We start from the raw sequence: 453,115 nt of genomic DNA on the forward strand, positions 1-453,115 counted from the left end.
CATTCCCGACGGGCCACACCAACAATAGTGATTTCTGGTGGTACTCGCCGTTCCCGCCGTAGTTTGTATAATGCTGGAACTAGTTTGCGCCAGGTAAGATCACCAGAAGCGCCAAAGATAACTATAATTTGGGGTTCGGGCATCCCTTGCTGTTGTAGGCCAACGCGCAAGGGATTTTCTAGCAGACTGACCATAACAATTTTTCGATCTTGGAGTTGAGATTTGGATGGGTAGAAATTAAGAGTAAAAAGGGAAAAGACTATAATTTGTTTTTACTTTTGCCCTTTTACTTTTTACTTCTTAGACCCTACACAGGTGACAATAGCTTGACTTTGTTTTCTAAAGAGTTCATCAAGGACTGGAAAGGTTGAACGAATTTATCAATACCTTCAATTAACAGTTCATCCATTACGGTATTGATATCGATGTTGATGTCTGGATCTTTCAAGCTTTCGATGAGTTGATAAGCTTCTTTTAGTTTGGTTTCCAAGCGATCGCCTACATCGCAGTGGTCAATACAAGCTGCTATTGTCGAGGGTGGTAAGGTGTTAACAGTATCGCGGCCAATTAACTCATCAACATACATAACGTCGCTGTAGTGCGGGTCTTTGGTGCTGGTACTAGCCCAAAGTAACCGTTGTACTTTTGCTCCTTTGGCTGCAAGGGCTTGCCAGCGACCTCCTAGCGGAGCAGCTTCGCTAACGCTTTCAATAATTTTTTTGTATTCTTGATAAGCTATCTTGGCATTAGCGATCGCTACTTTGCCTTTTACGGCTGTGAGTTTAGCTTCTAGGTTAATATCATCAACGCCACGCTGCAATTTTGCATCGATTTTTGCGTCAATGTTACTATCAATGCGACTGAGGAAAAAACTGGCGACAGAAGCAATTTTGCTAATGTCTTTACCCTCAGCTACACGTTTTTCTAAGCCCCGAATATATGCCCAAGCTGTATTGATATAGCTTTGTACAGAAAATAACAAAGTAATATTGACGTTGATCCCGTCGGCGATTACCTGTTCTACGGCTGGTAAACCTGATTCTGTACCGGGAATTTTAATCATGATATTTTCCCGGCCAATTTCTCGAAAATAACGGCGGGCTTCGTTAATGGTGGCTTGAGTATCATGAGCAATGGTTGGTGGTACTTCGATACTCACATAACCATCAACTCCATTCGAGGCTTCATATACAGGTCGCAGAATATCTGCCGCATTACGGATATCTGCGAAAACTAAAGATTCGTAAATTTTATAGGTTGGTAATTGAGCGCGAACACCTGCTTCTATGTCCGCATCATAAATTGCATTATTGGCGATTGCTTTTTCAAAAATCGCTGGGTTTGAGGTGATTCCGGAGATTCCTTGATTTGCTACAAGATTTTTCAATTCCCCTGATTGAATAATGTCCCGCGTCAAATTATCTATCCAGATACTTTGACCGTATTCTTGAATCTCCTGTAGATGATTGGTGGCCATCGCTGTAGTTCCCTCCGTTTAATGATGTCTCCAAGTGAACTTGGCAATCCATCCGAAATGATGGTGACTTTTGCATTTTGGCTTTGCCAATCACTTATCGCATCGACCAGCTGAAATAATCCCTGCTTCTGTTTTTAGTAGCGAGATTTTCTCTTCCTCATCCCAAGCAGACACTAGCAAATCACGACAAAAATAACTTCACAGTAAGAAACAGTTAAAAGTGAATGGTCAATGGTCAATAGTCAATGGTTATTAGTAAATAAAATTTATTTTTGACTTTTGACTTTTGACTTCTAATACTAGTGACCGTTTTGAATAAAAGACTCGACTTTTGCTACCGATTCTTTACTACCAATAATCAAAGGTGTACGTTGGTGTAGTTTTTTCGGCACTACGTCCAGAATGTCCATTAATCCTGTAGTTGCACGACCACCTGCTTGCTCAATCAAAAAAGCCAGAGGTGCAGATTCATACAGTAAGCGTAATTTGCCTTCTGGCTTTTGAATTGTACCTGGATAGAGAAATACACCGCCTTGAACTAAGATGCGATGGATATCACTCACCATCGCCCCGCTATAACGAGCAGAGTAACCCTCTGTACGATGTACATAGCGGACATATTCTCGAATCGACTCTTCCCACTGCCAGAAATTTCCTTCATTCACGCTATAAACTGAGCCGTGGTTAGGAATCCGAATATTTTCTTCGGTAAGGATAAACTCGCCCAAGCTGGGATCAAGAGTAAATGAATGCACCCCTCTACCTATACTATAAACCAGCATAGTGCTTGGCCCATATAGTATGTAGCCAGCAGCAATTTGCTTGCGTCCATTGGTCAGTAAATCGCTGGCTAAACCATCAGCGTCGTCTCCTTCTTGTTGGCGAATCGCAAAAATGGAACCCAAGCTGAGATTGGTATCGGTGTTAGAAGAACCATCTATTGGGTCATACAACAAGGTATAACGACCGACAGGGCAGTTTTCTGGGATGTAATAGGGGTCGTCCATTTCTTCGGAAGCTAGGCGACAAACTAAGCCGCTTTGCTTAAACACCGAGATAAACACATCGTTGGCGTAGACATCCATTTTTTTCACAGATTCACCTTGGACATTCACATCCCCGGTAAATCCGAGAACACCTTCCATTAAGCCTGCACGGCTGAGGTGACGGGCAATTAACTTACCTGCAAGGGCAATGCGATTCATCAGCGCACTCAAATCCTGAGCATCAGGGGAAAAACTTTGAAGTTGCTGAAGAACATGACGGGATAAGGTTGTACAATCACGATCTAAACTTTTATCTGTATGATCGTTGACTGGCAACTCTAGAGATTCTGGCGCTTTAGCCATTTTGGCGTTCTCCCTAGTGACTGGTTAATAGTTGGGTGGGTAAAGTCATGGGTAGCAACTCATAGCTGCTGCTTCTATCTTAGAAAGGTAATTTGATAACCTTGACCTGGCTTTAGACAAACTAAAGAAATGGCTCAATTTTGGGTGAATGTCTCAAGGTAGAAAAGTCTCGTTGGCAGTTGAAGTGCTTGCCCTGACTAAGACTAAACAAGGTAAATTTACTTAAAGCGGCTCAGTCATGTTAAACTACGTTACGCCAAGTTTTCTCTAGCTACCAACGTTGGCAATATCACTCCCAGACTTACCTGATCCGTAAAAAACCGACTGCTGCTGAGACTTGGTTTTTAGCTCACAACAGTCGGCTAAAGTTTTCTTTGACGGTTGAATAATTAAAGCAATTTGTAACTAAGCCAGCAGCATTCACATCTCAAACCCAAATATTTAGATTTGCTGACTTTTAGTTTTGCAATTGCTATTAGTCAAATTCTTGCATTACTGCAAATCAATTTGCTACTATTATTTTCCCTCAGTTTAGATTTCTTGTTTTTTCGCCCAACCATCTCGTCGTCCATCATCTCTTCGGTTATCTTCTCGCGGTTTTGCTTTGTTGACTCTGAGTTGCCGACCCATCCATTCGGCACCATCTAACTCAGTAATGGCTGCATCTTCTTGAGCGTCTTCTTCCATTTCAACAAAAGCAAAGCCTCGCATCCGTCCTGTTTCTCGATCAGTAGGCAAGACAACTCTTTTGACCTCGCCATAGTCTGCAAATACTGCTTTTAAATCTGCTTCAGTAGCGCGGTAGGAGAGATTTCCAACGTAAATAGTCATGTGGGATCACGTAATTGTCAACAAACAGCGTTTAGTTCAGCGAGAAAACAGAGATCAACAAACTACAAATTTTGTGTCGTGGCTTATGATTTATTTTCATTGATGGCGAACGTTGTGGCGCAGCAATCATAGTGCTAGCGTGACTTCAACTAAACTGTCCATGCGGCTGAACTTACGCTTACGCTCATAATGATAACTGATTGTGACATTTTTCAAAGTATGGGACATTACAATCCCAAATAACATAAAATAAGCCAAACTTATATTTTTTTTGGATAAAAATTGCTTGTGTTAAAATTAACCAATGTCTTTACCGATTTTGTTAGTTTTTCATAAGTAATAAAGGTTTTACTTTATACATACTGTTAACTAATCTTTACATTACTCTAAGAAAGCAAAAATTAACCTGCAACTTTCCTATAGCTACGAGTTAGAGTTGCAGGTGCAAAGTGGTGTATTTAATTGGAAAATAGCAGCAAATTTATTCAATAGAAATGGTTTGCGGCCCTGTAGCTTTGCCATTGTTGGCTTCGGTTGGAGATTGGGAGTAGCTAGTTACGCCTCTTTGTTGATCTAGCCAGCTTTTAACAGGATCATCTTTGAGGTTTAGTCTTAGTACACCAGAGAAGAAACCACCGAGAAAAGAGACTGGGTGCTGTGTTAATTCTTTAAATATTGGTGACAATTCGTCAAGAAACATTAAAATTCTCCTGGCAATGCCATAAAAAATTATTACTTCTTCATCAATCGTAACGCGGGATTCAAAGTCAAAAGTAAAAAGGCAAAAGTCAAAATAAATCTTTTACCTTTTTACTTTTGCCCTTCGGGTTTGCCATTTGACGACAGTTGCCTCAAGTCGGGAGACCCTTTCAGCAGTTCCTCCTGGGGGAAACCCCCAAGACCGGACTGCTTCACCACGGCACTGTCTCCTTTATGCCGGGAAACCCGTCCACCGCAATGGCTCACCTTTTGACTTACTCTTAGTTGGGTTGTTGATCTGGGAACATACACTTATCAGAATCACAACCACTGGGGCCTGCTTCCATTAACTCACCAGAGTCGTAGCGGCTGAGAACAGCACAGAAGTCATCGGTTTTGCGTCGCGCTAACACTTCTTGAGATAAACGCTCGTAAGTTGCTTTGTCTATAGGTTCAAATGGCAAGCGGGGGAATGATTGTAAATCGTCAAATCGTGCTAACAGGGCGGCGGAGATATAGCCTTCATCATTTTGGATGGCTTCGTAAATTCGTGTTCCCAAGGGTTCCACTTCATCAGCGCGAAGTTCTAGGGTAGCAGATGTGTTGTGGGTGACGTAATGGCGCTGCACTTGCATGACAAAATCAAATTGGGCTAAGACGGGGAATCGAGAAACATCAATTTGATCAGCACCGGGTAAATCAGCCCAAGGTACAGCAACAGGAATTTCTACTAGCCATTCACTGACACGAGGATCGAAGGGGTTGTTTAATAAGTTACCTTGTTCGTCCTTGTCTGATTGAGAGGGAATGACATTATAACCGTAGTCAATACAAGCTAAGGCTACGGGGTCATTTTTGCGGAAAGTGATGCGGCGAATAAATCTTTGGGCTTTGGGTGGGTGCCATCCAGAACTCGCGCCAGATAACAGAGATTTAGTACCGCTTGGTTGGACTGTAGTACAACGATTTGGACGTTTAAGGTGATGGCGATCGCAATAATCCCACACTGCCTTATGTACTACTTCTCTCCAAAAGCTGAGATATTTTTCCTCTTGGTGTTTAAATGCTAACCCTTGGGGAGTAGCTGGTCTACCTTCTGCCCACCAGCGCAACCAGTCCACACCAAAAGCATGAACAAAGAAATCAAATAAGCCAGTGAAAGAAACCCCAACAATTGGGTCTAATTCCCGACTATATTGATAGCGCGGTTCTAAAAATTTATGGTTGAGAAGTGTCGCTACAGATAAAGCTCCAGCAGTGAAAGCTTCCTCTTGTTCTTTGTAATTAAATGGGTCAATTTGATTGAGATGAATTTCAGACAAGTTGCAGTGGAAGTTGCTACCAATAATTTCCATTTTGTTAACCCAGAGGCTCTTTATCCTCTAGTTCTACGAGTTCTTGATTCCTCGTAGATCCGACTATATTTTCTACTAATATTTAGTAGCCGGAGACTCGTGGAGCCGTTATTAATAACGGGGGTATAACCCAGATTATATTCTTTTTAAACTACGTAAATTTCTGATTATTTATAGCTTAAAAAGTTTCACTCTCTAGTCTGTACAGTGTCTAAGGTTTTTTAATTCCTTTGATTACCTCGGTATTCCCAATCGCAGGGTTCACCGATTTTCCCCGGTGTTTAACGTGAGGCAAAATTACTTACCACACGGGTTTAAACCAAAGCGAGCTAAACGATGTTCTAACTCATCCGCATTAATATAAGGATATTTTTGTTGCAACCAGTCTTTAGCTGTTCCTTGGTTGTAAGCTTGCAAGAACTCTTTTTTCAATGCTTGGGTAGCAAGCAAATCAATGTTAGCTCTCGCAACAGCTTCACCAGCCCATTGAATTGCACCTTCGCCACTGTAATATTGTTTTTGAACAGCTGCGATCGATTCTTCTAATGTTGGTTTGCGGTGAAATACTCTTGTATGGTTCGCCATACGTAGAGAATCACGCTCAGGATCAATGCGCCAGTTACCGTTTTCATCTTGTTGCCAGAGATTATCTTTGGCATTTGCCCCTAGTTCATCGTCAGCAGTAAACTGACGCATACCAGCTGAACGCCTAATGTTTCCGGCAACAATTGTTACAGCAGCTTCATCGATTAATAGGCAACATTCTACAGAATTTAATTGTCTGCCTAAAGCTTTATTTAAAATGTCAGCACAACGTTGATACAATCCAGGCAATTTTACCGGATTGGCAACGCCGCCAAAACCGTTGAGGGTTTCTCCGGCTTGACGGACATCACTGATATCAACAAATACTTCTACTTCACTTGTAAATCTTTCATCTGTGGAGAGTTCCAACAAAGTTTGATAAGATGCAACCCAACCTTCGCGGCTATCACCAACATGAATGGTAACGCGGTTGCCTTCTATATCGGTTTGTGTAAATTCACGACGTAAGTTTTTTGGAGTGCTGCCGATTTCGCCTTGTACTGTAATATTGAGGCGATTGCGGATGGGAGGCAGTTGATTAATATACTGGGGTTCGATGATGGCTCCTGTACCGCAGCCCATCATAGCCAAATCCATCATTAAACCGAAGGCTTTCCAGTCTTGGAGATTGGTGGAGGTGCAGTTATACCCACCGGAAAAGTTCTTGGGTTTATTTATCCAATCTGTACCACCTACCCACAGCCAGCGGCCGCTAGGTAAAGCTTTGAGTTGGTGTTGGGTTTTTTCTAGGAGGGCAATTTCTTCTGGGTTGAGCTTACCTAATTCGATTAAGCCTTGGATGGTGCGATCGCACACTTCATCCCACGATTCTCTTAATCCTACTCCTGTGCGGCGGCTATAAGTCCTGAAAAATACAGGATTGGCTGCTGGCGCAGTTTCGGGAAACTTAACACCCTGACGTTTTCTTTCAAGCTCTCGAACCATAATCCAGTCTTGTTGGTTTTGAATAGATTACGACTATACGCCAAGTAGGTTGAGGATAAAAGATTGCAAAATTTCCCACTTTGCGCTAAGTCTGTAGCTGTACCAATTGCAACGAAACTACATAATGTCCCTTGCTCCTTGGCGAGGTGCGATCGCTCGCGCCCTACATCGCAACCGTAGTCTGATATACTCTCGTTACCTACAACTGGCGACAATCCGGGCAGATCATCGTCCTGCGAATCGGACTGTAGTCTTTCGTGACTTTCTCAACGATACCAATCAGCTAAAATTTATTACTGACACCCGTAGCAATAAAATTGACCAGGTAAAATCTCAACCTTGGGCGGAAGCTTGCTGGTATTTCCCCAACACCCGCGAACAGTTTCGCATTGCTGGCGGCTTAACTTTGGTAGATAGTAATGATGCTTCACTGCAATCAGCGAGACTCGCTACTTGGCAAGCACTCAGTGATGCAGCCCGGTTACAATTTGCTTGGCCGCATCCTGGTAAAACTAGAGACACAACACCAGAGGCGTTTACACCACCAGCCCCTGATCCTTTACAGCCAGTTGTCAATTTTTGCTTGCTATTACTTGATCCCGTGCAGGTTGATCATTTAGAGTTGCGCGGCGAACCACAAAATAGAACTATTTATCAGCTTGGTGAAAATCAAGAATGGCACCGAGAGGAAGTAAACCCTTAACCAATTTTTTCAGTTTGGATAAAAGTAATCTTTCTCCTGGGATACACAAAAAATAGATTATCCCAGTTATTTACTCACAAGGATTTTATCTCCCTTGTCTCCCTTGTCTCCCCTCCAGATGTTCATCAAAACTCCCCACTTCCCTCCGCCCATTTCACCAAAGCTTGAGTTAGTCCTTCTAAGGTATATTCTTCAGCTTCTACATCTACTCGACCAAATAAAGCTTGACAAGTTTTAGAAGTTTGGGGGCCGATGGAAGCAATACAAACATTCTGTAAATTGATAACAGTATGATTTGCAAATGTGCGATCGATAATTTGACAGAAAAACTGCACAGTTTTAGAACTGGCAAAGGTAATAATATTTACTTGATGATTTTGTAGTGCTAACTTTGCTGATTCAGGAATATTATCAGGACAGCAAGATTGATAAGCTGCAACTTCGATAACTTCTGCACCTTTGGCGGTTAATTCTTTAACTAAAATTTCTCGACCACCGGTTTCAACTCTGGGGAATAAAATCTTTTTACCTAGCAATGCTTCGGGAAAATTTTCTACTAAAGAATCGGCCACAAAGTTAGGTGGAATAAAATCTGGTTTGAGTGCTTGTTGTTTGAGAGATTGGGCTGTTTTTTCACCAACAACAGCAATTTTGACATTAGCTAAGGCGCGAGAATCTTTACCCAATGCTGTTAATCTGGCAAAAAAGTATTCCACTCCATTGGTAGAAGTGAGAATTAACCAGTCGAAGTCAGATAAACTAGCGATCGCATGATCTAAATCTGCCCAACTGGAAGGCGGGCCAATTTCTAAAGCTGGCATTTCAATGACTTTAGCACCAACCGCCTGGAGGCGATCGCTAAATTCGCTCGACTGTCCCACAGAACGAGTGACTAAGATAGTTTTTCCAGCGAGGGGGAGGTGGTTGGACATATTTGGCAGACTGGGAATAGTTGCTGTAGTGGAATCCTCAGAATTTATTTTCTCAGATTGTAAGTACTGCCGCAGCCTGACCACTTCACCAATCACAATTACCACTGGCGAGAGTGATAACCCAGTGATTTTTTCGAGGATATTGTTTAATTGACCAGTCCAAACTTGTTGATTCGGCGTTCCTGCCCAACGGATAATGGCAATGGGAGTGAGGCGCGATCGCTTACGCCGTAATAATTGATGTATGATTTCCGGCAAATGTTGTCCACCCATCAAGATGACAAGCGTCTCTAACCTTGACAGCGCCTCCCAGTCCAAAGTATCTGGTTCGTGGGCGGTAAACACAGCAAAACACCGACTCATAGCCGCATCTGTTAATGGAATTCCCGCAAACAACGGCGCGGCTAAAGCGGAGGAAATTCCCGGTATAACTTCAAATTCACAACCTGCTGCTTTTAAAGCTTCAATTTCGGAAGTACAGCGTCCAAAAATAAACGGATCGCCTGATTTTAGCCTGACAACTTGTTGACCAGCTTGACAGTGCTGCACCAATAATTTGTTAATTTCCCCTTGGGTTGTACTTGGTTTACCACCACGCTTACCCACATCTAACCTTAAACAACTTGCTGGTACACACTCCAGCAATTGCTCATCCACCAGAGCATCATAGACCAACACCTCAGCCACAGCCAAGAGATGATAAGCCTTAACTGTCAGGTACGCCACATCTCCTGGCCCTGCACCGACGAGGTAAACTTTACCTTGTTTTTTAGTCATGATCTGAGCTTAATGCGATCGCGCAACAAAATTTCATCACATCAGTTAAGAGAATCTTTTATCAATTAGTGAGCTTAGAATAAATTTATAAATCTTTAATACCTTGGCAAAGGCAAAATCCTGAACTAAAATATCTTGTTTTAGCCGCCTTAATTCCCAAATTTTATTATCTATAATTTGATTTTTCTTAAGAATATAGGTAACTATATTTGTATCAAGTAAATAAGCCAAATTATTATTTATCTTCTATATCTCAGGACTTACGCAAAAATTCTCAAAAAGCTTAATTTATCGAACCGCCAAGTCGCATTAGACGCGCAAGCGGCTTCCCGCAGGGTAGAACGCCAAGAAATCGTAGAGTCTGCGTAAGTCCTATATCTGTAGTATTCGCCCATAATAATTGGTTGACGTAGACTACATCGGAAATCTTTTCTACACAGTTTTTGCATCTAGATTGGGAAATTATACCGTCTGAGTTAATAGCGAGTCGAGTTGACCTTTGGTATCTAACTCATAAATGTCATCACAACCGCCGATATGTTGATTATTGATGAAAATCTGCGGGACTGTACGACGGCCATTTGAACGTTCTGCCATTTTGGCTCTAGCGGCTTCGTCACCGTCAATTTTATATTCGGTGAAGTTTACGCCTTTCCACCACAACAGCATTTTGGCACGGATGCAGTAAGGGCAGGTTTGCCAAGTGTATATTTCGACGTTAGCTTTAATTTTTTCGGGATGGCGACCGAGAAGCGGGTTGAGGAAGTCCAACATAAAGTGTGAAGTGTTGATGAGTTGAGGGATGAATTTATTGACATCTTACACCGAGGGGTTGGAGTTGCTGCACTTCGGCTGCGCTCAGTTACCGGCTGTGCGGGTTCAATTTTATTTGTCGGGGGTAGGTGATGAGATGAATTGCTGTTGTAGCTAATTTTTTTAGTCAACTTGTACGCAGTTTTTTTGACTTACTCTAGTTATATGCACACACCACAAAAGGGTGTTTATTATACCGACTGAATGATTGATAAATCATATTACAATTGATCAGTTTGTCTTAAAGTCTTGTGCAGCAATCTCTTGAGAGATTTCATCTGTTCAGTTAATCTTCCTATACTATCAGTACAAAAGAACTGTATTTTTGCCTTACTGGTATAGATTGACATCAATCAGCAGCAAAAATTAACAATTGTATGAGTCAATACTATTTTCCATAGGTATCGGCACTTTGGTAGACTTGAAAACTGAAATGGCTAGATGAAATAACGCAATAGAGAGCAGTTGAGAGGGGGACTCTGTGGAAAATACGCTTGGGTTAGAAATTATTGAGGTAGTAGAACAAGCCGCGATCGCATCTGCAAAGTGGATGGGTAAAGGCGAAAAGAATACAGCTGACCAAGTAGCAGTAGAAGCTATGCGGGAGCGTATGAACAAAATCTATATGCGCGGTCGCATTGTGATTGGGGAAGGGGAACGTGATGACGCTCCTATGCTGTATATCGGTGAAGAAGTTGGTATCTGTACCCGTGAAGATGCCAAAGAATTGTGTAATCCAGATGAATTAGTCGAAATTGACATCGCCGTAGACCCCTGCGAAGGTACAAACTTGGTAGCCTACGGACAGCCTGGATCAATGGCTGTGTTGGCAATTTCTGAAAAAGGTGGCTTGTTTGCTGCACCTGACTTCTACATGAAGAAACTCGCAGCACCTCCAGCCGCTAAAGGTAAGGTAGACATCAACAAGTCAGCCACCGAAAACCTCAAAATTCTCTCCGAGTGTCTAGATCGCTCAATTGATGAACTCGTAGTAGTCGTCATGAAGCGCGAACGCCACAACGACTTGATTAAAGAAATCCGCGATGCTGGCGCTAGAGTCCAACTCATTTCTGATGGTGACGTAGGCGCTGCAATATCTTGTGGTTTTGCGGGAACTAATATTCATGCACTCATGGGTATTGGTGCTGCACCTGAAGGTGTGATTTCTGCGGCGGCTATGCGGGCTATGGGTGGACATTTCCAAGGCCAATTGATCTACGATCCAGCTGTAGTCAAAACAGGTCTAATTGGGGAAAGCAAAGAAGCTAACATTGAGCGTTTGCAATCTATGAACATCACTGACCCCGATAAGGTCTACGATGCTCATGAACTCGCATCTGGTGAAAATGTTCTATTTGCTGCTTGCGGTATTACCTCTGGTAACTTGATGAACGGTGTCCGGTTCTTCCACGGTGGTGCGAGAACTCAAAGCTTGGTTATTTCTAGCCAGTCTAAGACAGCTAGATTCGTCGATACAATCCACATGTTCGACCAGCCTAAGACTCTGCAATTGCACTAGAAACTCAGGGAGTAGGGAGAGAGATTCATTAAGTCAAAAGTAAAAAGTAAAAAGTAAAAAATATTTTTGTTTTTTACTTTTGCCTTTTGACTTTTTACTTCCACTCCCCAATTGTTAATAACCCATTATTAATTGTTGATAAGAAATGAATATTGCAGTGGTGGGGTTAAGCCATAAAACAGCCCCAGTCGAAGTTAGAGAAAAGCTGAGTATTCCAGAACCACAAACTGAAAGTGCGATCGCTAATTTAACTAGTTATCCCCACATTGACGAAGTAGCCATACTCAGCACTTGCAACCGTCTGGAAATTTACATTGTCGCCAGCGAAACTGACCAAGGTGTGCGCGAAGTTACTCAATTTCTTTCAGAACACAGCAAATTACCTGTAGCTTCTTTAAGACAACACTTGTTTGTATTGCTGCACGAAGATGCTGTGATGCACATTATGCGCGTCGCCGCAGGTTTAGATAGTTTAGTCCTCGGCGAAGGTCAAATTCTGGCTCAGGTGAAGAATACTCATAAACTGGGGCAGCAATACAACGGTATAAAAACAATTTTGAATCGGTTATTTAAACAAGCAATTACAGCTGGTAAGCGAGTCCGCACCGAAACCAGTATTGGTACTGGTGCAGTTTCTATTAGTTCGGCAGCTGTGGAATTGGCACAAATCAAAGCAGATAATTTAGCAGCTTGTCGAGTGGCAATTCTCGGTGCTGGTAAAATGTCGCGGTTGCTGGTACAACATTTAGTTTCTAAAGGTGCGACACAAATTAGTATTGTGAATCGTTCCCGCGATCGCGCCCAAGAATTAGCACAGCAATTCTCAGAACACCCCATCCGCACCCATCTGCTTGGGGAAATGATGACTGTAATTGCCGAAAGTGATTTAGTATTTACAAGTACATCTGCAACCGAGCCAATACTTGACCGTGCCAAGTTAGAAGTAGTCTTAGAACCTGGCCGTCCTTTAATGTTATTTGATATTTCTGTGCCGCGTAACGTCCACTCAGATGTAAATGAATTGGCGCATGTCCAAGCGTTTAACGTCGATGATTTAAAAGCCGTCGTTGCACAGAACTACGAAAGCCGCCGCAAAATGGCGCAAGAAGCCGAAAAACTTTTAGATGAAGAAGTAGAAGCTTTTGATGTGTGGTGGCGCAGTTTAGAAACTGTAACTACTATTAGCTGTCTGCGAAATAAAATCGAAACTATCCGCGAGCAAGAATTGGAAAAAGCTTTGTCGCGCTTAGGTTCGGAATTTGGTGACAAACATCAAGAAGTCATTGAGGCTTTAACGCGAGGCATCGTTAACAAAATTTTACATGATCCAATGGTGCAATTACGAGCGCAGCAGGATGTAGAGGCCAGAAGGCGCTGTATGCAAACACTGCAAATGTTGTTTAACTTAGATGTTGAACAGCAGTTTGGTTAATAAATTGAGGGTGAAAGGGTATGGGGGTTTAGGGGTGAAGCATTGCTGAATGAAAACCTACGCCCTTGCACCCCCACACCCAGCCTCAATAGATAATTAATATTTGTACTGAAGTGTCATCCATTTGCGATCGCCACTTCAAACTCTTCTAATGCTTGCAGATTACCAACTTGCCAAGCACGTTCTACAAAAGTAGGAATGATTTGCTTGATTGGGATATCTTCAAACAAAGGACTGTAATCAGAAACTAAATAAATTCCATCACGCAATAGATAAATTTTCAGTGTGCCGTTATCATAAACCCAAAGTTCCGCCACGCCAACGGCTGCATAAGCATCAAGTTTAGTTTTAGAAGTAACATCCGATTGAATTGCTAAATCCGGTGGTGGGTCATCTGGTTCCAAGCGACGACGACCAATCATGCGCTGATAATTTTGGATGTAAAAGCAAGCGTCGGGTTCAACGCCGGCGACACCTTCCCTTTTGAAAGTAGTGGAACCAAAAGGTTCGTATCGTCTGCCTTGATATCTGAGTAAGGTTTTGACAAAATCAGAAATTAATTCTTTCGGCTTTTCATGTTCAGGTAAAGGAACCATAATTTCTAAAGTACTCTGGCTGTAAGCTACTCTGGAACGCCGCTTGTGTCCCAATTCCGCCAAAATCGCTTCAAACTCTGACCAACTGACATTAGGTATCGTCACTGTACTACCGGGCGCTAGTTGCATTTGACTAACAGGTTTTGCAACGCGAATAACAGTAGTCATAATTTCAACAAGGAAAATACTCTATTACTTTATCAATAAACTTGGGTGATGGTTTTGGTGAAGCGATCGCCAAGTCTGGCTGAAAAAACATCAACTAAAAATTTACCCAGCAAAATATCTGTGTTTGATTAAAATACAGTTTCCTAAAAAAACATTGTGTATCTACCCAAATTTGTATTTGCTATCTTGAATTGGTTTTTATTACGCTAGACTAGAACTCTATGTCAATTAATCATTGACATTGTTTAGGCGATCGCTACTCAATCTCGGTTAAATTTTAATTTCTAATCATTGCTATTTCAATTACTTATAAGAGAGGTCTGATCCTCGCTTGATAATCCATTAAGGCTCCTTGACTAATCACAATCCTACCATTTCTAGTGGTTGAGGGAATTTGCCCTTTTTGCAGAGCTACATACAAAGTACTCTGGTCTACGCCTAAAAATCTAGCCGCTTGTACAAGAGATGTACCTTGTTTAATTGTTCTGTTTCTGATTTTTCTAACTAACGAATGTTTCAGCATAGCGAAATGTAAAGAACAACTTAAGAAAACTCATTTTTTCTCTAAACAAATCGCAAAATTGACATTAATAAAAAAATTAACCAATAGGAGATTACTGCTGCATCTTAGGAGGACAGCATAACTAATTCGATTTCTTTCTAATTAGATCGTAATCGAATTGATTATAACAAAATTATGGGAAAAGAACAGTTTCAGACCCTACTACAGTTTTTTAAAGTGTTAGCTGACGAAAGTCGATTGAAAATAGTAGGTATTTTGGCACATCAAGAGTGTAGTGTGGAAGAATTAGCTGTACTCATGCAACTCAAAGAACCGACCGTATCTCACCATTTAGCGAAACTTAAAGAAGTAAATTTAGTGACCATGCGCCCTGATGGTAACAGCCGTTTGTATCAGTTAGATAGTGAAGCCTTAGAAAACATCAGTAAGGAAGTTTTTACGCCAGGAAGGATAGCATCTTTAATTGAAAATATAGATACTGAAGCTTGGGAAAACAAAGTTCTACACAGTTATTTAGACAGTAATTCCAACAGTTCAGATGGATTTCAGCGCCTTAAGGAAATTCCTGTAAGTCGTAAAAAACGCTTAGTCATTCTTAAATGGCTTTCTCAGAAGTTTGAGCCAGGAGTTGAATATCCTGAACCGATGGTGAATGAAATTCTCAGTCGTTATCATCCTGATTACATGACATTGCGGCGTGATTTAATTAGCCACAAATTCATTCAACGAGAAGACGAGAATTATTCACGTAATCTCCAAGATGGAAAATGATACAAGACTGACGCACAACACCTGTCAAACTCTCATTTCTCCGCTACCTAAGAAAAGTAGGTTGGGTGAAGCGATAGCGAAACCCAACAAAGTCTTGAAAATGTTGGGTTCCGTTCCTCCACCCAATCTACACAAATCTAATACCAATTCGCAATTCGCAATTCACAACTCGCAATTAAGAAATCTAGCTCCAGTAAGACTTTCCTGATTCTATGCAGCTTCATAAAAAATTGGTATTAACTCATTTGTCATCAACGGGTTAATTGTGCAGAAATTCTGCGGCTATTTGTTGTAGTGCTTGATGGTTAACTTTACCTTGGGCGTTACGGGGTAAATCTTCCAGGCAAATCCAATGTTTAGGAATTTTGAATTTACTGAGTTGATTTTTTAGTAAAGTTGCAATTTCTAAATGAGAAATATGAGTATTTTGAGGAATATATATAGCTGTTAAAGCTTGTCCCCAATGTTTATCGGGTACACCAATTACGCAAACATCAACAACTAATTGAGTTGCGCGGATAGCTGCTTCAATTTCGGACGGGTAAACATTTTCGCCACCTGTAATAATTTTTTCGCTGTTACGTCCAATAATATTTAGATAACCTTGATTATCTAAAAAGCCTAAATCATCTACTTGTAAATAATCTTGATTGTCCCAATGATGAGGATAATAACCAAGAGCTAAAGATTTGGCTTGAATAGTAATATTCCCAATTTGATTAGGTGGTAAAACTTCGCCTTTGGGATTGTGAATTGTTACCTGGGCATGAGGTAAAATTTGCCCACTGTTAATTTTACCTTGAAGAAAATCATCAGGTTTGAGGGTGGCAATTTGCGAAGCGGTTTCTGTCATGCCATAGGTTGGTGCTAATCTTATGTTATGAAATCGGGCTTTTTCTAATAATTCTTGCCAAGCTGGTGCGCCGCCTAACATAACAGTTTGAAATTGGGCTAACCATTGGGTTAATTCTGAATTTTGTAAAAGGCGTTGTAATTGAGTTGGTACTAAGGAAAGGAAATATTTTGCTGGTTGAATTGTAGGTATTTTTCCAGATTCTAAAGTTTTGAATGGCAGAATAGTGAGTTTACCGCTAGTTGTAAAAGAACGGATGAATTGCATTAACCCACTGACGTGATAAAGGGGTAATACACAACAAGAATTCACTTGTGTTAACTGAAAATATTCTCTAAATCCTTCTACAGATGCGGTGAGGGTTTGCCAAGTGTGGATGGCGAATTTGATATTACCTGATGAACCGCCTGTGGGAATCATGATTTGGGGGGAGTAGGGAGTTGGGAATGGGGAGTTGGGAGTGGTGGTTCGGCTTCGCTCACCAACCGGGAGTGAGGAGTGGGAATTAAAATTGATTCCTAAGATAATATCTGGTTGGACTAATTCAAATACTTGTTGCCATTCTTGGGTTCCCCAGTCGGGGTTACAGAGAAATACTGGACAATTGGCTGCACAAGCGGCGAGAAAGCTGGCTAGAAATTTGACTGGTTCGCGTTCAGCTAAGATAATTTTTGGTGGTGTGTGGCGTTGTTTTTCTGTGAGTTCTAAATATAGTTGTTTTGCTATTGCTGAAAATTGATGGTTGTTATCAGTAATTAACCAATCAGATGGAGGTAAATTTTGCAGATAAGTTAAAGGTTGTTCCATAAATTTTCAGGATTTGTTGCTGCTGCTTGGGCAAAAAAATGATCAACACCAAAACCAACGGCTCTATTTTTGCGAGATAATTCGGCTGCTAGGTTAAGTGCAGCTTGTCTACCAATGAAAGTCTCAAATACAGAGGAAAATACAGCATCAATTTCATGTTGTTGGCAAAACTGACGCAGCTTTGATGGCGAACCGAGAATTCCGGGTTTGAGGACAAAAATTCCTCGCCAACCTTGTTGATAACAACTGATGAGTTGTTGGAGTGTGGCGACAGATTCATCTAATGCGATCGCAGTTCGGTAAAATTTACTTAACTCCAACATCCCTGCCAATTCGTTCACAGGTAGGGGTTGTTCTAAAAATTCAATTTCTGCGGCTACTTCACCCTGAATTTTGTCACAAGTCTCTAACCATAATTTTGCTGCTTCATAACTGAGTCCGCCGTTAGCATCGAGGCGCAGTTTAGCTGAGGCGGGTAAGCTACGACATAGGTTATCAAAGATTGCGAGTTCTTGGGCGATCGCATCAACACCAATTTTCCATTTAAATGTACGATATCCTTCTTCCCACAGCTTTTGCCATTGTTGTAAAGCCACCTCACCCGCAGCAAGTAATCCACTACACCCGAATTTCTCACGTATGGGTAGCGGGTGTGGGGAGTGTGGGGAGTGTGGGGGGAAAGATTTCTTCACCATCCTCCCACCCTTCCCACTCCCCTGGATTTCTCTCTTGTGAGAAATCCAGGTACAACTCATGTTTTCCCCCACTCCCCATTCCCTACTCTCCATTCCCCCAAACGCTGACTCAAACCCAAATTGACAAGCGGGTAAATCATAAGGAATTGCAAAAATAGTTTCAGATGTAATTTCTTTAGGTAGTTGGCGACAAAAATTCAAAGCTTGTTCTAAAGTTTCCGAACCAAACCAACTAATAGGCGCAATTTCCCCCCAGCCAACATTCCCTGCTTCATTAACCAGACGCAGGATAATTCCCTCGCGGATATCCCAAACACCATGATGAGTGGTAAGCGGACGCGCAAATTTTCGCTGGTAAGGACGAAATTCAAAAAGTGCTGAGTGCTGAGTATTGAGGTACAAATTCATCTGCGTTCATCTGCGTCCATCTGCGGTTAATTATTCTTTTCGTACCTCTTGTAAATCATCACCCAATAAAAAATCCTGCACCCAAAAACAAACAACTCCAGAAATGTACAGCCACCGCGATAAATTTACAATTGCTAACTTTATCTGGATAGTTGTGATTTTCTTGGACGTGGCGACATAATTTGAAAGCAAATGGTAGACTCAACCAACTCAATAATGTCCAGACTGGGAAGATTCCCAAAATCACCAACAATAAAGACAAAGGATAGATACTGGCGGTAAACCAAACTAAAACCTTTGCACCGTTAGCTGTACCTAAACGCACAATTGGCGATCGCTTTCCTGCGGCTATGTCATCCTTAACTTGGTGAAAGTGTGAACAAAACAAAATTAAGCTAGTTACAATCCCAACAATCACCGAAGCTGCAAAACTAGCAACTGACCAAGTTTGAGTTTGGCTGTAATATACCGTTGGCACTAACAAAGGCCCAAAGGCAAAAAAGCAGAGAATTTCGCCTAATCCTTGGTATCCTAGCCGAAAGGGTGGCCCTTGGTACATATAACCCAAAGTACAAGCCACTAACACCATGATGATCACAGTTGGGTCTTGTTGCCAAGTAGCGATCGCGAGTATTCCTAACAACCCAATTACCAAACACAGATTTGCTAACCAAAATATGAGTGACTTCTTCCCCGTTAAATTCACTAGGGAATGATGTTTATTTTTATCGATTCCTGTTTCAGAATCAAACACATCATTACTCAAGTTCTCCCATGCCAGAATTAATATTGCTGCTACTAAAAAAATTAAAAATACTGTTGTATTCAAAATCTTCTTTTCGGCAAAAGCAATTGCTGTTCCTATCCATATAGGCATAATCGCCACACTGTACATTGGTGGTTTAATTGCCGCCATCCACAGCTTATTTTTGGAATGTGAAATCTGCTTGGTAGTCATTAGTTAATATTGATTGCTTATCAAAATAGAATCCAGCCTATAGGAATCCGGTTTGATTTCTGAATTTATTTGTGTAGGTAGGGAATAGGGAATGGGGAGTCGGGAGTAGGAAAGAAGCCTGATCTGAATGTACTGATTTTTTTCAGAAATCAAATATGAGTCCTAATATAGCCATATTAAATGATTTACAAACATTTCTCTACCTTGTCTACCCTCTCCTCCTTGTCTCCCTTGTCTCAGTTGTTCACACATCAAATAAGACTGCTATATCTTGAGGTATGAATTAATAATTTCAACCCTCTAGAAATCTCAAAACTAGTTGTCTAGAATTAATAACTGGCTTACATCCCCACCAATTAATTCTGCCTCCTAAATCCTGACTTCTGAATTCTTATTTAATTATTTTACTCAGTAATTAGCCCTGAATAGTCAGCACTTTTTTGAACTGATTAACCATATCCTTAGTAAAACTTATTCTTTAGTTACAGGCTGAAACTGAGCATAGATTGTCAGCGTTTGGTAATACCTAAAACAAAGCAAACTATACTCTGGTGAAATGTCGTCTGAATATGATACCTGTAGAAATAGACCATGATTAATTACACTTTAGGAAGATTACTTAAAAAAAATTTACTATTCCTAGATCCATGACAGTTTCACCATGTCGTAACAACTTCTTTGTAACGCACAAAGACATATACCAATTTCTGTTAGCGGTTCAAGAAAATTGCCTCACAAATAATTGTCAGCAAATTGTGAGTATTTCCCTAGAACTCGAATGGGTTGATCCTTTAGTTGTATTGGATAAACTAGCGCAAGCAAATGAAATAAATTTTTACTTTGAGAATAGAGGTAAAGGCGAAGCGATCGCCGCGATTGATGCTGTCACAAAATTACAAATTAATGGGCAAGACCGATTTAATCAAGCAGAATATTTTATCAAAAGTTGTCTAAAAAATATAATTCCTTTTGGAGATATTCACAAACCTTTAGCCGTCCCCCGTTTTTTTTGTTACTTTAGTTTTTTTAACCAAAATATTCAAACAGATTATCCTTTTCCTTCCGCGACGATATTTTTACCGCGCTGGCAAATAGCTGTAAAAAATCAGGACTGTATCTTAGTGGCTAACCTATTAATCACAGCCAACACCAATTTAGATAAAATCTGGCATGATTTATGGAGTAAAGTCGAACTAATTAATTCTTTAGAATATTTCTCACCTAAACTTGACTTTTTCTCAACCCACTTGAGTAAACAACCTGTAACACAAGGTACAGCATTTAAGCGTTCTGTTGTTTCGGCTTTAGAAAAAATCCAAGCTAGTCATCTCAGCAAAATTGTTTTAGCAGATGCTTTAGATGTCAGGGCCAATCATCAGTTTAATTTATATAAATCATTAGATAATCTCCGACAAATTCATCCTAATTGTTATGTTTTTTCCACCAGTAATGGTAAAGGGCAAAACTTTATCGGTGCAAGTCCAGAAAGATTAATTTGTATTCAAAATCAACAATTAATCACCGATGCTTTAGCGGGTTCTGCGCCACGGGGTAAAACACCAGCCGAAGACGCGGCGAATGCAAATCGCTTACTCAACAGTGAAAAAGAAAGACACGAACACTCATTAGTCATTGATTTTATAACTCAACGCTTATCACAGCTAGGATTATCCCCCCAAACATTACCGCCACGTCTGCGACAGCTATCTAACATCCAACATTTATGGACACCCATTAGCGCCACTGTTCCCCCTAACGTCCACCCCTTAAAAATTGTGGCTCAACTGCATCCGACACCAGCCGTTGCTGGCGCAGCGCGAGATGTGGCTTGTGCAGAAATTCGGCGTTACGAAAGCTTTGAGAGGGGTTTATATGCTGCACCTCTGGGTTGGATAGACTCGCAAGGTAACTGCGAATTTATTGTGGGGATTCGTTCGGCATTAATTGATGGCGATCGCGCTAGACTGTACGCAGGTGCCGGTATCGTCGCCGGTTCTGACCCCGATAAAGAATTTGCTGAAGTCCAACTCAAACTCCAGGCGTTATTGAAAGCGTTAGTTTAGTCATTGGTTATTGGTCATTGGTCATTAGTTCTTTGTCAGTACAAATGACCAATAGCTCTAAGTTGTGCGATCGCTTTGAAAACCTGTCATTGCGTTCGCGTAGCGTCTCGCAGAGAGGAGGAACGACGAAGCAATCGCCAAAACTACGAGATTATGCGATTACTTCGCTCCGTTATCACTGCGCTCGTAATGACAATTTCAGGAGGCTATAACGTCTGAAACCCTTGCAGCTACCACTTGTGTGTACACCGTAGTCTTTTTAAGGGGGTCGCCGTAGGCGGGGGGATCTAAATCTAGGATGAGTAAGGCTTTATCCGAAAAGTATTGACTCGACGATTAGATCCCCGACTTCTTAAAGAAGTCGGGGATCTGGAAAAACTCAAAAACGCTCAAATAACCACTCATCGCCAACAATCGCCTCTAACAGTTGCACTAAACGCGGGATAAAATAATTAGGGTCATTTAACCGTTGCTGCTCAATCCAAGTAACCAAAGCTTCCGGTTCAATACCTTGAGCAGTAGCCGCACCTGCTAAAATCTTAAAACTGCGCTGTTGCAACTCCTCTAACTGCGGATACTCATCACCGCGAACTTGACAGAAATACATTGCAACTGCACCTAACAAAGCTTCCATCTCATCGCTTTGGGGTATGCGATCATACATAGACCGGAGCGTATCTATGGTATCATTCAAAGGTACTTGCACTCGCAAACACAGCCACACAGCTTGAGCAAGGTAAACAAGCCCCTTGCTTTCCATAGATAAACCTAAGTTATTTAAAACAGTACACAAATCAATATAAGCGTGAACTTGGGCGAATAATTGCGCGGCTTGCAAGTTGAGTTCTAATTGTTCTGTTTTATTTTCCCTCTCTCTTTCACAATAAGCCATATTCACCAGTGACATAGCTTTACCTTGCACATCGTTGATGCTGTCTGCAATTTCCAAAGATTGCTGGTACAGTGCGTAAGCCCCTGTAACATCTCCCTGTTGGGCTTTTAATTGAGCCATGTTGTTTAGCGTCGCTGCTTTCCTTCCCACATCGTTGATGCTTTGTGTGATATCCAAAGATTGCTGATAAAGAGCGATCGCGGCTGTGACATCTCCCTGTTGCGCTTTTAATCCTGCCATGTTGTGTAGTGTAATGGCTTTGCCTTGAACATCGTTGATGTTTTCTTGGATATCCAAAGATTGCTGAAAAATGGCAAGCGCCCCTGTAATATCTCCATATTGCATTTTTAAATAAGCCATGTTGTTTAGCGCGATGGCTTTGCCTTGGACATCATTGATGCTTTCTTTAATATCCAAAGATTGTTGAAAAAGAGTAATAGCACTAGTGATATCTCCTTGTTGAGCTTTTAATATTGCCATACTGTTTATGGTTGTAGCTTTTCCGCGGAGATCGTTGATATTTTCTTGGATATCCAAAGATTTTTGAAAAAGAGCAATTGCATCTGTGACATCTCCCTGTTGGACTTTTAAAAGAGCCATTTCGTGGAGCGTAACGGCTTTACCTCGAACATCGTTGATGCTTTCTTTTATATCCAAAGATTGCTGGAAAAGAGCAATTGCATCTGTGACATCTCCCTGTTGGACTTTTAAACGAGCCATTTCGTGTAGTGTGGCGGCTTTCTCTCCCACATTGTTGATGCTTTCATTGATATCCAAAGATTGCTGATAAAGAGCGTAAGCCCCGGTAACATCTCCCTTTTGGGCTTTTAATCCTGCCATGTTGTGGAGCGTCACCGCTTTTCTTGTTAAATCATCTTCTGGACACAGTTCTAAAGCTTGTTCATAATGCGTCAGTGCTTCCTTGACAAAACCCAACATTCTTTCCGCCCTAGCAATAGTTCCTAAAATCCGGTAATCTTTACCCAATTGCAGAATTTCTTGGCATAATTCCCAACCTTCCATATATCGGCTACGATTCACGCAATTATTAGCAATGTTATCTCCCACACTCACAGCGATTTCTTTTTCCTGCGCCAATACAGCTAACCTAACTATTTCTCGTGCTTGTTCTTCACTGGGGTTATCCGGTTCTTCCCACCAACTGCGGTAAATTATCTGCGTCGCTGCTTTTTGCGTAGTTTGCCATTCTTCTTCAGTTAATAGTGGTTGCAGCAATGGTGCTAAAATCGTCGTCACTCGATATTCTGGCGTTTGCTTGGCATAAGTCGTCCCTGATTCTACTAGGCTGAGGCTAATTAACTTGGGGAGTGGAGAGTGGGGAGTGGGGAGTAGGGGCGAAAGGGAGTTAATAATTTCAATAGTCACCGGCAAACGAAACACACTCAACTGAGCGAGAAACTTTTTCTCCTCATCCTCCAAAGCATTTAACAGCGTTTCCGCCAAAATATTTTCTCGAAACTTAAGCTGTACACCCTCCAACTTTGTCAACAATTCTTCTTCTGCTACATCTGGTAACTGCACCACTTCCACCAACCACTTCAACAAGCGCGGATTTCCGTCAGCAATTTTGAGAAGGCGCTGTTTTTTCACTTGCAACCGCACATCCCCATCCAATTGCCAGTAAATTTTATTAATATCCGCCTCACCCATCGCTGCTAATTTTTCCAAATGCAGACGATGGGGAGGTAAAGTATTTTCTTCCAAATAACGACAGGTGACAATCAACCGACTTTGGGCTTGATTTTCAGACAACGCCGCACACAACGCCGCTAACACATCATAAGCAGCCGTCGTCATTCGCAAACTACTATCAGCCACATTCTCTTGGGGGATATTCTGCTCAAAATCATCCAAAACCAACAACACAGGCTTATCGTGTTCGTCTTCTATCGCTTCAAAAAAGTTCTGCAACCGCCCTTTAAACGAAATTCCCGGTTGATTTAACAAAGCTGGTACACCTGCAAACCGTTCATACTTACTCGCCAGTTTGTTAATTAACCCTACCTCATCCACCACCCCAATCAACACCACCCGTTCAAATTTCGGGCGTTGCGCTTGCACCCGCGTACACAACCGCGCCGCCAGGGAACTCTTACCCAAGCCTCCCATCCCCGCAATGAATACGCCGATATCATCGCTAGTTTGTTTTAACGCCCGCATTCCCCGTTGCAATGCTTTTCTTCGCCCGACAAATTCCCCATGACTAGCAACTTTAACGATGTTATTTTCATCCAGAAATTCACTTTCAGGCGGTGTAAACTTCAACTTCTCCCGCTTTTTAGTATTTAGCGGTGTGACTAATTCCCTAATAGCGCGACTATCCCGATAAATTCGTAATAAATGCCAATCACTGCATTCTTGAGCGATCATTTCTTGCTGTGCAGCTTTGACAGCATCTTCCACCGTCGCCCCAGTCGCCAAAGCGTGATAAAGTGCCTGAGCCGCAATAATACCAGTTCTATCAAACACCGGACGCGCCCAACCCAAAACTACACCCGCACCCGCTTTCACTAAAGCCTGCGCCATTGAAGGGACTGTTCCCTGGTTGGCAATTTGCCCAGTGTGACAGCCAGAGAGAAACACCACACGCGGAAAACGATTTTGAAAAGCTTTTGCTAAATCATCAACGGTAGTAAATTCTACTTTTCCTTCATCATCTTCTGTGATAAAGCAGGGAGTATAATCCTTAACTTTGCGACCTTTAGGCAAATAACGCCCTAAATCTGCCTCTGTATAAATTACCGCGTGTCCAGTCAAATGAAACACATCAAAATAATCTTTTGCTTCTGACTGAACTAAATTCCCCAATTCAATAACTGAGCCACTTTCCTCGACAATCAACGCCAAAGGCTGTTCTTTTGTGGCTTCGAGGATATTTTTTTCTTCTTGCTCAAATTGTAGCGGCGCAATACCAGGGTGTTCTGGTGATGTCGCCATAAACAACAGCCGCAACGGCCGATTTTGGACATCTAAAACACTAGTATTTCTTTGCTGCACAGTCCGCACAGGTACGGGTACATGATGTCTTTGCAGTAAAAATACTGTGCCATCATGTAACAATTCCCAAGGCAAGTGTGCCAAACCTAACGCCACTTTCTGCGTTTGGGGGTTTAAACTTTGTGCTTCACTGGTTTGAATTAAATCTAAATATATGCGCCCTTCATCTGTCTCATCTAACGCCCTCCGTAGCCATCCTTCCTTACCATCCAGCCAAGAATACAGTTCACGCCCAATATTCCGCAATTGTGCGGTGTCATCCTGCCTTTGAGCATAATATTTTTCTTCACACAGATTAATTAAACTGGCTAACTTATCAGCATCTAGACGGCGTGTACCGTAATTGCAGCGCAATTCAAAAGTTTGGTTTTGGCTAAGAGCAAAGGTGAAGGTGAAAGCCACGGTTACTTAAGTAGTGACTATAGTTACTGTTGCTATGATATCGCGCGATTTTGGAAAGTTGCAGCAGAATTATGGCGCAAGATAAGATCCCCGACTTCTTAAAGAAGTCGGGGATCTCAATCTGAATTTATGTCAAAATATGAAAATAAGACAAATTACAATAAAAATTTCCTCACTCTACATAATTCGGAAAAACTTTATGACTACTAATTTAAACAACAATGAAGTAAATAACTTATCCAAACTCAATTATTCTGTATTAATAGAAGCAAAAAACAATGGATATCAAGCAACAGTTTGGGGTTTACCAGATTGTCAGGTATTTGCAGCCACGCGGGAAGATGCACTAAATAATTTACATACACTGGTGAATAGTCGCTTAAAAAATGTCGAAATAGTTACTCAAGAAATAGAAACACCTTCAGAACATCCTTGGATGAAATTTGCAGGAATGTTTAAAGATGACCCACAATTTGATGATATGCTGGCAAATATCGAAGCATATCGACGCGAATTAGATGCAGAAATGGCAGAATATTACCGCCAATTGGATGCAGAACAAGGCAAAGAATAATGAGTTTGTGGATATTAGATACTGATTCTGTTTCGCTTTTCCAAAATGGACATCCTCTTGTTAGCCAGCGTGTGAGTCAAATTGCTCCTGACAATATAGCCGTGACAATTATTACTTTTGAAGAACAAATTCGCGGTAGATTTAATGTCATTAGGCAAACTGATGCTTTAGATAAATTAGTAATTGCATACTCGAAGCTACACGCAACATACAATTATTTTAATAGTATTAACTTACTTACCTTTACCCAAGAAGCTGCTAATTGTTACGCGCAATTTTTGCAGCAGAAAATTCGGATTGGTACACAAGATTTAAGAATTGCTGCAATTGTAATTGCGAATGATGCGATTTTAGTAACGCGAAATCAGCGTGATTTTTGCCGTGTCCCTGGGTTACGATTTGAAGATTGGACATTGGGAAATTAGTGCGATCGCACTAATTCATCAAGTTACACCGAATGCGATCGCTTCCTCTACATCTCCTAAGTCATCAAAAAAACCCCCAATGGGGGTTGATTTTTTAAGTTATTCGCGTGGAGTGAACAACTTGCTAATTAATACCTAAAGAAGATACAGTAATCCGAATAAAATAATCCAAATTACGTCTACAAAGTGCCAGTAGATTTCTGCGGCTTCAATACCGAAGTGTTTTTCATTACTATAGTGACCGGGAACGCGCGATCGCCACAACACTGCCACAATTGCTAAAACACCAATAGTAACGTGCAGTCCGTGGAACCCAGTCAACACGTAAAAAGCACTAGCAAATAAATTGGTGGTTAAACCAAATTCTAAGTGCATATATTCATATACCTGCCCCGCCAAGAAAATCGCCCCCATTGCGGCGGTGATAGCTAACCAAATTCGCGCCCCCCGCGCATCATTCTTCTTAATCGCCGTATCAGCATTGTGCATCACAAAACTGCTGGCAATTAGATTAACGGTGTTGACTCCAGGCAGCAATAATTCTAACTCTGGAGTACCCGCCGGCGGCCACACAGGTAAGGTGGAACGAAAAGCTAAATAGGCCCCGAACAAGCCCATAAAAATCATCCCTTCAGCCACCAAGAAGACAAACAAACCAAACAAGCGATGATCTGGATGCGCTTCGTGATGATCAACTGTGGCTGCACTGTGATGATGATTAAGTTCGGCTTTAGCTGGGTCAATAATTTGACTTTGCATGAATTTTTATAAAGTGTGAAGTATGAAGTATGAAAAATGCAGTTTGGCTGCTAGATCCCCGACTTCTCTAAGAAGTCGGGGATCTGACCACCACTAATCCCTAGTCCCAGAAACACGCTGTTCCAAGTCAGACTCAATGGTGGGATATGGCTCATCAGGATCAGCACGGAGTACTGAGTTGGGGCCAGCCGATAATAAAGGATTGGCATCGGATAATGGCACACCTTCGGCCGCTCTTTCTAAGCCGTAGTCGTAAGGCCCTGTAGCTAAGACTGGGTATCCCTCAAAATTTTCAATTGCTGGTGGGGAAGTTGTCATCCACTCTAGGGTAAGCGCCCGCCAAGGATTATTACCAGCCTTCTCGCCATACAACCAACTCCAAATCACATTAATAATGAATGGAAAGGTGGAAACAGCAAGTATATAAGCGCCATAAGTACAAATTTCATTCAGCAGCGTGAATTTGGGATCATACTGGGCGACGCGGCGGTTCATCCCCATCATCCCTAGCTTGTGCATTGGTAAGAAGGTCATATTCAGACCAACAATGGTCAGCGCAAAATGCACCTTACCCCAAAATTCGTTGACCATTCGTCCCGTCATCTTCGGGAACCAGTGATAAATAGCAGCAAAAATCCCCAACACGCTACCACCAAACAAGACATAGTGGAGGTGCGCCACGACAAAATAAGTATCGTGGACGTGAATATCAAAGGGTACAGCCGCCAACATTACACCACTGATACCACCAATTACGAAGGTGCCAACAAAACCAATGGCAAACAACATGGCGGAGTTGAGTTGGATTTTACCGCCCCACATGGTTGCTACCCAACTGAAAATTTTGATCCCTGTGGGTACAGCAATGATCATCGTCGTGATCATAAAGAACATCCGCAACCAACCGGGAATACCACTGGTAAACATGTGGTGCGCCCAAACTATCAGTCCCAAAAAGCTAATTGCTAGGGATGAATAGGCGATCGCTTTATAACCGAAAATTGGTTTACGAGAATGTACGGGAATAATCTCCGAAATTGCCCCAAAGAACGGCAAAATCATGATGTACACCGCCGGATGGGAGTAAAACCAGAACATGTGCTGGTAAACTACGGGATCACCGCCACCAGTCGGGTTAAAAAATGTTGTCCCAGCTAATAAGTCAAAGGCCAGCAAAATCAAACCGGCGGCTAAAACAGGAGTAGACATCAACACCAGTGCGGAAGTCGCAAACATCGCCCAACAAAACAAGGGCATTTGATGTACTCCCATTCCTGGAGTCCGCATCTTGATTAGGGTGACGAGAAAATTAATCGCTCCCAAAATCGACGACGTACCCAGCAACAGCACACTCATAATCCAAATCCCTTCACCCACCTGGCCTGTCACCAAGCTCAGAGGCGGGTAGGAAGTCCAACCAGCATCCGGCGCATCGCCTACAGCTAAACTCGCCACCAGCATTAAACCCCCAACAGGGATCATCCAAAAAGCCACAGCATTCAATCTAGGGAATGCCATATCCTTAGCCCCAATCATCAGGGGAATCAAATAATTGGCAAACCCCGCACCCGCCGGCACAATCCACAAGAAAATCATGATTGTGGCGTGCAGTGTAAATAAGCTGTTATATACTTCCGGGGTGACAAAATCGACTTCTGGCGTACGTAGTTCTGTCCGTACCAAGTCAGCTAAAACACCGCCAATGCAGTAAAAAATGAAGGAAGTGACTAGGTATTGAATCCCAATCACCTTATGATCTGTGCTGAAACTAAAGTAGTCTCGCCATTTTCGCTTCCCTGGCTCATCAATCAGCACCGGGATATTGGCAGTTTCTTGTATTTGGGCTTGTGTCATAGGAGTTAGTTGTTCAGTTATCAGTTATCAGTTGTCAGTTATCAGCCTGTTTACTGATCACTGTTGACTGTTGACTGACTAATGGTGAATTTGATGTAAAGTTTCTGGCTTAATTCCCATTTCTTTGATGTATGGGGCGAGAAATTCGTCGGGAGTCAGATTTGCCGGATTAACAGCAATGGCTTGATTCATGGTTTCATGACTTGCCACCAACTGCTCTTGCATCCATTTGTCAAAATTCTCTTGACTTTCTACAACCACTTGGGTTCGCATCGCGCCGTGGTAGGGGCCGCAAAGTTCTGCACAAATCAGGGCATAGTCGCCGACTGTTTTGGGTGTAAAGCGAATTTCGCTTTGTCTACCAGGGATCGCATCTTGTTTCACGCGGAACTCTGGTACCCAAAAGGCATGAATCACATCGTTAGCGGTCATATTGACCTGTACTTCCCGCCCAATGGGAACGTGCAACTCGCCTGTGGTCACTCCGGTGTCTGGGTAGGTAAAAATCCAGGCATATTGCATACCAGTGACATTGACAATTAAACTTGCTGGCTGACCTGCTTTGTCAGGACTAGCCCCCAAAGTTGGAGCCACACTACCAACACCAGGAGCATCAACCTTTTGGGGAATTTGATCCGCATTGCGGACGGCGGCGGTGGCTGGGTCTTGCATCGCCTCATCAGATTTTGCTTGATTGCGGTTGGCAGGAGCTTCCGTCAAAGTAGCAGCTATAGCGGCTCCTGGCATATTCATCGAACTTTGATTCATTGGCGCTTCGTGAACAGCGTGGGGATCGAAGCCACCGATGTCGTTATAAACTTCAAAGCTATAGACAGAAATACCGATGACGATAATGGCGGGGATCGCCGTCCAGAGGATTTCTAGTGGGACATTACCTTCCACTGGTGGCCCGTCTCCTTGATCACCAGGACGGCGACGATATTTAATTACAGAGTAGATTAAAGCACCTTCAACAAGCAAAAATATACCGACAGAAACGGTCATCATCGAGTTAAATAAACCATCAATTAAGATGGCTTCATCTGAAGCTGCTGTTGGCAACAGACCGTGATTTTGACCGTACCAAAGACTGGCTAACGTTAACCCGATGCCAATCAGTAATGTCCAGATGGAACTTGGAATTTTCACGGCTTACCTAGAATTAATTGACTACGTTTTTTTAAAGCTGCCCACTTACTAAGGTAGTCTAGGCTATTAAACAAAAAGCCAAATGGTCTGAAATTTTTATTAATTTTTTCAGCCACTTTCCTATTTCTGAGTAAAAGAGATTTATTAGATACTGACAAGGATAAATAGCTGTAACTGGAAAAATTTAAGAAAAACTTTAGGTTAGTAAAATTGTTTGTCAACTGTCTATTACCACATCTTAAAAAATACCTAAAGCTTCAGACTAAAACTATCTGGAGTGCTTCAAAGTAATAGGTGAAACTCCATCTCGAAACCAAGTTGTATACGCTAGGGTGGAGATGGGTTGGTACGGAAAAATTAAAAATTTTAAGAGAGCTACTACCAAGATCGGCAGAAGGAATCGTTCATGAACGAATTTGTCCTAAAACAACAAAATGATGCGGCAATTGAGCAGCAAAAGCCAAAAGAAATGATTCGTCGCTTGGTGTGGCGTATGGCTGTAGCCACGTTGATTTTAATGGCTATTGGCTCTGCCACCCGTGTAATGAATGCCGGACTTGCTTGCCCAGACTGGCCCCTATGCTACGGGGAACTGGTACCAGCCAAACAAATGAATCTCCAAGTGTTTTTGGAGTGGTTTCACCGATTGGATGCAAGCTTGATTGGTGTGAGCGCGATCGCACTTGCTGGTTTATCTTGGTGGCACCGTCGTTCTTTGCCTGTCTGGTTGCCTTGGGCTGCAAGCTTCGCCCTGTTTTTAATCGTGTTTCAAGGCATCTTAGGCGGACTCACAGTCACCGAATTGCTGCGGTTTGATATCGTTACCGCCCACTTGGGAACAGCACTTTTGTTTTTCACCACCCTACTAGTCGTCGGTACAGCCATAGCTCCATATCAGGGAACTGGCAATGTCGGTAAGTTGCCCTGGATTGGTTTAGCGGCGGCTATTTTGGTGTACGTGCAGAGTTTACTGGGTGCGGTTGTGGGTTCTCGTTGGGCGCTACACCAGTGTTTTGGTACGGCAGAACTCTGCTCTGTGATGTACAGCCATATTTTTGGTTTAGTCCCGCCAACCGTTGCCACCTTAGCCGTAGTGTTAATTTCCTGGCGTACACCAGCCCTCCATCCCGCCTTGCGGCGATTGGCAAATATGGCTGGTGGTTTGTTGGTTTTACAAATTTTGTTGGGAGTTGCTACTTTTCGTTTGCATTTGCAAGTCGAGCCTTTAACTGTCTCTCACCAAGCTGTAGGTGCGGCTTTGTTGGGTACTTTGGTGGGTTTTACAGTTCTAGCATTGCGTGACTGGGCTGCTAATCGTGAAATCAACAGTTTGTCTAACCCAGCTATTAGCTCAAATCCCTAAATTACCCTTTTGGGGATAAACTGATGCGATCGCTACGATGACTCTGGACTAATGGTGATAGGACATTAGCCATGAGTCATTTACCAATTCACTGCATCTCCAGTAACTAGCACTGGTGAAAGTCTACAGATACTTGGCTGTGCTTAAGTTTCTCAACCACTAGCAACTTTTGACGCTTCAAACAGAGAAACGGCAAGGTTAAAGATTCTCACCGAAGAGGCGGAGGGGAAGGGGGCAGGGGGCAGAGGGAGCAAGCCCTTTCCCTAAAGCGTGAAGCGTAGCGAAACTCATGTAAAAAGCCTTTCATCTGAGGCAAATTATAAGCTCCGTCTCACACTATCCCCCTTGCATCCTGCACCCCTGCACCCCTGCCTCTTTTGACCCAACTAAGCCAAGACTAGACACACATTGTTGACAATTAAGGAAACAGAACCAAGATGATTGAGACTAATGTCTCTCGCCACCACGAAACATTCCTCCAGGTAATTCAAAGCTATTACCAACTAACAAAACCTCGCATTATTCCCTTGCTGTTGATTACCACGGCTGGGAGTATGTGGGTAGCAGCTAAGGGACAAGTAGACCCGTTACTGTTGTTAGTCACTCTGACTGGTGGTACTCTGGCAGCAGCCAGCGCCCAGACCATTAACTGTATCTACGACAGAGATATTGATTATGAAATGGAACGGACGCGCCATCGTCCCATGCCTTCTGGCAGAGTCCAGCCAAGAGATGCACTGATTTTTGCAGCCGTTTTAGCTGTACTTTCGTTTACCCTACTAGCTGTGTTTGCTAATTTACTAGCAGCTTGTTTAGCATTCTCTGGCATTGTTTTTTATGTACTGATTTACACCCATTGGCTCAAGCGTCACAGCACTCAAAATATTGTGATTGGTGGGGCGGCTGGCGCAATTCCGGCTTTGGTAGGTTGGGCGGCTGTCACCAATACTTTAAGCTGGCCTGCATGGTTAATTTTTGGGATTGTCTTTTTGTGGACACCTCCCCATTTCTGGGCGCTGGCGTTGATGATTCGTGATGACTACGCCAAGGTAGGCATCCCAATGCTCCCGGTGATTGCAGGTGCAACAGCCACAGTCAAACAAATTTGGTATTATACCCTAACTACAGTCATCGCTACGTTGTTATTGTTTTATCCCCTGCACGCCAGTGGGATTATTTATGCAGCGATCGCAGCTGGTTTAGGCGGATTATTTATCCGCAAATCTTGGTGTTTATTGCAACAACCAGAAGACCGCACTGTAGCCAGAGAACTGTTTCTCTACTCCATCTCCTACATGATGCTGTTATGTTTAGCGATGGTGATTGATAGTCTACCCATTACTCATCATTTGGTAAGTACTGTCATTGCTCAGTTGCACTTATTGAATTAAGGCAGACCAAAATAAATGCGATCGCACTAAGAGAATGAGAGGTGCGATCGTATTTCTCAACATTAAAATACTACTAAACAATAATTTTGATTATTTCTATAACTCCACATCATCTTTTGTCAAGTATTGTTGTGCAGTATGTCTAATTCGATAAATGTTCACTTCAGTTTCAGAGATCCCGAAAAGAATTCGGTAGCGGAATCTTTTCGATTTTCCGTAGAGCAATTGGCGAATCTCCATTCCTAACTCCTCACTTTCAGGAGTGACAGGACAACGAGCCGGAAAGCGTTCAAGCGAATCAATTGCATCAAGCAGTCCGTCAAACCACTTGTCAGCCAAATCTGAATCTTGTTCTCGAATCCAAAGATAGGCATTTTCCGCATCAGCTAATGCCAATGGAGAGATGTCAACACGAAATTCCATGCTTTCTTCTTAAACCTTCTAGTGCTTCTTTAGCTGGAACTCCTTTTCCTTGCTCGATTTCCTGAATTCCTTGTCTGAGTGCAGCTACAGTTTCAGCATATTCTAAACGTTCCAAGAGCTTTTGATAGGCTTTAGCATCCTGGACAACAAGTTGAGCAGCACCATTAACAGTCAGCACGAGCGGTTTTTCGCTTTCTTCCATCTGCTGGATGTACTGTTTGGTGTTTCGCTGAAATTCCGAGAGCGAGTGAATGTTATTGAGGTCAATCATAGACTCAGCATGAAATTAACAGTTAATTTGATGATATAAAAATCAGACTAACATAAATAGTTGAGCGATCGCACTAGGAGAATAAGGGGTGCGATCGCATTTTTAGACGTGTAAATACCAATTCAAATAATGTGTCGCATTCTTTTTGTAAATTGGTATAAGCTAAAAAATTTGCATTAGATTAAATTATTTTGTCTAGAGATTTTTAAGATTTATATTTATTTTTTATTAGATTTCAGATTTTATATTTGCAGCATATTGTTGATTAATTTTATTTATTAGCTCCCTAATATTTTGTTCTTGGCTAATGCTAAATATATCAGCAATCAAATCCAAGGAACCATCTGAATTCTGAGACCAACCAATGTCATATTGACCTTCTAAAACTGCAACGATATCAGCACTAACTCTTTGACCATTCCCACCTCGAACATAAGCATCAGTTTGTACTTTAATTCCTAGTTCATGTAAAGATTGTTTCAGAATTTCGCTATCCGTTATTTTTGTACGTAAAGTACTAAAATGAGCAGATGGTCTTGGCTCTGTCAATGCTTGCCAGTCTTTCTCCAAACCAACAGCTTGGCAAATTGCTATAAAAGAATCTTTAGGGATATCCAATTTCTGCCAAAATCTCATCAGTATAGTAGGTGAAATGTCAGCAGCATAAAGCCAAGCTAAATCTATTTGCTCCCATCCTTTTGTTTGTCGAGCATTATCAACTGCTTTTAAGCCTAATTCGGAAACCTTAAGATTCTCTATTCTGGGTATAGATGAATTTAATAATGAAACTTTAAGTAACTTTTCTTTATCTTGCAGAATCTCCAATAATCTATTAATCTGCTGGTCTTTGAGATTAAGAAGATTTTTGATTTCATCATATTGCTTATTAATGTGCTGTTCTGTTTCAGATTCTTGGATATGTGATTCAACTCCTTGACTTGTAAAGAGTTCATGATTGGTAAACTGATATTTTGGTAACTTACTTAGTATTGATTTAGGCACAAACATATCAAATCCAGCAATATTTAATTGTTTCTCCTGATCTCCTATTAAACTTATAATTTCGGCTGTTGCACTTTCTTGATTACCGCGCACAAATTTTGACATTCCATGAGCATAAATTAGTAATGGCTGAAACTCAGCAAGTGGTTCTGCTACTGTCTCTATTAGAGATGCCATACGAACCCATTCCGTTTTCTCCTCTAGGTTCAATTTTTTCAGAGCTAATGCTAATTCCCTCGCTGCTTCACTGGGTTTTGTATATGCTAAAGCTGTCCATCTTTGAGCTTGAGCAAAATCCCTTGTATCGGGATCATGGCTCTCAAGTTGCTCTCGTACATAAGTCAGCAAAAAATCAGACAATTCATAAATTCGCTGTTCACCAAAGCGGTAATTATCTTGCAATTCTCTTAACAGTAACTTGCGTACTGCTTTATCCATTTCATAGAGTTCATAGCTGACTTCATCACAAAAACTAGAAAGTAACAAATCCGCCACAGCTAACCAAGGAATATTCAACAATTCACCATGAATATCACGCTGGAAATTTGCCCACAGGTGGTAAAGTAAATCTGGGGTGAGAGCTAATGGAAACGCAGCATGATAAGCCAAACAAAGGTGTGCTTCACCGAAACGTTGAGTAAAAGATTCAATTCGACGACTAGCAACTTCTGGCTTCATGCTTTCTACCCTAAAAAACTCCTGGTTAAATTGCTGACTTTCCCTACTTTAATTGTGCATGGCTTCCCCTTCCGCGCAACACATCGATCGCTCGATCAAATCCCTGACGACTAACCTCAAACATTGGTACTAAAAGTGCAATTTCTTCGGCTGTTGTACCAAACCAGCGTTCTGTTGACATAGGATTTAGCCACGCAATATAACGAACTCGCTGCTTGAGTTTGTCTAGAAACTTTTCGGTTAATTCCAAACGTTCCAAACTGAAACCGCCTCGTGCTGCTCCCCCATCACTAAAAATTAAAATCGCAGAATGCTCACGCAGTTGAGCCAGAAAATCTGTGACAGTTTGCGCTTGCTGGCGTGTATGGTCATGGTAAAGATAATTAGTAGGACAGTTATGAAAGTAGTAAATACTAGCTTTTCCCAAGCGTCCACCTCTTACGGCTGTTTCCGCCAAACGCTGAGATAAAGCATGAAAAGGAACCATTGATCCCCTGTGATCAATTAACAAAAATAGTTCAGTTTTATTAATCCGTCTGGGAACAAGCAAAGGTTCTAGTAATATTCCCAGTTGTCCAACTTGCTCAATAGTTGCTTCTATATCTAATTCTGTCGGTAAACCTTGGCGGATAAATCGGCGTAGATGTCGCCAGCTTTGTTTCATCTGTCGCCGTGTTACCGGAAAATATTCATCAGTTTGGGTAAAGCGATTTATAACAATGTCTTCAGAATTCTGAGCAGTAATTTGTACTGCTTCTGCCACTTGCATTTCATCTTCTACCTGCATCAGTTCTGATGAGGCGGATGTAGTATTCAGTAGCTCAGGTGGCTCATCTTTAGTTTCTACCTTTGGAACTTTGGAATCAGAAGCAACAGTAGTTTGATCTCTTGTCTTTTCATTAACAACAGCAGGCTTGAAATCATGTCGCTTTGTCATCACCTGCTCGAAATGATATTTAAACAGATGTTCTTCATCTGAAGATTTGACCCACAAAATACAACACATTTCTGCCAAGGCTTCTTCGTCAGCCGTTCCAAAGCCTGCTTGTAAAGCTTTCAAAACCAGATGGTACTCATCAATACCTAAAGGCAAGCCTGCTTCTCGTAGCCGTGTAAATAATTCCAGCAGTGGTAATTCTTCTTGGGGAGCTTTCATTATTCAAGCTCCTGAGTTCAATACCGATTGCTCACCGTAACGGCGATAATCATCCCAACTCTTGAGCAACACCCCAGGATATAAAAGCTCGGTTTTCAACTTAGTTAGAATTTCATCATCTGGATGATGGCTAAGAATTCTTACCCAATCCATCAGTTCGCTAGTGCTGACCTTTTTACCTACTTCACCTTTGTCTCGCCGCATCTCTTCTCGCAGTTCCAAAAAGCGGTCAATAATTGTGTCTAATACTTCTACTGTGGAAACAGGAAAGTGAGCTTTGACGATTTTTATTAACTGCTCACGCTCAGGAAATTTGACGTAGTGAAATAAACAACGCCGCAAGAAAGCATCGGGTAAATCTTTCTCATCATTACTGGTAATAAAAACAATTGGTGTTGCTTTCGCTTGAATTTGTTTAATTGGACTATTTTGTTTTACTTCTGTGACTTCAAATCTTTTCTCATCAAGCTCTAACAATAGGTCATTAGGAAAATCAATGTCAGCTTTATCGATTTCATCAATCAACAAGACAGTTTTTTGCTCGTTGTTAAATGCACGTCCTAAAGCTCCCCATTCTACGTAAGCATCAGCATCTTTAGCTTTGCTTGTAGCTTCTGCATCGATTTTGGCAGCAGCTAGTTGAGCATCCCGCAGCCTACCCACAGCATCATAGGTATACAGACCGTCTTTTGCTCGACTGGTAGATTTTATATACCAAGCTTCATAGGGTAAACCCAACTCGTAAGCTACAGCACGAGCTAATTTAGTTTTGCCACAACCCGGTTCTCCCTTTAATAATAAGGGTCGTTCAAGTGCGATCGCTAAATTTACAGCCTCTACTAATTTCGGACTGGGCAAGTAAGGGTACAGCAGTTGTCCCGTTTGCGGATCTTGCTCTCCTGGCTGCGGTTGTACCTCGCCAGTATATTTCATTCTCTTATTCAGTGCTTTAGCCATACACGCTCCCACTCATACCAATTACAATCACAGAGTTCACAAATATAGTCCAAAACTGCTTCTGGCTTGCCATCATCACTGTTATTCAAAATATCTAAGGCAATTTTGTCAATTTCAGCCGTCAATTTTTCAGGTAAAGGATGCTGCGACTTCTCCAACCAATAACTCAGTTCATTGTGAGAAAGTTTGGTGATTTTCGGCAATTTTAAAGGAGTGTGAGGTTTCCAGTTCAAGTCAATTGTCTCAGCCCAAGTAATACCCCAGCTATCCACACAGCCAGATAAATCCATTAAAAAGGCTAAAAGTCGATAGTTACGAACGTTTGCTTGAGAATTACAAGCAATAGATGTCAAGGGTTGCCAAAACTTACAAATAAATTCATTGAAATAATCTTCAGGTAATTGATCTAAATTTTGAAAAATCAGAATTACTGTTTGAGATTTCCACAAATTACCCACTTTTTGAGCTATTTCATCACAAGTAGCTAAACGGGCTGCACCTACCGCTTTTCCGAGTTCCCGCCATAAAGCATCAATGGAACTGCTGCGGGTTGCGACTAAAAGGTTTAGGCGATAAATAACACTTTCAGTCCTACCATTAGGCACAAGCCCCAACAATCTATTTAGCAGCCAGCGTTGACCATGTTCTGGTTCACCATGTATTAAACAAGCTCCTATCTGGTGTCTTTCTACAAATTCTCTAAATAGGTTTTCTTGTTTGGTGAATTCAGGCACAGCAAAGCCTTATGTAACTGATTACTATCTAGTCGATTTACACAGACTGGTTTGTAATTATCACTACCAGAATTATCTAAAACATCTGAATCATGAGAAGAAAAATCAGCAATTTTCTTCAAATCTAAATCCAACTTTCGACAAATTTCCTCGAAATTCAAATACTCTACAGCTTTACCATTGAGAAAATTACTAATGGTAGACCTGGCCATTCCTAAATCTTCAGCTAAGTCCTGCTGTCTTGCGTACCCATTCAACGCAAGGGCTTTTTTTACTTTTTGGATGTACTGTTTGCTGACTTTAAGCGATCGCCCCATCTACTATCTTGAACAAGAGTTTTAGAACTATCTCAGTTATTTATCCAACAAAATTCAGTCAAAAGTCAAACATCACTCAATCACACGTAACTCAGGCAGGCTGCACAAATTTCAGACGTAAATAGGTCTCGAACTCAGTCAGGGTAGGTGTTTCATAGATTTATAGAGTTCTCACAAGACCAATGGAAAACCTAGAAGACTTCAAAACTGTCCTCGAAATCATCGTTATTTTGATCACTTTTTCTCAAACTTTTCCACCCCTAGCCTTTGTGGCCGGAGGATTAGCTCTCTACTACGTTCTTAAAGGTAAAGAGGAAGATGAAACACCAGAAAATGAAACCAGGGAAGAAGAGGAGATGTAGCTAAAAATTGAGTAGCGAAGCCATCCTTTAACATTAGATGGCTTTCCCTGTTTGGGCTAATTTATGTGTGTATCTACACATTCTTTTAAAGCTAAAAATACTTAGAAAATAACCAGAGTATTAACCCAGTTCCCAGAACGCAAAAAACCCCAGCTAACCCAGCCAGGGGTTTTTTATATTTACCAGTCCACCATTCGGGTACTTTACCTGTGTAAGTGATGAGTTGGGCTGTATCTATAGTAGCGATCGCCAACACCAAAGCTGCATGTAATCCCCAAGCGATACCCAAACTGCCTTTATCTGCTATTCTCGCCATCACCAACATCATTCCCATCAGCCACAGTCCCGGTACTTGTGGTAAAGTTTCCTGCTGTTCCCAAACTAAGTGCAAGATAGCAAATATACAGCTAGAAATTGTGGCTGCTATCCATATTGGATAATTTCTTTCTAATTCCGTGAACAAAAACCCACGAAAAACTAATTCTTCTACGCCACCGACCAATAACCCTACTAATAAAATTGGTAGCAAGATAGATGGTAAAACTTTAATATTAGCCTGGGCAAATTCACACCAACCAAGCCCCGATTCCACAGCAAACATCACAGCGAGGCTGAATAATCCCAAGCCAAAACCTATCCCCATACCACCCACCAGGGAAAGATTTACTCCTAAGCCATACTCAGTAAAAGACCTACCAAACAACCAAATTACTCCCCAAAGTACCAGGGGAGCTAATAAGTAAAGTGTCACAATCAATGGTAACTTCTGCTCTGGTTGTAAAGGCTTTTTTGGTTGCCAACCCATAACAATAGCAGATATTACTGCCAATGGGAGCCAACATACTACCCAGATCATAAAAAATGCCATCAAAACAACGCCTATTGGTGCATTTTCTTGCAATGACAGTAAGGTGTTGCCTGATGGCTGAAAAAAATTTGCTAAAACAAATAAAAAAAACACGATAGACTTCTTAGGTTGTCTTCAAGACTCTAGTAAAATTTGTGGCTTGAGCAATATGTCTCATCGTATCGTTTTATTAGTACAGAATTCTTAAACAGAGTTATTTGCTCTCGTTGTAGGGATATTTTTTCTCAAAATTTCTCGAAAACTTCTCCCTACCACCCAAGAATTTACTCTTCTTCGTCTAAGTCTTCATCTACCTCATCTATGTCATCTGGGGAGATTTTTTTATCACTTTCACCCAGTTGAATCAGGTGAATATGTTTGTAACCTAGTCTAATTTCAAATTCATCTCCCGGTTTTAAACCCATTGCCTTGGTGTAAGTTGCACCAATGACAATTTGACCATTTTGATGAACGCTAACTCGATATGTCGGTTCGCGGCCACGGCCATCTTTAGGTGCTTCTGGACTTAGGGGAATTCCTCTAGCCGATAGTAAAGCGTCATAAAAATCAGTGAGATTGACGCGCACCTGGTTATTCTTAGTAACAGTGTAATAGCCACACTGCTTTGCTCTTTCTCTTCTAGGTAAATTAGAAAGTTCTTTTACTTTAGCAAGCAGTGCTTTTCCCGTTAATGGTGCAGTTGCAGTTTCTGTCATTACGCTCAAATTATCCTTACTCTCTCCAAACTGATAAACTATGTAGTCTGACGGCAGTATTTAACTCTTGAGCATCCGTAAAAAGATGCTCAAAATTTTAAGGGAAGGGTTAAATTGCTACTGATAGAGGAGCAACAAGCGCCTATATTATGCTTGCCTGCAACAGATTTAAGTCAGCGTTGTCACAGACATTTATTTTGGTGATTTTAGGACACTGTTAACCATGATTCGCCATTGAAAACGCAATAATTTTCTCTTTTGGCGCTACTGTAGCGGTGTAACTTTAAGCCACCTTTACAAATAAGGTTGTTTCTACTCCAAATAAGTAGTAGACCCAAGAAATTGCAGGTTTTCCACTTTCAGTACTTGCCTTTATTGCCCTTGAGTTGTAGGTTTTAACCTTTCTTCCTCTTAAGCTTAAGACAGCATAGTATTTGAATATGCTCTCCTAGACATACAACTTTTGCCTCAGATGTAGAGACACAAAATTTTCTGTCTCTAGGTTACGAAAAAACAAAGTAGTGGTAATCGCGCTTATACGACGCTTGAGACTAGTTTTGTTACTTCGTAATTTTATATTAAATACTAGCATGGACTAATAATAGCAAAATAATTGTTTATGTTTGAATTTAATTTACAGACAAACTTTTATTTCAATCATTTAACTTAACGAGGTAACAAGCAGTCAGGATTTTCATCCGGGTTTATTAGCTACCATGCGTATTACGGCATCACTTTTATAAAAATTCATCTAAATTTAGATCGGTAGTTTTGAGCAAGTGCCATTCTTTGATATTAGAGATAGAGAAGAAACAAAAATACAAAGCGGTTTCACCTGCGCGTTTATCCTCACAAGACAAACCACCTCTCAAGCATTTTGAGTGTCTGTCTATGGGAAGAATAAATATCTTGCACATCTGTCAAGTGCTTGATTACCGCCATCAGATGTTTATTATCAGCTTTCAAACTTCCATATCAGCCAAAATTAACCGTTGGGAATTAGTTTCCTAATTTCTCCAATAAGTAGATTTTAGCTATGAGCCTGATGGATATAAAGATGTATTAAGCAGATGAAGTGTAGGAAATGGGAATATTATCGTTATGTAGATAATTAACTTGAGTTGGTCTCCCGAAAAACTCTTTTATTTATAACTCCTAAACAGGTAAGCTGAACAATCAGCTGCGATCGCCTGTTTGCTACTAAAGCTCAGAGCTTAACATAAATCTCGGACATGGTGCTAATACAACTAAAATTTTAATGGTTATCCTGGAACTATAATTCAGTAGCTCTTTGCTCATCAGCCTTTTAACACTCGGCTTGGAATTAAGAGCAACAAGAGTATAACTCAATTTTCGCACCTACTAGCCTTGAGTTATGATTTTTCAAGCTGGTAAAGCAATTTTAAGACTTTGGTTGGTGGTAATGGAAGTTATTTTTAAGGTTATTCGACAGCAACAAAATTTTCTACCTGTGGTGCAAACTTACCCACTAGAGGTAGACCCTGGTAATACAATCCTTGACTGTCTAAATCGCATTAAATGGGAGCAAGACGGTACATTAGCATTTCGCAAAAATTGCCGCAATACTATATGTGGTAGTTGTGCAATGCGAATTAATGGGCGTTCGGCTTTAGCTTGTAAAGAAAACGTCGGAAGTGAAATAGCTAGATTACAGCAAATTCAATCTTTGACCAATACAGAAAATCCCAATTTAGAAATCACAGTTGCGCCCCTGGGTAACATGCCTGTGATTAAAGATTTAGTGGTAGATATGAGCAGTTTTTGGGATAATTTGGAAGCTATTGCTCCTTATGTTAGTACAGCAGCCAGACAAATTCCAGAACGAGAATTTTTACAAACACCCCAAGAGCGATCGCTTTTAGATCAAACTGGTAACTGTATTATGTGTGGTGCTTGTTATTCTGAATGCAACGCCCGCGAAGTGAATCCCGATTTTGTTGGCCCCCATGCTTTAGCTAAAGCCTATCGAATGGTTGCAGATTCTCGTGATAGTAATACAAAAAATCGCTTAGAAAATTACAACGAAGGTACTAAAGGAGTGTGGGGTTGCACTCGCTGTTTATATTGCGATTCCGTTTGTCCAATGGAAGTCGCCCCCCTCGAACAAATTACCAAAATTAAACAAGAAATTCTCTCTCATAAACCAACATCTGATACCCGTTCCCTTCGTCACCGCAAAGTTTTGGTGGAATTAGTCAAAGAAGGTGGCTGGATTGATGAACGCCAATTTGGTTTGCAAGTTGTGGGTAATTATTTCCGTGACTTAAGAGGATTATTAAGTCTCGCACCTCTGGGATTAAGAATGATCGCCAAAGGAAAATTCCCCTTGTCTTTTGAACCATCAGAAGGGACAGAACAAGTGCGATCGCTCATTGAAGCGGTACAGAAAATTAAGGGAGTAGGGAATGGGGAGTAGGGAGTGTGGGGAGAGAGGGGAGTGTGGGGAGTGTGGGGGGAAAGATTTCTTTACCATCCTCCCACCCTTCCCACCCCTCCCACACTTCCCACCCCTCATACCCCTAAACCCTATATCTAAAACCTTATTCCCCACTCCCAACTCCCAACTCCCAACTCCCTATTTTTATCGAGGATCTTGGGGTATATCCAAGGGTCGCCCAAAACGGTCATAAACTAAAATATCCCACTGCCCGTTATTACTCGACTCAAAGGCAATGCGACTACCATCAGCACTAATAGTCGGGTGACGAACTTCGGCTTGCAAATTATTAGTCAAATTGCGAGATTGACGGGTTTCGCGGTCATATAAAAAAATCGCCGATCGCCCTTGACGACTAGCCGCAAACACAACATAACGACCATCTTGGGACACGCTGGGGTGAGAGGCGATCGTATCTAAAGCATTTAAACCAGGTAAATCAATTAAATTGCGCGTCAGGGTATCAAACATATAAACATCTTGACTACCCCGGCGATCGCTAATAAAAACAATATATCTCCCAGAAGTTTGCGGATTTAACTCCGAAGCCAAACTATTCATACTCCGCCCCCCCGGATCAAACGGATAACTCACCAACCGGGGATAGCCAAAACAACCAGTTAGTAAACTACAGCAAGCAAATATAGGGATAAAAATAGTACGTTTGGTCATTAGTCAATAGTCATTTGTCCTTTGTGAATTTCCCCTCATCTCCCTGTCTCCCTTGTCTTCCTTGTCCCCCAAATCTCTCTTATCTCCTCAATTCGTCGGTGCATCCACCGTCGCCCCATTGGGAATATCTAATTCAATATTCGGACCACGGTCTAAAACTTCAATATCCCATTGACCACGGCTGGCTGTTTCAAACACAACATAGCGTCCATTAGGGCTAATCCCAGGACTTCGCACCCAGCCACGATAGGCAGGTGTGAGAATTTGCGACTGTTGTATGGCGCGATCGTAAAGGGCTACCACTGGTCTACCTTGGTCGCTCGTTAAATAAACAATATAACGCCCTGTATAGCTCAAGCTAGGGCTTTCACTAATCGTTTCTGGTCGATTTAAACCCGGAGTTCTCACAAATGTTTGCTGTTGCAAATCATATATGAGCAATTGGTGACTACCATTACGATTTGAAACAAACGCCAAGAACCGACCGTTACCACTTAACGTCGGTTGTTCTTCTGTATAACGGCTGTTTAACGAAGTCGGCCTCAGGGGAATCTCACTGGCACCACAAGATACAAGTAAGCTACTCAAGCCAAAAATCAGGCTCCAATGAATCGGTCTTTGGAGCCACACAATAGGCGTAAATTTTTTCACCTCTACTGTTATTTTTTACATCGCCTCTAGCTTACATCCATCCCACCAGTTTTAGACATCATCAAAATTAGTTGAATTATCCGATTCATCATCAGACTGGTCAATTGGCTTGTATGGAACGTAATCTGCGGGGATGACATCATCATCTACACTTTCGCGGCGTGAACTTGTCTCAGCAGATGGACGACGCTTTCTGGGTCTAGCCGGAACATCATCTTCCCGGCTTTCAGGACGCTGATTACCGTTACTTCCACGACGCGCAGGTTTTCTCCCTTCATCACTGGGACTTTCCCAATCATCTACCTGTCTTGTGGAAGCAGAACCCCAACTTCCTTCATCTTCATATCTCTCAGTGGAACGGCTATTGGAACGAGTAGAAGTCCGGCGACGATTTTTATCAGTTGTGTCTGTCCGTTCATTGCTCGGACGACGATTGGAGCGACGGGGTGGTTGCTCCTCATTGTAGTCATCACGGGATGAGCGTTCATCTCTGCTACCCCGAATTCTAGGACGTGCTGGAGGTTCTTCTTCCTCATAAGGTAGTGGTTCGTACTCGTCTTCTACCTCAGCTTCATAGTCTTTGCGCGACCTCCTATTATATGAATAGTTATCGCTGACTTCCCGTTCTCTATCCACAATTGGAGTGTTGCGCTTGGCTTGCTGAGTAGCAATGCTACGTAGGCGAATACTTTCCACCGCAAAAAACACCGTTGTTCCCACCAACAGCAATTGACCAAATTGCAAAATTGGGTCTAACCGCCATCCTTGGAAAATCAAAATAAAGCCGCAGAGTAAACCTACAGCCGCAAAAAAGATATCTTGATCTCGTGAAAGTTCTGGGCGTACAGTCCGCATAAAATACAGTGCTGCCCCAGCCACAGCCAGGAAAATTCCTAGAATACTGGCTGAGTTCGTTCCCACATTGACCTGAGCCAGAACACTGGCTGAGTTCAGCCCAAAATTTAGCATTGTTCTTTATCCCAATATCACAATCTATGTTAGCGAGTCAAAATTAAAATCACTACTTTAATTAATCACAATATAGTTGAGCTTCACGGCTTTTGGCTCAGAAGGTCTGAAGCTTTTTAATCATTGCCAGCCAAAAAAATTTGTATCTGTCAGCTAAGTATACCCTGTCCTCACAAGGAAGATTGCTAATGTGAATGCAATTAGGTAATTAGCTGACAGAATACTGGTCTTAGAGTCTAATTGACTCGACAAAAGATTAAGAACGTTGGATTTTATCTTTTTGGCTAATGAAAATTAGCCCAACAGTAGCAGGGATAACAACGATCGCAGTACCCCAAGCCAGACTCCAAAGAAAATTTGCTAAAGATGGTGTCATTGTTCTCAACCTTTTTTTACACACTTCATCATAATTCTAATAGTGTAGTACTTCCTTGAGAAGCCTTTTGGCATAAGCTTTAAAACCAGAAAATTCAGGCTAGGGGCTAGGGATGAATATTTATCGCTCCGTATTTCCTGCAACTAGACACAAATTATTTTCACAAAAATCTCTAAAAATCTTAATATTTAGCCAAAGTGGTGCTTTTGTATTGATTGTGACCAATTTTAGCGGAATGGTCAACGTCGCCAGATTTATCTGTGGAGTCAATCTAAAATCCAAAATTGGTTGACTGGCATTTGCCATAAAATATATCTATAAGCTTTACAAACCTTCAAACTTTCTTATTTACTTCTCGGAATTTTCTTCGTTCAAAAATAGTAGCGCAAACAGATGACTGGTGTTAACTTGACCATTTGGACTCTCGGCCCCCTGTTGGGACTGATGACATTTCTCTTTATTTTCCGCATTGTTCTGACTTGGTATCCCCAAGCCGACTTAAATAAGTTGCCCTTTAATCTCATAGCTTGGCCGACAGAGCCATTTTTAGTACCTTTACGTAAGCTAGTACCACCAATAGGCGGGGTGGACATTACCCCAATTATTTGGGTAGGGATTTTCAGCTTGCTGCGGGAAGTTCTCTTAGGTCAGCAAGGATTAATCACGATGATGTCTCATGCCAGCTAGGGGATAGGGGAGGATGCGATCGCTCAATTATGGATCATATTTGGGAAGGGCGATCGCAATCAAACACAAAAAATCTCAAAAGTCAGGCTGGCTCACAAGAACCTCCAAAAACCATTGCGAGAGTTTCGCTCCATAATCTCTATTTTGTCTGCACCAAAGTAGTTTTAGCCGTCGCCATCACGATTTATCTCACGCTCAATAATTTCTTTGACAAACTCTGGCAGTTCCTTTCTTATACTGATAGCTCTTTGCTTGAGTTTTTCATAAATCTCAATATCGTTACTTTCCCAAAGAAGGTCTATTCTTCTAACTGGACGCATTGCAATATGCTCATAGTTTTCTGGGTATGCCCAGTAGCATGACAAGCAAATCAACTTATCTTTGATGTTCTTCCAATTTTCACAATGTTCACATGACCAGGATTTAGCTCGGTTAGCAGAACCACAAAGCAACATAAAGTTTTCTGGATCTATATCTGGCTCACCATCAACTTCAAAAGGGACACGATGATCAATTTGTAACTCCCGTTCATCTACCACTTCAAGATAAATAAAACACTTACATCCGTATCTGCTGATCAGCACCTCTTTAATCTGCTTAGATAAACCTGTCCTTCCAGAAAGACGAGTGAATCTTGCCTTGCTAATATCTCCAAACCGATATGCAGCTATTTTTCTACCGTCACTTCCTGTAACGCGAAAAGTCTCCAACGGGATACCATTTTCTCTAACGTCCCTAGCAGCTCTTGGAGGATGGTTATAACCGTAGGTTTCTTTCAATTCCTCAGTTGTGATAAATCCGTGTTGCAAAATATGATCAATAACAGCCCTTGGTCTTTTCGCCTTTATTGAGCGGCAAAGTTTTAAGAAGTCATCTGGTAGCTGCTGCGAATTCTCCATGTTTTTCCAAGAGGCTTAGTTGCTTTGGTTTTTTGCCAATATAGCTGAAATCTTTGATTTGAGGATTCATCTTGCTTCTAGATAAACTGGGCGACAAGTACAATGATTCAACGGTGGTTTCTTTTTTGCCAAGCAGTGTAGACTGTGATGATCTTCCAACTTCGATTTCGATTCTTTCAAGACTTAAGCTCAGAGGAAGAACCTTGCCGAAAGTCTTATCACCTAGCTTACCGTCGTAACTAATAGCAAACACGGCTCCTTTTCGATTTAGCTGTTCAATAGCTAAGACAAAATCATCGAAATCTATTCCAGATAAATATCTTGAATCTCTTTTTCCACATACCCCTTGATACGGGGGATCAATATAGATGAAATCACTATCCTGAATTTGCTCTAATACTTCTCTATAATCAAAACTTGTAAACTTGCATCTGCCTTTTAGGAGACTGGATACACCTGCTATATTTTTTTTCATTGTCTCAGGTCGTGTTCCTTTTCGCCTTTTATCTGGGCTTTGGTTAAATAAACCCTCTGAATTATAACGGACTGAACCTTTAACACATCTTGCTAGCAAGTAAAGGAATAATTTCGGATCATTAGTCTTATTAAATTGTGTTCTGACTTCAAAATAATGAGCTATGGAATCGGTATGTTGCTCATTCCATAGTTCTGAATAAAAATCTGCTATTTCGTTTGGATTTTCTATTGCTAGTTCTAGTAGTTCAATTAGAGGCTTATTCAGATCATTGAGCCAAAAACTGTGGGCAATTCGATTTGCAGATGTAGCCACGCTAATTGCGCCAGTGCCAGCAAAAGGCTCTACCAATCTATTGATCTTTTTAGGAAGGAACGAGAGGATATGCTTTGCTAAATTCCTCTTGCTACCTTGATATTGAATGAAATGAGGTAGATTTGCCATCACAACACAATAACAAATAATCTTGAGGCAGAACATCAACTAAACTGAATGCGTGAATGGTAAAGGGACAGGTAGTGAACTGAAAATAAGATATTTCTCAGCCTTTTACGCCTTCCCTTTACCTTCTATTTCCTAATCTCCTAAAGTTTCATTTCTTGAATGAAATTGGTGTAAACATTGCCTTGTAAAAACTGTTGGTTTTCCATAATTCTTTGATGAAAACCAATAGTTGTTGGTAGTCCCGTAATAGCACACTCCCGCAGGGCGCGTTTCATCCTGGTAATAGCAGTGGCACGATCTGGCCCCCAAACGATAAGCTTACCAATTAAAGAATCGTAGTAGGGGGGAATTTGGTAATCGGTGTAAACGTGGGAATCAATTCGCACGCCAGGGCCACCGGGGGGAAGATAACCGCTAATGCGTCCTGGGGCGGGACGGAAGTCGTGGTCTGGGTCTTCAGCGTTGATGCGGCATTCTATGGCATGACCACGCAAAATTACTTGGTCTTGAGTTAGCCTGAGTCTTTCGCCTTGAGCCACCCGAATTTGTTCGGCTACTAAGTCCACACCAGTAATCATTTCGGTGACAGGATGCTCTACTTGAATGCGGGTGTTCATTTCCATAAAGTAGAAGTTACCCGACCGATCTAAGAGAAATTCAATCGTACCTGCTCCAGTAAAGTTAATAAACTGGGCAGCTTTGACCGCAGCTTGTCCCATTTTCTCGCGCAGGTCTGGATCAAGGGCCGGACTAGGGGCTTCTTCTAATAATTTTTGGTTGCGGCGTTGAATAGAACAATCCCGTTCACCCAAGTGAATCACATTGCCATAGTTATCTGCCAAAATTTGAAATTCAATATGGCGGGGACGTTCAATAAATTTTTCGATATAAACGCCGGAATTACCAAAGGCTGCACCAGCTTCACCTTGAGCAGCTAAAAACAGTTTGACAAATTCTTCTTCCGAACGTACTAAGCGCATCCCCCGTCCACCGCCGCCAGCCGTGGCTTTAATCATCACGGGATAGCCAATTTCTTTCGCCAGTGCTAATCCTTCTTGCTCTGACTCGACTAAACCATCACTCCCCGGTACTGTTGGCACTCCAGCTTTTTGCATGGTTTCTTTGGCTGTGGATTTATCTCCCATCAAGCGAATTGCTTCTGGAGTCGGGCCAATAAATGCAATATGATGATCTGCACAAATTTCGGCAAATTTGGCATTTTCTGACAAAAAACCATAGCCAGGATGAATGGCAGTGGCATTCCGGGTCAAGGCGGCAGCAATGATGTTGGGAATATTTAAATAACTTTTACTGCTGGCAGGCTCACCAATACAAACGGCTTCATCAGCCAGCTGCACATGGAGCGCATTCCGATCAACAGTGGAGTGAACCGCAACAGTCGCTATTCCCATTTCTTCACAGGCGCGGAGAATACGAAGGGCGATTTCTCCCCGATTAGCAATTAGTATTTTGTCAAACTTCATTTTGGAGTTTCGATATTAGTACCAGTAGATTGACATTTTCTCTTATCTGATTTGCAACAAAGCTTTGACTTGGTTACAAATGACAATGAGAGTTTTTTCAGCAGCATCCTGAGCAGTATATATACGCCCTTCGCAGTTTCACAAAGGTCAGGACTGCCAGGGAGTCTCTACGGGTCTTAACCAGATTAACAGCTTCACATCTGCTTGTCTGTGCCAGTTTCCCGAACGAGGCTGTGGTGAGTGCGGAACATCTTAAAGTAGCTATACCCCTTTTAATATCACTTGTGGCGCTATTACATTTCTGTTAGTCTGATATCCACCTTCGGGAAAGTTGCGAACATGTTCACTTAAATTTTTGGTAAATTTTGCAAAATTAGATATTACCTTACTATAATCACTTTGTTGTGCTATATTAGTTCTTCAGTGAACTCTCGCGGATGTGGCGGAATTGGTATACGCGCACGCTTGAGGTGCGTGTGGCTTTGCCTTGCGAGTTCGAGTCTCGCCATCCGCATTTTTGATGAAAAGGGAACAGGGAAGACTTCGACAACCTTCCTGTTTCCGCCCCGCAAGGGCTTGGTCAATGGTTACAAGTGAATGGTCAATAGTTAAGCAATGCCTAACTACTGATTATCAGCTTTGAACTATTGACTTTTTTTGTGCTTTTATAGAGATAGATGAACTTTTGTAAATAAAATTGACTGCTATTTTTACTCTGACGAACAATCCCGCGCTGCCAACAGCTTGGCACCGTCTAACTCCGATTTGGCAAGGAGACGAAGAAGTTATCCAAAAGAGTTTACCCCACACACAGTTAGCTCCTGCTTGGCAACTGCTGTTGTTGGGGGATGGTTCCCCGACTCGGCATTTAGAATTGCTGACGGGTGAACCAACAGAAGTAGATGTGATTGATATGTCATTGATTGGCACTGATTTAGATGATGCGCCTGATTTAATTCAAGCTGTGCCAGGGCCAAGACTGCGCCGCCAGGTGTGGTTGCGTACTGCATCGGGGCAGAGATTGGCTTATGCGACATCTTGGTGGGAAGCCAGCCATGTAGATGAGTATTTACAAAATCGTTCGTTGCCAATTTGGGCGAGTTTGGCACGTCTCCGCACAGAGTTATATCGGGATGTGCGCGGTATTTACTATGGCAACTCGGCGGCGTTGGAGTCTGGTTTTGATGTGCCTGGGCCGTTTTGGGGTCGTCACTACTTGTTTTGGCATCATGGACAACCGCTAACTTTAATTTATGAGGTGTTTTCGCCGTATTTAACCAAGTATTTGGGGCCGATGCAGTTGAGTGGGACGAATGGCAAAGTGTAGAATGCAGTGGCGATCGCTACAGTCAAATTCAACTCTGATTAGGTAATAAAATTTACCGGAACTAAGAAAAGTTAAATTTATCTAAAAATTATCTCTAGATGGCGGATTCATTTACCGCGTTCTAGCTAATATTAAGCGTCAAAATATCCCTAAATCGCCAAAAATTGAGTTTTGCTAATTTTGGTAAAAATAGTCATCAGTAATTATGATTTCAAAAATTAGCGCATTTCAGCTATATTTTTGAGCGTAAAATATAGAAGAATTTAGATGTATCAGTATTAAAAATTACAAATTACTGGCAACTTGCAGCTTTTTTGAGTTAGTTATATCCTCATAATGCTGAGAATAAAGTTGAAAACTTATATTGATTCGTAGTATGAATGCGTAAATTATTACAGAGTTCTCTAAGCTTGACTGACTCAAAAAACTTTTAGAGAAAAGTTGCCTGCGAAATAGAATAAATCATGTTAAAAAGATTAACTAACAACAAAATCACTACTTTTAAAGAAAAAATAGCTAAGGTTAATTACCAAAGTATCAACAAAAGTTCAGGGTAGAGAAAATTATGGAGAAACTGCCCAGAAGAAGGGTAAAAGCTTAAGTTTACTTGGTCAAGCAGGTAAAAAGTTCGCAAGTATGAGGTATTGGTTTCAATGGCGCTGCCTATTGTGTCTGTTCCCGTGAAGAAAAAACAGAAACCGTCTTTGGCAATGACGCTCTCGGCTACTGGTTTATTAATTATTGGTGGCGGAGTAGCCTATAGATTGTTCAGCCAGGGGCATTTTTCTGGAAATTTATTACTAGGTGCAAATATTATTCCGAATGATGCACTGTTTGCGGCTTCTGTGACTACAGATCCCAAGCAATGGCAGAAATTGCAGGAATTCGGCACAAAAGAATCGCAAGCACAACTCAATCAAACTTTAATTCAGTTGCGCGATCGCTTTCTGACGAATAATGGTTTTAATTTTGAGCAAGATATTCAACCTTGGGTAGACAAAGAAGTTACCTTTGCGATTTTAGCTCCCGAAACAAATCAGCCTGCTTCTAAGCCTGTAGCTACCGATAGCCTTACGCCTGACAGCCAGCAGTCAATGGTGATGGTTTTACCTGTGAAAAATTCAGACTTAGCGCAAAAAATTTTGGCACAACCCAAAGCCTTAAAAACAGGTAAATGGATTGACCGCACCTATCAAGGAGTCCCCATCAAACAAAGCGAAGGGGAATTTGGGACAAACCTTTCCGCCACATTGCTAGATCAACGCTTCCTGGTGATTACCGATAACCCGAAAGCCACGGAACGGGCAATTGATGCCTACAAAAATCAAACATCTCTAGCAACAGTTGGCAGTTTCGCTGAGAATTTCCCCAAAATTTCTGAGTCTAATTCTTTTGCTCAATTTTACGTCAACGTCCCCAATGCTGCCAAAATTGCGACTAAAGCTCCAAATCGACGTTTACCAGCCCAAGTTTTAGCACAACTGCAAAATAACCAAGGTTTAGCGGGAGCGATTAGTTTAGAGTCAGATGGCATACGTTTAAAGGGCGTTTCGTGGCTGAATCCTCAAAGCCAGCGTCTACTGTCGGTGGATAACTCAGCAGGTAATATGCAGCAGCGAATGCCAGCAGAAACCTTGATGATGTTATCTGGTAGTAATTTACAACGGCTGTGGGGAGACTATATTCTCACATCCCAAGGAAATCCGCTTTCACCCGTATCTCCAGAACAATTACGTAGTGGTGTGAAATCACTGACGAATCTCGATTTGGAACGAGATTTACTCAGTTGGATGAAAGGTGAATTTGCTGTCTCACTGATTCCAAATGTACCAAAAAATGGCACACCAGGAGATTTTAGAGCCGGATTGGTATTCATGGTCAAAGCCAGCGATCGCAAATTAGCTGAAGCATCTCTCCAAAAGCTAGATGACATCATTAAAACTCAATATCAATTTCAAATTCAACCAGGAACAGTTGCAGGTCAACCTGTTGTTAACTGGATTGGGCCTTTCGGCACTTTAACAGCCAGCCACGGTTGGTTAGATCAAGATACTGCTTTTATAGTTTTAGGCGCTCCCGTTACCGATAAAATTGTGCCTAAACCCAGCAGCACATTAGCCAGCAATCTTGCATATCAACAAACTGTGCCGACAGAGTTGAATCCCACGAATAGTGCATTTTTTATAGATGTCGAACGAATGGTAAATAACTTTACCCTCAATACCCTATTTCCCAAACAAAGAACTTTTTTAGAAGCGACTCGTTCCATTGGCGCAACAACCTCAGTGAGTGACAGCCGCAGTACTCGCTATGATATCTTTCTCTCTCTGAAAAAATCGATTAATTCAGCCACTGTACCTAATTCAGAGAATCATCCCAACATTAGTAGTTCAAAACCTTAAACCTTCTGCACCCCCAGAAAACTTTGAGACTATATTGCTCAAAGCTCTGAACAGGCTGGGTTGATACTCAGCACTTCGGAATATTGATTGTGTCAGCTGAATCAATAATCACCACATTAATTTATTGTATCTACCCTGAGTCTCTAATTAAACTCAAGTTAGGATCAAAATAGTTAGAATCGTAACTTTAAGCAATAACGGTGGAGAATACTGTATGAATCTGGTTGGACTCCAGAACTGGCTAGATAATGCCTCATTTGCGGTGTTATTCCTCACCATGTTGGTTTATTGGGGAGGTGCAGCTTTTCCAAATTTACCAGCACTGGGCGCTTTAGGAACAGCTGGAATGGCGATCGCTAATTTGTGTATCGCCACCCTTTTAGGCGCAAGATGGATAGAAGCAGGTTATTTTCCCCTGAGTAACTTGTATGAATCACTGTTTTTTTTGACTTGGGGAATTACAGCAGTTCATTTAATTGCGGAAAATGGTACCCGTAGCCGCTTAGTAGGGGTTTTTACAACGCCTGTAGCAATGGGGATCACTGCCTTTGCTGCCTTGACTCTACCATCCACAATGCAAGCAGCAGAACCATTAGTACCTGCATTAAAGTCTAACTGGCTGATGATGCACGTTAGCGTGATGATGTTGAGCTACTCTGCATTAATGGTAGGTTCAATATTGGCGATCGCTTTTCTGGTTGTAACACGCGGTCAAAAAATCGAGTTACAAGGCAGTTCTGTTGGTACTGGTGGCTACCGCAGTAATGGTTATCGCCTACACAAAGCCGGTGAATTAGTTACTCAACCAGCAACAAATGTCGCTGAAAATAACGGTTCTGCTCGTCGGTTTGAAACCAACACTAACAACGGTAACACCGCAGTTTTAAACTTGGTCACAACTGCACCATCAGAAGCTACAGCAACCGCCGCAGTTTTGTCGCCTCAGCGTCTCAGCCTTGCCGACACCCTAGATAATATTAGCTATCGCATCATTGGCTTAGGCTTTCCCCTACTGACAATTGGGATTATCGCTGGCGGAGTTTGGGCGAATGAAGCTTGGGGTTCTTACTGGAGTTGGGACCCGAAAGAAACTTGGGCTTTAATTACTTGGTTAGTTTTTGCAGCTTACCTCCACGCTAGAATTACCCGTGGTTGGCAAGGTCGTCGCCCCGCAATTTTAGCCGCTAGTGGCTTTGTTGTTGTTTGGATTTGTTATCTGGGTGTGAATCTTTTAGGTAAAGGTTTACATTCTTACGGTTGGTTTTTTTAATAGCTTTAGCCCCTCTTCATGAGTGGAGAGGGGTGAAATTATATTTGATATTTTGTGAATAGATTCTATGTTTTGAAACCGCAGATGCACGCAGCGAAAAGTTGAGCCAGTGCGTTGGGCGGGTTCCCCGACTCCCTCACTGGCGTTGCGTGGGCGGCTCTGCCGACTTGAGCAAACTTTTCAAGACAGATGCACGCGGATAAAATTATCAATTATCTGCGTTCGTCCGCGTGCATCTGCGGTTAATAATTCAAAATGGTATGGACTCCCTTACACGCCAAAATTCATCGCACTATCAAATCACGTCATTTATTTAAACATCAGGAACGGCTATTAGTCGCTGTTTCTGGTGGACAAGATTCTCTATGTTTAATTAAATTACTCTTAGATTTACAACCTAAATGGTCATGGTATATCAGTATTGCTCATTGCGATCATCGTTGGCGTGATGATTCACAAGCGAATGCGAATCATGTAGAAAATTTGGCGAAAAATTGGGGTGTGGATTTTTACTTAGAAACTGCTAAAGAACCTGTAAATAGTGAAGCGGCGGCGCGTGATTGGCGATATCAAGCTTTAAATGCGATCGCTCAAAAATATAATTATCAATATATAGTGACTGGACACATAGCCAGCGATCGCGCCGAAACTCTACTGTACAATTTAATGCGCGGTACTGGCGCTGATGGTTTACAAGCTTTAACTTGGCAACGTCATTTATCGGAAAAAGTTATTTTAATCCGTCCACTGTTGGAAATTACTCGGCAACAAACAGGGCAATTTTGCCAAGATTTTCAATTACCTATTTGGGAAGATTCTACCAACCAAGATATCAAATATTCACGCAACCGTATCCGCCAAGAATTAATTCCCTATTTACAAACCAACTTTAACCCCAAAGTCGAATCAGCATTAGCCCAAACAGCAGAACTTTTGCAAGCAGATGTCGAGTATTTAGAACAAGCAGCCCAGCAGTTGCGGGAAGCAGCCACTATGGGGAGTGGGGAGTGGGGAGTGGGGAGTGGGGATATTGTAAAACTTAATCGTCGCGTATTACAGAAAGCACCATTAGCTTTACAACGGCGGGTGATGCGACAGATATTATTAGAAATCTTACCCGACGCACCTAATTTTGACCATATTGCAAAATTAACAGCTTTAATTATCGCCCCGAACCGTTCCCAAACTGATCCCTTTCCTGGTGGTGCGATCGCTCAAGTCCAAGGCGATTGGATTATCATCAAAGAGACTTGATAAAGTCAAAAATATTTTTCATACTTCAGACTGCTCAAGACGCTATTAATTCCGGCTGAGATGTCATATTTTGCAAAGTTTGACGCATTTCACTAATGGTTTGTAGTTGATAATCACTTACTTCTTGGACTTGCGCCAATGAATCATTAATTCCTTGCAGTTTTTGGCGCAAACCATCCAAAGAATCTTGAATTGGTCGTAAGGCTTCTTGATATAAATTCACTCGCGCCCAAGATTCAGCCACTGCTGTTCGCAAAGATTGTAAATTAGCTTCGAGATTTTTGATTTCTTGTTGTTTTTGGGACAAGTCATGATTTTGATTATCAATCATCCCTTGGTCAAGCTCAATTGCAGACCGCATCTGCTCAATTTCTTGTTCCAGTTGTTGTAATACCTGGGATTGTTGTTGTCGCTGGCTATCAATTTGTAACAAAATTGGCGCAAAATCAATTGTGTTTTCTTCTTCGACGTTGGGGACTGGTTGTCCTTGGCGGCGGAGTAATACATTTTGATGTTGCTTCAGAGCCTTATCACGCTGCAATAAACTCCGGCGTTGACCTTCTAAAGTTTTATTGAGCATTTGATAATGGTCTTTTTCATCTGCCAGTTCCATTTCTAAATTGATATGATCCTGGTCAGAAGCTTGAGTTAGTTTATTTTCTAATTCAGCAATATCCGCTTGTTTATATTGCAGTTCTTGTTCTTGTTCTTGGACAAAGCTAGAGTCGATTTCTAATTTTTTTGCTAAATCTTGAACTATTTTTTGTAGTTCATCTAACGGCATTTTTTCTAATGCTTCTATATCAACTTTATTGCCAGAAATATCACCAGAACTAGCAGCTATATAATTAACTTTTTGATATAAATCTTCTTGCGATTGCAACTGCTCTTTGACTAGTCGAGCATATTCTTGCTTACTGGTAATGGTGGCTAAGTTAATTTTTAATTGAGCAGCTTGCTGTTCTAAAGAATTATGTGCTTGTTGCCATTCATTTTGGCGATCGCTGACAGTTTGCGCCAGACGCTCAACTTCTTCTTGCTGTTGGTTGGCTAATGTTTTTTGTTGCTCTAACTTTTCCCAATGGGGATTTAAAGTTGCTTGTTGCTGTTCAATTAATTCAAAAGCTAAATGCAGATGTTCTCTGACAGTTTCTGTCGGTGCAAATCGGCTAGATAAGCGATTCAATAAATCACTCATCACCCGACTTTGTTCTTCATCTAAAACATTACCTTGTTTGAACTCTGCTTGTCGTTCTTCTAAGCGGCTCTGTTCACCGCGTAGATGCTCCCAAGCACCTTCTAATTCTTGGCGGTTCCGCTCAATTTCCGCTTGTAACTTTTCAATTTCCTCACGGGATGAATCAACTTCTTGTTTCTGTTCCTCTAGGCGTTGACAATCATCCTCCATTTGTTGCAGCTGTTCTAAGCGTGCTTCCATTTCCATTTCTCGGCGATTCATTTCCTGCGCCTGAAATGTTAGCGACTGCTTCCACTGATCAATCTCATCTTCCTTGAGTTTAAATTTTTCTAGCTGCCGCGAAAAATTTTGCAATATATTGACCAATGGCCGTCCTGCTTCTTGAATCCTTTGCACCTGGCGATTCGGATTCAGTTCGACTAGCACTAATGCACCATCATTTAATTTGCTGGCTTCTTCTGCGGTAATCACCTCTTCCGACACAGTACTCCAATTCTGGTCGGTTCGCTGACAAGCTAGCAGTTTTAGTTCGGTTTTAGAACCACCACTAAGTAAGCCGCCCTTCTGCTTTTGTACTTCTGCTAAATACAGCACACCGTTCGTCCTCTTGCGTACTTAATGTCCGTGTTTTTAGATATACTTGAGATACTTATATAAGTTTGTCTTAATTTCACCGTGGTGTAGGAAAAAATATAGACAAGACTATCAATAGACGTGATCATTCACGTCGTCAGATTTCATCAAAGCGATTGAGTCGCGCCTTTATATTTTGTACTGGTGATAGTAATCATGACTTCCGTGTGATCACTAAGTTTATCAAGCAGTATTACGAAAATTTACGGTTTATAGCTAAATGTATCTCCTGATAGACATTAGTTATTGGAGAAATAAGATGGCGAATGTTGGTGAGTAATAATTTACTTTACTTATGAGAAATCTAAAAAAAATGCTGGGCAAACTTAAGTCAAGAATATAACAAGGAGTGGCGTGGCGCTAAATGCAGGGAAATTTAAATGAAATTGATATTCGTAGTATTTTGCAATTGATTGAGTTAGGCCAGCGAACTGGGCAACTTTTAGTGGAAGCTGGCTTTCACAGGCAAGATCATCTCAACCTAGATGAGACAATCAGACATCGCCATAGCAAAAATCACAGAAAACAATCATGGTTTGTCTTTTTTCTCAATGGTCAAATTATCTATTGTCAAGCGGGCGATAGTAACTTATCGCGGATTGACGATTATTTACGCCATTACCGAGTTGAGACAGGACTAGATCAAAAGCAACATACTTCACTAGCCACCCAAAATGTCCCAGAGTATGGATATTTATGGACGTTGTTAGAGCGAAATATCATCAGCCCCAAGATAGCTCATAGTATTATTCAGCGCCTCGTGCAAGAAACTCTGTTTGATTTGTTGAGTTTACACCAAGGTAGTTTTATTTTTCGTCAAGGGGCAGCCCTCGCACCGCAGCTCACAAGTTTAGAAATTGCGCCTTTAGTCGCTAGAATTACCAAACAAGTCCAGGAATGGAAGCGTCTATATCCGCAAATTCAATCACCGGAGCAATTACCAGTATTGGTTGATACAGTAGAATTACGCTCCTCGTTACCAGAAGCAACAGTGAATAAACTACAGCATTGGGCAGATGGCAAAACATCGCTGCGACAACTGGCGCGTTACCTGAATCGAGATTTATTGACAATTGCAAAGGCGATATATCCCTATGTGCAGCAAGGTTGGTTACAACTAGTAGATGCGGCGACAAATCATTTCCAAACCTTGATACCAGAGTTAGGAGAAGAAAACCATCGACCGCGGATAGTTTGCATTGATGATACAACGACGATTTGTGAGGCTGTGGAGTCAATTTTAAAGTTACATGGTTATGAAGCGATCGCCCTAACTCAGCCCTTAGAAGCACTGGGACTAGTATTTCAACTACGACCAGATTTAATTTTATGTGACATCGCTATGCCAGAACTTGATGGTTACGAGATTTGCAGTATGCTGCGTCATTCCACAGCATTTCGCTTAGTACCAATTATTATGCTCACCGGCAAAGATGGCTTTATCGATCGCGTCAGAGCCAGAATGGTGGGAGCGACAGATTATCTCACAAAACCATTTGATGATTCAGAATTACTTATGCTCATGGAGAAATATGTTAATTATAAGTCTTTTATGGGAACACCAAAGAAATAGAAGACTTGTTGATTCTATAAAAGATGGGGTAAAAAATGTTATCACAGAATCAACTAACCCCATGCCAAATTATTATCTAGTCAATTAGTGAAATAATAGCATAAATTTATACAAGTAATTTTAACGGGGAGTCAGGGAATGTTCCAAAAAGGAACGTCTACATCAGGAGGTAGATAAACATTTATGAGTACAGTTCTGATTGTGGAAGACAGTCTCGCACAGAGGGAAATGATTATTGACCTCCTGAAAGCCACTGGTTTAACAGTCACTTATGCCAGTGACGGAGTAGAAGCGTTGGAGGCCATTCAAACCGCTCCGCCAGACTTGGTGGTATTGGATATTGTCATGCCACGGATGAACGGCTACGAAGTGTGTCGGCGGTTAAAATCTGACCCAAAAACCCAAAATGTCCCTGTAGTTATGTGTTCTTCTAAAGGCGAAGAATTTGACCGCTACTGGGGAATGAAACAGGGAGCGGATGCGTATATCGCCAAACCGTTTCAACCAACAGAGTTGGTAGGAACAGTCAAACAACTCCTGCGAGGATAAGGATGAAAATTATATGGTGAGCAAACCGGACTTTTTAGGTGGCACTGGTCAAGACCACTTCCGCCCAGAATTACAAGTAGAAAGTCCTGAAGGTGAGTTACATTTACGTTTTTATATTCCCTCGCATCAGGAGTTTGCCCTACCAGCTACTGGTATTCGAGAAGTCTTAGAATTAAGCCCTGATAGAATTACGCCAATTCCTAATGCTTCTCCTTTACTTTTGGGTACTCTAAATTTACGAGGTCGAGTAATTTGGGTGGCAGATTTGGGTCAATTTCTGGGCGAAGGAACTGCGCTAAATACCGATAGAGCAGAAATTCCAGTAATTGCCATTGAGGAGCAGGAAACAATAGTCGGTTTAGCAGTCGAAGAAGTCGGCGGTATGGATTGGCTAGATGTACAAAATCTGATGCCACCAACAAATCTACCAGATACGATGGCTCCCTTTTTACGTGGCGAGTGGTCATTAGATGCTAAAAACAATCAGTGTCTAAGATTACTTGATCAAACGGCAATTGTGCGGAGTGCAAGGTGGGCAGGATGATATTGGGAGGGAGCAAATGGCAGCAACAATAGATGATTATCTAGAAACATATCAGCAGGCTTGTACAGCCTATGCGGAACAAGACTATGAATTCGCTGCTACCTTAGTTGATCAGGTAGTACAAAATGTACCAGATGACCCTAACTGCCATTTATTAAGGGGTCACGTCTACTATGTTTTGCAGCAGTATGATGTTGCTAAAACCGAATATCAAAAAGTATTAAAGTTGACTGATGATCCCGAAATCATTAGTTTTGCCAAAAATGGTCTAGAGAATATCAATCAATATTTACAACCACTGGAAGAACAAGCTATTCCGAGTGAGATTGATGAGTCAATTGAGTCAATCAGTCTGACTGGGATTACAGGTATTTCTGATACCTCAGAGATGGATACATCAGACTTACAAGACTTAGGCGCATTTGCTAATTTAGACAGCCAAAGTTTGAATTTCGATAGCTTGGCAGAACCTCAATCATCAAACCCGTTTGATATTCCCACAGACAGCATTGTTATGCACAAAACGGTGGAAGAGCCACCTGCTTTGATGGATGATCCTTTTGCTGTCAGTCTAGATGACCAGAGTGCTGAACTCAACCACAGAGCAGAAGAAGAAATGGCCTTAGACTTGCCAGCTTTTTGGCAAGAAGACATATCTGTCATCAGTTTAGATGACTCCAGCATTGCCAATAACCCCTTTGATAGTGGGATAAATGGCACTTCAGCCAGTTCACCTTTTGATAGCAACAGTATTGATTCTCCGTTTGTGCCAGATAATTCACTCACAAGTGATATTTTAGATACTTCTGAGGATGTTGTCTCCACAGAAAATTATTCTGAGCCAAGCATGGCAAGTTTAGACGCGAAGATGGGTATTCTGGATGAAACTTTACCAAAATCGCCAGAAGATATCCCGAATGTGGACATAAAAACCAATCAAGATAATGTCTTCGCCGCCCAACCAAGTAATTGGTTAGAAAAAATAGAATTTCCTGATAATTCTACAAATACCAACTCATCTGTTAACGACGATTTTTCTTTGCAAAACCCTCCTTTAAAAGCTGGCACAACTTTAGACACCAACTCGTTTGATGGTGATGATAATTTTGATTTTGAAGCCTTTGAATCGGCCTTTGGCTCAGATGAATTTAGAACCACTGGAGATACTAACAGTACGCTCAGTAGTGAAAATTCTAAAAGTAATATCGAGTTTTTAGATGACTTTGATGAGTTTGACGACCTTGGTAACATTCCAGGGTTTGACTTAGGAGACTCGGATATGAGCTTTGGGGATGTGGTACTGTCTGGGCCATTGGAAACCAACAGCAGTCCCCGTAGTAAATTGAATGAAACTATCCCGAATCAAGGCACTAGCGATCGCGATGAAGAACTATTCACCATTACTGGGTCGCAAGAAGCCGTCCCGATATTTACGCAAACTGATGTGTCAAAATTAGAGCCAGTAGCCAGTGTGGAGCAAGGCTGGTTAGCCCCCCTAGAAAATGCTTCTTTAGATATGAAGCCTTTTTTAGTAGCTGGGACTGTGGGAATTTTCTCAGCAATGGTGGTGGCCGTGGTCAGCTTTGGGGCGACTTCTTTTTCCCCACCCCAACAACGAGCATCCATTCGTAACACTGGCTGGGCAATGTCCTTGGCGGCTGGAATTTCGGGGTTTGCTACGGCTGCTTTTATGAGCAATCTCACCCTGAAGCAAATTCGCCGCACTACAAAGGATTTACAAAGTCAGTTTGATGCCGTCCGTCAAGGCAATCTTAATGTCCAAGCCACCGTATATTCCGAAGATGAATTAGGTTTATTGGCTACTGGCTTTAATGAAATGGCGCGGGTAATTTTCACAACTACCAATGAAGCCCAACGCAAAGCTGATGAACAAGAAGAAGCCAAAGAAAACCTCCAACGGCAAGTAATTCGGTTGCTGGACGATGTAGAAGGGGCAGCCAGGGGTGACTTGACAGTACAGGCGGAGGTGACAGCCGATGTACTCGGAGCCGTGGCTGATGCCTTTAACCTGACAATTCAAAACTTGCGCGATATCGTCCAACAGGTAAAAGTTGCCGCGCGGGAAGTAACCAAAGGTGCGACCAATTCTGAAACCTTTGCCCGTGCTTTATCCAGTGACGCTTTGCGCCAAGCCGAAGAGTTAGCTGTCACCTTAAATTCTGTGCAGGTGATGACCGACTCAATTCAACGGGTGGCAGAAGCAGCGCGAGAAGCTGAAGCCGTTGCCCGTGATGCTAGTAGCATCGCGCTCAAAGGTGGAGAAGCGGTAGAAAACACCGTAGCGGGGATTTTAGAGATTCGGGAAACTGTAGCAGAAACTACCCGAAAAGTGAAACGTTTAGCTGAATCTTCCCAAGAAATTTCTAAGATTGTGGCGTTAATTTCCCAAATTGCCTCCCGTACCAACTTACTGGCACTCAACGCCAGTATTGAGGCAGCCAGAGCGGGTGAGGCTGGAAGAGGATTTGCAATTGTGGCTGATGAAGTCCGCCAATTGGCAGATAAATCGGCAAAATCTTTGAAAGAAATTGAACAGATTGTGATGCAAATCCAAAGTGAAACCGGCTCAGTCATGACCGCGATGGAAGAAGGTACACAACAGGTAATTAAAGGCACAAAACTGGCAGAAGAAGCCAAGCGATCGCTCGAAAATATTATTCAAGTAGCAAATCGCATTGATATTCTTGTGCGCTCAATTACCAGCGACACCGTAGAACAAACAGAAACTTCCCGTGCTGTCGCTCAAGTTATGCAATCAGTAGAACTCACAGCCCAAGAAACCTCCCAAGAAGCACAACGAGTTTCGGGCGCACTCCAAAACCTAGTGGGTGTGTCCCGTGACTTAATCGCTTCCGTTGAGCGTTTCCGCGTGGACACCTTGGAATCAAAGTAAAAAGGCAAAAGTAAAAAGGCAAAAGTAAAAAGAAATATCTACTTTTGTGCTTTGTCTTTTACCTTTCAATTTGCCGTTGCCTTTTCTTTTACCTTTTAACTTTTACCTTTTAACTTGTGACTATGCTGCCGGAACAACAACAGCGGATTTTAGGTTACTTTATCGAAGAAGCACGAGACCACCTGAACACCATTGAACAGGGGTTGCTAAATCTGCAAAGTACCTTGAACGACCCGGAAATGATCAATGAAGTTTTTCGGGCAGCCCATTCTATTAAAGGCGGCGCGGCGATGCTGGGTTTAACCAGTATCCAACATACGGCTCACCGTCTGGAAGATTGTTTTAAAGTTCTCAAAGAACATCCGGTGCGGGTTGATGAAAAGTTAGAGTCTTTGTTTTTGGGTGTAGCGGATACTCTGAAGGCTTTATTAGAACATTTAAGCGGCCCCTACGGACTCTCCGAAGAAGCGGCCAATCATTTAATGTCGGAAGCTGAACCTGTATTTAAATGGCTAAATGAACATTTAGACTTGTTGGTACAAAAAGGTGATGCAGCCGAAGACAGTCATACCATCATCCAAGCAGCCCATATCGAAACTGTCAGTACTCTGACCGAGATTTTCCGGCGCGAGGATATTTCAACAGCGATAGAAGACACCCAAGTTTCCGCGCCAGTACTACCCGCACCGGAAAATACTTGGAGCGAATTCCAAAACCAGGTGCTGCAATCTCTCCGGCAAATGTTGCAACTGTTTAAGCAACAAGCAACATCAGAATCACGGCAAAATCTTCAGCAGTGCTGTAGCCAGTTAGAGAAACTCGGACAAAGATGGAATCTGCCTAACTGGTCTAGTTTATGTCAAGCGGCGGCTAATGCAATTTGTAATAGTGAAAATACTTATCTGACCTTAGCCAAAATTGTGATTACTGAGATTAAACAAGCTCAGGAATTAGTTCTCCAAGGTAGAGATTCTGAAATTAAGATTACTCAGCAGTTAGAAGCACTGCTGAGTTTTCCTGAACTGGAGTCTTTCTCTTTAGACTTTGATTTATTGGACAATGCAGCGCCAGCCGAAACCGAAACTCCAATTATCAGTACCACGACTGATGAGGAAGTTTCACTGATTGCCAGTGTCCAACCAACAGATAGTGTTATCAGCTTGACAGATTTAAATGAACAGCTGAATCAAAATCAAGCTGCACTTCATCCTCCTGATGAGAGTGGGGCTAATTTGCTGTTTAGTGAGGGCGAAGATGAATCTTTGACTGTGGCGCGAATTGATCATCACGGCCCAGAGGTGGGATTAGCAGAACTAAATACTTTGGCGGATTTATTTGAAGGAGAGACACCAGAATTAGATGAAACTTGGCAACAAGAAGAAATTCTGGAGATTAATCCCATCAGTGATTTAGAAATCGATATTACTGAAGATCCAACAGCAGATCATGATAGTGATTTAGCTGATTTTCTGTCTTTAGATCATAACTCTACGGACTCATCAACCAGTAATATTGACACTAGTGAAGACCTGGGATTGTTATTTGGCGATCATTTCTTAGAAAAAGAGCCTTCAGCATCAACTACAGCACCAGAAACTCAGACAGATTCTAGCAATGTTAGCAATCCAGATGTAGATGAATTATTAGCATTGACTGGAGATGAACCGCAACACCCCACTACGAGCGAAGTTACTCAACCAGCAAATACAACTCATCCAAATACTGAATTATCGGCAACCCAGCAAGACATTTTAGATGAATTATTCCTCGAAAGTGCAGAAATAAATACTGATCATCTAGAAATTCAGTTATCAAATTCCGAACCAGATGCTTTATCTTTAGATAGTTTATTTGCGGAAGGGGCAGAAAATACCCTCATACCCACAGCAGAATCAGGCATTGGGGATTTATTTGAAAGTCCGTCTGCAACAACAAATTTATCTCAGACAGAAGATGATTTGCATAATTTCTGGAATCCTACCACAGAAGTAGATACAACCTCAGAATTTGAAGATGGTTTAGAAGAAGATGTTGCCAAAGCGTTAGAAGAAAGTTTATTTGCGGCGGCGGCTTCTGGGGAGATTTTTGCTGATTTTTCCGATACGAGTTCGGCAAATATCGCTGATTATCGAGATGAGTTTGAGCTAACTTTTCTCCAGTCAGATTTAGATTTTGATGTTGACCAGGAGGATGATTTATTTGGAAATATCAAGCCGTCTGTTGCGAGCGATCGCTCTGGATCATCGTCAGAAATTCGCAACTTTGCCCAAGAACCAGAGGCGTTGGATGTCAAACCTGAATTTACAGAAAAAACACCAGAATCAGAGGTGGTTGATGCCCAAAGTTTTGGCGAATTAGAATTAAATCTTTTTGATGATCTAGAAACAACGGCAGAGAATGAAGCAATTACTTTAGATGATTTAGAAGTAAAAATTCATGGCACTTATATTCAGTTAGATAGTTCCGATAGTCCCAATTTTGATTTGTTTGGCGATATGAGCCTTGGGGAAACTGCTGAAGTGTCTGCCCAAGAAGCAGTGGTTAATCAAGATGCAGAATTGAATTTATTAGATGATTTATTAGCTACAGATATTAGTGAATTAGACCCAGACTTAGACAGATTACTAGCAGAAACAGAAATTATTGAATTTTCCCAACTGCCAAATTTTGACAATTTACTCGATGATTTATTCGTAACCGATAATAATCAACCAGAAACAACAGAACCAACAGTTAACGATAATTTTGATTTATTTGCAGGCGATGAAATGTCACCTGCAAATAATGCCGATGCAGGATTAAAATTAGAAGTTTATGAAAATATTAATGAAACAGTCGCTGTTGATGTATTAAGAGAAACAACAGAATCGCCAGAATTGTTATTAGAAATTATTGAAACTGTAGCAGATACACCAATAGTTGAAGCATTAGCAGCAGAAAGTATTGCAAATCCAGAAAATACAAATCAGGAATCAGCCACAGAAGATGAATTTGCAGATTTAGAAGCATTATTAGGTGAAGAATTACCGAGTCATGATGCAGCGATCGCCTCTGATGATTTTGCAGCTTTAGAAGCATTATTAGGGGGTAACAAGCAAACCCCTCAACCACCTGCGCCAGAAATTCATCACACTACTATTCAAGAATTTCCTGCCACAACTGGTCATCATTCTGCCAACGAAACACCGACACCGCCAAAATTAGAAGATGAATTTAGTGATTTAGAAAAACTCCTGGCGGAAGCAGATAACACCATAGCCCACACATCACCAACTAAATCCAACACTGGTAAAGCGCCCCGTCAAACAACGCGGCGGAATGCCAGATTTGAAGAAACAATGAAAGTGCCAGTCAAACAACTGGATGACATGAGTAATTTAGTTGGGGAATTGGTTGTGAATCGCAACACCTTAGAACAGGATCATGAACGGTTGCGACAGTCACTAGATAACTTGCTAATTCAAGTGCAGCAGTTGTCGGATGTGGGCGCGAGAATGCAAGAATTGTATGAGCGATCGCTCCTAGAAGCTTCTCTCCTAGCCAGCCGCAACAAACGAGAAACCCAGATCCAATCTTCAGAACATGATACTGACCGAGGTTTCAGCGAATTAGAAATGGATCGGTTTACGCCGTTCCACACATTGTCTCAGGAAATGATTGAATTGATTGTACGAGTGCGAGAGTCAGCGAGTGACATCGACTTTGTAACCGAAGAAACGGAACGAGTTGCTAGACAATTCCGCCAAGTCACAACGCAATTGCAAGAAGGTTTAACCCGCGCCCGCATGGTGCCATTTTCCCAGGCGGTTGACCGTTTGCGGCGTGGTGTCAGGGATAACGCCATTAAATGCGGTAAACAAATAGAGTTGGTGATTGAAGGTGGCGATACTTTAATTGACAAGATGATTTTAGATCATCTCACCGATCCCCTCACCCACATGTTAAATAATGCGATCGCGCATGGAATTGAAACTCCCGAAGAACGTCAAGCTGCGGGTAAACCACCAGTGGGCGAAATTACCATTCGCGCCTTCCACCAAGGAAACCAAACTGTAATTTCCGTGGGTGATGACGGTGCAGGTATCGACTCAGAAAAAGTCAAAGCTAAGGCTGTCAGAGTCGGGATGATTACTAAAGAACAAGCCAAAAGCATCTCGCGGATGGAAGTTTATGATTTGCTGTTCCAACCGGGCTTTAGTATCAAAGATAAAGCCGATGAAATTTCGGGACGTGGCGTAGGGATGGATGTGGTGCGTTCCGAGATTAGTGAAATTCGCGGGACAGTCAATACAGATTCCGCCATTGGTAAAGGTACAACATTCACAATTCGCCTACCACTGACATTAAGTATTTGTAAAGCCCTGTGTTGCGTATCCGATAAAGCGCGAATTGCCTTCCCGATGGACGGTGTGGAAGATACTTTAGATATCCCCGCTAAGAATATTCAACATAATGCTGATGGCCAAGCATTTATTTCTTGGCGGGATACAGTCTTACCCTTCCGTCCGTTAAAAGAACTGTTATCTTTTAATCGCCAGTTGAGTCGCGGTAATGTTTACGGCGGTACAAGGGATGATGATACAGTTTCGGTAGTGGTGGTGCGATCGGGCAATACGTTAATTGCTTTACAAATTGACTTGGTACTCAGCGAACAAGAAATTGTAATTAAGCAATTTGAAGGGCCAGCACCGAAACCCATCGGTGTAGCAGGTGCTACGGTTCTCGGTGATGGTCGAATTATGCCAATTGCTGACGTGTTGGAAATTATCGACATCTTCCAAGGAAGGATATCTAAAAATGCTGGTGGTACTTCTTGGCAGCAAAAAGTTCCGCCCACCGTTACAGAAACTCCGGCTGAGAAAATTGATCCGACTGTACTCATTGTTGATGACTCAATTACAGTTCGAGAATTGTTATCTTTGACCTTTAATAAAGCAGGCTATCGCGTTGAACAAGCCCGTGATGGTCAAGAAGCTTGGGATAAACTACGATCTGGACTACCTTGCGATATTGTATTTTGTGATATTGAAATGCCCCGTTGCGACGGACTGGAGTTACTATCACGCATTCAAAAAGAGTCCAGCTTGAATCACTTACCTATCGCTATGCTGACCTCACGCGGTGCTGACAAACACCGACAAATGGCAATTCAACTTGGTGCAAGTGGTTACTTCACTAAGCCTTATCTCGAAGAAGCTTTACTCGAAGCTGCTGTCAGGATGTTGAAGGGAGAGAAATTGGTGAGTAGTAACGGTTGAGGGTGCGGAGAAAGTTAATTTCTATTTTTACCACATCAGATTTATAATAACTCTCCAGACAAAAGTGCATCTTCAGAAATGTCAAAACCCGCAGATACCAGCACGAAAAAACTAATTAGCCTCGCACCAGACAATTGGGTACGATGGGTGACAGAGATACCTAACATCAAAGCCAAGGAAATTTTATCGGGAGAATTTCAATGGATAAGTAGAGAAAGTGATGTATTAATCCGTGCTACTAGTCCCGAATATGGAGAATTTATCGTATTAAATGAACTGCAATTGCGCTACAGTTCTAAAATGCCTCGACGAATACGTTCCTATGCAGCACTGGCAGAAGAAAAATATCAATTACCAACTTACCCAGTGCTAATTAATATCTTACAGACAAGTGATGTAGAAATAAGCACGAAATTTGAATCAAATGTTGCCGGACTAACAGCAACTCAAGATTACCACGTGATTAATTTATGGGAAGTTGATGTGAATATTCCTTTTCAACAAAGTTTACCATCATTGCTTCCATTTGTACCAATTCTTAAAGGAGGAGGAAATGAGTCTACAATTAGGGAAGCATTGCAAATCTTACGTCGAAATGAAGACTTAAATCAACTGGAGACGGTTCTAGCGTTTTTTGCTACCTTTGTATTAGAAAGTGCTTTAGTTAAAGACATCATGAGGTGGGATATGGGAGTTTTACGAGAGTCACCTTGGTATGAAGAAATATTAAAAGAAGGAGAAGCACGAGGAGAAGCACGAGGAGAAGTCCAGGGAATAATATTGAGTATAAGGACAAGTTTAGAGGCGAAATTTGGTAATGAAGGATTGAAATTAATGCCTCAAATTTCTCAAATTAATGATTTGGAAAAATTACAAGGGATTTTGCGAAGTGTGATTTTAGCGCATAATTTTGAAGAATTACAGCAAATTTTTTCATAATTTTTTGTGAATCAGTAGCTATTTTAAACAATAACAAGCTCTTATATTTTTGCATTCAGACAGGCATAATATCATCAAGTTTCATCTGTAAGTTGGGAAATATAAAAGATGAGATAGTCTCTCCTAAGCGATATTGCTGCTGTTCATACACACCATTAACTAAATGACAGATAGTGAAAGTGGGTTGTTTAGGATTACCAATAAATTGCAAACCATCTAATCCGCGAAAGTCTACAATTCAATATTCAGGAATGTTCAGCAAAGCATATTCTTCTACTTTTCTAGCATAATCATCTTGCCAATTTGTGCTGACCACTTCAGCGACAAGTTTAATTGTACTGTCGTTACAAATAATAAGTTCTTGTTGCAAGAGTGCTTCTTTACTCAGTTCTGCTTGATCTAAAACATTTTTACGAGATGTAGCTTTGTTCTGACTCTACTATTTCTATGCTTAAAGGGTGACAAGGCAACTATAAGCTATGCAGGACAAAACTTTGAGAGGATGGTGAAGACAAAAAATAGGGAGTACTGTTGTGACTCCCCTGAAAAAATATGTTTCCTGAATCTTACCAAAAAACCCTGCGTGGCCATCTGAATGAAAGCCAGTATATAACCATACAGCTTCTGTTATTATTGCTACAAGTTCATCGACAGGTAAAACTCTCCGTTTTAGCGAGTGTGTTTCCACAACCGATTCAATATGGCAGTCGCAAGCGAAACCTGCAACGCTTTTTAAACTTGCCTCAACTCAATGTCAAACTTTTATGGTTTCCCTTGATAAAATATTGGATAAGACAAGTACAAACGGGACGAAACTTAAATCGAGAGCAGCGTCGTCGTCGCCAGAGACTCAAACACCATAAATATGGATATTGGATAATTGCAATTGACAGAACTCAATGGAAGGGAAGAAATGTATGTATGGTGAGTTTAGTCTGGGGAACTCATGCGCTTCCTTTGTATTGGGAAGTATTAAAACAGGTAGGAAACAGTAATTTTCATGCTCAAAAACGGTTGCTAAAAACGGTGCTGACTCTATTTAAAAATTATCCGGTTTTAGTATTAGGAGACCGAGAATTTCACAGTCCTAAACTGGCTCAATGGCTGGATGACAGGGGTTTATTATTCGCTCTGAGGCAGAAAAAAGACCTGCATTTCCAAACAGCATTGAATCAAGAGTATCAAGTCCTGAAAAATCTGGGATTCAAACCAGGAATGTCTAAATTTTATCAGGGAGTGAGGTGCAATAAAGGGGATGGAATCGGACTATTTAATTTAGCTATCTATTGGAGACGAAAATATAATAATCTCCGAGCAAAAGAACCTTGGTATATCTTAACTAACCTCCCAACATTACAGCAAGCATTGGCAGTCTATCGTTGTCGTTGGGGCATTGAACAAATGTTCAAGGATTATAAAACAAGTGGCTATAACTTAGAAGACACCAAGGTTAATGACACCCGTTTTTTAGCCTTAGTCTTGTTGATTGCTCTGGCTTATTGTTTGGCGACCATGCAAGGGCAACAGATGCAAAAATTAGGCATAGATATCTATGCTGGTCGTATCCAATCACACAAAGACCTCACCCCACCCCAGAGTCACTTTAGCTTTGGACTCTACGGACAACGATGGCGTTATGGGATGGAATTATGGGCAGATTGGGTTCTCAGTCTGATTGCCCTCAAACCCCATAAACGACTCTATTTTCAGCGTGGTTTTTATGCCCTCTCCCTTATCCAGCAAACTTTATAGGTAGGTTGTCACCCTCTGAGATTTCTATGATGAAATTGCTTGCCAGGATTGTCAGATTTTTTGTAACTTTTTTGACCATAGTTTTGGTGTGTTACTGGAGTGTGCAGCCTGGGATTGTACCTGTAGCTTTAGCCAGCCACCACAAGCTGGAGAAATCTGATTACCATGTACAGAGAAGACATAATACAGCAGAATTTAGGAGTCAGAATCCAGTATTCAGAATAATGTCAAATCTCTATACCTAGCTTTGAGGCTTAAATTCTGCACTTTCGACTTACTTGAGTTTCCCCCTACATCAAATACTAAATCGTCAGGTAAGCGATCGCCAACTGGTCTTAACACTCCCCAACCACGCTTGAGAGCATGAATCACATCTGCTTGCTCTGCTATATCACCTTTGAGCTTTGTGTCCATCAACAAACACCTGAAATAAAATAAAACTCTGTAGCTTTCAGACCACAGAGTTTTATTTTACTTTTAATTTGGTGGCGGGAAGTGGATTTGAACCACTGACCTTCGGGTTATGAGCCCGACGAGCTACCAGGCTGCTCTATCCCGCGTCGCTCTTGACTTTTCTAGTATAACGCAAAGTCCAGAGTTTGGCAACTATAACAGCGATAATTCTCCCACAACTTCTAATCGCCTGTATTTGCCGAAGGTCATAAACCTTTCTGCGAGGGTTTCTGCGGCGCTGGGGCTAATCCAACCCATTTGTTGCAATAAGTGAATAGCGACAGCATGTTTGGCGCGTTTTGCCCCATCCATCACTTTAATTGCGAGTCCCATCCCTTCACCAAGTCTGCCAATACACTGTACGCCTTCGGCACCAGCTTTACTGACTACTTCTCCTGGTGCTAAACGCATCAGTTCTGTATCAAACTCGCCATCGCCAGCAACCAAGGTAGGGTGATGAATCATTGCCCGAACAATGCGCTCCATATCCAAATTACTACTTGCGGCTAGTAGGGCATATAAAGATGCCATTTGTCCTAGTTGCATAAGATAAGTTGGTGCGCCGCAGTCATCATGGGCGCTGATAAATTCCTCCGCAGGCATTCGCAGTAACTCAGCGATTTTCGTCAAAATTAACTGCTGTACGGGGTGCTTGCGGTCTAAATAGTTATTTACAGGCCAATGGCGTTGCTGGCAAACAGCTAACATTCCGGCGTGCTTACCAGAGCAATTATATTCCAGGGGACTGCGTTTACCTTCTGGAATTGGGCATTGAAGAGCAGTTGGATCAACATCAGCACGCCAAAGGATGTTAAATACTTGTCTGACTTGCTCTATTGTGCCTCTATGGGAACTGGCAATAATTGCTAAATCGCGATCGCTCAGATCGTAGCGTTCTAGGGTACCGGTTGTGGTGACAGCTAGTGCTTGAAAGGGTTTGAGTGCTGAACGGACAAATGTTGCCGTTTCTGCGTTACCCGCAACGGATAAAACCCGTCCCCTATCATCACATACAGCAGCTTGGACTACATGGCGTGATTCTATAATGCCTTCCCTGAGTAACCGGACTTCCAGTACTGTGGCTTGAGTTCGTTTTCCCATTGTCATGGGTTAAAATTTATCTCTTTTTATATTTGTCAATGGTCAATCATCAATGGTCAAAAGGCTAATTATAGACTTTATGACTATGGACTTTTGAACGCCAGTGAGCAAGTGGGCATCGCCACCCAACGCACTAGCTCCTCTTGACTGTGGACTATTTAAAACAAATGCCAAACTATAGTACCAATTAGGTACATTCCCGCCAAGCCAGCAAAGGTAAATTGTAACCGTTGCAGAATTGGCTTAATTTCGTAGGTGACAATTAAGCGATCGCGAGCCAAAACTTCTTGAGGTTTAATCCAGGTTTGACCATCATACCAGCCTGACTCTTCATAAAATACAGCCGTGCTGTAGAGGCGATCACGCACATAACGCCACCCTAAGTACATACGTAATAAGACAAAAATTACTCCCAGACTTGCCCCTGCGGCTGCACACAAGACAAAATGGGCAGCATATTTTTGTGGTGGAAAGCTGGCTGCGGCCACTGGCCCAGAAACCAGCCAAGACAAACCCCAAATCCAAGCAATGTTTGTGAGATATTCGCGCCAATTTAAAGTGCAATCACGAAACAGCCAGGAAGTTTTTAATTCTTCGTACTCATTTAGTGGTTGTTGGTCTGTAGGAACCGGACAATTGGACACCGAAGACCTCATCATATTGGCTTACCCCCACCCTCATCGGCATTTGGAACGGCGATACGTTCTGCATTGACCCAGAACGCTTCTAAATTATAAAACTCTCGTTCCTTGGGCATCATGATATGAACAATTACATCACCGTAATCTTGTAACACCCAACTGCCTTCCGCTTTACCTTCTGTGCGTAAAGGGCGACGTTGCCATTCAGTTTCAACTTTATCTTCTATTGCTTGTGCGATCGCCCTGACTTGCACCCTAGAGTAACCAGTCAACATCACAAAATAATCTGCTAGGTAAGATACATCGGCCACTCTCAGTACCAAAATATCTCCTGCTTTGCGATCTGACGCTGCGTCAGCAACAGTTATAGCTAATTGCCCACTCAAATCTTTCATTCCTCCATCTAGGCTTTTGAGTGGACTGTTTTTCTCCGACACAGACTGTAATGGGAGATTTCCTTGGATATAATCAGACATTAAACCTCAGGTGCTTGATCCCTTTTATTTTATAATTACTCACCAAGAACAATTGAACAACAACTGTTTTTTTGAATACTAACAAAAAAACACCTGTTAATGCAGTTAGTTCAAAATTAGCTGTTTGGGTTGTAACTAAAAATCAGACTAAATAGCTACAAGCTCTAGTCTGATCACTAATCAAGCAGTAAATTTTTACCAAGAATTGTAGCGAATTATTTCCCCATTAAAATCTTTAGGATATTCAATATTCTATCTTAAGGATGAATCGGTTATGATTCTGCCACATTTTTGATTGTCGATGGCCGCATCCAGATTTTACGCTTTGTCATTGGTCATTTGTCTCTAAACAGGACAAGGGAAAAATGACTAATGTCAAGCAGGCAATGTGCAGATTGAAGGCGTAGTAACATCAATTACGCACCCAATTTTTTTGGTAAGTCATCATTGACTTTTGACCATAGTCAGCCTGTATGAGTTACACCTCTTGTTTGGAAACTACTTTGGCTTCAATTACCTGACTATCAGAAGTTACTGATTCAAACAAAGCCTCATAGTGATTTAAGGCTTGGTCAAAAGCATACTGCTCCACAGCATACTGGCGACTGTTATAGCCCAGGGTTTTTACCTTTTCAGGGTGTTTGTAAAGTTCTAAAATAGATGCGGCCAAAGCTTGGGCATCTTCTGGCGGAACGATAACCCCACCACCACTTTGTCTGATTGCTCTGGCTGCGGTGCCATTTTCAGGAACAGAGGCGACTATAGCACGACCACTGGCCAGCAAAACTTGGATTTTGGAAGGCATATTGAAAGAAATCACATTCTTCTTCTGCACAACTAAACCAACATCAGCCGCCGCCAACATTTGTGGTAGTTCTGCACGCGGTTGAAATGGCAGTAACAACACATTATCTGCACCGCATTCTAAACAATACTGTTGTAATCTTTGTAAACCTTTAGCTTCACCCACAATTACAAAAGCAATATCTGTGATGTCTCGTAATTTTGCTGCCGCCTGAATTACTGTTTCTAAACCTTGAGTGAGCGCAATATTACCAGAATATTGAACAACAAACTTACCGTTGAGGTTGTGTGTATTACGGAAGGGATTATCTTCTTTAGATAAAGGACGAATAAAGTTGACATCCACCCAGTTAGGAATCTGCTCAATTTTATCTGCTTCTACACCCTTAGATAGTAAATTTTCAACAAACCCATCAGCAATGACGCTAATTTTTGTGGCTGAATGGTAAGCAAATTTTTCTAATGCAGCAAATACTTTGATCAGCAATTTATTTTTCAGTAGCCCAACATGAACTGCTGCTTCTGGGAGGATATCTTGAAGGTTCAGTACCACTGGGCAAGCGCGTAACCATCCGAGTAAAGCAGCAGGTACGCATACAGGTAGAGATGGTGACGTTGATAAAATCACATCTGGTCGCCATCCGAATAAAGCAGGTAAAAAACTTGTAACAACAAAACTAGCATCAAGCATTATCCGATCCAACAGATTCGGTTGTGGCCGAATCCAAACATAACTGCGTTGGATTTGAACGCCATTTTTGTACTCATTTAGGTAGAATTTGCCCCGATAACCCTCGTAAATTTGGCGTTCAGGATAATTTGGCATAGCGGTGACGACGCGCACTTCATGCCCTCGCTTGGCCAGTCCTTCTGCTAATTCCGTCATCAACGGGGCAATACCAATTGGTTCTGGATAGTAGTTGTAGGAGTAAATTAATATCCGCATAAGAAATCAGTCAGAGTCCCTGGCTTTTTGGATAACAATGATGTTGTGCTGCATTTTGTTGCACCTGACTTCAATTGTCTCCTTAGTCTCTTTTAATGTCAGTGGTTTGTCGTTGAAGATTGAGTAAAATTTATTGGGAGTTGCGGAGAGAATACTTAATAAATTTATGACGGGACTATTTACAGTAACAAGTAAGTATGCACTGACAAAACTTTGACTGTTTTTGCAATTAGCAGATAGTTAAAATATCAAGAATTAATGAATTTATTAGCCCTACTTCAGGTATAAAATCTATTTAGGTTGGGCATTTTAATTCAAACTCTCAGTGAACTCATAAGATAGTCGTAAACACCCAAATTAGCAGTATATAATTTTTAGTACAAGTTAAATATAATTCCTGATATGAGTAATTTATTGAGATACGTGTAACTATATTTATTGGGAAAATGGTAATTTAATTACTCAAGTGATTTTTTAAAAATGGCGGGGTATTGTCAGCAAGCTCACAAGGCTTATGCTGAGATTTGTAGAAAATAGCACCTTGTGAGCGAATGAGTAAATATTAATTTGAGTGATTGGAACCTCGATAAATTCGCTCTCTTTGCTCTGGAGAAAGATGTGGTATTGGGAAGCGTTCAGAGCCTGCTATTGTAAAGTCCTGAGTTTGTGTCACTTCATCTGCTTGAGAACGAATTCCGACATCACAATTGAGAAATGGATTGAGGGTGGTATCTTCTGTTTCTGACTCCGCAAGTTGAGTTTGAGGTAAGACATAGGCGTGTTTATGCGGGTCGTATGCTAAAACTTCTCCTGACTCAATGTGATAAATCCACGCATAAATTTTCAGTTGACCTTGGTACAGTTTGGAGTGAATGACGGGATATGTCCGTAAATTCTCAATTTGCGTGAGAACGTTTTCCGCAATCATTATTTCTAACAATTCTTCAAACTGGTAATGACCGTAGTGGTCTAAAACTAGCCTACGAGTCGCTTCTGCATATTTCAGCCAATCATAAACCAGTGGTAAATCTTCTCGCAGACTCTGTAATTTCAGGAGTCCTTTCATCGCACCGCAATGAGAGTGACCACAGATAATAATTTGCTGAATTCCTAAAGCTTGAACTGCATATTCAATAGTTGCACCTTCACCGCCATTAGTTGCGCCGTAAGGAGGAATAATATTACCTGCATTGCGGATAACGAATAATTCACCAACCTGAGCTTGTGTAATGAGATTTGGGTCAAGACGTGAATCGGAACAAGTGATAAACAGTACTCTGGGTTTTTGACCATGTGAGAGTTGCTCAAACAATTCTTGGTGCGTCGAAAAATAGCTAGATTTAAATTCACGCAGACCTTTAATTAATTTCTTCATTACCAAGTTCCAGAAATATTTGTAGGTGAGTTACTGAATCAAACAATATTCATTGAGGGTGAGATAATCTCAAATGCAGACTGATGAGCGTGAGAATTAGTAGGTTTTTGCCAACTTTAGGAGCATCAGCCTTGTTGTTGAGTTAGTGTTACTTTCACAAAACAGTAGCAGCTTGTAATTAAAAATGATTTTTGAGATTTGAGAAGTCAGAATTAGTGATAAACGACTTCTATATCATAGGATAATTTGGTGCTGTAATTATCAGGACTTATGCACAGAATAAGGAAAGTTGAACCACAGAGACGCAGAGAGAAGTTGCGTGCGCGGGTTCCCCGCGTTGAGCAAACTTCGGGAGTTCACAGAGGAATGAGAGTTTGATAGTTTTTTGCGTAAGTCCTAATTATTAAAAATTTGTCAATATTAACTGATCAATGTGTATGGCGATCGCTATAAATGCAACTATCTAAAAAACTGACTTTCAGAGAGTAATTATGAATGGTTGTTGATGCGATAGTTATTTTTGAATGATTTCTCCAGTATTCAAATTGATCACTAGAGATGATTTTGCTTTATCTAAATTTGCTTCTAAAGGAATAACCACTTTATTATCAATATGCTCTGGTTCGCCAAATAAACAGCGACATTGAAACTTGGTGGTCATAATTGGCAGAAAACCAATTTTTGTATTTACCTTACCATGATAATCACCACATTCTGTTACAGTATCAGGGGGAAAACAAGTCTGTTCATAAAGATAAAAGGTTTTAGAGTAGCCTGGGTATTGAATGATTTGCTTGAACTTAAAATCTACAATGTCCGAAACTGCCCAAATATATAGTATTAGTAAGAATATTCCAATTGATAATAATAAGTAAAGCGTTAGAAAAATCTTGGTTTTAAATATAGGTAAAGGCTGAGACTGGGTTAAAAATAAAATGCCTAATCCTACTGCGAGTAACCAAATTCCGAAAAAAATTAACCCTTGGGCAGATTGCCAACTGGGAATAAAAGGTATGTTGATGAGAGCGATCGCTAAAAATGGAGCTATCAAAATAAATATTAGCAGTGGATTTCGGCGCGTCATAGCTGGATTTTTCCGCCATCATAACCCATTCAAGCAAGCAGTAACTTGGTAGAGACGTAAAGATTGACAACATACCCTGTGTCAGTTTTAATCAAGCAAGTAGCTGGTACTGACAACAGAGCCAAAAATTTTTGGCTGTCTTCCCGGAAAGCAGAGAACTGAAGATGTATCTCATTACATAGCAAATTTACTATATGTAAGCTAAAAACTAAACTCTCATATTGTCTTCCTTAAATCTATCTTTCCTTCTCTCATTGCTGCTCTGGTGATCCTCCAGGGCAGTTTTAATTAGGTGCATCCACTTTCGGCAAATAGCCTTCCAAAAGTGGATGCTCCCTTTTAATTTGATTGGTAGACGGTTAAATCTCTAATGAGATTATCTGGCTTTTGTAAGTATGACTGCGATCGCCTCTTCTGGTTTAGCTTTATCCTGGTTCTGGATGCTAGAACTTCACTTTAGATTGAGAACTGATAAATTTTAAACTCCCCTAACGGGGAGTAGTAGGTTTATGATACAGTCTGTACTGCTTTCTTCAACTCCTTGAACATCAGCCGGAGACCGTAGGCAGCAGTTTGTGAGATGACTAAATTACCAAAACCTTTTTTAACCTCACGCTGTTTCACACTGGGGGCAATGTCACCAACTGCCATTGATGTAGTTAGACTCATCTGCATAGTTTGAAGTGTGAGGTTAAGTGTAGCTTCCATCTGTGGCTGCAACTCCTTTGAGACCATAGGAAGTAGGTTTAACTTCAGCGATCGCTGAAATTCTTTGAGTGCCTGTTGCTGAAGTCGAGCCACAGCTTTTGTTTTCCACAGTTCAGGATTATCCTGGAATTGAGCTTTACGCTGATCGTAAAATTCCCCCAATTTCTGGCCAAACTCATTTTTTGGTCTAGCTTGTTCAGGGGCGATAATGTCGAGTACCCAGAGGTAAAGCTGAGAACGACACAATTTAGAACCGGCTCCCGTGTTCATGGTTTCCTTATCACCCGAACTATTTTCATCTTTGGCCATACCCAGCCGACGCTTGAACCTGCCAAGAGAATCAAACTTTGTAACTGGGTAAATTTGGCTGATGAGTAAAGCTTGTGGTCTAACACCAATACCAAACATCGTCATAACTTGACGGTAGGGGATAAATTCACTACTGTTGAGAATTTCTAAAATCTCGTGTTGAATTTCTACTTCCCAGTCTCGTAGGTCACACACCATACCAGCTAATTTTCTGGTAAAAGTAGTAATTCCCACGCCATATTTTTTAGCAATGGATTTCTCATACAGTTTGTCATAGTAACTACTTCCTCGCTTGAGGGTACGCTCACGAAGAGCAAGCCAAGCCCAAAGGGGAAGCGCACCATCTGAAGCAGGTTGACTTTTACTAAGTGCAGCTTCAGGAAATTCCCTGGCTAACTGTTGCCTAGCACGGTTGATGACTGGTGATTGAATCTTATTTAAAGATTGCAGCTGCAACCACAAATGGCGCATTTGTGCCACTTTACCCGCTTCAAATTGCAGGAAAAAATCATCATCATCCCAGTGAAGTAATGCGTAGGCGGCAAGTGCTAGAGCATCAGCTTGGTCATTTTTATCTGGGAGTTTATTTTGTTTACGGTAGTGTGTTGCTTCCGCGTGACCGACCCACAAAACCTTAATCCCTTCAGCTTCACAAATGTGTGACCAAATCCAAGAGTAATGAACTCCAGTAGGTTCCATGACAACAGCATCGGGCTTTAGAGCTAATAATTTATTGACCCCATCAGCGTTAGCTTTAAATGTTAAAGGGTCATCATCTTTCGGACGTTTATTATCTCGAAAGTAGCTTCTAAAGTTTTTGGAAATTGATGTTAATTCCCAAGCAACTACGCTGTTTTTACACACGTCTAAACCAACTATTTTCATTTGTCAAGGTTCTGTTGTACGGGTATTTATTTGCAGCAAAAACTGTGCTAAAATGAGTCACGAATCACCCAAATTAGTGTTAACAATTCACTTTTAAACTCAACACAGTCGGAAATAATTAGCAGCAGTGGATTCATGAAGTTTTGAAACCTTTAAGGTCATTTCAATCTAAAAATCCGTGCTGCTGCTGTTATTTCCCTCTACTTAAAAAGTAGAGGCGGATGAGTTTGCGCGACTCGTCCGCGACTCCCCAATATTGGGGAGTTTCGGCTGTTAGTCAGACAGCCATCATCAGGCGGAATAATTACATATCATCATCGTCATCATCGTCATAAATATCGCTATCTTCGTAATCTTGTTCCGTCACAACTTCAGATTCGACTGTGACAGCAGTAAGTAAATTTCTGAATTGAGGCATAGAAGGTGCTTGAGGATTTAAACTTTGCGCTTTTAAAAACTCGGCGGTAGCATCCCATTCTTGGCGCAAGGTATTTAATTTGCTCTCTAACTGAGCGCATTCTCGATAAATTTTGTTTCTCTCATCGTAAATTTCATCAGCTTTTCTACCAACAATCTTTTTAGCTCTTTCTCTCAAATTACTAACAATTTCTTCGATAGATTCTTCATTGTCTAGCTCAACAGAAAAACCTATTCTTTCATTGCTATAACTTCCAATTGAAATTAGAAAGTGTGCATGAAGTGTTTTAATTTTCATTGTGTCCTCCGGTTTTTAGCGCGGTAATTACAACGTTGTTCTAATAGTCCTGTGGCATCTTCCCAGCTTTGAATGAGAGCGACTGCATCCTCACCGTGAAATGTTTGATGATCACCGTTCTGCCATGTCACTGCTGCAACACGGGTAGGCATATCCTCAAACTGAATTTGGCGAATTTGGGCAAGGTTAATCCAACCAGCAGCAGGCAATTTACAGCTAAACACTGATGGGGTATTGACTATGGTGTACATTTTGGTAATCTGACAATGGTACAAATTTTGCGATCGCAGTATTGCCCATAAGCGAGGGGAGGTGCGATCGCATTCAAATTTCACCTAGTTAAAAGGGATTATTGGCAGGCCCCAAATCCTGAGCTTCGGTTACAGGCGGTTGTATTACAGATTGGATGGTTTGTGATTTGTAGCTTTCGTATTCCTGTTTGAGTTGGCGGAACTCCTGTTTGAGTTGCCTCAGTTCTGCCTCTGCCTGCTCATGTGCTTGTTCGCGGATTTTGCGCTCGACCGTTTCCATAACACGCGAGATTGACTCATCTACGTCATCACCCTCGCTCAGTTCGGCGAACAGTGCTAATTTTTTGTTTTCGTAGTTACCCAGGTTGAGAACCCGTTCATAATTAATGCTTTTGATTTCCATCTTTAAAAAACCCTTAAAACACTTTTATCGTCAACAATTGCGGCAAGAATTTTGTTTTCTGGAGTATCTCGGTCATGAACATATATGTGAGATACTTCCGCACCCGTAACTAACAATTTCTTGGCCTGTACCTCAGCAGCTTGGCGAAGATATTCTAAACAAGACTCTTCATCACTTCCTGTTAAACGGTTGATTTCTTGGACAGCCAAACCTAATGCTAGGGTGTGCAACAGGTAATCACTTTTGTCCATTAAAAAGTAAGCTTTATCTTCGAGTGTGATTGTCATTCAAACACCACCTTTACTTGTGGATATAAACGCCGCAAAATGACGGCATATTCCTCGGCATCTGTGCGACTGCGATATGACTCAACCAGATGCCATTTCCCATGATCATCAAGACGGTAAACTTTCCACGGTGAAAGTGACCGCTTGTAAGTAGATGTTTGTGATACTTGCGGTTTTTTGCTTTGCATATATGGACGTGATGAAGTAACACGGCGCTAAACTTTGCGCCGTGAGGAAAACCTATATTTTTCGGGCGACACAGGTAATGTCGCTTGTGAAAACAACCAAGATTTGTAATTTAAGTATAGTGATTGTCGTCTAAATTACCTCCAACGAAAGGGCATGACTGTATCGGCGCAAGTGTGAAGTGCAGCGCCGGGTGTAGGGTGTAGGGTTACAAATCAGCGCGGGGTGCAATTGAGGGATTAGGTAATCTGCGCCGAGGTTTAACTTTGACAACGGGTGTTGTCTGGTGATGGCGCTTAAATTCACGTAGCATACTCCGCGCCAAACGTGGACGTGTGGCGAAAGCATCTGGTGTACAGAGTCGAGTAAGTTGGTTAACGTCTCAACTTGCTGTTGCAGTTGGCTGACTTGTTTTTCTAGCTGTCGAATGCGTTTTTTTCGAGTTACATATTTTTCCTTCATAAAAAAGTGCGATCGGTCGCCAAGGTTGCGCGTGTGTATAAAAAACTGCTATCCATAACTAACTACACAGTAGTCAGCAATTTCATGTCGTGCATCTGCGCGTAAGCCACTACCCCACGCCAAGCCTCTAGGGGATTTTCACCCAGGTCTTACTTCCACACCACCCCATGTCTCCATGTCGCCACTTTTAGCCTTGGTGTATATGGAATGCCCTACTAAGGTCGGTTACAGACTGCGGCCGCAGTACAGTTGCACGTCACCAGATTTTTTACAATCCGCGACTATATTGAGACAAATCTCAAGTGTTCACTTATCACTCAGCACTAGGGACTACTGGTAGCCTGAATCACCCTTCATCGGTTTTCAACGGCTATGACATCAAGTGTTACTTCCCGATTCTGCTGTGTCTGTCTTGGTGAGACACTTGTGAAACCAGCCAAAATAACTGTTTCTCCACCGAAGCAAATATCGGCTGGTCTTTTTTTATCGTTCAACATGAATGATACGTCCTGTCATGACTACTGTCAAGACGTTTCATTCATGAACTTTACGTCTATGATAGAAGATAACCAACAAGAACAGGAAAAGTCTCCCTTGAGGCTATTAAGAGAAGAAGCAGGACTAACACGTCCCCAAGTTAAGCAAATAATAGGCGTTTCAGAGAGGCGACAAGCTGACTGGGAATCTGGAAAAGCTATGCCAAGTGCTGAAAACATCGCGTCACTCTGCCGATTGTACAAAGTGTCTTTAAAGACTATGTTCAAATCGCTAGGGATTGATGTGTCTGGTATACCTAATGACGAATAGCTGACGAGAAACACGCCACAGTAACAGCTGTGGCGGCCATAAATACCTAACCCAATTATGACGAAATTGGATGAATAAGGAGCATCCTATTAGATGAACGTAAATAGCAAAGTATAACTAACTACTGGGTAATCTAAATTTGTACTTATCGTTTTCACTCAGAAAATGAAAAATCTTATCAGGCTATCAGTTGTTGTTGGATTTGCACTATTACAGAGCTGCACTCCCTCAGTGAAATCAAGTCCGATTGCATCAGAACCAGTTGTAAATTCTCCCAGTGGTTCAGACAAGTATGAAGTTCAGTGGAGTGGAACTAGTGGAAAGGAATTATTTGCTGGTTATTCGATTCTTTCGTTAGACCCACCAGGTACACCGATGAAAGTAGAAAGCATCAAAGGAAAACTACCCCACAAGGTCAACTTTTCGGCTCCTAAAAATGCCATAGTCTCAGCATCTGGTAACACATTTCCCCACACAGCAGTAGAAATCAAAATTTATAAAAATGGCTCAGAGTGCGGAAAGGTGGGGGCTGTTGGGAGTGGGGTAGGAGCAAACAAAGTTTGTCAATAATCCAAGCCCCACAAGTTAACCCAACTTAGTTATAGCTTGCGACCTGTGACACTGCGATCGCACTTTCTCAAATGAGGAGCGATCGCAGTTACTTATGACAAAAGACTAAAAGCCGCACCAGATGGGCGGCCGCTCTACTAATTGAATTATGCCAGTAAACACAAAATCAGAAAACGGACGGTGCAACACTGGTCAGTTAACACTTTTTGACTTAGAAAAATACACCAACTACGACCCGCGCCAGGAGCCACCAGACCCAGAGCATTACCAAACACCGGAAGCATACGAACATGCGTGGCAGCAGTGGGAAAAACAATATCCTGATTTGGTGAAGTATGTCGTTGCCATGTCTCCGTGTAAAAGTGTTGGGGGGCAAGAAACAGCCGACACATCATTACCCCCTAGCACCACCAATAACCGCGTAGCAATAACTACTAAAAAAAATGCCCCCCAACACGAGACGACACACTGGGTAGAAAAATACTGGGTAGAGCGTAGCAGCCGTAAATACTGGTATTGGCGCTATTGCTGGATGACAGGACGAAAAATTCACCGCCGTTACATTGGCTCTATCACTTCGCCCAAAGCACGCGATCGCAAACAGTCCATCGAGGCGGCGATCAATTTTGGACGATCGCCAAAAGAGATTGAGAATTTAATACACTCCTGGCGCAATCATCGGAGCTAAACATCGGAGCCATGAAAAATGCGATCGCCCAGCATACCAGGAGAGCGATCGCCAAAAAAATGAATATTCAGCTTGATTGTAGTGGATGAAAAATGCGATCGCAAAATAGTCAATAATTGGCGATCGCCAATTCTAAATCAGCCTCATCAACATCAATGTATTTTTCCAAACTGGATATTGTTCTATGGCCAGAAAATTTCTGAATCATACTTAAAGCCCAACCACGGCGAGCCATCTGAGTTAAGATAGTCCTCCGTGGCGAATGTGTAGAATAGCCACACTCAGTTAGTTTTGCCTTCTTCAGAGCGCGGCGAAACGCATCATCAAAGCTTTGTAGCTGCAAATGCTGCCCCTCACTACCCGAAAATAAGTAACCTGAGATATCAGGCTGGTTAATTTTCCAATAATTAATCAGCAACTCGCGTAAGTTTTTGTGAATTGGCACTTGTCGAGTTTGGTGAGTTTTAGTCTGTGACGCTCGGTAAGTCAGTCGTCTTAACGGTTTTCCATCAGGCGAATAAACATCACTAGTCATCAAGCTGCACACTTCCCCAGCACGGCCAGCCGTCCAGTATGCAACTCGTAGAATCATCTTATGATTTTCTCCCGGCATAGCCGCCAGAATAGATTCAAAATCCTTATCAGAAAAAATAGCAGCTTGTCCGTGCCGATTGACCTTCATCTACAAGTTTATATTTCCATTGATTGAAAATAGGTATATTCAAATATTTACCAACAGTAAATATTTCATCAATTGTATATATAGCAATACTTACAGGTAATCAGTAAATCTACATCTTTTACCTAAAAGATGTAGATTTACGATTTTTTATATTCTGGTTAGAACGGATTTATTTACTAATCAAAAATCCGTATGGCAGAACCAACACTACAAGAAGTATTCGGTGCAAACGCAATACAAGACGCAAATACAATCACCATTTACAAATCTGACTTACCAGGATTGACACCACAAGAAAACAACACGGCGGAAAGTTTGCTAACAGGAATAAATGTAAAAGCAAAGCAAGCACTAACACAAAGTAACTTTGATGAAAACTTAGACCAATCAGTTTTCATTGAAAGAGGATTCTCAAATTTTACATTTCGAGGCTCAAACCAGGATTCTTACCGAGTTGACGTTTTAACAATTAACCTTGCTAAACCTGACGACAGCGACGAAATCGACCCAGATAACTATTAATGGCAAGCTGGGAAATCAGAGTAGACATACCCTACTCATATAACGGTAGTCCCACCATACCTTACAGCTATTACCCGGTTGGTTGTTTTCGCGGTGGCTACGATTACTACCTCAATGGCGGCGATTTCATTCTGACTCATGCTGATGGTGAGACAAGACTAGGCGGCGGTTGGCTTGGTGGCTATGCAATACAAAGCTTTAACGTTGTTAATCTTGCCCCATGTTGTCCTGAAGGTTGGATGCGGTGCAAAAACGCCAATGGTACATACTGCTGTCTTCCCTGTGATGAAATTAAAAATTCAATTGCAAGCATCACAGCAAATTTAAGGAACGTTAAATAATGAGTGATTGCTGTTCTGAGATTAAGAGCGAATTGGCCGCTTTACGCGCGGAAGTTGCCAGAATAGCCAATTTAAAATCTAACCCTGTTGATGAATACGCTCGTAGATTAGCCAAGGAAGCACTAAAAACTGCATATCAAGCGGATTCTAGAGCGTATCAAGCATTAGCAGGAGTAGAGGATGTACGCGCCGAGATCAAAGAACTCAAAGCAATTTTGGTAGCTGTGGCGGCGGCGGCAGCATTAGCGGCGGCAGCAATGGCGGCGGCTGGTGCTGCTGCTAGTGCGGCGGCTGGTGCGGTAGCTAAAGCCAGCGAAGCTCTAGGTAAGATAGCTGGTTTACTTGATAAAATCAGTACCATTCTTGAGTTGATAGATTCGTTACTGTTTTTGAAGCATTTAGTCCAGCAAATTCAGCAGGGGCAATTATCACTCGAAGATACTGTTAATGCTTTGCAACTTGGCGTAAATGCCCTGCGTGGTCAAGTTGGTCGCGGTGGAACACCCGGACGAGATGGCAGACCAGGACGTGACGGACGAGACGGACAACCAGGACGACCGGGACGAGATGGACGTAACGGCGTTGACGGACGACTAGGACGTGACGGACAGCGTGGACTTCCTGGTAGTGACGGTAGACGCGGACTGCCCGGACGTGACGGACAGCGTGGACTTCCTGGTAGTAACGGTAGACCAGGACTACCCGGACATGATGGACAGCGCGGACTTCCTGGTAGTGACGGTAGACCAGGACTACCCGGACGTGATGGGCGGAATGGCGTTGATGGTCGTCCTGGTCGTGATGGTGTTAATGGACGTGACGGACGAAATGGCGTTGACGGTCGTAACGGCGTTGATGGTCGTCCTGGTCGTGATGGTGTTAACGGACGTGACGGACGGAATGGCGTTGATGGTCGTAACGGTCAAGACGGTCAAGTTACAACCATCACATTAGAACGAGTCAAAGTCGAAAACAAATTTGAATATATTTACCGTCCCGCACCAGCACCAATTGTCATTCACGGTCGAAATGGTCAAAATGGTTTAGCTGGTCGTCCTGGGCGGGACGGTCGAGACGGGCGAGACGGTCGTAACGGCGTTGATGCAGTCTTAAAACCTTACCCTATACCGCGAAACGGTGTTGATGGTCGTCCTGGGCGAGACGGGCGTAACGGTTTAGATGGTCGTCCCGGTTTACGAGGTTTACCCGGAACTAACGGACGTAACGGCACAGATGGCAGAAATGGGCTAAACGGTCGCAACGGTACAGATGGTAGAAATGGCGTTGACGGTAGAACCGGGTTAAACGGTCGCAACGGTACAGATGGCAGAAATGGGTTAAATGGTCGCAACGGCACAGATGGTAGAAACGGCGTTGACGGTAGAACTGGGTTAAACGGTCGTAACGGCGTTGACGGCAGAAATGGGCTAAATGGTCGTCACGGTACAGATGGCAGAAATGGCGTTGACGGTAGAAATGGGTTAAATGGTCGCAACGGCACAGATGGTAGAAACGGCGTTGACGGTAAAAACGGCTACGGGGTGAATGGGCGTGACGGTGTAGACGGTCGCAATGGTTTAAACGGGCGTGATGGTGTAGACGGAAAAGATGGTAAGCCAGGAGAGGATGCAGATGTGAAGTTTGTAAGTATTCAGGTTCCTACTTGCGTATGTGAACAACAGCCGGATGGCAGTTGGAAACCAAAACGAGTTAATACCACTGTGACAGCGATCGCAAATAAATCTGGAACTGCCAATAACTCAAAAACCATAATTTCGGAACATGAAGAGTTATGCAAAGCGAATGAAGAACTTTGTTTAGCGAAAAATAAAGAATTTGAAGCTTTTCTCTCAGTACCAGATCACTGGCCGACTCGTAGCGGCCAAAAACCACAATTAGCCATCCAGTATGCTGAAAATAAAGGTAACGGCAAGATTGGCAGAACAAGGTGGACATTATTATTACCACACTACCGCTACGGTCAAACGCATGATCCGAAATTCCCAGACTACGAAAAAGGTTCTTTTTTAGGTGTACAAGAATTAAATGATAATTCTAAAATTACTGTTTGGTGTAAGTCTAAACAAGAGTGTTTAAGAGTTATTGGTATTCTTAAGCAATACGTTGAGCCAAAATTTTTAGAAAATATCAACCCGCCAACAGTAACAGATTCAAATGCTAGTAGAAAAGAATCTTCCGTGACTCCAACATTAATGCAATTTTTCCCCAATGGTCAAAAAGATGATGCTCCAGAATGGTCTAAAAAGCTGAGGAAGAAATGAATAATGTTTTAGAATTTGATTCTGTTTTTATGATTAATGGCAGATTAGCAATTAAATTACAAACTCTTGCTAAACTGCTAAAATACTCTGATGTTTATCTATTACAGCTAGTTAAAAGCCTAGCAAAAAAAGGAATCAAGATAGGGTTTAAATGGAAACGTAATTGGTACATATTTTTACCAAAAACTCCTATCAACAAGCTGATTCAAAACAAGAATAATGTCAATATTAATGGTGGAGATAGTAGAGGTAGTGCAACTACGCCATCAGGAAACATAATCAATGACGATTGGAATAATGCTATTGATGAATTACCTAGTGGAATTACTGACACTTTACAAAAAACAAATTTTTCAATTAGCACGATTAATAATCAGCTTGTTATTTCAACTGGATTTATTAACTTACTTTCTTCGACCGTAGACCCAAAGAAAGTATCTCTACAGTTTCCCTTGTCTCAAGCCAGTTTCAAGGCTACGACTGACTATAAGTACGGCTATTACATTTATTACCGTGAGGATAGAATGTCTACTTTTGATCCAGGCGATGCAGGAACTTTAAAATCTACCCAATTACCAGCAGCTTTATTTGAAATCTGTAGAGCTTTAGACGCTGCTGAGAATACCCGCAATGGTGCTAACCCAGGGCTGACACCACGCCGAAATATCTCTACAACTGTTAGCTTTGACACTGGTACAATTGCCGTCGCTGCAACCATTCCAGTTACACCTAGTATTGGTGCTGGTGGATTAATCCAATTGACTGCTAGTGATTACCTTGGCGCACCTTACAGCGATTTTGCTAACGGCGGTGGTGATTTAGCTTCTGATACTTTGCCTGAAGCATTGTTAGAAATGGCTAATCTACTTGCAGCAGCAGAAAAAGCTGTTACACCTGCCGAGAACCAGCCAAATAATGTACAGGTGCAGTTTGATCTAGAAACTGGCTCTGCTACCATTAGCGCCAATATGCCTTTTACCACTGCGGCTGCAACTAATGGTGATGTTACTGTTCATGCCATTGATTATCTCTAATTCATGAATATCCACAATTTATTCATAGGTAGGTAATTAAATGGCTGGTAAATTAGGCCCTAGAGCTACAGTTTTATTCAAATCTGGCAGTGGTCAAGGTAAAGGCGCAAAGTCTCAATATGTTTATATGTTGAGGTCTGTTGCTGAAAAGTTAGGATTGAAAATCGTACCTGATGCTACCGTGACTCGTAAAGCACCAGCAAGCAGTAAAGGGAAAAAAGAAATTAAAGTTTCTGTCAGGGGTAGTTTTGGTGCAAAGCGGATTAAAGTACCTTTACCTGGCACTCAAAGTAATACTGCTACGAGAAAGGGTGTGAAAGTCAAGTATCTTTCTGTTCCCGTTCCGGCTGATGCCACAATTGCGGACATTAAAAAGTTTCTGCAAGGTGCTAGTAAGAAACCCCAAAGTTTTGTTAGTCCCAATGGACGCACTTATTCACTCTCTACTAAGTAGATGAATAATGAATTTCAACTAGTATTTAAAAATCAGTATAGATTTGATTTGAAAATAGTTGAGTCTGTACTGATTCCTTATTTGTTTGAAGGGCAAGAGCAACTAATAATCAATGTTGACGCTAACCCGTCAAGAAAATATAGAACTAGTGGAAGAGTTGAGCAAATCTTTATTGATTTAGGTTCTACGGTTGGTGTTGGTGAATTACTAAAACTTGGGTCACAGGTAGTCACATTCTCCAATAATTTAGGCAGGTTTAAACTGAAATTTTACCCAAATAGATATATTGGAAACACTACCTTGAGCATCAAAAGAAATACTACTTTTTCACTCAGTAATCAAGATTTATCATCGGTTGTTAATGCCATAAATACGGTACAAACCTCTGTTGATTACTTAAATGAATTAATCGGTGGTGATGATGCCAATTAACATTAATGATGATGAATTTCCTGCTGCCAATGATGACACTTTGAATTTAGTGCAAATAGTCAAAAGTCTTGTCTATTTGGTTAAGAGAATTACTGGTAAAAGTTCATGGAAATATGAGCCGGATTTAACCTTAGATGCTCTCAATTCAGCTTTCCTTGATGGCACTTTGAAGGGTGAGAAAGGGGACAAGGGCGACACTGGTGAGCAAGGCCCTCAAGGTATCCAGGGTGAGAAAGGGGACAAGGGTGATCCTGGTTCAAACGCTAACGTTACTCCTGGCGCGTGGCAAACGCCGACACTACAAAATAGTTGGCAACAAACAACCGAAACGCTGAAATATAGGTTACTAGCTGATGGACGGCTTGAGCTTAGAGGCTCGGTATCTCGTTCGTCGGCTCCATCTACCCCAAGCACCATATTTACTTTACCCGTCGGCTATCGCCCTGCTTATACCGTACGTGTGGAATGCCCAGTGCTAACCAACAATGCCAATACTGCGGCAAGAGTCGCTATCGATAGCAGTAGCGGCGCGGTATCTTTAGCAGGGCTTCACGCATCCACTCCGGCTTATACCAGTATTACTTTTATATCTTTGTGTTTTGCTTGTGCATTAGATTGATATGACTACAGAACGAATTGGGATGTTGGTAACTATTGTGACCGTAGTTACCCAAACAGGATTATATTTACTTAGTGGGGGTTTTTCTGCTGGTGGTAAGCTCACCAAAATCGAATCTGAGATGAGAATGATCCGCCAAGAACTCAAGGCTGCTAATCAGATGCAGGATTACCGCATTAATAAATTGGAAGAGCAAACACCAACTAAATAACCCTCTGGGGATTCAATCTACATCTCTGTTAGCTAGGGCGGGAAAGTAGGTAATGGTAGTTCTACGATACTTGGTAATTTTACTGACTTATATTGGTCTAGGACTGGGCTATTTACCTGGACTACGGATGAATCGTGCCACAATCGCCCTTGTGGGCGCGGCTTTTTTAATGGCACTGGGATTACTGGATTTATCTGCGGCGTGGAGTGCTATTGACTACAAAACCCTTGTCTTTTTGTTTGGGATGATGATTATTAGTGCTAATCTGGCGGCTTCTGGTTTTTTCCAGTTGGCTGTTGATTACACTATCCGTTATGTCCACAGTCCATTTGGGTTATTGATAGTCTTAACTTTTGGCAGTGGCTTTCTCTCAGCACTGTTTCTCAATGATACGATCGCCCTTATCCTCACGCCTTTGGTAGTTGGTATCACTCAGTTACTCAGTCTCAACCCTGTTCCCTATTTGTTGGCGTTGGCTGGTGCAACTAATCTGGGTTCTGTTGCTACCCTGAGTGGTAATCCACAGAATATTTTAATTGGTTCGTTTTCGGGGATTAGTTATCTAGACTTTGCCAAGGCTTTGACACCACTAGCTTTAATCGGTTTGGTAATTCAGGTAGGTTGGTTATGGTGGTTATATCCAGAGGTGCGATCGCTGCGTCCTTATCTAAAAGTCGAACTACCACGCTATCGCACCTTCAAGCCTTTGTTAGCCAAGAGTTTATTAATTACTACTGGGTTGTTGATAGCTTTTTTGCTGGGAATTCCCACGGCGGAAGCTACCTTGATAGCGGCTGGATTATTACTCGTCACACGCCGGATCAAACCAGCGCGAATTTTGCAAAAAGTTGACTGGGATTTGCTCTTGATGTTTTGTGGGTTGTTTATCCTGACTGAAGGTGTCCAAAAATTGGGGGCGCTGGAATGGTTTTCCCCTTTCGTTCATACTCCCTGGAGTATTTTGGGAGTCACGGTGTTGTTATCGAATTTAGTATCTAATGTCCCGGCGGTACTGTTACTACATCACCTCATTCCCCACCCTGACAAGCAAACTTGGCTACTACTAGCTGCGGCTTCCACACTGGCAGGAAATTTAACGCTGTTGGGTTCTGTTGCCAATTTGATTGTAGCGGAGGCAGTTGCTAAAAAAGGATATCGGCTGACATTTGGCGAACATTTGCGATTTGGGCTACCGCTAACTGTTGTAACTCTGGCGCTTACTTATTTTTGGATTTTTAAACTCAGAGTTTGGTGAATTTATTATGTATCCCAAACCCTTACACCCAGTTTCCACAGAAAATCTTTGTGCTTAAGTCTTAGACATTAGTTCAGTTTCTGTGGTCTGGTATAGTTTTTGAAATTAGGCGGTACTGCAATATTGGAAGCTAATTTAGCATCGTTTATAGGTACAGCCGCCGTCAATTTTAAGGGAATTTCCCCAGCCCAGACGGGTATTTGATAATCAACTTCATCATCAATTGGCCCTCCAGTCCGAATCTTGGCGCTGGCTTCTATTAGGGGCAAAGATAACACTATTGTTCTAGATAATTCTTGATGATTGGGCGATCGCACTTCCTGCCATCTTCCTAAAATGACATGTTCTGTAAATGCTTGCAAGGCTGCTAATTTCTGGGCTACATCCTCGATTAAAGTTGCTTTACCAAAAATAACCACTGAGCGATAATTCATGGAGTGGTGAAATGCCGATCGCGCTAATACCAACCCATCAATTAAAGTTACGGTGACGCAAACATCAATACCTTGTTGCAGCGATCGTAACATTCGACTAGCAGGTGAACCATGAATATACAATGTATCTTCAATCCGCCCATAGGCTGTAGGAATGACAACAGGTTGTCCATCATTAATAAAACCAACATGACAGACTAATCCTTCATCTAATATTTGATAAATTGTCTCACTTTCGTAGTTGGCTCTTTGGGGTACACGTTTAACTGTAGTTCTTTGGCTGGGCGTTTTTGGTTGAGGCATAACTGAAAGTTTCTACTCTATATCGTTAGAGTAATCAGGTAAGTGGAGTGATACAAGAGCCACTTTTCAATTAAATTACCAGTCCACGTATCTGTGATACTCCAATGGATTTTGTGATTAGTATTGATTCCCAAGCAGCTTTACCTTTACATCGCCAAGTTTATACAGAAATTCGTCAGGCGATTCTTACAGGGAGATTAACTCCAGGAGAAAAGCTACCTTCAACTCGTGTACTGGCTCAATTACTTGGTGTTTCTCGCGCCACCGTTACCCAAAGTTATGAAATGCTTCTGAGTGAAGGTTATCTAGAAACCAGTGTTGGTTCGGGAACTTTTGTCTGTCGTCAACTCCCTGATGATTTACTCAACACCACACCTATTCAAGCAAAATTACCAGCAAATCCGCGTACCATATCCTTGTCAACCTATGGTGAAAGGTTGAGTCAGGGTAAATTTCTACACATCCCCGAAGCAGATGTAGAGATTAGCTTTAGTTATGGACGACCCGCTTTTGATGAGTTTCCGATTAAGTTGTGGCGTAAGCTCTTATCTCGCCATTGTCAGTCTAGTAAGTCAGTGCTTGATTATACTTATAATTCACAGGGTTATCAACTTTTGCGGGAAGCGATCGCAGCTTATCTATCTCGCTCCAGAGCCGTGAAATGTAACTCTGAGCAAATCATAATTGTCGGTGGTTCACAACAGGGGATTGATTTAATTACTCGTATATTAATTAACCCTGGTGATTGCATAGCAGTGGAAGATCCAGGATATTTAAGTGCTAGACGAGCTTTTTTAGTCCAGGGAGCTAATTTATTTCCTGTAGCTGTAGATCAGTCAGGATTAATTGTCCATCATTTAACAACAGGTATAATTCCTAACATTAAACTTGTTTATGTCACCCCATCACATCAATTTCCCACAGGTGCGACACTATCTCTGACTCGCAGGTTAGAGTTACTAGCTTGGGCAAAAAAATCAGGGGTAATGATTATTGAAGATGACTATGATAGCGAGTATCGTTATGGTGAACGACCGATTCCCGCATTGCAAGGATTAGACCAAGGTAACTCAGTCATTTATGTGGGGACATTTTCTAAAGTTTTATTTCCGGCTTTACGTCTGGGTTACTTAGTTTTACCTCCAGATTTAGTACCAATATTTGCCCGTGGGAAATGGTTAGCAGATCGGCAATGCAGTTTATTAGAACAATACACCTTGACTGATTTTATTACCGAAGGACATTTAGAACGACATATTAGACGGATGCGATCGCTCTACGACGGACGCAGGCAAACTTTGGTACAGTCTTTATTTGACCATTTTGGTGACAAAATCAAAATACTAGGAGAAAATGCCGGAATGCACTTAATGGTCAAGTTCAATACCAAACTCAGTGATGATGAAATAGTTCAGCGTGCTGCTCTGGCTGGAGTGAATATAGGGGCAGCATCTCCTCAATATTTAAAAGATAGCCCTGGTAGTGAATTTATCTTTGGATATGCTGAACTCAGTCATCAGAAAATACAAGAGGGAGTACGTCGATTAGCTCAGGTGACTTTAATTGATTAAGCGGACATGATATCAGTCCGTTCAAAAACTACGGAGAGATTATTGGCTGGCATTTCGTAAATCTGTTTCAAGACAAGATGTTCGGTTTGAGCGGCGGCTATGACATCATCTAAGTTACGCACACCCCATTCTGGGTTTTGGGAACGTAAATATTCATCAAAAGCGGCATTACTTGGGGCTGTATGTTCTCCACCTTGTTTAAAAGGCCCATATAAATAAAGAATACCGCCCACAGGTAAAATACGACTCGCCCCTGCCATCAGTCCTAAACAGGCTGACCAAGGTGAAATGTGAATCATATTAATATTGACGATGGCGACAATGGGCGAATTATTTAGCAACTGGGTTGTTGTTTCTTGCTCTACCACCCACACAGGTTCCTTAGCATCAAGTTCCAGTGGTGGATAAATGTTTTGACATTCATAGTGTTCAGTCCAGGCAACTATACTAGCTCTGGCTTGGGGGCTGACATCTGTTGGTAGCCACATCACATTTCTCAGTTGCGATGTAAAATAAACTGCGTGTTCACCTGTACCACTGGCAATTTCCAAGACTGTTCCACTGTCAGGCAATACTTTTAAAAGGACTTCGAGAATTGGTTGGCGATTGCGCTCGGTAGCTGGGGCGGATTGTCGTGCGTCTTGTGTTGTCATGCTTGTGGTTTTATGAGTTGATTTCACGGTTATGATGGCAGTTACACTGTAAATTTTTGCTCTTAGTATGTTTTGAAGAATTTTTGCAGATAGCGATCGCTCTTTGTAATATCTTAGATATATATTGCTTAAAAATTGCCATTAGGGATGTGTGCGATCTCTTCATCATTCCTGATTAACTTTTGCAGATAGCGACACCAAGCAGTCTTTTAATATCCACGAAGGCATTAAGGTATGGTTCGTAATCACAATTTGGCGAAAGCAATATCTGATTGCGGATGGGGGACGTTCACTAATTTTCTATCTTATAAACTAGAACGCAAAGGCGGGAAACTAGTAGAAATTGATAGATGGTTCCCTAGTTCAAAACTCTGCCATGTTTGTTTTTATCAGATAGGTGAGATGCCACTAGATGTTAGAGAGTGGGATTGTCCTAATTGCAAAACTCACCATGATCGTGATGAAAACGCTAGTCACAACATACGAGCAGAAGGAATCAGAATGCTAAAGGCGGAAGGTTCAGCCGTCTCTGCTGTAGGAGGAGAAGTAAGACCAAAGCTTGGACGAAAGTCTAAACTAAGGCATTCTCCTGTGAGTACAGAAGCCCCACCTACCCTTCGGGAAGGCTAACGCCAACAGGCGAAGCCAAGGCGGGGTAGTTCACGAGAGATTGATAAAGTTCATCCAGTACCTCATAAGCTGCCAGAATATTCAGTCCACGCCAAACAGAAAAATCTACTAAATATACTTGATTTTGCTGCACAGCTTTGAGTTTCGACCATATAGGTTTTTGTTGTAGTTTCTGAATTACAGAGTTATCATCTTTGCGTAGAGGCGCAATAAATAAAATATCACTGTCAATTTTAGGTAAAAGTTCCTCGGAGATGGCTAAATCCAAGTCACCTGATTCTGCAAAAATTGGATTTAATATGCCAATATCGTCCAAAATTTTGCCAGCAAAAGATTGTTTCCGAGTGATCACTAATTTTCCAGCCGCCACATAAGCAAATGATATCCGCAGTTTCTGTTGGTTATGATTAATTATCTGCTTTAATTTGTTAATACTTTGGTTATATTTATCCATAAGTTCTGTAGCTGTCTGCGTTTTTTGCAGAATATTTGCTACATCTTGGATATGTTGTTGCCAATTGGCTTTAGTTTCTATCCAAGGTAAAACTACTGTAGGTGCAATTTTTGATGTATATTTATAAATTCTGTTAAAGAAGGGTTGAGACACGACTATAATTAAGTCAGGACGCAACAAAAGAAGTTTTTCTAAGTTAATTTGACCACTGGAACTGCGGATGATTTCTACTCCATCTGTTTTTCCTTGAAAGTAATCAAAGTCACTCTCGATTTCATTGGTAATCCAAGTTGCGATCGGCTTGATATCTAAAGCTAAAACAGCAGCAAAACTATTGAAATCTAAGGTGACAATTCGTTTTGGGTTGAAGGGAATACAACTTTCTCCCTTGACATGCTGAACTATTCGACATGGAACACTTTTTTGCAAAGAGTTGGAGTTACTGACTTTTGGAGTCAAACTTTGATTAACAACCCAAACAAATGTAAATATCAAAATTCCACACAAAAATAGAGCAATAAAGTGACGTGAAATCAATTTCATAAATTTGCGCTGGATACCACAAGATGAGTAAACATCTTCCGAAATAACTAGAATTCAGGAGTCAGAATTCAGAATTACAATCAGCATTGAGCAGAATTTGACTCAATTTCCCAACATACTGACTCCTGAATTTTGACAAATTCAATTATCAAAAAGTCCAAGAAATAGTTCCTTGAACTGTCAATGGCTCACCATAGGAGACTCGTAAACTATTGAAAGAATTTTCAAAATAGTTTACGTCAAAGAGGTTTCTGATATTGATAGCTGCACGGAATCCGTCTTTTTTGTAGAAGACAGCAGCATTAGTTGTTACATAGCTGGGGACTTCAAATGTATTCCCAGTATCACCCGCACGCTCGCCCACATAAAACAATCCTAAACCAAAGCCTAAACCCTGCAAATTGCCTCGTTGAATTTCATAGGTTGTCCATAAACTAGCAGCATGAGGAGTTGTCTGGAGTACGCGATTGCCAACAGGAATGCTATTATCTGCTGTCACACGGGCATCGTTGTAGGCATAACTAGCAAAGACATTCCATCCCGGTAAAATTTCCCCAGCAATGCTGAATTCTAGACCTTGGCTACGTTGTTCTCCAGTTTGAATCGAAAAGCCGACATTATCGGGATCATCAGTTAAAACATTCGATTGGGTAATGTCATAAAAAGCTAGGGTAGTTGAAAGCCGACTATTCAAATCAGCTTTGATCCCAACTTCATACTGTGTACCCCTTGTAGGTTCAAAATCACTACCATCAAAGGCTCTACCAATCGCTGGCTCAAAGGAACGACTGTAGTTGGCATACAGAGAAATCGGCTGGATTGGCTGATAGACAATGCCTACACGCGGACTCCACGCACTGACAGTTTGACTGGTTTCTGTATTAGCGAGAAAATCTTGGTCAGTTTGGGTGAAGACATCAAATCTGCCACTTACGAGTAGCTTTAAATTGTCTGCGATCGCTACTTGATCTTGTAAGACAATCCCAAGCTCATCAGTTACCGTCTTAGTATCTAGCTCAAATGTCACATCGCTACGCGCTTGACCGTAAACAGGATTAAAGATATCAATGGGTGCGCCTGATCTGCCTGTAAATTTTAAGGTATTATTCAGCCTGCCTAAATCCACACCAAATAGTAATTGATGCTTGATTGAACCTGTATCAAACTTACCAATTACATTCGTCGTCAATCTATAGTCACGATACCGATCATTGAAATCGTTGGATGTTCTCAGGAGTGTCCGATTATCAGCTAAAAGTCGAGTTCCGATATTGACCCCAGAAGCATCATAGTTAACGTATCCATATCGAAAAGTATTATTAATCGACCAATTCTCATTAAACTTATGCTCTAAGCGATATCCAATCCTGGCATTTGTCACATCCAGTTCGCCTTCATTTGTAATCAGGCTCCGGGATATATCACCATTAGGATTTGCCAAGATTGTTCCCCGCGCAGGTACGCCCAAATTGTAGTCTTCTTGCTCTAGATACTTGTAAGTTGCTTGAATACTCAGATTTGTATTCTCACCCAATGCGAGATTTAAAACAGGCGCAATTACTAAGTTTCTGGTTTGGCTGCGGTCAGTGAAAAACCCTTGATTGCGATAAGATGCGTTCAGCCGATATAGAGCCTTCTTATCTTCGTCCAATGGCCCAGACAAATCAATCTCACCACGATAAAAGTCAAAACTACCTACCGTTGCTTCGACAAAATAGTAAGGATCTGGTAAAGGCTGTTTTGAAACAAAGTTGACTGTTCCCCCTGGAGATGTTGTCCCGAATAAAACCGAGTTTGGCCCTTGCAAAACTTCGATTCTTTCAATTCCTGTCAGATCAGGCCCAATGTTAGCGCCTACACCATTTGTTGTACCTTCTCTAATGCCATCAAGATTAGGTTGGCTCAAGAATCCTCGCACTCGCAATCTTAACGAGTCAAAGTTAGAAGGTGCGGAGTTACGCACACTTGGAGCATTCAAAAGCGCAGTAGAAGTATCAGCCCGTTGATCCCGCAATACTTCTTGCGGAATAATCTGAATCGATTGGGGAATATCTCGCAGTGGTGTATCCGTCCGCGTCACCGTACTCGCTTCCGGCACACGATATCTATCTTGTTCTCCCGTTACTACCAACTCAATCGGTTCATCCGGCGGCGCTGATGGTGTTTCTGAAGGAGTTTCTGATGGTGTTTCACTGGCTGGCTGTTCTGGTGCTGGCCTTGTTTCGCTTGGTTGCATTGCTGTTGTTGTCGATGCTACAGCAAAAATCAAACCTGTATTATCATCAAACAACTCAACTGTCGGCGCGGCTTTCTCTCCCACCACAGTCACGCGCACAGTGTTGGTATCAATATTTGTAACTGTTATTTCTGTAATTTCTGTCAGAGGTTTATCGGAGCGAAATGTGAAAGTGTCTCCCGATGGTAAACGCAACTGAGCATTAGGAATATCTGCAATAAAATTATTCCCGCTACTACGATTGACAACTTGCAGTTGTTCTCCAGCAGTAGTCTCTAAAATGATCTCCACACCTTTATCTGTGGGAGTTGCTTTGACTCCTGTAATTGGTACAACTTGAGCCTGAGTGCTGGGTTCTGGATTTGTAGGGGTGGTTGGTGTTTGTACCAACATCCAGGCGCTAGTCCCAGGTAGTTTGATTTCGCTCAGTTGGGGAATATTGTTAGTTAATTTTTCATCTCTCAACTGTTCTCCCTTGAGAGCTAAGGGTTGGACTATTCCATCTTCTTCTACGTCCTCGGCTTTAACGGCAGTGCCAATCAAACAAACAATCGCACTTGTCAGCAAAAGGCTGCGAAATAATTGGTCTATTTTCATTGATGTCCCCATACCTAATAAAATCACCTGCTCGTTACCGAAGACGAACAGCAACTAGTGATAGTTATTGTCAACTAACTTAAGTGAGTTTAATCATAGTATGAAGTAATACAAAACACAAGATAGTAGAGAATTTATTTCAATTAGCAGTCTATTATCTGGTTACAAATCAGGACTTATGCTGATGTAGTATGCTTGCTTGATACACAGATTTAAACCATGACAATTGCTACAGTTACTGTCTCTAGAGAGTATTAATTAGTTGTCAACCCACCAAAAATCTTGGGATAAATATATATAGTGGACTAGCCAATGAATTTTACTAGGCATCTAATTGCTGAATCGTCAAGCTTTCAGTCTGCTACTCACAGGGATGTCTAAAATAGGTAAAAATGATGTTTTTCGGGTTTATTGATAATTAATTGATATAACAACCCTATTGCTAAAGCAATTAATTGTCGTTAAGTTGATAGATGTTAAGTGAAAGTAAATCTCAATAATATTGAGACTTATTTTTAGAAAAAGTCTTAGCGAATCATACTTTGAGTGCTGTTAGTGGTTGACTCAAGCAACAACTTAACCCTTGAGAGTTGTAACTAACATGGTGAATGTTTTCCTCTAACTCTGTTAAATTCTTAGGGTTAATTGCAGAGTTTCAGGCTTGGAGTATGTTCTGCACGAAAACCTTTGTTGGTAGCTGTTCTTAGGGGGTGCTAAATGGGACGATTCCCAGGTGGGGTTAACTTGAGTCGAGTATTCCAGAAAATGAGCTAACCCTGGCTAAAGCTTGTAGTTTGCTCAGAGTTGGATATCGCTGTGATTGATTGTGTTGTTGTAAAATTACCGCTCTGATATTCGGTCTAGGATTTTGAGCAGTAAATCTAGTTTTACTGCTGGTTCTCAATTGCTTATTTTTATCTGAGCAAATTTATAGCAGAAGGCAGGAGGCAGGAGGAAAAGTCTTACTATTCCTGGCATTCAAGCTTTCAAATTGTCCTCGCATATCTGACTACTGCTATATAAAGTCTAGATAAAAGTAAGTAGTGCGTTAAAGTGCATCTAGTCATCTAAAAATGAATCAATATTCTTCTAGCTTTCAACCAAGCGATGTCTTCTCTGCGACAAGCTACACTAACGATGAGTTTAGCCTCAGTAACTGTAGAACAGTTGTTGAACTGTTGGGTTGGAGAAGTTCTACCCAAGGAAATCAAGATATTTTCACTTTTTTACTAGATGGAGAAACAGAACAAGCGCGGCTAACTTATCAAGAGTTGGATAGACTTGCTAGACGAACGGCTGCACAGTTGCAAGCAATGGGTTTAGCGGGAGAACGTGCTTTACTGCTTTATCCGGCTGGACTAGATTTTTTAATTGCTTTTTTCGGTTGTTTATATGCGGGGGTTGTGGCTGTCACTGCTTATCCTCCGAGAAATCAGCGTAACACACCGAGAATCCAGGCGATCGCTCAAGATGCACAAGCCGCGATCGCACTGACAACAACAGATATACTCCCAACAGTGCAGTCTTTAATGAGCCAAAAGACTGATTTGGGATCGTTGCAATGGCTGACAACAGATAATATTACTCCAGGAATAGAAGACAACTGGCAACAACCTCATATTGATCAAGATAGTTTAGCGTTTCTGCAATATACCTCTGGCTCAACGGGAACACCCAAGGGTGTGATGATTAGTCATGGAAACTTGCTGCACAATGCTCAAACAACTCGTCAATTTATGGAGCATTCGCCAGCTAGTAAGTTTGTGACTTGGCTACCGATGTACCATGATATGGGTCTAATTGGTGGAATATTGCAACCTTTGTATGGTGGTTTCCCTTGCATTATTATGCCGCCTGCGGCTTTTCTTCAACGTCCCTATCGTTGGTTACAGGCAATTTCTCACTATCGCGGGACAACCAGTGGCGGCCCCAATTTTGCTTATGATTTATGTGTGCAGAAAATCACGCCTGAACAAAAAGCAACTCTTGACTTGAGTAGTTGGAATATAGCGTTTAATGGTGCGGAACCGATTCGCCACGATACATTAGAGCGATTTGCAGAAGCTTTTGCAGAGTGTGGCTTCCGTAAAGAAGCGTTTTATCCTTGTTATGGTATGGCGGAAACAACTTTGATGGTGGCTGGTGTACAGAAGGCTGCGCCACCAAAAATCAAAGCATTGCAGAAATCTGCATTAGCATCTCATCAAGTTGTAGAGTCATCAGTGGTTGGGGGAGATGACACATCTTACTTTGTTAGTTGCGGTCAAATTATTCCTGACCAGAAGGTAGTTATTGCCAATCCAGACACACTCAAGAGTTGTCAACCTGATGAAATTGGGGAAATTTGGGTAGCTGGATTGAGTGTTGGTCAAGGATATTGGCATCGTCCAGCAGAAACCACAGAAACATTCGGAGCTTATTTAGCAGATACAGACGAAGGGCCATTCCTGCGGACAGGAGATTTAGGCTTTTTGCAGGATGGAGAGTTATTTATTACAGGTAGAGCGAAGGATTTAATTATTATTCGTGGTCGCAACCTGTACCCCCAAGATATAGAATTAACTGCTGAACGCAGTCATTCATCCTTGCGTCCTGGTGCGAATGCCGCATTTACAGTTTTAGTTAACAACGAAGAAAAGCTAGTAGTTGTCCAAGAATTAGAGTTTCGCGCCAAGCCAAATTTAGAAACAGTAATTAATGCAATTCGTCAAGCGGTGACGGAAGAACATGAAGTACAAGTTTATGCAGTTGTTTTAATTAAACCAGGGACGATTTGCAAAACTTCCAGTGGTAAGATTCAACGCCGTGCAACTCGCGCACAGTTTGAGAGTGGTGAACTGAATATAGTTGCCAGCAATATTTTAAAAGCTAGTGATACTGTCCAAGAGTCAATTCAATTACAGCGTTCTCAACTGTTGACACTGGCTGTACAAGAACGTCAGACAGTTTTAGAACAATATTTGATTGCACAAATAGCCAATGTTTTAGCGATCGCACCAGATAATATTCCTCTCCAAGCACCATTAAGCACCCTCGGACTCGATTCTTTAAAAGTATTTGAATTGAAAAACCGGGTTGAGGTTGACTTAGAAGTAGAAATATCCATTGCAGACTTCTTTGAAGGGATGAGTCCGCGATCGCTGGCGACTAAAATCCTCACCCAAATAACAGCAGCAGCTTTTATTCCTGCTGTACCTCTAAACCCAATTCCACAAGCCGAAGTTTATCCTTTGTCTTTTGCACAACAAAGATTATGGTTCCTCGACCGATTGCAACCAGGGAACCCAGCTTACAATATTTCCTTAGCTGTAAATCTCCAAGGTGAGCTTGACATCATCTTGTTAGAGCAAAGTTTAAACGAAATTGTCCGACGACATGAAGCTCTCAGAACCACGTTGAATGTTGTCAACGGACAGCCAGTACAAATTATTACTCCTTCCCTCAAATTATTCTTATCAGTAATTGATGATCAAAAGAATATTGCATCCTCAGTCCAGCAATTCTTGACTGAGCAAAGCCAGCGACCTTTTGATTTGACCAAGGGGCCATTATTACGTGCTGAACTTTTGCGCCTTGCACCACAAGAGCATATTCTGTTGCTGGAAATGCACCACATCATCTCTGATGGTTGGTCTAGTGAAGTCTTTTTACAAGAGATTGCATCACTGTACAAAGCATTCTTAACTGGAACTGCTTCATCTTTACCAGAAATTTCTATCCAATACAAAGATTTTGCCCATTGGCAAAGACAATGGTTGCAAGGAGAAATTCTGCAAACTCAACTTTCTTATTGGAAGAAACAACTGCAAGATATACCAGCAGCATTACAATTACCCACTGACCGACCAAGACCGACGGTACAAACCTCAAATGGCGCTCAACAATCCCTCGAATTGTCTGAAGTACTGATCAATAGACTCAAGGCGATCGCGCATCAAAAGGGTGTAACCTTATTTATGTTGCTACTGGCAGCATTTCAAACTTTCCTCTACCGCTACACCGGACAAGATGATATTGCTGTCGGTTCACCAATTGCTAACCGTAATCGTAATGAAATTAAAGGGTTAATTGGCTTTTTTGTCAATACTTTGGTGCTACGTACAGACCTGAGTGGCGACCCAAATTTTGACGAGTTACTGAAGCGAGTTAAAAAGGTAGCTTTAGAAGCCTATACACACCAGGATTTACCCTTTGATCAATTAGTGGAAGCAGTGCAACCAGAACGCGACACCAGTCGCACACCCCTGTTTCAAGTCATGTTTAATATCCAAGATTACTCCCATTTACCAGAAATGCCTGGTTTGGCTGTAAACTTAGTCAAAATCGACACCAAAACAGCACAGTTTGATTTGAGTGTTTCTATTGATATTACACATCAAGCAGTGACGGCATTATTTGAGTACAATACTGACCTATTTGATGCTGCGACGATCGCGAAGATGCTGAGACACTTTGAGAATTTGCTCTCAGGTATTGCTGCTGAACCTCAAACTCGGCTATCTAATTTACCACTTTTGAGCGAGGCAGATCGTCAAGAGTTACTAGAATTTAGTACAAATCAATCCCCAAATTCCCATTCCCAATCTCAACAATCCATTCATCAACAATTTGCAGCCCAGGTAGAACGGACACCAGACGCAGTTGCAGTCATCTTTGAAAATCAGTCTCTAACTTACAGAGAGTTAAATCAGCGATCAAATCAATTAGCACATTACCTAAAAACCCTGGGACTTAGACCAGAAGTTTTAGTAGGAATCTGCATAGAACGCTCTTTAGAGATGGTGGTTGGACTGTTGGCGATTCTCAAAGCTGGAGGTGCTTATTTACCTCTCGATCCGGCTTATCCCCAAGAACGCCTTGCTTTGATGCTAAAAGATGCCCAGGTGTCAGTTTTACTTACTACGTCAACACAAGCTGAGAAACTCCCCGAACATCAAGCTCAAGTTATTTGCTTAGATACAGATTGGGAAGTTATTTCGCGTGAAAGCCAAGAAAACCCAATTCATCAAACACAACCGGAGAACATAGCTTATGTAATTTATACATCTGGTTCCACGGGAACACCCAAAGGGGTAATGATTCAGCATCATGCTTTAAGTAGTTATGTCAATACTGCATGTATAGAATTGGGGATAAAGTCGAGCGATCGCATTTTGCAGTTTACTTCCATTAGTTTTGATGTCGCTGCTGAAGAAATCTTTCCGTGTTTGCTGCAAGGTGCAACTCTAATACTGCGAACCGAGCAAATGTTGAATTCTATCGAGGAGTTCTTGAAACAATGTCAGAACTTTGGACTGACAATACTCGACTTACCCACAAGTTTCTGGCATCAGCTAACAGATGAACTGTCTAGAGGTAAATTAGTCCTACCCCCAACAGTGCGTTTAGTTCTCATTGGTGGTGAAAAAGCTGAATCCTCCCGGTGGAAAATTTGGCAGCAACAGGTAGGGGAAAAAGTGCGGCTGATCAACTGTTATGGCCCTACAGAAACAACCATTTCTGCAACAATGTGCGATTTATCAGCACTCAAAACTATAGGATCTGAATTGCCAATTGGCAAACCAATTCATGGCATTCAAGCCTATATACTAGATGCGGCGCTGCAATTGGTACCAGTTGGTGTTCCAGGAGAACTTTATCTTGGAGGTGTAGGTATAGCTAGAGGCTATCGCCACCGACCAGAATTAACAGCCGAAAAATTTATCCCCAATCCCTATAGTACAGAATCAGGAGCGCGTCTTTATCGCACAGGTGACTTAGTTCGCTACCGATTAGATGGCAGTATTGAGTTTTTAGGACGCATAGATAATCAAGTTAAAATTCGGGGTTTCCGAATTGAATTGGGTGAAATTGAAGCAGTATTGAACCAACACTCAGATGTGCAAGAGAGTGTGGTCATCGCCAGTCAAGATGTGTCAGGAAATCAGCGATTAATAGCTTATGTTGTGCCTGAAAACAGACATATCAACTTATTCAATGAACAAGACAAGCAGCAAGAAGACCAAATTGAAATTTGGCCCTCTGTAGGCGAATACCCAGTCTACGATGAATTTCTGTACTACGCTATGACAAACGACCAACGGAGAAATCATAGCTATAAAGTCGCCATCCAACAGTTAGTCAAAGATAAAGTAGTTGTTGAAGTAGGCACTGGTAAAGATGCGATATTGTCAAGATTTTGTGTAGAAGCAGGTGCCAAAAAAGTCTATGCAATTGAGATGGGTGATGAAGCTTATCACCAAGCAGAAGCTCAGATAAAAAAATTAGGCTTGTCAGAAAAAATAACTTTAATTTATGGGGATGCAACTCAAGTTAATTTGCCAGAACTAGCTGATGTATGTGTTTCCGAAATCATAGGAACAATAGCTAGTTCTGAAGGTGTGACAGTAATTCTGAATGATGCTAGAAGATTTTTAAAACAAGATGGCATCATGATACCTTGTAAAGGCATTACTAAAATTGCTCCTGTTTGTCTTCCTAATGAGTTGTTAGATAATCCCAGATTTACTGATGTCACAGCATACTATGCTAAACAAGTCTTTGAAGAAGTAGGATATCCATTTGATATCAGATTATGTCTGAAGAAATTTTCTCAGTCCAATATTATAGCCAATGTGGAAATTTTTGAAAATCTGGATTTTACCAAAGCTACTCCTCCAGAATACTGTCATGAAGTAAATTTCACTTTCAATAAAACTTCCCAATTAGATGGTTTTTTACTATGGTTAAATTTAGAGACTATTACAGGAGAAGTAATAGATGTTGTTGAGCATGAATATAGTTGGTTGCCAGTTTACTTTCCGGTATTTTATCCTGGTATTCAAATATCCGCAGGAGATACAATCCAAGCTATTTGTAAAACAACAATATCTGATAATCAACTAAATCCAGATTACGAAATTAAAGGATGCTTGATTCAGGGGAATGGCGAAAAAATTGAGTTTGAATACAAATCTTATCACCATCAAAGAGTATTCAAGCAAACACCTTTTTATGAGCAATTTTTTTCTCAATTGGAGAGTGATCAAAGTATTAAACCAGGAAACTTAGCCCAACGCCTAAGAGACTATTTAAAGGAACGCTTACCTGAATATATGGTTCCTTCTCACTTCATCCCGCTTCAGGCTTTACCCTTAAGTCCAAATGGTAAATTAGATCGTCGGGCTTTGCCAACACCGCAGGATGCAAATTCAGATTTAGCAGGTAATTATGTTGCCCCTCGCAACGAAATTGAAAAAGCGATCGCGGCTATTTGGCAAGAAGTCTTGCAAACTAAAACAGTCGGAATGAATGATAATTTCTTTGATTTAGGCGGTCATTCATTACTTGCCCTAAAAGTGCAAAGTAAACTGCAACAAATTATCCAGAAAAATATATTAGTTACTGACCTGTTCAAATATCCCAACATCAGTTCTTTGGCTCAATACTTGAGTCAGGATACCAGCCAAAAAGATACTTTTCAAGGAATCCGCAACAGAGCAGAAAAGCAAAAAGCAGCGATGAAACGGCAACGGCAAAGTCGCTAGTAATCCTCATGAATTTATTTCGCCAAAGCATGTAATTAACAAGGTAATTTAGGAGTGATGGATAGTACAGAATTACAAAATGTAATCGAAGCGATCGCAATTATTGGGATGTCGGGACGTTTCCCCGGTGCTAATGATATTCCAGAATTTTGGGAAAATTTATGCTCTGGTGTGGAATCAATTTCTACCTTTACTGATGCAGAATTAATTGCGGCGGGAATTGAGCCAGAATTAGTGAACCATCCCGATTATGTGAAAAGCCTGGGTGTATTAGCAAATATAGATTTATTTGATGCGGCATTTTTTGGTTTTAACCCCAAAGAAGCAGAAATTACAGATCCACAGCATCGGTTATTTTTAGAATGTGCCTGGGAAGCATTAGAAAATGCCGGCTATGACTCTCAACGTTGCGAAAGTCGCATCGGAGTTTATGCAGGTGCAAGTTCAAATAATTATTTATCTTTAGATTTAAATAACGAGCGCACAGGATTAGCGAGTCTTTTTCAAAGGGGAATTGGTAACGATAAAGATTTCCTCGCTACTCGTGTTTCCTATAAATTAAATCTTACAGGCCCCAGCCTTACAGTACAGACTGCTTGTTCTACTTCCTTAGTTGCAATTTCTCTCGCTTGCCAAAGCTTATTAAATTATCAATGCGATATGGCTTTAGCTGGGGGAGTTTCAATTAATATTCTCCAAAAAACCGGGTACTTGTATCAAGAAGGTGGTGTTTTATCGCCTGATGGTCACTGTCGCGCCTTTGATGCTCAAGCTAGAGGTACGATTATTGGCAATGGCGTGGGAATTGTGGTTTTAAAGCGGTTAACTGAAGCGATCGCCGATGGTGATCATATCTATGCTGTCATTAAAGGTAGTGCCATCAATAACGATGGTTCAGGTAAAATCAGTTACACAGCCCCCAGCGTCAACGGACAAGCTCAAGTTATTGCCGAAGCACTAAGTTTAGCAGATGTACCGCCGGAAACCATCAGCTATATTGAAACCCACGGAAGCGGAACTGTCTTAGGTGATCCGATTGAAATTACGGCATTAACCAGCGTCTTCCGTGAAAGTACTGATAAAAAGCAATTTTGTGCGATCGGTTCCCTCAAAACCAATATTGGTCATTTGGACGCAGCTGCTGGGGTGACAAGTTTAATCAAAACTGCTTTGGCGCTCAAACATCAACAAATACCGCCTAGCTTACATTTTGCCGAACCCAATCCCAATATTGATTTTGCCAACAGTCCTTTTTACGTCAATACCAAGCTGACAGATTGGCAAAATACTCATACCCCTCGCCGTGCTGGTGTGAGTTCTTTGGGTATCGGTGGTACCAACGCCCACGTCATTTTAGAAGCAGCACCAGTATGGGAAGAACAAGGAGCAGGGAGCAGGGAGCAGGGGAGAAAGTATCAATTGTTGGTTCTGTCTGCCAAAACAGCATCAGCACTAGAAAAGGCAACCACAAATTTAGCAGATTATCTGCAAGCACATCCTAATTTAAACTTGGCTGATGTGGCTTACACATTACAAGTTGGACGCAGAACTTTTGACTATCGGCGTGCTGTGGTGTGTCGAGATATTGTAGATGCGATCGCAGCCCTAGAAAACTCTCAAAAAGTACTGAGCAGTATCCCCGCAACACAACAACAGTCCATAGCTTTTATGTTCCCTGGTCTGGGTACTCAATATGTCAACATGGGTTGGGAACTTTATCAAGTTGAATCTATCTTTCGCCAGCAAGTTGATTACTGTTGCGAGTTTCTGCAACCGCTTTTGAATCAAGATTTACGCGATATTCTTTATCCAAATAGACATTCACCACAAACCCCAGAAAACCAAAAATTAAATCTAGAATCTCAAGGTTTAGATTTGCGGAAAATGTTGGGGCGAAATCAAGAACAACCCTCCTTACTCCATCAAACTGAACTAGCCCAACCAGCCGTTTTTGTCATTGAATATGCTTTAGCACAGCTATTGATATCCTGGGGAATTCGTCCCCAAACAATGATCGGTTACAGCATTGGTGAGTATGTAGCAGCCACTGTAGCAGGGGTTTTATCTCTAGAAGAAGGTTTAAAACTAATTGCTGCAAGAGCGCGGATAATTCAAAAATTACCAGGTGGAGCAATGCTCGCTGTTCCACTTTCAGAAGCAGAAATATCCCCCTTGCTAAATGATCAAATCTCCTTGTCTGCGGTTAACGGCAAATCTATGTGTGTAGTTGCAGGTGAAACTAACGCTGTAGAAGCTCTGGAACAACAGTTAACTGAACGAGGTTTAGCTTGTCGTCGCCTAGAAACTTCTCACGCTTTTCACTCTCCAATGATGGAGGGTGCGATTTCTGAGTTACGTGAGTTAGTCAAAAGCTTTCAACTCCAAGCACCAAAAATTCCTTACATATCTAACGTTACAGGAACTTGGATCACAGCAGCAGCAGCCACAAATCCCGATTATTGGGTTCAACACCTGTGTCAACCTGTGTTATTTGCTCCGGGTATCCAAGAACTGTGGAACCAAAATAATCCCATTTTATTAGAAGTAGGGCCAGGACAGACTTTAAATAGTTTCGCCCTTCAATGTCTCGAAACCAATCCCGAAGTCAATCAGATCATCTTACCCTCCCTGAGATATGCTTACGATCAAAAACCAGACTTAGTATTCTTGTTAAGAACAATAGGTAGGTTGTGGTCAGCCGGAGTAGAAATAGATTGGTCAGGATTTTATCGTGATGAGCGTCGTTATCGTCTTCCTTTACCAACCTATCCTTTTGAACGTCAACGCTACTGGTTAGAGCCACAAAAACCAACGAGTTCTTCAGATAAATCTTCAGCATTATCAACAGAAAAGTTGGATGTTACCGACTGGTTTAACATTCCTTCTTGGAAACGTTCGGCTTTGCTTGTATCGTTGGAACAAGCAAAATCAATCGATTCAAGTGATTATTGGTTAGTATTTGTTGATACTTGCGGTATTGGTAATCAAATTGTAGAACGCCTGAAAAATGAGCATCAAAATGTCATAACTGTCAAAATTGGCGAAGAATTTCGTCAAATTGGATATGGGGAATATACGATTAATCCCCAAAGCAAAAATGACTATGATACTTTAATCAAACAGCTCCACAATTTGGGTCAAATACCACAGAAAATTACTCATTTGTGGAACATTACATCATATAATAGTCAAATATCTGATCTAGAAAATTTTGCAGCTACTCAAGATATAAGTTTTTGGAGCTTGCTTTTTCTCATCCAAGCATTGGGAGAACAAAATCTTAGTCAATCTGTGGCAATTAATGTTGTTTCTAACAACATGCAACAGGTACTGGATGAAGAATATTTATGTCCACAAAAGGCAACAATTCTGGGGCTATGTAAAGTTATTCCTCAAGAATATGCCCACATATCCTGCCGCAGCATTGATATTACCATTCCCCAACTTGATACAAAGCAATGGCAACAGTTGATAGACAATCTTTGTAGAGAACTTCAGACAGTACCATCTGAGCAAGTCATTGCATATCGGGGAAATCAAAGATGGATACAGTGTTTTGAACCCTTACCCATCGCCAGCCAAACAAGCACTAAAAACAAATTCAGAAAAAAAGGAGTATATGTAATCACAGGTGGATTAGGCGGAATTGGCCTAGCGATCGCCGAATATTTAGCCAAGACTGTACAAGCAAAATTAGTCCTGATTGGACGTTCGGAATTACCAAATAAAGTCGAGTGGGAGGAATTGCTATCCAGCCAAGAGCAAGATGATTTACTCAAAACCAAAATCAAAAAACTCCAGCTGCTAGAAGAGTTAGGTGCAGAGGTTTTAGTGCTGAAAGCCGATGTTGCTAACCTAGAACAAATGCAGAGTGCGATTAATCACGTATGCGATCGCTTTGGCAAGATTCATGGCGTAATTCATGCAGCCGGAACTCCAGGTGCAGGTATCATTCAACTCAAAACACCTGAATTAGCAGCAAAAGTTTTTCAAACTAAACTCCAAGGCACAATAGTTTTAAATACTGTTTTGCAAAACATCAATTTAGATTTCCTGGTCTTATTTTCTTCTACTACTGCAATCACAGGCGGCTTAGGACAAGTAGATTATTGTGCAGCTAATTCCTTTCTAGATGGATTTGCCCACTACAATTTTTATCAACACCAAATACCGACAATCTCCATCAACTGGGATTGGTGGGAATGGGATAGTTGGCAAAAATCTTTGTTAGCATTTGCACCCAATATGCAAGCAGAAATTAAGCAAATACGACAAAAATATGGTATATCTTTTGCAGAGGGTATAGATGCCTTTGAGCGGATTTTATCTCAAAATTTACCTCAAGTAATTGTATCAACAAAAAATCTCCAAACTGTCATTGCAGAACATCAAGCTTTTGCTGTACCGCTTTTCTTAAAAAATTCCAAACAATCTCCTCAATCTCAAATAGCGCACCCAAGACCGATTTTAGAAACTGTTTATCTTGAACCCAGTAGTGCAGTTGAGCAAAAGATTGCTGAGATTTGGCAAGAATTATTAGGGATTGATCAAGTCGGCGTTAATGATAACTTTTTTGATTTGGGCGGACACTCCTTAATTGCAACACAAATAGTTTCTCAGTTGCGTCAAGATTTTCAAGTTGAACTATCATTACGCCATATTTTTGAAGCGCCAACGGTGGCAGAATTAGCTTTGCTGATTGAAGATATCCTGATTAAAGAATTGTCAGAACTGACCGAAGAAGAAGCCGAAAAGCTAGTTTCACATATTTATGTTTAGAGCGTAGAAGGAGGCTAAGATAAATTATGAAAATTCAAACAGTAGGCGTTGTTGGTGCAGGCGTGATGGGTATCGGGGTTGCACAAAACCTCGCACAAACAGGTCATGAAGTAATATTGATAGATATTTCTGAAGATATTCTTGATAAAGCTAAATACGAAATCAGAAATAATATCCGCTTACAAAGTTTTTTCCAGAAAAGCGACAATCGAAAAAACCCAGATAGTATTCTAGAGAAAATCGAGTTTTCTACTAGCTATAAACTTTTAGAAAATGCTGATTTTGTAGTTGAAAATGTCACCGAAAAATGGGATATTAAAAAAGGGATATATCCACAATTAGATGCTATCTGTCCACCACATTGTGTATTTGCTGCCAATACATCAGCAATCCCCATTACTCGCCTAGCTTCACTTACCAAACGCCCTGATCAAGTTCTGGGTATTCACTTTATGAATCCTGTACCAATGAAGCCAATGGTAGAGATGATTCGGGGATATCATACCTCTGAGACAACAATTGAAATAGCAAAACAAATGTTGACTCAGATGGGGAAAGAATGCGTCATTGTTAACGATTCACCGGGTTTTGTTTCTAACCGCGTGTTGATGTTAACAATTAACGAAGCTGTGTTTCTGTTGCAAGACCAAGTAGCGACAGCAGAAGATGTAGACAAAATTTTTAAAGGCTGTTTTGGTCACAAAATGGGGCCTTTAGAAACCGCAGATTTAATTGGACTAGATACCATTTTATTTTCTATCGAAGTTTTGTATGAAAACTTTAATGATAGCAAGTATCGACCATGCCCTTTACTGAAAAAAATGGTGGATGCAGGGTTATATGGCAGAAAAAATGGTCAAGGTTTTTACGTATATCAATAACTAGGAATTTCAAGACTTATGAAAGAAGTGCAAGCTAGAATTAAAACCTTCTTGTCAAAATTTTTCGGCAATCATGACTTACAACCAGACGAAGATATTTTCGCTCTCGGTTTTGTAAATTCGATGTTTGCAATGCAGCTGGTTTTATTTGTTGAGCAGGAATTTCAGATTGCGGTTGAGAACGAAGACTTAGAGTTTGAAAATTTCCGCACCATCAACTCTATCGCCAATTTAGTAGAACGCAAAACTGCTGTTCTCGCACAGTGAATTTATGATGAAACTAGAACTATCTGCTCAACAAAAAAACGCTCAAGCTGAATTTAGAGCTTTTGTTAACCAAGAAATTTGTCCTGATGCTGGTAAATGGGATAGACAAGAATTTACACCACCAGAATTAATTAAAAAAATTGCTCAACGCGGTTTTCTTGGTGCTATCTTACCCCAAGAATATGGCGGTCGGGCAATGGATATGATTACCTATGGCATTCTCAACGAAGAAATTGGGCGGGGATGTTCTTCTATTAGAAGTTTGTTGACAGTTCACAACATGGTAGCTCATGCTGTGTGTAAATGGGGTAATAAATCTCAAAAAGAATATTGGCTGCCAAAGTTGGCATCTGGAGAAATTATCGCGGCTTTTGCATTAAGCGAACCGAATGTTGGTAGCGATGCGAAAAGTGTAGAAACCAAAGCAACACTAGTTGGTGATACTTATGTTTTAAATGGACAGAAAAAATGGATTACCTACGGACAAATAGCAGATATCTATTTAGTTTTTGCTCAATGTGAAGGTAAACCGACGGCTTTTTTAGTAGAGAAAAATAGCCCAGGATTTACAGTTAAACCTATGTCTGGCATTTTAGGCGTGAGGGCTTCAATGTCAGCAGAATTATATTTTCATAACTGTCAAATTCCGCGAGAAAACTTAGTTGGGAGATTAGGTTTTGGGTTTGCTTATATTGCTGCTTCCGCTCTTGATTATGGTAGATATAGTGTGGCAGCAGGATGTGTTGGTATTGCTCAAGCTTGTTTAGAAGCTTGCATCAAATATACAAATGAACGCACACAGTTTGGCGTTTATCTCAAAGAACATCAATTAATTCGGCAAAAGATTACGCAGATGATAGCTAACACCAAAGCAGCGAGGTTGTTATGTTATCAAGCTGGTTATCTCAAAGATATTAACGACCCCAACTCTATTATTGAGACTTCTATTGCCAAGTATTTTGCATCTACAGTTGCTACCAAAATAGCTAATGATGCTGTGCAGCTTCATGGCGGGAATGGTTGTAGTAATGAGTACCCTGTGGAGAGGTATTTACGCGACTCGAAAATTATGGAAATTATTGAAGGTAGTACTCAAATTCAAGAAATTACAATTGCTGAATCTGGTTATCAAGATTATTTATTTGCAAACGTAGCTACTGGTTTAGATAAGCAATTAGCAGAGAGAAATTAATCTATGGTTAGTATTCAAGAGCTAAATTTAAATAGTAAACAAAAAGATAAAAAAGTAATTAAATGTGTCGTTTGGGATTTAGATAATACCCTATGGCACGGAGTTTTGCTAGAAGATCATCAAGTTTCTCTGCGAGAGAATATTATAAATTTGATGGAAACTTTAGATAAACGTGGTATATTACAATCTATAGCTAGTAAGAATGAACATCATACAGCAATCAACAAATTAACAGAATTTGGGTTACAAGATTATTTTTTATATCCCCAAATTAATTGGAATTCTAAAGCTGATTCAGTTAAACAAATTGCTAGTTTACTCAATATTGGGTTAGATGCGATCGCCTTTATTGATGACCAGTTATTTGAGTTAGAAGAAGTTAAGTTTTCCGTGCCAGAAGTTCTCTGTATCAATGCAGAGGAAATCAGCAATATTTTAGATATGCCTGTGATGAATCCCCGGTTTATTACGGAAGATTCACGCCTTAGAAGATTGATGTATTTGAGCGATATTGAACGACACAATGCGGAGAAAGAATTTGTCGGCACAGCAGATGAATTTTTAGCTACTCTCCAGATGAATTTTACCATTTCTACTGCTCAAGAAGCAGATTTACAGCGTGCAGAAGAATTAACACTCAGAACTAACCAATTGAATACAACTGGTTATACCTATTCCTACGATGAACTGAATCATTTTCGGAACAGCAAAAATCATAAATTGCTCATTGCTAGTCTGGAAGATAAATATGGTAGCTATGGAAAAATAGGCTTGGCTCTTATTGAATGCCAAACACAGATATGGACAATCAAGCTTTTGTTAATGTCTTGTCGGGTGATGTCGCGGGGAGTGGGGACAATCATGATGAATCATATTATGAGTCTGGCTCAAACTAATCATGTTCGTCTTTTAGCAGAGTTTGTCCCAAATGACCGGAATCGCATGATGTATATATCTTATAAATTTGCAGGTTTTAAAGAAATTGATCAAAGTGGCAATTCATTAATTTTAGAAAACGACTTAACTCGCATCCAACCTGTGCCTGCGTACGTAAATTTTCAAGTAATTGACTAATTTATTACTAAATAATATGGACAGTAAAAATCATGAAATTATTCAACGTCGTTCTCATCTCTCACCCGCGAAACAAGCCATTTTAGAAAAACGCTTACGGGGTGAGCGTCATGTTAGTAATCAAAAAACAACTATTCCTCGTTGTACCGAGCGAAGTTCAATTCCTTTGTCCGCACCCCAACAGCGATTGTGGGTTCTGCAACAATTGGAACCCCAAAGTTATGTTTATAACGAATTTGTATCTATAAAATTAACAGGTAATCTTAATCTTGCCATTTTAGAAAAAAGTTTTAATGAAATTATTAACCGTCATGAATCTCTGCGTACTTCTTTTACAACCATAGACGAGCAACCAGTTCAAGTAATTCATCCCTCTGTGACTATCAAGTTACCAGTGGTAAACTTGAGCCACTTACCGCCAGCATTACAGAATGCGGAAGTTGAGCGCCTAACTCATGAAATTGCTCAAGCACCTTTTAACCTAGCAGTTTGTCCCTTGCTGCGCGTTATGTTATTGCAAACGCAGGAACAGGAATATTTGCTTTTATTGACTATCCATCACATTATTTGTGATGGGTTGTCAATACAAGTGCTGAACCAAGAATTAGCCGTCATTTACAAAGCTTTTTCAGCAGAACAACCTTGCCCACTTTCAGAACTGCCAATTCAATATGCAGATTATTCTATCTGGCAGCTTCAACAGTTACAAGCTGAACGCGCAACAACCCAACTTTCATATTGGCAGCAACAACTAGCAAATGCTTCCACTACTTTATCTTTGCCCACAGACCATCCGCGGCCTCCAGTACAAACTTTCAACGGCACAACCAGAAACTTCCAACTATCATCAGATTTAAGCCAAGGTTTGCGGTCTTTAAGCAAGCAACAAGGAGTCACATTATTTATGACCTTGTTAGCAGCTTTTCAAGCACAATTGTACCGTTATACAAATCAAGAAGACATTTGCCTTGGTTCTCCAATTGCTAATCGCAACCATGCTGATATTGAAGGATTAATCGGTTTTTTTGTCAACACCTTAGTACTGCGTACTGATATTTCTGGAAACCCCAGCTTTAGGGAATTGCTCAAGAGAGTGCGCGATGTGTGTGTAGGAGCTTATGCTCATGCAGATTTACCTTTTGAGCAATTAGTAGGAGAGCTACAACCTGAGCGAAATCTTAGTCATACCCCACTTTTTCAAGTAACCTTTGCTTTTCAAGAAGATACTAAAAAAGATTTAGTATTACCTGGTCTGACTCTCCAATGGCTTCAGAACCATAATGGGACAGCAAAATTTGATTTATCTCTGTATGTGGTAGATTCCCGTCCAGAAATTTGGGGGTGGTGGGAGTACAACACAGATTTATTTGATGCTGCGACTATTGAAAGAATGGTAGGGCATTTTACTAATTTGCTCCAGGATATTATTACTTTTCCAGAGAAGCGTTTATCAGAGTTGTCATTATTAACAGAAATTGAACTTCAGACTCTTTTAGTTAAATGGAATCAGACAGCGACTGATTACGATTTGGATAAATGTATCCATGAATTATTTGAACAACAGGTAGCAAAAACACCAAATGCAGTAGCCGTAGAATTTGCAAATCAGCAATTAACTTACCAACAATTAAACACCAAAGCCAACCAATTAGCCCATTATCTGCGATCGCTAGGAGTAAAACCAGAGGTATTAGTGGGGATTTGTGTAGAGCGTTCTTTGAATATGATTATTGGACTACTCGCCATCCTGAAAGCGGGTGGTGCATATATCCCCCTAGATCCTAGCTATCCTCAAGAACGCTTGGCTGAGATGTTAAAAGATTCACAACCAGGCGTGTTGCTCACACAACAAGATTTATTAGCAAGTCTACCCAATCACAAAGTGCAAGTAATTTGCCTCGATAGTGACTGGGAACAAATTGCTCATGAAAGCACCGAAAATCCTGTAACCAACATCACAGTTGATCACCTTGCTTACGTCATCTACACCTCCGGTTCTACAGGTAAACCCAAGGGTGCAATGAATAGCCATCGAGGTGTTTGCAATCGCTTACTGTGGATGCAAGATACTTATCAATTAACATCAGCAGACGCGGTTTTACAGAAAACTCCCTTCAGTTTTGATGTGTCTGTATGGGAATTTTTCTGGACATTGATCACAGGTGCGCGTTTAGTAGTGGCTCAACCAGAAGGACATCGAGATCCCCACTACTTAGTTAACTTGATTATCCAGCAGCAAATCACCACTTTACATTTTGTGCCGTCAATGCTGCAAGTTTTTCTCGAAGTAGAAGATTTAGAAAAATGTCAATCTCTAGTCCGAGTGATTACCAGTGGTGAAGCATTACCAGCCCAACTGCAACAACGCTTTTTTAATCGACTGGATGTGCAACTGCATAATCTCTATGGCCCAACAGAAGCAGCTATAGATGTGACTTTTTGGCAGTGTCAAAAAGATAGTTTTACCAGCCAAAATACAGTTCCTATTGGTCAACCAATTGCCAATATTCAAATTTATATACTTGATCCGCATCTCAATCCGGTTCCTATCGGTGTGACAGGTGAAGTTTATCTTGGTGGTGTTGGAGTAGGTAGGGGTTACTTCAACCGTCCTGAATTGACAGCAGAAAAATTTCTCCCCAATCCTTTTAGTCAGCAAGGCGAACGTCTTTATAAAACAGGGGATTTAGCCCGCTGTTTGCCGAATGGAGAGATTGAATATATTGGACGCATTGACAACCAAGTCAAGATTCGTGGTTTCCGCATTGAATTGGGCGAAATTGAAGCCATCATCAGCCAATACCCGACGGTGCGTGAAACTGTAGTTGTAGTTAGTCAAGAATCAAAAATAATTGCCTATCTAGTGCCGCAAACACAGCAAACACTGGCAATTCCTGAGCTACGCAACTTTTTAGAATCAAAGCTCCCCAATTACATGGTGCCAGCAGCTTTTGTGATCTTAGAGGCACTACCATTAACACCCAATGGTAAGATTGACCGCAAGGCACTTCCAGCAACTGATATAGTGCGTCCAGAACTCGCAGAAACCTTTGTTGCACCACAAACAAGTATTGAAAAGCAATTAGCTGTCCTTTGGTCAGAAGTATTAGGTTTAGAAAATATAGGCATCAACGATAACTTTTTTGAACTAGGTGGAGATTCGATTCTGAGTCTGCAAGTAGTATCTAAAGCCAACCGTTTGGGTCTGCAATTAACTCCTAAACAGATGTTTCAGTACCAAACTATTGCTCAAATAGTAACAGTAATTGGTACAAAAGATAAAATTCTAGCTGAACAAGGAGTGTTAACAGGAACGCTAGAATTGATACCCATTCAGCATTGGTTTTTTGACCAAAAGCAACCAGAACCACACCATTGGAATCAAGCAGTATGCTTAGAAAGCAAACAAAAAATTGACCCTGTAATCTTAGAGAAAAACATCCAGTTTTTAGACAAACATCATGATGTTTTACGTTTACGTTTTAGACAGCAGGAGTTTAGTACTCAAGCACTGATTGTTAGTCCAGATCCGGCGATACCGTTGACATACTTTGATTTTGCAGCACTACCCGAAAATCAGCGATCGCCAGCAATAGCAGCAGCCACCGATCAACTGCAAGCTAGTCTAAATCTTTCACAGGGGCCATTATTCCGAGTTGCTTTGTTTAACTTGGGAGATAATCAACCTCAACGGTTGCTGTGGATTATTCACCACTTAGCCGTTGATGGTGTGTCTTGGCGAATTTTAATTGAAGATTTGCAAACAGTTTACCAGCAAATAATTCAAGGCAAAGTAATCAATCTGCCACCCAAAACAACTTCTTATCAACAATGGTCTAGCCATCTCCAAAAATATGCACAATCTTCAGCTTTACTAGAAGAAATAGACTTCTGGTTAACAACCCAACATCAATCGGTTACGCCTATACCAAGAGATTTTGGCGATGGAGACAATCTAGAAGCAACCACATCGACTGTATCAGTATCGCTGTCCGCAGCCGAAACCCAAAGTTTGCTGCACCAAGTACCAGCAGCTTATCGGACACAAATTAATGATGTATTGTTAACAGCACTTATACTAACTTTTAATCAGTGGACTGGAGAAAATTGTTTATTAATTGACTTGGAAGGACATGGACGAGAAGAAATTTTCGAGGATGTGGATTTATCGAGAACGGTGGGTTGGTTCACCACGATTTTTCCTGTACATTTAAATTTGGAAAATAGCCAAGATTTAGGCAAAGCTTTGCAGTCAATTAAAGAGCAACTAAGAGCCATTCCGAATCGAGGTATTGGCTATGGATTACTGCGTTATCTGAGTCAAAATCAAGAACTAGCCGCACAGTTTTCTGCCTCAAAGGCTGAAGTTATTTTTAACTATTTAGGACAGTTTGATCGCATTTTAGCCGAATCATCTTTATTTAGTTTCGCGCCAGAATCGGTTGGTGCTACTCACAGTGGGCGAAATCAACGAACTCACTTACTAGAAATTAATGCTGGGATTTATCAGGGACATCTGGAAATAAGTTGGTCTTACAGTAGCAAGTTGCATCGACAAACCACAATTGAGAAACTAGCAGAAAACTTGATTGAGGTAGTGCGATCGCTAATTGCTCACTGCGAGTCTGTTGATGCAGGTGGATTTACCCCTGCTGATTTCGCTGAGTTTCAGCAAAGCCAATGGAATCAAAGTGATCTTGATGCCATTACAGCAGCTATAGGAGATATTTGATATGGGTGTGAAAAATAAAAACATTGAAGATTTTTATCCCCTCTCGCCCATGCAGCAAGGTATTCTGTTCCACAGTCTTGCTACTCCTCAGTCTGGGGTCTATTTTGAACAATTTAGCTGGAATCTCCAAGGAAAGCTGAATGCTACCTTATTCCATCGTGCATGGCAATATGTTGTAGAACGACATGCAATTTTGAGAACCTGCTTTGTTTGGGAAGGCTTAAAAGAACCAGTACAAATTGTACATCGACAAGTAAATCTACCGTGGCAAGAGTATGATTGGCAGCATCTCTCTTCGGAAGCACAACAACAAGAATTAGAATTGTTTTTCCAAAGCGATCGCTCTTGTGGTTTTAATCTCAAGCAAGCACCATTGATGCGCTTCACACTAATTCAACTGTCGCCGACTGCCTATAACTTTACCTGGAGTCATCACCATCTGTTGTTAGATGGCTGGTCTTTAGCGACAGTTTTTCAAGAAGTCCTGTCTTGTTACAAGGCTTTTAGCCACGAGCGACAGGTGTACTTGGAAAATATTCGCCCTTATCGAGATTATATTGTCTGGCTACAGCAACAAAATTTATCTGAGGCTGAAACTTTTTGGCGACAGACGCTGCAAGGTTTTACCACTCCCACACAGCTATCAGTGAGTCCAGGAAATGGCTTACTGACTCCAACAGATAGCTATCACGAGGCAGAATTAAAGCTGTCTGTAGCTGCAACCGCCGCATTAAAATCTCTAGCAAAGCAATATCAGCTAACGCTGAATACTCTAGTACAAGGAGCTTGGGCTTTGCTATTGAGCCGTTATAGCGGTCAAGAAGACGTAGTGTTTGGGGCAGTAACTTCTGGTCGTCCTCCGACTTTAGCGCAAGCCGAGTCTATGGTAGGGCTATTTATCAACACAGTACCAATTCGAGTCCAAATATCTCCCGAAGGATTGCTTGTACCTTGGCTGTTAAAAAGCCAAGACCAACTAATTGAGGCAAGTCAATACGAGTATTGTCCGTTAGTCAAAGTCCAAGGATGGAGTGAAGTTCCTAAAGGTTTATCTTTATTCGAGAGTATAGTCATTTTTGAGAACTATGCTATGGATGCGTCTGTACGGCAAAGGGACATAAATTTAGATATCAAAGATGTTCATAGCTTTGAAAAGACTAATTATCCCATTGCCCTGACCGTGATTCCAGGTGACGAGTTGTGGCTCAAGATTACTAGCGGCGATCGCTTTGATGGTGACACGATTCACCGGATGCTAGGACATTTGCAGACTTTACTAGCAGGTATGGTCAACAATCCACAGCAAAGCCTAGGTGAGTTGTCGCTGTTAACAGAATTGGAACGACATCAGTTGCTAGTGGAGTGGAATAATACTCAAGTTCAGTATCCCCAACAGCAATGTCTTCATGAATTATTTCAAGCGCAAGTCGAGAAAACACCAGATGCAGTAGCAGTTGTATTTAAAGATGAGCAACTAACTTACCGCGAACTCAACACCAAAGCTAATCAATTAGCAAATTACTTACAAACTTTTGGCGTAAAACCAGAAGTATTAGTAGGGATTTATGTAGAGCGATCGCTATTGATGGTCATTGGGTTATTAGCCATCCTCAAAGCTGGTGGTGCATACATACCCCTAGACCCTAGCTATCCCCAAGAACGCTTGGCTTATATGCTAGAAGATGCTCAACCAAAGGTTTTATTAACCCAACAGAAATTAGTTACCACGCTACCAAATCAGTCAGCGCAGGTTATTTGTTTGGATAGTGATTGGGAATTAATTAGCGATCGCCACAGCGCAAATCCCATCACTCACATTACAGAAGATCATCTCGCCTACATCATCTATACTTCTGGTTCCACCGGAAAACCAAAGGGTGCAATGAACACCCATCGCGGCATCTGTAATCGCTTACTGTGGATGCAGGATGCTTATCAACTCACCGCCGCCGATCGAGTTTTACAGAAAACGCCCTTTAGTTTTGATGTCTCAGTTTGGGAATTTTTCTGGCCTTTGATTACTGGGGCGCGGTTAGTCATCGCTCAACCAGAAGGACATAAAGATCCCAACTATCTAGTTAACTTGATTATCCAGCAGCAAATTACAACCCTGCATTTTGTACCATCCATGCTGCAAGTTTTTCTCGAAGCAGCAGCAGTCGAAAAATGTCAGTCTTTGGTGCGGGTAATCGCCAGTGGAGAAGCATTACCAGTTGAACTGCAACAACGCTTTTTTCAGCGACTTGATGCCCAATTACATAATCTTTATGGCCCAACAGAAGCGGCTGTCGATGTCACCTTTTGGCAATGCCAAAATCATTTAAACAACCAAAAGACAGTACCTATTGGTCGCCCAATTGCCAATATTCAAATTTATCTCCTTGATAAATATCTTCATCCTGTGCCTGTGGGTGTACCAGGGGAAGTTTATATTGGCGGTGTAGGTGTTGGTCGGGGTTATTTAAACCGTCCTGAATTAACCGCCGAGAAATTTATTCCCAATCCCTTCACTACCACAGCCAGTCGTCTTTACAAAACAGGTGATTTAGCCCGTTATCTTCCTAACGGAGAAATAGAATATATTGGTCGGATTGACTATCAAGTGAAACTGCGGGGTTTCCGCATTGAACTAGGAGAAATAGAAGCAGCGATCGCTCAATATCCCGGAGTACGAGAAACTGTAGTGGTGGTTAATGCACAACGAATAGTTGCCTATCTAGTTCCGCAAGCAGCCCAAACATTAAGCATTTCAGAGCTACGTAGTTTTTTAGAATCAAAATTACCCAGCTACATGATTCCCGTGGCTTTTGTTTTATTAGAAGCATTGCCCCTGACTGCGAATGGTAAAGTTGACCGCCGAGCTTTACCTACACCTGATACAAACCGCCCCGAATTAGCTGATGCTTATCAACCACCGCAAACTGAAGTTGAACAAACTATTGCCCAAATTTGGCAAACGGTCTTGCAATTAGAAAATGTGGGGATTCATGATAATTTCTTTGAACTTGGTGGTCATTCATTGCTGTTGGTGCAAGTGCATAGCAAATTACGTGAATTATTTACTAAAAATTTAGCGGTTCTTGATTTATTTAGATATCCCACAATTAATTCTTTAGCTAATTATTTAACGCAGGTTGAGCCGGAAAAAATAACTGCTGAGATTTCAGAGGTTGTTATTGAGAAAGTTGCCGATGGCAAGGCTCAACAAAGAAAACGTTTACAAAAAATTAAGTCTATTCAAAATATTTAATACCAGTCATGTATGAAGAAGAATTTTAAGAAACGAACCGCAAAGGGCGCAAAGGACACGAAGGAAAGAGAGTTTTAGAGAGTTAGGAAAAGAGATTTTTAGAGAGTTATTGTGTGATTAATTTTTTTACTATTTAAAATTATGGGTATTAGTACATCATTAAATGGATCAGAAATAGCAATTATCGGCTTATCGGGGCGATTTCCGGGAGCCAAAGATATTGATGAGTTTTGGCAAAATCTTCAGCAAGGCAAGGAAACAATTGCATTTTTTACTGACGAAGAACTCTTGGCAGCCGGAATAAATTCATCTTTATTAAATGACCCTAATTATGTTAAAGCCCAAGCAATCTTGGAAGACGCAGAATATTTTGATGCCGAGTTTTTTGGTTTTAATCCTAGAGAAGCTACAATTACTGATCCTCAACACCGAGTATTTCTTGAATGTGCTTGGTCAGCCTTAGAAAATGCCGGATATGATTCTCAAAATTATCCAGGTGCGATTGGTGTTTATGCTGGTTCTGGAATGAACACCTACTTACTAAATATTTATTTAAATCAAAATCTTATTGGTGCTGTTGATCCACAGCAACTTATGTTAGCTGGGAATAAAGATTTTTTAACTACTCGTGTTTCTTACAAACTCAACTTAGAAGGGCCTAGTTACGCCGTCCAAACAGCTTGTTCAACTTCATTGGTAGCAGTTCACTTGGCTTGTCAAAGCTTACTCAATGGTGAGTGTGATATGGCTTTGGCTGGTGGTGTTGCCATCAATGCTGACAGAAAAGCAGGATATTTATATACAGAAGGAGGGATATTGTCTCCTGATGGGCATTGCCGTGCTTTTGATGCTGATGCTCAGGGATCTGTAGGTGGTGAGGGTGTGGGAATTGTGGTGTTGAAGCGATTGGAAGATGCGTTGAGCGATCGCGATACAATTCATGCCATTATCAAAGGTTCAGCAATTAATAATGATGGGGCGTTCAAAGTCAGCTACACAGCACCCCGCATCGATACCCAAGCTAAGGTGATTAAAACTGCCCAAATCGTCGCGGAAGTCGAAGCAGAAACTATCACCTACATTGAAACTCACGGTACAGCTACCGCTTTAGGCGACCCCATTGAAATCACCGCCCTCACCCAAGCTTTCCGCAGCAGCACCCAAAAAACAAATTTCTGTGCCATTGGTTCTGTCAAAACCAACGTTGGACATTTAGACACAGCCGCAGGTGTGACGGGGTTAATCAAAACTGTCCTCGCCCTGAAGCACAAACAAATACCCCCAAGTTTGCATTATTCTGCTCCGAACCCTGAAATTGACTTTGCCAATAGTCCTTTCTATGTCAATACCAAACTTGTAGAATGGCAAACCAATCATCTTCCCCGGCGTGCGGGAGTTAGTTCTTTTGGGTTGGGGGGAACTAATGCCCATGTAATTTTGGAAGAAGCGCCAGTGTGGGAAGGGGACAGGGAGCAGGGGAGAAAGTATCAATTGTTGCTTCTATCTACCAAAACAGCATCAGCACTAGAAAAAGCAACCACAAATTTAGCTGATTATTTGCAAGCACATCCTGATTTAAATCTGGCAGATGTGGCTTACACATTGCTCTTTGGACGCAGAACTTTTGACTATCGGCATGCGGTGGTGTGTCGAGATATTGCCGATGCACTCAAGGCGCTGCAAAATTCCCCGCCAGTCGCCCACAAAACTCAACCACGTCCAGTTGCTTTTATGTTTTCTGGGCTGGGAACTCATTACGTTGATATGGCTTTGGAACTTTACCAAACTGAGTCAACATTTCGCGGCTGTGTGGATGAATGTTGTGAACTGCTTCAGCCCCTGCTGGGTTTGGATTTGCGAGATGTTTTATATCCCAACCGAAATCATCAAAATGGTAAGCAGCAAACCCAAACAGGTCTAGATTTGCGGAAAATGCTGGGGCGGGGTGAGCCATCAACCGATGTCGCTACGCAAAAACTCAACCAAACTGTGTTGACGCAACCAGCCATGTTTGTAATTGAATATGCGTTGGCTCAGTTGTGGATATCTTGGGGAATTCGCCCGACGGCGATGATTGGTTACAGCATTGGTGAATATGTCGTCGCCACTTTGGCTGAGGTTTTGTCTTTAACAGATGCTTTAACCTTAGTCGCCAGAAGGGCGCAGATGATTGACGAGTTACCAGCAGGGGCAATGCTGGCTGTGCCGCTTTCCGAGGCTGAGATACAGCCATTGTTGAATGAGAAAATTTCCCTGTCGGCAATTAACGGCGAATCATTATGTGTGGTTGCAGGTTTCCCCGATGCCGTTGCAGAATTAGAACAAAAATTGAGCGATCGCGGTTTAATAGGTAAGCGGTTACAAACTTCCCATGCTTTTCATTCTGTAATGATGGAAGCGATCGCAGCAACTTTTCACAATTTAGTTAATCAATTTAGCCTCAAATCCCCCAAAATTCCTTATATTTCTAACGTCACCGGCACTTGGATTACTGCCGAACAAGCCACAGACCCAACCTACTGGGTACAGCACCTTTGTCAAACAGTGCGCTTTGCCGATGGAGTCCAACAATTATCACAAAAAGATCATCCGATTTTATTAGAGGTCGGCCCTGGTCAAGCATTAATTAGTTTTGCATCCCAATGTCTCGATAAATCCTTGATGTTTCCCAGCTTGCGTTATGCCTACGAGCAGCAGTCAGATGTCGCCTATTTATTAAATACATTGGGTCGTCTGTGGCAAGCTGGGGTTACTGTAGATTGGTCAAGTTTTTATACCGATGCGCCACAACAGAGGATTCCTTTACCAACCTATCCATTTGAACGTCAGCGTTACTGGGTTGATGCCCATCCAACAGCTAATTTGGTTTTGCGTTGCGCCCCTGGAGAAACACAAAACACAATAGAAGAATTAAGTCAAGAGGCTCAAACTGCACCAAAAACCAGTATCACTGGCTATGTCAGACCAAATTTAGATAATGATTATGTCGCCCCTAGAACGGAAGTAGAACAAATCATTGCCAATATCTGGCAAGAACTCCTGGGTATTGCTTCCGTAGGTGTAGAAGATAGCTTTTTTGAGTTGGGTGGAGATTCCGTACTAGGGATTCAAGTCAGCGCCAGAGCCAATAAAGCCGGGTTTCGACTCACACCCCAGCAATTATTTGAACATCAAACGATCGCCAAATTAGCACAGGTAATCACTAAAACCCAAGTTGTCCAAGCTGAACAAGGTGTAATTACAGGTTCAGTCCCCCTGACTCCGGCTCAACACCAGTTCTTTGCCTTGAATCAACCAGAAATTCATCACTGGAACCAAGCGGTGTTGTTAGAGGTAGTGAAACCTCTGAATTTAGATATTTTAGAGCAAACCTTAAAGCAACTATTAATACATCACGATGCCCTGCGTCTGCGGTTTACCCGTTCTGAGTCGGGATGGGAACAGGTCAACGCCGCACCTGAAGAATATGTCCCGTTGACATATATTGATTTGTCAGCTTTGTCATCCACCGCCCAACAATCAGCTTTAGAAGTAGCCGCCGCCCAAATTCAAGCCAGTTTGAATTTAACCACAGGGCCAATTGTCCGCTTTGCCTTGTTTGATATGGGTGTGCAGCAAAACAGCCGCTTATTAATTGTGATTCACCACTTGGGGACTGATCCTGGTTCTTGGCGCATTTTATTAGAGGATCTCCAGACTGGTTATCAGCAGTTGAGTCAAGGACAGCTTATTCAACTCCCCGAAAAGACAACTTCTTATCAGCAGTGGTCGTTGCGTCTCCAAAAATATGCAGCATCCGAACAGTTACAACAACAGCAACAACACTGGTTAAGTGGACGTTATCAGCAAGTTGCCACTTTACCCTTAGACTATCCTGACGGTATTAACACTGTAGCTTCCGAAGCGCAAGTTATCTCAGTTGCGTTGAATGAAAGCGAAACTCAACTGCTGCTTCAGGAAGTTCCGGGAGTGTATCGGATGAATACACAAGAAGTTTTGCTGACTGCACTGGTACAAGCTTTTAAACAATGGACAAAGCAAAACTTACTCCTAATTAATCTTGATGAAAATGGACGGGAAGTGAGTACAGGTGGAATTGATGATGTCGATATCTCCAGAACAGTGGGGTGGATTACGACTACTTACCCTGTGCTGTTAGATTTAGACAAAACAGTTACTCCTGGGGATGCACTCAAAGCCGTGAAAGAACAAGTGCGTCATGCTTCGAGTAATGGTATTGACTACGGAGTGTTACGCTACCTCAGCCCTGACCCGATAGTAATTGAAAAATTCCAGTCTCTTCCCCAAGCTGAGGTAATGTTTCTCTACCTTGGTCAACTGAGTAAAAGTTTGCCGCAAGATTCCTTATTTAAATGGACAGAAGAAGCACTCGGTTCAACAGCCAGTCCAAAAGCAATTCGCCCTTATCTCTTTCAAATTAATGCGGCAATTACTGAAGGCAAATTGCAACTATATTTCAACTACAGCCGGAATATTCATCGACCCCAGACAGTCGAAAAATTATCGCACAATTTTATTCAAGCCCTCAAATCTTTGATCAGCCATTGTCAGTCTCCTGAAGCTGGAGACTATACCCCCTCTGATTTTGCGGCTGCAAATATCAATCAAGAAAATTTAAGTAAATTGTTAGCTCAAATCAGTCAATAAGCAGGAGAATTTTCTCATGAAACCCAACAATATTGAAGATATTTACGAACTTTCTCCGATGCAACAGGGGATGCTGTTTCACAAGTTGGCTGCACCTGATTCGGTGGTGTATTTTGAGCAGAATTATTTTACTTTGCAAACGCCAATTAATATCCCAGTTTTCCAAAAAGCTTGGCAGCGAGTTGTAGACCGTCACCCAATTTTACGCACAGCATTTTATTGGGAAAATCTGGATAAACCATATCAAGTGGTGTATAAGCAAGTAGATTTGCCTTGGGAATTTCAAGATTGGCAACATTTATCATTAGAAGCACAACAAAAGCAGTTTGCAGATTTTTTAATAGCCGATGGCGATCGCGGTTTTGAATTAGGGCAAGCCCCTTTAATTCGCCTGACATTAATTCAGATGGCTAAAGACAATTATCAATTTGTGTTTAGCTTTCATCACATCTTAATGGAAGGCTGGTCTGTAAGCTGGTTATGGAAAGAATTTTATGAGTTTTATTATGCCTTTTGCCAAGGGCAAGATTTATATTTAGAACGCCCCCGCCCCTACAAAGAATATATTACTTGGTTACAACAACAAGACCAGAAAAAAGCCGAATCTTTTTGGCGGCACAAACTCCAAGGATTTACAGTTCCAACACCAATTCTGATTGGGAAAAATGCAGCTAATTTTGCTGACCAAGCCACAGATTATCACAGACAAGAATTGCAGTTGTCAGCAACTATAACAACTGACATCAAAGCTTTTGCTCGTAAGTATCAACTAACTTTAAATATCATCATTAAAGGCGCTTGGGCTTTACTTTTGAGCCGTTATAGTCAAGAGTCAGATGTAGTTTTTGGCTCCACATCTTCAGGTAGACCAACGGCGTTAGCTGATGCAGAGTCGATGATTGGGCTATTTATCAACACACTCCCACTACGAGTAGAAGTAGACCATAATGCTGTCCTCACCGCTTGGTTGAAACAACTGCAAACCGAAGAAGTGCAGATGCGGGAGTATGAATACAGCCCATTATCCAAAATTCAACAATGGAGTCAGATTTCCCCTGGTCTACCACTATTTGATAGTATTTTAGTTTTTGATAATGAATTAGTAGATTACAATCAAGCATCGATTGTTGAAGATATCGGAGTCATCGATTCTCAATCATTATTTGACTGGACAAACTACCCCCTAACTGTGAAGGTAGTACCAAATTCAGAATCATTAAATTTATATATTTCCTATAATAATCGTCAATTTGAAAGTTCTAGTATGAGCCGCATATTAGAGCATTTAAAAACTTTATTAGCGGGTTTTATTGCCAATCCCGAAGCAAAATTACGGGAACTACCAATGCTGACGGCACAAGAAAATGAGCAAATACTCCAAGCATGGAATAATACCGCAACTAATTACGCTTTAGATAAATGTATTCATCAATTATTTGAACAACAAGTAAATAAAACACCCGATGCAGTAGCCGTAGAATTTGCAAATCAGCAATTAACTTATCAACAGTTAAACGCCAAAGCCAACCAATTAGCTGATTATTTGCGATCGCTGGGAGTTAAGCCAGAGGTGTTAGTGGGAATTTGCGTGGAGCGTTCTTTGGATATGATCATTGGACTACTCGCTATCCTCAAAGCGGGTGGTGCATATATCCCCCTCGACCCCAACTATCCCTCTGAACGCATCGCCTATATCCTGGAAGACACACAAGCACCAGTCTTACTCACCCAATCATCACTCTTGGCAGTCATGCCCCCACACCAAGCCAAGGTAATCTGTTTAGATACTGATTGGGATGACATCAGCCCACACAGCCAGGAAAATCTGGTTACGGAAGTCACGACTGAGAACCTCGCTTATGTGATTTACACCTCTGGTTCCACAGGTAAACCCAAAGGTGTACAAATTCCCCACCTGGCCTTGAGTAACTTTTTGTACTCTATGCAGCAAGCCCCAGGTTTAACTGCTGAAGATACATTACTTGCAGTTACTACCTACTCCTTTGATATTGCCGCCTTAGAATTATTTTTACCCATAATTGTCGGCGCACGGTTGGTAATTGCCAGCCAAGAAATTATCTCTGATGGTGTGCAGTTAGCGGCAAAAATCACTGAGTGTCAAGCCACAGTTATGCAAGCCACACCAGCCACATGGCAATTACTGTTAGCCGCAGGTTGGGGTGGTAATCATCAATTAAAAATTCTCTGTGGTGGCGAAGCTTTACCAGAACAATTAGCCAATCAGTTACTAGAGAGGTGTCTGTGTTTGTGGAATATGTACGGCCCCACAGAAACCACAATTTGGTCAGCCGCTTGTCAAGTAAAAACCGTTGATCACACCGTACCCATTAGTTCGCCCATTGCCAATACCCAGCTTTATATCCTCGACCAAAATCACCAACTAATGCCCGTGGGTGTAGCCGGAGAGTTGTGCATTGGTGGTTTGGGACTGGCGAGGGGTTATTTCCAGCGTCCAGATTTAACCGCCGAAAAATTTATCCCCAATCCTTTTAGCGAAACAGCCGCACGCCTGTATAAAACCGGAGACTTGGCGCGATACTTACCCAATGGAGACATTGAATACCTGGGACGGATTGATTACCAAATCAAAATCCGTGGTTTTCGTATTGAATTGGGAGAAATTGCTGCTGTCATTAGCCAACACCCAGCAGTTAGAGAAACTGTGGTGACGGTTCATGGTTCCGCCGCCGATACTCAACGAATCGTTGCCTATATAGTCCCCCACATAGGGCAAACTTTTACATCTGCGGAACTGCGGGATTTGTTAGCTGCTAAGTTGCCTAACTACATGATGCCAGCAGCTTTTGTCACCTTAGAGGCACTACCATTAACACCCAATGGTAAAGTTGACCGCAAAGCACTCAAACTGCCGGAATTTACACCGGGATCAACGTCCAGTCTGACTCCAGCCACACCCATAGAAAATTTATTAGCCGGGATTTGGGCGGAAATCCTGGGTATAGATAAAGTCGGGATTGATCAGAATTTCTTTGAATTAGGCGGACATTCTTTAATCGCCACCCGTGTGATTTCCCAAATTCGTCAAGTCTTTCAAATCGAGTTACCTTTACGTTATTTATTTGAAAAACCCACCATCGCCGGGTTAGCGAAAGAAATTGAAAAAGCAATTCAGGCAGATTTCACAATTGCCACAACCAAGATTGAAAAGATGGCGCGATCGCCACAATTACCTTTATCATTTGCTCAACAAAGGCTGTGGTTTTTATCCCAACTAGAACCAAATAGCCCATTCTACAATATCCCGGCAGCAGTAAGGCTACAAGGACAGTTAAATGTGGCAGCTTTAGCCCAAAGTTTCAGCGAAATTGTCGCCCGTCATGAAGCACTGCGAACCAATTTCGTCACCACCGCCGGACAAGTTGTAGCTGCGATCGCACCAGAAAAGCCCCTCAGCTTATCTACCATCGATCTCAGCGACCTGGAAACCAATCAGCAAGCAGCCAAAATCCAACACCTCGCTGACTTAGAAGCACAACAACCCTTTGACATCAGCCGCGACCATCTCCTCAGAGTCAAACTCTTACGTCTGAGTGAACAAGAACATATTATTTTAGTGACAATGCACCACATTGTCTCTGACGCTTGGTCAATTGGCATATTGGTACAAGAATTAGCCGCCCTTTATCCAGCTTTTTGTGATGGACAACCCTCACCATTACCTGCCCTACCAATACAATATGTAGACTTTGCCGCGTGGCAAAGACAATGGTTACAAGGACAAGTCCTGGAAACCCAAATATCTTATTGGCGCAAGCAGTTAGCAAACGCCCCCACAGTTTTAGAATTACCCACCGATTATCCCAGACCAGCAATCCAGACCTTTCAGGGTGCAACCTACTCATTTGAATTATCTACAGAACTATCAACAGCCCTGCAAAAATTGAGCCAACAGCAGGGAAGTACGTTATTTATGACCTTGTTGGCAGGTTTCCAAATCCTGCTATGGCGTTACACCGGACAAAAAGATATTGTGGTTGGTTCGCCCATCGCTAACCGCAACCGAGCCGAAATAGAAGGGTTAATTGGCTTTTTTGTCAATACTTTAGTTCTGCGAACTAACTTAGCGGGAAATCCCAGCTTTGTAGAACTGCTCAAACAAGTGCGGGAAATGGCATTAGGCGCTTACGCACATCAGGATGTACCGTTTGAGTTGTTGGTTGAGCAATTGCAACCCCAGCGCGATTTGAGCCATACGCCACTGTTTCAGGTGATGTTTGTCTTGCAAAATGCGCCGATGTCTGCATTAAAGCTGCCTGGTTTGACTTTAACACCGGAAGACAGCAATAGCGATAGTGCCAAGTTTGATTTAACTCTTTATGTCACAGAAACCGATTCAGGGTTAGTTGCGAGTTTAGAATACAACACTGATTTATTTAAAGAAAGTACAATTTGCCGGATGGCAAGTCATTTGCAAACGTTGTTAGCAGGAATTGTGGCAAATCCACAGCAGCGTTTGTCAGAGTTACCATTGTTGAATGAATCTGAGCAGCATCAATTACTGCGGGAGTGGAATGATACCGCCGTTGCCTATCCACAACATCTATGTATTCATCAATTATTTGCACAACAGGTAAATAAAACACCAAATGCAGTAGCTGTAGAATTTGCAAATCAGCAATTAACTTACCAACAATTAAACACTAAAGCCAACCAATTAGCTGATTATTTGCGATCGCTAGGAGTAAAACCAGAAGTATTGGTGGGGATTTGTGTAGAGCGTTCTTTGGATATGATCATTGGGTTACTCGCCATCCTCAAAGCGGGTGGCGCATATATCCCCCTCGACCCCAACTATCCATCTGAACGCATCGCCTATATCCTAGAAGACACACAAGCACCAGTCTTACTCACTCAAGCATCACTCTTGGCAGCAATGCCCCCACACCAAGCCAAGGTAATCTGTTTAGATACTGACTGGCATCACATCAGCCAACACAACCAGGAAAATCTAGTCACGGAAGTCACGCCTGAGAACCTCGCCTACATTATCTATACCTCTGGTTCTACAGGCAAACCCAAAGGTGTGATGATTCAACATGCCAGCACCGTGGCAATGTTAGATTGGGCAGACAAAACCTTTAGCCGAGAAGCAAGGGCAGGAGTTTTAGCATCCACCTCTATTTGCTTTGACTTGTCGGTATTCGAGATGTTTGTGCCTTTGTGTTGTGGTGGCAAGGTGATTTTAATCGAGAATGCACTATATATCAGCAATCTCCCCGCAACCTGTGGTGTAACTTTAATTAATACTGTCCCCAGCGTGATTGCACAGTTACTGGAAACAGATAGTATTCCCGCCTCTGTGCAAACTGTGAATATTGCGGGAGAACCACTGCAAAATCAACTCGTGCAGAAACTTTACCAGCAAGCTGACATACAACAGGTATATAACTTGTATGGCCCTTCGGAAGATACCACTTATTCTACGTTTGCCCTCATACAGAAGGGCGCGAACAGCACACCACCAATTGGTAGACCAATTCACAACACCCAAGCTTATTTGTTAGATGAAAATTTACAACCAGTACCGATAGGTGTACCAGGGATGTTATACCTTGGTGGGGCTGGTTTAGCCCGTGGCTATCTCAATAAGGTAGAACTCACGGCGGATAAATTTATTCCCAACCCCTACGCTCATGTCCCAGGAGAACGATTATATAAAACTGGCGATTTAGCCCGCTATTTGCCGAACGGAGAAATTGAATACATTGGACGCATTGACAACCAAGTAAAAATTCGTGGTTTCCGCATTGAATTGGGCGAAATTGAAGCACTGACAATTCAGCATCCAGGCGTAGAAGCTGCTGTGGTTACGGCTGTGGATGCCCAACAAATAATCGCCTACGTAGTTTTCAACTCAGAACAACCGCCAACCATTGCGGAGTTACGCGGCTTTTTAGAGGCAAAGTTACCAAACTACATGATTCCCGCAGCTTTTGTGACTTTGGCAGCACTACCATTAACACCTAATGGTAAAGTCGATCGCAAAGCACTACCCGCACCAGACACAACCCATCCAGAATTAACAGCCGTTTATCAACCACCCCAAACTGAGTTAGAAAAAACCATTGCGGATGTTTGGCAAGCAGTGTTGAATATTGAGCGTGTAGGTATTCATGACAATTTCTTTGAACTGGGTGGTCATTCGCTGCTGTTAATTCAAGTTCACAGTCAATTACAAAAAATACTCCAGAAAGATTTTCTGTTGGTGGAAATGTTTCAATATCCAACTGTGAGTCGTTTGGCTAGATATTTTAGTCAGGAATCTACAATTGCCACGTCTACTATCCCAAATTCCCATCGTGCGGAACAGCGAACTGCTTCGACTCAGCGTCGTAAACAAGCCAGGAAAGAATATCGTGCTGCTACTAATCAAACAGGGGAGTGAGTTTGGGAGGAAGATTTGAGGTTTGGTGATTTTTTTAACGAACCGCAAAGGACGCAAAGGGCGCAAAGTTATAAGAGTTTGAGAGAGTTCTTGCGTAAGTTTTAATCAGGTTAGAAGTAACAGCATCAATATTAGTAATTAAAGGAAAATCCATGACATTAAGTGAAACAGAAATTTTATCTCGAAACAATCTTCCTCCCACAGATAAAATCGTACAAACTGATATTGCTGAGTATGTTAAACAAATATTTGCCCCGACTCACGGGAAATATCTAGAAAATCAACTCGATGAAATAGTTGATGATTTATCGGCGGATTTTTTAATGTCTGAAGATGCCAATACAAATGCTGAGATTGACTGGATTATTAGCAAATTTGGCAATAGTCAAATCCCTCTAGAACCTACTGATTTTGACAGTTATTTCCAATCTTTAAATGAAAATGTCGTTGCTCATTCTATACATACATCAGCGCCGCAGTTTATTGGTCACATGACTTCGGCGTTACCTTCCTTTGTGCGCCCTTTAGCAAAATTGATGACAGCGATGAATCAAAATGCTGTCAAAATCGAAACGGCTAAAGCTTTGAGTTTTTGTGAGCGGGAAGCTTTGGCAATGATGCACCATCAAATTTATCATTTATCTGATAATTTCTACAGCCAACATATTCAAAATAATCAAAGTACTTTGGGTATTTTGGTTTCTGGTGGGACAACAGCAAATATCACGGCTTTGTGGTGCGCTCGCAATAAATCTTTAGGCGCGACTCATGATTTTTTAGGTATAGAAAAAGAAGGGTTAACAGCAGCGTTAAATTATTATGTTTATGAAGGGGCGGTGGTCATTGGTTCGGAATTGATGCACTTCTCTTTTGATAAAGCTGCGGATTTAATGGGAATCAGTACTAAAAATTTGATTCGCGTCCCAGTTGATGCTAATAATCGCGTTAATATCTCAGCATTACGCCAAACTGTTGCAGAATGCCGCGCCAAAAATTTACATATTATCGCCATTGTTGGTATTGCTGGAACAACCGATTCTGGTAGTGTTGATTCGTTAACAGAAATTGCTGAAATTGCCCAAGAAAATCATGTACATTTCCATGTCGATGCTGCTTGGGGTGGCCCTGTGATTTTTTCGCGCAAATACCAACATAAACTAGCGGGAATTGAACAAGCTGATTCTGTGACAATTGATGGACATAAACAATTGTATTTGCCAATGGGTATTGGGATGGTATTTTTCCGTGACCCTTATTTAGCCTCAGCAATTGAAAAACAAGCCAGCTATACCATGCGTAAGGGGTCATTTGATTTAGGTAAACGGGCGTTAGAAGGTTCTCGTCCAGGGATGGCGTTATTTTTACATGCTGGTTTGCAGCTAATTGGGTTGAATGGTTATGAGTTTTTGATTGATGAAGGTATCCGCAAAACCCAATATATGGCGGCACGAATTGAGGAGTTACCGGAGTTTGAATTGTTGGCGCAACCTGATACAAATTTGTTAATTTATCGTTATATTCCTGAGCAATTTCGAGATGTAGTTAGTAATAAAAAAATAACTGAATCTGACAATCAAATCATCAATGATTTTAATGAAAGATTGCAGAAAAAGCAGCGTCAGATTGGACGGACTTTTATTTCCCGAACTACAAAAACAACTATTAGTTTAGATAAGGAAATACCAGTGATTGCGATGCGTGCGGTGATTGCGAATCCTTTAACTACTGAAGGAGATATTGACGCTGTTTTGCTTGATCAAATTCAGATTGCAGCAACAATGCCACTGACATATTGACTAAAGAAGGCAGGAGGCAGGGGGCAGGAGGAAGAAATATTAGGACTTACGCAAGAACTCTCTCAAACTCTTATAACTTCGTGTCCTTTGCGTCCTTTGCGGTTCGTTTATTAATAATTTTGCGTAAGTCATGAAGTGATGAGTGCTGATTTAAATAAAAGTTATTTACTCAGCACTCCTGAAACTTAGTCCAGAAATATTTACTGTCAGGTTTTGACTTATGGATATGGCTAATAATTTTATTGATAGCTTAAATAATCAAGATGCGATCGCTATTATTGGAATGGCGGGTCGGTTTCCTGGAGCTAATAAAGTTGATAGCTTTTGGCAAAACCTGAAAAATGGTGTAGAGTCAATTTCTAATTTCACGGATGAGGAGCTAATCGCGGCTGGGGTAGATACTAAATTGCTCAACAATCCCAATTATGTGAAAGCCAGCGCCATATTAGAAAATATCGATTTATTTGATGCGGCTTTTTTTGGTTTTTCTCCTAGAGAAGCAGAAGTTACAGACCCACAACACCGCATTTTTTTAGAGGCTGTTTGGGAAGCTTTAGAAAATGCGGGTTATAACTCTGAAATTTACCGCGATCGCATCGGTTTATTTGCTGGTGTTGCTGCTAGTGATTATCTACTTTCTAACTTATATAATAATCGCAGTTTTCTCGAATCAGCCGACAGTTATCAAGTTTTAATCGGCAATGATAAAGATTTTTTACCGACTTTAGTTTCCTATAAATTAAATTTGCGAGGGCCAAGTATTAATGTTCAAACAGCTTGTTCGACATCATTGGTCGCTGTGCATTTAGCTTGTCAAAGTTTACTCAATGGTGAAAGTGATATAGCTTTAGCTGGCGGTGTGACGATTGCAGCTAAACCCAAAACTGGATACGAATATCAACCAGGGGGAATTAAATCTCCTGATGGTCATTGTCGGGCTTTTGATATTAACGCCAACGGTACTGTTTTTGGCAATGGTGTGGGGGTTGTCGTCTTAAAACGCTTAGAAGATGCAATTAATGATGGTGATTTTATTCATGCAATTATTAAAGGTTCAGCAGTTAATAATGATGGTTCTTTAAAGGTAGGATATACCGCCCCTAGTGTTGATGGTCAACGAGAAGTGATTTTAGAGGCTTTAGCCTTGGCTGGGGTGGAAGTAGAAACTGTCAGTTATATCGAAACCCACGGTACAGGAACGGCTTTAGGCGACCCGATTGAAATTCAGGCGTTAACCCAAGCTTTCCGCCATAGTACAAATAAAACAGGTTTTTGTGCCATTGGTTCTGTCAAAACTAATATTGGTCATTTAGATACAGCCGCCGGTGTGACAGGATTAATCAAAACTGTTTTGGCTTTAAAACATCAGCAAATCCCTGCAAGTTTGCATTTTCAGCAGCCAAACCCCCAAATTGATTTCGCCAATAGCCCTTTTTACGTCAATCCCAAATTATCAGAGTGGACAACCAACGGCACACCCCGCAGGGCTGGTGTGAGTTCTTTTGGTATTGGTGGGACTAATGCCCATATCATTTTAGAAGAAGCTCCCGTAATTCCCGCTTCTAGTTCTTCCCGTCCTTGGCAATTATTACTGTTGTCTGCGAAAACCAGCACGGCTTTAGAAACAGCCACAGCCCAACTGCGCGATTATTTGACGCAAAATTCTGATGTTCCCCTGACTGATGTGGCTTATACTCTGCAAGTCGGTCGTCGGGCTTTTGATTATCGCCGCATCATGATTTGTCACGACCAAGCTGATGCAGTTAAATTGCTAGATAATCAAGATAATCAACGTATTTTTAATCACCACTATCAGCCGAGCCACTGTCCTGTCATCTTCATGTTTTCGGGACAAGGATCGCAGTATGCAAACATGGGTCGGGAATTGTATGAACTAGAGCCAGTATATAAAAAATACGTAGATACCTGCGCTGAAATTTTACAGCCCTATCTTGGTTTAGATATTCGCTCTCTGCTTTATCCTCATCCAGAGGCGACAGAAGCGGCTGCAAATCAACTACAACAAACATTCCTCACCCAAAGCGCCTTGTTTGTCACAGAGTACGCCTTGGCGCAGTTATTGATGTCTTGGGGCGTGCATCCAGAGGCGATGATTGGTCATAGTATAGGCGAATATGTCGCGGCAGCGATCGCTGGTGTATTTTCTTTAGAAGATGCTCTGGCAATTGTGGCAAAAAGAGGACAGTTAATGCAGCAACTCCCCCCAGGCAGTATGCTGGCAATTAAGTTACCCGCCAAAGATGTGCAGTCGCTCTTGGATACATCCGATTTGTATAGAGTATCTCTGCAAATTGCGGTGATTAACAGTCCATCTGCTTGTGTAGTGTCGGGAATCAGCAGTGTAATTACAGCCTTGGAACAACAATTAACTGTGCAAGCAGTTGAATGTCGGCGGTTGCACACATCTCACGCTTTCCATTCGCTGATGATGGAACCAATATTGCCAGCATTTCGGGAGACTTTCAAAACAGTTAAACTCAATCCACCAAAAATCAGCTTTATTTCTAATGTCACTGGTACTTGGATTACTCCAGCACAAGCCACAAACCCTGATTATTGGTGTCAACATTTACGGCAAACTGTCAGATTTTCTGAAGGAATATCACAACTAATTCAGCAGTTTGATGGTGTGTTTTTAGAAGTGGGGCCGGGGCGGACTTTAAGCACAATCACCACACAGCATTTAGGTAAAAATCCTCAGCAACAAGTATTAAGTTCTTTACGCCATATCAAAGACCAACAATCTGATATTTGCTTTTTATTACAAACATTAGGTCGGCTGTGGCTGGCGGGTATAGAAATTGATTGGTCAGGATTTTATCGTCACGAACAGCGTCATCGTCTGCCTTTACCAACTTATCCATTTGAAGGTAAAAGATACTGGATTAATCCCCAAGCTTCTTCTGTTACTGTCAATGATCATAAACCAGATATTGCTGACTGGTTTTACATTCCTTCTTGGCAACGTTCTTTACTAACTCATTCATCCACAGCCGTCGGAGAATCAACATGGTTATTGTTTGTAGATGATTTGGGAGTTGGTGAGCAAATACTTGATAAGTTAAACAATCAAGGTAAAACTGTCATTACTGTTCGCCAAGGTGATGAATTTAAGAAAATCAGTACAACTAGTTATCAAATTAATCCCTACTCAAACTCAAATTATGAACTGTTAATTCAAGAATTAATATCATCGGGACAACAACCAGAAAATATTGCTTACTGTTGGAGTTTAAGCCAGCTTGAAAATTCTCAACCTGACAAATATTTAGAGTGCAAGGGTTTACTATCTTTGATTCAAAGTATTAGTAATCTGAAAAACCGCCTACAAATCAAGGTGATAACCAATAACATTCTAGAGGTGAATGGAAATGAAAAACTAAATCCAGAAAAATCACCAATCTTAGGTTTATGTCAAGTAATACCCCAAGAGTACCCCAATATTACTTGTCAGTGTATTGATATTGTTTTAACTGGCGATCGCAGCGATAATCAGATTATTCAGCAACTATTAAATGAGTTAATTTCTGCATCTTTAGATAATGTCATTGCTTACCGCGATCGTCATCGTTGGGTACAAACATTTACACCAGTTCATTTAGATGCCATTGTTGCCGAAAATATTCCTTTCCGAAATCGGGGTAGTTACCTATTTGCGGGTGGTTTAGACAGTTTAGAATTTGTGCTGGCGAAACATTTAATAACAACTTGCCAAGCCAAACTGATATTTATTGAAAGTTCTCAATTTCCCAAACAAGAGAACTTCTCACAATGGCTAGAAACTCATCTGCCAGATGATACTATCAGCCAGAAAATTCAACATTTTATTGCTTTAGAAGAACTCGGTGCAGCAGTTTTATTGTTGCGTGCCGATAAAACTAATTATGAGCAAATGCAGCAAATACTTACAGAAAATGTTGAGCAAATTAATGGTGTGATTTATGCAACGGGAATTAAGCATGAACAAATATTTGGTTCTTTGGTAGAAATTACAGCTATAGAGTTAGAAAATCTCTTAAAATCACAACATAGTCAAATTACTGTCTTAGAAAAAGTATTACAGAACTACAATCTAGATTTTGGCTGTATCTTTTCTTCCTTGACTAGCATTTTAGGAGGATTTGGTTTATGTTTAGATGCCGCAGTTTATCAATTAATTGATAGTTGGGGCAATCAACATAATCGAAATAATTCTTATCAGTGGTATATTATTAACTGGGATAATATACAATTAAATCCAGCCCAAGAATCAACCATATCTGAGCAAGTTTCTGGAACAACATTAGCAATTACATCAACAGCAGCAATAGAAGTATTTCAGCGAGTCCTTGCTTGTCCACAAGGAACTCAGATGATTATTTCTCCAATTGATATTAATACCAGAAAAACTCAGACAATTAACCTTGATCCTTGGCAAGATACACAATCTACTCATCAATTAGATTCATCACCGCGCCACTCTAGACCTAGCCTGAATAACTCATATATTGCGCCTACAAATGAGTTAGAAAAGCAAATTACGGAAATTTGGCAAGCGGTACTAGGAATTGTAGAAATTGGGATTTACGACAACTTTTATGAGTTAGGAGGCGATTCGCTAATTGCAACTCAATTAGTTTCTCGTTTGCGGGCTAAATTCCCTGTGGATTTACCTTTGCGTGACCTGTTATTAGAAGCAATGACTCCAGTGAAGCAGGCAGAATTTATTGAACAGTTGATGTTAGAAAAAATTGCTGATTTATCGGAGGAAGAAGTAGCTTTACTCTTAAGTAATGTCTAAATATTATAGCAATCATATCTGAGTTGTTAAAAAGTATTTTTTTTAACGAACCGCAAAGGACGCAAAGGACACAAAGAAGGAGAGGAAGGAGAAGAAAAGGAATTTCACAAACGATTTAGAACTGCTATATATAGCGTATCTTTCTGGGGAAGCACAAACGAAGTATGACTTATACAAAAACTTCTGAAACTCTCATCTCTCTGTGTTCTCCGTGTCCTCTGTGGTTCGATTCTTATTATTCCGTAGGGAATTACTGGCAAGAATAATTAACCGCAGATAAACGCAGCAAAAAGTTGCGTGAGCGGATCTGGATCTGCCGATTTGAGCAAACTTTTCAAGACAGATGCACACAGATAAATTTGTAATTTAATAAACTAGGAAATTTTATAATTATGGATAAACAATACTCTAATTTATCACCAGCAAAAAAAGCTCTTTTAGAAAAATGGAAAGGGGGAAAACTTAAAGCGGATGTTATTCCTAAGCGCCAAAATATTTCAAATATACCCTTATCTTTTTCGCAACAAAGACTATGGTTTATTGATCAGCTTTATCATGGGAGTGATTTCTACAATATTCCTCTTGCTTTTCATATCCAAGGAAATTTAAATATTCCCTCCCTTGAGCAAAGTTTAAATGATATTCTTAAGCGTCATGAAGTGTGGCGGACAAATTTTAAGGTTGTAAATGGAGAACCAGTCCAAGAAATTAAGAACCAATTAAATTGGGAATTATCGATTATTAACTGTGAACATTTATCTCGTAAAAATTGGGAATCGGAAGTTAAATTATTGGCGGCGGAATTCGCCAGAAAGCCTTTTAACTTAGCGAAAGAATTGTTAGTTAGGGCGAATTTATTGCGCTTGAGTGCAGAATCACATATTTTGCTGGTGACTATGCACCATATTATTACCGATGGCTGGTCTTGTGGGGTATTTTTGCGGGAGTTATCCGCGCTGTATGGGGCTTTTTCGACAAATCAACCGCCAAGCTTACCAGAACTTCCAATACAGTATGCGGATTTTGCCATTTGGCAACGCGATCGCCTGCAAGGTGAATTACTCGCCAATCAATTACAATATTGGCAAGCACAACTCCAGGGTGAGTTACCTGTATTACAACTACCTACAGACCGTCCACGACCTCAAATTAGTAATTTTGCTGGGGCGAAGCAATATTTTAGATTATCAAAATCTCTGACAAATGCCCTCAAACAATTAAGTCAGCAAACAGATACAACTTTATTTATGAGTTTGTTGGCGGCGTTTAATATCCTTTTATACCGCTACACAAATCAAGCAGATATCTTAATTGGTTCGCCCATTGCTAACCGCAACCGTCCAGAATTAGAAGGAATGCTGGGTTTATTTGTCAATACTTTAGTATTGCGTAATAACCTCAGTGGAAATCCTAGTTTTCGGGAATTTTTACATCGAGTCCGAGAAGTAACTCTGGGTGCATACTCTCATCAAGATTTACCATTTGAGATGCTAGTAGAACAATTGCAACCAGAACGCGACTTAAGCCGAAATCCCCTTTATGAAGTCATGTTTGTGTTGCAAAATACGCCTAGCACTGTGGAGGAAGTAGCGGGGTTAACTTTGCAAACTTTAGAGTTTGATAGCGGGACATCTCAATTAGATATCTTTCTTTCTATGTCTGAATCTGAAACAGGATTAACAGGCTTTTTGGAATATAATACTGACATTTTTGATGCGTCAACCATTACAAAATTTATCAATCATTTTCAAACTTTATTAATAAATATCATTGCTAATCCAGAACAGCGCCTGAGCGAATTATCGCTGTTAACAACTTCAGAGCAAGAACAACTATTATATAAGTTTAATCAAACTCATACAGATTATTCCCAAACTGCATCTCTACATCAATTATTTGAGCAGCAAGTTGAACTCACACCAGATTCCATCGCCTTAATTAGCGAGTTTGAACAAATTACTTATCGTCAACTAAACCAAAGAGTTAATCAGCTTGGACATTTTTTACAAAAACAAGGTGTCACACCCGCAACTTTGGTAGCTCTATGTCTGGAACGCGATATAGATATGGTAGTGGGGATTTTAGCTATTCTCAAAGCTGGTGGTACATATATTCCCCTAGATCCGAGTTATCCAGTAGAGCGGTTAAATTTTATGCTCTCTGATTCCCAAGCAGAACTGTTAATTACCAAGCAAGCAATATTAGAAAAACTATCATTATCTGCGGCTAAAATTATTTGCTTAGATACTCATCAAGAAGAACTGGCGCGGGAAAGTACAGAAAATCCGATTCACATTTATTCCTCGGATGATATTGCTTATATTATCTATACTTCTGGTTCCACGGGTAAACCTAAAGGTGTTCTTGGCACTCATCGCGGTACAGTCAATGGCTTACACTGGTTATGGAAAACCTATCCTTTTAAGTCAGGAGAAGTTTGTTGTCAAAAAACAGCTATTAGTTTTGTTGATTCTGTCTGGGAAATTTTTGCGCCTTTACTACAAGGTATTCCCACAGTCATTATCAGCAATACAACTTTGTTAGATCCACAATTATTCATCGAATCTCTAGCACATCACAAAGTTAGTCGAATTATCCTTGTACCTTCATTACTCCGGTTAATTCTAGATAATTATAACCATCTGATTCATAAATTATCACATCTCAAATTCTGGATAACGAGTGGAGAAGCATTATCGATTAAATTGGTGCAGGGTTTCCGTGAATTAATGCCATTTGCCAAGTTAATTAACCTTTATGGTTCATCGGAAGTTTCGGCAAATGCAACTTACTACGATACTAGTTTATTACCAAATCAAGCCCAGAATGTACCTATCGGTCGTCCAATTAATAACACCAAAACTTATGTTTTAAATAGTGATTTGCAACCCACACCAATAGGAGTAGTGGGAGAACTGTATATTGGCGGTGATGGGTTGGCGAAGGGATATTTATATCGTCCAGATTTAAGCAAAGAAAAATTCATTGATCATCCTTGGATGGCTGGATATAAACTTTATAAAACAGGCGATTTAGTGAGATATTTATCCGATGGCAATTTGGAATATTTAGGCCGCCGTGATGAACAAATAAAAATCAGGGGTTTCCGAGTAGAATTAGGAGAAATAGCAAGTGCGATCGCACAACACCCAAATGTCCAAGAAGCGGTTGTGATTACGAGCAATGAGCATCCCGAAAATATCCGCTTGCTTGCCTATATTGTTACCGATAAGCCAGATATAATTCCCGAATTATCATCTTATTTGCAACATAAATTACCTAATTATATGTTGCCTTCAGCTTTTATTTTACTGGATGCTCTGCCACTTACACCTAATGGTAAAGTCAACAAAGCTGCCCTACCCCAAACTGATATTATCCAGCAAAATTCCCAGATATCAAAAATAGCTGCCCGAAATTTTAACGAATTAGCTTTAGTGAAAATTTGGGAAAATATCTTAAACACTCATCCTATCGGCATCAAAGATAACTTTTTTGAATTAGGCGGACATTCCTTTTTAGCTGTACGTGTGATGGCGCAAATTTATGATAAATTTGGACATAATCTTCCTTTATCAACTTTATTTGAAAACCCAACAATTGAAGAACTAGCTGAAATTGTTAATCAACCATTCCGAGAAACTTCTAATTCTCCTTTGGTAGCCATTAACTCGGCTGGTAATCAGCTACCTTTCTTCTGTATACATGGTGCTGGCGGTAATATTAGCCCCTATTTTAAATTATCAAGAATCTTGGGCGAGGATTATCCATTTTATGGATTAGAATATAAGCCAGACCCCGAACAACCTGATATAATTTCCGTAGAAAAACTAGCAACTCGCTACCTCAAAGAAATTCGCCAACTCCAACCAAATGGCCCCTATCTTTTAGGCGGACATTGTTACGGTGGAATGCTGGCTTTTGAAATAGCCCAGCAACTGCAAAAGCAAGGTCAAAAAGTAGGTTTGGTGGCAATTATCGATGCCATCTTACCAGAAACAAGCATTCAAACAACCCCTGATGATGATGCCAAGTTTTTGCTGCGTTTGGCGGAAGAAACAAAAATTTGGAATGGCATAAATTTATCGCTATCTTTTGAAGAAATGCGAGATTTATCACTCCATGAGCAATTTAATTTAATCAATCAAAAAGCCAACTTTATTTTTTCAGAAGCTGAGATTCAAGATTTTTTACATCATTATAAAGTTTTCAAAGCTAATGTCCAAGCGATGCGAAATTATGTACCGCAAGTTTATCCTGATGCCTTAACTATCTTACGAGCCGAAGAAGAAATTATTCATGATTTTGACAATCCTGAATGGACTACTAATGACCCCTTCTTAGGTTGGGATAAATATGGCAGTGCATCTACGCAAGTGATTGAAATTCCTGGCAATCATTTCTCAATTTTACTAGAACCTCATATTCATGAATTAGCCAAACAATTAAAAATTTGTATTGATGATGCTGTTTGTAATTTCACCATGTCAAAGGAGTAAAAGAGGCTGATGAAACTACCACCTGGGCCAAAAACTCCTGCTTGGTTGCTGGCTTTGCAATTCGAGGCTGATTTCTTTGGCTATATGGATACTATTTATCAACGTTATGGTGACATTGTGACTGTAATGTTTGATTCAATACCGACAATTTACGTGAGTAATCCTTCTGGAATCAAGGAGATTTTTACCCATACTAAAGAAGTTGTAGCGAAGGGAGAATTAAACCAAAATTTTGCTTTATTAACAGGAGAGCAAGGAGTTTTACAAATAGATGGATTACGTCATAAAAATCGACGCAAGCTGTTAATGTCGGCTTTTCATGGTGAACGGATGCAAGCCTGTGGGAAACGCATCTGCGAACTAACAGCAAGAATCATGAATCAACAAACAATTGGCAAACCTTTTCTGGCTTACTCAGCTTTAGAAGAAATTACTTTGGCGGTAGGTATAGAGGTAGTAATGGGATTGCGTGAAGGAGAACGCTATGAACAAGTAAAACATTTATTCGCTGCTGTGTTTAAACATGAACTCTCGCCACTGGTACAACTGCTGGCAAAACTACCCTTTTGGGGATGGAATTTAGGGAGGTGGAGTCCCCAAGGAAATTTGCTTTCCCTGCGAGAAGAAATGTTTCAAGTGTTGTCGGATGAAGTAAAAGCACGCCGCCAGCAAGCAGATTTATCGCGCACTGATATTCTCTCAGATTTGGTATTAGCTAGTGATGAGATGGGGGAAGCGATCGCAGATGAAGAAATCCGAGACTTATTAATTTCACCTATCGGCGCGGCGCAAGGTGCTTCAGCCACAGCGATCGCTTGGGCTTTGTACTGGATTCACCGTTTACCTGAAGTGTGCGATCGCCTGCGGGAAGAACTTACCAGCCTTGGCGAAAACCCAGATATCACCAGTATCTTAGCCTTACCTTATCTCAACGCTGTTTGTAACGAGGTTTTACGCATTTACCCCACTCAACTGTTTGCATTTCCCCGGATTGTAGAATCCCCACTAGAAATTATGGGCTATCAATTGAGTCCGGGAACTATATTAATTGCCAATATTTATTCTACACATCAGCGCGAAGATTTATACCCAGAACCAAAACAATTTAAACCAGAAAGATTTCTAGAAAAACAATTTTCTACCTACGAATTTTTACCCTTTGGTGGTGGTTCCCGTGTTTGTATTGGTGGTACATTTGCTTTATTTGAAATGAAATTAGTATTGGCAACAATTCTTACACGCTATCAATTAAAGCTCGTGAGTCAACAACCAGAAAAGCCAAAATTTGATGGTCTTCTTTGTTATCCTGCTAGTGGCGTAAAGATGATTGTATCTGCTCAAAATCAACATCAGCAACCGTCGGTATCTCTTGTTTCGGGTAGGTTTTAGACATGATGCAGAAAAGGGAGACAAGGGAGAAAGATGCTTGTAAATCATTTAATAGGACTTACGTAATAACTCTCTTCAACTCTTATCTCCTCTTCGCGCCCTTTGCGTCCTTTGCGGTTCGTTTTATCATACTTATTATTTATACAGTAATTGGGAAATCAAAAATATATTTTATATTGGAGTAATTAATCATGAATCAAAGTCATAAAGGCTCAATTGTCATCACAGGAACATCAACAGGTCTTGGTCGAGCCGCCGCACTTTTTCTAGACAAAAAAGGATATCAAGTTTTTGCCGGAGTCCGCACCGAAAAAGATGCGGAGTCACTCAAACAAGCTGCATCTGGTAATTTAATACCAATCATTTTAGACATCACCAAACCAGAACAAATTAAATCAGCTTTGGATTTTGTTTCATTAGCAGTTGGCGAACAAGGATTATTTGCTTTAATTAATAATGCTGTTGTCGCTGCTAATGGAGCAATTGAATGTACAACCATCGAAGATATTAGATTAAACTTTGAAGTCAATGTGATTGGTCAAATCGCCGTGACTCAAGCATTTTTACCAATGCTACGCAAAGCTAAGGGCAGAATCATCAATATTAGTGGTGTTTGTGGCAGAGTTGCTGTACCATATTTTGGGATTTTATCAGCAACAAAAGCCGCCTTGGAATCGCTGACAGATTGTTTAAGAATGGAGTTAAAATCTAGCGGCGTTGAAGTGCTTTCGATATTGCCAGCCGATGCCTTAATAACCCCAGAACAAGCAGATAAACAAGAACTAAATTATCAAAAAACATTGGCTAATATTTCACCAGAACATCAAGCTTTGTATGGCAAAAATCATAAAATTCATATAGACAATGTTATCAAGCATAATCGGGAAATCGGCTCACCCCTGGAGACTGTAACCGAGGTAATTTTAGAAGCTTTAGAAGCGAAAAAGCCAAAAAGACAATATTTCCCCACTAAATATCCTTGGTCATTAAGGCTATTTGCAATATACAAAAGACTGCTACCATATCAATATTTTCATGATCAAATCTACTTTAAGAGCTTCAACTATGATTAGCAACACAATAGATTGCCGTTTTTGTTCTTTAGTTTCTAAAGCTAATAAAGAAGATCCCATTGGTACAGCCATAACTTGCGACCATTGGCTAATTATGGAAGCTCCCCAACCTTGGCCGCAAGAAATTTATCAACAAAACCCCACTATCAAATCATTAATTAGTGCATATCAGGAGTTAGTTTTTAAATATAAAATTCAGTTGAAACCAGTATTAATCGCCCCTGACCGCGAGTATTCTGAACCTGGTTTAACTCGTATACTTTACTACTATCGTCCTGCACATTTGTTTTCTAAGTTTGAAAAACAGGAATTTATTGTTCCTGAAAATCAAGCTGCCGCTTTAGTAACAGCAATATTTCAGCAGTTAATACAAAAACCCAATAATTTATCAGATTTTCAAAAATATCAACAACAAACAAGTCATATTCGTGAATTAATGATTTGTACCCATGCTCAAGTAGACCTAGCTTGTGGGAGATTTGGTAATCCTTTATATCGGCAACTACGCAAACAATATGCTCCTATTAGCAACGGAAACTTAAGAGTCTGGCAATCATCTCATTTTGGTGGTCATCAGTTTGCGCCAACTCTTATTGATTTACCACAAGGATATTTCTGGGGACATCTGGAGTCATCTGTATTAGATTTACTAGTGGAACAAAATAATTCAGTTCTGGGTTTGCGTCCATACTACCGAGGATGGGCAGGTTTAAACCAACTTGAGCAAATTGCCGAACGTGAAATTTGGATGCAGTTTGGTTGGAGTTGGCTGAATTATTTAAAAGCAGGAAAAGTACTAGCAATGGAAAAAGTTGCGGAAGAATGTCAGCCTGACTGGGCAGAAGTTCAAATTGATTTTATAGATCCTCATACTCAAACAAAAGGTAGCTATCAAGTCAGAATAGAAACCTGCGGTGAAGTGATGAGTGCATGTAACTCAGCAACAGTCATGGAATTAGAACCAGTTAAGCAGTATCGCGTTAGTCAGTTGGTTAGGCTGGAGTAAATAAACATTTCACAAATCCAATATCAAATTACAAAATAAATCTAATGTTTCGATTTTTTATCTAATCATTGGATCTAAAAAATTCAAGACTTTGGCAATCTCATAATGATGAGTATTTCAGAGTTTTTGATAATAAAGTTCTGCAAGGATAATGTGAGGTAAATTATGTATCAAAATGAGAAAGAAGACACAACAATCTACAAAGTTGTAGTTAATCACGAAGAACAATATTCTATTTGGCCTTTAGAACGGGAAAATCCCCTTGGTTGGCAGGATGTTGGCAAAAATGGACTCAAACAAGAATGTTTAGATTACATCAAAGAAGTTTGGACTGATATGAGGCCTCTTAGTCTCAGACAAAAAATGCACGCTACTTCTAGCAATATTCAGTAACTATGAGAAGTTGCAATTTATCAATACTGTAGAAAAGTTGCACACAACATCTCTACAACAACCGATAAATTGCATTATCAACAATTTTAAAAAAAGGAGAATAGCGATGGAAAAACAAACAAGAATATGGTTCATTACTGGTTGCTCCAGTGGTTTTGGTCGAGCCTTGGCAGAAACAGTACTGGAGAAGGGTGAAATAGTGGTGCTAACAGCACGAAACCCACAGAAGTTAGAAGATTTAGCTGCAAGCTTTCCAGAACAGACATTGACATTGCAACTTGATGTCACAAAACCCGAACAAGTCAGAGAATCTGTCAAAAATGCGATCGCTCGCTTTGGCAGAATTGATATACTCGTCAACAACGCTGGGTGTGAAGTTGCTGGCATTCTAGAAGAAGTGAGTGATGATGCCATCAGACGGCAATTTGAGACGAATTTTTTTGGTGTTATAGATATGCTGCGAGTTGTCATACCTTATATGCGTCAGCAGCGTAGTGGACATATTCTCAATATGTCATCAGCAGCTTGTTTTATGGCTGGTGCAGGCGGGGGAATTTATATCAGCAGCAAGTTAGCTTTAGAAGGAATTTCTGGCTGTTTAGCGAATGAAGTTGCCCACTTGGGAATCAAAGTCACAATGGTTGAACCTGGCGCATTCAGCACAGACTTTTTCAACAAATCTCATGTCTTAGTTGAAACTAAAATCCCAGAATATCAACCAATCATTAAAGATATGAGCCAATGGATACAAGATGTCAAAGAGCAGAAAATTAAATTAATTGGTGATCCCAAAAAAGCTGCTCTAGCAATGATTAAAGTCGTTGATAGCGATGTCCCACCACTCAGATTAGCTTTGGGAAGCGATGCAGTAGAAGCCATTGATGGTGCATTGCAATTTATTAAAGAAGGATTGGACGCTTGGAAAGAAGTATCCACAAGTACCGATTTTGATGAAGTGGTAACAGATAAAATGCAAGTAGCTGCTGTTAATTAAAGGGTTTATAGCCTTTCCTAGTTTGCTAAAGAAGCAAATTTATCTGTTTTCATCAGCGTTAATCTGCGTCCATCTGCGGTTAATTATTCTTGCTTGTATTTCACTAGGCGTTGCTGGTGAACCCGCGCAGGCGGGTTTAGTTTGTATAGCCGCGACTTCAGTCGCTTGGCGCAAGATGTCAATCAAGAACCATCAACCACCCTACAAAAATTACGATTTAGCATGAGGATTATGATCAATAGACAAACATTCAACTCTTACATAACTTGTCCTAAACCTAATCCTCAAGCTCAATTCAGATTATTTTGCTTTCCTTATGCCGGTGGTAGCTCATTCATTTTTCGCACATGGTATGCAAGCTTACCTCAAAATGTGGAAGTTTGCCCCATAGAACTTCCCGGACGAGGAAAGCAGATGAAATTACCCGCATTTACGCAAATGGAAACTTTGGTGAAAGCGATCGCACCCATCTTACTACCATATTTAGACAAACCATTCGCTTTTTTCGGTCATAGTATGGGTGCATTGATCAGTGCTGCACTAGCTTGTCATCTTCGTCAAGAGTATGACAAACAGCCATCGCACCTATTTGTTTCTGCTAGTCGCGCTCCCCAAATCCCCCTATCAAAACCACCAATCCACACCCTAGCAGAACATGAGTTTAAACAAAAACTGCGTCGTCTGAATGGTACACCTGCTTCAGTATTAGAAAATGACGAATTAATGCAGCTATTAATCCCTATCCTACGAGCAGATTTTACACTTTCCGAAACTTATCTTTATACCCAACAGCCCCAAAAAACACCGCTAGAATGTCCAATTACCGCCTTTGGGGGATTAGAAGACCAAGAAGTGAGCATCCAGGAATTAGAAGCTTGGCGATCGCTTACCAAAAATTCCTTCCAACTAGAAATATTTCCTGGAGACCACTTTTTTATACACTCATTCCAATCACTTTTACTCGCAAATCTAGCCGCATATTTCAAAGCTTATGATTTAAGGTTTACCAATAACAATAAATCGACTTTAAATCATAGTAATATAAAAAGTCTATCTATAAAAACAGCACTATAAAACTATGGAAATCTGCAATAACTGATTAACCTTTCTCTCCCTTGTTTCAGTTATTCACATATCAGACTGCTATATCAAAATTCATATCTAACATAACCTTGATTGATTCATGATTTTAAACACTGATTTATGAGTCCTCAATCCTTACTCAAAAACTCATTTTCTATTTCCCAGCCACCCCATAATTATAATGTCAAATTTAATGTCAGAACAACCAACTAACACCAGCCTACGGAACTTTCTCATCATTTGGCTGGGTCAACTAGTTTCTGGTATTGGTAGCCAAATGACCGGCATTGCTTTAGAAATCTGGGCATGGGAAACCACCGGACAAGCAACTACTCTCGCCCTCGTAGGCTTTTTTGGCTTACTTCCTAGCATTATTATTACTCCCATTAGCGGTGTCCTTGTAGACCGTTATAACCGGAAATTATTAATGATGTTAGGTGATACTGTTGCCGTCCTCGCCACTATTACTCTCCTATTTTTATATATCAACAATTCCTTACAAATTTGGCATCTTTATATAGCAGCAGCTTTTGTAGGTACTTTTAGCCAATTTCAATATTTGGCTTACTCTGCATCAGTATCATTAATGATACCTAAACAACACTATACTCGTGCCAGCAGTCTTGAGTTTTTATCTCATCACAGTGCAATTATTATTGCGCCTGCTTTAGCAGGATATTTTTATAAAGTAATTGGTTTATTTGGCATTTGGCTAATTGATATTTCTACTTTTATTGTTGCCATTTCCAGTATTTTATTTATACCTATTCTCCAGCCTGCCCAAACAGCAGAAAAACAAGAAGATTTTTGGCAAAATTTAGGGTATGGCGTGCGTTATCTGACTGCCCACAAAAGCCTTCTATTACTATTAGTCATTAACTTATTATTTTTCTTTGCCCATGACCTAGGAGGTTCACTTTACATCCCCATGATTCTCGCCCGCACAGGTAATGATACTTTAGTGCTGGGTAACTTAATCACAGCCGCAGGATTTGGTGGTGTGTTGGGAGCCTTAATTGTGAATAAGTGGGGAGGTTTTAAAGACAAAATTAGAGGTATTTTACTGGGAATGATGGGTGTTGGTTTAACAAAAATAGTATTTGGTTTGGGTCGAACTTTGTGGGTGTGGATTCCTCCACAATTTTTGTGTTCTTTAAGTTTTACAGCCGGTGGAAGCGCCGATAACGCAATCTGGTTATCTAAAGTAGCTCCTAATGTGCAAGGAAGGGTTTTTGCTGCACGCTCTTTGCTTTTACAATTAGCTTCAGCTGTTGCCGTTTTGCTTGCTGGGCCTCTAGCAGATAAAGTGTTTATCCCTGCTTTTACTCAGGAAAGTAGCATAGCGGGTCTTTTAGGAGGAATATTTGGGGCTGGTACGGCTGGGGGACTGGCGATGCTATATGTAATTTGTGCGGTGTGTATGTTTCTGGTGGGGTTAGCTGGATTTAGTGTGCCATTGCTCCGAAATTTGGAAAAAATTCTACCCGACTATGAAGAAAAAGTATCTGCTGAATGAGGGTTGTAGTGGCTAAACATGATGATTAGGGATTGGCTACCTTGTCTTATTTGATATATGGATAGACGAGACAAGGTAGATAAGAGGGAGAGAGGTTTCCCTAGTAAAGTGTGGAGAATAAATAAAGTGTCTGTGGTTAATTTTTCAAAGTGTTAGAAAATAGTTGATTTTTAGCTATTACTGGTGAATGATATGGTTGCCAAAAGCGTAATATGGCTTCACCAACTGGCTGGGGGTAGAAGTAGTGAAAGAAATGATATCCTTTGGAATACTCCCAGAAATCATCTTCTGGTTTAAACATTTTTAACCATTTTTCTAATGTTGGGGAATTGACAATCGGATCATTCTGACTCCCACAAACCATCATTGGCATAGAAACGCCACCTGTAGGTAAGTCAATTAACTTAAAAAGAGAGTGGGATAAAGGTGTTTGCTCTAAATCTCGCTTTAATACGGTGATTAGTTTTTTGGTAGTATTATGTGGTTGTTCACCAAACAGATGACGAACGGTATTTGCTAATATCTGTTCACGACTGATAGGAAATAATTGTCGTTGCAGATAATAGTGGACATGCCAAGTATTTGCGGGTTGAGAGGCGACAGATAAAAGAACGAGCGATCGCACTTTTTCAGGATGTCGTCGCGCATAAGTTAGAGCGATCGCACCACCCGCACCATGACCTGCTAAATTTATTGGGTAAGCACATTCTGATAAAAATTCATCCAATAAATCTACAGCCTCATCTATAGAATTGCCTTCATCCTTACCCGAACGATATTCCCACTGAGCTACATTTACATATTGCGATATGTATTGTAATAAGGGTTGATCAAAACGCTGCAATACAGGACTAGAACTAATCCAGACAATATCAATATCATCATACATAAAAACTCTAGAACCTCAAAGATTTATGACATTCAATCATCAGGTAAGTAATTACAGAGAATTAATTACTTACGAGTCATGAGTAATGGGTAACAAGTAAATAGGACTGACGCTTGCGAGAACACTTAAAGGCGAACCCGCAGAGTAGGACACGAATTTATAAGAATTTGAGAGATTTCTTGCATAACTTGTTACTCATTACTCATTACTCATTACTCATTACTCATTCTGGCTTCTGACTTCTAAATTCTGATACTCACACTACAACCCAAAATCTCTTTTTAACTGAGATACCCAATCTTTTATCCGGTTATCTGTTAAATCGGATTGATTATCCTCATCAATGGCTAATCCGACAAACTTGCCATTTTTTAAAGCTTTAGAATCGTTAAAGTCATAACCATCAGTTGACCAATAGCCGACAGTTTTTCCCCCGCGTTGAGAAATCTTTTCTTCTAAGATTCCCATTGCATCCTGAAAATTATCAGCATATCCAATTTGGTCGCCAGTGCCAAAATAAGCAACTACTTTACCACTAAAATTTATGTCGTCTAGTTCGGGAAAAAAGCCTTCCCAATCACTTTGCAATTCACCAACATTCCAAGTAGGACAACCAATAATCAGATATTGATACTCGTCAAAATCAGCAGTATCCGCTTGAGAAATATCGTGCAGTTCTACCACACCATTACCAAATTCATCCCGAATGATTTCCGCCACAGATTCAGTCTTACCTGTTTGAGTACCGTAGAATAAGCCAATTTTTTGCGACATCTTCAACCCCAATATTGAGAAAACTTACTATTGATAATCAACAAATATCTAGCTCTTGGCGATGATATTTGCAGCAAAATAAACTATGTCTGTTGAAAACAACAGACAAAACGCAGTTTTGCATCTTAATTGGCTAAAGCTTCTGGGCTTTGGATGCAATATCTGATGTTAGCTATATAACTGCCAAACTTATTGAGATATATATTCAATAAGCTTTGAGCATATCTTATCAGATTTATTGAGATACTTTGTCAGTAGAACTAAAAAAAATTTTGTAAAAATGCAATATGAAATAATTATCATGAACGCCGCAGAGGAAGCAGCACCTCGACTTCTCCTGACGGAGACGCTGCGCGAACGCTCGGCGACCAGAAGTAGGGGGAATGGTTTTACCCTTTCACCCCTAAACCCAATCAATCGCCGCAGATCATCTTGGTGCGTAAGTCTTACATCAGAAAACTGTACGCGCTTCTAAGTGGGCTGTAATTTCTTTGCGGGTGCGCCAAACAGGACGCAATTCCTGACGAGCAAATAATGGTAGTTGATCGCCAATATGGGGTGAATTTGGTTGTGTAGCATTACCATAACTAGTAAGAGCTTTGGCTTTCACTGGCTGTGAAAACTCTACAGCCGCAACAAAAGAATCACCATTAAATGCTTGGAAGCGTCCATTATCAGCTGGGGCAAAATAGACTGTGCGGAAGATACCTTTTCCGCCATCACCACCATTAGCAGGTAAGTCTAAATTGCCAGACCGCAATCTAAAAACCTCACCCCAAGGGACATTTAGATTTCCATAAGTCTGTTCTATTTTTGTCGCTGCATCTACTAAAGCTTTGACTGCACTTTGTGAATTAGCCAAACCATCTGGTGTGGTGAGGGGAGATTTTTTATTCCAAGGAGTACTAAATACTGTATTCAAATCGAGATTATCCACCCAAGCGTTAAATAGTACAGCGCCTCGGCTATTGGCATTCGCCTGCCGATCCCATTTTGTCAATACTTCCGCAGCGCGGCGTGCTAGTGGATTTTCTTGTTTTTGGGCAGCAGGAATCAAATCATCGAGGATTCTTTCTGCTAGTTCCATTCGCGTTGAATGTTTGTAGGTAATCATTTCCTCAAAGGAAATACTGTCATCCTCCGCTAACATTTTGGCAGAACGTTGGGCGCGGAAATCCATTGGCCATTGTGGTGCCATATAAGGTGGATAATTTTGGGCTTTGATGGCGATGGGAAAAGTTGTAGTCCAAGGTGGGTCATTGGCATTTTGCAACCATCCACTAGGCGGGTCTATGACTCTGGGTAAGTCTCGATATGGGTGCATTTTCGTCCAGAGAGTTTTTGAGGTATCGCCAGGGATGATGTTTTGCCAGTATGCAAAGTCTCCTTGTTGGCGTACAGGAACCAGACCGTTGAATAGGTGCATAATATGGCCTTCACGGTCGGCATACATAACAGTAAACATGGGTATTTGCAAGCGTTGTAATGCTTTTTGAAATTGGGTGAAATTTTTGGAACTTGCCATATTCCACCACTGTTCTAAAATGCCGGGACTGTTTTGACCAACAACACGCAACGCGAGGGTTTTTCCTTCTTTGGCGCTAACTACAGGGCCATGAATAGAACTTTTGACTGTGAAAGTTTGCTCTTGGAAAGAACCGTCTTTTTGCTTGATTTTTAAAGGAAAGTTCGTTGTTTCAAAAGGGCGGACTTTGTTATCGAAAAGATAACCATCTTGTTGTAATTTCAGTTCGTAAACATCCCAACCATCATGGGTGTTGACGGTATGCGTCCAACCTAAATTATCGTTGAAGGCGATCGCTAAAACAGGAATACCGACCAATGTTGCCCCATAAGCATCCATTCCAGGGGCGGTAATTTGGGCTTCGTACCACAAAAATAAATCTCCCCAAGGTAGGTGGGGGTTGGCTAATAGCATTGCTTTATCACTGGCTGACCTTTTTGGTGCGATCGCCCAACCATTAGAACCAGGGGCAGGCTGTGTACGATGTATATTAGCTACCTGTCCCGGATCGACAACAAAAGTAAACAACATAACTCGCTGTAAATGTGCGAGTACATCTTGTGGCGTGACTGGTAGCACTACTTTGACTTCATTGTCAATTAAATTGGGATGCTTTTTAGCATAGTTATTAATGCCGTTGGCAAAAGCCTGGAGATAATTACGGAATGCTGGGCTTTGGGCTGTGTACCAAGCATCAGCACGTTTGGGTACACCCATTGTCAGAACCCATTGATCTGATTCGAGATAATCTTCTCCCCAATATTCTGCTGCTTTGCCTCGCGCTTGACCGTAGAGACGCAATAGTAAATTTCCGTGACTTTGCATCTGCGCCCACCCAAAAGCCTGGAAAGCATTTTGAGGATTATTCCCATAAATATGCGGTACGCCGTAAGTATCCCAAAGAATTTCTGTTGGTTTAGTTACAGAACTAATACTTTGACTACTGACTACTAAAGTTAAAACAAGACAGAGTAGAAAAGGTAAGAATCTGCGTGATATTTTTTGCCACTGAATAGGGGACAGTGGTTTTTTTTTAACAAAAGAGAACATTAGAGTTTGATTGTGCGTTAATTCGCCAAACTAATTGAGAGTATTTCTCAATTTCTCAATCACTTTAATACCTTTTGGACAAATGATCAATATCTATTCAAAAATATTCTCAATAAGATTATGCCCTCAGACTGGAAGTCTGGGGCTATACAAACAAAGCCTGCCTAAGCTATCGGCAACGGCAAAGCTGAACGCAGGTTATATGGGTGCAAGAGTTGTGACTCACCTATACCCCTAAATATTTTTGTCTTTTTTACCTTCATCTCCTAACATTCGCAGTAATTTTCGCGCCACTAAAACACTAACTACCCCAGCGCCAACTAATTCCACAGCCTGTACAACTTTTTTACCAATATCGTGAGGGTTTAAATGGTGATGAAATATTTCTTCATCTAGCCATTCTGTCGTCGCTTTAAAGTCATGAATTGGGGTTGGTAATAGTGTTAAATAAGTACCTTGACGGATTAAATGTGCGGGTTCACCTGTAACTTCAAAAACATTGAATAAATTTGCAGCAGCGTCATTAATTCCTAACTTTAATAGAGTGCCTCGGATATTCACTCTAGCTGGTTTGGGGTCTTCTCCTAAAGCGAGTGCTTTCAAATTATGAGCAATATTTGCGCCTTGTTGATAAGCGACTTGTGCTGTGGGTGGTAGGGAAATATCAACAACTGCTGCACAATCACCACCTGCAAAGACTTCTGGAAAATCGAGCAATTGCATCTTGGGAGTAACTAAGGGACGGTGATGATGATCACGATGTTCTTTGGGGATGGGTAAATCTTGAATTAGGGGATGGAGAGAAGTACCAGCAGTCCAAACTGTAGTATGTGTTTCTAATGTTTTAATTTCATCATTAGTTTTATATTCAAGTGTGTATGGATGAACAGCAGTAGCTTCTGCTTGGGTCAGAATTTCTATAGCTGTGCTACGTTTTTGTAATTCTTTTTCGGCAATTTGACGCAAGGGATCGTTAATATCTCCATCAAGGATGTTGTGACCATGATTGAGTATCATTACGCGAATTTCTTGAGAATTACCACCTAAAGCTTTATACCAATGTGGGAGAAAATCAGCTAAAGTTGCAGCCATTTCCACACCAGAAGCACCACCGCCAACTACAACTACTGTTAATAGTTTGTGGCGTTGTTCTACATCTTTTGTTTGAATAGCTGTTTGTAAACAATCACGTAAATGTTTATCAAGTGTGATCGCATCTGCTTGTGTCCAAAATGGAAAGGCATTTTCTTTAGCACCTGCAACGTGATGATAGCCAGTTACACTACCCAAAGCTAATACTAAGTTACTGTAATTGTAAGAGTTACCCGAAACTAATTTGACTTCTCGTTGATGCAAGTTTATTGACTGTACTGTATCCTGCACAAAGATAACTCCACTCCCTTTAAGCAATTCCGAAAAACGCGGTACTACTTGAATCGAATCCATTTCGCCATCAAAATATTCATAAAGCAATGGCTTAAAGCAAAATCGCTCATTTTTATCAATCAAAATTACAGAACGTGGATAATGCTCATGAGCTAAATGTAAGGCGGTAAATAATCCAGTAAACCCACCGCCGATAATTACTGTTTGATAAACTGGGCTGTTCATAACAATTCTATTTTTTACAGATTTACTGCACAAAGATGAGCAGAAGAAAATAAATGTTGATTCTTGACCGATCAAATAAATAAAAAGAAAGTAATCAAGACTGCACTCAAAGCAATGGCAAACATAATAGCGTATTCCACTCTGCGGCTAAAAAATCCAACAGCCGCAACGAGAGCGATCGCTAGTCCCAGAATGCCCACATATTGACCTTTTTGTAAATTCTTGGCTATAAGTGGATCTTGGTTTATGCCTGGTGGTGGAGTTTCTTGAATTGACCGTGGTGATGGTAATTCTTGTGCTAATAACTTCATAAATTTACTCCTAGAATACTCTAACTTTTTAAGATTTTTTATACTCGCCATAAGTAAAGCAATGGAAATAGAAATGCCCAAACAATATCAACAAAGTGCCAAAATAATGTGGTTGCACTTGCACCAAAATGACCTTTGTTATAATTACCCGGAATAAAGGAACGGACAAGCATAATTATCTGGAGAATCACACCAGTCATAACATGTAGACCGTGGAAACCAGTTAACACATAAAATGTTGAACCAACTAATCCCGTACTTAAGCCAAAATTGAGATTATGCCACTCAATAATTTGACCAATTACGAAATAAGTTCCCATAACGATTGTAATTAACCAAAGCCAGCGAAATTTATTCAACCTCCCTCGTTTCAGAGCATTTTCTGCTGGTTGAATTACAAAACTGCTAGAAAGTAAGACAATGGTATTAATAATCACAAATGTTGATACTTCTAGCCCCGAAACACCAGGAGGTAGCCAGTTTCTTGAGTGGGTTAATCGCAGAGCAATATAAGTCAAAATAAAACTCAAAAAAATTAAGCTTTCTGATAGCAGGAACACAGTAAACCCGAACATTCCTTTACCATGATGGTCTTCAGCCTTGCCGCCACCACTGGGTAAAAAACGCTGCAACCACTGTGGCAAATTTCTTCGCCACTTCTCAAAACGGATAGGACTTTCATCTATATGGATAACGCGACGGGTCATAATTTTTGATTAGTCATTGGTCATTTGTCCTTGGTCAACTTTCGACTTTATACTATGTAGATTCATGGTTTTCGGAATTTTCGATAACAGAGTATTTAGGATCTCCGTAGTCATAAGGTGGTCTTTTCACTACTGGAATCTCCTCAAAATTTTCTCGCGGTGGTGGTGAGGTGGTTGTCCATTCCAACCCTGTAGCGTGCCAAGGATTATTAACTGCTCTCGGCCCGTATAACCAAGAACCTATCATGTTGGCAATAAAAGGAAGTATGGACACTCCCAGCAAAAAACCCCCAAGACTAGCAATCACATTCCATCCTTGATACTGTGGGGCGTAGGAGGAAATACGGCGCACCATTCCTTGTAAACCGAGTGGGTGCATTGGAAAGAAGGTTAAGTTAGCACCGATAAATGTCAACAAAAAGTGCAATTTTCCCCAGCCTTCGGCATACATTCTGCCAGTTATCTTCGGAAACCAAAAGTAAATGGCTGCAAAAATAGCCATTGTGATGGTATTAAAAACAATGTAGTGGAAGTGTCCCACTACAAAATAAGTATTATTGACGTGAATATCAAAAGGTGTGGCGGCAAGCATCACACCAGTCACACCACCAAAAATAAACATAGCTGCACCTCCCATTGCAAACAACATTGGTGTTTCTAGGTGGAGCTTACTTTTCCAAACTGTAGCTATCCAACCGAAGGCCTTCACACCTGTGGGTATAGCAACCAACATTGATGTAACCATAAAAGTCATTCGCATCCAGCCAGGGGTAGCACTGGTGAACATGTGATGCACCCAAACAAAAATACTCACTAAAGCAATGCCTAAAGAAGCAAGGGCTAATGAGCGATAGCCAAATAAAGGATTACGCGAGAAAGCTGGTAATACTTCTGCAAAAATCCCAAAAGCTGGCAGTGCCATGATATAAACGGCTGGGTGGGAGTAAAACCAAAATAAGTGTTGATAAAGAATGGGGTCGCCATTTTCCAATGGTTTAAAGAAATTTGTGCCGAAAGCTAAGTCAAATAACAGTAATATCAATGCTCCTGTCAAAGAAGGTAAATTAATTAGCTGCAATATTTGTGCGCTCAAAACTGACCAGACAAACACAGGCATCCGAAAAAATGTCATCCCTGGCGCACGCATCCAAAAAATGGTAGTAACAAAATTGACTGCCCCCATAATGGAAGAGATACCAATTAGTAGTAAGCTAACAATCCAAAAGAATTCACCATTAAATGCTTGACCAGGCGGAAATTGCAAGCTAACTGGTGGATATGACCACCAACCGGCTTGGGCAGGGCCATTAGGTAACAAAAAGCTAGACAGTAAAAAAATCCCCGCTGGTGGAATCATCCAAAAAGAAATGGCATTGAGCAGGGGAAACGCCATATCCGGCGCTCCAATCATCAGCGGTACTAAGTAATTAGAAATACCTGCATTAAATGGGATAATCCACAGGAAAATCATGATTGTCCCGTGCATGGAAAACAAGCTGTTGTAGAGCGGACGGTCAACGACATTTAGTTCTGGGGTAAGTAGTTCGGCACGGATGAGCATTGCCAACAAACCGCCAATCAGGAAGAAAATGAAGGTCGTGACCATGTACTGCACACCGATAACTTTATGGTCGGTGCTAAAGCTGAAGTATTGTCGCCAGTTATCAACAGTCTGGTTGGTGGAATTTTCTGAATTAGCAACAGTAGACATACTTGCATCGGAATCATGTGTCATTGCTTACCATCCTTTTGTGAGCAACGGCGCTTTCTGCGGGGGTGACAGTGTGCCAGCTAGTTTTAAATAATGTCTTTGGCGGTTGGGTAGATTCAGCTACAGCCTGATTGTTAATAGTTATCGGTTGACTAGCTATTTGAGTAAGCCATTGGTTATATTGCTCAATTGGTTCTACGTATACATCTGCATCCATCAGTGCAAAGTAAGTCCCACTAAATTGAGAATCATTCAATGTGTATTTACCTGTGCGAATTGGTGTGACTACAAGGTCAATATTTCGTCCAGGAACTATATCTTGCTTTAAACGAAATTCAGGAATATAAAACCCGTGAATCACTTCCTGAGAGTGCATATTTAAACGAGTACGACGATTTACCACTAGATGTAATTCATTACTGGTGACATTATTGGGATAGAGAAATGACCAATGCCATTGTTTGACGAAAACTTCAATAGTTTCATCGGCGGGGTTAGGAACATCGCTGATTTCTGCTGCGGCTGCTACTTCTTCTAAAGATGGATGCAAATGTACAATTTGCTGTAAACCTAAAATATTTAATTGCTGATAAATATTAAATCCTTGAAATGCAATCCAAATTACTAATAATGTTGGAGTTGCTGTCCAGAGTATTTCTAGCCTCACATCTCCTCTGGAGGGATGTCCTTCAGTATAATCTTCCTTGGGGGCGCGGAAAAACAGGATTGAATATGTCATCATTCCCACCAAGCCAAGGAAAATAAATGCTCCGACTGAGACTAAAAAGCTAAATAAATTATCGACTTTTTGTGCTTCTGCTGTAGCTTCAGGTGGCATCCAAGCATAAGCTTGCTGTCCAAGCCAATGACTGAGTACAAGCAAAACTGCTATACAAAAAGCTATTAATAAATATTCCAAAAATCTAAACATAAAATTCGAGAATTTTTTGGTTAATTATTTAATTAATAAACTGGGATTTGCACCATTCTGGATTAAATTAGCCGCTGTTACATGAATCCCGAATTGTTCTCCTAGATGCGCTCCTAAAGTTCCGTGAACATATAAAAGACCTAATATTGCAATACCTGCTAATAAATAACTCCACTGCACTTGTCTAGAAGCGCCTTTGCGCCAACGATAACGTTGCAAACTTCTCCATATTGTCATAGCAACAATCATCCCCAACAATAAAACACCACCTAAACCATGCAAAAGCATTGTCCAACCAGGATTTAACCCCCAATCACTTTTATCATCAACTGATGGATTGGCCAGCAGAAGCTCGAAAAAACCAAATGCAACCGTGAAAAATGTCACAATAGCGGCTGCTATTAAGTTGTACCAGCCAACATCAAAAAAGCCAGAACGGATAGCAGTGAGACCTAAAAATTTAAATATTGGTTTCTCTATAGAAAAAAATGTTCCTGCTATGTCAAACAAAATACCAACGATGAATAAACCTAATGTTAAATGCACCAACTGTGGATGTATAGGAATTTCATAAGGTAGTCCGTTTGCACCTAGATGCAATCTTAAAGAGTCAATCAATGGCGAGTTCATCATCAAACTCCCTGCTTCATTGCTTCAACGACAGGCTCAACATGCAACCCGTATACCCAAAATAATTTGCTGCCTAGATATACTTGCAAAAAAACTAAACAAATTAAGAAGGTTGCAACACCAAGATAAGCAGGCGGTACTTTTAGCGGGTTGCGGTTACGAATTACAAAACGCCAAGCTGTAATGGCAACGACTAGTACTGCTAGTGACCAACCCATAATTGTATGAAAATTCAGTGTTGGTTGAACTGCTGTGTAGACTTGTGCTAAACCTGCTTCAAATTGTCCAAATATGACCGCTAAAAAAATGGCTACGGCAGCGACTAGCAAATTCCAGAAGCTAACTTCAAACAAACGTACGTTATGAATAAAATAACCTGCTACATCAAAAACAAATGATAGTAGTACCATCGCAATTACAAAATGTACGATGATGGGGTGTATGGGGTCTGGGTACGGGAGATTTTGGCTATTGAGAGGTAGAGCAAGCATAGTTGTTCCTAAATTTATTCATACAATATAGTTAATTTTTGCTTAAAATAATTTGTGTTAACCTATTAAAAATTTTAGCTTTTAAATAACTTTCATATTTGAGAAATTGAGATATATTCCTCAATAAATATTTTCTGAAAAATAAATTTTAATAAACTATCTTAGGGATGATATTTGATAAAAATATAAATATGGCTTGTATAACTGTTTTTTTTGTTAGTTGCATCTGTTATTAACTATATGCTTGCAAGATTTCAGAGAATCATGAAATAAACATGAATTTTCTCTAACTCTTTAGTTAGAGATATTTATTACTTCAACAGTTAGAAGCGATCGCCACAGCAAACATCTAGATTAATGCCAGAATCTGATGAGCATTTCTCACAGATTAACTATGTCATCAGCTCTAAATTTTAAGGAAACATCATGAGCTATTCTCCTTACCTGCTTAAAAGTCAAAAAGTACTTGTAACTAGTGCTAGGTAGGTCGTTGTGAATATTTATCGTCAGGATAAGGCAGGAGGCAAGAGGTTTTTAGCTTAGTTAATCTTGCGTAACATAGTTAGGTTTTTTCCCACCGACTTACTTAGTCGTTTGACAAACTTCTAGGCGTAAGAACAGGTTAACGCATAATTGCCACCAATTAGCTGTAGCGATCGCACTATGCCATTCCCAAACACCTAAGACTTTGACGCGCCAAACCGACTCAAAAAAGCCAAAAAACGGCAAATGTCCCATCGGTGCATCTTCTGTCCAAGTGAGGTTGTCATAACTCAGCCAAGCATCTTTTAACCGCCAGCCAACTCGGTTAGCAAAATCAATGCAAGTTTCCGACGCTGCAACTTTGGCACTACCCAGCATTAAAGATAACACCGGGTCTGATGCAGAACTCGCAATACTTTGATAAATGCGTTGCTGGACACTAAAACCGAAGTTTCCGTGACTGTATTTTACCCACAGGCGATCGATAGTCAGAAAATCAACACAATGTAAATTTTCTAAACTCTGCAAATCAAGGTGGCGTTGTTGTTCTCTTTCTGCCATTTTTAGTATCAGATTTGTGGTTTCTGCATCGGCTTCTAACCATCTACCAGCTTGTAATAAATCTCGCAATTGAGAGTAATCTATGCCTACAGATGAACTTAAATCATCTATCTCTTCAGTTGCTTGGGTAGAACTTTCAGTGGCAAATGAAGTCTTCTCTGGGAAAACTTCAATAATTCCTTGGGAACCAGATAACCAAAAGTATAATTTAACTTCACTGGATGCTAAATTTATTTGTAATTGGGTAATTAAACTAGCGGCTGTGAGTCCAGAAGATTGCTTATCTTGATTGAAGATATCTAATAAGGTCTTAGCAAAAATTTCACTCGCATTATCTGGTGCTGTACTAGCTATTAAACATTGTCCAGCATCTGTGCCTAGTTGTAATTCTTCTACCCAATCACGGATATTATTATTGGGAAAAGGACAATCTAAAATAATAATTTGTTGTGACTTACACAGGCGTAACTGTTTGCGTAACCAAGCACGATGAATCACGGTATCATCAGCTAATACTAATACTGCTTCACCTGTTGATGTTTCTTGAATTTGTCCACGTAGATATAAAAATATTGTGGCAGTTTCTTGGATTTGATATTCTTTGGGTGATTCCGAGAAAGATTCTGAAAGTAAGCACTTTTGAATGGCTTTGCGGACATCTGAATTTATATTATTACCACGTCCGTTCCAATAATTAATTTCAAAATTACCAGAATTGCTGAGTGTTTTGATGAAAGCTGAAGCACTTTTAATCTGAGACAATCCATCAATAATTAAACCTTGGCGGGGATGACGTGTAGCACCTTTATGATTGGGTTTTAGTCCTAAAATTACCTCACCCACACCTTCGACAATTCGCTTTGGTGTTTGCAAAGTATATTCGGAATGAATTTGATTTTCGCCTCTACCTTTTTTGAGTTGATTAATAACTCGCAATTGTTGATTAGCTTTATCTATATATGCTAGTGTTTGATGATAAACATAGCGGTACAATCCATCAGCTTCAATAATTCCTTGAGAATCGGCGGCTTCTCCGCGCAATCCGCGAATTAAATAGTAAGTAAAAACTCCGTGACCTAATTGGGGAAATTCCCAAGATTGTTGACCGCGATCGCAAGACAATAAAGCATAAAATCCCTTTCTTTTGGCTGCCCGTTGGCGGAGAATTTCTACTAATTCTTGTGTAGAATCCAGTAAAGGATTTTTTTCGCCCCTTGCGCCCACAAAGGTCAAATCACCACTATGACAAGCATCCAACCAAACTAACTGTTGTTGGGCGGCACTATTTTCTAATATTTGCAATAATTCTTGTAATTGCAAGCCAGTATTAATTAAATTATCTTGTTGAGTATCTTGCAAACACAAAACCACCTGTTTATGAGATGGTTCTAACATTCCATGACCAGAAAAATAAACTAATATTGTATCTATAGCTTGAGCCGCCGCCGCAATTTCTTTTAAACTATTGCGGACATTTTCTAATAAAGGTAAATGCTCACTATAATCACAATAAACTCGCAATTCTTTTTGCGGAAATCCCGCCGTTGCTGCACTTAAAGCTGTGCTTAAACCTTGGCAATCTTGTGCAGAATAACGTAAACAAGGTATGCGCTCATCTTGATATTGATTAACTCCCACTAACAACAGCCACAGTTTTGCTACACCAGTTTCTAGGTTGCGCGTAGAGTTACTAGCCCGAACACTTACTGGACACATCTATGAGAAGTTCCTCAACAAGAAAGCTAAGTGCATTGTATCTAGAGAAACCTATCATTGACAGGTAATGTGTTTGGCTGACTATGGGCAATATCTTCTAAACTCAACCTGGACGACTTTGAAAGCGGTTCCACTAAAGATAAACCCAAAATTCGCAAACCCCAACGCTCAAACCAAGGTACAGACATCCCCAAACGCATTTTAGTTAAGAAAAATTTCTCAAACGCCAGCTTCAGCCAACTTACCCAACGACCCCGTTTCGCTACAGCAATCCGGCGTTTTTCAGTTACAAAATCTGGTAGTACTGGTGCAGCCACAAAAACTATACCGCGATCGCCAAAATCTGCCATACAAATTGCTTCTAGGGTTGCTGTAACTGGAGAGGCTTGAATTACTCCCAATTCCCTCGCAATGTTATGCGCCACAGCCATTCCCATTGCTTCGGTCATTTGTCCGGTTTTAGGTACACCAATTGATATCGGTGTCTTTTCTTGTGAAGTTAACTGCACCACCACACCCAAACTATATATTGAAGGAAACTTTGGATGTTGGTATGTGGGTAAAGTGGGTAAAAATCCTTTGTTGTCAGTCAACCCTGGTATTGACTGTAAAAATTTTGCGCCGTGGAAAGGTGGGATGAGCATTGAGTATTGAAAAGGTAAAATCTGACCATCTGCTAAGGTAATCTTTTGCGGACTAATCTCGACAATAGCCGCATTTTCCAGACATTCAATATTTTGTTGCTGTAGCATTTGAGTCACATACTCAGCAGAATTTGTCATTCCCCCAATACCCAAATGACCTGCATAGGGTTCTGGTGTGACTACAGTAATGGGTACTTTGTGACGCAAACCCCTTCTTCGCAAAACATAATCTGCTAGTAAAGCAAACTCATACAAAGGCCCAAAACAGCTTGCTCCCGGTACTGCACCAACTACCAAAGGCCCCGGATTCTCAATAAATTTTCGCCATTCCTGCTGCGCTAATAAGGCGTGATGGGGATTACATACAGATTGGGTATAACCTTGTTCTGGGCCTAACCCCGGTACACTATCCAGTGCTAAGGATGCGCCTGTAGCAATCACAGCATAGTCGTAATCAATAATTTTTCCCGCAACATTTAGGGTTTGGTTATAGGGGTCAAGATTTGTAACTTTTCCTTCTAGCCATTCAATTCCCCGCCCTCGAAGCAAAGTTTTTATATCTAATTGCACATTTTCTAAGGGGGTTAAATCTAAGGCTACCCAAGGTAAGGAAGGAATAAAGGTAAATTTGGGGTTGTCAGAAATCAACGTAATGCGATCGCATTTGGGTAATAAATGCCGTAGTTCATAAGCTGTTGGTAAACCACCAATCCCTGCACCGATTACGACGACATGAACCATATTTAATACCCCATTTTGAACATCTAGCACAGGCGTAAAAGATAAATATTCACACTAGCTTACTGATCCTGTTCATCACACTTGAGTTTCCGTAGCTTATTTAACTAGCTAGGAATATAATTATATTATTTTTATAACTAAATGGATCACAGTATTGTGATATCACCCTGGACAGAAACAGATCCTCGCACCGAGGAAAAACCCTGGTGGTTGTAGATAGCAACTGACTTTAAAAGTGATTAGACATATAGATGGCATTTGATACATTTCTCATTGAAAATGCAATTTATTGTTGTTGTAGAGATTTTGTAGAAAAGTCTCTACAGGATTCATAGAGTGCAGCTTCTCATAGCAATTTTATGAGAATTATTTGCCATCTTTGTACATATAATCTTTCAAGGAAAAACAATGTGGAGAAGTGCAATTACAGCATATTTACATTATCTCAGTTTTATGACGGCATTTGGAGCATTAGTGCTTGAAAACCAGATATTAAAGAAAGATATTAATCTAACAGAAGCGTGGACAGTAGTTATGGCAGATGCCATTTATGGTTTATCTGCCATTACAATCGTTATTACAGGGATATTGAGAGTTATTTATTTTGGCAAAGGAACTGATTATTATCTCAACAGTTCTGTTTTTTATATCAAGGTTGGCATTTTTATTTTAGTTAGTTTGTTGTTTCTTTACCCCACCTTTTCATTTTTATCTTGGATTAAAAACCTGCGGGATAACAAACCACCTCATATTGAATTACCAAAATTACAGCGACTATCTTGGCTAATTAAAGGTGAATTAATTGGTCTTGCCTTCATTCCTTTGTTTGCGGCGCTTCTAGCACGAGGAATGAGACTTTTTTAACACTTGTTTCTTCTAACTCTATTCATCAAACAACTAACAAAAAAACACCCTCTTTTTGAGGGTGCAAAGATAATATGACTCACCAAGAAAAACTGATAACCCGAATTTCTCACGTATGGGTAGCGGGGTGTGGGGAGAGAGGGGAGTGTGGGGGGAAAGATTTCTTCACCATCCTCCCACACTTCCCACCCCTCCCACACCTCCCACACCTCCCACACCTCTGGATTTCTCACAAGAGAGAAATCCAGGATAACTAACTAGCAATTACAGGTGCGGCCAGTGCTATTGGTTGAGGTTCACCAGATGCTAAGTCTAGAGGGAAATTGTGAGCATTGCGCTCGTGCATGACTTCAATACCAAGGTTAGCTCTATTCAGGAGGTCTGCCCAAGTGTTAATTGTGCGTCCTTGGTGATCCAAAATCGAGTTATTAAAGTTAAAACCATTCAAGTTAAATGACATTGTGCTGATGCCTAAAGCTGCAAACCAAATGCCAATTACTGGCCAAGCCGCTAAAAAGAAGTGTAAGGAACGAGAATTATTAAAGCTGGCGTATTGGAAGATTAAGCGCCCAAAGTAACCGTGTGCAGCTACGATGTTGTAAGTTTCGCCTTCTTGACCAAATTTATAACCAATGTTGGCTGATTCTGCTTCAGATGTTTCCCGCACCAATGTGGAAGTTACTAAAGAACCGTGCATTGCAGAGAACAAAGCGCCACCAAATACGCCTGCAACACCAATCATGTGAAATGGGTGCATCAGAATGTTGTGTTCTGGTGAAAACACAATCATGAAGTTAAAAGTTCCCGAAATCCCTAGCATCATGCCATCAGAAAAACTACCCTGTCCAATGGGATAAATCAACAATAAGGCGGTTGCTGCTGCTACGGGAGCTGAAAAAGCTACAGGAATCCAAGGGCGCATTCCTAGGCGATAACTCAATTCCCACTGCCTACCCATATAGGCATAGATAGCTAGTAAGAAGTGCAGCACAATCATCTGATAAGGGCCGCCGTTATACAGCCATTCATCTAGAGAAGCCGCTTCCCAAATGGGGTATAAGTGCAGGCCAATAGCGGCTGAAGTAGGAACTACAGTAGCAGTAATAATGTTATTGCCATACAACAGTGAACCCGATACAGGTTCTCGGATACCATCGACATCAACTGGTGGTGCGGCGATAAATGCCAAGATAAAAACGATCGCAGCAGTTAAAGCTGTAGGAATCAAAATGACTCCAAACCAACCAACATACATTCGATTTTCAGTACTGGTGATCCAGTTAGCAAATTTTTCCCATAAGTTGGCGCTACCGCGCTGATTTATAAGCGTTGTCATTGTTCTATAGATGTGAATGGAATGGTGCAAAATTAACAAGGCTCGCTTGTTATTTATTTACTATATAACCTACTGGTAATATAGTCAACTAAAAATAAACGCAGTTTAGTCACTAAACTGCGCGGTATCAATGTTATGGAAAAGTGCTTGCTATCAACGGCTGCGTAATGCTTCTAGTTGTTTTAACTGCGCCGTTTGTTGTTCTAAACGAATCGAGAGGCGATCGCACACCAGTTCGCAGATTTCAAAAATTAAAGGGTCAACAATCTCATAGTAAATACTGACTCCTTGTGGTTGACGATGAACAATACCTGCTTGTGCCAAAATTTTTAAATGTTTAGACACATTGGCTTGTCCGAGTCCGGTAGCTTCGATAATTTCTGAGACGTTTTTGCTACCTGATTTTAAACTGCACAAAACTTGGAGCCTGCTAGTTTCGGACAGTACTTTAAAATAGTCTGCAATTGGCCCAAGAGCAGCAGGTGAATTTTCTAACATACTCATGACTAAATATATCTATTTACTATATTACTATATAGTATTGGTATTATGATTCTTGTTCGCAGAAATATAAAGTCGATCACGAATGTTAGGCGTGTATTCTGATACTTTGCTGGATTGAAAAGAATGGCGATTTTGGAACAGTACTAAAGCTGCAACTGCTAGTAAAAAATAGCCGAAGCTTTTTTGCAGTCTATGAGCAGGAACAAATTCTGCTAAATATGCACCAACAATTGTTCCAGCACTAGCAGCCACAATAAAAGATAACATCAACTGCCAATTGAAAGAAATATGTCCCCAATAGCTCAAAAAGCCAGCCATTGAATTAAACACAATAATCAAGAGTGATGTACCAATTGCTTTTTTCATCGGTACTTTTCCCAAAAGCACTAAAGCCGGAACAATTGCAAATCCACCACCAACACCAATCAAGCCAGTGAGTATTCCCACACCTAATCCTTCAGTCATTAACCACAACCAGCAATATTGACAGACTGGTGGAGGATACAAAGCTAACTGATCATCTGGAGTGGTTTTTTGAGAACTACGGCGAATCATGAATACTGCTGCCAATAACATCATGATGGCAAACAGCAACATTTGGAAAGTTTCGGTAACAAAGGGTAGCAAGGCTACTTTTGCCCCGATAAATGCTCCCAACATGGTGGCGGAACCGAAAATCAATGCTGTTTTCAACTGAATGTTTTTGGCTCGCCAGTGAGGAATTATACCCAACAAACTCACAGTCCCAACGATCGCCAAAGTCATAGCGATCGCAGATTTTGTGGGTATACCCATAACATAAACTAAAACTGGTAACGCCAACACCGAACCACCGCCACCAATCAAACCTAAACTCAACCCAATACAAGCAGCTAGTATATGTCCAATTATCCAGGTCATACGCTGCTCCGTTGATTATAAGGCAGTTTTGCTAGTAGCATTCCTAACGCGCAGGTATCTGTAATTCCCGCAAACATCAATCCGGCTCCGACAAAGCCACTCAGAATCAAGAACCAAGGAGAAACAAAAGCACCCAGCAATGTGCCTGTAACCACCAACGAACCTGCAACAATTTGCACTTGCCGCATTAAACTAATTGGGGCATTTTGGTTAATTTTGGTGGGATAACCTGCGGCTTTCCAAGCTGTCATCCCGCCGTTGAGATGGGTGACTTCTGTAAATCCCGCATCAAATAGTTTTTGCGCCGCCATTGTTGAACGATTTCCAGAACGACAGTAAAGAACTACTTGGGTGTCTTGGGTTTGCGGAACTTTGAGCGGATCAAATTTGGACAAGGACATTAGTGTTGCATTGGGAATATGTTCTCCGGCATATTCAGATGGTTCACGTACATCTATCAGGGTGACAGTTTGTTGTTTGAGTAATTGTTGGAGTGTTTGAGCATCAATGGTTTGTAATTTGTGTGTCTGAGAAGTGGTCATTACTGTTTACCTTTGAGGAATATTTTTAAACGCAGAGATATGGTGAAATCTGGAAATTTTTTGTCTCACGCAAAGGCGCAGAGGCAAGGCAGTGCGTTGGGCGGGTTCCCCGACTTGAAGCATCTGCCGCGTAGAGAAAAGCACGCAGAAATTCTGTGAATGGGATTTACATAGAAGTAGATTACAAAAATTTCTTCCCCCTACTCCCTACTCCCCATTCCCTACTCCCCTTATTAATTACGCCGCCACGTTACCGCAGCGTTGGTTGGCGGGTACGGCTTCCATGATTTTTTTCGGGTTGGGTAAATTTAGGTTTGCCATTAATTGGATAAATTCTTCGCGGTTACGTCCAGTAAACCGAGGGTTTAATTGTTTTTCTTCGCCAATGGTGGAAACTGTATGACCACGATAGTCATGACCAGGATAAACTAAGGTTTCGTCGGGCAATGTGAATAATTTTTGAGTGACAGCATCGTACATCATTCCGGCGTTGCCACTCTGAAAGTCTGTCCGTCCACAACCACGAATAAATAGTGAGTCTCCAGTGAGTAGGTGAGTACCATTCACAAAATAGGCATTATGGCTATCAGTATGGCCGAGGGTGGCGATCGCTTCTACTTTGACGCTGCCTAATTCTATAACTTCGCCATCTTTCATAAATCTATCAGCACATCCGGCTTGGGCATTTTCTGGCACAATTCCCAAACAACCTGTTATTTCCCGCAGTTTTGCTGTGCCAGTAATATGATCGGCGTGGATGTGGGTTTCTAAACAATATTTGAGCGTTAATCCTAATTCTTGCAGCAATTGGCGATCGCGCTCCACTTGTTCTAACACCGGATCAACCAAAATCGCCGTTTTTGTCTCTAAATCAGCAATCAAATAAGTATATGTACTTGTTTCTACGTCAAATAGTTGGCGGAATAACATTATGCCTAAACCTCAATAATTTATTTATTCATAATATTACTATATAGTAATATTGCTTGAGGTGTCTAGTATATTGATAAATATCACTTAAAATGCTTGTAATTCAAGAATGGCGGTGATTAACTGTTCTGGTTCGACTGGTTTAGAAATGTGGCGGTGGAAGCCAGCATGAATGGCTTGTTGAGCGTTGAGTTCTCCAGCATAAGCAGAAAGAGCGATCGCTTTAATATTTCCCCCCTGGTCTGGCGGTAAACTTCGCACTTGCTTGATTAACATATAGCCATCGACTTGGGGCATTCCGATATCACTTAACAAGATATCTGGTTGGAAATACTTCAGGGTTTGCAAGGCTTGTGTTGCAGAATTCGCCATTGCAACTTCTGCACCTTCCTGTTCCAGAACAAACGCCACAAACTCACAGTTATCAGCATCATCATCGACAACTAAAAGCTTGATGTCATTTAAGCTTAAGGCTGACTCTGGCTGCTGACTGGGTGGATGTAATTGCTGGTAAGTAGGGATGAGTGGTAGTTTTAGCGTAAAAGTTGCCCCTCGTCCTTCTCCGAAACTCTGAGCCTGAACTGTGCCACCATGTAACTCAACTAAATAATGCACAATGGCTAGTCCTAAACCTAAACCGCCAAACTTTCTGGTTGTTGCGCTATCAGCTTGACGGAAGTAATCAAACACATAAGGTAAAAATTCGGGAGAAATACCTTTGCCATTATCACTGACTGTAATTTGAGCAAATGATTCTAAGCGTTCTAGACGAATTTCTACCCGACCGCCTGACGAAGTAAACTTGAGGGCATTGGAGAGTAGATTCCACACAATTTGTTGTAAACGGTTAAAATCTCCAGCTACTTGCCCCACATTTGATGCCAAAATTGTCCGTACGGTAATTGACTTTGCTTGGGCTGCTAGTTGAACTATTTCGATTGCACCTTTAATTACTGTGGTCAAATCTACAGAAGCGACACTCAGACTGAGTTTGCCTTGTAAAATTTGAGAGATATCTAATAAATCTTCAATTAATTGGGCTTGGAGTTTGGCATTACGTTCAATAGTTTTAAGGGCTTCGGTGGTTTTTGCTGAGTCTAGATGTTGGGATTGTAGTAACCGCGACCAGCCAAGAATCGGATTGAGGGGTGTACGTAACTCATGAGATAGAACAGCCAAAAATTCATCTTTAATGCGGTTGGCGGTTTCTGCTTGTTCTCTAGCGGCTTGTTCTTGTTGCAGCAGCAGAATACGTTGTTGTTCTAGTTGTTTTTGGTCTTCAATATCTGTAGCTGTTCCAAACCATTTAATTACTTGACCCTGGTCATTCTTTAACGGGATTGCTTGATGTAAATGCCATCGATATGTCCCATCGGCTCGGCGCATTCTGCCTTCTGCTTGATAGTAACTGCCATTTTGTTGAGCAATTACCCAATTTTCAGTTAGTCTAGGTGCATCATCAGGATGAACCACTGCTTGCCAGCCTTCGGTGTTTGCTTGTGACAGTGTAAACCCAGTAAAATTACACCAACGTTGATTGACATCAATCAGTACGCCGTTTGCATCGGCTGTCCAAACTAATTGGGGGATAGATTCGGCTAAATATCGATAGCGTTCTTCACTGTCCAACAAGGCTGCTTCCGAGAATTTGCGTTCTGTAATATCCAAAGCAATTCCCGTCATCCGAATAGGCTGATGATTGTCATCGTAAAAAGTTTTGCCAATGGCGGTTAGCCATCGCTTTCCTTTGTTGGGATGAAAGATGCGAAATTCTACATTTAGGTCAGTGCGGTTTTCTAGAGCTTGACGGGCTGCTTGATCAGTGCGATCGCGGTCTGGTTCAATGATCGATGAAATCCAGTTTTCATAAGAAGCTGGTGTCAAGGTGGGATCAAGACCATAAAGTTGATAATATTCTGCCGACCAGGTAACTTGATTAGTGGTAATTTCCCAGTCCCACACACCAGCATTAGCAGCTTGTTGAGCAATTCTCAGTCGCTCTTCACTTTGATGGAGTGTTTTTTCAGTTTGTTGGCAGTAAGCCTTGCTGGGATGGTTTTCATCTGTGAACTGTACAGTTTGTTGTTCTGGCTGAATCAAACTACGAGCAAACTGTTCAATCACCTCCGAGCGCGAAGTTCCTTGCTTTTTTGCATGTTCATCTAATAATTGCCATGCTGTGGCGGTTAGCGTCACACTAAATCGCTGTTTAGTTTCACCATCACAATTATTCACAAATTTACCTGCGCTATTCCGCTTCATAAGGCTCTGTCCGTATATAGATTAGCCATATACATATACGGTTATTCCTATTCAAGCCTAATTTTTCTGCATCACAATCTCTCTCAAGGAAGATGATTTTGTATTTAATACTGCTCAGTTGATATTTAAGATAAGCTAATCATCATTTAAATTGCACCATGTTTATGGGAACAAAACCTCTCCCATGCCCCCTGCACCCTGCTCCCCTGCGGCCTCAATGTGCTTTCTTAGATGCTTAACAGCTTATCATCTGTTTGGGTGTAGATATTGGTCAAAGAATTTCATTAATTCATACCAAGCATCTTCGGCTGCGGGTTGATTATAATCTGAGCGTTCGTCACAGAAGAAACCATGCCCTGCGTAGGGATAAACCTTTAAGATGTAGTCTTTGCCCAATTCTTGAAATCGAGTGTTGATTTGCTGGATGCGATCGCTTGAAATAAAAGAATCTCGACCACCAAAAAATAAATAGACAGGTATAGTAATATCTTGCACTGCCTCAATCCATTCATCTAAAACCATACCGTAAAAAGGAGCTGCTGCTGTAATTTGCTTTGACAACTTGCAAGCGGTAAAAAAAGTCAATCCACCTCCCAAACAAAATCCAGTGACTCCAATTCGATTTGCATCAACATTTGGGAGAGACTTCAAATACATCAATGCAGCTAGAATGTCATTTTCCATTGCCTGGCCAAAATCTAACCGTCCCATCATAGCCATCGCCTGCTCTACCTGGTCATAACCAAATTTGTTATTAGGTAACTCACGGTAGTATAAATCTGGTACTAATACTTCATACCCTTGATTGGCAATTCGGACAGCGACATCTTGAATGTGTGGGGTGACTCCAAACGCCTCCATCAACAGCAAAATAGCGGGTTTATTTCCGGGTTGAGTTGGTGTGATTAACACAGCAGGCATTTGCCCAGCTGGCATAGAAATTAGCACTTCAGTTTTTGTAATTCTCATCTTCTTTTTTCACTAGAATCTACTGACAGCTTAAGAATTCAGCCATTCAAACTTATAGAAAAAAGTTGCGAGATTTTAGTAGAATCTTGTGGTTAATCTTGCAATAGTTGTTTGGGTGTGACACCAAATCTGCGTTTGAAACACCTCGTCAAATGGCTCTGGTCAGAAAAACCCGTTTGGACTGCAATCTCTGCAATACTCATTGCGCTGTTTTGTAATAGATACTTGGCTTGTTCAAGACGACATTGCAGAATGTATTGGTGGGGTGTAATACCCATAGATTGCTTAAAAAGCCTCAGAAAATAATAAGGGCTGAGTTGGATGATGGTACTTAATTCAATGAGTTTCAAATCCTGATGAAGATGCTCATGAATATAGTGTGTTACTTGTCGTAAGGCTGATTGAGATAAACCTTGCGAATAAGTAGAGAGCTTAGGCTTGGTAACACAGTAGTTGCGTAATAGATGAATTGCTAATGTTGTTTGCAGACTATCAATCAGCAAATCACCACCAAATTGACTTAATTCTACTTCCTGCTTTAAGGTGGTAAAAATGCCTTGAATTAAGACATCAGACTGACTCATACACTGAGGGATAAGTTCGATGTGATCTGGTGCTACTAAATCTTGACCAATTTGCTTGAGTAGAATAGGCTCAATTGCCAAAACCATAAATTCAACTGAGGTATTCCAGTTACAACGGTGGGGAATTTGGGCAGGAATGATTGCACAATCTCCCTGTTTGCGTGTTTCATGGTAAAGTCTTCCGTCTAACCACCGTTCTCCTGTAGAGCATAAAGGTAAATTGGTAGAAGTGGGTGCATAAGCAATCACATGGGCTGTGTGTTGATGTTCAGCAATTTCAAATTTAGGTTGTTGAAAAACCTCCAGATGTAAATTCCGCCAACCTGCACTTGATAACACCGAAGGTTGGGGCAGAAGCGAATCTGCTGCATTCGGTTGACGGTAATCTAGTTTGATGGCTTTTTCCAACATTTTGCTTGATATGAGGAGCTTACCCGCAGCAGACAGGCTAGAAGCCCATCCCACGAGAGTTTAATTTATGCACTACTTTAGTCTTGCCACACCACTAAGGCAAGGTTCTTGCACTCACAGTCCGTTGGAGATTAGCTAAAGCCCGATTGTAATTTAAAATTGCGGTGACTCGATTACCTTCGGCTCTGGTTAAGTCATTTTCTGCTTCGATGACTTCTGTTTGCGTACCAACACCAGCTTGATATCTAATTCTGGCGATGTTGAGTGCTTCTCTGGCTTGTTCTAAACCTACAGCAGAAGTCTGCACATTATCTAAATTAGAGCGTAGTTGAGCGTAGTATTGTTCAACATTAAAGCGAATTTGGTCACGCTGATTGGCAAATTGAGTTTCGGCGATCGCTATATTAGTTTTAGCCTGCGCCGCCCTAGCTCTGGCTGCGCCGCCATCAAATAAATTCATACTGGCTTGCAGTCCAATAGAATAACCATCAGTGACGCTGGCAGTATCATTAAAGCGATCGAGTAAGTTATAACTTGTGACTAAACTTACTTGCGGTCTGACTTGTGCTAGTGCTTGTCGTCGTTGTTGTTCGGAGATATTTCTTTGGGCTATTTGTTGGCGCAATTCTGGGCGATTTTGAAAAGCTTCAACAATAGTTTGTTCTAAGGTTGGTTGCCAAAGTCCTGCCAGTGCGACTGTATCTGCTGCGGTGATATCTACTGACTGGGGTAAACTGAGCAATGTCCCAAACTGACGGCGGGCAATTTGCTGGTCTGATAGGGAATTAGTTAAGTCTTGTTGAGCATTAGCCAAGTTTACCTGAGCTTGTAGTACATCAAATCTTGTGCCAACACCTGCTCTTTCTCTGGCTTGAGCATCTCGTAAACTGGCTTGAGCATTGGCTACCGCAGATTGATTAATTCTGACTTGTTCATCAGCTTGCTGCAAATTGTAATATTGAGTTTTGACATTTAGTTCAATTTCTCTAGATTGGTTTTCAACATCTAACTCATCTATGCGTAACTGTTCTTCGGCTTGTTTAATAATTGCTTGACGATTACCGGATGTGTAGAGGTCATAACTTAGTTGTGCTGTACCGTTAAACGAAGTACTTGGTTGAGAAGAATTGCTACTAAAGCCATTTCCACTGTTAGTCACACTCCCGTTGATATCAAGACTAGGAAACAAACTCGCTTGAGATTCTCGGAGTGCTGCACGACTGCGTTCTAACTCTAAAATTGTGACTTGTAAAGTTCGATTATTGCGTCTGGCTAATTCTAAAGCTTGTGTCAAACTCAGTGGCACAGTTTTTTGAATCTGTACCTCTTCTGGTTTAGTGGGAAATTGTAGAGGATTGGCACTAGGATTTAAGTTTGTGGTTGGAATTTGTGGTGTTGTCTGTGTTGGAGTTTGAGCATCAACAGTCTGCGGCACAGCAGAAATTAACAACGCGATCGCTACAAAAAAGCAGGTAGAATGCACAGAAGATAACATAGAGAGTAGGGAGTGGAGAGTGGTTAATAAAGTTTAAATTACGTAATTTTGTCTGACTATCACCTGAGAGAATGATATCCGCGTGCATCCGCGTTTATCTGCGGTTAATTATTTTGTAATTGCTCAACTCAACCAACAATTAAACCATCTTGGACGCGAATAGTTCTTTTCGTTTGCGCTGCAATATCTGGTTCATGAGTCACAATCACAATTGTGATACCTTGCTCATTTAATTCTGTGAGCAAATTCATCACTTCATAAGAAGTTTCTGTATCTAACGCACCTGTTGGTTCATCTGCTAAAACCAGTGCTGGTCGATTAACTAAAGCACGCGCGATCGCAACTCGTTGTTGTTGTCCTCCAGAAAGTTGACTCGGACGGTTGAGAATGCGTTCAGCTAATCCTACTCTGGTTAAAGCTGCTAAGGCTCTTTCCCGGCGTTTGTGTTTGGGTAAATTAGCATAAACCATCGGTAACATCACATTTTCTAGTGCTGTGGCTCTTGCTAATAAATTAAATTGTTGAAACACAAAACCTATCCTTTGATTGCGGATATAAGCTAATTCATCATCATCAAAGGTAGTTAAGTTTCTGCCTTCAAAAATATAGTTACCATTAGTAGGTCTATCTAAACAGCCCAAAATGTTCATGAGTGTAGATTTACCGGAACCTGATGCACCCATAATTGCGACATATTCCCCCTCTTCAATTGATAGGTGAATACCTTTGAGAATCGGAACACTCATTTCTCCGAGTTGGTATGTTTTTGTGATAGATTCCATCCAAATCATTGTGGTCATATTTTTAAGTGCTGAGTAGTGAGTAAAGATATTAGGCTTCTTGCATCAATCATATTATGACTAATAGACAAGGAAATTTTTATATTTCTTTGCGCCTCTGCGTCTTTGCGTAAGGCATAAAATTGAAAGTATGAAAAAACGAACCGCAAAGGACGCAAAGGTCACGAAGTTATAAGAGTTTTAGAGAGTTATTTGGTAAATTATCTTAATATTTTGAATAGAAGAGACAAGGAAGATGAAGGAGAAGTTTTTATTTTTCAAATTAATCACTTCGTAAAGCTGTAATCGGGTCTAATTTCGCAGCATTACGAGCTGGAATCACACCAGCAACTAAACCAACAAATAACGAAAGTCCAAAACCTACAACTACTGATGCCACAGAAATTACAAAGGGAAATTTAAAAATACTTGATGCGCCAAAAGCAATTAAAATACCACTGCCCATCCCAATACCACCACCAACAATCGAAATCACGATCGCCTCGGCTAAAAATTGATTGAGAATCGCTGAATTAGTTGCCCCCACCGCTTTGCGAATGCCAATTTCTCTTGTTCTTTCTACTACAGAAACTAGCATAATATTGGCAATTCCAATGCCACCAACCACCAGAGAAATTCCGGCGATCGCTACTACCATAATTGTAAATAAACCGACAACATTAGTAAACGTACTAACAATATCAGCTTGATTCGTAATCCGAAAATCATCTGGTTGGGGGGGATAAATTTCGTGACGCAAACGCAAAATATTAGTAACTTGAAATTGCGCCGCTTCTAACTTATCTTGATTACTAGATTTAATTAAAATTCCATTAACTGAAACACCAGTTAAAGCATTATTTCCTACTAATCTCCCCGACATACTAGTTAAGGGAATAAAAATTTGGTCATCTCTATCCATCGGCCCTTGAGCGCCTTTCGGTTCCATAATGCCAATTACTTCATAAGTTTCTCCTTGAATGCGAATTTGTTCACCAATGACTTGAGTACTATTGCCAAATAAAGTCCTTTTGACTGTCGGGCCAATCACCGCCACTTGCTTACTAGAATCAAGTTCTTCTTGGGTGAAAAATCGCCCCTCTTGCGGATGAGTATTGCGTGCGTCGGGATAATTTAAGTCTGTACCGTAGATTGTGGTAGAAGTATTTTCGCCACCATATACTACTTGAGCATTTCTTTGCAGATATGCCGAAACCAAATCGGCTGATGGGGCTTGTTGAGCGATCGCTTTGGCATCTTCCCAAGTTAAGGTACTGGTAGAACCCAAACCTTGACGGATATTTCCACTCCTGGCTGCACCCGCTAAAACTTGCAATACATCTGTCCCTAGTGCTTGGATTTGGTTTTCAACACTTTTCTGCACTCCTTGACCCACAGAAGTAATCGCAATCACAGATGCAATACCAATAACCACCCCTAGCATCGTCAGTCCTGTGCGTAATTTATTACTCCACAGCGTTTCTACAGCCATTGATATGATTTCAGTCAACGGCACTGTAGACTTACTAGGTCTTTTTTGAATTTTGGGAATTTTAGATAAACTCTGAAGCATACCAACCAATTTTAAATTTTGGATTTTGGATTTTAAATTAAAAGTCTTAATTCACATTTTCCACTTACATTAGTCCACGAATAGTCCGCGAAGGCGGACTTCGTTTTTATAGCCGCGAATTCCATTCGTCGGGGCTAGGTGTAAGATATGCACTGATTTATGTAGCTCAATAATTCACAAATATCTCTCCCTTGTCCCCCTTGTCCCCCTTGTCTCTCAACATTACTGACCAGAACGCCCACCACCACCAGAAGAACGACCACCACCACCACCAACACCAGGAAATACACCTCCCCGTGGCGTTGACTGCGGTCTTGAACCGGGCGGGAAACTCAGCAAGACTTTTTCATCACCTGTTAATCCAGATTTCACCTCTGTAAAGTTATTCACAGTCACGCCAGTTTCAATGCGGGTGAATACAGGTTGCTCATTCGCTCCTAAAACATACACGCCTGTAGCTCTTTCTCGGCGCACAACTGAGGCTGTGGGAACGACTAAAGCATTTTCTAGCTCACCAACTTGAAATTCTACATCAACATTCATCCCCGACCGCAGTAGGTTTTCTGGGTCAGAAAGAGATGCTTTCACCTGAAAACTAGTCACGTTCTGTTCGACGGTTGCTTGCGCCGCAATTTGACTGACTTTTCCCTCAAAAACTTTTCCTGGGTAAGCATCAGCTTTAATTGTTACTGGTTGACCAAGGCTGATTTTGGCAATGTTTGATTCTGATAAATTAGCAACAACTTCATTCACGGAAGCTAAAGCCAAAATCGATGAAGAAGTGGCGGAAGAAACAGCACTCCCGGAAGTGGTGGGAGTCACAAAAGCACCAGGATCAGCGAATTTTTGCGTTACCACCCCATCAAAGGGGGCGCGGATAATTGTGTCGTTGATTTGGGCTTGGATGTTTTGTAGTGAACCACGGGCGGAAATGACTTGGGCGCGGGCGACTTCAATATCTTCTGGGCGGTTTCCGGCTTTTAATAAAGCTAAAGCTTCTTCTCGCTGTTTCACAGTCGCTCTAGCTTGTTGAATATCTTCTGAACGTGAACCAGCTTGTTGTAAGGCTAATGCTTGTTGTGCTTCATTCACTTGGGCTTGGGCGCTATCACGGACTGACCGTTTTTGAATAACTGTTTGCAGAGAAATAGCCCCGGAGTTGTATAGCTGTTGATTGCGTCGTAAATCATCTTCGGCTTGGACTAAGCTGGCTTGGGTGCTTCTTAACCTTGCTTGGGCTTGGGCGATATCTTGGGGACGGTTCCCGGCTTCGACTTTTTGCAGATTTGCTTCGGCTTCGTCGAGTTGGGCTTGGGCTTGGGCGATATCTTGGGGACGATTCCCGGCTTGGGCTTTTTGCAGATTTGCTTCGGCTTGGGCTAACTGTCCTTGGGCTTGCACTAAACTACCCCGCAGGTTGGAATCATCCATATAAGCGAGAATTTGACCTTTTTTGACCGTATCACCTTCTTTAGCCAGCAGAGTTTTGAGTACACCTGAATTTTTGGGACTAAGGTTAATGGAGCGTTCTGGCTTGACTGTACCATTAGCCGAAACTGCGATCGCTAAATTTCGTCTTTCTACCGATTGTGTCAATATCTTTTGCCTAGCTTCTTGGCGTGGCACTACCGCCACTCGATAATAAACTCCATAGCCAATTCCACCCAACAGACCGAGCAATAGCAGCCACAGTAACCAATTATACTTTTTTCGCTGTTTCTGTTCTAAAGGTAGAGATGATGAATCTACAGGGTTTGATGTATCAAGTTTCATAACTGTGTCCGTTGTCCAAAAAGGCTACCAAGCTAGTTATCTAAGTCCCAACACCTAGATGCTCGGACTTTAAATTGCCTAATCTTATACCATCGCTATAGTGACTATATAAGCAGAAAATTTCAAGTTTGCATTTTATTATCAGCTAAAACGGACTGTTTTCTTCTATGACTAAAGTCACTAATAATTTTTCATTCGTATATGACTAAAGTCATTAAGTTTTACGATTTTAACATCAATAAGTTTTAATAAATTTTCATCTACTAACAGATAGATGAAATGATGGTCAAAATTTACGGAAATTAGAAGTCTAAACGATATATTTTTGATGCGCCTAATAATGTTTACCTGACTATGATTCAGTCAAAGAACCTAGCTGAATATCTTTAGCTTTTTTCCGTGATGAAAAATCAGATTAGGCAAAAATTTCTGACATCTTGGCACAGGATATGGGTTCTTGGTACAGTTGCCATAGCGATCGCCAGCACTACTAAATCTGTTGCTAGTTCTTCTGTAAATTGGCAAGTAGAAGAAAAACCAAATTTTGTATTAACTCAAATTCCCTCCCCAGTTAGGCCGACAATTCCTGAACCGCCGACAAAGCCAACTCCACCACCTGAAAACGAAGATTTACTGCAAACACCAACCCCTAGTCCGCCGATACCGCCACAAATCCCCGCAATTCCCCAGACGATAGTAATTAAGAAGTTTGAATTTCTCGACAATACTGCCTTTAGTAATGAAAAATTGGCGAAAGAAACTGAGGAATTTATCGGCAAACCTATTACTTTTACAGAACTAGTACAAGTAGAGGCAATTATTACCAAATTGTATACCGATGCTGGTTATATCAATTCTGGTGCAGTGATTCCAGCCGGACAGAAGTTTCCCAAAGACCAAGCTGTTGTCAAAGTTCAAATTGTAGAAGGTGGTTTAGAAGAAATTCAAGTAACAGGCACAAATCGGTTAAATCCAGGGTATATCAAAAGTCGGTTAGCGATCGCCACCCGTAGACCATTAAATCGCGATCGCTTGCTGCAAGCCATACAATTATTACAACTCGACCCTTTGATTAAAAATATTTCTGCGGAATTATCGGCGGGGACAACTCCAGAGTTAAGCCTCTTGAAAGTGAAAGTTCAAGAAGCAGACTCTTTTGCAGAAGAATTTTTTGTTGATAATAGTCGCTCACCTAGTGTAGGTAGCATTCGCCGGGGGTTGCGATTGAGTGAAGGGAATCTCCTCGGCTTGGGGGATAAACTTAGGGCAACTTACAGCAATAGTGATGGTAGTAATTCTTACGATATTAATTACACTATCCCCATTAATCCCCGGAATGGTACGCTGCAAGTAGGATATGGCGCAACCACCACTCAGATAATTCAACCACCTTTTGACCGTCTAGATATTTTAGGTGATTCACAATCTTTGGAACTAACCCTACGTCAGCCTTTATTGCAAACACCCAGACAAGAATTTGCATTAGGTTTGACTTTCTCCCAGCAAGAAAGTAAGACATCTTTGTTGGGATTAAACTTTCCCATTTCCCCTGGTGCTGATGATAATGGTAGAACTCGCATTTCTGCATTGCGATTCTTTCAAGAATGGACGAGTCGCAATTCGACAGAAGTATTTGCTCTCCGTTCACAATTCAATCTAGGGATAGGTGCGTTTAACTCCACAATTAATAGTGAGCCTCCAGATAGTCGGTTTTTCTACTGGCGGGGACAAGGACAGTACGTGCGACTTTTGGCTCCAGAGACATTGCTGGTGGTGCGCTCAGATTTACAATTGACGACACGCCCACTCGTACCTTTAGAGCAATTTACTATCGGCGGCTGGGGGAGTGTCCGGGGTTATCGGCAAGATTTGCTACTCAATGACAACGGCGCTTTTTTATCATCTGAAGTGCAATTGCCGATTTTACGAGTACCGGAAGTTAAGGGAATTTTACACCTCGTTCCCTTTGTGGATTTTGGCATTGGCTGGAATAGTTCTGCAAACTCTGAACTAAATTCTAATACTCTGTTGTCAACGGGTTTAGGGTTGCAGTGGCAAATGTCAGACTGGTTAAATATGCGCCTTGACTGGGGATTACCATTAATTGGTGTTGATGGAAGTAACAATTCATTACAAGAAAATGGACTGTCTTTTTCTATTAATGTTAAGTCGTTTTAATCAAGTTATTTTAATCACAAAAAACTTTGTTAAGAGACGTTATTAAGGTAAAGAAAAACAAGATTTGGAGATTAATCTCTATCAAAAGAAACAGAAGTGGGATGAGACTAAAGAATGATGGAGGAGATATAGATATTACTTACTGTACAGATGTACGATGCGTAAGTTTTCACTCTTGTGACTTGAGTTGTGGGAAAAATTCATTCTCATTGGCAGTGAATTTCTGGCTGATTCGATGTTTTTACTAGACAACTCAACTTTCAATCTCAGCATTAATTAGCCTTGTGTGAAATAGTTGAAATTTACCATTGCCTTCCCCACAAATAGTCCAGAGGTTGGAGAGTATGCAAGGACTGAGGCGATCGCTTTTTCTCATCACCTTACCCCTAGCCACATTCGGGTATCTTGCTTCTATCGACACCGCCAACGGGCAAATTATTCCTGATAATACTCTCGGTGCTGAAAAATCAATTGTCAACACGGTTGATGTTGGTATTCCTGTTGACCTAATTTATGGCGGAGCAACTCGCGGAAAAAACCTCTTCCACAGTTTTCGAGAATTTAATGTTGGTGAAGGAAGAGGATCTGCTTTTTACAATCCGACTGGAATTGAAAATATTCTTAGTCGGGTTACAGGGAAAAATCCTTCAAACATATTCGGTCTACTAGGTGTTGGGGGTAATGCCAATCTATTCTTAATCAATCCCAACGGTATTGTATTTGGGCCAAATGCTCGTTTGTTGATGGGCGGTTCATTTTTGGCAAGTACAGCCAACAGTCTAGTATTTGACAATGGGTTTGAGTTTAGCTCCACCAACCCACAAGCACCACCCATACTGACGGTTAATATCCCCATTGGCTTGCAGTTTCGGGATAATCCAGCAAGTATCACCAATCGATTTGTAGCCGATGCCGATAATGTAGAGCTTCAGGTAGCGTCAGGGAAAACTTTATCTCTTGTAGGTGGGGACATTAGTTTAGATAGAGGAAGATTAACAGCAGCAGGGGGACAAATTACTTTAGGAAGTTTAGCTGGTGCGGGAACAGTTGGATTGAATAGTGATGGTAGTTTGAGTTTTCCCGATGGTGTAGCGCGAGGAAATGTATCACTAACCAATGGCGCTCAAGTAGATGTGACTGCTGGAGGGGGAGGTAGTGTTAACATCTATGCTCAAAATTTAGATATTTTAGGTAAGAGTGCTATCTGTGCAGGGATTGGAGCAACCTCAACTTGTGGCAACCGAGCATCAGATATTGGATCTGTTGAGAACAAAGCGGGAGATGTTACGCTCAATGCCTTTGGAATATTAACTATACAGGGTAGTCAAGTAGAAAATAATGTCAATCCTAATGCGATTGGTAGTGCTGGTGATATTAAGATTAAGGCTAGCTCAATGAACATGAGGGATAGAGCAAGCCTAAGTTCCAGCACCTATGGAAAACAGGATACAACTGGACAACCGAGCCGTGCTGGCAGAGTCTTATTGGAGATTGGTGATGCACTGAGTCTAGAAAATAGCAGCTATATCTTCAACAATGTGGAATATGGAGGAGTAGGACAGGGTGGTGACGTTCAGATTAAAGCAGGGTCACTTTCTTTGCTCAATGGCTCCCAAATTCAAACCTTAGTTCGTGAAACCGAAAATAACCAACCACCAAGACGTGGAAACGCTGGCAAGGTGAATATTGATGTCCGTGATGCTGTCACAATTGCTGGTGTCGGCAAAGATAAAAAGCCCAGTGCAGTTTTCAGTAATGTAAATACAGGAGTCATAGGCAACAGTGGTGACATCCATATCATGGCGGGTTCACTGTCTCTTACTGAAGGCGGTCTACTGAGTTCCAGTAACTCTGGAACCGGAGATGCGGGAAAAATATCTGTGCAAGCCAAGGATTCCATTTCTCTAGCAGGTATTGGCACTGCTATCTCCAGCGAGGTCGGGTCACAAGCTCAGGGCAATGCTGGTGATATTACTATCATGGCTCGGTCAATGAGCATGAGGGATGGAGCGGAACTGAGTTCCAGTACTGGGGCAAAACAGGATACAACTGGACAACCGAGCCGTGCTGGCAGAGTCTTATTGGAGATTGGTGATGCACTGAGTCTAGAAAATAGCAGCTATATCTTCAACAATGTGGAATATGGAGGAGTAGGACAGGGTGGTGACGTTCAGATTAAAGCAGGGTCACTTTCTTTGCTCAATGGCTCCCAAATTCAAACCTTAGTTCGTGAAACCGAAAATAACCAACCACCAAGACGTGGAAACGCTGGCAAGGTGAATATTGATGTCCGTGATGCTGTCACAATTGCTGGTGTCGGCAAAGATAAAAAGCCCAGTGCAGTTTTCAGTGCTGTAAATACAGGAGTCATAGGCAACAGTGGTGACATCTATATCATGGCTCGGTCAATGAACATGAGGGATGGAGCGACACTGAGTTCTAGCACCTATGGAAAACAAGATACCACTGGACAACTGAGCCGTGCTGGCATAATTTCATTGCAGGTTGATGATGCGCTGACAATTTCTGGTACAAGTAACGATATAAATCGATATCCCAGTAGCATTAACAGCATTTTGGGTCAAGGAGCGATTGGTAAAGGTGGAGATATCAACATTCAAGCTGGGTCGCTCACTGTAAAGGATGGGGCGAGAATAGATAGCAGTACTGCTGGACAACAGGATACTTCGGGGCAACCAAGTCGTGCTGGAGATGTGAATATTAATGTCCAAGGCACTATCAATTTTTCTGGATATACTACTCAAATGCTTGATGGAAGTAAACAACAGTTCTACTCAGGAATTTCAAGCCAAGTATATTTAGGAGCAATAGGTAACGGCGGCAATATAACTATTCAAGCCGGATCGCTATCAATGAATGATTGTTGTAGCGTTATTTCTAATGCTACTTCTGGTCAAGGAAATGCAGGAAAAGTATCAGTGAAAGTTGATGACTTCATCCAACTCGCCGACCTTAGCAACATTAGAAGCAATGTAGAACCAGGAGGTATAGGAGTTGGGGGTGATATAGATATTCAAGCGCGATCGCTTACCTTAACAGATGGTTCTCAGATACTGGCTGCTGTTATGCGTCAAGGATCGGGTTCTTCTGCTGGAAGAGGAAAAGCTGGAAATATAAATATTAACGCTACCGATTTTGTCAATATTTCTGGTGTTAGTTCTACTCAATATCCTTTTGCTGATTCCTTGAATCCTTCTAAAATTTTGCTAACGGCAGGATATTCCAGTGGATTATTTGCCAGTGCCGAAAGAGGAACAACTGCAATAGATATCAAAGCTTCAGGAGATATAAAGATTACCACTGGTAACTTTCTTTTGACAAATGGTGCAGTAGTAAATACCTTAACGTCCAATACTGGTAATGGAGGAAAAATAACTATAAATGCCAAGACCTTGACAGCTACTGGTGGTGGACAACTCCTCACCACTACGCGTGGTAGTGGGCGTGCTGGCGACATCTCTTTAAAGATTTCTGACGGTATTACTCTTTCTGGTATTGACCCTAACTTTAATGAACGATTAACACGGGTTGAACAGACTATAAAAAATAGTTCACTTAACGAATTACCTAGAGACATAGTAAATAATCAGGGATCTGCAAGCGGGATATTTGCTAACACGAGTCCTGACTCTGTAGGAGACGCTGGCACAATATCCATTGATCCCAGAACATTAGTGATTCGTGATCGCGCAGGTATTGGGGTAAATAGTCAGGGAAAAGGAAAAGGCGGGAACATTGAGATCAATTCAGGTAATCTTACGCTGGATAATAATGCCTTTATCTCGGCGAACACAGCCAGCAATCAGGGTGGCGATATTTTCCTGACAATCGGAGACCTATTACTATTACGCCGAAACAGTAATATATCTACCAATGCCGGTACTGATCAAGCTGGTGGAGATGGAGGCAACATCAAAATTGACTCTGATTTCATTGCTGCCCTATCCTCAGAAAATAGTGATATCACCGCTGATGCTTTTACAGGCAGAGGGGGTAGAGTCGAGATTACAGCTAAGGGTATCTTCGGCATTAAACCCCGTAACTATCAAACCCAGCGTAGTGATATTACTGCAAGTTCAGAATTTGGCATAACAGGCACCGTGACACTTAACACCCCAAATGTTGATCCCAGTCATGGGTTAGTTGAATTACCCAAGAATGTTGTTGACCCCACCGAGCAAATTGCCCAAAATCCCTGTCAACGCGGTGTAGGCAGTAAATTTATCATCACTGGACGCGGTGGCTTACCACCTAGCCCCAATGAAGCAACTAGCAGCGATGCTGTGCGAGTTGATTTAGTAGAACCTGCACCTGGGAGAAGTGGGGGAGCAGGGGAGCAGAGGCGCATCACTTCTCCTTCCCTACGGGACGCTACGCGAACGGAGACGCTAACGCGAACGTCTACGCTCAGTGGCCAGGGGGCAGAGGAGAAAGGGAAGTCTTCAGTTGCTAAATCAATTGTGCCTGCTCAAGGATGGATATTCGATAAAAATGGTGAGGTGATGCTGACAGGTTATGACCCCACAGGCACAGGTTTGCAACGTCTCGTTAATTCAGATGTTTGTCCAGTACCTTGAATTAATTCGTAATTAAACGTGGTGTGCAATGTTCTTTCAGACCTAACCCCCAACCCCTTCCCTTGTGGGAAGGGGAGCAAGAGTCAAAGCCTCTCCCCGTCGCGGGGAGAGGTTTGGAGAGGGGTTAAGCCAAAGTCTGGAATTCACATATTTTTAACCCATAAAGAAAATATTGACAAGGAAGGCAGAGTATGGTTTTTAAACTGTCTAACCTAGTGCAGAGATTGCAGAATCTAGTTAAAAGACTATACACTAAACGATCGCCTACAGTAACTAAACCGCGATCGCTCCTCCTATTAATACTCTTACTTGTCCTCTCTTTCACCATTCCCCTGGTTGCTCACCAAGTCTCGGCATCAACTGTCATCGCTCAAACTCAGCAAAATCCCTTACAACTGGTAGAACAAGCCAAAAAACTCTACACTACCGGACAATTTGAGCAGGCGGCTTTGGTTTGGCAACAAACGGCTGAAGCCTTTGCTGCTCAAGGGGATAAGCTCAATCAGGCAATGGCTTTGAGTAATCTTTCCCTCACACAACAACAACTGGGTAAGTGGAAAGAAGCAGAACAGGCGATCGCAACTAGCCTTCAACTCCTCGAAACCCAGGAGCAAACACCAACGCAACGCCGCATCCAAGCGCAAACCTTGGATATTCAAGGAGAGCTAGAATTAGCAATGGGGCGATCGCAAGCAGCCCTGAAAATTTGGCAACAGGCAGCTGACATATATAAAGATATCGGCAATAAAGAGGGATTGCTCCAGAATCAAATTAACCAAGCTCAGGCCATGCAAGAATTAGGGCTTTATCGCCGAGCTTGTGAAACATTACTAGCAGCTTTAGAAATTGAGCATCAAGACCTTGTTATCTCAGAACAAAAACTACAAAACCTGAGCGCAAAACTTGCAACAACAGGAAAGTTGACATCTTTACAAGTCGTGGGATTACGTAGCCTTGGTGATGTTCTGCGAGTGATTGGTAATAGAAAAGATTCCGAACTGGTTTTAGCAGAAAGTGTAAAATTAGCACAACAATTGGGTGATACTCAAAACTTGGCTGCAAGCTACCTTAGTTTAGGTAATACATTTTTGACATTAGGTAATCAAAAAGCCCAAACAGAAAAAACTACCACGCCAATTACATTCACATCATCTCAAAACTGCATAGCACAAGCAAATAATACTGCTGTCGAACTATACCAACAAGCAGCAGGCTGCTATCACCAAGCTGAGTTATCCCCTGATGCAAACACTAGCACCAACGCACAACTCAATTTACTCAGCCTTTTAATCCAGACTCAACAATGGGCTGATATATCAACACTACTGCCTAAAATTCAACCCCAACTAAATAAATTGCCTATTAGCCACAAAGCTATATATGCTCAAATAAATTTGGCACAAAATCTCATCTGTCTGAAATCAGCCGTAAATCCACAAGTATCTCAATTATCATCCCCCCTACTTCAGCAATGCGGAGTAACCCAGAAAAAAACAACTAATACTGGGGATAATACCTTGCCACCTTCACTGATACCTGCATGGGAAGATGTGGCAAAAATTGTCACCACTGCACGCAACCATGCTCAAATTTTGCAAGACAAGCAAGCAGAAGCCTACGCTTTGGGTTATTTAGGCGGAGTTTACCAAGAAATTGGAGACATGACTAATGCTCAAAGGTTGACCGAACAAGCCTTGCGGTTAGCTTCTTCCTTCAATACGCCACATATTGCCTATCGTTGGCAATGGCAATTAGGACGACTGCGGCGAATTCAAAAGAACCAACAAGGTGCAGTTATTGCTTACACAGGAGCATTTGAAACTCTCAAGTCATTACGTAAAGACCTGACTGCTGTCATTAACCCAGAGGTGCAATACACTTTTCGAGACAGTGTAGCACCAGTTTATCGAGAACTTGTCGATTTACTGTTGCAAGGTAACAATTCTCAGCAAAAAAACCTCAAACAAGCTCGTGATGTAATTGAGGCTCTTCAATTAGCAGAATTGGATGATTACTTTCGAGATGCTTGCATTCAAGCTAAACCACAACAGATTGATCAAGTCGTAGATAAAGCTACTCCCAAAGCCGCAGTTTTGTATGCAATTACTTTACCAGAACGCTTAGAATTAATCTTGAAAGTGCCGGGTCAAGACAACTTAGAACACTACACCACAACAGTTACCCAAGAAGAATTAGAAAAAAACTTACAACAACTAATAGAACGTCTCAACGATAAAACCAGTTTTGCTTACGAAATTCAAGCATTATCTCAACAAACATACGATTGGTTAGTTCAACCAATACAACCTAAGTTAGCCAAGAATCAAGTAAAAACCTTAGTATTTGTCTTAGATGGAATGTTAAGAAATATTCCTATGGCAGTCTTATATGACCGCCCCAGTCAGGAATATTTAGTGCAGAAATATGCTCTAGTTCTCACTCCAGGGCTGCAACTCATTAATCCTCGCCCTCTAGCAAATGTCCCCTTAAAAGCCATAATAGCTGGTATAAGTAAAGAACTTAATTTTACTGACGAAAATGAGTATTTTCATAATCTTGAGTTCGTACCTAATGAATTAGGAGAAATTGAGAAGGAAATTCAAAATAATGAAAAATTGCTAGATCAAGATTTTAGGAAAAATATACTGCAACAGCATCTAGCAACTGCTAAGTTTACTATTGTTCACTTAGCAACTCATGGTGAATTTAACTCTGACCCGGAAAAGACTTTTATTGCTACCTGGGATCGGCTAATTAAAATCAAAGACTTGGATAGTTTACTGCGAGCAGGCAAAACAAATCAACCAATTTCTATCGAATTACTTGTTCTCAGTGCTTGTGAAACAGCTACAGGAGACAACCGCGCTACGCTAGGACTAGCTGGCGTTGCTGTGAGAGCCGGAGCGAGAAGTACGTTAGCAAGTTTGTGGTCAGTCAACGATGAATCTACATCTGAACTCATGGGTGAATTTTATCGTGAGTTAGTTCATGCGAATGGCAGAAAAAATATCAGTAAAGCTGAAGCTCTCCAGCAAGCTCAGTTAGCTCTGTTAAACAATCATAATCCGAATAAACAATGGGAACGTCCTTATTATTGGGCCCCCTTTGTTTTAGTGGGAAATTGGCTGTAAATAATTTAGGAATTACGCAAGTGTCATAATCAAACTAACTATAGGGTGCGTCAGACCTAATAATTTCGTACAAATGAGAGGATTTTTCACATCTGACGCACCCTACCCCTCTTAGTCTGATCCCAGTTGGGGATTTAAACACCAACTGGAACATTTCTGAATTTTGATTGTTTAACTTTGAGGAGTTACAGTACCAAAATTAGATTCTTGACCTAGCATTTCTAAACCAACGCCTTCAGCTTCTAACAAATCAACCCATTCTTGTTTTAAAGTTGGGTCTTGTGGATTTTGGCGACGGCGTTCAGCTAAATTTGTCAATGCGTCATACCAAATCCGATTATCTAAATAACTTTGGTAATCTTTAGTTATAGCGGAACGAAGGCTGACTCGTTTGATTGATCCCCCAACATCAAAACTCTTACCACTATTACAAACAAGCCGAAAATACCAATTGTAAACTTTATCCTGTTGCAGGGCATTTTGAGGTTTTGATGGCAAAGTAACACCAACAATTCCCGGCGTTGATTGTATTGTATATTGAGTTCTATCTAAGGTTTTTTGTGCTGCTTCATCCTGCAATACTAGCTCAACGTATTTGATATTTCTCGGATAGTTAGGAACATAAACCCAAAAGGTAGGATACTCAGAGACAGTTAATGCCCATGTTGCTGTTTTAGGAACCAAAGCAGTTAGTTCTTTTCTTTCTATACCGTCACAATTACCACGACTAGCAGCATCCGTTTGTCGATTTGGTCTACCCGTGCCAGAAAAATCAAGTTTTGGTTTGCGGGCTAAATTTGCTAAATGAAAGTTGGAATTGATATTTGAGTTAGTAGACTCTGCTAAAACTGATATGGGATAGCTAGTTAAGCCAGCCACTACCAAAGAGACAGAAAAAACAAGAGAAGATTTTTGAAAAATTGACTTTGTTCTATTCATAATTTCCTCTAAATACTATCAACTGTTACTAGAGGTGGTCTGCGAATACGCTAAAGCAATGGCTACACAAGCTGAAGTGAGAAACAAACCCAGAGTGGGGGGTATAAGCGGCAACCAGCCACCCTGAGTAAAAGCAAAAAAACATAGTCCGTATAAAATGGCGATCGCTATACCTACAACTAGAGTCCGCCTCAATGGCGATCGCCAATACTCAATTAATATCCCTACAACCAAAGCCCAGATCCAAACCCAGATGATTTCCCAAGCTTGCGGCCACCACCACAACAAAGGTCGTTGATCTAACACAGCACTAATAATTTGACTCACCATGTGTGCCTGAATGAACACCCCAGGTATTTTTTGTCCATAGGGAGTCTTATGAAAATCCCTAGAATTTGGGGCAGTAGTACCAATTAAAATAATGCGATCATTGACTAAACTTGGTAATCTGTCTTTTTGTGCATCTTCAAGGATATCTGTCAGGTTTATTTGCTGGGCAATTGATTCATCAGGTTTCAGTGATCTGTAATTGAGAAGAATTTGGTAGCCTAACTCTTCTTTTGTCGGTAACTGATACCCACCAGCATCTGAAACTAACTTGGGAAAAAAGATTTTACCAATTTGTAAGGTCTTATCTGGTGTTTGTTGGATTGGTGAAACATTTTTTGTTTCTAAGTAAAGAAGTGCAATCCGCAGACTAAATGATTGGTCTGTGTAACACTGATCGCTAGGTGTCATACCCAAGAATTGGCGACGGATAACCTCATCTGAATCTTCCGGGATATTACTAAAACCCAAACGTTGATTTTGCTCTGACGGAATTTCAGGAGGAGCTTTTGTTCCTTCTACACTGCACGTAACAATCAAACGCTTGTTATCCTGAAATTGTTTTGCTAGTTCTGGGAATTTTTGGTTGACACTAAAATCACGGAAAATATCTAAACCTATGACTCGCGGTTGATGCTGATTCAATTTTTGTAAGACTTCTTGAAGTGCTTGATCTGATAAAGATTCTCCTCCCTTCTGCATTTTTTTCTGATTTTGATAATCTAGATCATCGTCAGTAACTGTGACTACCAGTAAGCGCGGATCTGGTTGTTCAAGAGGGCGCGATCGCATCATCCGGTCAAATGCCATCAACTCTGATGACTGTAATAATCCCGAAGGTCGCACTACTCCCATCAGTAAGCCGACAATGATCACACTGGCTAAGAATGCAGTTTGAAATTTTGAAGAGCGCCGCAGTGGTCTCAACTTTCCGTTGACACTTGGTGGTTCTGCTTCTGCTGGTTTCTTTGATTCCTGCATATATCGCAGAACTGTTATGAATGCGCCTGCTGCTGCTGCTAGGGCTGAAATTAGGCTTGGTAAATCCATAGAACTCCTATGATCTGGAATTGCGACCAGTCAAAACGTGGATTAGAGTTCAAATCCGAGATAATTACTGCGCCAATATATTAAAGTGAATACTCCAGAAAAATATCGAATTGATAAACCTATACGGTGTAATGATTGCTTCAACTCAGTACGAGATTGTTGATTACTTTTAACTCAATGCTTGATACCTACCAAAAGGTTACCTTTTTAGTAACAAACAAGTACCAATTCGTAAATAAATTTTATAGTAAGAGCAATTTTTACAAATTTTGAATAATAATGAAATTTAGTCATATATAGCCCTCTTCCGTCAGTCTCTGAAAACTTTTGCCATTTCTGAATTCTAAAGCTTTTGTATAGCAAGCGATCGCCAGATTATTTCTTAATAACAAATACAAGACCTATTTTTTTCTAATAGGAAAGCCTATATTGACTGACTAATAAAGCTTTCAGAGATTGACTGTACGGAAAGTGACAGAAGAGGGGTAAAAACAGATGAGAGAACTAATTTTGAAGGTGCAAAAATGAGAAATATCTCTAGGTAAGAAATTTACACTCACCATCATTAAAAGCTGGAACTTATAATATCCAATATCCCGATCGCAATGATATGCACAGCTTTATTCCCCCAGAACGCTTTTTTCCTTACCTGACTTGGACTGAAATCCAAGATATGCCCAATAAAGAAAATGTGGTAATTATCCAGCCAGTCGGCGCAATTGAACAACATGGCCCCCATTTACCATTGATTGTAGATGCGGCGATTGGTGTTGGTGTTTTGGGGAAAGCCTTGGCTAAGTTAGATGTAAATATTCCTGCTTATGCCTTGCCGACTCTGTATTATGGGAAATCTAACGAACACTGGCACTTTCCTGGCACAATTACTCTGAGTTCGGAAACTCTGACAGCCACAATTATGGAAGTGGGAGAAAGTCTTTATCGGGCTGGGTTTAGAAAATTGGTGTTGATGAACTCCCACGGCGGACAACCCCAAATTATGCAAATGGCGGCGCGAGATTTACACGTTAAGTATGATGACTTTTTAGTATTTCCGTTGTTTACTTGGCGTGCGCCCAATATTACCAAAGAATTGCTCACACCCAAAGAAGCCAAACTTGGTATGCACGCCGGAGATGCGGAAACTAGCATTATGTTAGCAATATTACCAGAACAGGTAAAACTCGAAAAAGCTGTGGCTGAATACCCACCAGAACAGCCAAACAGTACTTTAATTAGTTGGGAAGGACAGTTACCAGTATCTTGGACGACGCGAGATATTAGTAAAAGTGGTGTAATTGGTGATCCAACAACCGCCAGCAAAGAAAAAGGCGATCGCATCTTGGAATCTGTATCTGACGGTTGGGTGCAAGTAATTAAAGATATTTATGCTTTTAGACTACCAGAAAGCATAATCTAGATTTGCTAGTCTAGAAATAGTAACTGCGCGTTAAAAAATATATTAATAGTCAAGACTATGGCAAGATTTGAAAGTAATAGCCATCATTCTTATAGTCAAGAAGATGTACAACGCATTCTTCAGTTAGCGATCGCTCGTCAGGCTGATAACCAAGAAAAAGAGTTTTCTTATGAATTACTCGTAGAAATTGCAGGTGAGTTAGATATATCACTAGAGTCTTTACAATTGGCAGAACAAGATTGGCGATCGCAACAAAATGAAATTCAACAGCGTCAAGCTTTCGATGCTTACCGTCTCGCAAAATTTAAAAAACGGTTAGGAAATTTTGCAATTGTCAATAGTTTTTTAATATTAGCTAATTATTTGATTATTTTGCCGAATATTCATTGGTCACTGGGTATTTTGCTATTTTGGGGTTTAACAGTTGGGCTAGATTTTTGGAATAACTTTTATGCCAGAGGTGAAGCCTATGAAATCGCTTTTCAAAAATGGTATCGCCAGCATCAGCTAAAACAAAATTTCAATACAGTGATGAAGACTGCCAATACACTGGTGAATAAATGGCTGAAGTCATTGCAGACTTAAAACATAGTTAAAATACACAACCTGCCTTCTCAAGCCGGAATTATTTCTCATCTGGAAATAGACTGGAGACTTTTTATGACCGTAGCAGCAATAGCCAAACCAGCAAAAGAATCACCTCTGTTGTTTGAGGGAGTCACTTGGAGAGAATTTAAAGCAGTTGAGCAGTTATTAGACCGTCCAGGATATCGGCTGTCTTTTCTAGATGGAGTTTTGGAGATTCGCAGAAGGCCAGGAGAACCACACGAAACTTTTAAAAAGAGAATTGCCGGATTGTTAGAACTATACCTACTCATGGCAGGATTTGACTTTACTCCCACTGGTTCGATGACTTTAGAAAATGAAGCGGGTGGAGTAAAACGAGAAGCAGATGAATCTTATAAACTTGCTCCTGGTCGAGTACGTCCTGATTTAGTAATTGAAGTGGTGTTTACGAGTGGCGGCATTAACAAATTGGAAGCATACAAGCGGCTGTTGATTTCTGAAGTGTGGTTTTGGGAAGATGGCGCTTTGGAAGTGTATCACCTGCGGCAAAACGGCGAAACACTAGACTATGAAAGAATATCCAGTAGTGAAGAAGTCAAAGGCATCGATTTGGATTTGTTGCAACGCTGCATTAATATGGTTAACCATGTTGATGCCATCAAAACTTTTCAACAGGCTTTGGCAAAATAACGGACTTTTGCTATATAGCAGTCGAAGGATAGGTGAAGACATTTCAAAAGTATGAATGTCAGGTTTAGTAAAACTTTTGCCTCCTGCCTTCTGCCTCCTGCCTTGAAAGTGCTGAGTAAATCAATTTTGGATTTTAAATTTTGGATTTTAGATTAGGAAACTCTTTCAATCTAAAATCGGCAATCCAAAATCTAAAATTCTTCTGCCTTCTGCCTTCTGCTATAAATACACACAGCGAAGCAAAGGTTGATGAATTCTTTTACAACGCTGCTGTGTCTCTACTGTGAGTTTACCGATATAGCCAGACGCGCAATAAAGACAGCAATTGTTCAATATCTACGGGTTTGGTGATGTAATCGGATGCGCCGGACTCGATGCACTTTTCGCGATCGCCTTGCATGGCTTTGGCGGTAAGAGCAATAATTGGCAAGGTGACGAATCGGTTATTTTGGCGAATTAGGCGTGTTGTCTCGTAACCATCCATTTCCGGCATCATCACATCCATTAACACCACATCAATATCTGATGTAGTTTCTAACATGGTGATGCCATCTCTGCCATTTTCTGCATACATCACCTGCATGTGATAGCGTTCTAGCATACTGGTTAAAGCGAAGATATTACGGACATCATCATCAACAATTAATACTTTCTTGTTTGCCAGTATGTAGTCACGAGAGTGCAGTTCTTCGAGAATTTGGCGTTTGGGTTCTGGTAAATTTGCTTGGACTCGGTGTAAAAATAATGTCGTTTCATCAAGGAGGCGTTCGGGCGATCGCACGTCTTTGACGATAATAGTCTCGGTAATGCGTCGTAGTTCGAGTTCTTGGGCTTTGGTTAATTCGATACCAGTGTAAATAATGATGGGTAATGATTCACCATTGGGCTGCTGTTTGATTTGTTGAAGCAGTTCAAACCCATTCATATCAGGTAGCCCTAAATCGAGAACCAGACAATCAAAGGGTTGGGCATTAATCGCCTCTAAAGCGGCGGCACCAGTGGCGACGGCAGTAGTGGCGACATCGCTATTACCAATTAACTCAACAATGCTATGGCGTTGGGTGTCGTCATCTTCTACTACTAGCAAACTCTTCACCCGCCGTTCGACAAAACCTTTGATTTTATTTAAAGCCTCGGAGATAGTTTCGCTGCTGGCTGGTTTTTGCAGATATGCTAATGCACCTAATTGCAAACTCCGGCGTTTTCCTTCTTCGACGGTCATGATATGAACCGGAATGTGACGGGTATTTGCGTCATGTTTTAACCTGTCGAGGACTGTCCAACCATCCATATCGGGTAGGCGAATATCGAGTAAAATCCCGGCGGGTTGGAATTGCTGCGCCAGGGCTAAACCATTACTACCACTTTGGGCGGCGATGACTTTAAAACCTTGCTGCTGCGCCATATCCAAGAGGATGCGAGCAAAATGAATGTCATCTTCGACAATTAATAATACGCGATCGCTATTTTGAATATCAATGCGATCGTCTTCTAGGAGTGCTGAGTGCTGAGTTGGGAGTTGGGAGTGGGGAGTTGGGAGTGGGGGGTTGGGAGTTGGGGGTTGGGGAGTGAGAACTAGTTGAGATGTGGGTTCTGGCAGAATGAAGGTGGAGTCGGAATCAAATTGGGGTAAGTAGAAGGTAAATGTACTACCTTGACTGACGTTACTTACCAAGGTGATTTCGCCATCAAATAAACGGGCGATTTCGCGGCTGATGGATAAGCCTAAACCTGTACCGCCGTATTTGCGGCTGGTGGTACCGTCGGCTTGTTGGAAGGCTTCAAAAATCACTTTTTGTTTTTCCGGGGCGATCCCAATTCCCGTATCTATCACGGAAAAGGCGACTACCATTGGGGCGCGGTTCAAGGCTTCTTGATTAATACTCCACCCCTGCTTGGCGACTTCAATGCGTAAGCGCACCTCTCCCCGTTCAGTGAATTTAAAGGCGTTGGAAAGCAGATTTTTCAGGACTTGTAACAAGCGTTTTGGGTCAGTATAAATGGCTTTGGGTAAATCAGCACCGGTTTCAATGGTGAAATTGAGTCCTTTATCTTGGGCGATTTGGCGAAAGGTGCGTTCTGTTTGATCTCGCAAATCGGTGACTAACATCTGCGACATATCAATTGACATCGTTCCCGACTCAATTTTTGCCAAATCCAAAATGTCATTAATTAACGCCAACAAGTCATTCCCCGCCGAGTAAATTGTGCGGCTGTATTCCACTTGTTTGTTGCTGAGGTTGCCATCGATGTTATCAGTTAACAACTTCGCTAAAATTAACAAACTATTTAACGGTGTCCGCAGTTCATGGGACATATTGGCGAGAAATTCAGATTTGTATTTGGATGACAGCGCCAATTGTTCGGCTTTTTCTTCCAAAGAAAGTCTCGCTTGTTCAATTTCCAGGTTTTTGCGTTCAACTTCTTTCTTTTGCAACGCCAGTAATTCGGCTTTTTCTTCGAGTTCGGCGTTGGTTTGTTGGAGTTCTTCTTGTTGTTTCTTGAGTAAATCTTCGGAAGTTTTGAGAGACTGGGCTTGTTGTTCGAGGCGTTTGTTGGTTTCTTTGAGTTCGTTTTGTTGAGTTTGCAGTTCTTCGGCTAAAGATTGCGATTGTTTGAGTAGTTCTTCGGTACGCATGGAAGCGGCAATAGTATTGAGAACGATCGCAATACTTTCGGTGAGTTGGTCGAAGAAGGTTAAATGAATTTCACTAAAGCGGCGGAAGGATGCGAGTTCAATCACGGCGGTGACTTGTCCTTCAAACAACACAGGTAAAACCACAGCGTTGAGTGGGGAGGCTTCACCCAAACCCGAACTAATCTTGACATAATCACTCGGTACTTCACTTAACAAAATTCGCTCTTTTTCTAAAGCGCATTGTCCGACCAAACCTTCACCCAAATGGAAACGATTGGCTAGATGTTTGCGTTCGCGGTAGGCGTAACTGCTGAGTAATTTCAGATATACCTGTTGTTGTTCGCCAGCATCCATTAAGTAAAATACGCCATGTTGTGCGCCTACCAGGGGTGCAAGTTCCGAGAGAATGAGTTTGGAGACGGTTTCTAAGTCGCGCTGACCTTGCAACATCCGGGTAAATTTGGCGAGGTTGGTCTTTAACCAGTCTTGTTCGGTGTTCTTTTGGGTAGTCTCGCGCAAGTTGGCAATCATCTGGTTGATGTTGTCTTTTAAGATTGCTACTTCTCCTAGTGCTTCTACGGAAATTGACCGGGTTAAATCGCCTTTTGTTACCGCCGTTGCCACTTCGGCGATCGCCCGTAGCTGAGTTGTCAGAGTTGCGGCTAGTTCATTTACGTTATCTGTTAGGTCTTTCCAGGTTCCCGCCGCCCCTGGAACCTTGGCTTGTCCGCCCAGTTTACCCTCAATTCCCACTTCCCGCGCTACGGTTGTTACCTGATTGGCAAAGGTCGCTAGGGTATCAATCATTTCATTGATGGTTTCTGCTAAGGTTTCAATTTCACCCTTCGCATCTAACATCAATTTCCGCTTCAAATCTCCATTCGCTACGGCGGTGACAACTCGCGCAATTCCTCGCACTTGGGCGGTTAAGTTCCCCGCCATCGAGTTTACATTGTCGGTGAGGTCTTTCCAGGTTCCCGCCACACCTTGCACCACAGCTTGACCACCTAATTTTCCTTCTGTACCCACCTCACGCGCTACCCGCGTTACTTCACTGGCGAAGGAACTGAGTTGATCCACCATCGTATTAATCGTGTTTTTCAAGTCGAGAATTTCACCCTTCACATCAACGGTGATTTTCTTCGACAAGTCACCATTCGCCACCGCCTTGGTTACTTCGGCGATGTTCCTTACCTGGGCGGTTAAGTTCCCCGCCATTGAGTTTACATTGTCGGTGAGGTCTTTCCACGTCCCACCAACGCCGCGGACATAAGCTTGGACACCAAGTTTTCCTTCTGTTCCCACCTCTCTTGCTACTCTAGTTACCTCACTGGCGAAGGAATTAAGTTGATCCACCATTGTATTAATCGTGTTTTTCAACTCCAGAATTTCACCCTTCACATCGACGGTGATTTTCTTGGATAAGTCGCCATTCGCCACCGCCGTTGCAACTTCCGCAATATTCCGTACTTGTCCGGTCAGATTTCCCGCCATCAAGTTCACGTTGTCGGTGAGGTCTTTCCAGGTTCCCGCTACACCCCGTACTTCTGCTTGGACACCGAGTTTCCCTTCTGTTCCCACTTCTCGCGCTACTCTTGTAACCTCCGACGCGAAGGAATTGAGTTGATCCACCATTGTATTAATCGTGTTTTTCAACTCCAGAATTTCACCTTTCACATCCACAGTGATTTTCTTGGACAAGTCGCCATTCGCCACCGCCGTTGTCACTTCCGCGATGTTTCTTACCTGGGCTGTCAAACTTCCCGCCATGAAGTTTACAGAGTCAGTCAAATCTTTCCACGTCCCCGCCACACCTTTAACATCGGCTTGGACACCTAACTTACCTTCGCTTCCTACCTCTCGCGCCACCCTGGTTACTTCCGATGCGAAGGAATTAAGTTGATCCACCATGATATTGATCGTGTTTTTCAACTCCAGAATTTCGCCTTTAACTTGGACAGTGATTTTTTTCGATAAATCCCCGTTGGCGATCGCAGTTGCAACTTCCGCTATACTACGTACTTGGTCGGTGAGGTTCCCCGCCATCATATTCACCGCACCTGTTAAGTCTTTCCAGGTTCCCGCCACGCCGCGCACTTCCGCTTGGACACCCAGTTTACCTTCTGTACCTACTTCCCGCGCTACTCTTGTTACTTCTGATGCAAAGGAACTGAGTTGATCCACCATTGTATTAATCGTGTTCTTCAACTCCAAAATTTCACCCTTCACATCCACGGTGATTTTCTTAGACAAGTCCCCATTCGCCACCGCCGTTGTCACATCCGCAATGTTTCTTACCTGGGCTGTCAAACTTCCCGCCATGAAATTTACGCTGTCGGTTAAATCCTTCCAAGTCCCCGCCACGCCACGCACTTCCGCTTGGACACCCAGCTTACCTTCACTTCCTACCTCTCGCGCCACCCTTGTTACTTCACTAGCAAAGGAATTGAGTTGATCCACCATTGTATTAATCGTGTTCTTCAACTCCAGAATTTCACCCTTCACATCCACAGTGATTTTCTTCGACAAGTCACCATTCGCCACCGCCGTTGTCACTTCCGCGATGTTTCTTACCTGGGCTGTCAAACTTCCCGCCATGAAATTCACAGAGTCAGTCAAATCCTTCCACGTCCCCGCCACACCTTTAACGTCGGCTTGGACACCGAGTTTTCCTTCACTTCCTACCTCTCGCGCCACCCTGGTTACTTCTGATGCAAAGGAACTGAGTTGATCCACCATGATATTGATCGTGTTCTTCAACTCTAGAATTTCGCCCTTCACATCCACAGTAATTTTCTTCGATAAATCACCATTAGCGATCGCTGTCGCCACTTCCGCAATATTACGTACCTGACCTGTCAGATTTCCTGCCATCAAATTCACATTATCAGTGAGGTCTTTCCAGGTTCCCGCCACACCCCGCACTTCGGCTTGGACACCGAGTTTACCTTCTGTTCCCACCTCTCTAGCCACCCGCGTTACTTCCGATGCGAAGGAATTGAGTTGATCCACCATTGTATTAATCGTGTTCTTCAACTCCAGAATTTCACCCTTCACATCGACGGTGATTTTCTTGGACAAGTCGCCATTCGCCACCGCCGTTGTCACTTCCGCGATGTTTCTTACCTGGGCTGTCAAACTTCCCGCCATGAAGTTTACCGAGTCAGTCAAATCTTTCCATGTCCCCGCCACACCTTTAACGTCGGCTTGGACACCTAACTTACCTTCGCTTCCTACCTCTCGCGCCACCCTGGTTACTTCTGACACAAAGGAACTGAGTTGATCCACCATGATATTGATCGTGTTCTTCAGTTCGAGAATTTCACCCTTCACATCTACAGTGATTTTCTTGGATAAATCACCATTAGCGATCGCTGTCGCAACTTCTGCAATGTTTCTTACCTGTCCCGTCAGATTTCCCGCCATTAAATTCACATTATCGGTGAGGTCTTTCCAAGTTCCCGCCACACCCCGCACTTCGGCTTGGACACCAAGTTTTCCTTCCGTCCCCACTTCCCGCGCTACTCTAGTTACTTCCGACGCGAAGGAGTTCAACTGATCCACCATTGTGTTGACGGTGTTTTTCAACTCTAGAATTTCGCCTTTGACATTGACGGTGATTTTTTTCGATAAATCACCGTTGGCGATCGCGGTGGCAACTTCCGCAATATTACGTACTTGCCCGGTAAGATTTCCTGCCATCAAATTCACGTTATCGGTGAGGTCTTTCCAAGTTCCCGCCACACCCCGCACTTCTGCTTGGACACCGAGTTTACCTTCTGTTCCGACTTCCCGCGCTACCCTGGTAACTTCACTGGCAAAGGAACCGAGTCGGTCTACCATTGTGTTAACTATATTGGCTGTTTGCAGAAACTCGCCTTTGAGGGGTTTACCATCTATTTCTGTGGCGATGGTTTGAGACAAATCCCCATTAGCTACCGCACGAATTACTCTTGTAGTCTCGGCTGTTGGTTGGACTAAATCTGTAATTAGAGTATTGACAGAATTCACACAATCTGACCAAGAACCCCGCACAGTTCCCAAAGAGGCGCGTTCTGTAATTTTTCCGTCTTTCCCAACCACATTCCCAATGCGCTGGAGTTCTAACGCCATCCGCTCATTTTGGTCAATAATGTCGTTGAGCGTGTCAGCAATTTTACCTGCTAAACCAGTATTTTCTACGGACATCCGAACCGAAAAGTCACCTTTTTTCACAGCAGTGAGTGTTTTCAGCAATTGTTTTAAATCAAGATTGTCGCTTTCTCTGGTTAACTGTTCGGTTGCCATTGCTATATCCTTGGGAAAATGCGGAGTATTGTTAGGGTAATGAGATTAATACTGAACACTACTGCTTAAGAGCGTCGCTATGCAGTTAAATTATTCAATAATCATTGCTAATCCAGACAGCTACTACAAAAAAATAGGTGTCTTAGATGAATAGGTTGAAGCTTGAGTACAAACGCTTGTTAGAAGATAATTTCTTTGCTGATTTTTAACTAAATTCATGCTGAAGGTAGTTAAAAATCATTTTTAAGATACCAGATTTATTATTAATAACTATCAATTATTTTAACTCTATAAGTTAGTTAACTTTAGGATGGCGGAGATATTATTTCTATCTAACGAAAGATAGAGGACAATCAGAGACAAATTTGTTATTCTCATATGCCTTTAACGCTGAGGAACGCAAGGTCAGCGCAAAGTAACGCAGAGTTAGGTTACGCTGACGTATTGATAAATTACAAAAGGTAAAATTTTTAAATCAGATATTTACAAACGAAGTTAATTACCTCAGCTAAACCTGATTGAGTTTTTAAATTAGTAAAAATAAAAGGTTTATCACCGCGCATTTTTTTCGCATCGCGTTCCATAATGCTTAAATCTGCACCTACAAATGGTGCAAGGTCAGTTTTATTAATCACTAATAAATCAGATTTGGTAATTCCTGGGCCGCCTTTGCGGGGAATTTTATCGCCAGCAGCCACATCAATAACATAGATAGTTAAATCGACTAATTCGGGGCTGAAAGTAGCGGCTAAATTATCACCGCCACTTTCTAAAAAGACTAAATCTAAATTATGAAAACGCTCTTCTAACTGTTCAATCGCAGCTAAATTCATTGAAGCATCTTCTCTAATCGCCGTGTGGGGACAACCACCAGTTTCTACACCCAAAATGCGATCGCTTGCTAAAGCCTGAGAACGCACCAAAAACTGTGCATCCTCCTGAGTATAAATATCATTCGTCACCACAGCAAGATGATAGCGATCGCGCAACGCTTTACATAAAGCATCCACTAACGCCGTCTTCCCCGAACCCACCGGGCCTGCAACACCTACTCGAAATGCGGTCATAAGTTAAAAGGCAAAAGTTAAAAGGCAAAAGTTAAAAAGATAAAATTTCATACTTCATACTTCATACTTCATACCTAACTTCTAAACAACCTTGTATATTGAGTTTCATGCTGCATACTCGCTAAAGATAAACCCCAGCTACAACAACTCAATTCATCATCCTCTAAAACGAGAACTTCTTGGACAGTTGCACTAATTAATGGTTGTAAATTTAGTAATAATTCTTGTCCGGCGGTTTGTCCGAGGGGAATCAGTTTAACTCCGGCGGTGATGAGATTAGTAGCCCAACTATGCAGATATGCGAGTAAAGCAGCATTCGGTTGAATTTGCCAATGAGCAACAGCAATCCCAAAAGCAACTGCATAATTGCAACGATTACCCACACTATTAATAGTCGGGAGTAACTCTGGCTGTAGTTTACCAAGTAATTGCACAAGCGATCGCCCCATCTGCCAACTAGAATTGCGTAATTCTTGCGTCTCTCTCGCCGCCGATAACCAGCGATTCCAATAACAGAGGGTTTCAATATTCCCAATCTTCGCAGATGCAGCCGCCCGTAACATCACCGCCGCCTCTAACCGAATTGCACCGTAACGTAACTCCGAGGTTAGCCAATGTTTGAGTGTATCTTGATTGGTAACGATGCCATGTTCTACCAAAGTTTCCAAACCCTCAGAATAACTGTAAGCGCCCACAGGTAAAGCGGGGCTGGCTAACTGCAAAATCCCCAAAAAATGACTATCAGTGAGGGTGATGGTGTCCATAAGCCCCTAATTCTGGCTGAAACGGTGCAATTTCTTCTTTAATTTCCAGTCCTAACTGTACCAACATCGTTTGTAAAACAGTATCTGGTGACAAACGCAAATAACTCGGCGTAATTTCCACAGGTACATGACGATTACCCAGATGGTATGCTGCTCGCATTAACAAAAGTGGTGATTCAGCAGATACAGTCAGCACAGGTTCGGGTTTCGCAACAATTCTCATTACACCACCATCATTTTCATCTTGTAGAATATCGCCATCCCGTAACACAGTCCCCCTGGGTAAACGCAAAAACACAACCTGACCATTTTCCATTTCAAACCGATGACGGCTGCGAGTCCGTTCTTCTGCCGTCAGTGCTAAAGTTAAACTCACCACAGCATTAGCATCTGGTGGTTTACGTTGAGTCAAAATCATTTTTGCACCTTTGCGCCTTTGCGCGAAACATTCAACATTCATTAATTTGATATTATTAACGAAGTGAGCGATCGCTAAAACTATGGCAAAGCGTAAAAAAAGCAATCTCCAGTGGATTAAAGAAACGCTTGATCTCCAACCCGACCACCACTGGGAATCTCCATCAGGCTATAAAATTTTCGTTGCTAACCGGGGGGCTGTGCGCTTCAACGTTCCCCAAAATTGGGTATTTGAACCCCAAGAAAAATCCTTCAAGTTCATGGATAGAAAACCACCCAAAGATGATTGCTGTTTAGAAGTATCTTTTAATCACCTACCGCCCCACGACTGGAGTTTGTTTCCCCTGAAAGCTACCTTAAAGAAAATCGTAGAAGAAGACAGCCGCGATGTCATTGAGAAAGGCGAAGTTATCACCCTCAAACGCCAAACCGCCAGAGTTGTGTGGACAGAACTTAAATTTATTGACACCCAAGCCGAACCAAGAGAAGCTTTTTCTCGAATTTGCATCGGTCTAGGCTCAAATATACAATGCTTAATTACCTTTGAATTTTGGGCAGACCAAGCCGAACAGTTAACACCCGTTTGGGATGAAGTGATGCGGAGTCTCACACTAGGACTATATATCCGCGACCCCAGAACAGGTTTAGCTTTTCCAGATTAGTGCTGAGTGCTGAGTAGTAATATACGCTTTTTAATTCAGCACTTTTTTGGTTACAGAAACGTAGACTAGAGAACTGACAGCAAGATTTTCTTTCCCCCACACCCACACTCCCCACACTTCCCACACTTCCCACACTTCCCACACTCCCCACACTCCCCACACCCCAATTTTTGTGACTGTATATGAAAACACTATATATATGGGTGGGGAGTAAGGTAAAGTTATGATGTATTTCACTTCGATTGACTAGTAAGTTCACGAATCCCGTCACAAGGCTGGATGTTAGCTGTTGCGTCGCTGGTGATTGTTTTGTGTCAAACAACAAAGGTAAAACTACGCCAAGCAATCTAGCGACAATTGGATCTAGGATTGATTTAACAAAGCTAAAAAACAAAGCTGTGGGTGTTGAGTTGGTAGTAGTGCCAAAAATCTACGAAAAACTCATACCTCATCACCATCACTAACTTCACAGGTCTAAAACAATGGAATTGACAATTGACAACGTAGAAACCGTTTTAGATGAAATGCGCCCTTATTTGATGTCTGATGGCGGTAACGTGGAACTGGTAGAACTTGATGGCCCTGTGGTCAGATTACGGTTACAAGGTGCTTGTGGTTCTTGTCCTAGCTCCACAATGACCCTGAGAATGGGTCTGGAACGCCGCCTCAAGGAAATGATTCCCGAAATTGCTGAAGTTGAACAAGTAATTTAGGGGCTGAGGGATCAGAAGTAAAAGGTCAAAAGTAAAAAGTCAAAAGTTAACGCTTTTTACTTTTGCCTTTAAACTTTTCACTTGATAATTCCCTAAGTCCTAATCCCTAATCCTTAATCATTACCGATTATGTCCCATCCGCTTTATGTTGCCTTTATTTGGCATCAGCATCAGCCGCTGTACAAGTCTCCTGACAGCGGCGTTTCGCTTTCATCTACCCAACAATACAAGCTACCTTGGGTACGCTTGCACGGCACTAAAGATTATTTAGATTTAATATTAATCCTGGAACAATATCCCAAGTTACACCAAACGGTGAATTTGGTACCTTCTTTGATATTGCAATTAGAAGATTACATTGCTGGTACAGCTTTTGACCCTTATTTAACAGCCAGCTTAACTCCGGCGGAACAACTAACCAGGGAACAGCACGAATTTATTGTGCAGCATTTCTTTGATGCTAATCACCATACATTAATTGATCCGCATCCTCGTTATGCCCAGTTGTATCAACAAAGGCAAGACAAAGGACAAGCTTGGTGTTTAGCAAATTGGGGTGTGCAGGATTACAGCGATTTGCTGGCTTGGCACAATTTAGCTTGGATAGATCCTTTGTTTTGGGATGACCCAGAAATTGCCGCTTGGTTAAAACAAGGGCGGAATTTTAGTTTAAGCGATCGCCAGCAAATTTACGCCAAACAACGCCAAATCTTAAGCCGCATTATTCCCCAACACCGGAAAATGCAGCAAACAGGGCAATTAGAAGTCACAACCACGCCCTACACTCACCCAATTATGCCTTTACTGGCTGATACTAACTCTGGTCGGGTAGCAGTGCCGAATATGACCTTACCAGAGCATCGTTTTCAATGGGCAGAAGACATCCCTCGCCACCTACGCAAAGCCTGGGATATGTATACAGACAGATTTGGTCAGGAACCTAGAGGTTTATGGCCTTCGGAACAATCTGTGAGTCCAGAAGTATTGCCGTATATTATTAAACAAGGTTTTAAGTGGATTTGCTCAGATGAAGCTGTCTTGGGTTGGACATTGCGACACTTCTTCCATCGAGATGGTGCAGGGAATGTCCAGCAACCAGAAGTGCTGTATCGCCCCTATCGCCTGACAACCCCAGCCGGTGATTTAGCGATTGTGTTCCGCGACCATAGATTATCTGATTTAATTGGCTTTACCTACGGTTCAATGCAGCCAAAACAAGCCGCCGCCAACTTAGTCGGACATCTGCAAGCGATCGCTAAAAAGCAGCGCGAAAACCCCAGCGAACAACCTTGGTTAGTCACCATTGCTTTAGATGGCGAAAATTGTTGGGAATTTTATCCCCAAGACGGCAAACTCTTCCTAGAAGCTTTGTATCAAAACCTCAGCAATGACCCCCAATTGCAACTTGTTACCGTCTCAGAATTTATCGAAAAATTCCCACCCACAGCCACTATTCCCCAAGAGCAATTACACAGTGGTTCGTGGGTAGATGGTAGCTTCACCACCTGGATTGGCGACCCGGCAAAAAATAAAGCTTGGGACTACCTCACCCAAGCCAGAGCCGTGTTAGCCAGCCATCCAGAAGCCACCGAAGAAACCAACCCAGCCGCCTGGGAAGCTTTGTATGCTGCTGAAGGTTCAGACTGGTTTTGGTGGTTTGGCGAAGGACATTCTTCCAATCAAGATGCCATTTTTGACGAATTATTTCGAGAGCATCTGGCTGGCATTTACAAAGCCTTAAACGAACCCGTACCAGCCTATCTCTCTCAAGCTGTAGAAGTGCATGAAATTCGCGCCAACCATCTTCCAGAAAGCTTTATTCACCCCGTCATTGACGGCCGTGGCGACGAACAAGATTGGGACAAAGCCGGCAGAATCGAAGTTGGTGGTGCAAGAGGCACAATGCACAACAGCAGCCTCATCCAACGACTTTGGTATGGGGTAGATCACCTCAACTTTTATATCAGGTTGGACTTCAAAAGTGGTGTCAAACCAGGACAAGAATTACCGCCAGAATTAAATTTGCTGTGGTTCTATCCTGATAAAACTATGCACAATAGCCCAATTCCCTTAAAAGATGTGCCGCCGCAAGCACCAGTCAATTATTTGTACCATCACCATTTGGAAATTAATTTACTCACACAATCAGTACAATTCCGCGAAGCCGCAGAAGATTATCAATGGCAACCCCGCTTTAGCCGCGCCCAAGTAGCTTTAGATACTTGTTTAGAATTATCAGTACCTTGGGCAGATTTGCAAGTTCCCCCCGATTATCCCCTGCGCTTGATTTTAGTTATGGCTGATAACGGGCGTTTTTCTGACTATTTACCAGAAAATGCTTTGATTCCGATTGAAGTACCGTAGGAAAATATGAGGTATGAAGGCTGAAGTATGAAACAATTGCTTCAGTCTTTATACTTTGCTGGGTGTATCTGTTATTAAAACGTTAGAGTCCCGAGCTTGACGCTTTGAGCAAAAAATTTTTATGTCCACAACAGTTGTACTGGATAAGCCGCAAATGCACAATCACGACTGACGATCACCAAATTATGGCGCATTGCTTGAGCAATTAGAATACGATCAAATGGATCACGGTGATGGAGTGGGAGTTTGAGGATTTGTATCGTGTCAGCAAAAGTGATCGGCAGGAGATTGATTCCAGCAGGCTCTAAACTAGCTTCAATTAATTCGTAATTTGCCTGAAGTGAGAGTTTACCGAGGTTAAGCTTGATCGCAATTTCCCATAATGTGGCGATGCTGAGATAAACGCGCTCTGCATGATCAATCTCTGCTTTGAGTGAGTCAGGCAAGTTAGGATCATCTTCTGAATACCAGATAAAAGCGTGAGTGTCCAACAGTAATGCCGTCATTCCATGTATTCCTTCAGATCATCCAAAGGCTCATCGAAGTCTTCTGGTAGGGGTAAGCTAAAAGTGCCTTTGAGGAAGCCAGCTTGACGTTTTGGGGAGACAGATTTGGTTTTGACGTGGTTTGCCAGGAGAAATTGAGTGTAGTGTAAGACTTCTTGCTGGAGAGATTCAGGTAGTTGTTTGAGGTGTTCAAGGATGGTGGTTTCGAGCATCAGACCGCCTTTATAGACACCTCTAATTTTAGCAAAGGGAACCGTGACTTACTGACTAGCACAGGTCTAAAAGTTTAGGGCGTTGCTGATTAGTGGGATGATTTTTGTCTCACGCAAAGGCGCGAAGACGCAAAGAATCAATATTTTGCTTTGTACAAAAGTCTCAATTCATCCCGCATTTATGCAACGCCAAGTTTAGCTATTCTACTGCATCCCTCAACTGTTTTTGTTGTTCCACTTGAGAGCATCAAGTGTTGGGCGATAGAAGACTTTGAAAAAGTTTTACAAACATGCAGTAATGATACTGGCAAAAAAATATTTTTAAAGTTACATTGAAAACAATGCAGAGTAGCTGTTTTAAAACCATGAATCGCTTTTCTGAAAACATTACCCCTTTTCCAGACGAGTACAGTTTACAAAGAAATCAACTGGCTCGATTGTGTGGTTCTACGCAGCTATTCCGCGATCGCTACATGATATTGCGAATTTTAGGTAGAGGTGGCTTTGGCATTACCTTTTTAGCCAGAAACGCCCGCTTACCAGGAAATCCTCTGTGTGTAATTAAACAACTTTGTCCAAAAACCACCAGTACCAAAAGTTGGGAAAAAGCTTGTCAGCGATTTGAACAAGAAGCCAAAACCTTAGCCCAACTTGGTAGTCATTCGCAAGTTCCTATGCTGTTAGACTACTTTGAAAAAAATGGTGAGTTTTATTTAGTGCAGGAATATGTGCGGGGTTGCACTTTAGCGCGAGAAGTCAGACGTAATGGAGTGAAAACTGAAGCCGAAGTTAAGCAGTTTTTACGAGACATTCTGCCGATATTGCAATATATCCATCAAAATCGGGTAATTCATCGAGATATTAAACCGCAAAACTTGTTGCGCTGTGAAGATGACCAAAGATTAGTGATGATTGATTTTGGCGCAGTTAAAGAAAAGTTAGTTGATATTTCTGAAGACTCTGGCTACAAAACTGCAACAACTAATTTTGTCGGGACTATGGGATTTGCACCGCCAGAACAGTTTGCGTTGCGGCCAGTTTACGCCAGTGATATCTATGCAGTGGGAGTCACTTGTCTTTATTTATTGACTGGTAAAGGGCCTTTAGACTTTGAACATGACACATCCACAGGGGAAATTAGCTGGCAAAAAGAAGTGAATATTAGTGATCACTTTGCCAAGATTTTAGGAAAAATGGTGAAGTTTTCCTTAGACGATCGCTTCAAGACTGTAGATGATGTGATTAAAGCATTAAATCTAGAGAAGAATTTACCTAATTTAAGCAACTGTTTAACCACAAAACCCCTGCGAACCTTCCAGCCTCAACCCGAACCAACACCACCCCAACAAACATATATTTCACCAACAGCTAAAACTGCGATCGCAATTCGAGAATGGAAAGCTAAACTCAACCATAAGCAATTGCACCGTCAGTTAAATTCTTACTTAACTTCAGTCTAAACATTAGAGTATTCCAAGTATCCCCCTTGTCCCCCTTGTCTCCCTTGTTCCAAAATAATGAATAAAAGCCCCTCATCTTACAAGTTTGCGTCTTTGAGTAGAGAGGAAGTAGAACCGATGCTGGGACTAACTTTAGCGGAAACAAGGGTTTATCAAGAAGCAAAAGCTGAGGGTAGAGAAGAACAGAAAGCTGAGATTTTGAAAGCGGCTGTACCTCTGTTACTAAAAACAGGAATGAGTATAAAACAAATTGCTCAACAACTGAAGGTTGATGTAGAATCTGTCCGGGTGGCTGCACAGGAGAGTCCATAGCCAGCGATCGCTCCTATAATGTAGCAGAAGCATATAATTAGCCTGCGTTCGGCTTTGCCGTTTTAGATAAGCTAGGCAGGCTTTGTTTTTAATTCACATTGTTTAAAAATATAATTAACTGCCGCAAATAACTTATCTAAATCTTGAATAACATACAAATCTTTATTCCGAGTAAACACATCAGCAGACAACTTACCAAATTGCCATACTTTGCCGTTAGTCACAATTCCAAAAATATCACTGACAAAATCATCATTAATTCTTTGGACTGCAATCATCTCAGCTAAACACTGTCCCCAACCTTCTTCAAATTTGTCTTGTTTAGCTTCCACTGCCAGAAAATATGGTTTATCAAATACAACTGTTCCTAGAGGATTTCGCTGGGTGACTGTATAATCTGGAACTCCTGATAAATCTTCGTCATAAGTCAATGTTTCATGGCTCCAAAGTGTTAATTTACTACGGTAAGGTTTCCAAACTTCTTTTAAAACTGGATAGATCAGATTTTCACAAATAGCATCTTCAGAATTATCTATAACTCCATCTATAAATAGTAAATCTAACTCTTCTTGGAAAGCTTGGGGAACAGAAAAATCTAATTCCGACATAAAATTAGACTGGATATATTTGATTTGAAATTTTTTGATGACTGTACTAATACTTTTATAATTACTAAATGCCATATTAATTGACCTTGTTAGCGTAAACATCCGCAACTAGGGAATAATTTAACATAGATAAAGTTTAGTAAATTTGAGTCATGTCTGAGTTCAAAGAAAACATCGCCTCTTTCGCCAGACAGTTTGTTCCCTCTTATCGATTCATCCGCACCCACGAATCTACACTCGGTAACAGTCATGAACTGCAAACAGAACTAAAGCCTCACTCAATTAAGGTTTTAAACTGGAATATTGCTAAAAATAACTTTGACAAAAGTTGGTTTAGAGATTTTTACCGCATTCTCAGACAGTACCAACCTGATTTAATCTTCTGCCAAGAAGTGCGTATGGGTGTAGGTGTTGAACAAATTATTGGGTTTAACAAATTGAGTTGGGCTTATGCACCGAATTTCATTGATACCCATCACCAAACTTATTCAGGGATTTTAACAGCAGCTAATATCAGTCCTCTCAGCAAAAAAGCTATAGTTACTAAACACTATGAACCTTTAGTTAACACTCCCAAGGTTTCATTAATTACAGAATATTCTTTGTCTCACCAGCAAACAACTTTATTAACTATTAATAGTCACTTAATTAATTTTGTTGATTTAAATAAATTTAAAACTCAACTACAAGAAATAGAGTTAGCCTTATCTACACATCGCGGGGCGATTATTTTTGCGGGTGATTTCAATACATGGAATCGTCAACGAGCCATACTTTTAGATAAAGCTGTAACTAAATTAGGGTTAAAGTCAGTAGAATTTGCACCCCATGAAAGTAAGAAGATTAAAAGGTTCCTTTTGTCACCCCCCCTAGATTATATTTTTTATCGAGGATTAACTGAAAAATTAGCCAGTGCTAAAGTTTTAGACGAAATCAATTCATCCGATCACAAGCCATTGCTGGCAGAATTTAGTTATGTCGATATGTAAGAAATAAAGATGCTTGTAGACATTAGCATCCTCACTTTTTTTAGTGCAGCTACCGTTGTCGTTCATGCTTTGGGAATTGCCCATGCTGCCCATGCAGTCATGACTGTGCGTTCTTCCCGTGGTGCGATCGCCTGGAGTATTTCGTTAGTGACATTTCCCTGGCTGGCTTTACCTTTATACTGGATTTTAGGCAGAACTAAATTTCATGGCTATGCTGAAGCCTTACGTTCAGTGTTTTCTGAACATCAAAAATTAGTTCGCCAAGCATATAGCGAAATAACTAAATTTCAAGTTACAGTTCCAGAGAAATTAAAATCACTAGAACCATTAGCAAAAACATTTACAGGTGTTGCTTTTACATCAGGAAATGCTGCCGAATTACTCATTGATGGACAGCAAACATATCCAGCAATGTTAAGTGCGATCGCCTCTGCGAAAAACTATATTTTGCTGCAATCTTACATCGTTGATGATGATGAATCAGGGCATGAGTTTCAAGCCGCTTTAATTGCGAAAGCACAGCAAGGCATTCGGGTTTATTTTCTCTACGATGAAATTGGTTCTAATAAATTACCTCGTACTTATATCAACTCTCTACGCCAAAACTTTATTCAAGTCAGTGCATTTCATACCACCAAAGGTAGAGGTAATCGTTTCCAGCTTAACTTTCGCAACCATCGGAAAATTTTAGTAGTTGATGGTGAAATTGCATTTACTGGTGGGCTAAATATTGGTAATGATTACGTCGGTAAAAATCGTCGTCTCAGTCCTTGGCGCGACACCCATCTAAAATTGCAAGGGCCGACTGTTCAAAGTCTGCAAAGTTCTTTTTTGCAAGATTGGTATTGGGCAAATCGCAAAGTAATCGATGTTAACTGGCAAGTGCAACCCAACTGGGAAGCTAACCAAACAGCATTAATTTTACCTACAGGCCCCGCAGATAAACACAAAGCTTGTCAACTTTTTTTCGTGAATGCTATCAACCAAGCCCAAACTCGTCTGTGGATAGCGACTCCCTATTTTGTTCCAGATGATTCAACTTTGACAGCTTTAAAATTAGCAGCAATGCGCGGTGTAGATGTTCGGATTATTTTACCAAACCGACCAGATCACTTATTTGTTTATCTTTGTTCCTTTTCTTATTACAACGAAATGAAACCCATAAATATCAAGTTTTATCGCTACAAACATGGGTTCATGCACCAAAAAATTATCCTCATTGACAATGATTTAGCAGGAGTAGGCACAGTCAACCTGGATAATCGCTCGTTTTTTCTCAACTTTGAAGTTATGAGTTTTATTATCAATACTCAATTTGTCAACAGCGTTGAGAAAATGCTAAAAACCGATTTAGCTGCTTCTGTCACCGTAGATTTTGCTGAATATGAGCAAAAACCTTTGTGGTTCAAGTTAGCTGTGAGAATCTCTCGGTTACTCACCCCTTTGTTGTAAACTCATTTCATAATCTCTCCGCGTCTTTGCGTTTCTGCGTGAGACACAGAATTTGCTAAACTCCAACTTCGGAGAGAACGAATAAACTGAAGTATTGGGAATTCTCGGAGGGGTTTCAGGGTGGCTTTTGATGAACGTGTAGTAATAGAACAAATTCATCCACAAGATATTTCTTGGCCATTCTGGCCGATTGTGCCACTTTACCCATACAGCAGGCGGCGGACAATTCGCAAAGAAATCATCAAAGACACTATCTGGACTTTTGACCAATTGCAAGGCATTTTTTACGTTGTTGTGCCGATTCGGATGACAGTTGTCAAGCTAGATGCGGGTGGTTTATTGGTTTATGCACCTGTCGCACCCACAAAAGAATGTCTGCAACTGATGAAGGAGTTAGTTGCAGAACATGGTGATGTGAAATATATTATCTTGCCAACTATTTCTGGTATTGAACATAAGGTTTTCGTCGGCCCCTTCGCTAGATGCTTTCCCAATGCACAGGTATTTGTCGCCCCAAATCAATGGAGTTTCCCGCTAAATCTGCCATTGAGTTGGTTGGGTTTACCAGGAAAACGTACTCAAGTATTACCAGAAGATAGCAGTCAAGCGCCTTTTGGTGATGAGTTTGACTATGCAATTTTGAAAACGATTGATTTAGGACTAGGTAAGTTTACAGAAGCGGCATTTCTGCACAAGCGATCGCACACTTTATTAGTCACAGACGCAGTAGTATCTATACCAGAAGAACCACCTGCGATCGTCCAACTCGACCCTTATCCCTTACTCTTCCACGCTAAAGAAAAAGGTTCTGATGTTGTTGCTGATAATCAAGCCAACCGCCGCAAAGGATGGCAACGCATCACCTTATTTGCTTTATACTTTCAGCCCAGTGTTTTAGATGTACCCGCCTGGGGCGAAGTCTTCCGCGATGCCCTCAAAGCCCCAGAACGTTCCCGCAAAGCTTATTTTGGTTTATTTCCCTTTAAATGGCAAAATAACTGGCAAAGGTCATTTCACGCCTTGCGCGGCGATGGGCGTTTGTTTGTCGCACCAGTTTTGCAAGCCCTCATCCTCAACCGCGCACCCAAAGAAACACTTGATTGGGCTGATAAAGTTGCTAGTTGGGATTTTCAGTGGATTATTCCCTGTCATTTTGATGCACCAATTAAAGTCCAACCACAGCAATTTCGCCAAGCATTTTCCTTTTTAGAAAAGCAACCAGTTGCAAGTGCAGGTTTGTTTAACAGTAGTAGTTATCCTTTACCAGAGGATGATTTTAAAATTCTCCGCGATATTGATGCAGGTTTAAATCAAACTGGTATTGTCCCGCCGGCGAAGGAGAAAATTTGAAGTGTGCTTGGTTATTGGGGACAAGGGAGACAAGGTAGAAACATTACTCCCTTGTCTAATCAAACTCAGCACTCCTATCTACCTTGTCTAATCAAACTCAATACTTTCCCATCAAAAACAAATGCGATTACGCCCACTTTTCTTCGCTTCTCTCACTTTATCGCTGGCACGCTGTAAAAAAGAGACAAGGTTATCTTCTGCTATGAGTTCGACAACCCCAAGACTGGTAGTGAGTTGGAATTGTTGACCATTGTAGGCTGTAATAATTTCTGCACTCAGGGCTAGGCGAATTCGTTCTGCTATCTGACATCCTGTATTCAGGTCAGTGTTAGACATGACAATACAAAATTCTTCTCCACCGTAGCGTGTCACCCAATCTCCAGCTCTGATATGAGTTTTAAATACTTGTGCGGCAGTTTTTAAAGCTTGATCACCTGTAGGAAAACCATAGGTGCGATTGACTGCACCAAAATGATCTAAATCTAAAAGTAAGATTGTGAGTTGTTGCTGATATTTATGAGATTTTTCGATTTCACGCGCCAGTAATCTATCGAGATAGCGGCGATTAAATACTTCTGTCAAACCATCGAGTTCAGCTTCGACGCGGTATTTATTGGCTAATCGACTGGCTTTCAGTACCATTTCACTAATCATCCGTTCTGCGGTGACACGAATGCGATGCTCAAAATCAGTTATGAGTTTATCTTGTCCCGAAGCATCGGCGATCGCATCAAATTCTTCAGAAGTGACAACTTGATTACGCCCTTTTTGCTTGGCTGCATATATACATTGATTAATTTCTTGCCATAATTGTTCAATTGAAGCATGTCCTAACATTGAAACCACACCAAAGGAAGCAGTGAGGCGCACAGAAGACATAGCATTGAGCTTAAATTCATGAGCTTCGATTTGAGTTCTGAGAAACTCTGCAAAGGCTTTTCCTTGCTCAATACTCCCACGCATACAAATAGCAAATTTATCGCCGCCTGTCCGCGCCACAATTCCTGCACCTAATGAGTACTTTTGCAGAATTTGTCCAATCTCTTGTAATATCTGATCTCCTGTAATGTGACCATAGCGATCGTTAATAAACTTAAAACGGTCAATATCTAAATAAATCAAAGATATTGGCTCAATATCTTCATTAGATGTTAAAAGATTGATTGCATAATCATTAAATTTACGAAAATTAGCAATTCCTGTTAATTTATCAAGATTAAATAAATGCTTTTGTTGATTGTGCCAAAAACTGCGCTGTAAGCGTAGACCAATTTGCTGATTAATTGCATCATATTGACAGGTTTCATCTTCTGCTTCTAACCAACTAAGCGTAGCCGATTCTTGCTCAATTGTATCTACTAATAATACTGTCGGTTTCCCAACAGTAGTATACAGATGTCTGGCTTTATCTAGGCTTTCAACAACGCTAAAATCGAGTACAATAATGTCAAACTCTTGCTCAAATAAGCTGGAAATATCAACCCTAATCCACTCAAAATTGAGGGGCATATTTGTTGGTTGAGGTAAATCTATTGAACTACACCAAGCAACTCGAATTGCTTTCGTTTGTTCATTCATTAATTTTAAACTTTAGTAACCGATAACAGTATATAGTTAACTTAAAGTTTAACAAGTAAATTCAGCTATGACTAAAACAAGTACTGGACTGTGAAAATATACGTAGACTGGGCATTGTCACCTCAAAGCAAATTAGCTGATTACTGCACTAAAAAATCAAGTTGTTTAAGCTGAAGTTACTAGCAATGAAGTTGCTGACTGTGGCTAAAGTGCTAAAAATTGAGTTGCCATTTAAGCCATCAATATCAAATTGAATCAAAGTACCTGACCCAGATTGTATGCCTTGAATATAACCATCAGCAATGGGATTAATACCTGTGTAATTCAAATGAGTCAAGAGAGTTTGTAAGATTAAAAAATCCTCAGTACTGCTGAAATCAGTAATAGTATCAATACCCTCACCCAGACTGGAAAATACAAATTTATCACTACCAGTACCACCAGTTAGGCGATCGCTACCCGCACCGCCAACCACTGTATCATTACCACCAACTAGAGTGTCATTACCATCTCGACCGTTGAGGGTATCATCATGATCGCCGCGAGACAGTTGATTATCCACTCCCGTACCATTAATTGGGCTATCAGTAATAGTTGTAGTAACAGTATTGCTAGTTCTCGGAATTGCATGAGCAGGGGAGATAATTTGCAGTATAAAGGTTTCATCTTCTTCGTTAATGAAATCATCTAGAATTGGAATATTAATAACTTTACTGGTCTCTTCTGGGTTGACAGTGATAGTGCCGATAGTATTTGTGTAGTCTGTATCTGCTGTAGTTGTAAGGTTAGCAGTGAAATATTGGACAGTGACAGCTTGATTACTGGTTTGAGAAAGACTAACAGTGTAGATGGTGTTTTGATTGCTGCTTTTACCTTCAACTATTGTTTGGTTGGCACTACTTAGCCCAACTGTTGGGACATCAATAATAGGTACACCAACATCTTTTAATATGGCAACATTAAGTGAAGAAATACTATAGCGAAATCCTCGATAAAATTTGACACCATTCATTAAATCTCTAATCAGCTTAACTCCTGGTCTATAACCATCATTTCCTACATGAGTGATGTTACCAAAGGTCAAGGGTACAGGAGAGCCATAAACACTAGTTGCTTGTTTTCCCACAAAGAAAAAATTGCTGCCATCAAAAACAACTTTTTCGTCGAATGTAGATTGATAATTACCTGAGAGTGTGCCATCAAAATTGTTTTTCCAGGCGTTGAAACCAAACACATGACCAAATTCATGGAGTAATAAAGAAACAGCATCTGTTTTATTAATCGGGACAGTAGCAGTTCGTGTTACTGGGTTGGAGTCAAACCATAATTCATTAACTAGATAATCAGGATTAAAGTTAAATTCAATGTCAGGCGTAGCACCATTAGGATCAACCCCTGTGCGAATTTCTGAGATTGCACCTGGTTCATATACTGACAAATTGCCATTTTTATGTACAAAAGATGAAGTTAAACTTCTACCTGTCGCTGTGGGTTCGGGATTAGAAAAATTAACAACAATTTCTAAGTCGGCATTACCTGTAATATATTTGTCCCAACTAGCCCCAGCCGCTAATATATGAGACTTGATGGCAGAGTAGTAGGCAGAAAATTTTCCTGATGGATCATTAAAGGTAATATTAAAATTGAGTACATCTGGATCTGATGTTTCGACAGCATTGGCGTAAGCTCCGTTAATATTGCCTAGGATTGCACTATCAATGACTTCAATTTGCCGCAGTTGAAGAAAATCACTGCTTTGCCACTGCGATCGCCTATGTTCTGCAAAAGCACTATCAAACAAGTTCCAGAAGCTATTTAAACTAGAAAAAGCAGACAGTTGATTTTGTGCCAACCCCAGGGCAGGATTGAATAAGTCACTCATAAACGCTCTTGGTTATATAGACTAAAAATTGATGATTAGACAGGTTTAATAAGAACTAGAAAAAATATCGATGATTAATTCAGTTATATTTGAAGATTTATAAAATAAGCAATAAATACAAATTTATAAGAAGAATTCAGAACTCAGGAGTCAGAATTCAGTATGAATTCTGTACGAGTGGGTGACGAATATTGGTTAAAACCTCGCCCGAAGTCATACTGTTTCACTTTAAGTTTGATACAAATAGACCGCAGGGGGCAGGGAGCAGGGGGCAAGGGGAAAGAATAAAAAAACCATGAATTTGTATCATTTTTTTCGTGAAATGGTATCAAGCGAAAAAAATTAAAATATTCTCGCCTTAAAACTCTACCCACAAGGGAATAGAGTATTCTGAATTCTGAATTCTGACTCCTTTTTATTAATGCACTGAATCTTGGGCTTCGTAGTATAATCTGGTCGCTATGCGAAACATTTCTTGACCTGTGTGCAGATAGCGATCATCATAATTCATGGGAAAGTATGCTAATTCTTCTATGCCATCGGCTACTTGATTGAGGCTGTAGTAGAGATGCGCCGCAGTTCTGGCTAAACTGGGGGGATTAGGCAACGAACGAAAAATAACTTGAGCTTGCTTAATCTCGTCTCGACAAATATCTAAATATTCTTGAAATGATTCTAATAATTGATCATCAAAAGGATCGGCGGCTAATTGCTCAATTTGCTCTTCTAGGGAATCAAGCACTTCACCAAGAACGCTGTTAACTGGTTGATAAATTAAACGTAGCCATTCTTCGACTTGTTCATCAGCATTTTTACCTGATTTTCGATTGGCTTGGTAATGTTTTTGCGCTGATGCTGCCCGTTGTTGGCGATTTTGAGATTCATCTTGCAATTTTTGGTCATAGTCAAGGCGACTTTGGGAATCGCCTAAGACTTCATAAGCAGCGTTGATGCGGATGATTTCATCTTTATCGGCTGTTTCTTGATTGCTGTCAGGATGAAATAATTTCACCAAGCGGCGATAAGCTTGTTTAATCTCCGCTTGGCTGGCATCACGATTAATTTTAAGAGTTTCGTAGTGGTTCTCAGTGTGTTTGGAGTTAACCATTAGTCTAAGTAATTGTTAGCTGACACTGGTAGTTATTTTTGCTTCCAGGTCTTGGAACAATGGTGTACTTAAATACCTTTCGCCAAAACTGGGCTGAATCATGACAATTAAGCGTCCGTTGTTTTCTGGGCGTTGGGCAACTTTAATTGCAGCGCATAAAGCCGCACCACTAGAAATTCCCGATAATAAACCTTCTTCTCTAGCTAACCTTCGTCCATAAGCGATCGCTTCTTCATCAGTAACAGTAATTACTTCATCAATAAACTTCATCTTTAAAACTTGCGGTACAAATCCCGCACCAATCCCTTGGATTTTGTGCGCCCCTGGCTGTCCGCCTGATAAGACTGGGCTATTGGCTGGTTCAACTGCGATCGCCTGAAAACTTGGTTTCCGTGCTTTTAGAACTTCTGCTACACCAGTAATCGTACCACCTGTACCCACTCCGGCAACAATCATATCCACCTGACCCTCGGTATCTTCCCAAATTTCTTCGGCGGTTGTTTCTCGATGGATTTTGGCATTCGCCGGATTGCGAAATTGCTGCAACATGTATGCGTGTGGCGTAGTATTCACTATTTCCTGGGCGCGGCGAATCGCACCACCCATACCTTCCAGCCCCGGAGTCAATTCTAATTCTGCGCCATAAGCGCGTAACATCGCCCGTCGTTCGCCACTCATGGTATCGGGCATTGTCAAAATTAATCGATAACCCTTAGCGGCTGCTACCATTGCTAGGGCGATTCCGGTATTCCCAGAAGTTGGTTCTACTAATACAGTCTTTCCAGGAGAAATCAATCCCTCGGCTTCGGCTGCATTAATCATGCTAATCCCAATGCGGTCTTTTACTGATGCTGATGGGTTCAAGCTTTCTAGCTTAACTACTATTTGTGCTAAACATTCCTCAGCCTGGGGAATGCGATTTAACTGTACTAAGGGCGTACGACCAATAATTTCTGTAATGTTACGGGCAATTCGCATAATATTCCTTTGTAATTAGTCAAGAGTCAAAAGTCCACAGTCAAGAGTAAACACATATCTTGCACTAGGCGACTAGAAGTCACGCCTACACAGGCAAAACCCGCCTATTGCGCTTGCGCTGCGCTTGGCGCACCACGCGGGTTAAAAACCTTGATTTTCGTTAGTCCGCGCAGGCGGACTTTGTTTGTTTAGCCGCGAATTCTATTCGTCGGGGCTAGATGCAAGATGTGAATAAAAACTATTGACCATTGACTAATAACTAAATGTAGTACATGATGTCTAGCTGTTTACGGGCATCTCTTTTTTCACAAAGATCCTGAAGTGTATAATTTTGTAAAACAGCATTTGCAGCTAAACAGGCTTCTTGCCAGACTTCATCGACAACGGCACTATCTACACTTTTGACATTAGAAGTTTCTTCGCTCACACGTACATCTAAACCCTCTAAGCATTCCAAAACTTCATATATCGTAATTTTCCAAGGTTCTTTCGACAATAGGTAGCCACCTTTAGAGCCGCGTTGACTCTTGATGATACCCCCACGTCTTAAGGTTGCCAGAAGTTGTTCTAAATAGCGATCGGGTATGTTTTGTTGAGCCGCGATTTGCCGAATTTGCATCGGTTCGCCGTTTTCGTAATGAGTTGCCATTTCTATGAGGGCAAGAATTGCGTATTCTGATTTACACGATAGTTCCACAGGCTGTCATTAAAGTTGAAGTATGAGGTATGAAGTATGAAATATATATCTTTCACACTTCTTTTAGTATACTCCGGTTCCTTGCTGGGGTTTTTGGATTAATGCGATTAACGTTGAAGAAGGTAGGAGGGAAGTTAAATAAATCCAATATGACGCAACATCAGCAACACGGTATCAGTCACAATGATTAGCTACAAGTCTCTGGGGATGTGAGGAATGTCAAATCTTTTCAAACACCAATCTCGTCAACTCAAAAAACGCCGCCCTTTTGGTTTAGTGTTGGTAATTGTGGCTTGGAGTCTGGTTATGGGTTGGCTATTTGCATCAGCAAGTAGTGTTTACAGTGCGACTCCTACTTCAGAAATCGGCACGGTTGATGTAGTTCCGGCTGCATACAAGCTAGGACAAGAACTATACATTGAGAATTGTGGTAAATGTCATATAGCCCTCCCTCCAGAAGTTTTACCTACCCAAACCTGGAAAAATCTTTTAGAAGACTCCCAACATTATGGTGTGCAACTCCAGCCATTAGTTGATCCGCCGCGAATTTTGGTGTGGCGATATCTGGCTAATTTCTCTCGCAGTCAACGAAATGATGAAGAAACACCCTATCGATTGAATAAATCGCGTCTATTTAAGGCTTTGCATCCCAAAGTTGATTTACCCCGTCCATTACAACTCAGTAGTTGTGTTAGCTGTCATCCCAGTGCCGAGGAATTTAATTTTCGTCGCCTGTCTGCCGAATGGGAAAATTCTAATTGAACAGGACTTACGTACCAATATTTTCTGTCAAAAATTGGTGTAAGGGTGTAAGGGTTTTAGATATTTATGGGGATTTCGCTGTTACCTGGTGCCTTTTAATAATTCATCAAAATGCTGCTTTAATTCCTCCAGGGACACACCCAAAATTTCCGATACAGCTAGGAATAAACTCTCATCCTGAGTCACTTGGTAGAAACTGGCAAGATTACCCAGAGAAATTTCTAAACCATGCTGATCATGAAACTCGACTGTTATCTGTAAATCTTGCAGATAATTGGCTTTTGCTGACTCAAGTTCGCCTAATGCTTCTGCAAGTCTACCAAGTTGAAAATAGCTGCTGGCACAAGAATAGCGATCGCCATATTCCAGATAAATATCTAAAGCCTGTTGATAACTGTGCCTTGCTTGTTCAAATTCTCCCAACTCTTGAGCAGCTCTTCCCAACTGATAATAGGGTCTAGCACAACTATAGCGATCGCCATATTCAATAAAAATAGCCAAAGCTTGTTGATAATAATCTTGTGCCTGACCAAATTCTCGCAGTTCTTGGGCAATCATTCCGAAGTGGTGGTAGGTACTGGCACAACCATAGCGATCGCCATATTCGATTTTGATCTCCAAAGCCTGTTGATAATAATCTCGTGCTTGTTCAAATTCCCGTAACTCTTGGGCAATTATTCCCAATTGATGGTAACTGCTGGCACAACTGTAGCGATCGTCATACTTAATAAAAATATCCAAAGCTTGTTGATAATAATCTCGTGCTTGTTCAAATTCTCGCAATTCTTGGGCAACTATTCCTAATTGGTGATCAGACACAGCCTGCCAAAGTTGTTTTTGTTTGTTGTCTTGACTCTCTAACGCATCATAAATTTCCAAAGTTTTTTCATAAGACTTTCTCGCTTGTTCATACTGCTTGGCTGCTAATTGACATCTACCTAGTCTGGCAATTGCAAATGCAATTTGATAACCAAATTCACCTTTGATAAAGGCTAAAGGATAATTTTCTAACTGCTGGCATACTATTTCGGCCAATTTCAAGTTATTTTGATGCTCACCAATTAAATCAAAATATCTTTTTAAACAAAAATATATGCTGATACTTTCTTGATTTTCTAAACAAATCTGCAACGCATTATAGAGATTTTCATATTCTTGTCTACAGAAGAATATTCCCCACTGTTGTTCTTGAGCATCTTTGGCATTCATCAGACTTTCATAGTAATCTGCCAAACTGCAATAGTAATTTTTAAAGCCCTGACGCAAAGCTGTACGAGTTTCTTCATCTAAAGTTACTAACTTTGTCTGCAAAAAATCGGAAAAAACAGCTTGAATCGTTAACAAGCGCGACTCTTCATTTATTGGTGCAACTAAACCCCAGTTAATTGCCTCTTGAATTGCATCACTAAAGTTATCCAAAGGATAATCATTGAATGGTTCAAAATTTTGTAATTGTTTGACATAATTAGGAATATTTGCGGTGTCAATAAACTTACTAAACTGAGCTAAACACAGCAGCAATGTTTGTGCTGCTGGTGATAAATTACTGTAAGCATGTTCTACACATTCCAAAACACCGTTAATATTATCTTCACTGCTCATAAAATTTTTGGTATATCTGCGGATAATTTCAACACATATCTTGCACCTAGCCCCGAAGAATTGAATTTATGAATACACTTACTAACTACCTCTTCATCGCAGGATACTGTTTTAACACCTGCTGTAAATATTGCCCAGTGTAAGACTTGGGATTTCTCGCCACATCTTCCGGCGTTCCAAAAGCGATGACTTCGCCACCTTTGTCACCACCTTCCGGCCCTAAATCTATCACCCAGTCAGCACAACGAATTACATCTAAATTGTGTTCAATTACTAAAATTGAATTACCTTTATCTACCAATCTTTGCAAAACATCCAATAATTTATGGACATCATAAAAAGATAATCCGGTTGTGGGTTCATCGATTAAATAAAGTGTCTTACCAGTGGCGCGGCGAGATAATTCTGTGGCTAATTTAACGCGCTGTGCTTCACCACCAGATAAGGTGGTTGCGGGTTGTCCCAGTTGAACATAACCCAAGCCAACATCAACTAATGTTTGTAACCTTGTAACTGCTTTGGGAATATTTTGGAAAAAGTCTAAACTTTCCTCAACTGTCATATTGAGAACATCAGAAATAGACTTATCTTTGTATTTGACTTGCAAAGTGTCGCGGTTGTATCTTGCACCTTTACAAACTTCGCACTGTACATATACATCAGGTAAGAAATTCATTTCAATGACGTTGACACCTTGTCCACTGCAAGCTTCGCAACGTCCACCTTTAACGTTAAAAGAAAATTGTCCGGGTTTATAACCTCTGGCTTTGGCTTCAACAGTTTGCGAAAACACATCTCGAATTACATCAAAAACCCCTGTGTAAGTTGCAGGGTTAGAACGAGGTGTGCGCCCGATGGGAGATTGGTCAATTACAATGGCTTTATCTACTGAGTTTAATCCTTGAATCTTTTCTAATTCTTTGGGTAATGGTACTTTCTTTGTTAGGTGATGTTGCAGCGATGGGTAAAGTAATTCGTTAATTAAAGTCGATTTACCTGAACCAGATACACCAGTTACGGCGACAAGTTTACCGAGAGGAATTTCAACATCGATATTTCTTAAATTGTTGCGATGGGCATTTTTAATAATTAAACTGCGTCCATTCCCTTCGCGGCGTTCTGCTGGTGTTTGAATGACTTTTCTACCAGATAAATATGCACCTGTTAAGGATTTTTCTGCTGTTAATAATGCTGGTAAATCACCTTGGGAAATAATATGTCCGCCATGAATTCCTGCACCAGGGCCAATATCAACTAAATAGTCAGCAGCCCGGATGGTTTCTTCATCATGCTCAACTACGATCAAGGTATTGCCTAAATCACGCAATCTAATTAAAGTTTTGAGCAATCTACTGTTATCTCGCTGATGCAAACCAATACTTGGTTCGTCTAAAACGTAGAGAACTCCTGTTAAGCCAGAACCGATTTGTGTAGCTAGGCGAATGCGTTGTGCTTCCCCACCAGAGAGAGTCATTGCGGGACGGTCGAGAGTGAGATAATCTAAGCCAACATCTAATAAAAATTGCAATCTAGCTTTGATTTCTCGCAATACTAAATCGGCAATTTGCATTTGCCGATCGCTTAATTTTAACTGTTCAACTCGCTCCCGACAATCTCTAATCGATACCCCTGTTAAATCTAGAATTCCATATTGTCCCAACTTCACCGCTAAGGCTTCCGGTTTTAAGCGTTTTCCACCGCAAACTTCACAAGGTTGGTCGATTAAATATTGTTCTAATTTTTGTTTAATTAACTCCGAACCACCTTCGTATTGCCGTTGTAATATTGGCAGAACACCTTTAAACTGAGTTTTTGCATTTTCTTTGCTATTTTCTTCGCCATTTAAAATAATTTGCTGTTGTTCTGCTGACAACTTACTCCAATTGGTTTGTAATTCAAAGCCGTGCGCCTGACCCAAACTATACAGCAATTCCAAATAATAAGAATTTTCCTTTTCTGACCAAGGAGCGATCGCAGCGTATACTGGTGCTTCAGCGTCAGGTATAACTAACTCCGCCGAAAATCTTCTTAAACTCCCGATACCATGACAGTGAGGACATGCGCCGTAGGGAGAGTTAAACGAAAACAACCGTGGCGATAACTCTTCCATCACCGCGCCGTGTTCAGGACAGGCGAAGTTTTCGGAAAATACCATTTCTTCTTCTTTGGCTTCTGGTTTCTCAGTAGCGGGACTGATCAAGATAGTTGCGATACCTTCAGATTGCTTTAAACACGTAGACAAAGAATCAACCAAACGCTCTTGGATGCCGTCTTTTTTCACCAAACGGTCAATAACAACTTCAATGGTGTGGGTAATATTTTTATCTAACTCAATCGAGTCTGACAGTTCCCGTACTTCACCATCAACCCGTACCCGCACAAACCCTTGGGAAGCCAAACTCGATAATAGCTTGCGGTGTGTGCCTTTTTTACCCCGCACCACAGGCGCAAGAATTTGAAACTTGGTGCGGTCTGGTAAGTCCATAATACGGTCTACCATCTCGTCGATAGTTTGGGGGGCAATACAGCGATCGCATATTGGACAATGGGGTTCACCAGCCCGACCAAACAATAGCCGCAAATAGTCGTAAATTTCTGTTACTGTCCCCACAGTCGAACGGGGGTTGTGAGAGGTTGATTTTTGGTCAATGGATATCGCCGGACTTAAACCTTCAATGGCTTCCACATCCGGTTTATTTAACTGTCCTAAAAATTGTCTGGCGTAAGCACTGAGAGATTCTACATAACGCCGTTGACCCTCAGCAAAAATCGTATCAAACGCCAGCGAAGATTTACCCGAACCTGATACACCAGTAAATACTATCAGGCGATCGCGCGGCAATTCCAAGTCAATATTCTTCAGATTATGCTGCCTCGCACCCCGAATCCTAATAGTATTTTGGCTATTCTGGTTAGTTTGGGGAAGATGTCCATTGAGAAGGGATGCGGCGGCTAACTTGTTATCTGACATATTGGCAGGCTGATAGTGGGAGGCAGTATGAAACAGTTCTTAATAATACTATTTTTACTCACCTAATACCAGAACAATAGTACTATTTTAAGTAGTGATTGCCCATATTACCCGGATTTCTCACCACACCTTTCAAAGCCTGTGCAGGGGAGCAGGGGAGCAGGGGGGCAGGGGAGAATGAAGGTACTCTCTCCCCTGCCCCTCCGCACCTCTGCCCCTCTGCCCCATCAAACGCCTGAAGCTTGTGAGAAATGCGGGATTACTACTACAGACATCCTCCCGTGTCTGCTAATTTAAAAGCATCACAATTAAACATCCTGCTGAGGGCGAAGCTATGGTAACGCAAATCCAACCGCAGACCCAACCAGAAGTTATCTACCCAGATAGTGACGGACAACCAGTGGCAAATAACACCATACAGTTTCGATGGATTGTTGAAATCAAGCAAAATATCGATTGGCTATTTGCTGCTGATCCTAACGTATTTGTGGCTGGAGACTTGTTTTGGTATCCCGTTGAAGGACGTAATAAGATTTTCAACGCTCCTGATGTTATGGTCGTTCTTGGTAGACCCAAAGGAGATAGATTATCTTACCTGCAATGGAAAGAAGGCGGGATTCCTCCCCAGGTAGTATTTGAAATCCTTTCACCTAGTAATACTCAAGTTGAAATGGACAAAAAATTACTTTTCTATGACCGTTATGGTGTAGAAGAGTATTACATTTATGATCCTGACAGCAATAGCTTACAGGGTTGGTTACGTGGTGAAGATGGATTAGATGTCATTCCCCAGATGGAAGACTGGGTGAGTCCTCGGTTAAAAATCCGCTTTGTACCATCTCCCGAAAGTTTACAACTTTATCGTCCTGATGGAGAGAGTTTTTTAAGCTATTCAGAAATTTCCCAACGCTTAGAACAAGAACACCAACGGGCTGAACAAGCAGAACAAGCAAGACGTAATGCTATTCCTCAACTGTTACAAATGGGTTTAAGTATAGAACAAGTCGCCCAAGCTTTGAGTTTATCTGTGGAAGAAGTGCAAAGGATGTCTTAAGGCATCGCTCACCAGTCGGGAAAGATAAATTGCAAATTAATTGACAATCACTAGAGCGATCGCGTTATTTATTGCAGCAATATCTGAATATCCGTCTTTCTGTCTCGGAAAAATTTGTCTATCTGCTAATTTCATGCTGTAGCTGACGTTTAAATCTGCGACAAATACTGATTTCAATTGTTATATTAAGTTTTATAACTATTAGTCGAAATTCTCTCCAGTGGTAGATGTCTTTATTAGAATTTAAACTGTGTCAAGTTATAAACAAGATCGGAATACTACACTACCGTTTCCGAGAAAATTGCGATTTACTGAACGTAGAAAGAAAGAGGTTCTGATTTAAACAGTTACTTTAATGTCCTATTGTACCTTGGTCAGAACAAGATTTTTCCGGTACGTGTGGTTGTCACGCTGTATATATTCATCAGAAAGGTGAATAACCTCAATAACATAGAGGCTAAACCATGAAGGTATTCGATAATACCACAAAGAAGATTTTTCTGGCAAGCTGGGTTTCACTCAATTCGGCAGAGGTTAGCAAAACCTATGTAACCCAGTTACACAGTCCCAGTTCTCACTCAGGCTTTGATATTTTCTTACCCCTGCGGCAGTGGTTAAACAATATAGAAGTCCGCGATCGCGAATTAGCTCATCGTTTGTGTCAACTGATCCCCGCTCAATGTCCTTTTGAACGCGATATCAAATTATTCGGCAAAACCATCCTACACATCCCACCAATGTGCAAACTCAACCCTTTATATGAGGAAGTCGTGAGTTTGCGTTTCCGCGCCTTGTGCTATCTAGCAGATGAATGCGGCGAGGATGTTTCCCAGTACTGTTAATACAAGTCAAGATTCAATGCTCAATAGTCCATAGTCGAAGTTAATTACTCTTGACTATGGACTATTGATTTTTGACTAATAACTATTTTTTCTGCCATTTACGGATTGCTTCTTGAGCATCTTCATAAACAGATGTTACCTCTGGAACTAAGGTGGCGGTGGTAATGGCGGACTGGAGATCACCTTCAGCAGCACGAGTTTTTGCTAGGTCTAAGATTTTCTCACTCCATTTATTGATTGATTTTTGTGCCAGATCAAACCCTGGCTGACCTTGGGGAACGCGCTTGGCTACTTCAATGGCACGATTGTATGTAGAGGCTTGTCCTGGCTTGATTAAGGCATTAGCCGCATCTAATAAAGTTTTGTTAGCGAGATATTGCTTGGCTTCTTGTCGCCACTGTTTAATTACTGCTTGGGCTTGGGGATAAAGTGAGCTTTCTTTGCTGATTAATTGTGCGGCAGCGATCGCATTAGTATATTGTCTTTGCTTGGCACGACCCTCGGCTAAATTGAGGATCATGTTACTCCAAATATTGATATTTTCTTGGGCTTGTTCGTAAAGCGGTTCACCTGGCAGAATTTTTCTTGCCGTGGCGATCGCTAAACTCAAATCACTGGCTTGAGTTTGTCTGAGAGACATTTTCGCCAAGTCTAATACAGCTTGATTGCGGTTCTTCGACTCAGAAAGGGAAGCTATTTGAGCAGCAGACTGATTTTTCGTGGGAATTACTCGTTCATGGGACTGTGCCGATAAAGCTTCTCGACCTGCCACAAACTTTTCTTGATTGCGGAGAAAAACCACTGTCACCACAGCTACTATTAACATCACACCACCGCCCCAAAAGAAAAATTGTTGCCACCATAAGGTGTTGGCTTTTTTCTCAGGTAAACGTGAGATGTAAGGTTGGGCAACATCGGGAATAAATCTCCCCGCACTTGTTTCTGAAGCAGGGATCGCTAATTGTGCTTGCTGGTTGCCATATTCTTCGTTGGCGATTAAGTCGGGTGATGTAGAAAGTTGTGGTTCTCCCAAAGTGAAGCTGGGAAACTTCAAATCTGGTAATCTGGCAGCAACAGCCGACTGTAAAACCGATGCTTCTCCCCAAATCCCAATATGCGGCGAATTTACGGGATTTTTGGTTGATGTTGGCGCTAAGGGGGGAGCAGCCAAAGCCACAGCAAAGTTTTCTTCTGAAAAAATGCTACCCTCAGCTTCAGTTGTCTCTAATTCATGGGGTGCGGCTTCAGTTGGTTCCAGTGTGCTGGGAACTTCTGTAACTGGATGATTCACCTCTGACTGTGGCAAGATGACAAACGGTTTAGCAGGTACTATCGCCACTGGATTTTGTGTCGGTCGCCAATAGTGTTGGCATAATTCTGGCGTGAACACATTTAAATAGCTATTTAAATCTGCCAAACTACTGCCATGACCAGAACGTAACGCAGCTAACAAAGCCGCAGTAAAAAATCCGTAACCTAGCTCACTACTTTCACGAGAAAATTGTTCTGGTTCGCAAGAAAGAATTGTCGCTAATTGTAATTCTTGCGCTATTTCAATGGTTTCTTGTCCAACGGTTGCATCTGCTTGCGTACTGGAAGCACGGTTAATATCAAGCAGCACCACGGCATTCAGTTCAGCTATATGGAGGCTTTGCAAGAGCGATCGCATTTCGATGGCGGTTTCCTGCATCAACTCAGGATTACCTTCCACCGGCATCAAGTAATCTTGGCTTGCATGGTTAACACCATAACCACTAAAGAAAAACCACAGATAATCCCCTGGTTGCCAACAAGCCGCAGCCAAATCTTCTATCAACAGCAAAATATTTTCTTTTGTGGGATAGGTAGACCTATCCCCAATTGGTGGCGAAGTATCTGTCATTAATAGACAGCGTTGGGGAGAAAAACCTGCTTCTTGAACCAAAAAATCTTTTAGCGCCTCGGCATCGGCTTGGGCGCAACGTAAAGGTTGAAAAAATTGATATTGATTGATGCCGATCGCGATCGCCCAGTGATTTGCCATCCCGCTATTTGTAGGTTGTGATTGACCGTGCCAATTTTAGATTTTGAATTTTGGATTTTGGATTGTTTTTTAGTTCAAATTTGAATGCTTGTCAGCTAAACAAATTGAAAAGACTCTCGATAGCGTAGCCATCATCAATTTAAAATCGCAAATCTAAAATCCAAAATTGGTTGACTTGCCTAAAATTGCGGTTGGCTTTGCCGAAAGAACAAAGCTAACCTATGTCTTATAGTCTCGGAATTTCTCATGAAATTTTAAAGACTATGTAATTTTTATTGCCTTTCATTTCAGTAAAAATTCTTAGACAATTCAATTACAGGCCATTAATTAGTAAGGAGCTTTCAGGTTATGACCAAGAATGTTGCTAACCAACAATCATCGATCATTTCCTTTTTATTTATTAGCCAAGTTATCAAACAAATCCGGATATTTCCATTAATATTTTTGCTCTTTTCTAGCCTACCTGTATGGATTGTGGCAGAAGTAATTTCACCACAGATGGTAAGAGCTTACACAGCTAGAGTTGATTTAATTATTGATAGATTACCAGATGAAAACTATGAAACTACACTGCGGAGAGCCGAAGCCACAGCCAGAGCCGCCGCACAACGCAGTTTTGACCAAGATATATTAGCTACGGATGTATCGATTATTGTCTCCGTACAGAGTTACGGTGCGATCGCACCAATTTTAGCTTTAGAAGTCAGCCGTCCCCAATGGCGTTCCCGTCCTGATGCTCAACTTTGGGCGACTTACTTTAAAACCGCGCGATCGCTATTATTTTTTGAACAAACCCCGACTAACCCTGTCAATATCCCTCCCATCACCACAGTTGCGCCAGCAACAACCACACCGTGACGAGAAAGTGCTGAGTAAAAATACTAGTACAGGTCGGCGTAAATAAACAGACCATAAGAAATTGCGAAAAGGCTTCTAGTATCGTTATTTTTTATTTTTACTTTTGCCTTTTTACTTTTGCCTTGTTGTACTAGCCCCTAGCCTCTAACCCCTAACCCCTTACTTGTAAATTACAGGTAGACCATTGCAGATGCAAAGAGATGGCTTAGAATAGAAAGGTTGTCAAAAATTGCGATATCCGCTACTATGGCTGTCCCTAAGAAGAAAACATCTAAATCTAAACGCGATAAACGTCGAGCTACTTGGAGACATAAAGCTGCTATTGAAGCTCAAAAAGCTTTATCTCTGGGCAAGTCTATTTTGACTGGACGTTCTACATTTGTCTATCCTACTGCTGAAGAAGAGGAAGAAGAATCATAGTTTCCGATTAGGAAAAATCCTAGCATCACCGAAGATTTGAGCGGTGACTTTTACCGCTCAGGCTTTCTGGTATTTGAGCAAAAGTTTTTCCGCAGTTGCTTCCACTCATTAATAGTTTATGCCTATTGTGCAGCAAGTAATCGGATACATAAAAAATCGGTAATGAATAATTCGGAAAATCCATTATCCATTACCTATTACCCATGACTGATGATCAGATAATCATAATCACACAGTAAATTATCTGGATATCCTAACGATGTAGGTGTTCAGCAAAATTAATATTTCTTCTCTGTCTGAGTCTAGTTGTTGATACTCAGGCACTCTGCCACAATCAAAATCAGGTTTAGTTCATCATCTCGAAATAGCCAAGTTTCAATTAACCTAATTTTGCTGAGAATATGTTAGGCAAGTTTTTTCAAAAGCCAGATAAAGAACAGGGTGAACGTGTCCCGCCTGGACAGCATCTCGCCAAAGGTTTCCCTGTGCTAACTTATGGCGCAACACCCAAAGTTAATATTGAAGAGTGGGAATTTCGCGTTTGGGGTGCGGCTAAACCTGCTGTTTTCACTTTGTCAGACTTTATGGCGCTACCACAACACGAATTTACAGCAGATTTCCACTGTGTTACCCGTTGGTCAAAGTTGGATGTCAAGTGGACTGGCATTAAGGTAACAGATTTTATGAATTTGATAGAGGTAGAGAAAGAAGCCGCACACATCATGGAACATTGCTATGGTGGCTACACTACTAATATCGCCATTGAAGATTTTGTCCGGGAAGAAAATTTCTTTGCTTTTCAACTGTTTGGAGAACCATTACCCGCAGAACATGGTGGCCCCTTGCGGTTAGTTGTTCCCCATCTCTACGCTTGGAAAAGTGCCAAGTGGATTAATGGTTTAGAATTTCTCAAGAAAGAAGAACTAGGTTTTTGGGAACGCAACGGTTATCATCGCCGGGGCGAACCTTGGGCAGAAGAACGTTATAGCAGTAGTTTTTGATTTGAGCAAAATCCTCAAAGAATATCCGATATTTTCTTGTGGGATGGGTGTCCTCACCCGTCCTATTCCAAGGGCGGGCAAGATGCCCACTCCACAAGATGAATAATTTATTTTTCACTTAATTAATCGCTTCAAAAAGCCCAATTTGTCTTGATATGGGGCGTAACGCCATTTTAAATCTAACCAGAAGGAGTTACGCAACACGCTTTTATGGTGAGAAAAGGTATCAAAACCCGCTTTACCATGATAGTTACCAATACCACTATCACCTACGCCACCGAAGGGTAAAGATGAAACACCAAGGTGCATTACTGTGTCATTCAGACAAACGCCACCAGAGGAAGTTTCTTGTAAAACTCGTTGTTGCAGATTTTTGTTTTGTGAGAATAGGTATAAAGCTAAGGGTTTTGGTTTGGAATTAATTAAGGCGATCGCTTCTGTAATATCTGTATATTCAATTACTGGTAAAATTGGCCCAAAAATTTCTTCCTGCATTACAGGGTCTGTCAAAGAGACTTGATCAATAATTGTTGGGGCAATATAGCGTTCTTCTAGTTTGCTTTCACCACCAGCAACAATTTCACCTTGATTGAGCAGTTTAATTAATCTTTCACAGTGTTTTTGACTGATAATTCTGGCATAATCAGCACTATTGTAGGGGTTTTCGCCATAAAATTCGGTGAGAGTTTTTTTCAAGCCATTGATTAAGTCTGGCTTAATTTTTTTATCAACTAAAAGATAATCTGGAGCAACACAAGTTTGTCCAGCATTAATAAATTTACCCCAAGTAATCCGTCTAATAGTATGCTCTAAATTAATATCAGCATCAACAATACAAGGACTTTTACCACCTAATTCTAAAGTCACTGGTGTGAGATGTTTTGCTGCGGCTTCCATAACAATTTTACCTACAGCCGTACCACCAGTAAAAAAGATATGGTCAAATTTTTCTGCAAGTAACTTTTGACTGGCTTCAACACCACCTTCTACTACTGTGATAAATTCTGGTGCAAAATATTTAGCCATCATTTTGGCTAACAAACTAGAGGTAGCAGGAGCAATTTCCGAAGGCTTGAGAATGGCGCAATTACCTGCGGCGATCGCACCGACTAAGGGGGCAATAATTAAATTAAAGGGATAATTCCAAGGGCCGATAATTAAAACAACTCCTAAAGGTTCAGCATAAATTTTAGCTGAATAAGAAAAAAACTCGATTGGCACTTCGGCTTTTTGGGGTTTAGCCCAGGAGTGCAAATGTTTAATGGCATAATCAATTTCTTTGGTAACACCAATTTCTGTTGCGTAAGATTCAAATTCTGGTTTCTGAAAGTCTGCTTTTAAAGCTTGTACAATATCAGTTTCGTTATCAATTATTGCTTGTTTGAGAGTTCTAAGTTTTTCTATCCGAAAAGCAATATTTTTGGTTTTACCAGTTTGAAAAAATTGACGTTGCTGAGTAATAAGTTCAGCAATGTTAGATAATTCAGCAGTAATCATGATGTTATCCTCTAATATTTTATCGAGAGGCTAAGATAACCGACTTCTTAAATAAATTGGGTATCTTGCTGTTCACAAATGATTTAGGACTGCTATGGATCATAATTGATCAATTTATTATTTATTCAAGATTTAAGTGGTAAACGAACAACAAATTCGCTGCCTTTACCTAATACAGAATTAACAGAAATCTGTCCTTGATGTGCCTCGACAATTCGGCGAGATAAGTACAGTCCTAAGCCACTACCGGAACTTTTGTGGCTACCTTGACGAAATCTTTGAAACAATGTTGTTTGTTCTTCAGGTGAAATACCCGAACCTGTATCGGCTACCACAATATCAATATAGTCACTACCAGAGATAGATGACGTGCTTCCAGAGGAGGAAATTTCTGGATTTTTATCTGCGGGGGAGAGGCGCACTGCTATATAGCCAGATTCAGTAAATTTAATTGCATTACCTATGAGGTTGGTTAACAAGCGGTGCAGTTCTAAGCGATCGCCCATAATTGTACTGTTAGTTAATTCCTCGGCATATTCCTGTTTAATAGTCAGTGCTTTAGCTGCGGCTAAAGGTGTGAGTTCACCAACTACTTCGGCAATTAATAGCTTTAAATCAACAGGTTGAAACGCCAGGGTTTTGCGTCCGGCTTCAAATCGATACACTTCTAATAAGGTATTGACCATCGAGAGCAAGTTGGCGTTACTACGCGCCATGATGGTGAGTACTTCTCGCATTTGTGCAGATAATTCACCCAAAGCACCTTGCTCAAATAACATTAACATCCGATCAGCCGCGACTAAGGGCGTACGCAAGTCATGGGTGAGTCGAGAAACAAAGTCTTCTCGTTGACGGGCAATTTCATCACGCTCATCCATACTATGCTTGAGTCGCAGGAGCGATCGCACTCTGGCGAGTAATTCATCTACAGTTACAGGTTTACGAATAAAATCATCAGCGCCCAAATCTAATCCACGCGCAACGTTGGGTGCATCGTGTGCTGTAATTAACAAAATTGGAATATATTGCTGCAAGTTCATCTCCCCACGAATGCGCCTGGTAACTTCATAACCATCCATTCCTGGCATCATTAAATCCAGCAATACCAAGTCACAAGGAGATGCTTCTAGTTGAGCTAAAGCGACAAAACCGTTTTCTGCGGTGCTAACTGTATAACTTTCTTCTTCTAGTATGGTTTTAATTAAAAAAACATTATCTGGTGAATCATCAACCACCAAAATTTTGTCAGGGCGCGGCGATAGTGAACTCATGTGTACGGCAGATTTTTGGTAGATGTGAGTTTTTGAGCAAAACTGCTATATTGCTACCACTTTTTACTGATTTGTTTTTTAGCTTACATTCCGCCATTTAAAGTGGCACAATCAGCAATTTTAGTTTAATTGTAGAAAATTACAAGTCTATTAAAACAATACTTCTAGCTTGAAGAATGGCGCTCGCTTCATTTAAAGCAAACCTCTACAAGCAGATATTTATTATCATTCTCAGATAATTAGCATCTATTTATAGAATCTAGGGTTGATAATTATAGTCGACCAAAAAATCAGTATTTTAATTCCTCCAAAGTAACGATAAAGCCTCTGATGCCGCTTCCATAACAGTGTATGGCGAAAAAATAGATTATTTTGTTTATATTTTTTAATAAAAATTATTTAATGGTAATAATTTTAGGATTCTCAGAAAGTTGCGTTCACAGTTTTCACCTTATTTTCGTGGTTTACATACTAAGTCTCTTATGCAGTAAGCTTTGTAGGGTCTTGATTAAATTTTGATTAATTTTAGTCAAATTTGTAAATAAATATAACTTTAAGTTACTAGAAAGTTTATGACCAAAATTCTAGGTGAATTAAAACAGCTATAAACAATGAATATCAAGCCTTGGATGCCTTGAAAGGCTTCTATAAATTCAACTCAAAACTTTACATTTCAGCGAGTAAATATCAAAAAAATATTACAGAATATTAAGTGAAACATCCAAGTAAAGTAAATTCATGTAGACTTATTTCAACAGGCATTAAAAAAATTTGTCTGTTCAATATTTAACTAAACATTGCACTCATAAAACAATGACCACAACCTTACAACAGCGTTCTAACGCTAACGTATGGGAGCGGTTCTGCAATTGGATCACCAGCACCGAAAACCGTATTTATGTCGGTTGGTTCGGTGTATTAATGATTCCTACATTGCTGGCTGCAACCACCTGCTTTGTAATCGCATTCATCGCTGCTCCTCCAGTAGACATCGATGGTATCCGTGAACCCGTTGCTGGTTCTTTGATCTACGGAAACAACATCATCTCTGGCGCAGTTGTTCCTTCTTCTAACGCGATCGGTTTGCACTTCTACCCAATTTGGGAAGCAGCTTCCTTAGATGAGTGGTTGTACAACGGTGGCCCTTACCAATTGGTAATTTTCCACTTCTTGATCGGATGTGCTTGTTACATGGGTCGTCAGTGGGAATTGTCTTACCGCTTAGGTATGCGTCCTTGGATCTGCGTAGCTTACTCTGCTCCTTTGGCTTCTGCTACCGCAGTATTCTTGATCTATCCAATCGGTCAAGGTTCCTTCTCTGATGGTATGCCTTTGGGTATTTCAGGAACATTCAACTTCATGATCGTGTTCCAAGCAGAACACAACATCCTGATGCACCCCTTCCACATGTTAGGTGTGGCTGGTGTATTCGGCGGTTCCTTGTTCTCTGCAATGCACGGTTCTTTGGTAACTTCTTCCTTGGTTCGTGAAACAACCGAAACCGAATCTCAAAACTACGGTTACAAATTCGGTCAAGAAGAAGAAACCTATAACATCGTTGCAGCACACGGTTACTTCGGTCGCTTAATCTTCCAATATGCGTCCTTCAACAACAGCCGTTCCTTGCACTTCTTCTTAGCTGCTTGGCCTGTAGTTGGTATCTGGTTTACTGCTTTAGGTATCAGCACAATGGCGTTCAACTTGAACGGTTTCAACTTCAACCAATCAGTGATTGACTCTCAAGGTCGCGTCATCAACACCTGGGCTGACATCATCAACCGCGCTAACTTGGGTATGGAAGTAATGCACGAGCGTAACGCTCACAACTTCCCCTTAGACTTAGCTGCTGGTGAAGTTACTCCCGTTGCTTTGAATGCTCCTGCAATCAACGGTTAATTTTCTAGAGATTGTCTCTAAATAATTAATAAAAACGCTCTCCTTTTTAGGGGGGCGTTTTTGTTTGCGTTGATTGGGATTATCTTAGCTTTCGGTTATCATAGCTACAACGTGAATATTGAAATCAATGGCTGAAACTGGCAGAATCAGGGTTGCAAAAGATAAAGCAGATTTAGTGAAAGCATTAACATCTTCTGGTGGTGGTACAGGGCCTTTTCAAACCTTTGCTGATGTGATTGTATTTGCAGCAGCCTTAGGTGCAAAGCATAAAAAGCGCGTACCATTAGGCGAAATTTCTAAACGCGAACCATCACCAATCAGATTGGAATATTTCGCTTCGGTGGGAAATGATGTGGTGATTAAATTATTGGGAATAACTGAAACTCAAGATATTAATATCTTATCCATTCATGAAGAAGAATATGCTACTCAACGCAACAGCATTTTTGAAGAGTATGCTAATGGTGGGTTAGAGATATTACAAAATGAGTTGCGTGGAGCAGTTGATTATTCAGAGAGGATTTTATTATTTCTCAGTTATGAAAGAATGAACGAAGATAAACAAGATGAGGAATTTGATTTAAGCAAATTCCTCTCTTGATTTTTCAACACTACTGAAAATTAATAATTCAACTCCATCCCAACTGCATTTTTACTACCTTGACTGCATCTATTATGGCAGTTGGTCTATTTTGAACTTCATAATCAGAATTACCAGATTTTCTAACTATATTATTTGCCCAAATACTATTTCTTCGTGACCAATCTAGTTTTGCTATTTCAGAAACTTTCTGTGTATCAAAATAATTTCTTTCTTTGTCATAAGTGCTATATAGCAATCTCCCTAATACTTCTAATCCAGCACTGACACCTAGTAAACAAGATTCTCTAAATGCACCGACTTGATGAAGTGTAAGCTTGTCTACAGGTGTTTCAGCAATAAATTTTGTATCATTACATTCTGAGAAAAATCTATTTAAGCACACAATTAAAGCTTCAGATGATTGCTTAACATCATATCCTTTAAGTTCATCAGTTGTATTTTCTGCAAATACACAACTTACAAATCTGGCTATAAAATTAGTTGTGTAAATCAACTTTTGTTTAGCATTTTTCCCAATTTTATTTGTTTTCTCCTGAAACATTTGCACTTCTTCTATTAAGTTTTTGGTAATACCAACTCTACCTTCAAATTCTCCAAAAGATAATAACAATGAATTATCTAGCTGTTTTGTTTGAGCCATATCTCTGAAGTCAGTTTGGCACTGGCGTAGGTCTCCTTCTAAAATTAGCGTAATTGCAACCTGATCATAACCAACTAAGTGGCTTTCATTACTAAAAATCAATTCTTGAATTGCCTTTTTACGATGCTGTCCATCAGTAATATCTAATTTAATATCACTAGGAATAACGACTATACAAAATCCTCTGCCTAAATTGTGTATTTTAATAAGTTGCTCATCAACATTGGCAGTAATTGTTCCTAAAACCCAAGGTTTATTGGCTTCAGCGCGTTCCACAATATAGTCTTTTATTTCCTGAGCATGACCTGCTACCAGTGGACGATTCTTCCCTGAGTCAGGATCATTTTTAGTAGAAGATTTTTCTTGAAGAAGAATTGGTAAGTGTTTAGCAGGTACATTTATTTGTAACATAGTTCGCTTTCCCTGGTGAAATATTAACCCTGGATAACATGACTCCAGATAATGTTCTGAAAAAAGCGGCGCAACTAGGCTACTAAAATTAGCTTTGATATCTGGTAAAACACTATTGTTACTATCTTCGTTGCTTTGAAGCATATAAATACCTATGTAAGTTAGTAGATACTAACTTACATAATAAGAGGCTTTGTAGTATTTTGCAGTAAGTAAATTTACTTTGTAATAAGCTGGTTTAATTTGACTAAGTAAGAATAGATGGAAGTCCTACTTCTTTTGGATCAACAAATTCACCATCAAAACCAATTGTTTTATTTTCTACAGTTCTAGTATTAGCTAAAGCCTTACGAAGTTCAGCACGTTCCATTGAATCTTCAATTCCACCCAAAATGTAAATTAATAACTTAGCCGCTAAATCTTTTCCAGAAACTTGCACTCGCTTTTTATTTGGGTCATACAAAACCCCATACCAAAGAGACTGAGGATATTCCATTCCAGTAAAGCCACCTTGTTGGTCAAATTTTTTCAATTTCTTGAAAATACTGGTTAGAGAAAATCCTTTTTTAAACACCAAAAATCCCAAAGCTTGTGCTATAGCAACTTGCGCTACAGGACGAAAAAGTATATTTGCTTCACCGCCACCTTTTTCAAAACTAAATCTTCGCAAAACTGGTGTATCTTCATGTTCTAAAATCTTGTAACTAGGTAAACTAGCCAAGTTATCAAATAGCTTTTTAAATTCCGCAATTCCCTGCTCAATTTCTTCGTCTTCTGGACGCATCGGAATCAAACCTTTTTCTAATGGTTTCCAGTGAGGGAATTTTTGACCTAAATATCGCTCAGACATATCTTGTAGGGCTTGCAATGTCGTCAAAACTGTAGAATTTGTGGCTACAGTTGCACTATTCCAATTAACGCGCGGGTTACGGTTGGGACGTTGTTCTAAAAGTGGATGAGTTACTGCAATTTTTCGCGCCACAATAGAAAAACCGTCGTCTTCATTTAACTGTGCTAACTGACCTCTAGTTAAAGGTGCAGCCATCAAGTTAACATGAACAAAAATCGACCTTACTCTTCTTCTAGCTTCGTTACGAGTTTCACCAGAATTAACTGCACAAATAAATTCAATACCAATTTTTTCTTTAGGTAAGCTTTGCAAATAAGCAGGATCTACTTGATACTGCTCGATTAAATCTGAGACAGTAATAAAACTATCATCAGCAGTTTTATCTTTTTTATATCGCTGGAGTTTGCCAGTTTTAATTAACTCAATTAAACCCTGAACTCCCATCAGCCGATGTTGACCATCTAGTGCATAAATTGTCACATTTTCTTCAGAAACATTGAGTAAGCCGACCTTACCATCTTTATCTAGAGGTGTAAAATCGGTAGTAGATTTTGTAGCGCGTTCTTCACTGTCCCACTCCGAGGCTTTTGAGTTATCAACCCAAGGCTGGTTAATTACTACAAGAACTGGGGGAAACTTATGATTTTTTCTCGCAGCCAAATATTGAACTAGAGGTGCTTGACGCGACCAGTCAATAGGACGCTGTTGAATTTCATCAATACTATCTGCATCGATTTCGATATTATCAGTCTCTGGATTATATTTTTTTTGCAGCAGAGGTAAACCAGAAGCAAAATGAACTCGACCAGCAAACCATTCCAAAGTCACGGAACCAATATAGGCTTCAATTCCGCCCATTTCCGTTTTCTGCACCAGAATTTGGTCTTTTTTCTCTAAGAATTTTTCTAAAAGTAAAGCTAGTACCTGTTTATCCTTGTTGTCTCTCTCCAGGTACTCTTTAGCAATCTCAGTGGTGAGGTTAGATGCAATGTCACTCATATTAATTTTTAAAAACTTAGTCTTGTAACCTAGCTATATTGTCCAAAAAGTTAGATACTAATAAATCAGTTTTTAAAAACTTTTTGGGAAGCCGCGCATTCCATACACTGGAGTAAAAAGCGGTAACGCCCAAATGTCCAGAGGTAGGAAGCAATGACTGAAGCACAACAACCAGAAAATAAAGGTCAGCAGAAAGGTACTGTAGCAGAATTAGTAGAGGATATCCAAGCTCTGACCATTGAAATTCAAGAATTGTATTGTTTGGATGCGATTCCTTGGGTTGTAGGTTATTCGGGTGGTAAAGACAGCACTGCTACTTTACAGTTGGTCTGGAATGCGATCGCTGGACTTCCACCAGAAAAACGGACTAAAACAATCTACGTCATTACTACAGACACATTGGTAGAAAACCCGATTGTTGCAGCTTGGGTGCGAAATTCTCTACAGCAAATGAAGTTAGAAGCTCAAGCGCAAGAATTACCATTTGAACCTCATTTATTACAGCCAGATTTTAAAGAAACATTTTGGGTGGGTCTGATTGGGAAAGGTTATCCAGCACCAAGAGGTAAATTCCGTTGGTGTACAGAACGGCTGAAAATCAATCCCTCGAATCGCTTTATCCGTGATGTAATTCGAGCTAGTGGAGAAGCAATTGTTGTGCTGGGTACTCGCAAAGCCGAAAGCACAAAACGCGCTAACAGAATGAAAAAATTAGAAGCTCTGCGGGTACGCGATCGCCTCAGTCCTAACATGAATTTGCCAAACTCCTTAGTTTACAGCCCTATTGAAGACTGGCAAAATGATGAAGTTTGGATTTATTTAATGCAGTGGGAAAATCCTTGGGGATATAGCAATAAAGACTTATTTGCTATGTATCGGGGTGCTTCTGCTGATAATGAATGTCCCTTAGTTGTGGATACTTCTACTCCCAGCTGTGGTAGCTCTCGTTTTGGTTGTTGGGTTTGTACCCTAGTCAGCCAGGATAAATCTCTCGCGGCTATGATTCAAAATGATGAAGAAAAAGAGTGGATGCAACCTCTACTTGATTTTCGTAAGGAATTAGATGCAGAAGAAACACGCGATCGCCGAGATTTCCGCCGCAGAAATGGAGATGTTCAACTGTATGAGCGCAATCTAGAAGGTGAACTATCTATTGAACCAATTCCTGGCCCTTATGTAAAAGAAGCACGAGAAGATTGGCTAAGACAGTTATTAACTGTTGAAAAACAAATCCGTCAAACAGCGCCAGAAAATATGCGCGACATTACATTGATTACTACAGAAGAACTCAGCGAAATTCGTCGCATCTGGCTAGAAGAAAGACATGAGTTTGACGATAGTTTACCCCGTATTTATTACGAAGTAACTGGGGAAGAATTCAAAGACCCGCGCCCTGGTGCTGACCAAAAACTATTAGGTAGTGATGAATGGGCTGTGTTAGAAGAAATCTGTGCTGATGACACTATGCACTTGGAACTCATGTCAAAACTTTTAAGCACAGAATGGCAATTTCGTAAGAAAACAAAGCGTGTCGGAATCTACGAAACTCTCGAAAAATGTTTTAATACTAGTTCTCGTTCTCCTGAAGAAGCAATTAGGAATGCTCATTTAAAACGTGATTTAAGAGAGGCTGTTAGTCAAGGAGATGTTGCAACAGTTAGAGAAAAAGTCAAGCAGTTAACTTTAGCTGATTTTGTCGCACCTAATGAACAACCAAGTACACCTGATACACAAAATACATCAAAATCTGCTGACAATGCAAAAACTTGGTCAAATATGAAATTTAAAAAGAAACAGACAAAGGCTTAAACTTGCTGGTCATCATTAGCATCTCCTAAGTACAGCCTGATAAACTCGTCTGCGGCGGCTGGATTAATTTTTCTGAGTGCATCACGAATCTCTAAAAGCTTATCAGCAACGGGGTCTGTCATTTCATTAATCCAACGGTGAATGTTTGGCCGTCCTGTTCCCATAGTGACTGCTAACTTGTTTTGGCTGATGCTGTATGTTTCCAACACCTGTTTAAGTGCTTTACCTGCTTTTCCCATGCCTTTGATTGTGTCAAAGGCTTCTAACAGAGTAAATGTTCTGTATATGTAACAAACGAGGTAAGATCATCTTGTTACGTTTAAGTAACACAACAACTTACCCATAAACAGGTAAATTCCAATGACTAAAAGCTTTCTAGCAGACACTTGTCAAACTACCACACCACTTGCTTCCAGCAACGACTCTACACAAACAACACCCGATAGAGAGTCTGTAAAAGTTGTAATTTATGGTTCTAAAAAAGGTGTTAACAACACAATTTTGACTTTATACAAACTGGGTTTCGCCCAAGTTAATGAGTGGAGTCCTTTATTACCTAGTTCTAACCCTGGCGAAGTTATGAGTATTTTAACAAGGCAGATTCTGACCAATTAAGTTAAAAAAGACGGGGCGAATAGAATTCGCCCGGAATAATTGATTCTGCGAATCCTTTTCGCCCAATATTCTATCTACAAAAACAAATGATATTTTTGGAACTCGTATTACAAAATTTTGGCCCTTATTCTGGCAGACAAGTAATTAATCTTGACCCAAGAAATGAGGATAATCCTCGCCCGATTCTTTTATTAGGCGGTATGAATGGCGGGGGAAAAACTACGCTGATGGATGCTATTCGGCTGGCATTATATGGACAACGCGCTCAATGTTCGACGCGCGGTAATTTGAGCTATAGTGATTTTTTAAATCAATGTGTTAATAGTAAAGCTACTCCTACTGATAAGACACGTATTGAGTTACTTTTTGAACATATTGAAGATGATCAGCCAGTAAAATATCGAATTGTGAGAACTTGGGAGAAAAATCCTAAAGATGGTAAAGATGCTTTGGGAATTTTAGGTGATGATGATACTTGGCCTGTAGATTATCTGATAAATATCTGGGATGACTATATAGAAAATTTATTACCTTTAGGAATTTCTAATTTATTTTTATTTGATGGTGAACAAGTTAAAGAACTAGCAGAACAAGAAACACCGCCGCCAATTGTTGTGGAAGCTATTCGCGGGTTATTAGGGCTGGAATTAGCTGACAAATTAGCCGTCGATTTAGATGTTTTAATCAACCGTAAGCGTAAAGAAATGGCTGATACTAAAGATTTAGCGGATATCGAAGATATTGAAAAAAGGTTATTACAACAGCAAGAAGATTATCAAGTAACAGAACAAGAGTTAGCTAATTTAAAAAATCGAGTTGAAGCATTAGAAACTATCCAGCGAGAAGCTTTTGATAAATTTGTATCTGATGGTGGTAAAATTGCCGCAGAACGCAGTCAGTTGGAAGAGAAAAAAAATGAGAAAACTGCTGCATTAGAAGCAATTCGACAGTCATTATGTGAATTGGCTGCGGATATTTTGCCTTTAGCGTTAATTCCTAATTTATTGAGTCAGGTACAAACACAAGGAGCAAGTGAATTTCGCAATCAACAGGTGCAACTTGCAAGAGATGTTTTAATTGAACGAGATAAACGCTTACTTGAATGGCTAAGTCAGTTAACTATTGCTGCTGACCAAGTTGATAAAATTCAAGCATTTTTAAACGATGATGTCGATAGTTTATATGCAAGTTCATTTCAAACGGAAGCGCCTTGGTTGTTAGCTGATGAGGAAAGTTTAAGCCAATTAGATAATGTGAGATATCATTTACAAAATGCGCGTAATACTGCAAAACAGCATTTAGTTAATCTGAGAAGTCTGGAAGAAGAAATTATTACCTTAGAAAGACAAGTACAAACAGCCGCAGAACCAGAAGCTTATAAAAAGCTGCGTGATGCTGTGGAAGAGTCACAAAAAGAAGTTGTACAAGCTAAGGCAAAGTATGAAACAACAAGGCAGAAGTTAGCAGCGTTAACGGATGCAATTGAAATCACCAAAAAAGAATTAAACGATTATACTGACAAAAGTATAAAGCATAAAAACAGAGAACATATCATTACTTCCGCTTCTAAAGTGCAAGAAACACTAAAGGTTTTTCGAGAAAAATTAACGCTGAGGAAGCTAAATAAATTAGAAGAAGAAGTGAAGAATTGTTTTCTCTATTTACTGCACAAATCAGATTTAGTATTTCGCATCGCTATTGATACGAAAACCTTTGCTTTATCGCTGTTTGATTTCGAGGGTAAACAAGTACCCAAACATCGCTTGTCGGCTGGGGAAAAACAACTACTGGCGATCGCATTCCTCTGGGGTTTAGCCAAAGTCTCAGGCTTACGTTTACCAGTAGCCATTGACACACCCCTTGGTAGACTCGACTCCTCCCATCGCCAAAACCTAGTAGAAAAATACTTCCCAGCCGCCAGCCATCAAGTAATTCTGCTTTCTACTGATACGGAAATTGGCCCAAAAGAAGTCGACACGCTGAGGAAAAATGAAGCAATCGCTCGTGAATATCTCCTCAAATACGACTCATCCACCCGCCAAACTACAGTCATGGAAAATCAATATTTTTGGTAGGCGATATCTTTGAGAAAATGGGTGTAAGCAATTTAGATAAGTTTGTCTATTTACATATAAATTTGACTATTTGATTCTTGGACAGCCACTTCTTTCAATATGGTCATTGGCCCTGTGTTTTTGAGGAGTTGCATTTCTTGTTCATTTCGTACTAGTAAAGCACCAGCAAATCCTAATGAGTTAACAGAAATTGATTGGAATTTTTCTTGCGATCGCGGTACGATTAACATCCATTCTTTAGTTGCTAGTAAGTTGTAAGCCGCAGATGGTGTTTGACTATCAACTATTTCTATCTCCACAGCACTTAACAAATTGTGATATACCTGCCAGATAGCTTCTGCTGAAGTTAACGGAGATTCCACCCAATTAGGATTTAAAATTGCAAAAGCGTTAACAAACGGTAGTTGCGATATTTTTCCTACACCATCTTTCAATTCTGCTGATGCTAGTAATGGTTCAATAGGTATCTGCACTCCAGTAGGAGCAAGTGGTAAAGGTACTATCTGCAAATGTTTGTGTCGCTGACTAGCGCCTGCGATTTTACCACTGTTGTAAAAAGCTAAACCATCAAAGTCAGCTAAACAAGCCAATAAAGCCGCAAAATCTTCTGGTGTGAGTAGGCTTTCTTGTTCTTCAAAAGCACGGGTAATGAGGAGTAGATGATAGTCAACAACGTTGAATTTGTTCAAAATACAAACATGAGTGTCGGAAATATCCGCCACAAATAAATCTTGTTCATAAGGAAGGAAAGGGTTGAAATCCTTACCAGCAGTAGTTTGTTTATCTTGCTGTTTTTTAGCCGCATCTTTGCGGGTTAGGTTCGATAAAATTCGGACTAAAAAGTTAACGCCGTCTTGCTCGACAAATTCAAATTCTGTCGGGATAGACAGCAACGCCCCGCATTTGAGAGCATGTAATGTACTTGCTTTGACACTCGTCCATAAAGTGCCAGTTTTTAGTAAAATTTCTCCCTTGAGCATTGATGAGTGCATGATTTAACATTCATCAGTCTAAATCAGGTTCAACGCCAAGCGATCGCAATTGTGCAATTAATCTTTCTGTCCAAACCACGTAACTTAAACGCAAATCTCTTTGTTCGTAAAGCTGCGAATCACCTACAACTGCAAACCAATCTGGTCGCTTGTACTACAGTGGATGACGCAAATCATAATAATAATTTACTGAGTACGGTAAACTACCATACAATGCTTAACAAATAGCCTTTACAATAAAAGACAAGAAATAAATTGAGGAGCCGTGCAGGATGCAAGTTTCATACGATTCTGATAAGCGCAAACTGCTATCATCTCTGTGTCATGGGGCAATTTTTTTTAGTACGACGTTGTTTTCGGTTGGTGTACCGATTGTTATTAACATCATCTCGGATGACCCAGTTGTTAAAAGTAACGCTAAGGAATCAATTAACTTTCACTTCAATGTTTGGTTTTGGGCAACTGTAATTGGTGTACCCATTGCCGTTTTATCTTGGCTGACTTTTGGTATAGGTGGAATTGTGTTCTTTCCTGTCGTGGCTTTTGGCTTTTTACTGCACTGGGGATTAACAATTTTTGCACTTCTACACTGTTTCAGCAATCCTGATGAACCTTTCCGCTATCCGTTTATTTTCCGAGTTTTCTAATTGTTATGGATGTAGATAAAGTTGGTTATAGAAAGGGATGAGTGAATCATCCCTTTTTTATTAAGTAAGTAGATGAGTGGAAAAATTTATCTCTGTTACCAAATTAAGCCCTCCTGCTATAGTCCTATTTCTCAGCATTCTCAAAATCCGTCAACGCACAAGCAAACTCCCTAAAAGCCGTTTTAATTAACACCTCTCTCATCGTTCTTTCTAAGGCAGAATTACGAATCATATCTGTTAACTCTAAGAATAGATATGAAACAATAAAACGATCTTGACGGTCAAATTGTTTGAGACAAGTCAAGATAAAATCATACAACTCAGTTTTGCGAGGCTTACTTTGTTCTTCCCAAATTTTGAATGCTAGTTGCACTGTTTTTAAGCGGATCTCACTCATATTGTAGGAAGTGTCTTTGTAGCGAATTGACACGCGTTGAGGCAGTTCCATAAGTTGTGGTGTAGGAAATTTATGTGAATTACTATTCAGGTATTTTTCTACTTATCCGGAGAAATGGACAATAACGAAAGAAATTCTCTAATATCCAGATAAATTATCAAGCGATAAAGATGTTTTTTCTGAGTAGAGAGGTTTTAGTAAAAGCTATTAATATCACTTTAAATAAGGATGATGATAGATACACAAAAAATAGTCTTATACAGCAATTATCAATCTAAATTTATGGTGAAGTGCTGAGTAGAAAGCCAGTAAATTCAGGGCTTTAAGTCATCAATACTGTCATCATCTATGTAACTACGGCTATGACATAGGAGAATTTACTTAGTTATAATGATGTATTCAATTTGTCTGATGAACTAAAATAACGTTATTATTGAATTTTTCAGCATATTGAATCTCAAATTATTGCTTGGATTGATTATTTTATTGAGAGAATTAATTTGATTAACATTGACAAAACCTAAAATATATGATTGGGTGAAAAATAAGGGTGAAGCTGATAACTAATAAGGAACTGCAAAAGATGTTGCAGTGAAGCTGAAGGAATATGAATTTAATGAAAATCCTAGATAATCAACCTAAATGGTGCATAATCTCCCTCAGTGTTTTTCTCACAAGCTTGATAGGTTGGTTAGACTACCAAATTCCACCAGAAATATTAATAGCAATTTTTTACTTAATTCCTATTGGCATTGCAACTTGGTTTGCTGATAATTGCAGTGGCGTATTAATTTCATTGATTAGTTCAGTGACGAATTTAGCAGTCAATCAAAAACCGAATTTTCACTATTTACATCCATTAGTACCTTATTGGAACACTGTTGTAGTTTTAGTGTTTTTCTTATTTACAAACTATCTTTTATCACAACAAAAACTCACCTTAAGAAATTTAGAAAAACTAGCGAGAACAGATGCTTTAACAGGGCTGCATAACAGATCATTTTTCTTAGAATTAGTGAATCTTGAAATTCATAAATCTTTAAGACATCAAGAACCAATAACTATTGCATATTTTGATGTTGATAACTTTAAACTTGTTAATGATCAGTTTGGTCATACTGTTGGCGATCGCCTGCTATGTTTAGTTGCAGAAAATGCGAAAAACAATCTACGTAAAATTGATGTTATCGCCAGACTTGGTGGTGATGAATTTGCAATTTTATTACCACGTACTGGTTATGAAGCGTCCGAAGTAGTGTTACAGAGATTACACAGAACTTTATTATCTATTATGCAGGCAGAAAATTGGCCTGTCACTTTGAGTATTGGCGCAATTACCTTTATTAAACCGCCAGCTTCAGTCACGGAAATGCTCGAAAGAGCCGATAATTTAATGTATGGGGCTAAAAAAAGGGGTAAAAACTTGCTGCATCACGAATTAGCAACTGATTGAGTAAATGAATAATCTTGAATAAGAAGTCAGAACAAGAGTGTGAGGCGAAGTAGGGGAGTGCGGGCGGGTTTATTTTGATGCTTTTACCTTTTGACTTTTTACTTTTGCCTTGTTTAAGACTACCCTTTGTTTATTCTGTTAAATAGGAGACACAAAATGGTCACAACAGTGAAAGAGTTTGATGCACAACAATGGGTCAAAACTCGCTCTTCCCTGGATGCCAATGAATCGACATTTTTAGTTTGGCAAGGCAAGATTTATAGTTTTATTCCTGGAGAGAAAAGAAAACTCTTATTTAAAATCTTGGGCGTGAGTGTAAGTAGATGTATTTCTACAGGAGAAGATAGTTGGGATTTTACTTCTCGTGAACTGACTTATTACTTGAATCCAGAAACAGAAGAGATTTTACCCAAATGGGAAAATCCTTGGACTGGTGAAACTGTGCCTGTGTTACACGTTGCGAATAATCCCGTGCAGGGACATTTTAAAGGTAAATTTCCAGCCCAAGTTGAAGGAGACACAGCAACTTTTGTCTTTGATATTTTTCCAACTTATTCAAATCCTTTGGCAGAAGATCCGAAATTTGCCGAATATAGTCCTTATGAAACTTATCAAGCCGCAGAATTATTTAAATTATCTGTTCCTACCGCAGATTTATTCAATTCAGAACTCAATTCTGTTTCTCAACTAAAGCTGAGTTGGGATAGGATTGGGCAATGGCTACCGTGGATGAAAATGGGCGATCGCTCTGGTAATCTCATCTATAGTGCTTTTGGTTCTAAAGTTGGCGGTTTAGCAGAATTACCCCAACTACTGCAAGATGAGATTAATCATCGCGTTCCCTTATATAAACAAGCTCCCAAAGCATTTGCTGATGGGGAAGATATGACTTCTTGGCTATACTTCCAAAAGCATTTTGATGCTTACTTAGCCGGCGAAACCTTCCCCTTACCAGTCGCAGAAGAGTTGTAATGAGGTATTGATATAGCTAAATTCTTCCTCTAGCTTCTTCATTCAGAAGCTTTGTCAAAAGAAAACGCTTATGTGGTCTATTCCGCATTCAAAGCCTTGCGGAACACCACCTTATCTTCCCCTGCCTTGTAGAAATCCCGAATACGCGCCTCCTCCTCGAAACCACACTTTTTGTAGAAAGCCCGCGCTCGTTCATAGCTGGGAAGCCCCGAAGTCTCGACCAACAGAATCCTCTGACCACTTGCCCGTAAGGTATTTTCCACATACTCCACCAACGCTTTTCCTCGCCCTTGCCTCTGGTAGTTGGGATGCACAACAATCATTAACAAGTCCCATGTCCCATCTGTAAACGGGGCAGGTGCGTAGTAGGCGACCCCGCACGGTTTCCCATCCTCCTCATCGGTGAGCCACACATGACCCTCGCCGATGCTGCCACTGAAGTAACTTGCCAGCACTTTGCTCAGTTCTTCGGTTTCGTTTGCGGCGAATAGCTCTGCTGCTACAGCGATCGCGATTAATGCGGCTGAATCATCTGGCGTACTAGGTCGAATCATCGGGAACTCCAGTGCTGTTTGTTCATCAGAATTAAAACTTTCGCATATTGTTCTTTACAGGGTCAAATCCTCTAGAAAAGCGGGTGCTGTCATCATAATAAGCACCACTTAAATCTGCACCATACAGCTTAGTAAAGTTGAGTTTCGCACCCCGGAGATTTGCTTCTTTTAATTTGACACCGCATAAATTAGCTCTCGTCAAATTCGCCTGAGCTAAATTAGCTTGACTCAAGTCTGCTCCCCAGAGTTTAGCTTTGGCTAGGTTCGCTTGGCTCAAGTCTGCTCCCCACAAATTAATTCCTGGTAAGTAAGCCGAAATTAACCTAGCTCGACTTAAATTTGCAGCCGGAAAATATCTTTCCCCTGCATCGTAACTGCGCTTGAGTTGTTCAGCATCCATGAGTAGTGTTGACCTTTTTCAGTAATAGAGACGTAATTTGTTCCCATTCCTGGTTTAGCTCGCCAACAAACTCTGGCTGACTGCTGCGATGATACCAATAACGCGCATTATGCAAATCACCTTCTTGACGATGTAAGTAAGCGTGAACCCAAGCACTATCAACATCATGAGCATTTTGGACTATTTCGTGAGCTTGGTTCCAATCGCCTTTTTTGTCATACCACAGAGCTTGTAGTGCTTTTGGTAGGGTTTGCGGACATGAGACCTGTTTATCGATCAATCGCAGGAATTCCTGAGTATTCACGATCGCCACTCCACAATTATCAAACCTATTTCTAAGATACTTGGCGATCGCCCTTCATTACAATTATTGTTGCAAACTGGAAAATACAGCTAAGGTAAAGCAATTCTTCAGGAGGTAAATATGGACTTTAGTAGTTATAAATCTATTAGCGAAGTTCTCAAAACATTTCAGATTATCTACACAGAAGCTAATTTTGTTCTAGCAACAGAGTTTAATATTCCTCAATATTTCCGAGAAGACTTAGCAATTGTTATGCGCGAAGGTGTCGTGGATAATTCTGAGTTTGCTATTTGTGAGAACCTGATTTATCCAGTTTTGAAAGAAGTTTGGAAGCAGTATAACAGTAAGTTTACTTTATGGAGTCATCAATCACTGAACTATGATGAGCAATTATCAGGTTTTCCTGAATATATTTTGGCTAAACGTTCGCCTTTAGGGAAAATAGTTTTTGATAAACCATACTTTATTTTAGTAGAAGCTAAACAAGATAACTTTGAAGCAGGTTGGGCGCAATGTTTAGCTGAAATGATTGCGGCTCAAAGACTAAATCAAGAATTATCGGTAGTTATCTATGGGATTGTTTCTAATGGTGCAGTCTGGCAATTTGGTAAACTAGAAGCACAAAATTTTACTAGAAATATTACACCCTTCACTATTTATGAATTAGACAATTTATTTGCCACTGTCAACTATATTTTTCAACAATGCCAATTACAACTATAGTAATCCTAAATCATTTGTGAAATTCTCCTTCTTTTCCTCCTTCTCTTTCTTTGTGTCCTACCCTTCGGGAAGCCGCTATCGCGTCTATGCGCCCTTTGCGGTTCGTTTAAAATAATATGTTTTCACAACTCAGATAGGATTGCTGTAGATAATTTGCTAACATCTCAGCCTAATCTTTCAACTTGACTCCGCATCAATTTCTGCACACTAACTAAAGCTCGATTTAACTCAAAATTACGTCTTTGCGGATTTTGTAAATATGCCTGTTGTTCTTCCTCAATCATTTCTACATCTTGCACTACTAAACCTTCAAGTAGTTTTTTGGCGGCATTAAATAAACTATCTTTAATAAATCGGCGAAACCACACAGGTAATTTATGCAAGCGCCAAAAGGCATTGAGTGAGGTGAAGTGAATTAAATAAGCTTTAGTTTGAGTTTCACTTACAGGACACAATAAACAATAAATTTTAAAATCTTTGCCTAACGTAGATTGCCAATGGGGATAGATATAACTGACATCCAATGGTTCTGGATGAAGTTTTCGCAATGCGGGAAAAAATAATTGAGAAATTGACCAAATCTTATCGATTTTATAATAACTTTGGGCAGTATAATGAGCATCTACACGGTGATTATCTTCGTCGATATTTTGTAAAGATGCTGCCGCCCAAGCTTGTAAATCTTGATGTAAATGTCCATGATACATATCCATCAAGTTTTCAATTAAATAAGAATAATGGGCTTGACAGTTAATGACTGCAACTGAAGCAATGTAATTCAAATGTTCCCATTCTGGTAAACCCATTGGTTCAACAGCTAATTCTGCATCACCAGGAAATAGCCAAATAAAACCATCTTGTTCTTTGACTGGGTAACGCCGAATTTGGCAGTTTGGTAATTTTTGATTTGCAGCTAAATAAGGAACTGCTGTACACTCACCCGATGAATTGAAGCGCCAACCATGATAAGCGCATTCTAATTCATTAGCGACAACTTGTCCGTGGCTCAGTTTAACTTGACGATGGGGACAACGGTCTTCTAAGGCGTGGATTTTACCTGTACTGTCGCGGTAAAGTGCGATCGCTTGATGCCATAATATCACTCCCATAGGTTTATTAGTTACCTCAGTACTCCGTGCAACTACATACCAATGATTAGGGTTAATCCCCAATTGACGCACATCAGAAGTTTGCACAGTTTGAGAGAGAGATGACATAATTCAGCCTATCCTTTTCCGCGTTAGTCTGGTCACTGATGACCAGATTATCACTTACGGAACTAAAACTAATTTTGCTGACAAGCTATAAAGTATGTGTAGTTACAGCAGAATTCACCGAAGTGGAGGTTCTTAATCCCGAATTTCTCACGTATGGGTAGGGGTGTGGGGAGTGTGGGGAGTGTGGGAGGAAAGATTTCTTCACCATCCTCCCACCCCTCCCACACCCCTGGATTTCTCTCTTGTGAGAAATCCAGGTTAATCCTTTTCCCTTCATTCTGAATTCTCTAGCGATACACCAGTAAACATATTGAACCAAAAATCCTTATGGCAATCTCTCAAGAAAACCTAACTGAAGAATTTCTTAACGAACTCATCCAGGAAACAAATACCCTCGACCATCTAGAGATTATTGAAAACGTCATCGACTCTCTAGAGCAAGATGACAGCGCAATGGTTAGCCAGAGTCCAGAAGGTGGTTATCTCTGGAAGTTTAAGTACGGTAGTGTGGAAGTGTTTGTGCAACTCACGGGTACAAGCGACGAAGACACCCTCACGGTTTGGTCTGTTGTATTAAAATTACCCGCCAAAGATGAACCAAAATTAATGCGTCACCTTTTAGAGTTGAACTGCTCTAGTACTTTTGAAGCGCGTTTTGGTATCATCGAGGACAAAGTAGTTGTCATTTCAACACGCACCCTAGCGGAATTGTCTCCAGGGGAAGTCTCACGGTTAATTACGATTGTTGCCACGATCGCCGATAACAACGATGAAGCTTTACAATCTGAGTTTGGTCTTGCTTAAGTAATCATTCATGTCTAACAAGCACGTATGGCGACTGATTTCTTTCTTAGAAGCCTCTGGTAATCTACAGATGGCGATCGATAAATGGTTATTAGAACAACACCATTTAAGAAAGCATCCTCCAACTCTGCGCTTTTATACTTGGTCGCCAACTGCTATTTCTCTCGGCTATCATCAACGACAATATCCCCAAGCATGGGATAATTTAACTTGGCAAGGTAAAAAACTAGATTTAGTCCGCCGTCCCACTGGTGGAAGAGCAGTATTACACCAAGGCGATTTAACTTATGCTGTGATTACATCGGGTTTAACTGGAAACCGTTTACAAGCATATACAAAAATTTGTGAATTTTTAATTCAAGGATGGCGATCGCTTGGTGTGGAATTAAGCTACGGTACAGATGGGCGGGGCTACATCCATAACCCCAACTGCTTTGGGACGGCGACAGGTGCAGATTTGATTTTACCCAATGGCGCAAAACTCATCGGTAGCGCCCAACTCAAACGCGGTGACGTAATTTTGCAACATGGTTCTATTCGCTTGCAACCAGATGCGGAACTGTTTGCGAAAGTATTTGGTACAGAGTCATTTAATAGCGTTCAGTTTCCTTACAGTCTCGAACAAATTATGAAGGCTTTGATTGCTGCTGCACAAGATTGTTTTGATATGGAAATAGAAGTGCAGCAGTTATCAGAATGGGAGTGGGAAGAGATTTTAAACGCGGAGGTTAGATGGACATAAATAAACGTCAACGCCTGGAAGCCGCAGCTTGGCGCATAGGCGATGCAGCCGACTTTCTCGAACTATCATCTGATGAAGTAGCTTTCATTGAGATAAAGCTATCTTTGAGCAGACAATTAAAACAACTGCGCGTTAAAAATAATCTGACTCAAACGGAGTTGGCGCAGAAAACCAAATTTAACCGCCGATTGAAGAAGATGGACGCAGATAAACGCAGATAAATTTTTACTTGAGCAGATGAAGAAAGGCTATAGTCAGATGAAAATAAAATATTGCAACTCAGTCAAGCCTGTATCTTGAATTATGCTAAACCTTGCTTTCTAGAGGTTGGGGAATCGGAGTAGTTGCAGCTAACTTTCTGCCGTAATTAATAGCAATCAACCCTGTCACATACATAAATAGACTGTAAACTGCTGCGGGGATTGCCATATCAGGATTGTTGAGTAATCCGGCGGTAATGGCGATCGCTAGTGTACCATTTTGAATTCCCACCTCAATGGCGATGCAGATTTGCTGAGGCGGATTGAGGTTAAATAGTTTGCTAATATAAAACCCCGCCAGCATTGAGACACCATTCAACAGCACCACGGCAATTCCTACTTGCAGAATAAAGCCAGGGAGACGATTCCACTCACGAATAATTAGTAAGAGAATAATTATTGCTAGGAAGGCGACTGCTAGACGGCTAGTTACTTTTTCTAGACGAAGGGCGACTTCTGGGAATAACTGACGCACTCCCATTCCTAAACCTATAGGCAGAAGTGTCATCAGAAATATTTGTACTATTGTTGCACCAATAGGTAGGGCGATCGCCGCAGTTTGTCCGATGAAGTGTTGATATGCGAGGTTTGCCAATACTGGAATTGTCAAGACGGTAATCAGACTACTAAAAGCTGTCAGAGTCACCGAAAGCGCAACATCACCTTTCGCCAGGAATGTAATTACGTTGGAAGATACCCCACCTGGACAAAGTGCAATTATGATTAAACCCATAGCAATGGTAGGTTGCATAGGGACTAATTTCGCAATAGTAAAACCAATAATTGGTAAAAGAACTAACTGACTAATCAAGCCAATGGTGACGGCTTTGGGATAATTCTTGACACGTTGGAAATCTGCTGGTGTGAGAGATAAACCCATTCCTAGCATAATAATCGCTAAGGCTATAGGTAGAACAACCGCAGTGAAAAAGCTTGCTTCCATAATTGAATAATTTATAATAACGACTCTATCAGTCAGAAATTTTACGGTAAAACAAGATTATTCGCTGTTTTGTGCCGATTTCCATCTCAAACTGCTGTTATAGGTAGAAACATTATCAAACAGTATTGCTTTCTTTACAAGCGTATAGGCGAGTATTGATACCACTCACGCAACGAGTAAAGCCGATCGCAAAAATAAAAGGGACACAATTATTGTGTCCCTAAATAAACTAATTCAAGATGCTAGTTGCCAATGCGGATTTAACTCGAATTTCTCGTGTATGGGTGGGGAGAGAGGGGAGTTTGGGGGGAAGATTTCTTCACCATGCTCCCACCCCTCCCACACCTCCCACACCTCCCACACCTCCCACCCTTCCCACACCTCCCACACCCCTGGATTTCTCTCTTGAGAGAAATCCAGGTTAAGACTGGCGATAACAGGCAAATTCCATTGAAAAAGTTGCCATACCGGCAGTGAGCGATCGCAATTCTGTAGAATAGCCAAACATCTGCACTAGTGGTACTTCGGCGCGAATCACAGAGTATCCTTGCATTGTCTCGGAACTCAACAGCAAGCCGCGACGGGATGAAATGTCACCCTGGACTCTACCTATGAACTCGTTTGGTGTTTCCACTTCAACGAGCATAATTGGTTCGAGTATATAGGGTTTGGCTTGGGCGATCGCATTTTCCAGTGCTTGATGAGCCGCAGAACGAAACGCCAATTCCGACGAGTCAACTGGATGATAGGAACCCCCATCCAGCACGACTTTCACCCCAGTTACCGGATAGCCTGACAGTTTTCCTGTTGTCATCGCCTCGCGGAAGCCTTTTTCACAAGCTGGGATATATTCTTTGGGAATTGCACCACCAACTACCCGATTCTCAAATACAAATGGTTCATCGCTTGGTTCAATCCACCCAGTTACATGAGCGTATAAACCAGTACCACCAGATTGTTTCTTAAGTCGGTAATCAAATTGAGTTTTTTGGCTAATGGTTTCCCGATACGCCACTGCGGGAGTACCGACATAAACCTCAGCATTATATTCCCGTTGAATCCGTTCTAAGTAAATCTCCAGATGCAGTTCACCCATACCAGAAATCAAAGTTGCTTTTGATTCTGGGTCGATACTTAGCCGAAATGTCGGGTCTTCTCGTTGAAAGCGGTTGAGGGCTTTGGCTAGGCGATCGCTATCTTCTTGTTTTTTCGGTGTAACTGCCAGTGTAATCACTGGCTCCGGGACAAACATTCTTTCTAGAAACACTGGTGTGTCTCCCGTGTATAATGTATCGCCCGAAGCACAGTCAACACCCAACAAAGCCACAATATCTCCAGCTACAGCCACTGGCAACTCTTCGCGCTTGTTGGCGTGCATTCGCACCAAGCGACCAATTTGCACTCGTTTTTCAGTCCGGGAGTTATACACAATATCACCCGGTTTTAATGTGCCGGAGTAAATGCGGGTGTAGGTTAGCTGACCGAAAGATTCAAGAGTGAGTTTGAATGCCAAAGCCACTAAAGCAGCATCAGGCTCAGGGTAAACACTGACTGATTCTGCGGTTTTGACTACTTCCCTATCGATGGGAGATGGTAAACAAAGGGCGATCCCATCTAAGAGATTCTGCACACCTTTGTTTTTGAATGCAGAACCCAGCAGTACAGGTGTGAATTCCAGCCTCAAGGTTGCTTGGCGGATAACTTGCCAAATCAGTTCCGAGGGAATTTCTTGATCTGCCAATAGCATCTCAGTCATTTCTTCTGAGAACAAGGACAAGCTATCTAGCAATTTTTCCCGCGCCTGTTGTGCTGCTGCTACAAGACTTTCAGGAATTGCTTGTTTGACCCAATGTTCGCCGTTTTCGCCTTCAAAGTAATGTGCTTGCATCGACACTAGGTCAATCACACCTTGGAAGTTATCTTCACTACCAATGGGATATTGCAACAACACCGCATTTAATTGCAAGCGATCGCGGATAGCCTGGACTACACGAAACGGATCTGCACCCATTCGATCCATTTTGTTGATGAATGCTAGACGCGGCACACGGTAGCGTTTCATCTGCCGATCCACTGTGATGGATTGGGACTGCACACCCGCCACGGCACACAACACCATCACCGCCCCATCCAACACCCGCAAGGCACGCTCTACTTCAATCGTGAAATCCACATGCCCTGGAGTATCAATTAAATTAATTTGGGTATCACGCCACTGACAAGTTGTGGCCGCGGAGGTAATGGTAATTCCATGCAGCTTTTCCTCCGGCATAAAATCCATTGTTGCACCCTTGCCGCCTCCCTTCACCTCCTCAATAGCATGGATTCTGCCCGTGTAGAAGAGAATTCGCTCTGACAGAGTAGTTTTACCAGAGTCGATGTGAGCAGAGATACCAATATTGCGGACGCGTGTTCGGGGAATCATAACATTTCCTTTTTGTGCAAGCGACAAATAGTCACTATGAAAGTGGTATTATATTTTGTATTATAATTGTAATATATTACAGTGACAAGCCCCACGATACAGAAATTGATATTCTTTTGTGCGGGATACGAGATCCCCGACTTCTGAAAGAAGTCGGGGATCTGAGCAATCAGAGTACTCTGGTTAATGTAATTGTCTTTGTATGCTCCACTGGCTAGAGGTCTAACCTGGATTTCTCACAAGAGAGAAATCCAGGGGTGTGGGAGGGGTGGGAGGATGGTGAAAAAATCTTTCCCCCCACACTCCCCACACTCCCCACACTCCCCTCTCTCTCCACACCCGCTACCTATACGTGAGAAATTCGGGCTAATTCTGTGCGGGTAAACAACATAAAATAGATATTGCCATTTTTACGAGTGGTATCAGCGGTTAACAAGTTTCTCAGGCTCATGTAACCACTGATTTCAACAGTCTAGTCAGACGTGTACGTCTGATTCAAGCTTAATTCACCCTTCTCAACAATGCCGAACCCTAGAGGAACACCCGAAAACTTACAACCATCACAACCCAAGGGTGAAGAACCGATGACCACATCTATTAGTTTTAGATGTACTGAGTTGATGAAGGAAGCGGTGAAGGCACAAGACGACCCCGCACAATTTTGCAGAGACGCAATCCAGGAAAAATTAGATAAACAGAAACAATTAGAATGAAGAATGAGCATTAATCGAGCATCTCCACTGAGTTTAAAGTAATGCTCAAAGTATGCGCTCAAACACCGAAACTTATGCTTTTGAGCATTAGGTGAGCATTTTTAAGTAAAAATAGGCTGAAATTGTTGATTTTACGTCATTTATGCGAATCTCTTTAAACTGGCTGCGGGAACTAGTAGAAATTAAATTAAGCCCAGAAGAATTAGCTCATACCCTGACAATGGCTGGGTTTGAGGTAGAAGATATTGAAGACCGCCGCACTTGGGCAGATGGTGTGGTTTTGGGGAAAGTGCTGGAACGTCAACCCCACCCCAACGCTAATAAATTAAGTGTTTGTCAAGTAGATGTGGGTGCGGCTGAGACTTTAAATATTGTTTGTGGTGCAGCTAACGTCCGGGCTGATATTTACGTCCCAGTCGCCACCGTTGGCACTTATTTACCAAACATCGATTTAAAAATTAAACCTGCAAAACTGCGTGGTGTTCCATCTCACGGCATGATTTGTTCTTTAAAAGAACTGGGTTTGCCAAGTGATGTTGATGGGATTCACATTTTTACTGGGGAAAATCTCTCGGTGGGTAGTGATGTCCGGCCGTTGCTGGGTTTAGATGATGTGATTCTAGATGTGACTGCTACTGCTAACCGCGCTGACGCTTTAAGTATGGTAGGCATAGCGCGAGAAGTTGCCGCTTTAACTGGTGGTAAACTGAGTATTCCTGAACCTGGGGAAGTCAAAGTTACTCAAAATCCAGGCAAGTTAGGTTTGAAAATTGCTGATACCCAAGCTTGCCCAGCTTACATTGGTACAGTCATTGAACAAGTAAAAATTGCCCCGTCGCCGGACTGGTTGCAACAACGCTTGCGGGCTGCGGGTGTGCGTCCCATTAGTAATGTCGTTGATATTACTAACTATGTATTGTTGGAATGGGGACAACCACTCCACGCCTTTGACCAAGACCGTTTACAAGCTGTTGCAGGTAATGGCAATTTAACTATTGGTGTGCGTTTTGCCAATCAAGGAGAATCTCTGAAAACCTTGGATGGGCAAACTCGCAACCTCGCAACCCAAAATTTGTTAATCACCGCTAACGATAAACCTGTGGCTTTAGCGGGAGTGATGGGGGGAGAAGAAACGGAAGTTGATGAAGGTTCGCAAAATTTAGTTTTAGAAGCAGCTTTGTTTGACTCTGTAGCTATTCGCCGTTCCTCCCGTGGGGTGGGGTTACGCAGTGAAGCTTCTGGGAGATATGAACGGGGTGTGAACCGGGCAGAATTGGAAGTCGCCTGTCGTCGTGCTTTAGCTTTAATTAGTGAATTGGCTGGCGGTGTTATTGTACATCAAGAAATTGTTGATACTCGTCCCGACCCTGCAACTTGGAGTCGTTCAATTGCTCTGCGTTTAGATAGGGTGAATGAAATACTAGGGCCTACTGATTTAGGCGAAGACACAGGGGAATTACAAGCAAGCGATGTTGTCAGGATTTTAACCGCCTTGGGATGTCAGCTGACAGCAACAGATGAGCGTACTTGGAATGTGGCTGTTCCTCCTTATCGTTACCGCGACTTAGAACGAGAAATTGATTTAATTGAGGAACTTGCTCGGCTCTACGGTTATGATAATTTCTGCGATACCTTGCCGGAAAAAGCCCAAGCAGGCTATTTACCCATAGACCAGGAGTTGTTGCGGAAATTGCGGGCGACTTTACGGGCGGAAGGTTTGACGGAATTAGTGCAGTATTCCTTGGTTAAACCAGGGGAAGACCGCCAGATAGTTTTAAGTAACCCTCTATTTACCGAATATTCGGCGTTACGTACTGATTTAATGGCTGGGTTGATTGATGCTTTTCAATACAATTTAGAACAAGGTAACGGTTCTCTCAACGGTTTTGAAATTGGGCGAATTTTCCAACAAGAAGAAGACGGTCTGCATGAAGCTGATGCGATCGCTGGTATCTTAGGAGGAGACAGCAGCCTTGGCAAATGGTCAAAAGGTGGACGGGAACAGCCAATAACTTGGTTTGAAGCCAAAGGTATTCTCGAAAGCGTCTTTCAACAATTGGGTATCCAAGTAGAATATCAACCAGATTGTCGTGATGAGCGTTTACATCCCGGACGCACCGCTTCATTATGGATAGGTGGAAACCGACTGGGTGTATTTGGTCAACTGCACCCACAACTGCGGCGAGAAAAAGATTTACCTGATTCTGTGTATCTATTTCAGTTAGATTTAGATGTCCTGTTGGATGCCTTAGATCAAGATGAAATTTTGATTCCTACATTCAAGTCTTATTCTACATACCCAGCCAGCGATCGCGACATCGCCTTTTTCGCCCCGGTGAAAGTTTCTGTAGGAGAACTGGAAAAAGCGATTAACAAAGCTGGTAAAGGTTTACTGGAATCTGTGGAAATCTTCGATGAATATCGTGGCGAAAACGTCCCCCAAGGACAACGCAGTTTAGCATTTCGTCTAGTATATCGGGCAAGCGATCGCACTCTCACCGATGCCGAAGTCGAACCTGTACACAACAAAGTTCGGGAAGCTTTAGTAGAAAAATTCGGCGTTAACCTCAGAAGCTAAAAATTAGTAGTGATGAGTCATTAATCGACTCATCACTTGCTTAGGTCATTGGTATTTACAAATGACCAATGACTAATGACTAATGACAACCTTGACAAGTGGTTGTGTAATTTTGACTGGTTTTAGCTTACTATTCATTGTGAAATTTGCATTTTTAGTTGATTGATTATGCCCAAATACGTACTCTGGGGAACTTACTGCGACGACGTTTTAGAAAAACGCGCTCCTTACCGTCAAGCGCATTTAGATGGTTTAGCCAAACAAAAAGAATCTGGTGTGTTAATTACTATCGGCCCCACCAAAGATGTCACCAAGGTTTTTGGCATTTATGAAGCAGAAGACGAAGCCACTGTCCGCCAATTAATTGAAAATGACCCTTATTGGCAAAACGGTATTTGGACAGAATACTCTATCAAAGAGTGGATTCAAGCTTTTTAATTAGGTCGTGATTAATAAGTTGGCTGTCTGATTTGAAAGTTACAATTCCTAACTTTTAGTGGATGTCAGGATATTTGTGTGTATGTCATTATCAATAATGTCTTGAACAGAGATAATATTGCTGTTGTCTAGAATAAAAAATGGTTAGCGATCGCACTTAATATTGTGTTGTTCACCAATCGTTTGATTTTTAAGAGGGTACTACCCATGCAAAACATCCTAAAACGTGCATTTTTACCTGGTTTGATGGCTGTTAGTTTAACCAGTGTGAGTCTAATTCCTACTCAATCGGCTAGTGCAGATGACCGAGTTATCCATAATGCAGCCATTGGTGCTGGTGCAAGTGCTATTACTGGAGCCTTAACAGGTTGCGGTTCTGTATTAAATAACGCTATCACTGGTGCTGGAGCTGGTGCGGCGGTAAATGGTGCTAACGGTTTGAGAACCAGAAGAGCCAGAGCTAGAAATGGCCGGAGAATTGTCCAAGATGTCGGCGTAGGTGCAGTAGCTGGCGTAGCTACAGGAGCAATTACTGGTGGTTGCAGAACTACCTGGAAAAATGGCGTTAATGGTGCTGCTGCTGGTGCTGCTGTTCACTTCCTAGATCCCAGAAACAGAAAAAGAAGATAATTTATGATGGATAATTCGTAATTTCATTATTCAACACGGATTATCCATTGTGGATTATGCCAATGTAAACATTCACAACAATAAATAGTTGATTTTTAGGGGTGCAGTTGTTAGCACCCCTAATTTATTGCTTAATTGCTTTCTTATTCGCAAAATCGCCATCAGCCGCGACGGAACTTTTTTAGCTTCTGGTGGTGATGATAATACCCTGATTTTATGGAATTTACGGCGCATTCTCAAATTAAATGCCCTGAGTTATGCTTGCTCTTTGGTGTAGGATTATTTGCAAACTAACACAAAATTAGAACAGAGCGATCGCTCTTTGTGTCAACGTTAGGAGGTAGGGGGATAATTTTGTAATTATAATTCAGCACTTTGCTGTAGATAGAAAATAACTCCTTCACAAGACAAATGAAGGAGTTAAAGTGCTGTTTCGGTGATACTTTCAGGAGACTTGATGGAAGCTTTAACTACAGCAAAACATACTCAGCACTTGGCTACATCAGCTATTTTCTGCATGGAGAGCATTCAAAGCCAGTTCGGATGGATGAAGTGCGCCGTTACCTGTTTTGGCTGGTTCTAATCTGCGGAGTACAATCATCCCACGAGAACGATTTGATGAGGAATCTTTATCTACGCAAGCAGTGTACATCCGTTGAATTGGACATTTCCAAAATCTTGTATATCGCTTGGGATTGGTATCTGCAATGGTGACTTCTTGAGTTTGGGGGTCATAATCTGCTAGTAAAGAGAAATGACCACCTTCTAAACTGGGATTTTCATGAGCAATCCGAGTATTGAAGTTGAGAATGTGGACATCATTTTCATTACAAACAGCAGTTTCAACTTCGCGGATGAATGCTTCGAGTGTCAGACTCGGCTTATCAAAATGATCCATCCGAATTGATAAAGGTAATCCTTTTCTTTCTATATAGATTTTGCAGGTGTCGTAAGTTTCTGCTAAGGTCATACCATCATCTAAAACTGAGGCGATGGGCAATTGGGTGGCATAGAAAATTTCATCGACAGTTGTTAAATATCCTAATGCAGTCAAAGCATAGGCGATCGCAGTAACATTACAACAATAGATAGGTTGTTGAAATTGATGTAGTTGAATTATTTCTAAGTCTCTTTTAGAAATCTGCCCTATGTTATCAATATCCATTTTTCGGACTCCTTTAAATAATATTAATGGGAAAATTTTATTTTTGATTTATATTTAAGTTGTGGTTTTTATGCTTGATAATTTTAGTTTTTACGCTGATATATTCTCTATGTATTTGCGAAAACATTCAAGGACAGTTAAGACATTTAAGAAATTAAATTGAGACAGTTAAGACATTTAAGGAAGATTAAGTGTGAGTTATGTATCAGCTAGTTCAGCAAAATACTGAATAATGGCATTATTTAAGTGGTCAGATCCCCGACTTCTTCAAGAAGTCGGGGATCTTGTCAACCAACTACCTATTTCTGAAGATGAGTAAACCTGTCGTCAGAGAGAAGTCAAGATTATCTGGGAATGATAGGAATATTTTGGTATGTTAGCGATCGCTGCTTAAAATTTAACTTTTATGAATCGTTCCGCCTGCCTCATTTTCAATCCAGTAGCGGGTCAAGGTAACCCAGAACAAGAACTATTAGAGATTCGCGCATTATTAGAACCAACTATTGATTTAGATATTCATTTCACAACGGAAGAAGTCGGTGCTGATCAATTGGCTTATGACGCAGTTCAGCGCGGAGTGGATGAAATTATCGCCTCTGGTGGTGATGGTACACTTTCAGCAGCAGCCGCCGCAGTCATTAATACAAATATTCCCTTTGGGATTATTTCACGGGGAACAGCCAATGCCTTTGCCAATGCTTTAGGTATTCCCGACACCATTGATGCAGCCTGTCAAACAATTTTACAAGGAGCGACTCGCAATGTAGATGTAGCTTATTGCAACGATCGCCCATTAATCTTACTAGCAGGTGTGGGATTTGAGGCGGAAACTGTAGAAAAAGCTAACCGAGAAGCAAAAAACCGCTTTGGAATTATTGCTTACATCTTGGCGGGACTCCAGCAATTACGGGAATTACAGAGTTTTGATGTTGAAATTGAGACCGACGAAAAAATTATTAAAACCACAGCCGCAGCCGTCACAGTTGCTAATGCTGCACCGGCGACATCAGTTTTGGCACAAGGTCCGGGTGGAATTATTTACGATGATGGATTACTCGATGTCACAATTGTAGCCCCTATCAGCAAAGCCGGAGCGATCGCTGCGACATATCATTTATTTCAAAGTGCGTCTTCGGGGAATGCAGTTGAACGGGATGATATCGGCTATCTCCGCGCCAAACAATTTAAAATCACCACTGAACCACCACAAAAAGTTGTCATAGATGGTGAGATAGTTGGCACAACACCAATAGAAGTCAAGTGTGTTCCAGCAGGTTTGCGGGTGTTTGTACCAACAGTGGAAGAAGTTGAACCCGCAGAAAAACTTGAGGGACTGCCAAATCTAGTCATTGAGTTGAAAAATCCCCCACCCAGCGAAGAAGAAACGGGAAGTTAAACCTGGATTTCTCACAAGAGAGAAATCCAGGGGTGTGGGAAGGGTGGGAGGTGTGGGAGGATGGTGAAGAAATCTTTCCCCCCACACTCCCCTCTCTCCCCACACTCCCCAAATTCGACACCCTTACACCCAATCTCAACGAATATCCTTTGTGCGTCAGTCTTGTAGGAGTAAAATGTTTTGAAGCTTGTTTCTGATCCAGCGATCGTCAAAAAAATTCAGAAGATGAACCAGCGTGTTCGCTGGGAAGATCCGTTAATTCAACGGCGTGGTATTGACCAAACTCAGTTAATGCTAGAAGATGGTCAAGCTGATAATCCTGAATTTTCGTTTTTGGTAGTCGGAGATAGCGGTTCAGGGAGACATGGTGGACAAAACCCCCAAAGACAAGTAGCGAAACTCACATTACCTCATCTTGATGACTGTCGCTTTATGCTGCATACAGGGGATGTGATTTATTTAGTGGGTTCTAGTGAGTATTATCAGCAAAACTTTATTCGACCTTACAAAGAATATCTGGTTGGTGGTGATTTTCCTAAAAAAATTGCCTACGACAAGATGACTTTTCGTGTACCGATTTTGCCTGTACCGGGAAATCACGATTATTATGATTTACCCATAGTCTTGAACTTGCTATCAATTACAACATTACCAATTCGCCGCTTATTGCGATCGCGCTTAGATTTAGATGTTGGTTTACATGGTTCAAGTACAGGCGAAGCTTACGCCAAAGCATTTCTTGATTATCTCTGTGCTTTGAAGTTTCCTGGCGATTTAGACCGACATTTAGACACATACTACACCGCCAACACTAAGACAGGTCGCTGTTTGTCCTACCAGCCAGGAAAATTTACTCGTCTGCCAAATCGTTACTATAGTTTTCGTTATGGTGGGATTGACTTCTTTGCCTTAGATTCCAATACCTTCAATGATCCGCCATCACTTCCCCAAACCGCCGAAGGCGACGCACAACGGAGAATTTTAGAACAACGCCGCCAAGAATTTGAACAGGAAAAACAGCAAATTCTGGAATTATCCAGCAAGTTGAATCCAGATAATCCCCACGAAGCTGAATATTTAGATGATTTATACGTCAAGCTATCGCAAATTGAAGAACTGGTAGTTGATATTGACAAACAATTAGCGCCGCAACAAGCAATCCATACTGACATAGAACAGTTGGAATGGCTAAAACAAAGGTTAATTGCATCTTGGCAAAATTCCCAAGTGCGGGGAAGGGTGGTGTATTTCCATCATCCTCCCTATGTTACGGAAGCAACTAAATGGCAACAAGCACAAACACTAGCAATCCGCACTCGCTTGCGTGAAGTATTCAACGCCGTAGCGGAAACAGTGGGTGATGTAACTCAAGGTCGTGCGGTAGTGGATTTGGTATTAAACGGCCATGCTCATTGTTTAGAATATCTGCAAACATATAACACTGGACACGCAGACTCAGCGATTAACTGGATTGTGTGTGGTGGAAGTGGGTTTAGTTTGCGCCGACAACGAACTGAAGGCGCTGATTTAGTCGAGGGAAATCAATTAATTGCGCGATCGCATTTGTTTGTTGGTCGTAACGGTCATGGTTCGGAAAAACGCCGTCCTTACTCCTGCTTGCGAATTGATGTCACAGGCGAAGGCCGTCCTAAATTTATCGTCCGGCCTTTAGTCGCTGAATGGTATCAACGCCACTGGCACAATTATCAACTAGAACCTTTGGTGATTTAACTTGAATTTGACAGACCTCTCCCTCCCAACCTCCCTCTCCTAAAAGGTGCTACTGTGTACACACAAATCTTTTAGAGTTAGTCGATACATTCACAATGTCAGGCGATACACTGGCAATGTCAGGCGATACACTGGCAATGTCAGGCAATACACTGGCAATGTCAGGCGATACATTCACAATGTCAATAAGGCAAAAATGAAGAATACCTTTGACTTTTGCCTTTTTACTTTTGACTTCTCCGCCTCCTATAAAACTACGACTTTCGGAAATAGGCTTTACCCCCTAAGAAAGTGTCAGTTAAAGAATTTGGTACTTAGCGTAGGAAGTAGCTAGTTGCTGACAAAGTAACTGGCGTTTATTGAGCATGAATGAGAAAATACTATGCTTCAAATTGTCGAAAATTCTTTAGGATGGCATTGGCTGAATAATGGATTAGCAGCCATTACCGAAGTGCAAGAAATACTAACTCCAGAACAAGCATCATTGGTTTTTTCTGGGCCGAAATTTTTAGTTTCTTTGGTAGCTGGTGTCTTAATGGCGTTTGCTTTTCAACTGTTACTCACTAACTTTGCAGTCGCTTTCAGAATTTCTGCCACAGATGATGATTCATCTTCTAGTGATGATGAAAGCTTAGGGAGTACAATTCGCAAAGTAGAAAATAAAGTTGGAATTTGGGCATTAATTAGCGCCACAATTGCATTATTTACTGCTTGTTTTTTGGCAGTAAAACTCAGTTTAATTGATAGTGCATTGTTAGGCGCAATTATTGGTGTAGTTATCTGGTCTGCTTACTTCTCAATTGTAGTTTGGTTTGGTTCATCAACAGTAGGTTCATTAATTGGTTCAGTTGCTAATACTGCTAATGCAGGAATGCAAGCATTGATGGGAACTGCGACTAGTGCTGTAGGTGCAAATTTGGCAAAACAGCAAATGGTTTCGACTGCGGAAGATATTACAGCCGCCGTTCGCCGAGAGTTAATTTCTGGTTTTGATGTTGATAATATAAAATCTACACTGCAAAGTTCTTTGACTAATTTGCCAAAACCACAACTAGATTTACCAGATATTCGCAAACAATTTGATCAGATTTTTGGTGATATCGATTGGCAATCTCTACCTGAGAATTTCCCACAAAATTTTAATCGTCAAACTTTTGTTGGTTTAATTAGCGATCGCACCGATTTCTCAAAAGCTGATATTAATAAAATCGCTGACCAATTAGAAGCAGCTTGGAACCAAAATTTAGCGCGGCGCAATCCAGCACAGCAAGTCATTAACTTGATTACATCGGCAACTCCCGAACAATTGCAATCAGATGAATTAGGCGATCGCTTGCAAGAATTAGTGACTGTTGGTGGTAACGGTAATGGTAGTAATGGCGGTATCAGCAAAGCCATTCAAACTGGTTTAACGGCTGCTTTACCAGTAGTTTTAGAACGGGTTGATGTCGCTGATATCGATGTAAAAAAAATCACCAATCAGTTACAAAAGCTCAAGGATAAAGTTCAAGATTTAGATATCGAAAACATATCTCATCAACTGCAAGAAACTATTGAAAAAACTACGCAAGGACGAGGTGGTTCATCTAATTCTCATTACCGTCAAGATGTAGAAGATTACATTAAAAACTCTTTACCTTGGCACTTTAACCGCATCACTATTAAAGATGAATTCCGCGATGTGATTTATGATCCACAAGCAGATGCGGCAACTATGCGGCGGGAATTAGAAAGTTTCAACCAAGAAGAGTTTGCGAATTTACTCATCCGCCGCAGTGATATTAGTGAAGTTCGAGTTAAAGAAATTGCTCAACAAATGGAAGAAATTCGCCAAGAAGTGTTAACAACTTTGCAGCAGGCGGAAGTTAAAGATAAAAGTCAAGATTTGCGGAATCGCATTGAAAATTATCTACGTTCGACTGATAAAAAAGAATTAACCTCTGAAACTGTTGAGCGAGATTTTGCTAATTTACTCACAGAATTAAACGCTGATTTTAGTGATTTAAATGAACGCTTCCAAGGATTGACTCGTGATGTCTTGCTGCAAGTTTTACAGCAGCGTCAAGACTTTAGTGATGAAGAAGCTAATAATTTGCTGAATAACTTAGAAAGTGTCCGGGACTCTGTTTTAAATCAATTACAGGAACAAGCAACAACTCAAACTGAAAACTTACGCCAAAGAGTCGAAGATTATCTGCAAAATACTAACAAGGAAGAATTAAGTCCTGGAGGTATTCGTCGTGATTTCAGCACTTTATTGCAAGACCCTCAAGCCGGATTTAACTTGCTGCGTCAACGTTTATCGCAGTTTGATCGTGATACTTTAGTTAGTCTGCTGTCTCAGCGTCAAGATTTGAATGAAGATGAAGTTAAGCAAATTATTGATCAGCTAGAATCAGTCAGAAATAATATCTTGCAAACCCCGCAAGTGGTAGCAGATAAAGCTAAAAAACAGTACGAACAAACCACAACTCAAATTGCAGAATATCTCCGTAACACCAATTTAGAAGAACTCAACCCCGAAGCAATCCGCAAAGATTTAGAAAAATTGCTGGTTGATCCCAAAGAAGGAATTTCTGCAATGCGTAGTCGCTTGTCGCAAGTTGACCGCGAAACCTTAGTTAAACTCGTTAGCCAACGGGGAGACTTAAGCGAAGAACAAGTAGAAGGGATCATTGACCAAGCACAAGAGGCGATTACTAACATTATTAAAGCACCGCGCCGCTTGGCAAACCGTACTGTTCAGCAAGTAGTCGATTTTGAAAGAAATCTCGAAGATTACCTACGTCACACCAATAAAGAAGAACTCAACCCAGACAGCATTAAGCGTGATTTACAACTGCTGTTACGCGATCCCCGTACCGGAGTTAGTAACTTGAGCGATCGCTTATCTCAAGTTGACCGTTCTACAATTGTGGCGTTACTATCCCAACGTGAGGATATTTCTGAAGAAGACGTTAACCGCATTGCTGATCAAATATTATCGGCGCGGGATGCAGTTGTGAAGCAATTCCGGCAGATTCAACAAGGTGTGCAATCAGCAACCGAAGGGGTGAGAAACAGAATTCGGAACTATCTCAATTCGTTGAATCGTCCTGAACTGGATTATGAAGGGATCAGACATGATTTTGCCAAATTGTTTGATGACCCCCAAGCCGGATTTGAAGCCTTGCGCGATCGCTTGAGTCAATTTGACCGTGATACCTTAGTTGCAGTTCTCAGTTCACGAGAAGATATTTCCCAAGAAGACGCTAACCGCATTATCAACCAAATCGAATCCGCCCGCGATAGTGTCTTGCAACGCGCCGAACGCATTCAGCAAATCACCAAAGAACGTTTACACAGTATCCAACACCAAGTGAAAAAACAAGCCGAAGAAACCAAAAAAACCGTTGCTAACGCCGCTTGGTGGTTATTTGGGACAGCACTCACCTCTCTGGTTGCAAGTGCGATCGCTGGTGCTATGGCTGTAACAGGTTTTACTATCTCGGCTATCGGCTAGGAGGCAGGAGGCAGAAGGCAGGAGGCAGGAGGAAAAGTCTTACTATGGCAATCCTAAATGATTTACAAAAATTTTTCTTCCTTGTCTACCCTGTCCTCCTTGTCTCCCTTATTTCTGTTGTTCACATATCAAATAAGATTGCTATATTCCTGGTATTCCAGCTTTCAAATAAAAACGAAAAAATGATTTTGGAGGGGGCTTGGGGGACGCAACCGTCCCCCAATCGGGGGTTTGGGGGAGAATCCCCCAAATCTTGTTCATAAAGACAACGCACCACCCAGATTTAATTATTTAATTCAACACGGATTGCATCAATGGTTTATCAGGTGAGACATTTCCTGAACGTAACCATTCTGACAGGTCTTCGGGGGCTTTGGCTTGTTTGAGGCGATCGCGCAAGTCTGAACCTTCGAGAATTTCTCTTTGCAGTAGTTCTTGGGCGGTTTCTTCTAACAAGTCGCGGTTTTGTTGCAGAATGCTCAAAGCAATATGATGAGCGTTATCTACTATTTGTTTGACTTCGTTATCAATTTCTTGGGCGACTTGGGGACTAATAGAACGGCGGGCGTTACCGTAACCATCCAGAAACTGCTGTTGGGTTTTCTCAAAGGCGACTGGCCCTAATTTATCGCTCATCCCATATAAGGTAACGTAACGTTCGGCTAAGTCGGTGGCTTTTTGAATATCGTCACTCGCGCCTGTGGAAACTTTGCCAAAGACGATTTCTTCGGCGGAACGTCCACCCAGTAAGGTAGCAATGCGACCGCGAATTTCATCTTCAATCATTAAGAAGCGGTCTTCTTCGGGCATTTGAATGGTATAGCCCAACGCACCCACACCACGGGGAACTACGGATATTTTTTCGACTTTACCCGCCCCAGGCATCAACGCACCAATGATGGCGTGACCAACTTCGTGATAAGCGACGGTCTTTTTCTCAGTTTCGTTCAGCACACGAGAGCGTTTTTCTAAACCTGCAACTACACGTTCGATCGCTTCGTTGAAATCTGCCATAATCACGGCTGGGCGATTTTGCCTTGCGGCTAACAATGCGGCTTCGTTGACGAGGTTGGCTAAGTCTGCACCGGCAAAACCAGGAGTTCTGATGGCGATGGTGGCGAGGTTAACATCATCCGCCAGTTTAACGTTACGTGCATGAACTTTGAGGATTGCTTCTCGACCAATTTTATCAGGGCGATCGACCACAACTTGACGGTCAAAGCGACCAGGACGGCGCAAAGCGGGGTCTAGGACTTCGGGACGGTTGGTTGCAGCGATAATAATTACCCCGGTGTTGGCATCAAAGCCATCCATTTCGGTAAGCAATTGGTTGAGGGTTTGTTCCCGTTCATCGTTACCGCCGACAAAGCCACCCGCACCACCGCGAGATTTACCCAATGCGTCTAATTCATCGATGAAGACGATACAAGGTGCTTGTTTTTTCGCTTGTTCAAACAAATCGCGGACACGTGCCGCACCTACACCAACGAATAATTCGATAAATTCGGAACCAGAGATGCTGAAGAAGGGAACACCAGCTTCCCCTGCGATCGCTTTTGCTAGTAATGTTTTACCTGTACCTGGAGGCCCAACTAACAACACACCTTTAGGAATTTTCGCGCCTAAGTTGGTGTATTTGGTCGCATTCTTCAGAAAATCGACAATTTCTTCGAGTTCGACTTTGGCTTCATCTACCCCAGCTACATCGGGGAATTTTACCCCAGTGCTACCTTCAGAATAAATCCGGGCTTTGCTTTTACCAACAGTGAGTGCAGCCGGGCCACCACCTTGGCGATTAATTAAAAAGCCCCAAATCCCAAAGAAAATTAATGGTGGTGCAACCCAACTTAAGAGCGTGCCAATCCAAGCATTTTGGTCTGGAAGTGGTGCAGCAAATTCAACCTTATTCTCGCGCAGAATTTTCGGTAAATCTAAATCTAAGGCTACAGGTGTGGTGGCAAAGACCTGTTCAGTAGTTTTATTATCGGGAGTTTGCCCTTTGAGCGTATACTCAATGCGATCGCCTCCTACCACAGCACGGTCTACTTTACCTTGCTGAACTAGTGCCACAAAGTCACTATAAGGCACTTGTGGCAATCGCGGCCCAAAGAAACTAGGAACAATAAAATTAAGCAGTAATAACAGAGTCAGTAGTATTAGTAAGCTACCACCAAACTGCCTCACTCTTGGCGGTTTGATTGGATTTTTGTTATTTTTTTCTACGGGCATTTTGATTTATCCTTAATTAATTTTTTGCCAAAAGTCCAGCGTTAATATTTTTTCTTTTTACTTTTGCCTTTTGACTTTTGCCTTGTTCTACTAGCCTCTAGGTTGTGTACTTATGTGAATATTGTAGAGAGTCTTCCTTTGAGCTTATATTCGGGTATACCCTACAGAAAAAGGTGAATTGCCGTACTGCTATGCCAAACCAGTTAATTTTTATTGCCAAGCTACTTGTACTGTCAGCTTTGTTATCTGCGGCGATTAAGTACATTTTGCCAAGTGTGCCGCTTCCTGCCACAACGACAAACGCCTTAATTTTAGTTTTGTCACCGACTGTAATTATAGCGATCGCTTTATTCTGGCGATTTCAAACAAAAACAAATTTAACTTAAATCGTCTAGGCGTTATTGCTAAAATCAGCTAACCTAACTGCATCACCAACAGCCGGGAGTTAACCTGTGAATCTTGGTCAATGGATCGGTTTAATCGCCATAATTCTTTCTTTATACATTTTGTGGCAAATCAAAGAAGTTTTGTTGCTGATGTTTGCCGCCGTGGTGTTAGCCAGTACTTTAAATCGGTTAGCCAAACGTTTCCAAAACTTAGGAATTAAGCGCGGTTTTGCTGTCATCATTTCAGTGGCTCTCTTTTTTGCTGCGGTGGTGGGTTTTTTCCTGTTGATTGTGCCACCTTTTGCCCAACAATTTCATGAGTTAACTTACCGGGTTCCCCAAGGTTTAGAACGCTTTAATAGTTGGCTGGATGAAATGAAAACCAGGGTTCCTAGCCAATTAGTCCCCTACATCCCCGATCTCAATAGTTTAATTCAGCAAGCACAACCTTTTATTAATCGCGTTTTAGGTAGTTCCTTTGCCTTTGTCTCCAGTTCTTTAGAAGTTGTTTTGAAAGTGTTGTTGGTACTGGTGTGGACAGGAATGCTGTTAGCTGATCCTGTAGCTTACCGCCGAGTTTTTATTCGCGTGTTTCCTTCTTTTTATCGCCGTCGGGTAGATGGCATTTTAGATAAATGCGAACTTTCACTGCAAGGATGGGTGACAGGTGCGCTGATTGCGATGGGTGTCGTCGGCTTGATGAGTGTGGTTGGCTTATCAGTTTTGGGTGTAAAAGCAGCCTTGGCTTTGGGAATTTTAGCAGGCTTTTTAAACTTAATACCCAATTTAGGCCCCACATTAAGCGTAGTTCCAGCAATGGCGATCGCTTTATTAGATGCTCCTTGGAAATCTTTAGCTGTCTTGATCCTCTACTTTTTTATTCAACAAACTGAAAGTAATTTTATTACACCTTATGTCATGGCACAACAAGTTTCATTGTTACCTGCTGTGACCTTAATTTCTCAACTATTTTTTGTGACATTCTTTGGCTTTTTAGGCTTATTTTTAGCTTTACCTTTAACAGTTGTTGCTAAAATTTGGGTACAGGAAATCTTAGTCAAAGATGTATTAGACCAATGGGGAACTCACCATTCCAAAGAAACTGAGATGGTGATAGTTTGTAACCCTCCTAATAATCATGATGAATTTTATGAAGAACATCCCCCTACTTCTGTGGAAGAGAATTTGCCTAAAGAAGATTAATTTAGAGGTTAGAGGCTAGGGGCTAGAAAATTAATAGTCCTGATTTTCTAGCCCCTAGCCTCCTTTGCGCCTCTGCATTTCTGCGTGAGACAAAAAATATTTATGCAAGAAGTCTAATTTCTCTCCTCATCTGACTTGCGAATTTCGTTCGTCGGGGTTAAGTACTTTTACTATGATTTTACTCTGACGGAATAATTTATTGTATAAATCGTAACTAAAGATAATAATTTTTTGCAAATACTTCCGTGAAAACCAAGTATTATCACTGAGGATTCACTGTTTTTTTATGGTTAAGGTGTATTTAAGTGTGTAGGCATAACTAAGTATATGTGATGATGAATTTAAAAATTAAATAAGTATCCCAATGCTAATTATGCGGTGCATCTACCACTTATGAAGCTGTATTGAGGGTGAGCGATCGCTCACTAAATTTCTTGGTGCAGTATATCAAAATTACACCCATACCAAAATTTTTCCATGCCAATTGAAACTGTAAACATTACTACCACTAAATTATCGTTAGATTATTATCTCGTCGCTTTTGATGCTAACGGCAATGAACGTCTAGAACCTACTGGTTTTATGAGTCAAAAGTTAGTAGATATACTAGCTACTGAACCCATAACAGACGTATTTTTGATTAGTCACGGATGGATGGGTGACATTCCCGCAGCCAAAGAACAATACAACAATTGGATAACAGCTATGGGGTGTAACTCTGCTGATATCCAGAAAATCAAAGAATTACGCCAGTCACAAAACCAGGAATTTCGCCCTTTATTAATTGGGTTACATTGGCCGAGTAAACCTTGGGGGAATGAAGACTTAAATGCTAAACCCACATCCTATGACACATCAGGGTCAGAGTTAAATAATTTAATTGAAGAATATGCCCAAGATGTAGCTGATACAGAAGCAGCCCGTGATGCACTCAGAACAATTTTTGCCGCTTCTATAGAATATGCTAATCCGCCAGAAAATTTACCACCGCAAGTGAACAAAGCTTATGAGGTGCTAATCAATGAAGCTGCTTTAAACGGTGATGAAGAAGATAACGCATCTTTAAACTTAAACCCAACAAATATTTATCAATCTTTGATAGCAGAAGAACCAGAAACCCAAGAAATTAGTTTTGGAATTGGCGATTTTTTCCAAGCTAAAACTAATCCATTTTTGGATGTTTTAGGTTATCTCTCTTATTGGAAAATGAAAGAACGGGCGCGGGAAATTGGTAGCACCAGTGGCTTTAAGTTATTAACTCAACTGCAAAAAGCTGCGGCTAAAACAGTCCGATTTCATTTGGTTGGACATAGTTTTGGATGTATTGTGGTTTCTTCAATTGTTAATGGGAAAGAAAATAATCAGTTAGTCCGCCCAGTTGATTCTTTAGTATTGATTCAAGGTGCTTTATCACTTTGGTCTTACTGTCCTGATATTCCCCGCCGCAAAAATTTACCTGGTTGTTTTTCCTCTATTATCAATAAACGCAAAGTTACAGGCCCAATTGTGACTACTCGGTCTATTCACGACAGTTCTGTGACAAAACTTTATCCAGCGGCCAGCCAACTAGGTTGGTTCCAAGGTCAAGATATTAACTTTGCTGAAACTCAATCAGAATTTCCTGAATATGGCAGTATTGGTACTTTTGGCATTCAAGGGATTAACGAAAGTATCAGCCTCAAAATGTACTCCTGTGACAAGGCATATAATTTCCAGGCAGGTAAAGTTTACAACTTAGAAAGCAGCGAATTCATCCGTAACATCAACATCAAGACTGGTAAAGATGAAGATGCTCACAACAACATTGACAAGAAGGAAGTAGCTCATGCTGTTTGGGCTGCGGCTTTTGGTAGTTAATTAAAACAATTAAAACACAGGGTGTATTGAATATGGTCGTAGAACAACTCACCGAAGAACTATATTTCAACGGTATTGATGCTGCTTCTGGTAGCTATTTATTGCCACCATTAACACCGGAACAGTTGGCAAAAATTGCTCAGGGTGAAAGTTTTGACCCTGAAGAACTCATTGAACTTCAGCAAAAAGACCAGAAAGTTAAAGGTCTAGACCCGCATTTTGCGCCGATGGAAGGGGTAGACCCAAAAAACTTGGCCGAAACAGGTTGGGGTGTGATTTTTGCTTATAATGCTGACCCAGCTATTAAAGAAGCTCTGAAAGAATTATTAGAGCATCGCCAAAGACAAGCAACAGCAAAAAACGAGCATTTTTATAAAGAATACATAGGCCCCAAAGGTTATCGTCCTGGGGAATCGAAGAATCAATTTTTATCGCGTCATGGTGTTGGCCCAGGCCCAGCCGACCCAGATAAAATGCCGTACTATCTGTTGATTGTGGGTGATCCAGAAACGATTCCCTATCGTTTTCAATATCAATTAGATGTGCAGTATGCGGTGGGTCGGATTTACTTCGATACCCCAGAAGAATATGCTCAGTATGCGCGGAGTGTGGTGCAAGCCGAAACCAGCAATTTAGCATTACCCCGCCGCGCCAGCTTTTTTGGAGTACGTAACGCCGCAGATCAAGCCACCCAACTCAGCGCCGAAAACTTGATTCGGCCTTTAGCTGACTGGATGCTGAATGAGCAGAAAGACAACGAGTGGACAGTTAATAGTATTCTGGCGGAAGAAGCAACTAAGGCTCGTTTAGGTAGATTATTGGGTGGGGAAGAAACACCAGCATTGTTGTTTACTGCTAGTCATGGTATGGGTTTTCCCAATGGTCATGAAAAGCAACTCCGCCACCAAGGAGCGTTATTGTGTCAAGACTGGCCAGGCCCGTTGACATGGCGCGAAGCAATTCCCGAAGATTTTTACTTTTCGGCTGATGATATTGGTAGTGATGCTAAGTTGTTAGGGTTAATTGCTTTTCACTTTGCTTGTTACGGTGCGGGGACTCCGAAATTAGATGAATTTGCTCATCAAAAAGGCTCGAATGAAAGATTAGCGATCGCACCTAAGTCTTTCATTGCGCCTTTACCCCGACGGTTACTAAGTCACCCCAATGGCGGGGCTTTGGCGGTGATTGGTCACGTCGAACGGGCTTGGGGTTGTTCTTTTGTGTGGGAAAAAACTGGTAAGCAATTGGCAGTTTTTCAAAGTACCTTAAAACGCTTACTAGAAGGACATCCAGTCGGATCAGCCGTAGAATATTTCAACGAACGCTATGCAGAATTATCTTCTGATTTAAGTACAGAATTAGAAGAAATTAAATATGGGGCGATGGCTAATCCCATCACGTTGTCAGGAATGTGGACAGCGAATAATGATGCTCGCAGTTACGCAATTATTGGCGACCCCGCAGTTAGGCTAGTTGTCGGTAACAATTCCACAGGCGATCGCCCTGTGATCGAATCGATCAAGTTACCCACAGCACCCGCAACACCGCAGACATCATCGGATACACCTGCAATTCAACAAGCCCAAGCAAACTTATCCCAAGCCTTGGAGCAGTTTATCAAAGCTGTTGATCAAACGGCAGGCGATCGCTCTCAAAAACTTCAAGTCACAGTTTCTACTGTGGTGAGTTTACTGGAAACTCTCAAGAAATTAGGTTAATTCGGTAATGAAAACTTAGGGGCTAAAGGCTAGAGGCTAGGGACTAGTGAAACATCCCGTGTCTCTAGCTTTTCCTGATTAACGCCGTGTGCAACTTTCTCTCAAACCTAACCCCCAACCCCTTCCCTACAAGGGAAGGGGAGCAAGATTCAAAGCCTCTCTCCGCTTCGGGGAGAGGTTTGGAGAGGGGTTTCAAGAATAAGTTGCACATCGCTAATTAAACTATCTCCACTCCCTACTCCCCACTTCCCACTCCCTACTCCCCACTTATGAATACCTTCGAGATTATCATCCAACGCAAATCAGGAGATAGCTGGCCGATTGTGGTCGAATATAGTCGGACGGGAACACTTTTACCATTGCGTGCAGAAGGTAATCTCCAGCTAAAGGAAACAGATTTACAACAACAAATTAGTTTACTAGGACAACCACAAAAATACGGCATACTCTTAGGTAAAGCTTTATTTCAAGATGAAATCCGTGATGCTTTTACCGCCGCAATTCGGGAGAGTGAAGATTGTTTGCGGGTTTTGCTGTTTATTGAGGCTGTTGATAAAGAACTCAGAACTCTGCGTTGGGAAAGGTTGTGCGCCCCTTTAGATGAAGGTTGGCAAATGTTAGCACTTGATCAGCGAGTGCCTTTTTCTCTATATATTCCCGCCACCACAGACCGACGTTTCCCCCCAATTGGACGGCGAGATTTACGCGCCTTAATCTTAGTTGCTAGTCCCTCGGATTCGCAAAAGTATCAATTAGATTTGTTTGATGTGGAAGGTACTGTTAAAAGTGTGCGTTCTGCTTTGGGTGATATTCCCAGTGATGTGTTAGCAACTGTTGATGGGGCAATGGGTTTGCCAACTTTAGATGAACTCTGCACTCATTTAACAGATAGAACAAAGCAGTATACATTATTACATTTTGTCAGCCACGGTAAATTACTCGACAATGGCGAGACAGTGCTTTATTGGTCAAAGGCTGATAATACAGTTGAGCCAGTCACAGCAACACGGTTGTTAGATAGACTGCGGTTATTACGTGGCGCAAAGGGATTACCCCATTTTACCTTTCTCTGCACTTGTGAAAGCGCCCATCCAGATGCAGAGGCAGGATTAGGTGGTTTGGGACAGCGTTTGGTGCGAGATTTGGGAATGCCGGCGGTTGTCGCTATGACAGAAAAAGTTTCGGTTAAAACCGCCCAAGCTTTAGCAGAACATTTTTATAAGCAACTGCATGAGTCTGGGGAAGTTGACAAGGCGCTACAAGAGGCGGCGGCTTCCTTGGCTGAAAGGTATGATGTCACAGTACCGGCTTTGTTTAGTCGCTTGGGTGGTAGACCGCTATTTAGTGACCAACTAGATAGAGATTTGACAGCCGCAGAAATCGAGTTTGGTCTGAAACAATTAGAGAAATTATTGTTAGAGCGATCGCCTACACTATACCCCAAACTCCACAACCCATCCCAAAAATTAACCGATACTTTCGGCACAGATATCACCACTTTAAGTCCCCAAACGAAACAAGAACGAGAACAAGCGTTAATCGAAGTCAATAACTTGGCGCTGGAAGTCTTGGACTTGAGTTTTAATGCGGTGGCGTTGAATAAGCAATTACCAGCCTACGATAGCCGTTGTCCGTTTTTGGGTTTGTATCCTTTCCGCCAACAAAACCGCGAGTTCTTTTTTGGGCGAGAACAATTAATTACCCAACTACAACAAAAACTAAGTGAACATAACTTTTTGGCGGTGTTGGGTGCATCGGGGAGTGGTAAATCATCCGTTGTCTTGGCGGGGTTAATTCCCACGTTGCAAGAAAAACAGCCCGATTTAGTCTTGGCTTATCTCACTCCCAACAATAACCCCAGCGAACAACTGCAAGCTAGTTTATCGGCGGTGCAGAATCAACCGTCAATTATTGTAGTTGACCAATTTGAAGAACTATTCACCCTGTGTAGTGACGAAACTCAGCGCCAAGAGTTTATTCAAAAATTATTGAGTTTGACCCAGCAACAGCCTGTAATTGTCACCATGCGGGCAGATTTTTGGGGTGAATGTGCAACTTATCGTCTACTCAAAGAGTTGATGGAGTCTCACCAAAAATTAATCGGGCCGATGGACGCGGCGGAATTGCGAAAAGCAATGGAATTACAAGCCGCACAAGTAGGGTTACGTTTTGAAGCTGGGTTGAGCAATAACATTTTAGATGATGTGCAAGGCGAACCAGGGGCAATGCCCTTATTGCAACACGCCTTGTTAGAGTTATGGAAACGGCGACACGGACGGTGGCTGCGGGTTGAGGAATATGAAGCCATTGGGGGTGTGCAGAAAGCGATCGCCCAAACTGCCGATGAAGTTTACAATAGTTTGTCAGCCGACGAACAAGAACAAGTTAAAAATATCTTTATTCGGTTAACTCGCTTAGACGAAAACGCCGTCCAAGGTGAAAGGCGCAGAGATACACGCCGCCGCGTTGGGTTAGAAGAATTAATTCCCGCCGGCGACAAGCAAATATTAACCAAAAATCTCCTCAAGCGGTTAGCAGGTGAAGGTGCGCGACTGATAGTAGTTAGTGTTAATTCAGCCACATTTCAAGAAGAAGTCGAAGTCGCCCACGAAGCCTTAATTCGCCATTGGCCCAGGTTAATTACTTGGTTAGATGAAAATCGCGTGAGTTTGCAACTGCGTGAAACAATTCGCCAAGCAGCCTTTGAGTGGGAAAAACAACAAAAAGACGAAAATTATCTAATTCATCGCGGCGGAAGATTAAAAGAATCCCAAGAACTCTTAAAACAATCGGGCTTTTTAAATCAACTCGAATCAGAATATATCTCTACTTGTGCAGCATTTCACTTACGCCAAGAACAAGAAAAAATCAATCGTCGCCGTCGTGATATTACCACCATCCTTTTCATGAGTGGCGGGACAATAATTACTTTAATTATTACAAGTTTGTTATTCAAATCATTAGACCTATGGCGCAAAGGAGAATTTAATGAAATCAATGCCAGTAGTTTAAATTCTTTGGCGCTGTTTAATTCTCATCAAGAGTTACAATCAGTCATCTTAGCAATTAAGGCAGGCAAAAAACGACAGACTCAAAACAACATTAAATTGTTCTTTTCTGAACCATTATCACTGGTTCATCCTCCTGAACCATTCAGAGAAATCCTAGAAAAAATCAATGTCGGCAAGAGCAACCAAAAACTCGATCAATCACAACCCAGAGTCATAGAAGCTTTGCAAAAAGCTGTATATCAAATTAAAGAACGCAATCGCCTAATTAAACATGAGGCTACTGTTCAAACAATTGCCTTCAGCCCGAATGGCCAAATTATCGCCTCCGGTAGTGCCGATAAAACTATTAGGCTTTGGGATTTACATGGTAAAGAATTAACAGTTCTCAAAGAACATCAAACTAGTATTACAAGTCTTGCCTTTAGCCCCGATGGTAAAACTCTTGCTTCTGCTAGTGAAGATGGTGAGGTAAAAATCTGGAATTTGGCAGATTTTGATGAGAAAAATAAAAATTTAATTTCAAATAAAACTTTAAAAGAAAATCTTGTTACAAAAATCAGTTTTACCCTTGATAGCCAAAAGTTAATTATTGCTGGTTTATATGATGTCAAAATCAAGGATTTAAAGAAACTGGATGAAGAAGGAGAATGGCTGATAGAGGAAGAAAGAAATAACGTTATTACAAGTGTGTCCTTACGCGCAGATGGTAAGATATTAGCAATTGCCAAGGCAAATAATGAAAATTTTAGTTTCGATGGTAGTCCTCTGAAAGAGAGTACTATAGAATTTTGGAATTTAGAAGATAAACCCAAAAAATATACCCAATTTATTACAGCCCAGAAAAATACAATTTCCAGTATAGTTTTTAGTCCTGACAATAAAACTTTAGCTGCTGCAAGTATTGATCGTGTAGTGAAAATTTGGGATTTAAAGCAGTTAAATAGTCAGCCAATAAAAACCTTAAAGCCGCCTAGTGATACTCAGGATAAAAGTGAAGATATTAATATAGCTCTAGACTTATTAGCCTTCAGCCCAGATGGTCAAACTCTGGCTTATGGTGATAATAAAATTGTTCAAATATGGGATTTAAATACTCAAAAATTACAAACTAGTTTAAAGGGTCATCAAGCTGATATATCTAGTGTTGCTTTTAGCCCTAATGGCGGAACCCTAGCCTCAGCAGGTGGAGACAATACTATTATTCTATGGAATTTAGATGGCAAACTTTTAAATACTCTTACAGGACATGAAGCCGCCGTTAATCGTCTGACACTCAGTCCTAATAGTCAAATCTTAGCTTCTGCCAGTGATGATAATACAGTCAAACTCTGGGATTTGAATGGCAAACTTTTACATACATTAACAGGACACAAATATGCAGTCACCAATATTGCATTCAGCCCCGATAATCAAACTTTAGCTTCTACCAGTAATGATAATAAAATCATTATCTGGAATTTAGATGGCACATTATTACATAAACTGACAAACAATAACTATTCACTAACCAATATTGCCTATAGTCCTGGTGGTTATATCTTAGCTTCTGCTGGTAGTGATAATACTATTAATCTTTGGGATGTAAACAGTAATTTATTGCATACCCTCAAAGGTCATAAATATGCAATTACCAGTATTGTTTTTAGTCACAAAAATAAAATTATCGCTACAGCCAGCAAAGACAAAACCATTAAACTCTGGAATTTTCAAGGCGAGCTACTACAAACGCTAAACGGTCATCAAGCAGGTGTTACAAATATTGCTTTTAACCACAATGATAGAATTTTAGCTTCTGGTAGTGAAGATGGAACACTTAAACTTTGGAATTTGCAGGATAAACTATCATCATCAACTTTTAAAGATAAAAATCATTCAGCGCCTATTACAAGTGTAGTCTTTAGTCGTGATGATAATCAGGTTATCTTTGGTAGTGCAGATGGTACTATTAGACTTTGGGTGAAGAATAAAAGTTTGCGTACATTAACAGCCCATCAAGCAGCCGTGACTAGCATTGTTTTTGATGCCAAAACTAACACTTTTGCATCTACAAGCGAAGATAATACAATTAAATATTGGAATTTAAATGGGACACTGCTACAAACCTTCCGAGGACATCAAGCCGCAGTCACTAGTGCTATTTTTCATCCTTATAAAAGAATACTGATTAGTGCTAGTAGAGATAAAACTATTAAAGTTTGGAAGCTGAACAAAATTGGGCAAACTCTCAAGCACTCAGACACAGTTACAAGTGTTGTTTTTAGTCAGGATGGCAAAACTTTAGTTTCTGGTGGTTATGATCAATTCATTAAAGTTTGGAAATTAAATAATACGGAAGAAAAGCCACAAGAATTCCTTTTTGACAATGATATTGCCAAAATAATCTTGTCTCCTGATGGGAAAAACTTAATTGCGGCTACTAAGGGAAAATATATAATTTCAGGGAAGTTACAGGGTGAAAAACCACAAGAAATAGAATTAAAGCCAAGTGATAATAATACAGTTACAGTGACTAGCATTACTCTCAGCCCTGACGGTAAAATAATTGCCTCTGGTAGTAGCGATAAAACTATCAAACTTTGGTATTTAAATGGTAAGCCGTTGAAAACATTTTCAAATAAAAGTGAAGTTACACAACTAGCCTTTAGTCCTGATGGTAATCTCTTAGCTTCAGGTAGTCAGGATAAAACCATCAAACTTTGGGATTTAAATGGTAATCTTAAGCACACCCTTAAAGGACATACAAATGAAGTTACACAAGTTGTATTTAGTCCCAAGGAAAATATTCTAGCTTCTGGTAGTAAAGATAAAACTATCAAACTTTGGGATTTAAATGGTAATCTGTTGAAAACATTGTCAGATAAAAGTGAAATTACACAACTAGCCTTTAGCCCTGATGGTAAAATCCTCGCCTCTATTAGTAAGGATAAAAATATCAAACTCTGGGATTTAAATGGTAATCTCTTGCATACCTTAAAAGGACATGAATCTCAGGTAACAAGTGTAGTCTTCAGTCCTGATGGTAAAAATTTGGCTTCTAGTAGTAAGGATAAAACTATCAAACTTTGGGATTTAGATGGTCGTCTGTTAAACACATATTTTGGACATGAGTCTGTCGTCACAACTGTAGCCTTTAGTCCCGATGGCAAAACTTTGGCTTCTGGTAGTTGGGATAATACTGTGCGATTGTGGAATGTGGAAGAAACTGATTTAAATAGGTTGCTTGCCAGTGCTTGTGAATGGGTAAAAGATTACTTGGCTAATAGCGATGATGTAGAAGGTAGGGACAAAAAAGTTTGTGATGACGTTTCCCTATCTCAATAACTCTTGGAAAGCAACTGGGAATTTAAGGCTTTGCTAATGCGATCGCCTGCAAATTCTAAATGAGCTATTGTGTAAATATCGAATGTTTCGCCAAATTCTTTCAGCTTGTTATCAATGGCTGTTTGCAGTTGTCGCAATTCATACCAAGCTAGTGTGCGGCTATCTTCTAATTCATCATGAGTCTTCAACAGCATCTCTAACAAGATGTTCAGGTGTTCTTGTTGTAGGGAACGGCGAATACTAGATATTGATTTTGGTGGTTCTGGGGTGAAAATTTCTGTCCAAATACCTGTTTGCAGGGTATCAAATAATTCTGGTAAAGACAGTGCTTGTCCAGGTTGAGCTTTTAATTCTACATCCCGCAGACGATTGATGCGATCGCTATCTAACAGCGATCGTAATATGGCACTCTGGAAACTGAGAATGCGATCGTGAATCGGATAATCAAGACGAGTATGATGTATTGGACTACCCCAATGTTGCCAGCGCGATGGTGCAAGTTGATTTAACAACTGCGGTGAGAAACTAAAAGCATCTTCCGCAAACACATATTCTTGCAGCTTGGCTAATGCTTGACGTTGTTGGGTTAGGGAAACGGGTACAAAAGCCCAAGAAATCTCATCACCAGCATGAAGCCGCCGAAATGACTGCCCACCAATATATTGAGAAAGTAAGCTGGCATTGCGGAAATAATATCTCAGCACTCTATTAAACAACACCCGCAAGCTACTATAACTTTCTCCCTTGGGTAAATAACCTTCATCCAGACGTTGCCACATCACACGGGCGTTGTCCATTTGCCATTGAGAATACACCAACACATCACTACTTATATCCCAAACATTCGCTAACGGGTTGATGTCGCGGATATCTTCGTCAGTGGCGTAAGACAATTCTGGTTGCGGTGATGCTAAGGCAATTGCTTCTAAAAAGCTTTTTTCAGTTTCCGGCGTAACTATTTCACCCTCGACATCAGGTAGTTTTTTGTAACCATAGGCAATTGCCCATTCATCATAAGGGCCGACCACACTCGGAAAATACTCACCTTGCGGCACACCTTGAGGGGCAATATTCACAGGTAAATAGTCCATCACCGAACCTGTTAAACCTTTGGTTTGGGTGATTTCTGGGTTATTCAATTCTTGCGGCGCTAACATTGTGCTGCCATGAAAATTGTGCCGCAAACCCAGAGTGTGTCCCACCTCATGGGCAATAACAGAACGCAAGTATTGATGAACATACTCCTTCATCATTTCACTATTGGGCTTGGTATTTTGCAGCAGTGATAATGCTAACGCCCCCATAGCGACTTGTTCAGTGGACTCTGTGCCGTAACAAGTCTCTGTGTCTTGGGAGTGGGGAGTGGGGAGTGGGGAGTGGGGGAAGACAAGGTAGAAAGACCTCTCCCTTATCTTCCTTGTCTCCCTTGTCCCCATTGTCTCCCCTGCACCCCTGCGCCCTGCCGCCTGCGTCTCTTCTGTCTGACACATTGATGAAGCCTCGATCAGTGCATGATATTCTTGTTGAACTGAGCGCACCATGTTGGCATCAACAATAATATCTGCGTCTAAGATTTCGCCTGTGAGGGGGTTTACGCGCATTGGCCCCCTAGCAAAGCCAGCATCTAAAGAGTTGAACCAGCGAATAGTGTTGTAACGCACGTCTGCGGGATGCCATTCAGCATCATCTGGCATTTGTCGCACTTCAACAGCATTTTGAAATCCTGCTTTTTCAAAGGCTTTATTCCACATTAAAACGCCTTCTCGAATGGCATCTCGGTATATTGGTGGAACAGCATTTTCAATCCAAAATACAATCGGTTTTTTCGGTGGAGATAAAGGTGCGTTAGGGTCGGATGGTTCTAAATGCCAACGATTAATGTAACGGACAAATGGTTCTTGCAGATGATCTGGCGAAAAATCTTGGAAGGCAGTAATAAAATAACCTACTCGGTCATCAGCAATTCTGGGAATATAGCCGTTATTTTCTGGTAGTTGGGAAAAACTATAATGTACTTTTAAACTCAAGGCACGACTGTCTGGCAATGTTGTTAAATTTGCTCCTTCTGGTGATGAAAAACCATAAATAGAATCAATTTCAACATTATCTAAAAAACTCTGCACATCACCAAAATAAGATTTAGTTTTATCAAAGTGATATTCAGCTTGTAAATAGTATTTTAATAAAGGTGCTAAACCGGAAAAATCCTGCATTAACAGTTCTTCTAGGTCAATAACTAGACTGTTTGTGCTTGGTTCAATACTATCAATTGCCACAGAATAAAGTACTGAATCACTGAAGGAACGAGTTAGCGATCGCTGTTCAGCTTCACCTGATTTTATCCGAAATTTGACATTCTGAACTACGAAATGCAAATTATCCTTGACACGCCGCCAATAAAACAAAAAATCAGCTAAAGGTAATCCACTATAAATCCCACTTTCCCCAATCCCAGATTCTAAAGTAATTGTAGCGAGATAACTTTTATTTAGCTGTTCTGGCTTAATTGCTAAATAAACTTTGCCAGATTCTGTGTCTTGATAAGTTGTGAATAGTCCCGCTTGTTTAATTATCCCTTTCTCTATAGGCTGAGATGGCTGTGTTTCTGCTGGTTTTTTTTCGCCAAAATCACTAGTATCTACTAAATTTTCTACTCCTGGAATTGAATTTATTTCTTGAGGATTTGGTTCTGAAAGTTGATTGGCAATTGCCCAACTATTATTGCAGAAAAAGTTATATAGAAATATTATGCAGATTGCTAATTTGGCGATCCAGTGTTTCATTCTTTAGCTTTTGTTTGTGCAGTAGTGATTGTGTCGAGGCAAAACTGTATTTTTCAAGACTTATTCAATACTTAAGACTGACTTGTAGTGTCAATTCACTGTAGTCAGACACAGAATTATTTAACGTCAAAGATTAGAAGTCTGGCGATTTAAAGTTGCGTCTTGCAAAGAATTTTTCTGGCTCCATTGAAATTAATTGTATCTTAAGGTAGATGTTGTATACGGCTATAGATATATGTTTTTTTGAACTATATATTGTAAGGCTGTTGCAATAATGTATGTCTTGCTACACTTTTTTCCATAACAAAATCCCCGCCTTTGATTCAAAAGGCGGGGAGTTAAAGCTGTGAATTATTTCTAGTGAATTTAGTAGATTTTATTGAATAAAATTAACCATAGATGTAGATATTAGCTTGATAAAAGTTGGTTATTAACTAATACCAAATTGAAGAATGATTGCGCCAAATGGATTGTCCAAAAGCTTACCAGTAAACCTTTTTTCAATCTAGAACCCAATATGGTATAGTCCCCTGGCTGATTCAACCAGGAGTAGTTCAGGCAATTAAATATACATTTACAATCGCTGGAGTAAATTTAAACCATGAGTATCAGTACCACAGGTATTAAATAAGCCATATTCAATAGCTAACTGTTGCACTTGTTCTGATTCTTTGTGACTTGGTTTCCAAGGGTTGGGGTTATTATAAGCGTAGAAACTTTCTACACCATCAATTCCTTGTTCCGCCGCCGCCGCAATTAAATCAAAATGCGATCGCCGATAACGTGCGGGGTGTGCTAAAACCGCTAATCCACCAGCTTCATGAATCGCTGCAATCACGTTAATTGCTTCATATTCTCTACCAGTGACAGCGTGTCTTTGCAAGTAAGGTTTAATACTAGAGTGATTTGGTTCAAAAGCGTAAGCCAAAATGTGAACCTCATTATCTAAGAGGTTGGCATTAATTTCTGTACCACTCCACAAATCAGGAATATTACTATCAGGATTGTTCCACTTCCAGTCTTCTAACCAAGCTTTTGCAGCTAAATAGCCACCAATATTGTGATGATCAGTAATCGCTAATCCTTTTAAGCCAATTGCGATCGCTTGTTCCATCAATGCACTCGGCTCTAACTTCCCGTCAGAATAGACTGTGTGCATGTGAAAATTAAAGAATCTCGGACAACTTTGGGCATCTATCTTCTGGAATACTTGTTTTAAAAGTTCGCAAGAAGTCGATGTCCGCGCACAATTCATCACCATAAATATCCTCTGCACAAATATACGCAGTTATTTACAAACTCAAACACCACACCTATAGATAAGAAATCACCAGCACAGATAATCAGTACTAGGAAGTATTCAGTTAGCTTACTCAGCTTAATTTTGCAATATGTTAAGACTACGTTAGCAAATCTAAATGATAATGAGCATGAGTATTTTCGATTGCTTTAATAAGTGTCAGTTAAAAATTTTTCTCAAAAATTCAGGTAAATACTGACACTGGTTTTTAAAATGAATACCAGATGAGGGAAGGGAAGGGAAGGGGGGCGAGGGTGCAGGGGAGAAGAGGGGGACAAGGGAGACAAGGGGGACAAGGGGGCAATATTTCTATTTCTACCTTGTCTACCCCCTCTACCTTGTCTCCCCCACTCCCCACTCCCCACTCCCAACTAAACCAATCCCTCCAGCGTACCTGTGCCGGAAATTACTTCGCCAATTGCGAAGGCGGAAAGATTTTGTGATGTAAAAAAGGTAATTGTTTGCTCTACTTGCTGGGGTGGAACTAAGAGTACAAATCCAATCCCCATATTGAAAGTATTAAACATGGCTTCGTTGCTGACTGCACCGACTTCAGCTAACCATTGAAATGGGGCGGGAATTTGCCAACTGTTGGAGTTAATTTTAATTGCTTGATTTTTACCTAAACATCTGGGTAAGTTTTCTGGTAAACCACCGCCTGTAATATGCGCCATTCCATGAATTTCTAAACCAGCTTGACGGGCGGCGAGGACTGGTTTGACATAAATGCGAGTTGGTTTGAGAAAAGTTTCACCGATGGTTTCGCCACCTAATAATTCTGGGGTATCACTCCAAGCAAAACCACCATCACTAATAATTTTACGGACTAAACTGACACCATTACTATGTATACCAGCACTAGCAAGTGCGATCGCTACATCCCCCACTTGCACTTGGGAACCATCTAACATCTGACTTTTTTCGACAATTCCCACACAAAACCCAGCCAAGTCATATTCTCCGACTTGGTAAAAACCGGGCATTTCTGCTGTTTCTCCGCCTAATAAAGCACAACCAGCCAATTTACAGCCAGCAGCTATACCTGCTACTACCTGTGTCAACTGTTCTTTATCTAATTTACCTGTTGCTACATAATCTAAAAAAAACAGGGGTTCTGCACCAGATGTCAGCACGTCATTGACGCACATAGCCACTAAATCAATTCCCACGGTGTCATGACGGTTGAGAGTTTGGGCAATTTTTAGCTTTGTACCAACACCATCAGTTCCCGAAACCAACACGGGTTCCTTGTAACCTGTGGGGAGTTGAAAGCACCCGCCAAAACCACCTAGTCCACCAAGTACTTCTGGCCGAAAAGTACTGTGAACTAAATTGCGAATTTGATCAACAAAGGCTCTACCAGCCTCAACATCAACCCCTGCATCCCGATAATCCATAAGAGTTAGTTAATAGTCAATGGTCATTAGTCATTAGTCATTAGTCAATGGTCATTAGTCAATGTACTATCAACATATTGACTCTGGACTTTTGACTATGGACTATTGATATTACCGCATTAGAAGACCTCATCTTCTATACCACGCCACCATTCACCCAAATTCATTAAATCTTGGTGAATGTCGGCTAACTCATTAGCGTAGGTATCTTCAGAAATTGTGTCGCGGCGTTCTTGTAATTTTTTCAGGCGTAGTTGTACCAGCATCCAAGGTTTGGAGATGCTATCTGTAGCTTCGAGATATTGTGCTAGTTGTGTGCTATCCATAATATTTTGGTTTTTTTATCTTTTTTTGGCAAAAAGAATTAAGAAGTTGATTACCGACGCGGTTTTCAAATTCCGACTCTCTATCTTTCAAGATAATTCAGAGGAGCGATCGCTTCTACCGTGTTCGCAGAAGATTTAACTGAAGCAAAAACAGCCACGAATAGTAAGTCGTGACTGTTGTTGATATTTTCGATATCAATTGAATATCTGTACTTTAGACATCTAGCAGAAGTGTACAATCACCTCCTGCCAGATAGATATTATGCTTTAGCCAGATTTCCCGCAACGAAGTCCCAGTTAACCAATTGGTCTAAGAAATTTTTAATGAATGCAGGACGCGCATTGCGGAAGTCGATGTAATAAGCATGTTCCCAAACGTCAAGGGTGAGCAATGCTTTTTTGCCGTGGGCTAGGGGGTTCTCGGCGTTAGGTGTTTTAATTACCTTGAGAGTACCGCCATCATCAATTAACCAGGCCCAACCACTACCAAATTGAGTAGCAGCAGCATTGGAGAACTCTTCTTTGAATTTGTCGAAGCTACCAAAGTCTTTTTCAATTCTGGTTGCGACTTCACCAGTGGGTGCGCCGCCACCTGCTGGTTTTAAGCTGTTCCAAAAGAAGGTGTGGTTCCAAACTTGCGCTGCATTGTTGAAGATACCTGCTTTAGAGGAATCTTTAAAGGAGATTTGGATTACTTCTTCTAAGGACTTATCAGCTAATTCGGTACCTTCGGTGAGCTTGTTGAGGTTATCGACATAAGCTTTGTGATGCTTGCCATAATGGTACTCGAAAGTTTCAGCTTTCATACCATAAGGCTCTAGAGCATTAAAGTCAAAGGGTAAGGGGGGCTGTGTAAATGCCATTTTATGAAATCCTCTCTTTACAGTTTCCCGGCCTAAAGCTATTACTGGAAGCTTAGAAAATTACAGGTTTTGTGTTTATGAGTTTTGATGTCCTTGAACTCAAGAATCATAAAACTTAACATCGTCATTCTACTACCAAAGTGATAATTACAACAAAAGACTTTTGCTATAAGTCAAATGCCGATGCCATCAGAGCTTTAAATAAAAACAACTAATATTTAAACGCTGAGGTATTCTAAACATAGAAACATATTCCCCCCAGAACTAGGGGGGAATGAAAAGAGGTAATGCTTTGGCAATTAACTTTGGTTTTTACAGTCAGAGTTTATAATATTGTGGAAGCTATTTTCCCACACATCTATTTAGTTAATTCTTAACCTGAGATACTTCTACCTTAAGGTGTAGTTATGAGAAACTTGGCAACTCAGTCTTAAGTTAGATGAATTAATTTTTAAAGTTCTTAAAATGTAATCTACAACGCTAAAGTCAAACTATATATAGTTAATTAAAATCAGATATGTAAGTGGTGGGTGGGTCATGAGTTACTCACCACTCGGCTGCAAGGAAAACTACATACTCATCTCTATGATTACCATTGAGATAACTTTTGATGGTAGTAGTTAATGATTTGGGCCGCAACTTCAGAGATGTTCATCCCATCGGTTTGAAGTTCGACTGCATCCGCAGCTTTTTGTAAGGGGGAAACTTTGCGAGTGCTATCTTTCCAGTCGCGTTCTGCTATGTCCTGTTCTAGTTGTTCTAAACTTACTTCGGGTTGACCTTGTTTTTTAAAGTCTTGCTGGCGACGACGGGCGCGTTCACTCACTGAGGCGGTTAAAAAGATTTTCACTTCGGCATCGGGGAAGACATGGCTACCAATGTCTCGTCCTTCGGCGACTAAACCACCTTTTTTACCCCAGTTTTGCTGTTGGTTAACTAAAGCTTGACGTACAGCAGTTTGGGCTGCGATCGCTGATACTTTAGATGTGACCTCAACAGTACGAATTTGCTGTGTCACATCAACATCATCAATCCAAACCCGCACCGGGGATTTTAAATCTTGACTGGGAGTGAGTTCAATTTTACAAGTATGAGCTAATTCGGCGATCGCGCATTCATCATCCAAGGCAATTCCTTTTTGAATCACTAACCAAGTCATCGCCCGATACATCGCCCCCGTATCTAAGTATACTAACCCTAGCTCCGCAGCGACTTGGCGTGCTACAGTAGATTTCCCGGCTCCGGCTGGCCCATCAATAGCGATGATGGGTTGGCGATCGCGCAAAATGGTATTATCAATCAAACGTGTAGAACCAAGACGAGCTGCGATCGCCAGCATTCCTTCCTCCTCAATTGTTTCTAATGACATTAACGTAGTCGGTTCAACCAATTCAATATATTCCAATAAAACAGTACTCACTCTAGCTACTTCTTGTTGTACCACTGCTATTAGTTGGCTGCTATGGCGCACACCAGACTTAAAAGCAGCTTCAGCTTTTTTTAAGCCTCGATATAAAATCGCTGCTTGCTCTTTTTCAGCCGCACTCAAATATTGATTGCGTGAACTAAAAGCTAAACCAGAAGCTTCTCGGACTGTCGGACAAGCAACAATTTCTACAGCCAAATTTAAATCAGCCACTAGTCGTTTAATAATCGCTAGTTGCTGACCATCTTTTTGGCCAAAGTAGGCGCGGTCAGGCTGTACCAAGTTCAAAAGCTTTGTCACAATCGTTGCTACACCTTGAAAGTGACCCAGCCGAGAACGGCCACACAAACCTAATATCATAGCAGATGGGGGAATGACTTGGGTAATTAGAGAGTCTTGTATATTTTTCGCAGGTACTCCCATCACGTCCGGAGTAGGTGCAAAAATCGCGTCAACTCCCGCATTTTCACATAATTTTTGGTCTTGCTCTAATGTGCGTGGATAGCGTGCATAATCTTCATTAGGGCCAAATTGCAAGGGATTGACAAAAATACTGACAATCACCGTTGAGTTTTCTTGTCTGGCGCGTTTAATTAAGTTTAAATGGCCTTGATGTAAGCCACCCATTGTCGGTACCAAACCGACTGCTGTCTGATCCCAACTGCTCATTTCATCTGCAACCAGATCCTCTGAAACTGTTAGTTGGCTGTCTGAGCGAAGTTTATTTAAATAGCAGCGTAAAGCTGCGACTGTTGTCAACAGGCGCACAAAATTCCCCTAGTTCTTCTAACCCTCCCCCGTTAGTTTATATCTGAAATTGGGGAAAAGATGCGAGAACTAGGGGAATATAAAAATATAGGTAAATTTGCAGGATGCAGGATGAGATTTTAAAATTGAGCCTTTGTCATTAATTTGCGCCAAGCGCATTGAGGGAAAACACTACGCCGAACAGCCAATAAATTTTGGATTTGATATTTGAGATTTTGGATTGGGAACTGAGAAATCCAAAATTGTGTGAAACTATCCTGGCATCCTGACAAATTACCTCAAACTTATCGTCCCAGTACTTCTATATGCACTGGTGCTACACCACTACCAATCATGCCGATAGTACGGGCGGCAGCAGTAGATAAGTCAATGACTCGACCCCGGATGTATGGGCCACGGTCGTTAATACGTACTATGACAGAGCGACCATTACGGGTATTGGTGACACGAACTTTTGTCCCAAAAGGTAAGGTGCGGTGTGCAGCAGTCATAGCTTCGGGATTAAATCTTTGTCCACTGGCTGTCATACTGCCTGAGCCATCATAGCCATAAAAGGAAGCCATGCCTCTAAAGGTAAGTCTGACGTTAGCAACGGCAATTTGTTGTGGCAAAGATGGGATGGACAATGGTGAACGCGATGGTAAATTAGCGATTTTATCGATGGGATCGGCGTTACCAATTAGTCTGCGTAGGCGGTTGGTTGCTTGTAATGCGTCTTGTGCAAGATTTTTGGTGGTGTCTGCTAGGCGGGTATTTTCGTTGATTTCCACCAATTCTTGGTCTTTGATTTTGATTGTATAGCGATCGCTAGACTGTTGCTGTGCAGTAGAGCTTTTATCTTGGGCGAGATTAGCAGTCTTGCTATCTTTCCAACTGACTGTGATTTCCTTGGCATCAACGTTGTCTTGAATCAGTTGGTTGATTTTGGCTGCGATCGCACTAGCTCTTTGAACTGGGTCATTTTCTAGTGCGCCGACTTGGTTCCCGGAACTTACTACATTGCCAGTACTTGCCACTTTAGTTGAGTTTCCAGCAATAAGGGCGTACGACTGCACGCCCCGTCTTTCTCCTACAACACCTTGTTTCGTTTCACTACTCGCAACTGGCTTGGAACCCACGAAAGTGAGTACTGGTATGTTCCGGATGTACAGGGTTGCCGCCTGAAGACCCCCAATGCTGTGAGTATGAATGCTTGTAATCACAGCATCCGAGTTTTGTTGCTCTGTAGGGGATTGGTACTCACCTACCTTAACCACATCACCTGCTGGTGATTTTCGGGAAACTGGTTGAATTTCCTTGGTGGTTTGAGTTGTAGTTTGAGTGCGACCCATTGAGGGTATCCCGGTAAGAGTCACAAACAAGGCGACAATAGTCCACAAATGTCTTTGGTTCATGCGTCCAATTTTCAAGCGACTGTAGAACAGTAGTTTTTTTGATTAACGGAATTTATTGCCATAAACAGCAAAAGTTTTCCTTAAAATCGAACTCGTTCCGCTTTCACTTTGTTTTTCATAACTGCAACAGACTAACACGAACTTTTGGACTTGGGGATCAGGGTTTTAGCGTAATCAAACCTCAATTTCTCAAATTTAAATGCTCATCAAAACAGTGAAACCTTGTTCAAATGCGGATTTTGGGTGTGTAGCGTTTTTTTCGGCTACGAACATTTTTCTTATTAAAACTTTACAATCTTCTCAGATTCGATTTTGGCGAAATTTGTGCGATTTACCTGTTAGTTTCCTCAAAAAATTTGTACGTTAGAGAACATATATTTTTTTAAAATATAAGCTATAAGTTTTAAATATATTGAAGTTAAAAAACCAGTGTCAATACTGATTTAGACTAGATTCATATAATCTTTAGAATCAGCTATAAACTAGTTAAATCAATATTTTTGGGCAGAATATATCCTTTAATTGACAGACAACATGAATGTTTTAAAAAAACTTATGTAGTGAATAATTACAAGGAAATATACTGCTTTATTGAGAAATAAAAGTAATGTAGAGAACCAGTATTTTTAGCAATCAGGAGCAAAAAAATTCGGTGCTTTGACAACTAATATTTTTTACAATTAAAAGAAAAATAAGAATGAGAAAATTAAAAAACGCGAGTGGACGTATATTCATGAGTTTTACAATGTAGCAAAAATTACCTCAAAATTGAACTAATTGATCATTTATGATTTTCTTATATAAACTATTAGCTTCATGGCAAAACAAGCAAATTCAGGAGATTTAGAAATAAATTCATCATCATTGTTGTCCGTTCTCCAAGACTTGCATTCTAAGTACCAGTCTTTGCAAGAAGGTGCAGTCGCAAACTACATTCCAGAATTAGCCAAAGTAAACCCGGATTTATTTAGCATTTGTATTGTGACTGTAGATGGTCAAGTGTATGAAGTTGGAGATTATCAACAACTATTTACGATTCAGTCCATGTCGAAAGTTTTTGCTTACGGACTAGCACTAGAAGATCATGGGCGAGATTATGTGTTGACCAGAGTTGGCGTAGAACCAACCGGAGACGCATTCAACTCCATTATTTTGGATGAGCAATCAAAGCGACCATATAATCCAATGGTAAATGCTGGTGCGATCGCTACCACCAGCTTAATCAAAGGAACTGGTGCAACCGAACGCCTCAATCGCGTCCTTGATATGTTCCACCGCTACACCGGTCACGACGTATTTGTCGATATATCTGTATTTACATCCGAACGCAGCACCGGACATCGCAACCGCGCAATGGCTCACCTCATGCTGAACTTTGGCATGATTGACCAAAATATCGAAGAAGCATTAGACCTTTATTTTCAGCAATGCGCCGTGATAGTGAATTGTCACGACTTAGCAGTTATGGCGGCGACATTGGCAAATAAAGGAATTAACCCCATCACAGGTAAACGAGCTGTAGACCATCAATATATAAAGGATATTCTCAGCGTGATGTACACCTGTGGAATGTACAATTTTGCAGGGGAATGGGCGTATACAGTCGGTATTCCCGCTAAAAGTGGCGTTTGTGGCGGAATTTTTGCAGTTGTACCCAATCAAATGGGAATAGGAGTTTTTTCGCCACCCTTAGATGCGCGAGGTAACAGCGTGCGGGGAGTCGAAGTGTGTAAAGAACTTTCCCAGCAGTTATGTCTACACATGTTTGCTTGCGGGGGTGGAAGCTCAAAAATAGGGAGTGGGGAGTAGGAAGTTGGTAAGGAAAGCTAGATTCAACTTTTTCTATCTTGCCATTGCGTTGGATCACGTTTAACGTGAAAACAAGCAATGATAGTGATCACATCTTCTTCTACAACGTACATCACCCCAAAAGGAAACCGCCGGATTAGCAGCCGTCGCACTTGCTGATACACTATCGGATAAGCTAAAGGGTTACGTCCGATAAGTGCGAAACTGCTATCGACAGCGCGGACAAATTCAGAACCTAATCCAGAACTACGTTGCTCATACCATTCAAAGCCATTTTGGATATCAAGCTCTGCTTCTGGGCTAACTATTAACTGATACATTATTGAGCAAAACCCAGTCGCTGCTTAACCTGCTCCCAACTTGAACCCCGGTTTGGGTTTTGTTGATGTAGTTCTAAGCGTCTATCCAATTCTTGTTTTTGCTCCTCGCTCAGAGTTACTGCATTACTATCAGTCAGAATGCTGTCCCATAAATCTTCTGCAAGCTGTATTCGCTCAGATATGCTGAGTTCAGAAATATCAACTTTTAATATCGGGTGCATAGTTATTTGCGATTTTTTGACTATTATCTGTAATTTTAAGTCAATTTTGGGCTGGCATTAAAATGAAGCAACTAGTACTAGAAACCTTTGTAAATCAAAGCTTAGAAACTTCTTTGTCACTTTTTGATCAAGTTAAAACCCTATCACAAGATTTTGCGACTCGCGCCGCAGTACATGATAAAGATGGTTCATTTCCTTTTGAGAATTTTACGGCGCTGCATGAAGCGGGACTGTTGGGTTTAACAATTCCCCGTGATTTGGGTGGACAGGATTTAGGGCTGGCTAGTATTTGTCAGGTTATTGAGGGGATAGCCCGTGGTGATGCTTCTACGGCTTTAGTGTTGAATATGCACTATTTACAACATGCTAAAGCTAATCGTAACCGTTCCTGGCATCCTGAAGTATACAACAAAGTTTGTCAGGAAGCGATCGCCAACCCCGCCCTCATCAACGCCGCCCGTGTAGAACCAGAGTTAGGTACACCAGCCAGAGGTGGTTTACCAGCAACAACCGCCCAAAAAACAGCACAAGGCTGGCTGTTAACTGGACATAAACAATACACCACAGGTAGTCCAATTCTTAGCTACTTTGTGGTTTGGGCAAAAACAACCGAAGATGAACCCCAAGTTGGTAATTTTTTAGTTCCTCGTGACTTACCTGGGTTGCGAATTGTCGAAACTTGGGATCATTTGGGAATGAGAGCGACTGGTAGCCATGATTTGATTTTAGAAAATGTCCTAATTCCCCATGAATATGCTTTAGATATTCGTCCTATCTCTATTAAATTACCACCAGACCCAATGACAGCAGTGTGGAATAGCTTGACATTGAGTGCGTTGTATTTAGGAGTTGCCACAGCTGCGCGAGACTGGTTAATAGAATATCTTGGCGATCGCACTCCGTCAAATTTGGGAACACCACTCGCCAGTTTGTCACGTTTTCAAATAGCTGTTGGTGAAATCGAAGCACTGCTGTATGCTAACCGCCAATTAATTTACAACTTAGCCCAAGCAGTTGATAAAGGCGAGTCTGAACCTAATGTAGAATTACAAGCACAAGCTGTAAAATATCTCAGCACAACCAATTCAATTCGTGCAGTTGAAATTGGTTTAGAACTTATTGGTAATCCTGGATTAATGAAAAAGAATCCTTTAGAAAGACATTATCGTGATGTTTTATGCAGTCGTATTCACACACCACAAAATGATGTGATTTGTCAATTTTTAGGAAAAGCTGCACTTAATAAAAGTGCTGAGTGCTGAGTTAAAAGTGCTATGAAATAAAACCTTTCTTAAAAAGTTTAAGAGAGGTTATTGGTGGAGTTTTATCAAACAGTTGGCAAGTGATACTAATTCTGTATGAAGATGCACAGCATCTTAAGAAACGTAGACACGCAAGCGGCTTCCCGCAGGGTACCGCCAAGAGCGCCAAGGATTTAGAGTAAGCCGTAACGCACTGAAAACTTTGCGTAGATGCGTTACGCTGTCGCTAAAACATCCTTGTATATTGAGTGAGTCCGCGTAGGCGGACTTTGTTTTTATAGCCGCGAATTCCATTCGTTGGGGCTGGGTACTAAATTATTCCTTGACCTCTACCACGTCTGTCACCTTCTTCAGTTAACTCGCCTTCCTTATCTTCTTTAACTTCTTCTTCCTTATCTTCTTTAACTTCTTGAAGTTCCTCTAGGCGTTGTGCGCTATCTTCTGCAACTTCTTGACGTGCATCACCAGGAACTTCGTAATACATTTCTGGTTCAATTGCATAGTTATTTAATAAACCTTCTTTATCCACTGTGTAACCGTCTGTGGTGTGGATACTTTCTGCATCGGTTTGGTCATCAGTAGGGGCTGCTGCTTCTCTTTCTTCTGTAGGTAATGTTTTATATAAATCTCCCTCTCTTTCTTTCCGGGCAGCAGTTTCAGCAGGTACAATGCCTCTATCATAAGTATCTACTTCTGCTCTTTCGGATGAATCTACTGCTTTTTTAAATTTTTCATTAGCCATAATTTATGTCCTCGAATTTAAAGAAAAGTATGTTGTTTCATAGCTTCGAGAACTAGATTAGAATGTTGCAGCAAGTATATCTACTATCTTGAGAATAGATTTAAATCAAAAAATTATATTGTTTCTATATCTTGAGATGTATAGCAGTTGAGGGGTTGACAATTTCTAGATTTATATCAAGTTGCAGTAGAGACGTTGTAAGTAGGTAGACACAATTATTTATATAGCGTTTCTCGGTTGAGTGCAGTACAAGTAGATAGAGAAAAGAGGCTAGAGACTAGAGGCTAGTGAGGTACAAGCAAGAATAATTAACCGCAGATGTAGACGCGCAAGCGGCTTGCCGCAGGCTACGCAGATGGACGCAGATAAATTTGTACCTCAGCAGACTAGGAAAGGCTATATTACCTGAATGTCCTATTTTGGTTCTTGTTGTTTACTATGTTCTCGTAGCTGCTGTAATAACTTTTCTTGGGATGATTTCTGAGTTTCTGAATTGGTAGTTTGAGGTTCTTTTTCTAGAGTTTTGATAACAGGAGTTGTGGTATTAATTACGTTATTTTTTTCAGATACCACGGCTGTCGGAAATACTACATTTTGTTTAATTGCTGCTAGTTTCATTGCATCTAAAGTTGTCGCAAACTGAATTTGTTGCTGCATTTCTTGTGTAGAAGAAACTAAACCACTCAAACCATTAACCAATTGCCGTAGATTGTCTCTAAATTTGGGATCACCTGTTAGTTCATCTAAATCAGAGGTGATTTTTTGGGTATTTTCAAAAGTGACTCTGGCTGAATCTAATGTTTGTTGTAGTAATAAGACATTCTTGGGGTCATTTAAAGTTTTTGTGGCATCTCGTAAATTGGCAGAAGCTTGGGCAGCATTAGCTGAAAGTGTTTCTAAATTTTTAATTACTTCGCCTTGGGTTAGACGATTTAATGATGGTGATAAACTAGCAACTGTAGCGCGTAATTGATTGCTAGTTTCGGTAATATTATTCAAAGCACCGACTAAAGATGAACGATTCGTAGTGACTAAATCATCCAAGTTAGTCAGCAATCGATTGGCTTTATTAGCTGTTAAGCCAAATTCCTTAGCTGTGGCACCAAACTGACTAGCAGTTACGCTTAATTGATTAGCTGTTTTTGTAGTTGATGCAGTTAGTTCAGTTGTGGCGCGTTGTACAGAATTCGCTGTTGCACTAAATGTATTTAGTTGTCCTTGGAAGCCTTTTGTTAAACCCCTAGCATCTTGACTGAGGGCGGCGACACTGGTGGCGGCGGCGGCGGAACTTTCTAAAAGTCGGTTAACTCTTTGATAGAATTTTGGATCGTTGTACAAAGTTGCTAACTCAGTGCTACTGCGAATTAGGTCATCAACACTAATACCAATTTGACCTTTTAAGCGAGAACCATTACAAACAATCAAACTTTGGTCACAGCCTTTCTCTAGAGGTTTGGCTTTGACATTCGCAGCCAACGATGTTCTAGGTGTAATATCGACAATACTTTCGCTAATCAAGCCACTTTGGTTAGCATCTATTTTGACATCACTGGGAATGATTAAATCGGCGGGAGCAATTTCTATTTCTACATCAATTGCATTGGGTTTGGGGCGGATGTCGGAAATTTTGCCTACCTTTACGCCACGATAACGGACTGATGCACCTTTTTGCATTCCGCCGGCGTTGGCAAATTCGACGATGAACTTATACGAGCTGCGTCCGGCACTCACTCCATTCAACCACAGAACGATCGCCCCAAAGGAACCCAGCCCCAGCAAGAGCAATAACCCGACTGAACCTTCTCTTAGCGTTCGTCTAGATGTGAAACGGTTTGTGATAAATTCTCGCATTTGTTCCTCCAACCACCTAACCAACAACTTGTATCGGCCCTTGCACACTCCCACTCATAAATTGTCTAATTAATGGGTGTTCGGTGCTATCCATCTCGCTCACTTTACCTTGCCACTGCACTCTACCTTGGTAGAGAAACACTAGTCTATCAGCTGTCCGGCGAATCGTACTATCTTGGTGGGTAACAATGGCATAAGTACTGCAAACTCCGTGCATACTTTGTAAATCACGAATCAAGTCTTCAATGACTGTCGAAGCAATGGGGTCTAGTCCGGCTGTGGGTTCATCGTAAAGTAAAACTTCTGGCCCTTCTTTGGGGTTTTCGGGGTTGGACATAATTGCACGGGCAAAACTGACTCGTTTCCGCATCCCACCAGAAAGTTCCGAAGGGTAGAGATGACCTATTCCTGGTAAACCTACCATGTCTAATTTTTCTTTGACTAGTTCTTGAATTTGCGATCGCGGTAACTTGGAATTTTGATACAGTAAAAATCCGACATTCTCATCTACATTCAAAGAATCAAATAACGCTGCTTGCTGAAATACCATCCCAATACCAATGGGGTCAGCACCATCTTCTATCAACCCTTCGCGCCGGACTCCTTGGACATAAATTTCCCCCTCATCCGGGTTTGTTAGTCCGGCTATGACTCGCAAAATTGTTGATTTTCCAGTCCCGGAGGGGCCGATAATTCCCAGTGCTTCGCCTCGGTAAATTGTCAAGTCCACATTATCTAAAACCTTATTTTTACCAAAGGACTTAGACACGCCTTTCAGTTCAATTAGTGGTTCAGTCATTACTCAAAAGTCATTAGTCAAGGGTCATTGGTCATTGGTCATTTGTCATTAAGATTTATACAAAGGACAAAGGATAAAGGACAAATGACGAACAACGATGTCATAGTCATCGGTAGCGGTATTGGTGGGTTATCTGCTGCGGCGTTACTTGCGCGGTATGGCAAGCGGGTAATTGTCTGTGAAAGCCATACAATTGCCGGTGGTGCAGCCCATAGCTTTAAACGACGAGGATTTGAATTTGATTCTGGCCCCTCTTTTTATTGTGGACTCTCAGGAACCCATAGTTTGAACCCAGTAAAACAAGTTCTGGATGTTCTAGGGGAATCCCTTCAAGTTATACCCTATGATCCTTTAGGACACTACCATTTTCCTGAAGCGAGTATTGCAATTTACAGCAATTTTCAAAAATTGTATCAGGAGTTACAAACAATTACACCCCAAGGTGCAGCAGAGTTGCAGAATTTTGCCACCCGCTTGTTAGGCTTGTATGAGGGGATGAAAGATATACCTACTTTAGCTTTACGGGCTGATTGGCAGGTAATTTTTGTGTTACTGAATTATGTGCGATCGCTGGGTAAAATGTTACCGTACTTGCCTTTGGTGCAGTCTTCAGCCGGCACGGTGATGGATGCCACTGTCAAAGACCCTTGGGTACGCAGACTCATCGATGTAGAATGTTTTCTACTTTCTGGTTTAAAGGCACATGGCACAATTGCCCCAGAAGTCGCTTTTATGTTGGGTGAACGGGGGCGTGGCGTAGAGTACCCAGTTGGGGGAAGCGCCGCAATTGTCAATGCTTTGGTGCGTGGGTTAGAACGCTGGGGTGGTAAGTTACGCTTAGGCTGTCACGTTGAGCAAATTCTCGTGGAGTCGGAGAAAGCTGTGGGTGTACGGCTAAAAAATGGCGAAATTCTGTCAGCACCGATTGTGATTTCCAACGCCACAATTTGGGATACTTACAATCAACTATTGCGTCCTGAAGATTTACCCACAGCTTATCGCCAAACTGCCTTGAATACACCAGCCGTTGATAGTTTCATCCATTTACATTTGGGTATTCGTGGCGAAGGACTAGAAAATTTAACAGGACATCACGTTGTAGTTCATGACTCTGACCAAGATATCACCACCCCTGGTAATACTTGCATGATTTCTATTCCTAGCGTGTGGGATGCAACCCTCGCACCAGAGAAACATCATGTAGTTCATGCTTACACCCTAGAACCCTTTGCTGGCTGGGAACGAAATCAGGGTTATGAAGCCAAGAAACAAGAGAAAGCCCAAACTTTATACCGCGCCTTAGAGCGAATTATCCCCGATATTCGAGAACGTGTAGTGTTGGAACTTGTCGGGACACCATTAACTCATACCCATTATTTACGAAGATATCAGGGAACCTATGGCCCGGCGATCGCTGCGGGTAAAGGGATGTTTCCCAGTACACACACGCCAATTTCTGGTTTATATCGTGTCGGTGATAGCACTATGCCCGGAATTGGTGTGCCAGCAGTTGCCGCTTCTGGTATTTTATGTGCAAATAGTTTGGTGGAGCGATCGCAAACAGCAGAGTTATTAACAAGTTTAGACATTGATTAGATAAATGCTGTGTTGAGAAACCTGCTATAACTGTATATACTTACATAAAAATACTTAAAACTAATTATACTTAAAGTAAAAATGCTAGGGGAATTAATTGAAGTTGCATCGAAGCTGTTTGAATTTAGCGACCGGTTGAACCAAGCCGAAGATAAAAAACGCCAAAATATAGAAAATTACTTTCGTAATATTGAACAGTGTCTGCGTGATACTGCCAAGCAACTAAAAGATGGTCAAATTCCTCATGATAAGTGGGAAGAATTAAAAGTTTATGCAGATGAACTGCCGAATATTATTGTTGATGAGATAGGTCAAGATAAAGCAAATGAAATTTCTCGCCTACTGAAAATAACTGCAAGCAAACAACCAGATCATAGTTCTATTCCAGAGATAGAGGCAGCTGCTGGTAAATTTAAAGGACTGGTAGTGATAATTAGTACAGGGCATAAACCACCAGATATTAAACAATCACAGCGCCAAAAAATACTTTTACCAATTCCTTTATCTCCCAGCCGTAGAAATTTTATTTCAACAGCTGTTGGTACATCAGTAGGACTAACTACTGGTTGGCTTGTCGGTCAGAATGTAAATTTGTCGCCGATAAACTGGAAAATGGTGAGTTTTTTGAAGGAAAATGCTCAAAAGTTTATTCTTTATAAAGCTCCACAAATGATTTGCGATCGTGTTCGAGAAATGACACAAGGGGGCTTTAATATTGAAATAGATAAAACTGATAATCAAAAAATAGACACTCAAGACATATTAAAAAATGTAAGTAATGGAAATATTCAATGTGGTTATAGTGGAATTTATTACAACGATGAGAGATATAAAGTTTTATTTTTTGGTTGTGCAATTCCTTTTGGCTTAACTCCACAAGAACAAACTGCTTGGCTGCTCTACAAAAAAAATCCTGATGATGCTTTAACTTTCATACAACAAATTTATTCTACCAAATTGAACTTAAATGTTATTCCTTTTCCTGCGGCGGCTACTGGTGGACAAATGGGTGGATGGTTTAATAGAGAAGTTAACACAGTAGCAGATTTTAAGGGAATAAAAATGCGTATTCCTGGTTTAGGAGGAGAAGTTATGCAAAAATATTTTGAGGTTACTTTAGATAGAGAATTACCAGGCGGTGCAATTCCCATAGAGCAAATAGCAGATGAACTCAAGCAAGACAACATTAATGCTGCTGAGTGGGTTGGCCCCTATGATGATTTTCAGCTAGGATTACACAACGTAGCAAAATACTATTACTATCCAGGTTGGTGGGAACCAAGTACAACATTTGATATTCTAGTTAATAGAAATGCCTGGGAAAAACTACCTAAAGAATATCAACGAATATTCCAAACGGCTTGTTTGGAAACATACACAAAAATATTAGCTGAATATGATACTAAAAATAGTGAAAAACTCCAAGAACTACGCCGATTAGAAAAAATAGGAAAAATTAGGTTAGTTCGTTTTAGCAATGAAATTCTGCAAGTAGCTCAGAAGAAAACAGATGAACTATTAACACTTTACTCTTCAAACGCAACATTTAAAGATATTTATGATGAATGGAGTAGTTTCAAAATCAAAATCAGAGATTGGTCAAATCTTAATAAAATTTAGTTGGTTGCTGATATTTTCTAGAATTACAAATCTTATAGTTTTAGTTAAATTTAATTTTATAACTGACAAATTGCTTTCAGAACCTGTAACAATTCCATTGCCCGCATAGATTCCATAAAATTTAACAACGGTAGCAGTTGATAAACTGGTGGGTTTCCTTGTTCTAGATAAACAAATTGATAACTCCTACCATTAGTAGTTAAACCCCAAGCTGATTCCTGATTATCTAAACCTTTATAAGCATAAGTTAATAATTGAGGTAATCCAGTAAATATATCAACTTGACTATTTTTAGATTCAACTAATAACAGCCAGAAATATGCTTGAGGTTTTGTATATTTAGCTTTACTAATCGCTAAAATATCAAATCTACCTTTAATTATTTTATCTTCATCTTCTATTTCAATATCAGCTATGTTTTCTTCTAACAGAATTTCAATTGGATAGCGATAAAAGCCAGCCAACCTCAGTAAAGGTGCGACTGCTAGAAATTTCACCTGTCCTTCTGAAACTTTGCCTGTATTTAGATATCGGCGAAAATCATCTCTGATTTCAAAAAGTTCTTGCTGTTCTACTTCAGTCAGTGGTTCTAGCTTTAATAAACTAGAAAATGTGACATTATACTGTTCTTCAAAGCCAAACAGCCGATGAACTTCTTCTAAAGATAAATTACGAGCATTAAGTAATGTCATAGATGGATATTAGGTATTAGTAGTAATTATAGCAGTTTGCATATTCATGAAATACTGTAGAGACGTTACATGTAACTTCTCTAAACAACGTTGGGTTTTATGTTTATACCTCATTTACTCGAAACAAGCTGTATCTAAATTATATTGAGGAATGCTATAGCAATCTTAAATGATTTATAAAAATCTCTCTCTTCACCTGTAATCTATCTCTTTCACCTGAATTAACTGATAATCCTGTACTGTACCAACAACGCGATGAGGACGAGATAAATCAGGAGAGTTTTTTAAATATATCCAAGCGTAGCTAGAAGCTGGTAATTGGAAAATCGTATCTACAGTCTTTGCGTGAATTGGGGTGTAGAAATTTAAGAGTACAGTATTTTTGCCATCAAGTTTGACAAAGTAAATGGGCTGAGTTTGGAGAATAGATGCGATCGCAGGATCATGGAAAAATTTTCTAAAGGCTGGATTATAATCACCAATTAATCCCAAACTACCAGCAATCGCTAAGGCTAACCAACAGGGAATCAACCACCCAGCTAACCAATAATTTGCGGTAAAAAACTGGTAATTGTAGTGGTGACGGCCAATCCACACGCCTGGTAAAATTAGCCAACTCAATCCGACAAATAAGCCCAGTGGTGCATACTGGCGAATCTCTACATTACCCCAAATTAAAAGATATATGCCTGCTAATAAAAGTAAAATACCTAATCCACCAAAGCCATAACTTAAATTACGAGGAAGATTCTTATAGGGTTGTGTTTTTTCGTAAATTTTACCCAACCAATCTAAACCTAATGCGGCTAAGAAGGCAATGAAAGGATAAAGGCCAAGACTATAGTGAGATAATCGCGTTGAGAAAATACTAAGTTCGGTAAATAAAACTATCGGAAAACCAACTAACAATAAATGATAATTAGGAAGTGGACGACGGCAGGCGACAACTAAACCTAAAACACTGAAAAAAAACCAAGGAAATGCTTTTAAAGGCACATTCCAAAAGTAAAATATGATGTTATTTCCGGCTCTTTCTTCAGAACCTAGTTGAACAACAAACTGTAATATAGCATTTAAACTATTACTACCATAACGCTGCCAACTCAACCACAGCCAGAGGAAAGTAGGGATAAAACCTAGTATTAACCCTAAATATAAAACTGGGCTGGCAAGATGGCGATGACGACGATGTTCACCAATCAGATAAGGTAATAATGCCATTGCTGGCAAAAAAATCATAAAACTTCTGACTAAAAAGCCTAAACCTAAACAGAAGCCTGCCACAAATTGCCAAATAGCAGAATATTTTGGTTGTAATTCAGCTTTAAGTAATGAAAAAATAGCTAATAAAACTAAAAAAATCATCGGCACATCAGGTGCGCCTAAACGGCAATATTGCAACCACAAAAATTCTACGCTCAAAATAGCAGCAGCTAACCAAGCTAATTTTTGATTTAAAATAATTGTGCCGATTTTATATATGAGAAATAAGCACAAAATTCCAGCGATCGCACTGGGAATTCTGGCACTAACTTCACTCATTCCAAATATTGTATACGCACTGGCAATCATCCAATAAAAACCAGGAGTTTTATGATGCACAGTACCCCAAGGTGCTATCCAATCGCCAGAATCAAACATCCGACGCGCCCGCCAAGCATACAGCCCCTCATCATGTGCCATCAAACTATTCTGCCCAGAGGTAAATAATAATAAAGGCAGTAGCCAAATTAACAAGCTGAGATAAGGAAATGCGTCTGATAGGCGAATTTGCCGCCAAATAGACTGCAACCGAAGTAACTTATACAACATTAATTCTGGAAAATAGAGGCTAGTGGCTAGGCAAGAAAGGTATTTATGCCAGTCTAGCTTGATAAGTGGAGTATTTTTAAGTAATGGCTTGGTTAAATCCAGAAAAATTCTTGCCAACCAAGCCATCATTAGTTTAAGTCAAGTATGACCTTGGTTTAGCTTGCTTGCTGTCGGACATATTGTCCATTCAGCCCTGCTTGTATCCAACTCAAGCATTCATATTCGGAATTGAATAATTTTGGGGCGGCAATATTATTCAATAATTCTGGTGGATAATGATCGTAGAAATATTTGCTATCTTCTTGAAAGATGATAATCAGGTTGTTACGGAAAATATAGCGGGACTTAAAACAATCTTTTTGACTGAGAAATTCTAAATTTTTGTCAAGATGTTCTTTGGCAATATCAACAATATTATTAATGCTATTACCGTAGATGCCCGCCGGATTTTCTGTTTTGTGAAATCTACTTTTATTGCCGATTTCTGACAACAGCTTGTAGGAATAGATTTCGTAAGCATCAGCTTTGCCGTAAACAAACGGAATGATGAGATATCCTTGATATGAAATTGATTTTTCATAAAGAAGACGACTCATCTGAACCTCCTTTGATGAAACTGCTGATAAACGATCGCACTAATCACAATCCACGCAAAAAATCAAGCCATTTCTCTTCGTTATTTTTAAGCATTGTTAATATCCTCTTGGCAAATTTGCTCAGGGATATATAATGTCCTTTAAAAAAAAGAGAACGACTCTCACTTTATTAAAAATGTCTTGCAATAACTATTATTACTCTTTTTGAAGTGAGTATGAGTTGAATATGTTATGAAAGCAAAAAATTAAATAAATATCCGAGCAAGCTTACCACAAACTTAGCTGACTAGGTGAATTATCTAGTTGATTCCAAGGTAAAGGCGGAACTTCGACACCGCTTTGTTCTAATAACTTTTGAAAGTGACGGGCGTTGTGTGGCGATCGCTCTTCTAGTGGACAATGGACAAAGAAGTAAATTTTTATTCCCGCTTGCAACCATTGTTGAATCTGAGTTACCCACTCTGCCATAAACTGCTGATTCTCAGACAATGTGGGATGGGAAATAAACCGAATCAAGCTAAAAGGCGCAGTCACGCTGAATTGTACAGGTAATTTAGGTTTGCGTCGTTCTGATTGTAACTGGGGGTCATCTTCGCCATTGTAAATTGGACGCGAATCTAACAATACTCTTCCAACACCAAGATTTTCTAGCAACGCTGTTAATTGACTACTGTAAGGTTCTTTAAACCAATCTAAATGTCTGACTTCTAAAGCTAGAGGTGCAGTTTCTCTTGGCCAAGCTTCGAGAAAAGCAGTTAAATCATCAATTAGTTTCCCTGGATAACTGGGAGGTAGCTGGACAAACATCGGCCCCAAGCGTTTTCCTAAAGGCTGCATTCCTTCTAAAAATTTCAACGCTGCGGGAATATTGGGTTGGAGTAAACCTTTATGGGTGATATCTCGCGGTAACTTGAGGCAAAATTCAAAACCTGGGGGTGTTTCTGCTACCCAACGACTCACAGTTTCTTGGTTAGGCACGGCATAAAAGGTAGTATTGCCTTCAACCGTAGTTAAGCGACGACTGTAAAGATGCAAAAAATCAGTAGCGCGAGTCCCTGGGGGATACAACTCACCCACCCAACCTTTATACGCCCAAACTGCACAACCAATAAAAAAGTTCACTGACTAGCCTTGAGTGTTCTTACTTAAATTGTAAAGGCTTATGGATGGCGCGATCGCTTGGTGCTGTTTTTCCCAAAAATAAAAACGGGAGAACTCATACAATCACTATGCAGCAAAAATCTTTATCAGCATCTTTGTTAGAAATTCTACTACCTCTAGCATTAATTTTCGGTTTAGTTTTACTTTTAAGCCTCAATGTCGAACAAACTCAGCAAACAGAGGCAGCACAAGCACCGTTAGAATCATGGTTAAAATTAATTGTTGGTTATCTCGCCGCCACCGCCGAAATCGCCGCCGCACTAGTAATTGGACTGGCTGTGATTCGTGGGATAATGCTTTATCTGCTGCAAACCTTTTCTCGTTCTAGACAACATATTGATTCGACAGAAGTGGTGCGCTTGCAGTTGGGGCGGGTATTAGCTTTGGGGTTAGAATTTACCGTTGCTAGTGATATTTTAAGAACGGCTGTTGCACCTACACGCCAAGATATTCTCAATTTAGGAGCAATTGTACTACTAAGAACATTACTGAATTACTTTTTAGAACGAGAAATTCAGCAGGTAGAACAAAGTCGTTCTAAAAGTTATCAAAATGCTGAACAATCTGAAAACACATAGTAGATTTGAGATAGGCAAAAGATTTTTATACTCAGCAAAGCAACTTATATAGGCAATTGTCTGACTCGGAAATTGCGATCGCTCGACTGAGGTGGATGTACGACCTTGCCCATAGCCGATTACAATGAAAACGCGATCGCACTTTCTCAAGGAGTATGCAGCAGTGCAGCCGGATTTACTAGGCTTAGAAATTAGCAAGGGAGAATTGAGGCGTTTGACTGGGTTTGACTCAGAAGATGTTTTCCGGCCTTCGGTAATGAAAGATAAAGAAAAGCGATTTGGCTTTTTGATGAATGAATTGCTGGTGGCGTTAGCACTCACACCAATTATTGTGGGTTTTATTTATGCGTTTATGATTTTGCCAACTATTGGTTCTTCCATTACATTAGGCATTATTTTATTAATTTTAGTACCCTTGGCTGTGATTGTTGGGCGATCGCTCTGGCGCAGGTTCACTTGTCCAAAAGCACTCACCATGCTGTTAGATGAAGTTGATCAATATCATGCTGTGATTAACGCTATCGATATTCACGACCAATTAGCAACTTCAAATAACTCTATCCACGACAGAGAACAAGTAATTTCTGCCTTACAACTAATTCGAGAAGATTTAGTCCGCGCCTTAAAAACCGAGCGAGTTTTACGGGACAATAAAAAACTGCTGGCGAATAATCAAGAATTATTTGTGAATAATTTAGCCAATCTGCAAGCATTACAAGTCAGTACCCAAGCTGGTGAATATGCTCAACTACTCAATCAATCATTGCAGATTGCCCTGGATGTGCAAGCGGAAATTAGAAAGTTGCAAAAGCCTTAATTCAAGATTGCATTGCAGCAATTTTGCTCAGATTTCTACTGGAGGATGCCAGCCTGCGGAAACCCAAGCTTGTCTGACAACAACAGCATAGGGATTATTCAATTGCAAAGCTAAAACAGTTACACGACCACAGGTAGTTAAACCTACAATCTGACTACCATCGTCTGTCCAAGTAAAATGATCTGACCACTTTTGTTGACGAGGATTGAATAGTTTGACTTTAGAGTTAGTTATGGGATCTTTGGCATAGGTTTGAATACCTTTGTAGGAATTACATAACCGACAGGCAAGCCAGAGATTTTCTTCATCATCAGTACCACCTGCTGCTTTGGGTACAATGTGTTCAATTTCGAGAATGCCTAGAACATACTTTTGAAGACTGCGGCAGTAACCGCACTGATTGTTGGCTTGTGTCCTGATTCGTACACGGACTGCTTCTGGAATTTGGCTCACTGACTTAAAGGCTCAATTAATCCACGTTTGACAGCTTCATTTAGTGCAGTTGCTTTCCGTAAGAGTCCTTCTTGATAAATTTGCATCAAGTTTTGTAACTCTGGGCGCTCATTATCGGTAATAGTCCCTGCTTGTTGGCGCTCAAGTAATTCACTCAATCTGCTATCCTGTTCGGGTTCCATTTGCAATTCTGTCAAAGCCAGAACTTGTTCATTGGCAAGAACTGAGACAGGTTCTAAATTATTAACTTCTGCTCTCACAGATGGAATCGACAGTTGAATTGTATCTGCCAAAATACTAGCAACATCCCGATTTGCCAATTTCGCAAAACGTTCAACATGTTGGTAAATCTCATCTGGTAAGGTGATAGTGATTTGAGTACTCATAACGCAAATAAGAATATTCTTCTGGATTTTTCCCTGCGATCGCAATTTGTCTAATTAAGTTACAAGTAATATTTTAACTAGAACGGGAATATACCATTTTTGCGAGATAATGAAAAATTGCTGACAAATAATTTAGCAAATCTGCCGTCCTAAACACTCACTATTCAAGCGGGTATATATTAACTGCTAAATTATTGCAGATTATTCTCTCAAGTCTGAAATATCCCACACAACAGTTGTGCTGCTGACTCTCATGAGTAACAAACCCAAAATAATTGTTTTAGATGATGATCCTACCGGTTCGCAAACAGTCCACAGTTGCTTGCTGCTAATGCACTGGGATGTGGAAACTTTACGCATCGGTTTGCGCGATGAATCACCGATTTTTTTTGTCCTGACAAATACTCGTGCGCTACCTCCAGAGTCAGCCGCAGCTGTGACTAGAGAAGTTTGTCAAAATTTAAAACAAGCGATCGCATCTGAAGGAATTAACGATTTTTTAGTTGTTAGCCGTTCTGATTCTACATTACGCGGTCATTATCCGATTGAAACGGATGCGATCGTCGATGAACTCGGCCCTTTTGATGCTCATTTTCTCGTACCAGCATTTTTTGAAGGCGGACGCATCACCCGTGACAGCATCCATTACTTAATTATTGATGGTGTCCCAACTCCAGTACATGAAACTGAGTTTGCCCGCGATTCTGTATTTGGTTATCATCACAGTTACTTACCCAAATATGTCGCCGAAAAAACTCAGGGGCGCATCAGTGCGGAGTCTGTCACCCGCTTTTTACTGGCTGATATTCGTGCTGGTAGTTTAGAACGCTTGCTAAAACTCACTGGTAATCAGTGTGCCGTAGTTGATGGTGAAACTCAAGCCGACCTGGATATGTTCGCCAAAGATTTATTAGCCGCCGCCAGCCAAGGTAAACGCTTTTTATTTCGTAGCGCCGCCAGCATCTTAACAGCTTTGGCTGCATTACCACCCCAACCGATTGCAGCTGAAAACATGGCAAAATACGTACGCCAAGGTAAACCAGGTGCGGTGATTGTTGGTTCCCATGTCAAAAAAACAACTCAACAATTAGAAGCTTTATTGCAAACAGCCGGAACAGTGGGAATTGAAGTTGAGGTGCAAAGATTACTCGATAATCAAGAAAATTCTGCTACTACTTTGCTAACTGAGACATTAGCAAATATCCAGACTGTACATAACGCTGGCAAAACGCCTGTTGTTTATACTAGTCGTCAAGAACTCACCTTTAATGATGTTAAAACGCGGCTAGATTTTGGGATTCAAGTTTCTAGTTTATTAATGGATATTGTGCGGGGCTTACCTGCTGATATTGGCTTTTTAATTAGCAAAGGTGGAATTACTTCCAATGATGTTTTGAGTAATGGCTTGGCTTTAACAACCGCCAGATTACTTGGACAAATTCTCGCTGGTTGTTCAATGGTAACTACACCGGCAAACCATCCCCAATTTCCCAATTTACCAGTTGTATTATTTCCTGGTAATGTTGGCGATGCTAATGCCTTGGCAACAGTTTATCAACGGTTAACTAAAGAATGAAGTGTGAAGTCTTGATTTTTCATGAGATGTTGACCAAAGAAAATATATATTTCGCGCTGGCATTGCACAAGAAATATTATTTACTTGTTAAATACCCTAAATATTCACTCCTGCCTCCTGCCTTCGTCCTCCTGCCTCCTTAATATTGATTTTTGACTCTTGACTAATGACAATCTCCAAAAAACAGTGCAATATGTATGCCTAATAGCTGTCCAGATGTCTAGTTAAGAATAATAAATCAGGGTTGATACAAAATGTTTGTTCTGAAATACTTCAGAAACATGAGTTCAGTGCCAAACTCAAAAGTTCTGAGCCGCAGTTGTTGGTGCATCCCTTGGGAGGTAACAGAAGCGTTGACAGCACTCAGTCCTCATAACTTTCTTGGGTGAGAATGTTGTTCCGTTGTGTAACTAATTTAAGATAAGTAATTACCCGGAGTTTCCGTTGTGTTTATGGCTGGTGTTGCATGACTTCTGATTTTGCTATCCCTAATCCAGAGTCAAATTCTGCGCTTCCTGATGCAGAGTCCATCACTCACCTATCTGAAATAGATGTAAATTCCACGGGTTCTCAGATTGAACCGAATTCTACTGTTTCTGAGCCAGATCCCCATTCTGTGATTCCAGATACGGAATTATCATCTGTTCTCCTTTATTTAAAATCAAATTCTCCGCCTTTAGTGTTAAATCCAGAGTCTGTCCCCGAAGAATCAGAGTCAAATACTCCAATTGCGAATGTAGAGTTAAATTCTACGTCTGAAGAATTGGAATTAAATTTGGCTAAGGACTTAGAAGCGAATGCTGAAGTCCCCCATACAGATGCGAGTTCTACTCTTTGGGATGTGACAGAAACCGAAGTAGACAATCGACTCAAAAATCATATCCAAGTCCAGTTCAAACATGAAGACGGCAAACTGTTAGTGATTTTACCGACAGAATCCCAGTTACCAGCTTCGGAACTGGCTTGGTCTGATATTTGGCAACAGTTAAAGGTGCGATTAAATGCAGGCGATCGCTTAAGGATACCAAATACACCAGTGCATTTGGTAGCTCATGACCGCTTGTTAGATAGCAGACAACTGCAAGATTTAGCCGACAGCTTTAGCGAAGTCCAACTCCAGCTAAAATCTGTTGCTACGAGTCGGAGACAAACTGCGATCGCTGCTGTCACATCAGGGTATTCTGTAGAACAACTACAGCCCCAAACCTCCCTCAATTCCGAACCTCAAGCCACACCTACCACCCACGCTGATGCACTCTATCTCGAAATGACCGTGCGATCAGGAGTGGAAATTCGCCATCCCGGTACAGTAATTTTGCTAGGAGATGTCAATCCAGGTGGTATCGTAGTTGCAGAAGGAGATATTTTAGTCTGGGGGCGTTTGCGTGGAATTGCTCATGCTGGTGCTGGGGGGAACCGTGAGTGCCTAATTATGGCTTTGCAAATGGAACCAACTCAATTGCGAATCGCCGATGCTGTAGCTAGAGCGCCAGAGAAGCTACCAGCACAATTTTCTCCCGAAGTGGCACATATCACGCCGCAAGGAATTCGCATCGCTAGGGCTACGGATTTTTCTAGAAATCAATTAGCTAGGATAAATCCAGTACCATAAATATCTATTATAATTCCTGAACCCTCATCGCTCGCAACTCTGAACATGACTCGCATTATTGTGATTACCTCCGGCAAAGGAGGGGTGGGTAAAACTACAGTGTCAGCAAACCTAGGTATGGCCCTGGCTAAAATGGGTCGTCAAATTGCCTTGGTTGATGCAGATTTTGGTTTGAGAAATTTGGACTTGCTGTTAGGACTAGAAAACCGCATTGTCTACACAGCAGTAGAAGTTCTCTCTAGAGAATGTCGGTTAGAACAAGCCTTAGTCAAAGACAAACGCCAAACTAACCTCGTACTTCTACCAGCAGCCCAAAATCGCTCCAAAGATGCAGTTACCCCCGAACAAATGAAGTTATTGGTGAATGCACTAGCCCAAAAATATCAGTATGTCATTATTGATAGTCCGGCGGGAATTGAAAACGGATTTAAAAATGCGATCGCCCCAGCCAAAGAAGCCCTCATTGTCACTACACCCGAAATCTCTGCCGTCCGAGACGCTGACCGGGTAGTTGGGTTACTAGAAGCACAAGGTATTAAGCGTGTACACTTAATAATTAACCGGATTAGGCCAGCAATGGTGCAGGCAAATGACATGATGTCTGTCCAAGATGTTCAAGAACTGCTTGCAATTCCCTTGATTGGCGTAATCCCTGACGATGAGCGTGTAATTGTCTCAACCAATCGTGGCGAACCTTTAGTATTAGGGGATACTCCCTCTTTAGCGGCCCTAGCGGTGGAAAATATTGCTCGGAGATTGGAAGGAGAAACCGTCGAATTTTTGGATCTTGACGCACCCCCAGATAACATCTTCGCCCGATTGCGTAAGTTGTTGTGGACAAAGATTGTTTAATGTTTCAGTCTCCTGATATCTATTAGCAATGATCATTGAACTTATCGAACGACTTTTTTCTCGACCTCCTGAAAACAGTCGCAATCAAGTTAAACGTCGCCTACAAGTAGTCATAGCCCACGACCGCGCCGATCTAGATGCTCAGACGTTAGAAAAAATGCGTCAAGAAATTCTAGATATTGTCTGTCGTTATGTGGAAATTGAAACTGATGGCTTGGAATTTACGCTCGAAAGTAACCAAAGAACCACAGCTTTGATTGCCAATTTGCCAATTCGGCGGGTGAAAGACTCTCTGCCTCTTTTGGAAAGTGGTGATAAATCACAATAGTTGCTCAGAAAGTGCTGAGTGCTGAGTGCTGAGTGCTTTACACTGAGCGTAGCCGAAGTGTGAGTGCTGAGTGCTAAGTAAAAACATACGAACCCTCTAGCCCCTAGTCCCTAGCCTCTAGCCTCTCTTTCATACCTAATGAAACTGTTGTATTTTGGGCAAACTAAACTAGCCAAATACTCAGATATGTAATGAAATCACTGCTATTTCCGCAACTAATTTCTTTGAGTTTGCTAGTTTTTACTACTTTACTGACGAATTGTCAAGTATCTCAAGCGTCTCAAGTCTCCACTCTCCAAGCATCAGGTGTGAAAGAAAGTAAAATTATTGGAGGTGCAATTGATTGCGACAATGATGGGCGACAAAATGACTCACGCATTGATGATGATGGTGATGGTATTCCCGATAGATGCGTGATTGATACTTCTGCAACCGCAAAACAGGAAATTAATCAAGACACTTCAAAACAACTGTTTGAGAAGCTAATGCACTCCCTCACAGAGATGACTGAAGGTTGTGATGAAACGACAAAAGTAAAAGCAGGTGTAGTTTATAGAATTTGTACTATCAATAATAAACCTGTGACAGCTTCAGAAGCACTTTTAGAAGTCGGAGACGGGGTAGGTTTCTGGTTCAGAAATAACAAAGTTATAGCTATTAGATATTTCCACTCTGGAGAAACTTTGTTTTTCGATGACGAGGAATTAATTGCTAAGTTTTCTGACGATGAAGAACTACAAAGCGAATTTTCTGATGAAGAACGTCGGGAAGCTGCGAATTTAGCCCAGTCTGGCTACCAAAATATTTTTCAAGTTTTTACTGAGTAATTTCCCTAATTTCTCAGTAAAATCCGATTTTAAAATTTTCCTAGTACAGGTTGGCGGCAATCAAGCACCATTATAAATTGCTGAAAAGCTCAATATTCCTTCTTTTTCCTTTTTCCTTTTTACTTTTGCCTTGTTGTACTAGGAGGCGTTGCTGATTTTAAAGACGCAAAAACATCTGAAAGTTTAACTTGTGGATGTTTTTCATCTCACTTTCAGCAACGCTGACTATTTTGTCAAGTAGGAGACAGTAATAGACGCGATCGCTCGCGCCACTCTTTAGCCTTATACTGCTTCTGTATTCTTTTCTCCAGTCCGAATCCGCACTACTTGTTCAACAGGAGAGATGAAGATTTTACCATCACCAATTTCGCCTGTGCGGGCAGCAGAAATAATTTTGTCCACCACCATATCAACTTGGTTATCTTCAACCACAATTTCTACTTTTAGTTTTTGCAGAAACTCAACAGTGTATTCTGAACCACGATAGCGTTCGGTTTGTCCTTTTTGCCGTCCAAAACCTCGCACTTCAGAAACTGTCATCCCCACGATACCCGCATTAACCAAAGCAATCTTCACTTCGTCAAGCTTAAATGGGCGAATAATTGCTTCTACTTTTTTCATGTATTTGACTCCTTAATCTTAAATAGGTTCGTTTATCTATCTAAGCAGATCAATCGTCTGACATTCTTACCAATAACCCGATTACCAAAACATAATGTAATAATTGCAACTTTTTTTAAAGTGTCTGGTTTTTGTCTATGCAGTTTTAGCAATTCAGATTGAAGTCCAAAATAGGGAGATATACAAGGAGCGAGGTGAAACTTGCTTGATTTACCTTAAAGATAGAAAAATTCTATATTTAAGTAGATTTGTTAACAATTCATGGCCAAATTAGTTACTTTGATGGGCAAATAAGGGTCTTACAATTAAATACCCAGCACCAAAAGCAGTCAGCATAACTAACACAATAGTAATCACTAATCCCCAACCATTAATTTCCCTCTTTTCCGGTTCCCTAGAAGGATAATAACTGACAGGCTGCTCCTCAATAAAGATGGTTTCCGGCTGGGGAGAACCTATTTCTACCACAGGTAAAGGAAAAGGACGGCGTTTGGCTTTTGGCGGGGCGGCTGGACGCGGACGCGCTGACTGTGAACGTGGGCGTGCTTCTTTTTTTGGCTGTTTGGGGAAATTTTTCACTTCACCACTAGCACGGCTGGGCGGGTTACTATCCTTACTTTCGGGGACACGGAAATCAACTAGTTTTTGCAATTGAGAAACAGACTGCAAGACTTTGGCAATTTCTTGGCGGAGAAATTTATTTTCTTGCACCAGTTGTTGATTTTTCGCGTTGAGTGCATCTAACTGTGCTTGGGTTGCTTCTAACTCTGCTGCCAATTCCCGATATACGTACAATGGCACAGAGGAGGGATGATTTGGAGAAGCGGGCCGTTTTGCAGAGTGGCTATGAACAGCTGCTGTGGTTGTTCGCATCGGTGAATTGGTATCAAAAGTTAAGGTAATGGAATTTTACAGAAATGCTATGAGAAATGGCTAGATATGAAACTATGCCCAAGAATAATAGATAAATGCTGAGATAGCAAAGATTTTTTTCGGTCGAGTCAATACCTAAAAATCGCCATAACAAGCAACTAACAACTTACAATATTCCACTAAATACAGGTCAATTTCGTAACAAAGGAAAAAAGTGTCCTACAGGGCCTTGACCTTTGCCTATACTGAGTGAGTAAGCCAGAGCAGTTGTAACATAGTCTTTTGCTTGTTTGACAGATGTTAACAAATCCTTGCCCATTGCCAAATTAGCGGCGATCGCAGCTGATAGAGTACAACCAGTACCGTGGGTATTTTGCGTGTCTATTTGCTGTGTTGTCAAGAGTTCCAAACAGTTACCATCAAACCAGATATCTACCCCACGGGCATTGCCCTGCATCCCGCCACCTTTCACTAAAACAGTCTGCGCTTTGAAGTTGCTGTGAATAGTTTGGGCAGCAGCCCTCATATCATCTAGAGTATTGATCGGGAAACCGCTTAAAATCTGCGCCTCATAGCGGTTAGGGGTAATAATTACCGCCTGGGGAATTAACTGCTGACATAAAGTTTTAATTGCATCATCATCAATTAACTGCGCCCCTGTGCGGGATACCATCACCGGGTCAACCACTAAATTATTGATTTCTAAAGCCTCTACTTGCTGGGAAACAGCCGCAATAATTTCTTGATTTAGCAACATTCCCGTTTTCGCAGCTATAACGCCAATATCCTCTGCTACCGCTTGCATTTGGGCAGCAACAGCCTCCGGTGGCATTGCATCCACTCTCGTCACTCCCAAGGTATTTTGCGCCGTCACGCAGGTTACAGCACTAGTACCGTGGACACAGTGAAAGGCAAAGGTGCGTAAATCAGCTTGTATCCCCGCACCACCGCCACTATCAGAACCAGCAATAGTTAAAGCTACAGGTATTTTTGATGTCTTTTCGGCATTCATAAGTTTAGGGAGTGGGGAGTGGTGAGTGGTGAGTAGGGAGGTGGGGTAGGAGGGGACAAAGGGGACGAGGGAGACAAATGACTAATGACTAATGACTCATAACCGTTGAAATTTCACACTTCATACTTCACTTGACCTTCAACAAAGGATTTGGTTGTGGGTTTTGGGGTCTGGTTTGCGGCACAACTGTAAGATAAGGTTGCAGTTTTTCGGAGTCAACCCAGCCAGAGTAATATTTTACGCTGGTAGACTTGGGAGAAATATCAAGTAACTCTAAATCACCGCGCATTGCATTCCAATTCATCGGTAATTCTGGGTTAAATTCTCCAGAACCGATACCTTGAGGGCCGCCACCAACTAAATTGAGGGAAACTTCATCTAAGCTACGAATAAAGTGTTGTCCATTCCAGTGCCATTCAAAACCAGGCCATTCAATAGGTGTTTTTCCGGCTGGTAAGGAACGCCCAAACTCATACTTACTTGCACCTTCATTGAGTTTTGCTGTGAAGCCTTGAGGATATGTCACCTCGTAACGTCCTTTGTTTGTTTTGAAGTTGACAGGACTCCACCACAAAACTTCTACAGTGTTATTAGCGGCTAAGGATGCAGCAGGCTTTTGATTAGTCGAGGCACTGTAAATTGGTAGTGTTGCCGGCACTTTAGCCATTGCCGTAAAGCGCCAACAAGACCAATTTTTTGGATTATCAGCAGCTTGCCATTTCACTTGACAAACACCGTTAGCACTACTCACCCAAAGAATTTCATTTTCTAGTCTGAGTTTGTCAGGAATTGCCCCAACTAAAGGACTATTATTTGTAGTGTAAGTACTTAAAGAATTATCAGGACGATAAGCAACTAATCCTTTAGCGGGAATGTAGAGATTTCCTTCACCACTAACATTAGTACCCATCCAGAAAGTTGGACTATTAACATCACCAGTAATGGCTAAATCTGTGATTTGTGTAAATGCCAGGGCTTCTGGTTGAATTAAGCTAAATTTATCAGTTTTTGGATCATAACTAACAATGGTGGCAATACCATTGTTACCTTCACCTTGCTCAAAGGCAATTGACCACCAAATCTTGTCACCATAAATTAAACTAGATGTAATTCTTGGCACACCTAACAAATTTCCTTCAGCCGAAAATCCTGCTTTTACTGCTGCATTTTGCAAATCTTTAAGGGTGTACAAAGTTTGGCGTTGAGGAGTTTTATTATTAGGTGTAATTAATTCAAAAACAATTTTATCTTTGGTTGGATCTTTGACTTCTGGTCGGGAGAGATTATTATCAGAATTTAAAGAATAATTTGGCTCTTGAACGACTCGATACTGATAAGTTTTACCCTGCAAGTTAATATTTTTGAACTTGGGATTTACTATCTCTTGGGCAGAAGCAGCATAGTTGGTTGGTGGTTGTAAGTCTTTGGGTAAAGTTCCTTTTTGGACTGTCCAAGTATTATTAGCTCGACAGAAAACAAAATCTTGCTTTAAAGTTTGAAATCTAATCGTGTCATTATCCGCTATGATATTGCGGATATGCCAATCAAACCTGTCATAAAAGCCTTCGTTTGGCTTTTGTCCTGGTAAAGACACAACCTCAGCTTGGGGACAGTTTTCTACTTTCGCTTTCACGGTATTTGTAGCTTGAGAGATGCCGTCAATACTAGAACTACAAGCACCAAGAAGTAATAAGACACCCAAAACAGCAATATTTTTTTGCATAACCAATTCTCATCTTTTGACCAAGATGGAAGATTTTTTATTTCTGTTTTTAACTACAATTTCTCTAGACAATATTTCCCAAAATTTTGCAAAAAAATTAATTCATTTGGTTAAGATATTTGCTGGAAAAATGCTCAGGAAATTAGATCCCCGACTTATATAATAAATCGGGGATCTGATTTTGCTTTGCTTCTCAATATACCTTGCAATTTCCTAGAACTGATGACGGGTTGGAGATTAACTTTGTTCCCCGCGTAAATTTTGTAATGCTCCCTGTAAATATTTAGCCCATTTGGTGGCTAAGGGAATTTCTGTAAATGGGACAAGTACAGATTTAGCGGGTTCAGCAATAACAAATTCTATTTTGATGTCTCGACCTTTGGCGGGTGGTGCTTCTATATTAACGACTGTATCGTTGACCAAAAGATTGATTTTTTTGACATCAAGTAAAGAAAAAGTTTCTACATTGATTGGGCCTTTAGTTGTGGGTTTACCCCAAGTAAGATTGTTGTCTTTTTGACCTAATACGGCATAAATATCATATTTAGCTCGTTCAAATTGTTCTGCCCAAGTTCGGTAGGCCTCGACCTTTTGATATTCTTTAGATCCTTGCCAAGCTAACCAAAAAAACGCTATCAACAAAGGCAACCATAAAAGACCACGTTCCATCGTTTAACAAATCCTGAGTCGTAAGTGAAGGTTTAACTAACTAAAGTGACAATTACACCAATCAGGGATGTAAATAAGTTATGTTAGTGAGCAAACTGGCAAAAGCGTTAACGAGTTAATATGAGAAGGCTATTATTATTGTGCCTGTTTATTATTGGGCTGGGTGCTGCTGTTTTTGGATTTTTAAATTTTCAGGGACTAGCAGCAAAAGGTGATTTTGAAACGATTGTGCTTGATTTTCGGGAAGATATTGCTAAAGATGAAATAGACCGAGACTTGCAAGCGATCGCTCAACAATACAACGTCACACCCCAATTAGATAATAAATTTTCTGCACAAGACAATGTGTATATTATCAAAGGCGATCGCCAAAGGCTGCAACAACTGAAAAAATCTCAGTTTGCCAAAGCCACAGAATTTATTGAACCAAATTACATCTATAGAATTCCCCCAGAACCTCAAACCACCGTTCTTGGAGAACTCACCCCGCCCCAAAATAAAGAGGTCAAACCTTCCTTAATCGGCCCCAACGACCCATATTACAGCAAGCAGTGGAACCTGCACAAAATCGGCATTGAAGGCGCGTGGACTGAAACCAAAGGTAGTGGCATCACCGTTGCAGTCATTGATACTGGTGTTACCCAAGTACGGGACTTAAAAGAGACCAAATTTGTCAAAGGCTACGATTTTGTCAATGACCGAGAACAAGCCACCGACGATAACGGTCATGGTACACACGTTGCAGGTACAGTTGCCCAAGCTACTAATAATCAATATGGTGTCGCGGGTGTTGCTTACCAAGCCAGTCTAATGCCACTCAAAGTCTTAAATGAGTACGGTGGTGGCACAGTTGCCGATATTGCCGAAGCGATTAAATTTGCCGCCGATAAAGGTGCAGATGTCATTAATATGAGCTTGGGTGGTGGCGGTGAAAGCCAGTTAATGAAAGATGCTATTGATTATGCCCACAGAAAAGGTGTAGTGATCATCGCGGCGGCTGGTAATGAAAGTGCCAATGGTGCAAGCTATCCAGCCCGTTACCCCTATGTGATTGGCGTTTCTGCTTTCGGCCCAGAGGGTGAAAAAGCAGACTACTCTAACTATGGTGCTGGCGTAGATATTTCCGCCCCTGGTGGTAGTGATACTGGCAAGATTTTGCAAGAAACCATCAACGAAAATGGCGAAAGTGAATTCTTGGGACTCCAAGGTACAAGTATGGCTGCGCCTCACGTTGCGGGTGTAGCGGCTTTAATCAAAGCCAAAGGCATCGAAAATCCTGATGACATTTTAAAAGTTCTCAAACAGTCAGCCAGAGTCATTCAAGATGATGGGTTGAACTATTATGGCGCTGGACAACTCAACGCCGAAGCCGCAGTTAAACTGGCTACCCAAGGACAAATCAGTTTCCCAGATTTCTTCCGTTGGTTGCGCGATAACGGTTATCTTAACCCCGGCTTTTGGATAGATGGTGGTGCAGTGGCATTGTTGCCGAAGATTTTAATGGTAGTCGGTTCCTATTTACTGGCTTGGTTTTTACGGGTTTATTTCCCCTTTACCTGGAGTTGGGCTTTATTTAGTGGCTTAACTTTTGGCAGTTCTGGGTTATTCTTCCTCAAAGGCATCTATATATTTGATTTACCCCAGTGGCCTTTCCGCCTGTTAGGCAGTTCTCTACCTGAGTTGGGTAACACACTACAAGGTACAAATGCTTTTAATCCCTTATTTGCCAGTGTGTTAATTCCCTTATTGCTGATTGTATTGCTGTTAGGGCATCCGACTTGGAAATGGTTTGCCGTTGGTTCTACCTTGGGTGTAGCAGCTTGTTTGACAGTCAGTGCCATTTACGATCCAGCCGTTTGGGGTTTGGGTGATGGTGACTTAGCCAGAGTTTTCCTCATTGTTAATGCTTTACTCTGTTACGGACTAGCTCGTTTGGCAGTTAACAACGAAAGACAAGTGGCATAAAATATCAGGGAATAGCGAGTGGGGAGTAGTGAGCAGTGAAAAATCCCCACTCCCTACTCAGTCCTGTACACTTCGACTTCGCTCAGTGTACAACACTCCCTACTCCCTACTCCCTACTCCCTACTCCCTACTCCCTACTCCCCCATCTTATGAGCATCACAATTACAGGCACTATCGAACGTCGAGATATTGGAATGGGCGCTTGGGCGCTAGTCTCAGGTGATGGCGTGACTTATGAAATTCTCAAAGGCGCTGATAAAAGCTTGCTCAAAGCTGGGCAGCAAGCTAAAGTCACAGGACAAGTGCGTGAAGATATCATGACAGCAGCAATGATTGGCCCAGTTTTAGAAGTGAAATCTTTTGAAATCCTTAATTCTCATTAGCAGTAGGATTTAAAACTGCTTGCAGACGACTTCTAAATTCTCCTTTGGGGTGTCCGCCTTTGACTTCACCAATAATCTGAAATTCTCCCTCTGGAGAATCACAAATAATATAAGTAGGCCATCCCATCTCTGATTTATCGGGATACTGGGTGAGCAAAATTTTCCGATATTTGCGATAAGTGGCTGTATCTTGCATTTTCACATCAATAAACTGCAAACCCAATTCCTCGGCTACTTTTTGGTCATAAAAAGCCATTTTATGGCAAATGCCGCAGTCTTCAGACGAAAATTTAATTACAGCTAAACTCATATAATTTTGCGCCTCCCTGAAAATAGGCAATACATCGTATCATACTTTTTCAAAGTAAGCATCTTACTAAAGGATGAGCGCCAAGGATAGCGCAATTAATGAAAATTAAAGTCCGAAATTGAGAATTTTATCCAAAAAAAATAATTTTCAGGAAATACTCATAGTACAGAAAAGCTGTTGACTAGGCGACGGAATTTAGCCAAAACCTAAGCTATGACTTTGTTCCAGATGGAGCAATGAACTTAAAAAAATTAATTTTTTAGCGATCTGTAATCTGGTTTTGACAAATCAGTAGAAATCTGACTATAAACTATGATAAGATGTACAAACTTACGATTCTCATCCAGGGTAGCTTCTGCAAAGCAACTGAGCGATCGCAAAAATTTTTCCACAATCCATCTCCTACTTGTGAATAGTAGAAGGTAAATAAGCGAGTTTTATCTTAATAAACACTAAAAGTTTTTGATAAACTCTATCGGTGGCATGATAACTGCGAAGATTCAGATGGAAGTTAAGTCAATAAATGCTGACACTGATAGTCAAAAAACACTATTTGCACTAGTATATTGTCTGAAACTTACGCTAGAATATACGCCTAAGCAACTACCAACAAAAGACAATAATTGTCTCAACAATCGCCAAGTAAGTGTTAGTTAATCCAGGGAGTTAGATATCAGGGTACATCTACCAATTAATTGTTCCAAGGTCTAGCAAAGTCTTCCGGAACAATTACCATAAAGGTTTTTAGGTGCTTCAAAAGTAAAAGTATAGTTGTATCTACCAAGCAGGAAAGTTAGTTATCTTAGTACAACTACCAATAATCTGTTTCTAGGATTTAGAAGTATGTTCCGGATAAAAATTCCAAAAATCAGTATGCTGCGAAAACAGCATAAAAAAATCTACCAGTTATGGCCAGTGCAGAGGGGAGTTAGTTATTAGGGCGCGTCGATTGATGATTTATTTATTCGAGAATTTATCAATATCTTCCGAATAAATAAGCAATAATCATGGTTGCTATTTACCAAATATCAAAAAATCTCCCAGTAATGTCAGATAACTAGGAGATTTATTTATCAGGGTGCATTTATAACAATTATTTGGTTCGAGATTTAATTAACATCTTTCGCAGAAAAAATATATAATTACTTTACTTCTGCTGAGATGTTGCAAGTAAAAAAATCTTCCTAGCCAGTGTCAGCCAGCTAAGGAAGAAGTTATCAGGGTGCATCTACCAATTAATTGTTCTGTTTTCAAACTGCATCTCCCGGAATAATTTTCGACAACAAGCATCATCTACCAAAAAAAAATCCCCCAGCCAGTGTCAGCCAGCTAGGGAGAAAATTATCAGGGTGCATCTACCAATTAATTGTTCTGTTTTCAAACTGCATCTCCCGGAATAATTTTCGACAACAAGCATCATCTACCAAAAAAAAATCCCCCAGCCAGTGTCAGCCAGCTAGGGAGAAAATTATCAGGGTGCATCTACCAATTAATTGTTCTGTTTTCAAACTGCATCTCCCGGAATAATTTTGCACAACAAGCATCATCTACCAAAAAAAAATCCCCCAGCCAGTGTCAGCCAGCTAGGGAAGAAGTTATCAGGGTGCATCTACCAATTAATTGTTCTGTTTTCAAACTGCATCTCCCGGAATAATTTTCGATAACAAGCATCATTTACCAAAAAAATACTCTAAACGTAAAATCCAGGCTTTGGAACCCGCGCAGGCGATCGCTGCGCTTGTTGAAGTGTGAATTTTGTCCGTTTAACAGCAACTTCAGCCCCTTGGTGATTTGAGATGTTTTGACCAATAAAATTCAGTGACGCCCACACAGTAAAAGCTGCGGGCATTTCTAACAAAGGATTAGACTATTTTCTGCTATTCGGTTAAATATACTAAAATCTGATGCCGCAAGTCTTTGTGCCTTTATTCATCTTGCACTCTTCTGCTGGATAACTATGAAAGGGTAAAACCCAAAACCATGTAGAGACGTTACATATAACGTCTCTACAGTATTTCACGAACATCGAAACTGCTGTAATTAGTATTGGAACTTTGTTAAATAAGCTTTTTAACAGCATCGCTGTACTGTTCGTAAGCTGAAACTCCAATGATTCTTTCGACTAAATCACCATCTTTGAAGATTAAAACGGCAGGAATACTCCGAAGACCAAATTGTTTAAATAGTGGTTTGTTATTGTCCACGTCTACTTTAACGACTTTAGCGCGTCCGTTGTATTCTGCTGCAAGTTGCTCCATTAAGGGGCTAACAAGGCGACAGGGGCCGCACCAAGTAGCAGTAAAATCAACAACTAGAATTTTCTCTTGAGTTAAAAAGGTATAAAATTCACTTTCTTGAATGTCAGCAACTGTATCAGCTTCGGTAGACATTTTTAACTTCCTCAATAATAAAAAGAAAATTCAATAACTAAGTACCCATACAGAGTATATAGTAGGACTAACTCCAGAGACGAAAAATCAAGGGTTTGGGCAAGAATGTAAGGGTGTAGGGTAGCCCTACACCCACTCCCCACTCCCTATGTTCCTTAATCCCCCGGACTCACGTAATATTTAAGTTGTAGCTGACCATCTAGAGGTTTAACGTGGATACCATTGCTATACCTGCTCTCAATTGCCCAGTGGATGCCACGGTAGAAATTCCTGGTTCTAAAAGTATTACAAATCGGGCATTACTTGTTGCTGCTTTGGCACAAGGCGACTCAATTTTAGAAAATGCCTTATTTAGTGAAGACAGTGAATATTTTGCCAAATGTGTCGAAAATTTGGGTATTCCCATCACCTTAAATCCTGAATTAGCACGAATGCAAGTGTCAGGCAAAGGTGGGGAAATTCCCGCAACCCAGGCGGATTTATTTGTCGGTTTAGCAGGTACAGCCGCGCGGTTTATCTCAGCTTTGGTGGTACTCGGTAAGGGGGAATATCGCTTAGATGGTGTACCGAGAATGCGGGAAAGGCCGATGGGCGATATGTTAACCGTGTTCCAAACAGGCGGAACCACCGTTAACTTTGAGGGTAATGCTGGCTATATGCCCTACACTATCTACAGTCAGCAATTTGCTGGTGGGCATATTCGCATCAAAGCCAATCAAACTAGTCAACAACTTTCAGCATTGCTAATGATTGCGCCTTATGCTCAACAAGACACAATTATTGAAGTGGAAGGCACACTAGTTTCTCAATCTTACGTGAAAATGACTTGTCGCCTGATGGCAGATTTTGGTGTAGAGGTGAATCAAGTTGGCGACAATCAATTTCATATCAAAGCGGGACAGCGTTACCAACCGCGACATTACACGATAGAACCGGATGCGTCGAATGCGTCTTACTTTTTTGCTGCGGCTGCTGTCACTGGTGGGCGGGTGCGAGTTAAGTATTTAACTAAGCAATCTTATCAGGGTGATATTCTGTGGCTGAATGTTCTAGAACAGATGGGTTGTCAAGTACGTGAGGCTGATGACTATATCGAAGTTACGGGGCCAGAACAATTACAGGGTATCGATATTGATATGAATGATATATCTGACCTTGTACAAACATTAGGAGCGATCGCTCCTTTTGCCAACTCACCCGTTACTATCCGTAATGTCGAACATATCCGCTATAAAGAAACTGAACGTATTCGCGCTGTGGTGACTGAATTGCGTCGCTTAGGAGTCAAGGTTGAAGAATTCCCCGATGGCTTAAAAGTCGAACCAAGTCCCATTACACCAGCCGCCATTGAAACTTATCACGATCATCGTATGGCAATGGCATTTGCTGTCACAGGCTTAAAGGTTCCCGGAATTGTAATTCAAGATCCCGGTTGTACAGCTAAAACCTTCCCTGACTACTTCACCCGCTTCTTTAAAATGATTGAACAAATAGCTGGCTAATATTCAGTTCCTACCTTAATCTTAACGATAAGTATTCACGCAAGTTTATAGGAGTTGCATCATGTCTAACATACGTGAAGAAATGCCAGTGCTTGCACGTCATGAAGGCGATTGGGTAGGAACTTATACACTAGTAGATACGGAAGGCAAAATTTTAGATAAACATAACTCCCATTTAAGCTGTCAATTTCCCAGTGATAGTCCTGATTCTTACTACCAAGTCAATCGCTACACCTGGGCTAATGGTAAACAAGAAGAACATCAATTTCCAGGTAAATATTGTGATAAAGCTATTTGGTTTGATACAGAACGCATCACAGGTAAAGCCTGGGAAATAGACGATTCTACTTTGATTTTGTGGTTTTCTTATAAGACAGTTCCAGCCGCATATTTGTATGAAATGATTCAAATTAGTCCAGATAATAACTCTCGCGCCCGGACATGGCATTGGTTTAAAAATCATCAAATTTACCAACGTACCCTCATTCAAGAACAAAGAGTTAGATAGTCATTCAAAAATAGCACCTAGCGACTGAAGTCGCACGCCAGTTGCTTCAAGTCGGCAAAGCCGCCCAACGCACTGGCTCGGCTACACAGACAAAACCCGCCTGCGCGGGTTCATAACCCTTGATTTTTTGTTAGTCCGCGTAGGCGGACTTCGTTTTTATAGCCGCGAATTCCATTCGTCGGGGCTAGATGCAAGATATGTGTTAACGCACTATTTTATGACATAATAGATAGTTCATTATATTTACATTTAAATAGATTACACAAATGGCTAAAACTGACAAAATTAACTTTTCTACTCCTAGCGGTTTTCCTGAATTCTTACCTAGTGAAAAACGCTTGGAATTATATTTACTAGATACCATCCGTAGAGTTTATGAAAGCTATGGATTTACACCTATAGAAACCCCAGCAGTTGAAAGGTTAGAAGTATTACAAGCTAAAGGTAATCAAGGCGACAATATTATTTATGGCATCGACCCAATTTTACCACCCAATCGCCAAGCCGAAAGAGATAAAGCCGGTGAAACAGGTTCAGAAGCAAGGGCTTTAAAATTTGACCAAACTGTTCCCTTAGCAGCGTATATTGCCCGTCACTTAAATGAATTAACTTTCCCGTTTGCTCGTTATCAAATGGATGTCGTATTTCGGGGAGAACGTGCTAAAGATGGACGTTTTCGCCAATTTCGTCAGTGTGATATTGATGTCATTGCACGGCGGGAACTCAGCTTATTATATGACGCGCAAATGCCTGCAATTATCACCGAAATATTTGAGGCAGTGAATATTGGTGACTTTTTAATTCGCATCAATAACCGCAAAATCTTAACTGGCTTTTTCCAGTCATTAGGTATTGCCGAAACTCAAATTAAAACCTGTATTAGTATTATTGATAACTTAGAAAAAATTGGCGAAACTAAAGTCAAACAAGAATTAGAAAAAGAAGGTATATCAGCAGAAAACACACAAAAAATTATTGATTTCATCAAAATTGATGGCAATGTTGATGAAGTATTAGATAAACTTAAACACCTGTCACAAAACTTACCAACAGCCGAGCAATTTAGTTTAGGGGTTACAGAATTAGAAACAGTAATTACAGGTGTGCGTAACTTGGGAGTTCCCGATAAACGTTTTTGTATTGATTTAGCGATCGCCCGTGGTTTAAATTACTATACAGGCACAGTTTACGAAACTACCCTCATCGGTCATGAAGCATTAGGCAGTATCTGTTCTGGCGGCAGATACGAAGAATTAGTCGGGATGTTCATCGGCGAAAAAATGCCAGGAGTTGGTATTTCTATCGGCTTAACTCGCTTAATTAGCAGACTACTCAAAGCGGGTATTTTAAAGACTCTACCTGCTACACCAGCACAAGTAGTAGTAGTTAATATGCAGGAAGATTTAATGCCGACTTATTTAAAAGTATCCCAACAGTTACGCCAAGCAGGTATTAATGTTATTACCAACTTTGAAAAACGCCCATTAGGTAAACAATTCCAAGCCGCAGATAAACAAGGAATTAGATTTTGTGTAATCATCGGTGCTGATGAAGCAGCCGCCCAAAAATCATCGCTTAAGGATTTGCAAACAGGCGAACAAATAGAAGTAGCACTAGCAGATTTATCTGGAGAAGTTAAACATAGATTAGAGCTTTGATTAAACGTTGAGTTAACCGTGCAATTAATTATTTTTATTGGGATACAAGCAAGCGGAAAATCAACCTTCTACAGTCAACGGTTTTCTGATACTCACATCAGAATCAATCTCGATATGCTCAAAACGAGACACAGAGAAAAGCGATTGATAGAAACTTGTCTGGAAATTGGTCAACCATTTGTTGTAGATAATACAAATCCTACACCTGAAGAGCGAGAACGCTACATTTTGTTAGCCAAAAATCAAGGATTTCGGATTACTGGCTATTATTTTGAATCAAAAATTGCCGATTCAATTCAACGTAATCAAAATCGCAAACCAGAACAGCAGGTACCAGATAAAGGTATTAGAGGAACATACTCACGTTTGATACTTCCCAAATATGAAGAAGGTTTTGACGAACTCTATTATGTTCGGTTAATACCAAAAGGAGAATTTGCTGTACAGGAGTGGCTCGATGAAGTTTGAAGAGTTAGACGCAAGACTGAGAATTTTTGAAACAGCCCACGATTTATGTGTATTGCCTGGGCTATTTATGGTTGCTCGAATTGATGGGCGTAACTTTACTCGCTTGACAAAGGAAACTCACAAATTTGCAGCTCCCTTTGATCCTCAATTTCGAGATTATATGGTGTCTACAGTAGAACACCTAATGAATTGTGGATTCCGGATCATTTATGGCTATACGCAAAGTGATGAAATCTCACTTCTATTCCACCGAGATGAGGAAAGTTTTAGTCGCAAATTGCGGAAACTCAACTCTATTTTGGCAGGAGAGGCAAGTGCAAAGCTTTCACTTCTACTCAATAGCATTGCCGCCTTTGATTGTCGAATTTCTCAGCTTCCTACCTTAAATCTATTAGTCGATTACTTTCGCTGGCGGAATGAAGACGCTCATCGCAATGCCTTAAATGCTCACTGTTACTGGATGCTACGCAAAGCAGGTGAAAGTGCCGTAACTGCTACAGAAAAGCTTGATAGGCTTTCAGTCATTGATAAAAATGAATTACTTTACCAGCAAGCAAACATCAATTTTAATAACTTACCTAATTGGCAGAAACGAGGTATAGGACTATATTGGGAATCCTATCAAAAGGAAGCAACCAATCCCCAAACGGGAGAGAAAGTCTTGGCGATGAGAAGACGCATCAAAGTTGATATGGATTTGGCGATGAAAGATGATTACAGTAAATTTGTCCGGGATATTGTACTGCGGGAGCATCCTGATCTTGAATTTAGGAAGCTAGAGAATTAAATGCTGGAGAATGAAAGTAAATGATGCTGTGAAGAAAACAATTTGTGATGCACAGCCTTTAAAATTCTCGCAAGAGTCTGCCACAGCCATAAACTTGATCGTGAATGTCATTTTGGCGTAGGGCGTACCACCAAGTAGCGGCGTTGACAGCAATTACTGGTTTAGCGATCGCTCGCTCCATTTCATCCGCCAATCGGAGCATACTTAAATTAGTCCCCATCTGTACAATTGCCTCTACATCATCACCATCAAGTTCCTGAAGATGTGTTCTTAAAGTATTTTCAGATACCTCTGCAATGGAAATAGCCGTAGGACAACGGAGACTTTTAAGACGTACAACTTCTATGCCAATGTCGCTAAAAAAGCGGCGGATTTTATCATCAGCTACGGCTTGGTAAGGGGTAATGACAGCGATTTTCTTTACTTGCAAGGCTGCCAGTGCTGCCTGATAAGCCGAAGCACAAGAAGTCACCTTGATACCAGCATAATCTTCAACTCGCTTGATAAACTCAATGTTGCCTGTTTTACCTTCCCAAAAAGTTTCCGCACTCATCGCCATAATCAGGTAATCGACACCCGCAGTCATCACCCGATCAATTGCCGAAAACATTTCTTGGGCGATCGCCTCCAAAAGCTGTACCATCTTTTCATCACTACTCAAATCCTGGTTTCTCAGATAAATCCGCGATGTATGAGAAGTCACCTCAGGCACAGCCATCGTATGAAAATCAGGTTCGACAATCGTATTTGTACTAGGCGCAAGCACGCCAAATTTCTTTCGCCATCCTAACGCATCTGTCATTGTTCACTACTCAGTACATAAAAGATTGACTGTAGCTTATGGTAGTTTAAAGTTACGGCATATTATTGCAATATGTAAACTTTACTTCATGACTGGAGAGCAGAACCTTGGGTATAGAACTACGCAGTTTCGTATTTCTTGATAGCTTGCAGCCGCAACACGCAGCTTATATGGGAACAGTAGCTCAAGGTTTCTTGCCCTTACCAGGAGACACATCATTGTGGATTGAAATTTCTCCTGGGATTGAAATCAATAAAATTACTGATGTCGCCTTAAAATCCGCCTCTGTTCGTCCCGGAGTCCAAGTAGTTGAGCGATTATACGGTTTATTAGAAGTTCATTCTGGTTCCCAAGGAGAAACACGCACCGCAGGTCAAGCTATTTTGGATCTGTTAGGAGTCAAGCGTGAAGAATGTCTCAAACCGCGTGTTGTGTCTAGTCAAATTATCCGTAATATTGACGCTTACCAAACACAACTAATCAATCGTACCCGTCGCGGACAATTGCTATTAGCGGGACAAACTTTATATGTCTTAGAAGTGGAACCTGCTGCTTATGCTGCATTAGCCGCTAACGAAGCCGAAAAAGCGGCGGCGATTAATATTTTAGAGGTACAAGCTGTAGGAAGTTTTGGCAGGTTGTATTTAGGTGGACAAGAACAAGATATTCTAGCAGGAGCGAGGGGAGCGTTAACCGCGATTGAAAGTGTAGCTGGTCGGACAAATCCCAATAGTGGCCGCCAGGAGTAAAGGAGAGAAAATGGCAAATCAAGAGCATCTGGTTTTACTGAGAGCCGGTGCAGTTACCTGGAGTGAATGGAGACAGAAAAATCCGCAAATTCAACCAGACCTCAGTGCTGCGAACTTGCAAGGAGATAACCTCAGAGGTGCAAATCTTTATCAAGCCGACTTGACCAAAGCAGATTTGAGTCAGGCTTTATTGGTACGTGCAAATCTGAACAGTGCAGATTTTAGTGGCGCAAATCTGGAACAAGCCAAGCTCATTGAAGCCAATTTAAGTGGAGCTAACTTGAGTGTGGCTAACTTAAAGGGTGCAACGCTAACCCAGGCAAATTTGAGTCATGCCAACTTGATTGGTGCGGATTTAAGTGAAGCAAATTTGAAAGAAGCTGCGATCGCCCATGCTATCCTAATCGGCACAGACCTCAAAGATGCTAACCTCAAAAGTGCTGATTTGGGTGCAGCCAAACTCATCCGCGCTAACCTCGCCTACGCTAACTTGATTGAAGCCAACTTGATTGCAGCCGATCTCAGTAAAGCCAACCTCTACAAAGCCGATTTAATTGGGGCTTATCTATACAAAACAGATTTATGTAATGCGAATCTCAGCTATGCTTACTTGGTTAGTGCATATATGTTGCACGCTAACCTCAGTGAAGCTGATTTAACAGGTGCAAACTTAAGCTGGGCAAATCTGCAAGGCGCAAATTTGTCTGGCGCAAATTTGTCTGGCGCTAACCTTACTGGTACTAAACTGCGCGGCGCTAATCTTATCGGTGCAAATCTTGAGGATGCGATCGTACCTGAAGTATGTCGTTAATTTTGTGATAGTGGGTGGGGAGACAAGGGAGACAAGGGAGACAAGGGGGACTTTCAAGGGTAGGGATGGGAGGATGGTGAAGAAATCTTTCCCCCCACACTTCCCACACTTCCCACACTCCCCACACTTCCCACACTTCCCACACTCCCCACACTCCCCACACTTCCCACACTCCCCACACTTCCCACACTTCCCACACTCCCCACACTTCCCACACTCCCCACACCCATACGTGAGAACTATGGTAAGCAGAACTTACCGATGAGTTACTTTATCCTCACAACTTCCTCAAATTATTTTTTTATAAATAACAGTGTGAGACCTAAGAACTAATTATTGATCATAAATTTTGCCAGCAACACTAAGGGAAATCAAGCTCAAAATACCAGATTTTGAGAATTAATTGAATTTATCAATCTTGATATTAAATGTGTTGTAATAAAACTTGCTAATGCCCAGACAGTAAGAGGTTCTTAGATATCACTATCTGTTATGGAAACTCTATTATGCTAGACACATTGTTAAATTCAGCAACATCTCTCTCTGCGGCTCAAGAAGAAGCTTTAGTTTTACCTTTAAAAAATGTGGGAATTGCAGATATCCCGTTAGTTGGCGGTAAAAATGCTTCTTTAGGAGAAATGATCCAGCAATTACGGCGTAAGGGAGTCAAAGTGCCAACAGGCTTTGCGACAACTGCTTTTGCTTACCGCTACTTTATTTCTGCGGCTGGAATTGAAAGACAACTCAGAGAGATATTTGCCGATTTAAATGTGGAGGATGTACAAAATCTGCGGCAATGCGGCAAAAAGGCGAGAATGTTGATGTTGCAAACTCCATTTCCGCCAGAATTACAAGCAGCGATCGCTCAATCTTATCAAAATCTTTGCCAAGAATACGGTGCTGATACTGATGTTGCTGTGCGTTCTAGCGCCACCGCCGAAGATTTACCCGATGCCAGTTTTGCAGGTCAACAAGAAACTTATTTAAATGTCCACGGACTGCAAGCCGTTTTAGAAGCCTGTCATAAGTGTTTTGCCTCAATTTTTACCGACCGTGCAATTTCTTATCGCCAAATTAAAGGCTTTGATCACTTTAATATCGCTTTATCAGTTGGCGTACAAAAAATGGTGCGCTCGGATTTGGCGGTGTCTGGTGTAATGTTTTCTATTGATACCGAAACAGGTTTTAAAGATGCCGCTTTAATTACCGCCGCTTACGGTCTTGGTGAAAACGTCGTTCAAGGTGCTGTCAACCCCGATGAATATTTGGTATTTAAACCAACTCTCAAACAAGGTTATCGCCCAATTATTCAAAAGCGCCTAGGTACGAAAGAAATCAAAATGGTCTATGACCTAGAAGGCTTGAAATTAACTAAAAATGTCTCTGTCCCACCAGCAGAACGAAATCAATACGCCCTCAATGATGAAGAAATTCTCCAATTAGCAAACTGGGCTTGCATTATTGAAGAACATTATTCCCAAGTGCGGGGAACTTACACGCCGATGGATATTGAATGGGCGAAAGATGGTTTGACCAATGAATTATTTATTGTGCAAGCCCGTCCAGAAACAGTCCAATCGCAAAAAACCAAAAATGTTCTCAAACAATATCAACTCAAAGACAAGGGAGAGGTACTCTTAACAGGTCGCAGTGTTGGCGAGATGATTGGCCAAGGTAAAGCCAGAGTTATTTTAGATGTCCATCAAATTAACCAGTTTCAACCAGGAGAAGTACTAGTTACTAACCGCACTGACCCTGATTGGGAACCAATTATGAAACGGGCGAGTGCTATTGTCACCAATTCTGGCGGTAGGACTTGTCATGCAGCAATTATCGCCAGAGAAATGGGAATCCCGGCAATTGTCGGTTGTGGGAATGCAACGACTGTGTTAAAAACTGGGCAAGAAATTACTGTGAGTTGTGCTGAAGGTGAAACGGGGAAAGTCTATCAAGGTTTATTACCTTACGAAGTCCAAGAATTGCCTTTAGAAAAATTGCCCCGCACACGTACACAAATCATGATGAATTTGGCGAACCCCGAAGAGGCTTTGGGTTTAACGGCGATTCCGAATGATGGTGTGGGATTAGCTAGGATGGAATTTATTATTAATAATCACATCAAAGCTCATCCACTGGCGTTAATTCACTTTGAGCAGTTAGAAGATGAATTGGCAAGATACAAAATTACTGAGTTAACTGCCCAATACGAAGATAAAGCTAAATTCTTTGTTGATAAACTAGCCCAAGGTATCGGCACGATCGCCGCAGCTTTTTATCCTAAACCTGTGATTGTCCGGCTATCAGATTTCAAGAGTAACGAATACGCTAATCTCTTGGGTGGTAAGCAATTTGAACCCAAAGAAGAAAACCCGATGATTGGGTGGCGTGGTGCTTCGCGTTATTATGACCCCCGCTATAGTGAAGGTTTCGCCCTAGAATGTCAGGCCATGAAGCGAGTCAGGGATGAGATGGGTTTAACTAACGTCATTCTGATGATTCCTTTCTGTCGGACTCCCCAAGAAGGTAAACGTGTGTTAGCAGAAATGGCACAACATGGTTTGGTGCGTGGAGTCAACGGGCTGCAAGTTTATGTAATGTGTGAATTGCCCAGTAATGTGCAACTTGCAGATAAATTTAGTGAAATCTTTGATGGTTTTTCGATTGGTTCCAATGATTTAACGCAGTTAACCTTGGGACTTGACAGAGATTCAGAATTAGTCGCCCATTTATTTGATGAACGGGATGAAGCAGTAACAAGAACCATTGCCAATGCGATCACCACTGTTAAGCAATATGGTCGCAAAATTGGGATTTGTGGTCAAGCACCAAGCGACTATCCAGAATTTGCCCGCTTCTTAGTTGAACAAGGAATTGATTCTATCAGTCTCAATCCTGACTCGGTACTCAAGACTCTCTTAGAAATTGCCAAAGCGGAAGAACAAGAATAAATGAAGTCTGAAACTGTCAGAATTCAATAATATTCTTCCTACTCCCCCCACTGCCTAATCTCACATGATGTAGAGACTTTGTATACAACGTCTCTACAAACTTGACTTATACAGTTCTGCCATTTTTATTTTTTTTCAATCATCAGCATCAATCATATTTGATTCTTTCAACAACCTACACCTATACACTTTTTACTTTTTTAACTTCATAACCCAATACAGTTCAGTTAAGAGAATAGTAGGTTGGGTGTAGCGATAGCGTAACACAACAAAGTCTTGAGAATGCTACACCTATACACTTTTTTCTTATAACCAAGAGATAAATGACAAAAAACTTTAAATTTATGTTCAAGAAAATTTTAGTAGCTGTTAATAATTCAGAAATTGGTCATCATGTTTTTGAACAAGCTTTATCATTGGCAAAATTAACTAATGCTGAGTTAATGATATTGCAAGTTATTTCTCCTTTTAATGATGAATTTCTCAAAACTTCGACAACGGAAATACATAGCCGTTATACATCATCCCAGAGCCAAAATGTAGAATATTATTTAGGAGAATGGGATAAATTAAAACAACAAGGTGTTGAGTTTTTAACATTACTGACAAATCAAGCGATCGCCAAAGGTATAGCAGCAGAATTTACCCAAGAATTAGGTGATCCTGGTCGCATGATTTGTGAGGTGGCTAAAAATTACCATGTTGATGTCATAGTGATCGGTCGGCGCGGTTTGAGTGGAATTGGTGAATTATTTCTGGGTAGCGTGAGTAATTATGTTTTACATCATGCGCCTTGTTCAGTTCTGACAGTTCTCAATTATGCGTGAATTGGTATGAGATTTTAGCAGAAACTTATTGTGCTTGATTAACGTCGTGTAGGCAGAGCATTTTAACCAATATCAAAAATTATGAACCGAAAGCAAATAATTTTGATTGCTTGTGCTGTGAGTTTATTATCTGTTGGTGCGATCGCTACAAGACAGATCGAATCAAAATCTACTGATGAAGTATTGGTGAAAAATTTGACACAGCAAATTGCTAAACTAGAGGTAAAACAAGCACTTTTAGCATCTATATATACACAAGATGCACCACAATTTACTCAGGTGATTGCAGAAAAAGTAAATTTAGCACAACGTCTGGAACAATTACAGTCGCAGAGTTATAAAACTCAAGTTGTGGTTGCTACAACCAATGCTCTAGAGTCAAAACTAGGGGAATTAGAAGTAGAATATGCAAAAGACCGCTCAAAACTGAGTGAACATCATCCTGTGCAGCAAATCCGCCAATCACAGATGAATAACATCCGTCAACGTCTGATAGCATTGCATTAGTATTGGCAATAGTGTAGCTGATTTGATGAATGCGATCACTCCTGGGTTAAATAACGAGAAAACCGTGTCAGAAGGTACTCTTCCAATTGCCTAAAATTGATATCTTCCTGTTAACAGCGAAAGTGTTGTCAGGTAGATGAATGACAAGAATTAATGGATTTATTGGTCGCCGTAACTTTTTGAAATTTGCCGGGACAGGTAGTTTAGCGATCGCGGCTACAACGATTGGTGGTAGTTTAATAGGTAGTATTCAGCAAACTGCGATCGCTGATGTTAATCCAGCTAATCCAAATCCAGTTAACCCTAGTCAGGCTCTAAAACTTTTGCTGGATGGTAATCAACGCTTTATCCAATACAAACGCCAATATCCCCATCAATCATTGGCACGTTTACAATTAGTAGCCAAAGCACAGTACCCTTTTGCCGCTATTTTAGGTTGTGCTGACTCTAGAGTTCCAACAGAAATTATTTTCGACCAAGGCCTAGGAGATTTATTTGTGGTGCGCGTTGCTGGGAACGTCGCCAGTGACGTGATTATCGGTAGCTTGGAATATACTACAGCCGTACTCGGTACACAACTAATTGTGGTGTTGGGTCATACAAAATGTGGTGCTGTAGCAGCAGCCATGAAAAATGAATCCATGCCTGGTATGATTAGCAACGTAGCGGAAAGTATTAAACCTGCATTAACCAAATTTAATTCCACTGAAGCAGTCATTGCCAATGTGCAGTATCAGTCAAAAAAAATACAACAAAATTCGCCAATATTAAATCAATTGCTACAAGCCAGTAAACTCCAAATAATTGGTGCTTGCTACGATATTGATACTGGCAAGGTGAATGTAATTACTTAAATTATCAGGTAGAGATAGCAATTTTATTTGATTTGTGGACATCCTACCACTTCAGATCCCCGACTTCTTCAAGAAGTCGGGGATTTTGTCGTTCACCAATAATTTTAAGTGCGATCAATGCTGTTGATTTCTGCCGTACACTAATTTGTGACTTAAGTCTTGTGTACATAGAAAAATTAACCATAGATTAAATCCATACTTAATCATATTATTCTTATATGAAAATTATGTTTAGCAACACTACACCACTCTGATATATTTCAGTAAATGACAAACATTGAAAATTTCTAAGTTAAATCAACAATTTTATCTTTACTTAAAAGACAAAACGTGCTTTAAAGCGATCGCGTCTTTTGGTACAACGATTTAACTTGGTTTTGAAAACAGCAACTTAGCAAAAATTTACTGTTGTGAGTGAGGTAGATTTATGAGCAGAATTAATGGATTTGTTGGGCGGCGTAATTTTTTGAAATTAGCAGGTATAGGCAGTGTTGCTGTTGGTGCTAGTGCCACTAGCAGTATAATTTGGCAAGAAGAACAAGCTATTGCCCAACAACCATCTAAACCTGAACCAAAACCTCAAATAGTAGATCCCCAAGAAGCTTTAAAAACATTAATGGATGGAAACAAAAGATTTATAGAAGATAAACGCATGAATCCAAATCAATCAAAATTGCGTTTACAAGAAATTTCTGCGGGTCAATATCCGTTTGCAGCAATACTAGGCTGTGGAGATTCTAGAGTTCCAGCCGAAATTGTTTTTGATCAGGGATTTGGGGACTTATTTATTGTACGGGTAGCTGGTAATATTGTTAGCCCAGAAGGTATTGGTAGCTTAGAATTTGCCACGGCTGTATTAGGTGCGCCATTAATAGTAGTTTTAGGACATACAAAATGTGGTGCAGTCTCAGCTGCTGTTAAAGGTGACCCACTTCCTGGTAGAATTGGTGCTTTTGTGGAAGAAATAAAACCAGCCGTAGAAATGGTGAGAAATAAACCAGGTAATTTAGAAGATAATTCTGTAATCGCTAATGTTCAATATCAGGTAAAAAGGTTAGAAGAAAGTTCAACAATTTTAAGAAGTCTGATCAAAGAAAAGAAACTAAAAATTGCTGGCGGTCGTTATGAGATAGCAACCGGAAAAGTTACTATGGTAGCTTGATGATTTGAGTTGCTGAGTGGAAAAACTGCATAAATTCAGAATTGATATTATTAGGGTGGACATGATTCACCCTATTTATTTAAATTTGGTCATTATTCATTTGGATTGACAAAGGACAAGGGACAAATGATTAATGACAATCTCCACTTTTAGAATATGCCACTTGAATTTACATCAGCTGATGATCGTCATTGGATTACAAGTTAGAAACGCTTTATCCATCTGATTGCGATCGCCTAATTAGCAGTGTAGTGGAAGTTAAGCAACCTTTAATATCCTTTATTGACAAACAGAGTCGAAACTTTTAAGAAATGAACCGCAGATGAAGGCAGATGGACGCAGATGGGAACTAAACGAGATTACGGAAAAAATCATTGGTAGTGCGTTTACAGTAGGAAAAGGTTTAGGTTGTGGATTCTTAGAAAAAGTTTATGAAAATGCTTTGGCTCATGAATTGAGAAAAGCCGAACTATTAGTAGAACAACAGTATGCAATAGAGGTACGATATGACGGAGTTGTAGTTGGCCAATTTTTTGCCGACATAGTAGTTGAGAAATGTGTGCTAGTAGAACTAAAAGCAGTAAGGACTATAGACGAAAATCATTTTGCACAATGCCTCAACTACCTCAAAGCAACAGGCCTAACTGTATGCTTATTAATTAACTTTGGCAATTCCAGAGTCGAATTCAAACGAGTAGTTCGTAACTTCTGAATGATTCTCAACACATAACGAAGAATACATCCTCTTTATCCGCGTCCATCTGCGGTTAAATTTTTCTATGAATATTAAACCACAACACATCCAAATGATCCGCAACCACGCCGAAAGCACCTACCCCGAAGAATGCTGCGGAATTATCCTGGGTTATCTAGAAAATCAGATTAAAACCGTCGTTGAAATTATCCCTACAGAAAATGCTTGGAGTGCTGAGTCAGCGAACTTCGCCCCTCACACAGAACGCAGCGAAACCAGCAGATATGCGATCGCACCCCAAGATATGTTACAAATACAAAAATCAGCGCGGGATAAATCATTAAACATAATTGGAATTTATCACTCCCACCCTGATCACCCCGCAATTCCTTCCGAATGCGATCGCCAGTATGCTTGGCCTGCATACTCGTATATAATAGTTTCCGTTCAAAATGGCCAAGCTGGCGAACTCCTCAGTTGGAGTCTAAATGACCAGCATCAGTTTCAACCAGAGACAATTGATACCATAAATTTAGCTACTTAAGTTAAATAAACACATCATTTTTCGATAGGATTAATGATCCGCTCTTCCACAGCACAACTGCTATGTTAAATCCCAACCTGGAAGAAATCCAGCTAACTAAAGACGACTACGAACGATACTCTCGCCACCTGATTTTGCCAGAAGTCGGTGTCGAAGGGCAAAAACGCTTAAAAGCCGCCAGTGTATTATGTATCGGTACAGGCGGTTTAGGTGCGCCACTGCTGTTATACCTCGCAGCAGCAGGTATCGGCCGTATTGGTATTGTGGATTTTGATGTTGTTGATACTTCTAACCTGCAACGTCAAGTTATTCACGGTACTTCTTGGGTAGGTAAACCCAAAATTGAATCAGCAAAAAACCGCATTCACGAAATTAACCCTCATTGTCAGGTTGATTTATACGAAACTCGTCTGAGTTCCGAAAACGCCCTCGATATTATTAGACCTTACGATATCGTCGTGGATGGAACTGATAACTTCCCCACGAGATATCTAGTCAACGATGCTTGTGTATTGCTGAACAAGCCCAATGTTTACGGTTCAATTTTCCGGTTTGAAGGTCAAGCAACAGTATTTAACTACGAAGGCGGGCCGAACTACCGTGACTTGTATCCCGAACCACCACCACCAGGGATGGTTCCTTCCTGTGCAGAAGGCGGCGTTTTGGGCATTTTACCCGGAATGATTGGGGTCATCCAAGCCACGGAAACGGTCAAAATTATTCTCGGCACTGGTAATACTTTAAGCGGTAGGCTATTGCTATACAACGCCCTGGAGATGAAATTCCGGGAGTTGAAACTGCGTCCTAACCCCATCCGCCCAGTCATTGAACAGCTGATAGACTACGAACAATTCTGCGGTATTCCCCAAGCCAAGGCGGAAGAAGCCAAACAACAGCAAGAAATTGCCGAAATGACTGTGACAGAATTAAAAGCATTGCTAGATAGTGGTGCGAAAGATTTTGTCTTGTTGGATGTGCGTAACCCCCACGAATACGACATTGCGAAAATTCCTGGTTCGGTATTAGTACCACTACCAGATATTGAAAATGGTCATGGCGTAGCTAAGGTGAAAGAAGTCCTCAACGGACACCGCTTGATTGCTCATTGTAAGATGGGCGGTCGTTCTGCCAAAGCCCTCAGCATCCTCAAGGAAGCAGGAATTGTTGGTACAAATGTCAAAGGCGGGATCACCGCATGGAGTCGAGAAGTTGATTCTTCGGTTCCTGAATATTAAGAATCATCTGTCAATTAAGCAGAAAAAATTAGGGGGGAGGTAATATAAATTACTTCCCCTTTCTCTGTTATGAGTATTGCGCGATCGCCTGCCCAGGTTTTATGGTTGCAAGTATTAGCGTTAGCAGCCGTACAAGGGTCAATTAGTCTGGCTTGGTTAATTTACAATTCATATTTACCCCAACTACTGACGCAGTTTGGTTTTTCTGCATCTTTGGCGGCTGGTTTGCTAGTGGTTGAAAATGCTTTGAGTGCAGTCTTAGAACCTTTAATGGGTGGACTTTCCGATAAATCTCAGCGTTGGGTAGGAAGTCGCTTTCCCTTCATCTCTGTGGGTGTGATTCTTTCATCCACCCTGTTCATTGCAATACCCTGTATTGTAACTTTTGTCCAGCCGACGGTAATTATGCGATCGCTTTTACCGCTAACTCTGGTAGCCTGGGCATTAGCCATGACTATATTTCGCAGTCCGGCTATGGCTTTATTGTGGAAATACGCCACACCATCCCAGTTACCATCAGCCGTGAGTGTTGTGACTGTGGTTGGGGGTACAATTGGGGCATTTCGACCTATAGCAAATCAATATATTCTGAGTTTTGGGGCAGTTTTCGCCTTTGCAATTGCTTCAGTGGTGATGCTGGCGGTGGCTGGGCTGTTACGTTGGTTAAACCCTCCCGAAACACCAAATCTTCAGCCGGAAACTACAACCGCTAAATTACCTTATTTCACATTGAGTTTAATTTTTACCACTGGTATCGGTGTCGCCTGGGGTACAAGGCTATTAATGAACACCTTAACGCAATTGCTCAAGCTACAATTTTCTGGTCAAAACATTGACATGCTACTAGTTTACATTGGGCTGGCGATCGCCATCTCTGCCTTACCAGCCGGAGTTTTTGCAGTCAAACTCGGTAATAGTCGGGCAATGCTAGTGGGTGTAGTTGCCACAATTATTTCCATCTTAGCGATCGCTTTTACAGGTGCTATCTTACCGTTAATTGTTTTGTTAGTACTAAGTTTTAGTACCATTATCAATGGTGTAATTCCTTTAGCTTTGGAATTAATGCCTCCCAGTTTGGGAGGTTTGGGTATAGGGACTTACTTTGGTGGGTTTGCTTTAGCTATGAGTTTATTTGGCTGGTTATTTCCCCAAGCTGCAAAAATCACACCTATAAATAGCAGTTTGTTTTGTGCTTTAGCTTTCTTGTTAGTAGGTATTTGCGTCACAACTGCTAATCAAGGGTTTAAGAAAGAAGTGTAGAAGTATAGGTATTTCAAAACTCTTACACCCAGTCTCAACAGACGACCTTGGCGTTTAAATCCTAAGTCAAATCCCATAACTACGATGATATGGCTTAAGCAAGGTCTTGGCTTGATAAACATAAACAACATTTACTACTTCTCCACTCCGACGCAGCACGATTTGTTCAATTTCTTCCAAGCTGCGAAAATGATGGCGATAACTAGCCATTAAATCTTGTCTTAAATTAAATGGTGCAGTTGTAATATATAGCGCGTCTTTACCTACCCATTGTTCCGCCGTAGACCAAAAAGCAAAACCACGGTTATCATTGCCAATATCAAAACAAGTAATCGGAATTTGTGCTAAAGGTTGCAACGCCATCGCAATTGGGCCTGCTACATAATAGCGATTAGTAAATATAAAACTAGAATTTTGCAGCGCATTTTTCAAAACTGGAGATTCACGAAATTTCTCTCGTAGTTGTTGAACATCAATTAATTCTGTGGAAGGATCATTTTTTACAGGTAAAAACCCACCAAATAAAGCATACTGACTAGGTTTTTGGAATATGCCGATAGTTAATTGCAGCAATAAAATCAGCATAATACTAGCAACTATAATTCCTGAACCTAAAAGCCAGCGCCGCACCCAACGCGATGATTTCTGCTCCCAAATTACAACTTGTTGTCCTAATAATAAAGTAATTCCCCAAAATCCTGGCATTGCCCAAGCTGGTAAAATTTGTCTGTATCCTCCAATAAAAGTGAAGCCTAAAATTAAAGGTAGAGATAGCCAGAAAATTAAGAGTTTAGCGGGATATAAATCATCTTGATAAGTTAATGATTTTTGTGCCAAAATTTGCTGAGTTTTTCTAATAACTGGCTGTAAACTAATATGCCATAGTGGGAAACCTATGGTGGGAAATAAATAAGCTACTTGAGCTAAAGCAACTAATAATACATTTAGTAAATTGTAGCCACTTTGAGGTACGGCTCTTGCTGATTGAAAACTAAAAGATACCCAATCATGCTGCATATTCCAGAACACAATCGGGGAGATGGTGATCATAAATAATCCTAAACTGAACCATGCCCAGGGCGATCGCACTACAACCCGATGCGGTGGACTAGTTACACAAAAACCAACTAACCCCAGTCCTAAAATAAACCCATGATATTTACTATTACAGGCTAACCCAACCAAAATTCCCAAAATAGCTAAACGGTAACTGGGAATATATAAAGGTCGTCGGAGAAACTCAGCTACCGCACAATATAAACTAGCCGACCAAAACAAAATTAAGGGACTGTCTGGTAAACTCAATACACCAAAACCAACTTGAAAAATTGGGCTGATGGTAGCAATGGCCAAAGTAAACACAGCCGCCTTGACAGAAAATATTCTTTGACTAGTTAAATATAAAAATATCAAACTACCTGTATAGCAAAGTGTCGCGCCTAAACGAATGGTAAATTGTGAAACTTCTCCCGTTAACCAAGTTCCAAAACCAGTCGTGAGGGCGACTATCGCTGGATGATCAAAATAGCTCCAGTCGAGATGTAAACTGTAAATATAGTAGTACGCTTCATCAAAGGTAGGGTAAAGCCAAAAAGCAATTATGGCTCTAAATAATAATCCTCCGACCAACAAAAAAAGCACTGATTGATGAGCTTTTTTAGTCAACCACTTTTGAGATATTTGCATTTATTTAGATTTTATTTTTACTATGCACCCCAAATCATAAACTCCCGCTTGCTCAAATAAATACAATATCCGCAAAATCTCTCAAAAAAATTCTGATTAATGACCTTTTCCCGCACCCAAATATAATTCACCTACTTTCGGGTCTGTTAATAATTGTTGACCAGGGCCAGAAATCGCATCCCGTCCAGACTCCAGGACATAACCGCGATGAGCCATTTCTAGGGCTTTACGCGCATTTTGTTCTACCAGTACGATCGCAGTACCACTTTGGTTAATTTGTTTAATCTGCTCAAATACTTGGGTGACAAGAATTGGAGACAAAGCCGCCGAAGGTTCATCCAACAGTAATAAACTGGGTTCTAACATCAACGCTTTACCCATTGCCAGCATTTGCCGTTCTCCACCAGAGAGTGTACCAGCCCGTTGCCTGCGGCGATCGCTCAATTTGGGAAACATTGCAAATATTTTATCTTTCACAGGCTTTAATGGCGCATTACTCACAAACGCCCCCATTTCTAAATTCTCTTCCACACTCAAAGACGGAAAAACATTGGCAATTTGGGGTACATAGGACAAGCCTTTTTTGACAATTTGATTTGACTTTAGTCCAGCAATATTCTCACCCTTAAAGGTAATTGTGCCTGTATGGGGTGTTAACAACCCAAAAATAGTTTTTGCCAAAGTGGACTTTCCCGCACCGTTGGGGCCAATTACCGTCACCAATTCTCCAACTTCTACCCGAAAATTAACACCTTGCAAAATATCCACATCTTTGATGTAACCAGCATGGACATTTGTAACTTCGAGTATTGGGGCAGAGTGATCAACTGAACCTGACATACAATCCTTGAATTAATTGAATTTTATGATGCTATGCGATCGCATAAATTTTAACTTGAGTTCGTTCAATTAAAATTTTGACCTCTACCCCAACGGCTATAGGGTGTTTACGTTCCGCCCCAAAAACATTATTATTGAAACTTATTTTTGCGCCGATGACGTACTACCATATATATCCCCGCCAAAGATAATACAGCTAGACCACTCGGTTCAGGAACGGGAGGTGCTGGTCGTGAGATAATTAATTCCCCAGTTGCTAACTCACCATTGTCTCCGACTTCGCCGATGTAAAGATATAGCGGACTATTGGTAGTAATAGGACTTTTGAGCTTGAATTCAACTTGACCATGATTTCCCAAGCTGAAAAATCCAAAAATTCTTGTAGGGTCAGTAGTAGCGTTAGCATCAAAATTTCCTAGGGTAGCCACCGCATTGTTAACATTACCACCTGTAGTTCCAAACAATTCTGGTGATGTAGGCGGACGCTGGCTTCCGGGGGTGAGGATAGTTCCTGTGGGACTAAAATCAAACAAGTCTAATGCTGAGATGGTATTCACATCTGCTGCCCTATCAACAGCAGTGTAGCTCAGTTTAATGGCATCTAAATCAAAACCAGTGACATTACCAGGAGAGCCAGCATTACCATCACTGATATCTTTAATTACAATAGAAGCAATCTTACCAAAGTTAATTGCCGGAATTTCCGCTCGTAGAACGGCGGTAGTTGCAGGAGAACCACCTGTGACCCCTGTTAGCTTAGTAAAGCCAAGCGCGATCGTTGCGGCTGTTGCACTTTGACTTGAAATCAAGCTAATAGCTAAGGTAGCTATACTAGACGTTAAAAACTTAACACTAGGAAAACTACTTAGTTGTTTCATGAATTTCAATATCTTTCTTTCAGATAAATACAAATATTTACTGATGTGTCAGATTTAGCTGAGGATGCTAACTGAGGTAATCAACTAGAAAGTCTATCAGATGTGACCAAGAAGATATCAAAATTATATAAATTTTTTATATGTAAGATTAAAAATTAAAAGTCTGCTTAACAGTTTCGATGAAACTGACTTTACTAACGCAACATTCATTGCGGTGTAGACCTAGCAGGGGTGTAGGGTGCAAGGGGGAGAAATTCTCCCCTCCCTTGGATCTGAGTCCCCTTTCTTGTGGCGGAAAGTCTTGGTGCGGTAACGCCTCACCACAGACAGCCTCTGTTCCCCGTTAAGGTGTTTTCTGCAAATCAGGTCGTTCTTCTTGAACGATCGCACCTGTTACTGGGCATACTTGGAAACATATTCCACAATCAATACAGGTAGAAAAATCAATCCAGTACCAATCGGTTCCTTGCACATTTTTGCCTGGCCCTGGATGGATGCAGGCTACAGGACAAGCATCTACGCAGTCAGCAACACCTTCACAAACATCAGTCACAATTGAATGTGGCATTTGATAGATTCCCTCTCTTTAGTGATCAAGTCAATGGTTATTGGTCATTGGTCATTGGCTATTTTTATTTACAAATAACAAATGACAAATGATTATTGACTAATACTTTCTATTGTGGGTGAGCCATCGGCTTTAATCCAAGCGATTTGAGCAATTCGGCGATCGCTGGCATACTGACGAATAGCTTGTGCATCTTTTCCCCCCAATTCCATTTCGACTATGACTAGGTGAGTAGAATCACGGAGTTTTTGAGCATAAGCAAAAGCCGCGGCTTCCGCACTTTCGGTTTCTGGTACTACTAACCAGTTACTAGCGGGGATATCTTGGGGTAATTGCTGGCTCGATAACAGAACTTGGTGTAAATCCTCAATATTGAGAACAAAACCAATTCCGGGGATGTTTTCGCCTTGGGGATGATACAGTCCTAAAAGTTGGTCATAGCGACCACCCCGCCCTAAAACTGTGGCTGGATAATCGCTGTTGTGGACAATTTCAAAGACAATACCTGTGTAATAGTCAATGGTTTGGATCAAACTCAGATCCAAGATGATGGGAAACTTTCTTTCTGATTCCAGTAACTCTACCAGCGATTTCAGATGATTGACAGCAGCTTGCTGTTCTGCATCCAAACCCAGGCTACTGACTTTTTGTAATACATCTTGACTTTTACCGCGCAGGTCGAGCATGATTCTGGCGCGATCGCGTAAATCTTCGCTCAAGGGCAAAGTATCGATAGTCACGCGATCAAGATGAGCGATCGCTTGACGTACTTTTGCTTGTACATTAGCCGGAAAAGCCTGTAAAAGCGAGCGAGTAATTCCCGCTTCGCCTAAAACTATCTGCCAATCACGCAAACCTAAAGCATCTAAACAATCACCCACCAACAGCATTACTTCAGCATTAGCTCGCAATCCACCAACACCTAAAAGTTCCACGCCAGCTTGATAAAACTCTTGCTGACGATTGTGGCGATTTTCCCAAATTCGCCGGAAGACATTGGCATGATAATAAAGTCGTTGCGGATAAGTGACACCTTCCATACGCGACACTACAGCACGCGCAATCGAAGCTGTCAATTCTGGACGCAAGCCTAATTCTTCATCTTCAGAATTTTGCAGTTGAATCACCATCTGGCGTTGAATTGCTTCCCCCGCCATCAAAGTGTCCATCCGTTCCAGCGTTGAGGTAATAATCTTGTGATATCCCCAACGATGGAACACTTGTTGTAACCTATCTTCAATCCAGCGTTTTTGAGCTACATCTAAAGGTAATAAATCCCTTGCTCCCGCTGCTGGTTGATACACCATTATTTTTTATTCCCACCAAACAAACCGCCAAATAAACCTCCACCTCCTGATTTATCTGGTTGTGTGCCAGTTTTGGCAGATGGAGTCGCTTTAGAACCACCGGATTGTTGACCCAAAGCTTTATCTATTTTAGGTTTCCATGCGCTCGCTGTTTGGTCATTTGGATCTAATTTTAAAGCATTGTCAAAATGAATCTTGGCCATTTTGAGTTGATTTTGCTTTAAATAGACCAAGCCAATCAAGCTATGACAACGGCTACTCTTGGGAGCCAGTTTCAGCGCGTCTTGCAATTCAACTTTCGCTTGAGCAAATTGGTTTTTATCAATTAAAGTTTGCGCCCGCCGAATATATTGTTCTACTGCTGCGTCTTCTTTGGGTGGCGCTGGTGGTGGTGGGGGTGCAGCAGCTGTATTTTGGGGTGTGTTAGCTGTTGATGTGGGAGATTTCTGTGCAGGCGCTTGGTTAGAGAAAGCCTTACCAGCACTCCGCATTAAATAAACCAAGTTCAACTCGCTAATTTGAGCAACAATAGGGATGACTTGCTGTAGGGAAGTGAATTGAGTTTCAGCAATTTTAGCGATCGCAGTTTTATAGGAATGATCAATATTGGGAGCCGCAGCTAGTTGTCTACCTAAATCTGTGGTAAGTTCTATCGAGCTTGACTCTTGTACCAAACGCTTACCCATTTGGGACAAAATTATCATGTATTCTGTGCGGGTGCGATCGTTAGATAGGGCTTCATAAGCTGGGTTAACCAACTTCGATAATAATTCACTAGCTAACTTCTTTTCCCCAGGCGAGGCAGAAGCATTACTGTCAGGATGCAAACGCCGGGCAATTTGCAGATAACGCTTCCGAATGTCTTTCACATCCGCATCCACCGTAACGCACAAGACTGCGTGATGATCTATAAAGTCATATTTAAACAATCCACGATCTATTTTTAGCGACATAGGTTGGTCTTGCACCAAAGGATTCATAAGATTCCTTCTAGTTTACTTCGCTCACTCAGTGGATTGTCAGTAGCAATTTTTCATTTATTCCATAGCCAAGGGTCAATATTTTCTATGATCCTCACACTGATGCAGATAATGTCTTTTTCAAAACCCGTAATTTGGTCTACGGACTAAAACCACTGCTTAAAGACAAGGTATGACAATATTTTTCTCCTAAAAACCCAAAAACAGCCTGTTTTTCGGCTACACTGAGCAATTTCTCATGGCGGGATTGAGTATAATTTTACTGTGAAATTTTAGACATTTAACTTCCTTCGACCAAGCTCAGTACCAGCAGTTCGTCCGCGCCTGATTCTCTGTACTCCCTGTTAAACACCTAAATATCGCAGCAAAATCGATTCAAGCTGCATGATCCGAATTGGCTTTACAAGATAGTCATACTTTTCTGGTTGTAGATTATTTAATTCTGTCCAATCATTGACCTGTGGGTGTAAATTTAATCGCATTGGTCATTAAGTTAATTAGCATTTGTTTACAGCGACGAATATCAACTCGACAAATTTCTGCCTGCGGGTCAATTTCGCTGATCAGTTTTAACCCTTTTTCTTGGGCTTGATCACTTACTGTCGAAATGGCATAATTACATAAATCTAATACTGATACAGTTGATAAATGTAGTTCTTCCTTGCCTGATTCTACCTTTGATAAATCAAGAATATCGTTGATGATTGCTAATAAATGTTCGCCGCTACTATATATACAACTAACGTATTCTTGTTGTTTCTCATTTAAAGCGCCAACCATTTCTTGTTGTAACAACTGCGATAAGCCCATAATTGCATTTAACGGAGTTCGCAGTTCATGGCTCATTGTCGCCAAAAATTCGTTTTTGGCGCGATTACCAGCTTCTGCGGCTGCTTGAGACGCACGCAGTTTTAATTCTGTTTGTTTACGTTCTGTAATATCTTCAATAATTGCCAAGAAAAACTCTGGTGTAGCAGTACTCCCAGGAATCATCGAAATCGAGAGTTTAGTCCACACTAACTGACCATTTTTGTGGCGGAAGTGTTTTTCGATTTCAATGCGATCGCGCATTCCTGCTACTAATTGTTTATATAGCTCTAAATCTCCTTTCTGGGTCGCAATATAATCAATAAAATACTTTCCATAAAGTTCTTCCCGGCTGTATCCCAGCATTTGAGATAGCGCCGGATTAATATCTACTATTTGGGCTTTTATATCTGCAATTCCGATCCCAATGGATGAACGCTCAAAAATTGCGCGAAATTGTGCTTCACTTTTGCTGAGAGCTTCTTGTACAATGTGGCGATCGCTGGCTTCTATTGCTAAAGCGACAAAATCAGCGATTGAACTAGCAAAATGTTCTTCTTCAACAGTCCATTGGCGCATTTCACCACAATGTTCATGACAAACTACTCCTACTACACGTCCTCCTAACCAAATAGGCGCATCTAGGAATGATGTAATGCCAAATGCTTTTAAATAAGATGCTGCTAATTCTTGGGTTCTCTGGTCGTTCATTGCATCCTTTATAGCCAGACTGCGTTCCATTTCTAAACTTTGGAAATAATTAGGATAACTTGCTTTTAATAAAGTCTGACCTGATACATGGATGTTTTTCCGCACATCATACAAATTACTACACTCTATTGCGGTGTTATCCGCAGTGTATAACCATACACCTACTCGCTCAACCGACAGTGTTTTTGCTGCTACCTCTGTAATTTCTTGTAGTGTTGTCTGGAGATTGCCAGTTTGGAATGTCTTACTCCTGGCTAACTGCACTAAGGATTGAATTTGCTTGCGCTGCTCGTTGTCTCTAATCTGCACAATCTCTGCTTGACCATCATTAACCACTGCTAACTGCATCTAATACACCTGTTAAGTAATTACCATGTCTGAGGGAGTTATCACAAAAACAGAACTATCTTTTATAACTACAAATACTCCAGAGGATTTTTCAGAACAGGATAGTATATTTTTTTTCATCAAACTCTTTGAGTACAGTGCAATACTTATTACTAAAATTACATTATTATTAGTTATGTAAGTTTGGCAATCCTCTGGTATATAACTACGTACGGAATGGCTGTTTGTTAAAAATTTTATGATTTGAAGAGATCATTTCCATATAGCTACTATGCTATTAACCAGTTCATACAGTTACAACATGCTTTTTATCAGCAACTTGATGATTGATGTCTCATACCTAATACCATAGAAAGCCAAAGAATAGCATCACTCCTGAAGACGATATCGCCTAAAATCAAAGATAATTAGGTATGAGAAGATTTTGATGTATGGCACTTTCTCAAATAGTCAATTTGCCCAGTTAATTATGACGCTCATAACTTGTGGCATTCTCCTACGGAAAGATACTTAATTATTTGAAGTTTGTAAAAATTGAACTGGCAGCAGATGTTCGGGAGATAAAGCAATGACTAATAGCAATCTCAGAATTGTCTCTTTAATACCAAGTGCAACGGAGATTTTAGCCACACTGGGGTTAACTGATGCAATTGTAGGGCGATCGCATGAATGTGACTATCCGCCAGATATTCAAAATGTTCCTATATGCACAGAAGCACGCTTTAATATTGATGTTCCTAGCAGCGACATTCACACTAAAGTCAATGATTTATTGCAATCAGCATTGAGTATTTATCACATCAAAACCGATGTTTTAGAACAGTTACAACCGACTCACATTCTCACCCAAGACCAATGTGATGTTTGTGCCGTCAGCTTGCCAGAAGTGGAAAAAGCTGTTAGTAATTTCATCTCAACTTCGCCAAAAATTATTTCTTTACAACCTAATCTTCTGGAAGATGTTTGGACTGATATTGAACAAGTTGCTCATATCTTTGATGTAGACTCAGTAAAATTACTGGAAAACCTAGAAGCCAGAGTTAAAATCGTCCAACAAAAAATCCAAGGGTTAGCACTCAATGAACTGCCAAAAATTGCTTGTATCGAGTGGACAGATCCTTTGATGACAGGCGCAAACTGGATTCCCGAACTAGTCAACTTTGCAGGCGGACAATCGCTGTTTAGCCATCCCGGTAAACCTTCTGCAACCTTGGAATGGCAAACATTCATCGCCAGTAATCCCGATGTAATTGTATTTATGCCTTGTGGCTTTGATTTAATTCGCACTCGCCAAGAAGCTGAATTACTAACTCAACGTTCCGAATGGCAAAAACTCCACGCCAGCCAAACAGGTAGAGTTTATATTACTGATGGTAATGCTTACTTTAACCGTCCCGGCCCAAGATTAGTGGATTCTTTAGAAATTCTTGCAGAAATTTTGCATCCAGAAATTTTTGACTATGGTTACAAAGGTACTGCTTGGGACATTTTGTAAAAGTGCTGAGTTCTGAGTTCTGAGTTCTGAGTAATGATTTTTTAGGTAGTCTAAAAAACAAATTGAATATTTTTGATTAACTCAACAAACCTCTATCTCCCTTGTCCACCTTGTCCCTCTTGTCTCCCTTCCCTTGTCCCCCTGATCCTAACCCCTCTGAATAGCCACATGATTGAGCCATTCAATTAAAGGTCTTAAAGTTCCGGGTAAGGCTGCTTCACTCACAATTACTGTGTGCTGTTTATCGTTATCTTCTACAGTTAACCTATACTGAAAGCGATCGCTCTGGGGATTTGGCGAGGGAATTTGTGCAGGTAAGCGAAATAAATCCGCCGCTTGGACTAATAATGGTAGTTCTTTAGCTTCCTTTGGTGGAAGATTGTTGGTGTCTAGAGTTGTTTTCTTCGTTATTCCAGCAAAGCCACCTGTGCGTTCAAATGTGATCCGCATTGTTTTGCTCTCCGTTGTATATAAAAACTGGGAGAAAATAACTATCTTCCCTCAGTTTAGCAACAATGAAAATAAGTCAGAAGTCAGAATCCAGAAGTTAGCAGAACTTAGATCAAATTAAAAAATGATTGCGACAGATGGATGGCTCAAAAGCTTACCGATCAACCCTTACCCAATCCAAAATCTAAAATCTAAAATCCAAAATGGTATTAGACGTTGAGATTGGGTGTATGGGTTTTTGCTCACATACACAGTCCGTTCTGTATTCTGGCTTCTGACTCCTGAATTCTGCTTAAATTACTCCTACTTTTTGCCAAGCATTCTGTACAGCTTTTTGTTCTGGACTATCTGTACCGTAGAGTTCTCCTGCAACTTGGATGGTGACGTTAGCGGCGGTTTTAAATTGTGCTTGGTTACGCAAGCGATCGCGTAAAGCAATATACCAAATTTTCCCGGCTTTTTCCCAAGCATAACCACCAATTTCCATTGCGGCTAAATAAAAGGCATAGTTGGGAATACCAGAATTGATATGCACACCCGCATTATCTTCCCAGCCCATAAACTTATTCCGCATGTGGGCTGGTTGCGGATCTTTGCCCAACACAGGATCATCATAAGCTGTTCCTGGGGCTTTCATCGAGCGAATACCAATACCTTTAACACCGGGCGCTAATAGACCTTCACCAATAATCCAGTCTGCTTGGTCGGCTGTTTGATTTTTTAATCTTTGTTTGACCAAGGAACCAAAAACATCCGAAAATGATTCGTTCAACGCCCCTGGTTCACCATAATATTGCAGACCAGCTTCGTATTGAGTGACTCCATGTGTTAACTCATGTCCAATAATATCAACGCATTTTGTGAAGCGTTGAAACAGTTCACCATCGCCATCGCCATAGACCATTTGATCACCGTTCCAAAAGGCGTTGTCGTATTTAACACCATAATGTACGGTAGAGTCTAAACGTAAACCCTTATCATCAATTGAGTTGCGTTCAAATACTTCATAATATAAGTCATAAGTAGCACCAGCAGCGTCGTAAGCTTCATTTACTGCTTCATCAGTGCTTGGCGGATCACCTTCACCACGTACTAAAGTACCTGGAAGTTGCTGTCCATTTTTCGCGTCGTAGATAGTGCGTCGCTTCTCACCCGGAGAAGGAGAGAAGAAAATATTCCCAACAACATTCCGTCGCCCACGGAACTGTGCGGAAACATTTAAGGTATGAAATGCCCAAGAACGTTGCTGCGGATTACCATTCACAGCCACATTTTCTAGCATGTGAGGTGGCAAAATACAACAAATAGGACATCTTGTGTAAATTGAATGCTGCAATTTAAAACCTGATGATTTTTTCTTACGCGCCATATAAGATATTCTCCTTCAAAAAAACTAAGCGATCGCTATGCTAATTCATGCAATCAACATATCCTCTAGGAATAATTTTTATTGACTTTTTTACTAGTTTTTGGATATGTCTGTCCAGCATCTATAATACTGAGTCACAAAACTTAAAACCTGTCATTTTAGCCTTAATGGTTGCACCAATAAATCACAACTATCCACAGAACTTGCAGGGCTAAATAATACTTCCTTTTAAGAACGATTATGCTATTTTCTCAAGCTCTTTTACAGGATATTTCCTAAATATTTTATTAAGCTTTGTTGCATATATAGATATTTTTACAGCTTATTAAACTGATAATGAGTATGTTGCAAATAAAATTTAAATATAATTTGCAAATTTAAATTAGTTGCTATCATATATCCGCCACATCAATGACTTACATTCAGCATTTACCAATTGTTAAGGCTAAATTTCGGAAAAGTTTATATTAATTTACTTCAGAAAAATTCAGTCCTACCTTAGTTCATTTTTGGCTGGTTGGCAACCTAGTTAATCCAGCTATTTGTTAGATATTGAAAATGATAATCAGTATGTTTTTTAGATCGTTTTTAACTAGTACATAGTGGGGGCGGTGAGTGTCGCTAGTAGGGTGCGTTACGCTTTACCCTGTATGCGTGCTTGGTGGAAGTTGTGGAGTTAGCCAAGATGATGCGATCGTTTTTAATTCCAAAAGTCAACTAGTAATTGTTTTTCAAAGCATTGTATGTGATAACGAGGGAAATGCTGCATATCTTAAGATGAAATAATTTATGTTTCAGTAAAAATACTGAAACATAAAGCAAGTTGATAAGTCTAAAGTAGTTACTTGCTCAGTTGAAACAAGAATGCTGAAAAGTTAGAAGACTGACTGTAGCATTATCTTGTAAAAATTTATCAAAAAACTTATGTGATGTGATTCTAATACTGAAAAATCCAAAAATACTTAACTCAATGATTGTTTTAGTATTTGAAGTATCAAAACGTAATTAATAAATTAACTTATATCGTTATTTAGTGTTGCTAAATAATTTATATCTAATAAAAAATGATGACTAATAAAATTGAACAGATAGTTAGTAAATCAGATATAGGTGATAATTTTAATCGCTCTATATTAATTTGTCACACAGAACAAACTCACGAAGACTTTGAATTTGTTCTGGCTGGTTTGTCAGCTAAAAATGTAAAAACATATATTTTTAATATACAACCTCTTCTCTATGGTAGCCTAGACTTTGCTGACTTCATCAATAGATTTGACTGGAAAAAAATAGACGTAATAGATATACGCTATTGTAGAGGAATTCCTCGAAGGTGGGAAAAAGGATACAAAAATATTTTCAGAGAATTGAAGCAGTTTCTGGACTTACAAAAATCACAGGGTAATGCCATTTCAATAACTCCATCTTTTGAAACACTAAATTGGGTACTTGATAAAGCAAGTTATATAAAAGAACTTCAACAAAAAGGCATTCCTACCGTTCATACTATTATTGTTTCACACTGGCAACTATCTGAATTTGATATTGCTGATTATCTTAACCAGGATGGGGTTGAGAAAATTGTGTTGAAGCCTGCTATTGGTTCTGGTGCCGATGGACTAGAATTTATTATAAGAGTTAAAAATGAAGCTCATCGATATGAAGTTAAAACCTATAGTCGAGAGCCTGACGATCAAGTAACTCAAAAATTAATTAAATTAAAAAATAATCAGCAGTTATACAATTATTTTCAAAATTCTTGTCGCTGCTTCAATGTATCAAAATTAGTACAAAAATTTGAGAAGTTAAAGCGAGAAATTTCCGCCGTTTTTGTTGGTAATACTCCTCATTTTATTGAACGGACTATAGATGTTAATACAGAAATTGCTCATGAAAAGTTTGGTGGCGAAAATATATTTATTCTTAATCCGCCAGAGGCATGGCAAACCTTTGCTCAAGATGTATATCAAGTCTTGCTAGATTCGGTGAAAAAAACAGTTTCTATTCGTATAGATATATTTGAACTTGTAGATGGAAAACTAATATTGAACGAAGTTGAAGGAGCATCTCATAGAGTTCTGTTTCCTGAAACACTCCAATATTATAAACAAGATATTCTAGCAGAAAAACAAGAAATTTCCCAGCTCAAGTTAGAAACAATGAGTCCGCTCAAAAATTATATAGAAATGTTGTGTAATCTCCACTAAACTCAAATTCTATGGAAACCCGACTATATATGTGTATATATTGGCGCGATCAATCAAGATTTTACTTGATGATGTTGGATTTGAGATTCTAGAATTACCCCATAAAGTGGACTAATTCGCATCAATTCTTCATGGGTTCCTTGAGCTACCAATTGACCTTTATCAATTAATAAAATGCGATCAGCATTTTTGACTGTACTAATGCGTTGCGCTACCACAAAGGTGACACAAGCTTTTTGCTGCATTAAATTATCGAGTTCGGCTTGAATTTGCGTAGCTGTTTTAGCATCCACCGCAGAGGTACTATCATCCAAAATCAGAATACTGTAATCGGTAAGTAAGGTACGGGCGATCGCAATTCGTTGCTTTTGTCCGCCAGATAAACCAACACCTCGTTCACCGACAATTGTGTTGTAGCCATCGGGTAAGCCGATAATAAAATCATGAATTTGGGCAGTTTTCGCCACTTCTATGACCTGTTCTAAACTGGCATTGGGTTTGGCGTAGGCAATATTGTCGCGGATAGTTCCAGAGAATAAAGTGCTTTCTTGAAAGACTATGCCAATATGCGATCGCAAACTTTGGAGTGTAAAATCTCGCACATCGCGCCCATCAATGCGTATTGCTCCCCCAGTCACATCATAAAAACGCGCAATCAAGTTCATAATTGTACTTTTGCCGGAACCTGTCATTCCTAAAACCGCAATGAGTTCTTTAGGCTTAGTTTCAAAAGACACATTTTTTAGGGCTTCGGTAGTGGCTCCCGGATAGCGAAAAGAAACGTTTTCAAAGGTAATGCGGCCACCGCAAGTATCAAATAACATCGCATTTGGGCGATCGCGGATTTCCACAGCAGCATCAACTACTTCAAATACTCGTGTTGCCGAGGCTGCGGCTTGAGCGATCGCTGGGGCAGCAAAGCCAATTAATAATATTGGTTGAAAAATTAACACTAAGTATGAGTTAAATGCTACTAATTCCCCAATGGAAAAGCTATTACCAATTACCTGTATACCTCCGTAGCCAAAAACTGCCAGCGTCACCAAAGTACTCAGCAAAAAGATAAACGGGAATGTATTGCGAATAGCACGAATCGCCTGCATATTTGCACTGACGAGAGCATCATTTAAGGTGGTGTAACGCGACTGTTCCGCCGACTCGCGCACAAAGGCTTTAACTACCCGTATCCCTAGCAAGTTTTCTTGCAAAACCGCATTCAAATTACCCAACTGCTGTTGTATTTGCCCAAACAGTTGGTTATTTTGATTCACAAACCTTGCCATTAACCATGCAGATATCGGGACTACCGACAAGGTAATTAAAGCCAGTTGCCAATTCATGATGAGCAGAATCACGGCAATACTCACCAATGTTACCAATCCCCCAATCACTTGAATCAAGCTAGTCCCCACAAAAGTGCGGATTTGCTCAATGTCGCTGGTGACACGGGTTAATAATTGGGAAGTTTGGGACTGATCATGATAGCTAAAACTCAAATTTTGAATTTTGCTGAAAATTTTGTTGCGTAAATCATAAGCAACACCTTGAGATGCAGCTTCAGCTAAATAGCTTTGACCAAAGTTAAACAAACCCCGTGCGATCGCGGCCACTACCATCCAAGCCGCACTGTAAAGTACTATTTGTAAATTGTGCGGTGCAATACCTTGATCAATTCCCCAACGAAATAATTGCGGTGTCACAGCATTGGCAACTGTCAATAGTAAGACACTAATCAAAGCTCCCACAGAAGTCCAACGGTAATTGCCTAAACTCTTCAACACGCGGCCAATTGACCGCATCGGCGAATTTTGCCGCAGTTCTGGTTGTTGCACCAATTGTCATCACCTCAAATTAGATACTTACAAATAGGACTTAGTAGGGTTTTTATGTTGTAGGGGTGTAATGGTTTTGAATTTCCCCACCCTTGAGTGATCATAAACCACATCACCAAAGTATGAAATTACTCTGAGGACTGACACAAATTTAGTTGTTGAGATAAGGTATCAGAATTTTGAACACTTACACCTCTACAGGAAAGTCAAAAATTCTCTGATTTTTGACTTTTAATTTTTGACTTTTGACTTAATTTCATCCCATTTTCCGTACAGTCACCACAGGTAATTGCACTGTAACATTAGTACCAGATGCAGCATCAGAATGAATAGATAATTCCCCACCATGAGCATGAACAATGCGTTTAGAAATTGCTAATCCCAATCCAGTTCCGTTAGATTTTGTGGAGAAAAATGGCTGCGTTAGTTGTGAGATAATTTCGGCTGGAATTGGCTCACCGCCATTACAAACATTAATTCTAACTTGATCTAAAGATGAATTTTTTACTTCCCAGATAATCACATCTCCACAGGAAACTGCCTCACAAGCGTTACGCACAATATTAATAAATACTTGTTTGAGCTTGTCTTTATCTCCTAAAATTTTGATTGGGTTTGGGCTAGGAATAAATTTAATTTCCCGTTCTAATGCTTCTGGCATTCCCCAAATTAATTTCAGCAACTCTCGAATAAAATTATTGACCTCTAACTCATCCAGTTTTAACACTTGAGGTTTCGCATAAAGCAAAATTTCACTCAATAGATTTTCTAACCGAGAAGCTTCACCTAATGCTAACGATAATCGCTCTTGCGATGCAGGGTTCAAACTAGTTTTTTGGAAATACTTTAATCCCATGAGCATTGTCGTCAAAGGATTGCGAATTTCATGGACAATCATGGCAGCAAATTCACCAATTGCTGCGAGGCGTTCTTGTTCTACTAGTTTGGCTTGGGCGGTTCGCAGTTCAATAGTACGTTTTTCTACTTCTGATTCTAAAATTTGATTAAATTCGCACTGTTGTTGGTAGAGATAATAATTATCTATGGCTGTAGCTGCGCGTTCGGCAAATACTTCAGCGACTTGAATTTCTTCTGGTGTAAATGCTCTGTACTGGCGATGAAAAGAGCAGATTGTACCAATGACTTTTCCTTCTGCTGTTTTTAAGGGTATGCCCAAATAAGCACAGTAACCTTCGGGAATCTGCCCATACTCTGGATTTTTCACTGCATCTTCTACAGCCAAAGGGCGACCAATTTCGATTACTGTGCCAGTGAGTAAACCATGTAGTGAATAAACATGCTCACCCTCCCCCATATCAAGACTACTGGCTAGTACTCTCTCAAAACCTTTTTGGCAAACAGTCACGACTGACCAATCGATTTCTAATAACTCGCTGACTCCACAGGCAATGCTTTGTAGGTAGCTAGATAGTTCTCCAGAGCGATAGTTCAAACAAGATAAAAATGCGATCGCTCGTCTTTCGCGCTGCCATAGTTGTTTTTGCAACAAACTTGTTTTACCATCAGCTTTACTCATATATGCCTGTTGCAGAAGTTAATATTTTTTTATAATCATTAATCCTAAGTTCAAAACTTTTGCCAGGGATACTTCTGGTTTTTTAGAATAATTTAATAACTTTGGATTTTGATTTTATCAATCTAAACAATACTATAATTGCCCTCTTAAATACTAGAGATTTATATTTTTTTTACTATTTTAATAAATTTTAATATTATCGAAAATTGGATATTAAACGACCAAGTAAAATAGTTTACTATTTATTGAGAATAACTATTTTTTTATCACAAGTATAGAAGTTAATTTTAGGTTAATATCCGTTAAAAACTAGCTAACCAATAATAATTTATTTTTTGAATGACTGGAATAAAAACTCAGACAAATTTTCATGTCTTGACTTGTAATAACTATTGATATCTCGAATGATTATCAACCCCTAATGTAGCCAGAATCACAATGCGATAGCTATTACAGCAAATAACATTATTTCAAGCGTACCATACTCCCAGAAGAAAACTCAAGTAAATCGATGAAATGGCAGATTAAAAGGAGTTTTCAGAATAATAAAAGTTATGGCAAAGTGACGCGAGCAAAGTTCATCTGATGCTTATCTGTAATCATGCGTAATTAAATTTCTTCATCAAGAAAAAACAGTATTTATACTGGGTGCAATTGTAAAAAATAAAGCGTATTTTTGATATATATGATACTCATTACATCACTAAACAAGGCAACTCTGAATTAGTTAAGTACAAAAGTGATTTTGAGTGCCTAGAAAACTGACTCAATATTTATGCGTGGGTATTTAGTGTGAAGACAAAATTTATAATTAGCCATACACACAAGCATCAAATGATTTTTAAACCGCGCATAACAACACTGAAACCTTTAACCTTCGGGTTTGTTATTGCCGCAGTATTGTGTAATTATCATCAGGTATACGGACAAACTGCCAACCCGCAGAGTTTACCACCAGGAAGGATAGAAGAAATTCCAGTTACGCCCTTACCATCAGATGCGCTACCACAACCATCAGAACAAGAGCCATTACTTCCGCCTGTGGAATTACCTGATCAATCAACTACAGGAGAGGATGATCCTAATATTAAATTCCGGGTAGAGCGCATTGAAGTTGTTGGCAGTACAGTATTTACACCAAAAGATTTTGCACCGATTACAGCTCCTTTTGTGGGGCGCGAAGTATCCTTTGCAGAGTTATTACAAGTCAAAGAAGCTATTAGCAAGTTCTACACTGATAAAGGCTATGTCACGACTGGGGCTTTAATTTCACCCCAAACACTAGATGCAGGAGTTGTCAAAATTCAGGTAGTGGAAGGTAGTTTGCCAGAAATTAAAATCGTGGGTAATCGACGATTGAATAGCAACTACATTCGCGATCGCATTCGTCTAGGTGCCGGAAAACCCCTAAATGTGCCACGCTTATTAGAAAAACTGCAACTACTCCGGCTCGATCCACGCATTAAAAACATCTCTGCGGAATTGCAAACTGGTACAACTCCCGGAACTAATATTTTACTTGTCGAAGTTCAAGAAGCCGACACCTTCACAGGATCAATCAGTTTGGATAACGGGCGATCGCCTAGCGTTGGTAGTTTTCGCCGGGGTATAGATGTCCAAGAGGCCAATCTATTAGGCTTAGGCGATACCTTGAGTGTGGGCTATACCAATACCAATGGTAGTAATACAATTGCCGCTAGTTACACATTGCCTGTGAATGCTTACAACGGCGCTTTATCTTTTAGTGTTAATCAAGGCTGGAACAACGTTATTGAAGAACCTTTCAGCGTTCTGGATATTCAGTCAAATAGCACCGCGTACGAATTCGGATTTCGCCAACCATTACTGCAAAAACCAACCCAAGAATTAGCCGTGGGGCTATCATTCTCCCGCCAAGAAAGTCAAACAATCATTGGTCTAGATAATATTGGCGGCTTTCCTTTATCCCCTGGTGCCGACGAGAATGGCAGAACCAAAATTTCTGCCTTGCGTTTCACCCAAGAGTATACCCACCGCAGCAGTACACAAGTTTTCGCCGCGCGATCGCAATTTAGTTTGGGAGTCGATTGGTTGGGAGCTAGTGTCAGTGAAGAGGCTCCTGATAGTCGCTTTTTTAGTTGGCGAGGACAAGCACAGTGGGTCAGACAATTTGCCCCAGATACCTTGTTTTTAACTAGGGCTGATTTACAACTAGCCGCAAATAACCTAGTACCTTTAGAGCAATTTGGACTAGGTGGACAACTAAGCGTGCGGGGTTATCGCCAAGATACATTACTCACAGATAGCGGCTTTTTGTTTTCCTCAGAATTTCGCTTTCCCATTGTGCGTGCTAACAAAATCCAAGGAGTTTTACAACTAGCACCATTTGTTGATGTCGGTCAAGGCTGGAATACCAAGGGTAATAATCCTTCCACCAATACCTTAGTCGGTGCAGGGTTTGGGCTGTTATGGAAACAAGGAAATAACTTTTCTGCCCGTTTGGATTGGGGCATTCCTATCATCTCTGTGGATGGCGACAAGCGATCGCTCCAAGAAAACGGATTGTACTTCTCTATGCAGTACTCACTGTTTTAATCAAAGTGATTAACAATTCCTTTGATGGGGAATCCTAAATTTAGGCAATTGGAAATTGTGGGTATCAAGGGCGAACTAAAAATATGAAAACAAGTATAGTTGCAAGTGGGATAGGATTAGCTATTATGCTCCTATGGAGTAATGCTGCCAATGCCGAGGTGAAAACTGACGGCACACTCGGCACCGCAGTGTCTCAACCAAGCAGCACTAGCTTTGATATTACCAACGGTACCCAGTATGGAAGTAACCTCTTTCATAGCTTCGGCCAATTTTCCATACCTAACGGTACTACTGTCACGTTCCAAAATCCTACTAGTGTACAAAACATCTTCGCCCGCGTCACAGGTGGTAGTTTATCAAATATAGATGGCACAATCAGCGCCCAAGGTAGTGCGAATTTATTTCTACTGAATCCTGCCGGGATTTTATTTGGGGCTAACGCTAAACTGAGCATCGGCGGTTCTTTTGTCGGGACAACCGCCGATAGCATAGTATTTGCCGATGGGTTGAAGTTTAGCGCCACCAACACCACATCTCCGTCCTTATTAACCATGAGCGTCCCCGTTGGATTACAACTTGGCAGCAATCCAGGAATGATTACTGTTCAAGGAGCCGGCCATAATGCCAATTTTCTTGCATCAACCCAGATATCTGGACTCAATATTGGCACCAGGGGATTACAAGTACAATCTGGCAAAACTCTAGCATTAGTAGGTGGAAATATTGCCTTGGATGGCGGGTTACTCTCTGCACCGGGAGGACAAATAGAACTGGGTAGCATCAGCAACGCTAACGTGACTCTCAATTCCACTTCCCAAGGATTTACCCTGAGTTATCCCAATACTGGGAATTTTGGTGATATTACTCTGACCCAACGTGCTTTAGCATCTACACGCGATCTCAGCCGAGAAAATGGCGGATCTGTCAAGATTCAAGGAAAACAGGTCAGCATCCGCGATGGTTCTTTGGTATTTGTTCAAAATCGTAGTAACCAAGCTGCTGGTGATATTGTTGTTAATGCTACAGAAGCATTGAATATTATCGGTAAGTCCCCTAAGTTTACAAGTTCTAGCAGTTTAGTTAATGACACCGTATCTTCTGCGGCCGCAGGGCATATCATCGTTAATACCCCGAAGTTAAATATTGATCAAGGTGGTTACATCATCAACCGCACATTTAGCGCCGCTACTGGGGGTAACATTATCATCAATAGTGATGCAATAGATGTCAATGGTTTTGCACCGGGTGATCCTTCTCCTTTTCGAGCCGTCAGCCAAATATTAGCCGCTTCTTTTGGTAAAGGAAAAGGTGGAGATATTTCCATTACTACGCAAGATTTATCTGTTTCAGCCGGAGCCAATATCGCAGCTAGACCTTATTCGTCAGGTAAGGGCGGCGATCTGAATATCAAGGCAGATACAATCCAGGTATTAGGTGCAGGAACGCCAAAAGGTAGTTATTTTACTTTAGTTTCTGCCGCCACATTCGGGCCTGGTGATGCAGGTAATTTGGACATTAAAACCCGTAAATTATCTGTTCAAGGTGGTGCTAGAGTATCGGCTTCAAGTATAGTTTTAGGCAATGCAGGTTCACTGACTATCAATGCTTCCGAATCCATTGATGTGAGTGGGATGAAACCTGGAGAAACCCCCAGCTATATTGGTACTGCTGTTTTGCCTGTAGGCGCTTTTAGTACAATTTCCCGTGCTAATGCTGGCAATACTACTATTAACGCCCCCATTGTTAACGTTTCTGATGGGGCGACGATTTTTGTCCAAAATACTGGCTCTGGTACAGCTGGTAATCTGCTCATTAATGCCAATACCCTGACACTCAAAAATGGTGGCAACCTTTTAGCCTCAACAAAAGCAGGCGAAGGTGGTAACATCAACCTGCAACTGCGAGATTTATTACTCATGCGTGATGCTGGCTTTATTAATGCCGAAGCAGGTGGTACTGGCAATGGTGGCAATATTATTATTAATGCTCCAGTAATTGTTGGGCTAGAAAATAGTGATATTATTGCCAATGCCGTGCAGGGAAAAGGCGGAAATATTGCAATTACAACTCAAGGTATTATTGGTCTTAAATTCCGCAATACTCTGACACCAAGAGTTGATGTGAGCAATGATATTACAGCGAGTTCTGCATTTAATTTGAATGGCTCAGTAGAAATTAACAATGTTGGTGTTGACCCCAATTCAGGTTTAGTTGAATTACCAGCAAATGTCACTGACCCATCGCAAAAAATAGCTAGTGGTTGTACTGTCAATACTAGTAGTAGTTTTGTTGCCATTGGTAGAGGTGGAATACCGCAAAATCCAACACAGGATATAAGGAGCGATCGCACCTGGTCAGATACTCGTGATATCTCTGCATTCTACACCAAACAACCAGCACAAGCCCAAATACAAAAATCTCCAGAAACACTTGTCCAAGCTACTTCCTGGCGACGTAATTCTCAAGGAAAAATTGAATTAGTTGCTGTTCACATTGGCTATACACAACCGGATTTAACTTGTGCTGCTGTTCATAAAAGCTGAAAAAAACTCACCATAACATTACACAGCTACCCCAATAGCAAAATTTATTTTGGGAAAAATAGACACAAGATAAATAATTACAAATAAGTTGATGAAAGTAACTTTTGCTAACTTAGGTTTAATAGGTGCATTCTACATCTTAGCTATTGGTAACAGCCATGTTCAGGCAGAAGTCAGACCCGATGGTACTCTCGGCACTGCTGTGTCTGGAAGTAATAGTTACAACATTACTGGCGGGACTGTTGTTGGCAATAATTTATTTCATAGCTTTAGCCAATTCTCTATTCCTACAGGTGGTTCTGCCACATTCGGCAGTAATTCTGGCATCCAAAACATTTTTAGTCGGGTGACTGGTGGTGATGTTTCTGATATTAATGGTTCCATCACAACTAATAGCGGTGTAAATCTTTTCTTACTCAACCCTGCGGGGATTATATTTGGAGAAAAAGCTCGCTTAAATGTGGGTGGTTCTTTTGTGGGAACAACTGCTCATAGCATCAAATTTGCTGATGGCAAAGAGTTCAGCACCAACATAACTCAATCCCCATTGTTAAGCATGAGTGTACCTGTAGGGTTACAACTTGGAGGCAATCCAGGAACTATTTCCGTGCAAGGAATGGGAAATAATAGTAAATTAGACCCCGCATTTCCTGTTTCTGGATTAACTAGTACAAATGGCTTACAGGTTAAACCTGGAAAAACACTAGCTTTAATAGGTGGTAATCTCGCTCTCGATAGTAGCTTTCTTTCTGCACCGGGAGGACGAATTGAACTAGGCAGCATAACTCAAGGCAGTGCAAATATCAATCTTACGCCACAAGCATTAACATTTAGCTATCCAAGTAATGGTTCTAGCTTTGGGAATATCCAAATGAGTCAACGTGCTGTTGTATCTGTAGAGGGAGCAAGTCCAGGTTCAATTCAACTCCAGGGTAAACAGATTGATCTTCGGGATGGTTCTTTGCTGGTAGTACAACATTCAGGCAACAGTCAAGCAGGAGATATTACTGTTAATGCTACAGAGTCGCTACAGGTAATTGGCAGATCCTCAGATTTTCTTAGTTCCAGTGGCATAGTCAATGAAGCTCTACTATCAGGAACCGCAGGAAATATTGTGATTAAAACTCCAACATTAACAATTGATCGCGGGGCAATTGTTATGAGTCGTAGTTATAATTCAGCCCGTGGTGGTAACATCACAGTCAATGCTAATGCAGTTTCTGTGGGTGGGGTTGATCCGCAAGATCCATCTACTGTTCCGCTCTTTGGTGTGCTTGTTGCTGCTGCTTTTGGAACTAAGCCAGGTGGAAATTTATCGATTTCTACCAATAGCCTTTCAATTTTGGGCGGTGCTAATGTTGGTACAAGGAGCTTTTCTAGCGGTAAGGGAGGCAATGTTAAAGTTACTGCTGATACTGTGAATATCTCTAGTTTGAATGCTCCCCCTGGATCACTTTTTATCAGTTTGTTATCAGCGAATACTTTTGGCCCAGGAGATGCAGGAGATTTACGTTTAGATACTCGGAAATTGTCAATAGAAGATGGGGGTTTAGTCTCAGTTTCGAGTGTGAGTGAAGGGGATGCTGGCAACCTTACCATTAATGCCACTGAATCAATAGATGTGAGCGGGATGAAAGACGCAGCAAATCCTAGTTATATTGGAGCGATCGCTCGTTTATTCATACTGAGAACTCCTACAAAAATTAGTAACAATAGTACCGCTAAAGCAAATGCAGGTAGCGTCACAATTAATACTCCTAAATTAACCATTCGTGATGGCGCAAGAGTGTTTGTTGAAAATGAAATTCAAGGTGATGCAGGTACTTTAAATGTTAATGCCAATACGTTATATCTCAACAATGGTAGTAGTCTTTCTGCATCCACAAAAGCTGGTCAAGGGGGCAATATCAATCTCAAACTCCGCGATTATTTGCTTATGCGTAATGGTAGTTTCATTAATGCTGAAGCTGGTGCTGCTGGCAATGGTGGTAACATTACCATTAATTCACCTGTCATTCTGGGTTTAGAAAACAGCGATATTATTGCCAACGCTTTCCAAGGTAAAGGCGGAAATATTGACATTACAACTCAGGGGATTTTTGGTTTAGAATATCGTCCGCAACTAACACCAGAAAATGATATCACTGCTAGTTCACAATTTGGGGTGAATGGGACAGTCGAAGTGAATAATGTTGGTGTTGACCCCAATTCAGGTTTAGTAGAACTACCAGCAAATGTTACCGATCAATCGCAGCAAATAGCTAGTGGTTGTTCTAATACCAATGGCAGTAGTTTTGTCGCCACAGGACGAGGAGGAATACCGCAAAATCCGACACAAGAATTAAGGAGCGATCGCACTTGGTCTGATGTGCGCGACATCTCTGCATTCCACACCACAAAACCTGCACAAGCCCAAATCTCTAAATCACCGGAAATACTTGTACAAGCTACTTCCTGGCAACGTAATCCTCAAGGCAAAATTGAATTAGTTGCAGCTAAATCTTCTAGTCAGGCACAACAAGTATTAACCTGTTCTGCTGTATCCGAAAAATAAAGTTATAAAACATACTGATTTGGGAATCATAAATACGGAAGAAACATCAGAAATCGATTTATGAAATTCCATTTTGTAGGTTTTGGCTTTCTTGGTGTAATCTGCATCTGGGCTGTTTGCAACAATGGTGTTTATGCACAAGTAAGTCCTGATCACACTCTCAATACGGCTGTAGATAGTAGTAGCAATAGTTACACTATCAAAGATGGGACTCGTGTCGGCAACAATTTATTTCATAGCTTTAGTCAGTTCTCTATCCTGCAAGGTGTCACTGCATCATTTGACAATGCTACTGATATTCAAAATATTTTTAGTCGGGTAACTGGTGGTGAGATGTCCAAAATTGATGGTCAGATCAGCACCAAGGGTAACGCCAACTTATTCTTACTCAACCCTGCCGGGATTATCTTTGGCAAAAATGCCAGTTTGAGTATTGATGGTTCTTTTGTCGCCACAACTGCCAATAGTATTAAATTTGCTGATGGAAAAGAGTTTAGTACCAATACAAATACATCCCCATTACTGACGATGAGTGTACCTGTGGGCTTGCAGATGGGAAGTAATGCAGGAGCGATCACAGTCCAAGGTACACCTGCGAACAATCCTCTGTTTCGGACACCGACATTGTCGATGAAAGCAAATCAAACCCTGGCGTTGATTGGAGGACAAATCGATGTCGATAGTGCCAACATTTCTGCGCCGGATGGTCATGTGGAATTGTGGGCGATACGAAATGGCATGGTGAATATACCTGCCTCTGGCAACTGGCAATTGGCGAGTTCATCCCTATCGCCAACTTGGGGAACCATCACATTGCGACAGTCTTCCTCTATCGATACAAGTGGAGCGAACGGAGGAGCAATTAATATTCGCGGACAGGGATTAACCCTACAAGAAGGCTCAAATATAGGTTCAGCGACGGGTACAAATGGCCAAGGACAGGGGATTACCGTCCAGACAACGGAATTCGTGAATCTACTGGGTGCGTCTCATCCTGGCAATGTTGTATTTCCAGGCTTAAACACCAGTGTCAGAGGAAGTATGGCGACTGCTGGGAATATCACAGTTGAGACTCCACGCTTGCAACTTGACAATGGGGGATGGTTAAGCTCTATTAACTTTGCTACCAATTCTTCTGCCCTCTCGTCGCAGCCGATTAGAAATAGCAAAACAGGGAACATTATGGTTCGGGCTACTGAGATAGACGTGCGTGGTTATACACCATTCATTAATCCAGCTACAAGAGCGGTTGTATCCAGTGCAATTACAACACTTTCAGGCGGAACACAGAATGACAGTGGTGCAATTACAGTAGAAGCCGAACGGATACGGTTGCAAGATGGGGGGCGTATCAGTACAGATTTGTTTGGTCTCTTAGCACCTGCAAGCGGCAGTGCAGGAAATATTTTTGTTACAGCAAGCCAAAGTCTAGATATTCTTGGCACTAGCCCAGCTAATGCTACGAGTGCAATCATTAGTTCAATTAACATTTCGGCGAATGGTCAAGGGGGCAATGTTACAGTTAACACCGGGCAACTCAGGCTTGCTAAAGGTGGAACTATCTCCAGTCAGATTTCAGGAAATGCCAATCCTGCGATTGCAGGCAAAGGTACAGCAGGGGATATCACTATTCGCGCTACTGATATACAGGTTAGTGATCCCGTTATTGAGCGTTTTAGTCAGGCTCCCAGTGGTATCACTGTAGCGGTAGGACGAAATTCCGTAGGTCAAGGAGGCAAGATTAACATAATAGCCGATAACTTACGTGTTTTCAACGGCGGACAAATCACCTCATCCACAGATGGCAATGGTACAGCAGGTAATATCAGCTTGCAGGTTAAAAACATTGATGTGCAGGGTATTTCGCAACCTTTAAACAACGGTCAGATTTTACCCAGTAGCATCACAGCAGCTTCTACTACCAACTCTAATGCCGGTTCAATTAACCTAGTGGCAGATCGGCTCAATGTTCTTGATGATGGGCAAATTTCCGTTAGTAATACAGGTGGTGGTAATTCAGGTAACTTGTTAGTCAATGCCAACCAAATCAAGTTGGCACAAAGAGGTAGTCTGCTTTCGGAAGTTTCTGTTGGCGATCAAGGCAATATTAGTCTAGTGGCTGATGTTCTACTGATGCGTTATGGCAGTAGAATTAATACCAATGCCACAGGTACAGCCACAGGTGGAAATATAAGTATTAATGCACCGATTATTATTGGTTTAGAAAATAGCGATATTACAGCTAATGCCATTGAAGGGAGTGGTGGTAATATTAATATTCAAACTCAGGGTTTATTGGGACTAAAATTCCGTAACCAACTTACTCCCGATAGTGATATTACTGCTAGTTCGCAATTTGGGCTAAGTGGTACAGTAGAAATTAATAATGTCGGTGTTGACCCCAATTCGGGTTTAGTAGAACTACCAGCAAATGTTAGCGATCCATCCCAAAAAATAGCTAGTGATTGTTCTGCTAACCCAGGTAGTAGTTTTGTCGCCACAGGAAGAGGAGGAATCCCGCAAAATCCCACACAAGAATTAAGGAGCGATCGCACTTGGTCTGATGTGCGCGACATCTCTGCATTCCACACCAAACAACAAGTACAAGCACAAACACCAAAATCTCCAGAAATTCTTGTGCAAGCAACTTCTTGGCGACATAACGCCCAAGGCAAAATTGAATTAATTGCCGATAAATCTTCTGTAAATTTATCACCATCATTAACTTGTACTGCTGTTCATAAAAGCTGAAAAAAACTCACCATAACATTACACAGCTACCCCAATAGCAAACTTCACTTTGGGAAAACTAGATACCAAGTAGATCATTTCAATTACAAATAAGCTGATGAAAGTAACTTTTGCTAACTTAAGCTTACTTGGTGCAGTCTACATCTTGGCTATTGGTAACAGCTATGCTCAGGCAGAAGTCAGCCCTGATGGTACTCTTGGCACTGCTGTGTCTGGAAGTAATAGTTACAATATCACTGGCGGTACTGCGGTTGGCAATAATTTATTTCATAGCTTTAGCCAATTCTCTATTCCTATTGGTGGTTCTGCCACCTTCAGCAGTAATTCTGGCATCCAAAACATTTTTAGTCGAGTGACTGGTGGTGATGTTTCCGACATTAACGGTTCCATCAACACTAATAGCGGTGTGAATCTGTTCTTACTCAACCCGGCGGGGATTATCTTTGGGAACAAAGCTCGTTTAAATGTGGGTGGTTCTTTTATCGGCACAACAGCAAGTAGTATCAAATTTGCTGACGGCAAAGAGTTCAGCACCAGTGCAACAATCTCTCCGGTGTTAACCATGAGTGTCCCCATTGGTTTGCAGATGGGCAGTAATTCTGGTGCAATTAATGTTTATGGGGCAAAATTAGCAGTCCCAGCGAAAAATACATTTGCATTGGTGGGCAGTAACTTAAATTTTGATCAGAGTACAATTACTGCAAGCGATGGCAGAGTTGAATTAGGTAGCGTTGCAGCAAATAATTTTGTGGGACTGTCGGCAAATAAGGCTGGATTTAGCTTAGATTTCAATGGTGTAAATCAGTTCCAAAATATTAACTTGAGGAATGCCGCCAAGGTTGATACTAGTGGAAAACAAGGTGGTGCGATCGCTCTCCAAGGGCAGAAAATTACTTTGTCTGGCTCTTCTACTATTACTTCCCACACTTTAGGCACAGGTTCAGGACAAGGCATTCTCGTCAAAGCTGCGGAATCCCTGGAACTAATTGGTCAGCCAGCCCTTGCTAACACGGCAATTGCAGCTTACTCCCAACCGACAGCTAGGGGACGGGGTGGTGATGTGACCATTGAAACACCAACTCTCAATGTTTTAAATGGCGCACAAATTAACACCCGTGCTTATGGAATTGGCGATTCAGGCAACATCACAGTTAAAGCTGCAACTGTCAATTTAATCGGGGAAGCAATCTATACACCGACAAAACAGCGATTTAGTGTGAGTACATTAGCATCTAATACCATGAATAATTCTCAAGGTCGGGGTGGTAATGTCTCCATTAATGCTGCACAAGTCAACATTCGAGACGGGGCTGAATTGCGTGCTACTGCCAGAGGTACTGGTGATGGGGGCAATATTATCGTTACAGCCCAGAATTTAAGTGTGACTGGTGAAACTGCTACAGGTGAACCTGCATTTTTAACCGGGATGAGTACCAGTATCCGTGAATATGCTACAGGCAAGGGTGGAGACATCATTCTCAATGTCGGTAAACTAGAAGTCTTAAATGGCCCCGGCATTCGGACTGGTACTTATGGTGAAGGTGCATCGGGCAACATTATTGTGAATGCTGATGAAGTAACGGTAGCTGGTAGTTCTTCAACGGGAGTTGCCAGCCGATTTTTTGCCTCAACAAATGGTAACTATGATTTCGCTACTGAAAAACTGATTAGTCTAGGTCAGGGACAAGGTGGCAACATTACTTTTAATGTTGGTCAGCTTAACTTGCTTGACGGAGGGCGAATTTCCACCTCAACTGAAACCTACGGTACAGCCGGGAATATTTCTATTCAAGCCAATTCTGTGAATATTGCAGGTGTCAGTCAAGTACCGAGTAGCCAACTACTTTACTCTCTGGATGCGACTGGCCCCAGTGGATTGTATGCTTCTTCCACTGGCCCTGGTACTGCGGGTTCAGTAAATGTAACCACGAATAATTTGAGCCTGAGCGATCGCAGCGAAATTGTAGTTAGTGGCAAAGGTACAGGAAATGCTGGTAATATGCTCATTCAAGCTAATTATTTGAAATTAGATCAAGCCAGTAAACTTCGCTCGGAAGCCAAAGCAGGTGAAGGCGGTAATATTAACCTGCAAGTGCGTGATGTTTTATTGATGCGTTATGGCAGTTACATCAGTGCAGAGGCAGGTGGTAATGGGGGTAACATTACAATTAACGCCCCCAATATTGTCGGTTTAGAAAACAGTGACATTATTGCCAATGCAGTCGAGGGCAGGGGTGGTAATATTCACATCACTACTGAGGCAATTATTGGGTTGAAGTATCGTAATCTGCTGAATCCGAGAGAAGTTTTAACAAATGATATTACCGCTAGTTCTCAATTCAATGTCAATGGGACTGTGCAGATTGATAATGTTGGTGTTGATCCCAATTCTGGGTTAGTGGAATTACCAAATAATCTCACCGATCCATCCCAACAAATTGCTAGTGGTTGTGCTGACGAGACTGGTAGTAGTTTTATCGCCACGGGGCGCGGTGGTGTACCAGAAAATCCGACGCAGGATATTAGGAGCGATCGCACTTGGGCAGACACCCGCGATATCTCTGCATTCCACACCAAACAACAAGTACAAGCCCAAACAGCAAAATCTCCAGAAACACTTGTCCAAGCTACGTCTTGGCGACGTAATCATCAAGGCAAAATTGAGCTTATTGCAGCCAAATCATCTTCACCGATGCAACCCGCTTTAACCTGTGCTGCTGTAGCCGAAAATTAACTACTGTTAAAAATTTTATTATCTTGGGAAAAATAAATATGGACTAGAAAATAACAAAATCTATTCATGAAAGTAACTGTTACCAGTTTGGTCTTAATTGGTGCAATTTTGATATCTGCTATTTACCACAGTGATGTTCAGGCTCAGGTAACTCCTGATGGCACTCTCGACACAGATGTGAGTGGTAGTAATAATTACACCATTACCAAAGGTAGCCGTGTCGGTAATAATTTATTTCATAGTTTCAGCCAATTTTCTGTTCCTAGCAATGGTTTCGTAGCCTTTAATAATGACGCAGACATCCAAAATATATTTAGTCGGGTAACTGGTGGTCATATTTCCCACATTGATGGTGAAATCAGTGCCAAGGGTAGTGCCAACTTATTTTTAATCAACCCTGCCGGGATTATTTTTGGCAAAAATGCTAGCTTAAATATTGGTGGTTCATTTGTCGGAACTACGGCGAGTAGTATTAAGTTCGCTGATGGGACAGAGTTTAGTGCTGTCAATCCTGCGGCTCAACCATTATTAACAATGAGTGTACCCATTGGACTGCAAATGGGCAGTAACTCTGCTTATATCAAAGCTCAAGGAAGAGGATATACAAATAGCAATTCTTTAATTATTCCAATACCCAACTCCACAGAATTACAGGTGAAACCAGGGAAAACCTTAGCCTTGGTAGGTGGTAATTTACAAATAGATGGATTTATATTTACTGCCCCACAAGGACGGGTAGAATTGGGTAGTACCAACGGCATTGGACAAGTTAATTTAATTCCAAATGCACAAGGTTATACTTTGAGTTATGAAAATGGACAAATTTTTGGTGATATTCAATTAGCAGAACAGTCACTTATAAATGTCAGTGGTATAAATTCAGGTTCTGTTAATTTGCAAGGAAAAAATATCCGTTTAATAGACGGTTCATTGATACTTGCACAAAATTATGGAAATCTTACCGGTGGAGACATTAGCATTCAAGCATCAACAGAAATTAATTTAATTGGGAGAAGTAGAGATGGAAATATTGTGAGTGGAGTTCGTAGCGAAACTTATGGAATTGGAGTAGGGGGAAATATTGGTATTTCTACTCAAAAATTTACTGTTCAAGAAGGAGCTGGTTTAAATAATCTAACTTTGGGAATTGCTCCTAGTGGCAATATTGATATTGATGCCAAAACAATTGAAATATCTGGTTTTTCAGTAATAAACCCGAATGGCGTTAGTGGTATTAGCACTTTGAGTTTTGCTTCTGGTAGTGCTGGCGATATCTTCGTTAAAGGTGATAATTTGCTAATATCTGGTGGAGCTTCCCTTTCTTCAGTTACGTTCGCCAGTGGAAGTAGTGGTAAAGTTTCAATTCGCAATCAAAATACCACAGTTATCGGCAACAGTCCTTCAGGATTTGACAGTGCGATTACTTTAGCTACATTCGCGTTTGGAGATAATAAAGATTTGATCCTGAATACTGGCAAATTACAAATTTTAGATGGGGGAAGAATTGGTTCATCTACACTGTTTGCTGGCAACGGGGGAAATGTCATTATCAATGCAAGTGAAGAGATCGCAATTAGTGGTCGTAACAATAACAATAACAGTGCAATTAATTCTTCTGCGACTCGTCTTAATGCACAGTTGCGTCAATCATTTGGCTTTCCCGATATGCTGACGGCAAATGCTGGTAGTCTTAGCATTAAAACACCCAATCTGATCTTGACGGATGATGCTACTGTGACTGTAACAAGTGAAGGTACTGGTAATGCCGGCAACCTGAAAATTATCGCAGATATTATCCAACTAAAAAATCAGGCGTTGATTCAAGCACAGACCGAATCTGGTAATGGTGGAGATATAGACTTAAAAGTAAGAAGTTTGCTGTTAATGCGCGATCGCAGTAAAATTACAACTACCGCAGGCAGTCAAGGTAATGGCGGGAATATCAACATCAATGCACCCATAATTGTCGGCTTAGAAAACAGCGATATCACTGCTAATGCTCTTCGAGGTAAAGGTGGGAATATTAACATCACCACTCAGGGAATTATTGGTTTAGAATACCGTTCGCAACTGACACCAGAAAATGATATCACCGCTAGTTCAGAGTTTGGGGTGAATGGTACAGTGGAAATTAACAACATTGGTGTTGACCCCAATTCTGGTTTAGTGGAATTACCAGGAAACTTGACTGATTCATCACAAAAGATTGCTAGTGGTTGTGATGCTAATACTGGTAGTAGTTTTGTGGCTACAGGACGAGGTGGAATACCGCAAAATCCGACACAGGAATTAAGAAGCGATCGCGCTTGGTCAGACATTCGTGATATCTCTGCATTCCATAACAAGACTAGCATAACCACAGCGCAAACACCCAAATCTTCAGAAATTCTTGTCCAAGCAACTGGTTGGCGACTTAATGCTCAAGGCAAAATTGAATTAATTGCCGCTAAATCTCCTGTAAATGTACAAGCATCATTAACTTGTGCTGATGTTAATCAAATTTGAGTAAAAATTACAATAAAATTACAAAACTACTAAACTAACCACACTAAATAGGGAACACTAGATGCAAAGTCAAAAATTACCAATGAGTTGATGAAATTAACTTTTGCTGATTTGGTTTTTCTTTGTGCCATCTTCTTATCTACTATTTACAACAGTGATGTTTACGCGCAAGTAATTCCTGACAGCACTCTTAAAACCACTGTCAGCGGCAGTAACCCTCTTGAGATCACTGGGGGTACTGTTGTCGGCAAGAATTTATTTCATAGCTTTAGCGAGTTTTCGATTTCTAAGAACAGTTCGGTATTATTTAAGAATGATGGCGAAATCCAAAATATTTTTAGTCGGGTGACTGGTGGCAATGTTTCCAATATAGATGGTTCTATTAGCGCCCAGGGTAGTGCCAATTTATTCTTACTCAACCCCGCAGGCATGATTTTTGGACAAAATGCCAGTTTAAATATTGGTGGTTCTTTTGTCGGTACAACTGCCAATAGCATCAAGTTTGCTGATGGAATTGAATTTAGTGCAGTTAGTCCGCAACCAAACACATTGTTAACTATGAGTGTGCCTATTGGACTACAAATGGGTAATTATCCCTCACCGATACAAGTCCAAGGTACAGGACATAGCTTAGATGCTAACAATATTTTTTCTCCTTTAATTCGCAATCCTAGCTCAACAAAATTGCAAGTACAGTCTGGCAAAACCCTAGCACTGGTGGGTGGTAATATCAATTTGAATGGCGCTACTCTAACAGCTGAAACAGGGCAAATAGCATTAGGTAGTCTGGGAGGTGCAGGATTAGTTAGTTTAGTCCCAACTACTCAAGGCTATAAGTTGGAGTATGAGCCGGGACAAAGTTTTGCTGATATTCAACTGGCGCAAAAGTCACTATTAGATGTGAGTGGGTTCAACTCTGGCGCAGTTCAACTTCAGGGGAAAAATATTGACTTTACTGATGGTTCGTTGATTTTCTCCAATAATTATGGCAACCTCCCCAGTGGAAATATTGATTTGCAAGCATCAGAAGCGATCGCTATAATTGGCACAACACCCAATGCTAAAATTCGCAGTTGGATTCGCTCGGAAGCCTTGGGGACTGGTACCAGTGCCAATATCAGTATCATCACTCCCTTTTTGACGCTTCAAGAAGGTTCAGGAATAAATACTATAACTTATGGATCTGCTAACAGTGGCAACATTCAGATAAAAGCAGCAGATATAGAGGTATCAGGTTTTTCACCTTTTAATCCCACTGGTGTCAGCTCCATTGCCACTAGCACCTATGGAAAAGGAACAGCTGGTAATCTTTTAGTGGAGGGGAATAATTTACTAGTATCTGAGGGAGCCTCTTTATCTTCGGTGACATTTGGTCGAGGCTCCAGTGGTCAGGTGATAGTTCGTAATCAAAATACCACAGTCATGGGCGAAAACCCTTCTGGGCTTTATAGCAATATTAGTCTAACTAGCTTTGCGACTGGAAATACCCAAGATTTGATCATACATACTGGCAAATTACAAATATTGAATGGTGGATCAATTGGTTCATCGGTATTCTTTCAAGGTAATGCCGGAAACGTCCAAATCAATGCCAGGGAAGAGATCGCCATTAGTGGTAGCAGTAGTAACAATAACAGTAATATCAATTCTTCTGCTGTCCGATTAATTCCCCAGTTACGACAATCATTTAGTTTGCCAAATATACTGACGGCAAATGCTGGTAATGTCAGCATTAATACATCTAAGCTGACATTAACTGATAATGGAACAGTCAGTGTTACTAGTCAAGGTACTGGTAATGCGGGCAATCTGCATATCAACGCAGATCAGATTCAATTAAAAAATCAAGCTTTAATTCAGGCACAGACAGAATCTGGTAATGGTGGTGATATCAGCTTGCAAGTAGAAAGTTTGCTGCTGATGCGCGATCGCAGTAAAATTACAGCCTCAGCTGGTGGTACAGGTAATGGCGGTAATATCAATATCAATGCACCCATCATCGTCGGTTTAGAAGATAGTGACATTATTGCCAATGCTGTTCGAGGTAGAGGTGGAAATATTCAAATCACCACTCAGGGGATTATCGGCTTAGAATATCGTCCGCAACTGACACCAGAAAATGATATTACTGCTAGTTCGCAATTTGGGGTGAATGGGACAGTACAAGTTAATAACGTTGGTGTTGACCCCAACTCAGGTTTAGTGGAATTGCCAGCAAATGTAAGTGACCCATCTCAACAAATTGCTAGTGGATGTGCAGATACCAACAGTAGTAGTTTTGTCGCTACAGGAAGAGGTGGTGTACCACAAAATCCGACGCAGGAAGTGAGGAGCGATCGCACCTGGTCAGATACTCGTGATATCTCTGCATTCCACACCAAACAACCAGCACAAGCCCAAATCTCTAAATCCCCAGAAACACTTGTCCAAGCAACAGGTGCATATCGTCGGATTGATGGTACAATTGAACTAGTAGCTAATAAATCTTCTATTCCCGTACCAACACAATTAACCTGTAAAGCCGTTCCTCAATAGCGAACACGATATTAGTCTATCAAAGGATGAGTGGTGGAATTGATGCAAGTCAGTGATCAATCAGAAATTGCTGTTGCCAAAAGTCTGAATACTACACCAGAATTATTAACAGAATTAGCAAGACATAAAGATATAAAAGTCCGTCAAGCTGTAGCCGGAAATCCTCATACTCCACCATATATTTTATTTCTCTTAGCAGAAGAATTTCCCCAAGAGTTTCTGCACAACCCTATTTTTCCCACACTAGATTTAGAAAATCCTGAATTAGTAATCCCTGGTTCATCCCTACAGATAATTTTAGCTTGTGATCATGCCCCTCAAGAATGGTTACACAGATTCGCAATTTCTGGATATCATTATCATTTATTAGGAATTGTGCAGAATCCCCAAGCCAATCAACAAGTATTACAATTAGCAGCAGAAAATCCCTCTTGTGATGTGTTTATTCATGAACTGATTAAAATGCACGTCAATATTGCCGGAGAAATGGATTCAGGCTGGCAAGAATATGCAGAAAATAAATTACCACAGATTATCGCAGCAAGCTTTTCTGACTTTGCAGCAGTGGGATGTTATAGCAGTAGCCATTCTAAAGGACACTATTATCAATTTATTTTGTGGCAATTGGGAATTACACCTGATTTGCAACTCACTAAAACTTCTGAATATGTGCAACAGGCGATCGCTAAATTCACTGATGCTCCACCAGCATATTTACAGCAATTCTTAAATATAAAAGTTAACATAACCACTCTTATCGAAGTTGCTAAAAATAAAAGTACACCTATTGAATGTTTAATTGAACTTGCTCGTCATCATAGTAGGGTAATACGGGAAGCTGCTATGCGGAATCCTAGTTTACCAAGGTCAATCGTTAATGATTTTTTTCAAGAAAGATTTTTAGCTACTCATCCCCATACAGCAGTAGATAAGTTGCGAGAACTGTGTGCAAGTAAATGGTCATTTATTAGATGGCAAGTTGCAAAACATCCTAACTTAGAATTAAGTGACTTAAAAACATTAGTGCAATCTGCTGACTGGAGAATCAGAGAATGTGTTGCTAGTCATCCTCGTACTGATTTAGATATACTCAAACAGCTAACTCAAGATAAGAGCGATCACGTTCGTCAAGCAGTGGCATTAAATAGTCAAACACCGCCAGAATGTTTAGAGAGATTATCAGGCGATCGCAATATATCTGTTCGGGTTAATCTAGCTAAAAATCTTCATACTCCATTAGAAATTTTACTGCTTCTTTACCACAACCAAGATAGTCGTATACTGCAAAAGCTTGCCTATAATCCTACTATTCCACAAGAATTACAACAGCAATTACAGTTACAATTTCCTCAGACAAAACCTCATAATATTTATCTACACTGGAGACTTTTTAGCGAACCACACAGCTATGAAGGAACTCAAATTGAAGAAATACACCAACAAGAACAATATGCACTAGCCACAAGTGCAATGACTCCAATTCCTCAATTATTAGAACTGCTGAGAATTACACCAGTTGATATTTATTGGGAAGCAGTACGTAATATTTGTCAACAGGTGGTTTGCAATCCTGATATGTCAGCAGAATTATTATTAGAAATTTTAGACATTCGTAGCGTAGATGTATATGCAGTAGTAGCTTCTCATCCTCAAATTTCTGATGCAGTTTGCGATAAAATAGCCAAATTGCAAGAATATAGACTACGCTTGCTGATGCTACAAAATCCTAATATATCACCAGCATTTATCGAAAAATTATTATACGATAAACATGCAGAAGTTCGTCAATATGCCTTAGAAATATATCAAGAAAAATTGGCAATCAATGAAAATACAAGTGATTTTATTATCCAATACAACGAGGCTATTAATGAGCATACGTCACTGCCAAAATTAGACAAACTATCCAAGCATAAATCAGTACTAATCCGCGAAGCTGTTGCGAAAAATCCTCGGATAATAGAAGCGTATAGTAGTCCAAAGAGTGAGAACTACTTAGAAAGACTTGCTAAAGATAGAAATCAATTTGTGCAAATAGCTGTTGCCAATAATATCAATACCCCAATTCATATACTAGAAATTTTGGCTGATAATTATCAATATGACCATTATGAATATATCTGTTATCCGCGTGGGCATAAGCGTAAAGAACATAAAGTGTTTATAGCAGCAGTTAAAAGATTAATTCAAATTGCGCCTACAATTGCCAGTAAATATCTAGCTAATTTTATCGAACCAAAATTTCATAACCTCGACACAATACCATTTCGTTTGGCTCTTCTCCAACATCCCGCCGCACCTCTGGAATATTTAGCTCAAAATTTACAAAAATTACGTTCATTTCCTTGGTATGAACGTTATGTTATTAGCCAACATCCGCAAGTAACCACAGAAATTCTCCAAATTCTCTTGCAAGATGCACATAGAGTTGTCAGAGCAGCAGCAAAAGCGAGATTGAATCAAAAACTTCAGCCACACTTAAAGATTAAGTAAAAATCATCATAAAATTACAAAATTTCTGAAATAACAAAATCATAAGCTGGGAAAACTAGATGCACAGTTGAACATTACAGATAAGTTGATGAGACTAACTTTGGCTGGCTTAAGCTTCATTGGTGCAATTTTCCTATCTACTATTTGTAACAGCAGTGTTGACGCGCAAGTCATCCCTGATAATACCCTCAGCACCACAGTGTCTGGAAGTAGTATGTATACTGTCACAGGTGGTACAGTTGTTGGCAATAATTTATTTCATAGCTTCAGTCAATTTGATGTTCCTAGCAATGGCTCTGTCACTTTCAGCCACAGTACTAATATTCAAAATATTTTTAGTCGCGTCACGGGTGGTAGTGTTTCTTACATTGAGGGTGCCATCAACGCTAATGCTAATTTATTTTTACTCAACCCCGCAGGCATTATTTTTGGTAAAGATGCCAGTTTGAATATTAATGGTTCTTTTGTAGGGACAACTGCCAATAGTATTAAATTTGACGATGGCAAGGTATTTAGCACCGACATCACTAAACCTCCTGTGCTAACTATGAGTGTACCGATTGGTTTGCAATTAGGAGCTAATGCTGGAGCAATTCGCACCCAAGGCATCCCAGTAGATAACTTCCTCCTTGGCTACTGGCAAAGTTTTAAAGCTACAACAGTGGCGTTGGTGGGGAGTGAAATTGATATCAATCAAAATCGTCTGACTAATCCAGATGGCAGATTTGAACTATGGGCATTAAAGAATGCTGAAGTTGGCTTGAATCATCAAGGCGGCTTGCAATTAACTAGTCCTAAAACAGCTGATTGGGGAAATATTTCCCTTAGACAATCCTCACTTATTGATACTAGTGGGGTTAATGGTGGAGCTATTAATATTCGGGGACGAGGTTTGACAGTTCAAGAAGGTTCTGGAATTGGTTCTATCACTGAGTCATTAGGGAAAGGACAGGGTATAAACATCAAAACTACAGAATTTGTAGATTTATTAGGAGTGTCCACCGCCACACAATATCCTACCCCTGGTTTATACACTAGCGTAATTGGTAATCAAGGTAGAGCAGGGGATATTACAGTCGAAACCCAGCATTTACACATAGCAAATGGCGGATGGATTCAGTCTACAGTTAGTCCTGACTTTAATTTTTTTACAGGTCAGTTTATCCCTAGCAATGACTCCAGAACTGGAGATATTACTATTAAAGCTGCTGATGTAGAACTTAGTGGATACAATCCATTTAAGGTGAATGACTTCCGTCCGAGTGCTATTACTACTTTAATTAGCAGTGGCAGCAACAACGAAAGTGGCAAGATCACTGTTAATGCTCAACGTGTACGTTTACTCGATGGTAGTCGCATTAGCACAGATATTCTGGGTTTTTATATTCCTGGTTTTTATGAGTTGATTACTACTGGTAAGTCTGGAGATATTACAATTGAGGCTGCTGAGAGTCTCGAAATTTCTGGAGTGACACCTGGTGGATTGACGGGTGCTGTGATTAGTTCCATTCAACCTTATGCCGCAGGTCAAGGTGGTAATATCACAATTGAGACTGGAAACTTGGCAATTTCAAAGGGTGGGACAATTTCTAGTGCTGTCGCTGGAAGTGGTCTAGCTGGAAATATAGATATTTCTGCCAAGGCTGTAGAAGTCAGCGATCCTGTGATTGATAGTTTTAGCGATACAGTTAGTGGTATTACTGTGGCTTTGGGCAAGAATGCTGTGGGTCAAGGTGGAACAATTAACCTCACAGCAGATAGCTTGCGTGTGTTTAATGGTGGGCAAATTACCTCTTCTAGTGCGGGACAGGGAAGTGCTGGTAGTATTGACTTGAAAGTCAAAAATGTTGATTTACAAGGAACTTCCCAAAACTTAGTTAATGGTAGTTACTTGCCTAGTGCGATCGCAGCTTCTTCTGCTAGTAATTTTGCTGCGGGTTCTGTCATTATCAAATCAGATTTTGTCCAAGTCAGAGATAGTGCCGAAATCACTGTTAGTAATACAGGTAGCGGCGATGCTGGCAATTTGGATATAACAGCTAATAATCTCTTCCTCAAAAATGGTGCAAGTCTGCGTTCGGAGGTTAATGGCGGTAGTCAAGGAAATATTCTTCTTGAGGTCAATGAGGTATTGCTATTACGTCATGGTAGTAAAATCGTTACCAATGCCCTTGGTGCTTCCACAGGGGGTAATATTAATATTAATGCCGGGTTTGTTGTGGGTGTAGCCAAAGAAAACAGTGATATTTCTGCAAATGCTGTGTTGGGCAGTGGTGGTAATATCCAAATTAGAACTCAAGGTATTTATGGATTAAAATTCCGTGACCAACTCACGCCCAAAAGTGATATTACAGCTAGTTCGCAATTTGGGGTAAATGGTACAGTGCAAGTCAATACTGTCGATGTTGATCCTAATTCGGGTTTAGTGGCATTACCAGCAAATGTCACAGATCCATCTCAACAAATTGCTAGTGGTTGTGCAGGAAATAGTGACAGTAGTTTTGTCGCCATAGGTAGAGGTGGTGTCCCACAAAATCCCACACAAGAACTGAGGAGCGATCGCACTTGGTCTGATGTCCGTGATATCTCTGCATTCCACACCAAACAACAAATACAAGCACTAATTCCAAAACCCCAAGCAGTGCTTGTCCAAGCAACTGGTTGGCGACGTAATATCCAAGGCAAAGTTGAACTTGTTGCAGATCATTCTCCCAATCAAATGCAACCATCTTTAACTTGTGCTGGGATTTCCCAATAACATAATTAGTGTGTTCAATTAAAAATTCTGGACACTGAAGGATAGCTTTATGTCCTACAGCTAGTTTAACCTAGCTAAAGTTAAACAAACTTTTGGCTTAACTACATTAGAAAAACGCGAAATTTTCGCTGATGTTGCCAAACTACCTGCCAGTAATTTACTCAGAGAAACTCTTAATTACAATTTAGCGATCGCTTTAGGTAGTCCTTACAGCCTCACACCCTTACTCCCACATTTTAAGTAATGCTAGGGATGTGGTTTGTCGTTAAACCAATTTATAACAGGTAATAATACTAAGTTATACCGTTTCTTCATGAAGAGGCAATTAATCGGTTGTTGTAGAGATGTTGTATACAACATCTCTACAGGATTTATACAGTGCAGCTTTTCATAGAATTGGTATGAGAATTTTAGATTTTGAAGTTTGACCACAGACTATCTATATTCAAATTAGTATTAACAATTAATTATTGTTAACTAAATAAACACCTAGCTCCAATGAAATTATCTTTACTTGGTTTATTATCCAGTCTTAGTTTCATTTGTTGTTTCACTACAGCATCAAATGTCACAGCCAATACTGTTACTGACAAACAAAATCAACAAATATCTGTTCAAGAATTAGATTTGAAAAAGCAAATATTATCTAGTTTAGGTTCAGTAGGTCGTGTCCAACAAGCATATTTTTTAGAGCAGCAAGTTTTTGCCACTCAAATTCAACAATTAGGGCTAGATGACCTAGAAAATAGCATTCCTGGTTATAAGTGGCAAATATTTACTGATAAAAAAGCTAAAAAAATTGCCATGACTGTATTATCACCGCAGAACAATAACTCTCGGACTTATGTTAATTTTGTTACTTTAACTACATCAGATACAAATGAATATATTACCCTCTCAACTCTGTGTGAAAGTGAGCAGAATCAATTAATAATTCCTCAATTACCAACTAAATTTGTCAAGAATCAAGGCATTGAATGTCCCTCTGGATTTAGAAAATTAGAACTGAGTGAAAATGAAAATAAAATCTCGGAACAGTTAGAAAAAGAAAAAGAGCAGAGATTAATAGTGAGTTTACTTAACTCTCTACAACAGCAATATTATTCTCAAAATCAAGAATTTACAGATGATATTGATCAGCTTTTTGGATTTTCTGTAAATAAATTTATCTCCAATCAAGATTTAAAAATTAAATTATTGCCAATCAATAATCTCCAAAATGGAATTATTAGTATTGCATTGCTGCCTAGTCAAGCACAAAAAAGTTATCTGGGGATAGTTAAACGTAATCAATCTCAAATAGAACCGCCCAAAGCAATTATTTGTGAACTGCCGGAAAAAGCATCTCTAAATTTAGAAAAATTAAAAAATCTGCCCTTAAATAATTTCATAGATTGTCCTCAAAATTTTACCCCAGTCAGTCTGAGTCCAGAAGAAACGACCACTCTCAACCAAGAACTAGAAAACTTTAAAAAGTATCAGGCTAAAATTCTCGAAATTAATCAACCTCAAAAGACACGGATTTTACAAACTGCTGATAAACTAGCCAAAGAAGGTAAATACCTCGACGCTCTACAAAAATATTATTTAGCATTAGGCTCTTTGGAAATTACTGAATATGATATTTTGACAGTAATGACAGAAGAAGTTAGCTTTAATCCAATTGTAGATAGTTTTTTTAAGAAAATCACACCCGTTTTAGAAGCAGCAAAACCTTCTCTGTTTGCACAAAAACAAGCAATTAAATCAGAGATGTATGGTTTATTTGATAATTATTCTGTAGAAGCAAACACCCCAGCCAGAAAAATTCAAGAAATAGCAGCTTTACAATTAGGATTCAATCTTTTAACTGTACCTAGTCAAGAGTTTAAAATACCAGAGAAAAAGGTTTTAGCTTTTTTGGATGTTGCGGATTTATTAAAAGGACAATTTCATGATAAATCACAAGCATTGAATAATAAATTAGACAAGAAAATACGGAGTTATATCAATGAAAATAAAACTGCGATCGCTACTATTCGTAACTTGCTATTGAATGATGAGATACCACGTTGGGGTATAGATTATAAGTGGGTTAAAGAAGGAGATTTTAATGCTCCTAGTCCTAGCTATATCGGAGTGGTAAATTTACAACGTTTATTAATAATTGATATTTTAGATAAACAACAGCAAGGAAATACCCAAGAAATGCTGAAATCTTTAGAAGCTTCTTGGAAGCTCAGTAAATCATTACAAGATGAACCATCTTTGATTGGTCAACTGGTAAATATAATTATTAGGCGATCGCAACTCAGGGTGCTGGAAAAAATTGATAATCTCCCTGTGGTTTGGCAACAGCAATTGCTAGAAAAAGACTATACCCAAGCCATGATTCAAGCACTAAACATAGAAGCTTTTTCCCAGTTGCAAGGATTAGATAAAATCATTTCTCCAGAAAAAGATACACAACTATCTCAGTTGTATCGTGATTGGTATGGAGTTAACACATATAAAATCAATCAAGAATTTTATACAGCAATAGCACAAAAGAAAGATAATCTTTGTTCTCTGAATGTGCAAGCTTTAGAAAAACAGTATTTTCCTCAAAATGCCACGATTAGTCCCAGCTATGTTAAGCAGGCGTTGAAGGCTCATTATCTGATGTTGGAGTCAGAAATGTTGCAAAAAGTCTTACAAATAAAAGCAACTATTCATCAAGGAAAATCCCTACCCAGTGAGCTATCGGAAATGCCATCAAACATCTGCTTAGGTAACAAATGGCTGTATAAATCTGCCGCAGATGGCAAATGGTTGATTTATCTTGATAAACCACCAATTTGGCAATCTGAAATTGAGCGATCGCCATTAACTTATACAGGGAAATTTAATGGTAGATGATAGGTTTCGGGAAGGGTATAGGGGTGTATGTATCTAAACCCGAATTTCTCACGTATGGGTAGCGGGTGTGGAGAGAGAGGGGAGTGTGGGGAGTGTGGGGGGAAAGATTTCTTCACCATCCTCCCACACTTCCCACCCCTCCCACACCCCTGGATTTCTCTCTTGTGAGAAATCCAGGTAAAACCCTTACACCTTACACCCCAAATCAATCACCTGTCAGCACTCCCGACTCCCTACTCACCACTTTCTTTTTTGCTAGTGGAGTTAAAAACTAGGTCATTGTGGGAATACTAAATATGGGTACAGACGGCGACTAGTTTATGAAGGGAGTCTTAATGGGTTTGGTGAATCAAATACTCTTGAGTTCGATGCTCTTGCCATTAAGAGTGAGCAATCCTATTCAGATCACCAATAGCACTGTTGTTGGGCATAATTTATTTCATAGCTTCAGGCAATTCTGGTTTCCTAGCAACGGCTCTGTCACCTTTAGTCATAATTCTCATATCCAAAATATTGTTAGTCGTAAGAGCGATCGCTCTTGGTCAGACATTCGTGATGTCTCTGCATTTCGGAAATCTGGCAATATGAACGCACAAGCACCTCCTCATACTGCACCAGTGTTTATGCAAGCAACTTCTTGGTGACTTAATGTCAATTGACTACCTAAATTTTTTCTCTCTACTTTTAATTTATAACTACCTATGAATTTCCTCATTAAACCACGTCGTTGGTTATATATCAGTCTGAGTGTTATGAGTTTGTGCTTGGCAGTAACCATTACACCGGCTCAAGCATCTCGTCCAGTATCGACCAATTCTGTTACTAGTCTCAATCTCAATATATCTAATACAGAATCTACAAATTGGCTAGAACAAGGACGACAACTTTACCAATCTGGTAGCTTTACAGAAGCGGTAAACGCATGGCAAAGAGCAGTACAAACTTACCATAACCAAGGCGATCGCTCCAACGAAGCTTTAAGTTTTAGTTACCTGTCATTGGCACAGCAAGAACTTAATCAATGGGAAGCAGCTGAAAAATCCATCGCCCAAAGTGTAAAAATTCTGCAAACTGCACAACCAGCTGCCGATGCTATTGTCTGGGCGCAAATACTGAATACTCAAGCAAATTTACAACTCCGCACTGGTAAAGCGGAAACTGCACTAGATATTTGGCAACAAGCTCAAAAATATTACGAGCAGGCGGGAGATAAAATTGGCAGCTTAGGTAGTCAAATCAACCAAGCACAAGCCTTACAAAGTTTGGGGTTCTACCGTCGCTCGAAGCAACAGTTAGAGGCTTTAGCGCAAAAGTTGGCAGCTATGCCCGATTCGGAAATCAAAGTCAGTGGATTGCGATCGCTGGGTTTAGCTTTACACGCTATCGGCGATCGTAACAGCCAATCAGTATTAGAACAAAGTTTAGCCACAGCCAACCAAATTGCCGCTAAAACCCAGTTAAGTTCGATTCTGTCCAGTCTGGGGAAAGTGGCTTCTGATTTCCAAGACCCAGAAGCCGCCTTAAATTACTTTGAAGATGCAGAAACATCTGCTAACAACCCGAATGAAGCTTTACAAGCCCGGTTAGCTCGGTTCAAACTCTTGGTGGACTACGACAAATTGGAATATGCCATTCCCCTCGCACCCCAGTTACTACAACAGTTGTCTGAATTGCCACCTAGTCATAGTTCTTTAGGTGCAGCAATTAACTTTGTTGCCACTCTGAATCGCGTCGAAAATTCAGAGCGAATTTTACCGAGTCAAGAGTTAGCACAACTCATGGCAGACACTGTTAAATCTGCCCAAAAAATTCAGGATAGTAGCGCCCAAGCTTATGCACTGCATGAATGGGCAGAACTCTACAGCCGGAAAAAACAGTGGTCTCAAGCACAGGAATTAGCTGAGAAATCCCTGAAGATTGCCCGTGAAATTCAAGCAGATGATTTGATTGCTCAATCAGCTTGGCAGGTCGGCAAATTGTATAAAAAACAAGGCAACCGTCTCCAAGCAATTACAGCTTATACCGAAGCCGTTAAGTCATTAAAGGCATTACGTGGGGATATGGTCGCGGTTAACCCTGATGTCCAATTTTCCTTCCGGGAAAGTGTCGAGCCTGTTTATCGGCAGCTAGTGAGTTTACTGCTAGATGACCAACCCAGCCAGACAGCATTAACTCAAGCGCGAGAATTGATTGAATCACTACAAGTTGCTGAACTGGATAACTTTTTCCGAGAAGCTTGTTTGGATAAAGCCCAGCAAATTGATCAAGTTGACCCCACCGCAACAGTAGTTTATCCGATTATTTTAAGCGATCGCTTAGGTATAATTTTCTCCCAAGCTGGAAAACCACTGCGTTACTATGCCACTCCCAAATCTCAAGCAGAAATTGACCAAACTCTAGAGAATTTCCTGGTGGCTCTTAACCCAGTTTCTGACTCCAGTAAGCGGGAGAAATTATCCCAACAGATTTATGATTGGTTGATTCGTCCCGCAGAAGCAGATCAAGCCTTTAAAGACACCAAGACATTGGTATTTGTTTTAGATGGTCGGTTGCGGAATATTCCTATGGCCGCCTTGTACGACGGTAAGCAATATTTGATTGAAAAGTATGCTGTGGCGCTCTCACCCGGATTACAACTCATGGCCGCTCAATCACTCCAGCAAAAACGGATTGATGCCATCGTTGGGGGAATTAGTGAATCTCGTGCTGGTTTTAGTGCTTTACCCGCAGTGGAATCAGAAGTAAAACAAATCTCTCAAAAAGTCCCTTCTTCCACCTTGCTTAATCAACAATTCACCAGTGAAGCCCTGGCTGAGTATGTCAAATCTAGTAAGGCTAATGTTGTTCACCTCGCCACCCACGGACAATTTAGTTCTCGTCTGGAAAATACTTTCTTGCTGACATGGGATGGTGAAGTCAACGTTAAAGAGTTATCTGAACTTTTGAAAAATCGTAGCGGTAATTCTGCCAAAGCGATCGAATTATTAGTCCTGAGTGCCTGTGATACAGCTAGTGGGGATGACCGCGCGGCTCTGGGACTAGCGGGTTTAGCTGTCAAGTCCGGCGCACGTTCCACCATTGCCACACTCTGGCCAGTTAAAGACAAAGCTGCCCAAATGCTCATGACTCGCTTTTATGACCAACTACGGCAACCCAAAATCACCAAAGCTGAAGCATTAAGGCAAGCCCAAATTAATCTGATTCGCCAAACCGATTTCCGTGATCCGTTCTTTTGGTCTGCCTTTGTTTTGGTAGGGAATTGGTCTTAAATACGTAATATTACTGTAGCTATCTGACTCAAGAAAAACATTAACTTTATGGTTTTTTCATGGAATTTCAGATATAAATGCTAGTAGTGTTCCCGTATTTGCTAGAGTTTATCAGCATTTCCAAAATTTTTGGTACAGCCAAATACAATGTATTTTCCATTACTATATCAATGGATGAGATCAAAGATGAGAAAACGTCGATATCTAACTAGCACATTGAGCATTATCGCTCTCATTGCTAGCAGCACATGGGCTAGTGCCTATGCTGTAACATTTACCCCACCTGTAAAAAATTCCGCACCCAGAGACTCTACTGGTGGGGCTTCCCGCGGCAGTATCTTTGTACCAAATAAAGGTAATAGTGCGCCCAGACAAGCAACTGGTGGAGCTTCTCGCGGCAATATCTTTACCCCTAAAAAAGATAACAATGCTCCTCAACAAGCATCAGGTGGAGCTTCTCGCGGCAATATCTTTACTCCCAAAAAAGATAACAGCGCCCCCCAACAAGCATACGGCGGAGCTTCTCGCGGCAATATCTTTACTCCTAAAAAAGATAACAGCGCCCCCCAACAAGCATACGGCGGAGCTTCTCGTCTAGGTACTTACTACTTGAATCCTGGAACTGTAGCAGCAACCGGGCCAGCAGCGTTGATAGCCCTTCTACCTGAAAACTTCTACGGCACTACAACTTCTGAACACCCGACAGTTTTGGTTTATCTTCCTGCTTCTAATGCCGAAGAAGCTGTATTCAGCCTCAAGGATGAAGCTGGTAATACCCAATATCAAATGACCATTCCAGTGACTGGGAAAACTGGAGTTATGGCCATCAAATTACCAGCAGATGCACCTGCTTTAGCTGTAGGTAAAAACTATCAATGGTTCTTGGCGCTGAAAGTGGATGGAACACTTAGCCCCAGTACACCTTATGTTGATGGTTGGATTGAACGTATTCAGCCGACTGCTGAATTGACAACAGCAATGCAGCAGTCAGATGCTCTCCAACGGGCAGTTGCCTTTGGAAAAAGCGGGGTGTGGTATGACTGTGTAGCAACAATGGCTGCACTACAAAATGCCCAACCCAAAAATCCCACAATTGTTAAGCAATGGCAAGAACTTCTTTCTTCCGTGAGCTTAAAGGATATTGCAACTGCTCCCTTAGTCGCATCAGCTAATTAGGGACTGAGGACTAGTAGTTCACCAACCCGACATGCTGTGTAGACCTAGCAGGGGTACAGGGGGCAGGAGGCAAGGTTGCAGGGGGAATTAATTGGTCAATATTTTTATTCTCCCTCTTGCTGCCCGCTCCTTGCTCCCTATCCTCTACTCAGACAAGTGTTAGCCCGAATTTCTCACGTATGGGTAGAGAGGGGAGTGTGGGGAGTGTGGGAAGAGAGGGGGGAAAGATTTCTTCACCATCCTCCCACACCTCCCACACCTCCCACACCTCCCACCCTTCCCACACCCCTGGATTTCTCTCTTGTGAGAAATCCAGGTTAGTAGAGTCATGGCTGATGAATACTAATCAATGTTATGTGCCTCCGGCGAAATTATGTGGCGTAAATTCCAAGGTTTAATGCAACGCTCACGTAGCGTTTTTATTATTACTCCCAGTGTCGCTCTTACAGTTATTGTTGGGCAGTCATTGGGACTTTTTAATTTGCCGGAGTGGAAACTTCGTGATGAATGGATGCGGCAACATTCGCAAAATACAATAGCTGACGAAATTGTGATTGTCACAATTGATGAGCGTGATATTCAATCGGTTGGTAAATGGCCAATTCCCGACTGGTCATTAGCGCAATTACTTCAAAAAATTCGATCGCAAAAACCCCGCGCCATTGGCTTGGATCTCTACCGAGATTTACCAGAAGGCAAAGGATATGAGCAACTGGTAGAGGTTTTTCGCAGCACGCCTAATTTAATTGGAGTGGAAAAAATCACTGGGGAGCGTGTCAATCCTCCACCAGAATTGCAAAAACTGGAACAAGTTGGATTAGCAGATTTGGTATTAGATGGCGATCGCCATGTGCGGCGTGCCTTACTCACAGCTGCTGATGCTAAACAAGAGGGAAAAATTAAGGCGGGATTGGCAACGATGGTGGCGCTCAAGTATCTGGAAGCAGAAAAAATTTCTTTAGAACCAGTAAATGCAGAGCAACAGAAGTTCCGCCTAAATAATCAAATTTATCTGCCTCTGCAAAACCAAGAAGCAGGTTATTCCGATACTGATGTGGGTGGTTATCAAATTCTGCTCAAATGGCATGGTGCTGAAACGGCGTTTCATACAGTGGCGATGCGGGATGTGTTGGCAGGAACTATCCCCGCCAATCTGATGCGCGATCGCATGGTGTTTATCGGCTCAACGGCCTCCAGTACGAATGATTTCTTTAGCACCCCCTTTAGTTCCTCTTTGATTGCTGCTCAAAAACCCACAGCTGGAGTTGTGATTCATGCCAATATTGCCCATCAAATAGTCCAAGGAGCAAAAACAGGTAAAGCCAACTTACACGGTTTTTCTGGCAATACCACTTCATTTTGGATTATTTTGTGGTCTTTAATTGGTTCTGGTGGTAGCTGGTGTTTAGCAAGTTGGCGTACCCAGCGCAACATTCCCGGCGGCAAAATTCTCTGGGCAACCGTAGGCATCAGTGGTACTTTTCTGGTGGGTGGCTATGGAATATTTTTACAGGGGTTGTTGATTCCCGTCACACCAGGGTTAGCTGCCTTCATTAGTAGTGTGATTGCCACAACCAATGCCTATAAACAACAAAAGTTAGAAGAAGCCAACCGACAACTAGAAATTGCCAATTCTCAACTCTTAGATTATTCTAAAACTCTTGAGTTTAAAGTTGAAGAACGCACTCGTGAATTATTGGAAGCCAAACAAGCGGCTGATGCGGCTAACGAAGCCAAGAGCGAGTTTTTAGCCAACATGAGTCATGAGTTACGCACACCATTAAATGGCATTTTGGGTTTTGCCCAGGTGCTAGAGTTATCACCAAACTTGACCGATAAAAATCGAGAAGGAGTCAACATTATCTACCAATGTGGTTCCCATTTACTGATGCTGATTAATGATATTCTCGATCTCTCGAAAATTGAAGCTCGTAAATTAGAATTGGTAGCAACTAATGTACATTTAGCAACTTTTTTACATGGCGTGACAGAGATTTGTAATATTCGAGCCGAACAAAAAGGAATTCGATTTAACATCGTAACTGATGATTCTTTGGCAACTGTAATTCAAGTAGATGAAAAGCGGCTACGACAAATTTTGATTAACTTACTCGGCAATGCTATCAAATTCACAGATAGCGGTAGCGTTACATTAAAAATCGATGTGATTGAGCAAGATTTGTCACAAAAGAGCAATGAAAATACGGAAATCACTTATCAGAAGATTCGTTTCCAAATAGAAGATACAGGTATTGGGATGTCACCAGACCAATTAGAGAAAATCTTTTTAGCTTTTGAACAAGTAGGTGAAGCAGGTAGGAAATCTGAAGGTACTGGTTTAGGATTAGCCATCAGTCAAAGAATTGCTGGATTGATGGGTAGTCAAATTCAAGTGCAGAGTAATTTGGGGGAGGGCAGTCTATTTTGGTTTGACATCACAGTACCAATACCAGTTTCCCATGACTGGAATACATTGACTGTGAATGCCAGCAATCAAAAAATCATTGGAATTCGTGGTCGTGTACCACAAATTTTGATTGTTGATGACGATCACAACCACCTTTCGATGTTGAGTAGTTTGTTACAAAAAATTGGCTGTCGAACTTTAGAAGCAACTGATGGTAAACAAGGGCTACAGGTGGCAAATGAACATCAACCGGATATGATTGTGCTGGATTTAGCTATGCCAAATATGGATGGCTTTGAGTTAATGGTGCAATTACAAGAAAATCCCCAAACAAGTTTGATTCCGATTATTGTCTCTAGTGCTAGAGTCTTTGAAGAAAATCAGCAACGAAGTTTAGAGGCTGGCGCAACAGCATTTTTACCCAAACCTTTGCAAGTTGATGAATTATTAAATGCACTGCGATCGCTACTCAATGTGGACTGGATTTATGCCGAATCACAGTCCAAGCAGTTACCTAGTAAAAATGAGCCAACAGATGATCATGAACTGATTTTGCCATCTCAGGATATTTTGCAACAACTATATCATTTGTCCATGATGGGAGATATTCCCGCGATCGAGGCCATAATTGCCGAATTAATCAAGCAAGATAGTCAATTTACTGCTTTTGCCAATACATTAGGTAAACTCACTGCCAATTTCCAAACTACAAAAATCCGTAAGTTCTTGAAAACATTTGTCACCACGGAGTCACATCAATGATTACTGAAGCTGTTTTTAAACCAATGCACATTTTATTGGTGGACGATAATCCAAATAATCTCAAGGTGCTATCAGAAGCGATTAAGGGATGTGGTTGGAAAGCACTGATGGCAACAGATGGTGAGTCAGCAATTGAACAAACAGAATACGCCCATCCTGATTTAATTCTCCTTGATGTAATGATGCCGGGGCTGGATGGATTTGAAACTTGCCGCAGACTGAAAGCTAATAATATTACCCAAAATATTCCGGTGATTTTTATGACGGCTTTATCTGATGCTACAGATAAAGTTAAAGGACTGGAAATTGGCGCAGTTGATTATATTACTAAGCCTTTTCAGCAAGAAGAAGTTATTGCCCGACTGAAACTACACCTCAAAATCTCCCATCTCACACGGACTTTAGAACAACGGGTACAAGAACGTACTGCCGAATTAACTCATTCTCTACAACAATTACAACAAACTCAACTACAACTTATCCAAAGTGAGAAAATGTCTACTTTAGGACAACTAGTTGCAGGCATTGGTCATGAGATTAATAACCCAATTGGTTTTATTAGTGGTAACTGCTCTTATATTGAACAATATGTAAATGATTTGTTTCGTTTGGTGGATTTGCAACAGCAAAAGCTACCAGACCCAGATCCAGAAGTGGAAGAACTCATCGAAGAAATTGACTTAGAGTATTTATATGAGGACTTACCAAAACTTCTGTTATCAATGCACCAGGGAATTGAGCGTCTCAAAGACATCAGTCTTTCTTTAAGGACTTTTGCTAGGGCTGATATTTCTTCTAAAGTCGAGTTTCAAATTCATGAAGGACTTGATAGTACTATTATGCTATTAAAGCATCGTCTCAAAGACCAAGGCGATCGCTCTAAAATTGAAGTTGTCACCCAATATAGTGAACTACCCCCAATTACTTGCTATCCTGGGCAACTAAATCAAGTTTTTATGAATATTATTGCTAATGCTATAGATGCTTTTGATGATTTACATCAAAACGTTTCAAAACAGGCGATAGCACCTTGTCAATACACCATCACGATTACTACATCTGTTGATAATCAGCAAGAAACCGTTTCAATTTGCATTGAAGATAATGCTTTAGGAATGCCGCCAGAAGTGCAAGCGAGAATTTTTGAACCATCTTTTACAACTAAACCTGTGGGTAAAGGAACTGGACTAGGATTAGCTATCAGCTATCAAATTATTGTGGATAAACATCATGGAAATATCCACTGCTTGTCCACTGCTGGTCAAGGAACAAAGTTTGTGATTACTCTGCCAATTTGATTTTTGGAATTTCAATTACTCATTAACAGGTAATCAAAGCAAATATTTTTTTATTAAGTACTGAATCTCAACCCAGTTATTAATTTATCTTGATCATCTTGCCCATTGATGTAGATAATGTACAGTCTGAGGGTTCATAGATTTGGCTAGATCCCGCACATAACCAACTAAATATCTATCCCCTGGAATCAACTGGGATGTCTGCAATCGCACCAAGTTGTACTTTACACTTGTCCTTGAATAATTTTTGTCAATTCAGCACGGCTGCGATTTGCTTCTGACCAAAAAGCTATCCAAAAGACAAGTACTATCACGATAGGCATACCTACAAATAATGCAGCTACAAGACGAGGTGTATCATCTATGAAGGTGATGATACTAACTGTATTACACCAAATGAATAGCCATAAGCCTAAAAAAGCCATCACAAAAGTATGTACGCTGATTTGGATATGCACCAAGGTTTGACGAGGCTGCGCTTCAAATCGTCCGCGAATCATTGGTAAAAACGAATTGCGATAGTGAATAATTCGACTGATTTGAAAACCATCATCAGAAATGGTTCCTTGATACAGAGTATGTTGTCTAGAGAATCTAAATGCCTTTGGTGGTTCAATGTTGGCACTTAGTCTTTGCACAACTATGGGTAATGGTTCTGGTACTGTAATTGTAAAACTATCGTAGGGTAGGATTTTCATTTTGTTTGGGGCTGTTGGTGATAATTCACCCTGGCCATTGCAGTATTGTTTTCAGTTTTCCCCTAGCGATCGCTGCTTGAACAAGTTATTTTATGTATTTTTTGGCGTAGCATGTAAATTGTAGTCAGAATACTGGAAATATCAGAAAAAACTTATCAATCAACGTCTGAATATTGCTGGATTGCTTTTAACTCTTGACTGTTTAGAAGTTATGTGTTTTTAGTTTAGCAATATCTGATATTTTCCTAAAAGGTAGGCAATTTATTAACCTAACTAATAAGCTCATAGTTATTCACAATAGTGTTGGTTGTTTAAAAGCCAGCAGCTGGATTTGAACCTGCGACCTTCCGATTACAAGTCGGATGCACTACCACTGTGCTATGCTGGCGTTGTGATTAAGCATCACCGATTTTTAATTATAGCACAAGCTTAATGATTGTCTAGAGGAAGCAGCAAAAAAATCCTTGATTTGATGGGGCGATAAAGTTGATAAATTAATATTCATAGCAAAAGCTAACTCAAAATCCTGGGCTGGACGCAAAAAGATTGAATACAGTGGTTAACTGTATTTTTTTTGACACGGCTAGGTAAAGAAATAGATAATTGTTCTTTACAGATCAAAAACATGGCAGTGTTAATCGGGCGAGATATATTAAGTCTGGCGGACTTCAGTCCAACGGAACTTCAAGAAATTCTGGAATTGGCTGGGCAATTGAAATCTCAACAGCTAAAGTTGCGCTGTAATAAGGTGTTGGGTTTGTTGTTTTCTAAAGCTTCAACTCGCACGCGGGTGAGTTTTACGGTGGCGATGTACCAATTGGGTGGACAGGTAATTGATCTTCATCCTAATGTTACCCAAGTGAGTCGCGGCGAACCGATCCAAGATACAGCACGGGTGTTAGATAGATATTTAGATGTTTTGGCAATTCGGACTTTTGCCCAGGAAGATTTAGAAATTTTCGCTAACTATGCCAAAATTCCGGTAATTAATGCTTTGACTGATGCGGAACATCCTTGTCAGATATTGGCTGATTTGTTGACGATTCAAGAATGTTTTGGGAAGTTAGCTGGTTTAACTTTGACTTATGTTGGTGATGGCAATAATGTAGCGAATTCTTTGATGTTGGGTTGTGCTTTGGCGGGGATGAATATCAGAGTTGCTACTCCCAAAGGATTTGAACCTGATGCCAAAATTGTAGAACAAGCAAGGGCGATCGCATCTGGTAAAACTGAAGTTCTGCTAACTCATGACCCAGAATTAGCCGCTAAGGATGCTTCTGTACTTTATACTGATGTTTGGGCAAGTATGGGTCAAGAACAAGAAGCTGATGACCGAATGCCAATTTTTCAACCTTATCAAATTTCGGAACAATTGCTGAGTTTGGCTGATCAAGATGCCATTGTTTTACATTGCTTACCAGCCCATCGCGGTGAAGAAATTACCGAAGAAGTAATTGAAGGTTCACACTCACGAGTTTGGGATCAGGCCGAAAATCGTCTCCACGCACAAAAAGCCTTGCTCGCTAGTATTTTGGGGGCTGAATGAACAGTAACAATTAAAAAGATAAAAGGCAAAAGAACTAAACTTTTTCTTTCTTTTGCCTTTTATTTTTTTATTTCACCTTGTTATCTGGAATTTTTTGTAGTACTAATGTTCTAGGGACATTTGTATTTACTGGCAATAATTATTATGGAACGACTAACAGAAGCGCAACAAGAATTATATGAATGGTTGGCAGAATATATCCGAACTCACCAACATTCTCCTTCAATTCGCCAAATGATGCAAGCGATGAATTTGAAATCGCCAGCACCAATTCAAAGTCGCTTAGAACATTTAAGAAATAAAGGCTACATTGAATGGACTGAAGGTAAGGCTCGCACAATTCGGATTTTACATCCAGCCAAGCAAGGTGTACCAATTTTAGGTAATATTGCGGCTGGTGGTTTAATTGAGCCTTACACTGAGGCTGTCGATTATTTAGATTTTGGCAACTTTGCTTTACCGCCGCAAACCTATGCTTTGCGGGTGACAGGCGACAGTATGATAGAAGATTTGATTGCTGATGGCGATGTGGTATTTTTGCGGCCAGTCCTAGAACCAGATCAGCTAAAAAATGGCACAATTGTTGCAGCAAGGGTAGATGGTTACGGTAATACATTAAAACGTTTTTACCGCAATGGCGATCGCGTTACTCTCCAACCTGCTAACCAAAAGTATAGCCCGATTGAAGTTTCGGCAATGCAGGTACAGGTGCAAGGTTCTCTTGTCGGCGTTTGGCGTGGATATAACTGAAGGTAAAAGTCAAAAGTCAAAAGGCAAAAGAAAAAATTTTTACTTTTTACTTTTAACTTTTGACTTTGTATTAGGGTTCATCACCAACTTTGTTTTTGATTTTTTATGTACCTGACGCAAAATTCAGTGCAGCAGCTACCCACTTTCCGGCTAAGAATACCATTTGCTAGGGAAGATAGGGGTAAGTACCATCACCAAGCACTACCAGGATGTCCGAAGATACCGTCATCTCTGCAATTGCGCCAGTATCAGCGCCAAGCTGTTACTAACTGGTTTGCGAATAATGGCAGAGGGACTTTAAAAATGGCGACTGGTAGTGGTAAAACTATTACTGCATTGGCGATCGCTTGTGAATTGTACCAGCAAATTAACTTACAAGTTCTGTTGGTGGTGTGTCCCTATCGCCATCTCGTTACCCAATGGGCGCGAGAATGCGAAAAGTTTAATTTACAACCGATATTAGCCTTTGAGAATGTCCGCAGTTGGCAAAGTCAACTTTCTACGCAACTTTACAATTTGCGTTCTGGTTCTCAAGGCTTTATCACCATCATTACTACCAACTCGACATTAATTGGTGAAGGTTTTCAATCGCAACTCAAGTATTTACCGCCGAAAACTTTAATTATTGGAGATGAAGCCCATAATTTAGGCGCACCCAAGTTAGAGGAAAGTTTACCACGGCGGTTGGGGTTGCGGTTGGCTTTATCTGCCACACCAGAACGATATTTTGATGATAGCGGTACCCAATCTTTATTGGATTATTTCGGCCCAGTACTGCAACCAGAGTTTACATTGCGGGATGCGATCGCACAAGGCGCTTTGGTACATTATTTGTATTATCCAATTTTGGTAGAGTTAACGGAAATTGAAAGCATTGCCTATTTAAAGTTAACTAAAAAAATTGGCCGTTCTTTACTCTATCGAGAACGCAAAACTGAAAATTCCCCTAATTTTGAAGACAACGAAGATTTAAAGCCTTTATTAATGCAACGGGCGAGATTAATTGGTGCAGCCGCCAATAAATTAACTGCATTACGGCAATTAATGGCAACACGCCGCGACACTACTCATACACTTTTTTATTGTAGTGATGGTTCATTAGAAACGGGACGTTCATCTCTCCAACAACTCAAAGCCGTTGTGAAAATTCTGGGAGGAGATTTAGGTTATAAAGTTAGTACCTATACAGCCCAAACGCCTTTAGCAGAAAGAGAAGTTTTACGCCGTCAATTTGAAAATGGTGAGTTACAAGGTTTAGTCGCCATTCGCTGTTTAGATGAGGGAGTTGATATTCCCGCAATTAAAACTGCGGTGATTTTATCAAGTTCGGGAAATCCTCGCCAATTTATTCAGCGTCGAGGCAGAGTTTTACGCCCACATTCGAGTAAGGAACGGGCAACTATTTACGATATGATTGTGCTGCCGCCAGATTTAGATAGGGAAACCATAGAAGTGGAACGCAATTTATTAAGAAAAGAACTGCGGCGCTTTGTTGAATTTGCCGATTTAGCCGATAACGCCGGGGAAGCAAGAATGAAATTGTTAGATTTACAAAAACGCTATGGATTATTAGATGTTTAATCCGCCTGCGGTTAGTTTTGTAAAATTTTGTTTGCTATCTGTAAATATTCTGGTGCTTTATGGAATAATTAATATTGATTCTAATGGGATAGAAGCAAAATTTTTAAAGCGACAAACACTCTATTATAATCAATATTCAACCTAAATTCAGTATATCAGTAAATTCACCATAATTAATCTTAATTTTGTCAAAAAGTTTTAAAATTTTCCTCCCCATAATTACCCTAAATTAAAGATGCGAGTAAGAGTCAGATTGCGGATGTAAAATTATCAATCATCTCCGGCTAAAATAAAGCATAACTCATACGAAACTGAGATGTTGCCAGAGCAGAATATCGATGATGTGCAAGAGCCAATTACTAGCGCCTCGCCGGAAGTGCGGCAGATTATTGAGCGAGTCTGGAATCTAGAAAAAAGCAGGCTAGATAAAAAAAGTAATAGCCCCATCAACGATGATATTTTGGCAATTGTCAAGGAAGCCGTACAATGAAGCTCACTTCCATTAAACTGTGTAACTTTCGCTCTTTTTATGGCAGAACACCGGAGATAGTTTTGGCTGGAGGTGATATTCTCAACACCACAATTATTCATGGTAATAATGGAGCGGGAAAAACCAGTTTACTGAATGCGTTTACCTGGGTATTATATGAGAAGTTTAGTGCTGCCTTTGCTTCAACAGAACAGTTGGTGAATAAGAGAGCGATCGCAGAAGCTAAAACTGGGCAATCGATAGAATGTTGGGTAGAAATTAACTGGGAGCATGAAGGTAAACGCTACAACGCCAAACGCCAGTGTCGCATATATAAAGATAAAACTGACTTGGAATCTCTCAAAACAGAATTATTAATGCAAGTAGCTGGGGATGATGGTAGATGGTATTTCCCCCTGCAAAAACCAGAAGAAATCATTGGGCAGATTTTACCCGCCAGTTTACATCAATACTTTTTCTTTGATGGGGAACGTATTGAAGAAATAGTCCGTTCTGATAAAAAAGCCGAAATTGCTGAAGCTATCAAAATTTTCTTGGGTGTCGAGGTAATTAACCGTTCTATCAAACATCTGAGTGAAGCCAAGAAAAGTTTAGAAAATGAACTAAAAGCCATCGGTGACTCGGAAATTAAACAACTTCTCAAAGAACAAGACAAGCTAGAACAGGAAATTTCCCAAATTAATACCAGACAAACAGAAATTAAGCAAGAGTTAGAATATCAACAAAACTTTAAAAAAGAAACCGGGAATCGTTTACTCGAACTCAGCGCCGCTAAAGAACTGCAAGACAGACGACAAGAATTAGAAAATCAAAAAACATCCAATCAAGAATTATTGCGTCAAACTAAAGAAGCTCTGAAGAAAATTATTTCGGCGCGTGGTTATACAGTTTTACTATCAGAAACGACCAACCAATTTCGGATAATACTTAATGATTTGAAAGCACAAGGCGAATTAACTTCTGGCATTTCACGAGAATTTATCAACGAATTACTCAAAGGTAAACGCTGTATTTGTGGCGCAGAATTATATAACGGTAATCATGCTCATACTAACGTTAGCCTCTGGTTAAATCAAGCTGGTTCGTCGGCTGTAGAAGAAACAGCAATTCGCATGAGCGCCCAAGTCGATGAAATCGACAAACAAGCAGTAACATTTTGGGAAGAAGTCGATAGAGAACAAACGAGAATTAATCAGTTACGCCAAAACATATCGCAAATTGAACTTGAATTAGATACGATTCAAAAACGGTTGCGTAAAGATGCGAACGAAGAAATTAGTAGTTTACAAAAACGCTTAGATGAAATTGAAAGTAAAATTGATGAATTAAACCGAGAACAAGGTGCAAATCAACAGCGAATTTCCCATTTAAAAACTGAGATTGATGCTTTGGTAAAACAAATTGCCAAGCAGAAACTCAATGAAGAAAAGCAATTACTCGCCCAAAGACGTATCAACGCCACTCAAGACGCGATTGAAAGATTAACTGAAGTCAGAAATCGGCAAGAAAAACAGTTTCGGTTGCAGTTAGAACAGCGATTACAGGAAATATTCACATCAATATCTTTTGCGCCTTATCTCCCGAAAATTAGTGATAAATATGAACTCACTTTAGTAGAAAATACCACCGGAGTCGAATCACTTGTTGCTGCATCTACAGGAGAAAACCAAATTCTCAGTTTGTCTTTTATTGCCAGTATTATTGATAAAGTCCGCGAATGGAGTGAAAAGCGCAAAGTTTTAACTGTACCGAATAGCAGCACTTTTCCCATTGTGATGGATTCTCCATTTGGGAGTTTAGATGAAAGTTATCGTCGTCGCATTGCTCAAACATTACCTGAGTTAGCAAATCAGTTAATTATTTTAGTGACGAAAACTCAATGGCGCGGTGAAGTAGAGCAAGAAATGGTGAATAGAATTGGGCAGGAATATGTGTTGACTTACTATTCGTCTAAACCTGATTGTGAGCAAGATTATATTGAGTTGGGTGAGGAAAGATATCCGTTAGTGAAGCAAAGCCCGAATGAGTTTGAATATACTGAGGTGATGGTGATTGAGCGTAATTGGTGATTTTGTTAGAGGATATTTTAAAGAAACAGAGGAAGTAGAAAATCAAGCTTAAGCTGTGCAACTACCTAAAAATCTCGTTTCATATTTAGTTCTGCTAACTTTTGTCTAATTAAAAATTCAACTTCTTCAATTTCAGAATTTGATTTTGGAATATCAAAAGTCTGTGGAGATGCTTCAGACGTAAAGCGGTCAACAAAGGTACGAAATGCTGCTTTATTGTCAGGGTGAGCAATGACGAAAGCTCTTAACTCAGTTTTGGTCATACTACTAAAGTCAGGTTTCATCACAAGAACCTCCAAAGACCATTGCGATAGATTTCTATCTCTCTATTATCGCCTGCCAAAATAAAGACATTACCTGTTTGCTCATCGAGGCGGACAATATAAATAGGAGTGAATGTATTAGTCAAAGATTGACATATAGCAATCCTATATGAGTTATGAAAAAATATTCTTTTTAACGAACCGCAAAGGACGCAAAGGACACAAAGAAAGAGAAGAAGGAGAAGAAAGAGAATTTCACAAATGATTTAGGATTGACATAGTATGACACACCTGATGCCTTGTTTAGCAGTTGGCATGAGACATTCTCACTTTAGAGCGTATAGATGCTAAAGTATGGCATACTTCAACATGATGGCAAGGTAAACTGGTGGAATTGACTGATGTGAACCTTGTCCTATGCCGGATTTTTTATTAGAAGTTGGTACAGAAGAACTACCTGCAAACTTTCTCAGTGATGCTATCGTACAATGGCGATCGCGCATTCCCCAAACTTTGACAGCCAATAGTCTCAACAGTGACGCTGTAGAAGTTTACGGTACTCCCCGACGCTTGGCGGTACTTATCAAAGGTCTACCACAGCAACAAGCAGACCGGGAAGAAGAAATTAAAGGCCCTCCCGCCCAAGCTGCGTTTAAAGATGGTCAACCTACACAAGCGGCCGTAGGTTTTGCTAAGAAGCAAGGTGTGGAACTGGAGGCGCTACAAGTTCGCCCGACGGATAAAGGCGATTTTGTGTTTGTTAACAAAAAAACTCCTGGTCGTCCTGTAGCCGATATTTTGACTGAACTGGTTCCCCAATGGATTTTAAATTTAGAAGGTAAGCGGTTGATGCGCTGGGGTGATGGCGATGTGAGATTTTCGCGTCCGGTGCGTTGGCTGGTGGCGTTGTTGGATGAGGCGATTTTACCGATAGAATTGGTGAATGGTTCGGATAGAATTACCAGCGATCGCATTTCTCATGGTCATCGTGTTTTATATCCCGAAACTATAACTATTAACCAAGCCACTGATTACGTTGAAACTCTGCGTTCTGCTTATGTAGTCGTGGATGACAATGAACGTGCAATGACAATTGCAAAAGAAGTTCACGCCGCCGTTAATTCGGTCAATGGTTCCACAGAAATCTATCCTGACTTATTAACAGAAGTAACTAATTTGGTTGAATGGCCTTCGCCAGTTGTAGGTAAATTTGACGCGGAATTTTTGAATTTACCCACAGAAGTAATTACTACTGTCATGGTCAGCCATCAACGATATTTTCCTGTTTTTAAAGGAGAAAATCACCAAGAATTACTACCGAATTTCATCACCGTTTCTAATGGCGATCCGACAAAATCTGATATCATCGCCAAAGGTAATGAAAGAGTCATCCGCGCCCGATTAGCCGATGGACAGTTTTTCTATAACGCCGATATAGCTAAACCTTTAGAAAGCTTTTTACCCCAGTTAGAAAAGGTAACTTTCCAAGAAGATTTAGGTTCGCTGCGTGCCAAGGTAAATCGCATCATCAATATTGCCGAGCAAATTGCTGCACAACTAAATTTAACTGATACTGACCGCCAAAATATTCACCGTGCTGCATTATTATGTAAAGCTGATTTAGTCAGCCAAATGGTGTATGAATTCCCAGAATTGCAAGGCATTATGGGGCAGAAATATGCTTTAGCCAGTGGTGAAAATGCCGCAGTGGCAACGGCAATTTTTGAACATTATTTACCACGGGGAGCCGATGATATTTTACCGGAAATTTTAACAGGTCAAGTCGTCGGCATAGCTGATAGATTAGATACCTTAGTCAGCATCTTTGGCTTAGGGATGATTCCTTCTGGCTCTTCTGACCCCTTTGCTTTACGTCGGGCTGCCAATGCCATTGTAAATATTACTTGGGCGGCAAATTTAGGAATTAATTTAGATAATTTGTTGCAGCAAACAGCCGCTAATTTTGCTCAGGAATATAGTAAAGAGTCAGGGCAGTTAGTCACAACATTGCAAGAATTTTTCCTACAAAGAATTCGGACATTACTGCAAGAAGAAAAACAAATTGATTACGATTTGGTGAATGCTGTTTTGGGCGAAAATGACCCTGAGTATACAGAAAGAGCATTGCAAGACTTATTAGATGTCCGCGATCGCGCCTTATATCTGCAACAAATCCGCAATGATGGTACTCTCGATAAAATCTACGAAACCGTCAACCGTTCTACCCGCCTCGCCGCCCAAGGTGATTTAGATACCAAACAGCTAGAACCTGCTGGTTTAATCAATCCTGAATTATTCCAAAAGTCATCCGAAAAAGCATTTTACGATGCCATTGTGGAATTAGTACCCCAAACCCAAACCGCCCAGCAATCACGAAACTATCAACTGTTAATTGCAGCGTTAGCAAAAATCGCACCTACCGTTAGTAATTTCTTTGATGGCCCGGAAAGCGTGTTAGTTATGGATACTAACCCAGATATTAAGCGCAATCGCTTGAATTTGCTCGGATTATTGCGAAATCATGCGCGGGTGTTAGCTGACTTTGGAGCGATCGTCAAAAATCTGTAGCGTAGATCAACAAAATATGGTGTAAATGTTGCCAATAAGCGTTAGTATAATGAGTGCTTAACCAGGGGTCTCTGCTACAGTCTATGTCCAAAGCTCATGTAATTGGATTAGGTAAGTCCGGTGTTGCTGCGGCGAGATTGTTGAAACGGGAAGGCTGGGAGGTGGATCTAGGCGATCGCAACACCTCTGACACCTTCCTGGAACAACAACAAGAACTTGCTGCCGAACAAATCACCGTTAAACTAGGATATTCCCTAGATTTAACCGATACTGATTTACCCCAATTAATTGTTGTTAGTCCCGGTGTACCTTGGGATATCCCCGTGTTAGTCAAAGCCAGGGAACTAGGGATTGAAACCATTGGTGAAATGGAACTTGCTTGGCGATATTTAAAATCCCAGCCTTGGGTAGCCATCACGGGTACAAACGGCAAAACGACCACCACAGCCTTAATCGCCGCCATTTTCCAAGCCGCCGGTTTTGATGCCCCCGCTTGCGGTAACATTGGCTATGCAGCTTGTGAAGTTGCACTCGCACCAAAACTTCCCGATTGGGTAATTGGTGAAATTAGCAGCTATCAAATCGAATCATCCTCCTCGTTAGCACCCCGCATCGGCGTGTGGACAACATTTACACCAGACCACCTCGCCCGTCACCAAACTTTAGAAAATTACTACGATATCAAAGCCAAGCTGTTAAAGCAGTCGCAATTGCAAGTATTCAACGGCGATGATGCTTATTTAAATAAAGTCGGTCTGAATCATTGGCCTGATGCTTATTGGACAAGTGTTAAAGGCAAAGATTTTTTAATTGGCGACAAAGGTTTTTACATTGAAGATGGTTGGGTGATTGAGAAAATCAACGCTACTTCCACACCAACCAGAATTATTCCCGCCTCTGCATTACGAATGGTCGGAGAACACAACCTGCAAAATCTCCTCATGGCTGTAGCCGCAGCCAGATTGGCAGATATTCAACCCGACGCAATTACCAAAGCAATTAGAGAATTCCCTGGTGTACCCCACCGCTTAGAACATATCTGCACTTGGGAAGGTATTGACTTTATCAACGACAGCAAAGCCACCAACTACGATGCAGCCGAAGTGGGGTTAGCCTCAGTGAAAAGTCCGACAATTTTGATTGCGGGGGGAGAAGCCAAACCCGGCGATGATACAGGTTGGTTAGCCAAAATCCAAGCCAAAGCCGCAGCCGTATTACTCATTGGCGCAGCTGCACCAGCCTTTGCCCAACGCTTGCAAGAAGTAGGTTACACCAATTACGAAATCGTGGAAACAATGGCAAAAGCTGTACCTCGTTCAGCAGAATTAGCCAAACAGCATCAAGCACCTGTAGTTTTGCTGTCTCCCGCTTGTGCGAGTTTTGACCAGTATCCTAACTTTGAAGTGCGCGGTGACGACTTCCGCCAGTTGTGTTTAGCTTGGGCGGGGAGTTGATAAATTATATAGTTTTTGGGGCGTTCTATCAAACAATAAGCAAGATTTGGGGGATTCTCCTCCAAGCCCCCGATTGGGGGACGGTTGCGTCACCCAATCCCCCTCCAAAATCATTTTTTCGTTTTTTGTTGAGTTATAGCCTTTTAGGCTTAAAGTGCTACCAATTTAAGAAAAGAATGCCACAGATAGAAATCAGGAAAGTCTTACTGGAGCTAGATTTATTAATTGCGAATTACGAATTGCGAATTGCGAATTGGTACACCAGTACTCGACTTGAAGAATTATGAGTACAACTAGCAGCATTTACGCAGAAATTTGGCGGAACAATCAATGGGAAGCAATTCCTGAACCGAAGTGGTCAAAAGGTAAAAGAATACCAGTATGTTACATGAATCCTGGTACACCATACGAGTTATACGCTGCTCTTGTTGGTTACCATCATCACTCTCTGAGTTATTATCACTGGCATACTGAAAAAATAGTTCCAGTTTCAGAACCGCGTGGTTTACCAGAAGATATGAATCCTATTTATCAGGACTATTTTGAAAATAATCGTCTCGGAATAGAACATCACTTTACTTGGTTCATGGTTCAAGAAATTATTGACTATGATTGGGATAGAATATTCCCGCCATGTAAAGGCTATGTAAATCATCAGTATGCCTATTTATTTTCTGCTTCGGCTCCTTTTCCTAATGATTTACCAGACGATGAGCCTGTTTATAAAATGAAAAAAGACAACACAACTGAAGTTTCATGGGTACAGAGTTATAGAGAATATGTCGGTTGTGTTGATTGGTTTATTCAAGAATTACTAAAGTTAGGTCATCCCGCAGAAATTAGAATTCTTTTCTGGCTCCATTAGTTATTAGCAATCTTACAAATTGCCATAATATGTGAGGAATATTTGTTAGTAGTGTAATGAACAAGTTCTAGTCCCGCACTTTCTAGTTCTTGGGTAAGTTTAGGCATTTCATATTTATGATGTCTCCAAATTGTAATTTCTTTACCCTTGGGGATTTCAACAGATTTATTTATTCCTTGAAAGCTAAAATCAATAGTGTAATTATGCTGGAATTTGATATTAGCTACAACGCTATCTGTGGCTAAGTCGTACTTTCTAATTAGTTGACAATCTTGAGATTTAATACCAATTGTATTTTTGATTGTGCGATATATTGCTTCGGCGTGATACTTACAGCCGCCTCTGGCTATTCCATCCCATTGAGAGTTAGAACCAATTTCATTAGTAAAGATGAGCAAATCATTTTCATCCATACTCTTTCTAAAGTTACTCAGTACCTGATTTCTATTGTGATGGTTGCCCATTGTCACACCTAAGTGCAGAATGATTTTGGGGTTTCCTGAGAAATTTGCAGGTATACAGCTATTTTCAATGTCAATTTGTTGGTTGCTATAATCCAGTTTAGGAAACCAACTTGTAAAATTTCTTTTGGATACAGTCAGCAATCCTTCACTAATATCTAAAGCAATATATTTATTAATTTTATTCAATTGATTGAGTCGGTAAACAAATTCTTTGGCTGGGTATGAATTTCCTGCACCCACATCGATAATATTGACTTGGATGGATTTTGAGATATTTTCATAAATATATGCAAAGTTATCCCTTAACAGGTCAATTTCTACACTTGATTGGCGATACCATTTAGGGCTAACAAATTTTTGATAAAAATCATGCCAAATTTTTGCACCTTGTCCTTTATAAGAATATTTTAGGGGGATTTCCCATCGAGTTTCTAAGGCGTGGATAATTTCTAAAACTTCTGCTGGGGAAAAAACAGTGTAGAACTCAGAACTTGGCTTTGCTATACGAGGGTGAAAAATAGAATTATCTGAGGAAAATTGCGAGTTTTGATGAAAGTTTTTTGCCATTATTCCTAGTTCTGAGGTGGGTTAAGTAGAGAAAGTACATCATTGACCACTTGGCCAGTCTTGTATTTTCTCATACCTTGCTCTCAAACAAGGTCAGGACTTACACATAAAGATTTTGGGAATGAAAGAGTGTATGTTGCTGTCATATTAAATTATGCTTGATGGCGCGATCGCTAGGCATAGTTAGCATATCCTTGTAAATTGATAGTGAGGCGTTTCTAAACAGCAAACAGCATGGCAGATATTCCCAATTCCATCGCATCATACCGAGCCTTAGCATTGCAAGTTACTTGTCATGCTGTCAATCAAGCAAGCGATCGCCACTCAGCCCAAGAAATCATTCATAATACTATCAACCGCTTGGCACAACAAATCGCCGCCAGCATTGCTTTTATTGGGTTTGACTGTCGTTTAATTGTCCTCCCAGAATATTTCCTCACAGGTTTCCCGATGGGTGAATCTCTGGCTGTGTGGGGAGAAAAAGCTTGTATAGAAATGCACGGCGCAGAGTATGAAGCCCTCGGTAAAATTGCCCAAAAGCATCAAATCTTTTTAGCTGGAAACGCCTACGAACTCGACCCCAACTTCCCCGGCTTGTACTTTCAAACTTGCTTTGTCATTGACCCTTCTGGCACGATTGTTTTGCGGTATCGACGGCTAAATTCTTTGTTTGCACCAACCCCCCATGATGTTTGGGATCAATATCTTGATTGCTATGGTTTAGAAGGGGTTTTTCCTGTGGCGAAAACCGCAATTGGCAATTTAGCCGCTTTAGCTTCCGAAGAAATTTTGTATCCAGAAGTGGCGCGGTGTTTAGCCATGCGTGGTGCTGAGATTTTTCTGCATTCCACCTCAGAAGTGTATAACAAAAACCTCACACCCAAAGACGCAGCGAAAATTTCTCGTGCTGTGGAAAATCTAGCTTACGTTGTTTCTAGCAATACCGCAGGTTTAGCTAATAGTACTATTCCCATCGCTTCCGTTGATGGTGGCTCAAAAATAGTAGACCATCGCGGGATTGTATTAGCAGAGACAGGCGCAGGTGAAAGCATGGCCGCCTTTGCCGAGATAGATTTAGCTGCTTTAAGACGCGATCGCCATCGTCCGGGGTTAAATAATTTACTTTCCCGTCAGCGATTTGAAATCTACGCCCAAAGCTACAGTGAGGCACAATTTTACCCAGCAAACACTATGCTAAATCAAGAAGTAGACCGCAAACACTTCATCCAAACACAGCAACAAACAATAGAACGCCTATCTCAGCTAGGAGTGATTTAAAAGTATGAAATCTGACAAATGACCAATGACAAATGACACATGAAAAAACCAATCGAAGTCCGTAACCCTCGAACGGGAAAATACGATTATGTAATTATCCCACCGCCGCCAAAACTGCTGGCACAGCAATGCAACCGGGCGCGGAGGGCGCAAGTGCGTTGGCAAAAACTGGGGGTAGAAGGGAGAGTTGCAGCTTTACAAGAATGGAAGCAAGCAATATTAACTAGACGCAACAAACTCACAGATGCTTTGGTCAATGATACGGGTAGATTGTCTATCTCGGTGATGGAAATCGACTCGTTTCTATCTAGCATTGATCGCTGGTGTGGGTTAGCGCCAGACTTATTACAAGATTCAGCGAAAAATACATCTATTCCCTTTATCGCCCTACAACAAACATCAACCCCTTACCCTGTAGTTGGGGTGATTAGTCCCTGGAATTTCCCACTATTACTATCTACAATCGATACTATTCCGGCGCTGCTGGCGGGTTGTGCGGTAGTTGTTAAACCCAGTGAAATTGCACCACGTTTCATCGCTCCACTCACAGATGCAATTAATGAAGTGCCGGCGCTACGTGATGTTTTAAGCTTTGTCGAAGGTGCAGGAGAAACTGGTGCGGCTTTAATTGAAAATGTAGATTTAATCTGCTTTACAGGTAGTGTCGCCACTGGACGCAAAGTTGCAGCCGCCGCAGCTAACAAATTTATCCCCGCTTTTTTAGAATTGGGTGGGAAAGATCCGGCGATCGTTTTAGAATCAGCCAATTTAGAATTAGCCACATCAGCGATTTTATGGGGTTCCGTCGTCAACACCGGACAGTCATGTTTATCAATTGAGCGAATTTACGTTGCTGAATCTATCTTTGACAAGTTTTATCATCAGTTAGTAGCTAAAGCCCATCGCCTACAACTAGCTTATCCCGCTATTGAAAGTGGCGAACTTGGCCCGATTATTGCCGAAACACAAGCTGGCATAATTAACGAACATATCTCCGATGCAGTAGAAAAAGGTGCTGTGATTCATTGCGGCGGCAAAGTTGAGGAGTTAGGCGGCGGTTGGTGGTGTCGTCCCACTGTGTTAACTCAAGTTAACCATACAATGAAAGTCATGACGGAAGAGACCTTTGGCCCTATCATGCCCGTCATGGCTTTTGCCACGGTAGAAGAAGCAGTTAATTTAGCTAATGATTCAATTTATGGACTAAGTGCGGCGGTGTTTGCAGAAACGGAAACTGAAGCATTAACAGTTGCCCAACAAATAGATGCAGGTGCTATCAGTATTAATGATGCCGCCCTCACCGCTATTATGCACGAAGGTGAGAAAAACGCCTGCAAATTCTCTGGTTTAGGAGGTTCGCGCATGGGTGCAGCCGCCCTCAAACGGTTTTTGCGGAAAAAAGCCTTTTTGATTAAAACTAATTCTAATCAAGACCCTTGGTGGTTTGATATGGCAGGAGGCAGAAGGCAGGAGGCAGAAGGCAGTAGGTAAGTCTTACTATAGCTGGCATTCGTGCTTTTTAAATGTCCTCACCTATACTTCGCTGCTAAGTAGGTCGTCGTGAATATTTATCGTCAGGATAAGGCAGGAGGCAGAAGTAAAGAGGCTTTTAGCTTAGTTAATCTTTCGTAACATAGTTAGGTTTTTTCCCACCGACTTACTTATGATCAGTAATCTGATTAATACGATGGTTTGTCATAGTGACAGTTGTAGAACTGTCACTTGTAGCATATTCAATTTTGCCACATCAGATGTAATCTTACTTTTTGCAAGGAGTGATACCACTTCACGAAACATTAGTTACAATTAGTTGGCACAATACCTCTTTAGATAGATGTGTTGTGTTTGATAAATATTGTAGCCATCAAGTGAACTGGTGTAGAGTTACACTAAAAAGCACTGAGGTGAGCAAAATCCTTAAGTGCTTTTTTGTGAAAAAATTAAACTTGATTGGCAGTGTGGACTAATTGTCCTTGTTTATATGCTTGTCGAAGTGCGATCGCTTCTGCCACAATATGCTGGGCGCTCAATCCTTCTTCATCCATCATTTTTTGCAAAGTCATCCCAGTTTGTTCTGACGGTTCATGAATTGGCGGAACTTGACAGTATCTCCCACCGTTTTTTGTCCGTCGCCAAATACTAGGTTTTTCATTTTTATACTCAGCAGTTTTGGCTGGACGCTGCTTTTTAATTAAAGAACGCACACTTTCTTGATTAATAATGCTTAAATCTAGTAGCCGATTGATAACTTGCTCGTATTTTTTGCTGTTTTCTGCCAATTGATAAATAGTTCTCGGCTCAACTTGCGCGACATCTTGCGGCGAAAACTTCGCAAACGCTTCTGCTATTTTCAGATATCGCTTTTCTTCACCTTGCCAACCATGTTCTAAAAGTAGCTGTTTGTAATCTCGCAAAGAAAGCTGTTTTTTTTGTTCCGCCAACCAAAAAGCATGATGCAAAATTACCTGAGTGACATCAGTTAGCCTTTGAAAAGCAATATGTTCGCGCTTAAAAATTTTTGGGCGATTAGCTTGATGTTCATGATATTGCTCAAACTTCGATTGGGTTTGGCCTGCAACTATACCCTGTAATGGTGTCATCATAGTATTGATATCGTTTAAACTTCGAGTCGGCAAAGTATCGCTCAGAGGTCTATCACTAGAACAATTGTACTACTAAAATCTCAATAAAAAACCCCAAACATACTTAAATTTGGAGTCAAAGTGTGAAATCTTGATTGGGTAAGGTTTTTGAGCCAAAAGTTTTTTTATCAACTTTGATTGAGTGTTAACTTTTTTAACCATTCATCTGCTTCTGTGTAGAACTTAAACTTTTGTTCATCAGAGCGAAATCGGCTGGTGTGAACCATTCGTTTACCATTTACCCACTTTGTGCCGTGGTATTTATGCAGTAATTCGTGGTATAAAACAAACTCAGCCACAAACTTAGGGATATGAACATTATCCAGAGTTGTGCTAATAACTACCCTATCTCTAGCTGGCTCGTAATGCCCAAACTTACGATAGGTTTTGATTTGGCTCCATACAAGCCTCGGTTTAACAAGATTTGCTGCAAAATATTCAAAATTAAGCTGATCAAACAATTCATTTAAATTATAAAAATTACCTTGAGGGTTTTCGGCAATTACCTCTGTAATTAAATCTAACTCTAAAATCACAGCAATATACTCTTCAGAACTCGCAAACCCTCTAATTAATCGAGTACTTTCGGGATTTTTACCAAAGAGAGTGCATTGTATTAACGCTTGTAAAACTTCTTCCTCCGCATTAATAAAACCTTCGTTCATCTTAAGTGCAACAACTTTACTAGACCTTTTACCTTGATATAATCCCGCTAAATTAGTAAATTCAACCATAATTTCTACAGCACTTTGTTGTTCTGTAGAGAGGATTTGTGCAATTATTTGTCGTACACGATAAGTACTGTTTAGGTGAATTTGTAGGTTTTGTTCCTCAGAGAGAAACTTCAACCAAGCATAGATTTTACGAGATGAATGAGTCAGGTTTGCGGGTGTGATTTGTTGGTTAGTGCAGATATTTTCAATTGTGGAGACTGTTTGATTGATAGTTTGGGTTAATTGTTGAATTTTATTTGTATGGGAATCAGGCTGAGATGCTAAATTAAAAATATTTTGTAGAATATAGTTTTGTTGTATTTTAATATTTTTAATGCTAATATTCTCGCGTTTCAAAGCCTGCTGAAATCCGAATTTATCTGCGTTCATCTGCGTTCATCCTCTTCAATCTGCGGTTAATTATTTTTTGGTATACCTCACAAACTGGATAAAAATATTTAACTTTTAACAGAAGATTGTTTATCACTAGCAATAATATGAATATCAATATTTTTCAATAAACGAACTAATTTTTGGGTTAATGAACCTTTAAACAGAATTTGCCAACGCGATCGCTGGCTTTCTCCGATGACAATTTGGGTAATGCGGTATTTCTCTGCAACTTCAGCGATCGCTTGAGCGATGTTACCATTGGTGACGCGAAGAAAAGTACCTGTAAATTCTTGACATAGCTTTTCACAGTTGTGAATGTGTAAACTTTCTTCCTTATTTAAAAAACGCTCAGGATCAGCAACAAACACAACATACAGTGGTGCATTCATATAATTAGCCAATCTCGCACCACGGCGCAATAATTGTAATGAATTTGGGTAAGTAGATACACAGACTAAAACTCTCTCGTGGATGTTGCAAAATTGTCCATTAGGACTAGAGGCGATCGCATCTTCTTCGATGTTGTCGGCTACCTCTCGCAAAGCCAATTCTCGTAAAGCAATCAAATTCCGGCGCTGAAAAAAGTTATCTAAAGATTGTTGGATTTTTGACTGCTCGTAAATTTTCCCTTCCAATAATCGCTCTTGCAGAGTTTCGGGTGTCACATCTACTACTACCACTTCGTCTGCTGCTTCTAAAATCCTATCTGGAACTCGTTCTCGTACCACCACCCCCGTAATTCTTGCTACCAAATCATTGAGACTTTCTAAATGCTGCACATTCATCGTAGAGTAAACATCAATACCCGCAGCCAAAATCACTTCCACATCTTGGTAGCGTTTTTCCCGTGGGGAACCAGGAACATTGGTATGAGCCAGTTCATCAACTAAAACCAATTGGGATTTAGACGCATAAGAGCTAGTTCCTAAACATCGCTGTAAAATCGCCTCGGTATCCATTTCTGTCAGCGTCAACCCACCTCTAGCAATTTGCTGACGCGGAATAATTTCTAATCCTGCGGCTTTTTCTGCTGTTTCTTTGCGTCCGTGGGTTTCTAACAGTCCAATAACTACATCTATTCCTTCTTGTTTGAGTGCATTTCCTTCCTCTAACATTCGATAGGTTTTACCCACGCCAGGAGCCATCCCAATAAAGATTTTATGTTTGCCTCGACGCGCTGGGTAAGAAGAATTGATAGCTACACCTGAATTAGTTTGGTCTAACATAAGAATGCTATGTGAAGATGCGATCGCTCTCATCCATTCAAGAGAGCTACCCTAGAATTACTGTACAATCTCCAGAGGATTTGCTGAAATGAGTAAATTGATGTTACCAAATCTTCAGGGTAGGCAAATGGGGCAAGTTATAGTTACCCTCACCGTGACAAATCGTATTGATCGAGTTTTAGCCCAGCGAGGCTTTATTCCAGAAGCAGAAGTTCGCTCTTGTGAATTAGAAAACGTTTTGGTTGACACAGGTGCAACTTTACTTTGTTTACCCGCTAATATTATTAGTCAATTAGGTTTAGTTCCAGGTGGAGAAGCCCAGGTAGAAACTACTGCTGGAGTACAACAAGGACGAATATTCCGAGATGTGGAAGTAAGTATTGGAGAACGCCAAGGAACATTTGATTGTTTGGAACTCACAGAAGTATCTTATGCTCTTTTAGGTGTTACGCCTATGGAAGTTTTAGGATTAGAACCAGACTTAAGAAATCGTAAGTTGCGGGTTTTACCGATGAATTCTGAGCAAACTTACCTGAGTGTATTGTAGGCGATCGCACTGCTCAAGCCCTTTGTAAAGAAGTACAATTTTTCATTGATTTAACTTCCGATTAATATCTTGCAAATCAAGCGCATAATTCAAGCGGAGAATATTAATTCCTGGTTCGCCGAAAATCCATAAAAATCTGCCATCAGTAAACTTATTTAGTAAAGGAATGATGTCATCTTCTTTGATACCACGAGCATTAGCTACTCTTGGTAGTTGTTCTCTGGCGGCTTTGAGGGAAATATGTGGATCTATACCTGAACCAGAGGTATAAATTAAATCTTCACTTGGTTGAATACTTTGTTCTTGATATTGAGTAGCTTGTTCAGTTACACGGTTGAGTAACTCTGGGTTACTGGGAGCCAGATTACTACCACCAGATATACCATTTGGTTTTGCCTTTCTACCTTGACTATATCTGACGGCGCTGGGACGACCTTGAAAATAGCGATCGTCTGTAAATATCTGACCAATTAAAGTTGAGCCAATGGGCTTATCATCTATATTTAATACGATGCTGCCATTAGCTTGAAACGGAAATAAACCTTGACCGATAATTAAGATTGCTAAAGGATAAATTAGTGCTGTTAGCAACCATAATATCAACGTCATACGCATTGCTCTGAGAGCTTCTCGAATAATTACCATAATAATTGTTGAGTGTTGAGGATTAAGTTTTTAAAAGCGTTCTGGCTGAAAAAACACCACAAATAAGTAAATAATCAGCCCTAAAAGAATGGCAGATAAAACACCATAAGCCCAAGTAAATTGAATTTGTAATGTGTTATTGCTGGCTGCATAAGCTACACGAGAAAGTCCTAAATTAATTCCAATTACAATCAAAATTCCGATAACAAATTTTTGTTTACGCCATTGTCGCATTAAATCCATAAACTCTTTATTCATACTTATCTGCTAATTTCCCTCACTAACAGGGTAAAAAATTAAAATTGGTCAATAGCAAAGTGCTGAGTGCTGAGTAGTCAATATAAATTAAGATTTTTGGTGATTTTTGCTTAAGTCGTTAGAAATTTCCCACTTCACACTTACTTCTATGCCAAGCCGACTGCGGTAATCAATAAATCTATGATTTTAATGGCAATAAATGGTGCAATTAACCCACCTAAGCCATAAATTAAAATATTACGTTTTAATAGTTGATTTGCTGTCAACGGGCGGAATTTTACACCTTTTAAAGCTAAGGGAATTAACGCCGGAATAATCAGCGCATTGTAAATGAGTGCCGATAGTACCGCCGAATTCGTACTAGTTAAATTCATAATATTGAGACTTTGCAGATTAGCGGCTGCAAAAATTACTGGGATAATTGCAAAATACTTAGCAATATCATTAGCAATTGAAAATGTGGTTAATGCCCCACGGGTAATCAGCAATTGTTTACCAATACTGACAATATCGATGAGTTTGGTGGGATCAGAGTCCAAATCAACCATGTTGGCTGCTTCTTTAGCTGCTTGTGTACCTGTATTCATAGCGACACCAACATTTGCCTGTGCTAAGGCGGGAGCGTCGTTAGTTCCGTCGCCTGTCATTGCTACTAGTTTGCCTTCGGCTTGTTCTTTTTGAATGACGCTGATTTTATCTTCTGGTGTGGCTTCAGCAATAAAATCATCGACACCAGCTTCTTGGGCAATTACAGATGCGGTAATGTGGTTGTCTCCGGTGAGCATTACAGTATACACACCCATCCGGCGTAACTGGGCAAAACGCTCACGAATACCGGGTTTAACAATGTCTTTGAGATAGATGACACCGTAAATTTCTTGATCTAAGCAAACCGCTAACGGTGTACCTCCTTGTTGGGAGACTCGCTGGTATGCGGTATCTAATTCTGGAGTATCTCGGCCGTTGCGCGATCGCACAAATCCTTGAATTGCTCCGACTGCACCTTTGCGGACTTCTCGTCCATTGGCTAAATTTGTACCACTCATCCGGGTTTTAGCAGAAAATTCCACGGCGGTGGCACGGCTGGGATCAAAATCTAGCCTTGCGCCTAATCTTTCTGCCAGCCGCACAATCGATTTACCTTCTGGTGTATCGTCAAAGATGCTGGCAATTAAGGCAATATAAGCCACTTCCTGCATAGAATGACCGTTAATTGGAATAAATTCTTCCGCTAAACGATTACCCAGGGTAATTGTGCCGGTTTTATCTAAAACTAACGTATTGACATCACCACAGGCTTCTACCGCCCGTCCAGAGGTAGCAATCACATTATATTGGGCAACTCGATCCATCCCTGCAATCCCGATGGCGCTGAGTAAACCACCGATGGTTGTGGGGATCAAGGCGACTAATAAAGCAATTAAAACGGGGATGCTAATTGGACTTTGAACGTAGTAGGCAAAGGCTGGCAAGGTAGCCACTACAAACAGGAATATTAAGCTTAATACGGACAGTAATACTGTTAAAGCAACTTCATTTGGTGTTTTGCTGCGTTCTGCACCTTCGACTAATGTAATCATCCGATCAATAAAACCTTTGCCGGGATCAGCTGTGACGCGGATGATTAATTCGTCAGAGATGATGCGTGTACCACCTGTTACGGAACTTGCTACGTCTGAACCTGATTCTTTGAGGACTGGTGCAGATTCCCCGGTAATGGCTGATTCATCCACCGAGGCGACACCCATAATTACTTCCCCATCGGCGGGGATGATATCGCCAGCCACAATATATACGTTGTCACCTTGTCTGAGGCTAGTGGAAGGAACTTCGGAGATTGAACCATCAGAGGCGAGTTTTTTGGCGATGGTTTCTGATTGGGTCGATCGCAACGCATCAGCTTGGGCTTTACCACGTCCTTCGGCAACAGCTTCAGCAAAATTAGCAAACCACACTGTAAAAAACAAAATTCCGGTGAGGATACCGTTAAACAGTTGGGGATTTCGCTGTTGGGTGGGGCCGAATAAGTTGGGATCAATCGTTACAGCCAAGGTAATCAGCGTACCAATCCACACCACAAACATCACCGGATTTTTAATGGCGGCGATGGGATTGAGCTTGATAAAAGCATCCTTGATGGCTCTCAAATAAATTCCTTTGTTATCGATTCTGGCCTTTTTCCGCGCCTGACGGCGATCGCTCGGACGCAGTTTTGTGTTTTTTGATTTTTGGGTAGGTGCCACTTGGTTCATATAGTTGAGTGGTGCAAGGGGATGGGGGAAGGGGTGCGGGGGGCAGGGGGGCAGGGGGCAGGGGGGCAGGGGGCAGGGGGGCAGGGGGCAGGGGGGCAGGGTGCGGGGGGGCAAGGGGGATAAGGGGGATAAGGGGGACAAGGGAGACAAGGGAGTAATTTTCTATTTCTACCTTGTCTACCCCCTCTACCTTGTCTACCCCCACTACCTTGTCTACCCCCTCTACCTTGTCTACCCCCACTCCCCACTCCCCACTCCCCACTCCCCACTCCCCACCCCTAACTGCCAGATGCTAGTTTAAATCCTTCGGCGATGGGGCCTAGGGCTAAAACGGGGAAAAATGTCAAGACTCCTAAAATCAGTACTATACCAGCAGTCACTGTGGTGAAGAGTAGGGAATCGGTTTTGAGGGTTCCTGGTGTTTCTGGTGTGGTTGGTTTGCGGGACATATTATCAGCTAACAGTAAGATGGCAATCATCGGGATGTAGCGCCCTGCCAACATACTCAAACTGGTGCTGAAGTTCCACCACAGGGTATTATCGGCGAGTTTTTCTAAGCCAGAACCGTTATTGGCGGCGGCTGAAGCATATTCATAAACAACTTGGGAAATTCCATGAAAGCCTGGGTTAGTAATGCCAGACAAAGAAAAGGGATAAGCTAAGGCGATCGCACTGGGAATTAAAATCACAATGGGGTGAATCAACAGCACAACACTGGCGAGAACGATTTCGCGCTTTTCGATTTTGCGTCCTAAAAATTCTGGTGTGCGTCCCACCATCAACCCCGTTAAAAACACCGTGAGAATTAAGTAAATCAGCAAGTAAGCGATCCCTGTACCCTGTCCTCCCCAAATAATCTGCACAAATAAATTAAATAATGTCGCAAATAATCCTTGGGGCATTAAAGAATCCAGCATTCCATTGACTGCGCCTGTCATGGTGGCGGTGGTAGTCACAGCCCACAATGCTGTCTGCACAACTCCAAATCTGGCTTCTTTACCTTCTAAGTTCGGCAAATCTGCTACTAAGTTGGCATTCACCAGGGGATTTCCTTGCAGTTCGCCAGTGACTGTCACCCACACTAAAATTACGAAGGCGGTAAACACCATCCAAAACAACAGCCAAGCTTGTTTGAAGTTTTTCGCAAAGATCCCGTAGGTAAATATCAACGCTGAGGGAATGGCAATCATGGCGATGAGTTCAATAAAGTTAGATGCGCCATTGGGGTTTTCAAAGGGATGAGCAGAATTCGCCGCAAAGAAACCACCACCATTCTCACCCAGCATCTTAATCATCTCAAAGGAAGCAACAGGGCCTCTAGATATATATTGGGTGCTGCCTTCTAGAGTTTCCACAATTAATGGTTTATCTAGGGTTTGCGGTACGCCCAAGAAAACAAGCGCGATCGCTCCCACTAGGGAAATCGGTAGTAATATTCTGGTAATACCACGAGTCAGGTCAACATAAAAGTTACCCAATTTTTTGCTAGTCAAACCGCGAATAAAGGCGATCCCCACCGCCAACCCTGTACCAGCCGAAGTGAACATCAAAAAGCCTAACGCCGCGACTTGGCTGAAGTAACTGAGAGTATTTTCGGGGATGTAGTGCTGCTGATCGGTGTTGGTAACAAAAGAAATTACCGTGTGCAGTAATGTATGCCAACGAGGAGCGTAAAATCCATTGGGATTCCAAGGTAAAAATTTTTGAGTATGTATCAACCCAAAAACTAAAATCCCCATCACCAGATTGCTAGACAGAATCGCTCGGATATACTGCCAGCCCGTCATATCATCTTTTCTATTCACACCTGCAACTAGATAAATACTGTGTTCTATCGGGTTCATCAGGGGATCAAGGATTGTTCTTTGTCCCAGGAACACACGCGCTATATATCTTCCCAAAATAGGTGCGATCGCTATGACAAGACACAGCGTCAAGCCAATTTGTAAAAAACCTTGTCCCATTTATTTTGCGCTCAGTTTAACTTAATACTCGAAAGCTAATTATTTTAGATATATGGCGGATTTTCACTTGAAGTATATAATCTATGTCTCCGGGTAGAGAAATAGACTTTTTTACTTCTAGATTCTGAATTCTGCTATAACAGTGAACTATTTGACGATGAGATTGTGAGCAAGTTGGCAATATTTTATTGAGTCTCAATACATCTATCTAGATTTACTCTGTTCATTCACTACAATTTTTTAGTTACTTTTTAAAGTTTCTGTCAAGAGTATTTAAAATCTAATCTGAGTGACTGATTGAGGTGGTGTGACAGCCCAATTTATGTAATTGCACTAATTTGATAGTAGTTTAAGATACTATTTCCAATTCAATGGGGAATGTATGGTTGTTTGGTAATAACTTTAAGTACTGAGTGCTGAATGCTGAGTCATCAGCGATGCTTCCGCTTCCTCATTGTTGCAGGGAAGGGTGACAGTCACAATTGTATACTCTTGGGGCTTACTGTCAATTTTCAGGGTACCACCGTGCAGTTCTGCTAATTTTTTAGCAATGATTAAGCCTAGCCCAGAGCCTTGCTGTTCATGAAGTTTGCGCTCAAATTGCCGATAAGCACCTAATTCAGCAATTTGCTCTCGGCTCATCCCCCGGCCGCGATCGCTAAAAGATACACTAAAAGTATGATTAACAGTCTTGGCTGTAATTTTAATCGGTGTACCACTGACAGAAAACTTTAAAGCATTATCTAGTAACTCTTCAATAATTCTGGTAATCTTGGTCAAAGAAATCTTGACAATACACGGTGATAAGTCAATTTGGATATCATTTTCTCTACCGGCATTTTTGACTCTTTCATCTATTAAATTAGTCAGTCCTGGTGTGGGAAATTCCGTTGACTGCTTTTGAATTTCGCAGACACGCTGCGGATCTGTCGCAATAATTTCTAGTTCTGCGTACAGTAAAAATTTTTGAATTAAATGAAATAAACGTTGACTTGATTGATGAATGAATTCTGCCATTTCTTTGATTGATGCTGCATCTAGCAGTTCACTTTCTTCCATCAGAATTTGCGAGAAACCTAAAATTCCATTAAGTGGAGTGCGTAATTCGTGAGGCAGTGACAAAGTAATACTAGTACGTAATTTATCGAGCTTATCTTGAGTTTGTTGATAAATTGCTGTTTGTTTTTCTAACCGACAAGTAATAGCCGCTAATAATTCTGTTCGAGAAAATGGTTTAACAATGTAGTCATCAGCGCCTAAATCCATACCTTTACGAAAGTCTGGTTTTTCTGATTTGGCCGTTAAAAAAATGAAGGGAATAATTGCTGTTCTCGGATTTTGGCGTAATTCTTTCAGTACTTCATAACCATCGATTTCTGGCATCATTACATCACAGATTACCAAATCAGGAACTTCGGTTTGTGCTAACTGTAAACCAAAGTAACCATTTTCGGCAGTGATTACGTTAAAATTCTCTGCATAAAGTAAATCCACCAGATTTTGACGTACATTTATGTCATCTTCAATCACTAATATTTTATTCATATATTTAATTAAATGTGAATAAATATAAAATTTTTAAAATATATTTTAAATAGCTTCTATAAATGAGACATGACATAAATTTTTCGCTATATGCACCCATTTTGCTTCTAAATCACCAATTGAATTATATATTTATCTTTCTTTAAGAAATACAAAAATTTCATGTATTCAAAACAAGGATTATAAATTTTACATAAATTTAGATGTATAAATGTCTATTACTCCATAAAAAATTCTCAAACTCTGGTGCTGGTAATGGACGACTAAATAAAAAACCCTGCATATAATCACAGTGAGCATCGCGTAAAAAGTGCAATTCTTCTTCTGTTTCTACACCTTCAGCCACTACTTGCATATTCAGGTTATGCGCCATTTCAATTAAAGCTTTAGTAATAGCTGATTTTTGCCGATCAACAGCTACATTATGAATAAAATAACGGTCGATTTTTAAGGTATTAATCGGTAAATTTTTGAGATATATGAGTGAAGAATAGCCTGTGCCAAAATCATCAATAGCGATTTTTAAACCTAAAGCTTGCAGTTTATTCATAGTAGCGATCGCACTATTGATATCTTGCATAATCATGCTTTCAGTCAGTTCGATTTCTAAATATTGGGGTTCCAGATGATTTATTTGTAAAAAATCAGTAATTTTTTTGAGTAAATCTGGATGATTAAATTCCATCACCGATAAGTTAACACTAATTTTCAAATAAGCAATCCCGACATCATGCCAAACCTTAATTTGTTTACAAACATTTTGTAATACCCATTGATCAATCGGGACAATTAAACCTGTAGATTCAGCAATTGGGATAAATTCTGTGGGCGTGACTAAACCTAATTCTGGACTTTGCCAACGTAATAAACTTTCAGCCGCGATGATTTGCCCAGAAGCGATATCAACGATTGGTTGATAATAAACTTCAAATTCTTGAAATTTTTGTTTCTGCACCACCTGTTGCAAGTTCATTTCCAACAACTGAATTTTGGGTGAGATAGTCTTAGTAATATTCTTTGGATGAGATAAATATTTTTTTAAAGTAGCCTGTCTTTCGAGACGGTTCATAATTGCACTTAACAATTCTGCCCGTGTAAATGGCTTAGTTAGATAATCATCTGCACCCATATCCATACCTTGGCGAAAATCAGACTTGGCAGATTTGGCTGTCAAAAAAATAAAGGGAATTGTGGCTGTCAATGGGTCTTGTCGTAGTGCTGTTAACACTCCATAGCCATCAACTTCTGGCATCATCATGTCACATAAAATTAAGTCTGGAACCTCAGCAAATGCCAAATCTACCCCTGTTTTCCCATTAGCAGCAGCAATTGTTTGAAAATCCTCTGCTTCTAATAAATCTAAAAGGTTTTCCCGGACAGATTCTTCATCTTCAATTACCAAAATTTTAATCATCTTTTTCCTCAATTCGCATTGTGTGATTTAATGGTAGAGTGACAGTAAAGGTAGTACCTACTCCCAAGGAACTAGTTACAGCAATTTGACCTTGATGTATATCTACACACTTCTTGACAATTGCCAGTCCTAACCCAGTTCCGAGAATATTGCCTACATTTTTAGCACGATGAAAAGACTCAAACAAATGTGGTAAGTCTTCGGGAGGAATCCCAATTCCTTGGTCTTGAATTTCTAAGATTACTTGTACATCTGTACAAGTTAAGTTTAATTTAACAGTACTCCCCTCTGGAGAATATTTAATTGCATTGGAGAGTAAATTATTGAGAATATGTCCGAGTAATTTTTCATCCATACAGCATGATCTGACAGGATATTGACTCGTAAATACAATCAAACAGCGATTGTTTTGATTGAGTTGTGCTTCTTCAATGACGTGATCACAGTAGGCTACTAAATCAAAAATCGTGGGCGTGTATTCTAGTTTCCCAGCTTCTGCTTTCCCAATCACTAAAACATCGTTCAACATTTCATTAATGCGGTTCACTGCGGCTTGAATGCGATGCAGGTGAGTAATTTGCTTTTCTTCTGTCCATTTATGACGATAATGTTCCAGTAATTCAGCAGACGACAAAATTGTACTCAAAGGTGTGCGAAATTCGTGAGAAGTCATAGAAACAAACCGAGATTTCAGTTCATTTAGTTCTTTTTCTTTCTCTAGGGCGACTCTGAGTTCCTGTTCTAATTGCTTGCGCTTTGTGATGTCTGCCAAATAACCCACCATTTCCACTGGATTACCCGCATCATCCCGGACAAGTTTACCTTGGTCGGAGACCCAACGGTAAGTGCCATTTTTGTGGCGAAAACGATATTCTAAGCTGTAATGTTCTTGCTGCAAAATTTTATTGAATTCGGCAAGAACATTCTTCACATCTTCGGGGTGGATGTGGTTCGACCAAAAGTTGGGGTCTTCTGTGAAATCCTGTGGTTGATAACCAGTGATGGAACTAATATTGTTGCTGACAAAGGTAGCACCAATATTCTCGGCAGCTTTACTGGTGTAAATGACCGCCGGACTGGATGAAAGCAAGTATTGCAGTCGCTGTTGACTGACTAGTAAAGCTGTTTCTGTTTGTTTGCGTTCAGTAATATCTGTTTGAATGCCGATGTAATGGGTAAGTACCCCATCAGCGTCGTAGACAGGAGATACATTCAGTTCATTCCACCACAGACTGCCATCTTTGCGATAGTCCCACAGCACGACAGTACAGGCTCGACCAGCTTGTATGGCAGCACTGAATTCTCGTAAACCAGATTGTTTCATATCTGCACGTTGGAATAAGCCAAAGCTTGTCCCAATGACTTCAGCTGCACTGTAACCTGTCATCTTTTCATAGGCTGGATTAACGTAAATAATCGGGCCGTTGGGAATGCTGGCATCGGCAATGATAATACCATTGCTGCTGGCGGCGATCGCCCGATCACGGAGTCTTAATCCTTCTTCTGCTTGTTTGCGGGGTGTAATATCAGTATGAATAGCAACCAATCCGGCAATCTTCCCTGTGGCATCTTTAATGGCGTTAGCTCGTAGATAAATTTGTAACAGCCGCCCATAACGACTTTGCATTGTCACTTCACCACGCCATGACTCTCCATTAGCGATCGCAGTTAATACTTGATTTAACTCTTGTGCATATTTGAAAATACTAGTTGAACCGCCAGCCACTTGATATTCTTCTAAGGTATAACCGTATATTTCCGTAAATCCCGAATTAATATAAGTGATTTTACCTGTAATATCTGACATACAAACAGCATCACTAGTACTTTCGATGGCTTTTTGAAAAAGAGTTAAAGATTCCTCTGCCAATTTGCGTTTTGTAATATCTGTAGATAAACCACAAACAGCGTAAGGAACCCCATCGGCATCTTTTAAGGGAAACTTCACGGAAAAGTAGGTGCGTAACCCATCCTCTAAGGGGACAGATTCTTCTACTTGGATGGGCAAACCATGAGTCATGACCTGGAGGTTATTCTTCGCAAACCCATCGGCAATTTCTGGTGGCCACAAATCATAAACACTTTTACCGACAATTTGCTCTGGGGTGATGTTAAGTAGTTGTTCTATATAGCGATTCACCAACATAAATCGATGGTTGGTATCAAAAATATAAATTGCCGCAGCCGAGTGATCTAAAATTGCCTGGAGTTGCTGTTGAGTTGCTTTTAATACGGTTTCAGCTTGTTTGCGTTCGGTAATATCTCGATTTGTGCCACGATAGCCAACGAATTTGCCATCTGCATCAAAGACCGGCACGCCACTGGTTTCTAACCAAACTAAATGCCCATCTTGATGAACTTGGATGTTTTCTAGACATTTAAACGGTTTTGGTGAGGCAAAAATTGCCGCAAAACCAGGGGCTAGGGTTTCATGCAATTCTGCTGGCATGAAATCTAGAGGTGTTTTTCCTAAAACTGCTTCTGGTTCGTAACCCAAAATGTCTTGAATTTTGGAACTGACATAAGTATAAACACAGTTGAGATCCACTTCCCAGATAACATCGTAGCTAGATTCAACCAAGTTCCGAAAGCGTTGTTCACTGTTTTTCAGAGCTAGTTCGGCTGTAACGCGGTCATCAATGTCAGTATTTGTCCCAAACCAAGTGTAAATTTCACCTGCTTGATTTCGCCAAGGAATTGCTCGTACGAGATGCCAGCGATATGTTTGATCTGTGCCTCTGAGCAAGCGAAATTCAGCTTCCAATGGTTGACCTGTGGCTAAAGATGTTTGCCAATTTGCTAAACATTGGGGTAAATCATCGGGATGTAGCCATTCCTGCCATCCTGAGCCACAAACCTGCTCTGGAGTGCAGCTATGATAGTCGAGAGCTTTTTGGTTAACGTATTCGATGCTGCCATTCGCATTCGCTATCCACACATGCTGGGGTATGGATTCGGCTAAGAAGCGAAAGCGTTCTTCACTGATTTTTAAATCTGCTTGTGCTTGTTGACGTTCAGTGATATCTTCCACTGTCCCCAACAGACCAACTACATTACCTGTAGGGTCATGGATAGGGATTTTATTAATTTCTAACCAACTTTGTTTGCCATTTAACAGTCGGAGGGGTGAAATCAGATGATGTTCTGATTGATTTGTCTCAATCACTCTGACATCGCATTCATGGTGAAAGTCTGCTTCTGATTTACTTGCCAGAAACTCATGTCCAGTTTTGCCAATAATATCTTCTGGTTTTTCCACACCCACAAGTTTGGCAAAGTTCCGATTACAACCCAAAACCACAGAGTTGCGATCTTTCCACAGAATGCCTTGAGGAATGGCATCCATGACTAATTGCAACATACTTTGAGACTGTCGTAGTTGCGCTTCGACAATCTGGCGTTCGGCAATTTCGGTTAATAATTGCTGATTTGCTTGCTGTAGGGCTGTGGTGCGTTCAATAACTCGCTGTTCTAATTCTTGGTTGGCTTGTTTGAGTGCTGCTTGTGTTTGTTTGAGTTCGGTGATGTCTCGTCCTTCGCTAATCAGCAATAAGATTTTGCCTGTTTCGTCTTTGAGGGGTTTGAGAGAAAAATCTATGGTGCGGACTGTTTGATTAGCACCTAACATTTCGACTTCGTAACGGATAAATTTTCCCCTGGATGCGATCGCAATTGCTTGTTTTAATTGCTGTGGAATAGTCGGCGAAATCTGCCACCAGGGAGTTTCCCAAAACAATTGGCCGACTACATCTGATGCTTGCAGCCCCCCAAAATCAAGTAATGTTTGGTTGGCTTCGAGTAATTTACCTTCTGGGGTGAGTAAGCCAGAAAATTGAAACGTGCCATTGAAAATTGCCCGGAATCTTCTTTCGCTTTCGTGCATGGCGGCTTCTGCTTGGATGCGTTCAGTCACATCTATATCTATAGCGACGAAGCGATAAATTTGTCCATGATCATTTTTGAGGGGAAAGATTTTGCTAGAAATCCAGCGTTGCTCGCCATCAGGGCGAACAATTTGATATCTTTCATCAAAATATTCACCAGTTAATAAATTTTGAAACGCTGCCATGACGCGATCGCGGTCTAAAGGAGCAATGGCGGCAAAATATGATTGGGGATCTTCAATCAGGCGATCGCAACTTCTCCCCCAAATTTTTTCATAAGCTGGGCTAACATAATCTAATTTTTGTTGAGTTGCATCCCAGACATAAAAAGCTTGGGGGAGATTTTCGGTTAATTGGCGAAATAATTCTTCGCTCTTCTGTAATGCTGCTTCTGCTAATTTGCGCTCGGTAATGTTGCGGTGGATAGCCACAAAGTGGGTGACTTGTCCTTGATCATCTTTAATCGGCACTAAGTTCATATCCACCCAATAAGTTGAGCCATCCTTGCGATAGCTAAGTAACTCGGTTTTAATGGGCAAACCCGCTTGCACAGATGCAAACAGTCGATTCATTTCGGTACGGCTAGTTTGTTCGCCATGCGAAAATCGCGGTGTTTTTCCGATGACTTCTTCTAATGTGTAGCCAGTCATCTGAGTAAATGCTCTGTTGGCATAAACTATCCGTGGTTCAATCTGGCCGTTAGTAATGTGAGCTGCGGTAATTAAAATGGAATCGTTGGCATTGACCACTGCTGACTCTAGTAAACGTAGTCTTTCTGCTTCGATGGTGCTTTGAGTTGATTTTTCTAGTACTTGACAAATACTTTTGGGTGTAACTGTGCCAATTAGTTGATCTGCTTCATCAAGAATGGGCAAAATATTTAATTGTTGCTGACGTAAAAGTGATAATACTGCGGTGATATCCTGAAATTCAGATATCTTCAGTGTAATTACTGGAGATTGCATCACCTCCGTAATTTTGGTAGTTTGACAGTCAATATTTGCAGCTAAAATTTTGACCACATCTTGCGCGGTCAACCAGCCTATTACTTGCGAAACTGAAACTACCAACACATCCACACCACACTTTGCCATCAGCGAGATTACCTCTGATACTGTTGCTTCCGGCTGAACCGTTAGTGGCGAAAAGTCAATTACAGCCTCTAAGCTTTGTAGCCAGAGATGTTGTTCTTGAGTATACATAGATAATCACGATAGCTATCATCAATGAATAGTTATCTCAACTTATATATTCCCGTATGTTCTGGGATTAGGCAGGTAAATTAATAATATTATCCTAATGAAAAATACTGTAAGTATAATGTAAATTTTGGATGAAGAATGGTTAATTATAGATATTCGGTTGGGTGAACGAAATTTTGTGTGGGATTTCTAGCTAAGTATCCAAAAAATTACCCTCCATACTCCCCACACTCCCCACACTCCCCACACCTTTTTTCTCTCACCCTATTCGATTTGTTTATGAATTTACTTGTTTAGGAGGGGAGTGGGGGGAGACAAGGTAGAAATAGAAATATTACTCCCTTATCCCCCTTGTCTGCTTTGTCCCTCTACCGTAGTTGCGATCGCCTCTCGCCATAACGCAACAATCTTTCAATCGTGGCTAGGCGATTTTCCCAAACTTTGACTTGATAAGGGTTATTAGTCCCGGCTTCTCGCATCCAAATGCGAAATTTTGACTGGAAGCGAGTTAAAGAAGCTTTGGCTGTGAGTAGTTTAGCGGGAGAAGGTGCAGCCGCCAGTTGAGTTAACGCTTTTTCGACTACTTCGATTTGATTGTTAAAATCCGCAATATTAATAGCTGGGAAGGGAATTTGCTCGTTTTGAATGACTAACTGCCATTCGCGTTTTAACAATCCATAACGCACCACGGCAGTTGCAAAAGGTTGGCGTAGAGGAATTGGTTCATTAGCCACAGATGGTACTTGACCTTGAGTACTATTCAAGATTTTCAGCAAATCGTTATTAAAATTCTCAGCCGCAAACAGGGCATAACCACTGGCGGGTAAATCTCGAATCAGTTGTAATTGGTCAAAGGCGGCTAAATTTGGTAACGACAGTAAACGAATTCCTGGTACTAATAAAGTTGAACCCAACTGACTAGAAGCTATCCAAGGTTGGGCAAGACGTTGGAAACGGGCAGTATCTTGAGCATAAGTCATAGGGACAATTACATCTATATCGCCTCGTCTCGCCCACACTTCCCAATGTTGTTGGAGTTTCTGAATCCGTTCTCTTTCTGGTAAGGGAAACACCGCCACAGACAAAATTAAATCTTCCCGCTTTTGTCGCAGCATTGCTGAGACTTCAGCCACAAAGCTATCGATTTGTTGGGTGCGAAATTCTGTCCACTTTTGCCATAACTCGGTTTGGCTGGGGGAAATCGTCAAGGGATCAACGCCAGTTAATTGTTGAAATTGCGCTCTGGCGGCTTTGCCATAACCGTAACTTCTACCAGCAAAGGGATCTTGGAAAGGATAGCGAATGTAATCTAGCTGTAAACCATCTACTTGATATTCGCTGACAATTTCCTCAAACAACTTCAGGAGATATTGGCGCAGTTCTGGGTTTGCTGGATCAAAAAATGGTTTAGTTTGACCAGGGGGAATGGTGTTGCCTTTGTTGTCGTAGTTTGCCCAATCGGGATGGGCTGCTAGGACTGGCCCTGGATAATCGGGATGAACATTAATTACTTGGTTGTGGCGTTGGTTCCCAGCAGCAAAAGCCCACACCCAAGCGTGTAATTCCATATTGCGTTCGTGGGCTAATTTCACCGCCACGGCTAAGGGGTTCCAGCCTCGAATCAGGGGGTTTTGCTGGGGTGCAACTTTACTGGGATAAATGGGGTAACTGGCGTTGAGGGTTTCAAAAAAAACCGTGTTAATGCCTGACTGTGCCAAGCGGTCAAAAATTTCGGCTAATTTCTTTTCGCCACCAGCCCGGACAATTGTCCCCCTATCTAACCAGACGGCGCGGATTTCGGCGGGGGCTAATCTTCGGCTCAGGGGAAAATGTTTCCACAAATTGGTTCTGGTGGCTAACCACTGTTGCCGGGCTAGGGCATAGTTTTTATTGGCGAGGAGTTGGGGAATGTTTTTAGCAACTAGTCGCGCTTGGGCAATGGCTTGTTCTTTACTCTGGCTAGATAACCCTGGTCTAGTGGAGGCGACACGGGTTTCATCTTCTTTCAGGGACTGGGGGTTGCTGGTGATGGCTTCATCCAGATTCGCTGTGTGAACTGAGGCGGCTAAATGGGCGCTTTCTACCCGACTAATTAAATTTTCTAATTCTTGCTGGAGAGCGATCGCTTCTTTTTCATCAATGGGTGCATTAGAATTTGGTTCGACATTCCAATGTACTGTTTGTTCTAGTTGGTCAATGGCTTCGGCTGGGGATGATGGACGCGGGGCGCGGGGAACGAGTGGTGCTTGGGGAACTACAGGTGTAACAGCCGGAATATTCGCGGTAGCAGTCTCGATGGTCGTCGCACAGCGAGAGTCAGCCCCAGGAATTTTTTGCTGTCCTGAAGATGGGGCAGTGAGATGATGATCAATGGCAGCTTTTAACCAAGCATTATCTAACTCAAAACTCGAAGCTGCATCTGTTCCCCAACGCCAGCCAAATAAGGTAGACCATTCTGTACTGACAACGGCGGCGGGATTATCTTGGGCGTTCCAAACGGCGGTGGCTTGACTAGCCCCACCTTCGGGAATAATCACACCGCCTCGCACTTGCCCAAATAGTTCTTTTTGGTTAGCCCATTTTTGTGGTTTATTGGTGGCTGGTTTAATTTGTTGTGTTTCATCTAAACCAAAGCCCCAATAACTTCCCAGGAGCGATCGCAACAACTGTCGGACTCCCGGTGCTGATAAACTGCCGACAGGGCCACTAGCGATGACTTTACCGCCTTTACTCACCCAGGATTCTAACGCGATCGCTTGGGCAGGGTTTAAAGTTTCAACGTTGGGCAGAAATAATAGCCTGCGATCGCCCCAATCACCACTGCTTCTCACTTGTGCTAAAGGAATCACACAATACTTAACTCCAAGAGTTTGTAAGCGTTTAGTAATTCCTGTCCATTGCTGTTGATTTTCTGCACTCTGGACTACACTTAATACAGGTTCTGCATCTGCCGCCCTGACTGATAAAATATTAAAACTAGTTAAACAATTAATCATTAAAAAGTTAAAACTAAAAATGAAGAATCTGGCTCTTTTGGTGACTTTGATTGCAGTTTCCTGATTCTTCACTTTTAACCCTCACTTTAATTTAGTATTTAACAGCACTTATTATTTATCATTCAGCATAACAATAAAATACCTCCGAAAAACAACTGATGTTTTTATATTTGTCAAATAAAAGTCAGGATTCAAAATTCATGTTTTAACGAACCGCAAAGGGCGCAAAGGACACAAAGAAGAAGAGAGAAGAGAGAGAAGAAAACAATTACGTATGATTCAGGACTGTAATGAATGATAAGACTTATGCAAAAACTCTCTCAAACTCTTAAACTTCGTGTCCTTTGCGTCCTTTGCGGTTCGTTTTTTCATACTTTTGTGTAAGTCTTGGAATGATTCACAAACAACTCTCTACCTTGTCTACCTTTTCCCCCTTGTCTCTTTTACTCAAACACTCATCCTACACAAGTATTAATCAATTCTTCCACTCCTGCGACTGGCAAGATTTTTGTATTTAATTTTGTCTCTAAATCTACAACTTTGACATCATCTAAAAATACTAATTCGCCATGTTTAAGCATGACATTTGGTAGTACAATTCCATCACCTAAATCTTTATTTTGCAAATTTAAAAGTAAATCATGACCTGTAAGTAAGCCAGTGACACTAATAGCTTGCCCCCAATAATCACTAGCTAAAGCCATCATATTTACTTCTAAACCATCAACGGAATTTAGGCGTTGCAATATCGGTTGAAATGCTTTTTCAACGGCGTTACCTACTACCCAAGTCAATTTTCTGGGTGGAGAAATTTGGCTTGGGAGTAATTCAGTTGCGGCAGATCCAAATTGCTTGATAAATAACTGAATTGAACCGACACCGTTATCAATTTGCGGATAGTCTTCGTATTCGGCTTCTGTGGGTAGTTCTTCCCCGGCAATTAAAAACCATTCATCGGCTAACCAGACAACATTTGAGCCACATTTTTGGCGAAATTGTTTGGCGATCGCTCTCACCTGTAAAATAACTTCTTGGGCTTTTTCTCTGGTAACAGGTGTCAGTTCATCTTCTGGCGGACGAAACCGCGTCAAACCTACCGGCACGACTGCTACTGATGCCACGGCAGGTACATCACCAGTATAAAATGACGCTAAATCTGTGAGGGTTTGTTCTAGATGTTTGCCATCATTAATTCCTGGGCAAACCACTACTTGAGCATGAATTTGCAGCCTTCTTTCTTGGAACCAGCGCAATTGTTCCATAATTTGTCCCGCACGCTGATTTTTCAGCAACCGGATTCTAATATCGGGTTCGGTGGCGTGAACTGACACAAACAAGGGCGACAAGCGCATTTGTTCAATTCGCTGCCATTCCCGTTCGGGTAAATTGGTTAAGGTCAGGTAAGAGCCATACAAAAAGCTCAAGCGATAATCATCGTCTTTAAAATACAAGCTTGAGCGTTTACCTGGGGGTTGCTGATCAATAAAGCAAAACGGACAGCGATTATTACACTGAATTAAAGCATCAAATAAGGCGGTTTCAAATTCCAACCCTAAATCATCGTCGTAGTCTTTTTCAATTTCAACGTGATGGGTTTTGCCAGTACTATCTAAAACTTCTAATTCTAAAAATTCATCTGCACAGAGAAATTGATAATCAATTAAATCACGGGGATGTGTACCATTAATAGCGACGATCGCATCCCCCACCTCAAAGCCAATCTCAGCAGCGATGGAGTCGGGTAGCACCTTGGTAATTTTGGCTGGATGAAGGTTAGTCATTAGTCATTAGTCATGGGTCAATTGTCAATAGCCAAAGTCATTACTCAAAACTCTGGACTATTGACTATGTTACTCATGAGTCAACACTCATCATTACTATTGACTATTAACTATTTTTCAAAATTCCGGCACTAATCGCACCTAAAATCGCTATACCAAAGGCGAGGCGATACCAAATAAATACCCAGGTGCTTTTGGTTTTGAGGAAGCGGAGTAAACCAGCAATGGATATATAAGAAAATATCGCCGCCGAAATCACACCCGCAATTAAGGGTAGTATTCCTGTACTGCTAACTTCACCCAAAGCACTTTTTAACTCGACTAACCCAGCTAGGGTAATGGCGGGAATACCAAGTAAAAAGGAAAATCGGGCGGCTGTTTCCCGTTGTAAAGTCATAAATAAGCCGGCTGTTAAGGTAGAACCAGAACGGGATACCCCAGGAATTAAAGCCATAGATTGGGCTAAACCCATCAATAGCCCATCATTCATGGTTAATTGTTCAAAGTCCCGTTCCCGTTTGCCAAGTTTTTCTGCTATTCCCAACAATATAGACATGACTATCGAGGCGATCGCGATCGCGCCGATACTTCTAATCGGTGAATTATCATAATCTGGGATAAATCTTTTAATTAATAAGCCAAAAAAGACTATTGGCAATGTTCCCAAGGCAATGCCGATAGATAAACGCAAATCATAATCAGCATAATCTTTTTGCGCGATCGCTCGAAATGCCCCGGTGGCAATTTTTGTCAAATCTCCCCAGAAATACCACAGCACCGCCGCAATACTCCCCAACTGAATCACCGCCGTAAACGCCACTCCCGGATCACCCCAACCGAGGACTACCGGCACAACTTTTAAATGGGCGGTACTACTAATCGGCAGGAATTCTGTCATTCCCTGCACAAAACCTAAAACAATAGCTTGCAAAATATTCATTTGCTGCACTCCCCCAGCCTCTGGAGTGGGTGGAGTACTCAGGACTTTGAGTGGAAATGCCGCAACTGAAATTATTGCCGAGGCGACACTCATAAACACGAACCATTGACGTTTTGATAAAGCCATCAGTCTACCTGCGATCGCTGCGATTACAACCAATTACACAAACATCTTTTTGAGAATCTTACAGGATACTTATAGCAGTCCTATTTGAGAAATGAACAAAAGAGATAAGGGAGACAAGGTAGACAAGCTTCATCGTCAAGTATGAAAGTGGGACTAGTATTTGTACTCAGCACTCAGCGAGAAGTTGCGTGCGCGGGTTCCCCGCGTTGAGCAAACTTCGGTGACTCAGCACTTTCAAGTTAGAGAAGACATTCCCAATTACGCAAAATCTCGGTACAATAAAAATGCCCAGGGGGGGGATTTTTGAGTATGTTATCTTAAATAAGATAAAGATTAGTTACAATTATTAAAACTTTGATTAATAACACATTGTTTACTTACAACGCCTCTACCACCACTATTGATAAGAAATTATCTGTAAAGAACCCTGCTTCGCTGGGTATAGAAGAATTAGAATCTACACTTTCTGCGTCGCCATCTTTACCATTGTTAATATCGTCCCGACAAACTTGGCTAGTGTTGGCGGCGGCGGTGTTTTTAGTCTCAGTGCCAGTATTTATTGAAGCACCACTGGTGCGATCGCTACCCAGCCTCAGTTTAGCCATGACTGGATTTTGGGTATGGTTGAGTTTTCGCTTAATGTCTCGTCCTGCAACATACCTCTGGGGGGATTTACTCTTAGGCTTTAGTTGGAGTTGGTTAGCAGGGGCAATTTATTGGGGTTGGTTGCGTTGGGAACCTTTGTGGCATTTACCAGTAGAATCTATCGGCTTACCCTTTGCTTGTTGGTGTCTGGTAAGAAACTGGTGCAAGGTTGGTAGTTGGTTTTATTTAGGTTCTTTATTCGGTACAGTTTTAACCGATGTATATTTCTATATAGTTGATTTAATGCCCTATTGGCGACAAATCATGCAAGTCGAACCTGATAGTGTGTCGGCGATTTTACAAGCTGCCGTTACTCAAGTCCGTACACCTTGGGGTCAAACTTGGGCTGTAGCGTTGGCATTAGTATTACTCACCGCCGGAATTTTACCTTTACGTAACCAGCAAAAACACTGGTTTGCATTTGGCGGCGCAGTGTTAAGTACTATTTTGGTAGATAGTTTATTTTTACTAGCTGCTTTAGTTGCGTAAAGTCACAAAATTTCTGGGTTGGCTAAGGTTGGATCAACTATCAAATAACTGCAACATCAGTAGTTAATTATTCATAAAATCTGCTCAAAAAGCTGTAAACTTGTGGCGATCGCACTTCGGGGATATCTCTGCAACTCTCTAAATATCAGGATTTACAAGTTCTTGTTGGTAATTTTTGAGCAGAGGTATTTATGACTGAAATTAACATTGAAAATCTGCCACTTTGGGTACAAGAAAGAGACATCGTACTTAAATACAATACTCAGGCGACATGGCGTTATGGTGAGCAACCAGATTACACCCGCTCTAATGAGAATTTAGCTAAAGAAAGTCTGTGTAATCATCCAGCAAATTCCCTGGAAAAACTTGTCCAGAATTTGGTCAGAACTTTCGACATTGAAGCTAATTTCAAAACAAATCCTCAAGAGTGGTTGTCTGTAGTTCAAGATAAATTTCGGATGAGTACCAATGGCGGAACTAGCTATACATTAGAGGATTTAGTTCAGGCAGGTACTTACAAACTTTTGATTGGCAAGACCCAGCACTATCAAGCTCCCCAAGAAGATTTTGAATCTTCTACTCAGCTATTTCACACTGCATTTCCCGATGGTTTTTTGTGGGAAGTATTAGAAGTTTATTCTGCACCTCCTACCATTGCTTTTAAATGGAGGCATTGGGGACATTTTCGCGGTAATTTTAAAGATTATGTTCCGACTGGGCAGATGATTGAAGTAGTGGGGATGAGTATTGTTCAAGTAACAGAAAACTGCAAAATTCTGTCTTTAGAACACTATTACGACAATGGAAAATTTCTCAATCAATTAACTTCTGGCGGCAAAATGGGCAATGCTACTCAACAGCAGCTAACCCCAGCAGGAACACCATCAGCTAATTCTGGGAAAACAACTTTTTTGGGTTTTTTCCGGCGCTTCTTACCAAATAGAACCAAACCAGCATCAGCTAATACAAACGTTAGTGGTTGTCCATTTGCTGCTTTATTACGTTAATCTCCGCACTGGGTGTCAGGGTTTAAGGGTGTAGGGGTGTCTGACAAGTGTAGGTTTTTTACGTTATGCCCCATAGGGTTTAGGGGTGTAAGGGTGTGAGGGGGATGGAACTCTGATTAAATTGTGATTTTTAGAGTCGCTACTTATCACTCTGTTAAAAACCTACTCTTGTGAGTGTAGTGGTGTAGGGGCTGACAGGTGTAACTTTTTTTCCTTCCCTACACCGCAAATCCTTGATGTTTCATCTTCAAATTTCCCGGTGGAGCTTTACAAAAAGTTACAAAGTTATCAAACAGTAAATTCAGGCTGCAATTCTGGCGTTATTCTGCCAGGAAGCAATATCAGCGAACAAGCAAGAGTATCCTAGCCAGCGTTGTAGGAAGCACAGCACATCTGTGGCGATGTCAGTAAGTCAGAGAAGTAAAATAATTTTTGCCAAAAATAGTGTCAAACCCAGTAACAGTAAATATTGTGGATATTAATACGCTGTATATTAGTTTCTGATGACTGCTGTGTGTTGATTGAGCGATCAGTTCCTAGTCAAGAGTCGCTATTGCTGTTATCGGCTGTGCCGAGTTGTAGCAACTGGCGTTGAAAAATCAAGAGTCATAACTATGCCTCAAAGATTATAAACTGTTGACAGCTGTCAGCTTAAAGCCATTATTCAGTTTGATGGAAAGAGGTAAAAAAGTCGTGAAAAGATTGGTGCGTTTATTAACAGTATTTAGTTTGTTGCTGGGTTGCTGGGGATGGTTAGGTACAACAGGTGTAGCCCAAGCTGCTGGGATCAACAGTTTGGCTTTACCACAAGTGCCTGTTTTAGCAGTGGAGTTACGTAACCGGGCAGATCAAAAGTTAGCAACGGAATTTGGTAAAAAAATTGATTTAAACAACACCAATGTCCGCGCTTTCCAAAATTACCCCGGTTTGTATCCTACCCTGGCTAGGAAAATCATCCAAAATGCTCCCTACAAAAGTGTAGAAGATGTGCTGAATATTGAAGGATTGAGCGATCGCCAAAAACAAATCCTCCAAGATAATTTCGACAACTTCACCGTTACCGAACTAGAATCAGTCTTCAACGAAGGAGACGATCGCTTTAACAACGGTATCTACAGATAAGCTCAATTATCGTTAATGTAGACATATAGTAGTCCACTCCCAAAAATTGGGAGTGGTTCTCTTAATCCACAAGAATTCAGGAGTCAGGAGTCAGAATCAACTCTAGACTTAGTAAAATCCAAAATCCAAAATCCAAAATCCAAAATTTTTTGACTTTGCCTGAAATAGAAATTCCTCGCCAATTTGATGTGATAGTAGTCGGCGCTGGCGCTGCTGGACTGTACACTGCGTTGTGTTTACCAGAGTCTTTGCAAGTCGGCTTAATTACTAAAGAAACTGTTACTTTGTCTGCTAGTGATTGGGCGCAAGGCGGGATTGCGGCGGCGATCGCTCCTGAAGATTCGCCACAGTTGCACATTGAAGATACAATTCAAGCGGGTGCTGGTTTGTGCGATCGGCAAGCTGTAGAATTTCTCGCCCAAGAAGCCCCTAACTGTATTCAATCTTTGGTAAATTTGGGCGTAGCTTTTGACCGTCATGGTAACGCCTTAGCTTTAACTTTAGAAGCCGCCCATTCTCGTAACCGCGTGCTTCATGCTGCTGACACCACCGGTCGAGAAGTCACAACTACTTTAACAGCGCAAGTATTACATCGCCAAAATATTCAAGTTATTCAGCAAGCTTTAGCATTGAGTCTGTGGCTAGAACCCGAAACAAATCGCTGTCAAGGAATCTGCCTGTTTTATCAAGGTGAAATTACGTGGGTAAAAGCTAAAGCTGTAGTTCTCGCTACTGGTGGCGGTGGTCAAGTTTTTGCCCAAACAACTAACCCCGCCGTCAGTACAGGTGATGGGGTAGCGATCGCTTGGCGGGCTGGGGCTATTCTGCGAGATTTGGAATTTGTGCAGTTTCACCCCACAGCCTTAACGAAACCAGGTGCAGATCGCTTTTTAATTAGTGAAGCTGTCAGAGGTGAAGGCGCACATTTGGTTGATGATACCGGGCGAAGGTTCGCTTTTGACTATCACCCCGCCGGGGAACTCGCACCCAGAGATGTGGTGAGTCGAGCGATTTTTAGCCATTTGCAAAAAACTGCGGTTGATCCAGCTACCGCTCATGTCTGGCTAGATATGCGCCCCATCCCGGCTGACAAAATTCAACATCGCTTTCCCAACATCATCAAAGTTTGTCAGCGTTGGGGAATTGATGTGTTTCATGAACCAATTCCGGTTGCGCCTGCGGCGCATTACTGGATGGGTGGAATTGTGGCCGATTTACAAAATCACACAAATATTCCGGGTTTATACGCTGTCGGTGAAACTGCGAGTACGGGAGTACACGGAGCCAATCGTTTAGCGAGTAACTCTTTACTAGAATGTATTGTGTTTGGCGCACAGATGGCAAATATTCAATTGACAGATGTGGAATTGCAACCAGAGTTGTCAGAGTTATCTGTGCGGGAATTTAATTTAGATGAAAATGCTTGGCAAACCCAGCAAGCACAAATAGCAGCATTGCGGGAGAAATTACCCCGTTTAGTGTGGCAAAGTGCTGGGATTTGTCGAGAACAAGCAAGATTAAACGAAGCGATCGCAACTATTGAATCTTGGCAGCAAGATTTTGCTATTTTACCTTTGAGCAAATTCTTGCTTTCTTTGCGTGCCAACGAAACTGTGAAGTTCCAAACTCTGGGTATAGAACGCCAATTAAGACTTTGGGCAGAAACTCGCAATCTACTAGATGTGGCTGATTTAATTCTCAGAAGTGCTGCTTTCAGGACAGAAAGCCGGGGCGGACACTACCGCATCGATTACCCAGAACCCAATCCACATTGGCAAATGCACACAATCGTACAAGCACTTCATTGGAGTAAATCCATACCTGTAAGTTAGTTACTGATCAACTACAACCTTTCTTGATAGGTTGCGACTGCATATTAATGATTGACTATAGCAGTCAAAGTATTTGTGAGTACTATGTTTGCAGCTGAAACTCTTGAAAATACTGATATCAATTCAAAATTCAAAAAAGCTAGGTATCACAGGGATTTGAAACTGTGTATTTATCGCATTCTTTTTTTCAAATTGGTATGAGTTCCTAATCAACACTCAGCACTTTGCCATGCGTTAGCGTGTACCACTACCGTGCTGGCTATCAGGAAGGCCATAGTTTGGCGGCACATATACATCTGTTAACTTCTGAGAATTAGCATTAGAGCTTTTAGCACTGTTGTTTTCTGTGTTAGTCAAAGCATTAGCCACTAAATCGTGAAAATTTGCTCTAGCATCAGCAATTTTCGGAATCGCTAAACAAGCAGCTACACACAGTATCAAAATACTGGTGATTTTTAAGTTAGTCGTCATCAAGTTTTGATCTATTTTTTGCATTCTGATTTCACCCAGTACTTTTTTTACCTACATCCGATGCGGAATTAGTTTCGTGGAAAAATTAAACTTTAGTAAAAATTTTTATTTCTCAGAAAAATTTTTGAGTAAAAAACTTGGGGCAGAAAATCTGCTCAACACTTAAGAAATATACCTAAAGGTTGCTGACAGACATCAGCCAAAAGTTAGAACTCATAAGGATGATGCTGTTAGATGTTCGTTAATTACCTCTAAAGTCAGACACAGAAATATAAAATCTTAATAAATTCTTTATATTTCTGCGTTGAAATCCCACCTTGGCTTGTAGCAAATAATACCAAAAATCTCAGTATTTCCGAGGTAAGTTGGATACATTTCCGTAAAAACCAGGGATTAACAGTACAAAAATGGCTCATTTCGTGATTTCTTTATCAAAATTTAATTTATGAAACTAAGTATAATTCAAAATTAGTTTAAGTAGTGTTACTCATATATAAATTTTTAGACTAAATAAATCACAATACAATAAATCTTTACACAGCCAGTACAATACAATTGTACTATAAAAATACAGACATAAAACATTCAGCCATTGGTCACAATGACTGAGACTATTGTCTATTGTAAAAATTACTGATTTTTTTAATTTTTGCTGCCCGATCAAGTCAATTCATATCGGTTTTTACCTAAGTGTTTAGCTCGGTACATGGCTGAATCTGCTTGTTTAATCAGGGTTTCTGCATCTTGGCTATTTGTCGGATAAACACTGATGCCAATACTGGCAGAAATTTTAGTGGTGTATCCTGACAGCACAATTGGTTCGGTTAGGCTGGCGAGAATTTTTTCTGCAACTCTAGCCGCCACTGAAACTTCAGGAATTGCGCGGAGAATGACTGTAAATTCATCACCACCCAGCCTGGAGACAGTATCACTGCCGCGCAAACAATTACTGAGTCTTTGGGAAACAATCACCAACAAGCGATCGCCCATATCATGCCCCAAAGTATCGTTAATATGTTTAAAGCCATCCAAGTCAATAAACAGCAGTCCCAGCAACAAGTTGTTGTTTTGCGACCACTGTAAAGATTCTTGAAGTTGTTCTATAAAGAATTTGCGATTCGATAAGCCTGTCAGGGGATCGTGATAAGCCAGATACCGTAAATGGTCTTCTTTGAGTTTTAATTCTGTATTAGAGCGAAATAACTCAGCCGCAGTACGTCGTAGTTCTTCTTCCATCAGCTTGCGCTGGGTAATATCTCGAATCACTCCCACTAAGAAAAAATTACCAGCCGCATCTTTGTGGAGCGATCGCTTCGTGGCAATTAAATGGGTTTGACCCGCAGCATCAGTAAATTCTTCTTCATTTTCGCGCGGTTTTTGGGTGAGAAATACTAAATTATCTTGTTCTCGAAAAACATCAGCTTCATGGCGAGGGAAAAATTCATAATATGACTTTTCCAGCAACAAGCTATCAGGATAACCAATGAATTGGCAGTAAGCATCATTTAAAACAATCCACTGATGTTTTTCATTTTTGACAAAAATTGGGTCAGGAATAGAATTAATGACTTGATGTAAAAACTCCTTAGAACGTTTCAATTCTTCCTGCATATATGCAATATGAATAATCATCCAAATAGAGGCACTAATAAAGCCAAGAGTTGCCGGAATTAATGGCAGCCACCACCCCAGTAAAAAAGCTATATAACTACTCAAAAAAAGTATTAATAAAGATACTAAAAGACTGGGAATACTTTTACTAAAAGTTTTAATTTGCCAAATGATTAACGAACCTAAATAAGACCAGCCAAAAATCCATAAACACTCCCATAATTTTGCCAAAACTCTTAACAATGGTCTTCCTGTCAAGGCAGATGAGATTAATTCACTCACAAAATAAGCTTGCAGTTCAATCCCCGCTACCGGCTTGGCTGTACCCAACATTTGGCTAGAGTAGGGAATAAATGCAAAATCTTGCAAACTGGGAGCAGTTGAACCAATCAATACAATGCGATCGCGTATCCAACTAATTGGGACTTTGCCATTCAGGACATCACTCATCGAGATTTGACGAAAGTTACAGAACTCGCCAGTTGATTTTTGACATAATGGTTTAGGGAAGTTAGCTAAAATTTGATAGCCTCGATCATCCGCCCTCACATAACCACCATCATTGGCTTGAAAACGGTTAAATATAGCCTCACCTAACCGGACATAATCACTATTTTTAGCAGCTTTTTGTGGTTTAATCTTTTTATCTTCTAAATAGAGTAATGCTAACTTTAAGGCGAAACTTTCATAGTGTTGCTTATCCATGTGAAGATACAACAAATTTCGCCGGACTTTCCCATCATGATCATACAGTAAATTATTAAAACCAACTTGGTTAGGATTCAGTTTGAGAGGTGGTAGAACACCCATATTTCGGTTCTGTGTTAATAGTTGAATACCGATTAAATTTGGCATTGAACTATAAAGATTAACTAGCTTTTGATGTCCTGGATTGACTGCTAAATCTCGATAAATATCTAAGCCAATAGCACGAGGTTGATGCACTTGTATTTTCTGCAATAAATCAGCAATCACACCATCAGGAATCGGCCAAGAACCGACTCGCCGCAAAGAATCTTCATCAATCGCTACAATCGTGATTCGTTCTTCTGGTTCTTCGGTTGGACGTAAGCGAAAAAATTGATCCAATCCTGCTAACTCTAAGGATTGAAAAACTCCTATGAAGCGCAATATTATAATGCCGGTTGCCACAATAACAGCAACAACTAATTCTTTATATTTTCGCTCAAGTGACTGTTGCAGGTTCCAATTCCAAAATAACCTGACAAAATGCTTGTCTAGCTGCTTATTCATTCCCAATTACCTAGTAGGGAGAAATATTTTTAATTGGTACAGATATCAAAAACTAGCCAACACTCAGTAAATATCCTGAAGATACTCCAGTGTTGATTGTTGAAAATTTTATCAGTATTGTTATGTTCCACCAAATAATTTGAAATAGTGTTAACAAATAAGAACTCATAATGACTGATGATTAAACAAAGGTTAACCAGTATTTCTGTATCAAATAGGAACAGGTGCAGTATAAATATTGATTGCTAATAACAAAAGTATATTTTCGTTATCTAAAAGTGACAAATATTTTATTTAGATTATCAGAGCCAGGAAATGAAGGATTTTCATAGTTTGTTGTCACTTAGGGATTTCCAAGAAATAAATTATCTAATCTCGTGGAGTGGGCTTCTAGCCCGCCCTTGGCTAGGGGCGGACAAGATGTCCACCCCACAAGAAAAATTGTATGTTTTTTTCTTTGGAAGTCACTAGGGCTTACGCTGAAAAACAAATTTGCAAAAAAATAAATCAACTGGGAATATGATTGTGATATTCAGCCAGTTGACTAGCAAAGGTGAAAATTAATTTAGAAAAACAATTGCGCTGACATTGATTACTTAAAATACTTAAAATTTGTTGGGCCGGTATAATCGGTAATCTTGGCTAGTTCTGTGAGATTTTGGACTCCGCTATAAGTTTGACCATTAATAATCCAAGTCGGAAAGGCTTGGATGTTTGCAGCGCGGCACAATTCTGGTTTACCTTTAGGACTGTCGCCTGCACACTCAACCTTCACTTTCTCGTTAATGATTTGGTAAGCTTCTTTACCAAAAATTAGCTTTTGTTCGTGGCAATGAGGACACCAGTAGGCCACATATTCTTTCGCGCCAACCTTGGCTAAATGTTGTGCTAGGGCGATTTCGGCTTCTCCAGAGTTGGTGGTAATTTCCCAACCGTATTCCGGGTTAGGCGTTTGTGCCGGTGTCGGGATAAAGGAAATTCTTTGTTGTCCTGTGGAACCAGGCGTTTGTGATGTATTTACACCAGCATACACACCCAAAGTCCCAATCAGCGTCACCATTGCCACAATCAAAGCCGTAAATAAAATTTGTCCGATATCTTCCCAGGTACGTCCCAGAATTGTGAGAACTAACAAACTGAGGGAGAAGAATGCAGAGGCTAGACAGTAAGGACACAAGGCTTTGATTTGAAAAGCCAGCACATACATTAAATAGCCACTGAACACAGACATAGCAATTGCTCCCACCAACAACAGCAGCCAAGTCCAATTTTCGATTTGTTTACGTTGGTTGCTGTTCTCAGAGTTCACAACTAAGGGCGCTAAAGCAAATATCATCATACTGATATATGCTAAACATCCAAATAATGCTAATGGCTGACCGAAAACCGTACCCCAAGGGCTGGAAAGTACGTCATTACAACCTCTCGTGCCAGCTTGTGCTATGCAGGCGGCGCTGCCTCCTGTTAACTTTTCAATGGTGAGATAGCCAGTGACTAAAGTACCACATCCGGCGATCGCGGCAATTATTGGGCGCGACCATTTATGAATCCAAGGAGTAGAACGGCGGCGAATCATAACTGCGAAGTCTGAAGTATGAAGTATAAAGTGTGAAGTCTGAAGTGTGAAGTATGTAGACACCCAAAGGGTGTCTAGTTAGTACAGGTCGGCGGAAATAAACAGACCATAAGGAATTGCTAAAAGGCTTGTGGTATCACTATTCTTTCTTTTTCCTTTTGACCTTTTACTTTTGCCTTGTTGTACTAGTATGAAGTCTGAAGTATACAAGTTCTTCCTACTCCCTACTCCCCACTCCCTACTTACTAAGAATGTAACTTTATTTGTTGGGTTGATTTGCTTGGGCTTTTGGAGTTCCAAGTGCGATGGGCTGCTTCAACAAATTGACTGACGCGAATCGGATCAATTGGTTGCTCAATGCGACCATGACGTTTTAAGGAACTAGAAACTATCACCCCATCTGCTGCCTGCAACAGTGTAGCAACATTTTCCCAGTCGGCTCCACTACCGATAAATACTGGTGTGCCTTTGGCTGCACCACTCGCTAGTTCTAAATCTTCCTCGGTGGGAGGACTACCTGTCGCCCAGCCAGATAAAATTACTGCGTCTGCTAAACCGCGCTCAATTGTGTCTTGAACCGCAACTGTTAAGTTAGGTGAACTTAAAGGCCGGGCGTGCTTGACTAACACATCTGCCAAAATTTTGACATCAGAGCCTAATTCTCGCCGATAGCGTAATAATTGGTGGGCTTCACCTTCAATTAATCCTTGGTCGGTGGCCATGACTCCAGTTAACACATTCACGCGGATAAATTGCGCCCGCACACAACTGGCGATCGCGATCGCACTTTTGGCATCATTCCGCAATACATTTAAACCTATCGGCAAGGTTACTAAATTTTGTATCCTCTGCACTACCACAGTCATTGCACTCACAACGGCTGGGTCTACTTGGTTTTTCGTAAATGGCGCGTCGAAAAAGTTCTCGACAATAATGCCATCTACGCCGCCACTGGCCAGAGCAGTTGCTTCTTGTTCAGCACGGTCAATTACGGCTTTTAGGCTCCCGCCCCAACGGGGTGAGGTGGGTAATGGCAGTAGGTGAACTACGCCAATAACTGGTGTACGAGTTTTAAAGGTCTGATATAAGTCCACGTCTTCAAAAGATTATTCAGAGATCAGGGATTAGGGATTGGATTTTAGGATTAAAATTCACCTAGCTCCTATTTTCTCGTCTTACGTCCCTACTTCCTTGATTAGCATTCATGTTTTCTCTGGCGCTGGTTTTACTACCTCCATCTGGGGATGGAATTTGGCATAAAACGTTCCATAAGATATGTTAAGATAAAACCTGGCTACAAGAGGAGTTTGCCACTCATAAGACGCAAGGCAGCTTCCCGTGGCTTGGGCATCTTGCCTGAGCGTTAGGGTAGCATTACTGCTTGATTAGGCGTAGTCGCCAGCGCGATTTCCCTGAGGGTAGCGACTTCTCACAACCAGCCTTTTGGGCGGCTTCCCGACGGGTAAATTAGCAACGCATACGCTACGGTAGTGTAAAATACTAACAGGCGATTTGTTAAAAAATATTACAAGTGTCAAAAATAATCAAAGACACTCCGATTTACCCTGGGAAACAAATAGTAGACATATCATAACATGGCCTCAATTTGTATAGGTCATAGCAAAGACAGTTACTAGTAGTGGAAAAATCCACTTAAGTGTTGTCAGCATCAAGGCGTGCATCACAAAGAGCGAAGTCACTGCGCTTTGTGTGACTAAAAGAAAAAACCTTAGATATCAAAGTATGGGTGAAAAGCCAACAATAGCAATATCTCATTTGGGCTGCGAAAAAAATCGAATAGATACAGAACACATGCTAGGGCTGCTGGTAGAAGCAGGTTATGGCGTAGATACAAACGAAGAGTTAGCAGATTACGTTATCGTTAATACTTGTAGTTTTATTGAAGCAGCAAGAGAAGAATCTGTCAGAACTTTAGTAGAATTGGCAGAGGCTAATAAAAAAATCGTGATCACAGGCTGCATGGCGCAGCATTTCCAAGAGCAATTATTGGAAGAGTTGCCCGAAGCCGTAGCCGTGGTTGGTACAGGTGATTATCACAAGATCGTCAATGTGATCGAGCGAGCTGAACAAGGAGAGCGCGTTAAACAAATTAGCGCCGAACCAACTTACATCGCCGATGAAACCACACCGCGTTACCGCACGACAACAGAGGGTGTTGCCTACCTGAGAGTGGCTGAAGGATGCGATTATCGGTGTGCGTTTTGTATTATTCCGTATCTGCGAGGTAATCAGCGATCGCGTACCATTGAATCAATTGTGGCCGAAGCCGAGCAGTTAGCCAGCCAAGGCGTAAAAGAAATCATTTTGATTTCTCAAATTACTACTAACTACGGATTGGATATTTACGGTAAGCCCAAACTCGCCGAATTACTCCGAGCCTTGGGGAAAGTGGACATACCTTGGATTAGGATGCACTATGCCTATCCCACAGGATTGACCCCAGATGTGATTGCGGCAATCCAAGAAACGCCCAACGTCTTACCTTATTTGGATTTGCCATTGCAACACTCTCATCCAGAGATTCTGCGCTCCATGAACCGTCCCTGGCAAGGGCGAGTCAACAATGAAATTATTGAGCGCATTAAAACTGCACTACCAGAAGCTGTATTACGGACAACCTTGATTGTGGGTTTTCCCGGCGAAACAGAGGAACATTTTGAGCATCTACTCAACTTCGTGCAGCAGCATGAATTTGACCATGTTGGTGTTTTTACCTTTTCACCAGAAGCAGGAACCCCCGCTTACAGCCTGCCCAATCAGTTACCCCAGGAAATTATGGACGAGCGGCGGCAGAAAATCATGGAAATTCAGCAGCCCATTTCTTGGCAGAAAAATCAACAGGAAGTCGGCAAAATCGTTGATGTCCTGATAGAGCAAGAAAATCCTGAAAGTGGGGAATTAATTGGTCGTTCTAGCAGAAGTTCGCCCGAAGTTGATGGTTTGGTGTATGTCACAGGCGCAGCAAAATTAGGAACCATTGTGCCTGTTGCAATTCGCAGTGCTGATACTTATGACCTCTACGGTCAAGTCGCCCTCAGTCCCACATAGATTTCGATTTCCCAATCTAAACAAAAAGTCAAACAGCAAAATCTAGGAGAGTTGATGAATCTTTCGTTTATTGAACTAGGAATTTCCCAAGAACGCGCTGAACAATTAGAAAAAATTGGTTTTACCGCACCGACTAACATTCAAATCCAAGCTATTCCCCAACTATTGTCAGGTCGGGATGTAGTAGGACAGTCTCAAACCGGTACAGGCAAAACAGCCGCCTTTTCTCTACCAATTTTAGAACGGCTGGATGTTAGCCAAAGAGCCGTGCAAGCTGTAGTTTTAACCCCAACCCGCGAATTGGCAATTCAAGTCCATGATGCTGTTAGCCAATTTATTGGTAACAGTGGCTTACGGGCTTTAGCAATTTACGGTGGTCAATCCATTGACCGTCAAATTATGCAGCTCAAACGCGGCGTTCACATTGTTGTCGGCACTCCCGGCCGAGTGATTGACTTGCTAGAGCGCGGTAGCTTGAAATTAGATCAAGTCAAGTGGTTTGTGTTAGATGAAGCCGATGAAATGTTGAGTATGGGCTTTATCGATGATGTTGAGAGAATTCTGTCTCAAGCACCCCAAGAACGGCAAACAGCATTGTTTTCTGCCACAATGCCCCCGTCAATTCGGATGTTGGTGAACAAGTTTTTGCGATCGCCTGTTACCGTTACTGTTGAGCAACCAAAAGCTGCACCCAATAAAATTAACCAAGTAGCTTACTTAATTCCCCGCCACTGGACAAAAGCCAAAGCATTACAGCCAATTCTGGAAATGGAAGATCCAGAAACAGCTTTAATCTTTGTGCGTACCCGCAGAACTGCGGCAGAACTCACCAACCAACTGCAAGCTGCTGGTCACAGCGTGGATGAATATCATGGTGATTTGTCCCAACAAGCCAGAGAACGTTTATTAACCCGCTTCCGTAATCGTCAAGTGCGCTGGGTAGTCGCCACTGATATTGCTGCACGCGGTTTAGATGTTGACCAACTATCCCACGTCATTAACTACGACTTACCTGATAGCGTAGAAACCTACGTGCATAGAATTGGTCGGACTGGTCGTGCTGGTAAAGAAGGTACAGCCATTACCTTGGTTCAGCCTTTTGAGCGTCGCAAACAGCAAATATTTGAGCGTCATAACCGTCAAAGCTGGCAATTACTGTCCATTCCCACCAGGGCGCAAATTGAAGCACGGCACATCAACAAATTGCAAGAACAAGTCAGAGAAGCCCTAAGCGGTGAAAGACTGGCTTCCTTCTTACCCATTGTCAGCGAATTGATTGAACAGTATGATGCTCATGCGATCGCTGCTGCGGCACTGCAACTTGCTTATGATGAAACCCGTCCCGCTTGGTTAAGCTCTGAGGTGGAAGTTCCCGAAGAAGTTCCCGTTGCTAAACCCAAAATTGTCAAGCGTCGTGAATTTTCTGGTGACAGAAACCGTTCTTGGAACAAATCAGATGCTAACAACGGTGACGAAGGACGCTCCACACCCAAGCCCAAACTACGCTCAGGTCGTCGTGAAGCCCCCGTTTCTGCCAATCAAAAGCTAGGTTCTTCTGGCGCGAGAGAATCTGCTTCTTAGGTAGTGAGTGCTGAGTGCTGAGTGCTAAGTGTTTTGATGTGTACTCAGGACTCATAACTTACAACAGTCGCTCACCGTTTCTATCAGCTTGTAGGAACATAGATAAAGATGTATTTTCTGTAGTTTTATGTTCACAATTGCAGATTTAGAGCAGCTACAAGCTGAACATCCAGAATGGCAAATGGAACTGGTAGATGGAAACATCCTAGTTATGGGGCCATCAGATTATATTTCAGAAGAAATAGGGGCTGAGTTAATACGCTTACTCGGCAATTGGGTACGTCCACGTAAGCTAGGAAGAGTTACTGGTTCTAGTGCTGGTTTTATTCTGCCTAGCTTGGAAACTAATCATGAAAAACGCAATCTCCGCGCTCCAGATGTGTCCTTTGTGCGTGCTGACAAACTCAAAACTAGTAAGCGCGATGTTGTAGAATTAGTACCTGACTTGATGGTAGAAATTAAATCCAAGTCAGACCGTGTGAAAACATTAGAAGAAAAGATTCAATTATTTTTAGAACTTGGTTGTACTGTTGGGATTTTGATTGATCCAGATGAGTTGATATTAAAAGTTTATCGGCTGAATCAAGCACCAGTAATTTTACAAAATAACGATAAATTGACACTGCCAGATTTACTTCCTAGTTGGGAGCTAACGATATCAGAATTGTGGCCGCCTGTATTTGAATAAGAGGCTAGAACAACAAGGCAAAAGGAAAAAGAAATAATAACGATAACACAAGCCTTTTCGCAATTCCTGATGGTCTGTTTATTTACGCTGTATTGTGCTATTGAATAGAATTCAACGGCAGATATTTATCTGCGTAAATTGAAGAACTATGACTCAAGCTCTACGTAAAATCACAACATTTGCCGAATTCGTCAGTTGGAAACCTGATGGAGAACGTCATGAATTGCATGATGGAGTAGTTGTTAAAATGGCACAACTATTAGGAGGTCATGAAGAGGTTATACCAATTCTCTATGAACCTGCATAGAATAAAGCTTGATGGAAAAGAGCTTCAAGGATGAAATCATAACTGGTCAAAGAGGATACTAATTCAGAAGATAATTGAGCTAATAT

At 40.9% G+C, this 453,115-nt stretch carries 338 protein-coding genes, 3 tRNA genes and 7 pseudogenes (1 of these 348 running past the window's edge); 172 read left to right on the plus strand and 176 right to left on the minus strand.

All coding sequences use genetic code 11. From position 1 onward, the window contains the following. The 7 genes and pseudogenes from zwf to nrdJ (H6G74_RS00510) form a co-directional block, all read right to left on the minus strand. Positions 1-194: the beginning of a glucose-6-phosphate dehydrogenase gene (zwf, locus tag H6G74_RS00480; protein ID WP_190588020.1), read on the minus strand. Its footprint begins 1,336 nt before the window's first position; 194 of the gene's 1,530 nt are visible here — the first part of the coding sequence; its start codon is at positions 192-194; its stop codon lies off the left edge, out of view. A 113-nt stretch (positions 195-307) separates the two neighbouring features. Next, entirely contained in the window at positions 308-1,477 is a 1,170-nt protein-coding gene (gene tal / locus H6G74_RS00485) for a transaldolase (protein ID WP_190965809.1), read from the minus strand. A gap of 299 nt (positions 1,478-1,776) precedes the next feature. Further along, on the minus strand, positions 1,777-2,826 hold the full coding sequence (gene fbp, locus H6G74_RS00490; protein ID WP_190965810.1) for a class 1 fructose-bisphosphatase: 1,050 nt from the start codon (positions 2,824-2,826) through the stop codon (positions 1,777-1,779). A 531-nt stretch (positions 2,827-3,357) separates the two neighbouring features. Then, positions 3,358-3,657 carry an RNA recognition motif domain-containing protein gene (locus H6G74_RS00495; protein ID WP_190965811.1) on the minus strand — a complete coding sequence of 100 codons (300 nt, stop codon included), beginning with the start codon at positions 3,655-3,657 and terminating at the stop codon, positions 3,358-3,360. 481 nt (positions 3,658-4,138) lie between these two features. Then, positions 4,139-4,357 (minus strand): hypothetical protein, encoded by a 219-nt coding sequence (locus tag H6G74_RS00500; RefSeq protein WP_190965812.1) that lies wholly within the window; start codon positions 4,355-4,357, stop codon positions 4,139-4,141. A gap of 280 nt (positions 4,358-4,637) precedes the next feature. Then, positions 4,638-5,708: pseudogene (nrdJ, locus tag H6G74_RS00505) on the minus strand (ribonucleoside-triphosphate reductase, adenosylcobalamin-dependent); the annotation flags it as partial. A 303-nt stretch (positions 5,709-6,011) separates the two neighbouring features. After that, positions 6,012-7,241 (minus strand): annotated as a pseudogene (gene nrdJ, locus H6G74_RS00510) (ribonucleoside-triphosphate reductase, adenosylcobalamin-dependent); the annotation flags it as partial. 124 nt (positions 7,242-7,365) lie between these two features. Here nrdJ (H6G74_RS00510) and H6G74_RS00515 point away from each other — a divergent pair. Next, entirely contained in the window at positions 7,366-7,944 is a 579-nt protein-coding gene (locus tag H6G74_RS00515) for an Npun_F5749 family FMN-dependent PPOX-type flavoprotein (RefSeq protein WP_190965813.1), read from the plus strand. A gap of 125 nt (positions 7,945-8,069) precedes the next feature. Here the strand turns inward: H6G74_RS00515 and cobA are convergent, their stop codons facing one another. Further along, positions 8,070-9,653: a uroporphyrinogen-III C-methyltransferase gene (gene cobA, locus H6G74_RS00520; protein ID WP_190965814.1), complete on the minus strand. Its 1,584-nt coding sequence runs from the start codon at positions 9,651-9,653 to the stop codon at positions 8,070-8,072. A gap of 462 nt (positions 9,654-10,115) precedes the next feature. Beyond that, entirely contained in the window at positions 10,116-10,427 is a 312-nt protein-coding gene (gene grxC / locus H6G74_RS00525; RefSeq protein ID WP_190965815.1) for a glutaredoxin 3, read from the minus strand. A gap of 520 nt (positions 10,428-10,947) precedes the next feature. Here grxC and glpX point away from each other — a divergent pair. Further along, a complete protein-coding gene (gene glpX, locus H6G74_RS00530) occupies positions 10,948-11,985 on the plus strand; it encodes a class II fructose-bisphosphatase (RefSeq protein WP_190965816.1) in 1,038 nt (345 codons plus the stop codon). Positions 11,986-12,130: 145 nt separating this feature from the next. Then, positions 12,131-13,417 (plus strand): glutamyl-tRNA reductase, encoded by a 1,287-nt coding sequence (locus H6G74_RS00535; RefSeq protein WP_190965817.1) that lies wholly within the window; start codon positions 12,131-12,133, stop codon positions 13,415-13,417. A 116-nt stretch (positions 13,418-13,533) separates the two neighbouring features. Here H6G74_RS00535 and H6G74_RS00540 read toward each other — a convergent pair whose 3' ends face one another. After that, on the minus strand, positions 13,534-14,181 hold the full coding sequence (locus tag H6G74_RS00540; protein WP_190965818.1) for a Uma2 family endonuclease: 648 nt from the start codon (positions 14,179-14,181) through the stop codon (positions 13,534-13,536). A gap of 307 nt (positions 14,182-14,488) precedes the next feature. Then, positions 14,489-14,704, minus strand: coding sequence for a helix-turn-helix domain-containing protein (locus tag H6G74_RS00545; RefSeq protein ID WP_190965819.1), 216 nt, complete (start codon positions 14,702-14,704; stop codon positions 14,489-14,491). Positions 14,705-14,878: 174 nt separating this feature from the next. Here H6G74_RS00545 and H6G74_RS00550 point away from each other — a divergent pair, with 174 nt between their 5' ends. Continuing rightward, on the plus strand, positions 14,879-15,475 hold the full coding sequence (locus tag H6G74_RS00550) for a DUF2087 domain-containing protein (RefSeq protein ID WP_190965820.1): 597 nt from the start codon (positions 14,879-14,881) through the stop codon (positions 15,473-15,475). A gap of 259 nt (positions 15,476-15,734) precedes the next feature. Here the strand turns inward: H6G74_RS00550 and H6G74_RS00555 are convergent, their stop codons facing one another. From H6G74_RS00555 to menA, 3 genes are read right to left on the minus strand one after another with little or no spacing between them, the layout of a single operon-like run. Further along, positions 15,735-17,135 (minus strand): 2-succinylbenzoate--CoA ligase, encoded by a 1,401-nt coding sequence (locus tag H6G74_RS00555; protein WP_190965821.1) that lies wholly within the window; start codon positions 17,133-17,135, stop codon positions 15,735-15,737. Next, on the minus strand, positions 17,120-18,238 hold the full coding sequence (locus H6G74_RS00560; RefSeq protein WP_190965822.1) for an o-succinylbenzoate synthase: 1,119 nt from the start codon (positions 18,236-18,238) through the stop codon (positions 17,120-17,122). Before H6G74_RS00560 ends, H6G74_RS00555 begins: the two co-directional genes overlap by 16 nt. Positions 18,239-18,296: 58 nt before the next feature. After that, positions 18,297-19,196 (minus strand): 2-carboxy-1,4-naphthoquinone phytyltransferase, encoded by a 900-nt coding sequence (gene menA / locus H6G74_RS00565; protein ID WP_190965823.1) that lies wholly within the window; start codon positions 19,194-19,196, stop codon positions 18,297-18,299. Between the two features lie 647 nt (positions 19,197-19,843). On the opposite strand from menA, the gene H6G74_RS00570 reads away from it, so the two are divergent. Then, the gene (locus H6G74_RS00570; protein ID WP_190965824.1) at positions 19,844-21,259 is read left to right on the plus strand and encodes an isochorismate synthase; all 1,416 of its coding nucleotides are present in this window, start codon (positions 19,844-19,846) and stop codon (positions 21,257-21,259) included. Positions 21,260-21,638: 379 nt separating this feature from the next. Here the strand turns inward: H6G74_RS00570 and H6G74_RS00575 are convergent, their stop codons facing one another. Continuing rightward, positions 21,639-25,571, minus strand: a complete 3,933-nt coding sequence (locus tag H6G74_RS00575) for a tetratricopeptide repeat protein (protein ID WP_190965825.1) — start codon at positions 25,569-25,571, stop codon at positions 21,639-21,641. 199 nt (positions 25,572-25,770) lie between these two features. On the opposite strand from H6G74_RS00575, the gene H6G74_RS00580 reads away from it, so the two are divergent. The 3 genes from H6G74_RS00580 to H6G74_RS00590 are packed head-to-tail and all read left to right on the plus strand — an operon-like array spanning position 25,771 to position 26,709. Continuing rightward, positions 25,771-26,145 (plus strand): type II toxin-antitoxin system HicB family antitoxin, encoded by a 375-nt coding sequence (locus H6G74_RS00580; protein WP_190591192.1) that lies wholly within the window; start codon positions 25,771-25,773, stop codon positions 26,143-26,145. After that, on the plus strand, positions 26,145-26,570 hold the full coding sequence (locus H6G74_RS00585; RefSeq protein ID WP_190965826.1) for a type II toxin-antitoxin system VapC family toxin: 426 nt from the start codon (positions 26,145-26,147) through the stop codon (positions 26,568-26,570). The genes H6G74_RS00580 and H6G74_RS00585 overlap by 1 nt, the downstream gene beginning before the upstream one ends. Next, positions 26,545-26,709, plus strand: a complete 165-nt coding sequence (locus H6G74_RS00590) for a hypothetical protein (RefSeq protein WP_190965827.1) — start codon at positions 26,545-26,547, stop codon at positions 26,707-26,709. The genes H6G74_RS00585 and H6G74_RS00590 overlap by 26 nt, the downstream gene beginning before the upstream one ends. Here H6G74_RS00590 and H6G74_RS00595 read toward each other — a convergent pair. From H6G74_RS00595 to H6G74_RS00605, 3 genes are all read right to left on the minus strand, one after another. Continuing rightward, on the minus strand, positions 26,706-27,329 hold the full coding sequence (locus tag H6G74_RS00595; protein ID WP_190965828.1) for a cytochrome c oxidase subunit 3: 624 nt from the start codon (positions 27,327-27,329) through the stop codon (positions 26,706-26,708). The genes H6G74_RS00590 and H6G74_RS00595 overlap by 4 nt on opposite strands. 93 nt (positions 27,330-27,422) lie before the next feature. Then, the gene (gene ctaD, locus H6G74_RS00600; RefSeq protein WP_190965829.1) at positions 27,423-29,183 is read right to left on the minus strand and encodes a cytochrome c oxidase subunit I; all 1,761 of its coding nucleotides are present in this window, start codon (positions 29,181-29,183) and stop codon (positions 27,423-27,425) included. Between the two features lie 78 nt (positions 29,184-29,261). Further along, the gene (locus H6G74_RS00605) at positions 29,262-30,332 is read right to left on the minus strand and encodes a cytochrome c oxidase subunit II (protein ID WP_190965830.1); all 1,071 of its coding nucleotides are present in this window, start codon (positions 30,330-30,332) and stop codon (positions 29,262-29,264) included. Positions 30,333-30,738: 406 nt separating this feature from the next. On the opposite strand from H6G74_RS00605, the gene H6G74_RS00610 reads away from it, so the two are divergent. Then, positions 30,739-31,695, plus strand: a complete 957-nt coding sequence (locus H6G74_RS00610) for a COX15/CtaA family protein (protein ID WP_062287289.1) — start codon at positions 30,739-30,741, stop codon at positions 31,693-31,695. Positions 31,696-32,132: 437 nt separating this feature from the next. Next, complete coding sequence (locus H6G74_RS00615; RefSeq protein ID WP_190965831.1) at positions 32,133-33,086, plus strand: heme o synthase; 954 nt, start codon at positions 32,133-32,135, stop codon at positions 33,084-33,086. A 96-nt stretch (positions 33,087-33,182) separates the two neighbouring features. Here the strand turns inward: H6G74_RS00615 and H6G74_RS00620 are convergent, their stop codons facing one another. From H6G74_RS00620 to H6G74_RS00650, 7 genes and pseudogenes are all read right to left on the minus strand, one after another. Then, on the minus strand, positions 33,183-33,509 hold the full coding sequence (locus tag H6G74_RS00620; RefSeq protein ID WP_190591179.1) for a type II toxin-antitoxin system RelE/ParE family toxin: 327 nt from the start codon (positions 33,507-33,509) through the stop codon (positions 33,183-33,185). After that, positions 33,493-33,780, minus strand: a complete 288-nt coding sequence (locus H6G74_RS00625) for a type II toxin-antitoxin system Phd/YefM family antitoxin (RefSeq protein WP_190965832.1) — start codon at positions 33,778-33,780, stop codon at positions 33,493-33,495. Before H6G74_RS00625 ends, H6G74_RS00620 begins: the two co-directional genes overlap by 17 nt. A gap of 246 nt (positions 33,781-34,026) precedes the next feature. Further along, positions 34,027-34,329 (minus strand): annotated as a pseudogene (locus tag H6G74_RS00630) (DUF1257 domain-containing protein); the annotation flags it as partial. Positions 34,330-35,503: 1,174 nt separating this feature from the next. Beyond that, positions 35,504-36,616, minus strand: coding sequence for a hypothetical protein (locus H6G74_RS00635; protein ID WP_190965833.1), 1,113 nt, complete (start codon positions 36,614-36,616; stop codon positions 35,504-35,506). Between the two features lie 3 nt (positions 36,617-36,619). Further along, positions 36,620-37,573, minus strand: a complete 954-nt coding sequence (locus tag H6G74_RS00640; RefSeq protein ID WP_190965834.1) for an AAA family ATPase — start codon at positions 37,571-37,573, stop codon at positions 36,620-36,622. Beyond that, complete coding sequence (locus H6G74_RS00645) at positions 37,558-38,307, minus strand: hypothetical protein (RefSeq protein WP_190965835.1); 750 nt, start codon at positions 38,305-38,307, stop codon at positions 37,558-37,560. The genes H6G74_RS00640 and H6G74_RS00645 overlap by 16 nt, the downstream gene beginning before the upstream one ends. Further along, positions 38,262-38,624, minus strand: coding sequence for a helix-turn-helix domain-containing protein (locus H6G74_RS00650; protein WP_190965836.1), 363 nt, complete (start codon positions 38,622-38,624; stop codon positions 38,262-38,264). The genes H6G74_RS00645 and H6G74_RS00650 overlap by 46 nt, the downstream gene beginning before the upstream one ends. 182 nt (positions 38,625-38,806) lie before the next feature. Here H6G74_RS00650 and H6G74_RS00655 point away from each other — a divergent pair, with 182 nt between their 5' ends. Next, a complete protein-coding gene (locus tag H6G74_RS00655) occupies positions 38,807-38,986 on the plus strand; it encodes a hypothetical protein (RefSeq protein ID WP_190965837.1) in 180 nt (59 codons plus the stop codon). 91 nt (positions 38,987-39,077) lie between these two features. On the opposite strand, the gene H6G74_RS00660 is transcribed toward H6G74_RS00655, so the two are convergent. Further along, a complete protein-coding gene (locus H6G74_RS00660; RefSeq protein ID WP_313888445.1) occupies positions 39,078-39,947 on the minus strand; it encodes a CPBP family intramembrane glutamic endopeptidase in 870 nt (289 codons plus the stop codon). Between the two features lie 170 nt (positions 39,948-40,117). Continuing rightward, entirely contained in the window at positions 40,118-40,549 is a 432-nt protein-coding gene (locus H6G74_RS00665; protein WP_062287281.1) for an AbrB family transcriptional regulator, read from the minus strand. Positions 40,550-41,972: 1,423 nt separating this feature from the next. Here H6G74_RS00665 and H6G74_RS00670 point away from each other — a divergent pair. Further along, on the plus strand, positions 41,973-42,986 hold the full coding sequence (locus H6G74_RS00670) for a succinate dehydrogenase/fumarate reductase iron-sulfur subunit (protein WP_190966091.1): 1,014 nt from the start codon (positions 41,973-41,975) through the stop codon (positions 42,984-42,986). Between the two features lie 165 nt (positions 42,987-43,151). On the opposite strand, the gene H6G74_RS00675 is transcribed toward H6G74_RS00670, so the two are convergent. From H6G74_RS00675 to psbX, 4 genes are all read right to left on the minus strand, one after another. Beyond that, complete coding sequence (locus H6G74_RS00675) at positions 43,152-43,679, minus strand: TolB family protein (RefSeq protein WP_190965838.1); 528 nt, start codon at positions 43,677-43,679, stop codon at positions 43,152-43,154. Between the two features lie 87 nt (positions 43,680-43,766). After that, positions 43,767-44,330: a TolB family protein gene (locus H6G74_RS00680; RefSeq protein ID WP_190965839.1), complete on the minus strand. Its 564-nt coding sequence runs from the start codon at positions 44,328-44,330 to the stop codon at positions 43,767-43,769. 51 nt (positions 44,331-44,381) lie between these two features. Beyond that, entirely contained in the window at positions 44,382-45,299 is a 918-nt protein-coding gene (locus tag H6G74_RS00685) for a Ycf66 family protein (protein WP_190965840.1), read from the minus strand. Positions 45,300-45,555: 256 nt separating this feature from the next. After that, a complete protein-coding gene (gene psbX / locus H6G74_RS00690) occupies positions 45,556-45,675 on the minus strand; it encodes a photosystem II reaction center X protein (RefSeq protein ID WP_015112477.1) in 120 nt (39 codons plus the stop codon). Between the two features lie 393 nt (positions 45,676-46,068). On the opposite strand from psbX, the gene H6G74_RS00695 reads away from it, so the two are divergent. Continuing rightward, complete coding sequence (locus H6G74_RS00695; RefSeq protein WP_190965841.1) at positions 46,069-46,362, plus strand: YggT family protein; 294 nt, start codon at positions 46,069-46,071, stop codon at positions 46,360-46,362. Positions 46,363-46,526: 164 nt separating this feature from the next. On the opposite strand, the gene H6G74_RS00700 is transcribed toward H6G74_RS00695, so the two are convergent. The 3 genes from H6G74_RS00700 to accC all read right to left on the minus strand — a co-directional run bounded on the left by H6G74_RS00700 (position 46,527) and on the right by accC (position 49,664). After that, a complete protein-coding gene (locus H6G74_RS00700; protein ID WP_190965842.1) occupies positions 46,527-47,261 on the minus strand; it encodes an HNH endonuclease in 735 nt (244 codons plus the stop codon). Continuing rightward, a complete protein-coding gene (locus H6G74_RS00705; RefSeq protein ID WP_190965843.1) occupies positions 47,233-48,180 on the minus strand; it encodes a DNA adenine methylase in 948 nt (315 codons plus the stop codon). Before H6G74_RS00705 ends, H6G74_RS00700 begins: the two co-directional genes overlap by 29 nt. Before the next feature lie 140 nt (positions 48,181-48,320). Continuing rightward, positions 48,321-49,664: an acetyl-CoA carboxylase biotin carboxylase subunit gene (accC, locus tag H6G74_RS00710; protein ID WP_190965844.1), complete on the minus strand. Its 1,344-nt coding sequence runs from the start codon at positions 49,662-49,664 to the stop codon at positions 48,321-48,323. A 433-nt stretch (positions 49,665-50,097) separates the two neighbouring features. Here accC and H6G74_RS00715 point away from each other — a divergent pair. The 5 genes from H6G74_RS00715 (at position 50,098) to tilS (ending at position 55,917) form a co-directional block, all read left to right on the plus strand. Beyond that, positions 50,098-50,178: transfer RNA gene (locus tag H6G74_RS00715), tRNA-Leu, on the plus strand. A 183-nt stretch (positions 50,179-50,361) separates the two neighbouring features. Next, positions 50,362-50,991 (plus strand): chorismate lyase, encoded by a 630-nt coding sequence (locus H6G74_RS00720; protein ID WP_190591155.1) that lies wholly within the window; start codon positions 50,362-50,364, stop codon positions 50,989-50,991. A 653-nt stretch (positions 50,992-51,644) separates the two neighbouring features. Further along, on the plus strand, positions 51,645-53,393 hold the full coding sequence (locus tag H6G74_RS00725; RefSeq protein ID WP_190965845.1) for a DUF3352 domain-containing protein: 1,749 nt from the start codon (positions 51,645-51,647) through the stop codon (positions 53,391-53,393). 214 nt (positions 53,394-53,607) lie between these two features. Then, positions 53,608-54,663 (plus strand): c-type cytochrome biogenesis protein CcsB, encoded by a 1,056-nt coding sequence (gene ccsB, locus H6G74_RS00730; protein ID WP_190965846.1) that lies wholly within the window; start codon positions 53,608-53,610, stop codon positions 54,661-54,663. A 255-nt stretch (positions 54,664-54,918) separates the two neighbouring features. After that, positions 54,919-55,917 carry a tRNA lysidine(34) synthetase TilS gene (tilS, locus tag H6G74_RS00735; RefSeq protein ID WP_190965847.1) on the plus strand — a complete coding sequence of 333 codons (999 nt, stop codon included), beginning with the start codon at positions 54,919-54,921 and terminating at the stop codon, positions 55,915-55,917. A gap of 34 nt (positions 55,918-55,951) precedes the next feature. Here the strand turns inward: tilS and hmpF are convergent, their stop codons facing one another. Continuing rightward, a complete protein-coding gene (gene hmpF / locus H6G74_RS00740) occupies positions 55,952-57,709 on the minus strand; it encodes a pilus motility taxis protein HmpF (protein ID WP_190965848.1) in 1,758 nt (585 codons plus the stop codon). Positions 57,710-58,112: 403 nt separating this feature from the next. Between hmpF and H6G74_RS00745 the strand changes: the two genes are divergently transcribed. From H6G74_RS00745 to H6G74_RS00770, 6 genes are all read left to right on the plus strand, one after another. Next, positions 58,113-59,321, plus strand: a complete 1,209-nt coding sequence (locus tag H6G74_RS00745) for a response regulator (RefSeq protein ID WP_190965849.1) — start codon at positions 58,113-58,115, stop codon at positions 59,319-59,321. A 183-nt stretch (positions 59,322-59,504) separates the two neighbouring features. Continuing rightward, a complete protein-coding gene (locus H6G74_RS00750; protein ID WP_062297988.1) occupies positions 59,505-59,870 on the plus strand; it encodes a response regulator transcription factor in 366 nt (121 codons plus the stop codon). A gap of 13 nt (positions 59,871-59,883) precedes the next feature. Continuing rightward, on the plus strand, positions 59,884-60,414 hold the full coding sequence (locus H6G74_RS00755; RefSeq protein ID WP_190965850.1) for a chemotaxis protein CheW: 531 nt from the start codon (positions 59,884-59,886) through the stop codon (positions 60,412-60,414). Between the two features lie 16 nt (positions 60,415-60,430). Continuing rightward, positions 60,431-63,328: a methyl-accepting chemotaxis protein gene (locus H6G74_RS00760; RefSeq protein ID WP_190965851.1), complete on the plus strand. Its 2,898-nt coding sequence runs from the start codon at positions 60,431-60,433 to the stop codon at positions 63,326-63,328. A gap of 122 nt (positions 63,329-63,450) precedes the next feature. Then, the gene (locus tag H6G74_RS00765; protein WP_190966092.1) at positions 63,451-68,586 is read left to right on the plus strand and encodes a hybrid sensor histidine kinase/response regulator; all 5,136 of its coding nucleotides are present in this window, start codon (positions 63,451-63,453) and stop codon (positions 68,584-68,586) included. 78 nt (positions 68,587-68,664) lie between these two features. Continuing rightward, complete coding sequence (locus tag H6G74_RS00770; protein WP_190965852.1) at positions 68,665-69,525, plus strand: Rpn family recombination-promoting nuclease/putative transposase; 861 nt, start codon at positions 68,665-68,667, stop codon at positions 69,523-69,525. Positions 69,526-69,580: 55 nt separating this feature from the next. Here H6G74_RS00770 and H6G74_RS00775 read toward each other — a convergent pair. Further along, positions 69,581-69,931: pseudogene (locus H6G74_RS00775) on the minus strand (Uma2 family endonuclease); the annotation flags it as partial. 146 nt (positions 69,932-70,077) lie between these two features. On the opposite strand from H6G74_RS00775, the gene H6G74_RS00780 reads away from it, so the two are divergent. Beyond that, positions 70,078-71,277, plus strand: coding sequence for an IS4 family transposase (locus tag H6G74_RS00780; protein WP_190965853.1), 1,200 nt, complete (start codon positions 70,078-70,080; stop codon positions 71,275-71,277). A 216-nt stretch (positions 71,278-71,493) separates the two neighbouring features. On the opposite strand, the gene H6G74_RS00785 is transcribed toward H6G74_RS00780, so the two are convergent. From H6G74_RS00785 to H6G74_RS00860, 16 genes are all read right to left on the minus strand, one after another. Beyond that, positions 71,494-71,691 (minus strand): group I intron-associated PD-(D/E)XK endonuclease, encoded by a 198-nt coding sequence (locus H6G74_RS00785; protein WP_242051127.1) that lies wholly within the window; start codon positions 71,689-71,691, stop codon positions 71,494-71,496. A 69-nt stretch (positions 71,692-71,760) separates the two neighbouring features. Further along, a tRNA-Met gene (locus H6G74_RS00790) sits at positions 71,761-71,837 on the minus strand. 46 nt (positions 71,838-71,883) lie between these two features. Next, positions 71,884-72,837, minus strand: a complete 954-nt coding sequence (locus H6G74_RS00795; protein ID WP_190965854.1) for an asparaginase — start codon at positions 72,835-72,837, stop codon at positions 71,884-71,886. A 152-nt stretch (positions 72,838-72,989) separates the two neighbouring features. Beyond that, positions 72,990-73,490 (minus strand): CGLD27 family protein, encoded by a 501-nt coding sequence (locus H6G74_RS00800; RefSeq protein WP_190965855.1) that lies wholly within the window; start codon positions 73,488-73,490, stop codon positions 72,990-72,992. Further along, positions 73,487-73,948 carry a ribosome silencing factor gene (gene rsfS, locus H6G74_RS00805; protein ID WP_190965856.1) on the minus strand — a complete coding sequence of 154 codons (462 nt, stop codon included), beginning with the start codon at positions 73,946-73,948 and terminating at the stop codon, positions 73,487-73,489. The genes H6G74_RS00800 and rsfS overlap by 4 nt, the downstream gene beginning before the upstream one ends. A 478-nt stretch (positions 73,949-74,426) precedes the next feature. Beyond that, positions 74,427-75,698: a glycosyltransferase family 4 protein gene (locus H6G74_RS00810; protein WP_190965857.1), complete on the minus strand. Its 1,272-nt coding sequence runs from the start codon at positions 75,696-75,698 to the stop codon at positions 74,427-74,429. Between the two features lie 562 nt (positions 75,699-76,260). Continuing rightward, positions 76,261-77,073, minus strand: coding sequence for a carbonic anhydrase (locus H6G74_RS00815; RefSeq protein ID WP_190965858.1), 813 nt, complete (start codon positions 77,071-77,073; stop codon positions 76,261-76,263). 514 nt (positions 77,074-77,587) lie between these two features. Next, complete coding sequence (locus tag H6G74_RS00820) at positions 77,588-78,157, minus strand: hypothetical protein (RefSeq protein ID WP_190965859.1); 570 nt, start codon at positions 78,155-78,157, stop codon at positions 77,588-77,590. 507 nt (positions 78,158-78,664) lie between these two features. Then, the gene (locus H6G74_RS00825) at positions 78,665-80,059 is read right to left on the minus strand and encodes an IS110 family transposase (RefSeq protein ID WP_190965860.1); all 1,395 of its coding nucleotides are present in this window, start codon (positions 80,057-80,059) and stop codon (positions 78,665-78,667) included. Between the two features lie 304 nt (positions 80,060-80,363). Then, a complete protein-coding gene (locus H6G74_RS00830; RefSeq protein ID WP_190965861.1) occupies positions 80,364-80,774 on the minus strand; it encodes a hypothetical protein in 411 nt (136 codons plus the stop codon). Beyond that, on the minus strand, positions 80,771-81,109 hold the full coding sequence (locus tag H6G74_RS00835) for a hypothetical protein (RefSeq protein ID WP_242051128.1): 339 nt from the start codon (positions 81,107-81,109) through the stop codon (positions 80,771-80,773). The genes H6G74_RS00830 and H6G74_RS00835 overlap by 4 nt, the downstream gene beginning before the upstream one ends. Positions 81,110-81,113: 4 nt before the next feature. After that, on the minus strand, positions 81,114-81,428 hold the full coding sequence (locus H6G74_RS00840; RefSeq protein WP_190965862.1) for a hypothetical protein: 315 nt from the start codon (positions 81,426-81,428) through the stop codon (positions 81,114-81,116). A 2-nt stretch (positions 81,429-81,430) separates the two neighbouring features. Continuing rightward, positions 81,431-81,715, minus strand: coding sequence for a hypothetical protein (locus tag H6G74_RS00845; protein ID WP_190965863.1), 285 nt, complete (start codon positions 81,713-81,715; stop codon positions 81,431-81,433). After that, positions 81,712-81,903 carry a hypothetical protein gene (locus H6G74_RS00850; protein ID WP_190872296.1) on the minus strand — a complete coding sequence of 64 codons (192 nt, stop codon included), beginning with the start codon at positions 81,901-81,903 and terminating at the stop codon, positions 81,712-81,714. Before H6G74_RS00850 ends, H6G74_RS00845 begins: the two co-directional genes overlap by 4 nt. Positions 81,904-82,033: 130 nt before the next feature. Next, entirely contained in the window at positions 82,034-82,363 is a 330-nt protein-coding gene (locus tag H6G74_RS00855) for a hypothetical protein (RefSeq protein ID WP_190965864.1), read from the minus strand. A 353-nt stretch (positions 82,364-82,716) separates the two neighbouring features. Beyond that, positions 82,717-82,860, minus strand: coding sequence for a hypothetical protein (locus H6G74_RS00860; protein ID WP_190872298.1), 144 nt, complete (start codon positions 82,858-82,860; stop codon positions 82,717-82,719). A 43-nt stretch (positions 82,861-82,903) separates the two neighbouring features. On the opposite strand from H6G74_RS00860, the gene H6G74_RS00865 reads away from it, so the two are divergent. The 3 genes from H6G74_RS00865 to H6G74_RS00875 all read left to right on the plus strand — a co-directional run bounded on the left by H6G74_RS00865 (position 82,904) and on the right by H6G74_RS00875 (position 84,428). Next, positions 82,904-83,170 (plus strand): helix-turn-helix domain-containing protein, encoded by a 267-nt coding sequence (locus tag H6G74_RS00865; RefSeq protein WP_190588374.1) that lies wholly within the window; start codon positions 82,904-82,906, stop codon positions 83,168-83,170. A gap of 231 nt (positions 83,171-83,401) precedes the next feature. Next, entirely contained in the window at positions 83,402-83,740 is a 339-nt protein-coding gene (locus H6G74_RS00870) for a hypothetical protein (protein WP_190872299.1), read from the plus strand. A gap of 148 nt (positions 83,741-83,888) precedes the next feature. Next, positions 83,889-84,428, plus strand: a complete 540-nt coding sequence (locus H6G74_RS00875) for a DUF4102 domain-containing protein (RefSeq protein WP_190965865.1) — start codon at positions 83,889-83,891, stop codon at positions 84,426-84,428. A gap of 109 nt (positions 84,429-84,537) precedes the next feature. On the opposite strand, the gene H6G74_RS00880 is transcribed toward H6G74_RS00875, so the two are convergent. Continuing rightward, positions 84,538-85,110, minus strand: a complete 573-nt coding sequence (locus H6G74_RS00880; protein WP_190965866.1) for a tyrosine-type recombinase/integrase — start codon at positions 85,108-85,110, stop codon at positions 84,538-84,540. 192 nt (positions 85,111-85,302) lie between these two features. Between H6G74_RS00880 and H6G74_RS00885 the strand changes: the two genes are divergently transcribed. The 9 genes from H6G74_RS00885 to H6G74_RS00925 are packed head-to-tail and all read left to right on the plus strand — an operon-like array spanning position 85,303 to position 92,260. Further along, positions 85,303-85,632, plus strand: a complete 330-nt coding sequence (locus H6G74_RS00885; protein ID WP_190965867.1) for a hypothetical protein — start codon at positions 85,303-85,305, stop codon at positions 85,630-85,632. Further along, a complete protein-coding gene (locus tag H6G74_RS00890; RefSeq protein ID WP_190965868.1) occupies positions 85,632-85,973 on the plus strand; it encodes a hypothetical protein in 342 nt (113 codons plus the stop codon). Before H6G74_RS00885 ends, H6G74_RS00890 begins: the two co-directional genes overlap by 1 nt. Then, entirely contained in the window at positions 85,973-88,255 is a 2,283-nt protein-coding gene (locus tag H6G74_RS00895) for a hypothetical protein (protein WP_190965869.1), read from the plus strand. Before H6G74_RS00890 ends, H6G74_RS00895 begins: the two co-directional genes overlap by 1 nt. Further along, positions 88,252-89,289 (plus strand): hypothetical protein, encoded by a 1,038-nt coding sequence (locus H6G74_RS00900; protein ID WP_190965870.1) that lies wholly within the window; start codon positions 88,252-88,254, stop codon positions 89,287-89,289. Before H6G74_RS00895 ends, H6G74_RS00900 begins: the two co-directional genes overlap by 4 nt. A 40-nt stretch (positions 89,290-89,329) precedes the next feature. Continuing rightward, positions 89,330-89,743 (plus strand): hypothetical protein, encoded by a 414-nt coding sequence (locus H6G74_RS00905; protein WP_190872305.1) that lies wholly within the window; start codon positions 89,330-89,332, stop codon positions 89,741-89,743. Next, positions 89,744-90,175, plus strand: a complete 432-nt coding sequence (locus H6G74_RS00910; protein ID WP_190965871.1) for a hypothetical protein — start codon at positions 89,744-89,746, stop codon at positions 90,173-90,175. It abuts the gene before it with no gap. After that, complete coding sequence (locus H6G74_RS00915) at positions 90,165-90,794, plus strand: collagen-like triple helix repeat-containing protein (RefSeq protein ID WP_190966114.1); 630 nt, start codon at positions 90,165-90,167, stop codon at positions 90,792-90,794. The genes H6G74_RS00910 and H6G74_RS00915 overlap by 11 nt, the downstream gene beginning before the upstream one ends. Before the next feature lies 1 nt (position 90,795). Continuing rightward, positions 90,796-91,005 (plus strand): hypothetical protein, encoded by a 210-nt coding sequence (locus tag H6G74_RS00920; RefSeq protein ID WP_190965872.1) that lies wholly within the window; start codon positions 90,796-90,798, stop codon positions 91,003-91,005. A 52-nt stretch (positions 91,006-91,057) separates the two neighbouring features. Continuing rightward, a complete protein-coding gene (locus H6G74_RS00925; protein WP_190965873.1) occupies positions 91,058-92,260 on the plus strand; it encodes an anion transporter in 1,203 nt (400 codons plus the stop codon). A gap of 68 nt (positions 92,261-92,328) precedes the next feature. Here H6G74_RS00925 and H6G74_RS00930 read toward each other — a convergent pair whose 3' ends face one another. After that, positions 92,329-92,997, minus strand: coding sequence for a pyridoxamine 5'-phosphate oxidase family protein (locus H6G74_RS00930; RefSeq protein WP_190965874.1), 669 nt, complete (start codon positions 92,995-92,997; stop codon positions 92,329-92,331). A 104-nt stretch (positions 92,998-93,101) separates the two neighbouring features. Here H6G74_RS00930 and pdxR point away from each other — a divergent pair, with 104 nt between their 5' ends. Next, positions 93,102-94,568, plus strand: coding sequence for a MocR-like pyridoxine biosynthesis transcription factor PdxR (gene pdxR, locus H6G74_RS00935; RefSeq protein ID WP_190965875.1), 1,467 nt, complete (start codon positions 93,102-93,104; stop codon positions 94,566-94,568). Here the strand turns inward: pdxR and H6G74_RS00940 are convergent. Continuing rightward, positions 94,565-95,221 (minus strand): DUF938 domain-containing protein, encoded by a 657-nt coding sequence (locus tag H6G74_RS00940; protein WP_190965876.1) that lies wholly within the window; start codon positions 95,219-95,221, stop codon positions 94,565-94,567. The two genes, pdxR and H6G74_RS00940, sit on opposite strands and share 4 nt — an antisense overlap. A gap of 231 nt (positions 95,222-95,452) precedes the next feature. Here H6G74_RS00940 and H6G74_RS00945 point away from each other — a divergent pair. Beyond that, positions 95,453-95,851, plus strand: a pseudogene (locus tag H6G74_RS00945) (zinc ribbon domain-containing protein); the annotation flags it as partial. Here the strand turns inward: H6G74_RS00945 and H6G74_RS00950 are convergent. Both H6G74_RS00950 and H6G74_RS00955 read right to left on the minus strand, forming a co-directional pair. Continuing rightward, positions 95,832-96,848 carry an iron-siderophore ABC transporter substrate-binding protein gene (locus H6G74_RS00950; RefSeq protein WP_190965877.1) on the minus strand — a complete coding sequence of 339 codons (1,017 nt, stop codon included), beginning with the start codon at positions 96,846-96,848 and terminating at the stop codon, positions 95,832-95,834. The pseudogene H6G74_RS00945 and the gene H6G74_RS00950 sit on opposite strands and share 20 nt — an antisense overlap. A gap of 148 nt (positions 96,849-96,996) precedes the next feature. Further along, positions 96,997-99,681 carry a TonB-dependent siderophore receptor gene (locus H6G74_RS00955; protein ID WP_190965878.1) on the minus strand — a complete coding sequence of 895 codons (2,685 nt, stop codon included), beginning with the start codon at positions 99,679-99,681 and terminating at the stop codon, positions 96,997-96,999. Between the two features lie 1,073 nt (positions 99,682-100,754). On the opposite strand from H6G74_RS00955, the gene H6G74_RS00960 reads away from it, so the two are divergent. The 20 genes from H6G74_RS00960 to H6G74_RS01055 all read left to right on the plus strand — a co-directional run bounded on the left by H6G74_RS00960 (position 100,755) and on the right by H6G74_RS01055 (position 153,027). Next, positions 100,755-107,207 carry a non-ribosomal peptide synthetase gene (locus H6G74_RS00960; RefSeq protein WP_190965879.1) on the plus strand — a complete coding sequence of 2,151 codons (6,453 nt, stop codon included), beginning with the start codon at positions 100,755-100,757 and terminating at the stop codon, positions 107,205-107,207. Positions 107,208-107,264: 57 nt separating this feature from the next. Next, entirely contained in the window at positions 107,265-111,986 is a 4,722-nt protein-coding gene (locus tag H6G74_RS00965; RefSeq protein ID WP_190965880.1) for a type I polyketide synthase, read from the plus strand. Between the two features lie 26 nt (positions 111,987-112,012). Then, positions 112,013-112,867 (plus strand): 3-hydroxyacyl-CoA dehydrogenase family protein, encoded by an 855-nt coding sequence (locus H6G74_RS00970; RefSeq protein WP_190965881.1) that lies wholly within the window; start codon positions 112,013-112,015, stop codon positions 112,865-112,867. Between the two features lie 18 nt (positions 112,868-112,885). Continuing rightward, positions 112,886-113,134, plus strand: a complete 249-nt coding sequence (locus H6G74_RS00975; RefSeq protein ID WP_190588355.1) for an acyl carrier protein — start codon at positions 112,886-112,888, stop codon at positions 113,132-113,134. Positions 113,135-113,138: 4 nt separating this feature from the next. Next, entirely contained in the window at positions 113,139-114,326 is a 1,188-nt protein-coding gene (locus tag H6G74_RS00980; RefSeq protein ID WP_242051129.1) for an acyl-CoA dehydrogenase family protein, read from the plus strand. A 3-nt stretch (positions 114,327-114,329) separates the two neighbouring features. Next, positions 114,330-115,400, plus strand: a complete 1,071-nt coding sequence (locus tag H6G74_RS00985) for an HAD-IIIC family phosphatase (protein ID WP_190965882.1) — start codon at positions 114,330-114,332, stop codon at positions 115,398-115,400. Positions 115,401-115,416: 16 nt separating this feature from the next. Next, complete coding sequence (locus tag H6G74_RS00990) at positions 115,417-120,132, plus strand: non-ribosomal peptide synthetase (RefSeq protein ID WP_190965883.1); 4,716 nt, start codon at positions 115,417-115,419, stop codon at positions 120,130-120,132. A 1-nt stretch (position 120,133) separates the two neighbouring features. Further along, a complete protein-coding gene (locus H6G74_RS00995) occupies positions 120,134-123,382 on the plus strand; it encodes a non-ribosomal peptide synthetase (protein ID WP_199340855.1) in 3,249 nt (1,082 codons plus the stop codon). A gap of 141 nt (positions 123,383-123,523) precedes the next feature. Then, a complete protein-coding gene (locus H6G74_RS01000) occupies positions 123,524-128,050 on the plus strand; it encodes a type I polyketide synthase (RefSeq protein ID WP_190965884.1) in 4,527 nt (1,508 codons plus the stop codon). A gap of 16 nt (positions 128,051-128,066) precedes the next feature. After that, positions 128,067-134,477 (plus strand): non-ribosomal peptide synthetase, encoded by a 6,411-nt coding sequence (locus H6G74_RS01005; protein ID WP_190965885.1) that lies wholly within the window; start codon positions 128,067-128,069, stop codon positions 134,475-134,477. 152 nt (positions 134,478-134,629) lie between these two features. After that, positions 134,630-136,273, plus strand: coding sequence for a pyridoxal-dependent aspartate 1-decarboxylase PanP (panP, locus tag H6G74_RS01010; RefSeq protein ID WP_190965886.1), 1,644 nt, complete (start codon positions 134,630-134,632; stop codon positions 136,271-136,273). A 226-nt stretch (positions 136,274-136,499) separates the two neighbouring features. After that, complete coding sequence (locus tag H6G74_RS01015; RefSeq protein ID WP_190966096.1) at positions 136,500-141,074, plus strand: type I polyketide synthase; 4,575 nt, start codon at positions 136,500-136,502, stop codon at positions 141,072-141,074. Between the two features lie 392 nt (positions 141,075-141,466). Continuing rightward, on the plus strand, positions 141,467-145,573 hold the full coding sequence (locus H6G74_RS01020; protein WP_190965887.1) for a non-ribosomal peptide synthetase: 4,107 nt from the start codon (positions 141,467-141,469) through the stop codon (positions 145,571-145,573). Between the two features lie 9 nt (positions 145,574-145,582). Then, on the plus strand, positions 145,583-146,962 hold the full coding sequence (locus H6G74_RS01025; RefSeq protein WP_190965888.1) for a cytochrome P450: 1,380 nt from the start codon (positions 145,583-145,585) through the stop codon (positions 146,960-146,962). 191 nt (positions 146,963-147,153) lie between these two features. Beyond that, entirely contained in the window at positions 147,154-148,035 is an 882-nt protein-coding gene (locus H6G74_RS01030; protein WP_190965889.1) for an SDR family NAD(P)-dependent oxidoreductase, read from the plus strand. Continuing rightward, positions 148,028-149,041, plus strand: coding sequence for a sucrase ferredoxin (locus H6G74_RS01035; RefSeq protein ID WP_190965890.1), 1,014 nt, complete (start codon positions 148,028-148,030; stop codon positions 149,039-149,041). The genes H6G74_RS01030 and H6G74_RS01035 overlap by 8 nt, the downstream gene beginning before the upstream one ends. 165 nt (positions 149,042-149,206) lie before the next feature. Next, entirely contained in the window at positions 149,207-149,434 is a 228-nt protein-coding gene (locus H6G74_RS01040; protein WP_190965891.1) for an MbtH family protein, read from the plus strand. A 106-nt stretch (positions 149,435-149,540) separates the two neighbouring features. Continuing rightward, entirely contained in the window at positions 149,541-150,428 is an 888-nt protein-coding gene (locus tag H6G74_RS01045; RefSeq protein ID WP_190965892.1) for an oxidoreductase, read from the plus strand. Positions 150,429-150,659: 231 nt separating this feature from the next. Continuing rightward, positions 150,660-151,502: a thioesterase II family protein gene (locus H6G74_RS01050; RefSeq protein ID WP_190966097.1), complete on the plus strand. Its 843-nt coding sequence runs from the start codon at positions 150,660-150,662 to the stop codon at positions 151,500-151,502. A 202-nt stretch (positions 151,503-151,704) separates the two neighbouring features. Then, entirely contained in the window at positions 151,705-153,027 is a 1,323-nt protein-coding gene (locus H6G74_RS01055) for an MFS transporter (protein ID WP_190966098.1), read from the plus strand. 136 nt (positions 153,028-153,163) lie between these two features. On the opposite strand, the gene H6G74_RS01060 is transcribed toward H6G74_RS01055, so the two are convergent. The 12 genes from H6G74_RS01060 to H6G74_RS01115 form a co-directional block, all read right to left on the minus strand. Then, positions 153,164-153,916, minus strand: a complete 753-nt coding sequence (locus H6G74_RS01060; protein WP_190965893.1) for an alpha/beta fold hydrolase — start codon at positions 153,914-153,916, stop codon at positions 153,164-153,166. A gap of 261 nt (positions 153,917-154,177) precedes the next feature. Further along, positions 154,178-154,690 carry a flavodoxin FldA gene (gene fldA, locus H6G74_RS01065; RefSeq protein ID WP_190965894.1) on the minus strand — a complete coding sequence of 171 codons (513 nt, stop codon included), beginning with the start codon at positions 154,688-154,690 and terminating at the stop codon, positions 154,178-154,180. A 451-nt stretch (positions 154,691-155,141) separates the two neighbouring features. Beyond that, complete coding sequence (locus H6G74_RS01070) at positions 155,142-157,265, minus strand: acylase (RefSeq protein WP_190965895.1); 2,124 nt, start codon at positions 157,263-157,265, stop codon at positions 155,142-155,144. Positions 157,266-157,499: 234 nt separating this feature from the next. Further along, entirely contained in the window at positions 157,500-158,876 is a 1,377-nt protein-coding gene (locus H6G74_RS01075; protein ID WP_190965896.1) for an NAD(P)/FAD-dependent oxidoreductase, read from the minus strand. A 71-nt stretch (positions 158,877-158,947) separates the two neighbouring features. Further along, positions 158,948-159,187: a hypothetical protein gene (locus tag H6G74_RS01080; protein WP_190965897.1), complete on the minus strand. Its 240-nt coding sequence runs from the start codon at positions 159,185-159,187 to the stop codon at positions 158,948-158,950. Between the two features lie 38 nt (positions 159,188-159,225). Then, positions 159,226-159,894, minus strand: coding sequence for a cytochrome c oxidase subunit 3 (locus H6G74_RS01085; protein WP_190965898.1), 669 nt, complete (start codon positions 159,892-159,894; stop codon positions 159,226-159,228). 52 nt (positions 159,895-159,946) lie between these two features. After that, on the minus strand, positions 159,947-161,629 hold the full coding sequence (locus H6G74_RS01090; protein WP_190965899.1) for a cytochrome c oxidase subunit I: 1,683 nt from the start codon (positions 161,627-161,629) through the stop codon (positions 159,947-159,949). After that, entirely contained in the window at positions 161,619-162,536 is a 918-nt protein-coding gene (locus tag H6G74_RS01095; protein WP_190965900.1) for a cytochrome c oxidase subunit II, read from the minus strand. Before H6G74_RS01095 ends, H6G74_RS01090 begins: the two co-directional genes overlap by 11 nt. Before the next feature lie 24 nt (positions 162,537-162,560). After that, positions 162,561-163,166 (minus strand): DUF2231 domain-containing protein, encoded by a 606-nt coding sequence (locus tag H6G74_RS01100; RefSeq protein ID WP_190966099.1) that lies wholly within the window; start codon positions 163,164-163,166, stop codon positions 162,561-162,563. 2 nt (positions 163,167-163,168) lie between these two features. Then, the gene (locus H6G74_RS01105) at positions 163,169-163,657 is read right to left on the minus strand and encodes a DUF2231 domain-containing protein (RefSeq protein ID WP_190965901.1); all 489 of its coding nucleotides are present in this window, start codon (positions 163,655-163,657) and stop codon (positions 163,169-163,171) included. 582 nt (positions 163,658-164,239) lie between these two features. Then, positions 164,240-166,417 (minus strand): GUN4 domain-containing protein, encoded by a 2,178-nt coding sequence (locus H6G74_RS01110; protein ID WP_190965902.1) that lies wholly within the window; start codon positions 166,415-166,417, stop codon positions 164,240-164,242. 41 nt (positions 166,418-166,458) lie between these two features. Next, positions 166,459-167,802 (minus strand): NAD(P)/FAD-dependent oxidoreductase, encoded by a 1,344-nt coding sequence (locus H6G74_RS01115; RefSeq protein ID WP_190965903.1) that lies wholly within the window; start codon positions 167,800-167,802, stop codon positions 166,459-166,461. A gap of 408 nt (positions 167,803-168,210) precedes the next feature. Here H6G74_RS01115 and H6G74_RS01120 point away from each other — a divergent pair, with 408 nt between their 5' ends. Further along, positions 168,211-168,666: a DUF2214 family protein gene (locus H6G74_RS01120; protein ID WP_190965904.1), complete on the plus strand. Its 456-nt coding sequence runs from the start codon at positions 168,211-168,213 to the stop codon at positions 168,664-168,666. A 253-nt stretch (positions 168,667-168,919) separates the two neighbouring features. Here H6G74_RS01120 and psbA (H6G74_RS01125) read toward each other — a convergent pair whose 3' ends face one another. From psbA (H6G74_RS01125) to H6G74_RS01180, 12 genes are all read right to left on the minus strand, one after another. Next, positions 168,920-170,002, minus strand: coding sequence for a photosystem II q(b) protein (psbA, locus tag H6G74_RS01125; protein ID WP_190965905.1), 1,083 nt, complete (start codon positions 170,000-170,002; stop codon positions 168,920-168,922). Between the two features lie 153 nt (positions 170,003-170,155). Next, positions 170,156-170,500, minus strand: coding sequence for an ArsR/SmtB family transcription factor (locus H6G74_RS01130; protein ID WP_062293739.1), 345 nt, complete (start codon positions 170,498-170,500; stop codon positions 170,156-170,158). Positions 170,501-170,533: 33 nt separating this feature from the next. After that, positions 170,534-171,406 carry a sulfite exporter TauE/SafE family protein gene (locus H6G74_RS01135; RefSeq protein WP_190965906.1) on the minus strand — a complete coding sequence of 291 codons (873 nt, stop codon included), beginning with the start codon at positions 171,404-171,406 and terminating at the stop codon, positions 170,534-170,536. Next, positions 171,403-171,948: a rhodanese-like domain-containing protein gene (locus tag H6G74_RS01140; protein ID WP_190965907.1), complete on the minus strand. Its 546-nt coding sequence runs from the start codon at positions 171,946-171,948 to the stop codon at positions 171,403-171,405. Before H6G74_RS01140 ends, H6G74_RS01135 begins: the two co-directional genes overlap by 4 nt. 237 nt (positions 171,949-172,185) lie before the next feature. Further along, positions 172,186-172,878 (minus strand): MBL fold metallo-hydrolase, encoded by a 693-nt coding sequence (locus H6G74_RS01145; RefSeq protein ID WP_190965908.1) that lies wholly within the window; start codon positions 172,876-172,878, stop codon positions 172,186-172,188. 87 nt (positions 172,879-172,965) lie between these two features. Next, entirely contained in the window at positions 172,966-175,140 is a 2,175-nt protein-coding gene (locus H6G74_RS01150; RefSeq protein WP_190965909.1) for a PAS domain-containing protein, read from the minus strand. A gap of 246 nt (positions 175,141-175,386) precedes the next feature. Beyond that, positions 175,387-176,109, minus strand: coding sequence for a dienelactone hydrolase family protein (locus H6G74_RS01155; protein WP_190965910.1), 723 nt, complete (start codon positions 176,107-176,109; stop codon positions 175,387-175,389). 92 nt (positions 176,110-176,201) lie between these two features. Then, positions 176,202-177,158, minus strand: coding sequence for an AraC family transcriptional regulator (locus H6G74_RS01160; protein WP_313888446.1), 957 nt, complete (start codon positions 177,156-177,158; stop codon positions 176,202-176,204). 40 nt (positions 177,159-177,198) lie between these two features. Next, positions 177,199-178,599 carry a TolC family protein gene (locus tag H6G74_RS01165; protein WP_190965911.1) on the minus strand — a complete coding sequence of 467 codons (1,401 nt, stop codon included), beginning with the start codon at positions 178,597-178,599 and terminating at the stop codon, positions 177,199-177,201. Between the two features lie 128 nt (positions 178,600-178,727). After that, the gene (locus tag H6G74_RS01170; protein ID WP_277927122.1) at positions 178,728-179,399 is read right to left on the minus strand and encodes an ABC transporter ATP-binding protein; all 672 of its coding nucleotides are present in this window, start codon (positions 179,397-179,399) and stop codon (positions 178,728-178,730) included. A 262-nt stretch (positions 179,400-179,661) separates the two neighbouring features. After that, positions 179,662-180,951 (minus strand): ABC transporter permease, encoded by a 1,290-nt coding sequence (locus tag H6G74_RS01175; RefSeq protein WP_190965912.1) that lies wholly within the window; start codon positions 180,949-180,951, stop codon positions 179,662-179,664. A gap of 222 nt (positions 180,952-181,173) precedes the next feature. After that, a complete protein-coding gene (locus H6G74_RS01180; protein ID WP_190965913.1) occupies positions 181,174-182,724 on the minus strand; it encodes an efflux RND transporter periplasmic adaptor subunit in 1,551 nt (516 codons plus the stop codon). Positions 182,725-183,126: 402 nt separating this feature from the next. Here H6G74_RS01180 and H6G74_RS01185 point away from each other — a divergent pair, with 402 nt between their 5' ends. The 3 genes from H6G74_RS01185 to H6G74_RS01195 all read left to right on the plus strand — a co-directional run bounded on the left by H6G74_RS01185 (position 183,127) and on the right by H6G74_RS01195 (position 192,631). Beyond that, positions 183,127-184,902 carry a ShlB/FhaC/HecB family hemolysin secretion/activation protein gene (locus tag H6G74_RS01185; RefSeq protein ID WP_190965914.1) on the plus strand — a complete coding sequence of 592 codons (1,776 nt, stop codon included), beginning with the start codon at positions 183,127-183,129 and terminating at the stop codon, positions 184,900-184,902. A 344-nt stretch (positions 184,903-185,246) separates the two neighbouring features. Beyond that, on the plus strand, positions 185,247-189,500 hold the full coding sequence (locus H6G74_RS01190) for a two-partner secretion domain-containing protein (RefSeq protein WP_190965915.1): 4,254 nt from the start codon (positions 185,247-185,249) through the stop codon (positions 189,498-189,500). Between the two features lie 191 nt (positions 189,501-189,691). Then, on the plus strand, positions 189,692-192,631 hold the full coding sequence (locus H6G74_RS01195; RefSeq protein ID WP_190965916.1) for a CHAT domain-containing protein: 2,940 nt from the start codon (positions 189,692-189,694) through the stop codon (positions 192,629-192,631). Between the two features lie 171 nt (positions 192,632-192,802). Here H6G74_RS01195 and H6G74_RS01200 read toward each other — a convergent pair whose 3' ends face one another. Together H6G74_RS01200 and H6G74_RS01205 are read right to left on the minus strand one after the other, a co-directional pair. Beyond that, complete coding sequence (locus tag H6G74_RS01200) at positions 192,803-193,570, minus strand: DUF928 domain-containing protein (protein WP_190965917.1); 768 nt, start codon at positions 193,568-193,570, stop codon at positions 192,803-192,805. A gap of 18 nt (positions 193,571-193,588) precedes the next feature. After that, positions 193,589-194,947 (minus strand): CHASE2 domain-containing protein, encoded by a 1,359-nt coding sequence (locus tag H6G74_RS01205; RefSeq protein ID WP_190965918.1) that lies wholly within the window; start codon positions 194,945-194,947, stop codon positions 193,589-193,591. A gap of 610 nt (positions 194,948-195,557) precedes the next feature. Between H6G74_RS01205 and H6G74_RS01210 the strand changes: the two genes are divergently transcribed. The 3 genes from H6G74_RS01210 to H6G74_RS01220 all read left to right on the plus strand — a co-directional run bounded on the left by H6G74_RS01210 (position 195,558) and on the right by H6G74_RS01220 (position 197,621). Continuing rightward, positions 195,558-196,364, plus strand: a complete 807-nt coding sequence (locus H6G74_RS01210; protein WP_190965919.1) for a creatininase family protein — start codon at positions 195,558-195,560, stop codon at positions 196,362-196,364. Positions 196,365-196,421: 57 nt separating this feature from the next. Further along, on the plus strand, positions 196,422-196,949 hold the full coding sequence (locus tag H6G74_RS01215; protein WP_190965920.1) for a 2TM domain-containing protein: 528 nt from the start codon (positions 196,422-196,424) through the stop codon (positions 196,947-196,949). A 75-nt stretch (positions 196,950-197,024) separates the two neighbouring features. Next, on the plus strand, positions 197,025-197,621 hold the full coding sequence (locus tag H6G74_RS01220) for a Uma2 family endonuclease (protein ID WP_190965921.1): 597 nt from the start codon (positions 197,025-197,027) through the stop codon (positions 197,619-197,621). A gap of 289 nt (positions 197,622-197,910) precedes the next feature. Here H6G74_RS01220 and H6G74_RS01225 read toward each other — a convergent pair whose 3' ends face one another. From H6G74_RS01225 to ureE, 4 genes are all read right to left on the minus strand, one after another. After that, positions 197,911-204,546 (minus strand): HAMP domain-containing protein, encoded by a 6,636-nt coding sequence (locus H6G74_RS01225; RefSeq protein WP_190965922.1) that lies wholly within the window; start codon positions 204,544-204,546, stop codon positions 197,911-197,913. A 470-nt stretch (positions 204,547-205,016) separates the two neighbouring features. Continuing rightward, positions 205,017-205,613 (minus strand): urease accessory protein UreG, encoded by a 597-nt coding sequence (ureG, locus tag H6G74_RS01230; protein WP_190965923.1) that lies wholly within the window; start codon positions 205,611-205,613, stop codon positions 205,017-205,019. A gap of 74 nt (positions 205,614-205,687) precedes the next feature. Then, a complete protein-coding gene (locus H6G74_RS01235; RefSeq protein ID WP_190965924.1) occupies positions 205,688-206,377 on the minus strand; it encodes an urease accessory protein UreF in 690 nt (229 codons plus the stop codon). Then, on the minus strand, positions 206,355-206,795 hold the full coding sequence (gene ureE, locus H6G74_RS01240; protein WP_190966102.1) for an urease accessory protein UreE: 441 nt from the start codon (positions 206,793-206,795) through the stop codon (positions 206,355-206,357). Before ureE ends, H6G74_RS01235 begins: the two co-directional genes overlap by 23 nt. An 82-nt stretch (positions 206,796-206,877) precedes the next feature. On the opposite strand from ureE, the gene H6G74_RS01245 reads away from it, so the two are divergent. After that, positions 206,878-207,456, plus strand: coding sequence for a hypothetical protein (locus H6G74_RS01245; protein ID WP_190590324.1), 579 nt, complete (start codon positions 206,878-206,880; stop codon positions 207,454-207,456). Between the two features lie 30 nt (positions 207,457-207,486). Here H6G74_RS01245 and H6G74_RS01250 read toward each other — a convergent pair whose 3' ends face one another. Next, positions 207,487-207,693, minus strand: coding sequence for a hypothetical protein (locus tag H6G74_RS01250; protein WP_190965925.1), 207 nt, complete (start codon positions 207,691-207,693; stop codon positions 207,487-207,489). 74 nt (positions 207,694-207,767) lie between these two features. Between H6G74_RS01250 and H6G74_RS01255 the strand changes: the two genes are divergently transcribed. The 3 genes from H6G74_RS01255 to H6G74_RS01265 all read left to right on the plus strand — a co-directional run bounded on the left by H6G74_RS01255 (position 207,768) and on the right by H6G74_RS01265 (position 210,533). Then, on the plus strand, positions 207,768-207,920 hold the full coding sequence (locus tag H6G74_RS01255; RefSeq protein WP_190965926.1) for a hypothetical protein: 153 nt from the start codon (positions 207,768-207,770) through the stop codon (positions 207,918-207,920). Positions 207,921-207,938: 18 nt separating this feature from the next. Then, a complete protein-coding gene (locus H6G74_RS01260; protein WP_062293460.1) occupies positions 207,939-208,169 on the plus strand; it encodes a NifU family protein in 231 nt (76 codons plus the stop codon). 129 nt (positions 208,170-208,298) lie between these two features. Continuing rightward, positions 208,299-210,533, plus strand: a complete 2,235-nt coding sequence (locus tag H6G74_RS01265; RefSeq protein WP_190965927.1) for a glycoside hydrolase — start codon at positions 208,299-208,301, stop codon at positions 210,531-210,533. A 119-nt stretch (positions 210,534-210,652) separates the two neighbouring features. Here H6G74_RS01265 and H6G74_RS01270 read toward each other — a convergent pair whose 3' ends face one another. Further along, a complete protein-coding gene (locus tag H6G74_RS01270) occupies positions 210,653-211,039 on the minus strand; it encodes a type II toxin-antitoxin system VapC family toxin (RefSeq protein WP_190965928.1) in 387 nt (128 codons plus the stop codon). Next, on the minus strand, positions 211,036-211,251 hold the full coding sequence (gene vapB, locus H6G74_RS01275; RefSeq protein WP_190590327.1) for a type II toxin-antitoxin system VapB family antitoxin: 216 nt from the start codon (positions 211,249-211,251) through the stop codon (positions 211,036-211,038). The genes H6G74_RS01270 and vapB overlap by 4 nt, the downstream gene beginning before the upstream one ends. 365 nt (positions 211,252-211,616) lie before the next feature. Between vapB and H6G74_RS01280 the strand changes: the two genes are divergently transcribed. Continuing rightward, a complete protein-coding gene (locus tag H6G74_RS01280; protein ID WP_190965929.1) occupies positions 211,617-212,711 on the plus strand; it encodes a serine/threonine-protein kinase in 1,095 nt (364 codons plus the stop codon). Between the two features lie 57 nt (positions 212,712-212,768). Next, on the plus strand, positions 212,769-213,023 hold the full coding sequence (locus H6G74_RS01285) for a hypothetical protein (RefSeq protein ID WP_242051131.1): 255 nt from the start codon (positions 212,769-212,771) through the stop codon (positions 213,021-213,023). 71 nt (positions 213,024-213,094) lie between these two features. Here H6G74_RS01285 and H6G74_RS01290 read toward each other — a convergent pair whose 3' ends face one another. Further along, on the minus strand, positions 213,095-213,706 hold the full coding sequence (locus H6G74_RS01290; RefSeq protein ID WP_190965930.1) for a hypothetical protein: 612 nt from the start codon (positions 213,704-213,706) through the stop codon (positions 213,095-213,097). Positions 213,707-213,783: 77 nt separating this feature from the next. Between H6G74_RS01290 and H6G74_RS01295 the strand changes: the two genes are divergently transcribed. The 3 genes from H6G74_RS01295 (at position 213,784) to H6G74_RS01305 (ending at position 217,422) form a co-directional block, all read left to right on the plus strand. After that, positions 213,784-214,620: an endonuclease/exonuclease/phosphatase family protein gene (locus tag H6G74_RS01295; protein WP_190965931.1), complete on the plus strand. Its 837-nt coding sequence runs from the start codon at positions 213,784-213,786 to the stop codon at positions 214,618-214,620. 9 nt (positions 214,621-214,629) lie between these two features. Then, positions 214,630-216,072, plus strand: coding sequence for a cardiolipin synthase (cls, locus tag H6G74_RS01300; protein ID WP_190965932.1), 1,443 nt, complete (start codon positions 214,630-214,632; stop codon positions 216,070-216,072). Between the two features lie 120 nt (positions 216,073-216,192). After that, positions 216,193-217,422: a DUF4336 domain-containing protein gene (locus H6G74_RS01305; protein WP_190965933.1), complete on the plus strand. Its 1,230-nt coding sequence runs from the start codon at positions 216,193-216,195 to the stop codon at positions 217,420-217,422. Between the two features lie 111 nt (positions 217,423-217,533). Here H6G74_RS01305 and H6G74_RS01310 read toward each other — a convergent pair whose 3' ends face one another. From H6G74_RS01310 to H6G74_RS01330, 5 genes are all read right to left on the minus strand, one after another. Continuing rightward, entirely contained in the window at positions 217,534-219,000 is a 1,467-nt protein-coding gene (locus H6G74_RS01310) for a diguanylate cyclase (RefSeq protein ID WP_190965934.1), read from the minus strand. A gap of 148 nt (positions 219,001-219,148) precedes the next feature. Continuing rightward, entirely contained in the window at positions 219,149-220,882 is a 1,734-nt protein-coding gene (locus H6G74_RS01315) for a Calx-beta domain-containing protein (RefSeq protein ID WP_190965935.1), read from the minus strand. 418 nt (positions 220,883-221,300) lie between these two features. Continuing rightward, on the minus strand, positions 221,301-221,990 hold the full coding sequence (locus tag H6G74_RS01320) for a J domain-containing protein (RefSeq protein ID WP_190965936.1): 690 nt from the start codon (positions 221,988-221,990) through the stop codon (positions 221,301-221,303). Between the two features lie 15 nt (positions 221,991-222,005). Further along, positions 222,006-222,968 (minus strand): cysteine synthase A, encoded by a 963-nt coding sequence (gene cysK / locus H6G74_RS01325; protein WP_190965937.1) that lies wholly within the window; start codon positions 222,966-222,968, stop codon positions 222,006-222,008. Between the two features lie 259 nt (positions 222,969-223,227). Next, on the minus strand, positions 223,228-223,665 hold the full coding sequence (locus H6G74_RS01330; RefSeq protein WP_190965938.1) for an RrF2 family transcriptional regulator: 438 nt from the start codon (positions 223,663-223,665) through the stop codon (positions 223,228-223,230). Between the two features lie 216 nt (positions 223,666-223,881). On the opposite strand from H6G74_RS01330, the gene H6G74_RS01335 reads away from it, so the two are divergent. Beyond that, positions 223,882-224,427 (plus strand): cytochrome C, encoded by a 546-nt coding sequence (locus H6G74_RS01335; protein ID WP_190965939.1) that lies wholly within the window; start codon positions 223,882-223,884, stop codon positions 224,425-224,427. Between the two features lie 81 nt (positions 224,428-224,508). Here the strand turns inward: H6G74_RS01335 and H6G74_RS01340 are convergent, their stop codons facing one another. Both H6G74_RS01340 and uvrA read right to left on the minus strand, forming a co-directional pair. Beyond that, complete coding sequence (locus H6G74_RS01340) at positions 224,509-226,029, minus strand: tetratricopeptide repeat protein (RefSeq protein WP_190965940.1); 1,521 nt, start codon at positions 226,027-226,029, stop codon at positions 224,509-224,511. Positions 226,030-226,114: 85 nt separating this feature from the next. After that, positions 226,115-229,000: an excinuclease ABC subunit UvrA gene (uvrA, locus tag H6G74_RS01345; RefSeq protein WP_190965941.1), complete on the minus strand. Its 2,886-nt coding sequence runs from the start codon at positions 228,998-229,000 to the stop codon at positions 226,115-226,117. 334 nt (positions 229,001-229,334) lie between these two features. Here uvrA and H6G74_RS01350 point away from each other — a divergent pair, with 334 nt between their 5' ends. Beyond that, positions 229,335-230,054: a Uma2 family endonuclease gene (locus tag H6G74_RS01350; protein ID WP_190965942.1), complete on the plus strand. Its 720-nt coding sequence runs from the start codon at positions 229,335-229,337 to the stop codon at positions 230,052-230,054. Positions 230,055-230,090: 36 nt separating this feature from the next. Here H6G74_RS01350 and H6G74_RS01355 read toward each other — a convergent pair whose 3' ends face one another. Continuing rightward, complete coding sequence (locus tag H6G74_RS01355) at positions 230,091-230,231, minus strand: hypothetical protein (protein WP_190965943.1); 141 nt, start codon at positions 230,229-230,231, stop codon at positions 230,091-230,093. 287 nt (positions 230,232-230,518) lie between these two features. On the opposite strand from H6G74_RS01355, the gene H6G74_RS01360 reads away from it, so the two are divergent. Then, positions 230,519-230,896, plus strand: a complete 378-nt coding sequence (locus tag H6G74_RS01360; RefSeq protein ID WP_190965944.1) for a Mo-dependent nitrogenase C-terminal domain-containing protein — start codon at positions 230,519-230,521, stop codon at positions 230,894-230,896. A gap of 82 nt (positions 230,897-230,978) precedes the next feature. Here the strand turns inward: H6G74_RS01360 and H6G74_RS01365 are convergent, their stop codons facing one another. Further along, complete coding sequence (locus H6G74_RS01365) at positions 230,979-232,919, minus strand: caspase family protein (protein WP_190965945.1); 1,941 nt, start codon at positions 232,917-232,919, stop codon at positions 230,979-230,981. Between the two features lie 348 nt (positions 232,920-233,267). Between H6G74_RS01365 and H6G74_RS01370 the strand changes: the two genes are divergently transcribed. The 3 genes from H6G74_RS01370 (at position 233,268) to H6G74_RS01380 (ending at position 235,198) form a co-directional block, all read left to right on the plus strand. Further along, entirely contained in the window at positions 233,268-233,777 is a 510-nt protein-coding gene (locus H6G74_RS01370) for a hypothetical protein (RefSeq protein WP_190965946.1), read from the plus strand. Between the two features lie 246 nt (positions 233,778-234,023). After that, positions 234,024-234,197 (plus strand): 50S ribosomal protein L32, encoded by a 174-nt coding sequence (gene rpmF, locus H6G74_RS01375; protein WP_062293511.1) that lies wholly within the window; start codon positions 234,024-234,026, stop codon positions 234,195-234,197. A 401-nt stretch (positions 234,198-234,598) separates the two neighbouring features. Further along, on the plus strand, positions 234,599-235,198 hold the full coding sequence (locus tag H6G74_RS01380; RefSeq protein ID WP_190871389.1) for a sulfite oxidase-like oxidoreductase: 600 nt from the start codon (positions 234,599-234,601) through the stop codon (positions 235,196-235,198). Positions 235,199-235,312: 114 nt separating this feature from the next. Here the strand turns inward: H6G74_RS01380 and H6G74_RS01385 are convergent, their stop codons facing one another. After that, positions 235,313-236,695, minus strand: a complete 1,383-nt coding sequence (locus H6G74_RS01385; RefSeq protein WP_190965947.1) for an aldehyde dehydrogenase — start codon at positions 236,693-236,695, stop codon at positions 235,313-235,315. 125 nt (positions 236,696-236,820) lie between these two features. Further along, positions 236,821-237,966 carry a hybrid sensor histidine kinase/response regulator gene (locus H6G74_RS01390; protein ID WP_190965948.1) on the minus strand — a complete coding sequence of 382 codons (1,146 nt, stop codon included), beginning with the start codon at positions 237,964-237,966 and terminating at the stop codon, positions 236,821-236,823. Between the two features lie 813 nt (positions 237,967-238,779). Between H6G74_RS01390 and psbA (H6G74_RS01395) the strand changes: the two genes are divergently transcribed. Together psbA (H6G74_RS01395) and H6G74_RS01400 are read left to right on the plus strand one after the other, a co-directional pair. Then, positions 238,780-239,862, plus strand: coding sequence for a photosystem II q(b) protein (gene psbA / locus H6G74_RS01395; protein ID WP_190591278.1), 1,083 nt, complete (start codon positions 238,780-238,782; stop codon positions 239,860-239,862). 127 nt (positions 239,863-239,989) lie between these two features. Continuing rightward, positions 239,990-240,463: a DNA phosphorothioation-associated protein 4 gene (locus H6G74_RS01400; RefSeq protein WP_190965949.1), complete on the plus strand. Its 474-nt coding sequence runs from the start codon at positions 239,990-239,992 to the stop codon at positions 240,461-240,463. Between the two features lie 28 nt (positions 240,464-240,491). Here the strand turns inward: H6G74_RS01400 and H6G74_RS01405 are convergent, their stop codons facing one another. Next, positions 240,492-241,661, minus strand: coding sequence for a DNA sulfur modification protein DndB (locus tag H6G74_RS01405; protein WP_190965950.1), 1,170 nt, complete (start codon positions 241,659-241,661; stop codon positions 240,492-240,494). Between the two features lie 103 nt (positions 241,662-241,764). Further along, positions 241,765-243,366, minus strand: a complete 1,602-nt coding sequence (locus H6G74_RS01410; RefSeq protein ID WP_190965951.1) for a DGQHR domain-containing protein — start codon at positions 243,364-243,366, stop codon at positions 241,765-241,767. A gap of 153 nt (positions 243,367-243,519) precedes the next feature. Between H6G74_RS01410 and dndC the strand changes: the two genes are divergently transcribed. Further along, positions 243,520-245,175, plus strand: coding sequence for a DNA phosphorothioation system sulfurtransferase DndC (gene dndC / locus H6G74_RS01415; protein ID WP_190965952.1), 1,656 nt, complete (start codon positions 243,520-243,522; stop codon positions 245,173-245,175). On the opposite strand, the gene H6G74_RS01420 is transcribed toward dndC, so the two are convergent. Further along, complete coding sequence (locus tag H6G74_RS01420; protein WP_190965953.1) at positions 245,172-245,414, minus strand: helix-turn-helix domain-containing protein; 243 nt, start codon at positions 245,412-245,414, stop codon at positions 245,172-245,174. The genes dndC and H6G74_RS01420 overlap by 4 nt on opposite strands. A 121-nt stretch (positions 245,415-245,535) precedes the next feature. On the opposite strand from H6G74_RS01420, the gene H6G74_RS01425 reads away from it, so the two are divergent. Together H6G74_RS01425 and dndD are read left to right on the plus strand one after the other, a co-directional pair. Next, entirely contained in the window at positions 245,536-245,790 is a 255-nt protein-coding gene (locus H6G74_RS01425; protein WP_190965954.1) for a hypothetical protein, read from the plus strand. Between the two features lie 86 nt (positions 245,791-245,876). Beyond that, entirely contained in the window at positions 245,877-247,865 is a 1,989-nt protein-coding gene (gene dndD / locus H6G74_RS01430) for a DNA sulfur modification protein DndD (protein WP_190965955.1), read from the plus strand. 50 nt (positions 247,866-247,915) lie between these two features. On the opposite strand, the gene H6G74_RS01435 is transcribed toward dndD, so the two are convergent. After that, on the minus strand, positions 247,916-248,845 hold the full coding sequence (locus tag H6G74_RS01435; protein WP_190966104.1) for an ATP adenylyltransferase family protein: 930 nt from the start codon (positions 248,843-248,845) through the stop codon (positions 247,916-247,918). Positions 248,846-249,129: 284 nt separating this feature from the next. Between H6G74_RS01435 and H6G74_RS01440 the strand changes: the two genes are divergently transcribed. Then, the gene (locus H6G74_RS01440; RefSeq protein ID WP_190965956.1) at positions 249,130-249,504 is read left to right on the plus strand and encodes a DUF4870 domain-containing protein; all 375 of its coding nucleotides are present in this window, start codon (positions 249,130-249,132) and stop codon (positions 249,502-249,504) included. A gap of 124 nt (positions 249,505-249,628) precedes the next feature. Here H6G74_RS01440 and H6G74_RS01445 read toward each other — a convergent pair whose 3' ends face one another. Then, positions 249,629-249,952 (minus strand): hypothetical protein, encoded by a 324-nt coding sequence (locus H6G74_RS01445; protein ID WP_190965957.1) that lies wholly within the window; start codon positions 249,950-249,952, stop codon positions 249,629-249,631. Between the two features lie 565 nt (positions 249,953-250,517). Between H6G74_RS01445 and H6G74_RS01450 the strand changes: the two genes are divergently transcribed. Both H6G74_RS01450 and H6G74_RS01455 read left to right on the plus strand, forming a co-directional pair. Further along, a complete protein-coding gene (locus H6G74_RS01450; protein ID WP_242051132.1) occupies positions 250,518-251,354 on the plus strand; it encodes a GGDEF domain-containing protein in 837 nt (278 codons plus the stop codon). Positions 251,355-251,510: 156 nt separating this feature from the next. Beyond that, positions 251,511-252,326, plus strand: a complete 816-nt coding sequence (locus H6G74_RS01455) for a DUF1838 domain-containing protein (RefSeq protein WP_190965959.1) — start codon at positions 251,511-251,513, stop codon at positions 252,324-252,326. Positions 252,327-252,403: 77 nt separating this feature from the next. On the opposite strand, the gene H6G74_RS01460 is transcribed toward H6G74_RS01455, so the two are convergent. Genes H6G74_RS01460 through H6G74_RS01470 form a run of 3 tightly spaced genes read right to left on the minus strand, consistent with a single transcriptional unit; the run spans position 252,404 to position 253,584 of the window. After that, positions 252,404-252,880 carry a GNAT family N-acetyltransferase gene (locus H6G74_RS01460; RefSeq protein ID WP_190965960.1) on the minus strand — a complete coding sequence of 159 codons (477 nt, stop codon included), beginning with the start codon at positions 252,878-252,880 and terminating at the stop codon, positions 252,404-252,406. 31 nt (positions 252,881-252,911) lie between these two features. Next, positions 252,912-253,280, minus strand: coding sequence for a pentapeptide repeat-containing protein (locus H6G74_RS01465; protein ID WP_062294133.1), 369 nt, complete (start codon positions 253,278-253,280; stop codon positions 252,912-252,914). Next, positions 253,270-253,584 (minus strand): hypothetical protein, encoded by a 315-nt coding sequence (locus H6G74_RS01470; protein ID WP_190588104.1) that lies wholly within the window; start codon positions 253,582-253,584, stop codon positions 253,270-253,272. Before H6G74_RS01470 ends, H6G74_RS01465 begins: the two co-directional genes overlap by 11 nt. A gap of 120 nt (positions 253,585-253,704) precedes the next feature. On the opposite strand from H6G74_RS01470, the gene H6G74_RS01475 reads away from it, so the two are divergent. Beyond that, on the plus strand, positions 253,705-254,307 hold the full coding sequence (locus H6G74_RS01475) for a hypothetical protein (RefSeq protein WP_190965961.1): 603 nt from the start codon (positions 253,705-253,707) through the stop codon (positions 254,305-254,307). A 164-nt stretch (positions 254,308-254,471) separates the two neighbouring features. On the opposite strand, the gene H6G74_RS01480 is transcribed toward H6G74_RS01475, so the two are convergent. Beyond that, positions 254,472-255,524, minus strand: a complete 1,053-nt coding sequence (locus tag H6G74_RS01480; RefSeq protein WP_190965962.1) for an aromatic ring-hydroxylating dioxygenase subunit alpha — start codon at positions 255,522-255,524, stop codon at positions 254,472-254,474. Positions 255,525-255,851: 327 nt separating this feature from the next. Here H6G74_RS01480 and H6G74_RS01485 point away from each other — a divergent pair, with 327 nt between their 5' ends. Genes H6G74_RS01485 through H6G74_RS01495 form a run of 3 tightly spaced genes read left to right on the plus strand, consistent with a single transcriptional unit; the run spans position 255,852 to position 257,291 of the window. Further along, positions 255,852-256,328, plus strand: a complete 477-nt coding sequence (locus H6G74_RS01485; RefSeq protein ID WP_190965963.1) for a YbjN domain-containing protein — start codon at positions 255,852-255,854, stop codon at positions 256,326-256,328. 10 nt (positions 256,329-256,338) lie between these two features. After that, positions 256,339-257,070: a lipoate--protein ligase family protein gene (locus H6G74_RS01490; RefSeq protein WP_190965964.1), complete on the plus strand. Its 732-nt coding sequence runs from the start codon at positions 256,339-256,341 to the stop codon at positions 257,068-257,070. Next, positions 257,061-257,291, plus strand: coding sequence for a hypothetical protein (locus tag H6G74_RS01495; RefSeq protein WP_190965965.1), 231 nt, complete (start codon positions 257,061-257,063; stop codon positions 257,289-257,291). Before H6G74_RS01490 ends, H6G74_RS01495 begins: the two co-directional genes overlap by 10 nt. 85 nt (positions 257,292-257,376) lie before the next feature. Here the strand turns inward: H6G74_RS01495 and H6G74_RS01500 are convergent, their stop codons facing one another. Beyond that, positions 257,377-258,273, minus strand: coding sequence for a bile acid:sodium symporter family protein (locus H6G74_RS01500; protein WP_190965966.1), 897 nt, complete (start codon positions 258,271-258,273; stop codon positions 257,377-257,379). A 239-nt stretch (positions 258,274-258,512) separates the two neighbouring features. On the opposite strand from H6G74_RS01500, the gene H6G74_RS01505 reads away from it, so the two are divergent. Continuing rightward, positions 258,513-258,698: a hypothetical protein gene (locus H6G74_RS01505; RefSeq protein WP_190965967.1), complete on the plus strand. Its 186-nt coding sequence runs from the start codon at positions 258,513-258,515 to the stop codon at positions 258,696-258,698. On the opposite strand, the gene fusA is transcribed toward H6G74_RS01505, so the two are convergent. Beyond that, positions 258,695-260,698 carry an elongation factor G gene (gene fusA / locus H6G74_RS01510; RefSeq protein WP_190965968.1) on the minus strand — a complete coding sequence of 668 codons (2,004 nt, stop codon included), beginning with the start codon at positions 260,696-260,698 and terminating at the stop codon, positions 258,695-258,697. The two genes, H6G74_RS01505 and fusA, sit on opposite strands and share 4 nt — an antisense overlap. A gap of 521 nt (positions 260,699-261,219) precedes the next feature. On the opposite strand from fusA, the gene H6G74_RS01515 reads away from it, so the two are divergent. The 5 genes from H6G74_RS01515 (at position 261,220) to H6G74_RS01535 (ending at position 265,334) form a co-directional block, all read left to right on the plus strand. After that, positions 261,220-261,411: a hypothetical protein gene (locus tag H6G74_RS01515; RefSeq protein ID WP_190588096.1), complete on the plus strand. Its 192-nt coding sequence runs from the start codon at positions 261,220-261,222 to the stop codon at positions 261,409-261,411. Between the two features lie 142 nt (positions 261,412-261,553). After that, the gene (pheT, locus tag H6G74_RS01520) at positions 261,554-263,989 is read left to right on the plus strand and encodes a phenylalanine--tRNA ligase subunit beta (protein WP_190965969.1); all 2,436 of its coding nucleotides are present in this window, start codon (positions 261,554-261,556) and stop codon (positions 263,987-263,989) included. 168 nt (positions 263,990-264,157) lie between these two features. Continuing rightward, a complete protein-coding gene (locus H6G74_RS01525; RefSeq protein WP_190965970.1) occupies positions 264,158-264,427 on the plus strand; it encodes a YciI family protein in 270 nt (89 codons plus the stop codon). A gap of 207 nt (positions 264,428-264,634) precedes the next feature. Beyond that, a complete protein-coding gene (locus tag H6G74_RS01530) occupies positions 264,635-265,057 on the plus strand; it encodes a hypothetical protein (protein ID WP_190965971.1) in 423 nt (140 codons plus the stop codon). Positions 265,058-265,184: 127 nt separating this feature from the next. Beyond that, on the plus strand, positions 265,185-265,334 hold the full coding sequence (locus tag H6G74_RS01535) for a WD40 repeat domain-containing protein (RefSeq protein ID WP_190966115.1): 150 nt from the start codon (positions 265,185-265,187) through the stop codon (positions 265,332-265,334). Positions 265,335-265,559: 225 nt separating this feature from the next. On the opposite strand, the gene H6G74_RS01540 is transcribed toward H6G74_RS01535, so the two are convergent. After that, the gene (locus H6G74_RS01540; RefSeq protein ID WP_190965972.1) at positions 265,560-266,222 is read right to left on the minus strand and encodes a phytochelatin synthase family protein; all 663 of its coding nucleotides are present in this window, start codon (positions 266,220-266,222) and stop codon (positions 265,560-265,562) included. Positions 266,223-266,628: 406 nt separating this feature from the next. On the opposite strand from H6G74_RS01540, the gene H6G74_RS01545 reads away from it, so the two are divergent. The 3 genes from H6G74_RS01545 (at position 266,629) to H6G74_RS01555 (ending at position 272,851) form a co-directional block, all read left to right on the plus strand. Continuing rightward, the gene (locus H6G74_RS01545) at positions 266,629-267,618 is read left to right on the plus strand and encodes a YegS/Rv2252/BmrU family lipid kinase (RefSeq protein WP_190965973.1); all 990 of its coding nucleotides are present in this window, start codon (positions 266,629-266,631) and stop codon (positions 267,616-267,618) included. 180 nt (positions 267,619-267,798) lie between these two features. After that, positions 267,799-269,349, plus strand: coding sequence for a metallophosphoesterase family protein (locus tag H6G74_RS01550; protein WP_190965974.1), 1,551 nt, complete (start codon positions 267,799-267,801; stop codon positions 269,347-269,349). Positions 269,350-269,731: 382 nt separating this feature from the next. Next, complete coding sequence (locus tag H6G74_RS01555; RefSeq protein ID WP_190965975.1) at positions 269,732-272,851, plus strand: MFS transporter; 3,120 nt, start codon at positions 269,732-269,734, stop codon at positions 272,849-272,851. 291 nt (positions 272,852-273,142) lie between these two features. Here H6G74_RS01555 and ftsH read toward each other — a convergent pair whose 3' ends face one another. Beyond that, the gene (gene ftsH, locus H6G74_RS01560; protein ID WP_190965976.1) at positions 273,143-275,080 is read right to left on the minus strand and encodes an ATP-dependent zinc metalloprotease FtsH; all 1,938 of its coding nucleotides are present in this window, start codon (positions 275,078-275,080) and stop codon (positions 273,143-273,145) included. 191 nt (positions 275,081-275,271) lie between these two features. On the opposite strand from ftsH, the gene H6G74_RS01565 reads away from it, so the two are divergent. The 5 genes from H6G74_RS01565 to H6G74_RS01585 all read left to right on the plus strand — a co-directional run bounded on the left by H6G74_RS01565 (position 275,272) and on the right by H6G74_RS01585 (position 286,576). Further along, positions 275,272-275,466 carry a hypothetical protein gene (locus H6G74_RS01565; protein WP_190965977.1) on the plus strand — a complete coding sequence of 65 codons (195 nt, stop codon included), beginning with the start codon at positions 275,272-275,274 and terminating at the stop codon, positions 275,464-275,466. 66 nt (positions 275,467-275,532) lie between these two features. Then, positions 275,533-276,669, plus strand: coding sequence for an AI-2E family transporter (locus H6G74_RS01570; RefSeq protein ID WP_190965978.1), 1,137 nt, complete (start codon positions 275,533-275,535; stop codon positions 276,667-276,669). 477 nt (positions 276,670-277,146) lie between these two features. Next, positions 277,147-278,526, plus strand: coding sequence for a hypothetical protein (locus tag H6G74_RS01575; RefSeq protein ID WP_190965979.1), 1,380 nt, complete (start codon positions 277,147-277,149; stop codon positions 278,524-278,526). 32 nt (positions 278,527-278,558) lie between these two features. Further along, positions 278,559-280,244 (plus strand): C25 family cysteine peptidase, encoded by a 1,686-nt coding sequence (locus H6G74_RS01580; RefSeq protein ID WP_190965980.1) that lies wholly within the window; start codon positions 278,559-278,561, stop codon positions 280,242-280,244. Positions 280,245-280,513: 269 nt separating this feature from the next. Next, positions 280,514-286,576, plus strand: coding sequence for an nSTAND1 domain-containing NTPase (locus H6G74_RS01585; protein ID WP_190965981.1), 6,063 nt, complete (start codon positions 280,514-280,516; stop codon positions 286,574-286,576). Here H6G74_RS01585 and H6G74_RS01590 read toward each other — a convergent pair. The 7 genes from H6G74_RS01590 to H6G74_RS01620 form a co-directional block, all read right to left on the minus strand. After that, positions 286,570-289,359 carry a zinc-dependent metalloprotease gene (locus tag H6G74_RS01590; protein WP_190965982.1) on the minus strand — a complete coding sequence of 930 codons (2,790 nt, stop codon included), beginning with the start codon at positions 289,357-289,359 and terminating at the stop codon, positions 286,570-286,572. The two genes, H6G74_RS01585 and H6G74_RS01590, sit on opposite strands and share 7 nt — an antisense overlap. A 574-nt stretch (positions 289,360-289,933) precedes the next feature. Next, complete coding sequence (locus H6G74_RS01595) at positions 289,934-290,620, minus strand: PHP domain-containing protein (protein ID WP_190965983.1); 687 nt, start codon at positions 290,618-290,620, stop codon at positions 289,934-289,936. A gap of 410 nt (positions 290,621-291,030) precedes the next feature. Next, the gene (gene purM, locus H6G74_RS01600) at positions 291,031-292,056 is read right to left on the minus strand and encodes a phosphoribosylformylglycinamidine cyclo-ligase (RefSeq protein WP_190965984.1); all 1,026 of its coding nucleotides are present in this window, start codon (positions 292,054-292,056) and stop codon (positions 291,031-291,033) included. Positions 292,057-292,175: 119 nt separating this feature from the next. Beyond that, entirely contained in the window at positions 292,176-292,382 is a 207-nt protein-coding gene (locus H6G74_RS01605; protein ID WP_190965985.1) for a hypothetical protein, read from the minus strand. Positions 292,383-292,642: 260 nt separating this feature from the next. Further along, positions 292,643-293,245: a superoxide dismutase [Fe] gene (locus H6G74_RS01610; protein ID WP_190965986.1), complete on the minus strand. Its 603-nt coding sequence runs from the start codon at positions 293,243-293,245 to the stop codon at positions 292,643-292,645. A gap of 589 nt (positions 293,246-293,834) precedes the next feature. Beyond that, complete coding sequence (locus tag H6G74_RS01615; RefSeq protein ID WP_190965987.1) at positions 293,835-295,439, minus strand: bifunctional pantoate--beta-alanine ligase/(d)CMP kinase; 1,605 nt, start codon at positions 295,437-295,439, stop codon at positions 293,835-293,837. A 284-nt stretch (positions 295,440-295,723) separates the two neighbouring features. After that, positions 295,724-296,833, minus strand: a complete 1,110-nt coding sequence (locus H6G74_RS01620) for a septal ring lytic transglycosylase RlpA family protein (protein WP_190965988.1) — start codon at positions 296,831-296,833, stop codon at positions 295,724-295,726. A gap of 816 nt (positions 296,834-297,649) precedes the next feature. Here H6G74_RS01620 and glsA point away from each other — a divergent pair. Continuing rightward, positions 297,650-298,642, plus strand: coding sequence for a glutaminase A (gene glsA, locus H6G74_RS01625; RefSeq protein WP_190965989.1), 993 nt, complete (start codon positions 297,650-297,652; stop codon positions 298,640-298,642). A 23-nt stretch (positions 298,643-298,665) separates the two neighbouring features. Here glsA and H6G74_RS01630 read toward each other — a convergent pair whose 3' ends face one another. Next, positions 298,666-298,965, minus strand: a complete 300-nt coding sequence (locus H6G74_RS01630; RefSeq protein ID WP_190966105.1) for a type II toxin-antitoxin system RelE/ParE family toxin — start codon at positions 298,963-298,965, stop codon at positions 298,666-298,668. Further along, positions 298,962-299,183 carry an addiction module protein gene (locus H6G74_RS01635; protein ID WP_190965990.1) on the minus strand — a complete coding sequence of 74 codons (222 nt, stop codon included), beginning with the start codon at positions 299,181-299,183 and terminating at the stop codon, positions 298,962-298,964. Before H6G74_RS01635 ends, H6G74_RS01630 begins: the two co-directional genes overlap by 4 nt. 62 nt (positions 299,184-299,245) lie before the next feature. Here H6G74_RS01635 and H6G74_RS01640 point away from each other — a divergent pair, with 62 nt between their 5' ends. After that, positions 299,246-300,445 carry an acyl-CoA dehydrogenase family protein gene (locus H6G74_RS01640; RefSeq protein ID WP_190965991.1) on the plus strand — a complete coding sequence of 400 codons (1,200 nt, stop codon included), beginning with the start codon at positions 299,246-299,248 and terminating at the stop codon, positions 300,443-300,445. Between the two features lie 310 nt (positions 300,446-300,755). On the opposite strand, the gene H6G74_RS01645 is transcribed toward H6G74_RS01640, so the two are convergent. The 3 genes from H6G74_RS01645 to H6G74_RS01655 all read right to left on the minus strand — a co-directional run bounded on the left by H6G74_RS01645 (position 300,756) and on the right by H6G74_RS01655 (position 303,837). Beyond that, complete coding sequence (locus tag H6G74_RS01645) at positions 300,756-301,187, minus strand: hypothetical protein (protein WP_190965992.1); 432 nt, start codon at positions 301,185-301,187, stop codon at positions 300,756-300,758. Positions 301,188-301,601: 414 nt separating this feature from the next. After that, complete coding sequence (locus tag H6G74_RS01650) at positions 301,602-303,038, minus strand: MlaD family protein (protein WP_190965993.1); 1,437 nt, start codon at positions 303,036-303,038, stop codon at positions 301,602-301,604. A 16-nt stretch (positions 303,039-303,054) separates the two neighbouring features. Next, the gene (locus tag H6G74_RS01655; RefSeq protein ID WP_190965994.1) at positions 303,055-303,837 is read right to left on the minus strand and encodes an ABC transporter ATP-binding protein; all 783 of its coding nucleotides are present in this window, start codon (positions 303,835-303,837) and stop codon (positions 303,055-303,057) included. 84 nt (positions 303,838-303,921) lie between these two features. On the opposite strand from H6G74_RS01655, the gene H6G74_RS01660 reads away from it, so the two are divergent. Next, on the plus strand, positions 303,922-305,433 hold the full coding sequence (locus tag H6G74_RS01660; protein ID WP_190965995.1) for a phytoene desaturase family protein: 1,512 nt from the start codon (positions 303,922-303,924) through the stop codon (positions 305,431-305,433). Between the two features lie 81 nt (positions 305,434-305,514). Next, positions 305,515-307,053 carry a TRAP transporter substrate-binding protein gene (locus tag H6G74_RS01665; protein ID WP_190965996.1) on the plus strand — a complete coding sequence of 513 codons (1,539 nt, stop codon included), beginning with the start codon at positions 305,515-305,517 and terminating at the stop codon, positions 307,051-307,053. A gap of 56 nt (positions 307,054-307,109) precedes the next feature. Here H6G74_RS01665 and H6G74_RS01670 read toward each other — a convergent pair whose 3' ends face one another. From H6G74_RS01670 to H6G74_RS01685, 4 genes are all read right to left on the minus strand, one after another. Then, positions 307,110-307,745 carry a restriction endonuclease subunit R gene (locus H6G74_RS01670; RefSeq protein WP_190965997.1) on the minus strand — a complete coding sequence of 212 codons (636 nt, stop codon included), beginning with the start codon at positions 307,743-307,745 and terminating at the stop codon, positions 307,110-307,112. Positions 307,746-307,937: 192 nt separating this feature from the next. Further along, positions 307,938-309,557: an ArnT family glycosyltransferase gene (locus H6G74_RS01675; protein WP_190966106.1), complete on the minus strand. Its 1,620-nt coding sequence runs from the start codon at positions 309,555-309,557 to the stop codon at positions 307,938-307,940. A gap of 155 nt (positions 309,558-309,712) precedes the next feature. After that, on the minus strand, positions 309,713-310,153 hold the full coding sequence (locus tag H6G74_RS01680; RefSeq protein ID WP_190965998.1) for a hypothetical protein: 441 nt from the start codon (positions 310,151-310,153) through the stop codon (positions 309,713-309,715). Between the two features lie 267 nt (positions 310,154-310,420). Continuing rightward, positions 310,421-311,275: a DUF72 domain-containing protein gene (locus H6G74_RS01685; protein WP_190965999.1), complete on the minus strand. Its 855-nt coding sequence runs from the start codon at positions 311,273-311,275 to the stop codon at positions 310,421-310,423. Positions 311,276-311,382: 107 nt separating this feature from the next. Between H6G74_RS01685 and H6G74_RS01690 the strand changes: the two genes are divergently transcribed. Both H6G74_RS01690 and H6G74_RS01695 read left to right on the plus strand, forming a co-directional pair. Further along, positions 311,383-311,892 carry a DUF1622 domain-containing protein gene (locus H6G74_RS01690; protein ID WP_190966000.1) on the plus strand — a complete coding sequence of 170 codons (510 nt, stop codon included), beginning with the start codon at positions 311,383-311,385 and terminating at the stop codon, positions 311,890-311,892. A gap of 163 nt (positions 311,893-312,055) precedes the next feature. Then, on the plus strand, positions 312,056-312,709 hold the full coding sequence (locus tag H6G74_RS01695; protein WP_190966107.1) for a hypothetical protein: 654 nt from the start codon (positions 312,056-312,058) through the stop codon (positions 312,707-312,709). A 27-nt stretch (positions 312,710-312,736) separates the two neighbouring features. Here the strand turns inward: H6G74_RS01695 and H6G74_RS01700 are convergent, their stop codons facing one another. Next, entirely contained in the window at positions 312,737-313,162 is a 426-nt protein-coding gene (locus H6G74_RS01700; RefSeq protein WP_190966001.1) for an HNH endonuclease, read from the minus strand. Then, positions 313,159-313,548, minus strand: coding sequence for a hypothetical protein (locus H6G74_RS01705; protein ID WP_190966002.1), 390 nt, complete (start codon positions 313,546-313,548; stop codon positions 313,159-313,161). The genes H6G74_RS01700 and H6G74_RS01705 overlap by 4 nt, the downstream gene beginning before the upstream one ends. A gap of 253 nt (positions 313,549-313,801) precedes the next feature. Between H6G74_RS01705 and H6G74_RS01710 the strand changes: the two genes are divergently transcribed. From H6G74_RS01710 to H6G74_RS01730, 5 genes are all read left to right on the plus strand, one after another. Further along, positions 313,802-315,124: a four-carbon acid sugar kinase family protein gene (locus tag H6G74_RS01710; RefSeq protein ID WP_190966003.1), complete on the plus strand. Its 1,323-nt coding sequence runs from the start codon at positions 313,802-313,804 to the stop codon at positions 315,122-315,124. A gap of 466 nt (positions 315,125-315,590) precedes the next feature. After that, on the plus strand, positions 315,591-316,736 hold the full coding sequence (minC, locus tag H6G74_RS01715) for a septum site-determining protein MinC (protein ID WP_190966004.1): 1,146 nt from the start codon (positions 315,591-315,593) through the stop codon (positions 316,734-316,736). A 45-nt stretch (positions 316,737-316,781) separates the two neighbouring features. Further along, positions 316,782-317,588, plus strand: a complete 807-nt coding sequence (gene minD, locus H6G74_RS01720) for a septum site-determining protein MinD (protein WP_062287403.1) — start codon at positions 316,782-316,784, stop codon at positions 317,586-317,588. A gap of 28 nt (positions 317,589-317,616) precedes the next feature. Continuing rightward, on the plus strand, positions 317,617-317,916 hold the full coding sequence (gene minE, locus H6G74_RS01725; RefSeq protein ID WP_190591894.1) for a cell division topological specificity factor MinE: 300 nt from the start codon (positions 317,617-317,619) through the stop codon (positions 317,914-317,916). Positions 317,917-318,107: 191 nt separating this feature from the next. Then, complete coding sequence (locus tag H6G74_RS01730) at positions 318,108-318,743, plus strand: hypothetical protein (RefSeq protein ID WP_190966005.1); 636 nt, start codon at positions 318,108-318,110, stop codon at positions 318,741-318,743. A 282-nt stretch (positions 318,744-319,025) separates the two neighbouring features. Here the strand turns inward: H6G74_RS01730 and H6G74_RS01735 are convergent, their stop codons facing one another. The 5 genes from H6G74_RS01735 to H6G74_RS01755 all read right to left on the minus strand — a co-directional run bounded on the left by H6G74_RS01735 (position 319,026) and on the right by H6G74_RS01755 (position 323,641). Then, positions 319,026-319,364 (minus strand): P-II family nitrogen regulator, encoded by a 339-nt coding sequence (locus tag H6G74_RS01735; protein ID WP_015111218.1) that lies wholly within the window; start codon positions 319,362-319,364, stop codon positions 319,026-319,028. Between the two features lie 270 nt (positions 319,365-319,634). Next, on the minus strand, positions 319,635-320,237 hold the full coding sequence (locus H6G74_RS01740; RefSeq protein WP_190591896.1) for a hypothetical protein: 603 nt from the start codon (positions 320,235-320,237) through the stop codon (positions 319,635-319,637). A 190-nt stretch (positions 320,238-320,427) separates the two neighbouring features. Continuing rightward, positions 320,428-321,249 carry a bifunctional hydroxymethylpyrimidine kinase/phosphomethylpyrimidine kinase gene (gene thiD / locus H6G74_RS01745; RefSeq protein WP_190966006.1) on the minus strand — a complete coding sequence of 274 codons (822 nt, stop codon included), beginning with the start codon at positions 321,247-321,249 and terminating at the stop codon, positions 320,428-320,430. Positions 321,250-321,376: 127 nt separating this feature from the next. Beyond that, positions 321,377-322,972, minus strand: a complete 1,596-nt coding sequence (locus tag H6G74_RS01750; RefSeq protein WP_190966007.1) for a hypothetical protein — start codon at positions 322,970-322,972, stop codon at positions 321,377-321,379. 237 nt (positions 322,973-323,209) lie between these two features. Further along, the gene (locus H6G74_RS01755; RefSeq protein ID WP_190966008.1) at positions 323,210-323,641 is read right to left on the minus strand and encodes a hypothetical protein; all 432 of its coding nucleotides are present in this window, start codon (positions 323,639-323,641) and stop codon (positions 323,210-323,212) included. Positions 323,642-323,761: 120 nt separating this feature from the next. On the opposite strand from H6G74_RS01755, the gene H6G74_RS01760 reads away from it, so the two are divergent. Then, entirely contained in the window at positions 323,762-325,606 is a 1,845-nt protein-coding gene (locus H6G74_RS01760) for a S8 family peptidase (RefSeq protein ID WP_190966009.1), read from the plus strand. Between the two features lie 149 nt (positions 325,607-325,755). After that, a complete protein-coding gene (locus H6G74_RS01765; RefSeq protein ID WP_190966010.1) occupies positions 325,756-325,989 on the plus strand; it encodes a hypothetical protein in 234 nt (77 codons plus the stop codon). Here H6G74_RS01765 and H6G74_RS01770 read toward each other — a convergent pair. After that, positions 325,976-326,299 (minus strand): hypothetical protein, encoded by a 324-nt coding sequence (locus H6G74_RS01770; RefSeq protein ID WP_062287429.1) that lies wholly within the window; start codon positions 326,297-326,299, stop codon positions 325,976-325,978. The genes H6G74_RS01765 and H6G74_RS01770 overlap by 14 nt on opposite strands. A 2,057-nt stretch (positions 326,300-328,356) precedes the next feature. Continuing rightward, positions 328,357-328,689 (minus strand): thioredoxin, encoded by a 333-nt coding sequence (gene trxA, locus H6G74_RS01775; RefSeq protein ID WP_190966011.1) that lies wholly within the window; start codon positions 328,687-328,689, stop codon positions 328,357-328,359. A 212-nt stretch (positions 328,690-328,901) separates the two neighbouring features. On the opposite strand from trxA, the gene aroA reads away from it, so the two are divergent. The 5 genes from aroA (at position 328,902) to H6G74_RS01800 (ending at position 333,612) form a co-directional block, all read left to right on the plus strand. Then, positions 328,902-330,191: a 3-phosphoshikimate 1-carboxyvinyltransferase gene (gene aroA, locus H6G74_RS01780; RefSeq protein WP_190966012.1), complete on the plus strand. Its 1,290-nt coding sequence runs from the start codon at positions 328,902-328,904 to the stop codon at positions 330,189-330,191. A 61-nt stretch (positions 330,192-330,252) separates the two neighbouring features. After that, positions 330,253-330,699: a DUF3598 family protein gene (locus H6G74_RS01785; RefSeq protein WP_190966013.1), complete on the plus strand. Its 447-nt coding sequence runs from the start codon at positions 330,253-330,255 to the stop codon at positions 330,697-330,699. Positions 330,700-330,965: 266 nt separating this feature from the next. Continuing rightward, on the plus strand, positions 330,966-332,357 hold the full coding sequence (gene hisS, locus H6G74_RS01790; RefSeq protein WP_190966014.1) for a histidine--tRNA ligase: 1,392 nt from the start codon (positions 330,966-330,968) through the stop codon (positions 332,355-332,357). A gap of 18 nt (positions 332,358-332,375) precedes the next feature. Next, positions 332,376-332,825, plus strand: a complete 450-nt coding sequence (locus H6G74_RS01795; protein ID WP_190966015.1) for an AAA family ATPase — start codon at positions 332,376-332,378, stop codon at positions 332,823-332,825. Then, a complete protein-coding gene (locus H6G74_RS01800) occupies positions 332,815-333,612 on the plus strand; it encodes a tRNA(His) guanylyltransferase Thg1 family protein (RefSeq protein ID WP_190966016.1) in 798 nt (265 codons plus the stop codon). The genes H6G74_RS01795 and H6G74_RS01800 overlap by 11 nt, the downstream gene beginning before the upstream one ends. Positions 333,613-333,670: 58 nt before the next feature. Here H6G74_RS01800 and H6G74_RS01805 read toward each other — a convergent pair whose 3' ends face one another. Continuing rightward, positions 333,671-334,414 carry a maleate cis-trans isomerase family protein gene (locus tag H6G74_RS01805; protein ID WP_190966017.1) on the minus strand — a complete coding sequence of 248 codons (744 nt, stop codon included), beginning with the start codon at positions 334,412-334,414 and terminating at the stop codon, positions 333,671-333,673. A gap of 107 nt (positions 334,415-334,521) precedes the next feature. Between H6G74_RS01805 and H6G74_RS01810 the strand changes: the two genes are divergently transcribed. Together H6G74_RS01810 and H6G74_RS01815 are read left to right on the plus strand one after the other, a co-directional pair. Continuing rightward, positions 334,522-335,163, plus strand: a complete 642-nt coding sequence (locus tag H6G74_RS01810) for a hypothetical protein (protein WP_190592583.1) — start codon at positions 334,522-334,524, stop codon at positions 335,161-335,163. A 10-nt stretch (positions 335,164-335,173) separates the two neighbouring features. Continuing rightward, positions 335,174-335,974, plus strand: coding sequence for a pentapeptide repeat-containing protein (locus tag H6G74_RS01815; RefSeq protein ID WP_190966018.1), 801 nt, complete (start codon positions 335,174-335,176; stop codon positions 335,972-335,974). Between the two features lie 53 nt (positions 335,975-336,027). On the opposite strand, the gene H6G74_RS01820 is transcribed toward H6G74_RS01815, so the two are convergent. Continuing rightward, a complete protein-coding gene (locus H6G74_RS01820; protein ID WP_190966019.1) occupies positions 336,028-336,204 on the minus strand; it encodes a hypothetical protein in 177 nt (58 codons plus the stop codon). A 276-nt stretch (positions 336,205-336,480) separates the two neighbouring features. Here H6G74_RS01820 and ppsA point away from each other — a divergent pair, with 276 nt between their 5' ends. The 9 genes from ppsA to H6G74_RS01865 all read left to right on the plus strand — a co-directional run bounded on the left by ppsA (position 336,481) and on the right by H6G74_RS01865 (position 346,005). Next, complete coding sequence (gene ppsA, locus H6G74_RS01825; protein ID WP_190966020.1) at positions 336,481-338,922, plus strand: phosphoenolpyruvate synthase; 2,442 nt, start codon at positions 336,481-336,483, stop codon at positions 338,920-338,922. 344 nt (positions 338,923-339,266) lie between these two features. Further along, a complete protein-coding gene (locus H6G74_RS01830; protein WP_190966021.1) occupies positions 339,267-339,749 on the plus strand; it encodes a universal stress protein in 483 nt (160 codons plus the stop codon). 81 nt (positions 339,750-339,830) lie between these two features. Further along, positions 339,831-340,256, plus strand: coding sequence for a hypothetical protein (locus H6G74_RS01835; RefSeq protein ID WP_190966022.1), 426 nt, complete (start codon positions 339,831-339,833; stop codon positions 340,254-340,256). Between the two features lie 140 nt (positions 340,257-340,396). Further along, positions 340,397-341,110, plus strand: a complete 714-nt coding sequence (locus H6G74_RS01840) for a carbonic anhydrase (RefSeq protein WP_190966023.1) — start codon at positions 340,397-340,399, stop codon at positions 341,108-341,110. 427 nt (positions 341,111-341,537) lie between these two features. Continuing rightward, positions 341,538-342,272, plus strand: a complete 735-nt coding sequence (locus H6G74_RS01845; RefSeq protein WP_190966024.1) for a carbonic anhydrase — start codon at positions 341,538-341,540, stop codon at positions 342,270-342,272. Between the two features lie 322 nt (positions 342,273-342,594). Then, complete coding sequence (locus H6G74_RS01850; RefSeq protein ID WP_190966025.1) at positions 342,595-342,984, plus strand: GxxExxY protein; 390 nt, start codon at positions 342,595-342,597, stop codon at positions 342,982-342,984. A gap of 67 nt (positions 342,985-343,051) precedes the next feature. Then, positions 343,052-343,510, plus strand: coding sequence for a Mov34/MPN/PAD-1 family protein (locus H6G74_RS01855; protein WP_190966026.1), 459 nt, complete (start codon positions 343,052-343,054; stop codon positions 343,508-343,510). Between the two features lie 62 nt (positions 343,511-343,572). Next, on the plus strand, positions 343,573-344,745 hold the full coding sequence (gene moeB, locus H6G74_RS01860; protein WP_190966027.1) for a molybdopterin-synthase adenylyltransferase MoeB: 1,173 nt from the start codon (positions 343,573-343,575) through the stop codon (positions 344,743-344,745). Positions 344,746-344,814: 69 nt separating this feature from the next. Continuing rightward, positions 344,815-346,005, plus strand: coding sequence for an MFS transporter (locus H6G74_RS01865; protein WP_190966028.1), 1,191 nt, complete (start codon positions 344,815-344,817; stop codon positions 346,003-346,005). A gap of 66 nt (positions 346,006-346,071) precedes the next feature. Here the strand turns inward: H6G74_RS01865 and H6G74_RS01870 are convergent, their stop codons facing one another. From H6G74_RS01870 to H6G74_RS01900, 7 genes and pseudogenes are all read right to left on the minus strand, one after another. Then, positions 346,072-347,691, minus strand: a complete 1,620-nt coding sequence (locus tag H6G74_RS01870) for an ArnT family glycosyltransferase (protein ID WP_190966029.1) — start codon at positions 347,689-347,691, stop codon at positions 346,072-346,074. A 96-nt stretch (positions 347,692-347,787) separates the two neighbouring features. Then, on the minus strand, positions 347,788-348,531 hold the full coding sequence (locus H6G74_RS01875; protein WP_190966030.1) for an ABC transporter ATP-binding protein: 744 nt from the start codon (positions 348,529-348,531) through the stop codon (positions 347,788-347,790). A gap of 131 nt (positions 348,532-348,662) precedes the next feature. After that, entirely contained in the window at positions 348,663-349,409 is a 747-nt protein-coding gene (locus H6G74_RS01880) for a PEP-CTERM sorting domain-containing protein (RefSeq protein ID WP_190966031.1), read from the minus strand. Positions 349,410-349,752: 343 nt separating this feature from the next. Beyond that, positions 349,753-349,977, minus strand: a complete 225-nt coding sequence (locus H6G74_RS01885; protein ID WP_190966032.1) for an indolepyruvate ferredoxin oxidoreductase subunit alpha — start codon at positions 349,975-349,977, stop codon at positions 349,753-349,755. 92 nt (positions 349,978-350,069) lie between these two features. Then, positions 350,070-351,284, minus strand: coding sequence for an ATP phosphoribosyltransferase regulatory subunit (locus H6G74_RS01890; RefSeq protein ID WP_190966033.1), 1,215 nt, complete (start codon positions 351,282-351,284; stop codon positions 350,070-350,072). Then, positions 351,284-352,237, minus strand: a complete 954-nt coding sequence (locus tag H6G74_RS01895) for a J domain-containing protein (protein WP_190966034.1) — start codon at positions 352,235-352,237, stop codon at positions 351,284-351,286. Before H6G74_RS01895 ends, H6G74_RS01890 begins: the two co-directional genes overlap by 1 nt. A 480-nt stretch (positions 352,238-352,717) precedes the next feature. Next, a pseudogene (locus H6G74_RS01900) lies at positions 352,718-354,130 on the minus strand (PAS domain S-box protein); the annotation flags it as partial. Between the two features lie 568 nt (positions 354,131-354,698). Here H6G74_RS01900 and H6G74_RS01905 point away from each other — a divergent pair. Then, complete coding sequence (locus H6G74_RS01905; protein ID WP_190966036.1) at positions 354,699-355,625, plus strand: cobalamin-binding protein; 927 nt, start codon at positions 354,699-354,701, stop codon at positions 355,623-355,625. Positions 355,626-355,772: 147 nt separating this feature from the next. Here H6G74_RS01905 and H6G74_RS01910 read toward each other — a convergent pair whose 3' ends face one another. Further along, positions 355,773-356,075, minus strand: coding sequence for a protealysin inhibitor emfourin (locus H6G74_RS01910; RefSeq protein ID WP_190966037.1), 303 nt, complete (start codon positions 356,073-356,075; stop codon positions 355,773-355,775). 292 nt (positions 356,076-356,367) lie between these two features. Continuing rightward, positions 356,368-357,444 (minus strand): M4 family metallopeptidase, encoded by a 1,077-nt coding sequence (locus H6G74_RS01915; RefSeq protein WP_190966038.1) that lies wholly within the window; start codon positions 357,442-357,444, stop codon positions 356,368-356,370. 1,064 nt (positions 357,445-358,508) lie between these two features. Between H6G74_RS01915 and H6G74_RS01920 the strand changes: the two genes are divergently transcribed. Continuing rightward, positions 358,509-359,651 carry a hypothetical protein gene (locus H6G74_RS01920; RefSeq protein ID WP_190966039.1) on the plus strand — a complete coding sequence of 381 codons (1,143 nt, stop codon included), beginning with the start codon at positions 358,509-358,511 and terminating at the stop codon, positions 359,649-359,651. Positions 359,652-359,704: 53 nt separating this feature from the next. Here the strand turns inward: H6G74_RS01920 and H6G74_RS01925 are convergent, their stop codons facing one another. Both H6G74_RS01925 and H6G74_RS01930 read right to left on the minus strand, forming a co-directional pair. Beyond that, a complete protein-coding gene (locus tag H6G74_RS01925; protein ID WP_190966108.1) occupies positions 359,705-361,450 on the minus strand; it encodes an ABC transporter ATP-binding protein in 1,746 nt (581 codons plus the stop codon). Between the two features lie 289 nt (positions 361,451-361,739). Next, positions 361,740-363,020, minus strand: coding sequence for a GAF domain-containing sensor histidine kinase (locus tag H6G74_RS01930; protein WP_190966040.1), 1,281 nt, complete (start codon positions 363,018-363,020; stop codon positions 361,740-361,742). A gap of 834 nt (positions 363,021-363,854) precedes the next feature. On the opposite strand from H6G74_RS01930, the gene H6G74_RS01935 reads away from it, so the two are divergent. From H6G74_RS01935 to H6G74_RS02005, 15 genes are all read left to right on the plus strand, one after another. Next, positions 363,855-365,594, plus strand: a complete 1,740-nt coding sequence (locus H6G74_RS01935; protein WP_190966041.1) for a ShlB/FhaC/HecB family hemolysin secretion/activation protein — start codon at positions 363,855-363,857, stop codon at positions 365,592-365,594. 83 nt (positions 365,595-365,677) lie between these two features. Next, positions 365,678-368,137, plus strand: a complete 2,460-nt coding sequence (locus H6G74_RS01940) for a two-partner secretion domain-containing protein (RefSeq protein WP_190966042.1) — start codon at positions 365,678-365,680, stop codon at positions 368,135-368,137. 91 nt (positions 368,138-368,228) lie between these two features. Continuing rightward, the gene (locus H6G74_RS01945) at positions 368,229-370,691 is read left to right on the plus strand and encodes a two-partner secretion domain-containing protein (protein WP_190966043.1); all 2,463 of its coding nucleotides are present in this window, start codon (positions 368,229-368,231) and stop codon (positions 370,689-370,691) included. Between the two features lie 60 nt (positions 370,692-370,751). Further along, positions 370,752-373,442, plus strand: a complete 2,691-nt coding sequence (locus H6G74_RS01950; RefSeq protein ID WP_190966044.1) for a two-partner secretion domain-containing protein — start codon at positions 370,752-370,754, stop codon at positions 373,440-373,442. A 97-nt stretch (positions 373,443-373,539) separates the two neighbouring features. Beyond that, positions 373,540-376,176, plus strand: coding sequence for a two-partner secretion domain-containing protein (locus tag H6G74_RS01955; RefSeq protein WP_190966045.1), 2,637 nt, complete (start codon positions 373,540-373,542; stop codon positions 376,174-376,176). A 66-nt stretch (positions 376,177-376,242) separates the two neighbouring features. Beyond that, positions 376,243-378,681: a beta strand repeat-containing protein gene (locus H6G74_RS01960; protein ID WP_190966046.1), complete on the plus strand. Its 2,439-nt coding sequence runs from the start codon at positions 376,243-376,245 to the stop codon at positions 378,679-378,681. A 90-nt stretch (positions 378,682-378,771) separates the two neighbouring features. Further along, positions 378,772-381,216, plus strand: a complete 2,445-nt coding sequence (locus H6G74_RS01965) for a beta strand repeat-containing protein (protein ID WP_190966047.1) — start codon at positions 378,772-378,774, stop codon at positions 381,214-381,216. A 42-nt stretch (positions 381,217-381,258) separates the two neighbouring features. Beyond that, positions 381,259-383,709: a hypothetical protein gene (locus H6G74_RS01970; protein ID WP_190966048.1), complete on the plus strand. Its 2,451-nt coding sequence runs from the start codon at positions 381,259-381,261 to the stop codon at positions 383,707-383,709. An 88-nt stretch (positions 383,710-383,797) separates the two neighbouring features. Further along, positions 383,798-386,467 carry a beta strand repeat-containing protein gene (locus tag H6G74_RS01975; protein ID WP_190966049.1) on the plus strand — a complete coding sequence of 890 codons (2,670 nt, stop codon included), beginning with the start codon at positions 383,798-383,800 and terminating at the stop codon, positions 386,465-386,467. A gap of 498 nt (positions 386,468-386,965) precedes the next feature. Further along, the gene (locus tag H6G74_RS01980) at positions 386,966-389,344 is read left to right on the plus strand and encodes a type IV pilin-like G/H family protein (protein ID WP_190966050.1); all 2,379 of its coding nucleotides are present in this window, start codon (positions 386,966-386,968) and stop codon (positions 389,342-389,344) included. 320 nt (positions 389,345-389,664) lie between these two features. Next, positions 389,665-389,988 carry a two-partner secretion domain-containing protein gene (locus H6G74_RS01985; RefSeq protein ID WP_190966051.1) on the plus strand — a complete coding sequence of 108 codons (324 nt, stop codon included), beginning with the start codon at positions 389,665-389,667 and terminating at the stop codon, positions 389,986-389,988. Between the two features lie 57 nt (positions 389,989-390,045). After that, positions 390,046-392,613 (plus strand): CHAT domain-containing protein, encoded by a 2,568-nt coding sequence (locus H6G74_RS01990; protein ID WP_190966052.1) that lies wholly within the window; start codon positions 390,046-390,048, stop codon positions 392,611-392,613. A 186-nt stretch (positions 392,614-392,799) separates the two neighbouring features. Beyond that, the gene (locus tag H6G74_RS01995; protein ID WP_190966053.1) at positions 392,800-393,789 is read left to right on the plus strand and encodes a DUF928 domain-containing protein; all 990 of its coding nucleotides are present in this window, start codon (positions 392,800-392,802) and stop codon (positions 393,787-393,789) included. Positions 393,790-394,162: 373 nt separating this feature from the next. Continuing rightward, positions 394,163-396,958: a CHASE2 domain-containing protein gene (locus tag H6G74_RS02000; protein WP_190966109.1), complete on the plus strand. Its 2,796-nt coding sequence runs from the start codon at positions 394,163-394,165 to the stop codon at positions 396,956-396,958. Further along, a complete protein-coding gene (locus H6G74_RS02005; protein WP_190966054.1) occupies positions 396,955-398,256 on the plus strand; it encodes a hybrid sensor histidine kinase/response regulator in 1,302 nt (433 codons plus the stop codon). The genes H6G74_RS02000 and H6G74_RS02005 overlap by 4 nt, the downstream gene beginning before the upstream one ends. Before the next feature lie 224 nt (positions 398,257-398,480). Here H6G74_RS02005 and H6G74_RS02010 read toward each other — a convergent pair whose 3' ends face one another. Further along, the gene (locus tag H6G74_RS02010) at positions 398,481-398,954 is read right to left on the minus strand and encodes a hypothetical protein (RefSeq protein WP_190966055.1); all 474 of its coding nucleotides are present in this window, start codon (positions 398,952-398,954) and stop codon (positions 398,481-398,483) included. A gap of 316 nt (positions 398,955-399,270) precedes the next feature. Further along, positions 399,271-399,342, minus strand: a tRNA-Thr gene (locus H6G74_RS02015). A 237-nt stretch (positions 399,343-399,579) separates the two neighbouring features. Here H6G74_RS02015 and argF point away from each other — a divergent pair. The 5 genes from argF (at position 399,580) to H6G74_RS02040 (ending at position 405,390) form a co-directional block, all read left to right on the plus strand. Beyond that, on the plus strand, positions 399,580-400,500 hold the full coding sequence (gene argF / locus H6G74_RS02020) for an ornithine carbamoyltransferase (protein WP_190966056.1): 921 nt from the start codon (positions 399,580-399,582) through the stop codon (positions 400,498-400,500). Between the two features lie 144 nt (positions 400,501-400,644). Further along, positions 400,645-401,250 (plus strand): transcriptional repressor LexA, encoded by a 606-nt coding sequence (gene lexA, locus H6G74_RS02025; protein WP_190966057.1) that lies wholly within the window; start codon positions 400,645-400,647, stop codon positions 401,248-401,250. A gap of 105 nt (positions 401,251-401,355) precedes the next feature. Next, entirely contained in the window at positions 401,356-402,831 is a 1,476-nt protein-coding gene (locus tag H6G74_RS02030; protein ID WP_190966058.1) for a DNA phosphorothioation system restriction enzyme, read from the plus strand. A 316-nt stretch (positions 402,832-403,147) separates the two neighbouring features. Continuing rightward, positions 403,148-403,321: a hypothetical protein gene (locus tag H6G74_RS02035; protein ID WP_190589295.1), complete on the plus strand. Its 174-nt coding sequence runs from the start codon at positions 403,148-403,150 to the stop codon at positions 403,319-403,321. Then, the gene (locus H6G74_RS02040; RefSeq protein ID WP_190966059.1) at positions 403,318-405,390 is read left to right on the plus strand and encodes an AAA family ATPase; all 2,073 of its coding nucleotides are present in this window, start codon (positions 403,318-403,320) and stop codon (positions 405,388-405,390) included. The genes H6G74_RS02035 and H6G74_RS02040 overlap by 4 nt, the downstream gene beginning before the upstream one ends. Positions 405,391-405,455: 65 nt before the next feature. On the opposite strand, the gene H6G74_RS02045 is transcribed toward H6G74_RS02040, so the two are convergent. Then, a complete protein-coding gene (locus tag H6G74_RS02045; protein WP_190966060.1) occupies positions 405,456-405,674 on the minus strand; it encodes a DUF6887 family protein in 219 nt (72 codons plus the stop codon). Next, the gene (locus H6G74_RS31780) at positions 405,674-405,919 is read right to left on the minus strand and encodes a DUF6888 family protein (protein ID WP_390848763.1); all 246 of its coding nucleotides are present in this window, start codon (positions 405,917-405,919) and stop codon (positions 405,674-405,676) included. The genes H6G74_RS02045 and H6G74_RS31780 overlap by 1 nt, the downstream gene beginning before the upstream one ends. A 151-nt stretch (positions 405,920-406,070) precedes the next feature. Here H6G74_RS31780 and glyS point away from each other — a divergent pair, with 151 nt between their 5' ends. The 3 genes from glyS (at position 406,071) to H6G74_RS02060 (ending at position 410,540) form a co-directional block, all read left to right on the plus strand. After that, positions 406,071-408,221: a glycine--tRNA ligase subunit beta gene (gene glyS, locus H6G74_RS02050; protein ID WP_190966061.1), complete on the plus strand. Its 2,151-nt coding sequence runs from the start codon at positions 406,071-406,073 to the stop codon at positions 408,219-408,221. Between the two features lie 83 nt (positions 408,222-408,304). Further along, positions 408,305-409,675 (plus strand): UDP-N-acetylmuramoyl-L-alanine--D-glutamate ligase, encoded by a 1,371-nt coding sequence (gene murD / locus H6G74_RS02055; protein ID WP_190966062.1) that lies wholly within the window; start codon positions 408,305-408,307, stop codon positions 409,673-409,675. A 283-nt stretch (positions 409,676-409,958) separates the two neighbouring features. Continuing rightward, positions 409,959-410,540: a hypothetical protein gene (locus tag H6G74_RS02060; RefSeq protein ID WP_242051133.1), complete on the plus strand. Its 582-nt coding sequence runs from the start codon at positions 409,959-409,961 to the stop codon at positions 410,538-410,540. On the opposite strand, the gene H6G74_RS02065 is transcribed toward H6G74_RS02060, so the two are convergent. Next, complete coding sequence (locus tag H6G74_RS02065) at positions 410,537-411,571, minus strand: L-histidine N(alpha)-methyltransferase (protein ID WP_190966063.1); 1,035 nt, start codon at positions 411,569-411,571, stop codon at positions 410,537-410,539. The two genes, H6G74_RS02060 and H6G74_RS02065, sit on opposite strands and share 4 nt — an antisense overlap. A 234-nt stretch (positions 411,572-411,805) precedes the next feature. On the opposite strand from H6G74_RS02065, the gene H6G74_RS02070 reads away from it, so the two are divergent. Both H6G74_RS02070 and H6G74_RS02075 read left to right on the plus strand, forming a co-directional pair. Further along, positions 411,806-412,849, plus strand: coding sequence for a nitrilase-related carbon-nitrogen hydrolase (locus tag H6G74_RS02070; RefSeq protein ID WP_190966064.1), 1,044 nt, complete (start codon positions 411,806-411,808; stop codon positions 412,847-412,849). A gap of 39 nt (positions 412,850-412,888) precedes the next feature. Continuing rightward, complete coding sequence (locus tag H6G74_RS02075) at positions 412,889-414,340, plus strand: aldehyde dehydrogenase family protein (RefSeq protein ID WP_190966065.1); 1,452 nt, start codon at positions 412,889-412,891, stop codon at positions 414,338-414,340. Between the two features lie 449 nt (positions 414,341-414,789). Here the strand turns inward: H6G74_RS02075 and H6G74_RS02080 are convergent, their stop codons facing one another. The 3 genes from H6G74_RS02080 to H6G74_RS02090 all read right to left on the minus strand — a co-directional run bounded on the left by H6G74_RS02080 (position 414,790) and on the right by H6G74_RS02090 (position 417,823). Further along, positions 414,790-415,452 carry a hypothetical protein gene (locus tag H6G74_RS02080; protein WP_190966066.1) on the minus strand — a complete coding sequence of 221 codons (663 nt, stop codon included), beginning with the start codon at positions 415,450-415,452 and terminating at the stop codon, positions 414,790-414,792. A gap of 167 nt (positions 415,453-415,619) precedes the next feature. Then, positions 415,620-416,594 (minus strand): M48 family peptidase, encoded by a 975-nt coding sequence (locus H6G74_RS02085; protein ID WP_242051134.1) that lies wholly within the window; start codon positions 416,592-416,594, stop codon positions 415,620-415,622. A gap of 68 nt (positions 416,595-416,662) precedes the next feature. Beyond that, positions 416,663-417,823, minus strand: a complete 1,161-nt coding sequence (locus tag H6G74_RS02090) for a universal stress protein (RefSeq protein ID WP_190966067.1) — start codon at positions 417,821-417,823, stop codon at positions 416,663-416,665. An 88-nt stretch (positions 417,824-417,911) separates the two neighbouring features. Between H6G74_RS02090 and H6G74_RS02095 the strand changes: the two genes are divergently transcribed. Beyond that, complete coding sequence (locus H6G74_RS02095) at positions 417,912-418,370, plus strand: retroviral-like aspartic protease family protein (RefSeq protein WP_190670048.1); 459 nt, start codon at positions 417,912-417,914, stop codon at positions 418,368-418,370. Positions 418,371-418,412: 42 nt separating this feature from the next. Here H6G74_RS02095 and kdpC read toward each other — a convergent pair whose 3' ends face one another. The 11 genes and pseudogenes from kdpC to H6G74_RS02145 all read right to left on the minus strand — a co-directional run bounded on the left by kdpC (position 418,413) and on the right by H6G74_RS02145 (position 437,377). Further along, positions 418,413-419,015 carry a K(+)-transporting ATPase subunit C gene (gene kdpC / locus H6G74_RS02100; protein ID WP_190871827.1) on the minus strand — a complete coding sequence of 201 codons (603 nt, stop codon included), beginning with the start codon at positions 419,013-419,015 and terminating at the stop codon, positions 418,413-418,415. 30 nt (positions 419,016-419,045) lie between these two features. Beyond that, positions 419,046-419,273 (minus strand): potassium-transporting ATPase subunit F, encoded by a 228-nt coding sequence (locus tag H6G74_RS02105; protein ID WP_190966068.1) that lies wholly within the window; start codon positions 419,271-419,273, stop codon positions 419,046-419,048. Positions 419,274-419,419: 146 nt separating this feature from the next. Then, positions 419,420-421,525, minus strand: a complete 2,106-nt coding sequence (gene kdpB / locus H6G74_RS02110; RefSeq protein WP_190966069.1) for a potassium-transporting ATPase subunit KdpB — start codon at positions 421,523-421,525, stop codon at positions 419,420-419,422. A 278-nt stretch (positions 421,526-421,803) separates the two neighbouring features. Then, on the minus strand, positions 421,804-423,489 hold the full coding sequence (gene kdpA / locus H6G74_RS02115) for a potassium-transporting ATPase subunit KdpA (RefSeq protein ID WP_190966070.1): 1,686 nt from the start codon (positions 423,487-423,489) through the stop codon (positions 421,804-421,806). 402 nt (positions 423,490-423,891) lie between these two features. Continuing rightward, entirely contained in the window at positions 423,892-425,034 is a 1,143-nt protein-coding gene (locus H6G74_RS02120; RefSeq protein ID WP_190966071.1) for a hybrid sensor histidine kinase/response regulator, read from the minus strand. A 199-nt stretch (positions 425,035-425,233) separates the two neighbouring features. Beyond that, positions 425,234-426,448: an EAL domain-containing response regulator gene (locus tag H6G74_RS02125; protein ID WP_190966072.1), complete on the minus strand. Its 1,215-nt coding sequence runs from the start codon at positions 426,446-426,448 to the stop codon at positions 425,234-425,236. Continuing rightward, on the minus strand, positions 426,441-429,974 hold the full coding sequence (locus H6G74_RS02130; RefSeq protein WP_449289971.1) for a PAS domain S-box protein: 3,534 nt from the start codon (positions 429,972-429,974) through the stop codon (positions 426,441-426,443). The genes H6G74_RS02125 and H6G74_RS02130 overlap by 8 nt, the downstream gene beginning before the upstream one ends. After that, a pseudogene (locus H6G74_RS31880) lies at positions 429,954-431,534 on the minus strand (PAS domain S-box protein); the annotation flags it as partial. The gene H6G74_RS02130 and the pseudogene H6G74_RS31880, both read right to left, overlap by 21 nt. A gap of 368 nt (positions 431,535-431,902) precedes the next feature. Then, positions 431,903-434,602, minus strand: a complete 2,700-nt coding sequence (locus H6G74_RS02135) for a glycoside hydrolase family 10 protein (RefSeq protein WP_190966074.1) — start codon at positions 434,600-434,602, stop codon at positions 431,903-431,905. A 383-nt stretch (positions 434,603-434,985) separates the two neighbouring features. Beyond that, positions 434,986-436,311: a TIGR03279 family radical SAM protein gene (locus H6G74_RS02140; RefSeq protein WP_190966075.1), complete on the minus strand. Its 1,326-nt coding sequence runs from the start codon at positions 436,309-436,311 to the stop codon at positions 434,986-434,988. A gap of 106 nt (positions 436,312-436,417) precedes the next feature. Beyond that, complete coding sequence (locus H6G74_RS02145) at positions 436,418-437,377, minus strand: undecaprenyl-diphosphate phosphatase (RefSeq protein ID WP_190966112.1); 960 nt, start codon at positions 437,375-437,377, stop codon at positions 436,418-436,420. A 354-nt stretch (positions 437,378-437,731) separates the two neighbouring features. On the opposite strand from H6G74_RS02145, the gene H6G74_RS02150 reads away from it, so the two are divergent. From H6G74_RS02150 to nadB, 4 genes are all read left to right on the plus strand, one after another. Then, complete coding sequence (locus tag H6G74_RS02150; RefSeq protein ID WP_190966076.1) at positions 437,732-438,511, plus strand: DUF3120 domain-containing protein; 780 nt, start codon at positions 437,732-437,734, stop codon at positions 438,509-438,511. A 191-nt stretch (positions 438,512-438,702) separates the two neighbouring features. Further along, positions 438,703-439,518 carry an ester cyclase gene (locus H6G74_RS02155; RefSeq protein ID WP_190966077.1) on the plus strand — a complete coding sequence of 272 codons (816 nt, stop codon included), beginning with the start codon at positions 438,703-438,705 and terminating at the stop codon, positions 439,516-439,518. A gap of 693 nt (positions 439,519-440,211) precedes the next feature. After that, the gene (psbU, locus tag H6G74_RS02160) at positions 440,212-440,640 is read left to right on the plus strand and encodes a photosystem II complex extrinsic protein PsbU (protein ID WP_190966113.1); all 429 of its coding nucleotides are present in this window, start codon (positions 440,212-440,214) and stop codon (positions 440,638-440,640) included. Positions 440,641-440,795: 155 nt separating this feature from the next. After that, positions 440,796-442,472 (plus strand): L-aspartate oxidase, encoded by a 1,677-nt coding sequence (nadB, locus tag H6G74_RS02165; RefSeq protein ID WP_190966078.1) that lies wholly within the window; start codon positions 440,796-440,798, stop codon positions 442,470-442,472. A 234-nt stretch (positions 442,473-442,706) separates the two neighbouring features. Here nadB and H6G74_RS02170 read toward each other — a convergent pair whose 3' ends face one another. From H6G74_RS02170 to btpA, 4 genes are all read right to left on the minus strand, one after another. Continuing rightward, a complete protein-coding gene (locus tag H6G74_RS02170; RefSeq protein ID WP_190966079.1) occupies positions 442,707-442,967 on the minus strand; it encodes a hypothetical protein in 261 nt (86 codons plus the stop codon). A 636-nt stretch (positions 442,968-443,603) separates the two neighbouring features. After that, positions 443,604-445,808 (minus strand): CHASE2 domain-containing protein, encoded by a 2,205-nt coding sequence (locus tag H6G74_RS02175; protein WP_190966080.1) that lies wholly within the window; start codon positions 445,806-445,808, stop codon positions 443,604-443,606. A 592-nt stretch (positions 445,809-446,400) separates the two neighbouring features. Then, positions 446,401-447,384: a vitamin K epoxide reductase family protein gene (locus H6G74_RS02180; RefSeq protein ID WP_190966081.1), complete on the minus strand. Its 984-nt coding sequence runs from the start codon at positions 447,382-447,384 to the stop codon at positions 446,401-446,403. 245 nt (positions 447,385-447,629) lie between these two features. Continuing rightward, positions 447,630-448,478, minus strand: a complete 849-nt coding sequence (btpA, locus tag H6G74_RS02185) for a photosystem I biogenesis protein BtpA (RefSeq protein ID WP_190966082.1) — start codon at positions 448,476-448,478, stop codon at positions 447,630-447,632. Between the two features lie 649 nt (positions 448,479-449,127). Here btpA and rimO point away from each other — a divergent pair. The 4 genes from rimO (at position 449,128) to H6G74_RS02205 (ending at position 453,029) form a co-directional block, all read left to right on the plus strand. Then, positions 449,128-450,453, plus strand: coding sequence for a 30S ribosomal protein S12 methylthiotransferase RimO (gene rimO, locus H6G74_RS02190; RefSeq protein ID WP_190871585.1), 1,326 nt, complete (start codon positions 449,128-449,130; stop codon positions 450,451-450,453). A 54-nt stretch (positions 450,454-450,507) separates the two neighbouring features. Further along, on the plus strand, positions 450,508-452,034 hold the full coding sequence (locus H6G74_RS02195; RefSeq protein WP_190966083.1) for a DEAD/DEAH box helicase: 1,527 nt from the start codon (positions 450,508-450,510) through the stop codon (positions 452,032-452,034). Positions 452,035-452,161: 127 nt separating this feature from the next. Further along, a complete protein-coding gene (locus tag H6G74_RS02200; RefSeq protein WP_190966084.1) occupies positions 452,162-452,722 on the plus strand; it encodes a Uma2 family endonuclease in 561 nt (186 codons plus the stop codon). Between the two features lie 148 nt (positions 452,723-452,870). Next, positions 452,871-453,029, plus strand: a complete 159-nt coding sequence (locus tag H6G74_RS02205; protein ID WP_390848751.1) for a hypothetical protein — start codon at positions 452,871-452,873, stop codon at positions 453,027-453,029. Positions 453,030-453,115 lie beyond the last annotated feature (86 nt).

The sequence above is a fragment of the Nostoc spongiaeforme FACHB-130 genome, from assembly GCF_014698475.1.
In the GTDB taxonomy this organism is placed as follows: Bacteria; Cyanobacteriota; Cyanobacteriia; order Cyanobacteriales; family Nostocaceae; genus Nostoc_B; species Nostoc_B spongiaeforme.

Coding starts and splice junctions, on each gene's coding strand:
- tal (WP_190965809.1), bottom strand. CDS start 1,477: ATGGCCACCAATCATCTACAGGAGATTCAAGAATACGGTCAAAGTATC.
- fbp (WP_190965810.1), bottom strand. CDS start 2,826: ATGGCTAAAGCGCCAGAATCTCTAGAGTTGCCAGTCAACGATCATACA.
- H6G74_RS00495 (WP_190965811.1), bottom strand. CDS start 3,657: ATGACTATTTACGTTGGAAATCTCTCCTACCGCGCTACTGAAGCAGAT.
- H6G74_RS00500 (WP_190965812.1), bottom strand. CDS start 4,357: ATGTTTCTTGACGAATTGTCACCAATATTTAAAGAATTAACACAGCAC.
- H6G74_RS00515 (WP_190965813.1), top strand. CDS start 7,366: ATGTCCCTTGCTCCTTGGCGAGGTGCGATCGCTCGCGCCCTACATCGC.
- cobA (WP_190965814.1), bottom strand. CDS start 9,653: ATGACTAAAAAACAAGGTAAAGTTTACCTCGTCGGTGCAGGGCCAGGA.
- grxC (WP_190965815.1), bottom strand. CDS start 10,427: ATGTTGGACTTCCTCAACCCGCTTCTCGGTCGCCATCCCGAAAAAATT.
- H6G74_RS00535 (WP_190965817.1), top strand. CDS start 12,131: ATGAATATTGCAGTGGTGGGGTTAAGCCATAAAACAGCCCCAGTCGAA.
- H6G74_RS00540 (WP_190965818.1), bottom strand. CDS start 14,181: ATGACTACTGTTATTCGCGTTGCAAAACCTGTTAGTCAAATGCAACTA.
- H6G74_RS00545 (WP_190965819.1), bottom strand. CDS start 14,704: ATGCTGAAACATTCGTTAGTTAGAAAAATCAGAAACAGAACAATTAAA.
- H6G74_RS00550 (WP_190965820.1), top strand. CDS start 14,879: ATGGGAAAAGAACAGTTTCAGACCCTACTACAGTTTTTTAAAGTGTTA.
- H6G74_RS00555 (WP_190965821.1), bottom strand. CDS start 17,135: ATGGAACAACCTTTAACTTATCTGCAAAATTTACCTCCATCTGATTGG.
- H6G74_RS00560 (WP_190965822.1), bottom strand. CDS start 18,238: ATGAATTTGTACCTCAATACTCAGCACTCAGCACTTTTTGAATTTCGT.
- menA (WP_190965823.1), bottom strand. CDS start 19,196: ATGACTACCAAGCAGATTTCACATTCCAAAAATAAGCTGTGGATGGCG.
- H6G74_RS00570 (WP_190965824.1), top strand. CDS start 19,844: ATGACAGTTTCACCATGTCGTAACAACTTCTTTGTAACGCACAAAGAC.
- H6G74_RS00580 (WP_190591192.1), top strand. CDS start 25,771: ATGACTACTAATTTAAACAACAATGAAGTAAATAACTTATCCAAACTC.
- H6G74_RS00585 (WP_190965826.1), top strand. CDS start 26,145: ATGAGTTTGTGGATATTAGATACTGATTCTGTTTCGCTTTTCCAAAAT.
- H6G74_RS00595 (WP_190965828.1), bottom strand. CDS start 27,329: ATGCAAAGTCAAATTATTGACCCAGCTAAAGCCGAACTTAATCATCAT.
- ctaD (WP_190965829.1), bottom strand. CDS start 29,183: ATGACACAAGCCCAAATACAAGAAACTGCCAATATCCCGGTGCTGATT.
- H6G74_RS00610 (WP_062287289.1), top strand. CDS start 30,739: ATGAACGAATTTGTCCTAAAACAACAAAATGATGCGGCAATTGAGCAG.
- H6G74_RS00615 (WP_190965831.1), top strand. CDS start 32,133: ATGATTGAGACTAATGTCTCTCGCCACCACGAAACATTCCTCCAGGTA.
- H6G74_RS00620 (WP_190591179.1), bottom strand. CDS start 33,509: ATGGAATTTCGTGTTGACATCTCTCCATTGGCATTAGCTGATGCGGAA.
- H6G74_RS00625 (WP_190965832.1), bottom strand. CDS start 33,780: ATGATTGACCTCAATAACATTCACTCGCTCTCGGAATTTCAGCGAAAC.
- H6G74_RS00635 (WP_190965833.1), bottom strand. CDS start 36,616: ATGAAAGCTCCCCAAGAAGAATTACCACTGCTGGAATTATTTACACGG.
- H6G74_RS00640 (WP_190965834.1), bottom strand. CDS start 37,573: ATGGCTAAAGCACTGAATAAGAGAATGAAATATACTGGCGAGGTACAA.
- H6G74_RS00650 (WP_190965836.1), bottom strand. CDS start 38,624: ATGGGGCGATCGCTTAAAGTCAGCAAACAGTACATCCAAAAAGTAAAA.
- H6G74_RS00655 (WP_190965837.1), top strand. CDS start 38,807: ATGGAAAACCTAGAAGACTTCAAAACTGTCCTCGAAATCATCGTTATT.
- H6G74_RS00665 (WP_062287281.1), bottom strand. CDS start 40,549: ATGACAGAAACTGCAACTGCACCATTAACGGGAAAAGCACTGCTTGCT.
- H6G74_RS00670 (WP_190966091.1), top strand. CDS start 41,973: ATGGAAGTTATTTTTAAGGTTATTCGACAGCAACAAAATTTTCTACCT.
- H6G74_RS00675 (WP_190965838.1), bottom strand. CDS start 43,679: ATGACCAAACGTACTATTTTTATCCCTATATTTGCTTGCTGTAGTTTA.
- H6G74_RS00685 (WP_190965840.1), bottom strand. CDS start 45,299: ATGCTAAATTTTGGGCTGAACTCAGCCAGTGTTCTGGCTCAGGTCAAT.
- psbX (WP_015112477.1), bottom strand. CDS start 45,675: ATGACACCATCTTTAGCAAATTTTCTTTGGAGTCTGGCTTGGGGTACT.
- H6G74_RS00695 (WP_190965841.1), top strand. CDS start 46,069: ATGACTGGTGTTAACTTGACCATTTGGACTCTCGGCCCCCTGTTGGGA.
- H6G74_RS00700 (WP_190965842.1), bottom strand. CDS start 47,261: ATGGAGAATTCGCAGCAGCTACCAGATGACTTCTTAAAACTTTGCCGC.
- H6G74_RS00705 (WP_190965843.1), bottom strand. CDS start 48,180: ATGGCAAATCTACCTCATTTCATTCAATATCAAGGTAGCAAGAGGAAT.
- accC (WP_190965844.1), bottom strand. CDS start 49,664: ATGAAGTTTGACAAAATACTAATTGCTAATCGGGGAGAAATCGCCCTT.
- H6G74_RS00725 (WP_190965845.1), top strand. CDS start 51,645: ATGGCGCTGCCTATTGTGTCTGTTCCCGTGAAGAAAAAACAGAAACCG.
- ccsB (WP_190965846.1), top strand. CDS start 53,608: ATGAATCTGGTTGGACTCCAGAACTGGCTAGATAATGCCTCATTTGCG.
- tilS (WP_190965847.1), top strand. CDS start 54,919: ATGGTATGGACTCCCTTACACGCCAAAATTCATCGCACTATCAAATCA.
- H6G74_RS00745 (WP_190965849.1), top strand. CDS start 58,113: ATGCAGGGAAATTTAAATGAAATTGATATTCGTAGTATTTTGCAATTG.
- H6G74_RS00750 (WP_062297988.1), top strand. CDS start 59,505: ATGAGTACAGTTCTGATTGTGGAAGACAGTCTCGCACAGAGGGAAATG.
- H6G74_RS00755 (WP_190965850.1), top strand. CDS start 59,884: ATGGTGAGCAAACCGGACTTTTTAGGTGGCACTGGTCAAGACCACTTC.
- H6G74_RS00760 (WP_190965851.1), top strand. CDS start 60,431: ATGGCAGCAACAATAGATGATTATCTAGAAACATATCAGCAGGCTTGT.
- H6G74_RS00765 (WP_190966092.1), top strand. CDS start 63,451: ATGCTGCCGGAACAACAACAGCGGATTTTAGGTTACTTTATCGAAGAA.
- H6G74_RS00770 (WP_190965852.1), top strand. CDS start 68,665: ATGTCAAAACCCGCAGATACCAGCACGAAAAAACTAATTAGCCTCGCA.
- H6G74_RS00780 (WP_190965853.1), top strand. CDS start 70,078: ATGTTTCCTGAATCTTACCAAAAAACCCTGCGTGGCCATCTGAATGAA.
- H6G74_RS00785 (WP_242051127.1), bottom strand. CDS start 71,691: ATGGACACAAAGCTCAAAGGTGATATAGCAGAGCAAGCAGATGTGATT.
- H6G74_RS00795 (WP_190965854.1), bottom strand. CDS start 72,837: ATGACAATGGGAAAACGAACTCAAGCCACAGTACTGGAAGTCCGGTTA.
- H6G74_RS00800 (WP_190965855.1), bottom strand. CDS start 73,490: ATGATGAGGTCTTCGGTGTCCAATTGTCCGGTTCCTACAGACCAACAA.
- rsfS (WP_190965856.1), bottom strand. CDS start 73,948: ATGTCTGATTATATCCAAGGAAATCTCCCATTACAGTCTGTGTCGGAG.
- H6G74_RS00810 (WP_190965857.1), bottom strand. CDS start 75,698: ATGCGGATATTAATTTACTCCTACAACTACTATCCAGAACCAATTGGT.
- H6G74_RS00815 (WP_190965858.1), bottom strand. CDS start 77,073: ATGAAGAAATTAATTAAAGGTCTGCGTGAATTTAAATCTAGCTATTTT.
- H6G74_RS00820 (WP_190965859.1), bottom strand. CDS start 78,157: ATGACGCGCCGAAATCCACTGCTAATATTTATTTTGATAGCTCCATTT.
- H6G74_RS00825 (WP_190965860.1), bottom strand. CDS start 80,059: ATGAAAATAGTTGGTTTAGACGTGTGTAAAAACAGCGTAGTTGCTTGG.
- H6G74_RS00830 (WP_190965861.1), bottom strand. CDS start 80,774: ATGAAAATTAAAACACTTCATGCACACTTTCTAATTTCAATTGGAAGT.
- H6G74_RS00840 (WP_190965862.1), bottom strand. CDS start 81,428: ATGGAAATCAAAAGCATTAATTATGAACGGGTTCTCAACCTGGGTAAC.
- H6G74_RS00845 (WP_190965863.1), bottom strand. CDS start 81,715: ATGACAATCACACTCGAAGATAAAGCTTACTTTTTAATGGACAAAAGT.
- H6G74_RS00850 (WP_190872296.1), bottom strand. CDS start 81,903: ATGCAAAGCAAAAAACCGCAAGTATCACAAACATCTACTTACAAGCGG.
- H6G74_RS00855 (WP_190965864.1), bottom strand. CDS start 82,363: ATGAAGGAAAAATATGTAACTCGAAAAAAACGCATTCGACAGCTAGAA.
- H6G74_RS00860 (WP_190872298.1), bottom strand. CDS start 82,860: ATGTTGAACGATAAAAAAAGACCAGCCGATATTTGCTTCGGTGGAGAA.
- H6G74_RS00865 (WP_190588374.1), top strand. CDS start 82,904: ATGAACTTTACGTCTATGATAGAAGATAACCAACAAGAACAGGAAAAG.
- H6G74_RS00875 (WP_190965865.1), top strand. CDS start 83,889: ATGCCAGTAAACACAAAATCAGAAAACGGACGGTGCAACACTGGTCAG.
- H6G74_RS00880 (WP_190965866.1), bottom strand. CDS start 85,110: ATGAAGGTCAATCGGCACGGACAAGCTGCTATTTTTTCTGATAAGGAT.
- H6G74_RS00885 (WP_190965867.1), top strand. CDS start 85,303: ATGGCAGAACCAACACTACAAGAAGTATTCGGTGCAAACGCAATACAA.
- H6G74_RS00890 (WP_190965868.1), top strand. CDS start 85,632: ATGGCAAGCTGGGAAATCAGAGTAGACATACCCTACTCATATAACGGT.
- H6G74_RS00895 (WP_190965869.1), top strand. CDS start 85,973: ATGAGTGATTGCTGTTCTGAGATTAAGAGCGAATTGGCCGCTTTACGC.
- H6G74_RS00900 (WP_190965870.1), top strand. CDS start 88,252: ATGAATAATGTTTTAGAATTTGATTCTGTTTTTATGATTAATGGCAGA.
- H6G74_RS00905 (WP_190872305.1), top strand. CDS start 89,330: ATGGCTGGTAAATTAGGCCCTAGAGCTACAGTTTTATTCAAATCTGGC.
- H6G74_RS00910 (WP_190965871.1), top strand. CDS start 89,744: ATGAATAATGAATTTCAACTAGTATTTAAAAATCAGTATAGATTTGAT.
- H6G74_RS00915 (WP_190966114.1), top strand. CDS start 90,165: ATGCCAATTAACATTAATGATGATGAATTTCCTGCTGCCAATGATGAC.
- H6G74_RS00920 (WP_190965872.1), top strand. CDS start 90,796: ATGACTACAGAACGAATTGGGATGTTGGTAACTATTGTGACCGTAGTT.
- H6G74_RS00925 (WP_190965873.1), top strand. CDS start 91,058: ATGGTAGTTCTACGATACTTGGTAATTTTACTGACTTATATTGGTCTA.
- H6G74_RS00930 (WP_190965874.1), bottom strand. CDS start 92,997: ATGCCTCAACCAAAAACGCCCAGCCAAAGAACTACAGTTAAACGTGTA.
- pdxR (WP_190965875.1), top strand. CDS start 93,102: ATGGATTTTGTGATTAGTATTGATTCCCAAGCAGCTTTACCTTTACAT.
- H6G74_RS00940 (WP_190965876.1), bottom strand. CDS start 95,221: ATGACAACACAAGACGCACGACAATCCGCCCCAGCTACCGAGCGCAAT.
- H6G74_RS00950 (WP_190965877.1), bottom strand. CDS start 96,848: ATGAAATTGATTTCACGTCACTTTATTGCTCTATTTTTGTGTGGAATT.
- H6G74_RS00955 (WP_190965878.1), bottom strand. CDS start 99,681: ATGAAAATAGACCAATTATTTCGCAGCCTTTTGCTGACAAGTGCGATT.
- H6G74_RS00960 (WP_190965879.1), top strand. CDS start 100,755: ATGAATCAATATTCTTCTAGCTTTCAACCAAGCGATGTCTTCTCTGCG.
- H6G74_RS00965 (WP_190965880.1), top strand. CDS start 107,265: ATGGATAGTACAGAATTACAAAATGTAATCGAAGCGATCGCAATTATT.
- H6G74_RS00970 (WP_190965881.1), top strand. CDS start 112,013: ATGAAAATTCAAACAGTAGGCGTTGTTGGTGCAGGCGTGATGGGTATC.
- H6G74_RS00975 (WP_190588355.1), top strand. CDS start 112,886: ATGAAAGAAGTGCAAGCTAGAATTAAAACCTTCTTGTCAAAATTTTTC.
- H6G74_RS00980 (WP_242051129.1), top strand. CDS start 113,139: ATGATGAAACTAGAACTATCTGCTCAACAAAAAAACGCTCAAGCTGAA.
- H6G74_RS00985 (WP_190965882.1), top strand. CDS start 114,330: ATGGTTAGTATTCAAGAGCTAAATTTAAATAGTAAACAAAAAGATAAA.
- H6G74_RS00990 (WP_190965883.1), top strand. CDS start 115,417: ATGGACAGTAAAAATCATGAAATTATTCAACGTCGTTCTCATCTCTCA.
- H6G74_RS00995 (WP_199340855.1), top strand. CDS start 120,134: ATGGGTGTGAAAAATAAAAACATTGAAGATTTTTATCCCCTCTCGCCC.
- H6G74_RS01000 (WP_190965884.1), top strand. CDS start 123,524: ATGGGTATTAGTACATCATTAAATGGATCAGAAATAGCAATTATCGGC.
- H6G74_RS01005 (WP_190965885.1), top strand. CDS start 128,067: ATGAAACCCAACAATATTGAAGATATTTACGAACTTTCTCCGATGCAA.
- panP (WP_190965886.1), top strand. CDS start 134,630: ATGACATTAAGTGAAACAGAAATTTTATCTCGAAACAATCTTCCTCCC.
- H6G74_RS01015 (WP_190966096.1), top strand. CDS start 136,500: ATGGCTAATAATTTTATTGATAGCTTAAATAATCAAGATGCGATCGCT.
- H6G74_RS01020 (WP_190965887.1), top strand. CDS start 141,467: ATGGATAAACAATACTCTAATTTATCACCAGCAAAAAAAGCTCTTTTA.
- H6G74_RS01025 (WP_190965888.1), top strand. CDS start 145,583: ATGAAACTACCACCTGGGCCAAAAACTCCTGCTTGGTTGCTGGCTTTG.
- H6G74_RS01030 (WP_190965889.1), top strand. CDS start 147,154: ATGAATCAAAGTCATAAAGGCTCAATTGTCATCACAGGAACATCAACA.
- H6G74_RS01035 (WP_190965890.1), top strand. CDS start 148,028: ATGATTAGCAACACAATAGATTGCCGTTTTTGTTCTTTAGTTTCTAAA.
- H6G74_RS01040 (WP_190965891.1), top strand. CDS start 149,207: ATGTATCAAAATGAGAAAGAAGACACAACAATCTACAAAGTTGTAGTT.
- H6G74_RS01045 (WP_190965892.1), top strand. CDS start 149,541: ATGGAAAAACAAACAAGAATATGGTTCATTACTGGTTGCTCCAGTGGT.
- H6G74_RS01050 (WP_190966097.1), top strand. CDS start 150,660: ATGATCAATAGACAAACATTCAACTCTTACATAACTTGTCCTAAACCT.
- H6G74_RS01055 (WP_190966098.1), top strand. CDS start 151,705: ATGTCAGAACAACCAACTAACACCAGCCTACGGAACTTTCTCATCATT.
- H6G74_RS01060 (WP_190965893.1), bottom strand. CDS start 153,916: ATGTATGATGATATTGATATTGTCTGGATTAGTTCTAGTCCTGTATTG.
- fldA (WP_190965894.1), bottom strand. CDS start 154,690: ATGTCGCAAAAAATTGGCTTATTCTACGGTACTCAAACAGGTAAGACT.
- H6G74_RS01070 (WP_190965895.1), bottom strand. CDS start 157,265: ATGTTCTCTTTTGTTAAAAAAAAACCACTGTCCCCTATTCAGTGGCAA.
- H6G74_RS01075 (WP_190965896.1), bottom strand. CDS start 158,876: ATGAACAGCCCAGTTTATCAAACAGTAATTATCGGCGGTGGGTTTACT.
- H6G74_RS01080 (WP_190965897.1), bottom strand. CDS start 159,187: ATGAAGTTATTAGCACAAGAATTACCATCACCACGGTCAATTCAAGAA.
- H6G74_RS01085 (WP_190965898.1), bottom strand. CDS start 159,894: ATGACCCGTCGCGTTATCCATATAGATGAAAGTCCTATCCGTTTTGAG.
- H6G74_RS01090 (WP_190965899.1), bottom strand. CDS start 161,629: ATGACACATGATTCCGATGCAAGTATGTCTACTGTTGCTAATTCAGAA.
- H6G74_RS01095 (WP_190965900.1), bottom strand. CDS start 162,536: ATGTTTAGATTTTTGGAATATTTATTAATAGCTTTTTGTATAGCAGTT.
- H6G74_RS01100 (WP_190966099.1), bottom strand. CDS start 163,166: ATGAACTCGCCATTGATTGACTCTTTAAGATTGCATCTAGGTGCAAAC.
- H6G74_RS01105 (WP_190965901.1), bottom strand. CDS start 163,657: ATGCTTGCTCTACCTCTCAATAGCCAAAATCTCCCGTACCCAGACCCC.
- H6G74_RS01110 (WP_190965902.1), bottom strand. CDS start 166,417: ATGTGTCCAGTAAGTGTTCGGGCTAGTAACTCTACGCGCAACCTAGAA.
- H6G74_RS01115 (WP_190965903.1), bottom strand. CDS start 167,802: ATGGTTCATGTCGTCGTAATCGGTGCAGGGATTGGTGGTTTACCAACA.
- H6G74_RS01120 (WP_190965904.1), top strand. CDS start 168,211: ATGTGGAGAAGTGCAATTACAGCATATTTACATTATCTCAGTTTTATG.
- psbA (WP_190965905.1), bottom strand. CDS start 170,002: ATGACAACGCTTATAAATCAGCGCGGTAGCGCCAACTTATGGGAAAAA.
- H6G74_RS01130 (WP_062293739.1), bottom strand. CDS start 170,500: ATGTTAGAAAATTCACCTGCTGCTCTTGGGCCAATTGCAGACTATTTT.
- H6G74_RS01135 (WP_190965906.1), bottom strand. CDS start 171,406: ATGACCTGGATAATTGGACATATACTAGCTGCTTGTATTGGGTTGAGT.
- H6G74_RS01140 (WP_190965907.1), bottom strand. CDS start 171,948: ATGACCACTTCTCAGACACACAAATTACAAACCATTGATGCTCAAACA.
- H6G74_RS01145 (WP_190965908.1), bottom strand. CDS start 172,878: ATGTTATTCCGCCAACTATTTGACGTAGAAACAAGTACATATACTTAT.
- H6G74_RS01150 (WP_190965909.1), bottom strand. CDS start 175,140: ATGAAGCGGAATAGCGCAGGTAAATTTGTGAATAATTGTGATGGTGAA.
- H6G74_RS01155 (WP_190965910.1), bottom strand. CDS start 176,109: ATGAGAATTACAAAAACTGAAGTGCTAATTTCTATGCCAGCTGGGCAA.
- H6G74_RS01165 (WP_190965911.1), bottom strand. CDS start 178,599: ATGTTATCTTCTGTGCATTCTACCTGCTTTTTTGTAGCGATCGCGTTG.
- H6G74_RS01170 (WP_277927122.1), bottom strand. CDS start 179,399: ATGACCACAATGATTTGGATGGAATCTATCACAAAAACATACCAACTC.
- H6G74_RS01175 (WP_190965912.1), bottom strand. CDS start 180,951: ATGCTTCAGAGTTTATCTAAAATTCCCAAAATTCAAAAAAGACCTAGT.
- H6G74_RS01180 (WP_190965913.1), bottom strand. CDS start 182,724: ATGAAACTTGATACATCAAACCCTGTAGATTCATCATCTCTACCTTTA.
- H6G74_RS01185 (WP_190965914.1), top strand. CDS start 183,127: ATGAAAAATCAGATTAGGCAAAAATTTCTGACATCTTGGCACAGGATA.
- H6G74_RS01190 (WP_190965915.1), top strand. CDS start 185,247: ATGCAAGGACTGAGGCGATCGCTTTTTCTCATCACCTTACCCCTAGCC.
- H6G74_RS01195 (WP_190965916.1), top strand. CDS start 189,692: ATGGTTTTTAAACTGTCTAACCTAGTGCAGAGATTGCAGAATCTAGTT.
- H6G74_RS01200 (WP_190965917.1), bottom strand. CDS start 193,570: ATGAATAGAACAAAGTCAATTTTTCAAAAATCTTCTCTTGTTTTTTCT.
- H6G74_RS01205 (WP_190965918.1), bottom strand. CDS start 194,947: ATGGATTTACCAAGCCTAATTTCAGCCCTAGCAGCAGCAGCAGGCGCA.
- H6G74_RS01210 (WP_190965919.1), top strand. CDS start 195,558: ATGCACAGCTTTATTCCCCCAGAACGCTTTTTTCCTTACCTGACTTGG.
- H6G74_RS01215 (WP_190965920.1), top strand. CDS start 196,422: ATGGCAAGATTTGAAAGTAATAGCCATCATTCTTATAGTCAAGAAGAT.
- H6G74_RS01220 (WP_190965921.1), top strand. CDS start 197,025: ATGACCGTAGCAGCAATAGCCAAACCAGCAAAAGAATCACCTCTGTTG.
- H6G74_RS01225 (WP_190965922.1), bottom strand. CDS start 204,546: ATGGCAACCGAACAGTTAACCAGAGAAAGCGACAATCTTGATTTAAAA.
- ureG (WP_190965923.1), bottom strand. CDS start 205,613: ATGACCGCATTTCGAGTAGGTGTTGCAGGCCCGGTGGGTTCGGGGAAG.
- H6G74_RS01235 (WP_190965924.1), bottom strand. CDS start 206,377: ATGGACACCATCACCCTCACTGATAGTCATTTTTTGGGGATTTTGCAG.
- ureE (WP_190966102.1), bottom strand. CDS start 206,795: ATGATTTTGACTCAACGTAAACCACCAGATGCTAATGCTGTGGTGAGT.
- H6G74_RS01245 (WP_190590324.1), top strand. CDS start 206,878: ATGGCAAAGCGTAAAAAAAGCAATCTCCAGTGGATTAAAGAAACGCTT.
- H6G74_RS01260 (WP_062293460.1), top strand. CDS start 207,939: ATGGAATTGACAATTGACAACGTAGAAACCGTTTTAGATGAAATGCGC.
- H6G74_RS01265 (WP_190965927.1), top strand. CDS start 208,299: ATGTCCCATCCGCTTTATGTTGCCTTTATTTGGCATCAGCATCAGCCG.
- H6G74_RS01270 (WP_190965928.1), bottom strand. CDS start 211,039: ATGACGGCATTACTGTTGGACACTCACGCTTTTATCTGGTATTCAGAA.
- vapB (WP_190590327.1), bottom strand. CDS start 211,251: ATGCTCGAAACCACCATCCTTGAACACCTCAAACAACTACCTGAATCT.
- H6G74_RS01280 (WP_190965929.1), top strand. CDS start 211,617: ATGAATCGCTTTTCTGAAAACATTACCCCTTTTCCAGACGAGTACAGT.
- H6G74_RS01285 (WP_242051131.1), top strand. CDS start 212,769: ATGAATAAAAGCCCCTCATCTTACAAGTTTGCGTCTTTGAGTAGAGAG.
- H6G74_RS01290 (WP_190965930.1), bottom strand. CDS start 213,706: ATGGCATTTAGTAATTATAAAAGTATTAGTACAGTCATCAAAAAATTT.
- H6G74_RS01295 (WP_190965931.1), top strand. CDS start 213,784: ATGTCTGAGTTCAAAGAAAACATCGCCTCTTTCGCCAGACAGTTTGTT.
- cls (WP_190965932.1), top strand. CDS start 214,630: ATGCTTGTAGACATTAGCATCCTCACTTTTTTTAGTGCAGCTACCGTT.
- H6G74_RS01310 (WP_190965934.1), bottom strand. CDS start 219,000: ATGAATGAACAAACGAAAGCAATTCGAGTTGCTTGGTGTAGTTCAATA.
- H6G74_RS01315 (WP_190965935.1), bottom strand. CDS start 220,882: ATGAGTGACTTATTCAATCCTGCCCTGGGGTTGGCACAAAATCAACTG.
- H6G74_RS01320 (WP_190965936.1), bottom strand. CDS start 221,990: ATGGTTAACTCCAAACACACTGAGAACCACTACGAAACTCTTAAAATT.
- cysK (WP_190965937.1), bottom strand. CDS start 222,968: ATGCGAATTGCCCGTAACATTACAGAAATTATTGGTCGTACGCCCTTA.
- H6G74_RS01335 (WP_190965939.1), top strand. CDS start 223,882: ATGTCAAATCTTTTCAAACACCAATCTCGTCAACTCAAAAAACGCCGC.
- H6G74_RS01340 (WP_190965940.1), bottom strand. CDS start 226,029: ATGAGCAGTGAAGATAATATTAACGGTGTTTTGGAATGTGTAGAACAT.
- uvrA (WP_190965941.1), bottom strand. CDS start 229,000: ATGTCAGATAACAAGTTAGCCGCCGCATCCCTTCTCAATGGACATCTT.
- H6G74_RS01350 (WP_190965942.1), top strand. CDS start 229,335: ATGGTAACGCAAATCCAACCGCAGACCCAACCAGAAGTTATCTACCCA.
- H6G74_RS01360 (WP_190965944.1), top strand. CDS start 230,519: ATGAAGGTATTCGATAATACCACAAAGAAGATTTTTCTGGCAAGCTGG.
- H6G74_RS01365 (WP_190965945.1), bottom strand. CDS start 232,919: ATGGCAAATCACTGGGCGATCGCGATCGGCATCAATCAATATCAATTT.
- H6G74_RS01370 (WP_190965946.1), top strand. CDS start 233,268: ATGACCAAGAATGTTGCTAACCAACAATCATCGATCATTTCCTTTTTA.
- rpmF (WP_062293511.1), top strand. CDS start 234,024: ATGGCTGTCCCTAAGAAGAAAACATCTAAATCTAAACGCGATAAACGT.
- H6G74_RS01380 (WP_190871389.1), top strand. CDS start 234,599: ATGTTAGGCAAGTTTTTTCAAAAGCCAGATAAAGAACAGGGTGAACGT.
- H6G74_RS01385 (WP_190965947.1), bottom strand. CDS start 236,695: ATGATTACTGCTGAATTATCTAACATTGCTGAACTTATTACTCAGCAA.
- H6G74_RS01390 (WP_190965948.1), bottom strand. CDS start 237,966: ATGAGTTCACTATCGCCGCGCCCTGACAAAATTTTGGTGGTTGATGAT.
- psbA (WP_190591278.1), top strand. CDS start 238,780: ATGACCACAACCTTACAACAGCGTTCTAACGCTAACGTATGGGAGCGG.
- H6G74_RS01400 (WP_190965949.1), top strand. CDS start 239,990: ATGGCTGAAACTGGCAGAATCAGGGTTGCAAAAGATAAAGCAGATTTA.
- H6G74_RS01405 (WP_190965950.1), bottom strand. CDS start 241,661: ATGCTTCAAAGCAACGAAGATAGTAACAATAGTGTTTTACCAGATATC.
- H6G74_RS01410 (WP_190965951.1), bottom strand. CDS start 243,366: ATGAGTGACATTGCATCTAACCTCACCACTGAGATTGCTAAAGAGTAC.
- dndC (WP_190965952.1), top strand. CDS start 243,520: ATGACTGAAGCACAACAACCAGAAAATAAAGGTCAGCAGAAAGGTACT.
- H6G74_RS01420 (WP_190965953.1), bottom strand. CDS start 245,414: ATGGGAAAAGCAGGTAAAGCACTTAAACAGGTGTTGGAAACATACAGC.
- H6G74_RS01425 (WP_190965954.1), top strand. CDS start 245,536: ATGACTAAAAGCTTTCTAGCAGACACTTGTCAAACTACCACACCACTT.
- dndD (WP_190965955.1), top strand. CDS start 245,877: ATGATATTTTTGGAACTCGTATTACAAAATTTTGGCCCTTATTCTGGC.
- H6G74_RS01435 (WP_190966104.1), bottom strand. CDS start 248,845: ATGCTCAAGGGAGAAATTTTACTAAAAACTGGCACTTTATGGACGAGT.
- H6G74_RS01440 (WP_190965956.1), top strand. CDS start 249,130: ATGCAAGTTTCATACGATTCTGATAAGCGCAAACTGCTATCATCTCTG.
- H6G74_RS01445 (WP_190965957.1), bottom strand. CDS start 249,952: ATGGAACTGCCTCAACGCGTGTCAATTCGCTACAAAGACACTTCCTAC.
- H6G74_RS01450 (WP_242051132.1), top strand. CDS start 250,518: ATGAAAATCCTAGATAATCAACCTAAATGGTGCATAATCTCCCTCAGT.
- H6G74_RS01455 (WP_190965959.1), top strand. CDS start 251,511: ATGGTCACAACAGTGAAAGAGTTTGATGCACAACAATGGGTCAAAACT.
- H6G74_RS01460 (WP_190965960.1), bottom strand. CDS start 252,880: ATGATTCGACCTAGTACGCCAGATGATTCAGCCGCATTAATCGCGATC.
- H6G74_RS01465 (WP_062294133.1), bottom strand. CDS start 253,280: ATGGATGCTGAACAACTCAAGCGCAGTTACGATGCAGGGGAAAGATAT.
- H6G74_RS01475 (WP_190965961.1), top strand. CDS start 253,705: ATGGACTTTAGTAGTTATAAATCTATTAGCGAAGTTCTCAAAACATTT.
- H6G74_RS01480 (WP_190965962.1), bottom strand. CDS start 255,524: ATGTCATCTCTCTCTCAAACTGTGCAAACTTCTGATGTGCGTCAATTG.
- H6G74_RS01485 (WP_190965963.1), top strand. CDS start 255,852: ATGGCAATCTCTCAAGAAAACCTAACTGAAGAATTTCTTAACGAACTC.
- H6G74_RS01490 (WP_190965964.1), top strand. CDS start 256,339: ATGTCTAACAAGCACGTATGGCGACTGATTTCTTTCTTAGAAGCCTCT.
- H6G74_RS01495 (WP_190965965.1), top strand. CDS start 257,061: ATGGACATAAATAAACGTCAACGCCTGGAAGCCGCAGCTTGGCGCATA.
- H6G74_RS01500 (WP_190965966.1), bottom strand. CDS start 258,273: ATGGAAGCAAGCTTTTTCACTGCGGTTGTTCTACCTATAGCCTTAGCG.
- H6G74_RS01505 (WP_190965967.1), top strand. CDS start 258,513: ATGCTAGTTGCCAATGCGGATTTAACTCGAATTTCTCGTGTATGGGTG.
- fusA (WP_190965968.1), bottom strand. CDS start 260,698: ATGATTCCCCGAACACGCGTCCGCAATATTGGTATCTCTGCTCACATC.
- H6G74_RS01515 (WP_190588096.1), top strand. CDS start 261,220: ATGCCGAACCCTAGAGGAACACCCGAAAACTTACAACCATCACAACCC.
- pheT (WP_190965969.1), top strand. CDS start 261,554: ATGCGAATCTCTTTAAACTGGCTGCGGGAACTAGTAGAAATTAAATTA.
- H6G74_RS01525 (WP_190965970.1), top strand. CDS start 264,158: ATGCCCAAATACGTACTCTGGGGAACTTACTGCGACGACGTTTTAGAA.
- H6G74_RS01530 (WP_190965971.1), top strand. CDS start 264,635: ATGCAAAACATCCTAAAACGTGCATTTTTACCTGGTTTGATGGCTGTT.
- H6G74_RS01540 (WP_190965972.1), bottom strand. CDS start 266,222: ATGGATATTGATAACATAGGGCAGATTTCTAAAAGAGACTTAGAAATA.
- H6G74_RS01545 (WP_190965973.1), top strand. CDS start 266,629: ATGAATCGTTCCGCCTGCCTCATTTTCAATCCAGTAGCGGGTCAAGGT.
- H6G74_RS01555 (WP_190965975.1), top strand. CDS start 269,732: ATGCTTCAAATTGTCGAAAATTCTTTAGGATGGCATTGGCTGAATAAT.
- ftsH (WP_190965976.1), bottom strand. CDS start 275,080: ATGCCCGTAGAAAAAAATAACAAAAATCCAATCAAACCGCCAAGAGTG.
- H6G74_RS01565 (WP_190965977.1), top strand. CDS start 275,272: ATGCCAAACCAGTTAATTTTTATTGCCAAGCTACTTGTACTGTCAGCT.
- H6G74_RS01575 (WP_190965979.1), top strand. CDS start 277,147: ATGCCAATTGAAACTGTAAACATTACTACCACTAAATTATCGTTAGAT.
- H6G74_RS01580 (WP_190965980.1), top strand. CDS start 278,559: ATGGTCGTAGAACAACTCACCGAAGAACTATATTTCAACGGTATTGAT.
- H6G74_RS01585 (WP_190965981.1), top strand. CDS start 280,514: ATGAATACCTTCGAGATTATCATCCAACGCAAATCAGGAGATAGCTGG.
- H6G74_RS01590 (WP_190965982.1), bottom strand. CDS start 289,359: ATGAAACACTGGATCGCCAAATTAGCAATCTGCATAATATTTCTATAT.
- H6G74_RS01595 (WP_190965983.1), bottom strand. CDS start 290,620: ATGGTGATGAATTGTGCGCGGACATCGACTTCTTGCGAACTTTTAAAA.
- purM (WP_190965984.1), bottom strand. CDS start 292,056: ATGGATTATCGGGATGCAGGGGTTGATGTTGAGGCTGGTAGAGCCTTT.
- H6G74_RS01605 (WP_190965985.1), bottom strand. CDS start 292,382: ATGGATAGCACACAACTAGCACAATATCTCGAAGCTACAGATAGCATC.
- H6G74_RS01610 (WP_190965986.1), bottom strand. CDS start 293,245: ATGGCATTTACACAGCCCCCCTTACCCTTTGACTTTAATGCTCTAGAG.
- H6G74_RS01620 (WP_190965988.1), bottom strand. CDS start 296,833: ATGAACCAAAGACATTTGTGGACTATTGTCGCCTTGTTTGTGACTCTT.
- glsA (WP_190965989.1), top strand. CDS start 297,650: ATGGCAAAACAAGCAAATTCAGGAGATTTAGAAATAAATTCATCATCA.
- H6G74_RS01635 (WP_190965990.1), bottom strand. CDS start 299,183: ATGCACCCGATATTAAAAGTTGATATTTCTGAACTCAGCATATCTGAG.
- H6G74_RS01640 (WP_190965991.1), top strand. CDS start 299,246: ATGAAGCAACTAGTACTAGAAACCTTTGTAAATCAAAGCTTAGAAACT.
- H6G74_RS01645 (WP_190965992.1), bottom strand. CDS start 301,187: ATGGCTAATGAAAAATTTAAAAAAGCAGTAGATTCATCCGAAAGAGCA.
- H6G74_RS01650 (WP_190965993.1), bottom strand. CDS start 303,038: ATGCGAGAATTTATCACAAACCGTTTCACATCTAGACGAACGCTAAGA.
- H6G74_RS01655 (WP_190965994.1), bottom strand. CDS start 303,837: ATGACTGAACCACTAATTGAACTGAAAGGCGTGTCTAAGTCCTTTGGT.
- H6G74_RS01660 (WP_190965995.1), top strand. CDS start 303,922: ATGACGAACAACGATGTCATAGTCATCGGTAGCGGTATTGGTGGGTTA.
- H6G74_RS01665 (WP_190965996.1), top strand. CDS start 305,515: ATGCTAGGGGAATTAATTGAAGTTGCATCGAAGCTGTTTGAATTTAGC.
- H6G74_RS01670 (WP_190965997.1), bottom strand. CDS start 307,745: ATGACATTACTTAATGCTCGTAATTTATCTTTAGAAGAAGTTCATCGG.
- H6G74_RS01675 (WP_190966106.1), bottom strand. CDS start 309,557: ATGTTGTATAAGTTACTTCGGTTGCAGTCTATTTGGCGGCAAATTCGC.
- H6G74_RS01680 (WP_190965998.1), bottom strand. CDS start 310,153: ATGAGTCGTCTTCTTTATGAAAAATCAATTTCATATCAAGGATATCTC.
- H6G74_RS01690 (WP_190966000.1), top strand. CDS start 311,383: ATGCAGCAAAAATCTTTATCAGCATCTTTGTTAGAAATTCTACTACCT.
- H6G74_RS01705 (WP_190966002.1), bottom strand. CDS start 313,548: ATGAGTACTCAAATCACTATCACCTTACCAGATGAGATTTACCAACAT.
- H6G74_RS01710 (WP_190966003.1), top strand. CDS start 313,802: ATGAGTAACAAACCCAAAATAATTGTTTTAGATGATGATCCTACCGGT.
- minC (WP_190966004.1), top strand. CDS start 315,591: ATGACTTCTGATTTTGCTATCCCTAATCCAGAGTCAAATTCTGCGCTT.
- minD (WP_062287403.1), top strand. CDS start 316,782: ATGACTCGCATTATTGTGATTACCTCCGGCAAAGGAGGGGTGGGTAAA.
- minE (WP_190591894.1), top strand. CDS start 317,617: ATGATCATTGAACTTATCGAACGACTTTTTTCTCGACCTCCTGAAAAC.
- H6G74_RS01730 (WP_190966005.1), top strand. CDS start 318,108: ATGAAATCACTGCTATTTCCGCAACTAATTTCTTTGAGTTTGCTAGTT.
- H6G74_RS01735 (WP_015111218.1), bottom strand. CDS start 319,364: ATGAAAAAAGTAGAAGCAATTATTCGCCCATTTAAGCTTGACGAAGTG.
- H6G74_RS01740 (WP_190591896.1), bottom strand. CDS start 320,237: ATGCGAACAACCACAGCAGCTGTTCATAGCCACTCTGCAAAACGGCCC.
- thiD (WP_190966006.1), bottom strand. CDS start 321,249: ATGAATGCCGAAAAGACATCAAAAATACCTGTAGCTTTAACTATTGCT.
- H6G74_RS01750 (WP_190966007.1), bottom strand. CDS start 322,972: ATGCAAAAAAATATTGCTGTTTTGGGTGTCTTATTACTTCTTGGTGCT.
- H6G74_RS01755 (WP_190966008.1), bottom strand. CDS start 323,641: ATGGAACGTGGTCTTTTATGGTTGCCTTTGTTGATAGCGTTTTTTTGG.
- H6G74_RS01760 (WP_190966009.1), top strand. CDS start 323,762: ATGAGAAGGCTATTATTATTGTGCCTGTTTATTATTGGGCTGGGTGCT.
- H6G74_RS01765 (WP_190966010.1), top strand. CDS start 325,756: ATGAGCATCACAATTACAGGCACTATCGAACGTCGAGATATTGGAATG.
- H6G74_RS01770 (WP_062287429.1), bottom strand. CDS start 326,299: ATGAGTTTAGCTGTAATTAAATTTTCGTCTGAAGACTGCGGCATTTGC.
- trxA (WP_190966011.1), bottom strand. CDS start 328,689: ATGTCTACCGAAGCTGATACAGTTGCTGACATTCAAGAAAGTGAATTT.
- H6G74_RS01785 (WP_190966013.1), top strand. CDS start 330,253: ATGTCTAACATACGTGAAGAAATGCCAGTGCTTGCACGTCATGAAGGC.
- hisS (WP_190966014.1), top strand. CDS start 330,966: ATGGCTAAAACTGACAAAATTAACTTTTCTACTCCTAGCGGTTTTCCT.
- H6G74_RS01800 (WP_190966016.1), top strand. CDS start 332,815: ATGAAGTTTGAAGAGTTAGACGCAAGACTGAGAATTTTTGAAACAGCC.
- H6G74_RS01805 (WP_190966017.1), bottom strand. CDS start 334,414: ATGACAGATGCGTTAGGATGGCGAAAGAAATTTGGCGTGCTTGCGCCT.
- H6G74_RS01815 (WP_190966018.1), top strand. CDS start 335,174: ATGGCAAATCAAGAGCATCTGGTTTTACTGAGAGCCGGTGCAGTTACC.
- H6G74_RS01820 (WP_190966019.1), bottom strand. CDS start 336,204: ATGGGTGTGGGGAGTGTGGGAAGTGTGGGGAGTGTGGGAAGTGTGGGA.
- ppsA (WP_190966020.1), top strand. CDS start 336,481: ATGCTAGACACATTGTTAAATTCAGCAACATCTCTCTCTGCGGCTCAA.
- H6G74_RS01830 (WP_190966021.1), top strand. CDS start 339,267: ATGTTCAAGAAAATTTTAGTAGCTGTTAATAATTCAGAAATTGGTCAT.
- H6G74_RS01835 (WP_190966022.1), top strand. CDS start 339,831: ATGAACCGAAAGCAAATAATTTTGATTGCTTGTGCTGTGAGTTTATTA.
- H6G74_RS01840 (WP_190966023.1), top strand. CDS start 340,397: ATGACAAGAATTAATGGATTTATTGGTCGCCGTAACTTTTTGAAATTT.
- H6G74_RS01845 (WP_190966024.1), top strand. CDS start 341,538: ATGAGCAGAATTAATGGATTTGTTGGGCGGCGTAATTTTTTGAAATTA.
- H6G74_RS01850 (WP_190966025.1), top strand. CDS start 342,595: ATGAAGGCAGATGGACGCAGATGGGAACTAAACGAGATTACGGAAAAA.
- H6G74_RS01855 (WP_190966026.1), top strand. CDS start 343,052: ATGAATATTAAACCACAACACATCCAAATGATCCGCAACCACGCCGAA.
- moeB (WP_190966027.1), top strand. CDS start 343,573: ATGTTAAATCCCAACCTGGAAGAAATCCAGCTAACTAAAGACGACTAC.
- H6G74_RS01865 (WP_190966028.1), top strand. CDS start 344,815: ATGAGTATTGCGCGATCGCCTGCCCAGGTTTTATGGTTGCAAGTATTA.
- H6G74_RS01870 (WP_190966029.1), bottom strand. CDS start 347,691: ATGCAAATATCTCAAAAGTGGTTGACTAAAAAAGCTCATCAATCAGTG.
- H6G74_RS01875 (WP_190966030.1), bottom strand. CDS start 348,531: ATGTCAGGTTCAGTTGATCACTCTGCCCCAATACTCGAAGTTACAAAT.
- H6G74_RS01880 (WP_190966031.1), bottom strand. CDS start 349,409: ATGAAACAACTAAGTAGTTTTCCTAGTGTTAAGTTTTTAACGTCTAGT.
- H6G74_RS01885 (WP_190966032.1), bottom strand. CDS start 349,977: ATGCCACATTCAATTGTGACTGATGTTTGTGAAGGTGTTGCTGACTGC.
- H6G74_RS01890 (WP_190966033.1), bottom strand. CDS start 351,284: ATGGTGTATCAACCAGCAGCGGGAGCAAGGGATTTATTACCTTTAGAT.
- H6G74_RS01895 (WP_190966034.1), bottom strand. CDS start 352,237: ATGTCGCTAAAAATAGATCGTGGATTGTTTAAATATGACTTTATAGAT.
- H6G74_RS01905 (WP_190966036.1), top strand. CDS start 354,699: ATGACTAATAGCAATCTCAGAATTGTCTCTTTAATACCAAGTGCAACG.
- H6G74_RS01910 (WP_190966037.1), bottom strand. CDS start 356,075: ATGCGGATCACATTTGAACGCACAGGTGGCTTTGCTGGAATAACGAAG.
- H6G74_RS01915 (WP_190966038.1), bottom strand. CDS start 357,444: ATGGCGCGTAAGAAAAAATCATCAGGTTTTAAATTGCAGCATTCAATT.
- H6G74_RS01920 (WP_190966039.1), top strand. CDS start 358,509: ATGATGACTAATAAAATTGAACAGATAGTTAGTAAATCAGATATAGGT.
- H6G74_RS01925 (WP_190966108.1), bottom strand. CDS start 361,450: ATGCGGTCAATTGGCCGCGTGTTGAAGAGTTTAGGCAATTACCGTTGG.
- H6G74_RS01930 (WP_190966040.1), bottom strand. CDS start 363,020: ATGAGTAAAGCTGATGGTAAAACAAGTTTGTTGCAAAAACAACTATGG.
- H6G74_RS01935 (WP_190966041.1), top strand. CDS start 363,855: ATGATTTTTAAACCGCGCATAACAACACTGAAACCTTTAACCTTCGGG.
- H6G74_RS01940 (WP_190966042.1), top strand. CDS start 365,678: ATGAAAACAAGTATAGTTGCAAGTGGGATAGGATTAGCTATTATGCTC.
- H6G74_RS01945 (WP_190966043.1), top strand. CDS start 368,229: ATGAAAGTAACTTTTGCTAACTTAGGTTTAATAGGTGCATTCTACATC.
- H6G74_RS01950 (WP_190966044.1), top strand. CDS start 370,752: ATGAAATTCCATTTTGTAGGTTTTGGCTTTCTTGGTGTAATCTGCATC.
- H6G74_RS01955 (WP_190966045.1), top strand. CDS start 373,540: ATGAAAGTAACTTTTGCTAACTTAAGCTTACTTGGTGCAGTCTACATC.
- H6G74_RS01960 (WP_190966046.1), top strand. CDS start 376,243: ATGAAAGTAACTGTTACCAGTTTGGTCTTAATTGGTGCAATTTTGATA.
- H6G74_RS01965 (WP_190966047.1), top strand. CDS start 378,772: ATGAAATTAACTTTTGCTGATTTGGTTTTTCTTTGTGCCATCTTCTTA.
- H6G74_RS01970 (WP_190966048.1), top strand. CDS start 381,259: ATGCAAGTCAGTGATCAATCAGAAATTGCTGTTGCCAAAAGTCTGAAT.
- H6G74_RS01975 (WP_190966049.1), top strand. CDS start 383,798: ATGAGACTAACTTTGGCTGGCTTAAGCTTCATTGGTGCAATTTTCCTA.
- H6G74_RS01980 (WP_190966050.1), top strand. CDS start 386,966: ATGAAATTATCTTTACTTGGTTTATTATCCAGTCTTAGTTTCATTTGT.
- H6G74_RS01985 (WP_190966051.1), top strand. CDS start 389,665: ATGAAGGGAGTCTTAATGGGTTTGGTGAATCAAATACTCTTGAGTTCG.
- H6G74_RS01990 (WP_190966052.1), top strand. CDS start 390,046: ATGAATTTCCTCATTAAACCACGTCGTTGGTTATATATCAGTCTGAGT.
- H6G74_RS01995 (WP_190966053.1), top strand. CDS start 392,800: ATGAGAAAACGTCGATATCTAACTAGCACATTGAGCATTATCGCTCTC.
- H6G74_RS02000 (WP_190966109.1), top strand. CDS start 394,163: ATGTGGCGTAAATTCCAAGGTTTAATGCAACGCTCACGTAGCGTTTTT.
- H6G74_RS02005 (WP_190966054.1), top strand. CDS start 396,955: ATGATTACTGAAGCTGTTTTTAAACCAATGCACATTTTATTGGTGGAC.
- H6G74_RS02010 (WP_190966055.1), bottom strand. CDS start 398,954: ATGAAAATCCTACCCTACGATAGTTTTACAATTACAGTACCAGAACCA.
- argF (WP_190966056.1), top strand. CDS start 399,580: ATGGCAGTGTTAATCGGGCGAGATATATTAAGTCTGGCGGACTTCAGT.
- lexA (WP_190966057.1), top strand. CDS start 400,645: ATGGAACGACTAACAGAAGCGCAACAAGAATTATATGAATGGTTGGCA.
- H6G74_RS02030 (WP_190966058.1), top strand. CDS start 401,356: ATGTACCTGACGCAAAATTCAGTGCAGCAGCTACCCACTTTCCGGCTA.
- H6G74_RS02035 (WP_190589295.1), top strand. CDS start 403,148: ATGTTGCCAGAGCAGAATATCGATGATGTGCAAGAGCCAATTACTAGC.
- H6G74_RS02040 (WP_190966059.1), top strand. CDS start 403,318: ATGAAGCTCACTTCCATTAAACTGTGTAACTTTCGCTCTTTTTATGGC.
- H6G74_RS02045 (WP_190966060.1), bottom strand. CDS start 405,674: ATGAAACCTGACTTTAGTAGTATGACCAAAACTGAGTTAAGAGCTTTC.
- glyS (WP_190966061.1), top strand. CDS start 406,071: ATGCCGGATTTTTTATTAGAAGTTGGTACAGAAGAACTACCTGCAAAC.
- murD (WP_190966062.1), top strand. CDS start 408,305: ATGTCCAAAGCTCATGTAATTGGATTAGGTAAGTCCGGTGTTGCTGCG.
- H6G74_RS02060 (WP_242051133.1), top strand. CDS start 409,959: ATGAGTACAACTAGCAGCATTTACGCAGAAATTTGGCGGAACAATCAA.
- H6G74_RS02065 (WP_190966063.1), bottom strand. CDS start 411,571: ATGGCAAAAAACTTTCATCAAAACTCGCAATTTTCCTCAGATAATTCT.
- H6G74_RS02070 (WP_190966064.1), top strand. CDS start 411,806: ATGGCAGATATTCCCAATTCCATCGCATCATACCGAGCCTTAGCATTG.
- H6G74_RS02075 (WP_190966065.1), top strand. CDS start 412,889: ATGAAAAAACCAATCGAAGTCCGTAACCCTCGAACGGGAAAATACGAT.
- H6G74_RS02080 (WP_190966066.1), bottom strand. CDS start 415,452: ATGATGACACCATTACAGGGTATAGTTGCAGGCCAAACCCAATCGAAG.
- H6G74_RS02085 (WP_242051134.1), bottom strand. CDS start 416,594: ATGAACGCAGATAAATTCGGATTTCAGCAGGCTTTGAAACGCGAGAAT.
- H6G74_RS02090 (WP_190966067.1), bottom strand. CDS start 417,823: ATGTTAGACCAAACTAATTCAGGTGTAGCTATCAATTCTTCTTACCCA.
- H6G74_RS02095 (WP_190670048.1), top strand. CDS start 417,912: ATGAGTAAATTGATGTTACCAAATCTTCAGGGTAGGCAAATGGGGCAA.
- kdpC (WP_190871827.1), bottom strand. CDS start 419,015: ATGGTAATTATTCGAGAAGCTCTCAGAGCAATGCGTATGACGTTGATA.
- H6G74_RS02105 (WP_190966068.1), bottom strand. CDS start 419,273: ATGAATAAAGAGTTTATGGATTTAATGCGACAATGGCGTAAACAAAAA.
- kdpB (WP_190966069.1), bottom strand. CDS start 421,525: ATGAACCAAGTGGCACCTACCCAAAAATCAAAAAACACAAAACTGCGT.
- kdpA (WP_190966070.1), bottom strand. CDS start 423,489: ATGGGACAAGGTTTTTTACAAATTGGCTTGACGCTGTGTCTTGTCATA.
- H6G74_RS02120 (WP_190966071.1), bottom strand. CDS start 425,034: ATGAATAAAATATTAGTGATTGAAGATGACATAAATGTACGTCAAAAT.
- H6G74_RS02125 (WP_190966072.1), bottom strand. CDS start 426,448: ATGATTAAAATTTTGGTAATTGAAGATGAAGAATCTGTCCGGGAAAAC.
- H6G74_RS02140 (WP_190966075.1), bottom strand. CDS start 436,311: ATGACTAACCTTCATCCAGCCAAAATTACCAAGGTGCTACCCGACTCC.
- H6G74_RS02145 (WP_190966112.1), bottom strand. CDS start 437,377: ATGGCTTTATCAAAACGTCAATGGTTCGTGTTTATGAGTGTCGCCTCG.
- H6G74_RS02155 (WP_190966077.1), top strand. CDS start 438,703: ATGACTGAAATTAACATTGAAAATCTGCCACTTTGGGTACAAGAAAGA.
- H6G74_RS02170 (WP_190966079.1), bottom strand. CDS start 442,967: ATGCAAAAAATAGATCAAAACTTGATGACGACTAACTTAAAAATCACC.
- H6G74_RS02175 (WP_190966080.1), bottom strand. CDS start 445,808: ATGAATAAGCAGCTAGACAAGCATTTTGTCAGGTTATTTTGGAATTGG.
- H6G74_RS02180 (WP_190966081.1), bottom strand. CDS start 447,384: ATGATTCGCCGCCGTTCTACTCCTTGGATTCATAAATGGTCGCGCCCA.
- rimO (WP_190871585.1), top strand. CDS start 449,128: ATGGGTGAAAAGCCAACAATAGCAATATCTCATTTGGGCTGCGAAAAA.
- H6G74_RS02195 (WP_190966083.1), top strand. CDS start 450,508: ATGAATCTTTCGTTTATTGAACTAGGAATTTCCCAAGAACGCGCTGAA.
- H6G74_RS02200 (WP_190966084.1), top strand. CDS start 452,162: ATGTTCACAATTGCAGATTTAGAGCAGCTACAAGCTGAACATCCAGAA.
- H6G74_RS02205 (WP_390848751.1), top strand. CDS start 452,871: ATGACTCAAGCTCTACGTAAAATCACAACATTTGCCGAATTCGTCAGT.